At 62.8% G+C, this 461,373-nt stretch carries 402 protein-coding genes, 4 tRNA genes, 1 other RNA gene, 5 pseudogenes and 2 riboswitches (1 of these 414 only partly in view); of the genes and pseudogenes, 229 read left to right on the top strand and 183 right to left on the bottom strand.

The annotated features are described in order from the left end of the window. Together thiI and typA are read left to right on the top strand one after the other, a co-directional pair. Window positions 1-1,308, top strand: the 3' portion of a protein-coding gene (thiI, locus tag CKW22_RS05985) for a tRNA uracil 4-sulfurtransferase ThiI (RefSeq protein WP_033701961.1). It extends 147 nt beyond the left edge of the window; only the last 1,308 of its 1,455 coding nucleotides appear in the window; the start codon falls outside the window, past its left edge; its stop codon occupies window positions 1,306-1,308. Window positions 1,309-1,436: 128 nt separating this feature from the next. Further along, entirely contained in the window at window positions 1,437-3,260 is a 1,824-nt protein-coding gene (typA, locus tag CKW22_RS05980; RefSeq protein ID WP_033701960.1) for a translational GTPase TypA, read from the top strand. Window positions 3,261-3,823: 563 nt separating this feature from the next. On the opposite strand, the gene CKW22_RS05975 is transcribed toward typA, so the two are convergent. Next, a complete protein-coding gene (locus CKW22_RS05975; RefSeq protein WP_016712459.1) occupies window positions 3,824-4,228 on the bottom strand; it encodes a YkgJ family cysteine cluster protein in 405 nt (134 codons plus the stop codon). A 185-nt stretch (window positions 4,229-4,413) separates the two neighbouring features. Here CKW22_RS05975 and CKW22_RS05970 point away from each other — a divergent pair, with 185 nt between their 5' ends. From CKW22_RS05970 to CKW22_RS05950, 5 genes are all read left to right on the top strand, one after another. Further along, on the top strand, window positions 4,414-6,864 hold the full coding sequence (locus CKW22_RS05970; RefSeq protein WP_033701959.1) for a glycogen/starch/alpha-glucan phosphorylase: 2,451 nt from the start codon (window positions 4,414-4,416) through the stop codon (window positions 6,862-6,864). A 168-nt stretch (window positions 6,865-7,032) separates the two neighbouring features. Next, on the top strand, window positions 7,033-8,043 hold the full coding sequence (locus CKW22_RS05965) for a class 1 fructose-bisphosphatase (protein WP_033701958.1): 1,011 nt from the start codon (window positions 7,033-7,035) through the stop codon (window positions 8,041-8,043). Window positions 8,044-8,046: 3 nt separating this feature from the next. Beyond that, entirely contained in the window at window positions 8,047-8,643 is a 597-nt protein-coding gene (locus tag CKW22_RS05960) for a DUF924 family protein (protein ID WP_033701957.1), read from the top strand. A gap of 200 nt (window positions 8,644-8,843) precedes the next feature. After that, on the top strand, window positions 8,844-9,098 hold the full coding sequence (gene bamE / locus CKW22_RS05955) for an outer membrane protein assembly factor BamE (protein WP_008094623.1): 255 nt from the start codon (window positions 8,844-8,846) through the stop codon (window positions 9,096-9,098). Continuing rightward, on the top strand, window positions 9,095-9,667 hold the full coding sequence (locus tag CKW22_RS05950; RefSeq protein ID WP_033701956.1) for a lipocalin family protein: 573 nt from the start codon (window positions 9,095-9,097) through the stop codon (window positions 9,665-9,667). The genes bamE (CKW22_RS05955) and CKW22_RS05950 overlap by 4 nt, the downstream gene beginning before the upstream one ends. Window positions 9,668-9,823: 156 nt before the next feature. On the opposite strand, the gene CKW22_RS05945 is transcribed toward CKW22_RS05950, so the two are convergent. Continuing rightward, window positions 9,824-11,188 carry a formimidoylglutamate deiminase gene (locus CKW22_RS05945; protein ID WP_033701955.1) on the bottom strand — a complete coding sequence of 455 codons (1,365 nt, stop codon included), beginning with the start codon at window positions 11,186-11,188 and terminating at the stop codon, window positions 9,824-9,826. 143 nt (window positions 11,189-11,331) lie between these two features. Between CKW22_RS05945 and hutC the strand changes: the two genes are divergently transcribed. From hutC to hutG, 7 genes are all read left to right on the top strand, one after another. Beyond that, entirely contained in the window at window positions 11,332-12,042 is a 711-nt protein-coding gene (gene hutC, locus CKW22_RS05940; protein WP_177326481.1) for a histidine utilization repressor, read from the top strand. Then, on the top strand, window positions 12,039-12,611 hold the full coding sequence (locus tag CKW22_RS05935; protein WP_033701953.1) for a HutD family protein: 573 nt from the start codon (window positions 12,039-12,041) through the stop codon (window positions 12,609-12,611). The genes hutC and CKW22_RS05935 overlap by 4 nt, the downstream gene beginning before the upstream one ends. A 155-nt stretch (window positions 12,612-12,766) precedes the next feature. Then, window positions 12,767-14,440: a urocanate hydratase gene (gene hutU, locus CKW22_RS05930; protein WP_033701952.1), complete on the top strand. Its 1,674-nt coding sequence runs from the start codon at window positions 12,767-12,769 to the stop codon at window positions 14,438-14,440. Between the two features lie 69 nt (window positions 14,441-14,509). Beyond that, entirely contained in the window at window positions 14,510-16,042 is a 1,533-nt protein-coding gene (gene hutH, locus CKW22_RS05925) for a histidine ammonia-lyase (RefSeq protein ID WP_033701951.1), read from the top strand. A gap of 146 nt (window positions 16,043-16,188) precedes the next feature. Next, window positions 16,189-17,592: an amino acid permease gene (locus tag CKW22_RS05920; RefSeq protein WP_095063898.1), complete on the top strand. Its 1,404-nt coding sequence runs from the start codon at window positions 16,189-16,191 to the stop codon at window positions 17,590-17,592. Between the two features lie 15 nt (window positions 17,593-17,607). Further along, window positions 17,608-18,813, top strand: a complete 1,206-nt coding sequence (hutI, locus tag CKW22_RS05915) for an imidazolonepropionase (RefSeq protein WP_095063897.1) — start codon at window positions 17,608-17,610, stop codon at window positions 18,811-18,813. 10 nt (window positions 18,814-18,823) lie between these two features. Continuing rightward, on the top strand, window positions 18,824-19,627 hold the full coding sequence (hutG, locus tag CKW22_RS05910) for an N-formylglutamate deformylase (protein WP_095063896.1): 804 nt from the start codon (window positions 18,824-18,826) through the stop codon (window positions 19,625-19,627). Window positions 19,628-19,675: 48 nt separating this feature from the next. Here the strand turns inward: hutG and CKW22_RS05905 are convergent, their stop codons facing one another. Beyond that, on the bottom strand, window positions 19,676-25,249 hold the full coding sequence (locus CKW22_RS05905) for a dermonecrotic toxin domain-containing protein (RefSeq protein WP_095063895.1): 5,574 nt from the start codon (window positions 25,247-25,249) through the stop codon (window positions 19,676-19,678). A gap of 147 nt (window positions 25,250-25,396) precedes the next feature. On the opposite strand from CKW22_RS05905, the gene pip reads away from it, so the two are divergent. The 7 genes from pip (at window position 25,397) to CKW22_RS05870 (ending at window position 34,211) form a co-directional block, all read left to right on the top strand. Further along, window positions 25,397-26,368, top strand: coding sequence for a prolyl aminopeptidase (pip, locus tag CKW22_RS05900; RefSeq protein WP_033701946.1), 972 nt, complete (start codon window positions 25,397-25,399; stop codon window positions 26,366-26,368). Next, a complete protein-coding gene (gene dtd / locus CKW22_RS05895; protein ID WP_033701945.1) occupies window positions 26,365-26,802 on the top strand; it encodes a D-aminoacyl-tRNA deacylase in 438 nt (145 codons plus the stop codon). The genes pip and dtd overlap by 4 nt, the downstream gene beginning before the upstream one ends. Window positions 26,803-27,065: 263 nt before the next feature. Further along, a complete protein-coding gene (locus CKW22_RS05890; RefSeq protein WP_201773246.1) occupies window positions 27,066-28,790 on the top strand; it encodes a glucan biosynthesis protein G in 1,725 nt (574 codons plus the stop codon). After that, entirely contained in the window at window positions 28,783-31,356 is a 2,574-nt protein-coding gene (gene mdoH, locus CKW22_RS05885) for a glucans biosynthesis glucosyltransferase MdoH (protein ID WP_033701943.1), read from the top strand. The genes CKW22_RS05890 and mdoH overlap by 8 nt, the downstream gene beginning before the upstream one ends. Window positions 31,357-31,612: 256 nt before the next feature. Further along, entirely contained in the window at window positions 31,613-32,410 is a 798-nt protein-coding gene (locus CKW22_RS05880; protein WP_033702583.1) for a transporter substrate-binding domain-containing protein, read from the top strand. A 111-nt stretch (window positions 32,411-32,521) separates the two neighbouring features. Beyond that, window positions 32,522-33,484, top strand: coding sequence for an amino acid ABC transporter permease (locus CKW22_RS05875; protein ID WP_033701942.1), 963 nt, complete (start codon window positions 32,522-32,524; stop codon window positions 33,482-33,484). Further along, entirely contained in the window at window positions 33,477-34,211 is a 735-nt protein-coding gene (locus tag CKW22_RS05870) for an amino acid ABC transporter ATP-binding protein (protein ID WP_033702582.1), read from the top strand. Before CKW22_RS05875 ends, CKW22_RS05870 begins: the two co-directional genes overlap by 8 nt. Window positions 34,212-34,243: 32 nt before the next feature. Here CKW22_RS05870 and CKW22_RS28100 read toward each other — a convergent pair whose 3' ends face one another. The 13 genes and pseudogenes from CKW22_RS28100 to ubiE all read right to left on the bottom strand — a co-directional run bounded on the left by CKW22_RS28100 (window position 34,244) and on the right by ubiE (window position 44,481). Further along, the gene (locus CKW22_RS28100) at window positions 34,244-34,957 is read right to left on the bottom strand and encodes a methyl-accepting chemotaxis protein (RefSeq protein WP_371856396.1); all 714 of its coding nucleotides are present in this window, start codon (window positions 34,955-34,957) and stop codon (window positions 34,244-34,246) included. Window positions 34,958-35,098: 141 nt separating this feature from the next. After that, a pseudogene (locus tag CKW22_RS28095) lies at window positions 35,099-36,187 on the bottom strand (methyl-accepting chemotaxis protein); the annotation flags it as partial. A gap of 296 nt (window positions 36,188-36,483) precedes the next feature. Continuing rightward, window positions 36,484-37,197: a methyl-accepting chemotaxis protein gene (locus tag CKW22_RS28090; RefSeq protein ID WP_371856395.1), complete on the bottom strand. Its 714-nt coding sequence runs from the start codon at window positions 37,195-37,197 to the stop codon at window positions 36,484-36,486. A 141-nt stretch (window positions 37,198-37,338) separates the two neighbouring features. Next, window positions 37,339-38,400 (bottom strand): annotated as a pseudogene (locus tag CKW22_RS28085) (methyl-accepting chemotaxis protein); the annotation flags it as partial. A gap of 101 nt (window positions 38,401-38,501) precedes the next feature. Further along, window positions 38,502-39,209: a 16S rRNA (uracil(1498)-N(3))-methyltransferase gene (locus CKW22_RS05855; protein WP_033701939.1), complete on the bottom strand. Its 708-nt coding sequence runs from the start codon at window positions 39,207-39,209 to the stop codon at window positions 38,502-38,504. After that, on the bottom strand, window positions 39,206-39,994 hold the full coding sequence (tatC, locus tag CKW22_RS05850) for a twin-arginine translocase subunit TatC (protein WP_033701938.1): 789 nt from the start codon (window positions 39,992-39,994) through the stop codon (window positions 39,206-39,208). The genes CKW22_RS05855 and tatC overlap by 4 nt, the downstream gene beginning before the upstream one ends. Continuing rightward, window positions 39,991-40,368, bottom strand: a complete 378-nt coding sequence (gene tatB, locus CKW22_RS05845) for a Sec-independent protein translocase protein TatB (RefSeq protein ID WP_047583920.1) — start codon at window positions 40,366-40,368, stop codon at window positions 39,991-39,993. Before tatB ends, tatC begins: the two co-directional genes overlap by 4 nt. A 3-nt stretch (window positions 40,369-40,371) precedes the next feature. Next, the gene (locus CKW22_RS05840; protein ID WP_033701936.1) at window positions 40,372-40,644 is read right to left on the bottom strand and encodes a twin-arginine translocase TatA/TatE family subunit; all 273 of its coding nucleotides are present in this window, start codon (window positions 40,642-40,644) and stop codon (window positions 40,372-40,374) included. Window positions 40,645-40,669: 25 nt separating this feature from the next. Next, window positions 40,670-41,005 carry a phosphoribosyl-ATP diphosphatase gene (locus tag CKW22_RS05835; protein ID WP_033701935.1) on the bottom strand — a complete coding sequence of 112 codons (336 nt, stop codon included), beginning with the start codon at window positions 41,003-41,005 and terminating at the stop codon, window positions 40,670-40,672. A gap of 1 nt (window position 41,006) precedes the next feature. Next, entirely contained in the window at window positions 41,007-41,399 is a 393-nt protein-coding gene (hisI, locus tag CKW22_RS05830) for a phosphoribosyl-AMP cyclohydrolase (protein ID WP_033701934.1), read from the bottom strand. A 72-nt stretch (window positions 41,400-41,471) separates the two neighbouring features. Then, window positions 41,472-43,091, bottom strand: a complete 1,620-nt coding sequence (ubiB, locus tag CKW22_RS05825; protein ID WP_033701933.1) for a ubiquinone biosynthesis regulatory protein kinase UbiB — start codon at window positions 43,089-43,091, stop codon at window positions 41,472-41,474. Next, complete coding sequence (locus CKW22_RS05820) at window positions 43,088-43,711, bottom strand: SCP2 domain-containing protein (protein ID WP_033701932.1); 624 nt, start codon at window positions 43,709-43,711, stop codon at window positions 43,088-43,090. Before CKW22_RS05820 ends, ubiB begins: the two co-directional genes overlap by 4 nt. Then, window positions 43,711-44,481, bottom strand: a complete 771-nt coding sequence (gene ubiE / locus CKW22_RS05815; RefSeq protein WP_033701931.1) for a bifunctional demethylmenaquinone methyltransferase/2-methoxy-6-polyprenyl-1,4-benzoquinol methylase UbiE — start codon at window positions 44,479-44,481, stop codon at window positions 43,711-43,713. Before ubiE ends, CKW22_RS05820 begins: the two co-directional genes overlap by 1 nt. Before the next feature lie 124 nt (window positions 44,482-44,605). Between ubiE and CKW22_RS05810 the strand changes: the two genes are divergently transcribed. Beyond that, entirely contained in the window at window positions 44,606-44,881 is a 276-nt protein-coding gene (locus CKW22_RS05810; RefSeq protein ID WP_033701930.1) for a polyhydroxyalkanoic acid system family protein, read from the top strand. Between the two features lie 12 nt (window positions 44,882-44,893). On the opposite strand, the gene CKW22_RS05805 is transcribed toward CKW22_RS05810, so the two are convergent. Beyond that, a complete protein-coding gene (locus CKW22_RS05805) occupies window positions 44,894-49,612 on the bottom strand; it encodes a dermonecrotic toxin domain-containing protein (protein ID WP_256577286.1) in 4,719 nt (1,572 codons plus the stop codon). A 176-nt stretch (window positions 49,613-49,788) separates the two neighbouring features. On the opposite strand from CKW22_RS05805, the gene CKW22_RS05800 reads away from it, so the two are divergent. Both CKW22_RS05800 and CKW22_RS05795 read left to right on the top strand, forming a co-directional pair. Further along, window positions 49,789-50,208, top strand: coding sequence for a phasin family protein (locus CKW22_RS05800; protein WP_033701928.1), 420 nt, complete (start codon window positions 49,789-49,791; stop codon window positions 50,206-50,208). Window positions 50,209-50,218: 10 nt separating this feature from the next. Beyond that, a complete protein-coding gene (locus tag CKW22_RS05795) occupies window positions 50,219-51,013 on the top strand; it encodes a phasin family protein (protein ID WP_033701927.1) in 795 nt (264 codons plus the stop codon). 59 nt (window positions 51,014-51,072) lie between these two features. Here the strand turns inward: CKW22_RS05795 and CKW22_RS05790 are convergent, their stop codons facing one another. From CKW22_RS05790 to gshB, 14 genes are all read right to left on the bottom strand, one after another. Further along, window positions 51,073-51,687, bottom strand: a complete 615-nt coding sequence (locus CKW22_RS05790; protein WP_033701926.1) for a TetR/AcrR family transcriptional regulator — start codon at window positions 51,685-51,687, stop codon at window positions 51,073-51,075. Window positions 51,688-51,700: 13 nt separating this feature from the next. After that, window positions 51,701-53,383 carry a class II poly(R)-hydroxyalkanoic acid synthase gene (phaC, locus tag CKW22_RS05785; protein ID WP_033701924.1) on the bottom strand — a complete coding sequence of 561 codons (1,683 nt, stop codon included), beginning with the start codon at window positions 53,381-53,383 and terminating at the stop codon, window positions 51,701-51,703. Window positions 53,384-53,441: 58 nt separating this feature from the next. Continuing rightward, a complete protein-coding gene (gene phaZ / locus CKW22_RS05780; RefSeq protein ID WP_033701923.1) occupies window positions 53,442-54,293 on the bottom strand; it encodes a poly(3-hydroxyalkanoate) depolymerase in 852 nt (283 codons plus the stop codon). 62 nt (window positions 54,294-54,355) lie between these two features. Continuing rightward, window positions 54,356-56,035 (bottom strand): class II poly(R)-hydroxyalkanoic acid synthase, encoded by a 1,680-nt coding sequence (phaC, locus tag CKW22_RS05775; RefSeq protein ID WP_033701922.1) that lies wholly within the window; start codon window positions 56,033-56,035, stop codon window positions 54,356-54,358. Between the two features lie 353 nt (window positions 56,036-56,388). Next, window positions 56,389-56,766 (bottom strand): gamma-butyrobetaine hydroxylase-like domain-containing protein, encoded by a 378-nt coding sequence (locus CKW22_RS05770; RefSeq protein WP_033701921.1) that lies wholly within the window; start codon window positions 56,764-56,766, stop codon window positions 56,389-56,391. A 139-nt stretch (window positions 56,767-56,905) separates the two neighbouring features. Then, window positions 56,906-58,249 (bottom strand): ATP-dependent protease ATPase subunit HslU, encoded by a 1,344-nt coding sequence (gene hslU / locus CKW22_RS05765; protein ID WP_033701920.1) that lies wholly within the window; start codon window positions 58,247-58,249, stop codon window positions 56,906-56,908. Between the two features lie 73 nt (window positions 58,250-58,322). Further along, on the bottom strand, window positions 58,323-58,853 hold the full coding sequence (gene hslV / locus CKW22_RS05760; protein ID WP_003249309.1) for an ATP-dependent protease subunit HslV: 531 nt from the start codon (window positions 58,851-58,853) through the stop codon (window positions 58,323-58,325). A 174-nt stretch (window positions 58,854-59,027) separates the two neighbouring features. Further along, complete coding sequence (locus tag CKW22_RS05755) at window positions 59,028-60,299, bottom strand: dihydroorotase (protein ID WP_095063892.1); 1,272 nt, start codon at window positions 60,297-60,299, stop codon at window positions 59,028-59,030. Continuing rightward, window positions 60,296-61,300: an aspartate carbamoyltransferase catalytic subunit gene (locus CKW22_RS05750; protein ID WP_033701918.1), complete on the bottom strand. Its 1,005-nt coding sequence runs from the start codon at window positions 61,298-61,300 to the stop codon at window positions 60,296-60,298. Before CKW22_RS05750 ends, CKW22_RS05755 begins: the two co-directional genes overlap by 4 nt. A 12-nt stretch (window positions 61,301-61,312) precedes the next feature. Further along, window positions 61,313-61,831, bottom strand: a complete 519-nt coding sequence (gene pyrR, locus CKW22_RS05745) for a bifunctional pyr operon transcriptional regulator/uracil phosphoribosyltransferase PyrR (RefSeq protein WP_033701917.1) — start codon at window positions 61,829-61,831, stop codon at window positions 61,313-61,315. A gap of 46 nt (window positions 61,832-61,877) precedes the next feature. After that, complete coding sequence (ruvX, locus tag CKW22_RS05740) at window positions 61,878-62,303, bottom strand: Holliday junction resolvase RuvX (RefSeq protein ID WP_095063891.1); 426 nt, start codon at window positions 62,301-62,303, stop codon at window positions 61,878-61,880. Continuing rightward, window positions 62,303-62,872 (bottom strand): YqgE/AlgH family protein, encoded by a 570-nt coding sequence (locus CKW22_RS05735; protein ID WP_033701915.1) that lies wholly within the window; start codon window positions 62,870-62,872, stop codon window positions 62,303-62,305. Before CKW22_RS05735 ends, ruvX begins: the two co-directional genes overlap by 1 nt. Window positions 62,873-62,961: 89 nt before the next feature. Then, window positions 62,962-63,867: an energy transducer TonB gene (locus CKW22_RS05730; protein WP_033701914.1), complete on the bottom strand. Its 906-nt coding sequence runs from the start codon at window positions 63,865-63,867 to the stop codon at window positions 62,962-62,964. A gap of 91 nt (window positions 63,868-63,958) precedes the next feature. Further along, entirely contained in the window at window positions 63,959-64,912 is a 954-nt protein-coding gene (gene gshB / locus CKW22_RS05725; protein WP_033701913.1) for a glutathione synthase, read from the bottom strand. Between the two features lie 241 nt (window positions 64,913-65,153). Here gshB and CKW22_RS05720 point away from each other — a divergent pair, with 241 nt between their 5' ends. From CKW22_RS05720 to CKW22_RS05690, 7 genes are all read left to right on the top strand, one after another. After that, window positions 65,154-65,555, top strand: a complete 402-nt coding sequence (locus tag CKW22_RS05720) for a PleD family two-component system response regulator (protein WP_033701912.1) — start codon at window positions 65,154-65,156, stop codon at window positions 65,553-65,555. Between the two features lie 46 nt (window positions 65,556-65,601). Next, on the top strand, window positions 65,602-65,967 hold the full coding sequence (gene pilH / locus CKW22_RS05715; protein WP_033701911.1) for a twitching motility response regulator PilH: 366 nt from the start codon (window positions 65,602-65,604) through the stop codon (window positions 65,965-65,967). Beyond that, complete coding sequence (locus CKW22_RS05710) at window positions 65,964-66,518, top strand: chemotaxis protein CheW (RefSeq protein ID WP_033701910.1); 555 nt, start codon at window positions 65,964-65,966, stop codon at window positions 66,516-66,518. The genes pilH and CKW22_RS05710 overlap by 4 nt, the downstream gene beginning before the upstream one ends. Window positions 66,519-66,565: 47 nt before the next feature. Then, on the top strand, window positions 66,566-68,590 hold the full coding sequence (locus tag CKW22_RS05705; RefSeq protein WP_156310511.1) for a methyl-accepting chemotaxis protein: 2,025 nt from the start codon (window positions 66,566-66,568) through the stop codon (window positions 68,588-68,590). Between the two features lie 9 nt (window positions 68,591-68,599). Further along, window positions 68,600-73,543 (top strand): Hpt domain-containing protein, encoded by a 4,944-nt coding sequence (locus CKW22_RS05700; RefSeq protein ID WP_047583925.1) that lies wholly within the window; start codon window positions 68,600-68,602, stop codon window positions 73,541-73,543. Further along, entirely contained in the window at window positions 73,536-74,009 is a 474-nt protein-coding gene (locus tag CKW22_RS05695; protein WP_033701907.1) for a chemotaxis protein CheW, read from the top strand. The genes CKW22_RS05700 and CKW22_RS05695 overlap by 8 nt, the downstream gene beginning before the upstream one ends. 147 nt (window positions 74,010-74,156) lie before the next feature. Continuing rightward, complete coding sequence (locus CKW22_RS05690; protein WP_033701906.1) at window positions 74,157-74,774, top strand: hemolysin III family protein; 618 nt, start codon at window positions 74,157-74,159, stop codon at window positions 74,772-74,774. An 8-nt stretch (window positions 74,775-74,782) separates the two neighbouring features. Here CKW22_RS05690 and CKW22_RS05685 read toward each other — a convergent pair whose 3' ends face one another. From CKW22_RS05685 to CKW22_RS05675, 3 genes are all read right to left on the bottom strand, one after another. After that, window positions 74,783-75,502, bottom strand: a complete 720-nt coding sequence (locus tag CKW22_RS05685; protein WP_033701905.1) for a 16S rRNA (uracil(1498)-N(3))-methyltransferase — start codon at window positions 75,500-75,502, stop codon at window positions 74,783-74,785. Between the two features lie 170 nt (window positions 75,503-75,672). After that, window positions 75,673-77,079 (bottom strand): adenosylmethionine--8-amino-7-oxononanoate transaminase, encoded by a 1,407-nt coding sequence (locus CKW22_RS05680; RefSeq protein ID WP_033701904.1) that lies wholly within the window; start codon window positions 77,077-77,079, stop codon window positions 75,673-75,675. Between the two features lie 79 nt (window positions 77,080-77,158). Further along, the gene (locus CKW22_RS05675) at window positions 77,159-77,650 is read right to left on the bottom strand and encodes a hypothetical protein (RefSeq protein WP_095063890.1); all 492 of its coding nucleotides are present in this window, start codon (window positions 77,648-77,650) and stop codon (window positions 77,159-77,161) included. A 210-nt stretch (window positions 77,651-77,860) separates the two neighbouring features. Between CKW22_RS05675 and CKW22_RS05670 the strand changes: the two genes are divergently transcribed. From CKW22_RS05670 to CKW22_RS05660, 3 genes are all read left to right on the top strand, one after another. Continuing rightward, entirely contained in the window at window positions 77,861-79,732 is a 1,872-nt protein-coding gene (locus tag CKW22_RS05670; protein WP_095063889.1) for a flavin monoamine oxidase family protein, read from the top strand. A gap of 191 nt (window positions 79,733-79,923) precedes the next feature. Then, window positions 79,924-80,475 carry a cytochrome b gene (locus CKW22_RS05665; RefSeq protein WP_033701901.1) on the top strand — a complete coding sequence of 184 codons (552 nt, stop codon included), beginning with the start codon at window positions 79,924-79,926 and terminating at the stop codon, window positions 80,473-80,475. A gap of 31 nt (window positions 80,476-80,506) precedes the next feature. Continuing rightward, window positions 80,507-81,082: a YceI family protein gene (locus tag CKW22_RS05660; protein WP_033701900.1), complete on the top strand. Its 576-nt coding sequence runs from the start codon at window positions 80,507-80,509 to the stop codon at window positions 81,080-81,082. A gap of 118 nt (window positions 81,083-81,200) precedes the next feature. Here the strand turns inward: CKW22_RS05660 and CKW22_RS05655 are convergent, their stop codons facing one another. The 5 genes from CKW22_RS05655 to ahcY all read right to left on the bottom strand — a co-directional run bounded on the left by CKW22_RS05655 (window position 81,201) and on the right by ahcY (window position 87,760). Continuing rightward, window positions 81,201-83,108, bottom strand: coding sequence for a DEAD/DEAH box helicase (locus CKW22_RS05655; RefSeq protein ID WP_095063888.1), 1,908 nt, complete (start codon window positions 83,106-83,108; stop codon window positions 81,201-81,203). A gap of 218 nt (window positions 83,109-83,326) precedes the next feature. Beyond that, window positions 83,327-84,115 carry an ABC transporter substrate-binding protein gene (locus CKW22_RS05650; RefSeq protein WP_047582247.1) on the bottom strand — a complete coding sequence of 263 codons (789 nt, stop codon included), beginning with the start codon at window positions 84,113-84,115 and terminating at the stop codon, window positions 83,327-83,329. Window positions 84,116-84,166: 51 nt separating this feature from the next. After that, window positions 84,167-85,243 carry a hypothetical protein gene (locus tag CKW22_RS05645; RefSeq protein WP_033701897.1) on the bottom strand — a complete coding sequence of 359 codons (1,077 nt, stop codon included), beginning with the start codon at window positions 85,241-85,243 and terminating at the stop codon, window positions 84,167-84,169. A 93-nt stretch (window positions 85,244-85,336) separates the two neighbouring features. After that, window positions 85,337-86,182 carry a methylenetetrahydrofolate reductase [NAD(P)H] gene (metF, locus tag CKW22_RS05640; RefSeq protein ID WP_033701896.1) on the bottom strand — a complete coding sequence of 282 codons (846 nt, stop codon included), beginning with the start codon at window positions 86,180-86,182 and terminating at the stop codon, window positions 85,337-85,339. 168 nt (window positions 86,183-86,350) lie between these two features. Further along, entirely contained in the window at window positions 86,351-87,760 is a 1,410-nt protein-coding gene (gene ahcY / locus CKW22_RS05635; protein ID WP_033701894.1) for an adenosylhomocysteinase, read from the bottom strand. Window positions 87,761-87,780: 20 nt separating this feature from the next. Next, window positions 87,781-87,877: riboswitch (S-adenosyl-L-homocysteine riboswitch) on the bottom strand. Window positions 87,878-88,056: 179 nt separating this feature from the next. Between ahcY and CKW22_RS05630 the strand changes: the two genes are divergently transcribed. Further along, window positions 88,057-88,458, top strand: coding sequence for an acyl-CoA thioesterase (locus tag CKW22_RS05630; RefSeq protein ID WP_012312432.1), 402 nt, complete (start codon window positions 88,057-88,059; stop codon window positions 88,456-88,458). 34 nt (window positions 88,459-88,492) lie between these two features. On the opposite strand, the gene CKW22_RS05625 is transcribed toward CKW22_RS05630, so the two are convergent. After that, complete coding sequence (locus CKW22_RS05625) at window positions 88,493-89,728, bottom strand: sodium:proton antiporter (protein ID WP_033701893.1); 1,236 nt, start codon at window positions 89,726-89,728, stop codon at window positions 88,493-88,495. 310 nt (window positions 89,729-90,038) lie between these two features. On the opposite strand from CKW22_RS05625, the gene CKW22_RS05620 reads away from it, so the two are divergent. Together CKW22_RS05620 and CKW22_RS05615 are read left to right on the top strand one after the other, a co-directional pair. Beyond that, complete coding sequence (locus tag CKW22_RS05620; RefSeq protein ID WP_033701892.1) at window positions 90,039-90,872, top strand: EamA family transporter; 834 nt, start codon at window positions 90,039-90,041, stop codon at window positions 90,870-90,872. A gap of 28 nt (window positions 90,873-90,900) precedes the next feature. After that, on the top strand, window positions 90,901-91,287 hold the full coding sequence (locus CKW22_RS05615; protein ID WP_033701891.1) for an MAPEG family protein: 387 nt from the start codon (window positions 90,901-90,903) through the stop codon (window positions 91,285-91,287). 92 nt (window positions 91,288-91,379) lie between these two features. Here the strand turns inward: CKW22_RS05615 and CKW22_RS05610 are convergent, their stop codons facing one another. Further along, window positions 91,380-92,531 (bottom strand): murein transglycosylase A, encoded by a 1,152-nt coding sequence (locus CKW22_RS05610; protein ID WP_033701889.1) that lies wholly within the window; start codon window positions 92,529-92,531, stop codon window positions 91,380-91,382. A 119-nt stretch (window positions 92,532-92,650) separates the two neighbouring features. On the opposite strand from CKW22_RS05610, the gene CKW22_RS05605 reads away from it, so the two are divergent. Next, on the top strand, window positions 92,651-93,097 hold the full coding sequence (locus tag CKW22_RS05605; protein ID WP_033701888.1) for a cytochrome c: 447 nt from the start codon (window positions 92,651-92,653) through the stop codon (window positions 93,095-93,097). 71 nt (window positions 93,098-93,168) lie between these two features. Here CKW22_RS05605 and CKW22_RS05600 read toward each other — a convergent pair whose 3' ends face one another. From CKW22_RS05600 to CKW22_RS05585, 4 genes are all read right to left on the bottom strand, one after another. After that, entirely contained in the window at window positions 93,169-93,561 is a 393-nt protein-coding gene (locus CKW22_RS05600) for a DUF1090 domain-containing protein (RefSeq protein WP_033701887.1), read from the bottom strand. Between the two features lie 130 nt (window positions 93,562-93,691). Beyond that, a complete protein-coding gene (gene ligB, locus CKW22_RS05595; RefSeq protein ID WP_095063887.1) occupies window positions 93,692-95,392 on the bottom strand; it encodes an NAD-dependent DNA ligase LigB in 1,701 nt (566 codons plus the stop codon). Window positions 95,393-95,560: 168 nt separating this feature from the next. Continuing rightward, window positions 95,561-96,751 (bottom strand): methionine adenosyltransferase, encoded by a 1,191-nt coding sequence (gene metK / locus CKW22_RS05590; protein WP_033701884.1) that lies wholly within the window; start codon window positions 96,749-96,751, stop codon window positions 95,561-95,563. Window positions 96,752-96,770: 19 nt separating this feature from the next. Next, window positions 96,771-97,763 carry a metalloregulator ArsR/SmtB family transcription factor gene (locus CKW22_RS05585; protein WP_033701883.1) on the bottom strand — a complete coding sequence of 331 codons (993 nt, stop codon included), beginning with the start codon at window positions 97,761-97,763 and terminating at the stop codon, window positions 96,771-96,773. Between the two features lie 248 nt (window positions 97,764-98,011). On the opposite strand from CKW22_RS05585, the gene tkt reads away from it, so the two are divergent. The 9 genes from tkt (at window position 98,012) to CKW22_RS05540 (ending at window position 107,399) form a co-directional block, all read left to right on the top strand. Beyond that, window positions 98,012-100,009 (top strand): transketolase, encoded by a 1,998-nt coding sequence (gene tkt / locus CKW22_RS05580; RefSeq protein ID WP_033701882.1) that lies wholly within the window; start codon window positions 98,012-98,014, stop codon window positions 100,007-100,009. Between the two features lie 152 nt (window positions 100,010-100,161). Continuing rightward, the gene (gene epd / locus CKW22_RS05575) at window positions 100,162-101,223 is read left to right on the top strand and encodes an erythrose-4-phosphate dehydrogenase (RefSeq protein ID WP_033701881.1); all 1,062 of its coding nucleotides are present in this window, start codon (window positions 100,162-100,164) and stop codon (window positions 101,221-101,223) included. A 12-nt stretch (window positions 101,224-101,235) separates the two neighbouring features. Further along, a complete protein-coding gene (locus CKW22_RS05570; protein ID WP_033701880.1) occupies window positions 101,236-102,399 on the top strand; it encodes a phosphoglycerate kinase in 1,164 nt (387 codons plus the stop codon). Window positions 102,400-102,431: 32 nt separating this feature from the next. Then, complete coding sequence (locus CKW22_RS05565) at window positions 102,432-102,650, top strand: hypothetical protein (RefSeq protein ID WP_033702581.1); 219 nt, start codon at window positions 102,432-102,434, stop codon at window positions 102,648-102,650. Between the two features lie 64 nt (window positions 102,651-102,714). Next, window positions 102,715-103,044 carry an MliC family protein gene (locus CKW22_RS05560; RefSeq protein WP_033701879.1) on the top strand — a complete coding sequence of 110 codons (330 nt, stop codon included), beginning with the start codon at window positions 102,715-102,717 and terminating at the stop codon, window positions 103,042-103,044. 100 nt (window positions 103,045-103,144) lie between these two features. Then, window positions 103,145-104,209, top strand: coding sequence for a class II fructose-bisphosphate aldolase (fba, locus tag CKW22_RS05555; RefSeq protein ID WP_033701878.1), 1,065 nt, complete (start codon window positions 103,145-103,147; stop codon window positions 104,207-104,209). A gap of 214 nt (window positions 104,210-104,423) precedes the next feature. Next, window positions 104,424-106,550, top strand: a complete 2,127-nt coding sequence (locus CKW22_RS05550; RefSeq protein WP_095063886.1) for a bifunctional diguanylate cyclase/phosphodiesterase — start codon at window positions 104,424-104,426, stop codon at window positions 106,548-106,550. 39 nt (window positions 106,551-106,589) lie between these two features. After that, entirely contained in the window at window positions 106,590-107,090 is a 501-nt protein-coding gene (locus CKW22_RS05545; RefSeq protein WP_050506143.1) for a M48 family metallopeptidase, read from the top strand. Between the two features lie 12 nt (window positions 107,091-107,102). Continuing rightward, entirely contained in the window at window positions 107,103-107,399 is a 297-nt protein-coding gene (locus CKW22_RS05540) for a helix-turn-helix domain-containing protein (protein ID WP_033701873.1), read from the top strand. Between the two features lie 30 nt (window positions 107,400-107,429). On the opposite strand, the gene CKW22_RS05535 is transcribed toward CKW22_RS05540, so the two are convergent. Next, entirely contained in the window at window positions 107,430-107,882 is a 453-nt protein-coding gene (locus CKW22_RS05535) for a GNAT family N-acetyltransferase (RefSeq protein ID WP_033701871.1), read from the bottom strand. A 218-nt stretch (window positions 107,883-108,100) separates the two neighbouring features. Between CKW22_RS05535 and CKW22_RS05530 the strand changes: the two genes are divergently transcribed. After that, window positions 108,101-108,838: an ABC transporter substrate-binding protein gene (locus CKW22_RS05530; protein ID WP_033701870.1), complete on the top strand. Its 738-nt coding sequence runs from the start codon at window positions 108,101-108,103 to the stop codon at window positions 108,836-108,838. Between the two features lie 17 nt (window positions 108,839-108,855). On the opposite strand, the gene yccS is transcribed toward CKW22_RS05530, so the two are convergent. From yccS to CKW22_RS27225, 9 genes are all read right to left on the bottom strand, one after another. Beyond that, the gene (gene yccS, locus CKW22_RS05525; protein ID WP_033701868.1) at window positions 108,856-111,039 is read right to left on the bottom strand and encodes a YccS family putative transporter; all 2,184 of its coding nucleotides are present in this window, start codon (window positions 111,037-111,039) and stop codon (window positions 108,856-108,858) included. Between the two features lie 82 nt (window positions 111,040-111,121). Continuing rightward, window positions 111,122-112,303, bottom strand: a complete 1,182-nt coding sequence (locus CKW22_RS05520; protein ID WP_095063885.1) for an NAD(P)/FAD-dependent oxidoreductase — start codon at window positions 112,301-112,303, stop codon at window positions 111,122-111,124. 101 nt (window positions 112,304-112,404) lie between these two features. Next, the gene (dbpA, locus tag CKW22_RS05515) at window positions 112,405-113,742 is read right to left on the bottom strand and encodes an ATP-dependent RNA helicase DbpA (RefSeq protein WP_236643895.1); all 1,338 of its coding nucleotides are present in this window, start codon (window positions 113,740-113,742) and stop codon (window positions 112,405-112,407) included. Window positions 113,743-113,854: 112 nt separating this feature from the next. Then, a complete protein-coding gene (gene mdtD, locus CKW22_RS05510; protein ID WP_033701864.1) occupies window positions 113,855-115,282 on the bottom strand; it encodes a multidrug transporter subunit MdtD in 1,428 nt (475 codons plus the stop codon). A gap of 128 nt (window positions 115,283-115,410) precedes the next feature. Beyond that, on the bottom strand, window positions 115,411-116,742 hold the full coding sequence (locus CKW22_RS05505) for a TldD/PmbA family protein (RefSeq protein WP_047582263.1): 1,332 nt from the start codon (window positions 116,740-116,742) through the stop codon (window positions 115,411-115,413). Further along, entirely contained in the window at window positions 116,742-118,184 is a 1,443-nt protein-coding gene (locus CKW22_RS05500; protein WP_047582265.1) for a TldD/PmbA family protein, read from the bottom strand. The genes CKW22_RS05505 and CKW22_RS05500 overlap by 1 nt, the downstream gene beginning before the upstream one ends. Before the next feature lie 31 nt (window positions 118,185-118,215). After that, window positions 118,216-120,018, bottom strand: coding sequence for an acyl-CoA dehydrogenase (locus CKW22_RS05495; RefSeq protein WP_095063884.1), 1,803 nt, complete (start codon window positions 120,016-120,018; stop codon window positions 118,216-118,218). A gap of 463 nt (window positions 120,019-120,481) precedes the next feature. Then, entirely contained in the window at window positions 120,482-124,435 is a 3,954-nt protein-coding gene (putA, locus tag CKW22_RS05490; RefSeq protein WP_033701860.1) for a trifunctional transcriptional regulator/proline dehydrogenase/L-glutamate gamma-semialdehyde dehydrogenase, read from the bottom strand. Between the two features lie 31 nt (window positions 124,436-124,466). After that, window positions 124,467-124,793, bottom strand: a complete 327-nt coding sequence (locus CKW22_RS27225) for a hypothetical protein (protein WP_143500709.1) — start codon at window positions 124,791-124,793, stop codon at window positions 124,467-124,469. Between CKW22_RS27225 and putP the strand changes: the two genes are divergently transcribed. From putP to CKW22_RS05445, 9 genes are all read left to right on the top strand, one after another. Further along, window positions 124,792-126,270 carry a sodium/proline symporter PutP gene (gene putP, locus CKW22_RS05485; protein ID WP_033701859.1) on the top strand — a complete coding sequence of 493 codons (1,479 nt, stop codon included), beginning with the start codon at window positions 124,792-124,794 and terminating at the stop codon, window positions 126,268-126,270. The genes CKW22_RS27225 and putP overlap by 2 nt on opposite strands. Before the next feature lie 106 nt (window positions 126,271-126,376). Continuing rightward, complete coding sequence (locus CKW22_RS05480) at window positions 126,377-127,213, top strand: 23S rRNA (adenine(2030)-N(6))-methyltransferase RlmJ (protein ID WP_033701858.1); 837 nt, start codon at window positions 126,377-126,379, stop codon at window positions 127,211-127,213. 116 nt (window positions 127,214-127,329) lie between these two features. Continuing rightward, complete coding sequence (locus tag CKW22_RS05475) at window positions 127,330-129,087, top strand: carbamoyltransferase (RefSeq protein ID WP_027592485.1); 1,758 nt, start codon at window positions 127,330-127,332, stop codon at window positions 129,085-129,087. Further along, window positions 129,071-130,201: a glycosyltransferase gene (locus tag CKW22_RS05470; RefSeq protein ID WP_095063883.1), complete on the top strand. Its 1,131-nt coding sequence runs from the start codon at window positions 129,071-129,073 to the stop codon at window positions 130,199-130,201. The genes CKW22_RS05475 and CKW22_RS05470 overlap by 17 nt, the downstream gene beginning before the upstream one ends. Further along, window positions 130,201-131,097: an antimicrobial resistance protein Mig-14 gene (locus CKW22_RS05465; RefSeq protein ID WP_033701856.1), complete on the top strand. Its 897-nt coding sequence runs from the start codon at window positions 130,201-130,203 to the stop codon at window positions 131,095-131,097. The genes CKW22_RS05470 and CKW22_RS05465 overlap by 1 nt, the downstream gene beginning before the upstream one ends. Continuing rightward, window positions 131,094-132,497 (top strand): PIG-L deacetylase family protein, encoded by a 1,404-nt coding sequence (locus CKW22_RS05460; RefSeq protein ID WP_095063882.1) that lies wholly within the window; start codon window positions 131,094-131,096, stop codon window positions 132,495-132,497. Before CKW22_RS05465 ends, CKW22_RS05460 begins: the two co-directional genes overlap by 4 nt. A 48-nt stretch (window positions 132,498-132,545) precedes the next feature. Further along, window positions 132,546-133,502, top strand: a complete 957-nt coding sequence (locus CKW22_RS05455; protein WP_095063881.1) for a glycosyltransferase — start codon at window positions 132,546-132,548, stop codon at window positions 133,500-133,502. 65 nt (window positions 133,503-133,567) lie between these two features. Continuing rightward, on the top strand, window positions 133,568-134,341 hold the full coding sequence (locus tag CKW22_RS05450) for a glycosyltransferase family 2 protein (protein ID WP_033701853.1): 774 nt from the start codon (window positions 133,568-133,570) through the stop codon (window positions 134,339-134,341). A gap of 46 nt (window positions 134,342-134,387) precedes the next feature. Further along, window positions 134,388-135,479: a glycosyltransferase gene (locus tag CKW22_RS05445; RefSeq protein WP_033701852.1), complete on the top strand. Its 1,092-nt coding sequence runs from the start codon at window positions 134,388-134,390 to the stop codon at window positions 135,477-135,479. A gap of 3 nt (window positions 135,480-135,482) precedes the next feature. On the opposite strand, the gene CKW22_RS05440 is transcribed toward CKW22_RS05445, so the two are convergent. Continuing rightward, window positions 135,483-136,088, bottom strand: a complete 606-nt coding sequence (locus CKW22_RS05440; RefSeq protein WP_033701851.1) for a lipopolysaccharide kinase InaA family protein — start codon at window positions 136,086-136,088, stop codon at window positions 135,483-135,485. Window positions 136,089-136,189: 101 nt separating this feature from the next. Here CKW22_RS05440 and CKW22_RS05435 point away from each other — a divergent pair, with 101 nt between their 5' ends. The 3 genes from CKW22_RS05435 (at window position 136,190) to hldE (ending at window position 140,741) form a co-directional block, all read left to right on the top strand. Next, window positions 136,190-137,365, top strand: a complete 1,176-nt coding sequence (locus CKW22_RS05435; RefSeq protein ID WP_033701850.1) for an O-antigen ligase — start codon at window positions 136,190-136,192, stop codon at window positions 137,363-137,365. A gap of 15 nt (window positions 137,366-137,380) precedes the next feature. Beyond that, entirely contained in the window at window positions 137,381-139,189 is a 1,809-nt protein-coding gene (msbA, locus tag CKW22_RS05430; protein ID WP_033702580.1) for a lipid A export permease/ATP-binding protein MsbA, read from the top strand. 130 nt (window positions 139,190-139,319) lie between these two features. Continuing rightward, window positions 139,320-140,741, top strand: a complete 1,422-nt coding sequence (gene hldE / locus CKW22_RS05425) for a bifunctional D-glycero-beta-D-manno-heptose-7-phosphate kinase/D-glycero-beta-D-manno-heptose 1-phosphate adenylyltransferase HldE (RefSeq protein ID WP_033701849.1) — start codon at window positions 139,320-139,322, stop codon at window positions 140,739-140,741. A gap of 30 nt (window positions 140,742-140,771) precedes the next feature. Here hldE and CKW22_RS05420 read toward each other — a convergent pair whose 3' ends face one another. From CKW22_RS05420 to CKW22_RS05405, 4 genes are read right to left on the bottom strand one after another with little or no spacing between them, the layout of a single operon-like run. Next, on the bottom strand, window positions 140,772-141,740 hold the full coding sequence (locus CKW22_RS05420) for a hypothetical protein (RefSeq protein ID WP_033701848.1): 969 nt from the start codon (window positions 141,738-141,740) through the stop codon (window positions 140,772-140,774). 37 nt (window positions 141,741-141,777) lie between these two features. Further along, on the bottom strand, window positions 141,778-142,590 hold the full coding sequence (locus CKW22_RS05415) for an aldo/keto reductase (protein WP_033701847.1): 813 nt from the start codon (window positions 142,588-142,590) through the stop codon (window positions 141,778-141,780). Next, window positions 142,587-143,762: an FAD-binding oxidoreductase gene (locus tag CKW22_RS05410; RefSeq protein ID WP_033701846.1), complete on the bottom strand. Its 1,176-nt coding sequence runs from the start codon at window positions 143,760-143,762 to the stop codon at window positions 142,587-142,589. The genes CKW22_RS05415 and CKW22_RS05410 overlap by 4 nt, the downstream gene beginning before the upstream one ends. A 46-nt stretch (window positions 143,763-143,808) precedes the next feature. Then, a complete protein-coding gene (locus CKW22_RS05405) occupies window positions 143,809-144,141 on the bottom strand; it encodes a multidrug efflux SMR transporter (protein WP_033701845.1) in 333 nt (110 codons plus the stop codon). 85 nt (window positions 144,142-144,226) lie between these two features. Here CKW22_RS05405 and CKW22_RS05400 point away from each other — a divergent pair, with 85 nt between their 5' ends. Continuing rightward, window positions 144,227-145,117, top strand: a complete 891-nt coding sequence (locus tag CKW22_RS05400; RefSeq protein ID WP_033701844.1) for a LysR family transcriptional regulator — start codon at window positions 144,227-144,229, stop codon at window positions 145,115-145,117. An 11-nt stretch (window positions 145,118-145,128) separates the two neighbouring features. After that, window positions 145,129-146,400, top strand: coding sequence for a lipid IV(A) 3-deoxy-D-manno-octulosonic acid transferase (waaA, locus tag CKW22_RS05395; RefSeq protein ID WP_033701843.1), 1,272 nt, complete (start codon window positions 145,129-145,131; stop codon window positions 146,398-146,400). A 51-nt stretch (window positions 146,401-146,451) separates the two neighbouring features. Here waaA and CKW22_RS05390 read toward each other — a convergent pair whose 3' ends face one another. Next, window positions 146,452-147,885, bottom strand: a complete 1,434-nt coding sequence (locus tag CKW22_RS05390) for a TolC family outer membrane protein (RefSeq protein WP_033701841.1) — start codon at window positions 147,883-147,885, stop codon at window positions 146,452-146,454. Between the two features lie 160 nt (window positions 147,886-148,045). Then, window positions 148,046-148,151, top strand: a riboswitch (TPP riboswitch). A 156-nt stretch (window positions 148,152-148,307) separates the two neighbouring features. Between CKW22_RS05390 and thiC the strand changes: the two genes are divergently transcribed. Both thiC and cytX read left to right on the top strand, forming a co-directional pair. Continuing rightward, complete coding sequence (gene thiC, locus CKW22_RS05385) at window positions 148,308-150,188, top strand: phosphomethylpyrimidine synthase ThiC (RefSeq protein WP_047582283.1); 1,881 nt, start codon at window positions 148,308-148,310, stop codon at window positions 150,186-150,188. Between the two features lie 176 nt (window positions 150,189-150,364). After that, window positions 150,365-151,648, top strand: coding sequence for a putative hydroxymethylpyrimidine transporter CytX (cytX, locus tag CKW22_RS05380; protein WP_047582285.1), 1,284 nt, complete (start codon window positions 150,365-150,367; stop codon window positions 151,646-151,648). Here cytX and CKW22_RS05375 read toward each other — a convergent pair. Next, window positions 151,617-152,363, bottom strand: a complete 747-nt coding sequence (locus CKW22_RS05375; RefSeq protein WP_033701838.1) for an RsiV family protein — start codon at window positions 152,361-152,363, stop codon at window positions 151,617-151,619. The genes cytX and CKW22_RS05375 overlap by 32 nt on opposite strands. A gap of 185 nt (window positions 152,364-152,548) precedes the next feature. Here CKW22_RS05375 and CKW22_RS05370 point away from each other — a divergent pair, with 185 nt between their 5' ends. The 9 genes from CKW22_RS05370 to CKW22_RS05330 all read left to right on the top strand — a co-directional run bounded on the left by CKW22_RS05370 (window position 152,549) and on the right by CKW22_RS05330 (window position 161,865). Further along, on the top strand, window positions 152,549-153,166 hold the full coding sequence (locus CKW22_RS05370) for an NUDIX domain-containing protein (RefSeq protein ID WP_033701837.1): 618 nt from the start codon (window positions 152,549-152,551) through the stop codon (window positions 153,164-153,166). Beyond that, window positions 153,157-153,609: a DUF1249 domain-containing protein gene (locus tag CKW22_RS05365; RefSeq protein WP_027592506.1), complete on the top strand. Its 453-nt coding sequence runs from the start codon at window positions 153,157-153,159 to the stop codon at window positions 153,607-153,609. The genes CKW22_RS05370 and CKW22_RS05365 overlap by 10 nt, the downstream gene beginning before the upstream one ends. 85 nt (window positions 153,610-153,694) lie before the next feature. Then, window positions 153,695-154,501 carry a 3',5'-cyclic-AMP phosphodiesterase gene (cpdA, locus tag CKW22_RS05360; RefSeq protein WP_033701836.1) on the top strand — a complete coding sequence of 269 codons (807 nt, stop codon included), beginning with the start codon at window positions 153,695-153,697 and terminating at the stop codon, window positions 154,499-154,501. Between the two features lie 151 nt (window positions 154,502-154,652). After that, window positions 154,653-155,261: a YqiA/YcfP family alpha/beta fold hydrolase gene (locus CKW22_RS05355; protein ID WP_033701835.1), complete on the top strand. Its 609-nt coding sequence runs from the start codon at window positions 154,653-154,655 to the stop codon at window positions 155,259-155,261. A 48-nt stretch (window positions 155,262-155,309) separates the two neighbouring features. Then, complete coding sequence (gene parE, locus CKW22_RS05350; RefSeq protein ID WP_033701834.1) at window positions 155,310-157,214, top strand: DNA topoisomerase IV subunit B; 1,905 nt, start codon at window positions 155,310-155,312, stop codon at window positions 157,212-157,214. Continuing rightward, window positions 157,211-158,197 (top strand): esterase-like activity of phytase family protein, encoded by a 987-nt coding sequence (locus CKW22_RS05345; protein ID WP_047582290.1) that lies wholly within the window; start codon window positions 157,211-157,213, stop codon window positions 158,195-158,197. Before parE ends, CKW22_RS05345 begins: the two co-directional genes overlap by 4 nt. Next, on the top strand, window positions 158,194-158,712 hold the full coding sequence (locus tag CKW22_RS05340; RefSeq protein ID WP_033701832.1) for a TIGR02281 family clan AA aspartic protease: 519 nt from the start codon (window positions 158,194-158,196) through the stop codon (window positions 158,710-158,712). Before CKW22_RS05345 ends, CKW22_RS05340 begins: the two co-directional genes overlap by 4 nt. Before the next feature lie 10 nt (window positions 158,713-158,722). Next, window positions 158,723-160,981 (top strand): DNA topoisomerase IV subunit A, encoded by a 2,259-nt coding sequence (parC, locus tag CKW22_RS05335; protein WP_033701831.1) that lies wholly within the window; start codon window positions 158,723-158,725, stop codon window positions 160,979-160,981. 173 nt (window positions 160,982-161,154) lie between these two features. Next, window positions 161,155-161,865 (top strand): membrane integrity-associated transporter subunit PqiC, encoded by a 711-nt coding sequence (locus tag CKW22_RS05330; RefSeq protein WP_033701830.1) that lies wholly within the window; start codon window positions 161,155-161,157, stop codon window positions 161,863-161,865. Window positions 161,866-162,106: 241 nt separating this feature from the next. Here the strand turns inward: CKW22_RS05330 and CKW22_RS05325 are convergent, their stop codons facing one another. Further along, the gene (locus CKW22_RS05325; protein WP_047582294.1) at window positions 162,107-163,570 is read right to left on the bottom strand and encodes an AhpA/YtjB family protein; all 1,464 of its coding nucleotides are present in this window, start codon (window positions 163,568-163,570) and stop codon (window positions 162,107-162,109) included. Window positions 163,571-163,705: 135 nt separating this feature from the next. On the opposite strand from CKW22_RS05325, the gene serB reads away from it, so the two are divergent. Next, complete coding sequence (gene serB / locus CKW22_RS05320; RefSeq protein WP_033701828.1) at window positions 163,706-164,920, top strand: phosphoserine phosphatase SerB; 1,215 nt, start codon at window positions 163,706-163,708, stop codon at window positions 164,918-164,920. A gap of 46 nt (window positions 164,921-164,966) precedes the next feature. Here the strand turns inward: serB and asd are convergent, their stop codons facing one another. Genes asd through CKW22_RS05305 form a run of 3 tightly spaced genes read right to left on the bottom strand, consistent with a single transcriptional unit; the run spans window position 164,967 to window position 168,229 of the window. Next, entirely contained in the window at window positions 164,967-165,830 is an 864-nt protein-coding gene (gene asd / locus CKW22_RS05315) for an archaetidylserine decarboxylase (RefSeq protein WP_033701827.1), read from the bottom strand. A 9-nt stretch (window positions 165,831-165,839) separates the two neighbouring features. Then, a complete protein-coding gene (locus CKW22_RS05310; protein WP_033701826.1) occupies window positions 165,840-166,649 on the bottom strand; it encodes a rhodanese-like domain-containing protein in 810 nt (269 codons plus the stop codon). Between the two features lie 44 nt (window positions 166,650-166,693). After that, complete coding sequence (locus CKW22_RS05305; RefSeq protein WP_047582298.1) at window positions 166,694-168,229, bottom strand: HDOD domain-containing protein; 1,536 nt, start codon at window positions 168,227-168,229, stop codon at window positions 166,694-166,696. 130 nt (window positions 168,230-168,359) lie between these two features. Between CKW22_RS05305 and motA the strand changes: the two genes are divergently transcribed. Continuing rightward, window positions 168,360-169,211 carry a flagellar motor stator protein MotA gene (gene motA / locus CKW22_RS05300; protein WP_033701822.1) on the top strand — a complete coding sequence of 284 codons (852 nt, stop codon included), beginning with the start codon at window positions 168,360-168,362 and terminating at the stop codon, window positions 169,209-169,211. A 3-nt stretch (window positions 169,212-169,214) separates the two neighbouring features. Continuing rightward, window positions 169,215-170,240 carry a flagellar motor protein MotB gene (gene motB, locus CKW22_RS05295; RefSeq protein WP_033701821.1) on the top strand — a complete coding sequence of 342 codons (1,026 nt, stop codon included), beginning with the start codon at window positions 169,215-169,217 and terminating at the stop codon, window positions 170,238-170,240. 117 nt (window positions 170,241-170,357) lie between these two features. Here the strand turns inward: motB and CKW22_RS05290 are convergent, their stop codons facing one another. After that, window positions 170,358-170,837 carry a molecular chaperone Tir gene (locus CKW22_RS05290; protein ID WP_033701820.1) on the bottom strand — a complete coding sequence of 160 codons (480 nt, stop codon included), beginning with the start codon at window positions 170,835-170,837 and terminating at the stop codon, window positions 170,358-170,360. A gap of 122 nt (window positions 170,838-170,959) precedes the next feature. Continuing rightward, on the bottom strand, window positions 170,960-171,991 hold the full coding sequence (rsgA, locus tag CKW22_RS05285) for a small ribosomal subunit biogenesis GTPase RsgA (protein ID WP_033701819.1): 1,032 nt from the start codon (window positions 171,989-171,991) through the stop codon (window positions 170,960-170,962). A gap of 141 nt (window positions 171,992-172,132) precedes the next feature. On the opposite strand from rsgA, the gene orn reads away from it, so the two are divergent. Both orn and CKW22_RS05275 read left to right on the top strand, forming a co-directional pair. Next, complete coding sequence (orn, locus tag CKW22_RS05280; RefSeq protein ID WP_033701818.1) at window positions 172,133-172,675, top strand: oligoribonuclease; 543 nt, start codon at window positions 172,133-172,135, stop codon at window positions 172,673-172,675. Window positions 172,676-172,766: 91 nt separating this feature from the next. Next, entirely contained in the window at window positions 172,767-173,378 is a 612-nt protein-coding gene (locus tag CKW22_RS05275) for a trimeric intracellular cation channel family protein (RefSeq protein WP_033701817.1), read from the top strand. A 24-nt stretch (window positions 173,379-173,402) separates the two neighbouring features. Here the strand turns inward: CKW22_RS05275 and queG are convergent, their stop codons facing one another. Further along, window positions 173,403-174,467, bottom strand: coding sequence for a tRNA epoxyqueuosine(34) reductase QueG (gene queG, locus CKW22_RS05270; protein WP_033701816.1), 1,065 nt, complete (start codon window positions 174,465-174,467; stop codon window positions 173,403-173,405). A gap of 65 nt (window positions 174,468-174,532) precedes the next feature. Here queG and CKW22_RS05265 point away from each other — a divergent pair, with 65 nt between their 5' ends. From CKW22_RS05265 to CKW22_RS28075, 13 genes and pseudogenes are all read left to right on the top strand, one after another. Next, on the top strand, window positions 174,533-175,393 hold the full coding sequence (locus tag CKW22_RS05265) for an NAD(P)H-hydrate dehydratase (RefSeq protein ID WP_095063880.1): 861 nt from the start codon (window positions 174,533-174,535) through the stop codon (window positions 175,391-175,393). Then, window positions 175,381-175,845 carry a tRNA (adenosine(37)-N6)-threonylcarbamoyltransferase complex ATPase subunit type 1 TsaE gene (tsaE, locus tag CKW22_RS05260; RefSeq protein WP_033701813.1) on the top strand — a complete coding sequence of 155 codons (465 nt, stop codon included), beginning with the start codon at window positions 175,381-175,383 and terminating at the stop codon, window positions 175,843-175,845. Before CKW22_RS05265 ends, tsaE begins: the two co-directional genes overlap by 13 nt. 20 nt (window positions 175,846-175,865) lie before the next feature. Continuing rightward, entirely contained in the window at window positions 175,866-177,299 is a 1,434-nt protein-coding gene (locus tag CKW22_RS05255; protein WP_095063879.1) for an N-acetylmuramoyl-L-alanine amidase, read from the top strand. Beyond that, on the top strand, window positions 177,296-179,194 hold the full coding sequence (mutL, locus tag CKW22_RS05250) for a DNA mismatch repair endonuclease MutL (RefSeq protein WP_047582303.1): 1,899 nt from the start codon (window positions 177,296-177,298) through the stop codon (window positions 179,192-179,194). Before CKW22_RS05255 ends, mutL begins: the two co-directional genes overlap by 4 nt. Before the next feature lies 1 nt (window position 179,195). Next, entirely contained in the window at window positions 179,196-180,167 is a 972-nt protein-coding gene (gene miaA / locus CKW22_RS05245) for a tRNA (adenosine(37)-N6)-dimethylallyltransferase MiaA (protein ID WP_047582306.1), read from the top strand. Between the two features lie 94 nt (window positions 180,168-180,261). Continuing rightward, on the top strand, window positions 180,262-180,522 hold the full coding sequence (gene hfq / locus CKW22_RS05240; RefSeq protein ID WP_003258160.1) for an RNA chaperone Hfq: 261 nt from the start codon (window positions 180,262-180,264) through the stop codon (window positions 180,520-180,522). A gap of 12 nt (window positions 180,523-180,534) precedes the next feature. Further along, the gene (hflX, locus tag CKW22_RS05235) at window positions 180,535-181,836 is read left to right on the top strand and encodes a ribosome rescue GTPase HflX (protein WP_095063878.1); all 1,302 of its coding nucleotides are present in this window, start codon (window positions 180,535-180,537) and stop codon (window positions 181,834-181,836) included. Between the two features lie 96 nt (window positions 181,837-181,932). Continuing rightward, window positions 181,933-183,114, top strand: coding sequence for an FtsH protease activity modulator HflK (hflK, locus tag CKW22_RS05230; RefSeq protein ID WP_033701807.1), 1,182 nt, complete (start codon window positions 181,933-181,935; stop codon window positions 183,112-183,114). After that, complete coding sequence (hflC, locus tag CKW22_RS05225) at window positions 183,114-183,983, top strand: protease modulator HflC (protein ID WP_033701806.1); 870 nt, start codon at window positions 183,114-183,116, stop codon at window positions 183,981-183,983. The genes hflK and hflC overlap by 1 nt, the downstream gene beginning before the upstream one ends. Before the next feature lie 301 nt (window positions 183,984-184,284). Beyond that, window positions 184,285-185,472, top strand: coding sequence for an ATP phosphoribosyltransferase regulatory subunit (locus CKW22_RS05220; RefSeq protein ID WP_033701805.1), 1,188 nt, complete (start codon window positions 184,285-184,287; stop codon window positions 185,470-185,472). Between the two features lie 56 nt (window positions 185,473-185,528). Continuing rightward, window positions 185,529-186,821 (top strand): adenylosuccinate synthase, encoded by a 1,293-nt coding sequence (locus CKW22_RS05215; protein ID WP_008095424.1) that lies wholly within the window; start codon window positions 185,529-185,531, stop codon window positions 186,819-186,821. Between the two features lie 515 nt (window positions 186,822-187,336). Further along, a pseudogene (locus CKW22_RS28080) lies at window positions 187,337-188,077 on the top strand (HAMP domain-containing protein); the annotation flags it as partial. Then, window positions 188,051-188,935: a methyl-accepting chemotaxis protein gene (locus CKW22_RS28075; RefSeq protein WP_371856394.1), complete on the top strand. Its 885-nt coding sequence runs from the start codon at window positions 188,051-188,053 to the stop codon at window positions 188,933-188,935. The pseudogene CKW22_RS28080 and the gene CKW22_RS28075, both read left to right, overlap by 27 nt. Before the next feature lie 301 nt (window positions 188,936-189,236). On the opposite strand, the gene CKW22_RS05205 is transcribed toward CKW22_RS28075, so the two are convergent. The 4 genes from CKW22_RS05205 to CKW22_RS05190 all read right to left on the bottom strand — a co-directional run bounded on the left by CKW22_RS05205 (window position 189,237) and on the right by CKW22_RS05190 (window position 192,276). Further along, window positions 189,237-190,802 (bottom strand): iron ABC transporter permease, encoded by a 1,566-nt coding sequence (locus CKW22_RS05205; protein ID WP_033701803.1) that lies wholly within the window; start codon window positions 190,800-190,802, stop codon window positions 189,237-189,239. Continuing rightward, on the bottom strand, window positions 190,802-191,815 hold the full coding sequence (locus CKW22_RS05200) for an extracellular solute-binding protein (RefSeq protein WP_033701802.1): 1,014 nt from the start codon (window positions 191,813-191,815) through the stop codon (window positions 190,802-190,804). Before CKW22_RS05200 ends, CKW22_RS05205 begins: the two co-directional genes overlap by 1 nt. Window positions 191,816-192,014: 199 nt before the next feature. Further along, a tRNA-Leu gene (locus CKW22_RS05195) sits at window positions 192,015-192,101 on the bottom strand. A gap of 88 nt (window positions 192,102-192,189) precedes the next feature. After that, window positions 192,190-192,276 (bottom strand) — tRNA-Leu (locus tag CKW22_RS05190). Window positions 192,277-192,551: 275 nt separating this feature from the next. Here CKW22_RS05190 and rnr point away from each other — a divergent pair. The 8 genes from rnr to CKW22_RS05150 all read left to right on the top strand — a co-directional run bounded on the left by rnr (window position 192,552) and on the right by CKW22_RS05150 (window position 202,180). Next, window positions 192,552-195,128, top strand: coding sequence for a ribonuclease R (gene rnr / locus CKW22_RS05185; RefSeq protein ID WP_033701801.1), 2,577 nt, complete (start codon window positions 192,552-192,554; stop codon window positions 195,126-195,128). Further along, the gene (gene rlmB, locus CKW22_RS05180) at window positions 195,125-195,871 is read left to right on the top strand and encodes a 23S rRNA (guanosine(2251)-2'-O)-methyltransferase RlmB (RefSeq protein WP_027592540.1); all 747 of its coding nucleotides are present in this window, start codon (window positions 195,125-195,127) and stop codon (window positions 195,869-195,871) included. Before rnr ends, rlmB begins: the two co-directional genes overlap by 4 nt. A 306-nt stretch (window positions 195,872-196,177) precedes the next feature. Beyond that, window positions 196,178-196,603 carry a 30S ribosomal protein S6 gene (gene rpsF / locus CKW22_RS05175; RefSeq protein ID WP_033701800.1) on the top strand — a complete coding sequence of 142 codons (426 nt, stop codon included), beginning with the start codon at window positions 196,178-196,180 and terminating at the stop codon, window positions 196,601-196,603. Window positions 196,604-196,631: 28 nt separating this feature from the next. After that, window positions 196,632-196,862, top strand: a complete 231-nt coding sequence (gene rpsR / locus CKW22_RS05170; protein WP_003249563.1) for a 30S ribosomal protein S18 — start codon at window positions 196,632-196,634, stop codon at window positions 196,860-196,862. Between the two features lie 34 nt (window positions 196,863-196,896). After that, window positions 196,897-197,760 carry a hypothetical protein gene (locus CKW22_RS05165; RefSeq protein WP_033701799.1) on the top strand — a complete coding sequence of 288 codons (864 nt, stop codon included), beginning with the start codon at window positions 196,897-196,899 and terminating at the stop codon, window positions 197,758-197,760. Window positions 197,761-197,780: 20 nt separating this feature from the next. Beyond that, window positions 197,781-198,227, top strand: coding sequence for a 50S ribosomal protein L9 (rplI, locus tag CKW22_RS05160; RefSeq protein WP_033701798.1), 447 nt, complete (start codon window positions 197,781-197,783; stop codon window positions 198,225-198,227). Between the two features lie 113 nt (window positions 198,228-198,340). Then, window positions 198,341-199,738 (top strand): replicative DNA helicase, encoded by a 1,398-nt coding sequence (gene dnaB, locus CKW22_RS05155; protein ID WP_033702579.1) that lies wholly within the window; start codon window positions 198,341-198,343, stop codon window positions 199,736-199,738. A gap of 141 nt (window positions 199,739-199,879) precedes the next feature. Continuing rightward, window positions 199,880-202,180: a YgiQ family radical SAM protein gene (locus CKW22_RS05150; RefSeq protein WP_033701797.1), complete on the top strand. Its 2,301-nt coding sequence runs from the start codon at window positions 199,880-199,882 to the stop codon at window positions 202,178-202,180. A 43-nt stretch (window positions 202,181-202,223) separates the two neighbouring features. Here the strand turns inward: CKW22_RS05150 and CKW22_RS05145 are convergent, their stop codons facing one another. Then, a complete protein-coding gene (locus tag CKW22_RS05145; protein ID WP_033701796.1) occupies window positions 202,224-202,811 on the bottom strand; it encodes a TIGR00730 family Rossman fold protein in 588 nt (195 codons plus the stop codon). A 349-nt stretch (window positions 202,812-203,160) separates the two neighbouring features. Between CKW22_RS05145 and azu the strand changes: the two genes are divergently transcribed. After that, the gene (gene azu, locus CKW22_RS05140) at window positions 203,161-203,610 is read left to right on the top strand and encodes an azurin (RefSeq protein WP_033701795.1); all 450 of its coding nucleotides are present in this window, start codon (window positions 203,161-203,163) and stop codon (window positions 203,608-203,610) included. 130 nt (window positions 203,611-203,740) lie between these two features. On the opposite strand, the gene nadE is transcribed toward azu, so the two are convergent. Together nadE and pncB are read right to left on the bottom strand one after the other, a co-directional pair. After that, window positions 203,741-204,568, bottom strand: coding sequence for an ammonia-dependent NAD(+) synthetase (nadE, locus tag CKW22_RS05135; protein WP_033701794.1), 828 nt, complete (start codon window positions 204,566-204,568; stop codon window positions 203,741-203,743). 3 nt (window positions 204,569-204,571) lie between these two features. Next, entirely contained in the window at window positions 204,572-205,777 is a 1,206-nt protein-coding gene (gene pncB / locus CKW22_RS05130) for a nicotinate phosphoribosyltransferase (RefSeq protein WP_033701793.1), read from the bottom strand. Window positions 205,778-206,234: 457 nt separating this feature from the next. Between pncB and CKW22_RS05125 the strand changes: the two genes are divergently transcribed. The 6 genes from CKW22_RS05125 to CKW22_RS05100 all read left to right on the top strand — a co-directional run bounded on the left by CKW22_RS05125 (window position 206,235) and on the right by CKW22_RS05100 (window position 212,693). Then, window positions 206,235-207,371, top strand: coding sequence for a branched-chain amino acid ABC transporter substrate-binding protein (locus CKW22_RS05125; protein WP_047582328.1), 1,137 nt, complete (start codon window positions 206,235-206,237; stop codon window positions 207,369-207,371). A 154-nt stretch (window positions 207,372-207,525) separates the two neighbouring features. Further along, on the top strand, window positions 207,526-208,440 hold the full coding sequence (locus CKW22_RS05120) for a branched-chain amino acid ABC transporter permease (RefSeq protein WP_033701789.1): 915 nt from the start codon (window positions 207,526-207,528) through the stop codon (window positions 208,438-208,440). A gap of 2 nt (window positions 208,441-208,442) precedes the next feature. Continuing rightward, window positions 208,443-209,744, top strand: coding sequence for a high-affinity branched-chain amino acid ABC transporter permease LivM (gene livM, locus CKW22_RS05115; RefSeq protein WP_095063876.1), 1,302 nt, complete (start codon window positions 208,443-208,445; stop codon window positions 209,742-209,744). After that, window positions 209,741-210,616 carry an ABC transporter ATP-binding protein gene (locus tag CKW22_RS05110; protein ID WP_047582330.1) on the top strand — a complete coding sequence of 292 codons (876 nt, stop codon included), beginning with the start codon at window positions 209,741-209,743 and terminating at the stop codon, window positions 210,614-210,616. The genes livM and CKW22_RS05110 overlap by 4 nt, the downstream gene beginning before the upstream one ends. Further along, window positions 210,613-211,329, top strand: a complete 717-nt coding sequence (locus CKW22_RS05105; RefSeq protein WP_033701785.1) for an ABC transporter ATP-binding protein — start codon at window positions 210,613-210,615, stop codon at window positions 211,327-211,329. The genes CKW22_RS05110 and CKW22_RS05105 overlap by 4 nt, the downstream gene beginning before the upstream one ends. A 596-nt stretch (window positions 211,330-211,925) precedes the next feature. Beyond that, complete coding sequence (locus tag CKW22_RS05100; protein ID WP_095063875.1) at window positions 211,926-212,693, top strand: SDR family oxidoreductase; 768 nt, start codon at window positions 211,926-211,928, stop codon at window positions 212,691-212,693. 48 nt (window positions 212,694-212,741) lie between these two features. Here the strand turns inward: CKW22_RS05100 and CKW22_RS05095 are convergent, their stop codons facing one another. The 4 genes from CKW22_RS05095 to CKW22_RS05080 form a co-directional block, all read right to left on the bottom strand. Next, window positions 212,742-212,987, bottom strand: coding sequence for a hypothetical protein (locus CKW22_RS05095; protein ID WP_047582332.1), 246 nt, complete (start codon window positions 212,985-212,987; stop codon window positions 212,742-212,744). Between the two features lie 74 nt (window positions 212,988-213,061). Next, the gene (locus tag CKW22_RS05090; protein ID WP_095063874.1) at window positions 213,062-214,159 is read right to left on the bottom strand and encodes an AGE family epimerase/isomerase; all 1,098 of its coding nucleotides are present in this window, start codon (window positions 214,157-214,159) and stop codon (window positions 213,062-213,064) included. A 50-nt stretch (window positions 214,160-214,209) separates the two neighbouring features. After that, the gene (locus CKW22_RS05085; protein WP_033701781.1) at window positions 214,210-214,842 is read right to left on the bottom strand and encodes a TetR family transcriptional regulator; all 633 of its coding nucleotides are present in this window, start codon (window positions 214,840-214,842) and stop codon (window positions 214,210-214,212) included. 123 nt (window positions 214,843-214,965) lie between these two features. Further along, window positions 214,966-215,328: a hypothetical protein gene (locus tag CKW22_RS05080; protein ID WP_033701780.1), complete on the bottom strand. Its 363-nt coding sequence runs from the start codon at window positions 215,326-215,328 to the stop codon at window positions 214,966-214,968. Window positions 215,329-215,666: 338 nt separating this feature from the next. On the opposite strand from CKW22_RS05080, the gene CKW22_RS05070 reads away from it, so the two are divergent. Further along, entirely contained in the window at window positions 215,667-217,733 is a 2,067-nt protein-coding gene (locus tag CKW22_RS05070; protein ID WP_095063873.1) for an AsmA family protein, read from the top strand. A 115-nt stretch (window positions 217,734-217,848) separates the two neighbouring features. Here the strand turns inward: CKW22_RS05070 and CKW22_RS05065 are convergent, their stop codons facing one another. Both CKW22_RS05065 and osmE read right to left on the bottom strand, forming a co-directional pair. After that, window positions 217,849-218,379 (bottom strand): bacterioferritin, encoded by a 531-nt coding sequence (locus CKW22_RS05065; RefSeq protein WP_033701778.1) that lies wholly within the window; start codon window positions 218,377-218,379, stop codon window positions 217,849-217,851. A 48-nt stretch (window positions 218,380-218,427) separates the two neighbouring features. Continuing rightward, the gene (gene osmE / locus CKW22_RS05060) at window positions 218,428-218,769 is read right to left on the bottom strand and encodes an osmotically-inducible lipoprotein OsmE (protein WP_033701777.1); all 342 of its coding nucleotides are present in this window, start codon (window positions 218,767-218,769) and stop codon (window positions 218,428-218,430) included. Between the two features lie 123 nt (window positions 218,770-218,892). On the opposite strand from osmE, the gene CKW22_RS05055 reads away from it, so the two are divergent. Beyond that, window positions 218,893-219,783 (top strand): triacylglycerol lipase, encoded by an 891-nt coding sequence (locus CKW22_RS05055; protein ID WP_095063970.1) that lies wholly within the window; start codon window positions 218,893-218,895, stop codon window positions 219,781-219,783. On the opposite strand, the gene CKW22_RS05050 is transcribed toward CKW22_RS05055, so the two are convergent. After that, a complete protein-coding gene (locus CKW22_RS05050) occupies window positions 219,764-220,657 on the bottom strand; it encodes a DMT family transporter (RefSeq protein ID WP_095063872.1) in 894 nt (297 codons plus the stop codon). The two genes, CKW22_RS05055 and CKW22_RS05050, sit on opposite strands and share 20 nt — an antisense overlap. Before the next feature lie 132 nt (window positions 220,658-220,789). Between CKW22_RS05050 and CKW22_RS05045 the strand changes: the two genes are divergently transcribed. From CKW22_RS05045 to CKW22_RS05035, 3 genes are all read left to right on the top strand, one after another. Beyond that, a complete protein-coding gene (locus tag CKW22_RS05045; RefSeq protein ID WP_033701774.1) occupies window positions 220,790-221,578 on the top strand; it encodes a helix-turn-helix transcriptional regulator in 789 nt (262 codons plus the stop codon). Window positions 221,579-221,652: 74 nt separating this feature from the next. Beyond that, window positions 221,653-221,937 (top strand): PsiF family protein, encoded by a 285-nt coding sequence (locus CKW22_RS05040; RefSeq protein WP_047582340.1) that lies wholly within the window; start codon window positions 221,653-221,655, stop codon window positions 221,935-221,937. Between the two features lie 71 nt (window positions 221,938-222,008). Further along, window positions 222,009-223,016 (top strand): AI-2E family transporter, encoded by a 1,008-nt coding sequence (locus CKW22_RS05035; protein ID WP_033701772.1) that lies wholly within the window; start codon window positions 222,009-222,011, stop codon window positions 223,014-223,016. A gap of 38 nt (window positions 223,017-223,054) precedes the next feature. Here the strand turns inward: CKW22_RS05035 and CKW22_RS05030 are convergent, their stop codons facing one another. After that, the gene (locus CKW22_RS05030) at window positions 223,055-224,326 is read right to left on the bottom strand and encodes an Hsp70 family protein (protein ID WP_033701770.1); all 1,272 of its coding nucleotides are present in this window, start codon (window positions 224,324-224,326) and stop codon (window positions 223,055-223,057) included. 164 nt (window positions 224,327-224,490) lie between these two features. Here CKW22_RS05030 and cbpA point away from each other — a divergent pair, with 164 nt between their 5' ends. Next, entirely contained in the window at window positions 224,491-225,447 is a 957-nt protein-coding gene (gene cbpA, locus CKW22_RS05025) for a curved DNA-binding protein (protein ID WP_033701769.1), read from the top strand. A 2-nt stretch (window positions 225,448-225,449) separates the two neighbouring features. Further along, complete coding sequence (locus CKW22_RS05020) at window positions 225,450-225,758, top strand: chaperone modulator CbpM (protein WP_033701768.1); 309 nt, start codon at window positions 225,450-225,452, stop codon at window positions 225,756-225,758. Window positions 225,759-225,880: 122 nt separating this feature from the next. Here CKW22_RS05020 and CKW22_RS05015 read toward each other — a convergent pair whose 3' ends face one another. The 17 genes from CKW22_RS05015 to cbiE form a co-directional block, all read right to left on the bottom strand. Further along, entirely contained in the window at window positions 225,881-226,396 is a 516-nt protein-coding gene (locus CKW22_RS05015; protein WP_033701767.1) for a GNAT family N-acetyltransferase, read from the bottom strand. Between the two features lie 31 nt (window positions 226,397-226,427). Further along, window positions 226,428-227,126, bottom strand: coding sequence for an urea ABC transporter ATP-binding subunit UrtE (gene urtE, locus CKW22_RS05010; protein WP_033701766.1), 699 nt, complete (start codon window positions 227,124-227,126; stop codon window positions 226,428-226,430). 36 nt (window positions 227,127-227,162) lie between these two features. Next, window positions 227,163-228,020: an urea ABC transporter ATP-binding protein UrtD gene (gene urtD, locus CKW22_RS05005; RefSeq protein WP_033701764.1), complete on the bottom strand. Its 858-nt coding sequence runs from the start codon at window positions 228,018-228,020 to the stop codon at window positions 227,163-227,165. Beyond that, entirely contained in the window at window positions 228,017-229,096 is a 1,080-nt protein-coding gene (gene urtC / locus CKW22_RS05000; protein WP_033701763.1) for an urea ABC transporter permease subunit UrtC, read from the bottom strand. The genes urtD and urtC overlap by 4 nt, the downstream gene beginning before the upstream one ends. Further along, window positions 229,096-230,583 (bottom strand): urea ABC transporter permease subunit UrtB, encoded by a 1,488-nt coding sequence (urtB, locus tag CKW22_RS04995; RefSeq protein WP_095063871.1) that lies wholly within the window; start codon window positions 230,581-230,583, stop codon window positions 229,096-229,098. The genes urtC and urtB overlap by 1 nt, the downstream gene beginning before the upstream one ends. Before the next feature lie 129 nt (window positions 230,584-230,712). Beyond that, a complete protein-coding gene (gene urtA / locus CKW22_RS04990) occupies window positions 230,713-231,978 on the bottom strand; it encodes an urea ABC transporter substrate-binding protein (RefSeq protein WP_033701760.1) in 1,266 nt (421 codons plus the stop codon). Window positions 231,979-232,163: 185 nt separating this feature from the next. Next, complete coding sequence (gene cycA, locus CKW22_RS04985) at window positions 232,164-233,570, bottom strand: D-serine/D-alanine/glycine transporter (RefSeq protein WP_047582351.1); 1,407 nt, start codon at window positions 233,568-233,570, stop codon at window positions 232,164-232,166. Between the two features lie 132 nt (window positions 233,571-233,702). Then, complete coding sequence (locus CKW22_RS04980) at window positions 233,703-235,067, bottom strand: PepSY domain-containing protein (RefSeq protein WP_033701757.1); 1,365 nt, start codon at window positions 235,065-235,067, stop codon at window positions 233,703-233,705. Between the two features lie 58 nt (window positions 235,068-235,125). Continuing rightward, window positions 235,126-237,192 carry a TonB-dependent copper receptor gene (locus CKW22_RS04975; RefSeq protein WP_095063870.1) on the bottom strand — a complete coding sequence of 689 codons (2,067 nt, stop codon included), beginning with the start codon at window positions 237,190-237,192 and terminating at the stop codon, window positions 235,126-235,128. 66 nt (window positions 237,193-237,258) lie between these two features. Continuing rightward, window positions 237,259-237,699, bottom strand: a complete 441-nt coding sequence (locus tag CKW22_RS04970) for a DUF2946 domain-containing protein (protein WP_033701755.1) — start codon at window positions 237,697-237,699, stop codon at window positions 237,259-237,261. Between the two features lie 23 nt (window positions 237,700-237,722). Next, on the bottom strand, window positions 237,723-238,208 hold the full coding sequence (locus CKW22_RS04965) for a copper chaperone PCu(A)C (RefSeq protein ID WP_033701754.1): 486 nt from the start codon (window positions 238,206-238,208) through the stop codon (window positions 237,723-237,725). Between the two features lie 46 nt (window positions 238,209-238,254). Next, a complete protein-coding gene (locus CKW22_RS04960; RefSeq protein WP_033701753.1) occupies window positions 238,255-238,644 on the bottom strand; it encodes a DUF2946 domain-containing protein in 390 nt (129 codons plus the stop codon). 141 nt (window positions 238,645-238,785) lie between these two features. Further along, the gene (locus CKW22_RS04955) at window positions 238,786-239,640 is read right to left on the bottom strand and encodes an SPFH domain-containing protein (protein ID WP_033701752.1); all 855 of its coding nucleotides are present in this window, start codon (window positions 239,638-239,640) and stop codon (window positions 238,786-238,788) included. Between the two features lie 26 nt (window positions 239,641-239,666). Next, window positions 239,667-240,104, bottom strand: a complete 438-nt coding sequence (locus CKW22_RS04950) for an NfeD family protein (protein ID WP_095063869.1) — start codon at window positions 240,102-240,104, stop codon at window positions 239,667-239,669. Window positions 240,105-240,227: 123 nt separating this feature from the next. Beyond that, window positions 240,228-240,950 carry a cobalt-precorrin-6A reductase gene (locus CKW22_RS04945; RefSeq protein ID WP_095063868.1) on the bottom strand — a complete coding sequence of 241 codons (723 nt, stop codon included), beginning with the start codon at window positions 240,948-240,950 and terminating at the stop codon, window positions 240,228-240,230. Then, a complete protein-coding gene (locus CKW22_RS04940) occupies window positions 240,947-242,041 on the bottom strand; it encodes a cobalt-precorrin-5B (C(1))-methyltransferase (protein ID WP_047582356.1) in 1,095 nt (364 codons plus the stop codon). The genes CKW22_RS04945 and CKW22_RS04940 overlap by 4 nt, the downstream gene beginning before the upstream one ends. Beyond that, on the bottom strand, window positions 242,034-243,245 hold the full coding sequence (gene cbiE, locus CKW22_RS04935) for a precorrin-6y C5,15-methyltransferase (decarboxylating) subunit CbiE (RefSeq protein WP_095063867.1): 1,212 nt from the start codon (window positions 243,243-243,245) through the stop codon (window positions 242,034-242,036). Before cbiE ends, CKW22_RS04940 begins: the two co-directional genes overlap by 8 nt. A 131-nt stretch (window positions 243,246-243,376) precedes the next feature. Here cbiE and cobG point away from each other — a divergent pair, with 131 nt between their 5' ends. The 7 genes from cobG (at window position 243,377) to CKW22_RS04900 (ending at window position 249,886) form a co-directional block, all read left to right on the top strand. After that, a complete protein-coding gene (gene cobG / locus CKW22_RS04930) occupies window positions 243,377-244,708 on the top strand; it encodes a precorrin-3B synthase (RefSeq protein ID WP_256577284.1) in 1,332 nt (443 codons plus the stop codon). Then, on the top strand, window positions 244,701-245,327 hold the full coding sequence (locus tag CKW22_RS04925) for a precorrin-8X methylmutase (RefSeq protein WP_033701746.1): 627 nt from the start codon (window positions 244,701-244,703) through the stop codon (window positions 245,325-245,327). Before cobG ends, CKW22_RS04925 begins: the two co-directional genes overlap by 8 nt. Next, complete coding sequence (locus CKW22_RS04920; protein WP_033701745.1) at window positions 245,324-246,058, top strand: precorrin-2 C(20)-methyltransferase; 735 nt, start codon at window positions 245,324-245,326, stop codon at window positions 246,056-246,058. The genes CKW22_RS04925 and CKW22_RS04920 overlap by 4 nt, the downstream gene beginning before the upstream one ends. Further along, window positions 246,046-247,743 (top strand): precorrin-3B C(17)-methyltransferase, encoded by a 1,698-nt coding sequence (gene cobJ / locus CKW22_RS04915; RefSeq protein ID WP_084213307.1) that lies wholly within the window; start codon window positions 246,046-246,048, stop codon window positions 247,741-247,743. Before CKW22_RS04920 ends, cobJ begins: the two co-directional genes overlap by 13 nt. A gap of 99 nt (window positions 247,744-247,842) precedes the next feature. Beyond that, window positions 247,843-248,532 (top strand): hypothetical protein, encoded by a 690-nt coding sequence (locus tag CKW22_RS04910; protein WP_047582365.1) that lies wholly within the window; start codon window positions 247,843-247,845, stop codon window positions 248,530-248,532. A 63-nt stretch (window positions 248,533-248,595) separates the two neighbouring features. Beyond that, window positions 248,596-249,276 (top strand): hypothetical protein, encoded by a 681-nt coding sequence (locus tag CKW22_RS04905; protein ID WP_095063865.1) that lies wholly within the window; start codon window positions 248,596-248,598, stop codon window positions 249,274-249,276. After that, window positions 249,263-249,886, top strand: a complete 624-nt coding sequence (locus CKW22_RS04900) for a hypothetical protein (RefSeq protein ID WP_095063864.1) — start codon at window positions 249,263-249,265, stop codon at window positions 249,884-249,886. The genes CKW22_RS04905 and CKW22_RS04900 overlap by 14 nt, the downstream gene beginning before the upstream one ends. On the opposite strand, the gene CKW22_RS04895 is transcribed toward CKW22_RS04900, so the two are convergent. The 9 genes from CKW22_RS04895 to CKW22_RS04855 all read right to left on the bottom strand — a co-directional run bounded on the left by CKW22_RS04895 (window position 249,883) and on the right by CKW22_RS04855 (window position 260,994). Further along, on the bottom strand, window positions 249,883-250,479 hold the full coding sequence (locus CKW22_RS04895; RefSeq protein WP_033701739.1) for a MarC family protein: 597 nt from the start codon (window positions 250,477-250,479) through the stop codon (window positions 249,883-249,885). The genes CKW22_RS04900 and CKW22_RS04895 overlap by 4 nt on opposite strands. A gap of 53 nt (window positions 250,480-250,532) precedes the next feature. Further along, the gene (locus tag CKW22_RS04890) at window positions 250,533-253,304 is read right to left on the bottom strand and encodes a hybrid sensor histidine kinase/response regulator (protein ID WP_033701737.1); all 2,772 of its coding nucleotides are present in this window, start codon (window positions 253,302-253,304) and stop codon (window positions 250,533-250,535) included. Between the two features lie 135 nt (window positions 253,305-253,439). Then, a complete protein-coding gene (gene purD / locus CKW22_RS04885; RefSeq protein WP_033701736.1) occupies window positions 253,440-254,735 on the bottom strand; it encodes a phosphoribosylamine--glycine ligase in 1,296 nt (431 codons plus the stop codon). Window positions 254,736-254,834: 99 nt separating this feature from the next. After that, complete coding sequence (gene purH / locus CKW22_RS04880; protein ID WP_033701735.1) at window positions 254,835-256,442, bottom strand: bifunctional phosphoribosylaminoimidazolecarboxamide formyltransferase/IMP cyclohydrolase; 1,608 nt, start codon at window positions 256,440-256,442, stop codon at window positions 254,835-254,837. Between the two features lie 79 nt (window positions 256,443-256,521). Continuing rightward, window positions 256,522-256,842, bottom strand: coding sequence for a DNA-binding transcriptional regulator Fis (gene fis / locus CKW22_RS04875; protein WP_012274390.1), 321 nt, complete (start codon window positions 256,840-256,842; stop codon window positions 256,522-256,524). Next, a complete protein-coding gene (dusB, locus tag CKW22_RS04870; RefSeq protein WP_033701734.1) occupies window positions 256,839-257,852 on the bottom strand; it encodes a tRNA dihydrouridine synthase DusB in 1,014 nt (337 codons plus the stop codon). The genes fis and dusB overlap by 4 nt, the downstream gene beginning before the upstream one ends. 213 nt (window positions 257,853-258,065) lie before the next feature. Continuing rightward, on the bottom strand, window positions 258,066-259,421 hold the full coding sequence (locus CKW22_RS04865; RefSeq protein ID WP_095063863.1) for a DUF3426 domain-containing protein: 1,356 nt from the start codon (window positions 259,419-259,421) through the stop codon (window positions 258,066-258,068). A 40-nt stretch (window positions 259,422-259,461) separates the two neighbouring features. Next, window positions 259,462-260,340 carry a 50S ribosomal protein L11 methyltransferase gene (gene prmA / locus CKW22_RS04860; protein ID WP_033701732.1) on the bottom strand — a complete coding sequence of 293 codons (879 nt, stop codon included), beginning with the start codon at window positions 260,338-260,340 and terminating at the stop codon, window positions 259,462-259,464. A gap of 198 nt (window positions 260,341-260,538) precedes the next feature. Beyond that, on the bottom strand, window positions 260,539-260,994 hold the full coding sequence (locus CKW22_RS04855; RefSeq protein WP_033701730.1) for a MaoC family dehydratase: 456 nt from the start codon (window positions 260,992-260,994) through the stop codon (window positions 260,539-260,541). 143 nt (window positions 260,995-261,137) lie between these two features. Between CKW22_RS04855 and CKW22_RS04850 the strand changes: the two genes are divergently transcribed. The 3 genes from CKW22_RS04850 to CKW22_RS04840 are packed head-to-tail and all read left to right on the top strand — an operon-like array spanning window position 261,138 to window position 262,813. Further along, on the top strand, window positions 261,138-261,500 hold the full coding sequence (locus CKW22_RS04850; RefSeq protein WP_033701729.1) for a CidA/LrgA family protein: 363 nt from the start codon (window positions 261,138-261,140) through the stop codon (window positions 261,498-261,500). Continuing rightward, window positions 261,497-262,213, top strand: a complete 717-nt coding sequence (locus CKW22_RS04845; protein WP_033701728.1) for an LrgB family protein — start codon at window positions 261,497-261,499, stop codon at window positions 262,211-262,213. Before CKW22_RS04850 ends, CKW22_RS04845 begins: the two co-directional genes overlap by 4 nt. Before the next feature lie 9 nt (window positions 262,214-262,222). Beyond that, a complete protein-coding gene (locus CKW22_RS04840) occupies window positions 262,223-262,813 on the top strand; it encodes an LON peptidase substrate-binding domain-containing protein (RefSeq protein WP_033701727.1) in 591 nt (196 codons plus the stop codon). Between the two features lie 21 nt (window positions 262,814-262,834). Here the strand turns inward: CKW22_RS04840 and CKW22_RS04835 are convergent, their stop codons facing one another. Both CKW22_RS04835 and CKW22_RS04830 read right to left on the bottom strand, forming a co-directional pair. Further along, the gene (locus tag CKW22_RS04835) at window positions 262,835-264,151 is read right to left on the bottom strand and encodes a bifunctional DedA family/phosphatase PAP2 family protein (protein ID WP_095063862.1); all 1,317 of its coding nucleotides are present in this window, start codon (window positions 264,149-264,151) and stop codon (window positions 262,835-262,837) included. Between the two features lie 3 nt (window positions 264,152-264,154). Continuing rightward, window positions 264,155-264,823 (bottom strand): DNA-3-methyladenine glycosylase, encoded by a 669-nt coding sequence (locus CKW22_RS04830; RefSeq protein WP_095063861.1) that lies wholly within the window; start codon window positions 264,821-264,823, stop codon window positions 264,155-264,157. 260 nt (window positions 264,824-265,083) lie between these two features. Here CKW22_RS04830 and CKW22_RS04825 point away from each other — a divergent pair, with 260 nt between their 5' ends. The 13 genes from CKW22_RS04825 (at window position 265,084) to CKW22_RS04765 (ending at window position 277,527) form a co-directional block, all read left to right on the top strand. Beyond that, on the top strand, window positions 265,084-266,355 hold the full coding sequence (locus tag CKW22_RS04825) for a glutamate-5-semialdehyde dehydrogenase (RefSeq protein ID WP_033701724.1): 1,272 nt from the start codon (window positions 265,084-265,086) through the stop codon (window positions 266,353-266,355). Window position 266,356: 1 nt separating this feature from the next. Further along, window positions 266,357-267,016: a nicotinate-nucleotide adenylyltransferase gene (gene nadD, locus CKW22_RS04820; RefSeq protein WP_033701723.1), complete on the top strand. Its 660-nt coding sequence runs from the start codon at window positions 266,357-266,359 to the stop codon at window positions 267,014-267,016. Window positions 267,017-267,058: 42 nt separating this feature from the next. Next, window positions 267,059-267,481, top strand: a complete 423-nt coding sequence (rsfS, locus tag CKW22_RS04815) for a ribosome silencing factor (protein ID WP_033701722.1) — start codon at window positions 267,059-267,061, stop codon at window positions 267,479-267,481. Window positions 267,482-267,490: 9 nt separating this feature from the next. After that, window positions 267,491-267,958, top strand: a complete 468-nt coding sequence (rlmH, locus tag CKW22_RS04810; protein ID WP_023382530.1) for a 23S rRNA (pseudouridine(1915)-N(3))-methyltransferase RlmH — start codon at window positions 267,491-267,493, stop codon at window positions 267,956-267,958. A 16-nt stretch (window positions 267,959-267,974) separates the two neighbouring features. Beyond that, window positions 267,975-269,864, top strand: coding sequence for a penicillin-binding protein 2 (gene mrdA, locus CKW22_RS04805; protein WP_033701721.1), 1,890 nt, complete (start codon window positions 267,975-267,977; stop codon window positions 269,862-269,864). Window positions 269,865-269,902: 38 nt separating this feature from the next. Further along, entirely contained in the window at window positions 269,903-271,006 is a 1,104-nt protein-coding gene (rodA, locus tag CKW22_RS04800; RefSeq protein ID WP_050506153.1) for a rod shape-determining protein RodA, read from the top strand. A 17-nt stretch (window positions 271,007-271,023) separates the two neighbouring features. Then, complete coding sequence (mltB, locus tag CKW22_RS04795) at window positions 271,024-272,034, top strand: lytic murein transglycosylase B (protein ID WP_095063860.1); 1,011 nt, start codon at window positions 271,024-271,026, stop codon at window positions 272,032-272,034. Continuing rightward, window positions 272,034-273,035 carry a septal ring lytic transglycosylase RlpA family protein gene (locus CKW22_RS04790; RefSeq protein ID WP_095063859.1) on the top strand — a complete coding sequence of 334 codons (1,002 nt, stop codon included), beginning with the start codon at window positions 272,034-272,036 and terminating at the stop codon, window positions 273,033-273,035. Before mltB ends, CKW22_RS04790 begins: the two co-directional genes overlap by 1 nt. Before the next feature lie 240 nt (window positions 273,036-273,275). Beyond that, entirely contained in the window at window positions 273,276-274,436 is a 1,161-nt protein-coding gene (locus tag CKW22_RS04785; protein WP_033701717.1) for a D-alanyl-D-alanine carboxypeptidase family protein, read from the top strand. 75 nt (window positions 274,437-274,511) lie between these two features. After that, window positions 274,512-274,787, top strand: coding sequence for a DUF493 domain-containing protein (locus tag CKW22_RS04780; RefSeq protein ID WP_033701716.1), 276 nt, complete (start codon window positions 274,512-274,514; stop codon window positions 274,785-274,787). Then, window positions 274,787-275,434, top strand: coding sequence for a lipoyl(octanoyl) transferase LipB (gene lipB / locus CKW22_RS04775; protein ID WP_033701715.1), 648 nt, complete (start codon window positions 274,787-274,789; stop codon window positions 275,432-275,434). Before CKW22_RS04780 ends, lipB begins: the two co-directional genes overlap by 1 nt. Window positions 275,435-275,436: 2 nt before the next feature. After that, complete coding sequence (gene lipA, locus CKW22_RS04770) at window positions 275,437-276,453, top strand: lipoyl synthase (protein WP_033701714.1); 1,017 nt, start codon at window positions 275,437-275,439, stop codon at window positions 276,451-276,453. Between the two features lie 135 nt (window positions 276,454-276,588). Next, entirely contained in the window at window positions 276,589-277,527 is a 939-nt protein-coding gene (locus CKW22_RS04765; RefSeq protein ID WP_033701713.1) for an LD-carboxypeptidase, read from the top strand. Between the two features lie 27 nt (window positions 277,528-277,554). Here the strand turns inward: CKW22_RS04765 and CKW22_RS04760 are convergent, their stop codons facing one another. The 5 genes from CKW22_RS04760 to leuS form a co-directional block, all read right to left on the bottom strand. Beyond that, the gene (locus CKW22_RS04760) at window positions 277,555-278,871 is read right to left on the bottom strand and encodes a lytic murein transglycosylase (protein ID WP_033701712.1); all 1,317 of its coding nucleotides are present in this window, start codon (window positions 278,869-278,871) and stop codon (window positions 277,555-277,557) included. A gap of 60 nt (window positions 278,872-278,931) precedes the next feature. Then, the gene (arfA, locus tag CKW22_RS04755) at window positions 278,932-279,096 is read right to left on the bottom strand and encodes an alternative ribosome rescue factor ArfA (RefSeq protein ID WP_016501800.1); all 165 of its coding nucleotides are present in this window, start codon (window positions 279,094-279,096) and stop codon (window positions 278,932-278,934) included. Between the two features lie 144 nt (window positions 279,097-279,240). Then, window positions 279,241-280,278 carry a DNA polymerase III subunit delta gene (gene holA, locus CKW22_RS04750; protein ID WP_033701710.1) on the bottom strand — a complete coding sequence of 346 codons (1,038 nt, stop codon included), beginning with the start codon at window positions 280,276-280,278 and terminating at the stop codon, window positions 279,241-279,243. Window positions 280,279-280,315: 37 nt separating this feature from the next. After that, complete coding sequence (lptE, locus tag CKW22_RS04745; RefSeq protein WP_033701709.1) at window positions 280,316-280,921, bottom strand: LPS assembly lipoprotein LptE; 606 nt, start codon at window positions 280,919-280,921, stop codon at window positions 280,316-280,318. Window positions 280,922-280,981: 60 nt separating this feature from the next. Further along, a complete protein-coding gene (leuS, locus tag CKW22_RS04740) occupies window positions 280,982-283,588 on the bottom strand; it encodes a leucine--tRNA ligase (protein WP_033701708.1) in 2,607 nt (868 codons plus the stop codon). A gap of 227 nt (window positions 283,589-283,815) precedes the next feature. On the opposite strand from leuS, the gene CKW22_RS04735 reads away from it, so the two are divergent. Together CKW22_RS04735 and CKW22_RS04730 are read left to right on the top strand one after the other, a co-directional pair. Next, entirely contained in the window at window positions 283,816-284,130 is a 315-nt protein-coding gene (locus CKW22_RS04735) for a hypothetical protein (protein ID WP_047582388.1), read from the top strand. Window positions 284,131-284,262: 132 nt separating this feature from the next. Then, complete coding sequence (locus tag CKW22_RS04730; RefSeq protein WP_095063858.1) at window positions 284,263-285,024, top strand: YdcF family protein; 762 nt, start codon at window positions 284,263-284,265, stop codon at window positions 285,022-285,024. A 166-nt stretch (window positions 285,025-285,190) separates the two neighbouring features. Here the strand turns inward: CKW22_RS04730 and lnt are convergent, their stop codons facing one another. Genes lnt through CKW22_RS04710 form a run of 4 tightly spaced genes read right to left on the bottom strand, consistent with a single transcriptional unit; the run spans window position 285,191 to window position 289,047 of the window. After that, on the bottom strand, window positions 285,191-286,708 hold the full coding sequence (lnt, locus tag CKW22_RS04725) for an apolipoprotein N-acyltransferase (RefSeq protein WP_033701705.1): 1,518 nt from the start codon (window positions 286,706-286,708) through the stop codon (window positions 285,191-285,193). An 8-nt stretch (window positions 286,709-286,716) separates the two neighbouring features. Then, window positions 286,717-287,556, bottom strand: a complete 840-nt coding sequence (locus CKW22_RS04720) for an HlyC/CorC family transporter (protein WP_033701704.1) — start codon at window positions 287,554-287,556, stop codon at window positions 286,717-286,719. Window positions 287,557-287,582: 26 nt separating this feature from the next. Beyond that, a complete protein-coding gene (ybeY, locus tag CKW22_RS04715) occupies window positions 287,583-288,056 on the bottom strand; it encodes an rRNA maturation RNase YbeY (protein WP_033701702.1) in 474 nt (157 codons plus the stop codon). Next, window positions 288,049-289,047 carry a PhoH family protein gene (locus CKW22_RS04710; RefSeq protein WP_033701701.1) on the bottom strand — a complete coding sequence of 333 codons (999 nt, stop codon included), beginning with the start codon at window positions 289,045-289,047 and terminating at the stop codon, window positions 288,049-288,051. Before CKW22_RS04710 ends, ybeY begins: the two co-directional genes overlap by 8 nt. 186 nt (window positions 289,048-289,233) lie before the next feature. On the opposite strand from CKW22_RS04710, the gene CKW22_RS04705 reads away from it, so the two are divergent. Then, a complete protein-coding gene (locus CKW22_RS04705) occupies window positions 289,234-289,560 on the top strand; it encodes a DUF1820 family protein (protein WP_033702578.1) in 327 nt (108 codons plus the stop codon). Window positions 289,561-289,566: 6 nt separating this feature from the next. Here the strand turns inward: CKW22_RS04705 and CKW22_RS04700 are convergent, their stop codons facing one another. From CKW22_RS04700 to CKW22_RS04685, 4 genes are all read right to left on the bottom strand, one after another. Further along, window positions 289,567-290,112, bottom strand: coding sequence for a tetratricopeptide repeat protein (locus CKW22_RS04700; protein ID WP_033701700.1), 546 nt, complete (start codon window positions 290,110-290,112; stop codon window positions 289,567-289,569). Between the two features lie 177 nt (window positions 290,113-290,289). Next, window positions 290,290-291,573 carry a glutamate-1-semialdehyde 2,1-aminomutase gene (gene hemL, locus CKW22_RS04695; RefSeq protein WP_033701699.1) on the bottom strand — a complete coding sequence of 428 codons (1,284 nt, stop codon included), beginning with the start codon at window positions 291,571-291,573 and terminating at the stop codon, window positions 290,290-290,292. Window positions 291,574-291,590: 17 nt separating this feature from the next. Then, complete coding sequence (gene thiE, locus CKW22_RS04690; RefSeq protein WP_095063857.1) at window positions 291,591-292,214, bottom strand: thiamine phosphate synthase; 624 nt, start codon at window positions 292,212-292,214, stop codon at window positions 291,591-291,593. A gap of 14 nt (window positions 292,215-292,228) precedes the next feature. Further along, window positions 292,229-293,026: a hydroxymethylpyrimidine/phosphomethylpyrimidine kinase gene (locus CKW22_RS04685; RefSeq protein WP_033701697.1), complete on the bottom strand. Its 798-nt coding sequence runs from the start codon at window positions 293,024-293,026 to the stop codon at window positions 292,229-292,231. Between the two features lie 265 nt (window positions 293,027-293,291). Here CKW22_RS04685 and CKW22_RS04680 point away from each other — a divergent pair, with 265 nt between their 5' ends. Continuing rightward, window positions 293,292-295,280, top strand: a complete 1,989-nt coding sequence (locus CKW22_RS04680; RefSeq protein WP_033701696.1) for a hybrid sensor histidine kinase/response regulator — start codon at window positions 293,292-293,294, stop codon at window positions 295,278-295,280. A 53-nt stretch (window positions 295,281-295,333) separates the two neighbouring features. After that, a pseudogene (locus CKW22_RS27220) lies at window positions 295,334-295,450 on the top strand (DUF3077 domain-containing protein); the annotation flags it as partial. Window positions 295,451-296,054: 604 nt separating this feature from the next. On the opposite strand, the pseudogene CKW22_RS04670 reads toward CKW22_RS27220, so the two are convergent. Further along, window positions 296,055-297,271: pseudogene (locus CKW22_RS04670) on the bottom strand (PAAR domain-containing protein). Window positions 297,272-297,503: 232 nt separating this feature from the next. Between CKW22_RS04670 and CKW22_RS04665 the strand changes: the two are divergent. From CKW22_RS04665 to CKW22_RS04655, 3 genes are all read left to right on the top strand, one after another. Next, window positions 297,504-299,156 carry an acyl-CoA dehydrogenase family protein gene (locus CKW22_RS04665; protein ID WP_095063856.1) on the top strand — a complete coding sequence of 551 codons (1,653 nt, stop codon included), beginning with the start codon at window positions 297,504-297,506 and terminating at the stop codon, window positions 299,154-299,156. 71 nt (window positions 299,157-299,227) lie between these two features. After that, the gene (amn, locus tag CKW22_RS04660; protein ID WP_033701693.1) at window positions 299,228-300,691 is read left to right on the top strand and encodes an AMP nucleosidase; all 1,464 of its coding nucleotides are present in this window, start codon (window positions 299,228-299,230) and stop codon (window positions 300,689-300,691) included. A 6-nt stretch (window positions 300,692-300,697) separates the two neighbouring features. Beyond that, on the top strand, window positions 300,698-301,333 hold the full coding sequence (locus CKW22_RS04655) for a pseudouridine synthase (RefSeq protein ID WP_095063855.1): 636 nt from the start codon (window positions 300,698-300,700) through the stop codon (window positions 301,331-301,333). Window positions 301,334-301,387: 54 nt separating this feature from the next. Here the strand turns inward: CKW22_RS04655 and CKW22_RS04650 are convergent, their stop codons facing one another. After that, the gene (locus CKW22_RS04650) at window positions 301,388-301,591 is read right to left on the bottom strand and encodes a DUF2788 domain-containing protein (protein ID WP_033701689.1); all 204 of its coding nucleotides are present in this window, start codon (window positions 301,589-301,591) and stop codon (window positions 301,388-301,390) included. A 53-nt stretch (window positions 301,592-301,644) separates the two neighbouring features. After that, window positions 301,645-302,121, bottom strand: coding sequence for an Lrp/AsnC family transcriptional regulator (locus CKW22_RS04645; protein ID WP_003249795.1), 477 nt, complete (start codon window positions 302,119-302,121; stop codon window positions 301,645-301,647). Between the two features lie 397 nt (window positions 302,122-302,518). On the opposite strand from CKW22_RS04645, the gene CKW22_RS04640 reads away from it, so the two are divergent. After that, on the top strand, window positions 302,519-303,346 hold the full coding sequence (locus CKW22_RS04640) for a DUF6515 family protein (RefSeq protein WP_095063854.1): 828 nt from the start codon (window positions 302,519-302,521) through the stop codon (window positions 303,344-303,346). 11 nt (window positions 303,347-303,357) lie between these two features. Here CKW22_RS04640 and CKW22_RS04635 read toward each other — a convergent pair whose 3' ends face one another. Next, window positions 303,358-304,227 (bottom strand): cation diffusion facilitator family transporter, encoded by an 870-nt coding sequence (locus CKW22_RS04635; protein ID WP_095063853.1) that lies wholly within the window; start codon window positions 304,225-304,227, stop codon window positions 303,358-303,360. 25 nt (window positions 304,228-304,252) lie between these two features. Beyond that, window positions 304,253-304,672 (bottom strand): hypothetical protein, encoded by a 420-nt coding sequence (locus CKW22_RS04630; protein ID WP_047582423.1) that lies wholly within the window; start codon window positions 304,670-304,672, stop codon window positions 304,253-304,255. A 117-nt stretch (window positions 304,673-304,789) separates the two neighbouring features. On the opposite strand from CKW22_RS04630, the gene hrpB reads away from it, so the two are divergent. Continuing rightward, the gene (hrpB, locus tag CKW22_RS04625) at window positions 304,790-307,315 is read left to right on the top strand and encodes an ATP-dependent helicase HrpB (protein ID WP_095063852.1); all 2,526 of its coding nucleotides are present in this window, start codon (window positions 304,790-304,792) and stop codon (window positions 307,313-307,315) included. 6 nt (window positions 307,316-307,321) lie between these two features. Here the strand turns inward: hrpB and CKW22_RS04620 are convergent, their stop codons facing one another. Next, the gene (locus CKW22_RS04620) at window positions 307,322-307,906 is read right to left on the bottom strand and encodes a hypothetical protein (RefSeq protein WP_095063851.1); all 585 of its coding nucleotides are present in this window, start codon (window positions 307,904-307,906) and stop codon (window positions 307,322-307,324) included. A 107-nt stretch (window positions 307,907-308,013) separates the two neighbouring features. Next, window positions 308,014-308,670 (bottom strand): YciC family protein, encoded by a 657-nt coding sequence (locus tag CKW22_RS04615; protein ID WP_033701684.1) that lies wholly within the window; start codon window positions 308,668-308,670, stop codon window positions 308,014-308,016. 167 nt (window positions 308,671-308,837) lie between these two features. On the opposite strand from CKW22_RS04615, the gene CKW22_RS04610 reads away from it, so the two are divergent. From CKW22_RS04610 to CKW22_RS04595, 4 genes are all read left to right on the top strand, one after another. Beyond that, a complete protein-coding gene (locus CKW22_RS04610) occupies window positions 308,838-309,599 on the top strand; it encodes a DUF2076 domain-containing protein (RefSeq protein ID WP_033701683.1) in 762 nt (253 codons plus the stop codon). Between the two features lie 57 nt (window positions 309,600-309,656). Then, window positions 309,657-310,151, top strand: coding sequence for an NYN domain-containing protein (locus CKW22_RS04605; RefSeq protein ID WP_156311438.1), 495 nt, complete (start codon window positions 309,657-309,659; stop codon window positions 310,149-310,151). A gap of 391 nt (window positions 310,152-310,542) precedes the next feature. Beyond that, on the top strand, window positions 310,543-311,463 hold the full coding sequence (yedA, locus tag CKW22_RS04600) for a drug/metabolite exporter YedA (RefSeq protein WP_033701682.1): 921 nt from the start codon (window positions 310,543-310,545) through the stop codon (window positions 311,461-311,463). A gap of 55 nt (window positions 311,464-311,518) precedes the next feature. After that, window positions 311,519-312,850, top strand: coding sequence for a DEAD/DEAH box helicase (locus CKW22_RS04595; RefSeq protein WP_033701681.1), 1,332 nt, complete (start codon window positions 311,519-311,521; stop codon window positions 312,848-312,850). 73 nt (window positions 312,851-312,923) lie between these two features. Here the strand turns inward: CKW22_RS04595 and CKW22_RS04590 are convergent, their stop codons facing one another. Next, window positions 312,924-314,171 carry a TIGR03862 family flavoprotein gene (locus CKW22_RS04590; protein ID WP_095063850.1) on the bottom strand — a complete coding sequence of 416 codons (1,248 nt, stop codon included), beginning with the start codon at window positions 314,169-314,171 and terminating at the stop codon, window positions 312,924-312,926. Window positions 314,172-314,320: 149 nt separating this feature from the next. Next, entirely contained in the window at window positions 314,321-315,235 is a 915-nt protein-coding gene (locus CKW22_RS04585; protein ID WP_033701679.1) for a histone deacetylase, read from the bottom strand. Window positions 315,236-315,415: 180 nt separating this feature from the next. Here CKW22_RS04585 and CKW22_RS04580 point away from each other — a divergent pair, with 180 nt between their 5' ends. From CKW22_RS04580 to CKW22_RS04550, 7 genes are all read left to right on the top strand, one after another. Continuing rightward, window positions 315,416-315,985 carry a GNAT family N-acetyltransferase gene (locus tag CKW22_RS04580; protein ID WP_033701678.1) on the top strand — a complete coding sequence of 190 codons (570 nt, stop codon included), beginning with the start codon at window positions 315,416-315,418 and terminating at the stop codon, window positions 315,983-315,985. 95 nt (window positions 315,986-316,080) lie between these two features. After that, entirely contained in the window at window positions 316,081-316,950 is an 870-nt protein-coding gene (tesB, locus tag CKW22_RS04575; RefSeq protein WP_033701677.1) for an acyl-CoA thioesterase II, read from the top strand. Beyond that, window positions 316,947-317,537 (top strand): HAD family hydrolase, encoded by a 591-nt coding sequence (locus tag CKW22_RS04570; protein ID WP_095063849.1) that lies wholly within the window; start codon window positions 316,947-316,949, stop codon window positions 317,535-317,537. The genes tesB and CKW22_RS04570 overlap by 4 nt, the downstream gene beginning before the upstream one ends. A 71-nt stretch (window positions 317,538-317,608) precedes the next feature. Further along, window positions 317,609-318,619, top strand: coding sequence for an NAD(P)-dependent alcohol dehydrogenase (locus CKW22_RS04565; RefSeq protein WP_033701674.1), 1,011 nt, complete (start codon window positions 317,609-317,611; stop codon window positions 318,617-318,619). A gap of 132 nt (window positions 318,620-318,751) precedes the next feature. Further along, window positions 318,752-319,855, top strand: coding sequence for an ABC transporter substrate-binding protein (locus tag CKW22_RS04560; RefSeq protein WP_095063848.1), 1,104 nt, complete (start codon window positions 318,752-318,754; stop codon window positions 319,853-319,855). Further along, entirely contained in the window at window positions 319,852-320,913 is a 1,062-nt protein-coding gene (locus tag CKW22_RS04555; protein WP_033701672.1) for an iron ABC transporter permease, read from the top strand. The genes CKW22_RS04560 and CKW22_RS04555 overlap by 4 nt, the downstream gene beginning before the upstream one ends. Further along, window positions 320,910-321,671, top strand: coding sequence for an ABC transporter ATP-binding protein (locus CKW22_RS04550; protein ID WP_033701670.1), 762 nt, complete (start codon window positions 320,910-320,912; stop codon window positions 321,669-321,671). The genes CKW22_RS04555 and CKW22_RS04550 overlap by 4 nt, the downstream gene beginning before the upstream one ends. Window positions 321,672-321,829: 158 nt before the next feature. Here the strand turns inward: CKW22_RS04550 and CKW22_RS04545 are convergent, their stop codons facing one another. Next, window positions 321,830-322,531: a FadR/GntR family transcriptional regulator gene (locus CKW22_RS04545; RefSeq protein WP_047583927.1), complete on the bottom strand. Its 702-nt coding sequence runs from the start codon at window positions 322,529-322,531 to the stop codon at window positions 321,830-321,832. Between the two features lie 256 nt (window positions 322,532-322,787). Between CKW22_RS04545 and CKW22_RS04540 the strand changes: the two genes are divergently transcribed. The 3 genes from CKW22_RS04540 to gabP all read left to right on the top strand — a co-directional run bounded on the left by CKW22_RS04540 (window position 322,788) and on the right by gabP (window position 327,286). Then, entirely contained in the window at window positions 322,788-324,140 is a 1,353-nt protein-coding gene (locus tag CKW22_RS04540; protein ID WP_033701668.1) for an MFS transporter, read from the top strand. A gap of 19 nt (window positions 324,141-324,159) precedes the next feature. Next, window positions 324,160-325,515 carry a glucarate dehydratase gene (gudD, locus tag CKW22_RS04535; RefSeq protein ID WP_095063847.1) on the top strand — a complete coding sequence of 452 codons (1,356 nt, stop codon included), beginning with the start codon at window positions 324,160-324,162 and terminating at the stop codon, window positions 325,513-325,515. A gap of 379 nt (window positions 325,516-325,894) precedes the next feature. Beyond that, window positions 325,895-327,286 (top strand): GABA permease, encoded by a 1,392-nt coding sequence (gene gabP, locus CKW22_RS04530; RefSeq protein WP_033701666.1) that lies wholly within the window; start codon window positions 325,895-325,897, stop codon window positions 327,284-327,286. A gap of 321 nt (window positions 327,287-327,607) precedes the next feature. On the opposite strand, the gene CKW22_RS04525 is transcribed toward gabP, so the two are convergent. Continuing rightward, entirely contained in the window at window positions 327,608-328,471 is an 864-nt protein-coding gene (locus CKW22_RS04525; RefSeq protein ID WP_095063846.1) for a LysR family transcriptional regulator, read from the bottom strand. A 176-nt stretch (window positions 328,472-328,647) separates the two neighbouring features. On the opposite strand from CKW22_RS04525, the gene CKW22_RS04520 reads away from it, so the two are divergent. The 24 genes from CKW22_RS04520 (at window position 328,648) to CKW22_RS04405 (ending at window position 355,701) form a co-directional block, all read left to right on the top strand. Then, the gene (locus CKW22_RS04520; protein ID WP_095063845.1) at window positions 328,648-330,195 is read left to right on the top strand and encodes an MFS transporter; all 1,548 of its coding nucleotides are present in this window, start codon (window positions 328,648-328,650) and stop codon (window positions 330,193-330,195) included. Window positions 330,196-330,312: 117 nt separating this feature from the next. Next, window positions 330,313-332,706, top strand: a complete 2,394-nt coding sequence (locus CKW22_RS04515) for a TonB-dependent siderophore receptor (RefSeq protein WP_033701660.1) — start codon at window positions 330,313-330,315, stop codon at window positions 332,704-332,706. 866 nt (window positions 332,707-333,572) lie between these two features. Next, window positions 333,573-333,839 carry a hypothetical protein gene (locus tag CKW22_RS04510; protein ID WP_095063969.1) on the top strand — a complete coding sequence of 89 codons (267 nt, stop codon included), beginning with the start codon at window positions 333,573-333,575 and terminating at the stop codon, window positions 333,837-333,839. Next, the gene (locus CKW22_RS04505) at window positions 333,829-334,593 is read left to right on the top strand and encodes a DotI/IcmL family type IV secretion protein (RefSeq protein WP_095063844.1); all 765 of its coding nucleotides are present in this window, start codon (window positions 333,829-333,831) and stop codon (window positions 334,591-334,593) included. Before CKW22_RS04510 ends, CKW22_RS04505 begins: the two co-directional genes overlap by 11 nt. A gap of 2 nt (window positions 334,594-334,595) precedes the next feature. Further along, complete coding sequence (locus CKW22_RS04500; RefSeq protein WP_095063843.1) at window positions 334,596-335,615, top strand: DotH/IcmK family type IV secretion protein; 1,020 nt, start codon at window positions 334,596-334,598, stop codon at window positions 335,613-335,615. After that, a complete protein-coding gene (locus CKW22_RS04495; protein ID WP_095063842.1) occupies window positions 335,612-337,054 on the top strand; it encodes a DotG/IcmE/VirB10 family protein in 1,443 nt (480 codons plus the stop codon). Before CKW22_RS04500 ends, CKW22_RS04495 begins: the two co-directional genes overlap by 4 nt. A 10-nt stretch (window positions 337,055-337,064) precedes the next feature. Next, window positions 337,065-337,685, top strand: coding sequence for a type IV secretion protein DotF (locus CKW22_RS04490; protein ID WP_095063841.1), 621 nt, complete (start codon window positions 337,065-337,067; stop codon window positions 337,683-337,685). 14 nt (window positions 337,686-337,699) lie between these two features. Continuing rightward, on the top strand, window positions 337,700-338,284 hold the full coding sequence (locus CKW22_RS04485) for a type IV secretion protein DotIE (protein WP_095063840.1): 585 nt from the start codon (window positions 337,700-337,702) through the stop codon (window positions 338,282-338,284). A 37-nt stretch (window positions 338,285-338,321) separates the two neighbouring features. Next, entirely contained in the window at window positions 338,322-338,702 is a 381-nt protein-coding gene (locus CKW22_RS04480) for a hypothetical protein (RefSeq protein WP_095063839.1), read from the top strand. A 73-nt stretch (window positions 338,703-338,775) separates the two neighbouring features. Continuing rightward, window positions 338,776-339,522 (top strand): HNH endonuclease, encoded by a 747-nt coding sequence (locus CKW22_RS04475; protein ID WP_095063838.1) that lies wholly within the window; start codon window positions 338,776-338,778, stop codon window positions 339,520-339,522. A 63-nt stretch (window positions 339,523-339,585) separates the two neighbouring features. After that, complete coding sequence (locus CKW22_RS04470; protein WP_095063837.1) at window positions 339,586-342,648, top strand: type IV secretion protein DotO; 3,063 nt, start codon at window positions 339,586-339,588, stop codon at window positions 342,646-342,648. An 11-nt stretch (window positions 342,649-342,659) separates the two neighbouring features. After that, window positions 342,660-345,599 carry a TraM recognition domain-containing protein gene (locus tag CKW22_RS04465; protein WP_095063836.1) on the top strand — a complete coding sequence of 980 codons (2,940 nt, stop codon included), beginning with the start codon at window positions 342,660-342,662 and terminating at the stop codon, window positions 345,597-345,599. Between the two features lie 109 nt (window positions 345,600-345,708). Beyond that, window positions 345,709-346,326 carry a hypothetical protein gene (locus CKW22_RS04460; RefSeq protein WP_095063835.1) on the top strand — a complete coding sequence of 206 codons (618 nt, stop codon included), beginning with the start codon at window positions 345,709-345,711 and terminating at the stop codon, window positions 346,324-346,326. A 2-nt stretch (window positions 346,327-346,328) separates the two neighbouring features. Beyond that, window positions 346,329-346,853 (top strand): transglycosylase SLT domain-containing protein, encoded by a 525-nt coding sequence (locus CKW22_RS04455; RefSeq protein WP_227696470.1) that lies wholly within the window; start codon window positions 346,329-346,331, stop codon window positions 346,851-346,853. Between the two features lie 81 nt (window positions 346,854-346,934). Next, entirely contained in the window at window positions 346,935-347,435 is a 501-nt protein-coding gene (locus CKW22_RS04450; RefSeq protein ID WP_227696469.1) for a DotD/TraH family lipoprotein, read from the top strand. 14 nt (window positions 347,436-347,449) lie between these two features. After that, window positions 347,450-348,397 (top strand): type IV secretory system conjugative DNA transfer family protein, encoded by a 948-nt coding sequence (locus CKW22_RS04445; protein WP_227696468.1) that lies wholly within the window; start codon window positions 347,450-347,452, stop codon window positions 348,395-348,397. Beyond that, complete coding sequence (locus CKW22_RS04440) at window positions 348,394-349,593, top strand: ATPase, T2SS/T4P/T4SS family (RefSeq protein ID WP_095063833.1); 1,200 nt, start codon at window positions 348,394-348,396, stop codon at window positions 349,591-349,593. Before CKW22_RS04445 ends, CKW22_RS04440 begins: the two co-directional genes overlap by 4 nt. 48 nt (window positions 349,594-349,641) lie before the next feature. After that, window positions 349,642-349,914, top strand: a complete 273-nt coding sequence (locus tag CKW22_RS04435; protein ID WP_095063832.1) for a hypothetical protein — start codon at window positions 349,642-349,644, stop codon at window positions 349,912-349,914. A gap of 79 nt (window positions 349,915-349,993) precedes the next feature. After that, complete coding sequence (locus CKW22_RS04430; RefSeq protein WP_095063831.1) at window positions 349,994-351,313, top strand: type IV secretion protein; 1,320 nt, start codon at window positions 349,994-349,996, stop codon at window positions 351,311-351,313. Between the two features lie 134 nt (window positions 351,314-351,447). Continuing rightward, the gene (locus tag CKW22_RS04425) at window positions 351,448-352,416 is read left to right on the top strand and encodes a hypothetical protein (protein WP_095063830.1); all 969 of its coding nucleotides are present in this window, start codon (window positions 351,448-351,450) and stop codon (window positions 352,414-352,416) included. Window positions 352,417-352,428: 12 nt separating this feature from the next. Further along, a complete protein-coding gene (locus CKW22_RS04420; RefSeq protein ID WP_095063829.1) occupies window positions 352,429-353,220 on the top strand; it encodes a hypothetical protein in 792 nt (263 codons plus the stop codon). A 174-nt stretch (window positions 353,221-353,394) separates the two neighbouring features. Continuing rightward, window positions 353,395-354,237, top strand: coding sequence for a hypothetical protein (locus CKW22_RS04415; protein ID WP_095063828.1), 843 nt, complete (start codon window positions 353,395-353,397; stop codon window positions 354,235-354,237). Then, window positions 354,237-354,815, top strand: coding sequence for a hypothetical protein (locus CKW22_RS04410; RefSeq protein ID WP_256577283.1), 579 nt, complete (start codon window positions 354,237-354,239; stop codon window positions 354,813-354,815). Before CKW22_RS04415 ends, CKW22_RS04410 begins: the two co-directional genes overlap by 1 nt. A 37-nt stretch (window positions 354,816-354,852) precedes the next feature. Next, complete coding sequence (locus tag CKW22_RS04405; protein WP_095063827.1) at window positions 354,853-355,701, top strand: hypothetical protein; 849 nt, start codon at window positions 354,853-354,855, stop codon at window positions 355,699-355,701. Window positions 355,702-355,834: 133 nt separating this feature from the next. On the opposite strand, the gene CKW22_RS04400 is transcribed toward CKW22_RS04405, so the two are convergent. Beyond that, window positions 355,835-356,188, bottom strand: a complete 354-nt coding sequence (locus CKW22_RS04400) for a hypothetical protein (protein ID WP_095063826.1) — start codon at window positions 356,186-356,188, stop codon at window positions 355,835-355,837. Window positions 356,189-356,199: 11 nt separating this feature from the next. Continuing rightward, window positions 356,200-356,796 (bottom strand): hypothetical protein, encoded by a 597-nt coding sequence (locus CKW22_RS04395; RefSeq protein WP_095063825.1) that lies wholly within the window; start codon window positions 356,794-356,796, stop codon window positions 356,200-356,202. A gap of 921 nt (window positions 356,797-357,717) precedes the next feature. On the opposite strand from CKW22_RS04395, the gene CKW22_RS04390 reads away from it, so the two are divergent. The 5 genes from CKW22_RS04390 (at window position 357,718) to CKW22_RS04370 (ending at window position 364,826) form a co-directional block, all read left to right on the top strand. After that, the gene (locus tag CKW22_RS04390) at window positions 357,718-361,305 is read left to right on the top strand and encodes a DotA/TraY family protein (protein ID WP_256577282.1); all 3,588 of its coding nucleotides are present in this window, start codon (window positions 357,718-357,720) and stop codon (window positions 361,303-361,305) included. A 156-nt stretch (window positions 361,306-361,461) separates the two neighbouring features. Further along, entirely contained in the window at window positions 361,462-361,881 is a 420-nt protein-coding gene (locus tag CKW22_RS04385; RefSeq protein ID WP_095063824.1) for a hypothetical protein, read from the top strand. Between the two features lie 99 nt (window positions 361,882-361,980). Continuing rightward, window positions 361,981-362,433 carry a hypothetical protein gene (locus CKW22_RS04380; RefSeq protein ID WP_095063823.1) on the top strand — a complete coding sequence of 151 codons (453 nt, stop codon included), beginning with the start codon at window positions 361,981-361,983 and terminating at the stop codon, window positions 362,431-362,433. A 26-nt stretch (window positions 362,434-362,459) separates the two neighbouring features. Further along, a complete protein-coding gene (locus tag CKW22_RS04375) occupies window positions 362,460-364,259 on the top strand; it encodes a DUF2235 domain-containing protein (protein ID WP_095063822.1) in 1,800 nt (599 codons plus the stop codon). A gap of 132 nt (window positions 364,260-364,391) precedes the next feature. After that, entirely contained in the window at window positions 364,392-364,826 is a 435-nt protein-coding gene (locus tag CKW22_RS04370) for a hypothetical protein (protein ID WP_238338535.1), read from the top strand. Between the two features lie 48 nt (window positions 364,827-364,874). Here CKW22_RS04370 and CKW22_RS04365 read toward each other — a convergent pair whose 3' ends face one another. Both CKW22_RS04365 and CKW22_RS04360 read right to left on the bottom strand, forming a co-directional pair. Next, window positions 364,875-366,128, bottom strand: a complete 1,254-nt coding sequence (locus tag CKW22_RS04365) for a DUF6685 family protein (RefSeq protein WP_095063820.1) — start codon at window positions 366,126-366,128, stop codon at window positions 364,875-364,877. A 38-nt stretch (window positions 366,129-366,166) separates the two neighbouring features. After that, a complete protein-coding gene (locus CKW22_RS04360; RefSeq protein WP_095063819.1) occupies window positions 366,167-366,700 on the bottom strand; it encodes a hypothetical protein in 534 nt (177 codons plus the stop codon). A 305-nt stretch (window positions 366,701-367,005) separates the two neighbouring features. Between CKW22_RS04360 and CKW22_RS04355 the strand changes: the two genes are divergently transcribed. Together CKW22_RS04355 and CKW22_RS04350 are read left to right on the top strand one after the other, a co-directional pair. After that, the gene (locus CKW22_RS04355; RefSeq protein WP_095063818.1) at window positions 367,006-367,497 is read left to right on the top strand and encodes a hypothetical protein; all 492 of its coding nucleotides are present in this window, start codon (window positions 367,006-367,008) and stop codon (window positions 367,495-367,497) included. Beyond that, window positions 367,494-368,201: an OmpA family protein gene (locus CKW22_RS04350; protein ID WP_095063817.1), complete on the top strand. Its 708-nt coding sequence runs from the start codon at window positions 367,494-367,496 to the stop codon at window positions 368,199-368,201. The genes CKW22_RS04355 and CKW22_RS04350 overlap by 4 nt, the downstream gene beginning before the upstream one ends. Here CKW22_RS04350 and CKW22_RS04345 read toward each other — a convergent pair. After that, window positions 368,169-368,516 (bottom strand): hypothetical protein, encoded by a 348-nt coding sequence (locus CKW22_RS04345; protein WP_095063816.1) that lies wholly within the window; start codon window positions 368,514-368,516, stop codon window positions 368,169-368,171. The genes CKW22_RS04350 and CKW22_RS04345 overlap by 33 nt on opposite strands. Window positions 368,517-368,627: 111 nt before the next feature. On the opposite strand from CKW22_RS04345, the gene CKW22_RS04340 reads away from it, so the two are divergent. Together CKW22_RS04340 and CKW22_RS04335 are read left to right on the top strand one after the other, a co-directional pair. Then, window positions 368,628-369,239 (top strand): hypothetical protein, encoded by a 612-nt coding sequence (locus tag CKW22_RS04340; RefSeq protein ID WP_095063815.1) that lies wholly within the window; start codon window positions 368,628-368,630, stop codon window positions 369,237-369,239. 85 nt (window positions 369,240-369,324) lie between these two features. Beyond that, on the top strand, window positions 369,325-370,071 hold the full coding sequence (locus CKW22_RS04335) for a hypothetical protein (protein WP_095063814.1): 747 nt from the start codon (window positions 369,325-369,327) through the stop codon (window positions 370,069-370,071). Between the two features lie 26 nt (window positions 370,072-370,097). On the opposite strand, the gene CKW22_RS04330 is transcribed toward CKW22_RS04335, so the two are convergent. The 9 genes from CKW22_RS04330 to CKW22_RS04290 all read right to left on the bottom strand — a co-directional run bounded on the left by CKW22_RS04330 (window position 370,098) and on the right by CKW22_RS04290 (window position 378,012). Then, window positions 370,098-370,547, bottom strand: a complete 450-nt coding sequence (locus CKW22_RS04330; protein WP_095063813.1) for a hypothetical protein — start codon at window positions 370,545-370,547, stop codon at window positions 370,098-370,100. 15 nt (window positions 370,548-370,562) lie between these two features. Then, window positions 370,563-370,988: a hypothetical protein gene (locus CKW22_RS04325; RefSeq protein WP_095063812.1), complete on the bottom strand. Its 426-nt coding sequence runs from the start codon at window positions 370,986-370,988 to the stop codon at window positions 370,563-370,565. Window positions 370,989-371,083: 95 nt separating this feature from the next. Beyond that, window positions 371,084-372,403, bottom strand: coding sequence for a hypothetical protein (locus CKW22_RS04320; RefSeq protein WP_095063811.1), 1,320 nt, complete (start codon window positions 372,401-372,403; stop codon window positions 371,084-371,086). 28 nt (window positions 372,404-372,431) lie between these two features. Next, window positions 372,432-373,565 carry a M23 family metallopeptidase gene (locus CKW22_RS04315; RefSeq protein ID WP_095063810.1) on the bottom strand — a complete coding sequence of 378 codons (1,134 nt, stop codon included), beginning with the start codon at window positions 373,563-373,565 and terminating at the stop codon, window positions 372,432-372,434. Between the two features lie 13 nt (window positions 373,566-373,578). Beyond that, window positions 373,579-374,754, bottom strand: coding sequence for a hypothetical protein (locus CKW22_RS04310; protein WP_095063809.1), 1,176 nt, complete (start codon window positions 374,752-374,754; stop codon window positions 373,579-373,581). Between the two features lie 7 nt (window positions 374,755-374,761). Further along, window positions 374,762-375,853, bottom strand: coding sequence for a hypothetical protein (locus CKW22_RS04305; RefSeq protein ID WP_227696460.1), 1,092 nt, complete (start codon window positions 375,851-375,853; stop codon window positions 374,762-374,764). 46 nt (window positions 375,854-375,899) lie between these two features. Next, window positions 375,900-376,655: a hypothetical protein gene (locus tag CKW22_RS04300; protein WP_095063807.1), complete on the bottom strand. Its 756-nt coding sequence runs from the start codon at window positions 376,653-376,655 to the stop codon at window positions 375,900-375,902. A 12-nt stretch (window positions 376,656-376,667) separates the two neighbouring features. Further along, the gene (locus CKW22_RS04295) at window positions 376,668-377,501 is read right to left on the bottom strand and encodes a hypothetical protein (RefSeq protein WP_095063806.1); all 834 of its coding nucleotides are present in this window, start codon (window positions 377,499-377,501) and stop codon (window positions 376,668-376,670) included. Further along, window positions 377,494-378,012, bottom strand: coding sequence for a type IV secretion protein IcmW (locus CKW22_RS04290; RefSeq protein WP_095063805.1), 519 nt, complete (start codon window positions 378,010-378,012; stop codon window positions 377,494-377,496). The genes CKW22_RS04295 and CKW22_RS04290 overlap by 8 nt, the downstream gene beginning before the upstream one ends. 204 nt (window positions 378,013-378,216) lie before the next feature. On the opposite strand from CKW22_RS04290, the gene CKW22_RS04285 reads away from it, so the two are divergent. Further along, window positions 378,217-380,367: an NERD domain-containing protein gene (locus CKW22_RS04285; RefSeq protein ID WP_160015160.1), complete on the top strand. Its 2,151-nt coding sequence runs from the start codon at window positions 378,217-378,219 to the stop codon at window positions 380,365-380,367. An 81-nt stretch (window positions 380,368-380,448) separates the two neighbouring features. Here CKW22_RS04285 and CKW22_RS04280 read toward each other — a convergent pair whose 3' ends face one another. From CKW22_RS04280 to CKW22_RS04265, 4 genes are all read right to left on the bottom strand, one after another. Continuing rightward, window positions 380,449-381,219, bottom strand: coding sequence for a nuclease-related domain-containing protein (locus CKW22_RS04280; protein ID WP_095063803.1), 771 nt, complete (start codon window positions 381,217-381,219; stop codon window positions 380,449-380,451). A 65-nt stretch (window positions 381,220-381,284) separates the two neighbouring features. Then, entirely contained in the window at window positions 381,285-383,135 is a 1,851-nt protein-coding gene (locus CKW22_RS04275) for a 3'-5' exonuclease (RefSeq protein ID WP_095063802.1), read from the bottom strand. Between the two features lie 438 nt (window positions 383,136-383,573). Then, window positions 383,574-385,442 carry a DUF2075 domain-containing protein gene (locus tag CKW22_RS04270; protein WP_095063801.1) on the bottom strand — a complete coding sequence of 623 codons (1,869 nt, stop codon included), beginning with the start codon at window positions 385,440-385,442 and terminating at the stop codon, window positions 383,574-383,576. A 24-nt stretch (window positions 385,443-385,466) separates the two neighbouring features. Next, the gene (locus CKW22_RS04265) at window positions 385,467-385,850 is read right to left on the bottom strand and encodes a nucleotide pyrophosphohydrolase (RefSeq protein WP_095063800.1); all 384 of its coding nucleotides are present in this window, start codon (window positions 385,848-385,850) and stop codon (window positions 385,467-385,469) included. 1,108 nt (window positions 385,851-386,958) lie between these two features. On the opposite strand from CKW22_RS04265, the gene CKW22_RS04255 reads away from it, so the two are divergent. Further along, on the top strand, window positions 386,959-387,219 hold the full coding sequence (locus CKW22_RS04255) for a hypothetical protein (protein ID WP_143500705.1): 261 nt from the start codon (window positions 386,959-386,961) through the stop codon (window positions 387,217-387,219). 207 nt (window positions 387,220-387,426) lie between these two features. On the opposite strand, the gene CKW22_RS04250 is transcribed toward CKW22_RS04255, so the two are convergent. From CKW22_RS04250 to CKW22_RS04215, 7 genes are all read right to left on the bottom strand, one after another. Beyond that, window positions 387,427-388,752, bottom strand: a complete 1,326-nt coding sequence (locus CKW22_RS04250; protein WP_095063797.1) for a DUF2002 family protein — start codon at window positions 388,750-388,752, stop codon at window positions 387,427-387,429. Between the two features lie 127 nt (window positions 388,753-388,879). Next, the gene (locus CKW22_RS04245) at window positions 388,880-392,152 is read right to left on the bottom strand and encodes a DEAD/DEAH box helicase (protein ID WP_095063796.1); all 3,273 of its coding nucleotides are present in this window, start codon (window positions 392,150-392,152) and stop codon (window positions 388,880-388,882) included. A 423-nt stretch (window positions 392,153-392,575) separates the two neighbouring features. Continuing rightward, window positions 392,576-392,851, bottom strand: a complete 276-nt coding sequence (locus CKW22_RS04240) for a hypothetical protein (RefSeq protein WP_095063795.1) — start codon at window positions 392,849-392,851, stop codon at window positions 392,576-392,578. Next, the gene (locus tag CKW22_RS04235) at window positions 392,848-393,828 is read right to left on the bottom strand and encodes an integrase domain-containing protein (RefSeq protein WP_095063965.1); all 981 of its coding nucleotides are present in this window, start codon (window positions 393,826-393,828) and stop codon (window positions 392,848-392,850) included. Before CKW22_RS04235 ends, CKW22_RS04240 begins: the two co-directional genes overlap by 4 nt. 942 nt (window positions 393,829-394,770) lie before the next feature. Beyond that, entirely contained in the window at window positions 394,771-396,027 is a 1,257-nt protein-coding gene (locus tag CKW22_RS04225; RefSeq protein WP_051097997.1) for an integrase domain-containing protein, read from the bottom strand. 187 nt (window positions 396,028-396,214) lie between these two features. Further along, window positions 396,215-396,606, bottom strand: a transfer-messenger RNA (tmRNA) gene (gene ssrA / locus CKW22_RS04220). A gap of 98 nt (window positions 396,607-396,704) precedes the next feature. Next, window positions 396,705-396,998: a hypothetical protein gene (locus tag CKW22_RS04215; RefSeq protein WP_095063794.1), complete on the bottom strand. Its 294-nt coding sequence runs from the start codon at window positions 396,996-396,998 to the stop codon at window positions 396,705-396,707. Between the two features lie 457 nt (window positions 396,999-397,455). Here CKW22_RS04215 and CKW22_RS04210 point away from each other — a divergent pair, with 457 nt between their 5' ends. Next, window positions 397,456-397,704, top strand: coding sequence for a hypothetical protein (locus CKW22_RS04210; protein WP_047583937.1), 249 nt, complete (start codon window positions 397,456-397,458; stop codon window positions 397,702-397,704). A 327-nt stretch (window positions 397,705-398,031) separates the two neighbouring features. On the opposite strand, the gene CKW22_RS04205 is transcribed toward CKW22_RS04210, so the two are convergent. From CKW22_RS04205 to CKW22_RS04195, 3 genes are all read right to left on the bottom strand, one after another. After that, a complete protein-coding gene (locus CKW22_RS04205; RefSeq protein ID WP_095063793.1) occupies window positions 398,032-400,842 on the bottom strand; it encodes an FAD-binding and (Fe-S)-binding domain-containing protein in 2,811 nt (936 codons plus the stop codon). A 75-nt stretch (window positions 400,843-400,917) separates the two neighbouring features. Beyond that, the gene (gene lldD / locus CKW22_RS04200; RefSeq protein WP_033701621.1) at window positions 400,918-402,063 is read right to left on the bottom strand and encodes an FMN-dependent L-lactate dehydrogenase LldD; all 1,146 of its coding nucleotides are present in this window, start codon (window positions 402,061-402,063) and stop codon (window positions 400,918-400,920) included. Window positions 402,064-402,126: 63 nt separating this feature from the next. After that, window positions 402,127-403,797, bottom strand: coding sequence for a lactate permease LctP family transporter (locus CKW22_RS04195; protein WP_033701618.1), 1,671 nt, complete (start codon window positions 403,795-403,797; stop codon window positions 402,127-402,129). Window positions 403,798-404,053: 256 nt separating this feature from the next. On the opposite strand from CKW22_RS04195, the gene CKW22_RS04190 reads away from it, so the two are divergent. Next, window positions 404,054-404,821: an FCD domain-containing protein gene (locus CKW22_RS04190; protein ID WP_033701616.1), complete on the top strand. Its 768-nt coding sequence runs from the start codon at window positions 404,054-404,056 to the stop codon at window positions 404,819-404,821. Window positions 404,822-404,955: 134 nt separating this feature from the next. Here the strand turns inward: CKW22_RS04190 and smpB are convergent, their stop codons facing one another. Continuing rightward, window positions 404,956-405,438, bottom strand: coding sequence for an SsrA-binding protein SmpB (gene smpB / locus CKW22_RS04185; protein ID WP_012312633.1), 483 nt, complete (start codon window positions 405,436-405,438; stop codon window positions 404,956-404,958). A 163-nt stretch (window positions 405,439-405,601) separates the two neighbouring features. On the opposite strand from smpB, the gene CKW22_RS04180 reads away from it, so the two are divergent. Continuing rightward, on the top strand, window positions 405,602-406,036 hold the full coding sequence (locus CKW22_RS04180; RefSeq protein ID WP_033701615.1) for a type II toxin-antitoxin system RatA family toxin: 435 nt from the start codon (window positions 405,602-405,604) through the stop codon (window positions 406,034-406,036). A gap of 60 nt (window positions 406,037-406,096) precedes the next feature. Here CKW22_RS04180 and bamE (CKW22_RS04175) read toward each other — a convergent pair whose 3' ends face one another. After that, entirely contained in the window at window positions 406,097-406,630 is a 534-nt protein-coding gene (bamE, locus tag CKW22_RS04175; protein ID WP_033701613.1) for an outer membrane protein assembly factor BamE, read from the bottom strand. A gap of 97 nt (window positions 406,631-406,727) precedes the next feature. On the opposite strand from bamE (CKW22_RS04175), the gene fur reads away from it, so the two are divergent. Next, window positions 406,728-407,132 (top strand): ferric iron uptake transcriptional regulator, encoded by a 405-nt coding sequence (fur, locus tag CKW22_RS04170; protein WP_019470441.1) that lies wholly within the window; start codon window positions 406,728-406,730, stop codon window positions 407,130-407,132. A gap of 83 nt (window positions 407,133-407,215) precedes the next feature. Here fur and recN read toward each other — a convergent pair whose 3' ends face one another. Further along, window positions 407,216-408,889, bottom strand: a complete 1,674-nt coding sequence (recN, locus tag CKW22_RS04165) for a DNA repair protein RecN (RefSeq protein ID WP_095063792.1) — start codon at window positions 408,887-408,889, stop codon at window positions 407,216-407,218. Window positions 408,890-409,082: 193 nt separating this feature from the next. Between recN and grpE the strand changes: the two genes are divergently transcribed. The 8 genes from grpE to CKW22_RS04125 all read left to right on the top strand — a co-directional run bounded on the left by grpE (window position 409,083) and on the right by CKW22_RS04125 (window position 419,539). Next, entirely contained in the window at window positions 409,083-409,637 is a 555-nt protein-coding gene (gene grpE / locus CKW22_RS04160) for a nucleotide exchange factor GrpE (protein WP_033701610.1), read from the top strand. Between the two features lie 102 nt (window positions 409,638-409,739). Further along, window positions 409,740-411,665, top strand: coding sequence for a molecular chaperone DnaK (gene dnaK, locus CKW22_RS04155; RefSeq protein ID WP_033701608.1), 1,926 nt, complete (start codon window positions 409,740-409,742; stop codon window positions 411,663-411,665). Between the two features lie 212 nt (window positions 411,666-411,877). Then, window positions 411,878-413,002, top strand: a complete 1,125-nt coding sequence (gene dnaJ / locus CKW22_RS04150) for a molecular chaperone DnaJ (RefSeq protein WP_033701606.1) — start codon at window positions 411,878-411,880, stop codon at window positions 413,000-413,002. A gap of 13 nt (window positions 413,003-413,015) precedes the next feature. Continuing rightward, complete coding sequence (dapB, locus tag CKW22_RS04145; RefSeq protein ID WP_095063791.1) at window positions 413,016-413,822, top strand: 4-hydroxy-tetrahydrodipicolinate reductase; 807 nt, start codon at window positions 413,016-413,018, stop codon at window positions 413,820-413,822. A gap of 346 nt (window positions 413,823-414,168) precedes the next feature. Further along, window positions 414,169-415,305 (top strand): glutamine-hydrolyzing carbamoyl-phosphate synthase small subunit, encoded by a 1,137-nt coding sequence (gene carA, locus CKW22_RS04140; protein WP_033701601.1) that lies wholly within the window; start codon window positions 414,169-414,171, stop codon window positions 415,303-415,305. 106 nt (window positions 415,306-415,411) lie between these two features. Continuing rightward, entirely contained in the window at window positions 415,412-418,633 is a 3,222-nt protein-coding gene (carB, locus tag CKW22_RS04135; RefSeq protein ID WP_033701599.1) for a carbamoyl-phosphate synthase large subunit, read from the top strand. Continuing rightward, window positions 418,630-419,112, top strand: coding sequence for a transcription elongation factor GreA (gene greA / locus CKW22_RS04130; RefSeq protein ID WP_077068663.1), 483 nt, complete (start codon window positions 418,630-418,632; stop codon window positions 419,110-419,112). Before carB ends, greA begins: the two co-directional genes overlap by 4 nt. After that, complete coding sequence (locus CKW22_RS04125) at window positions 419,090-419,539, top strand: MFS transporter (protein WP_095063790.1); 450 nt, start codon at window positions 419,090-419,092, stop codon at window positions 419,537-419,539. Before greA ends, CKW22_RS04125 begins: the two co-directional genes overlap by 23 nt. 12 nt (window positions 419,540-419,551) lie before the next feature. On the opposite strand, the gene CKW22_RS04120 is transcribed toward CKW22_RS04125, so the two are convergent. Beyond that, window positions 419,552-419,860, bottom strand: a complete 309-nt coding sequence (locus tag CKW22_RS04120) for a YhbY family RNA-binding protein (protein WP_033701598.1) — start codon at window positions 419,858-419,860, stop codon at window positions 419,552-419,554. 102 nt (window positions 419,861-419,962) lie between these two features. On the opposite strand from CKW22_RS04120, the gene rlmE reads away from it, so the two are divergent. The 16 genes from rlmE to CKW22_RS04035 all read left to right on the top strand — a co-directional run bounded on the left by rlmE (window position 419,963) and on the right by CKW22_RS04035 (window position 435,918). After that, the gene (rlmE, locus tag CKW22_RS04115; protein ID WP_033701595.1) at window positions 419,963-420,589 is read left to right on the top strand and encodes a 23S rRNA (uridine(2552)-2'-O)-methyltransferase RlmE; all 627 of its coding nucleotides are present in this window, start codon (window positions 419,963-419,965) and stop codon (window positions 420,587-420,589) included. Between the two features lie 203 nt (window positions 420,590-420,792). Beyond that, window positions 420,793-422,697, top strand: coding sequence for an ATP-dependent zinc metalloprotease FtsH (ftsH, locus tag CKW22_RS04110; protein WP_033701593.1), 1,905 nt, complete (start codon window positions 420,793-420,795; stop codon window positions 422,695-422,697). A gap of 8 nt (window positions 422,698-422,705) precedes the next feature. Continuing rightward, window positions 422,706-423,557 carry a dihydropteroate synthase gene (gene folP / locus CKW22_RS04105; RefSeq protein WP_033701592.1) on the top strand — a complete coding sequence of 284 codons (852 nt, stop codon included), beginning with the start codon at window positions 422,706-422,708 and terminating at the stop codon, window positions 423,555-423,557. A gap of 16 nt (window positions 423,558-423,573) precedes the next feature. Then, on the top strand, window positions 423,574-424,914 hold the full coding sequence (glmM, locus tag CKW22_RS04100) for a phosphoglucosamine mutase (RefSeq protein ID WP_033701591.1): 1,341 nt from the start codon (window positions 423,574-423,576) through the stop codon (window positions 424,912-424,914). 65 nt (window positions 424,915-424,979) lie between these two features. Next, entirely contained in the window at window positions 424,980-425,735 is a 756-nt protein-coding gene (tpiA, locus tag CKW22_RS04095) for a triose-phosphate isomerase (RefSeq protein WP_033701590.1), read from the top strand. A 4-nt stretch (window positions 425,736-425,739) separates the two neighbouring features. Then, window positions 425,740-426,135, top strand: coding sequence for a preprotein translocase subunit SecG (gene secG / locus CKW22_RS04090; protein WP_047583813.1), 396 nt, complete (start codon window positions 425,740-425,742; stop codon window positions 426,133-426,135). Window positions 426,136-426,155: 20 nt separating this feature from the next. Then, window positions 426,156-426,241, top strand: a tRNA-Leu gene (locus CKW22_RS04085). A gap of 99 nt (window positions 426,242-426,340) precedes the next feature. After that, window positions 426,341-426,417, top strand: a tRNA-Met gene (locus CKW22_RS04080). Between the two features lie 130 nt (window positions 426,418-426,547). Then, window positions 426,548-427,006, top strand: coding sequence for a ribosome maturation factor RimP (gene rimP, locus CKW22_RS04075; RefSeq protein ID WP_033702568.1), 459 nt, complete (start codon window positions 426,548-426,550; stop codon window positions 427,004-427,006). 59 nt (window positions 427,007-427,065) lie between these two features. Continuing rightward, on the top strand, window positions 427,066-428,547 hold the full coding sequence (nusA, locus tag CKW22_RS04070) for a transcription termination factor NusA (protein ID WP_027595024.1): 1,482 nt from the start codon (window positions 427,066-427,068) through the stop codon (window positions 428,545-428,547). 27 nt (window positions 428,548-428,574) lie between these two features. Then, complete coding sequence (gene infB, locus CKW22_RS04065; RefSeq protein ID WP_033701587.1) at window positions 428,575-431,100, top strand: translation initiation factor IF-2; 2,526 nt, start codon at window positions 428,575-428,577, stop codon at window positions 431,098-431,100. 116 nt (window positions 431,101-431,216) lie between these two features. After that, window positions 431,217-431,615 carry a 30S ribosome-binding factor RbfA gene (gene rbfA / locus CKW22_RS04060; protein WP_033701584.1) on the top strand — a complete coding sequence of 133 codons (399 nt, stop codon included), beginning with the start codon at window positions 431,217-431,219 and terminating at the stop codon, window positions 431,613-431,615. A gap of 3 nt (window positions 431,616-431,618) precedes the next feature. Further along, on the top strand, window positions 431,619-432,536 hold the full coding sequence (gene truB / locus CKW22_RS04055) for a tRNA pseudouridine(55) synthase TruB (RefSeq protein ID WP_033701583.1): 918 nt from the start codon (window positions 431,619-431,621) through the stop codon (window positions 432,534-432,536). Between the two features lie 147 nt (window positions 432,537-432,683). Continuing rightward, window positions 432,684-432,953, top strand: coding sequence for a 30S ribosomal protein S15 (gene rpsO, locus CKW22_RS04050; RefSeq protein WP_016489163.1), 270 nt, complete (start codon window positions 432,684-432,686; stop codon window positions 432,951-432,953). A 247-nt stretch (window positions 432,954-433,200) separates the two neighbouring features. Further along, on the top strand, window positions 433,201-435,306 hold the full coding sequence (gene pnp / locus CKW22_RS04040) for a polyribonucleotide nucleotidyltransferase (protein ID WP_033701582.1): 2,106 nt from the start codon (window positions 433,201-433,203) through the stop codon (window positions 435,304-435,306). Window positions 435,307-435,567: 261 nt separating this feature from the next. Beyond that, window positions 435,568-435,918, top strand: coding sequence for a BON domain-containing protein (locus CKW22_RS04035; RefSeq protein WP_047583814.1), 351 nt, complete (start codon window positions 435,568-435,570; stop codon window positions 435,916-435,918). Window positions 435,919-435,999: 81 nt separating this feature from the next. Here the strand turns inward: CKW22_RS04035 and CKW22_RS04030 are convergent, their stop codons facing one another. Beyond that, a complete protein-coding gene (locus CKW22_RS04030) occupies window positions 436,000-436,302 on the bottom strand; it encodes a putative quinol monooxygenase (protein WP_047583815.1) in 303 nt (100 codons plus the stop codon). A 60-nt stretch (window positions 436,303-436,362) separates the two neighbouring features. Here CKW22_RS04030 and CKW22_RS04025 point away from each other — a divergent pair, with 60 nt between their 5' ends. Then, the gene (locus CKW22_RS04025; RefSeq protein ID WP_047583816.1) at window positions 436,363-436,776 is read left to right on the top strand and encodes a VOC family protein; all 414 of its coding nucleotides are present in this window, start codon (window positions 436,363-436,365) and stop codon (window positions 436,774-436,776) included. Window positions 436,777-436,840: 64 nt separating this feature from the next. Here the strand turns inward: CKW22_RS04025 and CKW22_RS04020 are convergent, their stop codons facing one another. The 13 genes from CKW22_RS04020 to dksA all read right to left on the bottom strand — a co-directional run bounded on the left by CKW22_RS04020 (window position 436,841) and on the right by dksA (window position 455,751). Then, window positions 436,841-439,771 carry a DUF748 domain-containing protein gene (locus CKW22_RS04020; protein ID WP_095063789.1) on the bottom strand — a complete coding sequence of 977 codons (2,931 nt, stop codon included), beginning with the start codon at window positions 439,769-439,771 and terminating at the stop codon, window positions 436,841-436,843. A 78-nt stretch (window positions 439,772-439,849) separates the two neighbouring features. Next, window positions 439,850-440,719 (bottom strand): oxygenase MpaB family protein, encoded by an 870-nt coding sequence (locus tag CKW22_RS04015; protein WP_047583818.1) that lies wholly within the window; start codon window positions 440,717-440,719, stop codon window positions 439,850-439,852. Window positions 440,720-440,761: 42 nt separating this feature from the next. After that, window positions 440,762-442,696: an acetate--CoA ligase gene (acs, locus tag CKW22_RS04010; RefSeq protein WP_095063788.1), complete on the bottom strand. Its 1,935-nt coding sequence runs from the start codon at window positions 442,694-442,696 to the stop codon at window positions 440,762-440,764. A gap of 154 nt (window positions 442,697-442,850) precedes the next feature. Continuing rightward, window positions 442,851-444,515, bottom strand: a complete 1,665-nt coding sequence (gene pgi / locus CKW22_RS04005; protein WP_033701571.1) for a glucose-6-phosphate isomerase — start codon at window positions 444,513-444,515, stop codon at window positions 442,851-442,853. A gap of 195 nt (window positions 444,516-444,710) precedes the next feature. Next, window positions 444,711-445,574, bottom strand: a complete 864-nt coding sequence (gene panC / locus CKW22_RS04000; protein ID WP_033701570.1) for a pantoate--beta-alanine ligase — start codon at window positions 445,572-445,574, stop codon at window positions 444,711-444,713. Then, window positions 445,571-446,371, bottom strand: coding sequence for a 3-methyl-2-oxobutanoate hydroxymethyltransferase (panB, locus tag CKW22_RS03995; protein ID WP_033701569.1), 801 nt, complete (start codon window positions 446,369-446,371; stop codon window positions 445,571-445,573). Before panB ends, panC begins: the two co-directional genes overlap by 4 nt. A 246-nt stretch (window positions 446,372-446,617) precedes the next feature. Beyond that, complete coding sequence (folK, locus tag CKW22_RS03990; protein ID WP_033701567.1) at window positions 446,618-447,097, bottom strand: 2-amino-4-hydroxy-6-hydroxymethyldihydropteridine diphosphokinase; 480 nt, start codon at window positions 447,095-447,097, stop codon at window positions 446,618-446,620. Continuing rightward, on the bottom strand, window positions 447,094-448,482 hold the full coding sequence (locus CKW22_RS03985; protein WP_033701566.1) for a polynucleotide adenylyltransferase PcnB: 1,389 nt from the start codon (window positions 448,480-448,482) through the stop codon (window positions 447,094-447,096). The genes folK and CKW22_RS03985 overlap by 4 nt, the downstream gene beginning before the upstream one ends. Window positions 448,483-449,472: 990 nt before the next feature. Then, window positions 449,473-450,912: a sigma-54 dependent transcriptional regulator gene (locus CKW22_RS03980; protein WP_047583820.1), complete on the bottom strand. Its 1,440-nt coding sequence runs from the start codon at window positions 450,910-450,912 to the stop codon at window positions 449,473-449,475. A gap of 4 nt (window positions 450,913-450,916) precedes the next feature. Then, on the bottom strand, window positions 450,917-453,892 hold the full coding sequence (locus CKW22_RS03975; RefSeq protein WP_077068659.1) for a sensor histidine kinase: 2,976 nt from the start codon (window positions 453,890-453,892) through the stop codon (window positions 450,917-450,919). Further along, complete coding sequence (locus CKW22_RS03970) at window positions 453,876-454,052, bottom strand: hypothetical protein (protein ID WP_003250005.1); 177 nt, start codon at window positions 454,050-454,052, stop codon at window positions 453,876-453,878. The genes CKW22_RS03975 and CKW22_RS03970 overlap by 17 nt, the downstream gene beginning before the upstream one ends. Window positions 454,053-454,353: 301 nt before the next feature. Then, window positions 454,354-455,241 (bottom strand): tRNA glutamyl-Q(34) synthetase GluQRS, encoded by an 888-nt coding sequence (gluQRS, locus tag CKW22_RS03965; protein ID WP_095063787.1) that lies wholly within the window; start codon window positions 455,239-455,241, stop codon window positions 454,354-454,356. Window positions 455,242-455,304: 63 nt separating this feature from the next. Further along, on the bottom strand, window positions 455,305-455,751 hold the full coding sequence (gene dksA / locus CKW22_RS03960; RefSeq protein WP_095063786.1) for an RNA polymerase-binding protein DksA: 447 nt from the start codon (window positions 455,749-455,751) through the stop codon (window positions 455,305-455,307). 210 nt (window positions 455,752-455,961) lie between these two features. Here dksA and CKW22_RS03955 point away from each other — a divergent pair, with 210 nt between their 5' ends. Further along, window positions 455,962-457,134 carry a pyridoxal phosphate-dependent aminotransferase gene (locus CKW22_RS03955; protein WP_033701559.1) on the top strand — a complete coding sequence of 391 codons (1,173 nt, stop codon included), beginning with the start codon at window positions 455,962-455,964 and terminating at the stop codon, window positions 457,132-457,134. Beyond that, on the top strand, window positions 457,134-457,847 hold the full coding sequence (sfsA, locus tag CKW22_RS03950; protein ID WP_033701558.1) for a DNA/RNA nuclease SfsA: 714 nt from the start codon (window positions 457,134-457,136) through the stop codon (window positions 457,845-457,847). The genes CKW22_RS03955 and sfsA overlap by 1 nt, the downstream gene beginning before the upstream one ends. Here the strand turns inward: sfsA and CKW22_RS03945 are convergent. Further along, window positions 457,837-458,154: a Rieske (2Fe-2S) protein gene (locus tag CKW22_RS03945; protein ID WP_047583822.1), complete on the bottom strand. Its 318-nt coding sequence runs from the start codon at window positions 458,152-458,154 to the stop codon at window positions 457,837-457,839. The genes sfsA and CKW22_RS03945 overlap by 11 nt on opposite strands. A 149-nt stretch (window positions 458,155-458,303) precedes the next feature. Between CKW22_RS03945 and CKW22_RS03940 the strand changes: the two genes are divergently transcribed. Genes CKW22_RS03940 through CKW22_RS03930 form a run of 3 tightly spaced genes read left to right on the top strand, consistent with a single transcriptional unit; the run spans window position 458,304 to window position 460,989 of the window. Further along, complete coding sequence (locus CKW22_RS03940; protein WP_033701556.1) at window positions 458,304-459,188, top strand: hemin ABC transporter substrate-binding protein; 885 nt, start codon at window positions 458,304-458,306, stop codon at window positions 459,186-459,188. Between the two features lie 50 nt (window positions 459,189-459,238). Continuing rightward, complete coding sequence (locus CKW22_RS03935) at window positions 459,239-460,222, top strand: iron ABC transporter permease (RefSeq protein ID WP_162181160.1); 984 nt, start codon at window positions 459,239-459,241, stop codon at window positions 460,220-460,222. Next, window positions 460,222-460,989, top strand: a complete 768-nt coding sequence (locus CKW22_RS03930; RefSeq protein ID WP_033701554.1) for a heme ABC transporter ATP-binding protein — start codon at window positions 460,222-460,224, stop codon at window positions 460,987-460,989. Before CKW22_RS03935 ends, CKW22_RS03930 begins: the two co-directional genes overlap by 1 nt. Window positions 460,990-461,373 lie beyond the last annotated feature (384 nt).

The raw sequence follows: 461,373 nt of genomic DNA, 5'->3' as shown, positions 1-461,373 counted from the left end.
CTCGAAGTGGTCACCCGCGTCGAGGACGAAAAGGTCCAGCGCGAGATGATCGAGCGCCTCACCTGCACCCCGGGTATCACCCACTTCCTGCAGGTAGAGGAATACCCGCTCGGCGACTTCGACGACATCGTCGAGAAGTGCAAGCAGCACTTCGGTCATCTGCTCGCGGGCAAGCACTTTGCCGTGCGCTGCAAGCGCGGCGGCCACCATGACTTCACTTCGATGGACGTCGACCGCTACGTCGGCAGCCAGCTGCGCCAGCAGTGCGGCGCCGCCGGCATCGAGCTGAAGAACCCGGAAGTCCTGGTGCGCATCGAAATCCGCAACCAGCGCCTGTACGTGATCCACAACCAGCACCAGGGCATCGGCGGCTACCCGCTGGGCGCCCTGGAGCAAACCCTGGTACTGATGTCGGGTGGCTTCGATTCCACCGTGGCGGCCTACCAGATGATGCGCCGTGGCCTGATGACCCACTTCTGCTTCTTCAACCTCGGCGGCCGTGCCCACGAGCTGGGCGTGATGGAAGTGGCCCACTACCTGTGGAAGAAGTACGGCAGCAGCCAGCGCGTGCTGTTCATCAGCGTGCCGTTTGAAGAAGTGGTCGGCGAGATTCTCAACAAGGTCGACAACAGCTACATGGGCGTGACCCTCAAGCGCATGATGTTGCGCGGCGCTGCCCATATGGCCGACCGCCTGCAGATCGAAGCGCTGGTCACCGGCGAGGCGATTTCCCAGGTCTCCAGCCAGACCTTGCCGAACCTGTCGATCATCGACTCGGCGACCGACAAGCTGGTACTGCGCCCGCTGCTGGCCAGCCACAAGCAGGACATCATCGACCAGGCCACCGAAATCGGCACCGCCGATTTCGCCAAGCACATGCCTGAATACTGCGGCGTGATCTCGGTAAACCCGACCACCCACGCCAAGCGCCACCGCATGGAGCATGAAGAAAAGCAATTCGACATGGCCGTGCTGGAGCGCGCCCTCGAACGCGCCAAGTTCATCTCGATCGACCACGTGATCGACGAGCTGGGCAAAGACATCGAGGTAGAAGAAGTTCGCGAAGCGCTGCCTGGCCAGATCGTCATCGACATCCGTCACCCCGATGCACAGGAAGACGAACCCTTGGTGATCGAGGGCGTCGAAGTTCAGGTGATGCCGTTTTATGCAATCAATAGTCGCTTCAAGCAGCTGGATGAAACTCGCCAGTACCTGCTGTATTGCGACAAGGGTGTGATGAGCCGTCTGCACGCACACCACCTGCTCAGTGAGGGACATGCCAATGTGCGTGTTTATCGTCCGGCATAAGACGCCAGGGCTGTATGGCGGCAGCATCCGCCATCGCCCTCCCGACCGCCGGCCCTGCTGAGCCTTATACCTTACATATTGGTCGCCTAGACTAGGCGGCAACCGAATCCTCTGATCGAGATACACTTGTGATCGAAAATCTGCGTAACATCGCCATCATCGCCCACGTTGACCATGGTAAAACCACGTTGGTCGACAAACTCCTGCGTCAGTCCGGCACTCTGGAGCGTAACGAGCTCAACGACGAGCGCGTCATGGACTCCAACGACCAGGAAAAAGAGCGCGGTATTACCATTCTGGCGAAAAACACCGCCATCAACTGGAACGGCTACCACATCAACATCGTCGACACCCCCGGCCACGCCGACTTCGGTGGCGAGGTTGAGCGTGTAATGTCGATGGTCGACTCCGTGCTGCTGCTGGTCGACGCCCAGGACGGCCCTATGCCGCAAACCCGCTTCGTGACCAAGAAGGCCTTCGAAGCCGGCCTGAAGCCGATCGTCGTGATCAACAAGGTCGACCGTCCGGGCGCGCGTCCTGACTGGGTTCTGGACCAGATCTTCGACCTGTTCGACAACCTCGGCGCTACCGACGAGCAGCTGGACTTCAAAGTGGTCTACGCCTCGGCCCTGAACGGCATTGCCGGTCTGGACCACGCCGAAATGGGCGAAGACATGACTGCCCTGTACCAGGCTGTCGTCGACCACGTTCCAGCGCCAGCTGTTGACCGTGACGGCCCGTTCCAGATGCAGATCTCCGCACTGGACTACAACAGCTTCCTGGGTGTGATCGGTGTTGGCCGTATCGCCCGTGGTCGCGTCAAGCCTAACACCCCGGTTGTCGCCATCGACGCCGACGGCAAGAAGCGTAACGGCCGTATCCTCAAGCTGATGGGCCACCACGGTCTGCACCGCGTCGACGTCGAAGAAGCCCAAGCTGGCGACATCGTCTGCATCAGCGGTTTCGACGAGCTGTTCATCTCCGACACCCTGTGCGACCCGACTGCCGTTGAGGCGATGAAGCCGCTGACCGTTGACGAGCCTACCGTTTCGATGACCTTCCAGGTCAACGACTCGCCGTTCTGCGGCAAGGAAGGCAAGTTCGTCACCAGCCGTAACATCAAGGACCGTCTGGACAAAGAGCTGCTGTACAACGTTGCCCTGCGCGTTGAAGAAACCGACTCCCCAGACAAGTTCAAGGTCTCGGGCCGTGGCGAGCTGCACCTCTCGGTACTGATCGAAACCATGCGTCGCGAAGGCTTCGAACTGGCCCTGGGCCGCCCGGAAGTCATCATTCGCGAAGTAGACGGCGTCAAGCAAGAGCCGTTCGAGAACGTCACCATCGACATCCCTGAAGAATCGCAGGGCAAGGTCATGGAAGAGATGGGTCTGCGTAAAGGCGACCTGACCAACATGGTCCCGGATGGCAAAGGCCGTGTACGCCTTGAATACAACATCCCGGCGCGTGGTCTGATCGGTTTCCGTAACCAGTTCCTGACCCTGACCAACGGCGCAGGCATCCTGACTTCGATCTTTGATCGCTACGACACCGTGAAGTCCGGCCACATGTCCGGCCGTCAGAACGGCGTACTGGTTTCGGTCGAAACCGGCAAAGCGCTGACCTACTCGCTGGAAACCCTGCAGGCGCGTGGCAAGCTGTTCGTCGAGCACGGTCAAGAGATCTACAACGGTCAGATCGTCGGCCAGAACAGCCGCGACAACGACCTGGGCGTCAACCCTACCAAGGGCAAGAAGCTCGACAACATGCGTGCTTCGGGTAAAGACGAAGTCATCGCTCTGGTTCCACCTGTTCGCTTCACCCTGGAACAGGCTCTGGAATACATCCAGGAAGACGAGCTGTGCGAAGTAACGCCGAAGTCCATCCGTCTTCGCAAGAAGATCCTGGATGAAAGCGAGCGTACCCGCGCTGCCAAGAAAGCCAAAAACAGCTGAGTTAGCTCTGGCTGAATGAAAACGCCCCCGGTCGAAAGGCCGGGGGCGTTTTTTTTGTCTTTTTCACCATGTTTCACTGGAAGTAATTGCTTACTAAGGAGTTTTTGGCAATAGCACACCCCCCCAGTACGCTGCCTTTTGAATTATTTCATGGGGCAAATGATGAAGGGCAAGGGATGGAAAGAGCACTTGGCACGCGGCCGGTTTGATGTGGGTGGGGTCACCTGGAGCCTGTTACACCTACGCACACGTTGAAAGCGCCTACATACGCGACCCTGGCCACCCTTCCAGTCGTCCAATGCGGCTCAAGCGACATGAAAAAATAAAAGGTTGGCTATTGATGGTGAAGAAGCTGAGAGGTGAGCCGATTCGACGACCAGTAAGGCGATAGCTGCCTGTAGAAATACGAAACCCCCAATAAAGGGGGTCGTATCGCGGATGCCCTTAGAGATTTCTCTCATCAACCGGCACGGCCGGAACCAGGTGGCGGCGTCTAGACACTTCCAAAGGAAGCTCCGTGTACATCGAGACGGCTCAAACTCTATTCAGTCTCTCTGGGATCGTCAACGGCCGACCACCTTCGGTTTGTAAGCACAGTACCCAGGCCGTGGCCCGACCTTGGGGTGGTTGCGGCAGGTATCTGGCCGCTTGTCATAAATGGTGCACAGCCGGCTCTTGCGGTCCAGATACATGCAGTCATCGTTGCTCATCCGGGTCAGGGTGAAGATGCCCGACTTCTGGTTGAAGCGCTCGATGATGCCTTCCTTCTGCAGGCGTTTGGCCACGTTTTTCGGTGGTTCGTCTTTTTCGAACTCGTCGACCACGCCGATGCGGATCAGATCCTTGATCTTCACTTCCACGGGCAGCGTGCAGCAGGTCGAGTGACAGCCACCGCACATGTGGCTGGCATAGCGTTGCCAGGTTTCCAGGCGGTCGACTTCGGCCGCGGCAATCAGGGTCGTTTTCATCGTTATGGGGGTGAATCACGGTCTTGGGGCGCGCGATCATACCGGAGTTGTTCAATTTGTGAACAACCTTTTGCCTGATTCCTTCATCAGGCATGAAAACTGCGAACAGGTACTGTCAGTCCCTGTCGAAGGGTCTAGTCTCATCAATCTCCCTCCGTATTCGTCTACTTGCCCGAGGATGCCGCATGTCCCAGGAACCCAAAGCACGTGACGCCGAGGTGGCCGATTTTCGCGCCGCTGTGCTGGATAAGCTGACCTACGCGGTCGGCAAGGACCCCGAGCATGCCTTCGACCATGACTGGTTCGAAGCCATTGCCCTGGCGGCGCGTGATCACATGGTCGATCACTGGATGGACCATACCCGTCAGGCCTACAGGCGCAGTCAGAAACGGGTCTATTACCTTTCCCTGGAATTTCTCATCGGGCGGCTGCTGTATGACAGCCTGAGCAACCTGGGTTTGCTCGACATCGCCCGCGAAGCCCTCGACGGCCTGGACGTCGACCTGGAGCGCATCCGCCTGCTGGAGCCGGATGCCGCACTGGGCAATGGTGGCTTGGGGCGCCTGGCGGCTTGCTTCATGGAAAGCATGTCGACCCTGGGCATTGCCGCCCATGGCTACGGTATCCGTTACGAGCACGGCCTGTTTCGCCAGGCGGTGGTCGATGGTTGGCAGCAGGAGCAGACCGAGAACTGGCTGGACTTCGGCAACCCCTGGGAGTTCGAGCGCGCCGAGGTGATCTACCCGATCAGTTTCGGCGGCAGCGTCGAGACCGTGCAGGACCCCCAAGGCCAGCAACGGCAGGTGTGGTCGCCCGGCGAGACGGTGCGGGCGGTGGCCTATGACACGCCGGTGGTCGGCTGGCGTGGCGCCAGCGTCAATACCTTGCGCCTGTGGCGGGCGCGGGCGCTCGAGGAGCTGCACCTGGAGCGCTTCAACGCCGGTGACCACCTGGGTGCGGTCGCCGAAGTGGCGCGCGCCGAGAGCATTTCGCGCGTGCTGTACCCGGCCGACAGTACCGAAGCCGGGCAGGAGCTGCGCCTGCGCCAGGAGTACTTCTTCGTTTCGGCTTCGCTGCAGGACTTGCTGCGCCGCCACCTGAACATGCATGACAGCCTGCTCAACCTGCCCGATGCCGCGGCCATTCAGCTCAACGATACCCACCCCTCGATCGCCGTGGCCGAGTTGATGCGGCTGCTGGTCGACCAGCACGAAGTGCCTTGGGATACCGCCTGGGAGCTGACCGTCGGCACGCTGGCCTACACCAACCACACCTTGCTGCCGGAGGCACTGGAAACCTGGCCGGTGGCGCTGATGGAGCGCATGCTGCCGCGGCACATGCAGATCATCTACCTGATCAACGCCTACCATATCGACGCCCTGCGCGCGAAAGGGCTGCACGACTTCGACGTGTTGCGGGCCGTGTCGCTGATCGAAGAAGACAACGGCCGCCGGGTGCGCATGGGCAACCTGGCGTTTCTCGGCTCGCACAGTGTCAACGGTGTGTCGGCACTGCACAGCCAGCTGATGAAGAGCACGGTGTTCGCCGAGCTGCACAAGCTGTACCCGCAGCGGATCAACAACAAGACCAACGGCATCACCTTCAGGCGCTGGCTGTTCCAGTCCAATCCGCCACTGACCGAGATGCTGGTCGAGGCGCTTGGGCCCGAGCTCAAGGATGACCCTGAAGGGCTGCTGGCCAACCTCGTGCCCTTTGCTGACAAAAGCAGCTTCCGCAAGCAGTTCGCCGCCCAGCGCCTGCACAGCAAGCGCGCCTTGGCCAGCATCATCCAGGACCGTATCGGCGTTACGGTGAACCCCGAGGCGATGTTCGATGTGCAGGTCAAGCGCATCCACGAGTACAAGCGCCAGTTGCTCAACCTGCTGCACACCGTGGCGCTGTATCAGGCCATTCGCAACGACCCCGGTACCAATTGGGTACCACGGGTGAAGATCTTCGCCGGCAAGGCTGCGGCCAGCTACCACCAGGCCAAGCTGATCATCAAGCTGGCCAACGACATCGCCCGTGTGGTCAACAACGACCCCACCGTGCGTGGCCTGCTGAAAGTGGTATTCCTGCCCAACTACAACGTCAGCCTGGCCGAAAGCATCATCCCGGCGGCAGACTTGTCCGAGCAGATCTCCACGGCAGGTTACGAGGCGTCAGGCACCAGCAACATGAAGTTCGGCCTCAATGGCGCGCTGACCATCGGCACCCTGGACGGCGCCAACGTCGAGATGTGCGAGCAGGTGGGGGCCGACAACATGTTCATCTTCGGCCTCACGGCGCAGCAGGTCGAGGCGCGCCGGCGCGCCGGAGACTTTGGCGCCAGTGCAGCGATTGCGGCGTCCAATCGCTTGAACGATGTGCTCCAGGCCATTCGCAGCGGGGTGTTCTCGCCCGATGACCCTTCGCGTTATACCGGGCTGATCGACGGGTTGGTGGCCTATGACCGTTTCCTGGTGTGCGCCGATTTCGACGCCTACTGGGATGCCCAGCGGCGGGTCGATGAGCTGTGGCACACGCCGCAGGAATGGTGGCGCATGGCGGTGCTGAACACGGCGCGGATGGGGTGGTTCTCGTCGGACCGAACCATTCGCGAGTATGCCACCGACATCTGGAAAGCACTGGACTGACTTACCAGGGCCGCATAGCGGCCCCACTCGACAGCCGGCCTGGCCACGGCTGAACTACCGACCTATTGTGCCGTCAGACAGCCCAGGCGAGTCTCATTGCTCGCTAGCATCGCACTCTCCCTGTAAACTGCGGGGGTTTTTCTCCCCCTTTCCATTTCGGAGCCATACATGTCCCGCGTTACCCTGAGTCGCTATCTGATTGAGCAGACCCGCAGCAACAATACCCCTGCCGATCTGCGCTTCCTGATCGAAGTGGTGGCGCGCGCGTGCAAAGAGATCAGCCACCACGTGTCCAAAGGCGCCCTGGGCGGCGTACTGGGCAGCATGGGCACCGAGAACGTTCAAGGTGAAGTGCAGAAGAAGCTCGACGTGATCTCCAACGATATCCTGCTGGAGGCCAACGAGTGGGGCGGCCACCTGGCCGGCATGGCTTCCGAAGAAATGGACAACGCCTACCAGATCCCGGGCAAGTACCCTAAAGGCGCCTACCTGCTGGTCTTCGACCCACTGGACGGTTCGTCGAACATCGACGTCAACGTCTCGGTCGGCACCATCTTCTCGGTACTGCGTTGCCCCAACGAGTACCTGAGCCAGAACGAAACCCTCAACGAAAACGCCTTCCTGCAGCCAGGCACCGAGCAGGTCGCCGCCGGTTATGCCATCTACGGCCCGCAGACCATGCTGATCCTGACCCTGGGCAATGGCGTCAAGGGCTTCACCCTGGACCGTGAGCTGGGCAGCTTCGTGCTGACTCACGAGAACATCCAGGTACCGGCAACCACCGCCGAGTTCGCCATCAACATGTCCAACCAGCGTCACTGGGAAGCCCCGGTGCAGCGCTACGTCGATGAGCTGCTGGCCGGTGAGACTGGCCCGCTGAAAAAGAACTACAACATGCGCTGGATCGCCTCGATGGTAGCCGACGTGCACCGCATCCTGACCCGTGGCGGTCTGTTCATGTACCCGCGCGACGCTCGCGACCCGAGCAAGCCGGGCAAGCTGCGCCTGATGTACGAGGCCAACCCGATGTCGTTCATCATCGAACAGGCTGGCGGCGCATCCACCAATGGTTACGATCGTATCCTCGACATTCAGCCACAAAGCCTGCACGAGCGCGTGTCGGTCATTCTGGGCTCGAAGGAAGAGGTCGAGCGCGTCACCGCGTATCACAAGGAGTAAGTCATGCTCGCACCTTGGCAGCCGTTGTTGGAGTGGTGGTTCGGTTGGGGCACCAGCCCCCAGGCCGTGGCTGACGAGAAGAGCACGCTGTGGTTCGGCAAGCATCACGATGCCGAAGCTCAGGCGCTGTTTGGCGAGCTTGTCGAGCATGCCCTGGCGGGTGGGCTCGACGAGTGGCAGCAGAGCCCGCAAGGCTGGCTCGGCCTGCTGATCCTGCTGGACCAGCTGCCGCGCATGATCCACCGCGACACGTCGCGGGCCTTCGAGGGCGACCGGCGTGCCCAGGTGGTGGCCATGCAGGGCCTGCAGAAAGGCTGGGATTACCAGCTGCTGCCGATCCAGCGAGTGTTTGTGCTGCTGGTGCTGGAGCATGCCGAGGTGCTGGACTGGCAGAACCTGTGCGTCGAGCGTTACCAGGTACTGCTGGACGAGCAGCCCGAGGCCCATCGGCGCTTGTTCGAGGGGTTCCTCGACTATGCCGAGCAGCACCAGCGGGTGATTGCCCGGTTCGGGCGCTTCCCGCACCGCAACCTGATGCTGGAACGGCCGAGTACCAGTGAAGAGATGGACTTTTTGCTGGAGCCTGGGTCCAGGTTCTGAGATTCATCGGCCTGCCACGCAGCCCTGACGTAGCAAAAAACCGCCCCTGCACCCGCAGCGGCGGTTTTTTTTACGCCGCCATTGGCTACCCGACCAATGGTGTAGGTGGAAAGGGGGGAGGGCAGGGAACCAGGGAGGGATTTTCTCGTCGAAGGTCACTGCAGGCCACTCGCCTGTATCCCCTGTCCAGGAGTGTCCTCATGTCGTTGCGTTCCCTCGCCCTGTTGTCCTTGTGCGTCGTTCTGACCGCGTGCAGCAAGATCAACCAGGAAAACTATTCCAAGCTCAAGGCCGGCATGAACAAGGCCGAGGTCGAGCAACTGCTCGGCACGCCTGCCGAGTGCTCTGGCGCGCTGGGCATGAGCAGCTGTACCTGGGGGGACGAGAAGAGCTTCATCAGCGTGCAGTACGCGGCTGACAAGGTGCTGATGTATTCAGGGCAGGGCCTTAAATGAGGCGTCTGCACCTGCTGCTGGGGTTATGCCTGGTGATGCTGCTGGGCGGCTGCGCCAGCTCTGCGCATGACCCGCTGGCACCGAAAACCGCCGGTAACGTCGACCTCAAGCGCTACCAGGGCAAATGGTATGAGCTGGCGCGCTTGCCGATGCGCTATCAGCAAGGCTGCGAGCAGTCCGAGGCCCACTACAACCTCAAATCTGACGGCTCCTACGGCGTGCTCAACCGCTGCCGTACCCTGGGTGATGAATGGTTGCGCGCAGAAGGGCATGCCAACATCCAGGAGCCTGGGCATACCGACAAGCTGTGGGTCGAGTTCGACAACTGGTTCACCCGCCTGGTACCGGGCGTGGCCAGGGGTGAGTACTGGATTCTCTACGTGGACGAGCGTTACCACACGGCGATCGTCGGCAGCCCGGACCGCAAGTACCTGTGGATCTTGTCGCGCACGCCAAGCCTGCCGGCCTGGCAGCGCGAGAGTTTGCTGTCCAAGGCGCGGCAGCAGGGTTATGACACCAGCCGGCTGATCTGGCGCACGGCTGACCAGCAGATCGTCAAGAGCCATTGACCCCGCACGCGCTTGCATGTGGTGGTGTGTGTAGGAGCGGCCTTGCGTCGCGAAAGGGGCGCGCCAGCGGCCCCAGGCTTTAGCGTCGCCGCTGGTATCGATGGGGCCGCTTTGCGGCCCTTTTCGCGACGCAAGGCCGCTCCTACACACACACGGTCAACCCAGCAGTTGGCGCAAGACCTCGACAAACGCCTGTGCGCTTTCCCCTTCCTGGGCATGCCGCCCCTGGCGCACGACCCACTGGCCGTTGACCATCACATCGCGCACCTGGCGGTCGCCGCCTGCGAACAACCAGCGATTGAGAATGGCATCGCCATCTGCCGTGGCGATGTACGGGTCTTGACCATCGAGCACCAGCCAGTCGGCCCGCTTGCCCACCGCCAGTTCACCGACCGCCTGGCCAAGCGCCTGGGCACCGCCGCTCAAGGCTGCGTCATACAGCGTGCGCCCGACCATCGGCTGGTCACCGCGGTACAGCCGGTTGCGCCGCTGATCGCGTAAGCGCTGGCCATACTCCAGCCAGCGCAGTTCTTCCACCACGCTGAGCGACACATGGCTGTCCGAGCCAATGCCCATGCGCCCACCTTGCGCCAGGTAATCCACCGCCGGGAAGATACCGTCGCCCAGGTTGGCCTCGGTGGTCAGGCACAGCCCCGCGACCGCACCACTGCGGGCCATGGTGGCAACTTCATCGGTTTCGGCGTGGGTGGCGTGAACCAGGCACCAGCGCGCGTCCACCTCGACATGCTCGTACAGCCACTGCAACGGGCGCAGGCCACTCCAGGCCAGGCAATCGTCGACTTCCTTCTGTTGTTCGGCAATGTGGATATGCACCGGGCTATTTGGGTTGCCGGCTTCCAGCACGCTGGCGATCTGCCTTGGGGTGACTGCGCGCAGCGAGTGGAAGCACAGGCCCAGTTGCTGTGCCGGCTGCGCGCCCAGCAGTGGCGCGAGTTGTTCCTGCAGGCGCAGGTACTGCTCGGTAGAGTTGATGAAACGCCGTTGCCCTTCGGTGGGCGCCTGGCCGCCGAAGCCTGCGTGGCTGTACAGCACGGGCAGCAAGGTCAGGCCAATGCCGCTGCTGGCTGCTGCGGCGCTGATGCGCCGGGACAGCTCGGCGGGGTCGGCGTAGGCCTTGCCTGCCGAGTCGTGGTGCACATAGTGGAATTCGGCCACCGAGGTGTAGCCGGCCTTGAGCATCTCGATATACAGCTGGCGGGCGATGACCTGCAACTGCTCTGGGGTGATCTGGCCAACCAGGCGATACATCAGGTCGCGCCAGGTCCAGAAGCTGTCGTTGGGGTTGCCCGCCACTTCCGCCAACCCTGCCATCGCCCGTTGGAAGGCATGCGAGTGCAGGTTGGGCATGCCGGGTAGCAGCGGCCCGGCCAGCCGTTCGGCACCGTCGGCCGAAGCGCCGGGCTCGATGCGGGTCATGTTGCCATCGCTGGCGACCTCGATTCGGACATTGCTGGCCCAGCCATTGGGCAGCAGGGCGCGTTCGGCGAAGTAGGCGGACATCGGTGAAATCCTGTTATTGTTAACTTGTATATACATATACAGGTGTTTGCCTGCCGGGTAAACTGCGGCAAGCTACCGCTCATTCAATCGCACAAGGATCCAACGCCGTGCCGACACCTCCTGTCTCCGCGCTGGTTGCCCAGATGGGCGAGGGCCCGGCGCCGCTGTACGCGCGGGTCAAACAGATGATCATCCAGCAGATCGACAACGGCAGCTGGCCGCCCCATCACCGGGTCCCTTCAGAAAGCGAGCTGGTCAGCCAACTGGGCTTCAGCCGCATGACCATCAACCGCGCCCTGCGTGAGCTCACGGCCGAAGGGCTGTTGGTGCGCATGCAAGGGGTCGGTACCTTCGTCGCCGAACCCAAGAGCCGTTCGGCGCTGTTCGAAGTCAACAACATCGCCGACGAGATTGCCGGGCGTGGCCACCAGCATAGCTGCCAGGTGGTCATCCTCGCCGAGGAGGCCGCCGGCTCCGAGCGTGCCCTGGCGCTGGACATGCGCGAAGGCCAGCGGGTGTTCCATTCGCTGATCGTGCATTACGAAAATGGCATACCGGTGCAAATCGAGGACCGCTACGTCAATGCGGCGATCGCGCCCGATTACCTCAAGCAGGACTTCACCCGGCAAACGCCTTACGCCTACCTGTCCCAGGTCGCGCCGCTGACCGAGGGTGAGCACGTGGTCGAGGCGATTCTGGCCGAGCCGCACGAGTGCCAGCTGCTGCAGATCGAGCGGGGCGAGCCTTGCCTGCTGATTCGCCGCCGCACCTGGTCCGGCCGCCAGCCGGTCACAGCCGCGCGGTTGATCCACCCCGGTTCCCGTCATCGCCTGGAAGGACGATTCAGCAAATGAGCCAATTGCAGGTGTTGCGTGCGCAGGGCTACCCGCGCATGCCGTGGAAGAACGGGGGCGGCTTCACCGAGGAAATCACCCGCGACAGCGGCGAAGGCCTCGAAGGGTTCGGCTGGCGCCTGTCGATTGCCGATATCGAAGAGTCTGGCGGTTTCTCGTCGTTCGCCGGTTACCAGCGGATCATCACGGTGCTGCAGGGCGATGGCATGCGCCTGCTGGTCGACGGGCAGGCCAGCCGGCCGCTGTTGCCATACGACGCGTTTGCCTTCGCAGGCGAGAGCCAGGTCAGTTGCAAGCTGCTGGGTGGGGCGATTCGTGATTTCAACCTGATCTACTCGCCACAGCGCTATCGCGCGCGCTTGCAGTGGTTCGATGGCACCACCCGGCTGTTCAGTTCGGCGTCGACGGTGTTGTTGTTCGCCGCCAGCAATCAGGTCGAGGTGCAGTTGGCAGGGGGTGAGGTGCAGCGGCTGGGGTTGCATGACTGCTTGCGGCTTGAGGGTAACGACGCGCTGGTGGGGTTGGAGGTTCAGGGGCGGTTTTGCCTGATCGAACTGATTTCACGTTGAGATAGCCGGGGCCGCAACGCGGCCCCAGCTTTTTCTGGTTACCAGCGCAGAGGTCCAATTATTTTGGTTGTCCATGCTTGTACATACAAGTAAAGGTGTGTTTGTATATTGCCCACGACACATCTGCCCGCGGACGACCGCAGAGGACCCTTCCCGTGACCGACAACAACAAATACCGTGACGTTGAAATCCGTGCCCCACGTGGCAACAAGCTGACCGCCAAAAGCTGGCTGACTGAAGCGCCGCTGCGCATGCTGATGAACAACCTCGATCCGCAGGTCGCGGAAAACCCCAAGGAGCTGGTGGTCTACGGCGGTATCGGCCGGGCCGCCCGCAACTGGGCCTGCTACGACAAGATCGTCGAGACCCTGACCCGCCTGGAAGACGACGAAACCCTGCTGGTGCAGTCGGGCAAGCCGGTCGGCGTGTTCAAGACCCACAGCAACGCCCCGCGCGTGCTGATCGCCAACTCCAACCTGGTGCCGCACTGGGCCAACTGGGAACACTTCAACGAACTGGATGCCAAGGGCTTGGCCATGTACGGCCAGATGACCGCCGGCAGTTGGATCTACATCGGTAGCCAGGGCATCGTCCAGGGTACCTATGAAACCTTCGTCGAAGCCGGCCGCCAGCACTACGGTGGCAGCCTCAAAGGCAAGTGGGTACTGACCGCAGGCCTGGGCGGCATGGGCGGTGCCCAGCCACTGGCCGCGACCCTGGCCGGTGCCTGCTCGCTGAACATCGAATGCCAGCAGAGCCGCATCGATTTCCGCCTCGAAACCCGCTATGTCGACGAGCAGGCCACCGACCTCGACGACGCCCTGGCGCGCATCGCCAAGTACACCGCCGAAGGCAAGGCCATCTCCATCGCCCTGCACGGCAACGCCGCTGAAGTGCTGCCGGAGCTGGTCAAACGTGGCGTGCGCCCAGACATGGTCACCGACCAGACCAGCGCCCACGACCCGCTTAACGGCTACCTGCCGGCCGGCTGGACCTGGGAGCAGTACCGCGACCGTGCGCAGACCGAACCGGCTGCCGTGGTCAAGGCCGCCAAGCAGTCCATGGCCGTGCACGTGCAAGCCATGCTCGACTTCCAGAAGCAAGGCATCCCGACCTTCGACTACGGCAACAACATTCGCCAGATGGCCAAGGAAGAGGGCGTGGCCAACGCCTTCGACTTCCCTGGCTTCGTGCCGGCCTATATCCGCCCGCTGTTCTGCCGCGGCGTGGGTCCGTTCCGCTGGGCCGCGCTGTCTGGTGAGGCCGACGACATCTACAAGACCGATGCCAAGGTCAAAGAACTGATCCCCGACGACGCCCACCTGCACCGCTGGCTGGACATGGCCCGCGAGCGCATCAGCTTCCAGGGCCTGCCAGCGCGTATCTGCTGGGTCGGCCTGGGCCTTCGCGCCAAACTGGGCCTGGCGTTCAACGAAATGGTACGCAGCGGCGAGCTGTCGGCGCCGATCGTCATCGGCCGCGACCACCTGGACTCCGGTTCGGTATCGAGCCCCAACCGTGAAACCGAAGCCATGCGTGACGGCTCCGACGCTGTCTCCGACTGGCCGCTGCTCAACGCCCTGCTCAACACCGCCAGCGGCGCCACCTGGGTTTCGCTGCACCACGGCGGCGGTGTAGGCATGGGCTTCTCGCAGCATTCGGGCATGGTCATCGTCTGTGACGGCACCGATGAAGCCGCCGAGCGCATCGCCCGCGTGCTGACCAACGACCCGGCCACCGGTGTCATGCGCCACGCCGACGCCGGCTACGACATCGCCGTCGACTGCGCCAAAGAGCAAGGCCTTGACCTGCCAATGATCACGGGCTGATCGCTGCACTTTGAGTGATACTGAACAACAAGAAGGGGCCTGCGGGCCCCGACAGAATGGAGTAGCGAAGTGACCGAACTGACCCTCAAGCCTGGCACCCTGACCCTGGCCCAGCTGCGCGCGATCCACGCCGCACCCGTGCGCCTGCGCCTGGATGCCAGCGCCGACCAGCCGATCAACGACAGCGTTGCCTGCGTCGAACAGATTCTTGCCGAAGACCGTACCGCCTACGGCATCAACACCGGTTTCGGCCTGCTGGCTTCGACCCGCATTGCCAGCCATGACCTGGAAAACCTGCAGCGTTCGCTGGTGCTGTCCCACGCCGCCGGCATCGGCGCGCCGCTGGACGACGACCTGGTGCGGCTGATCATGGTGCTCAAGATCAACAGCCTCAGCCGTGGTTTCTCCGGCATTCGCCGCAAGGTGATCGATGCGCTGATCGCCCTGGTCAACGCCGAAGTCTACCCACACATTCCGCTCAAAGGCTCGGTCGGTGCGTCCGGCGACCTGGCACCGCTGGCGCACATGTCGCTGGTGCTGCTCGGCGAAGGCAAGGCGCGTTACCAGGGCCAATGGCTGTCGGCCACTGAAGCGCTGGCCGTTGCCGGCCTGGAGCCACTGACCCTGGCCGCCAAAGAGGGCCTGGCCCTGCTCAACGGCACCCAGGCCTCCTCGGCCTACGCCTTGCGCGGGCTGTTCTACGCCGAAGACCTGTACGCCGCCGCCATTGCCTGCGGTGGCCTGACCGTGGAAGCGGCGCTGGGCTCGCGTTCGCCGTTCGATGCACGGGTGCATGCCGTGCGTGGCCAGCGTGGCCAGATCGACACCGCCGCCTGCTTCCGCGACCTGCTGGGCGAGTCCAGCGAAGTGTCGCAGTCGCACAAGAACTGCGACAAGGTCCAGGACCCGTACTCGCTGCGCTGCCAGCCGCAGGTCATGGGCGCCTGCCTGACCCAGTTGCGCCAGGCTGCCGAAGTGCTCGGCGTCGAGGCCAACGCGGTGTCGGACAACCCGCTGGTGTTCGCTGCCGAAGGCGACGTGATCTCGGGCGGCAACTTCCACGCCGAACCGGTGGCCATGGCTGCTGACAACTTGGCCCTGGCCATCGCCGAAATCGGCTCGCTCAGCGAGCGCCGCATCTCGCTGATGATGGACAAGCACATGTCCCAGCTGCCGCCGTTCCTGGTGGAAAACGGTGGGGTCAACTCTGGCTTCATGATTGCCCAGGTGACCGCTGCCGCATTGGCCAGCGAGAACAAGGCCCTGTCGCACCCTCACAGCGTCGACAGCCTGCCCACTTCGGCCAACCAGGAAGACCACGTGTCGATGGCCCCGGCCGCCGGCAAGCGCTTGTGGGAAATGGCCGAGAACACCCGTGGCGTGCTGGCCATCGAATGGCTGGGCGCCTGCCAGGGCCTGGACCTGCGCAAGGGGCTGAAGACCTCGGCCAAGCTGGAGCAGGCACGCCGAGCGCTGCGCAGCGAAGTGCCGCACTACGACCGCGACCGGTTCTTTGCGCCGGATATCGAGAAGGCCGTCGAGCTGCTGGCTAAAGGCAGCCTGAGCGGGCTGCTGCCAGCTGGGGTTCTGCCTAGCCTGTGATGCCTCTGGGGCCGCCTTGCGGCCCATTCGCGGGGCAAGCCCGCGCCCACACAGAGCTGAACCTGTTGGGGGCGGGCTTGACCCGTGAAAGGGCTGCAACGCGGCCCCTCGATCTCACGACCACAAAAACAAAATTAGGACGTGACATGCAACAAGCTCAAGGTCTTAAGCGCGGGCTGTCGGCCCGACACATCCGTTTCATGGCGCTCGGCTCCGCTATCGGTACCGGGCTTTTCTACGGTTCTGCCTCGGCCATCCAGATGGCCGGCCCAGCAGTGCTGCTGGCCTACCTGATCGGCGGCGCCGCCGTGTTCATGGTCATGCGCGCCCTTGGCGAGATGGCCGTGCACAACCCGGTCGCCGGCTCCTTCGGGCACTACGCCACCACCTACCTCGGCCCCATGGCCGGCTTCATCCTCGGTTGGACCTACGCCTTCGAGATGGTCATCGTCGCCATCGCCGACGTGACGGCCTTCGGTATCTACATGGGCTTCTGGTTCCCTGAAGTGGCCCGCTGGATCTGGGTGCTGGGCATCGTCTTCCTGATCGGCGGCCTGAACCTGTGCAACGTCAAGGTGTTCGGCGAGATGGAATTCTGGCTGTCGCTGCTCAAGGTCGGCGCCATCGTCGCGATGATCCTTGCCGGCCTCGGCATCATGGCCTTCGGCTTCAGCCAGGTCGGCACCGGGCATGCGGTCGGGTTGAGCAACCTGGTCGAGCACGGCGGCTTCATGCCTAATGGTGTCGGTGGCCTGATCGCCTCCTTCGCAGTGGTCATGTTCGCCTTCGGTGGTATCGAAATCATCGGCGTCACTGCCGGTGAGGCCAAGGACCCACAACGGGTCATTCCCAAGGCCATCAATGCCGTGCCGCTGCGTATCCTGCTGTTCTACGTGCTGACCCTGTTCGTGCTGATGTGCCTGTACCCGTGGCCGCAAATCGGCAGCGAAGGCAGCCCGTTCGTGCAGATCTTCAGCAACCTGGGGATTGGTTCGGCGGCGGCAGTGCTCAACGTCGTGGTGATTTCCGCTGCCATTTCGGCCATCAACAGCGACATTTTCGGCGCGGGCCGCATGATGTACGGCCTGGCCCAGCAAGGCCACGCGCCACGCGGGTTCAGCAAGCTGTCCCGGCACGGTGTGCCTTGGATGACCGTGGTGGTGATGGGCGCGGCGCTGCTGATCGGCGTGGTGCTCAACTACCTGATCCCCGAAAACGTGTTCCTGCTGATTGCCTCGATCGCCACCTTCGCCACCGTGTGGGTGTGGTTGATGATCCTGCTCACCCAGGTGGCCATGCGCCGCAGCATGAGCCGCGAGGAAGCCGCCCAGCTGAAGTTCCCGGTACCGTTCTGGCCCTATGGCCCAGCCATGGCCATCGCGTTCATGGTGTTCATCTTTGGCGTGCTCGGTTACTTCCCGGACACTCAGGCAGCCTTGCTGGTGGGTGTGGTCTGGGTGGTGTTCCTGGTCGCGTCCTACCTGCTGTGGTGCAAGCCGCGGGCAGGGCAGGGCAAAGCGGCCCAGGCGCAGGCCGAGCTGCACCGCTAGTACAGGAGATTGCAAATGAGAACCCTCTGGCAGCACTGCCATGTGGCAACCATGGTCGACGGCCGTTACTCGATCATCGAGGACGCGGCGATCGTCACCTGCGACGGGCTGATCGAATGGATCGGCCCACGCAGCGCGCTGCGGCCGGTCGAAGTGGAGCGCACGGTGAACCTGGGCAATGCCTGGGTCACCCCCGGGCTGATCGACTGCCACACTCACGCGGTGTTTGGCGGCAACCGCAGCGGCGAGTTCGAGCAGCGTCTGCAGGGCGTGAGCTATGCCGAAATCGCCGCGCAAGGCGGCGGCATCGCCAGTACCGTGCGGGCCACCCGAGCGGCCAGCGAGGATGAGCTGTTCGCCAGTGCCCGCCAGCGGGTTCAGGCGTTGATGCGTGATGGCGTGACCACCCTCGAGGTCAAGTCCGGCTATGGCCTGGACCTGGCCAACGAGCGCAAGATGCTGCGCGTGGCACGGCGCCTGGCCGACGAGTTGCCGCTTGCCGTGCGCGCCACCTGCCTGGCCGCCCACGCCCTGCCGCCGGAGTACGCCGGCAGGGCCGACGACTACATTGCGCACATCTGCGACGAGATGCTGCCTGCCCTGGCCGCAGAAGGGCTGGTGGATGCGGTGGATGCGTTCTGCGAACACCTGGCGTTCTCCCCGGCCCAGGTCGAGCGGGTATTCATCAAGGCGCATGAGCTGGGCCTGCCGGTGAAGCTGCACGCCGAACAGCTGTCGTCGCTGCACGGCTCGAGCCTGGCGGCGCGCTACCAAGCATTGTCGGCCGACCACCTGGAATTCATGACTGAGGAAGACGCCATTGCCATGGCCGCGGCCGGCACGGTCGCCGTGCTGCTGCCGGGCGCCTTCTATTTCCTGCGCGAAACCCAATTGCCGCCGATGGACGCCCTGCGCCGTCACGGTGTGAAGATTGCCCTGGCCAGCGACCTCAACCCGGGCACCTCGCCGGGGTTGTCGCTGCGCCTGATGCTGAACATGGGCTGCACGCTGTTCCGCATGACCCCGGAAGAAGCCCTGGCCGGTGTGACCACCCATGCCGCCACGGCGCTAGGCCTTGGCGACAGCCATGGCACGCTGGAAGCCGGCAAGGTGGCGGACTTTGTCGCCTGGCAGATCGAGCGCCCCGCCGACCTGGCCTACTGGCTGGGTGGCGACCTGCCCAAGCGTGTGGTGCGCAATGGCCACGAGATACTCAACTGAGCGAGGCGAAATGAACAAGGTACTGAGTTTTCACCAGGGCCGTTTACCCCTGCTGATCAGCATGCCCCACGCAGGCCTGCAACTGACCCCAGCGGTGCGCGAGGGCCTGGTCGACCAGGCGCGCAGCTTGCCTGACACCGACTGGCACATTCCGCAGCTCTACGATTTTGCCCGTGAACTGGGCGCCAGCGTGGTGGCGGCGGAGTATTCGCGTTTCGTCATCGACCTCAACCGGCCCGACGACGATAAGCCGTTGTACGTCGGGGCAACCACCGGCTTGTATCCGGCCACGCTGTTCGAAGGGCAGCCCTTGTTCAAAGAAGGGCAGGTGCCCTCTGCCGAAGAGCGCGCGACCTACCTGGAGCAGATCTGGCGGCCGTATCACGACACGATCAGCCAGGAGCTGGCCCGCCTGCGTGAGCAGTTCGGCTATGCGTTGCTGTGGGACGCCCACTCGATTCGCTCGCTGATCCCGCACCTGTTCGACGGCAAGCTTCCGGATTTCAACCTTGGGACTTTCAACGGCGCCAGCTGCGATCCTGAGCTGGCGCAGTTGCTTGCGGGCGTGTGCGCCGAAGCGCCGGCTTACAGCCATGTACTCAACGGGCGTTTCAAGGGCGGCCATATCACCCGCCACTATGGCAACCCTGCCAACCATATCCATGCGGTGCAGTTGGAGCTGGCGCAAAGCACGTACATGGAAGAAAGCGAGCCGTTCGCCTATCGCGAAGACCTGGCGCAACCGACCCAGGCCGTGCTGCGGCGTTTGCTCGAAAGCGTGCTGGCCTGGGGCGTGCAACGCTACGGGAAGTGAGCGCAGGGGGGCGGACTGCACACAGTGGCCGCCCAGGCGAGTGGCTGCCTACTCGGTCGATGAACGGGGCTTGCGATCAGGGTCTGCAAACGATGTGAGTTCGCGAATCAGGCGTAACTCGCGTGTTTGCCTGTTGCGCTCCAATGCCTCGAACTCTTCTGCCAACGAAGAGAGGGGCCTGTCAGGGTATTGGTCCGGTAGTTCGGATACCTGGGTCTGGTACGTGTGCTCGATGTCTGCAAAACGGTCGGCATAGGCTTGGCGCAAGTACTGGACCCAGCGCGGGTTGGCGGCGGCAAAATTCAGGAAATCCTCCGCCAGCTCGCGACGCTGCACTTCCAGCTCGGCATACGCCAACTCATCGATATTGGCATTGATCGCGTAGCGCAAGGTGTCGTTGGGTAGGCCCAGTTCAAGCGGGGCATTCAGTTCACGACGGTAGGTGAGGCGAACCTCCGCTTCATCCCGGTTGGCCGCCTCGCTTTGGGCAACCTCATCCAGGGCCTGCAAGCGATACAGGCGGCGCAGTTCCCGATAAAGGTTGCCCTCGGTATCTGCCGCATCGATCTGCAGGCGCTGGTTGGCGATGTACAGTTCGATGTTCTGGAATACCAGCAGCGCGCCGTCGTGGCAGGTCTGGTCGCCATTGTCCTGCACCAGTGCTTCCCTGGCTTGAAGGTTGAACAACGCAAGGTCTTGCGTGTTGACCACTGCACTGACCAGCACCTTGCGCACACGTTGGCAGAATGACACGCGGGTCTTGCCGTTCTGGTACGGGGCCGCGTTGCGCAGGCGACCGACCAGCGCCAGAAGATGCTCGGCTTCACCTGAACCCTGGAGTGTCTCCCAGCTGTCCCGCAGTGCTTCGTTTTCGAGGTCCGTCGCGAGCAGCCAGTTTTCCACATTGGGTGCATCAGCCATTGGATCCAGGAAGGGTAAGTGGTGGTGGCCGCCCATCCCGCCCTCTCCCGATGACTCGCTCATGCTGTCGGACAGGTCGATGGCAAAGGTATAGCTGCGCTGGCTGTCGGAAGAGGCACGGGCGCGCATGACGGCTTCGTCCGTCAGCGGGTTACTGAACAACAGAATCGAGCTGATGGGGAAGTCGTTATCCAGGTTGGCCAGGATGTGCTCTGGCAGTTCGGTGAGCTGGTTATCACTCAGGTCCAGCATCTCCAGGGGCAGCAGGCCGTCTACCCAGGCCGGCCACTGGTCCAGGGCCATGCTGTTCAGGTCGAGGCGGCGAATCGTTTGCAACGCCTGCGGCGCGTGTGTGATCGTCCCCATGCGGTTGCCCGTGAGGTCCAGTGAATTGAGGTTGGGCAGACCGCCCAGGGTGTCGAGCACCTGCTGGTCGATCAGCAGGTCTGACTGGCGCAGGGCAATGTCGGTCAACCCAGGCAAGCGCAGAAGGGCAGAAGGCAACGTTTGCTCGGCGTGCTGGTATTCGTCGATCGTCAGGCGCGTCACCCGTGCCAACCGGCTCAGCAATGCATCGAACTGTGCGGTTGAGCCGCTGACGCGATCAAGCGCCAGGTTATGTACCTGCGCGGTGAAAAAGGCAGGCAAGCGTCTCGGGAAATGCTCCAGGTCAACATCGTTCAGGCGCAATGCCGCGCGCGTCAGCCCTATCTCCTGGTTATGCCAGAACTCGTTCAGTGCTGCTGCGATACGGGTCCTGGCCGCCATGACCGCCTGGCTGACAGGGGCGGCCGAACTGGAGGCGTTTACATAGTTGTCGATGGCGTCGCGTAGCTGTTGGCGTTGTGCCAATTGGGCGGCCAGGCGCGCTCTGACGTCTTCAGGCTGGTCCATTTCGAAGCGGGAGGCGCGGCCATCTTCGCTCAGCATCACGCGCCTCACCTCATCCTCGAAGAGCGGATTGCCCTGCATCGAGACCAGCGCGTGCTCGGCAATATTGATGTGGTTATCCCGCAGAAAGTGCGGGAGGATCCTGATGTGGTTGTTGCGCAGGCCAATGTGATGCACCTGGGTCAGGGTATTGAACCCCACCCCCTCTGGCCAATGATCCAGTGCCATGTTGTCCAGGCCCAGGTAGTCCAGTGTCAGCTCGTTGAAGCGTGGGGGGTAATGCTCGGAAAACCGGTTGCCGCTCAGGTCCAGGCGTCGCAGCTGAGTGAGCCCTGCCAGGCTGTCGATGTCAGTCGAGGACAGCGAGATATTCTGGTTGGTCAGGCTGAGCGATTCGAGCGCCGGTAGCCGCTGGGCGATCATCGGCAGGCTGAACTGCAGGGCGGAAGGCGTCCCTTCAGGCCGGTAGTTCCGGCTGATCTCCAGCGACCTCAGGTTTGCGAACTGTCGCGTCAGGCTGTCCAGTTGCGGGCCGTGCTGGTTCCAGCCTTCATAGTTTTCGGGTGACGTTTCTATCAGTTGCAGGTCCGTGACGCTGGCGCTGAAAAATTCAGGCAGTTCGAGCGGAAACTGCGCCAAGGACAGGCGTTCAAGGCGAAGCGGCCCGACGGCATCGCTGGCGGTCAGGAATGCGCGGTCATACCAGTGCTGGGAAATGGCGTTCATCAACCGCTCGAAGTCATCCGGGGGCTGATGGGGCATCCGTGCGGCCAGCTGGCGCCAGTCAGCCAGGCGGCTTTGCAGCTGGTTGCGTTGCTCCAGCAGCACGCTGAGCATGTCATCGATCTGGGCGCGGGTCAGGTTTCTGTTTTCCAGCGCCGCCAGGGTCTGTTCGGCGGGGCGAGGAATGGGGGCGTATTGACCAATCTGGCGTATTGAATTGAGCAATGTTTGCCTCGAGATGCTGGCAACGCGCGGGCGATTGCCACCCAGCGGGTAACCCAAGCGACCATCTGCCAGGCGCATTGGCGAGCGAAAGCCCGGGCGCACGCTCTGCATGCCGAGGACCTTGCGCAATGCCGCGCGGGGCAACAGAGGCGCCTGTTGAACCCTGCGTCTGAGCGCCTGCTCATCCTCAACACCCAGCGCCTCACGTTGCTCGGCAGTCAACACTTCGAACAGCGCTCCGGGCAATGAGCTGTGCACCGAAAGCAGATCGTCGGGCCGGGTACTGTCCATGACCACGTAACCCGCACGTGCGCTGATGATCAACGTGGTCGCGGGTACTTCGCTGGCGCCGATGCTGGCGACCTGGGCGGGCGAGCGCTGACGCTGCTCAACGGTGATGGGGGTCTCGGTTGACCAGCCGGGGAGCTGCTCCAGGGTGTGCAAGACCAGTACATCGCTGTCCCAGTTACGCACGCTCTCCAGGTAGAGCCCTTCGTAGGCGCGGTTCAGCCTGACCTGCTGCGCAAGGCAACGAACCTCTTCGGCGAGCCGGGTGGGGACTTTGCCGTGGGCCAGCTCAGCCCGTTCGGAGGGGCTGGCATGGCGCAACAACTCTTCGGTGAGGGGCGCTGGAAGCTGTGGGTAGCGAGATTGGATCACTTCGGCGCCGGGCATCCGGGGTGTGGGCAGCGCTCGATAGTGCCTCTCGAATTCGCTGTGGAGCACGTTCGGCTCAGCCAATTCAGGGCGTTGCTCAAGTGCCTGATAGAGCTTGAAGCGCGACAGGGTGTCTTCCAACTGCGCGGGTAAGCGCTGACTGTCGCACAGCGCCCTGCGCAGCACATCCTCCTGCGTGCCACTTACGCGCAGGATACGCAGTGCAGTCTCATCGTCGAAATGCGCGCCAAGGTGGCCAGCGCGCCTGAACAAGGGCAGTTCTGGCCATTGCTCGGGCCGGTCTGCGGGGAGCAGCCAGGCGCCAGCACCGTTGTGGCGCAGCGGTGGTTCATAGCTGAGTGCCTTGCTGGGGTGCACAAGGCGGTATTCAGTGCTGCCAGGCGCCTGCGTGACGGAGTAGGTGTTGCCTTCGATTGCCAACCAGGCCTTGCCATCATGGTGATACAGGCCGAACTCATCCGCCTGCAGGCCAGCCGGCAGCACGGTGTCATGGGCGAACGGCCGGGCGTCCGGTAACCACAGACGGCTACCGCCATCGGGCATGACCACAGGCTCGAGCTCCTCGATGAACGAGGGCATGTCCACGGGTATCTTCTCGACGGCCGGGGTGCCATCGGCCGCGCCTGTTGCCACGGCCACTGCGGTGAGTGCGACGTTCTCGACGATGTCCATCAGGTAGTCGAGCGCTTGCTCACGATCGCCGTCGGCCCAGTTCTCGATGCCCTCGAAAACCTCGTAGCTGAGTTGAATCAGTGACAGACCAAGCATCAACTGGCCCAGGCCAGGCACGACGAAGGCACCGAGGTTCAAAGCGCCCAATGCCAGTTGGGCAAAGTAGGCCCTGCGCTTTTCGGTGGTTTTTTGATCTTCCTGGGCCGTTGAAACGGCATGGTACGAGGCATCGTCCATGCGCCGTTGGCGTTTCTGGCTGACCAGTTCGTCGAGCAGCGAGCGGTTGAAGGGCTGCAGCGTCACCGCTACCCATGCTTCGGGGTCACGTACGCGGTTGGTCAGCTCACCCTGGTGCGTCGGGGATGGCTGCACACGGCTCCAATCTACCGGTTGCAGGCAGTCGCGTAGTTTTTCCATGAAGGTGGCGCTGTCGCGGGCAGGTACGCCCTGCTGCAGATGGCGGATCTGCATTGCCCACAGTTGCTCGCGCAAGTGCACTTGAACTTCAAGAACAGTGCTGTGCACTTTCAGCGGCACTGGCGCGCCCGGCAGATAGGTTACCAGGACGTTCTTGTACGGAAGGCGAGTTGTATCGTAGCTCAGAAACAACTCGGGAAAAGGCACCACGCCGATCACCAGCGCGCCGGTCACCGACACGTCGAACAGCTTGAGGAACGCCCACCGCATGGGGCTTTCCAGGTAGTGCACCTCGTCGCCCCGGATGAGCTTCAACAAGGCCTCATACAGGGGCAGGTCAAGCATGTTGCTCAGGTAGGCCCTGTGCAGCTCGAGGCGAAAGGCGCATTGCTCAGCCTTGCCAAGCGTCTCGCTTACCGCTGCGCCATCACCCCCGGAGTCCGGCTGGTAGACGGCAGCGAGCAACGCCTGATACTGGCCGCCGATGTCCAGCTCGCGGACTAAGGAGGCAAAAGCCTGCGGGGCTATCTGAACCGGGTTGCCGGTGGGCAGATGCGCCACGAACTGATTGCTGTCGAGCACCACGGACTTCAACGTCTGGCCATCGAGACCGCCAGGCTCGGCTTCGGCCGTTTCAAAATTTTGCAGGGCGCAATGCAGCAGGCTCTGGGTGGCCAGCTTGAACGCCCGCTGGGCAGCGGTGAACGGGTCTGCACCCATGCTTGCCTGATAGGCTTCGGCCTTGCCGGCGTTGAACAGGTAGGTCCGGGTGACATCCAGCGCCAGGCCGAAGCGCGCTTCGATGGCCGAGGTCAGCTGTTCCCTGGCGAATGTCTCCAGGTCGGGAAGGGCTTTGAACAGTGCGTTTGCGTCGCTGCTGGCGTGCCTATAGGCCTCATATTCCCTGGCCAGCTTGCGGGCATCAGCCGGTTGCTCCTGGCAAGCCTTGGCAAACCAGGGGGCTGGGGTGTTCAGTGCTGTGCGCATGTGCTGATGAGTGGCAGGCGTGGTACTGACCATCCAGGCTGGGATTTTACCCTCGATCAGGGCCTGAGGATGGGAAGTGTCATCGCTGGCGTCGGGAAGGTGAGTCATTGGCTAGCCTCGCTTGATAAAGCAGCGAGGCTAGCCAGCGTGGCCTGTGGCATGTGCATAACATGATCTGAGCACAGACACATGCTCTAAGCGCAATTCAGGTTTATGATGCCAAACGGCAGACTTAATCCTCACACGGAGTGCGCAATGCAGACCCTCTACCCGCAGATCAAACCCTACGCCCGGCACGATCTGGCCGTGGAAGCGCCGCATGTGCTGTATGTCGATGAAAGCGGCTCGCCTGAAGGTCTGCCGGTGGTGTTCATCCACGGTGGCCCGGGTGCCGGTTGTGATGCCCAGAGCCGTTGCTACTTCGACCCCAACCTGTACCGTATCATCACCTTCGACCAGCGTGGCTGTGGCCGCTCCACGCCGCACGCGAGCCTGGAGAACAACACCACCTGGCACCTGGTCGAGGACCTGGAGCGTATCCGCAAGCACCTGGGCATCGACAAGTGGGTGCTTTTTGGTGGTTCGTGGGGGTCGACCCTGGCCCTGGCCTACGCCCAGACCCACCCTGAGCGCGTGCATGGCCTGATCCTGCGCGGCATCTTCCTGTGCCGCCCGCAGGAGATCGAGTGGTTCTACCAGGAAGGCGCCAGCCGCCTGTTCCCCGACTACTGGCAGGACTACATTGCACCGATCCCGCCTGAAGAGCGCGGTGACCTGGTCAAGGCCTTCCACAAGCGCCTGACCGGCAACGACCAGATCGCCCAGATGCACGCCGCCAAGGCCTGGTCCACCTGGGAGGGCCGCACCGCTACGCTGCGCCCCAACCCGCTGGTGGTCGACCGCTTCTCCGAGCCGCAGCGCGCGCTGTCGATTGCCCGCATCGAATGCCACTATTTCATGAACAATGCCTTCCTCAAGCCGGACCAGCTGATCCGCGACATGCCGAAGATCGCCCACCTGCCGGCGGTGATCGTGCATGGCCGCTACGATGTGATCTGCCCGCTGGACAACGCCTGGGCGCTGCACCAGGCCTGGCCCAACAGCGAGCTGAAGGTCATTCGCGATGCTGGCCACGCGGCCTCTGAGCCGGGCATCACCGATGCCCTGGTGCGCGCTGCCGAGCAGATGGCCCGTCGCCTGCTCGACCTGCCCCTGGAAGAAGCGTGAGGGGGCTGCTACAGCGTGTGCGTGGCGCACGGGTAGAGGTTGCCGGGGAGGTCGTCGGTGCCATCGACCATGGCCTGTTGGTGTTGGTGGCGGTCGAGCCTGAAGATTCCCGCGAATCGGCCGATAAGCTGCTGCACAAGCTGCTTAACTATCGGGTGTTCAGCGATGAGCAGGGCAAGATGAACCTGTCGCTCAAGGATGTCGGCGGCGGTTTGTTGCTGGTGTCCCAGTTCACGCTGGCGGCAGATACCCGCAACGGCATGCGGCCGAGCTTCTCGACGGCGGCGCCACCGGCCCTCGGCGCCGAGCTGTTCGACTATCTTTTAGAACAGGCGAAGGGCAAGCACGCCGATGTGGCGAGTGGGCGATTTGGCGCAGACATGCAGGTGCAACTGGTCAATGATGGCCCCGTAACATTTATGTTACAAATGTGAGGCTAAAAAACCCCTTGTTTGTAGGAAAACAAGGGGTTTTGTACGATAAATAGTTAGTCCAGCCTGATGCGTTGTCACGCGACCTGCTGGATAATCGCGCGCTGCATGGACCTGCGTTCGCAGGTTCGTTTCACTCTGACTCGAGTATTGTCTGGATCCGTTTGGGGAATCATTGCGCCCTTACGGGGTCCGAACAGTGCTCGCCAACCCGGCATTTGTAGCTGGCCGTTGGTTTCATGATCTGTTTTCGGCGAGGGTTGCTCGTGATTGTTAGTCCCCATAAAGCATCAAGAATCCCCGGCATTCGGCTACGCAAGGCCCTGATGGCCAGCGTGGCACTGGTCGGCCTGATGAGCGCGGGCCAGCTGTGGGCATTCAATCTTGACGATGTTGCAGCCAAGGCAAAGGATCTGGCCGGCCAGAAGTACGAAGCACCGAAGAGCAATCTGCCGGCAGTCTTCCGCGACATGAAGTTCGCCGACTACCAGAAGATTCACTTCCTGCAGGAAAAGGCCGAGTGGGCCAAGGACAAGACCCCCTTCAAGCTGTCCTTCTATCACCAGGGCATGCATTTCGACACCCCGGTGAAAATCAACGAAGTCACCGCCTCCAAGGTCGAGGAAATCAAGTACGACCCGAGCCGTTTCGAGTTCGGTGACGTGCCGCACGACCCGGAAACCACCAAGAACCTGGGCTATGCCGGTTTCCGCGTGCTTTACCCGATCAACAAGGCCGACAAGCAGGACGAGATCATGACCCTGCTTGGCGCCAGCTACTTCCGCGTGGTCGGCAAGGGCCATGTATATGGCCTGTCGGCCCGTGGCCTGGCCATCGACACCGCGCTGCCGTCGGGTGAAGAGTTCCCGCGGTTCACCGAGTTCTGGGTCGAGAAGCCAAAGCCTGCCGACAAGCACCTGGTGATCTATGCCCTGCTGGACTCGCCGCGCTCCACCGGTGCCTACAAACTGACCCTGCGTCCGGGCAGCGACACCGTGGTCGACGTCAAGTCGCGGGTCTACCTGCGTGATCACGTCAGCCGCCTGGGCATCGCACCGCTCACCAGCATGTACCTGTTCGGCCCTAACCAGCCGTCCAAGGTCATGAACTACCGCCCGGCCCTGCACGATTCCGAAGGCCTGTCGATCCATGCCGGTAACGGCGAGTGGCTGTGGCGCCCGCTGAACAACCCGAAACACCTGGCTGTCAGCAACTTCAGCGTCGAGAACCCGCGTGGTTTCGGCCTGATGCAGCGTCATCGCGACTTCAAGGACTATGAAGACCTCGACGACAACTACCAGAAGCGTCCAAGCGCCTGGATCGAGCCCAAGGGCGACTGGGGCAAGGGCACCGTCGACCTGGTTGAAATCCCGACCGCCGACGAGACCAACGACAACATCGTGGCGTTCTGGAGCCCCGAGGCCCTGCCAGAGCCTGGCAAGCCGTTCGAGTACGACTACCGCCTGCACTGGACCATCAACGAGGCCCAGTTCCAGGCCCAGGACGTGGCCTCGGTCACCCAGACCCTGCGCTCCACCGGTGACGTCAAACAGTCCAACCTGATTCGTCAGCCTGACGGCAGCGTGGCGTTCATCGTCGACTTCGCTGGTGCCAACCTGGCCGCCCTGCCGGAAGACACCGCAGTACGCAGCCAGATCAGCGTCGGCGACAATGCCGAGGTGGTCGAGAACAACCTGCGCTATAACCCAGAGAGCAAGGGCTGGCGCCTGACCCTGCGGCTGAAGGTCAAGGAAGCCAACAAATCGACGGAAATGCGCGCTGCGCTGGTTCGCGACGTGCCTGTCGAACCCGCCAAGCCTGCTACCAAGGACGCCAAGCAGGACAAGGCCGCTGCCAAGCACGCCAAGGCCGAGAAAAACGCCAAGGCCGAACAACCTGCCGCCGACGCGGCGTCCACCAACGGGACCCCGGCCACCACCGAACAAGTGCTGACCGAGACCTGGAGCTATCAGTTGCCTGCCGATGAGTAACTCAAGCGCAAGGCCGGAATCGCTTGGCGAATACCTGGCCCACCTCCCACTGAGCGATGAGCAGCGCGCGGAACTCGCCAGCTGCACCTCGTTCGGTGAGCTGCACCAACGCCTGGCGGCCAACCCGGCCGCCAACGCCGCCGAGGCCGTGCAGGCTTCGGTGGGCCCGCGGCTGACCGTGGGCAGCGCCGCCGAGCTTGAAGAAGCCGAAATGCTCGGCGTCGACGGCAGCGGCCGGCTGTGCCTGAAAATCGCACCGCCGATCAAGCGCACCCGCGTGGTGCCCGAGCCATGGCGCACCAACGTGCTGATCCGCATGTGGCGGCGCATGACCGGGCGCACCAACGCGCCGCAGCCAGAGCAGCGCGAGCTGCCCAAGGCCCGCTGGCGCACGGTTGGTTCGATCCGCCGCTATATTTTGCTGACCCTGATGATCGGCCAGACCATCGTCGCCGGCTGGTACATGAAGGGCATCTTGCCGTATCAGGGCTGGTCGTTCGTCGACCTCGACGAGATCGTCAACCAGTCGCTGTGGGAAACCGTCGTGCAGGTGTGGCCGTATGCCCTGCAGACCTCCATCCTGATTCTCTTCGGCATCCTGTTCTGTTGGGTGTCGGCGGGCTTCTGGACGGCGCTGATGGGCTTCCTTGAGCTGCTCACCGGGCGCGACAAGTACCGCATTTCCGGCAGCAGTGCCGGCAGTGAGCCGATCGCGCCCGAGGCACGTACCGCGCTGGTCATGCCCATCTGCAACGAAGATGTGCCGCGGGTGTTCGCAGGCCTGAGGGCGACGTTCGAATCGGTAGCCGCCAGCGGCAACCTCGACCGTTTCGACTTCTTCGTGCTCAGCGACACCAACGACACCGACATTGCCGTCGCCGAGCAACAGGCCTGGCTGGACGTGTGCCGCGAAACCAAGGGCTTCGGCCGCATCTTCTATCGCCGCCGTCGGCGCCGGGTGAAGCGCAAGAGCGGCAACCTCGACGACTTCTGCCGTCGCTGGGGCGGCGAGTACAAGTACATGGTCGTGCTCGACGCCGACAGCGTCATGAGCGGCGAGTGCCTGAGCAGCCTGGTGCGCCTGATGGAGGCCAACCCGGACGCCGGCATCATCCAGACCGCGCCCAAGGCGTCCGGCATGGACACCCTGTATGCGCGCATGCAGCAATTCGCCACCCGTGTGTACGGCCCGCTGTTCACCGCCGGCCTGCACTTCTGGCAGCTGGGCGAGTCGCACTACTGGGGCCACAACGCGATCATCCGCATGAAGCCGTTCATCGAGCACTGCGCCCTGGCGCCGTTGCCGGGCAAGGGCGCCTTCGCCGGTGCCATCCTCTCCCACGACTTCGTCGAAGCCGCGCTGATGCGCCGTGCCGGCTGGGGCGTGTGGATCGCCTATGACCTGCCGGGTAGTTACGAAGAGTTGCCGCCGAACCTGCTCGACGAGCTCAAGCGTGACCGCCGCTGGTGCCACGGCAACCTGATGAACTTCCGCCTGTTCCTGGTCAAGGGCATGCACCCGGTGCACCGTGCGGTGTTCCTCACCGGCGTGATGTCGTACCTGTCGGCGCCGTTGTGGTTCTTCTTCCTGGTGCTGTCGACCGCGCTGCTGGCGACCAACACGCTGATGGAGCCGCAATACTTCATCGAACCGTACCAGCTTTACCCGCTGTGGCCTCAGTGGCACCCGGAAAAAGCCGTTGCGCTGTTCTCCACCACCATCGTGCTGCTGTTCCTGCCCAAGCTGCTGAGCATCATCCTGATCTGGGCCAAGGGCGCCACCGAGTTTGGCGGGCGTATCAAGGTCACCCTGTCGATGCTGATGGAGATGCTGTTCTCCATGCTGCTGGCGCCGGTCCGGATGATCTTCCACACCCGCTTCGTGCTGGCCGCGTTCCTCGGCTGGGCCGCGACCTGGAACTCGCCGCAGCGTGACGACGACTCCACGCCGTGGAGCGAGGCCGTGCGCCGCCATGGCCCGCAGACCCTGCTGGGCTTTGCCTGGGCAGCGCTGGTTGCCTGGCTGAACCCGAGCTTCCTGTGGTGGTTGGCGCCGATCGTGGGTTCGCTGGTGCTGTCGATCCCGGTGTCGGTGATCTCCAGCCGCACCCGCCTGGGCCTGGCGGCCAAGGACGAGAAGCTGTTCCTGATCCCTGAGGAATACGCAACGCCGCAGGAGCTGCTGGCTACTGACCAGTACACCCACGAGAACCGTTGGCATGCCCTGCACGACGGTTTTGTGCGGGCAGTGGTCGACCCGCGGCAGAATGCCCTGGCCTGCGCCATGGCGACGGCTCGCCACGGCCAGGCTGCAGCGATCGAAGCGCTGCGTGCCGAGCGTGTGGCCAAGGCGCTGGACGTTGGGCCGCAGGGGCTGGACCTGAATACCCGCCTGGCCTTGCTGAGCGACCCGGTCGCCTTGGCGCGCCTGCATGATCGGGTCTGGGCCGAGCACAACGCTGCCTGGATCGATGTGTGGCGTGCTTCGATCAACAACGACCCGCATTCGCCGTTGTTGCCGTTGCATCCAGAGAATGAAGGCCAGCCGGCACTCGTCGGCGCCTGATCCATAGCATTCGCGGGGCAAGCCCGCTCCCACTGCGACTTCACAGTGCTTCAATGCTGTGCTGTCCCTGTGGGAGCGGGCTTGCCCCGCGAAGCTTCAGACCGGCCATGCAATCGATTTTGGCCAACAAAGTCCCCCCCGGCGCTAGGTCCCTGAGCCGCCATGCGTTAGCATCCGTCTCCGATAGACACTTCGGCCAGTACGGCCGTGCCAACAATAAGATTTGCTTCTTTTCTTGCTAGGGGACTTGGTGATGATCAAGAAATACCTTTCGCGACTGCTGGTCGGTGTTACCGCCCTGGTCGCCGTCTCGGCAGCCCAGGCTGGCGCCATCGAAGACGCGGTCAAGCGCGGCACCCTGAAAGTGGGCATGGACCCAACCTACATGCCGTTCCAGATGACCAACAAGCGTGGCGAGATCATCGGCTTCGAGGTCGATATCCTCAAAGCCATGGCCAAGTCCATGGGCGTCAAGCTGGAGACCGTCTCCACCGCCTATGACGGCATCATCCCGGCCCTGCTGACCAACAAGTTCGACATGATCGGCAGCGGCATGACCCTGACCCAGGAACGCAACCTGCGCCTGAACTTCAGCGAACCCTTCATTGTGGTCGGCCAGACCTTGCTGATCCGCAAGGACCTGGCGGGCGAGATCAAGACCTACAAAGACCTGAACAACGAGAAGTACCGCATCACCTCCAAGCTCGGCACCACCGGCGAGATGGTTTCCAAGAAGTTGATCGCCAAAGCCAAGTACCACGGCTATGACAACGAGCAGGAAGCGGTGATGGACGTGGTCAACGGCAAGGCCGACGCCTTCGTCTACGATGCCCCCTACAACGTGGTGGCGGTGGAGAAGGCCGGCGCTGGCAAGCTGCTGTTCCTCGAAGAACCCTTCACCTACGAGCCGCTGGCATTCGGCCTGAAGAAAGGCGACTACGACAGCATCAACTTCATCAACAACTTCCTGCACCAGATCAAGCATGACGGGACCTACGATCGTATCCACGACAAGTGGTTCAAGAACAAGGACTGGCTGAAGGAAATGGAATAAGAAGTAGCTTCAAGCCGCAAGCTGCAAGCTGCAAGAGAAGGTGGGCCAATACGCGGTCTGGTTTTCCTTGCAGCTTGTAGCTTGCGGCTTGCCGCTTTCTGGAGTAACCCCGTGATCAAACACAAGAAAGCCCAGTGGCCCTGGCACGCGCTGACTGCGCTGGTGCTGGTTGGCCTGGCGGTCAGTCTGTATCTGGCCACCTCGTTGATGTCCTATGAGTGGCGCTGGAACCGCGTCCCTCAGTATTTTGCCTACCAGGCCGAAGACGCCCAGCGTGCCGCCAGCAATGGCACCGTGCAGGACATCGTCATAACCGGTGACACCGCCCGCGTCTCGCTCAAGGGCGAAGACGGCGCCGAGCAGGTGCTCGATGTGGACAGCAACAGCCTGCAATTGAGCCGTGGCGATGACGTCGCCGAAGGCGACCAGGTCGGTGTGACCCGCCACTGGGCGGCTGGCCCGTTGGCGTGGGGCCTGTGGACCACGCTGTGGTTGTCGGTGGTGTCGGGCGCCCTGGGCCTGGTGATCGGCCTGTTCGCGGGCCTGTGCCGGTTATCGAACAACCCGACCCTGCGTGACTTGTCGACGGTGTACGTCGAACTGGTGCGGGGCACACCGCTGCTGGTACAGATCTTCATCTTCTACTTCTTCATCGGCACCGTGCTCAACCTGTCCCGCGAATTCGCCGGGGTTGCGGCGCTGGCGCTGTTCACCGGGGCCTATGTGGCCGAGATCGTCCGCGCCGGTGTGCAGTCGATCGCCCGCGGCCAGAACGAGGCGGCCCGCTCGCTGGGCTTGAACGCCAGCCAGTCGATGCGCCATGTGATCCTGCCCCAGGCCTTCAAACGCGTGCTGCCGCCGTTGGCCGGCCAGTTCATCAGCCTGGTCAAGGACACCTCGCTGGTCTCGGTGATCGCCATTACCGAACTGACCAAGAGCGGCCGCGAGGCCATCACCACCTCGTTCTCGACCTTCGAGATCTGGTTCTGCGTGGCAGGCCTGTACCTGCTGATCAACCTGCCGCTGTCGCACCTGGCCAGCCGGCTTGAGCGGAGGCTTGCGCAAAGTGATTGAAGTCCGTGACCTGGTAAAAGTCTTCGACACCCGCGGCCAAGTGGTTCGCGCGGTAGACAATGTCACCACGCGTGTAGCCAAGGCCGAAGTGGTGGTGGTGCTTGGCCCGTCGGGTTCGGGCAAGTCGACCTTCCTGCGCTGCCTCAACGGCCTGGAGCATTTCGACGAAGGCCATGTGGCCATCGACGGCCTGCAACTGGCCGACCCGAAGACCGACATCAACGCCTACCGCCGCGAAGTCGGCATGGTGTTCCAGCATTTCAACCTGTTCCCGCACATGACCGTGCTGGAGAACCTGTGCCTGGCGCAGAAGGTGGTGCGCAAGCGCGGCAAGGCCGAGCGTGAGGCCAAGGCCCGGGCCCTGCTGGAGAAGGTCGGTATCGCGCAGAAGGCCAATGAGTACCCGTCGCGGTTGTCCGGCGGCCAGCAGCAGCGCGTGGCGATTGCCCGTGCCTTGGCCATGGAGCCGAAGGTGATGCTGTTCGACGAACCGACCTCGGCGCTCGACCCGGAAATGGTCGGCGAAGTGCTGGATGTGATGAAGACCCTGGCTCAGGAAGGCATGACCATGGTCTGCGTTACCCACGAGATGGGCTTTGCCCGGGAAGTGGCTGACCGGGTGCTGTTCTTCGACCATGGCAAGTTGCTGGAAGATGCCTCGCCGGCGCAGTTCTTTGATACGCCGAAGGACCCGCGAGCGCAGGCGTTCTTGCGCCAGGTGCTGTAACCGCTTGGGGGCGCATTGCGCCCCCGGCAATCTCACAGGCTGAATCGCCCGACCATCCCCCGCAATTGCCGCCCCAGTTGCTCCAGCTCGCCACTCGAAGCCGCCGTCTGTTCACTGGCCGCACTGGTCTGGTCAGACACATCGCGCACATTCAGCACACTGCGGTTGATCTGCTCGGCCACCACGCTCTGCTCTTCGCTGGCCGTGGCAATCTGCTGGTTCATGCCCTGGATACTCGACACCGTATCGGTGATCTGCCCCAGCGCATGCCCTGCCTTGCGGCTCAGCTCGACACTCTGCTCGGTCAGGCGCTTGCTGTTGTCGAGCAGGTGCGTGACCTCGTCTGTGCCGCTGTGCAGGCTTTCGATCAGTTGTTCGATCTCCTCGGTCGACTGCTGGGTCCGTTGCGCCAGCCCGCGTACCTCATCGGCGACCACCGCAAAACCACGCCCGGCTTCACCGGCCCGGGCTGCTTCGATCGCTGCGTTCAAGGCCAGCAGGTTGGTTTGTTCGGACACCGACTTGATCACATCGAGGATGCTGCCGATGCGCTGGCTTTCGCCCGCCAGATGCTGCATGGCTGCCAGGCAATCGTCCATCTGCCCAGCCAGTTGCTCGATGCGGCTGATGGCTTCGGCCACCACCTGATCGCCCACCTGCGCCTGCTGGTCGGCATTGGTTGCGGCCAGCGATGCTTGTTCGGCGTTCTGCGCCACCTCTTGCACGGTCGCGCTCATCTGGTTCATGGCGGTGGCCACCTGGTCGGTTTCCTCGCGTTGCTGGTTGATGCGCAGCTTGGTGTCCTCACTGCTGGCGGCCAGTTGCGTGGCCGCCTGTGACAGGTGGCCGACGCCTTGGTCGATGCCGCCGATGAGCTCGCGCAGGCTCAAGGTCATGTCGCGCATGCTGGACTGCAACTGGCCCATCTCGTCACGGCGCAGCACCGGCTCGACCTGGCTCAGATCGCCCTTGCTGATACGCGCGGCCACGGCCAGTGTCTGGCGCAGCGGCTGGGTAATCTGCAGGGTGATCAGCCAGCCGGCGATGACCCCCACCACCAGCGCCAGCACGGCCACGCTGGTCAGCAACGAGCGGGCTGCCAGGGCCTCGCTGTCGCGTTGCTCGACCTTGCGCTCGCCCAACTCCACGCTGACGGCGCTTAACTCATCACCCATGTTTTCCATGTTGCCTTGCAACTGCTCGACCCGCACGGCGGCGCTACGGTACTGGTCCAGGCTGGTGCGGTACTTGGCCAACTCGACACCGGGCTGTTCCGTCAGCGTGCGCGGCAGGCCCAGGGGCGCAAGCCCCTTGAGCAACTGGCCAAGGCTGCTGTCGGCGGCGTCAAGTGCGCCATCGCCGACTTTGGCGAAACCCTCGACGGGCGAGAAGGTATAGGCGGGTACCAGGCTCTGCTGGTTGGCGCCGTCGACGTGACGGCTGAGGGTATCCATCAGGCCCAGCACGCCGCTTTGCTGGCTGTCGGCAGGCATCTTCAGCAAGGCCTGGGTCTGCAGTTCGTCGATGACGTCGTTGAGTTTCTGCTCCTGCGCCTGCATGGCCTCGCGCAGCGCGTGCCGCTGTGCGACCGTGCGCTGCAGTTCGGCGAAGTCGTCGCGCAGGCGCTGCAACAATTGCAGCTTCTGGGTGAGCATCTGGCGTGAATCATCGACATGGCTGCGTTGCTGCAGGGTGGTCAGCATGCCTTCGAGCTGGTCGAGGATGCGCATGATGCGCGACTTGCTGGCGTCGTCGCCGAGCACGCGATAGGTGATGCGCTCTGCGCGCAGGTCCTTGACCAGGTCGTTGATCAGGCCGATTTCACTGAGTTGTTCCGAGCGGGTGATAGCGCCATCCAGCGCGCGCCAGCCGCTGAGGGTGGTGGCCAGGGTAAGCAGCAAGACCACGGCGAAGCCGAGGGCAAGCTTGGCGCCGACACCGACGTTGCCGAGCCTGCGGTTGAGGTAGCCGAGCATGATGAGTCTCCGTCCGTTTGAGAGAGGGCATGCCGGCGCAATGCCGGCATGACACCCCTGCCCATCGGCCGCGGAGGCGTAGGACTTGACCTGATAATCCCGTAGGAAAATTCAGCAAAGACTGTATGAATTTCTGCAGGCCCGCCGCGACGCTTGTGTAGGAGCGGCCTTGCGTCGCGAACGGGGCGCGTAGCGGCCCTGGTTTTTCAGCTTCGCCGCAGAGAGTGCTGGGGGCGCTAAGCGCCCCGTTCGCGACGCAAGGCCGCTCCTACACCACGCCCGCAGGCCTGGCACGATCAGAGCCTGAACCGCCCTACCAGCCCTTGCAGGTGCGTGCCCAACCGCGCCAGTTCCACACTGGAGCTGGCCGTCTCTTCACTGGCCGCCGAGGTCTGATCGGAGATATCCCGCACATTCATCACGCTGCGGTTGATCTCCTCGGCCACCGCGCTCTGTTCTTCCGCCGCCGTGGCAATCTGCTGGTTCATCGCCTGGATCGACGACACGGTACGGGTGATGGTCTCCAGAGAGCCCCCGGCGCGGCGGGTCAGCTCGACACTGCTGTCGGTCAGCTGGCGGCTGTTGTCCATCACGCTGGCCACACGTTGCGTGCCGCTTTGCAAGCCGGCAATCAGTTCTTCGATTTCTTCGGTCGACTGCTGCGTACGCTGGGCCAGGCTGCGCACTTCGTCGGCGACTACGGCAAAGCCACGCCCGGCCTCGCCGGCCCGTGCTGCCTCGATCGCCGCGTTGAGGGCCAGCAGGTTGGTCTGCTGGGCCACCGATTTGATCACATCGAGCACGCTGCCGATCTTGTCGCTCTCGGCCTTGAGCTGGTTCATCGCTTCGCTGGAGTTGGCCACCTCAGAGGCCAGGCGCTCGATCTGGGCCACCGCCTCACCCACCACCCGATCACCCTCGCGGGCTTGTTGGTCGGCCATCAACGCGGCTTCCGAGGCCTGTTCGGCATTGCGTGCCACCTCGTGCACGGTGGCGGTCATCTGGTTCATGGCTGTCGCCACTTGGTCGGTTTCTACCTTCTGGTTGTTGACCCCGGCGCTGGTCTGCTCGGTCACCGCCGACAGTTCCTCGGCGGCGCTGGCGATCTGCGTGACACCGTCGCCGATGCCGCCGATCAACTCACGCAGGCCCTGGGTCATGCGCTGCATGCTGGCCTGCAACTGGCCCAGTTCGTCGCGGCGTTGTACCGGCAAGTCCTGGCTCAGGTCGCCACTGGCCACGCGCTCGGCAGCGTTCAGGGTCTGGCGCAGTGGGATGATGATCTGCCGGGTGATGGCCCAGGCCGCCAGCAGGCCCAGCGCCAGGGCCAGGCCGGTGGCGGCGGCGAGTAGGGTCTTGGCCTGGCTGGCACCGGCGTTGCGCACTGCCGTCTGTGAGGTGGTCATCGTCTGGCTGGTCTGCAGCAGCACCGAGCCTTGGTCGGCCATGTGTTGCAGCGCCTGCTCGCTGGCAGCCTGCGCATTGCCGAACTGGTTGACCGCGTCACGGTAGCCGGCCAGGGCGGTGGCGGCATCGTCGAGGCTGGCGGCATGTTCGGCGGGCACCTTGGCCGGCAGCGCCTTGAGTTCGGCTAGGGCCTGGTCGATGGCCTTCAGTGCGGTCTGCTGGTACTGCGCATCGCCGCTGTAGGTATAGCCACGGACCTGGAAGCGCGCTTGTTGCAGCAGTGCGCTGACGTCCACCGCATACTGGTACTGGCTGATATCGCCGCCCTGCAGCAGGCCCCGCTGGACGCGGCCGACCAGCTCGACGGCCTTGTCGGCGCTGTCGCCAAGCACGGCACGGCTGGCCTCGCGGCGCTGGCCGGCCTGTTTCAGGTCGTTGAACGCTTGTTGATAGATGCGCACGGCCTCGCGCTGCTGTTCGAGGCGCTGGCGGTCGGCGGGGAGTTCGATCTGGCCCAGCATCAGCTGCACCTGGCGATCAAGATTGGCCAGGGCCTTTTCCAGCTCGGCCACAGCGGCGTCATTGCGGTCGCGCTGGTAATGCTGGCGGGCGATGCGCAGTTCCTGGGTATATTGCTGGATCACCGAGATATTACCCAGCTTGTCGCCGCGGTCGATGACGCTGTCCAGGCCGTGCCAGCCGGTCAGGGTAATGGCCAGGGTCAGTAGCAGTACCAGGCCGAAGCCCAACCCCAGCTTGCGATTGACGCTTACATTTCCCAGCACGTGGGCTAACCATCGGTACATGTTCGACTCCCCGGTAACTTGGCAGCACGGTTAATTATTGTGTTGCCAAGGCATCGGCCCGGGAGAGAGAAACTTGATGGGTGAAAAGCCTGACGATTGCGTCAGAAAATACGCGATAACAGCGCGATTACGGCAGTCTCCACGCGCAGGATGCGCTCACCCAGTTGCACAGGCGCAAGGCCAGCCTTGCCCAGCAGCTCGACTTCATAGGGGATCCAGCCACCCTCAGGGCCGATGGCCAGGGTCACCGCTTGCTCGACGGCCCGCGGGCAGGCAGGGTAGGGGCCGGGGTGGCCCACCAGGCCCAAGGTGCCTTCGGCGATGGCCGGCAGGCGGTCTTCGACGAACGGCTTGAAGCGCTTCTCGATGATCACCTCGGGCAACACCGTGTCGCGGGCCTGCTCCAGGCCCAGGATGAGGTTTTCGCGAATGCTTTCGGGGTTAAGGAAAGGCGTTTGCCAGAAACTCTTCTCGACCTTGTAGCTGTTCACCAGGATCAGGCGCTCGACACCCAGGGTGGCGACGGTCTGGAACAGCCGGCGCAGCATTTTCGGCCGCGGCACCGCCAGCACCAGGGTCAGCGGCAGCTTGGCTGGCGGCGGCTGGTCGAAGCCCACTTGCAGTTCCGCTTCATGGCCTTCCAGGCGCACCACGGTGGCGCGGCCCATCAACCCGTTGACCTGCCCGACGCGCAGGCTATCGCCCACCGCCACCCGGTGAATCTCCTGCATGTGGGTGAAACGCCGGTCGGCCAGGACCACGCGGTCGGCCGCGATGAAATCGGCTTGTTCGAGTAACAGCAGGTTCACGGTTGCGTCGCAGGGGGTTGGTCGTTGTGATCGTTTGCGGCTTCATCGTGCTCGCTGCGCTTGCGGATCAGGCTGCCACACAGCACACCGACCTCGAACAACAGCCACATGGGCACTGCCAGCAAGGTCTGGGAGAAGATGTCCGGCGGGGTCAGGACCATGCCGACCACGAAGCAGCCGATGATCACGTAAGGGCGAACCTTCTTCAGGTACTTCACGTCGACCACGCCGATCCACACCAGCAACACCACGGCCACCGGGATCTCGAAGGCGACGCCAAAGGCGAAGAACAGGGTCATGACGAAGTCGAGGTAGCTGGCGATGTCGGTCATCATCGACACGCCTTCCGGTGTGGCGCTGGCGAAGAAGCCGAAAATCAGCGGGAACACCAGGAAATAGGCGAAGGCCATGCCGGCGTAGAACAGGAAGATGCTCGACACCAGCAGCGGAATGGCGATGCGTTTTTCATGGCGGTACAGCCCGGGTGCGATGAAGCCCCAGATTTGTTGAAGAATGAACGGGATCGCCAGGAACAACGACACGATCATGGTCAACTTGAACGGCGTGAGGAACGGCGAGGCCACGTCGGTGGCGATCATCGTCGCATTGGCCGGCAGGTGGTCGCGCAGCGGCGCCGAGACCAGGGTGTAGATCTGCTGGGCGAAGGAGAACAACCCGGCAAAGATCAGGAAGATGACGGCGACACAACGCAGCAGGCGAGTGCGCAGTTCGGTCAGGTGCGAGACCAGCGGCATGGGCTGGTCGTGTTCCGGATTTTCGCTCATGGGGCTCGCGGCGGTTGTGGCGGTTCAGAGGGTGCGGCCGGGGCGGCAGGCGTGGCGTCTGGCGTAGCTTCGAGCCCTGCGGGAGGTTGCACCGTGGCCGTGGTGACCGGTGGCTGCACCGGTGGCGTCTGCGGGTTGAGGATGCGCCGGGCTTCCTCTTCCATGTGCAGGATGTGCTCGTTGTGCAGCTGCCGACGGATATCGTCGGCGCCGATCTCGCGCTCGACTTCCATCTTGATGCTGTTGAAGCTGCGCTTGAGGCGCCCGATCCACAGCCCGGCCGTACGCGCGGCGCCGGGCAGGCGCTCGGGGCCGAGCACCAGCAGGGCGACGAGGCCGACGAGCAGCAGCTCACTGAAACTGATGCCGAACATGGGTCAGTCTTTCCGCTGTGGCTCTTGGACCGGCTGGGCCTGGCCCTCGATGGTGTGGCCCTGGGCCTGCTGGGCAGTGTTCTGCACTGGCGGAACGGGCTGTGCAGGCGGCGGCGTCTGCTCGGCCGGCTTGTTCTCTTCGTCGCTCATGGCCTTGCGAAAGCCCTTGATCGACTCGCCGAGGTCGCTGCCGAAGTTTTTCAGCTTCTTGGTGCCGAACACCAGCACTACCACCACCAGCAGTACAATCCAGTGTTTCCAGTCAAAGATACCCATGTTGCTCTCCTAGAATTCTATTCAGTCAGGCGGAAGGTTGACGCGCAGCCTTCTCGTCATGCCCGGAAAGCCCGAAACGGCGCTCCAGTTCATCGAGCACGGCCTGTGGATGCTGCCCCAACGCGCTGAGCATCACCATGCTATGAAACCACAGGTCGGCGGTTTCATAGATGACATCGCTGTAATCCTTGCTGATCGCAGCATCCTTGGCGGCAATGATCGTCTCGATGGACTCTTCGCCGAGCTTCTCGAGGATCTTGTTCAGGCCCTTGTGATGCAGGCTTGCCACGTAGGAGCTGTCGGGCGCCGCGTGCTTGCGTTGTTCAAGCACTTCGGCCAGGCGGTTGAGGGTGTCGCTCATGTCAGTGTCCTGCGCTATAGATGGCGTCCGGGTCCTTCAGGACCGGGTCGACGGTTTGCCATTGGCCGTCTTCGTAGACGCGGTAGAAGCAGCTTTCGCGGCCGGTATGGCAGGCGATATGGCCCAGTTGCTCGACCATCAGGATGATCACGTCGGCATCACAGTCCAGGCGCATTTCGTGCAATTTCTGTACATGGCCGGACTCCTCGCCCTTGCGCCACAGTTTGCCACGCGAGCGCGACCAGTAGATGGCGCGTTGCTCGGCGGCAGTCAGGGCCAGGGATTCGCGGTTCATCCAGGCCATCATCAGCACGCGTCCGGTCTTGTGGTCCTGGGCGATGGCCGGTACCAGGCCATCGCTGTTCCACTTGATCTCGTCCAGCCAGTCTTTCATCGTCGACTCCAAAACGGACCCGCTCCTGTGCCGGGCCCTTTGCGCTAGTGTGCCAGCCACAGGCGCGGCTGGCTATTGGCGCACGATCAGGTAAAGGCCAGCGGCCAGCATCAGCCATGCCGGCCAGGCGGCCGGGGCGGCCAGGCTGGCGGCCTCGGCGGCACCTGCGGCCAGTACCGCGCCACCGCCGAGCAGCCCGGCGCCGAGCAGGCGCAGTGCCCAGCGGTCGCCCTGGCGGCGCCGCTGGGGCAGTTGCGGGTCGTGCAGGTGCGGTTGCGACAGGCGTTCGAGCAGGTCGCGGGTCATGCCGGCCAGGTGCGGCAGTTGCTCGGCCTGGCTGTACAGGTTGCCGACCATGGCCTTTGGGCTGTAGCGCTCGCGCATCCAGCGTTCCAGAAACGGTTTGGCGGTGCTCCACAGGTCCAGGTCGGGGTACAACTGGCGGCCCAGGCCCTCGATGTTGAGCAGGGTCTTCTGCAGCAACACCAGTTGCGGCTGGACCTCCATGTTGAAGCGCCGGGCGGTCTGGAACAGGCGCATCAGCACCTGGCCGAAGGAAATGTCTTTCAACGGTTTTTCGAAGATCGGCTCGCACACGGTACGGATCGCGGCTTCGAACTCATTGACCTTGGTGTGCGCCGGCACCCAGCCCGAATCGATGTGCAGTTGCGCGACGCGGCGGTAATCACGCTTGAAGAAGGCGATCAGGTTGCGCGCCAGGTAGTCCTGGTCCTCTGCGGTGAGGCTGCCGACGATGCCGCAGTCGATGGCGATGTACTGCGGGCTCCACGGCTTTACCGTGCTGACGAAAATGTTGCCGGGGTGCATGTCGGCATGGAAGAAGCTGTCACGGAACACCTGGGTGAAGAACACCTCCACACCGCGCTCGGCCAGCAGCTTCATGTCGGTACGCTGGTCGGCCAGGGTTGCCATGTCGGTGACCGGCACGCCGTAGATGCGCTCCATCACCAGCACCTTGGGCCGGCACAGGTCCCAGTAGACCTGGGGCACGTACATCAGCTCGGAGCCCTCGAAGTTGCGCCGCAACTGGCTGGCGTTGGCCGCCTCGCGGAGCAGGTCGAGTTCGTCGTAGATGGTCTTTTCGTAATCGTTGACCACTTCGACCGGGTGCAGGCGGCGAGCGTCGGCAGACACCCGCTCGGCGCCCTTGGCGATCAGGAACAGCCAGGCCAGGTCCTGGGCAATGATCGGTTTGAGGCCCGGGCGTACCACCTTGACCACGACTTCTTCGCCGCTCTTCAGGCGCGCGGCGTGTACCTGGGCCACCGAGGCCGAGGCCAGCGGCTCGACGTCGAAACGGCTGAACACCTCGCCGACCTTGGCGCCGAGCTGCTCCTCGATCAATGCCACGGCCTTTTTCGGGTCGAACGGCGGCACGCGGTCTTGCAGCAGCATCAGTTCGTCGGCGATGTCGGTGGGCAGCAGGTCGCGGCGGGTGGACAGCAGCTGGCCGAACTTGATGAAGATCGGCCCCAGGTCCTGCAGCGCCAGGCGCAGGCGCGCGCCACGGCTGAGCGCGGAGGGCGTGCGCGGCAGCCAGCGCCAGGGCATCAGCAGGCGCAGGCTCATCAGCCACCAGGGCAGGGGCAGGTCGAACAGCAGGTCATCGAGGCGGTAGCGGATCACCACACGCTGGATGCGAAAGAGACGGCGGACGGCGAGCAGCTTCATGCGTTATCGCTGGTATCAAGGGATCGGGAGAGGCGCAGCAGGCGCGCCTCTAAGCGTTCTGTATCGACCTTCAAGGCATCGAGCTCGCTGAAGGCGGCTTCGGCTTCGCGTTTGCCGACCAGGGTGCGGGACTCTTCGGCCAGGTACTCGGAGAGGTTCTGGCTGAAGCGCGTCAGGCCTTGGCGGGTCCAGCGCGCACGCAGGCGGATGTGGCCTGCCAGCAGCGCGGTGGCGACCGGGCCGAGCCAACGCTGCAGTTCGTGCTCCCAGTCCAGCTCCAGGTCCTGCAACACGCCGAACAGGTCGAGCAGTACGGCGCTGTCGCCATGCAGTTCGACCTGCGGGCTGTGCAACACGGCGGTCTTGTCCCTGGCCAAGGCCAGTTGCGCCAGGCTGCCAGCGGGGGCGCGCAGGCTGCAGTCGACCTCGCCTTCCCAGTGCGCGGCCAGCATCAGGCCGTCTTCATCGGGCAGGATGAACACCTGCAGGGCTGGCTGACGGCAATCGATCTCGATGACCTTGCCTTCGAGCGCAGCCAGCCGCGGCAATGCCGTGCTGTCCATGCGCAGGACGCGGTTCAGGCCATGTTCGACGCTGGCGAGCAGCCCGGCCAGCAGCATCAGGGCTTGATTCCCCGGTGTACGGCGACGATGCCGCTGGTCATGTTGTGGTAGGTGACGCGGTCGAAGCCGGCGTCGACCATCATGGCCTTGAGGGTTTCCTGGTCGGGGTGCATGCGGATCGATTCGGCCAGGTAGCGGTAGCTTTCCGAGTCGTTGGTGATCAGCTTGCCGGCCAGTGGCATGAAGGCGAACGAGTACGCGTCATAGGCCTTGGACATCAGCTTGCTGGTCGGCTTGGAGAATTCGAGGATCAACAGGCGCCCGCCCGGCTTGAGCACGCGCAGCATCGAGCGGATGGCTTCGTCCTTGTGGGTGACGTTGCGCAGGCCGAAGGCGATGGTCACGCAGTCGAAGTGGTTGTCCGGGAACGGCAGCTTCTCGGCGTCGGCCTGGACGAACTCGATGTTGCCCGCCACGCCACGGTCGAGCAGGCGGTCACGGCCAACCTTGAGCATCGACTCGTTGATGTCGGCCAGCACTACCTGCCCGGTCGGGCCGACCAGCCGCGAGAACTTGGCGGCCAGGTCACCGGTACCGCCGGCAATGTCCAGCACGCGGTTGCCGCTGCGCACGCCCGACAGCTCGATGGTGAAGCGCTTCCACAGGCGGTGCATGCCGCCGGAAAGCACGTCGTTCATCAGGTCGTACTTGGCCGCCACCGAGTGGAACACCTCGGCGACTTTCTTGGCTTTCTGGCTCTCGGGGACGTCCTGGTAGCCAAAATGGGTGGTGGGTTCGGCGTGTTCGCCTTTGCGCTGGTCGTTCATATCGCTTCACCGGAAAAAATTACCGCCATTCTAGGGCGAACGGGCGGATTTGTCTTGGCGGGGTGTGCCGGGGGGCAGGGGCGGGCATAATGCCGATTATGTCTTCATATCCAGGAACACCCGCATGACCCAGATCAGCGTCGAACGCAAACACTCCCTTGGCCGCGAGGCCGCTCGCGCCAAGGCCGAAGCGCTGGTGGACAAGCTGAGCCGCGAATATGACCTCAAGGCCACCTGGAACGGCGACCGCGTCGACGTGGCACGCAGTGGCGCCAACGGCAGCGTGCACATCGGTGACGACAGCATCCGCGTCGAGCTGAAACTGGGCATGATGCTGTCGATGATGAGCGGCACCATCAAGGGCGAGATCGAGCGGGCGCTGGACAAGGCGCTGGCCTGACCCGAGCGGTTTTCAGACGGACGGGAACGGGATCACCCCATCGATCTGCTCAAGGCGCAAATCGCCCCGGTAGATGTTTATCCGCTCTGCCGAGTCGTGTGAGCGCTGCAGGCGTTCGTCTCGGTTCATCGCCCGTGGCTCCCAGAACTTCAAGTGGCCTTTGGCGAACTCACGCGGCGCGGCTTGGGCACTGGTGTAGTGAAAGTGCGCTTCCCAGAGTTTCTGCCTGGGTTGTATGCGATGGATGGCATACACATCCAGGTAGTCATTTTGCTTGAGCCGTTTGCGCGTCTTGGCCAGTGCGATCTCGATATGGCCCTCCTGGTACAGGTAGCGCAGAGCCGTGCTGTCCGGGTGTTGGGTGTTGAAGTAGGCATCGGTTAGCAAGCGGCGCTTTTCTGCCTGCAACTGCGCGACGGCTTCGTTCAGCTGCACCGCCAGGGCCTGGCCGTCGGCTGGCCCGGCCGTCAGTTGACGGGAGATGTCGGCCATGTCCTGAATCTGCCAGTCCATCAGGTCTGCCAGGCTATTGGGTTCCTTCGAGTAGCGGGCGATCAGGGCAAGCTTGTCGGCTTTCTGCGCGAGCAGGCTGGTGCCGACCTGGCGCAAGTAGGCATTGCTGCGAGGGGTGGCGATGCTGGGGAGTTGTTCCCACTGATCGCTGCGCTGCTGGTACTCAATGGTCTGCTGGGTCAATGGGTCGTTCTGCGTCGCCACGCCGTTGTCCTGAGCCTGTTCGGCCAGGATCGTTCTGCCTTGCGTGGTGCGGATCAGCTTGCGTTTGCCTGGCCGCCCTCGGTAAGTCACCTGGCGGGCTTGCGCCGGCTCACCGCTTTCACCGGCGCGCAGCGCGTTGTTCAGGTCATGCTCGGCCGATGACTTCAAGGCCGTCAACTGGCTGATGTATTGCTCCACGCGTGCAGCGTTCAGTGCTGGCTCGTTCAATGACAACAAGTAGTTGGCTTTACCCAGCGATGTCTCGTATTCACGCAATGCAGTGCCGAGGATTTCTGCCTGTTCCTCGGCGGGCAAGTTTGCCGCGGCCAGGCCATCATGGCTTAGCAATGCCGCTTGGAAGCCAGGGTTGCGCAGCGCTGCCTGCATGCGCAGCAGCTCGTTGAAGTTTTCACGGGTGAGTTGATCTCTGTCGACACTCAGCTGGGCCAGGTCGGCGAGTAACTGAGCGCGCATGATGACGGTTGAAAAGTGGCGTTGGCCGATGACCTCCTCAAGCTTTGCCTGCTTGCCTTCGAACTGCAGGCTGGTGTCGGCCAGGGCTTGGGCGAGGTTCTGGTCGAGGCGTTCACTGACCGCCAGCAAGCGCTTGTGGGTGGCGTGGGCAGCTTCCACGTTATCGCGGTAGGCAAGGTACAGCAGCCCCTGTTCTTCACCAAAGGGTAGCCTGGCCAATTGCTCGGACTGTTGCTTGAGGACGTCATAGTCGGTCAGGTCGAGCAAACGGTGATAAAGATGCACGTCCGTTTCGAGCAGTTGCTCCGACCACTGGCCGCGGGCGTAAGCCGATCTGCTGTTTGGGTCGAACCTGGCGAATCGGGGCTCGCTCATTTGGCCAAACAGCTCGATTTGCGAGGTTAACAAGTTGACCTGTTTTTCGTACGTCAGTGACAGTATCTGCAGGTGTGGCTGGGCCTCGTTGCGCATGGTCTGAAGCGTGCGCAACTGCGTCTGCAGTGCTTCGGGTAGCTCGTTGCGGGCCACGCCCGGGTACTGTTTCACCGTCTGCCTGAATGCCGCTGCGGCATTGTCGTAGGCTTGGGTCAGCGTCAGGTAGCGTTCAATGAAGCGCTCGTTCTTCACCAGTTCGTCGTCGTTGCGTTTGCGGTTTTCCTGCAAGGCAACCATTGCCCGTCGATTTTCATCGAGCATCGTCTTGCGCGACCTGGGCATGCCGCCCGCCAGCCGCAAATCGATCGCCCATTCGCCGTTCCAGCGGGTCAGCCACGGCCCTCTGCTGCGCTCGCGGCCGACGATGAGGTAGCCATCCCATTCGCCCCCCTGCGCCGCCCAGTCGCCTTTGCTGGTGTCGGGCCCGATGATGCGAACCCCCGACCAGCTCTCTTCGACTTCGTAGGTGGCGGCTCCCAGCTTCACGTAATAGCGCCCGTCGATGTTGTAGAGCCCGCGCAGGCGTCCTTGCGGCTGTGCAGCCAGCCCATGCAGGTCAACGTTGGCGCGCAGTTCGAGCAGGGCGCTGCGTGCTGCGTCGGGCAAATTGCCCAGGCGTTGGTTGTCGCTCCAGGCGCTCACCCTGAACGTCGTGGGCATAGCGTGTTCTGTGGGGGGGAGCCAGTCTCTGGCCTGAGGCTGTTCCTGTGGCGTCGCGCTGCCCGCTTGCCGAGGCAAAGGCCCACCCAGGTGCACCCCGGTTTGCCCGGGCGGGCTCGTTTCAGGGCGCGCCGTGGCAGGCGTATGCACCAATAGCATGGCGATACTGAACAACAGGTCGGAGCAGGCCAGGGCCTTTTCCTCAAGGCTGCCCTGGGACAGTACTGCCAGGTCGGCTTTCACGCTGATAAACGCCGAGACCAGCCAGGCTACTGTCGCCGCAGGCCCGCGCAGCAGCACGGTGACCGTGTTGAACGCGAGCCAGCCCAGTTGGATGACCATCGCCCAGCGCTGTTGGGCATTGGAGACACTCTGCCGTGAGGCCAGCAGCAACATCGCCTCGGCATGTGCCTCGAGCAGTTGGCTGTCCAAGTCGTCTGCCCACGCCTTGAAGGCCAGACTGGCCGGCGCACGCAACTGCTCCAGGGTATGGTCGCTCATCATTGTGCCGGGCCCCAGCAGATCTGCCAGTTCGGACAGGTGAGGGTGCAAGTGGGGGAGGGTGAAACCATCGTTTTCGTAGATCGGGCGGTCAGCATCATCCAGCCAGGCCAGAATATTTCGTTGCAACTCACCGGCGGCACGGATGCTGGCCATGAGCTGCGCCTGGCTGGCGTACTCGTGCAAGCTTCGGCTTGCGCCAAGAGGGCAGTAGAGTATCCAGGACCGGGTCTGTACAACCTCGATCAGAAACATGCCACGTACCCGGTTCGCCTTGGTGGCGCCCGCTGCACAGTTGAAGGCCAGAGGGGCCACTTTTATCGCGGTCGCGGCAGCTGTCGAGTCATCGCAGAATTCAGCCAGTGCCTGGCATGCACGCTCACTCAGATGCCCCTCGATCTTGGCTTGCAGCGCGTCAAACAGCAGGGTGCTGCGCCATTGCCTGGCGAAGCCCTGGATGCGCTTGACTCGATCAGTCGGGTCTTGCAGCCGGGCATGGAGGTACAGGGGGTACTGACCCCCGACGTCGAGCGTGTGTACCAGCCCGTTGATGTAGTCGAGGGTCAGCCAACCCTCGGCGGCCTGGGTGCTGTCCATGGTTACGGCCGAGGCCACTTCATGCTGGCTCGGCTGCAAGCGCGCGATAGCCAGTTCGGTAAGGGTGATGGTTTCAAGGGGTTCCAGGCGGGCCGGCCCGTTGGACGATGCCTCGACGACCTGCGAGATCGTGATGAGCAGGTGGTCGGGGTCCACGCTTGTTTTGTCTGGGTGGTCCGCGTGCATCTGTTCTCGCAGGCGCCGGGCGGTGTAGTGCTGAAGGTCCTCGAGATCAGCAAGCGCCGGCGTGCCCTTTGCCAACGCTTGACGCGAGGACAATGCCAGCATTGCCATGTGGTAGCGGAAACGGTCGGTGGCACTGGCCTGGGCAAGCCAGCCCGGCAGGGGGATGGCGGGCGCCTGCTGGTCGGTGCTGCCGGCGTCGGTGAACGCAGAGGAGGGGTCGCTGAGTTGGCTGTAAAGGCTTTCCAGCTCACGCGCCTGGGCGATCGGGTAAAGCTGCACGCGCTCGATGTTCTGCAGGGCAGCGTTGAGCAACTGGCTGGCCTGGTAGCGGAAGGCGCAGCCGTTAACCGGTTCGCAGGCCCAAGAGAGTGTGTCGAAATCATAGCGGTCGGCCAGCGCGTCGCGCAGCGCGCAGGCGAACTCGGCGAGGTCGTCGAAGCGACGTACAGTGCCTGATGGCTGGCACCAGAGCACCAGGCGACGCTCATCGCGCTCCGCGATCACCAGCAGGTCCGCCGATACCAGCCGATGCTCGACACTTTGCTGCTGAAGCGATACCTGCAGGCCCTGCACGGCAGGGGTGGCGTTGTCTTCGGCGACCAACCCGTACAACAGGTTCTTCTCGTCCTCGTTCAGGCCCATGCGCTCGATCGCATTGAGCAACGCGGCCTTGAGCACCTGCTCCAGCCAGCGCAAGCGGGACACATCCGAGTCGCCATCGCGCCCACACCAGAAGCTGGCCTGCGCGTGTTGGAACGTTTCGATGAGGGTTGCCAGCACCTCGTCGAATACCTGGTTCACCTCAGCCATGCGCAGTTCAATGACGGGGGCTTGCGGCTGTGGGCGAAAAACCTCGGGCGGCGACAGGCTGAGCTGGTCGGTGGCGGCCAGGGCCATGGGGCTGCTGCTCAGGAAGTGCTCGAGCAACGTCTCGACCAGATCACGCTGCCAGACTGAGCCATCGCCTGCTGGCGCGGGGAGGATGGTCATGCCTTCGAGAGACTGGAGCTGCGGGTGGTTGCTGCGAATCCAGGGGTAACGGTCTGCCAGCGCTTCGAAGGCGGCCCTGGCCATGACGCTACGCAAGCTGGGGCGTTCGGCAAAGCAGGCAGCAACCAGGTGCCTGAAGGAGAGATGACCAAGGGGGGCGGCGGGGGGCATGTCAGGAGCGCTCCAGTCGGATGGGAGCTGCATGCTTGTCCGCTTTCCAGGGGCCGTGGTGGTAGATACGTAAGCGCCGAGCTTAGGGTGAAGATTCTAATTTGGCCCACTACCTTATGCTCAAGCCCAACCTCCATGGGCGGTTCCTCTCCACTCATGAGCATGAGGTACAGAGCATGGCCAAAGTGAATGTGAAGAAAAAGGACGACGCCCTGGGCACCCTGGGCGAGGTGCGCGGCTACGCGCGCAAGATCTGGCTGGCAGGTATCGGCGCTTACGCCCGCGTCGGCCAGGAAGGTTCCGAGTACTTCAGCGAGCTGGTCAAGGCCGGCGAAGGCGTTGAAAAACGTGGCAAGAAACGCATCGACAAAGAGCTCGATGCCGCCAATACCCAGATCGACGAAGCGACCCAGGAAGTCAGCCGCGTACGCGGCAAGGTCGAAGTTCAACTGGACAAGATCGAAAAAGCTTTCGACGCACGGGTTGGTCGCGCCTTGAATCGCCTCGGCATTCCGTCTAAACATGACGTTGAGGCGTTGTCCATCAAGCTTGAACAGCTGCACGAGCTGCTTGAGCGCGTCGCGCACAAACCATAAGGAGAGCAGGATGGCTGGCAAGAAGAATTCCGATAAAGAAAGCAGCTCCTGGGTCGGCGGGATCGAGAAGTACTCCCGCAAGATCTGGCTGGCCGGGCTGGGTATCTATTCGAAGATCGACCAGGACGGCCCGAAGCTGTTCGACACGTTGGTGAAAGACGGCGAGAAGGCCGAGAAGCAGGCCAGGAAGACCGCTGAAGATGTCGCCGAAACCGCCAAGTCTTCGACCACCTCGCGGGTGTCTGGCGTGAAGGACCGTGCGCTGGGCAAGTGGAGCGAGCTCGAAGAAGCCTTCGACAAGCGCCTGAACAGCGCCATCTCGCGCCTGGGCGTACCTAGCCGCAACGAGATCAAGGCCCTGCACCAGCAGGTAGACAGCCTGACCAAGCAGATCGAGAAGCTGACCGGTGCTTCGGTCACGCCGGTTTCCAAGGCTGCTGCGAGCAAAGCTGCTGCGAGCAAGACTGCGGCCAAGCCGTTGGCCAAGGCGCCTGCCAAACCGGCTGCTAAAACTGCTGCTGCCAAGCCTGCGGCCAAGGTTGCTGCGGCCAAACCCGCGGCCAAACCCGCAGCCAAGGTTGCCGCTGCCAAGCCGGCGGCAAAACCGGCTGCCAAGTCTGTTGCAGCCAAGCCTGCTGCAGCGAAGAAACCTGCGGTGAAGAAGGCCCCGGCCAAACCGGCTGCGGCCAAACCGGCAACACCGGCCACCAGCGCCGCACCCGCTGCCACCGCAGCGCCAGCGCCAAGCGCGGCACCGGCCAGCAATACACCGTCGGCACCGGTGAGCGCAGTTACCGAAGCCTGATACTGCGTGGCTTCTTCGCGGGCTTGCCCCGTGAAGAAGCCACTGCCGATTGAACAGCTTTACCCCTCCAGGTACCTCACCGCCAACTGCTCCGCCGCCGCCCGTGCCGGGGGCTGCAGGTGCGGTGCCACCAGCATCATCACCTGATACACGACAATCCCCACATCCCCCTCGCGCCCCAGCACGCGCTGGTAATCCAGCGAGAACATCAGCGTCAGGGTGATCTGCTCCACCAGTTGCCCCAGTGCCTGGGTCTCGCTTACCACCTGCCCCTGGCCCTTGAGGCTGGCGAGCAACGCGGCAAGGGTGCGCTTGAGCGCGTTGATCAGGCTGCGCATGCCACGGGCCAGCTTGGGCAGGCGCCCGGTCAGGTTCGACAAGTCCTGGAACAGGAAACGGTACTGGGCCATGCGTTCGACGATCAGGTGCAGAAACAGCCAGTAGTCCTCGGCATCCAGGCGCACCTCCAGGGGCGGGTCGAGCAGCGGCATCAGCGCCTCTTCGAAGCGCTCGAACAGGCCCAGCACCACAGGCTCCTTGCCATGGAAGTGGTAGTACAGGTTGCCAGGGCTGATGCCCAGCTCGTTGGCGATCTCCAGGGTCGAGACGTTCGGTTCGCCCTGCTGGTTGAACAGCTGCAGGGCGCATTCAAGGATACGGTCGCGGGTTTTCATCCAGGCGGTGTGCTCATCGGGTCAGGACATAGGTGCCTGGCGCAGGGCCCAGCGGCGGATAGGTTGCATTACCAAGCTCGGTGCGTGGCGCCTTCAGTGGGCCGGAACGGGGTGTGACCCACTCCAGCCACAAGGGCCACCAACTGCCCTCGCTACGTTGGGCGTCGTGGAACCACGCGCGCGGGTCGCTCGACAGCTTGGGGTTGGCCAGGTAATAGGCCTTGGGGTTGCCGGGTGGGTTGATGATGCTCTGGATATGCCCGCTGTTGGCCAGTACAAAGCGCCGTTCGCCGCCCAGCAACAGGGCCGAGCGATACACGGCGTCCCAGGGGGTGATGTGGTCGTTGCTGCCGGCCACGGTGAAGCTGTCGAGGTCGACCTGTTTGAGGTCGATGGGCGTGCCGCAGACTTCCAGGCCCGCCGGGTGGGTCAGTGGGTTGAGCTTGAAGAAGTCGAGCAGGTCGCCATGCAGTGCGGCGGGCAGGCGCGTGCTGTCGGCGTTCCAGTAGAGAATGTCGAAGGCTGGCGGGGTCTTGCCGAGCAGGTAGTTGTTGACCCAGTAGTTCCAGATCAGGTCGTTGGGCCGCATCCAGGCGAAGATGCGCGCCACCTCGGCGCCGTCCAGCACGCCGCGCTGGTAGGAGCGGCGCTTGGCCGCCTCGAGGGTCTGCTCGTCGGCGAACAGGCTGGCAGGGCTTTCGAACTTGCTGTCGAGCAGGCTGACCAGGTACGTGGCGCTGCGTACCCGGCGCAGCTGGTGCTTGGCTTGCAGGTGGCCTTGCAGCGCCGCCATGGTCAGGCCGCCGGCGCAGGCGCCCATCAGGTTGGGGTCGCGGTTGCCGCTGATGCTGCGGCAGGCATTGAGCGCTTCTTCCAGGGCCTGAACGTAGCTGGACAGGCCCCACTCGCGGTGCCGTGGATCGGGGTTGCGCCAGCTGACCATGAACACCTGCAGGCCATTCTTGAGCATGTACTGGACGAAACTGTTGGTCGCGCTCAGGTCGAAGATGTAGAACTTGTTGATTTGCGGCGGCACCACCAGCAGGGGGCGGGTGTGCTGCTTTTCACTCATCGGCTGGTACTGGATCAGCTCCAGCAACTCGTTGCGAAACACCACGGCGCCTGGGGTTGCCGCCACATTGCCGCCCACCTCGAAGGCGCGCTCGTCGACCTGGCGAGGCAGGCCGTCGTTGTGGCGCAGATCGTCGAGTAGGTGCGCGGCGCCACGCAGCAGGCTCTGGCCGCCGGTATTGAGCAGCTCCTTCACCGCCAGCGGGTTGAGCAGCGAGTTGCTGGGCGCCAGGGCGTCGTTGATCAGGGTGAACAGGAACTGCGCACGGGCCCGGTCATCGGCGTCCAGGTGGCTTTCCTCGATCCACAGGCGGGTCTGCTTCTGCCAGGCCAGGTAGGCTTGCAGGCCACGCCGGTACAGCGGGTTCTGGCTCCATGTCGGGTCGCTGAAGCGCGTGTCGCGCGGGTTTGGCTGGTAGGGCGTGTCGCCGAGCATCACCCGGCCGAGTTGGCCGCTCAGGGCCAGCAGGTGGCGGGCGGTGTGCAGCGGGTTACGCAGCCCGTGGCGGCCGACGCTGCGCAGGGTGGATATCAAATCGCGGCCGCGCAGGCCGAGCATGGCGTTCTGCACGTTCATGCTGGTGGCGGGAAGCGTTGGCGTTCCTTTGGCCGGTTTGTCTTTCATGGCAACACTCCCTGGTCTTGACCCTTGCGCCTGATGCCCATCGCAGGCAAACCCGCGCCTACACGCCCGAAGCCGGGCGAGGGTGCATGACTGCGCGCTGACGCTCTTGCTGAAGGAACTTCATGATGATCGGGGCGACGGCCTCGGCCCGGGTGATCAGAAACAGATGGCCGTCGTCGATAATGTGTAGCTGGGCATTGGGAATCCGCCAGGCCAGCAGGCGCATGTTGATCAGCGGGATCAACGGGTCGTCATCGCCTGCCAGCACCAGCGTGGGCTGTTGGATCTTGTGCAGCCAGTGAATGCTGGTCCAGCCTAGCCCTGCGAACAGTTGCCAGTAGTAGCCCAGCTTGCCGCCGGAACGCACCTTGGATGCGTGGTGCATGGCCAGGTCCGGGTCGCGGCGAAAGCCGCCGCCGTAGATCAGCGGGGCGATGCGGATCACATGGGAGGGCTGGATGTAGCGCCGGGGGCTGGCCATCATCCACAGCACCTTGGGCTTGCCCGGCACCATTACCGCGCCCGCAGCCGTGGCTGCCAGCACCAGCTTCTTGCAGCGCTCGGGGTAGTCGTGGGCGAATTGCTGGGCCAGCGCGCCGCCCCAGGACACGCCAATCACATTGACCTGGCCATAATCGAGGTAGTCGAGCATGCGTGCCGTCAGCTTGGCCAACCCCGGAAAGCGGTAGGGCTGGCGCGGCGTGGACGAGCCGCCCACGCCCGGTACGTCGAAGGCGATGACTTCCAGGTCCGGGTCCAGTGCTTCGATGAACGGGAACACCAGCTCCAGGTTGGCGCCGATGCCGTTGAAGATCAGCAGCGGCGTCAAATGCGGCTTGCCAGGGCGCACGGCAGTGCGGATGGACTGCTGGTCCAGTTCGACGGTCCTGAAGATATAGGGTTGCGGCATGCGCGTGGCTCTGTGGTGAAGTAAACACCGTGGTCACCCGCAGGTGGCCACGGCGCTGCAACTCAACGTTCGTGAACGTAGGTGCCCGGTGATGCCTCGCCTGCGGCATAGGCGCGGTTGCCGAGGCGGGTCGGCGCTTTTTTCAGCTCGCCGGCACGCTCGCCCAGCCAGCTCTGCCAGTGCAGCCACCACGAGTCGGCATGCTTGGTGGCGTTCTCCTGCCAGGCCGCCGCGTCGCCCGGGCGATCGGCGCCGGTCATGAAGCGTGCCTTGGGGTTGCCCGGCGGGTTGAGGATGCTCTGGATATGGCCGCTGTTGGACAACACGAACTCGATCTTGCCGCCAAACAGGTGCGCCGAGCGGTAGCAGGATGGCCACGGGGTGATGTGGTCGTTGGTGCCAGCAAGGCTGTAGATGTCGCACGTGACCTGCTTCAGGTCGATCGGGGTGCCGCACACTTCCAGTGCACCGGGGCGGGTCAGCGGGTTACTTTTGAACATCTCGATCAGGTCGCCATGGAAGGCGGCCGGCAGGCGCGTGGTGTCGTTGTTCCAGAACAGGATGTCGAACACCGGTGGCTCGTTGCCCAGCAGGTAGTTGTTGACCCAGTAGTTCCAAATCAGGTCATTGGGGCGCATCCAGGCGAACACCTTGGCCATCTCGCTGCCTTCCAGCACGCCGGCCTGGTAGGAGTGGCGCTTGGCGGCTTCGAGGGTCTGCTCGTCGACAAACAGCGCGACTTGGGTGTCCATTGTGGTGTCCAGCACGCTCACCAGCAGGGTCAGGGCATTGACCTTCTTCTCGCCAAGGGCGGCGTAATGGCCCACCAGCGCGGTGCAGGTGATGCCGCCGGAGCAGGCGCCGAGCATGTTCAGGTCTTTGCTGCCGGTAATCGCCAGCACCGCGTCGACCGCTTCCTTGAGCGCATCGATGTAGGTCGAAAGGCCCCATTCACGCTGGGCCTTGGTCGGGTTGCGCCAGCTGATGATGAAGGTCTGCTGCTGGGCGCGCAGGCAGAAGCGCGCCAGGCTCTTTTCCGGGCTCAGGTCGAATACATAGAACTTGTTGATCTGTGGCGGCACCACCAGCAGCGGCCGCGCATGCACCTGTTCGGTGATGGGGCTGTACTGGATCAGCTCGAGCACGTCGTTGCGGTACACCACGGCGCCGTCGCTGGTGCCCAGGTTCTTGCCCACCTCGAAGGCGTCCATGTTGACCTGACTGGGCATGCCACCGTTGTTGACCATGTCCTTGGCCATGTTGGACAGGCCATCGAGCAGGCTCTTGCCACCGGTTTCGAAGAAGCGTTTGACCGCCGCCGGGTTGGACAAGGTGTTGGTCGGCGCCATGGCTTCGGTCATCAGGTTGATGACGAACTGGCCACGGCTGATGTCCTGGGGCGACAGGTCGCTGCTGCCGATCCATTCGTGCAGTTCTTTGCGCCAGGCCAGGTAGGTTTGCAGGTAGCGGCGGTAAAGGGGGTTGTTGCTCCAGGCGGGGTCGTTGAAGCGACGGTCGTCGCTTTCGGGCGTCAGGCTGGACTTGCCCAGCAGCACGTTCTTCAGCTCCAGGCCGAAGTGCGCCACGTGCTTGGCGCTGTGCAGCGGTTGGCGCACGGCCTGGCGCAGCACGGTGCGTGCCGAACTCAGCAGGTCCTTGCGGCGGATGCCGATGACCGGGTTCAGCCCCAGGGTGTTCTCCGAGGCCTGCCGCTGCAACTCATCGTTGTTCTTGTTACTCATCTACGACGCTCCGTTGTCCAGAGACGAGTACCGGTTGCCTGTGGCGGGGTGCACAGTCCAGAGCCCGGTACTGCTACTCGGGTGACCAGTGATAAGGAACAGCGGTGCTGCGGGCCGGTTGCATGGGGTGATGAGCTGCGGGGAGTTCTGCGTGTGAAGACAGCCTGCTTTCGCTCGCGACCTCTACATACCGGCCTGGTCCTGGTTGCCTTGAAGACAATGCAGGGACCTTGCCAGCTCCATTGGTTACCCGACTTTCATGTAATGCGCAAGACAGCTCGTCACTGAGCTGTCTGTAGGGCATTCAAGCAGATGAGATTAGAAAATGCGCTCTAAACCGCAGGCGGCTTGAGCTAGAGCATGAGTTTCACAACGGATTCGGCCGGATCGCGGGACTTTCCGGCCTGATGCAACGCGTCGAGGTACTCGGCCCACAGTTGCGCCTGGCGCAGGCACAGCTGTTCCAGGTACTCCCAGGTGAACAGGCCGCTGTCATGGCCGTCGTCGAAGGTCAGTTTCAGTGCATATTGGCCGGCGGGTTCGAGGCCGGCGAGGCCGACGTTGATCTTGCCGACTTGCAGGATGGGGTTGCCGTGGCCTTGGACCTCGGCGGAAGGCGAGTGCACGCGCAGGAATTCGGCGGGCAGGTGGTAGACCTCGTCTGGGCCGTAGGTCAGGCTCAAGGTCTTGGAGGCTTTGTGCAGGTTGATGGCGGTGGGCAGGCGGGCCATGGGTTGAATCTCTTCTGAGCGATAAGCTACAAGCTTCAAGCTACAAGAAGTGATATTCAAGCCATCGCGGAAAAATCATGTCTCGCGGTGCTGCAAGCGACACTGAACAGCTTGTCGCTTGCAGCTCAAGGCTTGCCGCTTACAGGATGTAGCGCGACAGGTCTTCGTTCTGCGCCAGCTCACCCAGGTGGCTGTTCACATACCCGGCATCGATCTGGATCGGCGCTTCGTCGTGCGTGCTGGCCAGGTCACCGGCACTGAACGACACCTCTTCGAGCAGGCGCTCGAGCAGGGTGTGCAGGCGGCGGGCACCGATGTTCTCGGTCTTCTCGTTGACCTGGTAGGCAATTTCGGCCAGGCGCTTGATACCGTCGGTGAGGAACTCGATGTTCAGCCCTTCGGTCTTGAGCAACGCCTGGTACTGCTCGGTCAGCGAAGCGTGCGGTTCTTGCAGGATGCGCTCGAAGTCTTCCGGGGTCAGAGCCTTGAGTTCGACACGGATCGGCAAACGGCCCTGCAGCTCAGGCACCAGGTCGCTCGGTTTGCTCAGGTGGAACGCACCCGAGGCGATGAACAGGATATGGTCGGTCTTGACCATGCCCAGCTTGGTGTTGACGGTGCAGCCTTCGATCAGCGGCAGCAGGTCGCGCTGAACGCCCTCGCGGGACACATCGGCGCCGCCGACGTTGCCGCGCTTGGCCACTTTGTCGATTTCGTCGATGAACACGATACCGTGCTGTTCAACCGCTTCCAGGGCCTTGGCCTTGAGCTCTTCTTCGTTGACCAGGCGGCCCGCTTCTTCCTCGCGGACCATCTTCAGCGCTTCCTTGACCTTGAGCTTGCGCGCCTTGCGCTTGCCCTTGCCCATGTTGGCGAACAGGTTCTGCAACTGGTTGGTCATCTCTTCCATGCCAGGCGGCGCGGCAATCTCGACGCCCACGGCATCCGCCACTTCGATCTCGATTTCCTTGTCGTCCAGCTGGCCTTCGCGCAGGCGCTTGCGGAACAGTTGGCGAGTGTTTGAATCGCTGCTGGTCTGCGCGGCTTCCTCGCTGAAATTGGTGACCCGCGCCTGCGGCAGCAGCGCGTCGAGGATGCGGTCTTCGGCGGCATCTTCGGCGCGGTGGCGCACGCGGATGATCTCCTGCTCGCGGAGCATCTTCAGCGCGGCATCGGCCAGGTCGCGGATGATCGATTCGACGTCACGGCCCACATAGCCGACTTCGGTGAACTTGGTCGCTTCGACCTTGATGAACGGCGCGTTGGCCAGCTTGGCCAGGCGGCGGGCGATTTCGGTCTTGCCGACACCGGTCGGGCCGATCATCAGGATGTTCTTCGGCGTCACCTCGGCACGCAGCTCGGCCGGCAGCTGCATGCGCCGCCAGCGGTTGCGCAGGGCGATGGCCACGGCGCGCTTGGCGTCGTCCTGGCCGATGATGTGGCGGTTCAGTTCGTGAACGATTTCGCGGGGGGTCATGGACATGATGAAAATGGTCCTCGAGCAGAGCAATCAGTGTGGAAAAGTCCCGCCGCGGGCGGGACGCCAAAACAACTGATCAGTCGGCCAGGTCCTGCTCCTCGATGGTCAGGTTATGGTTGGTGAACACGCAGATGTCACCAGCGATGTTCAGGGCAGTCTCGGCGATTTCGCGGGCCGAGAGGTCGGTCTTGTTCAGCAGGGCACGGGCTGCTGCCTGGGCGTAGGCGCCACCGGAACCCATGGCGATCAGGCCGTCTTCGGGTTCGACCACATCGCCGTTGCCGGTGATGATCAGCGAGGCGTCCTTGTTGGCCACGGCCAGCATGGCCTCCAGACGGCTCAGGGAGCGGTCGGTACGCCATTCCTTGGCCAGCTCGACGGCGGCACGGACCAGGTGGCCCTGGTGTTTTTCCAGTTGCCCTTCAAAACGCTCGAACAGGGTGAACGCATCGGCGGTGGCGCCGGCGAACCCGGCAATGACCTGGCCGTGGTACAGGCGACGGACCTTTTTGGCGTTGCCTTTCATCACGGTGTTGCCGAGGGAAACCTGGCCGTCGCCGCCCATGACGACTTTGCCGTTACGGCGGACAGAAACGATGGTGGTCAAGGGGAGAGTCTCCACGCAGCGGGGCGAAAGTGCCTGATGCAGACTCATATGGGGGTGGGGGGAAGGATTTCAACCATTAGCGACCAGCTGCAAGCTGCAAGCTGCAAGAAAAAGCGCGTCGGCGCCATGCCTGCTTTTTCTTGTGGCTTGCAGCTTGAGGCTTACAGCTGGTGGTCAGGCTTCGTGGCAGACGTGCCCATCGACCAAGGTATAACGCACCGCCCCTGGCAGGCAGTGGCCGATGAACGGGCAGTTCTCGCCACGCGAGAGCCATTGCTCGCCGGCGACCGTCGAGGCTTTCGGGTCGAACAGCACCAAATCCGCTGCGCCACCGACCTTCAGCTCACCTGCCGGCAGGCGCATGGCGGCAGCCGGGCCGCTGCTCAGGCGCGCGAGCAAGGTCGGCAGGTCGAGCAGGCCGTCCTCGACCAGGGTCATGGCCAGTGGCAGCAGCACTTCGACGCTGCTGATACCCGGCTCCGTGGCGCCGAACGGGGCCAGCTTGGCATCGCGCTCATGGGGCTGGTGATGGCTGGAAATCGCCTGGATCACGCCCGACTTGACCGCCGCGCGCAGGCCGTCACGGTCGGCGGCGGTGCGCAGCGGTGGCTGCACGTGGTACAGGCTGGAGAACTCGCGCAGCGACTGGTCGGTGAGAATCAGCTGATACAGCGCCACGTCGGCGGTAACCGGCAGGCCCAGCTCCTGCGCCTGGGCGATCAGCCGCGCGCCGCGGGCACTGGTGATCTGGGTGAAGTGCGCGCGCACGCCGGACTGTTCGACCAGCAGCAGGTTGCGTGCCAGGGCCACGGTCTCGGCAGTCTCGGGGATGCCGGGCAGGCCGAGGAAGCTGGCCATTGCGCCCTCATGGGCCAGGCCGCCCTGGGACAGGTCACGGTCCTGGGAGTGGAACACCACGGTCAGGTCGAACGTGGCGGCGTACTCCAGGGCACGGGCCAGGGTGCGGTTGTTGGGGATTTCCTTGAGGCCATTGCCGAAGGCCACGCAACCGGTGTCGCGCAGGGCCACCAGCTCGGCCAGCTGTTCGCCTTCCAGGCCCTTGGTCAGGGCGCCGATCGGGTAGACCTTGCTGTTGCCGGCTTCGCGGGCGCGGTCGAGGATCAGCTCGGCCACGGCCGAGGTGTCCAGTACCGGTTTGGTCTGCGGTGGGCAGCACAGGCTGGTCACGCCACCGGCCACGGCGGCGCGGGTTTCGCTGACGATGCTGCCCTTGCGGCTGTAGCCCGGCTCGCGCAGGGCCACGTCGAGGTCGACCAGGCCAGGTGCTGCGATCAGGCCCTCGGCCTGGATCGTGCGGCTGGCGCTGAAACCGGCCGGTGCCGCGCCGATCGCGGCAATGCGGCCGCCATCCAGGTGCAGGTCGGTGACCTGGTCCAGGCCGCTGTTGGGGTCGATGACCCGGGCGCCAAGAATGCTGATGCTCACAGGGCGTTCTCCTGGTCGAGTTGGCGTTGCGTGTTTTGCCCGCTCATGGCCATGGACAGCACGGCCATGCGCACGGCGATGCCGTACGTCACTTGGTTGAGGATCACCGAGTGCTTGCCGTCGGCCACCGCCGATTCGATCTCCACGCCGCGGTTGATCGGGCCAGGGTGCATGACGATGGCATCGGGCTTGGCGCCGGCCAGGCGCGCGGTGGTCAGGCCGAACAGGCGGTAGAACTCGCCCTCGCTGGGCAGCAGGCCGCCGGCCATGCGCTCACGCTGCAGGCGCAGCATGATCACCACATCGACGTCTTTGAGGCCTTCGGCGAGGTCGGTGTACACCTTCACGCCGTATTGCTCGATGCCGATCGGGATCAGGGTTTTCGGGCCGATCACGCGGATGTCCGGGCAGCCCAGCGCCTTGAGCGCGAGCATGTCGGAGCGGGCCACGCGCGAATGCAGGATGTCGCCGACGATGGCCACGGAGAGGTTCTCGAAGCTGCCCTTATGCCGGCGGATGGCCAGCATGTCGAGCATGCCCTGGGTCGGGTGCGCATGGCGGCCATCGCCGCCGTTGATCACGGCAACGTCAGGGCACACGTGTTCGGCGATGAAGTGCGCGGCGCCCGAGTCGGAATGGCGCACGACGAACATGTCGGCGGCCATCGCTTCCAGGTTGCGCAGGGTGTCGAACAGGGTTTCGCCCTTGCTGGTCGAGGAGGTCGACACGTTGAGGCTGATCACGTCGGCCGACAGGCGCTGCGCGGCCAGTTCGAAGGTGGTACGGGTGCGGGTCGAGTTTTCGAAGAACACGTTGCACACGGTCTTGCCGCGCAGCAACGGGACTTTTTTCACGGCCCGGGCACCGACTTCCAGGAAGGAGTCGGCGGTGTCGAGGATCTCGGTCAGCAGTTCGCGGGGCAAACCGTCGAGCGAGAGAAAGTGGCGCAGCTGGCCCTGATCATTGAGCTGCAGCGGGCGCTTGGCGTCGATTGGCGTCATCGCGGGGGACTCTTAAAGGGCGGAAGCGGAGGCGAGGTCCTGTCGCTCGAGGGCGAGCGGTGCGGGTCCGGTCAATTTTACCCGTTCATGGGCCGCCAGCGACAGGGTGGCACCGAGCACATTGGGACGAATCGGCAGTTCACCGGCGTCAAGGTCGAGCAGGCAGACCAGGGTGACGCTGGCCGGACGGCCGTAATCGAACAGTTCGTTGAGCGCGGCGCGAATGGTGCGGCCGCTCATCAGCACGTCGTCGATCAGCACCAGGTGCTGGCCTTCGATTTCGAATGGCAGGTCGGACGGGCGCACCTGCGGGTGCAGGCCGTTCTGGCTGAAGTCATCACGGTAGAACGACACATCCAGGGTGCCCATGGGGCTGGTATCGCCCATTTCTTCCTGCAGCGCCTGGGCGACCCAGACGCCGCCCGTGCGGATGCCGATGAAGCGCGGCTCGGTGATAGCACGGCGGGCCAGGTGGGCGCGAAGGTCGACAGCCATCTGCCGGATCAGATCGGCGGGATTGGGTAGGCTCATTGCGTGCTCCTCGGGGGCCGCCGGCTTGGCCCGGCGGCAAAGATGATCAGGTGTTGGCCTCCAGCCAGCCTTGCAGCAGCAGGGCGGCGGCAATGGCGTCGACCGGGTTGTCGCGGTAGCTGCCGCGCTGGCCGCCTCGGTTCAGGCGTTCGCCCTTGGCCTCGAAGGTAGTCAGGCGTTCGTCGTGGGTGTGCACGGGCAGGTTGAAGCGGCCGTTCAGGCGCCGGGCGAACTTCTCGGCGCGCGCGCTCATTTCACTCGGCGTGCCGTCCATGTTCAACGGCAGGCCGACGACGATGGCGTCGGGTTTCCATTCGGCGACCAGTTTTTCCACCTGGGCCCAGTCCGGCACACCGTTTTGCGCCTTCAGGGTGCACAGCTCGCGGGCTTGGCCCGTGATGACCTGGCCAACGGCCACGCCGATCTGTTTGGTGCCGTAGTCAAAGCCCAGCAGCAGGCGTAGTTCGGCCATCAGGCGTGGCCCGCCTGGCTGGTCAGCAGGCTGAGGTTGATGCCAAGGCTGGCGGCCGCGGCGTTCAGGCGCTGGTCGCTGGCAAGGCCGAAGATGATGTCGGCGTCGAACGGGCAGTTGAGCCAGGCATTGTCGGCCAGCTCCGCTTCCAGTTGGCCTGCTTCCCAGCCGGCGTAGCCCAGGGTGATCAGGCTGTTTTGCGGCCCGACGCCTTCGGCGATGGCAAACAGCACATCCTGTGAGGTGGACAACGACAGGCCCTGCAGCTCGACGGTGGCCTGGTAGGTGCACTCGCTGGAGTGCAGCACGAAACCGCGATCGGTCTGCACCGGGCCACCTTGGTAGATCGGCACGTGCAAGGTGCTGGCCGGCGGTTCGTCGTCCGGGCGCAACTGCTCGAGGATGTCGCCCAGGTTGAGCTCCTGCGGTCGGTTGACCACCAGGCCCATGGCGCCATTGGCGTTGTGCTCGACGATGTACGTGAGGGTCTGGGCAAAGTTCGGATCGGCCATGTGTGGCATGGCGATCAGGAACTGATGCTTGAGGTAGCTCGGGGCGAGGGTTTTCATGGGGGATAGTGTGGCGCCAGGTGGCGAGGCTGACAAGGTGGTTTGTGTCGCCTGTGCTTGCTCCGCGCAAGGGCCGGCACAGGCGTAAATCAATTACTGGACAACCGGTCCCCACGGGCAAACCGCCAGGTACGAATGATCTCCAGCCGGTCATATTCGGCCAGGTCGCCGGTAAAGGGCGCAAACGGCGCCGCCAGCCTGACGATGCGTTGCGCGGCCTGGTCCAGCACCGCTTGCCCGGACGACTCCAGCACCAGCACCTCGTAGAGCGAGCCATCGCGGTTGATCGACACCATCATGCGCAGGTTGCCGTAGATTTGCTGGCGCCGCGCTTCGTCGGGGTAATTCAGGTTGCCCACCCGCTCAACCTTCTTGCGCCACTCTTCCTTGTACCAGGCGCCCTTGTCGCGCATGGTCGAGGCCGCATTGAGGCGATGGATGCGCGGGCGCTTGGCGTACAACTGCTGTTCGTTGGACAGCTCCGCTTCAAGGCTGGCGATCTGGCTGGATAGCTGCGAGCTGTCGAAATCGGGCGTCGGCGTTGCCGGCTTGGGCTGCGCCTTGCTTTCCTTGGGCTTGGGCTCGACTTTATGAGGCTTGGCGGCCTGGGTCACCACCGCCGACTTCTCGGGCGTGGGCGGCGGCACCACTTCGGGCCTGGCTGCAGGCGGCGGCGTGACCTTGTTGATCTTGCTGTCCTGGAAGGGGGCGACCTCGGTGGTCTTGGGCACCGCCTTCTTCTCCAGGGTACCGCTGCCTTGCTGGTTGTCCTGGGCCTGGTAGTCAGCCTTCTCGGGCGCTTTCTCGCTTTTGAAGGTGGCCAGGGTGATGTCCATGGTGTGGCGGATTTCGGCAGGTTTGACCACGCTGAAGCCGACCCCAAGGATCAGCGCCAGGTGCACCAGGGCAGCCAGAAACAAGGTAAAGCCAAGCCGGTCCACCGGGCGAACGCGGGGTGGCAGCAGGTCGGAGGGGATGTCAGCGGGCAGCGTCATCAGGTATCCAGCAACCGCAGGGCGGGGCAGCGGGTCAGGTAAAAGGGACCCGCATCATACCCCACTCTGGGTTTATGCCGCGCGTTGCCGGTCAGCGCGCCTTCAGCTGGCGATCAATGGCGTCCATCAATTGCCCGCCGATATCGGTGCCGAAGGCGTTGTCGATCTCGCGGATGCAGGTCGGGCTGGTGACGTTGATTTCGGTGAGGTAGTCGCCAATCACGTCCAGGCCGACGAACAGCAGGCCTTTCTCGCGCAAGGTCGGGCCGACCTGGGCTGCGATCCAGCGGTCACGCTCGCTCAGCGGGCGCGCTTCGCCACGGCCACCGGCGGCCAGGTTGCCACGGGTTTCGCCGCTGGCCGGGATGCGCGCCAGGCAGTAGGGCACCGGCTCGCCGTCGATCATCAGGATGCGCTTGTCGCCGTCCTTGATCGCCGGCAGGTAGGCCTGCGCCATGATCTGCTGCGCGCCCAGCGCGGTCAGGGTTTCGAGGATCACCGACAGGTTGGGGTCGCCGACCCGGTGGCGGAAGATCGAGGTGCCGCCCATGCCGTCCAGCGGCTTGAGGATTACATCGCCATGCTGGGCGGCGAACTCACGAATGATGTCCGGGCGGCGGCTGACCAGAGTCGGTGGCGTGCACTGCGGGAACAGCGTAGCGAACAGCTTTTCGTTGCAGTCGCGCAGGCTTTGCGGGCGGTTGACCACCAGCACGCCGTCGGCCTCGGCCTGCTCCAGCAGGTAGGTGCTGTAGACGAACTCCATGTCGAACGGTGGGTCCTTGCGCATCAGGATCACGTCCAGCTCGGCCAGGGTGCTGTCCTGCTCCTCGCCCAGTTCGTACCAGCGAGCCGGGTCGGCGAATACCTTCAGTGGGCGCATCCGCGCACGCGCTTTGCCTTCGCCCTGGTACAGGTCGCGCTGTTCCATGTAGAACAGGCTCCAGCCGCGTGCCTGGGCGGCCAGCAGCATGGCCAGCGAACTGTCCTTCTTGTAGGAGATGGACGCGATGGGGTCCATGACAATGCCGAGGCGAACGCTCATGGGTGGTTCCTCTTTGGCGGCGTGCAGCCGCGATGGATCGAAAGAAAAGTGGCTCAGGGTGGCGCCGGGAGCGCCGATGGTCAAGGGGCGCAGCAGATGGAATGGCCACCCGGAGTATGCTAAAAATGCAGCTGCAAGCCTTAAGCTACGAGCCTCAAGAAAAGAGCATCCATGCGCCGAGCCGCTGTTCTTGTAGCTTGCCGCTTGCAACTTGCAGCTTCATTTCTATTGGTAGGCGTCTATGGAACAACCCCTGAAGGTGATGGTGATCGACGACTCACGCACGATCCGCCGTACCGCGCAGATGTTGCTCGGCGAAGCGGGTTGCGAGGTGATTACCGCCAGCGATGGCTTCGATGCCCTGTCCAAGATCGTCGACCACCAGCCACAGATCATCTTCGTCGATGTGCTGATGCCGCGCCTGGACGGTTACCAGACCTGCGCCGTGATCAAGCACAACAGTGCCTTCAAGGACATACCGGTGATTCTCCTGTCGTCGCGCGACGGCCTGTTCGACAAGGCCCGCGGGCGGGTGGTGGGGTCCGACCAGTTCCTCACCAAGCCGTTCAGCAAGGAAGAACTGCTCGATGCGATCAGGGCCCATGTGCCCGGTTTTGCCGAACACCAACAACACGCACCCTGACCGCGTCCGCCATGGCGCGGTCTTTCTTTCCTGATGGGGAAACAGCATGGCCCGAGTTCTGATTGTCGACGACTCGCCGACAGAGATGTACAGATTGACCGAATGGCTGGAAAAGCACGGTTACGAGGTGCTCAAGGCCAACAACGGTGCCGACGGCGTGGCCCTGGCGCGTCAGGAAAAGCCCGACGCGGTGCTGATGGACATCGTCATGCCCGGCATGAACGGCTTCCAGGCCACCCGCCAGTTGAGCAAAGACTTGGAAACCAGTGCCATCCCGGTGATCGTGGTCACCACCAAGGACCAGGAAACCGACCGCATCTGGGCCACCCGCCAGGGCGCTCGCGACTTTTTGACCAAACCGGTCGAAGAGGACGCGCTGATCGCCAAGCTCAACGCAGTGCTGGGGGGTTGACCACCCGCCCGCAGGGCGCGTCGCTGACCGCCTTCGAGTTGTTGCTGGACATCGACCGGCGCTGCCGCCTGCTGGTGGCGGACCAACCCCCGCAGGACACCCGCCTGCAGCAGTGGAGCGGGATCGGCTTTCGCATTGCCGGGCAATGGTTCGTCGCGCCCATGGGCGAAGTCGCCGAAGTGCTGCGCGAGCCGCGCAGCAGCCGTGTGCCGGGGGTGCAACCCTGGGTCTGCGGGGTGGCCAACCTGCGCGGGCGGTTGTTGCCGGTCATGGACCTGAGCAGTTTCTTCGGGCTCGGCCCGGCGGCGCCCGGCAAGCAGCGGCGGGTGCTGGTGCTCGACCACGAAGACTTGTTCGTCGGCCTGCTGGTGGACGAGGTGCTGGGCCTGCAGCACTTTGCCCTGAGCAGCCTGGAACTGTCACCGCCGCAGCCATTGATCCGCGCGGCTGCCCGCTTCGTGCAGGGGCACTTCCCGCGTGAACGCAACTGGGCGATCTTCAGCCCCTTCGCCCTGGCCCAGGCGCCGGGCTTTCTCGATGTGGCGTTATAGGACCTGCGAACGTGAACAACCCCGCCACCCGTGCTACCGCAACGCCCATGGCTCCGCGCACGCGCAGCATCGCGCAGATCACCGTGCTGTTTCTGATCCTGATCCTGTCGATCATCCTGCTGTTCGCCAATTTTGCCTACCTGAGCACCCAGTCCAACTACGACAAGCAGTACATCGGCCATGCCGGCGAGCTTCGCGTGTTGTCCCAGCGCATTGCCAAGAACGCCACCGAGGCGGCGGCCGGCAAGGCCTTGGCGTTCAAGCTGCTGTCGGATGCACGCAACGATTTCGAACGGCGCTGGAGCTACCTGCGTGAAGGCGACAAGTCCACCGGCCTGCCGGCGGCGCCAGTCACGGTGCGCGATGAGATGGAGGCGGTGCGCCAGGACTGGGAGAACCTGCGCAAGAACACCGATACCATTCTGGCCAGTGAGCAGACGGTGTTGTCCCTGCACCAGGTGGCCGCGACCCTTGCCGAGACCGTGCCGCAATTGCAGGTCGAATACGAAAAAGTGGTCGAGATCCTGCTGCAGAGCGGCGCCCCGGCCAACCAGGTGGTGGTGGCCCAGCGTCAGTTGCTGCTGGCCGAACGCATCCTCGGCTCGGTCAATACCGTGCTGGCCGGTGATGACACCGCGGCCCAGGCCGCCGACGCCTTCGGCCGCGATGCCGGGCGCTTTGGCCAGGTGCTCGAGGGCATGCTCGGCGGCAACCCGGCCATCCAGGTGACCCGCGTCGAGGACGCCGATGCGCGGGCGCGGCTGGCCGAAATCGCCGAGCTGTTCCAGTTCGTCGCAGGCTCGGTTGACGAAATCCTCGAAACATCGCCTGAGCTGTTCCGCGTGCGCGAAGCGGCGGGCAACATCTTCAGCCTGTCGCAGACCCTGCTCGATGAGGCCTCGCACTTGGCCAACAGCTTCGAGAACCTGGCCGGCGGGCGCACCCTCGATACCGTCGGTGGCTACGCCCTGGGCCTGTTGGCGCTGGCCTCGATCATCCTGATCGGCCTGGTCATGGTGCGCACCACCAACCGGCAGTTGCGCGAGACGGCGGAAAAGAACGAACGCAACCAGCAGGCGATCATGCGCCTGCTCGACGAAATCGAAGAGCTGGCCGATGGCGACCTGACCGTGACCGTGTCGGTTACCGAGGACTTCACTGGCGCCATCGCCGACTCGATCAACTATTCGGTCGACCAGCTACGCGACCTGGTCGCCACCATCAACCACAGCGCCGTACAGGTGGCCGCTGCCGTGCAGGACACGCAGAACACCGCCCGCCAGCTGGCCAAGGCGTCCGAACACCAGGCCGAGCAGATCAGCGAGGCGTCCGAGGCGGTGGGCGACATGGTCGAGTCGATCGACCGGGTTTCGGCGCATGCGTACGAGTCGGCCAAGGTGGCCGAGCGCTCGGTGGCGATTGCCAACAAGGGCAACGAGGTGGTGCACAACACCATCAACGGTATGGACAACATTCGCGAGCAGATCCAGGACACCGCCAAACGGATCAAGCGCCTGGGGGAATCTTCCCAGGAGATCGGCGACATCGTCAGCCTGATCGACGACATTGCCGACCAGACCAATATCCTCGCCCTCAACGCGGCGATCCAGGCGTCGCTGGCCGGTGAAGCCGGGCGCGGGTTTGCGGTGGTTGCCGACGAGGTGCAGCGGCTGGCCGAACGGTCGTCGTCGGCCACGCGACAGATCGAAGCGCTGGTACGGACCATTCAGGCCGATACCAACGAGGCGGTGATCTCCATGGAGCAGACCACCGCCGAAGTGGTACGCGGCGCGCGCCTGGCCCAGGATGCCGGGGTGGCGCTGGCGGAAATCGAAGGGGTGTCACAGACCCTGGCCGAACTGATCCACAGTATTTCCGACGCGGCCCAGTTGCAGACGTCCTCTGCCGGGCAGATTTCCCACACCATGGCGGTCATCCAGCAGATCACCGCACAGACATCGGCAGGGTCTGGCGCCACGGCCGACAGCATCCGCCACCTGGCACGCATGGCCAGCGAAATGCGCCGGTCGGTCTCTGGTTTTACCCTGCCGGCACCCGCCGAGCCGCGCTGAGGAATGCCCATGGCTTCTGCTGCTGTAAGCCCCGAGCGCCACGAAACGGTAGCGCTGGCCTGGACCAAGGCCGCCATCCTCGACTGCCTGGGCCAGGCGCGACAGGCCCTGGAGCGCTTTGCCGGCGAGCCGGGCGACTTGTCCATGCTGGCGTTCGTGGTCGACAACCTGCACCAGGTGCACGGTTGCCTGCGCATGCTCGAACTGCGCGGCGCGACGCGCCTGGCCGAAGAGCTGGAGCTGTTCGCCCGGGCCTTGGCCGAGGGCCAAGTCAGCCCTCGGGGTGACTGCCTGGGGGCATTGTTCCGAGGCCTGGAGCAACTGCCGTCGTACCTGGAGCGGCTGCGCGGCGCCCGCCACGACCTGCCGTTGGTGATGCTGCCGTTGCTCAACCAACTGCGCGCCTGCCGTGGCGTGGAGCCCCTGGCCCAGGCCAGCCTGATCAGCGGCACGGCGCAGCGCTTTGCCGGTTCCGACGATTTGGCCAACCTCGACCTGTCGCTGGGCAACTGGCGGGAGCAGATGCAGGCCGGGCCCGGTCGCGATGCCTTGCGCTCGGTGGTGAGCGCGCTGTGCGACGACCTGATGCGTATCAAGGAGCGCCTGGACCAGTTCGTGCGTGGCGGCCTGCCGCACAGTGAACAATCGCAAGCCTTGCTCGCCCCCTTGCGCCATGTCGCCGACACCCTAGCGGTACTGGGCTTCCAGCAGCCGCGGCGGGTGATCATCGACCAGGTGCTGGCGCTGCAGGCCCTGGCACCGGGCGAGGGCTCGGTGGATGACGCGGTATTGATGGATGTGGCGGGTGCCCTGTTGTATGTGGAGGCGACGCTCAATGGCATGGTCGGCCCGCTGGAAGAAAGCGGCCAGGGCGGCATGCCGGGCTCGGACCTGGCCGAGATCCGCCAGTTGGTGCTGAGCGAGTCGCTGGCGGTCTTGCAGCAGGCCAAGGACTTGATCGGTGATTGCCTGGAGTCCGATTGGCCGCGGCAACGCCTGCAGCCGCTGCCGGGGTTGCTGCAGCAGGTGCGCGGGGCGTTGGCGATGCTGATGCTGCCCGGGCCAGCCGAGGTCTTTGCCGGGTGCGCGAGCTACGTGCAGCGCTGGTTGCAGCACCTGGACGTCGAACCACCGGCCGATGAGCTGGCACACCTGGCCGACGCCCTGAGCGCTGCCGAGTGCTATCTGCAATGGCGGGTGGCCGACCCGCTGGCCGATGGCCAGCCCTTCATCGACATGGCGCGTGTCAGCCTGGCGGCGCTGGGCGTGACGTGCCTGGTCAGCGAAACGGGCCTCGGCCTGGACGACAACGGTGACGGCATCGATGACGAGCTGCGCGAAGTGTTCCTGGAAGAAGCGGGTGAGCTGCTGCCGGAAATCGAACGCCACTGGTTGCGCTGGCGAGCCGACAACCAGCAGCGCGATGCCTTGCTGGAGGTGCGCCGCGCGCTGCATACGCTCAAGGGCAGCGGCCGAATGGTGCATGCCGAGGCGGTGGCGGAACTGGCCTGGGGCGCGGAGCACTTGCTCAACCGCATGCTCGAAGGCCGTATCGTGCTTACCCCGGAAGGGGTGGTGGCCTTGCAGCAGGCGTTCGTGCACCTGCCGGACCTGTTGTCCGACTTTGCTGCCGGGCAGTTGCCGCAACTGACCGAAATCGAGCAACTGGCCGGGCATCTGCACGCGCTGGCCGAAAACGATGCGCCACCCGCCGCCGACATCGATGGCCTCGACCCACAATTGCTGGATATCTTCCGCAACGAGGCGCACGGCCACCTGGACAGCCTTGAGGCATTTTTGCAGGGCGCCGAGGGCCAGGACACGCCGGTCAGCGACAGCCTGCAGCGCGCCCTGCATACGCTCAAGGGCAGTGCTGCGATGGCCGGGGTGATGCCGGTCGCCGAGCTGGCCACCGCGTTCGACCGCCTGGCGCGCGAGTACAAGGGCCACCAGTTGCCCCTGCAAGTGGCCGAGCTCGAATGGCTGGAAGCGGGGCGTTCACTGTTCCATTTGGGGCTGGCACAACTGGACAGCACGCCGCTGGCGGCCATCCCCGGCGCTGGCGATTTGATCGAGCAGGTCGGCCAGGCGGTGGATGTGCGCCTGGCCAGCCTGCATGAAGATGCCCAGCATGCGCGACGCAGCAAGCGCGACCCGCAGCAGACCGCCAGCTTCCTGGCCCAGGCCATGGACATTCTGCTCGACGCCGAGTCGTTGCTGTCGCGTTGGCAGGAGCAGCCGGGCCAACGGGGGCCCCTGGATACCCTGCTCGATGAGCTGACCAGCCTTGGCCATGCGGCGCACCTGGCCGACCTGTGGCAGATGGACGACGTCTGCGAGGCCCTGCTCGATGTCTATGGCGCCGTGGAGGAGGGCAGCCTGGCCGCCGACCCGCGCTTTTTCGCCCACGCGCAATCGGGCCACGAAGCCCTGCTCGACATGCTCGACGAAGTGGCCGCAGGGCAAGAAATTTCGTCCCGGCCAGCACTGGTCGACAGCTTGCGCAGCCTGTTGGCGCAGGCCCTGGCCCCGGACGCCACCGGCCTGGTAGGTATCGATTCGGTCACGCCGCTGCACCCCGACATGGAGCTTGGCTTGGGGCTGTCGCGCCCTGCGTTGCTGCCGGCTGCAGGCGACGTGTCGGCCGAGGAGCCTGACAGTCCAGGCGACAAGGAGCTGCTGGACGTCTTCCTGGAAGAAAGCTCGGACATCGTCGAGAGCGCTGCGGCGGCCTTGGCGCGCTGGCAGGCTGACCCGCGCAACAGCGTCGAGGTGGAAAACCTGCTGCGCGACCTGCACACCCTCAAAGGGGGCGCGCGCATGGTCGAGATCGCCGCCATCGGCGACCTGGCCCACGAACTGGAATTTCTGTACGAACTGCTCGCCGCCGGCCGCCTGCCGCCGAGCCCGCCCCTGTTTGCCCTGTTGCAGAATTGCCATGACCGCCTGGCGCACATGCTCGATGCCGTGCGCCTGGGGCAGCCGCTGCACGCGGCCACGGCGCTGATCGACTACATCCGCAACTTCAGCAGCGCGGCCCTGACCGACAGCGCCGCGGGCCAGGGGCCGCAGGAGGCTACGGCCCTCGAGGCGCCCGTGGCGGCACCGGAGCGGGTGGCGGGTGACATGGTCAAGGTCGATGCCGAACTGCTCGACGACCTGGGCAACCTGGCCGGTGAGCATTCGGTCATCCGTGGCCGCATCGAGCAGCAGGTCAACGATGCCCAATTCACCCTCAACGAAATGGAAACCACCCTGGAGCGCATGCGCGACCAGCTGCTGCGCCTGGACGTCGAGACCCAGGGGCGAATCTCCAGCCGGCAGGCGTTCGAGGGCGACGCCTACGACGACTTCGACCCGCTGGAAATGGACCGCCACTCGCAGTTGCAGCAGCTGTCACGGGCCTTGTTCGAGTCGGCGTCCGACCTGCTCGACCTGAAGGAAACCCTGACCCAGCGGGCACAGGAGGCCTATAGCCTGTTGCAGCAGCAGGCGCGGGTGAACAGCCAGTTGCAAGAAGGCCTGACCGCCACCCTGATGGTGCCGTTCGAACGCTTGGTGCCGCGCTTGCAGCGCGTGGTGCGCCAGGTTGCCAGTGAGCTGGGCAAGCAGGTCGAGCTGGTGGTCGGCAATGCCGAGGGCGAGCTGGACCGCAGCGTGCTCGAACGCATGGTGGCGCCCCTGGAGCACATGCTGCGCAACGCTGTAGACCATGGCCTGGAAAGCCGCGAAGCGCGCCTGGCGGCGGGTAAGCCGGAGCACGGCACGATTCACCTGAACCTGTTGCACGAAGGCGCCGACATTGTCATCGAGATGACCGACGACGGCGCCGGCGTGCCGTTGGAGGCGGTGCGGCGCAAGGCGATCAAGCGTGGCCTGCTGGACCCGCAGGCGCACTTGAGCGACCACGAGGTGTTGCAGTTCATTCTGCGCCCCGGTTTCTCCACCGCCGAGAAGATCACCCAGATCTCCGGGCGTGGCCTGGGCATGGACGTGGTGCACGAAGAGGTCAAACAGTTGGGCGGCTCGATGACCATCGAGTCGGCCCAGGGCAAGGGCGCGCGCTTTTTGATCCGGCTGCCGTTCACCGTGTCGATCAACCGTGCGCTGATGGTGCACCTGGGCGAGGACCAATACGCGATCCCGCTCAATACCATCGAGGGCATCGTCCGCGTGCCGCCGGCGGAGCTGGCGGCCTGTTACCAGCTGGATACCCCGCAGTACGTCTACGCGGGCCACACCTACGCGTTGCGCTACCTGGGTGAGCTGCTGCAAGGCCTGCCACGGCCCAGCCTGCTTGGCCAGAGCGTGCCGCTGCCAGTGCTGCTGGTGCATTCCCAGGAACAGTCGTTCGCGATCCAGGCCGACAGCCTGTCGCCTAGCCGCGAGATCGTGGTGAAGAGCCTCGGCCCACAATTCGCCGCGGTTGCCGGGTTGTCTGGGGCGACCTTGCTGGGTGACGGCCGGGTGGTGCTGATTCTCGACCTGCTTGGCCAGTTGCGTGGTCAGCAAAGGCGCCTGGCGCGCCTGCCGGGTGGTGGCGACGCGCAGCGCCAGCTGTTCGGCCCGGCGCCGCGACGGGCACTGCTGGTGATGGTGGTGGACGATTCGGTGACGGTACGCAAGGTCACCAGCCGGCTGCTGGAGCGTCATGGCATGAACGTACTGACGGCCAAGGACGGGGTCGATGCCATGGCGCAGCTGGAAGAGCATCGCCCCGATGTGTTGCTGCTGGATATCGAGATGCCGCGCATGGACGGTTTCGAGGTGGCCACGCGCATCCGCCGTGACGAGCGCCTGAAGGGCTTGCCGATCATCATGATTACCTCACGCACAGGGCAGAAGCACCGCGACCGTGCCATGGCCATCGGTGTCAACGAGTACCTGGGCAAGCCTTATCAAGAGTCTGTGTTGTTGCAGAGCATCGCCCATTGGAGCCAGGCCCATGCTTGAACTTATCTCCAGCCAGCGCAGCAGCCTGACCGGCCTGTTGCTGCCCTTGGGCGACCGGACTTTGGTCTTGCCCAATGTTGCCGTGGCCGAACTGATCGCCCAGCGCAACCTGCTGTGTCAGCGTGGCGAGCCTGCCTGGCACCTGGGCTGGATAGACTGGCGCCAGCAACGGTTGCCGCTGATCGGTTTCGAGGCGGCGTGCGGGGGGGATACCCCGTGTGGTGAGCGGGCACGTATCGTGGTGCTCAATGCGCTGGGCGATACCGGGCTGCGTTACCTGGCGGTACTGCTGCAGGACATCCCGCGTTCGTGCAAGCTCGACAGTCAGCTCAATTACGTGGACGTGGCGCTGGGCAGCCTGGAGTTGGCAGCGGTGCAGGTGGGCGAGCAGGTGGCGCGGGTGCCGGACCTGGTGGCGCTGGAGCGCTTGGTGCGTGACGCGCAATTGCAACCTGAGCCTGGATAATAGGGCGTTTGATCGGGCCTCTTCGCGGGGCAAGCCCGCGCCCACAGGCACAGCATTTTGTCCAACCTGAGGGAGCGGCTTGCCCCGCGAAGAGGGACGAACGGAACACCTCAGGAACCCAGCCCGCCAAAGGAGGTCTGTGTTTGCATGTATTACGGTGAACGCTTCAACGCCTGGACCCACCTGGTCGGTGCCGTCCTGGCCTGCATAGGTGCCATCTGGCTGATCGTCGTCGCGGGCCTGCAGGGCGACCCCTGGAAGATCGTCAGTTTCTCCATCTACGGCGGCACGCTGCTGCTGCTGTACAGCATCTCCACCCTCTACCACAGCACGCGCGGGCGGGCGAAGGTGATCATGCGCAAGCTCGATCACCTGTCGATCTATCTGCTGATCGCCGGCAGCTATACGCCATTCTGCTTGGTCAGCTTGCGCGGGCCCTGGGGCTGGAGCCTGTTCGGGGTGGTGTGGGGGCTGGCGGTAATCGGCATGCTGCAGGAGATCAAGCCCCGCTCCGAGGCGCGGGTGCTGTCCATCATCATCTATGCGGTGATGGGCTGGATCGTCCTGGTGGCGGTCGACCCGCTACTGCGCAGCCTCGGCACCGCCGGCTTCGCCTGGCTGGCGGCCGGCGGCGTGTTCTACACGGTGGGCATCATCTTCTTTGCCTTCGACAGCCGTTTTCGACACTGGCACGGCATCTGGCACCTGTTCGTGATCGCCGGCAGTGTGATGCACTTCATTGCCGTGTCGTTCTACGTGCGCTAGGCGCTGGGTTAAAAGTCGCCCCACAACTGCTGTGCCACCGACAACGCCACCACTGGCGCGGTTTCGGTGCGCAGCACGCGTGGGCCGAGGCGGGCGGCGTGGAAGCCGGCGGCCTTGGCCTGGTCGACTTCGGCGTCGTTCAGGCCACCTTCGGGGCCAATCAAGAAGGCCAGGCGTGACGGCGTGGCGTGGCTGGTCAGCGGTTCGGCCACCGGGTGCAGCACCAGTTTCAGGTCGGCCTCGGTGTGCTTGACCCATTCGGCCAGTGTCACCGGCGAGTGAATCACCGGCACGCTCGACCGGCCGCACTGTTCGCACGCACTGATGGCCACCTGGCGCCAGTGGGCCAGGCGTTTGTCGGCGCGTTCGTCTTTCAGGCGGACTTCACAGCGTTCGCTGACGATCGGGGTAATTTCATTGGCGCCCAGTTCGGTGGCTTTCTGGATCGCCCAATCCATCCGTTCGCCACGGGACAAGCCCTGGCCGAGGTGGATGTGCAGCGGCGATTCGGCCTGGCCGGCAAGGGTCTGGTCCAGTGCTACGCGCACGGTTTTCTTGCCGACTTCGAGCAACTGGCCGCGAAACTCCTGGCCGCTGCCGTCGAACAGTTGCACGGCATCGCCCGGGGCCATGCGCAGCACGCGGCCGATGTAATGGGCCTGGGCCTCGGGCAAGTCATGCTCGCCAAGGCTCAGGGGGGCGTCGATGAAGAAGCGGGACAGTCTCATGGTTAAGCTCAGGAAGTGAAGAAGTCATCGACCCTTGTAGGAGCGGCCTTGCGTCGCGAAAGGGGCGCGCAGCGGCCCCAGGTTCTGTGGCGCAACAAATATCGCCGGGGCCGCTGCGCGCCCCTTTCGCGACGCAAGGCCGCTCCTACCAGGGAATGCGTGGTGTTGGGTTAGCCCGGGTCGCGGAAATCGGGGTGGAAGTTGGCCGGCACCGCCACGCTGACGCTGTCTCGCGTGGCGATGTCGATGCCTTCACTGGCCACCTCGGCAAGGAAGTCGATCTGCTCGGGCGTGATCACGTACGGCGGCAGGAAGTACACCACGCTGCCCAGCGGGCGCAGCAAGGCGCCACGGGTCAGGGCGTGCTCGAAGACCTTCAAGCCACGGCGTTCCTGCCAGGGGTAGGCGACCTTGCCAGCTTTGTCCTGGACCATCTCGATGGCCAGGGCCATGCCGGTCTGGCGGATCTCGGCCACATGCGGGTGATCGGCCAGGTGCGCGGTGGCCGTGGCCATGCGTGCGGCCAGGGGCTTGTTGGCCTCGATCACGTTGTCCTGCGCGAAAATATCCAGCGTCGCCAGCGCGGCGGCGCACGCCAGCGGGTTGCCGGTGTAGCTGTGCGAGTGGAGGAACGCGCGCAGCGTCGGGTAGTCGTCGTAGAAGGCCTGGTACACGGTGTCGGTGGTCAGGCACGCCGCCAGCGGCAGGTAACCCCCGGTCAGTGCCTTGGACAGGCACAGGAAATCTGGACGGATACCCGCCTGTTCGCAGGCGAACATCGTCCCGGTGCGGCCAAAGCCCACGGCGATTTCGTCGTGGATCAAGTGCACGCCGTAGCGGTCACAGGCTTCGCGCAGCAGCTTGAGGTAGATCGGGTGGTACATGCGCATGCCGCCCGCGCCTTGGATCAGCGGCTCGATGATGACCGCGCTGATGCTGGCGTGGTGTTCGGCCAGGGTCTGCTCCATGGCCTGGAACAGGTTGCGCGAGTGTTCTTCCCAGCTCATGCCGTCGGGGCGCAGGTAGCAATCCGGGCTGGGCACCTTGATGGTATCGAGCAGCAGCGCCTTGTAGGTTTCGGTAAACAGCGGCACGTCGCCCACTGACATCGCGGCAATGGTTTCGCCGTGGTAGCTGTTGGTGAGGGTGACAAAGCGTTTCTTCTCGGGTTTGCCGATGTTCTGCCAGTAATGGAAGCTCATCTTCAGCGCGACTTCGATGCAGGACGAGCCGTTGTCGGCGTAGAACACCCGGTCCAGCCCCGCCGGGGTCATGGCGACCAGGCGTTCGGACAGCTCGATTACCGGCTGGTGGCTGAAGCCGGCCAGGATCACGTGTTCCAGCTGGTCGACCTGGTCCTTGATGCGCTGGTTGATGCGCGGGTTGGCATGGCCAAACACGTTGACCCACCAACTGCTCACGGCGTCCAGGTAGCGTTTGCCTTCGAAGTCTTCCAGCCACACGCCTTCACCGCGCTTGATCGGGATCAGCGGCAACTGCTCGTGGTCTTTCATCTGGGTGCAGGGGTGCCACAGGACCTTAAGGTCACGTTGCATCCACTGATCGTTGAGGCCCATGGGTACTTCTCCTGGCTGCACTGCTGGCTTGGACCGCGTAAGCCTAAGCAAAGCTGCCGGGCAGGACAACCGCTGCTCATCAATGACGCTGGGTGCCGGTCCATTCGAGCTTGCGAATATGTACGGTGCCGGCCTGCGAGGTGGAAATGGTCAGACGCCGGAAAGGCCCGTCGATGACCTGGTGATAGGGTTGTGTGGAGATGGGGCCGGGCATCAGGTCAGTAAAACCGCTGCCTTCGATCGTGATCCAGTAGAAGTTGCGTGGCGCGGGAGCAGCCAGGTCGTAATCGTGGCCTTCGGCATCGAACAGCATGTGCAGGTCGTCACAAAGGAAGTCGCTGACCACGTAGTACTCCAGTCGCAAGCATTCGACCTCTTGGGCGAAGGTGATATCCACATCGCTGTTTTCGCCAATTACCAGTTCCGTGCCATCGTCGCCCCTGAACGCTTCGTGAAAGCCCGTCCAGGATGTGCTGTTGGCGCGAATACTGAGGCCAGATGCCATGCACAAGGTTTGTTTGTGCCAGAGAAATTGCCGTGCGACGTGAGTGAAACACTCCTCGAAGATCATCTGCAGGCCCTCCTGGCGGGCGCTTGGCCATTCGCGTCAGCATTACCTGCCGTGGTGCGAGCTGGCTACTGACAAAAATGTCAGTTGCCAAAAGGACTTGATGTCGCTGTGGTGGCAGGGTTGGCAGACCTGACGTATTCTTAACGCATCTGTCTCGGGGCATTTCTGCCTCCCTTTTTTTCTGAAACGTCTGACTCGGAGTTCGCCAACATGGCTGCTGCTTGGGTGCGCCTGTGCGCGTTGGTATTGATCGGTGTGTCCAGCGGCGCCGCGCTGGCGAAGGACAAAACGCCCACGGCCATCGTCGTGGGTGGCGGCCTGGCGGGCCTTACCGCAGCCTACGAGCTGCAGAGCAAGGGCTGGCAGGTGACGCTGCTGGAAGCCAAGTCGGGCATGGGCGGCCGCTCGGGCCTGGCGACCAGCGAGTGGATCGGCAATGCCAAGGCGCAGCCGGTGCTCAACCAGTACCTCGACCGTTTCAAGCTTGAAACACTGCCTGCGCCGGAGTTCGTGCGCACGCCGGGTTACCTGATCGACGGTGAATACTTCAGTGCCACCGACCTGGCCACCAAGCAGCCCGCCACCGCCGAGGCGCTCAAGCGCTATGAGAAAACCCTCGATGACCTGGCCCGGTCGATCGACGACCCGCTGAACCCCCAGGCGACCAGCACATTGTTCGCGCTCGACCAGATCAACGTTTCCACCTGGCTCGACAAGCTGCAACTGCCAGCCACCGCGCGTCAGCTGGTCAACCAGCAGATCCGTAGCCGCTACGATGAGCCGTCACGCCTGTCGCTGCTGTACTTCGCCCAGCAGAATCGCGTGTATCGGGGTGTCAGTGACCGTGACCTGCGCGCCGCGCGCCTGCCCGGTGGCAGCCCGGTACTGGCTCAGGCTTTTGTCAAACAGCTGAAGACTATCAAGACCAGCTCGCCGGTCACCGCCATCGTCCAGGACAAGGACGGCGTCACGGTCAAGGTGGGCAGCGTGGGCTACCAGGCCGATTACCTGGTCATGGCTGTGCCCCTGCGCGCCCTGGCCAAGATCCAGATGACCCCGGGCCTGGACAACCAGCACCTGGCGGCGATCAAGGGCACCAACTATGGCTGGCGCGACCAGCTGATGCTCAAGTTCAAGAAGCCGGTGTGGGAAAGCCGGGCGCGCATGTCTGGCGAAATCTTCAGCAACGCCGGCCTGGGCATGCTGTGGATCGAACCGGCACTCAAAGGCGGCGCCAACGTGGTGATCAACCTGTCCGGCGACAACGCCCGCCTGTTGCAGGCGTTCGGTGACAAGCAGATGGTCGACCAGGTGCTGATCCGCCTGCACGCGTTTTATCCACAGGCCCGGGGCTCGTTCACCGGCTACGAGGTCAAGCGCTACAGCACCGACGCCGGTATGGGCGGCGCCTACCTGGCCTATGGCCCGGGGCAGATCAGCAAGTACTGGCGCCTGTGGGAGCGCCCGGTGCAGCGCATCACCTTTGCCGGCGAGCATACCGACGCCCTCTACCCTGGCACCCTGGAAGGCGCTCTGCGCAGCGGCCAACGTGCGGCCAGCCAGGCACAGGACCTGTTGGCCGGCAAGTCATTCGACCCCGCCAAGGCTGTGCCGGTTGCGGCCGCAGCCGCAGCAGGTGCTGCTGCGGCCAAGGACAAGGGCGGGTTCTTCTCGAACATGTTCGGTGGCGGGTCCGGCAAGACCGACAAGTCTGAAAAAGCCCCCGCCAAGGCCGAGCCGCTGAAAGATGAGGCCAAGCAGGACAAGCCAGGGTTCTTCTCGCGCCTGTTTGGCGGGGCTGACAAGCCCGAGGTGAAAGCCGAGCCGCTTGCCAAGGCCGACGAAGTGGCACCGGCGCCTGCTGCGCCAACCCCCGTTGCACCGGCAGTTGAGGCCAAGCAAGAGGCGGCCAAGCCTGCTGCCGCCAAGCCCGCCGCAACCCAGGTAACCCCTGCCAAGCATGCGCCAGCACACAAGCCGGCGGCAAAACAGGCGCACAAGCCTGTCGAGGCTAAAAAGGCCACGGCAAAATCGGCGCCGGCCAAGAAGCCAGTGGCCGATACCCAGGCCAAGGCAGGCTGACCTCCTCCCAGTGCCGGCTTAAGGGCCGGCACTGGCGGCCCGCGTTAATCCAACTATCGTTAATGTTTCCTTAATGGGAAGCTTACACAATACATATCGGATTTCTCGATAATCCGAAGCAATTTTTTCCGCTTTTATTCGATACGTTACGCGTTAGTCTGTGCACAGCTTTCACGGGGAAACACGCCAACATGCAACTGCGCAATTCACCTTCTCGCTACGGCGTGGTCAGCATCATCCTGCACTGGGGTGTAGCGCTGGCAGTCTTCGGCCTATTCGGCCTGGGGCTGTGGATGGTCGGTCTGGACTACTACGACCCTTGGCGCAAAGCCGGCCCGGACTTGCACAAAAGCATCGGCCTGATGCTGCTGGGTGTGATGCTGCTGCGTCTGATCTGGCGTTTCATCAGCCCGCCACCGCCGGCGCCGGCCAACCACGGGGCACTCACCCGCGTGGCCGCCAAACTGGGCCATCTGGCACTGTACGTGGGGCTGTTCGCGGTGATGATCGCCGGTTACCTGATCTCCACCGCCGACGGCGTCGGTATTCCGGTATTCGGTCTGTTCGAAGTACCGGCACTGGTCAGCGACCTGCCCGATCAGGCGGACCTGGCTGGTGTGATTCATCTTTGGCTGGCCTGGGGCCTGGTGATTTTTGCCGTGCTTCATGGCCTGGCCGCATTGAAACACCATTTCATCGACCGTGACGCGACCCTGACCCGTATGCTGGGCCGCAAAGCTTGACTCTCAACCTCAATTGCAAGGAATAGAAAGGATGTTGAAAAAGACTTTTGCCGCTCTGGCGCTCGGTACTGCACTGTTCTCCGCTGGCGCCATGGCCGCCGAGTACAAGATCGACAAGGAAGGCCAGCACGCGTTCGTCGACTGGAAGATCAGCCACCTGGGCTACAGCTTCATCCACGGTACTTTCAAGGACTTCGACGGCAACTTCACTTGGGACAGCGCCAAGCCTGAAGCGAGCAAGATCAGCGTCGACGTGAAGACTGCCAGCCTGTGGTCCAACCACGCCGAGCGTGACAAGCACATCGCCAGCAAAGACTTCCTCGATGTGGGCAAGTTTGCAGACGCCAAGTTTGTTTCCACTGCCGTCAAATCGACCGGTGACAAGACCGCTGACGTGACCGGTGACCTGACCCTGCACGGCGTGACCAAGCCGGTCACCTTCAAAGCCACCTTCAACGGTGAAGGCAAGGACCCATGGGGTGGCGAGCGTGCTGGCTTCAACGCCACCACGACGCTGAACCTGAATGACTTTGGCATCAAGGGGCCAGGCGCGACTTCGCAGACCGTGGACCTGGATATCAGCCTTGAAGGCGTGAAGCAGAAGTAATGTGTTGTAGCTGAAAAAGCTGGGGCCGCTGTGCGGCCCTTTCGCGACACGAGGCCGCTCCTACACAGAGCGGCCTTTTGCCGTGAAAGGGCCGCGCAGCGGCCCCAGCTTTTTACGATCAGCGGTTGCGAGTCAGCAGCGCCGGGCGCTCGCCACGTGGGCGGCTTGGCAGATCGTCCAGTTGCTCAGGCGTCGGGTAACGGTCGAGCTTGGATTCCTTGCGGATGATCACCGGCTGGTTCTGCGGCTCACGCGAGCTGCGTACTGCAGGTTCCTGACGGGCAGCATCATCGCGAGCCGGGCGACCGCGGCCACCGCCACCGCCACCGCCACCGCCATCACGGCGTGCACCGCCACCGTTGTTGTTGCGCGGCGGGCGCTTCTCGCCGCTGGTGCTGCGTGGCTGGGCGCCATTGCGAGCTTGGCCACCGCCACCACCGTTGCTGCGCTGGGCAGCACCTTGGCTTTGGCCTGCGCCAGTACCAGCGCCACCACCACCACCAGGACGACGGTTACGCCCCTGGTTCTTGCCCTGGTACGGGCTGACGTAGTCGGCGCGGTTGCCGAAGTTGTCGACTTCGTCATCCAGGAACTCATCCGGCGCACGGTCAGATGGCGCTTTGGGTGTGCTGTTCTGGCTGGCTTGCTGCTGGCGTGGCTTGTTGTCACGCGGCTTGCGCTGCTGCGGCTTGTCGCCGGACCTTTCCTTCTCGGCAGGCTTGTCGGCAGCGGGCTGCTTGGCCTTGCCTTTATCCTTGCCTTTGTCCTTGCGGCCACCGTTGGCGTCTTTGCCGCCTTCGCCGCGTGGCTGGTTGCGACCGCCACGGCCGGTGTTCTGCGGGCGTTCGCGTACTTCAGGCTTCTCGGCTTCCACCTGGCTTGCATCAAAGCCCATCAGGTCGCCATCGGCAATCTTCTGCTTGGTGACCCGCTCGATGCTCTTGAGCAGCTTCTCTTCGTCTGGCGAGACCAGGGAAATAGCCTCACCCGAACGGCCTGCACGGCCAGTACGGCCGATACGGTGCACGTAATCTTCTTCGACATTGGGCAGCTCGAAGTTGACCACGTGGGGCAACTGATCAATGTCCAGGCCGCGGGCGGCGATGTCGGTGGCAACCAGCACCCGTACGGCATTGGCCTTGAAGTCGGCCAGGGCTTTGGTGCGAGCGTTCTGGCTCTTGTTGCCGTGGATGGCGGCGGCGGTCAGGCCGTGCTTTTCCAGGTACTCGGCCAGGCGGTTGGCGCCGTGCTTGGTACGGGTGAACACCAATACCTGTTCCCAGGCACCCAGGGTGATCAGGTGTGCCAGCAGTGCACGCTTGTGGCTGGCGGGCAGGCGGTAGATGCGCTGCTCGATGCGTTCGACCGTGGTGTTGGGCGGCGTGACTTCGATGCGCTCCGGGTTGTGCAGGAGCTTGTCGGCCAGGTCGGTGATGTCTTTGGAGAAGGTGGCCGAGAACAGCAGGTTCTGGCGCTTGGTCGGCAGTCGGGCGAGGACCTTCTTGACGTCGTGGATGAAGCCCATGTCGAGCATGCGGTCGGCTTCATCGAGGACCAAAATTTCTACATGGGACAGGTCAACCTTGCCTTGACCGGCCAGGTCGAGCAGGCGACCAGGGCACGCCACCAGGACGTCGACACCTTTGGCGATGGCCTGGATCTGCGGGTTCATGCCGACACCGCCGAAGATGCAGGCGCTGACCAGTGGCAGGTCACGAGCATAGACCTTGAAGCTGTCATGCACCTGGGCCGCCAGTTCGCGGGTCGGGGTCAGGACCAATACGCGGGGCTGGCGTGGGCCATGGCGCTGCGACTTGTCGGGGTGGCCACCGGGGAACAGGCGCTCGAGGATCGGCAAGGCAAAACCGCCGGTTTTACCAGTACCTGTCTGTGCGGCGACCATCAGATCGCGGCCTTGCAACACGGCGGGAACAGCCCGCTGTTGCACCGGAGTCGGCTGGGTATAGCCCGCAGCCTCGATAGCGCGGACAAGAGCCTCGGAGAGACCGAGGGAAGCAAAGGACATGGGCGATCCTGTTCTCGTGTGGGCTGGGCCCGTTGGGATGTTCTGCCTGGCGCGACGGGCATCGGTGAGATGCGATCGCGTCCGGTCCAGCTTGGCTTTCACTGCACATCCAGGAAGCGGAGGGCTGACGCGGTAGGGCGTCGATGCCGATCGGGATGCCTGTTGCTAGGCCGAGCGTCCGGGCGTAAGCCTGGCGGGAAGGCCCGAGTATAACAGAGCTATCGCGGCGTGCTGCTTTCCTGCTGCTCAACGGCGTTGAGAATGTTTCCGATGTCGCCTGTGTAACGGTTGTTGATGGCGGCATAGGCGGGTTCTTGCTTGAAGCGCTGCAATTCTTCAGCGAACGCCTGGGCCAATGCTTCGCGCCCAGGTTTACGGGTCAGCCCCAGGTACTGCGTCTGTCGGCTGATCAGCAGCGGCAGTTCTTCGACCTGCTGTTCCAGGCCCAGTTGACGCATCAGGTAGCGGCCAACCCTGCGGTCGGTAATCAGCAGATCGATACGGCCAAGCATCAACTTGCCGAAGTTGGCTTCATGGGTGGGGGCTGCTTCGCGTCGGAAACGGGGCGAGTCGTTGAAGGCCGAGCCGTAGATATAGCCGGGCGATGTGCCTACGCTGAGGCCAGCGAGGTCATTCAGGCCGGTCACTGCGTGCCGACGGCTGCGGGCCTGAAACAGCACGAACTCGACATCCGACATGGGCTCCGACGGGTAGATCAGAAAAGGCCTGCGCGCGTCGATCTGAAAGATATCGACAATACCGTCCGCCAGCCCTTGCTCGATCATCGCCAGGCAGCGCTTCCAGGGCAGAAATTGCCATTCCACCTCTACACCCAAGCGCTTGAAGACCTGGGTGGTGACCTCGTAATCGATACCTCGGGGCTGGCCTTTCTGCTGGTAGACATATGGCGCCCAGTCGTCGGACACCAGGCGCAAGCGTTCGGCCAGGGCCAACGGGCTCAGGCAGGCGAGCAGCAGGATCCAGAAGAGGCGGATGATGGCGGACATGGGCCGCAGATTACGCGCTCGGCCTGCTCAAGGCCAGTAAGAGGAGGCTGTTCAGGCCTGCGCCGAGCTTAACAGGTGCGCTTCGATATCCTTGCGCCGCGCCCCCAGCGACAGGCGCAAGCCCGGGTGGCGCAGACACTGGCGCAACTGCTCGGGCTCGATGCGGCCGTGGCGCGCATTGAAGTTTTCCAAGGCTTTGTCCCACCAGGCCGATGCACAGGCGCGGTCGAATTCATTGGGGTAGGGGTAGCTGCCGTAAAGCAATTCGCGGGCAAACTGCCGCTCGTTTCGGGGCAGGGTCAGGCTCAGTGCCTTGTAGCCCAAACGGTGCAGGGTTGGCGGCCGTGGCAGTTGATCGTTGACCCGTGCGACATCGGCCAGCGCCGCCTCGCAAAGCGGCGCATCGCCGTGCTTGCGTAGCCAGGCCTGGATCTTGGCGCGAAACTGGGCTTTGCGGCTCCAGTAGTGGTGAATGACGTCGGTGCATTCGGCCACCTTCAGCCTGCGGTAGGCCGCCACCGCCAGGCAGAACTCCTCCAGGGTGTAAGCCTCGCGGGCCAGTGGGTAGAACTCGTCCATCATGGCGATGGAGTGGTCCAGGGTCGGCGCGTCTTCGGCGCTGAGCCCGATCACGCCAGAGTTGATCAGCGGCATCTGGCAATCGGCCAGGCCTCGGCTCTGGAGAACGGCCAGCAGGTTCTTGTACAGCAGGCACTTCTGGTTGGCGCCGTAGCGGCCACCGATGGCGTTGCACAGCAGTTGGCCGGGCTTGACGCGCTCGAACAGGCGCATCGGCGATTGCCGGAAGAAGGTGTCGGTATCGATCAGTATGGCCAGTGGGTGCTGCTCGAGTACCTGGCGGAGCAGCACGTGCTTGCTGCGAAAGTGATAACCGTGGGGCGCATTCCACGCTGTGCGCGTGGCTTCGTCGAGCAGATGCACCGTGACTGGCAGCTTGGCATACGGCGCTGGGTTGTCGGTGTAGACCTGGATGTCCAGGGCCTCGTCTGCCGACCGGCCCAGGTGGGCAAGGGCACTGACGATGCTGAAGCAGGCTTCCTGATGGTAGGTGGCCGGGCCGAAAGCCAGGTAGACGAGCTGAGGGCGCGATGGCTGGGGATGCTGCATGTCAGGCAAGACCTGTTTAACCCGAAAATAAATAAGGCCTTAGTCTATGACCAAAGCCTTAATCATTTCTTAAGCAGATATTGCCAAGAAGTTTCAGCGAGGCAGCTTCAGGTTGTTCCAGATCGCGAGGCTCGCTTCGGCTTGGTTCAACGTATAGAAGTGCAGGCCCGGTGCGCCGCCTTGCAGCAGCTGTTCGCACATGCGGGTGATCACTTCTTCGCCGAATGCCTGGATACTGGCGGTGTCGTCGGCATAGGCTTCCAGTTGCTTGCGGATCCAGCGCGGGATCTCGGCGCCACAGGCGTCGGAGAAGCGTGCCAGCTTGCTGTAGTTGGTGATCGGCATGATGCCGGGCACCACCGGGATCTCGACGCCCAGTTTCTGCGCACGCTCGACAAAGTAGAAATAGCTGTCGGCGTTGAAGAAATACTGGGTGATGGCGCTGTCGGCACCGGCTTTGACCTTGTGCACGAAGTTGGCAAGGTCGATCTCGAAGTTGCGCGCCTGCGGGTGCATCTCGGGGTAGGCGGCCACTTCCAGGTGGAAGTGATCACCGGTTTCCTGGCGGATGAACTCGACCAGGTCGCTGGCATAGCGCAGCTCGCCGCTGGCCATGCCCATGCCCGAGGGCAGGTCGCCGCGCAGGGCGACGATACGCTTGATGCCCGCTGCCTTATATTCGGCCAGCAGGCTGCGCAGCTCTTCTTTGCTATCGCCAACGCACGACAGGTGCGGCGCTGCAGGTACCTTCACTTCACTTTCCAGCTGCAGCACTGTGTTCAGCGTGCGGTCGCGAGTAGAGCCGCCGGCACCGTAGGTGCAGGAGAAGAAGTCCGGGTTGTAGGTGGCCAGCTGGCGGGCAACGCCCATCAGCTTTTCGTGACCGGCATCGGTCTTGGTCGGGAAGAATTCGAAGCTGTAGCGGCGTTCTTGTGACATCACTCTTTCCTCAAGCAGCAAGCTGCTAGCGGCAAGCTGCAAGTAAAAGCCAGATCGGTGATGGCCGATCTGGCTTGGCATCGTTCAAGATCGTTAGTGCATGAACCACAAGCGACAGCGGCACGGGGCGCCTTTTCTTGCCGCTTGCAGCTTCAAGCTTGCCGCTTATCAGTAGCGGTAGGCGTGCGGCTTGAACGGGCCTTCGACAGTCACACCGATGTATTCGGCTTGCTGCGCGGTCAGTTTGGTGACGACGCCGCCGAAGCCGCGGACCATTTCCAGGGCCACTTCTTCGTCGAGTTTCTTGGGCAGCACTTCAACGGTCAGGCGCTCGGCTTTCTTCTCGGCCGACAGGTCGGCGTACTTCTGCTCGAACAGGAAGATCTGGGCCAGCACCTGGTTGGCGAACGAACCGTCCATGATGCGGCTTGGGTGACCGGTGGCGTTACCCAGGTTCACCAGGCGGCCTTCGGCCAGCAGGATCAGGTAGTCGTCGTTTTGCGGGTCGAAATCGCCAGCGCCGGTACGGTGAATCTTGTGTACCTGCGGCTTGACCTCTTCCCAGGCCCAGTGCTTGCGCATGAAGGCGGTGTCGATCTCGTTGTCGAAGTGGCCGATGTTGCACACCACGGCGCGCTTTTTCAGGGCCTTGAGCATGTTGGCGTCGCAGACGTTGACGTTACCGGTGGTGGTGACGATCAGGTCGATCTTGCCCAGCAGGGCCTTGTCGATGCTGGCTTCGCTGCCATCGTTGATGCCGTCGATGAACGGCGAGACCAGCTCGAAGCCGTCCATGCATGCCTGCATGGCGCAGATCGGGTCGACTTCGGTGACCTTGACGATCATGCCTTCCTGACGCAGGGACTGGGCCGAGCCCTTGCCCACGTCACCGTAGCCGATCACCAGGGCTTGCTTGCCCGACAGCAGGTGGTCGGTGCCGCGCTTGATGGCGTCGTTCAAGCTGTGACGGCAGCCGTACTTGTTGTCGTTCTTGCTCTTGGTGACCGAGTCGTTGACGTTGATCGCCGGGACTTTCAGTTCGCCCTTGGCCAGCATGTCCAGCAGGCGGTGCACGCCGGTGGTGGTTTCTTCTGTCACACCGTGGACGCGGTCCAGCACGGCCGGGTATTTCTTGTGCAGCAGCTCGGTCAGGTCGCCGCCGTCGTCGAGGATCATGTTGGCGTCCCATGGCTGGCCATCCTTGAGGATGGTCTGCTCCAGGCACCACTCGTACTCTTCCTCGGTTTCACCTTTCCAGGCGAACACAGGGATACCGGCGGCGGCGATGGAGGCAGCGGCCTGGTCCTGGGTGGAGAAGATGTTGCAGGACGACCAGCGCACCTCGGCACCCAGGGCAACCAGGGTTTCGATCAGCACGGCGGTCTGAATGGTCATGTGGATGCAGCCCAGGATCTTCGCGCCCTTGAGCGGTTGCTCGGCGAGATACTTACGGCGCAGGCCCATCAGTGCAGGCATTTCCGATTCGGCGATGATGGTTTCGCGACGGCCCCAGGCGGCCAGGGAGATGTCAGCGACTTTGAAATCGGTAAAACCAGCAGGCGTGTTTACAGCGCTCATGAGAGCCTCCATTCGTAGTGTGCGAATGGGCGCCGTTGTGCGTTGAGCGTCCGCAGAAGCGGACAACGCCCCATCCGAGCCTGACAGGCCTAGCCTGCTGCAGCGCCCCTCGGACAGGTGGCGGGCATGGCCCCGCGGCGGGTGGCCATGTAAAACGGCACAGATTATAGCCGTGACCGGGACCTTCGCCCAAGGTTTTCTGTCGATTAATCGAGACGATAGTCGATGTTCAATGGAGCGGTGACGGCGGCTCTGCCATCATGAGTACACGTTAGCCAAGCAGGTCAGGAGTACAGATGAACTTTCACACCCGCAAATGGGTAAAACCCGAAGACCTCAACCCCAATGGCACCCTGTTCGGTGGCAGCCTGTTGCGCTGGATCGACGAGGAGGCGGCCATCTACGCCATCGTTCAGCTGGGCAACCAGCGTGTGGTGACCAAGTACATGTCGGAGATCAACTTCGTCAGTGCATCGCGCCAGGGCGACATCATCGAGCTGGGTATTACCGCAACCGAGTTTGGCCGTACCTCGATCACCCTCAAGTGCGAGGTGCGTAACAAGATCACCCGCAAGAGCATCCTGACGGTCGACAAGATGGTCTTCGTCAACTTGGGTGAAGATGGCCAGCCAGCGGCGCATGGGCGGACCGAGATCAAGTACGTGCAGGACCAGTTCCCGGATTCTGCGGTGGAGTGAAAACCCGGGGGCCGCAAAGCGGCCCCGTGGTTTTTCAGGGTTGGGCGCTGACCTTGCGCACCACGCGGCCAATGCTCAGCCCCTGCACCAGGATCGACGACAGCACCACGATATAGGTGATCGACAGCAGCAGGTCACGCTCTTCGCCCAGCGGCAGCGACAGCGCCAGGGCCACCGAAACCCCACCGCGCAAACCACCCCAGGTCAGCACCCGCACAGTGCCTTTGGGGACCGGGCGCCAGCGCCGCAGCAGCACGATTGCCGGGGCCACGGTCAACAGCCGCGACAGCAGTACCGCCAACGCCAGCACGCTACCGGCCGCCAGGTGCATCCAGTTGAACGGCAGCAGCAGAAGCTCCAGGCCGATCAGCGCGAACAGCAAGGCGTTGAGCATGTCATCGATCAACTCCCAGAAACCGTCCATGTAGCGACGGGTCATATCGTTCATCGCCAGGTTGCGCCCCATGTTGCCGATGATCAGGCCGGCCACCACCATGGCGATCGGCGCCGAGACGTGCAGCTCGTAGCACATCGCCGAGCCACCGATGACCAGTGCCAGGGTCAGCATGACCTCGACTTGGTACTGTTCGATGCTCTTGATCATGCGGTAGGTGGCGTAGCCGATCAGGCCGCCGAATACCACGCCGCCAATGGCCTCACGGGCGAACAGCACCGCCGTGTCGTAGGCACTGGGGGTTTCGCCCAGCTGGATGATGCCCAGCAGCACGGTGAACACCACGACTGCGGTGCCATCGTTGAACAGCGATTCGCCGACGATGGTGGTTTTCAGTGGCTTGGATGCATTGGCGGTACGCAATGCGCCGAGCACGGCAATCGGGTCGGTGGGCGAAATCAGCGCGCCGAACAGCAGGCAATAGATCAGCGGCACCTGCCAGCCGAACATCGCGAACACCCAATGCGACAGGTAGCCGATGACCACGGTTGCGATCAGCACGCCGATAGTGGCCAGCAGGCCGATCGGCCAGCGATAGCTGCGCAGGTCCGAGAGGTTGACGTGCAAGGCGCCGGCAAACAGCAGGAACGCCAGCATCCAGTGCATCAGCAAATCGTTGAAGTCGATCTGGTTCATCAGGCCTTCGACGCGTTCTTCCAGGCCAGGGAAGCCGATCAGGCTCAGGCCCTGCAGCATCAGGGAGAACAATAACGCGGTGACCATCACGCCAATGGCGGGTGGCAGGCCGATGAAGCGGTAGTTGACGTAGGTGAGGAGGGTGGTGAGGCAGATAAACGCGGCAACTAATTCAAGCATCCCGAATCCTGTAACAGTGGCTTCCAAGTCGTACCCGAATGGCTCGGGCAGTTCTTTGATGACCTGGCGAGGGGTTCGGGACACACGATTTGACCGGAATTGTTGGAATCGTTCCGGATGTGTTGGGTTTAGGGCGTATTGGGGCTGTCAGGTGCATGCCTTTAGGGCTTTTTGCGCCTGGGAGATCGAGCGCCGCCCGCGCGGCACTCGATGTCAAAGCGCTGAAGCACTTTCGCCATGCAAATGCCAGACTGCGCCCTTCTGAAGGCGATATATTCAGGCCTCAATAACGTCACAAGGACCTCACGGCGTGTTGGCAACTTCCCTGGTACTGGTCGCCGCCTTGCTGCATGCGACCTGGAACACCCTGATCAAATTCAGCGGCGAGCGCCTGTTGGTGATCGCCAGCATGGACACCGTCGCACTGGCCTTCGCAGTGCTCGCCGTCGCCTTCGTCGAGGTGCCCCCCGCTGAAATCTGGCCCTGGCTGATCGCCTCGGCGCTGGCTGAGCAGCTGTACCGTTTCCTGCTGATCCAGGCCTATCGGGTCGGTGACCTGGGGCTGGTCTATCCTCTGATGCGTGGCTTGTCGCCGTTGGTGGTGCTGGGGCTGACCCTGGCGTTTGCCGGGGAGTCACTGAGCCAGCAGCAGATCATCGGCATCCTGCTCATCCCTTGCGGCATGGCATGCCTGCTCTGGCAGGGGGGAGGGGGTGATCGCCTGCCGTGGTCGATGTTGCCGGTAGTGGCGCTGATTGGCCTGTGCATCGGTTGCTACACCTGGTTCGATGGGCAGGCGGTGCGGCTGTGGGGCAAGCCGTGGGACTACCTGGTATGGCTGACCTTGCTCAGCGCCTGGCCCTTCCCGCTGCTGGCCAGTGTGGCGCGGCGGGCACCCTTCGTGCTGTTCTGGCGAACCCAATGGCGGCTGGGGTTGGCCGTAGGGTTTTGCGTGTTGTTCAGTTATGCCCTGGTGCTGTGGGCCATGCACTTGGGGTCGGTGGCTGAAGCGGCAGCGTTGCGAGAGTTGAGCGTAATTCTGGTGGTGCTGTTTGGCATGCGCTACCTCAAAGAACCTTTTGGCGGGCCAAGACTCCTAGCTTGCGGGCTGGTGCTGGCAGGCATGCTGGTAATGAAGCTCTAACCCGATTATTGAACAAGGAGTCCTGTCCATGACCGTTGCCCTGTGGTGCATCCTGATCGCGCTGGCACTGCCGCCGCTTTGTGCGTTGATCGCCAAGGTGAGCAGTGGCCGTTTCGGCCTCAAGGACAATCACGACCCGCGCGCCTTCCTCGATACGCTATCGGGCCTGCCGCGCCGTGCCCACGCCGCGCAGCAGAACAGCTACGAGGCGTTTCCGGCATTTGCGGCGGCCGTGCTGGTGGCCGATATCGTCGGCAATGCCGAACAAGTGACGCAGGACGTGCTGGGCGTGATGTACATCACCAGTCGGCTGCTCTACATCATCTGCTACCTGGCGGACTGGGCGGCGTTGCGCTCGCTGGTGTGGTTTGCCGGGTTGGCGCTGATCGTGTCGTTCTTCGTCGTTTCGGCCTGAATCGTCGCTCTTTTCGCGGGTAAACCCGCCCCCACAGGGGCCATTGCGATCCCTGTGGGGGCGGTTTTATCCGCGAAGCATTCAGCACCGTATCAAAGGACTTTCGGCACTTCAGGCAGCGGTTTGCCTTTGGGCCACAACATCCAGATCTGCCCCTGCTGCTTCATGTTACCGGCCAGCTCGCCTGCCTCAGGCCCGGTGCCCCAGAACAGGTCCGCACGCACTTCGCCAGCAATGGCTCCGCCCGTATCCTGAGCGCCTACCGGCCGCACCACCGGCGTACCGTCCGGGCGCGTGGTCGACAACCAGAGCAGGCTGCCCAGCGGAATCACCTTGCGGTCGATTGCCACACTGTACCCGGCCGTCAATGGCACATTGAGCGAGCCGCGCGGGCCTTCGTTGCTGTCGGGGCGGGTGCTGAAAAACACGTAGCTGGGGTTGCTGGCGAGCAATTCCGGTACTCGCTGTGGGTTGGCCTGGGCCCAGGCGTGAATGGCGCCCATGCTCACCTCTTCCTTCTTCAATTGGCCCTGCTCCACCAGCCAGCGGCCTATCGGCCGATAGGGGTGGCCGTTCTGGTCGGCGTAGCCCAGGCGCAGTTGGCGGCCATCTTCCAGTTGTACCCGGCCCGAACCCTGGATCTGCAGGAACTGCAGGTCCATCGGGTCGGTCAGCCAGGCCAGCACCGGTGCCTTGACGCCCTCACGGTTGATCACCTCGGCGGTGTCGTAAGGCTTGAGCACGCGGCCGTCCAGGCGCCCACGCAAGCGCTTGCCCTTGAGCTCTGGGTACACGCTGGCCAAGTCGACCACGATCATGTCGTCGGGCACGCCGTAAACTGCGACGTGGTTGGCCTCGGTAGGCTTCAGGCTGCCGGGGTAGACCGGCTCGTAGTAACCGGTGATCAGGCCGTTGGCATTGTTTTCGGCCGAGCGCAGGCCATAGACCTGCAGGTTCTGCTGCAGGAAAGCGCGTATCTGCAGGGCATCGTCGGGCACGCTGGCAGCGGCCTCGCAGGTGGCGGCCCAGACTGTGTCGCGCTTGAGCTTCTCGCAACCATTACGCCACGCGTGGAAGCCGGCAACCAGGTCGGCGTCGCTGACGCTGGGCAGGTCCTGCCAGGTGGCGTTGGCATAGGTGGCAATGGCATGGGGCTCTGGCTTGGCGCTTTCGCCGCCGTTGCAGCCGGCCAGCAGGGCCAGCGCCGGGAGTGTCCAGGCCAGGTGGCGCAGGGCAGATTTCATGTGGGGCTTCCTGTCATGGGCGAAGATGAATATTCGCCCCTGTTTTTTATGTGGCTATTGGTGTTTGGCCCCTGGGCAGCGATACTGGCTGCCCATTTTCGTAGGCCGTAGTGACCGTGATGTTCAAGCGATTGACCGTTGTTCTGCTCGCAGCCCTGGCCCTGAATGCCTGTGACCGTGTTGACCCGAATTCGCCGTTGGGCAAGCGTAAGGTGATCTTCAAGGACATGCTCAAGGCCAGCGAAGACCTGGGCGGCATGTTGCGCGGTCGTTTGCCCTTCGACGGGGTGAAGTTTGCCGAGGGGGCCGTGAAGCTCGACACCCTGTCGCAGCAGCCGTGGCAGCACTTCCCGCAGGTGCGCGATGGCGGCGACAGCAGTGCACGAGCAGAGGTGTGGGAGCGTCAGGCGCGTTTCCATGACCTTGCCCGGCAACTGGAGGGCGTGACTGGCGAGCTGGTCGATGCGACTCGGGGCCAGCCGCTGGACGCTGCGCAATTGAAAGGGCCGATGGACAAGGTCGAGGCAGCATGCAAGGCCTGTCATACCGAGTTTCGCAATCATTGAGGGTAAATGCCCTGGCTCCATCACCGGGAAACCGCTGATGGAGCCAGGGCAGGCAGCATAAGCAGGGCCTGTCAGCGGTCCAGTTCGTCCACTGCTTCCTGCAGTTCCTTCCTGGACTCTGCGAGCTTGTCTTTACGCTTGTTTATCTTTTCGGCGTCGCCTTTTTTCTCGGCTTTCTTCAGGTCTTTTTCGCGCTGTGCGACTTCATGACGTGCATCGAGCACTTTTTGTTCGCGCTCTTTGCGCAGGCTATTATCGGTGCAGTTTTTTACGCCTTCCAATGCCTGCTCGAGCCCCGCGACCTGGTCGCTGTTGCCATGTTCACGGGCAATCTTCAGCTGGTTTTCGATGGCGCTGCGTTTGGCGTCGCAGCCGGTCAGGCCGGCATCCGGCTGGGCGGCCTGCACGGCGCCAGCGGTCAGACCAAGGGTTGCGAGCAGGAAAAGAGTCGAAATACGTTTCATGAAAAGCCTCCTGAACGGGGCGGGCAGAAAAGTTGGGGGAAATCCTGCCTTGGTTTTGCCTATTTAGAAACCCTTGTTGGTTTTTTCTGGTCGATATTCAGACTTTCCTTACATGGATTTTGGTAATAATTCATTGCGCGGGGGCTTTGTCGCTGAATTGGAATGCGTTGACGCCGGCCTCGTTCAACCGCACTGCGATGGCTCGAACCTCGTTGGCCATGAAAAACGCCTCAAGCTGATGCGCGCGTACGGCGCCGATACCCGGCAATGCTCGCCAGTCACCGGCAGTACGCAAGGATAGCTGGGCCCACTCACCTTCCAGTTGCATGCCGCCGGGGGCGGGTACGCCAAGCGCCCGCAGCCATCGGGCCAAGGGTTGTGACCGCGCGCCCTCGAAGCTGTTCACCAGCTGTGCGGCCGTCGCTTCGCTGATACCTGGCACCTCACTCAGGCGCTGGGCATCGAGGTGCAGCCAGTCTGTCGTCGAGGTAACCAACCCCGCATCGACCAGGCGCCGCCACGTACCCGGCCCGGTGCGTGGCATGGCCAGCCCCTGCTTGCCACTGAGCCATGTGAGCCGTGCGATGAACTGCTCGTTGCAGCCATCGCCTGCGTGCCAGCAACTGTGCGGGTGATAGCGCCCTGGCGGCGGCACCTCCACCGGCTGGCGCACGGCCGCGCGATGCACCACGCGCTCGAAACGCGGGATGGTCAGCCCTGCCAGGCTGATTGCCACCTGGTCACCCGGAGCAATGTCGAGGTGCTGCCAGCGGGCCAGTGACCCCAGGCTTACCTGGGTGATCAGCCGGTCGTCCAGTTTGACCGGTTGAAGCTGCAGCACCGGTGTGATCCTCCCGGTGCGGCCGACCCGCAAGCTAACTTCGCGCACGTCTGCCAGGGCTTGGGCGTAAGGGTGTTTCCAGGCTGCGAGCCAGTAAGGGGCCTTGGCCTGCCAGCGCTCGGCGGGCGGCCGCGTACCCTGGCGCAGAATCACGCCATCGGTGGCGAAGGGCAGGGGTGAGCGGTACCAGTGCTGGCGCCAGTGCGCGGCTTGGGTGGCGGAGTCGATCGCGATGCTGTAGCGCTGGCTGTCGGGGAAGCCCAGTTGCGCCAGTTGCGAGACCCGTTCGGCCTGGCTAACGGGGCCTTGTGGCCAGTCCCAGACGAACAGGCCGATGCCGGCCCCTTGTTCCACGCTGAACTGCTTGCGGGCGAGCAGCCCGGCCACGGTCCCGCGCGCATTGGCGCTGCCAGCCTGGGCTTGGATATGTGCGTCCAGGCGCAGGTACAGCTCACCTTGCAGCACCAGGTCGCGCGCTTGGGGCAGCTGCCGCGTGATGGCGCCGAGCCGAGGGATATGGCGACTCCAGTCGTGCCCTTGCACCCCATCACCGCGGCTCAGCAACTGCACCAGCTGCCCCTGCCGATAGCGAGCGGAGACCGCCACGCCATCGACCTTGGGCTGTATCCACAGGCCCGTCTTGCCAGCCATCCAGCGGCCAACGGCCTGCTCGTCGGCGAGCTTGTCGACGCCGGTATGCGGGATGGGGTGGGGAACCGGGCCACGTGCCGTCGCCAGGGGGGCAAGTCCTGCCAGCAGGCCGAAACATTGCTGCAAGTGGTGCAGGCGTTGTCGGCTTTGGTCATACAGCTCATCTGCCACCAGCGCGATGCCCTGGCGGTGGTAGTGGTCATCCCATTGGGCAAGTGTGTCGCGCAGGTGGGCAACTTCGGTTTCGGCTTGTTGCATGGGCCAGTCGGGGCATGAGGCGGCCTTTGCCAGCGAGGCCTGCAGTGAGAGCAGCAGTGCAAATAGCAGTATGAACGACATGGCCAGCATCCTTGCATGGCGGGAGGAGCCTTCAGCCTAGGCAGGTAGCGCGCTGGTTGCTGTGAGCAGTTGTCAGTCGATATGTCACAACGCTCACGGCGAAAACCTGAAAAGCAAAAGCCCCTGCCGATCGCTCGGCAGGGGCTTTCGTTTACCGCTGTAGGAAAATTACAGCCCGGCAGCGTCACGCAGCGACTGGGCGCGGTCGGTGCGCTCCCAGGTGAAGGTGGTGAAGGTGTCGTCGCCGACAGTCTTCTGCTGTGGCGTGCGGCCGAAGTGGCCGTAGGCAGCGGTTTCCTGGTACATCGGGTGCAGCAGGTCGAGCATCTTGGTGATGGCGTACGGGCGCAGGTCGAAGCACTCGCGCACCAGCTGTACGATCTTCTCGTCCGAGACCTTGCCGGTACCGAAGGTGTTGATCGAGATGGACGTCGGCTGGGCCACGCCGATGGCGTAGGACACCTGGATCTCGCAGCGCTCGGCCAGGCCGGCAGCAACGATGTTCTTGGCCACGTAGCGGCCGGCATAGGCGGCCGAACGGTCGACCTTGGACGGGTCCTTGCCGGAGAACGCGCCACCACCGTGACGGGCCATGCCGCCGTAGGAGTCGACGATGATCTTGCGGCCAGTCAGGCCGCAGTCACCCACCGGGCCACCGATGATGAAGTTGCCGGTCGGGTTGATGTGGTACTGGGTGCCCTTGTGCAGCAGCTCGGCCGGCAGGGTGTGCTTGACGATCAGCTCCATCACCGCTTCCTGCAGGTCTTTTTGCGACACCTCAGGGTTGTGCTGGGTGGACAGGACGACGGCATCGATACCGACCACCTTGCCGTTTTCGTAGCGGCAGGTGACCTGCGACTTGGCGTCCGGGCGCAGCCACGGCAGCAGCTTGGACTTGCGCGCTTCGGCCTGGCGCTCGACCAGGCGGTGCGAGAAGCAGATCGGCGCCGGCATCAGCACGTCGGTTTCGTTGCTGGCGTAGCCGAACATCAGGCCCTGGTCGCCAGCGCCCTGGTCTTCCGGCTTGGAGCGGTCGACGCCTTGGGCGATGTCTACCGACTGCTTGCCGATGATGTTCATCACGGCGCAGGTGGCGCCGTCGAAGCCGACGTCGGAGCTGTTGTAGCCGATGTCGATGATGACCTTGCGTACCAGCTCTTCGAGGTCGACCCAGGCGGAAGTGGACACTTCGCCGGCGATGATGGCGACACCGGTCTTGACCAGGGTTTCGCAGGCTACGCGGGCGTATTTGTCCTGAGCGATGATGGCATCAAGGACAGCGTCCGAAATCTGGTCGGCGATCTTGTCCGGATGCCCTTCGGACACGGACTCGGAGGTGAAAAGGGAGTATTCGCTCATCTCGAAGGGTTCCTAAAATTTACCGATGGTGTATGTCGCCAGTCGCCCGCTGAAAGTGGCGGACCTGTATCTGGAAACCGTTACGCAAGCCCACGTAGAGGCTGTCCCCGGGGACCAGCCCGGCAACGTTGGCCCAACGGGCCAGGTCGTCCTGTTCGAAGCCCAGCCAGAGGTCGCCGCAGGCATCCCGCGCCCACCCCTGGTCATGGCTGCACAGTTCGGTGACCAGCAGGCTGCCGCCCGCTTTCACCCGTTTGGCCAGCAGGCGCAGGGCCAGGGCCGGGTCGCTGAAATGGTGCAGGACCATGTTCAGCACAACGCAGTCGGCTGCCACATCCGTTGCATCCAGTGCATCGGCCAACTGCAGGTTCACATTGTCCAGGCCTTCACGCTGGCAGACCTGGCGGGCCAGCTCGAGCATGGTCGGGCTGTTGTCCAGCGCGGTCACCGTGCCGAAGCGCCGCGCCAGGTCCGGCAGGAAGCCGCCGTCGCCGGGGCCTACCTCCAGTGCACTGGCAGCCGGGCCAAAATTCAGTTTGTCGAGCATGGCCAGCAGGCTTTCGCGGTACTGCGGCAGGCCGGCGATCAGGTCTTGCTGGGCGCGGAATTTTTCTTCCACGCGCTGGAAGAAGTCCTGGCTGGTGGCCGCACGGCGCTGCTGCACCTGGGCGATACGTGCCTGTACCGCCGGTGGCAAGGTCAGGTCGTCGACCTCCTCGAGCAGCGCCGTGTGCAGGCGCCCGCCAAGGCGCAGGCTGTCGGGCAGGGCGCGGCGGTAGAAGATGGCGTTGCCTTCGCGGCGGGTAGCCACCAGCTCGGCCTGGGCCAGTACCTTGAGGTGATGGCTCATGCCGGACTGGCCGATGTCGAAGATTTGCGCCAATTCCAGCACGCCAAACGAATCGCTGGCCAGCGCACGCAAGACATTCAGGCGCAGCGCATCGCCACTGGCTTTGCACAGGGCAGCCAGTGTGTCGCTTCGCTCGGGGATCGATTGCGCACGGAGGTTCATGGGGCGGCAGTCTAGACAGGCATCGTTGCCCCCGCAAGACCAATATCAAAAAGTTTTGATATTGGCGATGAGCTGCAAGCCGCAAGGCTCAAGCTGCAAGAATAGAGCGTTCCGCGCGCGGGTCTGCTTTCGCTTGCAGCTTAAAGCTTGCCGCTCGCAGCTTTAATGTTTGCCCCCAGCCCCCCCAGTGGGCGAAAATGGCCGCCTTTTTTCGTTTCACTACTTATTCAAGCCCCAGGAGATCAGCGATGCCCAGCCGTCGTGAACGTGCCAACGCCATTCGTGCACTCAGCATGGATGCCGTGCAAAAGGCCAACAGCGGCCACCCAGGTGCCCCTATGGGCATGGCGGATATCGCCGAAGTGCTTTGGCGCGACTATCTGAAGCACAACCCGAGCAACCCGAGCTTCGCCGACCGTGACCGCTTCGTGCTGTCCAACGGCCACGGCTCGATGCTGATCTACTCGCTGCTGCACCTGACCGGCTACGACCTGTCGATCGACGACCTCAAGGCCTTCCGCCAGTTGCACAGCCGTACCCCGGGCCACCCGGAATACGGCTACACCCCGGGTGTCGAGACCACCACCGGCCCGTTGGGCCAAGGCCTGGCCAACGCCGTGGGCTTTGCCCTGGCCGAGAAAGTGTTGGGCGCGCAGTTCAACCGTGACGGCCACAACATCGTCGACCACAACACTTACGTGTTCCTCGGCGACGGCTGCATGATGGAAGGCATCTCCCACGAAGTCGCCGCTTTGGCTGGCACCCTGGGCCTGGGCAAGCTGATCGCGTTCTACGACGACAACGGCATCTCCATCGACGGTGAAGTCGAAGGCTGGTTCACCGATGACACGCCCAAGCGTTTCGAAGCCTACAACTGGCAGGTGATCCGCAACGTCGACGGCCACGATGCCGAAGAAATCAAGATGGCGATCGAGACCGCGCGCAAGAGCGAGCAGCCGACCCTGATCTGCTGCAAGACCATCATCGGCTTCGGCTCGCCGAACAAGCAGGGCAAGGAAGACTGCCACGGTGCCCCGCTGGGCAACGACGAAATCGCCCTGGCCCGCAAAGCACTGAACTGGAACCACGGCCCGTTCGAAATCCCGGCCGACATCTATGCCGAGTGGGACGCCAAGGCCGCCGGTGCCAAGGCTGAGGCCGAGTGGAACCAGCGCTTCGACGCCTACGCCAAGGCGCATCCGGAGCTGGCTGCCGAGTTCAAGCGCCGTGACAGCGGCGAGCTGCCGGCCGACTTCTCGGAAAAGGCCCAGGCCTACATCAATGAAGTCGCTGCCAAAGGCGAGACTATCGCCAGCCGCAAGGCCAGCCAGAATGCCCTGAACGCTTTCGGCCCGCTGCTGCCTGAGTTCCTCGGCGGCTCGGCTGACCTGGCCGGTTCCAACTTGACCCTGTGGAAAGGCTGCAAGGGCGTCGAAGCCCATGACGCCAGCGGCAACTACGTGTACTACGGCGTGCGCGAGTTCGGCATGACCGCGATCATGAACGGCGTTGCCCTGCACGGCGGCCTGGTGCCTTACGGCGCGACCTTCCTGATGTTCATGGAATACGCCCGCAATGCAGTGCGCATGTCGGCCCTGATGAAGCAGCGCGTGATCCACGTCTACACCCACGACTCCATCGGCCTGGGCGAAGACGGCCCGACTCACCAGCCGATCGAGCAGCTGACCAGCCTGCGCAGCACGCCGAACCTGGACACCTGGCGCCCAGCCGACGCGGTCGAAGCGGCCGTGTCCTGGAAAAACGCCCTGGAGCGCAACGACGGCCCATCGGCGCTGATCTTCTCGCGCCAGAACCTGCAGCACCAGGACCGCGACGCCCAGCAGATCGCCGACATCAGCCGCGGTGGCTACATCCTCAAGGACTGCGCTGGCGAGCCTGAGCTGATTCTGATTGCCACCGGTTCCGAAGTGGGCCTGGCGGTTCAGGCCTTCGACAAGCTGACCGAGCAGGGCCGCAAGGTCCGCGTGGTCTCCATGCCGTGCACCAGCGTGTTCGATGCCCAGGACGCTGCCTACAAGCAGTCGGTACTGCCACTGGAAGTGGGCGCGCGCATCGCCATCGAAGCTGCCCATGCCGACTTCTGGTACAAGTACGTCGGCCTGGAAGGTCGTATCATCGGCATGACCACCTACGGTGAGTCGGCCCCGGCCTCTGCCCTGTTCGAAGAGTTCGGCTTCACCCTGGAGAACATCCTGGGTACCGCCGAAGAGCTGCTGGAAGACTGATACAGGCAAAGTGAGGGCCGCAGGCCCTCATTCGCGGCACAAGGCCGCTCCCACAGGATCTGCATAAACCGCAGTACCCTGTGGGAGCGGCCTTGTGCCGCGAATGGGCCGCATGGCGGCTCCGTTCAACCGCCGGAGTTCAAGAGCTACCTATGTCCCACCCGCGTCCCTACAAAGTTGCACTCAACGGTTATGGCCGCATCGGCCGCTGTGTCCTGCGCGCGTTGTTCGAGCGGGGGGCGAAGGCCGGTTTCGAGATTGTCGCGCTGAACGACCTGGCCGATCAGGCCAGCCTTGAATACCTGACACGCTTCGACTCCACCCACGGGCGTTTCCCCGGTGAGGTGAAGGTCGACGGCGATTGTCTGCATATCAATGGTGACTGCGTGAAGGTAATGCGCAGTGCCACCCCGGAAGGCATCGACTGGGCCGCCCTGGGCATCGACCTGGTGCTGGAGTGCTCCGGCGCTTACAACACCCGCGCCGATGGCCAGCGTTTTCTGGATGCCGGCGCGCCACGCGTGCTGTTCTCGCAGCCCATGGCCAGCGAGGCGGACGTGGATGCCACGGTGGTCTACGGCATCAACCAGGCGTGCCTGACCGGCAGCGAGCGCCTGGTGTCCAACGCGTCGTGCACCACCAACTGCGGCGTGCCGCTGTTGCGCGTGCTGGACCAGGCGTTCGGCATCGAATACGTGCAGATCACCACCATCCACTCGGCGATGAACGACCAGCCGGTGATCGACGCCTACCACCACGAAGACCTGCGCCGCACGCGTTCGGCGTTTCAGTCGGTGATCCCGGTGTCCACCGGGCTGGCACGCGGCATCGAGCGGTTGCTGCCGGAACTTGCCGGGCGAATCCAGGCCAAAGCGGTACGCGTGCCGACCGTCAACGTGTCGTGCCTGGACATCACCCTGCAGACCGCCCGCGACACCAGTGCCGCCGAGGTCAACCGGGTGCTGCGCGAGGCAGCGCTGGAAGGCCCGCTCAAAGGATTGCTGGCCTACACCGAGCTGCCCCATGCCAGCTGTGATTTCAACCACGACCCGCATTCGGCGATCGTCGATGCCAGCCAGACCCGTGTTTCCGGCCCCCGCCTGGTGAACCTGCTGGCCTGGTTCGACAACGAATGGGGGTTCGCCAACCGTATGCTCGACGTCGCCGAACACTTTCTGCACGTCGTTCACCCAACCCGCAACAAACAGCCCTGAAGGACTGCATTCATGACCGTGTTGAAGATGACCGACCTCGACCTGCAAGGTAAACGCGTACTGATCCGCGAAGACCTCAACGTGCCTGTGAAGGACGGTGTGGTAACCAGCGACGCGCGTATCCTGGCTGCGCTGCCGACCATCAAGCTGGCCCTGGAGAAGGGTGCGGCGGTAATGGTCTGCTCGCACCTGGGCCGCCCTACCGAAGGTGAATTCTCGGCCGAAAACAGCCTTAAGCCGGTCGCCGAGTACCTGAGCAAGGCCCTGGGCCGCGACGTGCCGCTGGTCGCCGACTACCTGGCCGGTGTCGAGGTCAAGGCCGGTGACCTGGTGCTGTTCGAGAACGTGCGCTTCAACAAGGGCGAGAAAAAGAACGCCGACGAACTGGCGCAGCAATACGCTGCCCTGTGCGACGTGTTCGTGATGGACGCCTTTGGTACTGCCCACCGCGCCGAGGGTTCGACCCATGGCGTGGCCAAGTTCGCCAAGGTTGCCGCCGCTGGCCCACTGCTGGCTGCCGAGCTGGACGCCCTGGGCAAGGCCCTGAAGGCCCCGGCCAAGCCAATGGCGGCCATCGTTGCCGGCTCCAAGGTTTCCACCAAGCTGGACGTGCTGAACAGCCTGAGCAGCGTCTGCGACCAACTGATCGTAGGTGGCGGTATTGCCAACACTTTCCTGGCCGCTGCTGGTCACCCTGTGGGCAAGTCGCTGTATGAGCCTGACCTGCTCGACACCGCAAAAGCCATCGCCGCCAAGGTCAGCGTACCGCTGCCAGTCGACGTGGTGGTCGCCAAGGAATTCGCCGAAAACGCTGAAGCCACCGTCAAGGCTATCGCCGACGTTGCCGCTGACGACATGATCCTGGACATCGGCCCACAGACTGCAGCCAACTTCGCCGAGCTGCTGAAGTCGTCGAAGACCATCCTGTGGAACGGCCCAGTCGGCGTGTTCGAGTTCGACCAGTTCGGCAATGGCACCAAGGTGCTGGCCAAGGCCATCGCCGAAAGCCCTGCGTTCTCCATCGCCGGTGGCGGTGACACCCTCGCGGCGATCGACAAATATGGCGTCAGCAAGGAAATCTCCTACATTTCTACCGGTGGTGGTGCCTTCCTCGAGTTCGTCGAGGGCAAGGTACTGCCGGCTGTGGCGATCCTGGAAGAGCGGGCTAAAGCCTGACAATGGCGGCGCCTGGCAAAGGGAGCGACCTGATGGTCAAGCAATTGCCTGTGATGATCCTGGCCGGCCTGCTGAGCGCCTGCTCCGGCAGCCCCTCTTCGGACGATGACCCGGCGCAGCCGCCCAAGGGCGGTTGCTACCAGTCCGAGTGGCAGGCCGAAACCGTACCGGTCATCAACAAGCGCGTGGGCCCTGAAGGCCTGGAGAAGTATGACGAAGACCACCAGCGCAAGGCTCCAGGCTGCCCTTGAACCGATGCGCTTCGTCGGAGCAGGCAACCAAGCGACCGTTGTGTGGTCATCTAGAGGATACGTAATGAAAGCGCTGATGGCCTTGATGGCCCTGGCGACACTGGCAGGATGCTCACTGCTGCAGCCGGCGCAACCCGCCCCGGCAGACGACTGGACCCGTTGGGTCTGTGACAGCCAGACCGAGGTGCTGTGGCGCTTCGCTGACCCGCAGCAGGACTCGGTCGACGTCCGCCTCGGTGGCGGCGACCAGGTCTACCGGCTCAAATCCGAGCCGAGCGCGTCGGGCGCGATGTACAGCGATGGCGTGCTGGCCTTCCACACCAAGGGCGAAGAAGGCCTGGTGTACTGGGTGGCAACCAACGATCTGATTGGGCGGGGCTGCAAGGCACCGTGACTGGCCGGGCTGCCATGGTGGCCCACACTACTTGAACAGCAACCGCCCCTGCGGCAGGCTTGCACGAAACAAACGACGCTTGTCGGGAGAGAGATACACAATGGCACTCATTAGCATGCGCCAGATGCTGGACCACGCCGCCGAGTTCGGTTACGGCGTTCCAGCTTTCAACGTCAACAACCTCGAGCAGATGCGCGCCATCATGGAAGCGGCCGACAAGACCGATTCCCCCGTGATCGTCCAGGCTTCGGCCGGTGCCCGCAAGTACGCCGGCGCGCCCTTCCTGCGTCACCTGATCCTGGCCGCCATCGAAGAGTTCCCGCACATCCCGGTGTGCATGCACCAGGACCACGGCACCAGCCCTGACGTGTGCCAGCGTTCGATCCAGCTGGGCTTCAGCTCGGTGATGATGGACGGCTCGCTGGGCGAAGACGGCAAGACCCCGACCGACTATGAGTACAACGTCCGCGTTACCCAGCAGACCGTTGCCATGGCACACGCCTGTGGCGTTTCGGTAGAAGGCGAGCTGGGCTGCCTGGGTTCGCTGGAAACCGGCATGGCCGGTGAAGAAGACGGTATCGGCGCCGAAGGCGTGCTGGACCACAGCCAGATGCTGACCGACCCGGAAGAAGCGGCCGACTTCGTCAAGAAGACCCAGGTCGATGCCCTGGCCATCGCCATCGGTACCAGCCACGGTGCGTACAAGTTCACCAAGCCACCTACCGGTGACGTGTTGGCGATCGACCGCATCAAGGAAATCCACAAGCGCATCCCCAACACCCACCTGGTCATGCACGGTTCGTCCTCGGTGCCACAAGAGTGGCTGGCGATCATCAACCAGTACGGCGGCGACATCAAAGAGACCTACGGTGTACCGGTCGAAGAGATCGTCGAAGGCATCAAGCACGGCGTGCGCAAGGTCAACATCGACACCGACCTGCGTCTGGCGTCCACCGGTGCCATGCGTCGCCTGATGGCGCAGAACCCAAGTGAGTTCGACCCGCGCAAGTTCTTCGGTGAAACCGTCAAGGCCATGCGTGACGTGTGCATCGCCCGTTACGAAGCCTTCGGTACTGCCGGCAATGCCTCCAAGATCAAACCGATCTCCCTGGACGGCATGTACCAGCGCTACCTGAAAGGTGAGTTGGCCGCCAAGGTCAACTGATTCGCAGGCCGCACTGAAAAAACCCGCAGCGATGCGGGTTTTTTTATGCCTGCGCTCAAGCGCGCAGATATTCACGGCAGAGCAACCGTTAGTCGGCTACCGTACAGTTTAGGCACTGATAGCGTTCTGATTGCATTGCTTGTTACAAACTCGGGTCTAGAGTAGTTATCGGATCCAACCGCGATGTGAAGTCGGTCACAAATAGAGAAGCAGCATGGATGGCGCTCACCCTCAACCTCAGCCAGTGGATGGCAGCTCGGTTCTGCTGGTAGTAGACGATTACCCCGAAAATCTCATCAGCATGCGGGCCTTGCTGGCCCGGCAGGATTGGCAAGTGTTGACTGCCAGTTCAGGGACAGAAGCCCTGAGCGCCTTGCTCGAGCACGACGTCGACCTGGTTTTACTGGATGTACAAATGCCGGAAATGGACGGCTTCGAAGTCGCCCGGCTAATGCGCGGCAGCCAGCGTACACGGCTGACCCCGATCATTTTCCTCACCGCCAACGAGCAGTCCGATGCCGCTGTGCTCAAGGGTTACGCCAGTGGCGCCGTGGACTACATGTTCAAGCCGTTCGACCCGCAAATTCTCAAGCCCAAGGTCCAGGCCCTGCTCGACCAGCAGCGTAACCGGCGCATGCTGCAACGCCTGAGCCGCGAGCTGGAAGCGGCGAGGGCATTCAACGCCTCGATCCTGGAGAACGCTGCCGAAGGCATTCTGGTGGTGAATGCCGCAGGTACCATCAGTTTCGCCAACCCGGCCATTTCACGCTTGCTGGCCGCTGCGGTGGAGCAATTGCAGGGCGCCCAGTTGCTTGACCTGGTGCAGATGGCCAATGCCAATCTGTGGAACGAGTCGGACTTCAACCAGGCCTACCTGGGGCGGCAGATCTTTCGCGTGCACGATGCGCAGTTGCGCACCCTGGGTGGCCAACTGGTGCCGGTCGCGCTGTCCTGTGCGCCGTTGCCAGCCGATCAGCAGGCGATGGTGGTGACGGTGCTGGACATGTCGGTGGTGCGCAACCTGCACCAACAGCTTGAGTACCAGGCGGTGACCGACCCACTCACCGGCCTGCTCAACCGCCGCGGCTTCTATCAGTCTGCCGAGGGCGTGCTGCTGCGCAACGAGCGTTCGGACAAGGCCCAGGCGCTGATGTACATGGATCTGGATGGCTTCAAGCGGATCAACGACTCATTGGGCCATGAGGCGGGCGATCGCGTGCTGCGCTGGGTGGCAGAACAGCTCAAGGACTGCCTGGGCAGCGAGGCGTTATTGGCGCGGATGGGCGGTGACGAGTTCACGGCGTTGTTCGACAGCCTGCCGTACCCCGAGCAGGCCGGGCGTTACGCCGAGCGACTGCTCGAGCGCGTTTCGATCAGCCAGCAGATAGAAGGGCTGGATGTATGCCTTGGCGTCAGCATTGGCATCGCCACCTTTCCTGACTGTGGCGCAACTGTCGAAGGCCTGTTGCGGGCTGCGGATGCGGCGATGTATGCGGCCAAGCAGGCCGGGCGTCAGCAGTATCGCTTCTATGACCAGGAACTCAACGGCCGGGCGCGCTCACGGCTGATGCTCGAAGACAGCGTGCGCGCCGCTATCGAGCAGCACGATTTCAGCCTGGTGTATCAGCCCCAGGTGGCTTTCGCCGACGGCCACTTGCGCGGTTTCGAGGCGTTGCTGCGCTGGCAGCACCCCAGTGTTGGCGATGTGCCCCCGGGGCTGTTCATCCCCTTGCTGGAAGAGGCGCGGCTGATCAACCGCCTGGCCAGCTGGATCTACCGCCAGGGCGCGGCCCAGCGCCAGGCCTGGTGCGAACGTTTTGCCCAGGGGCTGGTGCTGGGCATCAGCCTGAGCCGCGCCCAGTTCGTCATGCCGGGCCTGGTCGAGGAGCTGCAGCGGGTGATCCAGGACTACCAGCTGGACCCGGCGCAGCTAGAGGTCGAGGTGGCAGAGACGTCGTTGATGTACAACATCGACGCGGCCGTGAAGCAGATACACCGGCTGCGCGAACTGGGCGTGCGGGTGGCGCTGGATGATTTTGGCGCCGGTGACTGCTCGTTGCGCATGCTGCGTGACTTGCCGATCGACACCCTCAAGCTCGACCGCCACCTGGTTGCGCGCTTACCGGGCTCTGCGGTAGACGCCGCGCTGGTGCGCAGTGTGATTGGCTTGTGCGCCGACTACCGCATCACGGTGATTGCCGAAGGCGTGGAAACCCCGGCCCAGGCCGACTGGCTCAAGGCCAATGGCTGTGCCTACGTGCAGGGGTTTCTGGTTGCACACCCGATGACGGCGGCGGATGCCAGCGGCTTCCCGGCGATTTTCTCCTGGCCCCGGCCATGATTGGCTAGAATCGCCATTCGCCCCGCCGAATGCAGTGCCATGACCGTATTACGTTACTTGCAAGCCTACCCGCCACACCTGCAGGAGCAGGTACGGCAGATGATCGACAGCGACCGCCTGGGGGACTACCTGCAGCGTCGCTACTCCGACCGCCACGACGTGCAGAGCGACAAGGCGTTGTACAGTTATGCCCAGGACTTGCGCCAGCAGTACCTGCGCAGCGCGCCCAGCCTGGACAAGGTGCTGTTCGACAACCGCCTCGACCTGACCCACCGTGCCCTGGGGCTCAACACGGCGGTATCGCGGGTTCAGGGTGGCAAGCTCAAGGCGAAGAAGGAAATCCGCATCGCCTCCTTGTTCAAGGAGGCCGCGCCGCAGTTTCTGCGCATGATCGTGGTGCACGAGTTGGCGCACCTGCGTGAGCGCGACCATAGCAAGGCGTTTTACCAGCTCTGTCAGCACATGGAGCCGGACTACCACCAACTGGAATTCGACCTGCGCGTCTACCTGACCTATCGGGAGCTGCCGGGCAACTGTTAAGGACCACGCAGCATGGAAGTGAGCAAGACCAAGAGCAGCTTCTACCGGCGCCTGTACGTGGCCTGGCTGATCGACAGCCAGACTGCGACCAGCGTGCCGGCCCTGATGGAGGCCACCGGCATGCCACGGCGCACCGCCCAGGACACCATCGCCGCCCTGGCCGACCTGGATATCATCTGCGAGTTCGAGCAGCAGGAGGGCGCGCGCAATCATGCCGGGCACTACCGCATTCATGACTGGGGCGCGATCGACAAGCAGTGGATCATCCAGCATTTGCGGCAAATCCGAGAAGTGCTGGGGTATCGGTGATTGTGGGGGCGCAAAGCGCCCCCGGCTTTCTCAGCCCTTACGCATGCCGATGTGCGGTATGTCATCCTCCAGGTATTGCTCGCCAACCGCTTCGAACCCATGCCCTGCGTAAAACCCTTGCAGATGCGCCTGCGCCGACAGATACACCGGCGTCCCCGGCCAGCAATGCTCGGCAGCCTCCAGCCCTTTCAGCAGCAACGCATGCCCAAGCTTCAGCCCACGCGCCGCCGGTGAGGTCACCACGCGCCCGATCACCACATCACCCCCCTGGGATTGCGGGTCAAGCAGGCGCAGGTAGGCCACCAGCTTGTCGTCCTGCCACGCCATCAAGTGCAGGGTATCGCCGGTCAGGTCCTGGCCATCGACTTCCTGGTAACTGCAGCGCTGCTCGACCACGAACACTTCGGTGCGCAATTGCAGGATGGCGTAGAGCTGGTCCTTGCTCAGGTCGGTGTGGTGCTTGCAGAGCCAGTCGATAGACATTGGCGAACTCCTTGAATGGGCCGTCGATCATCGCAAATCCTGTGGCTGTGGACGAGTGGATGATTGCTGCAGGGCATTGCCTGCGTGTCTCGGCCAAAATAGAGGCAAAATGACACTATTGCCCGCTGCCGTGAGCCACGGCTTTGTGTACTCTCATCCGCAGTCGCGGCAAAGGCCGCCTACACAGTGTGCGCCCTCCATTGCAAAAGGACTTGAGCATGCGGCCACTGCTTGGTGTTCTGGGATTGCTGGCAGCCCTGCTGGCTGCGCCAGCCCTGGGTGAAGACAAGCTGCGGCTGGTGGCAGACAAATGGCCACCGTTCACCGATGCAAGCATGCCGGGCGGCGGTTTGGCGACCAGCATCGTTACCACGGCACTGACCCGGGCCGGCTACGCCAGCGGGTTTGAGGAGGCGCCATGGGCACGGGCCTTGATGGGCGTCAGCGAAGGGCGCTACGACGTGTTGATCAATGCCTGGTACAACGACTCACGTACACGCATCGGGCATTTTTCCAACGCTTATCTGAACAACAAGATTCACCTGCTCAAACGCAAGGGTGAGGCCTTCGCCTACCAGCAGCCGTCCGACTTGTACCCCTACAGCATCGCCGTGGTGCGCGATTATGCCTATTCACCCGAGTTCGACAGCGACACCCGCTTGCACAAGGTAGCGGTGCGCAACTTCTCGTCGGCCGTGCGCATGCTGGCGGCCGGCCGGGTGAACCTGGCGGTGGAGGATGAATACGTGGCCCGTTACAACCTGCAACGTGAACCGCAGGCGGTGCGCGATGGCGTGGAGATGGTCGAGCCGCCTCTGGGGGAGAACAGCCTGCATATTCTGGTCAGCCTTAAGCACCCCCAGCACCAGCAGATCGTCGAACGTTTCGAGCAGGCGATAGCGGCGATGAAGGCGGATGGCAGCTATGCGCGCCTGCTGCGCCAGCATGGTTTTTGACCCAGGCCACAAAGCACTCAGCCCGTAGGGCTTTCCTTGACCAGGTGCGCCGCCAGCGTGCGCAACGGTGCCAGTTGCCGGCAGATCAGCGCCAGTTGGGTCTGCACCAGCCGCTGATGTTCATCCAGCTCTTCCGGCATCTGCTCCAGGTCGTTGGCCAGCGCCTCTTCGGCATCACTGTGGATGGCGACCGGTAGCCGCGCTGCCAGGCCGTTGGCGATTTCGTCCAGGCTGTTGGCCAGGCTTTGCCCGGCGCCCTCGATCAATTGCTCCTGAACCTCCGCCGGCAGGGCGGTATCACGGTGCGCGCCCAGCCCCGAGAGGTAGCTGAGCAGGGTGTGCGACAACACCAGGAAGCGGAAGCCGACGTCCGCCTCCTTACGGAAGTGCCCTGGCTCCATGAGCATGTTCGCCAGCGTGGTGGACAGCGCTGCATCGGCGTTGTGGGCGTTGCGCCGAGCCAGGCGGTAGGCGAGGTCGTCGCGCTTGCCATGGGCATACTGCTGCATGATCTGGCGCAGGTACACGCTGGCGCAGGCCAAGGTGTTGGCCAACGCCTTGTTCAGGCGCCGGCCTTGCCAGTCGGGCAGGAACAGGAACACCGCCAGAATGGCGATCAGGCTGCCCACCAGGGTATCGAACAGGCGCGGCAGGAACAGGCCGTAGCCGTCGCCGATCTGGTTGAAGCAGAACAGCACCATCAAGGTGATCGCCGCCGTGGCCAGGGTGTAACGGGTAGTCCGGTTGACGAAGAACACCACCCCGGCGACCACGGCGAACATCGACTGGATGATCGGGTTGGGGAACAGGTCGAACAGCGCCCAGCCAACCGTCAGGCCGATGGCCGTGCCGAAAATCCGCTGCACCAGCTTGCGCCGGGTGGCACCGTAGTTGGGTTGGCAGACGAACAGTGTGGTGAGGATGATCCAGTAGCCCTGGGTGGGGTGGATCAGGTGCACCATGCCGTAGCCGATCGACAGTGCCAAGGGCAGGCGCAAGGCATGGCGGAACAGTAGCGAGGTGGGTGTGAGCTGGGTGCGCAGGCGGCTCCAGACGTCCTTCAGGGAGCGTGGCGAACGGTCGAGCAGACTGCTGTCACTGGCATCGGCCAGGCTGTCCGGGTTGCTGGCGGCACCCAGCAGGCGGTCCAGGGTGGCCAGGTTGGCCGCCAGGGCCCGCAGCGAGCGCAGCAGGCTGCGCCAGGCTGGGTTGTTCTGGTTGCGCAGGTGCTCCAAGGAGGCGTTGAGGTCTTCCAGGGTGTCGGCAAATCGGCTGTCGAGGACAAACGGCTGACGCATGCGGATCGAGCGCGCCAGGTCTTGGCAGGCCGAGCCTTGATGGCGCAGCAGGCGCTGGCAGCGGAACATCACGTCGCTGTGGAAGAACGCTTCGGCCAGTGCGTTGTAGGGGTAGTGCGAGGCGCTCACCCGCTCGTGGATGTCCTGGGCCAGGAAGTACAGCTTCAGGTAGCGGCTGACCTTGGAATTTGGCTGGCTGTTGCCGACCCGGTGCAGGATGATTTCCTTGGCGGCGTTGAGCGCCGCGACCACCTTGCCGTTTTGCTGGGCCAGCTCCAGGCGCCGGGCCTCCAGGTCGTGGTGGCGGATCGGTTCGAACAGGTTGGCCTTGAGCTTGAGGTAGCGCCCCAGCTCGAAAAACAGCTTGGCCAGGCTTTGCTGTACCGGCTGGTTGGAGAACAGCGCCTGCCACAGCACCGACAGCAGGCCGTACCAGGCTGCGCCCGCCACCAGCAGCATCGGCTCGTGCCAGAAGTCGGTGACCAGGCCGCCGCGTTGGTCCACGCCGATCATGGTGTACACCGCCGTGATCAGCGTTGCCGAGGCGATTGCGCCATAGCGCTCGCCCAAGGCGCCCAGCATGGTCAGGCCGAACGCCGCCAGGGCCAGGGCAATGGCGAACACCCACGGGTAGGGGAACAGCAGCTCCACGGCCAGGGCAGCGATGGCAAAGCACACCAGGGTCACGGCCAGGGCACTGAGACGGCCCTGCCAACTGTCGTCGGTCTCGGCCAGTGCGCTGGCGATGATGCCCAGGAACAACGGGATCAGCAGGGCCATTTCATCCTGGTACCAGCACAAGGCCATGCTGCCGGTGAGGGCGACCGTTACCCGGATGCTATAGCTGAACTTGTCTTGGCCCCACAGGCGACGCAGTGACTGACGGAACGAGCTCGATGACATGATGGCCTTGGGCTGTGATCGAATGAATACATTGCCGCACGGACCAGCAAGAAGCGTTCCGTGCTGCTGAATGGATTCTACTCTACACGAACTGTGCCGCTGCGTTAGCCGATGCCCACGCCCACTGGAAATTGAACCCGCCCAGGTGGCCGGTCACATCCAGCACCTCGCCAATGAAGTACAACCCTGGGCTCTTGAGCGACTCCATGGTCTTGGACGACACCTCGCGGGTATCCACGCCGCCTAGGGTCACTTCGGCGGTGCGATACCCCTCGGTGCCGGCAGGTACGACCTGCCAGGCCGCCAGTTTGTCGGCGATCTGCGCCAGTTCGGCTGGGGTGTACTGCTTCATCGGCTTCGATTCGAACCACTGCTCGGCCAAGAGGTTGGCCAGCTTGCGGGTGAACACCTCGCCGAGCACGGTCTTGAGTTCTGCATTGGCGCGCTCGGCCTGCTGCTGTTGCAGCCAGGTCAGGGCGTCACGGTCGGGCAGCAGGTTGATCTCCCCCGTGTCGCCCGCCTCCCAGAACGAAGAAATCTGCAGGATCGCCGGGCCACTCAGGCCGCGGTGGGTAAACAGCAGGTTTTCGCGGAAATGGGTGCCGTTGCAGCTGGCGGTGCAGTCCAGCGAGGTACCCGACAGTTCTGTGCACAGTGCCTTGAGTTGGGGCTCGGTGATGGTGAAGGGCACCAGCCCGGCGCGGGTCGGCAGCAGGGTGTGGCCGAACTGGCGAGCCACCTGGTAGCCGAAACCGCTGGCGCCCAGGGTCGGGATCGACAGGCCGCCGGTGGCGATCACCAGCGACTGGCAGGCGAACTGCCCGGCACTGGTCTGCAGCAGGTAGCCGGTTTCGGTCTTTTCGATGTGCGAGATGCTGGTGTCCATGCGTAACTCGGCACCGGCTTCGTCGCACTCGGCCAGCAGCATGTTGAGGATGTCGCTGGCCTTGTTGTCGCAGAACAGCTGGCCGAGCTTTTTCTCGTGGTAGGGCACACCGTGCTTGGCCACCAGCTCGATGAAGTCCCACTGGGTGTAGCGGGCCAGGGCCGACTTGCAGAAATGCGCGTTGTGCGAGAGGAAGTTGGCCGGCTCGGTGTACATGTTGGTGAAGTTGCAGCGCCCGCCGCCGGACATGAGGATCTTCTTGCCTGGCTTGTTAGCGTGGTCGAGCAGCAGCACCCGGCGGCCACGGCGGGCGCTGAGCTGGGCGCACATCAGGCCGGCGGCGCCGGCGCCGAGGATGATCACGTCGGTGGAATGCACGGGGTACCTCTTGGAGATTGCTGGGCTGCGGCAGGGATATGCATGCCCCTGTAGGAGCGGCCTTGTGTCGCGAACGGGCCGCAAAGCGGCCCCAAAGGATTTCAGAGAATACGAACTTTCAGAACGCGGCCCTTGATCTTGCCGCTGTTCAGCCGCTGCATGGCCTGCTTGGCCAGTGCTCGCTCCACCGCCACAAAGGCCTGGAAGTCGAAGATGGCGATCTTGCCCACCTGCTTGCCCGGGATGCCGGCATCACCGGTCAGTGCACCCAGGATGTCACCCGGGCGCAGCTTGTCCTTGCGCCCGGCAGCGATGCACAAGGTGCTCATCACCGGCAGCAGCGGCTCACCGCCCTTGTTTTTCAGGCTGTCGAGCTGGTCCCAGCGCAACGGGCTCTTCTGCAGTGCCTCGATGGCCTGGGCGCGATGCCCTTCGGCCGGGGCCACCAGGCTGACCGCAACGCCTTTCTCACCCGCACGGCCGGTGCGGCCGACACGGTGCACATGGATTTCGGCATCCCGCGCCAGTTCGACGTTGAGCACCATGTCCAGGCCGTCGATGTCCAGGCCGCGTGCGGCCACGTCGGTCGCCACCAGCACCGAGCTGCTGCGGTTGGCGAACATCGCCAGCACCTGGTCGCGGTCGCGCTGCTCGAGGTCACCGTGCAGGGCCTGGGCGACGATACCTTTGGCGGTGAGGTGGGCGACCACGTCTTCGCACTGCTGCTTGGTGAAGCAGAACGCCACGCACGATTGCGGGCGGTAGTGGCCGAGCACGCGGGTCACCGCATCCAGGCGCTGCTGCGCGTCGATTTCGATGAAGCGTTGTTCGATCTGGTTGTCGGTGTGCAGGCTCTCGACCTTGACCTGCTGCGGCTTGCGCATGAAGTCTGCGGCCAGTTGCTCGATGCCGGCCGGGTAGGTGGCCGAGAACAGCAGGGTCTGGCGACGCGCCGGGGTCTTGCCGATGATGCTGGCGATGGCGTCGAAGAAGCCCATGTCGAGCATGCGGTCGGCTTCGTCCAGCACCAGAGTGTTGAGCCCGTCGAGTACCAGCGTGCCCTTTTCCAGGTGCTGCTGGATGCGCCCCGGGGTGCCGACGATGATGTGCGCACCGTGCTCCAGCGAGGCAATCTGCGGGCCGAGCGAGACGCCGCCGCACAGGGTCAGGATCTTGATGTTGTCCTCGGCACGGGCCAGGCGGCGCAGCTCTTTGGCGACCTGGTCAGCGAGCTCGCGGGTCGGGCACAGCACCAGTGCCTGGCAACCGAAGTAACGCGGGTTGATCGGGTTCAGCAGGCCGATGCCGAACGCAGCGGTCTTGCCGCTGCCGGTCTTGGCCTGGGCGATCAGGTCCTGGCCCCTGAGGATGACCGGCAGGCTCTGGGCCTGGATCGGCGTCATCGAGGCGTAGCCGAGGGCGTCCAGGTTGGCCAGCATGGCGGCGGACAGCGGCAGAGTGGCAAAGGCGGTGGTTTCGGTGGTCACGAGGCGGGCCTGTGTAGCGAAGCGAAAAATGCCGCACAGTCTACCAGCCTCGTGGCCATTCGCCCTACGACTCCATGTGTTGTTCCGGACGACGGGCACGCCTTCCGTCTGTCGGCGCCAGTTGCAGGAAGATCGCCGCTGCCAGCATCGACATGATGCCGATGGTGACGAAGGTCAGCTGGAACGCCCCCAAGGTGCTTTCCACGCCTTCGGCACTGCCCGCGGCGGTGAAGCCGCCGAGCAATGCCCCGGCGCAGGCCACGCCCAGGCTAAGGGCCAGCTGGGCGACCACCGACAGCAGGCTGTTGCCGCTGCTGGCGCTGGCATCGTCGAGGTCGATCAGGGTCACCGTGTTCATGGCCGTGAACTGCATGGAGTTGACCGCGCCGAGCAGGCCCAGGTGTATCAGCAGTACGGCGTAGGGGGTCTGTTCGTCGATCAGCCCAAGGCTGGCCAGCAGCAGCCCCAGCAGCAGGGTGTTGCCGGTGAGGATGATGCGGTAGCCAAGGCGCTCGATCAGCGGCCGGGCGATGGACTTGGCGAGCATCGCCGCCGCTGCCAGCGGGATCATGCTCATGCCGGCCTGGGCCGGCGAATAGCCTAGCGCCACCTGCAACAGCAAGGGCACCAGGAAGGGCAGGGCACCGCTGCCCAGGCGGGCGAACAGGTTGCCGAGGATGCCGATGGCAAAGGTGCGTACACGGAACAGGCTGGGTGAGAACAGCGGCTCTGGGTCGCGCCCGGCACGCAGCCAGTACGCGGCCAGGCAGGCCATGCCGGCGAACAGCAGCAACATTACCCGCAGGTGTGGCAAGTGCAGCTCACCCAAGCCTTCCATGGCGATGGTGATCAGCACCATCGCCGCGCCGAACAGCAGAAAACCCGGGCCATCGAAGCTGGTGCGCTCGGCACCGCGCAGGTCGGGGATAAACTTCCACACGGCATAACAACCGATGGCGCCCACCGGCAGGTTGAGCAGGAAGATCCAGTGCCAGCTGAGGATCTCTACCAGCCAGCCGCCGACCGTAGGGCCGAGCAGAGGGCCGAGCAGGCCGGGGATGGTGATGAAACTCATGATGCGCACCAGTTCGGTGCGTGGATAGGCGCGCAGCACCACCAGCCGCCCGACCGGCAGCATCAGCGCGCCGCCCAGGCCCTGCACGACCCGCGCCAGGATCAGAAAGCCCAGGCTGTTGGCGGCCGCGCACAGCAGCGAGCCAAAGCTGAACAACAGGATGGCGCTGAAGAAGATGCGCTTGGTGCCGAAGCGGTCGGCGATCCAGCCGGAGGCGGGTATCAGCAAGGCCACGGTGAGCATATAGGCGATGATCACGCCTTGCATGCGCAGCGGGTCCTCTTCCAGCGAGCGGGCCATGGCCGGCAGCGCGGTGTTGAGGATGGTGCCGTCCAGGGACTGCATGAAGAAAGCGATGGCCACTACCCACGGGATCCAGCGGGCGGTGACGGGGTCGAGCGGGGTGCGTTCGGGCATGACGTCCTCGTTTGTCAGTACCGGCCTCTTCGCGGGGCAAGCCCGCTCCCACAAGTACCGCGCAGCCACCAGAAGCGGCGGCTATGTGTGGGAGCGGGCTTGCCCCGCGAAGAGGCCAGCAACGCCAATCACAATGTCAGGGTAAGGCCTTTGACCAGAGCCCCCGGCAAATGACTCGACCCGGTACTGCGCTGTCCATAGGTACTGGTGGAAAGGATCATCTCGCGCTCGCGGGTCAGGTCTTCCAGTTGGTTGCCCAGCAGGCTGTACAGGCTGTCATCGAAGCGCATGGTGCTCACCGGCCCCTGAATCTCACCATTCTCTACCCAGAAGGTGGCAAAGCGGGTCAGGCCGGTCATGCGCGCCGCTGGCAGGTCCGAGTAGTTCAGGTACCACAGGTTACTGATATACAGCCCGGTGCCAAGCCGTTCGAGGATCGCCTCACTGGCCAGGTTGCCCGGCGCCAGGCTCAAGGCGCAGGGCGACTCGTAGCTGTCGGCGCCATTGGCCTGCAGTGCGAACTCGGCCGCGCTACGCGCGCTGATCAAACGCTGCACGGCCTGGCCTTGGGTGATCAGCGGCACATCGAGGCGCGGTGAACCCTCATCCGAGAACGCCGGGCTCAGCGAGCCGCTGATCTGCTCGTCGAAGCTGACCAGCGGGCTCAAGCGGGCATCGCCGTTGTACAGGCGTTGCAGGGCGCTGTTGCCGGTGGCCAGCGCCTGCGCGGAAAAACCGCCCCAGCACAGCATGCCGGCAATCTCGTCCATGGCCGCAGGCGCCAGGTAGGCGCGGTAGCTGCCCGGCTTCAAGGTAATCGCCGGGCGGCCGAGGAAGGCCAGCTGTTCGCGGGCCTGGCGCAGGCGGGCGGTGAAGTCGTCGGCGTGCCACACCTGCCCGGCATAGTTGGCTTTCACTGCTTGGCCGTTGCTGTGGAACAGGCTCCAGTCCATGTTGAAACTGTTGGCCTGGTGCCAGCCGAAGGCGCCGAACGAGTTGGCGAAACCGCGACAGATCGGCCCGGCGGCATAGATGCCGACCAAGTCCAGGTCGCCGGCTTCACGTTCGATCAGGGCAAGGACCTCATCCAGCTCCGGCAGCGGGTGATCCTGCTGGCTATGGCTGTGCCATGGGGTATCGTCCAGGCGCAGGTAGGGGTCGACCGGCAACAGCGGCAGGGTCTGGCGCAGTTGGCTGAGGGCATCGGCCAGGCGCGTGCGGTCCAGCACGGCATCATCGCCGAGGGTGATCTGCTGCTCGGCCTGGCGGCCGTCACGCATCAGGCGCAATTGCACGCTGGCCTGGCTGACCTCGCCGGCCTGGCGCACCAGGGCGTGGTTGAAGCGGATGAACTGCGACTGTTCGGCGCTGTAACCAAGGGTGAACTGCTCGCCCACCTGAAGGGTATCGCGCAGGGCGCCAAGCAGGGTTTCGAAGCGTTGCTGGGGTGTGGCGCTCATCAGGCGTCGCCTCCGAATACGTCGATCTGGCGGAACACGCAGGCCGGCGAGGCGTGGCCGACCCGTACCACCTGGTTGGGTTCGCCTTTGCCGCAGTTGGGCGTGCCCAGCACCTGGAAGGTGCTGCGGTCGCCGACTGCCGACAGGTTGCGCCAGAACTGCGCCGAGATGCCGCGGTAGTTGGGGTTTTTGACGACGCCCTTGAGTTCGCCGTTCTCGATCAGTTGGCCCCACTCGCAGCCGAACTGGAACTTGTTGCGTGCATCGTCGATGGACCACGAGCGGTTGGTGCGCATCAGGATGCCGTGCTCGATGCCCTTGACCAATTGTGCCAGCGAGCGGTCGCCTGGCTCGATGTTGAGGTTGGCCATGCGGTCGATCGGTGCGCGGTTCCAGCCACAGGCACGGCTGTTGGCCACGCCGTCCAGGCCCGAGCGGAACTGCGACAGGGCGCCGCCCAGCGGGCGCAACAGCAAGCCGTCGCGGATCAGGAATTGCTTGCTGGCCTGGGTGCCGTCATCGTCGTAGCTGTAGCTGGCCAGCTCTTCGCCGATGGTCGGGTCGAAGGTCACGTTGAGCAGCGCCGAGCCGTATTGCAGGTGGCCGAAGTCGCTGGCTTTGACGAAGCTGGTGCCGGCGTAGTTGCGCTCGTCGCCGAGAATGCGGTCCATCTCCAGTGGGTGGCCGATGGACTCGTGAATCTGCAGCATCATCTGGTCGGGCATCAGCAGCAGGTCGCGCGGGCCGCTGGGTGTATTGGGTGCCAGCAACAGTTGCAGCGCTTCGTCGGCGACGCGACTGGCGGCGCTGACCAGGCCACAGCGCTCGACGATCTCGAAACCGCCCTGCTGGCCGAAGTTGTCCCGGCCCAGGCTGCGGCTCTGGCTGTCCTGGCCGTCGCTGGCGGTCACGCTCAGGCCTGGGAACAGGAAGCGCTGGGCGTGGCGCAGTTCGGCGCCGGCAGAGTTGAGGTAGGTTTGCTCGACCACGCTCATGCCCAGGCCGGCCTGCCAGTCCACCAGGCGGCTGTCCTTGGGCACGCTGGCCGATTCGGCGGCGAGCAGGCCGAGGCAGTCGGCAAGGCTGGGCAAGGGTTGATCGAAGTGGGGCGAAACGTGGTCGTGGCGCGCGCTGGTCACCGGTTGCTCGCGCAGGTCCAGCAGGCTATGCCCGGCGATCTGCCGGGCCAGGGCTTCGGCGCGTTCGAGTGCCTGTTGCAGGCCGTGCTGGGACAGGTCTGCGGTGGCTGCATAAGCCTCCACGCCATTGACCCGCACGGTGAGCATGGCGCCCTCGTCCTGGCTGAAGAACGGTGGCTCGGCCACATTGCGGCGCACCGACAGCGCCTGGTGCGACTGTTTCACATGGCGCAGGGAAAACAACTCCGCCGTGCTGCGCAGCGCGGCGAAGCGCTGGCGCAGCAGGGCGCTGGAATCGAACATGCGGGAACCTCCGAGTCAGTGGTGGCTCCCCCTAGAACCACTCCTCTTGCATGCTCAGGCACGTATCGTCGCGGGCCTCGAGCAATGCCAGCTCATTATGGCAGCCAGGCACTTCCCAGGTGAGGAAATAACGGGCGGCCTGCAGTTTGCCCTGGTAGAAGTCGCGGTCTGCGGCATTGCCCTTGAGCAGGCCAAGTTCAGCGTGGAGGGCTTGCTCCAGCCAGCGCCAACCGATCACGCAATGGCCGAACGCCTTCAGGTACAGGGCCGAGTTGGCCAGGGCGGCATTGACCTTGCCTTGGGCGAGATCGCCCAGCAGGGCGAGGGTGACGGCTTGCAGGCGATTGACCAGTTGCTCCAGTGGCTGGCGCAAGGTGTCGAGGCCGGGGTGGTGGCTGGCGCGCTCGGCCGTGCTGGCGATCAGGCGGATCAGTTGCTTGAGCCCGGCGCCGTTGTGTTGCGCCAGTTTGCGGCCGAGCAGGTCGAGTGACTGGATGCCCTCAGTGCCCTCGTGGATCGGGTTCAGGCGGTTGTCGCGGTAATACTGCTCGACCGGGTATTCGCGGGTGTAGCCGTGCCCGCCGAGGATCTGGATGGCCAGTTCGTTAGCTTTGAGGCAGTACGCCGACGGCCAGGATTTGACGATCGGGGTCAGCAGGTCGAGCAGTGTCTGGGCCTGTTGCCGAGAGCTCTGGTCGTCGGCGGTCTGGGTGTCGTCGAACAGGCGCGCGGCGTACAGGCCCAGGTCGAAGGCGCCTTCCACGTAGGCTTTTTGGGTCAGCAGCATGCGCTTCACGTCGCTGTGTCCAATGATAGGGACGGCGGGGCTCTGCGGGTCCTTGCTGTCTGGCAGGCGCCCCTGCGGCCGTTGGCGGGCGTACTCCAGCGAATACAGGTAGCCGGCATAACCGAGCATCACCGCGCCCATGCCGACGCCGATACGTGCCTCGTTCATCATCTGGAACATGCAGGCCAGGCCCTGGTGCGGCTGGCCGACCAGGTAGCCGACGCACTGGCCGTTGTCACCGAAGTTGAGCGCGGTAGAGGTGGTGCCGCGCCAGCCCATCTTGTGGAACAGGCCGGCCAGCAGCACGTCGTTGCGTTCACTGCGGCTGCCGTCCTGGTTGACCAGGTACTTAGGCACGATGAACAGCGAGATCCCCTTCACGCCGGGCGGTGCGTCCGGCAGCTTGGCCAGGACCATGTGCACGATGTTTTCCGACAGTTCGTGGTCGCCGCCGGAGATGAAGATTTTGTTGCCCTTGAGCCGGTAGCTGCCATCGCCGGCGGGTTCGGCGCGGGTGCGGATATCGGCCAGTGAAGACCCGGCATGCGGTTCGGTCAGGGCCATGGTGCCGAAGTAGCGGCCTTCGATCATCGGCTGCAGGAACAGGCGCTTTTGCTCCTCGCTGCCGAAGCTTTCGATCAGGTTGGCCGCGCCCATGGTCAGGAACGGGTAGGCCGTAGTGCCGGCGTTGGCAGCCTGGAAGTGGGCGAAGCAGGCTTGCGAGACCAGGCTGGGCAGTTGCATGCCGCCGGCTTCGAAGTCGCGGTTGGCGTTGAGAAACCCCGCATCGAGGAAGGCATCGACTGCCGGTTTGACCTCCGGGATCAGCTCAGCGCGGCCGTCCACATAGCGCGGCTCGTTTTCGTCGGCCTTGCGGTTGTGGGGCGCGAAGTACTTTTCGGCGATGGTGCGGGCGGTGGTCAGGGCCGCGTCGAAGGTTTCGCGGCTGTGCTCGGCGAAGCGCGGGCGCTGGGTCAGGGCTTCGGCGTCGAGCACTTCGTAGAGTTCGAAGGCGAGGTTGCGGGGGCTGAGCAGGGTCTCGGGCATCGGGGCGGTCCTTGGGCGGGGTTGGACCGAGTCTAGGATTTAAATAGAGGTGGGAGACAGGTTAATAGGTGGGGGTGATATGGGTTTAGAAGGTGTGGGGGCGGGCAGGCGCTAGCCGTGACGTATTTGCTGGTCCTGAGATCGAGCGCCGCCCGCGCGGCGCATCGCGAGCCAGCTCGCTCCTACATTTGTTTCGGGCCAGTGAGGCCTATGGCATTTGCGCGCGACCGCCTTGTTCGCACGACGCAATATCGAGGCGAACACCAAGGAGCCGCGCGCCAATACCTCAGGAATAATTGGCCCGAAACAAATGTAGGAGCGGCCTTGCGTCGCGATGCGCCGCGCGGGCGGCGCTCGATCTCGAGCGCGCCCGAGAAGCCAGTGGCATGCACCTGGTGGCCGTAACACCAAACCCATAAAAAAAGGAGAGCCTAAGCTCTCCTTCTTCACCAACCGTCAGCTATCAACCAATGGTCATCAAGCTGGCATTACCCCCAGCAGCAGCGGTATTCACACTCACCGCCCGCTCGATCACCAAGCGCTCCAGCGCAATCTGATGATCCCCGCTGGACAACCCGTGCACCCCGACGATCGCCCCGGCGCGCTTGGCCACCTGCTGGCAAACGCCACGCAGCTGGTCCGAGTCACCATGGTGGATCACGGCATCGAACGCCACGTCATCCTTGTTCCAGTCTGCCACCAGCTTGACCTTGCCCTGCAGCTCCTTCGGCAGGCGGCCGCGCAGGCCTTTGCCTGGCTCGCCATCCACCCACACCGCCGAGCTGCCAACGGCCAGCACCGCGGCAAACTGCGCCAGCAGGTCAGCCTCGTTGTCCGCCAGGCACAGCACGTGCTCGCGCGGCAGGATGGTGTAGCTGTTGCGCTCGCCGGTAGGCCCTGGCAGCAGGCGGGCGATGCCGCTCTGCGACTGGCCGGCGAACTGTGTGCACAGCGCGGCCAGGTCGGCCTGTTGGTTGCTCTCGGCCCAGGCCTTGAGACTGTGCAGCGGCTTGATCAACTGCTCGTGCAGGGTGCGGTCCGGCTTGCCTTCGCCATCCTGAAGCTGGAAGTGACGGCCAATCGCGTCAGCCGGGCGGGTCGACAGCAGGCGGTACAGGTACAGCGGGCCACCAGCTTTCGGGCCGGTACCAGACAGGCCTTCACCACCGAACGGCTGCACGCCCACCACCGCACCAACGATGTTGCGGTTGACGTACATGTTGCCGGCGTTGGCGTTCTCCACCACCTTGGCAATGGTCTCGTCGATGCGGGTGTGCACGCCGAGGGTCAGGCCGTAGCCGGAGTTGTTGATCTGCTCGATCAACTGGTCGAGGTTGCGGCGGTTGTAGCGCACCACGTGCAGCACCGGGCCGAAGATCTCGCGCTTGAGCTCATCGAAGCTGTCCAGCTCGATCAGGGTCGGCATGACGAAGGTGCCGCGCTTGACCTCGCCAGCATCGGCGATGGCGACCTGGTACACCGAGCGGCCTTTTTCACGCATGCCCTGGATGTGTTTTTCAATACCCGCCTTGGCTTCGGCGTCAATCACCGGGCCAATGTCCACGGCCAGGCGGTCCGGGTTGCCCAGGCGGTTTTCGGCCATGGCACCCTTGAGCATTTCGATCACGCGGTCGGCAGAATCTTCCTGCAGGCACAGTACGCGCAGGGCCGAGCAACGCTGGCCGGCGCTGTCGAAGGCCGAGGACACCACGTCGATCACCACCTGCTCGGTCAGCGCCGAGGAGTCGACGATCATCGCGTTCTGGCCGCCGGTTTCGGCGATCAGCGGGATCGGCCGGCCCTGGTTGTCCAGGCGCCCGGCGACGTTGCGCTGCAGCAGACGGGCGACTTCGGTGGAGCCGGTGAACATCACGCCTTTGACGCGCTCGTCACCGACCAGGCCAGCACCCACGGTCTCGCCACGGCCTGGCAGCAGTTGCAGGACGCCTTCGGGAATGCCGGCCTCAAGCAGCAGGCGCACGGCCTGGGCCGCGATCAGCGGGGTCTGTTCGGCAGGCTTGGCCAAGACCGGGTTACCGGCCGCCAGGGCAGCGGCCACCTGGCCGGTGAAGATCGCCAGTGGGAAGTTCCACGGGCTGATGCAGACCACCGGGCCCAGCGGGCGGTGGGCGTCGTTGCTGAAGTCGTTGCGTGCCTGCACCGCGTAGTAGCGCAGGAAGTCCACGGCCTCGCGCACTTCGGCGATGGCGTTGGCGAAGGTCTTGCCGGCTTCGCGGATGAGCAGGCCCATCAGCGGCTGGATCTCGGCTTCCATCAGGTCGGCGGTGCGCTCCAGTATCGCAGCGCGCTCGGCGGGCGGGGTGGCCTGCCAGATCGGCGCGGCGTTGAGTGCGCACTGGATGGCGTTGTCGACGTCGGCAACGGTGGCTTCCTGAACATGGCCGACCACGTCGCGGTGGTCTGCCGGGTTCAGTACCGGTGCTACGGCTGCTTCACTGGCGGCGCAGGCCAGCAGCGGGGTGGCTTTCCAGTCGTTGTGGGCGGTGGCCAGCATGGCGCAGGACAGCGACGCCAGGCGGTGTTCGTTGGCCATGTCGATACCGGCCGAGTTGGCCCGCTCGCTGCCATACAGCTCACGCGGCAGCGGAATGCGCGGGTGCGGCAGGCCGAGGCTGCCTTCCTGGGTACCCATGCGCTCGATGCTGGCGACCGGGTCGGCGACCAGTTCCTGGATGGAAATGGAATGGTCGGCAATGCGGTTGACGAACGAGGTGTTGGCGCCGTTTTCCAGCAAGCGGCGGACCAGGTAGGCCAGCAGGGTTTCGTGGGTGCCGACCGGCGCGTACACGCGGCACGGGCGGTTCAGCTTGCCTTCGGAGATCTTGCCGACCACTTGTTCGTACAGTGGCTCGCCCATGCCGTGCAGGCACTGGAACTCGTACTGGCCTGGGTAATAGTTCTGGCCGGCGATGTGGTAGATGGCCGACAGGGTGTGGGCGTTGTGCGTGGCGAACTGCGGGTAGATGGCTTCGGGTACTGCCAGCAGCTTGCGTGCACAGGCAACGTAGGAAACGTCGGTGTACACCTTGCGGGTATAGACTGGGTAGCCTTCCAGGCCTTCAACCTGGGCGCGCTTGATCTCGCTGTCCCAATAGGCGCCTTTCACCAGGCGGATCATCAGGCGGTGGCGGCTGCGCTTGGCCAGGTCGATGACATAGTCGATGACGTACGGGCAGCGCTTCTGGTAGGCCTGGATAACGAAACCAATGCCGTTCCAGCCAGCCAGCGAAGGTTCGAAGCACAGGCGCTCGAGCAGGTCGAGCGACAGCTCCAGGCGGTCGGCCTCTTCGGCGTCGATGTTCAGGCCGATGTCGTATTGCTTGGCCAGCAGGGTCAGCGACAGCAGGCGCGGGTACAGCTCTTCCATCACGCGCTCGTACTGGGCGCGGCTGTAGCGTGGGTGCAGCGCCGACAGTTTGATCGAGATGCCTGGGCCTTCATAGATGCCGCGGCCATGGGAGGCTTTGCCGATCGAGTGGATGGCCTGCTCGTAGGACGCCAGGTACTTCTGGGCGTCGTGCTCGGTCAGTGCAGCTTCGCCGAGCATGTCGTAGGAATAACGGAAACCCTTGGCCTCGAAACGGCTGGCGTTGGCCAGGGCTTCGGCGATGGTTTCGCCGGTGACAAACTGCTCGCCCATCAGGCGCATCGCCATGTCGACGCCCTTGCGGATCATCGGCTCGCCGCTTTTGCCGATGATGCGGGTAAGCGACGAGGTCAGGCCAGACTCATTATGGGTAGACACCAGCTTGCCGGTCAGCAACAGCCCCCAGGTGGCGGCGTTGACGAACAGCGACGGGCTGTTGCCCAGGTGCGGCTGCCAGTTGCCGTTGCTGATCTTGTCGCGGATCAGCGCGTCACGGGTGCCTTTGTCGGGGATGCGCAGCAAGGCTTCGGCCAGGCACATCAGCGCCACGCCTTCCTGGGACGACAGCGAGAACTCTTGCAGCAGCCCTTGGACGATGCCGGCACGCCCGCCTGCGCTCTTCTGGTTGCGCAGTTTCTCGGCGATGCCGGCGGCCAGTTTGTTGGTGGCCTCTGCCAGCGGCGCACTCAGGCGAGCCTGCTCCAGCAGCATCGGGATGACTTCCTGCTCGGGGCGGCGATAGGCGGCAGTGATGGCCGAACGCAGGACCGATTGCGGCAGGATGCTCTCGGCGAACTCGAGGAAGCACTGGTGAGCATGGTCGGGCTGGATTTCGCCCGCGTCGTCGGCCAGGTTGCTGGCCTGACCGTTCAGTTCGGTCAGGGTGGCGCCACCCTCGAGCTTCTCCAGGTAGTTGAAGATCGCTTGCTTGATCAACCAGTGCGGCGTGCGGTCGATGGACTGCGCAGCTGCTTTGAGTCGCTCACGGGTAGGGTCATCAAGTTTGACCCCAAGGGTGGTCGTCGCCATTTCTTATCCTCGTTATTGCCACGGTTGTGGCCTAAGCTGACGCCAAGAGTATCTGTAGGGCAATTCGGGTGCAACCAGGTGCAACCCGTTTTTTTGGCAGAAAAGGTGCAACTCGTCCGGCGAACATTCCTACACGTAATAAAGGGTTGTTTATGGTGCGTTTTAATCTGAAAAACGCGGTTTTTGCTCCAAAAAGGAGCAAAAAGTAGGCAATAACTGAAAATGCATAAGTAGGTGCAACTACAGGAAGAAAAATGGTTGCACCTCGTTTGTGTTGTTGCATAGGATTCGTCGCCTGGGTGCAACCACCTCGTTGTGGTTGTGCATGAAATAAAAACAAACGCCAGGGCACACGCATGGGCAATCCACTAACGATCACCTTCGTGATCTACATCGCGGCAATGGTGCTGATCGGCTTCGCCGCCTATCGCGCCACCAATAACCTTTCCGACTACATCCTTGGCGGGCGCAGCTTGGGCAGTGTGGTTACCGCGCTTTCCGCCGGTGCCTCCGACATGAGCGGCTGGCTGTTGATGGGCCTGCCGGGCGCCATCTACTTCTCGGGCCTTTCCGAAGCCTGGATCGCCATCGGCCTGACCGTTGGTGCCTACCTGAACTGGCTGTTCGTTGCCGGCCGCCTGCGGGTGCAGACCGAGCACAACGGCGATGCACTGACGCTGCCGGACTACTTCGCCAGCCGTTTCGAAGACCAAAGCGGCCTGCTGCGGATCATCTCGGCCATCGTCATCCTGGTGTTCTTCACCATCTATTGCGCCTCTGGCATCGTGGCCGGTGCTCGTTTGTTCGAAAGCACGTTCGGCATGCCGTATGAAACCGCGCTGTGGGCCGGTGCTGCGGCGACCATCGCCTACACCTTCGTCGGTGGCTTCCTGGCGGTGAGCTGGACCGATACCGTGCAGGCATCGCTGATGATCTTCGCGCTGATCCTTACCCCGATCATCGTGCTGATCTCCACCGGTGGCGTCGACACCACCTTCCTGGCCATCGAGGCGCAGAACCCGGCCAACTTCGACATGCTCAAAGGTGCAACCTTCGTCGGCATCATCTCGCTGATGGGCTGGGGCCTGGGTTACTTCGGGCAGCCGCACATCCTGGCGCGCTTCATGGCCGCCGATTCGGTCAAGTCGATCGCCAAGGCACGCCGCATCTCCATGACCTGGATGATCCTGTGCCTGGCTGGCACCTGCGCCGTGGGCTTCTTCGGCATCGCCTACTTCTCGGCGCACCCTGACCTGGCAGGCCCGGTCACCGAGAACCGCGAGCGCGTGTTCATCGAGCTGGCGAAGATCCTGTTCAACCCATGGATCGCCGGTGTGCTGCTGTCGGCCATCCTGGCGGCGGTGATGAGCACCCTGAGCTGCCAGTTGCTGGTTTGCTCCAGTGCCTTGACCGAAGACTTCTATAAAGCCTTCCTGCGCAAGAATGCCTCGCAGCGCGAGCTGGTCTGGGTTGGCCGCCTGATGGTGCTGGCCGTGGCGCTGATCGCCATCGCCATGGCAGCCGACCCGGACAACCGTGTACTGGGCCTGGTGGCTTATGCCTGGGCAGGCTTCGGTGCTGCCTTTGGTCCGGTGGTGCTGATCTCGGTGCTGTGGAAGGGCATGACCCGTAACGGTGCCCTGGCCGGTATCGTGGTGGGGGCGCTGACCGTGATCGTGTGGAAGCAGATCGATGTCTGGGGCCTGTACGAAATCATCCCGGGCTTCCTGTTGGGCAGCATCGCCATCATTCTGGTGAGCAAGCTGGGCAGCCCATCGCAAGCGATGGTGCAGCGCTTCGAGACGGCCGACGCGGCGTATCACGCCGACAAGTAATACCTGTTGAATGAGCGGTGCCTGCTTCGCGGGCGCCGCTGATCGACAGCCAGGCCTGACTCCGCCTGCAAGGCAAGGTAAACTTGCCACCCCCGCAGGAGTTGCCATGAATTATCGTCACGCCTTCCACGCCGGCAACCACGCCGACGTCCTCAAGCACATCGTGCTGACCCGCCTCATCGCCCTGATGTCGCGCAAGGAGCAGCCGTTCGCCTATATCGACACCCACGCAGGCCTTGGACTGTATGACTTGCAGGGCGACCAGGCGACCCGCACCGGTGAATACCTCGAGGGCGTTGCCCGGCTGTGGAATCGCGACGACCTGCCGGCCATGGCCGGCGATTACCTGCGCATCATCAAGCGGCTCAATGCCGATGGCGAACTGCGTTACTACCCAGGCTCGCCAGAGCTCGCCCGCCGCCTGATGCGTCAGCAGGACCGCGCCCTGCTCAACGAGAAGCACCCCGAAGACGGGCCGCTGCTCAAAGAGAACATGAAGAAGGACCCGCGCGTATTCGTGCACCTGGGCGAGGGCTGGCATGTGCCGCGTGCCCTGCTGCCGGTGCAGGAAAAACGCGCGATCATGCTGATCGACCCGCCGTTCGAGCAGGCCGATGAGCTCAAGCGCTGCACCAACTCGATGAAAGAGGCAATCGGGCGCATGCGCCAGACTGTCGCGGCCATCTGGTACCCGATCAAGGATCAGCGCTCGCTGACCCGCTTTTATCAGGACCTGACCAGCACCGGCGCGCCCAAGCTGTTGCGTGTCGAGTTGTACGTGCACCACCAGGACAGCCCGCAGGGGCTCAATGGCTCTGGCCTGGCCATTGCCAACCCGCCGTGGGGGCTGGAAGAAGAGCTCCACGAGCTGCTGCCGTGGTTGGCCAAAGAGCTGGCGCAAACCGCTGGCAGCTACCGGATGGACTGGCTGATCGCCGAATAACCAGGCGCCTACAAGGGGCGGTGTGTCCTTGTTGTTTGCGTTATAATCCCGCCCTTTAGCCGCCATCCGCCCACAAGGCCGCTGGCGCATCTCTACCGAATGAAGAGGCTAATCCCTTGGCATTGACGATTCTTGGCCTGTCCGGCGCCCTTAGCCATGACCCTTCCGCGGCCCTGTACATTGACGGCAAGCTGATTGCCGCCGCCGAAGAAGAGCGCTTCGTGCGTGACAAGCATGCGAAGAACCGCATGCCCTACGAGTCGGCGAAGTTCTGCCTGGAGCAGGCGGGCATCAAACCGTCCGACGTCGACGTGGTAGCCATTCCGTTTGCCCCGATCAGCCTGTTCGGCAAAGCCCGCTGGCACTATGCCAAGCGTTACTGGTACGCCCCGGACCGCGCCCTCGACGCGATCCTGATGGGCAACCGCCGCTACAAGCGCTACCGCAAGAAGATCGTCTGGTGCCTGGAGCAATTGGGTTTCGACCCGAAAAAGGTCAAGATCGAGCCGGTCGAGCACCACCTGGCCCACGCCTCCAGCGCCTACCACTGCTCGGGCTTCAAGGAAAAAACCGCGATCCTCGGCATCGACGGTAAGGGCGAGTACGCCACCACCTTCTTCGGCTACGGCGAAAACGGCAAGATCCACAAGATCAAGGAGTTCTTCGATCCGGACTCCCTGGGCGGCCTGTATGGCGCGATCACCGAGTTCCTCGGTTTCGAGATGCTCGACGGCGAGTTCAAGGTCATGGGCATGGCGCCGTACGGCGATGCCAGCAAGTATGACTTCTCGCGCCTGGCCAGCTTCGAGAACGGCGAGTTGGTGATCAACACCGAATACGCCAACGTCATCGGCCTGCGCCGCTATAAAGAGAAGGGCAAGGGCTTCTACTTCTCGCCGAAGCTGATCGAATGGCTGGGCCCCAAGCGCGAAGGCGACATTGCCGACGAGCCGTACATCCACTACGCAGCCAGCATGCAGGCGCTGTTCGAAAAGTTGGCCCTGCAGATGATCGACCATTACCTGGGCGACACCTTGAAGCAGACTGGCAAGCTGGCTTTCGCCGGCGGCTGCGCGCTGAACGTCAAGCTCAACCAGAAGATCATCGCCCGCCCGGATGTGAAGGAGCTGTTCGTCCAGCCGGCATCCGGTGACGCCGGTACTGCGGTGGGTGCTGCTGCTTATGTTTCCCACGCCCGTGGCGTGCCGGTCGAGAAGATGGAGCACGTCTACCTCGGCCCGTCGTACTCCAACGAGGACGTGATCGCCGCCTGCGCCCGTCACCCGGACCAGCCGAAGTGGCGCAAGCTCGACAACATGCCAGAGCAGATCGCCAAAATCATGGTCGACGGCAACCCGGTGGCCTGGTTCCAGGGCCGCATGGAGTTCGGCCCACGCGCCCTGGGCGGTCGTTCGATCATCGGTTGCCCGAGCGTCGAAGGCGTGGCTGACCGCATCAACCACCAGATCAAGTTCCGCGAGCGCTGGAGGCCTTTCTGCCCGTCGATGCTCGACACCGTCGCGCCGCAGATGATCAAGGTCGACCACCCGGCGCCCTTCATGACCTTCACCTTCGAAGTGGCTGAAGAGTGGAAAACCCGTGTGCCGGAAGTGGTCCACGAGGACGGCACTTCGCGTGCCCAGGTGCTGAAGCGCGAGTACAACCCGCGCTACTACGACATGATGAAGGCACTGGAAAACCTGACCGGCAACGGCGTCTCGCTGAACACCTCGCTGAACCGTCGTGGTGAACCGATGATCTGCTCGCCGACCGATGCCTTGAACATGTTCTTTGGCTCGGACCTGCAGTATCTGATCATGGAAGACATCCTGGTAGTGAAGGACGGCGCGGCCGCGTATGACCAGCCGCTCTGAACCGCGCATCCTGCAGTTCTGCCATGGCTATGACGGGCCGTTCCTGGACTGTGCCCGTCAGTACGCCAGCCTGTTTCAGGGGCGTGGCTACCAGGTCACCACGGTATTTCTCACCGGCGCCGCCGACCCGCAGGTTGCGGCGGGCTGCGCGTCGGACGAGGTGCTGTTTCTGGAGTTCAGCTCCAAGGCTGTGCGTGGCCTGAAGCTCGGCGCCATCCGCGCCTTGCGGCGGATTGCTGCCGAGCGCAATTTCAGTTTCTGCATCGCCCACCGGTTCAAGCCGATCTATGTGGCATTGCTGGGTACCGGCCTACCGGTAATCGGCGTGCACCATGCCTTTGGCGACTATCAGCGCAAGGGGCGGCGGCTGTTTGCCAGCCTGTTCAGCAAGCGCCTGAGCCTGCTGGGTGTTTCGGATGCGGTGCGTGACGACATGCGCCGTTGCCTGCCGCAGTGGCCGGCCGAACGCATCCAGACCCTGTACAACCGTATCGACATCCAGGCCCTGCAAGCGGCATTGGTGCCGCGTGAAGCGGCGCGCCAGGCCCTTGGCCTGGACCCTCAGGCGTGGATTGTCGGCAATGTCGGGCGCCTGCACCCGGACAAGGACCAGGCCACGCTGTTGCGTGGTTTTGCCGAAGCGCTGCCGGGGCTTCCCGCAGGCGCGCGCCTGGCGATTCTGGGTAAAGGCCGCCTCGAAGCCCAACTCAAGGCATTGGCGGCCGAGCTCGGCATTGCCGGCCAGGTGGATTTCCTCGGCCAGGTGCCGGACGCGCGGCGCTATTTCAAGGCGTTCGATGTGTTTGCCCTGAGTTCCGATCATGAGCCGTTCGGCATGGTCCTGCTCGAAGCCATGGTCGCGGGCGTACCACTGCTGGCCACGGCCTGTGGTGGGGCACGCGAAGTGGTCGAGGGTGTGGGTGTGCTGTTCCCCCTTGGCGATAATGCGCAGCTGGCTCAAGGCCTGAAGCACATGGCCGCGCTAGACGACCAGCAGCGCGAGGCGTGCGCCGAGCACATGCTGCAACGCCTGCACCAGCGCTTCTCTGACTCGGCGGTACGCGAAGCCTTCTGGCAACTGCCGCAGGTGCGTGCCTTGGTGGCGAAGGCGTGATGCTTAATCGTATTCAAGCCTTCCGCGAGCGCGGCTGGCAAGTCATCGACGCCAAGGCGTATGCCGAGGCTTGGGCGCGGTTTGGTGGCAGCGTTGCCACCCATCCGCGGGTGGTCGAGCAGTTGGCTGAGCTGGCGCAGATCCCCGTGCGCTACCTGGGTTGGCTGCAAGACGGCGAGTTGAAAGCGGCGATTCCGACTTGGGGGCGCCACCTGGCGCTGTCCAAGGACGTGCTCAAGCGCGCGGGCAAGAAGGGCCTGTTCGACCTGGGCAATGCCGAGATCATCCTGCCGGCCGCCGCCGATGCCAGCGCGCCGCTGCGCCATGCCGCGCGTTACCTGTCCGAGCTGAATCAGGGTCGTTTTACCGGCCTCAAGGCACAGACCGAGCAGTTGGCCATGGCCCGCGCTCATGAAGACCTGTCTAAGAAGTTCCGCTACAACCAGCGCCGCGAGTTGCGCCTGCTGGAAGAGGCGGGCGGGGTGGTGCGGCCGATTAGTGACTTCGACGCCGGCCAGATAGCCGCCATGTACCGTGACCTCTTCCAGCGCCGCTGGGGCTTCCCGGCTACCGGCGCCGAGCGCCTGGCCGAGGTGCTCGAGCGTTTACGCGAGCTGCTGATCGGTTCGGTGCTGCTGCTGGACGACAAACCGATCGCGATTCAGCTGGTGTACCGGGTCGAAGCGCCCGAGTGGATCAGCGTCGAGTACGTCAACGGCGGCGTCGACCCCGAGACCAAGGCATTCAGCCCCGGTAGCGTGCTGAGCTTCCTCAACACCCAGGCAGCCTGGGAAGACGCCCGCGCACGTAACAAGCCACTGCGGTTCTCGTTCGGCCGTGCCGACCGCGAGTACAAGGATCGCTGGTGCAACCCCGTGCCGGTGTTCCAGGCGTGAGCCGCAAGCAGCAATTGCTCAAGCACCATCGGCGCAACAAGCGCCTGGGCCTGCTTGCCGGCCTGGTCGCACTGATCGCGCTGGGGGTACTGGCCTGGTGGTGGCTGCCGCTCTTGCTGCTGCCGTTGGTCTGGGCCGCCCATGAGGCCTGGTTCGCCGATCACTTGTTCTACGCACCCGGCGAGGATTACGCCTACAACTTCGGTGAGCAAACCCGCGCGGCGGCGGTCAGCCTGCAGGGTGGGCTGCTGCAGGCCGATGCGACACTGCAAGGTGACGAGACCCTCGTCCTGGAACTGCGGATAAAGAGCACCTGGCTGGGGCGCTTTCTCGACCCGCGGGTGGAGCTTTCTGCGGATGCGCTGAGTGATCGGCAAACCTTCGAGCGCGGCGTCAACGGGGTGCGCTTCCTGAACCTGACCGGCATGGCCTTGCCGCTCAAGGCCGGCACGCTGCGTGTGCGTGGCCGCTATTGCCAGCTGCAGGGCGAACCGCGCCTGTGGATAACCCCCAGCGTCGAGTTGCAGCGCCGCCGCGTCATGGTGATTGCGCCGCATGCCGATGATGCCGAGCTAGCGGCTTATGGGCTGTACAGCCAGGCTGACGAAACCTGGGTGGTCACCCTGACTGCCGGCGAGATCGAAGCCGAGCACTATCAGAAAATGGGCCTGGGCAAGGCCCAGGCGGCACGCCTGAAAGGGCGCTTGCGCGCCTGGGACAGCATTGCCGTGCCGCGCTGGGCTGGCGTGCCGCAATCGCGCTGCGTGCAGTTGGGCTACTTCTGCCTGCAACTGCCCGCCATGCAGGCCGCGCCAGATGTACCAGCGGCTTCACGCGAAGCCGACATGGCTGATATCCGCCCGTTCCGCCAGTTCAATCCGTTCCCGCTGCCGGCCGACAATGACGGTGCGCCGACCTGGCACAACCTGCTGGCCGACCTGCGTGCGCTGTTGGCAATGGCCAAGCCCGAGGTGCTGGTCATGCCGCACCCGCAACTCGACCCGCACCCCGATCATGTCTGTGCCCAGGCGGCCGTGCTGGAAGCCTTGCAAGGCCTGGCGTGGCAGCCGCAAACGCTGCTGTGCTACGCCAATCACCTGCATGACAACGACCGCTGGCCGATGGGTGACAGCGGCGACGGTGTGGCCTTGCCACCACAACTGAGTGCCGAGCAGCCGTGGGCACCGTGCTCGCTGGTGCTGGACGTGCCGACCCAGCACGACAAAGCCATGGCCCTGGGCATGATGCACGACCTGCAGCCTCCCGCGCCGTTCAAACGCCGCCTGCGGCGGTTGTTGCAACGCTGGCTTGCCGGGCGCAGGCCGTCGCCCTATGGCGAAAACGAATTCTTCCGCAAGGCTGTGCGCCGGCATGAACTGTTCTGGCGCCGTGAGCTGTAAACAATGCCCATGGTTGACCGCGATGGCGCAGCGCGCCCAAGGAAAGCAATGAAAGTCTTATTTCTGGTGCAGAAGGAACAGCGGGCGATCCTCGACCGCCTGTACGATGGCGTCGCGGCCAACTGCGAATGTGACCTGCGCTGGCTGACCAGTGAAGACCAGCGTAACCTGCGCCGCTACTTCAAGCGTGAAGTGCAGGTGGAGCGTTACGACCGCATCGTGTTCTTCCTGCGCTTCAAGCAGGAAATCCGCCAAGTGGCGTTCATCCAGACGGTGCCAAACCTGGTCATCCTCGAACATGACGCCTACCAGAACTACATCCCCTGCAAGTACACCGGCAAGTTCAGCGCGCATTACCGCAAACTGCCGTGGGCGCGGGTGATCAGTTCGGGCTACATGGTCAGCGAGCGCCTGCGCCAGGAAGGCTTTGACGCGGTATTCGTGCCCAAGGGCTACGATGAGCAGCTGCTGACCGACCAGGGACGTGAGCGCGATATCGACCTGGCGTTCGTCGGCAGCACCAACAGCGTTGCCTACAGCGGGCGCAAGGCGCTGCTGGACGAGTTGGGGCGGGTCGAGAACCTGGTGGTGACCCGCACCAAGTCGGGTGAGGACTATTGCAACACGCTCAACCGTATTCGTTTCTTCGTCAGTGCCGATGTCGGCATGGGCGAGTACATGATCAAGAACTTCGAGGCCATGGCCTGTGGCTGTGTGTTGCTGGCGTTCGACCAGGGCGAGGAAGAAAACCGCGCCCTGGGCCTGCAGGACATGCACAACGTGGTGTTCTATGACAGCATCCCGACCCTCCAGGAAAAGCTGCGCAGTTTGCGCGCCGACCCTGCGCTGGCCCAGCGGATTGCTGAAAATGGCCGCCATCTGGCGGTTTCTCGTTTCAGTTTCGGTGAAGTTGGACGTAGCATCGTCGACCACATGCGCCCTGCGCTCAGGCCTCATCCGCCGTTGTCTGCCTGGCAGCGGCTACGTCTGAAACTGGGCATTTAATAAAGCACTTTCGTGCCTACGGAGCGGGTGCTGGAAGTCGATTGTCGCAATGCGGAGGGAGTCCGGTGCGCTTTTCAAATGAGAGTGATGTCACGCTGGTCGTGACCAGCTGTGGGCGGTTCGATCTGCTCAAAGACACCCTTGAGAGTTTCGATCGCTACAACACCGCGCCCATTCGCGAAGTCTTCATCACCGAAGATTCCGGTGACGATGCCGTGCATGGGGCAGTGCCAGAGCACTGGAAACCGCATTGCAAGGTGTTCGTCAATCGGCCGAAGCTGGGCCAGCTGCCGTCGATCGACCTGGCTTACAGCCACGTCAAGACGCCTTACATCTTCCATTGCGAGGATGACTGGCATTTCTACCGGCAGGGCTTTGTCGAAGATTCCCGGGCGATCCTGGAGGTCAGTCCCAACCTGCTGCAGGTCTGGCTGCGCAGCCATGCCCATGACCTGTCCGTGCACAGCCCTTACATCCACCTGGGCGACCGTCAGGTGATCGCGGGCGTGCCTTGCTACCCACTGCTTTCCGAAAAAGCGGAGTGGCAAGCGTTTTCGCTCAACCCCGGCCTGCGTCGTTTGAGCGATTATCAGCGCTGTGCACCATTTGCCGCCTATGCTGGAGAAAAGGCGCTTTCCCGTCGTTATGCTGAGTTAAATCTGACAGCGGTCACCTTGGAGGGTGATGCAGTATTGCACACAGGATTTGGTAATCACGTGACCTTGCCCATAGAAGTGGAGCGCAAGGCCAAACGTCGTCAACGTGATCGGATAAAGCTGGCATTGACGCTGGTGGCAGGTGCCGTGATCGGCATGGGTATCACCATTTTTGTTCAATGAAGTCGCAGTCCCACCTGACTTTGAGCGGGAGAGGGGCGCTAACCCCATGAACATCGTCAATATGATGTGGGCAGGCGGTTCGCCGTACATGTCCATCCACAAGGTTCACCGACAGGTGCTGTCCCACGCCGGGCCCGATGCCAGGATCAGCAACTGGCTGCTGTTGGGCAGCGGGCTGTGCTGTGGGCTCGGCTCGACCCGGGAGTGGCACATGCCGCCGCGTGCGCTCAAGGGCCGGCACCTGTGGCGCCTGCTGCGGCCGTGGCTGCGCATGCGCCTGCGCAAGGCGCTGGCCGAGGCCCAGGCCGAGATCGTGCTGCTCGACGGTGTCGGCGTGGCAAGGCTGGTGCTGCCGCTGCTGCAGCAGATTCCCGAGGTGCGTGCCAAGGTACTGTTCCACGGCAAGACGCGCCTGACGGCGAGTGATATCCGCCTGTTGCGGGCATTGCCCGCCGAGCGCTTGAGCATCGCAGCGGTTTCGCACACGCTTGCCGAAGCCCTGGAGCACGACCTTGGGCGGCCGGTACAGACCCTGCGCATGGCCCTCGACCCTCGGGCCTTCGTCGAAACGCTGTTGAGCCGCGAGCAGGCCAGGCAGGCACTGGCGTTGCGGCCAGGCAGCGGCCAGGTGCTCGGTGCGGTGGGGCGGCTGGTCGAAAGCAAGGGCTTTGAAATGCTGATCGAGGCGTTTGCCAAGGCCGTTGTCGACAAGCCCGACCTGCAGATGGCAATCATTGGTGAAGGCCCTCTGCATGCCGTGCTGCAAGCGCGCATCGACGAACTGGGCCTGGCCGGGCAGGTCCATCTGTGCGGCCATCGTGAAGACCTGCAGCGGCTGTACCGGGCATTTGACTGGCTACTGGTGCCTTCGCGTTCGGAGGGCCTGGGGCTGGTGGTGCAAGAGGCGGTGATGGCCGACGTGCCGGTGGTGTGCAGTGACCTGCTGGTGTTCCGTGAGCAGTTGCTGGACACCGGTGGCTACCTGCCCATTGCCGATGAGCATGCCTGGGCCGAGGCGATAGCGCGCTGCAGCCTGCCAGACGCCGCAGCCGTGGCCGCCCGACAACGCCAGGCACTGGCGCCGGAGCAGGCCTGGCAAGCCTTCCAGAATGGCTCGCAAAACCTGCTGCGAGGTTGACCCTCAGCGGGCCAGCAGGGCTGCCTCGAAGTCGGCGAGGGGGAACTGGTCACCCAGGTTCTCCCGCTCGATGTAGCGCACCATGTGCTGCACGTTGCGACGAATCATGCGGGCAGATAACGGCGGGCGCAGGAACCGCATGTCGGCCACATCAATCAACCCCAGGCGCTGATCGGGGGTGACCACGACATTGCCCAGGTGCAGTGAGCGGAAGTAGACACCCGCGCGGTGCAACTGGCGTATGAGTTCGATCAATCGCGGCAGATAGGTGTCCCAGCTGAAGTCGGCGTCGCGCGACATCTGCAGCAGGGTCCGCCCGGGCAGCGGGCGATACAGCACCGCGGTTCTGCCGGGCAGGTCGAGTTTGTGCTGGCTGATCACCTCGAGGGTGGGAATGCCCAATTGCGCCAGTCGCGCGGCGTTGTCGACGAAGCGCTGCGAGTAGGGGCGCAACAGGGCAGATGAAATCAATCGTTTACGGCGAAAAACCTTAAGGAAATTACCATCCTTGAGCAGGTAGACTTTGGCGCCATGGCTGTCTGCCTCTAGCACCTGTGCGCCTAGTGTCAGCTGATCGAAGTCGATCTGGGTGAGCCGGGAGCATTGCATGAATAGAGCCTTGTCGTCTGGCGAGCAAAATGACCGGCAATAATGCCGAAAATAATGCGGTAGCACCATGGATGGTGTCTTTGATTCATCGGGGGAAAAGGATGTTGTATGAAAAACGCTGGGCTCGGGCCTGGTTAGGTTTGGGTCTGGTCTGGTTCCTGGCGGCAATTGCATTGGCGCCCAGCAACAAGATCTACCAGCAAGGGCTGGTGTTGTTTTTGTGGTTACCGACGCTCGTGCTGGCGTGGTCTGCCCGGCAGGTGTTTGCCCAGGCCTGGCGGCGTCAGCCGGCATTGTGGGGCAGTATCTTGTTGCTGCTGGCCTGGAGCGGGTTGAGCCTGGCCTGGTCGCCGGCCGAAGAGCCGGGGCGTGAAATCAAGCGCCTGATCTACATTCTGGTCTTCCTGATGGCGTTCCCGTTGCTGGCCCAGCTGGGGCTGGCCCGGATCCGCCAGTTGTTGCTGCTGGGGAGTGGCCTTTTGGCCTTCGCCGCGCTGGTGTCGATCATCAACTTCTACGGGTTGCAGGGCAAATCGCTGCTGGCCCGGCTGGCAGGTATCGGTGAAATTTCACACCCCATCCTGGGTGCCTATGTGGTCGGGGCCGCCGCGCTGTTCCTGTTGTACGAGCCGCCGCAAAAGCGTGGCATGCAGTTGCTGTGGCTGGCGGCGCTGGCCTGCCTGGGCGCGTTTGCAGTGCTCAGCCAGAGCCGCGGGGCGATCCTGGCCCTGGTGATCACGGTGGTGATGGCGCCGCTGTGGTTCCGTGATCGTCACAGCCGGGTGTTCTCGATCCTGGCGGTCATCGCCACGGGCGCTGCGTTCTATGTGATGTACGACCTGATCGCCAAGCGCGGCTCGTCCTACCGGCCGGAGATTTTCCATGCGGTGGTGGACATGATTGCCGCCCATCCTTGGACAGGCCTGGGCCTGGGCGCTGGGTACGATGTGAGCGCAGTCGGCAAGCACTTCGACCATACCCACAACATGTTCACCCACGTTGCGGTGGAAATGGGCCTGCCCGGCATGCTGCTGTGGGTGACCGTGTGGCTGTACACCCTCGGTGAAATCGTCCGGGCCCGTGCCACACTGTTCGGCAAGGTACTCTTGTGCTTCTGGGTCTACTCGACCCTGGCCATGCAGTTCGATGCCGCCAGCCTGACCGGTACGCCGCGTGCGGAGTGGTTCATCAGCTGGTTGCCGGTCGGCCTGGCCATGTTGTTGCCCTGGGGGCGTGCCGAAAATGAAGCCTGTGGTAAAATTTCCGGTTCAACCTGAACAGCGAGCTCGATGATGGCCGAAACACCGCGAACCGCGGAGCACACCTCCAGCCTGAAGATCTACTTCCGGCTGTTGAGCTACGTGAAACCCTATGCCGGCATTTTCCTGTTGAGCATCGTCGGTTTCGTGATCTTCGCCTCGACCCAGCCAATGCTGGCCGGCATTCTCAAGTATTTCGTCGATGGCCTGAGCAATCCGCAAGCGGTGTTGTTCCCTACCGTGCCCTACCTGCGCGACCTGCAGTTGCTGCAGGCGGTGCCACTGCTGATCATCCTGATCGCGGCCTGGCAGGGGTTGGGCTCGTTCCTGGGTAACTACTTCCTGGCCAAGGTTTCGTTGTGCCTGGTGCATGACCTGCGGGTCGAGTTGTTCAACAAATTGCTGGTGCTGCCCAACCGCTACTTCGACAACCACAACTCGGGCCATCTGATCTCGCGCATCACCTTCAACGTGACCATGGTCACCGGTGCCGCGACCGATGCGATCAAGGTGGTGATCCGCGAGGGCCTGACGGTTGTCTTCCTGTTTGCCTACCTGCTGTGGATGAACTGGCACCTGACCCTGGTCATGGTTGCCATCCTGCCGGTGATCGCGGTGATGGTCAGCGTCGCCAGCAAGAAATTCCGCAAGCAGAGCAAAAAAATCCAGGTGGCCATGGGGGATGTGACCCACGTCGCCTCCGAGACCATCCAGGGTTATCGCGTGGTGCGCAGCTTTGGTGGCGAGGCCTACGAACAGCAGCGCTTTGGCCGCGCCAGCCAGAGCAACACCGACAAGCAGCTGCGCATGACCAAGACCGGCTCGCTGTACACGCCGATGCTGCAGCTGGTGATCTACAGCGCCATGGCCGCCTTGATGTTCCTGGTGCTGTACCTCCGTGGTGACTCCACCGCCGGTGACCTGGTGGCCTACATCACCGCAGCGGGCTTGTTGCCGAAACCGATTCGCCAGCTTTCCGAAGTCAGCTCGACCATCCAGAAAGGCCTGGCAGGCGCAGAAAGCATCTTCGAGCAGCTCGACGAAGAGCCTGAAGTGGACAGCGGCACCATCGAGAAGGCAAAGGTCGAAGGCCGTCTGGAAGTGCGTGATCTCAGCTTCACCTACCCAGGCACCGACCGTGAGGTGTTGAGCGACATCAGCTTCGTCGCCGAGCCGGGGCAGATGATCGCCCTGGTGGGCCGCTCTGGCAGTGGCAAGTCGACCCTGGCGGCATTGATTCCACGTTTCTATCACCACGACAAGGGGCAGATTCTGCTCGATGGCGTGGAGATCGAAAACTATCGCCTGCGCAACTTGCGTCGCCATGTTTCCCAGGTTACCCAGCACGTCACCTTGTTCAACGACACCGTCGCCAACAACATTGCCTACGGTGACCTGGCCGGTGCGCCGCGTGAACACATCGAGGCTGCGGCTGCAGATGCCTACGCCAAGGAGTTCGTCGACAAGCTGCCGAAGGGCTTCGACACCGAGGTCGGCGAGAACGGCGTGCTGCTCTCCGGCGGCCAGCGCCAACGCCTGGCCATTGCTCGGGCGCTGCTCAAGGACGCGCCGTTGTTGATTCTCGACGAGGCGACTTCGGCGCTGGATACCGAGTCCGAGCGGCACATCCAGGCGGCACTCGACCATGTGATGGAGGGCCGTACCACGTTGGTGATCGCCCACCGCCTGTCGACCATCGAAAAGGCCGACATGATCCTGGTCATGGACCAGGGCCGCCTGGTCGAGCGTGGCACCCATGCCGAGCTGCTTCAGGCTAATGGCCATTATGCCCGCCTGCATGCCATGGGCCTGGATGAGCCGGCCAAGGCCGATATCACCTGAACCTCTTTGATCGGGGCCGTGCCGGCCCCGATTGTCACCGGAATTTTCAAGGGCCCGATCTGGCCGTAAAGCCGTCGCTTGCCCTGTGCTAATATCCTGCCCCTGTTCATTATTTTCATATGGGTTGCCCATGAAGTTGTCCATGCCGCGTTTCGATCAAGCCCCGGTACTGGTGGTCGGCGATGTCATGCTCGACCGCTACTGGCATGGCGGTACTTCGCGTATCTCGCCTGAAGCGCCAGTCCCGGTGGTCAAGGTCGATCAGATCGAGGATCGCCCCGGCGGCGCGGCCAACGTTGCCTTGAACATCGCCGCCCTGGGTGCGCCCGCGTCGCTGATCGGTGTTACCGGCCAGGACGAGGCGGCCGACAGCCTGGCCAACAGCCTGCAAGCTGCGGGCGTGCGCTCGGTGTTCCAGCGCATCGCGCACCAGCCGACCATCGTCAAGCTGCGGGTCATGAGCCGCCACCAGCAGCTGCTGCGTATCGATTTCGAAGAACCGTTCGCCACCGACCCGCTCTCGCTGGGTACGGAGGTCGACAGCCTGCTCGATGGCGTCAAGGTGCTGGTGTTGTCCGACTATGGCAAAGGCGCGCTGAAGAACCACCAGAGCCTGATCCAGGCTGCACGCGCCAAGGGTATTCCAGTATTGGCCGACCCCAAGGGCAAGGATTTCTCCATTTACCGCGGCGCCAGCCTGATCACCCCGAACCTCAGCGAGTTCGAAACCATCGTTGGCCGTTGCGCCGATGAGGCAGAGCTGGTCGCCAAAGGCCTGCAGTTGCTGCTGGACCTGGACCTTGGCGCCTTGCTGGTGACCCGTGGCGAGCACGGCATGACCTTGTTGCGTACGGGCCACCCCGCACTGCACCTGCCGGCCCGCGCCCGCGAAGTGTTCGATGTCACCGGTGCCGGCGACACGGTGATCTCCACCCTCGCGGCGGCCATCGCGGCCGGTGAAGACCTGCCGCACGCGGTGGCCCTGGCCAACCTGGCGGCGGGTATCGTGGTCGGCAAGCTGGGTACCGCCGCCATCAGCGCCCCTGAGCTGCGCCGGGCGATCCAGCGCGAAGAGGGCTCCGAGCGCGGGGTGCTGGGCCTCGAGCAGTTGCTGCTGGCGATCGATGATGCGCGTGCGCACAACGAGAAGATCGTCTTCACCAACGGCTGCTTCGACATTCTGCATGCCGGCCATGTCACCTACCTGGAGCAGGCGCGTGCCCAGGGCGACCGGCTGATCGTCGCGGTCAACGACGATGCGTCGGTCAGCCGCCTGAAAGGCCCGGGCCGCCCGATCAACAGCGTCGACCGCCGCATGGCGGTGCTGGCAGGGCTGGGGGCGGTGGATTGGGTGATCAGCTTCCCCGAGGGTACGCCGGAAAACCTGCTGAGCCAGGTCAAGCCGGATGTGCTGGTCAAGGGCGGCGACTATGGCATCGACCAGGTGGTGGGTGCCGACATCGTCAAGGCCTATGGCGGCACCGTGAAGGTGCTGGGGCTCGTCGAGAACAGCTCGACCACAGCCATTGTCGAGAAGATCCGCAAAAACTGATGTAACTGGGGCCGCGTTGCGGCCCCAGTGTTACTTGTGCAACGAAGTCCGCGCCTTGGCCAGCAATGCCCGCGCCTTGTCGCCAAACCGCTGCAGATGTGAAGCCCGCCCGGGCTTGGCCTCCACCAACCCTTGCTGCTTCACCCAATCCCGCCAGCGAATCCGCTCATCCCTGACCACCCAACCTTCTTGCCGGGCAAAGCTCTCGGCCAGGTACAGCCCGCGTGTGCTCGCCGGCACCAGCTCGTCCTTTTTCAGCGTGTAGAGTTCGGCCAACGGTTGCCCGTCCTTCAAGGGCATCAGGTACAGGTCCGGCCGTTTGCGATTGAGCCGGGCCACCAACTGGTCGCCTTCCAGGCGTTCATCGACATGGAACAGGCTGAGCTTCTTGGCGTCCCTGGGCACCTGCAGGCGCATGTCATAGATGAGCTGCAACGAGGCGGTCGGCAAATGCACATAGGCCCGTGGCCGTTCGAGCAGCATCAGGTTGGCGCAGTGCACCGGCCGTGCGGCACCAGACTCCGGCGTCAGCACAAACGGCAGCGCTTCGCGGTAGTGCAGAGCGGCGGCGTAGGGGGCCGGCAGCCAGGTGTCATTGAAACGCCCACCCAGCCAGCCTTCCGGGGTTTCCAGCAGGCATTCTTCGGCCACTTCCTGCACGGCGGTGTGCAGCGGCAAGTTGAGTTCTTGGGCGGGGACGTAGCCAGAAATCAGCTTCAGCACCACGTCGCCGCGGTCCTGGCGCCGCTGACGGACCAATACCCAGTAGTCACGGTTTTGCCAGTGCAGGGTCAGGCGTACCGAGACACCCAGGTTGGCAAGCTCGGCCACGAAGCGCTGCGTGTCGGGCAGCTGGATGGCACGGCGCCGCTGTTGGGTCTGGGCGAAGTTCAGCGGCATGCCGATGCTTTGGTAAACCAGGCCTTCGGCGGTGGCCTCGACATGCAGCGGCAGTGTCTTGAAGTTGCTCGGGTTCTTGCGGATCAGCGTTCGCGGCACGAGGTTCCTCCTCCTGTCGGACGCCCGCGAGGGCGGCTCAATGCTGGCCCAGAATTCGGGCGACGGTGGCCACGTTATGGGCCAGGTGCAACGGATTGATGGTGCCGACGATAGCACTGCTGACGCCCGGGTGGGAAAACAGCAGCTCGAAGCTGGCCTGCACCGGGTCGACCCCGGGTGCCAGGCAGATGTGCCCGCTGGCCAGGGCCTTCTTCACCAGGATCGCCTTGCCGTGTTCGGCAGCGTAGTCCAGCACCGGGCGTTCTGCCTGCTCGTTCAGGTTATAGGTGACCATGGCGCAGTCGCCCTGTTCCAAGGCCTTGAGACCACCTGCGACGGTCTTGCCCGACAGCCCGAAGCCAAGGATCTTGCCTTCTTGCTTAAGGGCCGCAAGTGTCTGGTAGACCTCCTGCTGCTCGAGGATCGCCAGGTCATTACCGTCGGAATGCACCAGCACCAGCTCGATGTGGTCGGTTTCCAGGCGGCGCAGGCTGCGCTCCACTGAGCGGCGGGTGTGGGCGGCGCTGAAGTCGAAGTGCGAGCTGCCGTTGTCGAACTCTTCACCGACCTTGCTGACGATCACCCACGCATCACGCTGGCCGCGCAGCAGCGGGCCAAGGCGCTCTTCACTGCGGCCATAGGCCGGCGCGGTGTCGATCAGGTTGATGCCCAGTTCGCGGGCCTGGGCCAGCAGCATGCGGGCTTCGTCATCATCGGGGATGGTGAAGCCGGTGGGGTATTTCACGCCTTGGTCGCGGCCAAGCTTGACCGTGCCCAGGCCCAGGGGCGAGACCTTGAGGCCGGTACTGCCCAGGGGGCGATGGAAGTCGTGCAGGGTCGGCAGGCTCATGGCAGCAGTCGCTCCCAGGCAGGCACGCCCAGCGCAGGGCGCGGCAGGCCACTGAGGTCGGCCTGGGCGCCTGGGCGGATGCCGTCGCGTTCAAACATGGCGATTACCCGGTCGCTGAAGTCCGGGGCCAGCGCCAGCTTGGTCGGCCAGCCCACCAGCAGGCGTTGCTGGTCGGCGATAAAGGCGTTGTCCGGGCGCACCAGGCCCGACTGCGCGGGCTCGGCGCGATCCACGCGCAGGGTTGCCCAGCGGACCTGACCTTGGTCGACCCAGGGCAGCAGGTTGGCGATTTCCTTTTGCGCCGCGGCAATCTGCGCGGCCGGCTCGCGGGCCACGCCATCGGCCTCGGCCAGGTCGCCGCCGAGGTACCAGACCCACTGGCCATCGGCCGCCGGGTGGGTGGTAATGGTGACCCGTGGCTTGGGCCCGCCGCCCAGGCAGTGCGCATACAGCGGCTTGAGGTTCGGCCCCTTGGCCATGACCATGTGCAAGGGGCGGCGCTGCATGGCCGGCTGGCTCAGGCCCAGCGCATGCAACAGGTCTTCGGTGCCGGCGCCGGCGCTGAGCACGATACGCTGCGCGCGGATTTCACGGTCGTCCACGCGCAAACCCACCAGCTCATCGCCGTCACGCAGGGGTTCGATGCGCTCGCCGGCGAGCAGGCTGTCGCCGGCCAGTTCGGCCAGGTTGGCCAGCAGGCTGGGCACGTCGATGACCAGTTCCGCCAGGCGATAGACCTTGCCCTTGAAGGCGCGGTCCTGCAGGGCCGGCGGCAGTTGCTCGCCCTTGACCTGATCGACCCGGCCGCGCACGGCCTTGCTGGCGAAGAAACTGGTGAGGTTGCCGGCCAGGGTGCCGGGGGACCACAGGTAGTGTGCCTCGGACAGCAGGCGGGTGTTGCCCAGCGGCAGTTCGCCATTGCCCGCCAAAGCCTCCCGCCAGCGCCGCGGCATGTCGGCGATGGCTTCCGAGGCGCCGGTCAGGGCGCCGTGCAGGGCGTACTTGGTGCCGCCGTGGATGATGCCCTGAGACTTGATGGTCTGCTCGCCACCGAGGCTGGCGCGCTCCACCAGCACGGTCGAAAAGCCCTGACGGCGCAACCGGGCATTGAGCCAGAGGCCTGCGACCCCGGCGCCGACGATCAGTACGTCAGTGGAAATGGCGGTTGGCATGGCGGTACCTCGAAGACTGGGACAGCTGGCAAGTATACAGCCCGTATCAATGCCCGGCAGTCTTCGAGAACAGCTGAATCACCACCACCCCACCGACGATCATCGCCATGCCCAGCATTGCCGGTACATCCAGCTTCTGCCCATAGATCACCAGTGCCGCCACGCTGATCAGCACAATGCCCAGCCCCGACCAGATGGCATAGGCGATCCCCACCGGAATGCTGCGCACCACCAGGGTCAGCATCCAGAACGCGATGCCGTAGCCGACCACCATCAGCAGCAACGGCAGAGGCGTGCTGAACCCCTTCACCGCTTTCATGGAGGCAGTGGCGATGACTTCGGCGCAGATGGCGATGGCAAGGTAGGTGTAGGCGTTCATGGCGGTTCTCCGGTGACTGGTCGGGCATTCTAGACGTTGCCTGGATGGGGTAAAGTCATTACCTATCACCCATGGAGATAGGTTGATGGCCGAACAGTGGAACCTCGAGCAACTACGCACCTTCGTGCGCGTTGTTGAACTGCGCTCGTTCTCCGCCGTTGCCCGTGAACAGCGCAAGGCCCAGTCGGCGGTGAGCAACGCCATCGCCCTGCTGGAGGCGGACCTGGGCGTAACCCTGTTCGAACGCAGCAGCGGCCGCCAGCCCAAGCTGACCGAAAACGGCACCGCGCTGCTGGAGGACGCCCGTGAATTGCTGCGCCAATGCGAGCGCCTGGACGGGCGCGCCTTGGCCCTGATGCGCGGGCAGGAAGCCCTGTTGCGGGTCGCCCAGGACGAGGCGATGCCTTATCAGCCCGTCATCGACAGCCTGGACGAGCTGGCCAGCCGCTACCCGTACCTGGATGTGCAACTGGCCAGCGCCGCCCAGGGTGATGTGGCGCGCAAGCTGGTGGAGCGGCGCGCCGACCTTGGCCTGTTTTTTCATCATGAAAGCATGCCGGCGTCGCTGGAGCGTCGTGCCCTGGGCAGTGTGGAAATGGTCACGGTGTGCGCGGTCGGCCATCCGCTCGCGCAGCAGGCAAGGGTCAGCCGCCAGCAGTTGGCACGCCACCGGCAGTTATTGATCACCCCGCAGCAGAGTGGCTACCCCGGCGGCGAAGCGATCAGCCCGCAGGTCTGGCGTGCCGACAGCTTCTACGCCATGGCTGAACTGCTGATGCGCGGCCTGGGTTGGGCCTGGCTGCCCCGGCATGTGGTGCAGTACCCCACCTACCAGGCGCAAATGGTCGAGCTTGCCAGCGAGTGGCGGCCGCCGGCGCTGGTCGTCGAGCTGGCCTGGCGCCGTGACGAGCCGTTGGGGCCGGCCGCGCAATGGCTGGCCGAGCGCTTTGCGGTGCACCTGCGCGCGATCGGGTAAACTTCGCCGCCATGAACAGAACTCTCTATACCTTGCTGTTTCACCTGGGCCTGCCACTGGTTGCGCTGCGCCTGTTCCTGCGGGCGCGCAAGGCACCGGCCTACGGCCAGCGCATCGGCGAGCGCTTCGCCTTCAACCTGCCGGCCATGCAGCGGGGCGGCATCTGGGTGCATGCCGTGTCGGTGGGTGAAAGCATCGCCGCCGCACCCATGGTGCGGGCGCTGCTCAAGGCCTACCCAGGCCTGCCGATCACGCTTACCTGCATGACCCCGACCGGTTCCGAACGCATTCGCGCCATGTTTGCCGACGAACCGCGCGTGCAGCATTGCTACCTGCCCTACGACCTGCCATGGGCCGCCGGGCGTTTTCTCGACCATGTGCAGCCGAAGCTGGGCATCATCATGGAAACCGAGTTGTGGCCTAACCACATCCACCAGTGTGCCAAGCGGGGCATCCCGGTGGCGCTGGCCAATGCCCGGTTGTCCGAGCGCTCCGCCCGTGGTTATGCGCGTTTCGCCAAGCTGACCCGGCCGATGCTCGCCGAGATGAGCCTGATCGCGGTGCAAACCGACACCGAAGCGCAGCGCTTTCGCAACCTGGGCGCGCTGCCTGCGTGTGTGCAGGTGACCGGTTCGATCAAGTTCGACCTGAAGGTCGATGACCAACTGCTGCCGCGCGCCAGGGCGCTGCGCGAGCAATGGGGCGCAAGCCAGCGCCCGGTGTGGATCGCCGCCAGCACCCATGAAGGTGAGGATGCCTTGATCCTGCAGGCCCATCGGGCGTTGCTGCAGGTGCACGGCGATGCCCTGCTGATACTGGTGCCGCGCCACCCTGAGCGGTTCAATTCGGTGCATGCCCTGTGTGCCGAGCAGTTCGCCACCGTGCGCCGTTCAACCGGTGCCGCAGTCGATAACCAGACCCGCGTACTGCTCGGCGATACCATGGGCGAGTTGCTGTTCCTCTATGCACTGGCCGACATCGCCTTCGTCGGCGGCAGCCTGGTCGCCACTGGCGGGCACAACCCGCTGGAACCGGCAGCGCTGGCATTGCCGGTGATCATGGGGCCACATGTGTTCAACTTCCTTGAAATCAGCGCGATGCTGAAGGCAGCCGGGGCGTTGCAGCAGGTCGAGGATGTCGAAGGGCTGGCCGAGGCGGTACGGCGGCTGATCGAATTGCCGCAGGATCGTCAGCGCATGGGCGAGGCGGGCAGGGCGGTGATGCAGGCCAATCAGGGGGCCTTGCAGCGGTTGCTGGATGGGCTGGGTGCGCTTATTCGCTGATTCTGGTTCTGGCTTCCTCGCGGTTTTACCCGCGAAGAAGCCCTACCCATCTCAAGGCCTGCGTTCGAAGTTCTTCGCTGCAGCTGCCGCCAGGTCTGGTGGCAGGAAGTCCTTGTCCGGGTTGTAGTCCGGTTTCAGATACCGCCCCAGGTCCTGCAGGTCTTGCGGGCTCAGGGTGCCGGCCGCTTGCTTGAGGCTCAGGTTGTCGAGAATGTAGTCATAGCGGCTGTTGTTGTAGTCACGCACCGAGGTGTACAGCTGGCGTTGGGCGTCGAGCACGTCGACGATGTTGCGGGTACCGACCTGGTAGCCGATTTCGGTGGCTTCCAGCGCGCTCTGGTTGGAAATGATCGACTGCTTGCGCGCCTGCACCTGTTCCACATCGGTATTCACCGCACGGTGCAGGTTGCGCGTGTTCTCTACCACCTGGCGGCGCAGGCTTTCGCGCTGTTGCTCGCTCTGGCTCAGGCGCTGGTAGGCCTCGCGCACTTGCGAACTGGTCAGGCCGCCGCTGTAGATCGGAATATTCAGCTGCAGGCCGATGCTGGTCTGCTCGACGTCGCCGCTGTAACGCACGCCCAGTTGCGAAGGGTTGGTGAAGCCGAGGCTGTCGTTGTCACCCTTTTGGTACTTGGCCACCGCATCCAGGGTCGGGGCATGGCCGGCCTTGCGCTGGCGCAGGGTTTCTTCAGCGGCGTTGACGGCGTAGTTGGTCGCCAGCAGGTTGAGGTTCTGCCGCCCGGCGGTCTCGACCCAGGCTTTGGCATCGTTGGGCGTGGGCACCTGAATCGGCAGGGTGTGGACAACGCCCTGGATCGACGCGTACTCGCGGTTGGTCAGGGTCACCAGGGCTTCGAAGGCATCCTGTACCTGGCGCTCGGCGATGATCCGGTTGGCGCGGGCGGTGTCGTAGCTGGCCTGGGACTGCAAGACGTCGGTCTTGTCGGAAAGGCCCACGTCGAAACGCTCGTTGGACTGGTCGAGCTGGCGCTTGAAGGCTGATTCTTCAGCCTTGGTCGCGGCCAGGTTGTCCTGGGCGCGCAGCACCGCAAAATAGTTTTGCGCCGTCTGTAGAATGAGGTTCTGCTCGGTGGCCGACAGCTCAAGCGCTGCCTGCTCGTTGACCGCCTCGGCGGCCTGCAACTGGAACCAGCGGTCGGCACGGAACACCGGCTGCGCCAGGGTCGCACTCCAGGCGTTGCCGCTGCGGTTGGAAGTCATCGACGGTTCGTCGAGCTTGGTACGGGTGTTCAACATTTCGGCACCGGCCGACAGGTTCGGCAGCAGGCCGGCGCGGGCCTGCGGTACCACCTCGCGGCGGGCGCCATAATCGGCGCGGGCCGCTGCAAGGTCGGCGTTGTTGTCGACCGCCTCCTGGTAGACGCTGACCAGGTCGGTCTTCACCGTCATGGGCACATCCGCTGCCCAGACCACTCCGTTGGACGCACAAGACACGGCTATCGCCAGTGAGAGTTTGCGCAGCATAGAGGCAATCCTTGTACGAAAATTAATTACTGAACTGTTGAGTATCGAGCGATGGGCCAGTGTAGTGCCATGCGCCCCCGGCAACAATCGCCCAGTGCGCCTTTCATCATCCCCGCATTTACCCGCTTGGCTTTGCCGGCCACTCCAGTCTAGACTGCGCATGTTCTTGTCGGGGTGCCTTGTTGCAAAGGCTGAGATCGGAAGTTCCGGATCCCGTTGAACCTGATCAGGTTAGCGCCTGCGTAGGGAACAAGATTGCTCGCTTTCCCGGTGAGCCTCTTGTGCCAGGTCCGGGATTGTCGCCGCTGTAAAAAGCGCAAGGCACCCCCATGTCCGGCACTGCATCCATCTCTGGGTGCGTCCGCGTCTTTCAGGTTCTCCCCGACATTCCATCCGCTAGGAAGCTGTCTGGAGAGCCCGTGATGAGCAAACAAGAAAAAACGATCAACCTCAGCGAATCGGCACAAGTCGATCAGCAGTCCGTGCAACCGTTCCCCCGTTCGCGCAAGGTCTATGTCGAGGGCTCTCGCCCGGACATCCGCGTGCCCATGCGCGAAATCAGCCTGCACGACACCCCGACCGACTTCGGCGGCGAAACCAATGCCCCGGTGCTGGTCTACGACACTTCCGGCCCGTACACCGACCCTGACGTCATCATCGACGTGCGCAAGGGCCTGGCCGACGTCCGTTCGGCCTGGATCGACGCCCGCGGCGACACCGAACGCCTCGGTGGCCTGACCTCGAACTTCGGCCAACAGCGCCTGAACGATGCAGAGCTGGCCAAGCTGCGCTTCAACCACGTGCGCAACCCGCGCCGCGCCAAGGCTGGCGTCAACGTCTCGCAGATGCACTACGCCCGCCAGGGCATCATCACCGCCGAGATGGAATACGTGGCCATCCGCGAGAACATGAAGCTGCAGGAAGCCCGCGCTGCCGGCCTGCTCGACGAGCAGCACGCCGGCCACAGCTTCGGCGCCAACATCCCGAAAGAAATCACCCCCGAATTCGTCCGCGAAGAAATCGCCCGCGGCCGCGCGATCATCCCGGCCAACATCAACCACACCGAGCTGGAACCGATGATCATCGGCCGCAACTTCCTGGTGAAGATCAACGGCAACATCGGCAACAGTGCGCTGGGGTCCTCGATCGAGGAAGAAGTGGCCAAGTTGACCTGGGGCATTCGCTGGGGCTCGGACACGGTCATGGACCTGTCCACCGGCAAGCACATTCACGAAACTCGCGAGTGGATCATCCGTAACTCGCCGGTGCCGATCGGTACCGTGCCGATCTACCAAGCCCTGGAGAAAGTCGGCGGCGTCGCCGAAGACCTGACCTGGGAGCTGTTCCGCGACACCCTGATCGAGCAGGCCGAGCAGGGCGTGGACTACTTCACCATCCATGCCGGCGTGCTGCTGCGGTATGTACCGCTGACCGCCAAGCGCGTCACCGGCATCGTCAGCCGGGGTGGCTCGATCATGGCCAAGTGGTGCCTGGCGCATCATCAGGAAAACTTCCTGTACACCCACTTCGATGAAATCTGCGAAATCATGAAGGCCTACGACGTCAGCTTCTCGCTGGGCGACGGCCTGCGCCCGGGCTCGATTGCCGACGCCAACGACGCTGCACAGTTCGGTGAGCTGGAAACCCTAGGCGAACTGACCAAGATCGCCTGGAAGCACGACGTGCAGTGCATGATCGAAGGCCCAGGCCACGTGCCGATGCAGTTGATCAAGGAGAACATGGACAAGCAGCTGGAATGCTGCGACGAGGCGCCGTTCTACACCCTCGGCCCGCTGACCACCGACATTGCGCCGGGTTACGACCACATCACCTCGGGTATCGGCGCGGCGATGATCGGCTGGTTCGGTTGCGCCATGCTCTGCTACGTGACGCCCAAGGAGCACCTGGGCCTGCCGAACAAGGACGACGTCAAGACCGGCATCATCACCTACAAGATCGCCGCCCATGCCGCCGACCTTGCCAAGGGCCACCCGGGCGCGCAGATTCGTGACAACGCCTTGTCCAAGGCGCGTTTCGAGTTCCGTTGGGAAGACCAGTTCAACCTTGGCCTGGACCCAGACACCGCTCGCGCGTACCACGACGAAACCCTGCCCAAGGAGTCGGCCAAGGTCGCGCACTTCTGTTCGATGTGCGGGCCGAAGTTCTGCTCGATGAAGATCACCCAGGAAGTGCGTGAATACGCCGCCAAGATCGAAACCGTGGACGTGACGGTTGCAGATGGCATGCGTGAGCAGGCCGAGCGGTTCCGCCAGGAAGGCAGCCAGCTGTACAAAAAAGTCTGACTGCAAAACTGCCCTCTGTAGGAGCGGCCTTGCGTCGCGAAAAGGGGCGCGAAGCGGCCCCGGCACGATCAGCGGCGAAGCTGAAACCGGGGGGCCGCTTCGCGCCCCTTTCGCGACGCAAGGCCGCTCCTACAGCGACCGTGTTCAACCACCTTTAATGCCGAGTGTCTGCAAGCATGACCACCCCCAGCCAATTCTCCCCCGACCACCCGGTCCCCACCCAGCAACGCATCTTTGGCGCACGTGACCTGTTCGCGCTGTGGTTCTCCCTCGGCATCGGCCTGATGGTGCTGCAGGTCGGCGCCATGCTGGCACCAGGCCTGGGCCTTGCCGGCGCGGTACTGGCCATCGCGCTGGGCACCGGTGTGGGTGTGCTGTTGCTAGGGGCTGCCGGGGTTATCGGCAGCGACACCGGCCTGTCCGCCATGGGCACCCTGCGCCTGAGCCTGGGCAGCCATGGCGCGCGTTTGCCGGCACTGCTCAACCTGCTGCAACTGGTCGGTTGGGGCGCCTTCGAGATCATCGTCATGCGCGATGCCGCCAGCCTGCTGGGCGCGCGGGCGTTCGGTGAAGACAGTGCCTGGAACAGTCCGGTGCTGTGGACCCTGTGCTTCGGTGCGCTGGCCACTGTGTTGGCAGTCAGCGGGCCACTGGCTTTCGTGCGCAAGGTGCTGCGCGCCTGGGGTATCTGGTTGTTGATGGGCGCTTGCCTGTGGCTGACCTGGAACCTGTTTGCCAAGGCCGACCTGGCTGAGCTGTGGAGCCGCGCCGGGGATGGCTCTATGTCGCTGGCGGTGGGTTTTGACATCGTCATCGCCATGCCGCTGTCCTGGTTGCCGTTGATCGCCGACTACTCGCGCTTCGCCCGCAATGGCAAGCATGTGTTCGGCGGCACGGTAGTTGGGTACTTTATCGGCAACACCTGGCTGATGAGCCTGGGCGTGGCCTACACCCTGGCCTTTGCCGCCAGCGGCGAAGTCAATGCCCTGCTGCTGGCCCTGGCTGGCGCCGGCATGGGTATTCCGCTGCTGCTCATTCTGCTGGACGAGTCGGAAAAGGCCTTCGCCGACATCCATTCGGCAGCGGTTTCAACCGGTGTGCTTTTGCCACTGAAGGTCGAGCACCTGGCGCTGGCCATCGGCGTGCTGTGCACCCTGATCGCCCTGCTGGCGCCGCTGGCCCAGTACGAAAACTTCCTGCTGCTGATCGGTTCGGTGTTCGCACCGCTGTTCGGCGTGGTGCTGATGGACCACTACGTGATCCGCCGCCGGCGCTTGCCGGCGCAGGTCGATGGCTTGCACTGGCAGGCGTTGCTGGCCTGGGCCGCGGGGGTGGCGGCTTATCATCTGATCGCCGCGCAAGCGCCGGACCTGGGTGCGACCCTGCCAGCGCTGGTGCTGGCAGGTGTGCTGCATGCGCTACTGAGCTTCAGCCGCGGCCGGGAAACAGCTCAGGCTTGATCACGCCGTTCAGGCGCGGGTAGGGGATCTTCAGCTCGACGTGGCCCATGGAGTAGGGCGCGATGGCATAGACCTCATACTTGACCACCACCGCGCCGTACGTCAGGGCGACGTGCGGCGACTTCTTGAAGGGCCAGGTCTTGATAAATTCGGCGTCCTTGTCCATGCCCACGCTGATCATCCACGCGCGGTGCGACTCTTCGACGGTTTTCCAGAAGGTCTCTTCCTGGCCTGGCACCAGCATGTCCTGCAGGGTCAGGACTTTGTCCAGTTTGCGCGAATAGTTGATGAAGCCACGCCCCGGCATGCCGTGGGCACCCCCGCTGTCCAGGTAGCTGGACAGTTCGATGATCACCAGTCCGTCATGCTGCTCGCGTACCTTGGCCTGCAGGTAGCTGCTGTTGCGCTTGTCGGCGCTGGCCAGGTACTGCTGCTCGTACGCCTGCAAGGTGGTTGGCGCGGCGCCACGCTGGTTGTCTTCGGTCAGTTGCAGCAGGCGCTGTTCGACGATGCCGTCGAGCTTGGGCAGGGCCGGGAAGTGAATGGTGTCGATGTTCACCAGGGGGCAGTCGCTTTCGCTGCAGCCGGGTTTGACGTGCTCCCAGGCGTCACGCTTGACCTCGAGCGGTGCCCGGTAATTAGGCGTGAACAGGCTCTGGCAGGCACCCAGGGCCAGTGCCAGCACGGCCACGGAAGTCAGTTTGACAAGTGTCATGATGATCCTTGCAGAACAGGGAAAAGTCGGCCTTTGACCGTCGGCGCGGCCTTCAGTTCGCCACTAAGCTAACAGACAGAAGGCGCGCTGTCCCGAGTGCGCGAACGGTTGCTGGAAACGGATGAAAGAGGCCGGCAGGCGGAGTAGGATGGCGCGAAGCGGTAAATGAGGTAACGAGGATTTCTATGTCAGACACGCTCAATTCAGTCCCCAAGGCGGTCGAGATCGTCAAGCGGGCCAACTGCTTCCAGGGCTTCTACAAGCTCGACAAGGTGCACCTGCGCCACGAACTGTTTGCCGGGGGCATGGGCCGCGAGATCAGCCGCGAACTGTTCGTGCGTCATGATGCGGTCTGTGTGCTGCCTTATGACCCGCTACGCGATGAAGTGGTGTTGATCGAGCAGTTTCGTGTCGGCGCGCTCGACAAGGTCGCCAACCCGTGGCTGATCGAGATGGTCGCCGGGCTGATCGACAAGGACGAGCAGCCTGAAGAGGTTGCACACCGCGAGGCAGAAGAAGAGGCCGGTTTGACCTTCAGCGCCTTGTGGCCGATGACCCGCTACTTCCCGTCGCCCGGTGGCAGTGACGAATACGTCCATCTGTTCCTTGGGCGTTGCACCAGCGAGGGCGCGGGCGGCCTGCATGGCCTGGAAGAAGAGGGCGAGGACATCCGCGTGCGCGTCTGGTCGTTCGAAGATGCCTTGCAGGCGGTGCGTGACGGCCGTATCTGCAACGCTGCGACGATCATTGGCCTGCAATGGCTGGCGCTCAACAGAGACGAAGTTCGAGGTATGTGGAAGTGAACCTGCTGCGCGAGCGATATCGGGTCGACCTGGTCGGGCTGCAAGCAGCCTGCGAGGCCAACTACGCCCGCTTGATGCGCTTGTTGCCTGACATGCGCACCACCCAGAGCTCGCGTCGTATCGGCATGACCCAAGGCGATCAGATGCTCGGTGTGCTGGTGCTCGATGTGGTGCTGGCCTGCCCGTATACCACCACGCTGCACGTGCGCCAGGAGCACAGCTTGCCGTGGCTGCCAGTGCCGCACCTGGAGGTTCAGGTGTACCACGATGCGCGCATGGCCGAGGTTGTCAGTGCCGAGCACGCGCGGCGCCTGCGCAGTATCTACCCGTACCCCAATGCAGGCATGCACCAGCCCGATGAAAAGGCGCAGCTCAACCTGTTCCTCGGCGAGTGGCTGAGCCACTGCCTGGCCTGTGGTCACGAATTGGCAAGCGTTCGCTGAAATGTGATGTGCGTCGGCTTCGGGTGTTTGCTCGCACCCGTTGCACAGCCATAATTCGTGCTGAATCCGTTCGAGGAGACGGCCGTTGCCGCACCTAGACCCAACCCGCCCCGTGCATGTGGTGCAACTCACCGATGCCCATTTGTTCGCCGACCCGGCCGGCACCCTGCTGGGTCTCAATACCCGGGACAGCCTGCGCCATGTGGTTGCCCAGGTGCAGCGCGAGCAACCGGCCATCGACCTGCTGCTGTGCACGGGGGACCTTTCCCAGGACGCCAGCGTGGCGTCGTATGAAGCGTTCCGCGAGTTGACCGCAGGGTTTGGCGTGGCGACGCGCTGGTTGCCGGGTAACCATGACGAAGCCAGGGTGATGGCCGACATCGCGCAAGGCACGGACCTGGTGCAAGCGGTTACCGATATCGGTGGCTGGCGCATCGTGATGCTCGATTCTGCGGTGGCCGGCGCGACCCATGGCCTGCTCGAAGAGGCTCAGCTGAGCCTGCTTGAGGGTGCATTGAAGACAGCGGGCGAGCGCCATTGCCTGGTGTGCTTCCATCATCAGCCGGTGGACATCGGCTGCGCCTGGATCGCCCCGATCGGCCTGCGCAATGCCCAGGCGCTGTTCGGCATCGTTGAACGTTATCCACAGGTGCGCGGGCTGCTTTGGGGGCATGTCCACCAGCCGTGGGATGAAATGCGCGAGGGGTTGCGCTTGCTGGCCACGCCGTCTACCTGCATTCAGTTCGCGGCGCACAGCGAGGACTTCAAGGTGAGCGAGGAACAGCCGGGCTATCGCTGGCTGCGTCTGCACGCCGACGGGCGGTTGGAGACTGGTGTAGAGCGGGCGCGGGACTTCGACGTGAAGCTGGACTTCGACAGCCCGGGGTATTGACGACCTTGGGGCTGCTGCGCAGCGGCCCTTCAGGTTGCCGAAGAAATTGTTGCGAAAACCCCGCCGCTGCGTCAAAACCCGGCGAACGCGCTACACTGCGCGTCCCTGCGCCTGCCAGATTGGGCGCGAAGCCACAGATTCCGGGGGCAGCATGTCGGGTTCCATCCTCTATATCCATGGCTTCAACAGCTCGCCGCTGTCGAAGAAGGCGCGCCAGCTCGAGGCCGTCATGCAGCAGCTGGGGTTGTCCGAGCGATTGCGCGTACCGGCCTTGCACCATCACCCGCGCCAGGCCATTGCCCAACTGCAAGGCGCTATTGCCGAGTTGGGCGCGCCCCTGCTGGTCGGCAGTTCGCTCGGCGGCTACTATGCCACCTATCTGGCCGAGCGCCATGGCCTCAAGGCCCTGCTGATCAACCCGGCAGTGGCACCGCATCGGTTGTTCGATGGCTACCTCGGCACCCAGCGCAACCTTTACACCGATGAGGCCTGGGAGCTGACTCACGATCACGTGCAGGCCCTGGCCGAGCTGGAAGTGCCCGCCCCCGTGGATGCCAACCGCTATCAAGTGTGGTTGCAGACCGCCGATGAAACCCTGGACTATCGCCACGCCGAGCGCTATTACCGTGCTTGTGCCCTGCGTATCCAGGCCGGTGGCGACCACAGCTTCCAGGGCTTCGTCGAGCACTTGCCGGCGATGCTGGCCTTCGCCGGTGTTGCCCCGAGTTTGTATGCGGCGCTCGACTTTTCTGTGCTCTGACTTTTGTACTCTGACCTTTTGCATTCACCTGACTGACGACGAGACCCCATGGCCAATCCCAGCGCTAGCGCCTATAACGCAGACGCCATCGAAGTCCTCTCGGGCCTTGATCCGGTCCGCAAGCGACCGGGCATGTACACCGATACCAGCCGACCGAACCACTTGGCCCAGGAGGTCATCGACAACAGCGTCGACGAAGCCCTGGCCGGTCACGCCCGTTCGGTGCAGGTCATCCTCCACGCCGACCACTCGCTGGAAGTCAGCGACGACGGCCGCGGCATGCCGGTGGACATTCACCCGGAAGAAGGCGTGTCCGGGGTCGAGCTGATCCTTACCAAGCTGCACGCGGGCGGCAAGTTCTCCAACAAGAACTACCAGTTCTCCGGCGGCCTGCACGGCGTCGGTATTTCGGTGGTCAACGCCCTGTCGACCCAGGTGCGCGTGCGCGTCAAGCGTGACGGCAACGAGTACCAGATGACCTTCGCCGATGGTTTCAAGGCCAGTGAACTGGAAGTGGTCGGCTCGGTCGGCAAGCGCAATACCGGCACCAGCGTGTACTTCAGCCCCGACCCGAAGTATTTCGATTCGCCTAAATTCTCCATCAGCCGCCTCAAGCATGTGCTCAAGGCCAAGGCCGTTCTGTGCCCGGGCCTGCTGGTCAGCTTCGAGGACAAGGGCAGCGGCGAGAAGGTCGAGTGGCACTACGAGGACGGCCTGCGTTCCTACCTGGTCGACTCGGTCAGCGAGTACCTGCGCCTGCCGGACGAGCCGTTCTGCGGCAGCCTGGCTGGCAACAAGGAAGCCGTGGACTGGGCCTTGCTGTGGCTGCCCGAGGGCGGTGACAGCGTTCAGGAAAGCTACGTCAACCTGATCCCCACCGCCCAGGGCGGCACCCACGTCAACGGCCTGCGCCAGGGCCTGCTGGACGCCATGCGCGAGTTCTGCGAATTCCGTAACCTGCTGCCGCGCGGCGTCAAGCTGGCGCCGGAAGACGTCTGGGAGCGCATCACCTTCGTGCTTTCGATGAAGATGCAGGAGCCGCAGTTCTCCGGGCAGACCAAAGAGCGCCTGTCGTCCCGGGAGGCGGCCGCGTTTGTTTCTGGTGTGGTCAAGGACGCCTTCAGCCTGTGGCTCAACGCACACCCCGAGCTGGGCATGCAGTTGGCTGAACTGGCCATCAGCAACGCCGGCCGTCGCCTCAAGGCCAGCAAGAAGGTCGAACGCAAACGCATCACCCAGGGCCCGGCGCTGCCAGGCAAGCTGGCGGATTGCGCAGGCCAGGACCCGATGCGCGCCGAGCTGTTCCTGGTCGAGGGTGACTCGGCCGGTGGCTCGGCCAAGCAGGCGCGGGACAAAGAGTTCCAGGCGATCCTGCCGCTGCGCGGCAAGATCCTCAACACCTGGGAAGTGGACGGCGGTGAAGTCCTGGCCAGCCAGGAGGTGCACAACATTGCCGTGGCCATCGGCGTCGACCCCGGCGCCGCCGACCTGTCGCAACTGCGCTATGGCAAGATCTGCATCCTCGCCGACGCCGACTCCGACGGCTTGCACATCGCCACCTTGCTGTGCGCGCTGTTCGTTCAGCACTTCCGCCCCCTGGTGGAGGCCGGTCATGTCTACGTGGCCATGCCGCCGCTCTACCGCATCGACCTGGGCAAGGAAATCTACTACGCCCTCGACGAAGCCGAGCGTGATGGCATCCTCGACCGCCTGGTGGCCGAGAAGAAGCGCGGCAAGCCGCAAGTCACGCGCTTCAAAGGGCTGGGCGAGATGAACCCGCCACAGCTGCGCGAAACCACCATGGACCCGAATACCCGGCGCCTGGTGCAGCTGACCCTGGAAGACGTCGAGGCCACCTGCGAGCTGATGGACAAGCTGCTGGCCAAGAAGCGTGCCGGTGATCGCAAGAGCTGGCTGGAAACCAAAGGCAACCTGGCCGAGGTCATGGTTTGATTCGGCTGCTACTTGCCGCTTGCCTTGCACTGTTTGCCTTGCCGAGTTTGGCGGGCAACTGGCCGCAGTTGAAGATGGCCGCCGAGCACCCGATCGAGGGTATGCGCGGCGGCAACCTGTCTGGCCTGGCCCAGTGCCGAGGTGCGCTATGGGGCGTTTCCGACCGTGACGACGACCGCGTTTACCGGTTCGATCAACAAAATGCCGTGTGGCGTGCCCAACCGCTGACCTTCATCCCTGCGCCGGTACCGGAGAGCGGTTTGCCGTGGGGGCTGAAGTCGCGCAACTGGGCGGCGTCCTATGTCCGCGGTGGTGAGCTGGACTTCGAAGGCATCACCTGTGACCAGGCCGGTAACCTTTACCTGGTCAGTGAGGCCCACGCTGCTGTCTTGCAGGTCCCCGTCGAAGGCGAGCCGGACTGGTTGAAGATCGACCCGGCCATGGTACGACAGGCCCGGGCCAGCGGCATGCTGCTGAACTTCAATGCCTTGTTCGAAGGCTTGGCGATCAACCCGGCGGGCGACCGCATCTGGCTTGCCGCCGAGCGCGAGCGCCGGGGGCTGGTGGCGATCGAGCGCCAGCAATCGGTGTGGACGTGCGGGCGCAGTTGCGTGCTGCTGAGCGAGGCCGGGGTCGAGATGCAACCGCCGCAGATGCCCAACGCGCGCGCGCTGTCGCGTGACTTCGCCGACCTGGCCTGGTTCGAGGGCAAGCTGTTTACCCTTGAGCGTAACGCCTACCGCATCTGTCGCCGCGACGCCGACAGCGGCAAGGTCGAGCGTTGCTGGTCGTTTGCCGCCGATGCGCTGGTGGATGCTCGCCGCTATGATCAGCCGTTCGGCCTGGCAGAAGCCCTGGTGATCGACGCCAAAGGCGCCTGGATTGGCCTGGACAACAACAATGGCCGCCGCGCCGATGGCGAGGTGCGGCCGATTGTCTGGCGCTTCGAAGCGCCAGAGGGCGGTTGGAGCGCCAAACCATGAGCCAGGCACCGGGCAAGCGTGCTGGCAAGGTACTGATGATCGTCGCCTGGGCGGCGGCGCTGTTCCTTGCCACGCGCTTTTTCGGTCAATGGGAAGATAGCCAGCGCAACCCCAATGCCCATGTGCGTTCCGAGCACGGCGAAGGCTTTATCGAGGTGCGCCTGCTGAGCAATGGCCAGGGGCATTTTGTGGTGAATGGCGCGATCAATGGCCAGGCGGTGCATTTCATGCTCGACACCGGGGCCACCGACGTGGCGATCCCCGAGGCCCTGGCCAGCGAGCTGGACCTGGCGCGAGGCAGCCCGGTGCTGCTCAGCACCGCAAATGGCCGCACCGAAGGCTACCGCACCCGCTTGAATACCCTGCAACTGGGCGATATCCGTTTACAGGGCGTGCGTGCAACCGTGGTGCCAGGCCTGGACGGCCAGACCGTGCTGCTGGGCATGAGCGCCCTGAAACAACTTGAATTTACCCAGCGCGGCGGCACCATGCTGTTGCGCCAGAACCTGAAATGACGAGGCCCGCATGAGCGACCCACTGGAACTCAGCCTCGACGGCGTCGAACGCCGCTCGCTGGCTGACTTCACCGAACAGGCCTACCTCAACTACTCCATGTACGTGATCATGGACCGGGCCCTGCCGCACATCGGCGACGGCCTGAAGCCGGTGCAGCGACGCATCATCTACGCCATGAGCGAGTTGGGGCTCGATGCCGATGCCAAGCACAAGAAGTCGGCGCGTACCGTCGGTGACGTGCTCGGCAAGTTCCACCCCCACGGCGACTCGGCCTGCTACGAAGCCATGGTGTTGATGGCGCAGCCGTTCAGCTACCGCTACACCCTGGTCGATGGCCAGGGCAACTGGGGTGCACCGGACGATCCGAAGTCGTTCGCTGCCATGCGTTACACCGAGGCGCGCCTGTCGCGCTACGCCGAAGTGTTGCTCAACGAAGTGGGCCAGGGCACCGTGGACTGGGTGCCGAACTTCGACGGCACCCTGCAGGAGCCCGCAGTACTGCCGGCGCGCCTGCCCAACATCCTGCTCAACGGCACCACCGGCATCGCCGTGGGCATGGCCACCGACGTGCCGCCGCACAACCTGCGTGAAGTGGCCAGTGCCTGCGTGCGCCTGCTGGACGAGCCCAAGGCTACCATCGAGCAGTTGTGCGAGCATATCCAGGGCCCGGACTACCCGACCGAAGCCGAAATCATCACGCCCCGCGCCGAGATCCTGAAGATCTACGAAAGCGGCCGCGGCTCGATCCGCATGCGTGCCGTTTATCGCGTCGAAGATGGCGACGTGGTGGTCACCGCACTGCCGCATCAGGTCTCCGGGGCCAAGGTGCTGGAGCAGATCGCCGCACAGATGCAGGCCAAGAAGCTGCCGATGGTGGCCGACCTGCGTGACGAGTCGGACCACGAGAACCCGTGCCGTATCGTCATCATCCCGCGCTCCAACCGGGTGGATGCCGACGAGCTGATGCAGCACCTGTTCGCCACCACCGACCTGGAAAGCAGCTACCGGGTCAACGTCAACATCATCGGCCTGGACGGCCGGCCGCAGTTGAAGAACCTGCGGGCACTGTTGCTGGAGTGGCTGGAGTTTCGTACCAACACCGTCCGGCGCCGCCTGCAGCACCGCCTGGACAAGGTGCAGAGGCGCCTGCACCTGCTCGAAGGCTTGCTGACTGCCTTCCTCAACCTGGATGAAGTGATTCATATCATCCGCACCGAGGAGCATCCCAAGCAGGCGCTGATCGAGCGTTTCGAGCTGACCGAAATCCAGGCTGACTACATCCTCGAGACCCGCCTGCGACAGCTGGCGCGCCTTGAAGAGATGAAAATTCGCGGCGAGCAGGACGAGCTGCTCAAGGAGCAGGCCAAGCTGCAGGCCCTGCTCGGCAGCGACGCCAAGCTGCGCAAGCTGGTGCGCAGCGAGCTGATCAAGGACGCCGAAACCTACGGCGACGACCGCCGCTCGCCGATCGTCGAGCGTGCAGAAGCCAAGGCGCTGTCGGAAAACGAGCTGATGCCGACCGAGCCGGTCACCGTTGTGCTGTCGGAAAAGGGCTGGGTGCGCTGCGCCAAGGGCCACGACATCGACGCCACCGGCCTTTCGTACAAAGCTGGCGATGGCTTCAAGGCCGCAGCCGCCGGGCGCTCCAACCAGTTTGCCGTATTGATCGACTCCACCGGCCGCAGTTACTCGGTGGCCGCGCATACCTTGCCGTCTGCGCGGGGGCAGGGCGAGCCGCTGACGGGCCGCCTGGCGCCGCCACCTGGGGCGACCTTCGAGTGCGTGCTGCTACCTGAGGACGATGCGCTGTATGTGGTGGCGTCGGATGCCGGTTACGGCTTCGTGGTCAAGGGCGAAGACCTGCAGGCCAAGAACAAGGCCGGCAAAGGCCTGCTCAGCCTGCCCAACGGCGCCAAGGTCATGACCCCGCGCCCGGTGGCCAACCGCGAGCAGGACTGGCTGGCGGCGGTCACCACCGAGGGCCGGCTGCTGGTGTTCAAGGTCAGCGACTTGCCACAGTTGGGCAAAGGCAAGGGCAACAAGATCATCGGCGTGCCTGGTGATCGGGTGGCCAGTCGTGAAGAATTTGTCACCGACCTTGCGGTAATCCCTGAAGGCGCAACCCTTGTATTGCAAGCCGGCAAGCGTACGCTATCGCTGAAAGCGGACGATCTGGAGCACTACAAGGGCGAACGGGGCCGGCGCGGCAGCAAGCTGCCACGCGGCTTCCAGCGCGTCGATGGGTTGCAGGTGGAAGGCCCGGCGTAAGCTGCTGAAATGTCTGGAACGGCAATTTCAGGGCCGTTCCGGGCAGAAATGCTGGAGTCGGACAGCTATTTCGCGGATGATATGGCCCTTGCGGTGCCGGCGTGGCCGTGTGCCCGATTGAATCTACATGAGTATCACTGCGGTCTGCCTGTGGCGACCGCCTGGATGGGATGATGAAACTTCTGCGCCTTCCATTTGCGCTGTTGATGACGGGCCTTCTGGGGCTGGGCGGATGCAGCATGCATCAGCCTGTGGCCTTGTACCAGCTCGACAGCGGTGATCCTGGCCAGCCGTCGCAAAGCGCGGGCATGGCCGTGGTGCTGGGCCCGGTATCGGTTGCCGATTACCTGCAACGCGAGACGTTCCTGCAGCGTCAGGCCGATGGCAGCCTGAGTTCGGCGACCGACGGTCGTTGGGCCGGCAGCCTCTCGTCGGACATTGACCAGTTGCTGGTTCGCCAGCTGGCCTGGCGCCTGGACAGCCAGCGCGTGGTGCTGGCCCCGGCGACCACCGGTTTCAGCCCGGACGTGCAAGTGTTGCTGTCGATTACCCGCCTGGACTCGGGCAAGGACCAACCGGCGATTCTGGACGCCCAATGGCGCCTGCTCGACCGTCGTGGCCATGTGCGTGACAACCGCATCGTTCACCTTGAGCAGCAGCATGAGGGCAGCGAAGCGTCGCAGGTGCAGGCTCAAGGGCAACTGCTGCAAAAGCTGGCCGAACAGCTGAGCACGGCGGTCAAGCCGCTGGCCAATCAGCCAGCCATTGCCGAAGAGGCGCCGAAGAAGCCCGCTGCGCCGGTACAGGTCAAGAAGGCACCCGAGAAGTCCAAGATCCCGATGGCTTCGCCGATTCGTACCGATATGGAAGTCTATCGGTTCTGATGGTTCCGCCTGATACAAAAAAGCCCGCATCGATGCGGGCTTTTTTGTATCAGCTGCGCGGGCCTTTGTAGGAGCGGCCTTGCGTCGCGAAAAGGGCTGCGCAGCGGCCCCAGATTTCAGCGTCGACGCCACTATTGCTGGGGCCGCTGCGCGCCCCTTTCGCGACGCAAGGCCGCTCCTACAAGGGCCACTGCGTAGTCCTTTCCGACCGGTCCGGCGCCCCGGCAAGGCGGCCTTTGTGTCAGGCCCGACGCTCGTGCATCCGCGCCAATTGCCGCTCCAGCATCGACGGATACGGCTCCATCAACCGCTCTACACAGCAAGCGCCTTCCGGGCTGGCAATCGGGCGGATCCGCGCGCGTTGACGGATCAGCGCGTCATCACTGATCTGGCGCTCCACCAGCAGCAGGTTACGGCTGTGCTGCGACAGCGCCAGGGCATCCTGGGCTTTTTCGGCCATCAGCAGGTCAACCAGCTCCAACCCTTGCAGGTCATTACCCAGCGCCAGGCCCAGCTGCAGTTGCAGGGTAATGCCGCTGTCGGCCACTTCGATCTGCAAGGCATGGCCCAGCGCACGCAGTAACTCGCCACAGCAGATCGCGTTGGTCAGGTAGTCCTCGCCACAGTCGCGGCTGTGGAACAGCACCAGGGTGCTGCCGTCGTTGAGCGTGTGGGTTTCACCCTCATACAGCGAAGCGGCCTGTTCCAGGCAGTCGCGGTAGCGCTCGAGCAATTCGGTCAGGCGCGTGCGCGGCAGGCGGCGCAGTTGCTCCTGGGAGCCGAGCTGAACGGCCAGTACGGCGCTGTTCTGCGGCTCGTCCGAATCGTATGGCACAGGCTTGGGCGCGCTTTCGTCGTTGTCCAGCAGCCCGGCAAAGGCATCGTCGTCCTCTTCGTCAACCTGGGCGACAACCTTGGCGCGCGGCGCAGTCTTAGGGGCCGGCGCGTGATCGTGCAGGTCGTCGAAGTCGTCTTCGTCGTCCTCTTCTTCCGGCTCTGGCTCAGGTGGCGGCGGCGGCGCCAGGCGAGTATGCAGCTGGCGGGCAATATCGCCGATCTCGTCCTGGCGGTCGGTGGCCGGCGTATAGGGCTGCGGGTCGCGCAGCCACACCCGCAACTGCAGCAGCGGTGTGGTGATATGGCGTGCCTGGCGCAGGCTCAGGCTCAGCGCCAGGGCCAGCAGGATGGCGGCGAGGATGCCCATGCTCTGCAGGCTGATCAGCATCGGCTGCTGGAACTGGCTCATGTCCAGGCTGATGCGCAGTTGCCCGGCCGTGACGTCCTGGAAGGTGATCTTGGTCTGGTACAGGCCTTCGGCTTCACCCAGCAGGCTATTGCGCGGACGCTGGCCAGCCTCGGCGAGGATGCGGTTATCCACGCTGTAGATGGCCGCATGGGCCACCAGCGGGTTTTTCACCAGGTTGCCCAGCAGCACGTTGAGGCTGAGGATGTCGTTGGACACCAACAGCTCGGTGGCCGACGTGGCCGTCTGCGTGGTCAGGCTCTGGCCGAGCGCGTCGGCCTGCTCGTGCATGGCCTGCTTGAACTGCAGGCCCATCACACAGGCATAGATGACCAGTGCCAGTGCCACCAGGAATATGTTGGTGCAGGCGATGCGTAGCGCCAGAGGGACGCGACGTTGACTCAGGGCACGATAGATCATCAGGAAGAAGTTGTCTGGCTTGACGGGGGTGGGCCGGTTCACAGCGCTCGGCTCTTAATGGCATAAAAGTGTTGGGCAGTATAGCGACACCGGTTTTGTCGGCAAAGCATCGTTCGCGCCCGATGGTCACTGAAAATCGGTAGAATGCGCATTTTTCATCGAAGTCGGAGTCCGGTCTTGCGCGAAATCGTCCTGATCAACATCACAGGTGAAGACCGTCCAGGTCTCACTGCGGCCATCACTGGCGTCCTGCTGCAGGGCGGTGTGAGCATTCTCGACATCGGCCTGGCGGTCATGCACGGCACGTTGTCGTTCGGCATTCTGGTCGATATCCCGGACAACGAAGTGGCCACTCGCCTGCTGCAAAGCGTGCAGGCCAAGGCCCACGAACTGAATCTGCAGGCCCGTTACACGCCGATTTCCGAGGCGGATTACCAGCATTGGGCCGATGGCCACGGTGAGGCGCGTCATATCGTCACCCTGCTCAGCCGCAAGATCACCCCTGAGCAGTTGCAGCGCGTCAGTGCGGTCATCAGCCAGTACGGCCTGACCATCGAGCGCATCGAACGGCTGTCTGCCCGCGTGGGGCTGGATGCCGAGACCGAGAAGGGCAAGGCGGCCATCGAGATCTCCGTGCGCGGCGTGCCGAGCGATGCTCAGGCGTTGCGCGCAGACTTCTTCGCCCTGGCAGAAGCCTTGAGTGTCGACATCGCTTTCCAGAAGGACGACTTGTTCCGTCGCAACCGCCGCCTGGCGGTATTCGACATGGACTCGACCCTGATCGAGGCCGAAGTCATCGACGAGCTGGCCAAGGCCGCTGGCGTTGGCGAGCAGGTGGCAGCGATCACCGAGCGGGCGATGCGTGGCGAGCTGGACTTCCGCGCCAGCTTCAAGGAGCGCATGGCGTTGCTCAAAGGCCTGGATGTAGGGGTGCTGGATGAGATCGGTGCGTCGCTGCGCCTGACCGAAGGTGCCGAGAACCTGTTCGCCGAGCTCAAGCGCCTGGGTTACAAGACTGCGATCCTGTCCGGTGGCTTCACGTACTTCGCCAAGCAGGTGCAGGCGCGCCTGGGTATCGACTATGTGTTCGCCAATGAGCTGGAAGTGGTCGACGGCAAGGTGACCGGCGTTGCCGTGGAGCCGATTGTCGATGCTCAGCGCAAGGCTGAACTGCTGCAGCAACTGGCCAGCGAAGAGGGCTTGCAACTGGACCAGACCATCGCCGTGGGGGATGGCGCCAACGACCTGCCAATGTTGTCGCTGGCCGGCCTGGGCGTGGCCTTCCGCGCCAAGCCGCTGGTGCGTCAATCGGCCAAGCAGGCGATTTCCACCCTGGGGCTGGATGGGGTGCTGTACCTGTTGGGCCTGCGCGATCGCGACGCGCGCGGTTGATCTGAACGACCGGGGCTGCACAGCAGCCCCAGCTTCTACAAGGCGATCAAGCCTGCGCAGGCGCTGCCAACTGCTGGCCCATGCGCACTGCCGACCCAGCACCCAGGCTTTCAGCCCACTTCACCTGCTCTGGCCCGAACAGCACGATGGCGGTCGAGCCCAGTTTGAAGCGGCCCAGCTCGGCACCTTTTTCCAGGTGGATCGGCGCACGGCTGGCTTCGTCGTAACGGAAGGTCTTCAACTCACGCTTGGGCGGCGTTACCAGGCCGGCCCAGACCGTCTCGATCGAAGCAACGATCATCGCACCTACCAGCACCACGGCCATCGGGCCGCGTTCGGTGTCGAACAGGCAGACGACGCGCTCGTTACGGGCAAACAGCTCAGGCACGTTTTCGGCCGTGGTCTGGTTCACCGAGAACAGGCGGCCCGGTACGTACACCATCTCGCGCAGGGTGCCGGCCAGCGGCATGTGCACGCGGTGGTAATCCTTCGGCGACAGGTAAATGGTGGCGAATTCGCCGCCCATGAACGGCGCGGCCAGGGCCGGGTCGCCACCCAGCAGCTCCAGGGCGCTGTAGCCGTGGCCCTTGGCCTGGAAGATGCGGCCGTGCTCGATCGGGCCAAGCTGGCTGACAGCACCGTCGGCTGGGCACAGGATGGCGCCGGGGGTTTCGTCCAGCGGACGGGCGCCGGGCTTCAAGGCACGGGTGAAGAACGCGTTGAAGTGTTCGTAAGCGCTCAAGTCCTCGACCAGGGCCTCGGACATGTTCACCTGGTAGCGCTTGGCAAACCAGGCGGTGAAGGCGTTTTTGAACCAGCGTGCACGGCACTCGGCAATGCAGCCGGCCAGCCGCGACAGCAGGTGGTGCGGCAGCAGGTACTGGCTGATGATGAACAAACGGGATTTCATGCAGGTTCCTTAAACTTCAACAGGCGTGTCCGGGTGGTTGCCCCATTCGCTCCACGAGCCAGCGTAGGCCTTGACGCGTGGGTAACCGAGGGCTTTGGCCACCAGGTAGGTGAAACCGGAGCGGCGGTGGCTCTGACAATGGGTGATCACTTCCTTGTCGGGCGTGATGCCCAGCTTTTGCAGGACTTCGGCGATGTCGTTGCGGATGCGCAAGTGGTCGTTGAGGTCCATGCCGGCCGTCCACTCGAAGTTGACCGCGCCGGGGATGTGGCCGCCTTTGGCTGCCAGCACCTTCTCGCCGCTGTACTCCAGCGGGCCGCGGGCGTCCCAGATGACCAGGTCATCGGCGCCCAGGCGGCTTTGCAGGTACTCGCGGGTGGCCGTTGGCTCACTGTGCACCTGCAGGCGCACGGTGGCATTGCCGCTGGCCGGCACGTCGGTGGAGAGCGTGTCCGCCGGCCAGGCCTGAATGCCGCCATTGAGGTAGTGGTAGGCCTTGTGGCCGATCACGTCGAGCAACCAGATGAAGCGCCCGGCCCAGCCGCCGCCTTCATCGTCATAGACCACGTAGACGGCATCGTCGCGATGACCGAGCTCGCTGAACAGTTTTTCCAGGTCGGCCAGTGCCGGCAGCAGGCCCGGCGCTGGTGGCAGGCCCAGCTGAGTGCGCTTGCCTTCGACGAAGCGGGCGCCGGGGACGTGCCCGCTGACATAACGGTTCGCGCTGCTCAAGTCGACCAGGATCAAGTGCGGCGAACCCAGGCGCGGCAAGAGATCCGCGGCTTCGATCACCAGGGGCAGGCCGGAAAAGTCAGTCATCCACGGTCTCCAGTGTGGAAAGAGGGGCGATTGTAGCGCAAGGCTCAGCCCTTGCGGTTGGCAAACACGGACAGCGCGCGCTCGATGCATTGCGCGGTTTTACCAAAGGCTTGCACGCTGATATCGGCCAGAGGGTTGCCGCCTTGGTCGGCCACCGCCAGCATCATGACCTGGTCGTTGACTGCCAGCGAGCGCAGCAGCAGGTGCTCGCTCCGGAAGAGCGCGCGCAGCGGTGCAGGCAGCAGGGCCGAGAACTGGCCGTGGTTTTCCGGGGTCAGGCGCAGTTGTCCGGCCTTGCTCATCAGTTTTTGCAGCAGCTTGCTTTGCGGCACTTGCAAGGCCATGGCAGCGGCTTCCTTGGGCAGGCCGGCGGTCTGCTGTACGCGCAGGTAGTCGGTCGCCTTGTCTAGGGTCAGCAGCATGATGCGCTGCATGCCGCAGGCCAGCAGGGCCTCGCGGGCCTGGGTGGCCAGGTGCACGGTATTGGTGAACGGGCTTGGCTGCGCCAGCAGGTCCTGGCACAGCGTGCGCCAGCGGTTCAGTTCTTCACTGCTGGGCGGCGGTGGCGCCAGCATGCCTGGGTGCGGGCGGCGTTGCTGCCAGGGCCAGATCAGCGCTTCGGCCGGGTGGAACAGTGCCTGGTGGGCATGGCGCCGGGCGCTGGCCGCCGCTTGTTGGTGAACCTGCTGCTGCACGTCATCCAGCGACGTCTGCAGGTACAGCGCGGTCAGCAACTGCCAGCGCAGCAGGTGCGGGTTGTCCCAGCCCACCTGCGCCGCCAGGGCCAGGCCGTTGGCCAGCAGCGCGGTATTGGCCGGCTGGTTGAACCAGCGGCGCAGGCCGGGCTCCTCATCCAGGCGGTGTTGCTGGCTCAGCACGTCCTGATCGCGGGCAATGTTGAACACCTGCGCCAGTTGCTCGCGTTCATCCAGCAGCATGCGGTAGCCCTGGGTCACCCATTGCGGCAGGCGCCAGTACTCGGCCATGGTCTGGCACAGCGCCATGATGCGCACACCGAACAGTTCCTGCTCCACCTCGGCGGCTTTCTCACCCTTGTGGATAACCCGCAGCTCCCAGGTGTCGAGCAGCTTCGGGTAGGCCAGTGCCAGCGGCCAGAGTGGGGCGAGGAACAGCAGGCTGCCCCAGTGGATTTCTTGCCACAAGCGCGCCAGGCGGCTGGCGAACAGGCCGCTGGCCTGCTGCGAGGCGTGCTGGCTGATCAGCTGGAACTGGCCCAGTACCGGCGGGACCTCGTCGGCTGGCAGCGAGGGCAGGCGCTTGAGCAACTGCTCGATACGCGTCAGGCCCAGCCGGTTCAGGGCAATTTCCAGGCTCTCGGCGGGCTCGGCCTGGCTGGCGTTGGCCGGGTGATTGGCCTCACGCATGACCGAAAGCACCAGTGCCGGGCTATCCTGCATCAGTTCGGCGATATCGCGCAGGGAGCGGCGGCTGTCGTTTATGGCCGCCAATACCCGGTCGTAACTCTGTTTCGGCACAGGTATGCGAACACTCTCCAGCAGCTTTACCCAGGCCTCTAACGTACGTGGCGGCTGAGCGGGCACCTTGGTTTCAATTGGCATTTTGACATCAGTCCGAACTGGCTTTTCGCTTTGAGTGGCTATAGTCTGGCGCAGTTCTGCCGATAAGTAGAAGAAGAGTTTTAAAGCTCCCGTCTCTCACCCTGACCACGACAGCAAGTGCTTTGAACCTATGGCTAAAATTATCGGCATCATCGTCGTATTCGCGAGCGTGCTCGGCGGATACGTGCTCTCCCACGGCAAGATCGCGGCGCTGATCCAGCCGTTCGAAGTACTGATCATCGGCGGTGCGGCCTTCGGTGCATTCTTGCAGGCCAACCCTGGCCACATGACTATGCACGTCATCAAGAAGTCGATGAAGATGTTCGGCTCGCGCTTCACCCACGCCTATTACCTGGAGGTGCTGGGCCTGGTGTACGAGATCCTCAACAAGAGCCGTCGTGAAGGCATGATGGCCATCGAGAGTGATATCGAGGACGCCGCGGCCAGCCCCATCTTCGCCAAGTACCCCACCGTACTGGCTGATGAGCGCATGACCGCGTTCGTCTGCGACTACTTGCGCATCATGTCCACCGGCAACATGGCCCCGCACGAGCTCGAAGGCTTGTTCGACATGGAGCTGCTGAGCATGAAGGAAGAGCTCGAACACCCCTCCCATGCGGTGAACGGCATTGCCGACGGCATGCCGGGCTTCGGTATCGTTGCGGCGGTACTCGGCATCGTGGTGACCATGGCCTCGCTCGGCGAGGGCGACCAGGCGGCCATCGGCATGCACGTGGGTGCGGCACTGGTCGGTACCTTCTTCGGTATCCTGGCGGCCTATGGCTTCTTCGGCCCGTTGGCCAAGTGCCTGGAGCACGATGCCAAGGAAGAGATCAACCTGTACGAGTCGATCAAGGCCTCGCTGGTCGCGTCGGCCTCGGGCATGCCACCGTCCCTGGCTGTCGAGTTCGGTCGCAAGGTGCTTTACCCCAAGCATCGCCCAAGTTTTGCCGAGCTGGAACAAGCGGTTCGCGGTCGCTGAGTCATGGAGAACAATCAGCCGATAATCATCAAGCGCGTCAAGCGCTTCGGCGGCGGCCACCATGGCGGCGCCTGGAAAATCGCCTTTGCCGACTTCGCCACGGCGATGATGGCGTTTTTCCTGGTGCTCTGGCTGTTGTCCACAGCCACGCCTGAGCAGAAGATCGCCATTGCCGGCTATTTCAAGGACCCGATCGGCTTTTCCGAGAGTGGCACGCCCTACGTCATCGACCTGGGCGGTTCGCCCGAGATGGCACCGGAGAAGACTATCAACCCTGAAGTGAAGTCCGAACCGACGCCTGAATCCAGCGTTCAGCTGAGCAAGGACCAGGTCGAGACCATGGCCGAGCAGGTCGAACGCGAGCGCCTCGAGTTGTTGCTGCAGGAGCTGCAGAACAAGGTCGAGGAAAACCCGCAACTGCAGAAGTTCAAGGACCAGATTCTGTTCGAGATCACTCAGGACGGCTTGCGTATCCAGATCATGGATGCCGAGAACCGGCCGATGTTCGACATCGGCAGTGCGCGCTTGCAGCCGTATTTCGAGGACATCCTGCTGGCCATGGCCGACACCATCAAGGCGGTGCCGAACAAGATCAGCATCAGTGGCCACACTGATGCCAAGCCGTTTGCTGGCACCGGTGAGTTCGGCAACTGGGAACTGTCGGCCAACCGTGCCAACGCGGCGCGGCGCGCGCTGGTCGCTGGCGGCTATCCGGACGAGCAAGTGGCCCGGGTGGTGGGTTACGCCTCGTCGTCGTTGTTCGACCGCAAGGACCCGTTCAACCCGGTCAACCGGCGCATCGACATCATCGTGCTGACCAAGAAGGCCCAGCGCAACATCGAGGGTGAACAGGCAGCGCCCGAAACGCCGCCGGCCGAGCCAGCAGCACCTGCCGACACCGCACCGGGCGCCTCGGCCCCGGCTGTACCAGAGGCCGAGCAGGCACCGATGCAGCCGCGTGAGCTGCGCGAGAAGCTGAACATCTTCGAGGATGGGGCGCTGAAGCTGGACGACGCCAAAGAGCAGTAACCCCTCGCGCAGCCGCTCCGATAGACAAACAGTTATCGCATTGATAGCTGTGCCTCTGTGGGGGGCGGGCTTGCCCCGCGAGCACCGGCGAAGCCGGTGCCAGCCATCACATGGCCCTCAAAACCCTCGGCGGATCTTGGCCTTGAGATCGGCATGAAAGAAATCGGCATTATCCCTGTCAGCACCCAACCCTCGCCCTGGCGGCAGTGTCATGGCCCGCTCGAACGTGCGCTCGTCATGATAGGCCCGCACGAACAGGTCGATATGCGCCCGCTCACGCATGCACGGCCACCTGCCCAGGCATTCCGGTAGTGGCGCGGGCCCTTTGCGATAGAAGCTGATCCGCCGGCAGGCCATTGCCGCAGCCCCCAGCAGCCAAGCAGTCCACCAGTCTTCGGCAGCGTCGGCGGGCAGCACCCCGACCCAATGAGTAGCATCGCTCATCTGCTGGCAAAAACTGCCATGCAGGTCATCGCGGGTATGCCCTTCGCTGTCAAGCTGTACCACTTGGGTGGCGATGCCTTCGAGCAGCAGGCGCTCATTGAGGATGAACGCATCGAGCCGCTCTTCGTGGCGGTAGCTGATAAGAACCGGCATGGCGGTTGCCCTCCCTGATAGAAGGCATGACCATCAGCGAAAGCAGTAGAAGGGGCAATAGATGACGGTAAAACCGGAGCGGTCCTACATGCCCCGGTAATACTTCCTACAATAAAGGCTAATCAGTAGCTGTCTTCCGGCAGGCTGGCGATGATCGAGCGGTAGCTGTTCATGCGCTGCTGCTTGATACGGCCATCGTCCAAGGCCTGGAGCAGTGCGCAGCCTGGCTCGCGGTCATGTTTGCAATCGCGGAAGCGGCAGGTGCCGAACAGGTCGCGAAACTCGATGAAACCGTCTTCCACGTCATCGCGGCTGACATGGCCCAGGCCAAATTCGCGAATGCCCGGCGAGTCGATCAGGTCGCCGCCGTTGGGGAAGTGGTACAGGCGCGCGGTAGTGGTGGTGTGCGTGCCCTGGCCCGACCACTCGGACAGGTCACCGACGCGGGTGTCGGCGGCAGGCAGCAGGCTGTTGACCAGGGACGACTTGCCCACGCCCGACTGGCCGACGAATACGCTGATGTGCCCGTCCAGCATCTGTTGCAGGCGTTGCATGCCATCACCCTGGTGGGCAGAAACCTCCAGCAAGGGGTAGCCGAGGTCGCGATAGACTTCGAGCAGCGCATGCAGGGCCGGGCCGTTCTCGTCGTTGATCAGGTCGGCCTTGTTCAGCAGCAGCAGCGGACGGATGCCGGCATGCTCGGCGGCTACCAGGTAGCGGTCGATCAGGTTCGGGTGTGGCTCGGGCGCTGGCGCGAAGACGATCACGATCAGGTCGACGTTGGCCGCCACCGGCTTGAGCTGGCCGTGGTTGTTCGGCCGGCACAGTTCGGTGCTGCGCGGCATCTGCGCGACGATCACGCCGATGCCTTGGTTACCTGCACGCCAGACCACACGGTCGCCTGTGACCAGTGCAGGCAGGTTGGCCCGCAGGTGGCAACGGAACACCTGGCCGGCCGTATCGCCGTCCTGGGCCTCGACCTCGACCTGCACACCAAAGTGGGCAATCACCAGGCCCAGTTGTTCTGGCCCCAGGTCGCCGCCCTCCAGTTCATGCAGCGTGTGCTGCTCGCGTTTGGCGGCGCGAGCGGCGCGCTCGTTCTGGATTTTTTCGATACGCCAGTTTTGGCGACGATTGAGCTGGCGTTTGGCCATGAAGGTTCCGTGCTGGGACAGATTGAAAACGGCAGGCAGTTTAGCACGCCGGGCGCTCGACCATTGGGCTTACCTTTGCGCCGCGCATGCGCCGGCCGCCCCCGCTAGGCTACTATGACGGCCTATACGAGGAGCCCCTGCATGCACAACCCACAGAACCTGATCTGGATCGACCTGGAAATGACCGGCCTGGATCCGGACAGCGACGTCATCATCGAGATGGCCACGATTGTCACCGACAGCGATCTGAACACCCTGGCCGAAGGCCCGGTGATCGCCATTCACCACAGTGACGAAGTGCTGGCGCGCATGGACGAGTGGAACACCCGTACCCACGGCGGCTCGGGCCTGACCCAGCGTGTGCGCGAAAGCCGCGTCAGCATGGCCGAGGCCGAGGCGCAGACCATCGCCTTCCTCGAGCAGTGGGTGCCCAAAGGCAAGTCGCCCATCTGCGGCAACAGCATCTGCCAGGACCGCCGTTTCCTTTATCGCCATATGCGCAACCTGGAAAACTACTTCCATTACCGCAACCTCGACGTCTCGACCCTCAAGGAGCTGGCCGCACGCTGGGCGCCGAATGTTCGCGACAGCTTCAAGAAGGGCGGCACCCACCTGGCGCTGGACGATATCCGCGAGTCGATCGCCGAGTTGCGCCACTACCGCGAGCACTTCATCAAGGTGTGAGCTGAAAGGGCGCAGATATTGTGTCTGCGCCCTCTTTTGGTGCCTCGGGCAACTGGTTAGACTGCGCGCCTTTCTCGCACGGACTCGCACCATGTTGTTGATGCTCTACCTCATTGCCATCACCGCTGAAGCCATGACCGGTGCCTTGTCTGCCGGCCGCCGCGGCATGGACTGGTTTGGCGTGGTGCTGATTGCCTGCGTCACCGCCCTGGGCGGTGGCTCGGTGCGTGACGTGCTGCTTGGGCACTACCCGCTGACCTGGGTCAAGCACCCGGAGTACCTGGTACTGACCAGCTGTGCGGCACTGCTGACGATTTTCATCGCACCGATGATGCGCCGCCTGCGTTCATTGTTCCTGGTGCTCGATGCCCTGGGGTTGGTGGCGTTTACCTTGATCGGTTGCATGACGGCGCTGGAGATGGGGCAGGGCATGCTGGTGGCGTCGATCAGCGGGGTAATCACCGGGGTATTCGGTGGGATCTTGCGCGATATCTTCTGTAACGACATCCCGCTGGTGTTCCGCCGGGAGCTGTATGCCAGCGTGTCGTTTGCGGCGGCATGGTTCTATCTGGGCTGCGTGCACTTTCAGCTGCCGGCGGAGCAGGCGACGTTGCTGACCTTGTTTGGCGGGTTTCTGCTGCGTTTGCTGGCGATCAGGTTTCATTGGGAAATGCCCAAGTTTCATTACAACGACCAGCAGTGAGGGGCCTCGCCCGCCTGACCCCACCTACACCTGTCCGTGACGCGCCAGCGCCCACTCGACATGCTCACGCACCAGTGCCGACGGGTCATCCCGTCGGGCCTTCAAGGCCTCCAGCACCGGAATCGTCGAAGGGGCATTGCCCAACCCCACCGCCAGGTTTCGCAGCCAGCGTTCATACCCCGCCCGCCGCAATGGCCCGCCTTCGGTCTTGCGCAAAAAAGTCTTCTCATCCCACAGGAACATCTCGGCCAACTCGGCATTCTCCAGCCCATGCCGGGGTTGGAAGTCACTCTCCTGGGTGGGCCGGGCAAAGCGGTTCCATGGGCAGACGATCTGGCAGTCATCGCAGCCGAACACTCGATTGCCCATCATCGAACGCAACTCGACGGGAATCGCACCCTTCAGCTCGATGGTCAGGTACGAGATGCAGCGCCTGGCATCCAGCACATAGGGGCCGACAAAGGCCTGGGTCGGGCAGATGTCCAGGCACGCCTGGCAGCGCCCGCAGTGCTCGCTGGTATGTGCTTCGTCCACCGGCAGCGGCAGGTCGACGAACAGCTCGGCAAGGAAGAAGTAGCTACCGGCCTTGCGATTGAGCAGCAGGGTGTTCTTGCCGATCCAACCCAGCCCAGCTTGCTCGGCAATCGCCTTTTCCAGCACCGGGGCGCTGTCGACGAACGCCCGGTAACCGAACGGGCCAATGTCTTCCTGGATGCGATCGGCCAGGTGCTGCACGCGTTTGCGCACCAGCTTGTGGTAGTCGCGGCCAAGGGCGTAGCGCGATACGTAGGCCTTTTCTGGCTGGGCCAGGCGTTGCGCCATCTGCGTGTCGCCTGGCAAGTAGTCCATGCGCAGCGACACCACCCGTACCGTGCCGGGGATCAACTGGTCAGGGTGGGCACGCTTGCCGTCGTGAGCGGCCAGGTACTCCATTTCGCCCTGGTAGCCAGCGTCGAGCCAGCGTTGCAGGTGCTGTTCGTGCTCGCCAAGGTCCACACCGGCGATGCCGACGTGGGCAAAACCGAGTTCTCGGCCCCAATTCTTGATCGATTGGGCCAGTGCGGCGAGGTCAAGTGTGCAAGCGGACATGGATGGGCAAGGCAATACGGGCTCAGGTGCGTATAATTCTGCCAGACATTGGAGCCTTTGACCCCATGCCCCAGACCAAACACCCAGGTAGTGCCCCGCAACTGCTCAGTAGCGTGACCGTCGCGCACCTGCCGGCAAGGCAGGCGCATGCCCATAAAGGTGACTTTGGCCATGTGCTGGTGGTCGGTGGCGACCTCGGTACCGGCGGCGCGGTGCTGCTCAGTGCCGAGGCGGCGCTGCGCTGTGGCGCGGGCCTGGTCAGCGTGGCAACGCGGCCGGAACATGTCGGTGCGAGCCTGGCCCGCCTGCCAGAAACCATGTGCCTGGGCGTGAGTTCGGCCAATCAGTTGATGGGCGTGCTGGAGCGCGCCTCGGTGCTGGTGGTCGGCCCGGGGCTGGGGCAGGGCGGATGGGGCCGCAGCCTGCTGTCGGCAGTGGCCAATGCCGCGCGCCCGCAGGTGTGGGATGCCGATGCGTTGAACTTGCTGGCGCGCACGCCGCTGGCCCTGCCCAGTGGCAGCATCCTGACCCCGCACCCTGGGGAGGCGGCGCGGTTGCTGGGGATTTCCACCGAGGCCGTTCAGGCCGACCGACCGGGCGCTGCTCGCAAGCTCGCCCGCCGCTATGCCAGCGTCTGCGTGCTCAAGGGCGCCGGCACCCTGGTGGCCGACCCTGGTGGGCAACTGGCGCGCTGTGACCGTGGCCACCCGGCCATGGCCGGTGCTGGTCTGGGCGACGTCCTCACCGGCGTGCTGGCGGCGCTGCTGGCTCAGGGCATGGCGGCCTGGCCGGCGGCCTGCCTGGGTGTCTGGCTGCATGCCTGTGCGGGCGAGCGCCTGGGCGTCAAGGGTAGAGGCTTGGCAGCCAGTGATCTGGCGCCGGTCATTCGTGAGTTGTTGGAGGAGCATTCTGCGTGTCTGGCTTAACCTTGTTTTTGGCCGATGAAGCGGCCATGGTCGCGTTTGGTGCGCGGCTTGCCGAAGTGACCGGCGGTCACGGCGTGATTTTTCTCGAAGGTGACCTGGGGGCTGGCAAGACCACGCTCTCGCGTGGCCTGATCCGCGGCCTGGGCCATACTGGTGCAGTCAAGAGCCCGACCTTCACCGTGGTCGAGCCTTACGAGATCGGAGACGTGCGCGCTTTCCATTTCGACCTGTATCGCCTGGTCGATCCGGAGGAGTTGGAGTACATGGGCATTCGTGACTACTTCGATGGCGATGCGTTGTGCCTGTTCGAGTGGCCAGAAAAGGGTGCGGGCGTTTTGCCAAAGCCTGACCTGACCATTACCATAAGCCCCCAAGCGCGCGGACGCTCGCTGAACCTTTCGCCGCAGGGGGCTCGCGGCGAGGCCTGGTGCGTGGCACTGGGCAAACACTAAAAACAGAAAGTGGGGTAGGTATGCGCATACGCGCACTGGTCGCCATCGTTGGTCTGCTGCTGACAACGGTGACCGTTGAGGCTCTGGCCGTCACACAAGTCAAGAGCGTGCGCCTGTGGCGCGCGCCGGACAACACGCGGCTGGTCTTCGACCTGTCTGGCCCCGTGCAGCACAGCGTCTTCACCCTCAGCGCACCTGATCGCCTGGTCATCGACATCAATGGCGCGACCCTGGCCGCGCCGTTGAACGTGGCCACGTCCAATACACCGATCAGCAGCGTGCGTTCGGCCCAGCGCACGCCTACCGACCTGCGCGTGGTGGTCGACCTGAAAAAGTCGGTCACACCCAAGAGCTTCACCCTCGCGCCCAATGCCCAGTACGGTAACCGCCTGGTGGTCGACCTGTACGACCAGGAGGCCGATGCCGTCGCCGCCAGCGCGCCGACCCCACCGCCTGCGCCAGTACAAACGCCTGCGACCACGCCGGCCGTGCCGGTGAGCCCGGCCCAACCGGCCATCAAGCTGCCACCGGTGCCTAGTGGCAAGCGTGACATCGTGGTCGCCATCGATGCCGGTCACGGCGGTGAAGACCCGGGCGCCTCTGGCTCGCGCGGGCAGCACGAAAAAGACATCGTGCTGCAGATCGCCAAGGAACTGCAGCGCCAGATCAACAGCGAGAAGGGCTTCCGCGCCGAGCTGACCCGTACCGGTGACTATTTCATCCCGTTGCGCAAACGCACCGAAATCGCCCGCAAGAAGGGCGCCGACCTGTTCGTCTCGATCCACGCCGACGCCGCGCCATCCAGGGCCGCCTTCGGTGCGTCGGTATTCGCCTTGTCCGACCGTGGCGCCACGTCCGAGACCGCGCGCTGGCTGGCCGACACGGAAAACCGCTCCGACCTGATCGGCGGTGCCGGCAACGTCAGCCTCGACGACAAGGACCGCATGCTGGCTGGCGTGTTGCTCGACCTGTCGATGACCGCCACCCTCAGCTCCAGCCTCAATGTCGGGCAGAAGGTACTGGGCAACATGGGCCGCGTCACTTCCCTGCACAAGCAGCGGGTGGAACAGGCGGGCTTCATGGTGTTGAAGTCGCCAGATATTCCGTCGATCCTCGTTGAAACAGGGTTTATCTCCAACGCTAACGAGGCGGCCAAACTGGCTACCCGCAGCCACCAGCAGGCCCTGGCGCGCTCGATCCACACCGGCGTGCGGCAGTTCTTCCAGCAGAATCCGCCGCCCGGCACCTACATCGCCTGGCTGCGTGATACCGGCAAGATCGCTGCCGGCCCACGTGAGCACACCGTGCGCCCTGGCGAAACCCTGGCCATGCTTGCGGTTCGCTATCAGGTCAGTGTGGCCAGCTTGCGCAGCACCAACAGCCTCAAGACCGATGAGCTGAAGGTCGGCCAGCGTCTCGATGTGCCAGCCACCACCCTGGCTTCGCAGCAATGAATGGTGGTTCGCGCATCCAGCTGCTAAGCCCGCGGCTGGCTAACCAGATTGCCGCCGGTGAGGTGGTCGAGCGCCCGGCTTCGGTGGCCAAGGAGCTGCTGGAGAACAGCCTCGACTCCGGTGCCCGGCGCATCGATGTCGAAGTCGAGCAGGGTGGGGTCAAGTTGCTGCGCGTGCGCGACGATGGCGGCGGGATCTCCGCCGACGACCTGCCGTTGGCCCTGGCCCGTCACGCCACCAGCAAGATCCGTGAGCTGGAAGACCTCGAAGGCGTGCTGAGCCTCGGTTTCAGGGGGGAGGCCCTGGCCTCGATCAGTTCGGTGGCGCGCCTGACCCTGACGTCACGCACGGCCAGTGCCGGCGAGGCCTGGCAGGTCGAGACCGAAGGCCGCGACATGACCCCGCGCGTGCAGCCTGCCGCGCACCCGGTCGGTACATCGGTCGAGGTGCGCGACCTGTTCTTCAACACCCCGGCGCGGCGCAAGTTCCTCAAGGCCGAGAAGACCGAATTCGACCACCTGCAGGAAGTCATCCGCCGCCTGGCCCTGGCCCGCTTCGATGTTGGTTTCCACCTGCGCCACAACGGCAAGAGCATCCTCAGCCTGCACGAGGCCCATGATGAAACCGCGCGTGCGCGGCGGGTCGGCGCCATTTGCGGGCCTGGCTTCATGGAGCAGGCGCTGCCCATCGATGTCGAGCGCAACGGCCTACGCCTGTGGGGCTGGGTAGGGCTGCCGACCTTCTCGCGTAGCCAGGCCGACCTGCAGTACTTCTTCGTCAACGGCCGGGCGGTGCGCGACAAGCTGGTGGCCCACGCTGTGCGCCAGGCGTACCGGGACGTGCTGTTCAACGGTCGGCACCCGACCTTCGTGCTGTTCCTGGAGCTTGAGCCTAACGGCGTCGACGTCAACGTGCACCCGACCAAGCACGAAGTGCGCTTTCGCGAAGGGCGTTCGGTGCACGACTTCCTTTACGGTACCTTGCACCGTGCCCTGGCCGATGTGCGCCCGGAAGACCAGTTGGCCGCGCCCGCCGCCGTTGCCGAAATCGTTCGCCCCAGTGGCCAACAGGCCGGTGAATTCGGGCCTCAGGGTGAGATGCGCCTGGCCTCGCCGGTGCTCGAACAGCCTCGGGCACCTCAGTTTTCGATTTCCAATGGTGGCAGTGGCGCGGGCTATCAGTCCCAGTACAGCCCGCGCCCGTCCCAGCCGTTGCCGACAGCCGAGTCGCAAGCCGTCTATCGCGAGTTCTACAAGCCGCTGGCCGACGTCGCCGAGACGCCGTCGTCGCTGCCCGAAAGCCAGGGTGATATTCCACCGCTGGGCTACGCCCTGGCCCAGCTCAAGGGCATCTATATTCTGGCCGAGAACGCCGTCGGCCTGGTGCTGGTGGACATGCACGCTGCGCATGAGCGGATCATGTACGAGCGGCTCAAGGTGGCCATGGCCAGCGAAGGCTTGAGCGGTCAGCCACTGCTGGTGCCCGAATCGCTGGCGATGAGCCAGCGCGAAGCTGACTGCGCCGAGGAACACGCCCAGTGGTTCCAGCGCCTGGGCTTCGAGCTGCAGCGCCTGGGCCCCGAGACTTTGGCGATCCGGCAGATCCCGGCGTTGCTCAAGCAGGCCGAGGCCAACCGCCTGGTACAGGATGTGCTCGCCGACCTGATGGAATACGGCACCAGCGACCGCATTCAGGCGCACCTCAACGAATTGCTCGGCACCATGGCCTGCCACGGCGCCGTGCGCGCCAACCGGCGCCTGGCCATCCCCGAGATGAACGCACTGCTGCGCGACATGGAAAGCACCGAGCGCAGCGGCCAGTGCAATCATGGCCGCCCGACCTGGACCCAAATGGGCCTGGACGATCTGGACAAACTTTTCCTGCGCGGTCGATGACATGAGCGGCAAGCCCCCAGCAATATTCCTCATGGGCCCGACGGCGGCCGGCAAGACCGACCTGGCCATCGAGCTGACCAAGGCCCTGCCCTGCGAGCTGATCAGTGTCGATTCGGCGCTGGTCTACCGCGGGATGGACATCGGTACCGCCAAGCCTTCCAAAGAGCTGCTTGCGGCTCACCCACACCGTTTGATCGACATTCTCGACCCGGCCGAAAGCTACTCCGCCGCACATTTTTGCACCGATGCCTTGCAGGCAATGGCCGAAATCACTGCGCGCGGCAAGATCCCGCTGCTGGTCGGCGGTACCATGCTGTATTACAAAGCCTTGATCGATGGCCTGGCGGACATGCCGCCGGCCGACGCCAGCGTGCGTGCCGAGCTGGAAGCCCAGGCGCGTGAACTGGGCCTGGCCGAATTGCACCGTCAGCTGGCCGAAGTGGACCCGGAATCGGCGGCGCGCATCCATCCGAATGACCCGCAGCGGCTGATACGTGCGCTTGAGGTTTACCGGGTCAGTGGCGAGAGCATGACGGCTCATCGCCAGCGTCAATACGCGGAAAGTCGCGGCGCAGACGCAGGCGCTGACGGACATTTGCCCTATACTGTCGCGAGTTTGGCGATTGCTCCTACAGATCGTCACATTTTGCATCAGCGAATTGCGTTACGATTTTCGCAGATGCTGGAACAGGGCTTCATCGACGAGGTCCGATCGCTGCGAGCCAGAAGTGACTTGCACGCCGGGTTGCCGTCTATACGGGCTGTGGGGTACAGGCAGGTCTGGGACTACCTGGATGGCAGGCTAAGTGAGAATGAGATGCGAGAGCGCGGTATCATTGCCACTCGCCAGCTGGCCAAGCGACAGTTCACCTGGTTGCGCGGTTGGTCCGACGTCCACTGGCTCGACAGCCTGGCCTGCGACAATCTGTCCCGCACCTTGAAATACCTGGGAAGCGTCTCCATATTGAGCTGAGTCCCTGCTAATTGCCGTCTATTCTTGCGAAGGGGCGGCCTAATTTATCGATTTTCTTGATTTTCTATTATTTATCCTTACAGGAGTGCGGCATATGTCAAAAGGGCATTCGCTACAAGACCCTTACTTGAACACTTTGAGAAAAGAAAAGGTTCCGGTTTCCATCTACCTGGTCAACGGGATCAAGCTGCAGGGCTCGATCGAATCGTTTGACCAGTTCGTTGTGCTGCTGAAGAACACCGTCAGCCAGATGGTGTACAAGCACGCCATTTCGACTGTGGTGCCTGCGCGTCCGGTTCGCCTGCCAAGCCCGTCCGATTCCGAACACGGTGACAGCGAGCCAGGCAACGCCTGATAGGAGCCTGCATTGTTCTTTGAGCGCCACGGTGGTGGTGAGCGGGCGCTGCTCGTTCACTTGGAAGGACAGAACCCTGAGGCGCGCGAAGACCCGCAGGAGTTTCAGGAGTTGGCTTTGTCGGCCGGGGCGGACATCGTCTCGCTGGTGACCGTGTCACGGCATCAGCCTACGGCCAAATACCTGATTGGCAGCGGCAAGGTCGAAGAATTGCGCGACCGGGTCAACGCCGATGAGGTCGACCTGGTGATTTTCAATCACACCCTCACGCCCAGCCAGGAGCGCAACCTCGAACGTGTCTTCGAGTGTCGCGTGCTTGATCGCACCGGGCTGATTCTCGATATCTTCGCCCAGCGGGCGCGTACCCATGAAGGCAAGCTGCAGGTCGAACTGGCCCAGCTCGAGCACATGAGCACGCGGCTGGTACGCGGCTGGACGCACCTTGAGCGGCAAAAAGGCGGTATCGGCCTGCGCGGTCCGGGTGAAACCCAGCTGGAAACCGACCGCCGCCTGCTGCGGGTGCGCCTGCGACAGATCAAGGCACGCCTTGAAAAAGTGCGTAGCCAGCGCGAACAGGCCCGTCGCGGCCGACGCCGCGCCGAGCTGCCGTCGGTCTCGCTGGTGGGTTACACCAACGCCGGCAAGTCCACCCTGTTCAACGCCCTGACTCAATCCGACGTCTACGCCGCCGACCAGCTCTTCGCCACCCTCGACCCGACCTTGCGCCGGCTCGAGCTGGATGACCTTGGGCCAATCGTGCTGGCCGACACTGTCGGCTTCATTCGCCACCTGCCGCACAAGCTGGTCGAGGCTTTTCGGGCTACGCTCGAAGAGTCGAGCAACTCCGACCTGCTGCTGCATGTGATCGATGCGCATGAGCCCGACCGCATGGAGCAGATCGAACAGGTTCTGGCGGTATTGGGCGAGATCGGCGCCGAAGGCTTGCCGATCCTTGAGGTGTATAACAAACTCGACCTGCTTGAAGATGTCGAGCCGCAGATCCAGCGCGATGCCGATGGCAAGCCGGAGCGGGTCTGGGTATCGGCACGAGACGGGCGTGGCCTGGAGCTGGTTGGCCAGGCGATTGCCGAGTTGCTGGGGGATGATCTGTTTGTCGGCACCCTGTGCCTGGAGCAGCGTTTTGCCCGCTTGCGCGCGCAATTCTTTGCCTTGGGGGCGGTGCAGAGTGAAGAGCATGATGAAGAAGGGCGCAGCCTGCTGAGCGTGCGACTGCCCAGGGTCGAGTTGAATCGTCTGGTCAGCCGCGAAGGCATGGAGCCGCAAGTGTTTGTCGAGCAACACACTTTGCAATAAATGCTCGTCGAGGTCGCCGGGCAGCAGTGACAGGCATTCTGTAGCATTGGACGGCGCGCCGTGGGCGCGTCTTTGCTTTATCAGATGGAGAGCGCTATGGCTTGGAACGAGCCGGGTGGCAACTCGAACAATCAGGATCCCTGGGGCGGCCGCCGTGGTGGCGGTGGCGGCGGTGGTGACAAGAAAGGTCCGCCGGATCTGGACGAGGCCTTCCGCAAACTGCAGGACAGCCTGAACGGCATGTTCGGCAGCGGCAAGAAACGTGGCGGCGGTGACCGCAATGTCGGCAGGGGTGGCGGCTACGGCCTGCTGGGCATTGGCCTGGCGGTGCTGGCGGCTATCTGGCTGTACAGTGCCGTGTACGTGGTGGACGAGCAGGAGCAAGCCGTTGTGCTGCGCTTCGGCAAGTACTACGAGACGGTAGGTCCCGGCCTGAACATCTACTTCCCGCCGATCGATCGCAAGTACCTGGAAAACGTCACGCGTGAGCGTGCCTACACCAAGCAGGGGCAAATGCTGACCGAAGACGAGAACATCGTCGAGGTGCCGCTGACCGTCCAGTACAAGATCACCAACCTGCAGGACTTCGTGCTCAACGTCGACCAGCCAGAGGTGAGCCTGCAGCATGCGACCGACAGTGCCCTGCGCCACGTGGTGGGTTCCACCTCGATGGACCAGGTGCTGACCGAAGGCCGTGAGCAGATGGCCGTGGACATCCGCGAGCGCCTGCAGCGCTTCCTCGACAACTACCGCACCGGTATCACCGTCACCCAGGTCAACGTACAGAGCGCGGCAGCCCCGCGCGAAGTGCAGGAAGCCTTCGACGACGTGATCCGCGCCCGCGAAGATGAGCAGCGTGCCCGCAACCAGGCCGAGTCCTACGCCAATGGCGTGGTGCCGGAAGCCCGTGGTCAGGCCCAGCGCATCATCGAGGATGCCAACGGTTACCGCGACGAAGTGATTGCCCGCGCCAAGGGTGAGGCCGACCGCTTCACCAAGCTGGTTACCGAGTACCACAAGGCACCTGACGTGACCCGTCAACGTCTGTACCTCGAAACCATGCAAGAGGTCTACAGCAATTCGAGCAAGGTCATGGTGGCAACCAAGGACGGGCAGAACAACCTGCTCTACCTGCCGCTGGACAAGATGGTCGAAGGCAGCCGCAACACGTCCGCACCGACCAGCAGCGTGTCTGCGTCGGTCAACGATGCGGCCGCGCGTGCGGCGCAGGACCTGCAACAGCAACAACAGCCGCTGCGCACTAGGGAGAGCCGCTGATGAGCAATAGATCGCTGATCGCCCTGATCGCCGCTGTGGTGCTGGCCGTCGTGGCCTGGAACTGCTTCTACATCGTCTCGCAGACCGAACGCGCCGTGCTGCTGCAATTCGGCCGTGTGGTCCAGGCGGATGTCCAGCCAGGCCTGCATGTGAAGGTTCCTTATGTGAACCAGGTGCGCAAGTTCGACGCCCGTCTGATGACCCTTGATGCTCCGACCCAGCGGTTCCTGACCCTGGAGAAGAAAGCGGTCATGGTCGACGCCTACGCCAAGTGGCGCGTCAAGGATGCCGAGCGCTTCTACACCGCCACGTCCGGCCTCAAGCAGATCGCCGACGAACGTCTGTCGCGTCGTCTGGAAAGCGGCCTGCGTGACCAGTTCGGTAAACGTACCCTGCACGAAGTGGTATCCGGTGAGCGTGACGCGTTGATGGCTGACATCACCGCTTCGCTGAACCGCATGGCCAACAAGGAGCTGGGTATCGAGGTGGTCGACGTTCGCGTCAAGGCCATCGACCTGCCGAAGGAAGTCAACCGCAGCGTGTTCGACCGTATGAGCACCGAGCGTGAACGTGAGGCTCGCGAGCATCGCGCCAAAGGTAACGAGTTGGCCGAGGGTATCCGTGCGGATGCCGACCGTCAGCGCCGTGTACTGCTGGCCGAAGCCTACCGTGAAGCTGAAGAAACCCGCGGTGACGGTGACGCCCAGGCGGCCGCCATCTACGCCAAGGCCTACACCCAGGACGCTGATTTCTATGCGTTCCACCGTAGCCTGCAGGCGTACCGCGAAAGCTTCTCCAGCAAGAGCGACGTGCTGGTCCTGGACCCGAAGAACGAGTTCTTCCGCTACCTGGACAAGAGCAAGCCTTGATGCTCTGAGCCCGTTTTCATTGGGGTAACGCCCCGCCTGGCAGCTAAAACACCAGGCGGGGTGCATCCTGAATGAAAAGGGGTGTATGATGAGGCAGCCGGGAAATTTCCCGGCTTTTTTGCGTCTGCAAGGTTGATTGGCACACGGCCAGTTGACGGTTTGGTCAGGTCGCAAGGCAATTCGAGGGTATTGGGTACGGTGGCTGCGCTGGGATCAGTGCTGCCCGCTGCTGTGCGCCGATACCTGCTTTACTGACGGCTCGCCACAGGCAGGCCGCCCGGACCAGAGGGGAAATGGCGTAATGGCAACGGTAGACCGCTGGCTGCTGCCAGATGGCATCGAGGAAGTACTGCCACCTGAGGCTGCGCGCATCGAGATCGCGCGTCGCCAGGTGTTGGACCTGTTCCAGAGTTGGGGCTACGAACTGGTTGTCACCCCGCATATCGAGTACCTGGAGTCGCTGCTTACCGGCGCCGGCCAGGACCTGGATCAGCGCACCTTCAAGGTGGTCGACCCGCAGTCCGGACGCCTGATGGGCTTCCGTGCCGACTTCACCCCGCAGGTGGCGCGTATCGACGCCCACACCCTGCGCCGTGAAGGCCCGAGCCGCCTGTGCTATGCCGGCAGCGTGCTGCACGCCCAGCCGCGTGCACTGTCGACCTCGCGCAGCCCGATCCAGCTGGGCGCCGAGCTGTACGGCGATGCCAGCCCCACCAGCGATGTCGAAGTCATCAGCCTGATGCTCGCCACGCTGCAACTGACCGACGTCGCGGATGTGCACATGGACCTTGGCCATGTCGGCATCTACCGCGGCCTGGCGCGTGCCGCCGGGCTGTCGGGTGCAGTCGAGCAGCAGCTGTTCGATGCTCTGCAGCGCAAGTCGGTCGATGAAGTGCAGGCACTGACTGCCGACCTGCCTAAAGACCTGGGCAACATGCTGCGTGCCCTGGTCGAGCTGTGTGGTGGCCGTGAAGTGCTGGCCGAAGCCCGCGTGCGCCTGGGCCGTGCCCCGGCCAGCGTGCTGGCAGCGCTGGACGACCTGCTGGCGATCGCCGATCGCCTGGCGTCGCGCTACCCGGACCTGCCGCTGTACTTCGACTTGGGCGAGCTGCGTGGCTACAACTACCACACCGGCGTGGTGTTCGCTGTGTTCGTGCCGGGCGAAGGTCAATCGATCGCTCAGGGCGGTCGCTATGACGACATCGGCGCCGATTTTGGCCGGGCACGCCCGGCCACCGGATTCTCCACGGATTTGAAGACCCTGGTCACACTGGGGCGAGCGGAGGTCGTATTGCCAACTGGCGGCATCTGGATGCCTGACAGTGGCGACGCGGCCCTCTGGCAGCAGGTCTGCCAGTTGCGCAACGAGGGCCAGCGTGTGGTCCAGGCTTTGCCTGGCCAGCCGTTGAGTGCTGCTCTCGAGGCGGATTGTGATCGGCAATTGATTCAGCAAGACGGGCGCTGGCAGGTTCTGCCGCTGACCCAGTGAGTTTCTGCGTCGGCAGTAGGCCGGCAACCAAGTTTGCGTGAATGAGGACCAATGTAATGGGTAAGAATGTCGTCGTCCTGGGCACCCAGTGGGGTGATGAGGGCAAAGGCAAGATCGTCGATCTGCTGACCGAACATGCTGCCGCCGTAGTGCGCTACCAGGGTGGCCACAACGCGGGCCACACCCTGGTGATCAACGGTGAAAAAACCGTTTTGCACCTGATTCCGTCGGGCATCCTGCGTGAAGGCGTTCAGTGCCTGATCGGCAACGGCGTGGTCGTTGCTCCAGATGCCCTGATGCGTGAAATCACCAAGCTGGAAGAGAAGGGCGTACCGGTGCGCGAGCGCCTGCGCATCAGCCCGGCTGCGCCGCTGATCCTGTCGTACCACGTGGCCCTGGACCAGGCCCGCGAGAAAGCCCGTGGCGAAGCCAAGATCGGCACCACCGGCCGTGGTATCGGCCCAGCATACGAAGACAAGGTCGCACGCCGTGGCCTGCGCGTCGGTGACCTGTTCCACCGTGAGCGTTTCGCCGCCAAGCTCGGTGAGCTGCTGGACTACCACAACTTCCAGCTGGTGAACTACTACAAAGAGCCGGCCATCGACTTCCAGCAGACCCTGGACGAGTGCATGGCCTACGCCGAGCAGCTCAAGCCGATGATGCTCGACGTCACCGCCGAACTGCACAACCTGCGCCGCGCCGGCAAGGACATCATGTTCGAAGGCGCCCAGGGCTCGCTGCTGGACATCGACCACGGTACCTACCCGTACGTCACCAGCTCCAACACCACCGCTGGCGGTATCTCGACCGGCTCCGGCGTTGGCCCGATGTACCTGGACTACATCCTCGGTATCACCAAGGCCTACACCACCCGTGTCGGTTCCGGCCCGTTCCCGACCGAATTGTTCGACGAGACTGGCGCTACCCTGGCCAAGCGTGGTCATGAGTTCGGTTCGACCACCGGCCGTGCCCGTCGCTGCGGCTGGTTCGATGCCGTCATCTTGCGTCGCGCCATCGACGTCAACAGCATCTCGGGTATCTGCCTGACCAAGCTGGACGTACTGGACGGCCTGGAAACCATCAACATCTGCGTTGGCTACAAGAACGAGAACGGTGCTGTCATCGACGCGCCTTCCGATGCCGACAGCTACATCGGCCTGGAGCCGGTGTACGAAGAGATGCCAGGCTGGAGCGAGTCGACCCTGGGTGCCAAGACCCTGGAAGAGTTGCCAGAAGCTGCTCGCGCTTACATCAAGCGTATCGAGGAGCTGACCGGCGCGCCGATCGACATCATCTCCACCGGCCCGGACCGCAACGAGACCATCGTGCTGCGTCATCCGTTCGCCTGATCCGCTTTCCAGGCTGATCTGACGCCGCGACCCCGCAAGGGATCGCGGCGTTTTTGTTTGTAGGCCTGGGCTGCTAGACCTTGGCGCATATCCCTGCTGTTCCCGGCATAACCCTTGCTGTAAGAAGTTTCTGTAGATGCCATCAAAATAGTGGCGCCAGTAAACACGAGGGTTACACCGTGTCTGCCATCCTCTCACTGTTACGAAGCCGCCTTTTGCGGCCTGTGTTTGTTGCCCTTGGTATCGCCCTTTTGGTGCAGGTACTGGTGGCCGTTGCGCTGACCCGAAGCACCGTCACCGCCCTGGAGGCTGACCTTGGCGAGCGCCTGGGTACCGACAGCCGCAAGCTTGCCAGCGAGCTTGAGCAGGCCGGGCAGGAGGTGCGCTCGGGCCTCGACAGCCTCTCCAGCAGCACGCGTCAGCGCCTGAGCGCGGGGTTGTCCACGCGCCTGCAGAACGAGCAGCAGCAACTGCGCACGACCCTGGAAAAGAACCTCAAGGATTCCGCCAACGACATGGCCGAGCTGCTGGCCTCGGTGGCGCCGCGGGCGATCTGGGACAACGACGTGCCGGTGCTCTCCGATTTCGCCCGGCGTGCCCAGCGCAACCCCAATGTGCTGTTCGTGGTCTACGACGACGCCCAGGGCCAGCACCTGACCCGCTACCTCAACCGGCAAAACCCGATCAACCAGGCGTTGATGGAGAAGGGGCAGGGCGAGCGGGCGCTGGACAAGGTCATCGAGGCGGCGCGCCGCGACCCGGCGGTGTATTTCGTCGAGGCGTCGATCAACCCGAATGGCGCGGAAATTGGCAAGGTGCTGATGGGTGTTTCCACTGCCGGCGTCGATCAGGAGCTGGCGGCCCTTGACCAGCGTTTTGCTGCCTTGATCGCCAGTGGTGAGCAACTGGTGGGTGATAGCCTCAATGGCGCCGCCACCGACAGTGGCAAGGCCCTGCGTGAACGCCTGGAAACGGCGCAGGGCAGTGCCACCGCCATGCAGGCCAATACCGCGCAGACCGTGCGCGAAGCCGCTGCCGAACTGCGTTGGCGCATTGGCCTGGGCCTGGTACTGGTGGGCCTTGGTGTGTTGCTGGTGGTGGCGGTGGTGCTGGGTCGCCGCGTGCTCAGCAAGCTGCGCCTGTTGATCGATGCCCTGAACGATCTGGCCGCTGGCGAAGGCGACCTGACCAAGCGCGTCAGCCTCGACAGCCGCGACGAGATCGGCGACATGGCTTCGGCGGTCAACCGCTTCGTCGACAAGCTGCAGCCCATTGTGCGTGAAGCCGGCGAGGTGGCGCAGCGTACCGGCGTCGAGATTGGTGCCATGGCCCAGCGCAATGCCGGCGCCGATGCCGCTGCTGCGCTGCAACGGGATGAAGTGGCTGCCAGCCTGCGTGATCTGTCGAGCATGGCCGATGAGGCGCAGGCCGAGAGCCACGCCATGCAGTCGGCCTTGCAGCAAGTAGTGGACATCCGCCAGGCGACGGATGAGAACAGCCGCACCTCGACCCAGCTCGCCGGTTTGATCGAGAGCTTGGCAGGGCAGGTGGAGACCGGCTCCCATGTGATCGAACGGCTGGCCAAGCAGAGTGAGCAGATCGAGGTGGTACTGACGGTGATCCACGGCATTGCCGAACAGACCAACCTGCTGGCGTTGAACGCGGCAATTGAAGCAGCGCGGGCCGGGGAGACCGGGCGTGGGTTTGCCGTGGTGGCCGATGAGGTGCGTGCGCTGGCCAGCAAGACGCAAAGCTCGACGGGGGATATCCAGGCGCATATTGCCGCGCTGCAAAAAGGCGCCAAGGAGGCGGTGGCAACCATCAGCCAGGCGGGGCTCAAGGCCAGTGAAGGGTTGTTGGTGCTGCGCGAGAACGAGCGCCGCCAGCAGTCGGTGCAGGTGGCGGTGGAGCAGGTGCATGCGGCGATCGGGCTGGCGACCCGCGCGGCAGAACAGCAGGCGCATGGGGCGCAGGCGGTGCGCGGGCGGGTGGAGACCATCCATGCCCAGGCTGAACGTTCGGCTGAGGTGGTGATGCAGACTACGGCCAGCAGTAAGGTGCTGGATGACCTGGCGGCGCAGTTACGGGCTAGCCTGGGGCAGTTCAGGGCTTGAGATGAGTGGGGGAGCTTGTGTTCGCCGGGCGTCTTTCTGCGCCTATCAGATCGAGCGCCGCCCGCGCGGCGCTTCGCGGGACAAGCCCGCTCCCACATCCGTTTCGGGCCAGTTATTCCTGGGGCATTGGCGCGCGACCCCTTGGCGCCCGGCTCAATATCGCGCCGTACAAGCAAGGGGGCGCGCGCCTATATAACAGGACTCACTGGCCCGAAACGGATGTGGGAGCGGGCTTGTCCCGCGAAGCGCCGCGCGGGCGGCGCTCGATTTATGCTGCGATCAATGACTCAAGGCGTACACATCACGCCTTGTTCAAATACATCCGCGTCGTCAGCAAATACACCGGCAACCCCGACACCACGATCAGCAGCGCTGCATAAGGCGCCGCCGCTGCAAACTCGACGTTGGCGGTATGTGCCCAGACCTCGGTGGCCAGGGTGGTCATGCCGGTCGGGCTGAGTAGCAGGGTAGCGGTCAGCTCCTTCATGGCATCGAGGAACACCAGCGCGAACGCCGCCGCCAAGGCTGGGAAGATGATCGGCAGCGTCACCCGGCAAAACGCCGTGAAGCTGCTGGCGCCCAGGGTGCGAGCGGCCTCTTCGAGGGTGGGCGAGGCCTTGTTCAAGGCGGTGCGTACCGGGGCCTGGGCCAGCGGCAGGAACAGCAACCCGTAGGCCAGCAACAACAGGGCAGTGGTCTGGTACAGCGCCGGCACATAGTGCAAGGCGAAGAACACCAGGGTCAGCGCGATCACCAGGCCCGGCAGGGCATGCAGCAGGTAGGGCAGGCGTTCGGCCCAGATCGCCAGGCGGCCTTTGTAGCGCACCACCAGGAAGCTGATCGGCAGTGCCAGCAACACGCACAAGCCCGCGCCGCCAAGCGACACCGACAGCGACGTGAGCAGCGCTTTGGAGATTTCCGCCACCGGGAACGCTGCCGACGAGCCGACACTCAGCCAGTAGCCGAGCATCGCCAGTGGGATGCCGCTGCCCAGTACCGCCAGGGCCACGCAGAACAGCTGCGCCAACGGCGCCCAGCCGCGCAGGCGCACCGGTTGCGCGCGGCGCGCCACGCCTTGGCCGATGCGCACATGGCGGGCCTTGCCGCGCACCCGCAGCTCCAGCCACAGCATGATCAGGCACAGCGCCAGCAGCACGGCCGAGAGCATGGCAGCGTTGGCGTTGCTGAACTCCAGCTCGAACTGCTGATAGATAGCCGTGGTGAAGGTCTGCAGGCCAAGAATCGACAAGGCGCCAAATTCCACCAGCATGTGCAGGGCAATCAGCAGCGCGCCGCCCAGCATCGATGGCCACAGCAGCGGCAGGGTCACCTTGACGAACACCCCCCAGCGGCTGCAGCCCAGCGTGCGTGCCGACTCTTCAAGCGAGGTGTCGACGTTGCGCAGGGTGGCGGCCACTGGAAGGAACACCAGGGGATACTTGGACAGGGCCATGACCAGGATGGCCCCGCCGAGGCCTTCGAAGTCCGAGCTCAGCGATACCCAGGTAAAGCTGCTGACGAACGAGGGCACTGCGAACGGCAAGCACAGCACTACGCCCCACAGCCGACGGCCCGCCAGGTTGCTGCGTTCGAGCAGCCAGGCCAGGGCCAGCCCGACCACCATGCACACCAGCGTCACCCCGAACATGAGCATCAGGGTGTTGCGCATCAGGCCCCAGACGAACGGGCGCCAGAGCAGATGCAGGGCCTCTCGCCAGCCTGCTTCCCAGGCCTTGAGGGCGACATACGCCAGCGGCAGCAGGCTCATCGCCACCAGAAACAGCACAGGCAGCACCACCCAGATCGAGGGGCGCTTGCGGCGCGGTACGAAGCGTACCGGCACCGGCTCGGACAGGGCGGCGGTCATCAGAGCAGGCCGACCTCACGTTCAAGCTCCAGCGCTTCCTCGGCGTTGCCAAGGTCGGCCGGCGAGATCTTCGGCGGGCGCAGCTCTTCGAACGGCTTCAAGCCACGGTCGGACACCATGCCCTTGTGCAGTGGGTATTCGGCGGTGGTCTGGGTGATCACGCGCTGGCCTTCTTCGCTGGCCATCCAGTTGAGCAGGGCCTGGGCTTCCTTGGGGTGCTTGCTGGCCTTGACTGCGGCGGCGCCAGAGATGGTCACCAGGCCCCCGGCATCGCCGTCGGCCAGGTAGTACAGCTTGGAGTCCAGCTTGCCGCGCTCACGCTCAAGGGCATACCAGTAGTAGTTGTTCACCAGCACGGCGGCGACTTCGCCTTTTTCCACGGCCTTGAGCGCCACCATGTTGTTGGTGTAGGTCTTGCCGAAGGCTTTCAGGCCGGTCAGCCACTCTTCGGCAGCGTCACGCCCGTGCATCTTCAGAATGGCCACGGCCTGTTCCTGGAAGGCACCGCTGGTCGGTACGAAGCCGACGCGGCCATCCCACTCAGGGTTGGCGAAGTCCATTACCGATTGCGGCAGGTCTTTCTCATCGATTTGCTTGGGGTTAAACACCACGACGCGGGTACGCGCGGTAACGCCCATCCAGGTGCCGTTGGCAGCCACGTATTCCTTGGGAAGCATGTTCAAGGTGGCGTCGTCGATCTTCGCCAGCAGGCCCAGTTCGCCCAGGTTGTTCAGCGGCGGCGACTCTTCGGTGTAGATGACATCGGCCGGCGAGCGCTCGCCTTCTTCGATGATCTGGCTGGCCAGCTGGTTGCTGCTGCCCTTGCGGATATTGATGTGAATGCCAGTCTTGGCCTCGTAGGCCTTGGCGATGGCGTCGCCGATTTCCTTGTGCTGCCCGTTGTACAGGGTCAGTGTTACCGGTGCGTCTGCCATGGCGGCCGGCGCGCCGATCACCAGGCTCAGTACAGCGGCGGCCAGGGTGCGCATCAGCGGTTGCGGACGGATCGTCATGCGGGTACTTCCTCGCTTACGGCTACATATTTGGAAACAATGGTAAACGAAATCGTTTCTCAGGTGGCCGGGTGACAAGAAATTCATCGCGAGACGATCGTCGAGTGGTGGAGTGCGCGAGGGTGTCGTGCGCAAAGGGGAGGGGAAACAGAAAACGCAGGCAAGAAAAAACCCACTAGCAAGCTAGTGGGTTTTTGTATGGTGCCCAGGAGAAGACTCGAACTTCCACGACCTTGCGGTCACTGATACCTGAAACCAGCGCGTCTACCAATTCCGCCACCTGGGCAAAGCTTTACATCGTCTGATGAAGGCGACTATCGTTCGCTTTCACACAGTAGTAATAGATCCTTGGTCATCTATTACTTGATAATACTTGGTGCCCAGGAGAAGACTCGAACTTCCACGACCTTGCGGTCACTGATACCTGAAACCAGCGCGTCTACCAATTCCGCCACCTGGGCACACATTTCGTCGAGGTCACATGATGCTTTACATCGCGTTTCATCTCAACTACAACGTCGTCTGTCCGTCGTTGTGGTGCGCACTATACGGACGGTCCTGTAGGCTGTAAAGCCCCTGGTAGAAAAAAATTTCAAAAAATTCAACTTGTTGATTCTTCAGCCCTATTACGACTTCCTCGACTCATTGCTGGGGGGCTGTCCAAGGCTGACATTTCCGGTTTCAATACGCCTATGCCAGAATTCCTATCTATATACCCCAAGGTGAACCCCTTCTGATGGCCGATTGGCAATCCCTCGATCCCGAGGCCGCTCGCGAAGCGGAAAAATACGACAACCCTATCCCCAGCCGTGAGCTGATCCTCCAGCGTCTTGCCGATCGCGGCGAGCCGGCCGCCCGCGAGGAGCTGGCGGCAGAATTCGGTCTGTACGAGGAAGACCAGATTGAAGCCCTGCGCCGCCGTCTGCGTGCCATGGAGCGCGATGGCCAGCTTATCTATACCCGGCGCGGCACCTATGCCCCGGTAGACAAGCTGGACCTGATCTGTGGCCGCGTTTCCGGCCATCGCGATGGTTTTGGCTTCCTCATCCCTGATGACAAGAGCGACGACCTGTTCCTCAGCCCTTCGCAGATGCGTCTGGTGTTCGACGGCGACCGCGCCCTGGCGCGTGTCTCCGGCACCGACCGCCGTGGCCGCCGTGAAGGTGTACTGGTAGAAGTCATCTCCCGTGCCCACGAAAGCGTGGTCGGGCGTTACTTCGAAGAGGGCGGTATCGGCTACGTGACGCCGGACAACCCGAAGATCCAGCAGGAAGTGCTGGTGACCGCCGGTCGCAATGGCGGCGCCAAGATCGGCCAGTTCGTCGAGATCAAAATCACCCACTGGCCAACCCCGCGCTTCCAGCCGCAGGGTGATGTGGTCGAGGTGATCGGCAACTACATGGCGCCGGGCATGGAAATCGACGTCGCCCTGCGCAGCTACGACATTCCGCACGTCTGGCCCGACGATGTGGTCAAGGAAGCGCGCAAGTTCCGCTCCGAAGTGGAAGACAAGGACAAGGAAAAGCGCATCGACCTGCGCCACCTGCCTTTCGTCACCATCGACGGCGAAGATGCCCGCGACTTCGACGACGCGGTCTATTGCGAGCCACTGGGCAAGCTGCGCATGTTCTCGGGCGGATGGCGCCTGTATGTGGCGATCGCCGACGTTTCCAGCTACGTGCGCCTGGGTTCTGCCCTGGACGTCGAAGCCCAGCAGCGCGGCAACTCGGTGTATTTCCCCGAGCGCGTGGTGCCGATGCTTCCCGAGGAGCTGTCCAACGGCCTGTGCTCGCTGAACCCGCACGTCGATCGCCTGGCCATGGTCTGCGAGATGACCATCAACAAAGCCGGCCAGATGGTCGACTACCAGTTCTACGAAGGCGTGATCCACTCCCATGCCCGCCTGACCTACAACAAGGTCAGCAGCATGCTCGAGCATTCCCGCACCCGTGAAGGCAAGGCGCTGCGCGAGCAGTACAAGGAAGTCCTGCCTGACCTCAAGAGCCTGTATGCGCTCTACAAGGTGCTGCTGGACGCGCGCCACACCCGCGGTGCGATCGACTTCGAGACCCAGGAAACCCGCATCGTCTTCGGTGACCAGCGCAAGATCGCCGAAATCCGTCCGACCGTGCGCAACGATGCGCACAAGCTGATCGAAGAATGCATGCTGGCGGCCAACGTGGCCACCGCCGAGTTCCTGCAAAAGCACGGCGTGCCGGCCCTGTACCGCGTTCACGACGGCCCGCCGCCGGAGCGCCTGGAAAAACTGCGCGCCTTCCTCGGTGAGCTGGGCTTGTCGCTGCACAAGGGCAAGGACCCGTCGCCGAAGGATTACCAGGCACTGCTGGCGAGCATCGCCGAGCGCCCGGACTTCCACCTGATTCAGACCGTGATGCTGCGTTCGCTGAGCCAGGCGGTGTACAGCACCGACAACAATGGCCACTTCGGCCTGAATTACGAGGCGTACACCCACTTCACCTCGCCGATTCGCCGTTACCCGGACCTGCTGGTGCACCGCGCCATTCGCAGCATCATCCGTTCCAAGGTCGATACCCCGCACGTCAAGCGTGCGGGTGCCATGAGCATTCCCAAGGCGCGTATCTACCCGTACGACGAGAACACCCTGGAACAGCTTGGCGAGCAGTGCTCGATGACCGAGCGTCGCGCCGACGAAGCGACCCGCGACGTGGTCAACTGGCTCAAGTGCGAATACATGAAAGACCGCGTGGGCGAGACCTTCCCAGGCGTGATCACTGCGGTGACCGGCTTCGGGTTGTTTGTCGAGCTGACCGACATCTACGTGGAAGGCCTGGTGCACGTCAGTGCGCTGCCGGGTGACTACTACCACTTCGACCCGGTCCACCATCGCCTGTCCGGCGAGCGTACCGGGCGCAGCTTCCGCCTGGGCGACACCATCGAAGTCAAGGTCATGCGCGTCGACCTGGACGAGCGCAAGATCGACTTCGAAGTCTCCGAGAAGACCCTCAGCGGCCCGATCGGTCGCAAGCAGCGCGGTGCAGCGCCAACCGACGGCAAGCCCGAGCAGCAGCAACCGGCCACCGAAGCGAAAGCCACGCCCAAGCCGCGCAGCCGCAAGAGCGAGGCTTCCGAGGCTTACTTCCCGAAAGATGCCGTGCAGCGTAATGCTGAGGTGCGCAAAAGCCGCGAGATGAAGAAGGCGTTGATGACCGACGCGCGCAGCACTGCCGGCAGCAAGTCGGAGAAGGCTGGCAAGCCATCCGGCAAGCCGACCAAGCATCGCAAAGGCCCGCCGAAGTCCGGTGCGCCCCGCAAGAGCAAGAGCAAGTCATGAGTCAGCTGGAAAAGATCTACGGCGTACACGCCGTGCAGGCGTTGTTGCAGCACCACCCCAAGCGGGTCAAGCAGGTCTGGCTGTCGGAGGGGCGTAGCGAGCCCCGCCTGCAGAAGCTGCTGGAGCTGGCCGCGGAAAACCGTGTGGCGGTCGGCCAGGCCGAGCGCCGTGAGCTGGATGCCTGGGTCGAAGGCGTGCACCAGGGCGTGGTCGCCGAGGTCAGCCCGAGCCAGGTGTGGGGCGAGTTGATGCTCGAAGAGTTGCTTGAGCGCACCGAAACGCCGCCGCTGATCCTGGTGCTGGACGGTGTCACCGACCCGCACAACCTCGGCGCCTGCCTGCGCACCGCCGATGCCGCCGGTGCCACGGCGGTGGTGGTGCCCAAGGACAAGTCGGCGACCCTGACGCCGGTGGTGCGCAAGGTGGCCTGTGGCGCTGCGGAGGTGATCCCGCTGGTGGCCGTGACCAACCTCGCGCGTACCCTTGAAAAGCTCCAGCAGCGTGGCCTGTGGGTGGTCGGCACTGCCGGCGAGGCCGAGCAGGAGATTTACCAGCAGGACCTGACCGGGCCTTTGGTGATGATCATGGGGGCAGAAGGCAAGGGCATGCGCCGACTGACCCGTGAGCATTGCGATTTCCTGGTGAAGTTGCCGATGGGCGGTAGCGTCAGCAGCCTGAACGTCTCGGTCGCGACCGGCGTTTGCCTGTTCGAGGCCGTGCGCCAGCGTCAAGCCAAGCGCTGATATTCAGTCTGTGCTGGCCTCTTCGCGGGGCAAGCCCGCTCCCACAGGATTACTGCAATGGCTGAGGCTGCAGTTGGCCTGTGGGAGCGGGCTTGCCCCGCGAAGGGTTGGTGCAGGCAAAATATGTTTCCGGCTGTTCAAATAATCGCCAATCACCTTGCTTGTGCGCCACGCCTTCTCTACAATTGCGCCCCTTGCCGAGCTGGCAGGCGCTTATGTGCCTCCCCTCCATGGCAAGACATACAGTGTCATTCACTCCTTGTCTGACCAGCGTTCTGGCAGACTACTAACCCGTAAGGAGCATTCATGCGTCATTACGAAATCATCTTTCTGGTTCACCCGGACCAGAGCGAGCAAGTCGGCGGCATGGTTGAGCGTTACACCAAGCTGATCGAAGAAGATGGTGGCAAGATCCACCGCCTGGAAGACTGGGGCCGTCGTCAACTGGCCTATGCAATCAACAATGTTCACAAGGCTCACTACGTGATGCTGAACGTTGAGTGCACCGGCAAGGCCCTGGCCGAGCTGGAAGACAACTTCCGCTACAACGATGCCGTGATCCGTAACCTGGTCATCCGTCGCGACGAAGCCGTAACCGGTCAGTCCGAGATGCTCAAGGCAGAAGAGAACCGCAGCGAGCGCCGTGAGCGTCGTGAGCGTCCTGAGCATTCTGACTCCGCCGAAGGCGATGACAGCAATGACAGCGACTCCAGCGATAACGCTGACGAGTAATCCACGGACCTTTTGAGGAGCCTATTACATGGCACGTTTCTTCCGTCGTCGTAAATTCTGCCGCTTCACTGCTGAAGACGTGAAAGAGATCGACTTCAAAGATCTCAACACCCTGAAAGCTTACGTATCCGAAACCGGCAAGATCGTTCCAAGCCGTATCACCGGTACCAAAGCTCGTTATCAGCGTCAGCTGGCTACCGCTATCAAGCGCGCCCGCTTCCTGGCCCTGCTGCCCTACACCGACAGCCACGGCCGCTGAGACCGGGTCGTCGACAAGCAGTAAGGGATAAAGCATGCGAGCGTTAGCTGATTTCATCATGCGCGGTCGTGTGCAGGCCACCCTGGTGGTGGTCATCAGTGCAGTGTTACCGCTGTTGTTCTGGTTGAGTGCCGCTGCCGGGAGCCTCGTGCTTCTGCGGCGCGGGTTCAAGGATGCTTCAACGGTCATCGCGTTCGGGCTTTTGCCGGCGGTGGCCATCTGGGCCTTTGGCGACCCAAGCACCTTGCTGGTGCTGTTGGGGACGCTGGGGCTGGCCGCCTTGTTGCGTGCCGGGCATTCCTGGAGCCGGGTGTTGATGTCCAGTGTTGTGCTGGGGTTGGTCTACAGCCTCATCCTGGACACGGTACTGCGTGAAACCTTCGAGGTGTTGGCCAAGGCGCTTGTACAAGCCCTGCCACAAATCGAAGGCAAACCGGTGATCCCCGGTGAGCTGATCGGCCCTGTGCTGGTCGCTTCAACGGCGGTGATGCTGCAGCTGTTCAGTGTGCTGGCTTTGATGCTGGCGCGGTATTGGCAGGCTGCGTTGTACAACCCTGGAGGCTTCGGTCGCGAGTTTCGCGCCCTGAAGTTGCCGCGGGTCACCATGCTGACGCTGGTGGCAGTGATGGTGCTGGGTCCGTTCATCGGGCCGCAGTTTATCGTCCTGGCCTCTGCATCCAGCCTGGTGCTCGTCCTGGCCGGCATCGCCTTGATGCATGGGCTGGTGGCACAGGGCCGACTGGCTGGTTTCTGGCTGGTGGGCATGTACGTGACGCTGCCGCTGATCATGCAGCTGATTTATCCGTTGCTCGTGGTTTTGGCCATTGTCGACAGCCTGATTGATTTTCGCGGTCGCAAGTCCCCTGAGGGGAATGACTCCGCGAACGGTGAAGGTTAAAAGTTAAGAGGTTTTACCAAATGGAACTGATCCTGCTGGAAAAAGTCGCTAACCTGGGCAACCTGGGCGACAAAGTAAAAGTTAAGGCTGGTTACGGCCGTAACTTCCTGCTGCCATTCGGCAAGGCCACCGTTGCCAACGCCGCCAACCTGGCTGCGTTCGAAGAGCGTCGCGCCGAGCTGGAAAAAGCAGCTGCTGACCGTAAAACGTCGGCTGAAAGCCGCGCTGCCCAACTGGCCGAGCTGGAAGTGACCATCACTGCCACCGCTGGCGACGAAGGCAAGCTGTTCGGTTCGATCGGCACCCACGACATCGCTGACGCCCTGACCGCCTCCGGCGTTGAAGTGGCCAAAGCTGAAGTGCGTCTGCCGAACGGCACCATCCGTCAGGTTGGCGAATACGACGTAGCCGTGCACCTGCACAGCGACGTTGAAGCCACCGTACGCGTGGTTGTCGTAGCTGCCTAAGCTGCGCTGACTGGCTGGCCGTCCGCGGCCCAGCCGGTTAACATCGGGCACGGTCCTGTCTTCTACAGGCCGTGCCCTTTGTCTTTTTCGTCCCCCAGAATTCTTTCGTGGCCATGAACGAGATCACCTCCTCCGAACAGCTCGACCTGCAAACCGCAGCCCTAAAGGTGCCGCCGCATTCCATCGAGGCCGAACAGGCCGTGCTCGGTGGCCTGATGCTGGACAACAACGCCTGGGAGCGGGTACTGGATCAGGTCTCGGATGGCGATTTCTATCGGCATGACCACCGCCTGATCTTCCGCGCCATCCACAAGCTGGTCGACCTGAACCACCCGTTCGACGTGGTCACGTTGCACGAGCAGTTGGACAAGGAGGGCGTGTCGTCGCAAGTCGGTGGCCTCGCCTACCTGGCGGAGTTGGCCAAGAACACCCCGTCGGTGGCCAACATCAAGGCCTATGCCGCGATCATTCGCGAGCGGGCCACGCTGCGACAGCTGATCAGCATCAGCACCGATATCGCCGACAACGCCTTCAATCCACAAGGGCGCAACGCCGAAGAAATCCTCGACGACGCCGAGCGGCAGATCTTCCAGATCGCCGAGGCGCGGCCGAAGACCGGCGGCCCTGTGGGGGTCAACGAGCTGTTGACCAAGGCCATCGACCGTATCGACACGCTGTTCAACTCCGACAGCGACATTACCGGTATTTCCACCGGTTACACCGACCTGGATGGGAAGACCAGCGGCCTGCAGGCGGCCGACCTGATCATCGTTGCCGGCCGTCCGTCGATGGGCAAGACCACCTTCGCCATGAACCTGGTGGAAAACGCCGTGCTGCGCAGCGACAAGGCGGTGCTGGTGTTCTCCCTCGAGATGCCAGGCGAATCGCTGATCATGCGTATGCTCTCGTCGCTCGGGCGCATCGACCAGACCAAGGTGCGTTCCGGCCAACTCGACGACGACGACTGGCCACGCCTGACCTCGGCGGTCAACCTGCTCAACGACCGCAAGCTGTTCATCGACGATACCGCTGGCATCAGCCCGTCGGAAATGCGTGCGCGTACCCGCCGCCTGGCTCGGGAGCACGGTGAGATCGGCATGATCATGGTCGACTACCTGCAGTTGATGCAGATTCCGGGCTCTTCCGGTGACAACCGGACCAACGAGATTTCCGAGATCTCCCGCTCGCTCAAGGCCCTGGCCAAGGAATTCAACTGCCCGGTCATCGCCCTGTCGCAGCTCAACCGCTCCCTGGAGCAGCGGCCGAACAAGCGCCCGGTGAACTCCGACTTGCGTGAATCCGGTGCAATCGAGCAGGACGCCGACGTGATCATGTTCGTTTACCGTGACGAGGTGTATCACCCGGAGACCGAGCACAAGGGCATTGCCGAAATCATCATCGGTAAACAGCGTAACGGCCCCATCGGTTTCATCCGCCTGGCCTTCATCGGCAAGTACACCCGCTTCGAGAACCTTGCGCCTGGCATGTACAACTTCGACGACGACGAATAACAACCCTGTGGGTCGGGCTTGCCCGGCCCCACGGGGTTATTCGTGTTGCAAATGAATCCGACAACCACCGTCGGATTTGATCAAAATTTGTGCTATATTCCGCGCCCGCGATTTCCCTGAACACCAGAACCGGTCACTGACATGCAAGCAGCCAAACCACTCTACGACTATCCCAAGTACTGGGCCGAATGCTTCGGGCCAGCACCGTTCCTGCCAATGAGCAGGGAGGAGATGGATCAGCTCGGCTGGGATTCCTGCGACATCATCATCGTGACCGGGGACGCCTACGTCGACCACGCGTCGTTCGGCATGGCCATCATCGGCCGCCTGCTGGAAGCCCAGGGCTTTCGGGTTGGCATCATCGCCCAGCCGAACTGGCAGTCCAAAGAAGACTTCATGAAGCTGGGCGAGCCGAACCTGTTCTTCGGCGTCGCGGCCGGCAACATGGACTCGATGATCAACCGCTATACCGCGGACAAGAAGATCCGCTCCGACGACGCCTACACCCCTGGCGGCATGGCCGGCAAGCGCCCAGACCGCGCCAGCCTGGTGTACAGCCAGCGTTGCAAGGAGGCCTACAAGCACGTGCCGATCGTGCTCGGTGGCATCGAGGCCTCGCTGCGCCGTATCGCCCATTACGATTACTGGCAGGACAAGGTGCGCCATTCGATCCTGATCGACGCCAGTGCCGACATCCTTTTGTATGGTAACGCCGAGCGGGCGATCGTCGAAGTCGCCCAGCGCCTGTCCCAGGGCGAGAGCATCGAGCACATCACCGACGTGCGCGGTACCGCGTTCGTGCGCCGTGACACGCCCCAGGGTTGGTTCGAGATCGACTCCACCCGCATCGACCGCCCAGGCCGGGTCGACAAGATCATCAACCCCTACGTCAACACCCAGGACACCCAGGCCTGCGCCATCGAACAGGCCAAGGGCGACGTGGAAGACCCGAACGAAGCCAAAGTGGTGCAGATTCTCGACAGCCCGGGCATGACCCGTGACAAGTCGGTGATTCGCCTGCCGTCGTTCGAAAAAGTGCGTAACGACCCGGTGCTGTACGCCCACGCCAACCGCGTGCTGCACCTGGAAACCAACCCTGGCAACGCCCGCGCCCTGGTGCAGAAACATGGCGAAGTGGATGTGTGGTTCAACCCACCACCCATCCCCATGACCACCGAAGAAATGGACTACGTGTTCGGCATGCCCTACGCGCGTGTCCCGCACCCGGCCTATGGCAAGGAGCGCATCCCGGCCTACGAGATGATTCGCTTCTCGGTGAACATCATGCGCGGCTGCTTTGGTGGCTGCACCTTCTGCTCGATCACCGAGCACGAAGGGCGGATCATCCAGAACCGCTCCCACGAATCGATCCTGCACGAGATCGAGGAGATGCGTGACAAGGTGCCAGGCTTCACCGGCGTGGTCTCCGACCTCGGCGGCCCGACCGCCAACATGTACCGCATCGCCTGCAAGAGCCACGAGATCGAGAAGCACTGCCGCAAGCCGTCGTGCGTGTTCCCGGGTATCTGCGAGAACCTCAACACCGACCACAGCTCGCTGATCGAGCTGTACCGCAAGGCGCGTGCCTTGCCGGGCGTGAAGAAGATCCTGATCGCCTCGGGCCTGCGCTACGACCTGGCGGTGGAATCGCCGGAGTACGTCAAGGAGCTGGTTACCCACCACGTGGGCGGCTACCTGAAGATTGCCCCGGAGCACACCGAGCGTGGCCCGCTGGACAAGATGATGAAGCCGGGTATCGGTTCCTATGACCGCTTCAAGCGCATGTTCGAGAAGTACTCGAAAGAGGCGGGCAAGGAGCAGTACCTGATCCCGTACTTCATCGCCGCGCACCCGGGCACCACCGACGAAGACATGATGAACCTGGCCTTGTGGCTCAAGGGCAACGGCTTCCGCGCCGACCAGGTGCAGGCGTTCTACCCGTCGCCCATGGCGTCGGCCACGGCGATGTACCACTCGGGCAAGAACCCGCTGCGCAAGGTGACCTACAAGAGCGAAGGGGTCGAGATCGTCAAGAGCGATGAGCAGCGCCGTCTGCACAAGGCGTTCTTGCGCTATCACGATCCGAAGGGCTGGCCAATGCTGCGCGAGGCGCTGGAGCGCATGGGCCGCGCCGACCTTATCGGGCCGGGCAAGCACCAGCTGATCCCGTTGCACCAGCCGCAGTCCGACAGCTACCAGAGTGCCCGGCGCAAGAACTCGACCCCAGCTGGCAGCCACAAGGTGGCCAAGGAACAGAAGATCCTGACCCAGCACACCGGCCTGCCACCGCGCGGCAGCGATGGCAGCAAGCCGTGGGACAAGCGTGAGAAGGCCAAGGCCGATGCGTTTGCCCGCAACCAGCAGGCGGCCAAGGAGCGTAAAGAAGCGGCCAAGGGCGGCAAGGCTGGCAAGAAGCCGCGTCAGCCTGTCATTCCGCGCTGAGTGATTCATTGCGGGGCTGCAAAGCAGCCCCAAAATGCCAAGCTCAATCAGGCTGCTTGTCGACCCACTTCGGCACCACCGGCGCGACGAACTCGTTCATCCCGTCCAGCAGCGCATCCGGCTGCTGACCCAGCAGCAACATGGCCCGATGCTGCGGCCGCACGAAACCTTCTTCGACGATATGGTCGAGGAACCCGCCCAGCTTTTCATAGAAGCCATTGACATCGAGCAGGCCCAGCGGCTTGGCGTGATAGCCCAGTTGCCCCCAGGTCCACACCTCAAACAACTCCTCCAGCGTACCCAGGCCACCCGGCAGTGCAATGAACGCATCGCTGAGTTCGGCCATGCGTGCCTTGCGCGCATGCATGCCATCGACCACTTCCAGGCGGGTCAGGCCTTTGTGGCCGACCTCGGCGTCCAGCAGGCTTTGCGGGATGATCCCGACCACTTCGCCACCTGCGGCCATGGCAGCGTCGGCGACGATGCCCATCAAGCCGACCGCGCCACCGCCATAGACCAGGGTCAGGCCGCGCCGGGCGATGGCCTGGCCAAGGGCGACGGCCGCTTCACGGTAGGCAGGGTTGGCGCCGATGCTGGCGCCGCAGAAGACACAAACGGAACGTACAGGCATTGCTCATCTCCAGTCACTCAGGGTGACAGGGTACGGCGCCTGCCTGGCAGTTCCAAGGCCGCTTTCACTCCGGCCGGGAGAATTCGCAGACGGCGCCAGTGGCACCCTGGGCGTAGGCGGCGAGCAGGCTGTTCAGAAAGCTGGACATGGGCATTTGGTATTGCTCCTAAATGAGAGGTTGTCCCATCGCCTATTAAAAGGGCATGATGTGCCCTTAGATTGGTTGTATACAATCCATTGAACAATTCAACTGACTGGCCACTTGACACCCCCTTGACCCATATCAGCAAGGGGCTGAACGGTTTCAGGCAGTCTCGCAATTGATAAAACCCTGCCAAGGAGATTCATGATGTTTGCGAAAGCTGTAGCGGTATCCCTGCTGACCCTCGCCAGCGCCTCTGTCTTCGCCGCCGAGTGCTCGGTAACTGTCGACTCGACCGACCAGATGTCCTTCAATACCAAGGAAATCACCGTCGACAAGAGCTGCAAGGAATTCACCGTCAAACTGACCCATTCCGGCAACCTGCCGAAGAACGTCATGGGCCATAACCTGGTGATCAGCAAGACTGCCGACATGCAGGGCATTGCCACCGAAGGCATGACTCAAGGCCTGGATAAGGACTACATCAAGGCCGACAACGCCGGCATCATCGCTCACACCAAGATGATCGGCGCGCCAGAGAAAGAAACCGAAGTCAAATTCGACGCTACCAAGCTGGAAGCCGGCGGCGACTACAGCTTCTTCTGCACCTTCCCGGGCCACATCTCGATGATGAAGGGCAAGGTCGTCGTCAAGTAATGACGATGGCGTAGAGGGGAGGGCTTTGCCCTCCATTCGCGGGGCAAGTCGGATCGCCGCACCGCCGCTCCCACAGGCCTGATGCCAGTGGGGGCGGCGGTGCGGCGATCCGACTTGCCCCGCGAAGCTTTTACGGGGCGAACGGCAGTTCGCGCTTGTGCTGGGTCTTGCGGTAGGTGGCGACGATGATGTCGAACGCTTCCTGCTCGACTGGCTCACCCTGCAGGAACGCATCGATCTGCTGGTAGGTCACGCCATGTGACGCCTCGTCCGGCTTGCCCGGCGCCAGGTCTTCCAGGTCCGCTGTCGGGACCTTCTCCACCAGCGATTCCGGCGCACCGAAGCTGCGTGCAATCGCCCGCACCTGGTGCTTCACTAGCCCGCTCAGCGGCGCCAGATCGCACGCGCCATCACCAAATTTGGTAAAGAAGCCCATCACCGCTTCGGCCGCATGGTCGGTACCGATCACCAGGCCCGCGCGCGCGCCGGCGATCGTGTACTGCGCGACCATGCGCGTGCGTGCCTTGATATTGCCGACAACGAAGTCAACCAGGGTCGGCGAACCCCCTTGCAACGCCTCGGTTTCGGCCGCCAGTGCACGCACGGCGGGTGCGATGTCGACGGTGTGCACTTCATCGGCGTTGATCACCTCCAGGCAAGCCTGGGCGTCGTGCTCGTCGTGCTGCACCTGATAGGGCAGGCGCACGGCAATGAAGCGGTAGGCCGCATCGCCCGTTTCGGCACGCAGCTCGTTGATCGCGCGCTGGGCGAGCAGGGCGGCGGTCAAGGAATCGACGCCGCCGCTGATGCCCAGTACCAACGTCTTGAGCCGGGCATTGGCCAGGCAGCCCTTGATGAACGCCACGCGCCGGGCCACTTCCTGGTCGAGCGCGGCAGCATCGGCGAACGGCGGCTGCACCTTGAGCGCTTGGGCAATCTCTCGCTGAACGGCTTGCATGGGTTACTCCTTGCTGGGGATTTTGAAAACGTGGCGCATGTAGGCAACGAAGTTTTCGTCGCGGCATTGGGTCTTGGCCGCCTCGTCGGAGATTTTCGCCACCGGCGAGCCGTTGCAGTCGGTCATTTTAAGCACGATGTTCATCGGTGCCACACCCGGGATGTCGCAGGTCAGGTTGGTGCCGATGCCGAAACTGACGTTGATGCGCCCGCGCAGGGCGCGGAAGATTTCCAGCGAGCGGGTCAGGTTGAGGCCGTCGGAAAACACCAGGGTCTTGGTCATGGGGTCGATGCCCAGCTTCTGGTAATGGGCGATGGCCTTTTCCGCCCAGGCCACCGGCTCGCCCGAATCGTGGCGCAGGCCGTCGAACAGCTTGGCGAAGTACAGATCGAAGTCGTTGAGGAAGGCGTCCATGGTGATGCAGTCGGTCAGGGCGATACCCAGCAGGCCGCGGTACTCGCGCACCCAGCAGTCCAGCGCGGCGATCTGGCTGTCGATCAGCCGCGGCCCAAGCTGTTGATGGGCCATGAACCATTCATGGGCCATGGTGCCCAGGGGCTTGATATCCAGTTTCCATGCCAGGTCGACGTTGCTGGTGCCGACGAAGCGGGCCGGGAAGTCATCGCGCAGTACCCGTACCACCTCTTCCTGCACGCGGCTGGAGAAGCGCCGACGGGTGCCGAAGTCGGCCACCTGCAGATCGGCCAGCTCATCTTCGCTGGCATGCGCACGCAGCCAGTCGAACTTGCGGTAGAGCTGGTCACGGGCTTCGGCCAGGCGCATGTGCGGGTGCAGGTGGCGGTTGCGCACTTCGCTGATCATGGCCAGCAAGGGCACTTCGAAGAGGATCACATGCAGCCAGGGGCCACGCAGGCGCAGGTACAGCTGATCGTTTTCGATGCCGATGCGCACGTAGCGCAAGTTGAAGCGGAATAGCCGCAGAAAGCGCAGGAAGTCGGGCTTGAGGAAGCTGATACGTTCGAGGAAGGCCAGTTGGCCGTCATCCAGGGTCAGCTCGCTGAGCCGTTCGAGCTGGTTGCGGATCTCGCCGAGGTAAGGGCGCAGGTCTTCGCCGTTGCGGCAGCGGAATTCCCATTCCACGTCGGCGTCCGGGTAGTTGTGCAGCACGCCCTGCATCATGGTGAGTTTGTAGAAGTCAGTGTCGAGCAGGTTGAGCACGATGCGCTCGGCGAATGCGCTTTCGCTCATCAAGGGTGGCTCCAGAAGCGGCGAATGGCGGCTATTGTGCCACAGGTATCGCGATGAACTGGCTGGCAGTGGGGCGGGTTTATCCGCGAAGAGGCCAGCACCGGCAAAACAGGTGTTTTTCCGTGCACCAGCTAGCCTTCAAACGGTGCTGCCTGTAGCAGTCGCGCACCAGCGGTGTGCACTTCGGTGACGTCCGCTGTTACAGGGCGGTTGCACGTAAACACTTGCCAGGGTTGCAATGATGGCACTCGACGGTTGCTACTTGTCTGTACGTGTGGTGGCGCCTGCCGCAGGGCAGACGGTTGCACGCTCAATAAAGAAAAGGCCGTCGGTCGCCTGCTGGCGACCTTCACAGTGTGTTTTCCCGGAAGACAAAACCAATGGCACGGCCCTTGCTCAGAGCACAGGGTTGAGAAGTTGTAGTGCCAACCAAAAAAAACTCTAGGAGCACCACCTCATGTCGCAGACGTTTTACAAGAAAGGTTTCCTGGCACTGGCCGTAGCTACGGCACTGGGTGTTTCTTCGTATGTTCAGGCCGACGTAAAGATCGGCGTCGCGGGCCCGATGACCGGTGCCAACGCAGCGTTTGGCGAGCAGTACATGAAAGGTGCCCAGGCGGCAGCCGACGTGATCAACAAAGCCGGTGGCATCAACGGTGAGAAGATCGTCTTGGTGGCGGGTGATGATGCTTGCGAACCGAAGCAGGCCGTGGCCGTGGCCAACCGCCTGGCCGATCAGGACAAGGTGATCGGCGTGGTGGGCCACTTCTGCTCTTCGAACACCATCCCGGCGTCCGAGGTGTATGACGAAGCGGGCATCATCGCCATTACCCCGGGCTCGACCAACCCGCAAGTGACCGAGCGCGGCCTGAACGCCATGTTCCGCATGTGTGGCCGTGACGACCAGCAGGGCATCGTGGCCGGTGACTATATCGTCGATGTGCTCAAGGGCAAGAAGGTTGCCGTCGTGCACGACAAGGACACCTATGGTCAGGGCCTGGCCGATGCGACCAAGGCGCAGTTGGAGAAGCGCGGCGTCAAGCCTGTGCTGTACGAAGGCCTGACCCGTGGCGAGAAAGACTTCAGCGCGTTGGTGACCAAGATTCGCTCTACCGGTGCCGATGTGGTCTATTTCGGCGGCCTGCACCCGGAGGCCGGGCCACTGGTACGTCAAATGCGCGAGCAGGGCCTGAAGGACGTCAGGTTCATGTCCGATGACGGCATCGTCACCGACGAACTGGTAACCACCGCAGGCGGCGCCCCAAATGTCGACGGCGTGTACATGACCTTCGGCGCCGACCCACGTCTGCTGCCCGACAGCAAAGCCGTCGTGGAAGAGTTCCGCAAGAACGGTACCGAGCCTGAAGGTTACACCCTGTACGCCTATGCCTCGCTTCAAGCGCTGGCCGCTGCGTTCAATGGTGCCAAATCGAACAAGGGCGAAGACGCTGCCACATGGCTCAAGGCCAACACGGTCAAGACCGTCATGGGCGATAAAAAGTGGGACAGCAAGGGCGACCTGACTGTGTCCGACTACGTGGTCTACCAGTGGAACAAGGACGGCAAGTACCACCAGCTGGAAAAACAAAAATAATAACGGCAGCCAGCCCGGGCACGCGCCCGGGCCAATGCCCCTGCGGTACCTGTCTTTATTCGGAGATCTGCACAGTTCTGCGCTGCGAGGGCCGCTTCATCCGGGACCTGCCGTGGTCGGTACTTGTGCAGTCTCACTCAGGTGAGATTGCGTTATGGATGGTATTTTCCTGCAGCAACTGGTCAACGGCCTGACCCTCGGGTCGGTCTATGGCCTGATCGCCATCGGCTACACAATGGTCTATGGCATTATCGGCATGATCAACTTCGCGCACGGCGAGGTGTATATGATTTCCGCGTACCTCGCGGCAATCAGCCTGGCATTGCTGGCCTATTTCGGCGTCGAGTCGTTCCCGCTGCTCATGCTGGGCACGCTGTTGTTCACCGTCGTCGTCACGGGCGTTTATGGCTTTACCATCGAACGCATCGCTTACAAGCCCCTGCGCAACTCCACCCGCCTGGCACCGCTGATCAGTGCCATCGGTATTTCGCTGATCCTGCAGAACTACGCTCAGATCAGCCAGGGCGCTCGCCAGCAAGGCGTGCCGACCCTGCTGGAAGGCGCCATGCGCATCGAAGTCGGCACCGGCTTCGTGCAATTGACCTACACCAAGATCTTCATCCTGATTGCCGCGTTCGTAGGCATGGGCCTGCTCACCTACGTGATCAAGTTCACCAAGCTCGGCCGCATGTGCCGCGCCACGCAGCAAGACCGCAAGATGGCCTCGATCCTGGGCATCAACACCGACCGGGTGATTTCCTACGTGTTCGTCATCGGTGCGGTAATGGCCGCCCTGGCGGGCGTGCTGATCACCATGAACTACGGCACCTTCGACTTCTACGCCGGCTTCATCATCGGCATCAAGGCGTTCACGGCGGCGGTACTGGGCGGCATCGGCTCGCTCCCGGGGGCCATGCTTGGCGGCATCATCCTGGGCATTTCCGAGTCGCTGTTCTCTGGCCTGATCAACTCCGACTACAAGGACGTGTTCAGCTTCTCGCTGCTGGTGCTGATCCTCATCTTCCGTCCCCAAGGCCTGCTGGGTCGCCCGCTCGTGGCTAAGGTGTGAACATGTCCACTGCCAAAACTGCCCCTGTTTCCGAAACCAACGGTTTCGACCTCAAACGCAGCCTGCTGGAGACCTTCGTCGCCGGCCTGCTGGCGCTCATTGTCTTTGGCCCGGTCGTCGGCGTGGTGCTCGACGGCTACACCTTCAATGCCGAACCCCGCCGCGTGGCGTGGCTGGTCGGTGGTGTAATGGTCGGGCGCTTCCTGCTCAGCCTGTACCTGCAGAGCGGCGCTGGACGGCGCATGCTGCAAGGCTTCGACAGTGGTGGCTCGGGCGTGCATGTGAACGCGCCGAACTACAAGTCACGCCTGCGCTACATCATCCCGGCGCTGATCGTGATCGCCATCGTCTTCCCGATCTTTGCCAACAAGTACCTGCTGACCGTGGTCATCCTCGGCCTGATCTACGTATTGCTGGGCCTAGGGCTGAACATCGTGGTCGGCCTGGCCGGCCTGCTCGACCTGGGGTACGTGGCGTTCTATGCCATTGGCGCTTATGGCCTGGCGTTGGGCTACCAGTACCTGGGCCTGGGCTTCTGGAGCGTGCTGCCGCTGGCGGCCATCGCCGCAGCGCTGGCGGGGTGCATACTCGGCTTCCCGGTGTTGCGCATGCACGGTGACTACCTGGCGATCGTGACCCTGGGCTTTGGCGAGATCATCCGTCTGGTATTGAACAACTGGTTGTCGTTCACCGGCGGGCCGAACGGCATGCCGGCGCCGTCGCCAACCTTCTTCGGCCTGGAGTTCGGCCGTCGAGCCAAGGACGGCGGGGTGCCGATCCACGAGTTCTTCGGCTTCGATTACAACGCCAACCTCAAGTTCGTGTTCATCTACGCCGTATTGTTCCTGGTGGTGCTGGCGGTGCTGTACATCAAGCACCGGTTGACCCGTATGCCAGTCGGTCGCGCCTGGGAAGCGCTGCGTGAAGACGAGATCGCCTGCCGCTCGATGGGCCTGAATCACGTGCTGGTCAAGCTCTCGGCCTTCACCCTCGGGGCATCCACTGCGGGCCTGGCCGGCGTGTTCTTCGCCACCTACCAGGGCTTCGTCAACCCGTCGTCGTTCACCTTCTTCGAGTCGGCGCTGATCCTTGCCATCGTGGTACTGGGCGGTATGGGTTCGACGGTGGGCGTAGTGATCGCGGCGTTCGTGCTGACTGTGGCCCCGGAGTTGCTGCGCAGCTTCTCCGAGTACCGCGTGCTGCTGTTCGGCGTGCTGATGGTGCTGATGATGATCTGGCGACCGCGTGGGCTGATCCGCATCAGCCGTACCGGTGTGGTTCCGCGTAAAGGAGTGGCGCCATGAGCGACGAAATCATTCTTTCGGTCGACAACCTGATGATGCAGTTTGGCGGCATCAAGGCGCTCAGCGATGTCAGCCTCAAGGTCCGGCGCAATCAGATCTTTGCCCTGATCGGCCCCAATGGTGCCGGCAAGACCACGGTGTTCAACTGCCTCACAGGCTTCTACAAGGCCAGCGGCGGGCGCATCGAACTGAACGTGCGCGGCAGTCAAACCAACGTCATCCAGTTGCTCGGCGAGCGCTTCCAGGCGGCCGACTTCATATCGCCCGCACGCTTTGCCAACCGCCTGTACTACAAGATGTTCGGCGGCACCCACCTGGTGAACCGGGCAGGCCTTGCCCGGACTTTTCAGAACATTCGCTTGTTCAAGGAAATGTCGGTGGTGGAAAACCTGCTGGTGGCCCAGCACATGTGGGTCAACCGCAACCTGCTGGCCGGGGTGCTCAACACCAAGGCCTACCGCAAGGCCGAGAGCGATGCCCTGGACCATGCGTTCTACTGGCTGGAGGTGGTCGATCTGGTCGATTGCGCCAACCGCCTGGCCGGTGAGTTGTCGTACGGCCAGCAGCGGCGCCTGGAAATTGCCCGGGCCATGTGCACGCGGCCGAAGATCATCTGCCTGGACGAACCGGCTGCCGGCCTCAACCCGCAGGAAACCGAGGCCCTGAGTGGCATGATCCGCGTGCTGCGCGACGAGCACGACATCACCGTGGTGCTGATCGAACACGACATGGGCATGGTCATGAGCATCTCCGACCACATCGTCGTGCTCGACCATGGCAACGTGATCGCCGAAGGCGCGCCACAGGAAATCCGCAACAACCCGACGGTGATTGCCGCCTACCTGGGTGCAGACGAAGAGGAACTGGTATGAGTGCACCCATTCTCGAGCTCAAGGACCTGGATGTGTTCTACGGGCCGATCCAGGCGCTGAAGAAGGTGTCGATGCACATCAACGAGGGCGAGACGGTGAGCCTGATCGGCGCCAACGGTGCCGGCAAGTCGACCCTGCTGATGTCGATTTTCGGCCAGCCGCGCGCCGCGTCGGGGCACATCGTGTACCGCGGCACCGACATCACCCGCAAGTCGTCGCACTACATCGCCTCCAACGGCATTGCCCAGTCGCCGGAAGGGCGGCGGGTATTCCCCGACATGACCGTCGAAGAAAACCTGATGATGGGCACCATCCCGATTGGCGACAAATATGCCAAGGAGGACATGGAGCGCATGTACGAACTGTTCCCGCGGTTGAAGGAGCGGCGTACCCAGCGGGCGATGACCATGTCGGGGGGCGAGCAGCAGATGCTCGCCATCGCCCGTGCGCTGATGAGCCGGCCGAAGTTGCTGCTGCTCGATGAGCCGTCGCTGGGGCTGGCGCCGATTGTGGTCAAGCAGATCTTCGCCACCTTGCGTGAGCTGGCCAAGACCGGCATGACCATTTTCCTGGTGGAGCAGAACGCCAACCATGCGCTGAAACTGTCGGACCGGGCGTATGTGATGGTCAACGGAGAAATCCGCATGACCGGGACGGGGCAAGAGTTGTTGGTGAATGAAGAGGTGCGTAGCGCCTATCTGGGCGGGCACTGAGTTGATTCGGGGGCTGCAAAGCAGCCCCCGCTGTAAATGTGGACAACTTGCTGCACATCGCTCCCAGGCCTCCACACAACTCCAGCCTAGGCCATTGTTTCCACAGCCTTGTTTTACCCACGGATAATGTGGAGCTGCCTGTGGAAAACATGGGTGCACCTCGCTGTAGCCCTTTGCTGTCGAGGCCTGCAGGCATCTGATCGTTTTTTGATCGGTTTGCCCTTGTGGATGATTTTTCAGGGATTTTTAACCACATGCAGCTGTGTGTAATCGCTTTGAGCACCTGTGTATAACTCTGTGCAAAACCCTTGGACATACCGCTGCAAGCGGCATGGTTGAAAGCCTTGCGCCATCACTAAAAAGATATCCACCGACCCTGGAACGCTGAAAGGGTTCCGCTACCCCGACAAGTTGCCCCCAATCTGTGGGGAAAGCCTTGTGGATAACATGCGCATACATGACGCCAGGCCCTCTGCAACGGGGCTTTCGCCGATATGGTCAATATTTGATCAGTTGCTTCAATGGCTTGCTGCCTGCGTAGCACGAAGGCATGCTGCAACCCCCTGCCGAAATTAATCCACAGCGAGGAACAGAGCATGACGTCCACCGTATTCATCACTGGCGCGACTTCCGGTTTCGGTGAAGCTACCGCCCGACGTTTCGCCGAGGCCGGCTGGAAGCTGATCCTCACTGGCCGGCGTAAAGAGCGCCTGGACGCCCTGTGTGCCGAACTGTCGGCCAAGACCGACGTGCACGGGCTGGTCCTGGATGTGCGCGACCGCAACGCCATGGAACAGGCCATCGCCACGCTGCCGCCCGGTTTTGAGAAGCTGCGCGGCCTGGTCAACAACGCAGGCCTGGCGCTGGGCGTCGATGCGGCGCAGAACTGCAGCCTGGACGACTGGGAAACCATGGTCGACACCAACATCAAGGGCCTGATCTACACCACGCGCCTGCTGCTGCCTCGGTTGATCGCACATGGCCGCGGCGCGTCGATCCTCAACGTAGGTTCGGTGGCGGGCAATTACCCGTACCCGGGCAGCAACGTGTATGGCGGCACCAAGGCGTTTGTCGGGCAGTTTTCCCTGAGCCTGCGCTGCGACCTGCGCGGCACTGGCGTGCGCGTCAGCAACATCGAGCCGGGGCTGTGCGAGAGCGAGTTCTCGTTGGTGCGTTTCGGTGGCGACCAGGCCAAGTACGACGCCACCTACGCGGGTGCAGAGCCGATCCAGCCGCAGGATATTGCCGAGACCATCTTCTGGATCCTCAACCAGCCTGCGCACATCAACATCAACAGCCTGGAGCTGATGCCGGTGAGCCAGGACTGGGCAGGGTTCTCGATCGACCGGTCGCCCAAGGGCTGATCAGCATCCCCGGGCGTGCCCATGGCACGCCCATGCTGCCGCAGGCCTTCAGTTGTCTCGGAAAGTCTCGTTGGGGTTCAGAAGTTGCAGGGCTTGCAGCATATCGTTGACGACATCAGCGAGCATGGCATCTTCTCTACTCGGCTGCCCCTCGACATACCTCAAAAGGCTTGCAAGCAAACCAAGCTTTCGCTCATGCAGCAGTTTGTTCTTCTCAAGCTTGGAAGCCGCGATGTCCTTACCGGTAGCCTCAATTTCAGTTTGAAAGTGAGCCTTCAGAATTTCGTTGCCCATGACTGAACTCCTCTTTAGGGGAGCCTTTACGCTATCAACGCGTCTTGAGAACCGAAACTGGTAAAAATGTCAGGTCATTCCAAGCGCTGCAGCCCTGCCAGGCAGGTCGCCAAGTGATAAGGCGTAGTCGAAGGCATGTCATGCCGGCTGACAGCGCCTTCGCCGTCCCGGCATTCATACCAGCCGCCGTCATGCAGGAACCGCTGCGTCATCGCCTGCAACTGCTGCGCAAGCTTGGCTTCGTTGCCTGAGCGCAACGCCAGCGCCCGCAGGTACTCCGCCTGGGCCCAGATCCGCTGGGTGGCATCGATGACCTTGCCGTCCACAGCCAGCATTGCCAATACCGCCGAATCCTTTACCCCGCACTGCTCGGCATAATCGAACGCCCGGGCAATGGCGCCATGCAGCGGGGTGCCGCGTAACAGTGGCGAGGTGTCGAGCAGGTAGAACCATTCGAACTGATGCCCCGGTTCGAACCAGTTATCCACAGCATCGCGTGGTTTTTCCAGCATCAAGCCGTGCTGCGGTTCGATGAACTGTGCCAGCAGGGCATCGCACAACTGCAGCAGTCCCTGCTGCACGCTGGCATCTTCACGCACGGCAAGCACCTGCAGGAAGGCTTCGGCCAAGTGCATCTGGGGGTTCTGCAGCGGGCCACTGCCAAGGTCGGTCCAGTCTTCAGCGAGGCTGGCCTCGTACAGGCCGTCGTCGCGGGCGAACTGCGTGCTGACGATCGCCAGGGCAGCGTTCAGCGCAGACTCCACCAGGCTGTCGTGGACCTTGCCCCAGTAATGCGCGCAGGCAAACACGATGAACGCGTGGGTGTAGAGGTCCTTGCGCCGGTCCAGTGGCTTGCCTTCGGCATCGATGCTGTAGAACCAGCCGCCGTGCTCGGCATCGTGGAAATGCCGCTGCAGCGAGCGGAACAACGCCGCTGCCCGCTCTGCCGCGCCCGGCTGCTCGATGCGGCTGCTGAACAGGTACAGCTGGCGCGCGCAGGCCATCGCTCGATAGCGCTGAACCGGCAACGGCCGGTGCTGGGCATCGAGGGCCTCGAAGGGCAGGGCCATTTCGACGTTCCAGCCCGGGCCTTGCCACAGCGGCACGATAAGCTCGGCAAAGTGCTGGTTGAAGCGGGCCAGTTCGGGCGGAGTGGGGCGGGGGTCGGACATGAATGCGCTCGTCACAATCGGGCAGTGCGCCATGGTAGCAGAACTGCGCTTCAGCCCGGGTTACCCAGGCCTTGCCAGTGCCGCGCGCCGACGAAGATGAAGCGCAGCTGTTGGGTGATCTTTTCCTGCGCGGACAGCGCCTGTGGATAACCTGAATCAGGGTTGTCGATCAGCTCGGGCAGTGTGGCAAATACCGTCTTCACGACCAGGTCGGCCATCACCGCCAGTGCTGCACCGTCCAGGTGCTGCCAGCGTTTCATGCGCGCAAGGTCGGTGGCCAGGTCGTCACTGATGTCCTGGCGCAGGCGGGCAATCGCCTGGCGTACCGCCTGCGAGCCACCGTATTGCTCACGGGCCAGGAACAGGAACTGCGCCCGGTGGGCGGCGACCACGTCGAGGAAGATGCGCACCGAGGCGTCGGTGATGCCGCCAAACTCGAATTCGTTCTGGCGCACCAGACGGATGGTCTGGCGGAAGGTGGTATCGACCTCGGCCACCAGAGCCAGGCCCAGGGCGTCCATATCGGGAAAATGCCGGTAGAAACCGGTGGGTACGATACCTGCCGTTTTCGCCACTTCGCGCAGGCTGATGCTGCCGAAACCACGGCCACTCTCCATCAGCTGGCAGGCGGCATCGAGCAAGGCCTGGCGGGTCTGTAGCTTCTGTTCGGCACGCGGCAGCATGGGTCAGGGTTCTGTGTCGGTCGAGGCAGGGCACTCTAGATAATAAAACGAAGCCCGGTCAATGGACCGGGCTTGGAGGTGAGCAGGCATTGTGCCGCAGGTTGTTATTTTCGGCCATGGCGATCAGCTCACACGGCTGAGTTCAACCAGGCGATCCGAGCCACCTTCGGCCACTCGGCCGGAGCGTTCGATCAAGCGGTCCGAACCGCCTTCGGCTACCCGGCCAGTGCGTTCGATCAAGCGGTCCGAGCCACCTTCGGCGACGCGGCCAGTGCGTTCGATCAGGCGGTCCGAGCCACCTTCGGCGACGCGGCCAGTGCGTTCGATCAGGCGGTCCGAACCACCTTCGGTAACCGTTTTCAGGGGCTGGGCGATTTCAGCGGCGCTGGAGCGCGATTCGGCGGTCAGGTGCTGGTCAGCAGCTGGCAGGGCGAAGGCGTTGGCAGCAAGGATCGACAGGGTCAGGGTCAGCAGGTGGCGTTTCATGAGTAGTTGCTCCTCTGGGGGGCTGGAAAGTGGGTACGAAGCCAATGCTACGCCCGGTAACGCCAGAGAAAAGTTCATAAGGATAATGGTAACAATCGACAGCATTGATAGAGCTTTTTGGAGGCTCTAGCACGGTTGTTTCAACATGATTGGTGGCTTTTGGCCTTCATCTTTGCCAGGTAACGCAACGCCGTTGCCCAGACCAAATGCTGAGCAAGGCGCCAGGAAAAACTTCGTTATCATGGCGCCACCGATAAAACCCAGCGGGTTTTCATCAGTCCGAGTTAATGAGTGCCACCGGTGCCCGCTTTGTGCCATGCCGTCAGGAGAATCACGCAATGACGCGACCCGCCAGAATCCTTGTCTGGACCCTTGCCACCCTGTTGACCTTGTTGGCGATACTGGTGGTGGTAATCGCCACCTTCGACTGGAACCGCGTCAAGCCGTTGCTCAACGAGAAGGTTTCCGAGGCCCTGCACCGGCCTTTCGCAATCAATGGCAACCTTGCGGTGCAGTGGCGTACCGAGCCCGAAGAAGGCGGTTGGCGGGCGTGGGTGCCGTGGCCGCACTTCATTGCCGAGGACCTGACCCTGGGCAACCCAGACTGGCTCAAGGAACCGAAAATGGTCGCCCTCGAGCGTGTCGAGTTCCGCCTGGCGCCACTGCCACTGGTGTTCCAGCAGATCGTCATCCCCCGCATCAACCTGACCAAGCCCACCGCCAGCCTGACTCGACTGGCCGATGGCCGTGCCAACTGGACCTTCGACTTCGGCCCCAAGGATGAAAACGCAGAACCCTCGAAATGGCAGCTGGACATCGGTGCCATCGGTTTTGACCAAGGCAATGTCAGCCTTGATGACCAGACCCTGAAGACCAGCATGAAGGTACAGATCGACCCGCTGGGCAAGCCGATACCCTTCAGCGACATCGTCGGCAAGGCGCGGGCCGAGAAAACGGCGGGCGCCCAGGACTATGCCTTCGGCCTCAAGGCCCAGGGCCGCTACAAAGGGCAGCCGGTGTCCGGCACCGGCAAGATCGGTGGCCTGCTGGCGCTGCAGGACGCCAGCCAACCGTTCCCGTTGCAGGCTGACGTGCGCATCGCCGACACCCACGTGGTGCTCGCCGGCACCCTGACCGACCCGCGTAACCTGGGCGCCCTGGACCTGCGCCTGCGCCTGTCCGGCAAGAGCCTGGGCAACCTCTACCCGCTGACCGGCGTGACCCTGCCGGACACCCCGGCCTACGCCACTGATGGCCACCTCACTGCCAACCTGAATGCCGCGCAAGGTGCGACCTTCAATTACCAGGGGTTCAACGGCAAGATCGGCGACAGCGACATCCACGGCGACCTGGCCTTCGTGGCCAGCCAGCCGCGGCCCAAGCTCTCCGGCAAGCTGGTCTCCAACCAGCTGCTGTTCAAGGACCTCGCGCCGCTGATCGGTGCCGACTCCAACGCCGAGCAGAAGGCTCGCGGGGGCGCCAGCAAGCAGCCGACGGGCAAGGTATTGCCGGTCGAGGAGTTCCGCACCGAACGCTGGCGCGCCATGGACGCCGACGTCGAGTTTGCCGGCAAGCGCATCGTCCACAGCGAGCAGTTGCCGTTCAACGACCTGTCTGCCCACGTGATCCTCGAAGACGGCCTGCTGCGCTTGGAGCCGCTGCGCTTTGGCGTGGCCGGTGGCAACCTGGCCTCCAGGATCCGCCTCGATGGCCGCAGCGTACCGTTGCAGGGGCGGGCGCAGTTGACCGCGCGGGGCTTCAAGCTCAAGCAACTGTTCCCCACCTTCGCGCCGATGCAGACCAGCTTCGGCGAACTCAACGGCGATGCCGACATCACCGGCCGCGGCAACTCGGTGGCGGCGCTGCTGGGGACGGCCAATGGCGACCTGCGCATGCTGATCAACGATGGCGCGATCAGCCGCAGCCTGATGGAAATTGCCGGCCTCAACGTGGGCAACTACGTGGTTGGCAAGTTGTTCGGTGACGAGGATGTGCAGATCAACTGCGCGGCGGCCGACGTCGGGATCAAGGATGGGCTGGCGAGCACACGCCTGTTCATCTTCGATACCGAGAACGCGATCATCTACATCAACGGCACGGCGAATTTTGCCAGTGAGCAGCTGGACCTGAAGGTGACCCCGGAGTCGAAGGGGCTGCGGCTGTTCTCGCTGCGTTCGCCGCTGTATGTACGCGGGCCGTTTGCCAAGCCGAGTGCGGGTGTGCAGGCGGTGCCGCTGGCCTTGCGCGGGGCGGGGATGGTGGCCTTGGGGGTGGTTGCGGGCCCCGCGGCGGGGCTGCTGGCACTGATTGCGCCTAGCAGTGGGGACGAACCGAACCAGTGCACGCCGTTGTTGCAGCAGATGAAGGCGGGCAAGGCGCCGGCGGCGGTCAAAGGCAAGAAATAATGTAAGGGGCCGCTCTGCGACCCATTCGCGGCACAAGGCCGCTCCCACAACACCGAGCAATACTTGTGGGAGCGGCCTTGTGCCGCGAATGGGCTGCAGGGCAGCCCCCTTTCGATTACAAACCTTGCAACAGATCGGACATATCGTCTGCGTGCTCTTCTTCCTGCGCCAGGATGTCTTCGAAGATGCGCCGCGTGGTCGGGTCCTTGTCACCAATGTACTGAATGATCTCGCGGTAGCTGTCGATCGCAATCCGCTCGGCCACCAGGTCTTCCAGCACCATTTCTTTCAGGTTATTGCCCGCCACATATTGGGCATGGGAGTTCTTGGTCAGGTTGTCGGGGTTGAAGTCCGGTTCGCCGCCCAACTGCACGATCCGCTCGGCCAGCTTGTCGGCGTGCTCGGCTTCCTGGTTGGCATGCTCCAGAAACTCTTCGGCCGCCACGCTCGCCTTGATCCCGCTGGCCATGAAGTAGTGGCGCTTGTAGCGCAGCACGCAGACCAGCTCGGTGGCCAGCGACTCGTTGAGCAGGCGCAGGATCTCTTGGCGGTCGGCATGGTAGCCCTCGGTCACGGCGCCTTGCTCGACGTGCTGGCGGGCACGTTCGCGCAGGGTTTGCACATCGGTCAGTTCAACGTTGCTCATGGTTATCTCCAAAAAGATCAGGACGGGTGGTCAAGGTGTTGCGTAGGCTCACGCGCCGGGTACGGCTTCGCTGTCCTCTTCTCGTTGCTTGCAAGTCTTGAAGCCCTTGGCATCGACATGGCCGGTGGCGTCGAAGCGCACGTAGTACGCCTGTTGCTTGCCGTCGCGGTTGAGGATGTAGTCGTTGCAGGTGCCGCCGTGGGGCAGGTCGATCGCATTGGATGGGCTGCCACCAATGGCGATCACTTTCTGCATGGTCATGCCGTGCTCCACTTGCTTGACCAGCGGCTCGTCACGGTAGGTAACGTAGTCCACCGGGTTCTCCGGTCGGCTGCCGCAAGCGGCAAGTGTTGCGCTGGCCAGAAGGATTGCCAGGGTCTGTTTGTACATGGTCCCGCTCCTTGCTCAGGGTCTGTTTGGTTTGGAACCGCACGGCGCGCCAGGAGTTCGATTGCGATGGTCATCCAGGCCGCTGTAGTGTTGGCCGGTCGACCACGCAAAGGGGCAGGGGCTATGCCGCAGGAGTTGGCCACGCGATACCCACTGGTGCTGGTGCCGGGCATGCTCGGTTTCGTCCGGGTGCTGCTCTACCCCTACTGGTTCGGCATCGTGCCGGCCCTGCGCAAGGGCGGGGCGCAGGTGTTCCCCGTGCAAGTCTCGCCGTTGCACGCCAGTGAGGTGCGGGGTGAACAGTTGCTGGCGATCATCGAAGCCATCTGCCAGCGCACCGGTGCCGACAAGGTCAACCTGATTGGCCACAGCCAGGGCGCCTTGGACGCGCGCTATGCCGCGGCCAAACGGCCTGAGCGGGTGGCCTCGGTGACGTCCGTGGCGGGGCCCAACCATGGCTCGGAACTGGCCGACCACCTGCACCGTACGGCGCCGGGCGACTCGCCGCAGGGGCGTATCCTCAAGGGCGCGCTGCACTGCCTGGCGGTGCTGCTGGTGTGGCTGGAAACCGGCTGGCGCCGCGAGCCATTGCCCATCGACGTGCACGCCTCGCACCAGGCGCTGACCAGTGCCGGGGTGGCGCTGTTCAACCAGGCTTATCCACAGGGCCTGCCCGACACCTGGGGCGGCGAAGGGCCGGCAGAGGTCAACGGCGTACGCTACTACTCCTGGTCAGGCACCTTGCAGCCCGGCCTGACCGACCAGGGGCGCAACCGCTTTGACGGCAGCAACCGCTTCTGCCGCCTGTTCGCCCGCCGTTTCGTCAAGGAAAAGGGCCATTGCGATGGCATGGTCGGGCGCTTCAGCTCGCACCTGGGGCAGGTGATCGGCGACGACTACCCGCTCGACCACCTGGACATCGTCAACCAGTCGCTCGGCGCCGTGGGCAAGGGCGCCGAGCCGGTGCGCCTGTTCACCGAGCACGCCGCCCGGCTCAAGGCTGCGGGGCTGTAAGGCTGCGGCGTACGGGTGTGGTCCAGCGCTCGGCCAGGATCACCCCCAGCAGGGTCAACAGGCCGCCGACCAGGTGGTAGCTGGCCAGCTGTTCATCGAGCACACCAGCGGCGATCAGCGCGGTGACCAAGGGCAGCAGGTTGAAGAACAGCGTGGTGCGGCTTGGCCCCAGGCGGTGCACGGCCTGCATCCACACCAGCGGGGCGATCATCGAGGCCAGCACGCAGGCGTACAGCACCAGGCCGACGTTGTGGGCATTCAGGCCGGTCTTGTCCGACAGCAGGAACAGCGGCAGCAACACGACGATGGCCACCAGCACCTGCAGGTACAGCAACTGCAAGGGCGGCAGGCGCAATTGCCATTTTTTCAGCAGGAAGCTGTACAGCGCATAGGCCAGGGTGGCCACCAGCATCAGCAGGTCGCCGCTGTTCAGGCCCTGTTCCAGCAAGGCCCCGGGTTGGCCTGCGCTGACCACTTCAAGCACGCCGAAAAACGACACCAGGGCCCCGACCAGGGCGCCGAAGGTCAGGCGCTGGCCGAGCCAGGCAATCGACAGCGCCAGCGACATCAATGGCATCAGCGAGAGGATGATGCCCATGTTGGTGGCGCTGGTGATGCTGGCGGCGAAGTACGCCAGGCTCTGGTACAACGCCATGCCCAGCACGCCGAGGACGAACACCTTGCCCAGGTGCGGGCGGATGGCTGCACGGTTGCGCCACACGGCGGGCAGCAGGAAGGGGGTGAACAGCAGGCCGGCCAGCAGCCAGCGGTAGAAGCCGATCTCGGCGGGGTGGATGACACCGGCCGACAGCTTGGTGACCACGGTGTTGCCGGCCCAGATAAGGATGGCGGTGAGGGGGAACAGGTAATTCATAAAGGTGCAACTCTGGGTTAGACCAGGAATTTTGGGCTGCTGCGTAGCAGGCCCAGGTTGCCCGGCATTATCCGTTGTCTGTCCGCAAGCCTATACTTGTATCCAGACAATCCGCCCTTCAAAGCAGACAGCATGCCGCGCAAATACCTCGACATCCCTGGTTTCGACCGGCTCCCGGCGCCGGTGTACTTGCGCCACGACGAGTTCGGCGCCGATACCCACAGCGCCCCCCACCGCCACGCCTGGGGCCAGCTGAACTACGCGGCCCACGGTGTCATGCACCTGGATGTCGAAGGCCAGCGCTTCCTCTCGCCGCCGCACTACGCCGTGTGGGTGCCACCGGGCATCGAGCATGGCTGTTACAACCCCCAGGCCATCGTCTACCGCTCGCTCTACCTGGACCGCAGCTTGTGCACCGGGTTGCCGCAGCAGCCGTGCAGCCTGGTCATCAGCGACATCCTCAAGGCCATCCTCGGCGACTTCGCCCGGCGTGACCTGAACGTGGCGCAGGACGAACGCGACCAGCGCCTGGTGCAGGTGCTGCTCGACCAGTTGCTGCTGGCGCCGACCCAGACCTGCTACTTGCCCTTCGCCCGCAGCGAGGGCCTGGGCCAGGTGCTCGATGGCTTGAGCCGTGCCCCGGGCGACAATCGCCCGCTGGCCGATTGGGCGCGGCAGGTGCATGTCAGCGAACGTACCCTGGCCCGCCAGTTCATCCGCGAACTGGGCATCGGTTTTGGCGAGTGGCGCCTGCGCCTGCGCTTTCTGCGTGCCATCGAGATGCTGGAGGCAGGCTTGCCGATCCAGGCCATTGCCTTCGACCTCGGCTACAGCAGCGCCTCGGCCTTCATCGCCATGTTCCAGCGCCAGGCCAATTGCACACCGGAGCAGTACCGGCGTCAGGCGCGGGCTGGCGGCTGAAATGAGTGTAAAAAATCTTGTCTACACTCAGTGGCACCACCGTGCATCGGGCGCGGAGACAAGGAGACCACTCCATGAAGCTGCTGCAAATGCCATTGCTGGTGTTGGCTGTATTGTTCAGCGCACAGGGGTTCGCCGCCACTGCGCAACAGGAAAAGATGACCTCGTGCAACGCCGACGCCAGCGCCAAGGCGCTCAAGGGCGATGAACGCAAGGCGTTCATGAGCAACTGCCTGAAGAAGAGCGTACCTGCAACCCAGCAGGAAAAGATGAAGACCTGCAACGCCGACGCCAGCACCAAGGCACTCAAGGGTGACGAGCGCAAGGCGTACATGAGCGACTGCCTGAAGAAGAAATGACCTGCGCCTATGCCTGTAGGGCGAAGGCTGGCAGACTGCGGGTCTTTTCCGTTGTCTGCCCCTGAGGCTGTATGACCTTCACCCCCCGCCAGATCACCCTGGCCAGTTGGATCATCGTGTTTGCCGGCCTGTTGCTGGCGCTGCCCCTGAAGTTGCTGCCGAGCCTGCTTGCCGGTTTGCTGGTGTTCGAACTGGTCAACATGCTGACGCCGCGGTTGCAGCCACTGATCGCCGGGCAGCGCGCCCGCTGGCTGGCCGTGGCCCTGCTCGGCACGTTGGTGGTCATTACTCTGACCCTGCTGATTGCCGGCGCATTCAGCTTCCTGCTGCACGAGGCGGAGAACCCCGGGGCTTCGCTGGACAAGTTCATGGCCTTGGTCGAGCGGGCCCGTGGGCAACTGCCGCCGTTCATCGAAGGCTACCTGCCGGCCAGTGCCGCCGAGTTCAAGGTGGCCATCGGCGACTGGCTCAAAAGCCACCTGGGCGAGCTGCAACTGGTAGGCAAGGGCATGGCGCACATGTTCGTCACCTTGCTGATCGGCATGATCCTCGGCGCCATCGTGGCCTTGCAGCGTATCCCCGACATTTCTCGGCGCAAACCGTTGGCCGCAGCCTTGTTCGAACGCTTGAGCCTGCTGGTGCAGGCGTTTCGCAACATTGTCTTCGCGCAGATCAAGATTTCGCTGCTCAACACCACCTTCACCGGCATCTTCCTGGCCGTGGTGCTGCCGATGTTCGGGGTGCATCTGCCGCTGACCAAGACGCTGATCGTGCTGACCTTCCTGCTTGGGCTGCTGCCGGTGATCGGCAACCTGATGTCCAACACCCTGATCACCATCGTCGGGTTGTCATTGTCGATCTGGGTGGCGATGGCGGCGTTGGGGTATCTGATCGTCATCCACAAGGTCGAGTACTTCCTCAACGCGCGGATCGTGGGTGGGCAGATCAGTGCCAAGTCGTGGGAACTGCTGCTGGCGATGCTGGTGTTCGAGGCGGCATTCGGCTTGCCGGGGGTGGTGGCGGGGCCGATCTACTATGCGTATCTGAAGAGCGAGCTGAAGCGAGTGGAACTGGTTTGAGCTGAGATCTTGGGGCCGCTTTGCGGCCCCAAGATCGTTCAGATAACGCCGTAGCGTTTGCGTGCCTCGATCGCCAACCCGCTGCCAATGCTGCCAAAGATGTTGCCTTCCACATGCCGTGCATTGGGCAACATCGCCGCCACGCTGTTACGCAGCGCCGGAATCCCGCTGGACCCCCCGGTAAAGAACACCGTATCCACTTGCCCTTCGCTCACACCGGCCTTGTTCAGCAGCTCGCTGACACTGCCGCGCACGCGCTCCAGCAGGCTATCGATCGCTTCTTCGAACACCGCACGGGTCAGCTCGGCGGTCAGCTCAGGCTCGACACGGCGCAGGTCGATGCGGCGGCTGTCCTGTTCGGTCAGCTCGATCTTGCTGGCTTCCACTTCCATCGCCAGCCAGTGGCCGGCGCGCTGTTCGATCAGCTGGAACAGGCGGTCGATACCGAGGGTGTCCTCGATGTCGTAACGCATGTTGCCCAGGGCCAGCTGCGACTTCTGCGAGTACAAGGCGTTGATGGTGTGCCAGGTGGCCAGGTTGAGGTGGTAGCTGGTCGGCATCAACGCACCGCTCTTCATCCGGCTGCCATAGCCGAACAACGGCATCACGCCCTGCAGGCTCAGCTGCTTGTCGAAATCGGTACCGCCGATGTGCACGCCACCGGTGGCGAGGATATCGCTTTGGCGTTCGGCCACCAGGTGGCGCTCGGGCGACAGGCGGATCAGGGTAAAGTCGGAGGTACCCCCGCCGATATCGACGATCAGTACCAGCTCTTCACGGCTGATGCTCGACTCGTAGTCGAAGGCTGCGGCAATCGGTTCGTACTGGAACGACACGTCCTTGAAGCCGATCTTGCGCGCCACGTCGGCCAGGGTGTCTTCGGCTTCCTGGTCGGCGGCCGGGTCTTCATCGACGAAGAACACCGGGCGGCCCAGCACGACCTGGTCGAAGCTGCGCTCGGCGGCGGTTTCGGCGCGCTTTTTCAGTTCGCCGATGAACATGCCCAGCAAGTCCTTGAACGGCAAGGCGCTGCCCAGCACGCTGGTGTCGTGCTTGATCAGCTTGGAGCCGAGCAGGCTCTTGAGCGAGCGCATCAGGCGGCCTTCGTAGCCTTCCAGGTACTCGTGCAGCGCCAGGCGGCCATACACCGGGCGACGCTCCTCGATGTTGAAGAAGACCACCGAAGGCAAGGTGATCTTGCCGTCTTCCAAGGCAATCAGCGACTCAAGGCCAGGGCGGTGCCAGCCGACCGTGGAGTTGGAGGTGCCAAAGTCGATGCCAAGGGCACGGGCCGGGGATACGTCAGACATGGGAAAAAGGTTTCCGGAGGCAAAACGGCCGCGCAGTTTATGCCAGTTGGCAACAGAATCAAGACCAGTCGTCTGCCATACAGCAATCCCAAGCGGCCCTTGAAAGGCTATGCTTGACCCCTATCTTCAGTGGCAACACGCAAATTCACATTGGTGATCCATAAATGGACTTCAAAGACTATTACAAGATACTTGGCGTAGAGCCCACGGCGGACGAAAAGGCGATCAAGGCCGCCTACCGCAAGCTGGCACGCAAGTATCACCCCGATGTCAGCAAGGAGCGCGACGCCGAGGACAAGTTCAAAGAGGCCAACGAGGCCTATGAAGTGCTCGGTGACGCGCAGAAACGTGCCGAATTCGACGAAATCCGCAAGTACGGTGGCCAACATGGCCGGCCGTTCCAGGCGCCGCCGGGCTGGGAAAACCGCGGCGGTGGTGCGGGCGGTGGTTTCGAAGGCGGTGACTTCTCCGACTTCTTCAGCTCGATTTTTGGCGCGCGGGGGGGCAACCCCTTTGGCGGCGCCCGGCAACAGCGCAGCGCAGGCAGGCGAGGGCAGGACGTGGAGTTGGAACTGGCGGTATTCCTTGAAGAGACCCTGAGCAAGGAGTCCAAGCAGATCAGCTTCCAGGTGCCGCAGACCAATGCCGCCGGGCAGCGCACCGGGTTCACCACCAAGACCCTGAACGTCAAGATCCCCGCCGGGGTGACCGACGGCGAGCGCATTCGCCTCAAGGGCCAGGGGGCGCCGGGCAGTGGCGGCGGGCCCAACGGCGACCTGTTCCTGACCATCCGCATGGCACCGCACCCGCTGTTCGATGTCGAAGGCCATGACCTGATAATCACCGTGCCACTGGCACCGTGGGAGGCGGCACTGGGCGCCAAGGTGGCGGTGCCGACCCTGGACGGCAAGATCAACCTGACCATCCGTCCCGACAGCCAGAGCGGCCAGCGCCTGCGCGTACCGGGCAAGGGCCTGGCCAACAAGCAGGGCGAGCGCGGCAACCTCTATGCGCAGCTCAAGGTGGTCATGCCGACTGCATCCGACGAGTCGACCCGTGAACTGTGGGCCAAGCTTTCCGAGAAGGCCGCGTTCAACCCGAGGGCACAATGGAGTAAGTGATCATGAGCAGCACCCTGATCGTTCAACTGGACATGCGCACCCTCTGCCAGGAAGCCGACATTACGGCGGACTACGTGATCGAAATAGTCGAGCACGGCATCGTCGAACCCTCTGGGCGAACGCCTGAGGACTGGTTGTTCGACGATCAGGCGCCGCTTTTGGCCAAGCGCGCGGCGAAGCTGCACCAGGAGTTGGAACTGGAGTGGGAAGGCGTGGCGCTGGCGCTGGAGCTGTTGCAGGAAGTGCAGCAGCTGCGCAGTGAGAACAACATGCTGAAACAGCGCTTGGGCAGGTTCACCCAACTGGGATGAGGCCAGTGCGGGCCCCTTCGCGGGGCAAGCCCGCTCCCACAGTTACAGCACAATCAAGGACTGTGAGGTCCCTGTGGGAGCGGGCTTGCCCCGCGAAGGGGCCTGCACCGGCACCCTCACGTTCAGGCCGGCTCAGCCCCCGGGTTCAGCATCAGCTGCATGAACGTCAGGTCCAGCCAGCGGCCGAACTTCACCCCCACCTGCGGCATCTGCCCGGTCACCACGAACCCCAGCCGCTCATGCAGGCGTACCGACGCCGCGTTGCCGCTTTCGATGGCCGCCACCATCACGTGCTTGCCGCAACCCCGCGCGCGTTCCACCAATGCGCCCATCAACAGCGGCCCCAGGCCCTTGCCGCGCTGGTCGCCGCGGATGTACACCGAATGCTCCACGGTATTGCGAAAGCCCTCGAACGGCCGCCAGTCGCCAAACGACGCATAACCCAGCACGCCGCTCTCATCCACCGCCACCAGAATCGGGTAGCCCTGCTGCGCACGGGCCTCGAACCAGGCCTGGCGGTTGCCCAGGTCGACGGGTGTTTCGTTCCAGATCGCCGTGGTGTTGCGCACGGCGTCGTTGTAGATGTCGAGGATGCCCGGCACATCGGCGGGCAAGGCGTCGCGGATTTCGTGGCTCATTGCAGCGTCTCACAAGGTCGATGGGCGCAGATTAAATGGTTACTAGCCCGCGTACACCTTCTGCCTGCATGTTATCCCCACGCCCACGCTGAATGATCTCGCCGCGGGCCATCACCAGGTACTGGTCGGCCAGTTCTTCGGCGAAGTCGTAGAACTGCTCCACCAGCAGGATGGCCATGTCGCCACGTTGGGCCAGGCGCCGGATGACCGCGCCGATTTCCTTGATCACCGAAGGCTGGATACCTTCGGTGGGCTCGTCGAGTATCAACAGGCGCGGGCGGCTGGCCAAGGCGCGGCCAATGGCCAACTGCTGTTGCTGGCCGCCGGACAGGTCGCCGCCGCGGCGCTGTTTCATCTGTTCCAGTACCGGGAACAGTTCGTAGATGAAGGCGGGCACTTCACGGGCCTCGCGGGCGGGGAAGCGCGACAGGCCCATCAACAGGTTCTCCTCCACGGTCAGCCGCGCGAAGATTTCGCGGCCTTGGGGCACGTAGGCGATACCGGCCTGCACCCGTTGCTGGGGCTTGAGCATGGTGATCGGCTTGCCTTCCCATTCGACGCTGCCTTCGCGGGCTGCGACCAGGCCCATCAGGCAGCGCAGCAGGGTGGTCTTGCCCACGCCGTTGCGGCCCAGCAGGCACGTGACCTCGCCGACCTTGGCCTCGAAGGACAGGCCGCGCAGGATGTGGCTGCCGCCGTAGTATTGGTGCAGTGTGTCGATTTTCAGCATGTCATGTCCTGGAAGTTTGTGCGCTGGCTGTGAGGATCATCGGCCCAGATAAACCTCGACCACCCGCTCATCCGCCTGCACCTGCGCCAGCGAGCCCTCCGCCAGCACGCTGCCTTGGTGCAGCACCGTCACATGGTCGGCAATGCTGCCGACAAACCCCATGTCGTGCTCCACCACCATCAGCGAATGCGTGCCGGCCAGCCCCTTGAACAGCTCTGCGGTGAACTCGGTTTCGGCATCGGTCATGCCCGCCACCGGCTCGTCGAGCAACAGCAATTGCGGCTCCTGTACCAGCAGCATGCCGATCTCCAGAAACTGCTTCTGGCCGTGGGACAGCAACCCTGCCTGGCGCTGCGCCAGCGGTAGCAGGCGCAGGGTGGCCAGCACGTGTTCGATGCGCTGTCGTTGCTCGCCGCTCAAGCGCGCGGCCAGGCTGGCCCACACCGACTTGTCGGCCTTCAGCGCCAGCTCCAGGTTCTCGAACACCGTCAGCGCCTCGAACACCGTGGGCTTCTGGAACTTGCGGCCGACCCCGGCCTGGGCGATCTGGTATTCGCTCATGCGGGTCAGGTCGAGGGTGTCGCCGAAAAAGGCGCTGCCGCTGTCGGGGCGGGTCTTGCCGGTGATCACGTCCATCATCGTGGTCTTGCCGGCGCCGTTGGGGCCGATGATGCAGCGCAGTTCGCCGACGCCGATGTACAGGTTCAAACCATTCAGCGCCTTGAACCCATCGAAGCTGACGCTGATGTCTTCCAGGCTCAGCACCGTGCCGTGGCGGATATCGAGGCCGGCCTTGCGGCTCTGGCCGAGGCCGATGGCGTCGCGGCTGGCGCCAAGGGTGTCGAACACCGGCTCCAGCATGAACTCGGGATGAACCGGGGGCACGCCTCTCATGGCTGGCTCCTTTTCTTCAGCAGGCCCACCACGCCTTTGGGCAGGTACAGAGTGACCAGAATGAACAGCGCACCGAGGAAGAACAGCCAGTACTCGGGGAACGCCACGGTGAACCAGCTCTTCATGCCATTGACCAGGCCTGCGCCCAGCAGCGGGCCAATCAACGTGCCACGCCCGCCAAGGGCGACCCAGACAGCGGCTTCGATGGAATTGGTCGGCGACATTTCGCTGGGGTTGATGATGCCCACCTGGGGCACATACAGCGCGCCGGCCAGGCCGCACAGCACGGCGCTCAGCACCCACACCAGCAGTTTGAAGCCGCGCGGGTCGTAACCGCAGAACATCAGGCGGTTCTCGGCGTCGCGCACGGCAGTGAGCAGCCGGCCGAACTTGCTGGTGGTCAGGCGCCAGCACAGGTACAGGCTGGCCAGAAGCAGGCCGACAGTCAGCAGAAACAGCACGGCCCGTGTGCCTTGCGCGGCAATGTCAAAGCCCAGAATGGTGCGGAAGCTGGTAAAGCCGTTGTTGCCGCCAAACCCGGTCTCGTTGCGAAAGAACAGCAGCATGCCGGCAAAGGTCAGGGCCTGGGTCATGATCGAGAAGTAAACGCCCTTGATCCGCGAGCGGAAGGCGAAAAAGCCGAACACCAGCGCCAGCAGCCCAGGCGCCAGCACCACCAGGCACAGGGCCCAGGCAAAATGCTGGGTGCCGGCCCAGTACCAGGGCAGCTCGGTCCACGACAGGAAGGTCATGAAACCCGGCAGGCCATCGCCGGCGGCCTGGCGCATCAGGTACATGCCCATGGCGTAGCCGCCGAGGGCGAAGAACAGCCCGTGGCCGAGCGACAGCAGCCCGGCATAGCCCCAGACCAGGTCCAGGGCCAGGGCGACGATGGCGTAGCAGAGTATTTTGCCGACCAGTGTCAGCGTGTAGGCCGAGACCTGCAGGGCATGGTCGGCCGGCAGCAACGACAGCAGTGGTAGTGCCAGCAGCAACAGCACGACGACAGTGCCGATGGCCAGCGACAGGCGCGGCCCGGCTTTTTGCGAAGCGGTGACAAGCAGTGGCTGGTTCATCAGTCGATTACCCGTCCCTTGAGGGCGAACAGGCCTTGCGGGCGCTTCTGGATGAACAGAATGATCAACGCAAGGATGAGGATCTTGCCAAGCACCGCGCCGATCTGCGGCTCCAGCAGCTTGTTGGCGATGCCTAGGCCGAAGGCGGCCCAGAGGCTGCCGGCCAGTTGCCCGACACCGCCGAGTACCACCACCAGGAACGAGTCGATGATATAGCTTTGGCCCAGGTCCGGGCCGACGTTGCCGACCTGGCTCAGGGCCACGCCACCGAGCCCGGCGATACCGGAGCCGAGGCCGAAGGCGAGCATGTCGACGCGCCCGGTGGACACGCCACAGCAGGCGGCCATGTTGCGGTTCTGCGTCACCGCGCGCACGTTCAGGCCGAGCCGCGTGCGGTTGAGCAGCAGCCAGGTCAGCAGCACCACGGCGAGGGCGAAGCCGATGATCACCAGGCGGTTGTACGGCAACACCAGGTTCGGCAGCAGTTGGACACCACCGGACAGCCACGCCGGGTTGCTCACTTCGACGTTCTGCGCGCCGAAGATCAGGCGGATGGCCTGGATCAGGATCAGGCTGATACCCCAGGTCGCCAGCAGGGTTTCCAGCGGGCGGCCGTACAGGTGGCGGATCACCGTGCGCTCCAGCGCCATGCCGACCCCGGCGCTGACGGCGAACGCCACCGGCAGGGCGAGCAGCGGGTAGAACTCGATGGCGCCCGGGGCGTAGCGCTGCAGCAGCACCTGGACCATGTAGGTGCTGTAGGCACCGAGCATCAGCATTTCACCGTGGGCCATGTTGATCACCCCGAGCAGGCCGAAGGTGATCGCCAGGCCCAGCGCCGCCAGCAGCAGGATCGACCCCAGCGACAGGCCGCTGAACGCCTGGCCCAGCAGCTCGCCAACCAGCAGCTTGCGTTTGACCTGGGCCAGGCTGGTTTCGGCAGCGGTACGCACGCCGGCATCGCTTTCGACGCCGGGCTGCAGCAGCGCCTCCAGGCGGGTGCGGGCGACCGGGTCGCCGGTCTCGCCGAGCAGGCGCACGGCGGCCAGGCGTACCGCAGGCTCGCTGGCGCCCAACTGCAGGTTGGCCAGGGCAAGGCCGAGGGCGGCGTGTACGGCAGGGTCCGCTTCGTTGGCGAAGCGCCGGTCGAGGAAGGCCATCTGCGCCGGTTGCGCGCTCTTCTGCAGTTGCTGGGCGGCGGCCAGGCGCGCGTCGCTGTTGTCGCTGAGCAACTGGTGGCTGGCCAGGGCGTTGTCGATCAGGCCACGCAGGCGGTTGTTCAGGCGCACCTTGCGGGTGTCGCCTTCGGCGATGCGGCCTTGGCGCAGGTTTGCCAGCAGCGCCAGGCGCGCGGCATCGGGTTGCGCCGCCCAGCCTTCGAGCAGGCGAGCCTGTTCGGCGGGCTTGGCGCTGAGGAAGAATTCGCCCTCGCTGGCCTGGGATGCCAGGGGCAGCATAAGGAGCAAGATGAGCAGGAGTCTGAGCATGCGGGCAATCCTGGAAATCAGTGTGGATGCTTCGCGGGGCAAGCCCGCTCCCACAGGCTCGAGGCTGTTCTCAAGACCTGTGGGAGCGGGCTTGTCCCGCGAATGGGCTGCACAGCAGCCCCAGTGCACTCAGTTACCTTTCACTGCGTAATCAGGGCGCTTGTCGTTACCCGGAATGAACGGGCTCCAAGGCTGTGCTCGCAGTGGCTGCTCGGTCTCCCAGACCACGCTGAACTGCCCGTCATCCTGGATCTCGCCGATCATCACCGGCTTGTGCAGGTGGTGGTTGGTCTTGTCCATGGTCAGGGTGAAGCCGGACGGTGCCTTGAAGCTCTGCCCAGCCAAGGCTTCGCGCACTTTGTCGACCTCGGTGGACTTGGCTTTTTCCGCCGCCTGCGCCCACATGTGGATGCCCACATAGGTGGCTTCCATCGGGTCGTTGGTCACCGCCTTGTCGGCGCCGGGCAGGTTCTTGGCCTTGGCGTAGGCCTTCCAGTCGGCGACGAACTTCTGGTTCACCGGGTTATCCACCGATTCGAAGTAGTTCCACGCCGCCAGGTGGCCCACCAACGGCTTGGTGTCGATGCCACGCAGTTCTTCTTCACCCACCGAGAAGGCTACCACTGGCACGTCGGTGGCCTTCAGGCCCTGGTTGGCCAGCTCTTTGTAGAACGGCACGTTGGAGTCGCCGTTGACGGTAGAGATGACAGCAGTTTTACCGCCGGCAGAGAACTTCTTGATGTTGGCGACGATGGTCTGGTAATCGGCATGGCCGAACGGGGTGTAGACCTCTTCGATGTCCTTGTCGGCCACGCCTTTGCTGTGCAGGAAGGCACGCAGGATCTTGTTGGTGGTGCGCGGGTAGACGTAGTCGGTGCCCAGCAGGAAGAAGCGCTTGGCGCTGCCGCCTTCTTCGCTCATCACGTATTCCACGGCCGGGATGGCCTGCTGGTTGGGCGCGGCGCCGGTGTAGAAGACATTCGGCGACATCTCTTCGCCTTCGTATTGCACGGGGTAGAACAGCAGGCCGTTGAGCTCTTCGAACACCGGCAGCACCGACTTGCGCGACACCGATGTCCAACAACCGAACACCACGGCAACCTTGTCCTGGGTCAGCAGCTGGCGGCTTTTCTCGGCGAACAGCGGCCAGTTGGATGCCGGGTCGACCACCACCGGTTCGAGCATCTTGCCATTCACGCCACCCTTGGCGTTGATCTCGTCGATGGTCATCAGCGCCATGTCCTTGAGCGAGGTCTCGGAAATGGCCATGGTCCCCGACAGCGAATGCAGGATGCCGACCTTGATGGTCTCGGCGGCCTGGATGCTCCAGCTAAGGCCCATCGCCGCAATCGATGCGCTGAGGGTAAAGGCCTTGATCAGACTGCGACGCTTCATGTGCTCTCTCCGCTGGTTTTTTTGGTGTTGGCCAAGCGGGAGGGGCATTGCAAGGGGTGTGCCGAATGGCGAGAGGCGCGTAATAGACGGGGTGTGCGAGGTATTGGGGCGCGGGAAGGAGCCAGGTTGGTGCTTGAAAGATTTGCGTGCACAGCATTGGGGCTGCAAAGCAGCCCCTTGCTGCATCAGTTGTTGCGTACAGCCGCGCGCGGGTGGCGCTTGCTGCGCACACCCTGGTAGGTGACGGCCAGCAGCACGAACCAGATCGGCGTTACCAGCAGCGCCGAACGGGTATCCGCCTCCAGGCTCAGCAACACCAGGATGAAGGCGAAGAAGGCCAGGCACACGTAGCACATGAAGCGCCCGCCGGGCATCTTGTACTTCGAAGACTGGTGCAGCGCTGCGCGGGTTTTGCGGTACTTCAAGTACGACAGCAGGATCAGCGTCCAGACGAACATGAACAGCACCGCCGAAACCGTAGTGATCAGGGTAAACGCCTCGACCACGTCAGGAATCAGGTAGATCAGCACCGCGCCCAGCAACAGGCAGGTACAGGAGAAGTACAGGCCGTTGGCCGGTACCGCGCGGCGCGACAGTTTCTCCAGTGCCTTCGGCGCGTCACCTTCCTGTGCCAGGCCGTAGAGCATTCGGCTGGTGGAAAACACGCCGCTGTTGGCCGACGAGGCCGCCGAGGTCAGCACCACGAAATTGATGATGCTGGCCGCTGCCGGCAGGCCGGCCAGGACGAACAATTCGACGAATGGGCTCTTGCCCGGTACCACGTCGCGCCACGGGGTCACGGCCATGATCGCGAGCAGTGCCAGCACGTAGAACACGATGATACGGATCGGGATCGAGTTGATCGCCCGGGGCAGGGTGCGCTCTGGGTTTTTCGCTTCGGCGGCAGTGGTGCCGACCAATTCGATACCGACGAAGGCGAACACGGCGATCTGGAAGCCGGCGAAAAAGCCCATCAGGCCATTGGGGAACATGCCGCCGTCGTTCCACAGGTTGGCCAGCTGCGCGGTGCGCCCGCTCGGCGACTCGAAGCCGCTGATGACCATGTACAGGCCGGTGGCAACCAGGCCGAGGATGGCGACGATCTTGATCAGGGCGAACCAGAACTCGAGTTCGCCGAACATCTTCACGGTCACCAGGTTCAACGACAGCAGCACCGCCACGCAGGTCAGCGCGGGTATCCACTGTGGCAGTTCCGGGAACCAGAATTGCGTGTAGGCGGCGATCGCCACCACATCGGCGATGCCGGTGACCACCCAGCAGAACCAGTAGGTCCAGCCGGTGAAGTAGCCGGCCCAGGGGCCCAGCAGGTCGGCGGAGAAGTCGATGAACGACTTGTAGTTGAGGTTCGACAGCAACAGTTCGCCCATGGCGCGCATGACGAAGAACAGCATGAAGCCGATGATCATGTAGACGAAGATGATCGATGGGCCGGCAAGGCTGATGGTCTTGCCCGAGCCCATGAACAGGCCAGTGCCGATCGCGCCGCCGATGGCGATGAGCTGGATGTGGCGGTTGGTCAGGTTGCGCTGCAGATGCTGCTCTTCAGCGGGAGGGGAAGAGGTCCGGGTCATTGGCTGCATTCCATTGAGGGTCAGTCTTTTTTTGTGAAAGCCAAGTAGGCTAACACGGGCGTCCCAATTCGGGGCGCGACAGATCGACACGATTCATGGGTTGCAGGGGGCCGCTTTGCGGCCCCGCAGGCCTCAAGCCTGGGCCAGTACCCGGCGGCGCACCACCAGGCTGTCGACCAGCCACATCACTACCATCGACACCCCCACCAGCGGGAACATCACCCCCAGCACGACCATCACCCCGACCGCCGTCTTCCAGCGCGGCAGGTCATGGCGCAGCGGCGGCACACCCAGCCCGCCCGTTGGCCGGCGCTTCCACCACATCACCAAGCCACTGACCGACCCCAGCAGAATCATCAGGCACACCACAAGGATGATGATCTGGTTCAACGCCCCGAACATCTTGCCTTCATGCAGCATCACGCCCAGCTCGGTAGCCCGGGCGACCGGGCTGTAGTCCTGCCAGCGCACGTCGGCCAGCACCTTGCCGGTGTACTGATCGACATGCAGGGTGGCGTCGTTGCGCGGGTCGTCGGCGAACACCGCAACGGTGAACACGCCGTCGGCCGTGGTCGGCAGGGTAATGCTGTAGCCCGGCTCGACCTGACGCGAAGTGGCGATGTCCTCGACCTGCTGCAAGCTCACTTGCGGCGCTGCCGGGGCGTTCGACATCATGTGGTGCCCGGCATGTTCGGCATGGGCGCCGGACTGCGGCATGGGGGTGTTCTCCACCGCCCAGGGCACGGTCTGGCGGTGGGCGCTGTTGAGCTCGCGGGCCTGCTGGTCGGACTTGGGCACGTCGTTCCACATCGCGGCGGGAAAACGGTTCCATAAGTCGGCGTACTGCTTGCCCCACATGCCCGTCCAGGTCATGCCACTGAGCAACATCAGCAGCAACAGGGCCGAGCCCCAGAACCCGGTCACCGCATGCAGGTCACGCCACAACAGCCGACCGCGTGCGGAAAACCGCGGCCACAGCACGCCGGCGCTGTTGCGCCCGCGTGGCCACCACAGATACAGGCCCGACACCACCAGCACGATGCCCCAGCCCGCCGCCAGCTCGACCAGGCGATCACCGACCGTGCCGACCATCAGCTCGCCGTGCAGGGCACGGGCAACCGCCTGCAGGTTCTGTTTGCCATCCTGCTCGCCGAGCAGCTTGCCACTGTAGGGGTCGACGAACACGTTCAATTCGCGCCCGCCGTCATGCACCACGAACTGCGCGCTGCGCTCGGCATCCAGCGGCGGCAGGTACTGGCCGACATGGCCTTGTGGATAAGCCTTGCGCACCTCGGCCAGCAGGGTGTCGGCAGGCTGTCGATGATGGCCGGCTTCGACCACCATCAGGTCGCGGTACAGCAGCGGGTCGAGCTGCGGTTTGAACAGGTAGATGATCCCGGTGATCGCCAGCAGGATCATGAACGGGGCGACGAACAGCCCCGCGTAAAAATGCCAACGCCAGGCCAGGTTGTAGAAAGAGATGCGTGTTCCGCGCATGGGAACCTCCTGTTTGACCAGGTGAGGGGCGCGACCGCAGCCGCGCCCATTGTTGTTGTCAGAAGCTGAAGTCGACCTTGGTCCAGAAGGTCCTGCCTGGCTCGTTCACCGGCTGTGGGTCTGTGGCCGGGTAGCCGAACCCGGCGTTCCCGGCCAGGTTCAAGTGCTCGGCGTAGGTTTTGTCGAACAGGTTGTCGACCCCTGCGCTGAGCTTGAGGTTGTTGTTCACCTTGTAGGCACCATTGAGCGAGAACACGCCGAAGCCAGCGCTCTTGTCGTAGTCCTTGCCCACCACATTGCCTTGGTTCTCGGCGATGCGGTTTTGCGCGGCCACCAGCCGCCACAGGGCGCCGACACTCCAGACGTCGCGGCTGTAGGTCAGGCCCAGGCGACTCTCCAGGGGCGGCATTTGCGGTAGCGCTTTGCCATCACTGCTGTTCTTGCCCCAAGCGTAGGCCAGGGTAGCGTCGGCTTTCCAGTTTTCGCTGAGCTTGTAGGCCGCGCCCAATTCGCCGCCCATGATGCGCGCGTCGATGTTCTGGGCCTGGGAGGTGCTCATGCCCATCATGCCGGTGCGGTAGTCGAACAGAATGTAGTCGCGGATCTGCCCGACATACCCCGAGGCCCAGGCCTCCAGGCGTTCGTCGCGGTACTGGATGCCGAAGTCGAGCTGGGTGGTCTTCTCTGGCTTGATGCCGTCGAAGGCGTTGGCAGCACCGGCCGGCGCTTGCTTGGGCGAGAACAGTTCCCAGTAGTCGGGGAAGCGCTGGGCATGGCCCAGGCCGATGTAGGTGGTAGCGGAAATGGCCGCCAGGTCGTGCTCGTAGCGCACGAAACCGCTGGGCAAGGTATCGGCGCGGGTGTCGCCTTCAGTGGCGCTGCCTTTGCGCAAGTCACGGGCCGAGGCACGGTCCAGGCGGGCGCCGCTGATCAGCCGGTCTGCGTCGCTGACGTACCAGGTCAGCTCGCTGAAGGCACCGTAGTTATGGAAGTCGGCGTCCTTGGTCCAGGCCTGGCCCTTGTGCGCATCGACGCCCATGCCGCCGCGCTGGCGATGCTCGTTGGTCTGCGCATCGATGCCGCTGACCAGTTGCACATCGGCCCAGCGCCAGGTGGCCTTGACCCGGGCGCCCATGGTGCGGCGGTCGACGTTGCTGACCATGGGCATGCCCATCATGCCGCTGCCGGAGGGGGTACGCAGGCTGTAGTTGTCCATCACGTGGTCGGCGTAGTTGTAGTAGACCTGCGCCTCGACCTTGTCGAGCACGTCGCCGAGGTTGGACTTCTCGAACCGCAGCCCCAGGCTTTCACGCTTGAACTGCGAGCCGTCCATGCCGCGCCCGGCATAGCGTGCTTCGCCGTCGCCCTTGCCGGCGGTGAGTTCCAGCAGGGTGTCCTGGTCGGGGGTCCAGCCGAGGGTGACATCGCCGTTCCATTTGTCCCAGCGCGACGGCACGGTGTCATCGTTGCCGTCATGGTAGTCGTCCGAGCGCGACTGGTTGCCGACGAAGCGGGCATAGGCCTGGCTGTTGCCGGCGGCGGCGTCCAGTACCTTGTCGAAGCGGCCATTGGAGCCGGCCAGCAGGCTGGCGTTGACGCGGCTGCCCAGGGTACCGAATTTTTCCGGTTCGCGTTCGAAGAGGATGGTACCGGCCGAGCCGCCAGGGCCCCAGATCACGCTTTGCGGGCCTTTGATCACGGTCAGGCGGTCGTAGGTTTCGGGTGATATGTACGACGTCGGTGCATCCATGCGGTTGGGGCAGGCGCCCAGCATCACGCCGCCATTGGTGAGGATGTTCAGGCGTGAACCGAACATGCCGCGCAACACGGGGTCACCGTTGGTGCCGCCGGAGCGGATTGCCGAGAAACCGGGGATGGTCTTGAGGTAATCGGCACCGTCGCTGGCCGGTACCGGCTGGCGTGGGTCCTTCGGGTTGGTGACCACGGTCAGCGGCGAGCTGGGCGCCACGGCGGTGATCACCGTCGGGCTCAGCTCGGGGGCGGCATGCGCGTGCTCGGCGTGGCCGAGGTCGCTGGCCAGGGCCATGGGCGCGATCAGCGAACCGCAGACGGCGGCGATGGCTCCGCGCAGGGACAGGGCAAAAACAGGGGTGCAGCCAGACATAATGATTCCAGTCGATCAGTCATGAGTGAGCGCGAAGCCTCCTGGCTCCGTGCGGACAATGTGTTTTCAGACGCTGATCGAGGAAGGCGGCGCGCGGCTGCGCGCACCCGGGAATACAGCCTGCCGGGCATGCCCCTGGCGCGTGGTTGCAAGAAGGTGAGTGGAGGGGACTGCTACGCCGGCACTGAGCGGGCTGAGGGTTTGCGGCAGTGCGGGGCAGTTGAACAGCAGGCTGCAGTAGCCGCACTTTTCCCACATCACATGCAGTTGGCCATCGCCGCCATGGCCATCATGGCTGTGGTGCGAGTCCACGCTCTGCGCGTGCTCGGGGGCCATCGACATGCCCGTCGGCATGTTCATGCCGGCGTGGTGGTCCATCGGCATCGACTGGGAAACCAGCGGGCCGATGAAGATCATCCACATGGCGAACAGGCTCAGCCAGCCGCCCCCAACGCGCCTGCGTTCAGGGCGGGGGGTACGGCTGATGCTGTTGCGCGGCAGGCTCATGGCGAGTGCCTGTCAGCTAATGTTCAGTGCGCGTGTTCGTGAGCCTGGGGCTGGCCCGAGGGCGCCTCTTTCTGCACGGCGACTTCGACCGTGACATCACCGGCCTTCTCGAAGTGCAGGGTCAACGGGAAACGCTTGCCGTCGCTGAGCAGGCTGCGGTCCTTGGGCTGCATCAGCATCACGTGGTAGGCGCTGGGGGCGAAGGTCACATCCTTGCCGGCGGGTACTACCACGCTGGGCACCTGTTGCATCTTCATGGTGCCGCTGGCCGTCATGGCATGCTCGTGCAACTGGGCGTCATCGCTGATGGGGCTGTCGACACTCAGCAGGCGGTCATCGGCCTGGCCATTGTTGTGCACGACGAAATACGCGGCGACGTTGGGCGCGTTGGGGGGCAGTTGCAGCGACCAGGGGTGCGCGATGTGCAGGTTGCCCACGGTGTATTCGTGGGCAGTGGCGAAGGCGCTGGGCAGCAGCAGGGCGGCCACGACGAGGGCTTGCTTGAGCATGGTGAGTCTCCGATCTGTTCAGGTTCAGGCGGACAGCGTGAGCAACTCAGACCAGAGGGGAGGCACGGGGGTTGAGCGCGGGCCATAGCTGGCGCGGCGTGGGTTGGTAGTCGGCAAGCAGCGGCAGGTGCCCGGCGTGCAGTGTCGGCGGGTTGTGCAACTGCGGCGGGTAGCCGGGCAAGGCTAGCAGCGGCGCGGCACCCGAGCAGCACCAGCAGTTCATCATGCTGGCGCTGTCGTCGCTTTGCGGGCCGAGGTCGATCTTGGCCAGGGCCTGGACGTCGACCTTGGCCTTGTTGGCCATGCTGGAACAGAAAGCCCCCCACAGCAACTGCTCGGCCGGGCCCTTGGGCGCGGCAGAAGACAGCGGCATGGCCAGCAGGTTGAACAGCACTGCTAGGCAGGCTATCCAGGCAATGTGCCGACGTGGGGGCATGGAGAGATCCGGTCAGGAATCGTGGTGGGTATTGTAAGGCGCAGTATAGGTAAAAAAGGCGGGGTGCGGTGAAGTGACGCAGGTGGGGAGGGGCTGGGGCCGCTTTGCGGCCCCTTCGCGGGGCAAGCTTGGCCCGCTAACTCAGGGCTTGTTGCGGCCCATCAGGCCGCGCACGGTCTCTTGCAGGTCTGCCGGCAACACCACGACTTTGGCATTGCTGCTGCTGGCCAGGTTCTCCATCGCGCCGATGTAGCGCTCGCCCAGCAGGTACATGGCCGGCACGGTCTCGTTGCCCACGGCCTCCTTGACCAGCGAAATCGCCCGTGCCGACGCCTCGGCCAGGTTGATCTGCGCCTCGGCGTCCAGCTTGGCGGATTGCAGGCGTGCTTCAGCTTCGAGGATCGCAGCCTGCTTGGCACCCTCGGCACGGGTGACGTCGGCTTTACGTTCACGCTCGGCAGCGGCCTGGCGTTCCATGGCCAGTTGCATGTTCTCGGACGGCTTGATGTCCTGGATCTCGACCGAGCGCACGGTCACGCCCCAGTCTTCGGTCTGCTCGGACATCGCCTCGCGCAGGCGGGCCTTGATCTGCTCACGGCTGGACAAGGCTTCGTCCAGGTCCATGGCACCGACGATGGCGCGCAGCGAGGTCATGGTCAGGCTGGTGACGGCGAAGGAGAAGTTCTGTACGCCGTACGAGGCCTTCTGCGGGTCGACTACCTTGGCGAAGCACAAGGCGTTGGCGACGATCACCGCGTTGTCCTTGGTGATGATTTCCTGCTCTTGCACATCGAGGATGATGTCTTTGGTGGGCAGGCGGTAGGCGACCACGTCCACGTACGGAATGACGATGTTCAGGCCGGGTTTGAGGGTGTTGTTGTAGCGGCCAAGGCGCTCGACGATCCACTCCTCGCCTTGGGGCACGATACGCACCCCCTTGAACACGGTGATCAGGACGAACAGGGCGAGGGCGCCCACGACGATAAGGCTGGTCATGATACGAACTTCCTTTCAGTACGGATTCAGGCCCGGATGACGCGGGCGGTATTGCCTTCGATGGCGGTGAGGCGCACACGCTCGCCGGACGGGATTTCAGTGTCGGCGACGCAGGTCCATTCTTCGTTGCCGAGGATCGGCTTCTGGAAACGCACGCGGCCTTTCTGGAACTCGGAAACGCTGGCGGTCAGCAGGCCGACTTCACCGATCACGCTATCGGCCGTCCATCGCACATCCGGTTTTTTGCGCCGGAACAACTTGAACCACAGGGCGGTGGTGGCTGAAGACAGCAGCACCCACAGCAGCATCTGCATATCCAGTTGCAGGCTGGGTGCGGAGAGCGAGATGAGCGAAACCAGCACGGCACCGATGCCGAACCAGAGAATGAAGAAGGTAGGCAGGACCAGTTCGAGCAGGATCAGCGCGATACCGAATACCAGCCAGATCCACCATTGCATTTCCATATGACTGAAGCCTTCCGGGGGAGGGGGGAAGAGTTTAGGGCAGAGGATGGGCGGAAGGCTATTCAGACAAGTTGGCGTTGGGTGTAGGAAGACGCTACAAAACTCACGCCATGCGTCTCTTCCTTACCCGCGACCCAAGTCAGCCATCAGTGCCCCTTGCGAAGCGTATTGCCGGTCTACATCGGGCAGCGCCGGCCGCTCCAGAATCAACACCGGCACCCCCAGCTCCCGGGCCACTTCAAGCTTGGGCTCGGTCGCCAGGCTGCCGCTGTTCTTGCTGATCAGCACATCAATCTGCCGCCGCGCGAACAACGCACGCTCGTCTTCAATACGAAACGGCCCACGTGCGCCAATCACTTCGCAGCGGTCGTTACCCGGGCAGGCTTCCAGGGCCCGCAATGTCCAGAACTGTTCTGGCGGTATCTCTGCCAGATGCTGCAACGGCTCGCGCCCCAGCGTGAACAGCGGCCGCCGGAAGGGCGCGAGTGCGTCGATCAGCCCCGCCCAGTCTTGTACCTCGCGCCAGTCGTCACCCGGCTGCGCCTGCCAGGCAGGCCGGCGCAACGCCCAGCACGGAACACCTGCAGCGCGTGAGGCAACAGCGGCGTTGTGGCTGATTTGCGCGGCATAGGGGTGGGTGGCATCGATCAGCAGGGTGATACCCGCCTCACGCAGGTAGCGGGCAAGGCCTTCGGCACCGCCAAAGCCGCCAACCCGCACCTGGCATTGCAGGCCCTGCGGCACGCGGCCGATGCCTGCCAGGCTGTAGACATGCTGCGGGCCAAGCTGGCGGGCGATGGCCAGGGCCTCGGTAACGCCGCCCAGCAGCAGGATGCGCGCGCTCATTGCACGCCCGCCTGGCCGACGATACCGCCTTGGCGGTCGATGGCGAACACCTCGACCTGGACCTGCGCGGGCACCACGCTGCGGGCGAATGCCAGCGCATGCGCGCAGACGGCGTCGCCCAGGGCAATGCCGGCGGCATGGGCCAGTGCCAGGGCTTGCTGGCTGGTGTTGGCGGCGATGATCGCGGCCTGAAGGTTTGCATCGGCGCCGACAGCCGCCGCCCAGCCGGCCAGTTGCGGCAGGTCGATGCTCGAATGGCGGCTGTGCAGGTCCATGTGCCCGGCGGCCAGCTTGCTGATCTTGCCGAAGCCACCGCACAGGCTCAGGCGCGCTACCGGCACCTTGCGCAAGTGCTTGAGTACGGCACCGACGAAGTCGCCCATTTCGATCAGGGCGATTTCCGGCAGGCCGTAGACCCGGCGCATGGTGTCTTCGCTGGCGTTGCCGGTACAGGCGGCAATGTGCGTGTAGCCGTTGGTGTGGGCCACGTCGATACCCTGATGGATCGAGGCGATGTAGGCCGCGCAGGAAAACGGCCGGACGATGCCGCTGGTGCCCAGGATCGACAGCCCGCCGAGGATGCCAAGGCGCGGGTTCATGGTTTTGAGCGCCAGCAATTCACCGCCCTGCACGTTGACCGTCACTTCGAAGCCGCCGTGATAGGCACACGCCTCGGCCAGGCGTTGCAGGTGTTCGCCAATCATGCGCCGGGGCACCGGGTTGATCGCCGGCTCGCCCACCGCCAGTACCAGCCCCGGGCGCGTCACGGTCCCCACACCATGGCCGGCGACAAAGCGGATGCCGGGCTCGGCCAGCAAGCGGACCTGGCTGTAGAGCAGGGCGCCATGGGTCACGTCCGGGTCGTCGCCGGCGTCCTTGAGGGTACCGGCTTCAGCGCACTGGCCTGCGCGACGGCAGAACTCCAGGCGCATCTGCACCACCTTGCCCTTGGGCAGGGTGATGCTCACTGCGTCGTCACAGACGCCTGTCAGCAGCAGGCGCGCCGCTGCGAGGCTGGTGGCGGTGGCACAGCTGCCGGTGGTCAGGCCGCTGCGCAGCGGCGCGGGTTGTTCGTGGGTTTCTTCACGCATCGAAGGGTTTCACCACGTCCAGCAAGGTGATCGGCAAGGCCTGGCGCCAGGTGTCGAACGCCCCTAGCGGCTGCACGTGGGCAACATGGATACGGGTCAGCTCGCCACCGTGCTGCTCGCGAAAATGCGCCAAGGCCAATTCGCTTTGCAGGGTGACCGCGTTGGCCACCAGCCGCCCACCCGGGCGCAGGCCCTCCCAGCACAGCTCCAGCACGCCTTCACGGGTTACTCCGCCACCGATGAAGATCGCGTCGGGCTGCTCAAGGCCTGCCAATGCCGCCGGCGCCTTGCCGCGTACCAGTTGCAGGCCGGGTACGCCCAGTGCATCGCGGTTGTGTTCGATAAACCCCTGGCGCCCTTCGTCGGCCTCGATGGCCAACGCACGGCAGGCAGGGTGGGCACGCATCCACTCGATGCCGATCGAGCCACAGCCTGCGCCCACGTCCCACAGCAGCTCGCCGGGCTGCGGGGCGAGGCGGGCCAGGGTGATGGCGCGGACATCGCGCTTGGTCAGTTGGCCGTCATGCTGGAAGGCCGTGTCTGGCAGCCCGGCAACCCGTGGCAAGCGTGGTGCATCGGGCGCGGCGAGGCACTCGATGGCCACCAGGTTCAGCGCTGCAACCTGGGTGTGAGGCCAGTCCTGGGCGCTGCCGGCCAGTTCGCGTTCATCGGCGCCGCCAAGGTGTTCGAACACGCGCAGGCGGCTTGGCCCGAAACCACGCGCGCACAGCTGGGCGGCAATCGCGGCAGGGCTGTCGCCGTCGTTGCTCAGCACCAGCAGGCGGGCACCGCTGTGCAGCTGGGCATTGAGCGCCGCCAGCGGCCGGGCGACCACCGATACCACCTGCACCTCCTGCAGCGGCCAGCCCAGGCGGGCGGCAGCCAGGGCGCAAGAGGACGGCATCGACAGGACGCGCATCTCACTGGCGGGCACCTGGCGTGCCAGGCTGGCGCCGACGCCGAAGAACATCGGGTCGCCGCTGGCCAACACGCAGACAGGGGCACCGCGCGCTGCGAGTACCGGCGCCAGGGCGAACGGGGTGGGCCAGCTCAGCCGCTCGCCGACCACGCAGCGCGGCAGCAAGGCCAGTTGGCGGGGGCTGCCGAAGATCCGCGAAGCGCCCAGCAGGGCGCGCCGGGCCTGCTTGCCCAGGCCGTTGAAGCCGTCTTCGCCGATGCCTACTACTGTCAGCCAGGGTGCCATGTGTTTCAATCCGCCATTTCTGGGGCGCGAAGCGGCCCCGGGTAAACGATAAGCTCGACCACCGGCTTTTCATGCCGCCGGACAAAGCAGGCATAATACCGCGCCTTCTACACTCAAGCGCACTTCACAGATTGCCGGACACCCCTTTGAAGCAGGCCCAAGCCCCCGATGTTTCACCTCGCCCCTCGGCCTGCCCGGGGTTGTGGCGCATCGTCAATGCGCGTGATGGTGGGATTTGCCGGGTCAAGCTGCCCGGTGGCCTGCTGCTGGCCGATCAGGCCGATGCCGTGGCCGAGGCCGCCGAGCGCTTCGCCGGCGGCGTGATCGAGGCGACCAACCGCGCCAACCTGCAGGTCCGCGGTATCGGCAGCGACCACAATGGCCTGGTCGCCAGGTTGCTGGCCGCCGGCCTGGGCCCGCGCGATGCCGCCGGTGACGATGTGCGCAACCTGATGCTCAGCCCGCTGGCCGGGCATGACCCGGCCATGTTGCTGGATGCCCGACCATTGGCGGGGCAGATCCTCGCCATGCTCGAAAGCACACCGCGTTTTCATCAATTGTCGGCCAAGTTCGCCGTGCAGCTGGACGCCGGTGAAGGCCTGGCCATGCTCGAACACCCCCATGACCTATGGCTTTCGGCTCTGCACCTTGAGCAGCGCACGTGGCTGGCGTTTGGCCTGGCGGGCTGCCCGGCCGACGGCCAGGTGCTCGGTGCCGTGCCGCTGGAGCAGGGCCTGGCCCTGGTGCGTGCGGTGCTGGCGCGTTTCCTTGACCTGGCGTCTGCGGACCAATCGCGTATGCGCCAATTGCTGGAAGGCTGTTCGGCCGCGTTTTTCGTCGAAGGGCTCGGCCTGGACATTCGTCGCGATGCTGCCGTGCTGCAATGGCGCCGTGCACGAAACCACCCCGTATGGCTGGGGGTACTGCCACAAAACCACGGCCTTGCGCTGGGCGTCGCCCCGCCCCAGGGCCGGTTGACGCCGGAGATGCTGCGCGGTGCCGCGCACATCGCCCGCCACCTGGGTGACGGCAGCCTGCGCCTGAGCCCCTGGCAAAGCCTGGTGTTGACCAATCTCGATCCGGCCCACATCGAGCAGGCCCAGGCGCAGTTGTCCGCCTTGGGCCTGCTTTGCCACCGCCATGAGCCGCTGGCGCGCATCACCGCGTGCACCGGCAGCAGTGGGTGCGCCAAGGCCCAGGGCGAGACCAAGGCCGATGCCGTTGCCCTGGCCGCGCTGCTCGGCCCAGGCGTTCCCGGCAGCGTGCACCTGTCCGGTTGCCCCCGATCCTGCGCCGTGGCCCATGTTGCCCCGGCCACTTTGCTGGCCCGTTCACCGGGCCGTTACGACTTGTATGTGCGCGATGCGCGCCTGCCGGGCTTCGGTGCCCTGCGCGCCATCGACCTCACCTTGAACGAAGCAGGCGCCATGCTCGACCTGCCGACGGAGCACCTTGATGATTGACTACATCCGCGATGGTCAGGAGATCTATCGCAATTCCTTCCGGATCATCCGCGAGGAAGCCCGACTCGAGCGGATACCCGCAGACCTCGAAAAGCTCGCCGTGCGCGTGATCCATGCCTGCGGCATGGTCGAGGCCATCGACGGCTTGCAGTTCTCCGAAGGGGCAGGCCGCGCCGGGCGCGAGGCCCTGGCCAAGGGCGCGCCGATTCTGTGCGATGCGCACATGGTTGCTGAAGGCATTACCCGCGCGCGCCTGCCGGCGAACAACCCGGTGATCTGCACCCTGCGTGACCCGAGCGTGCCTGGCCTGGCCAAAGACGCCGGCAATACCCGTTCTGCCGTGGCCCTGGAGCTGTGGCGCCCACACCTGGAAGGCAGTGTGGTGGTGATCGGCAATGCCCCGACCGCACTGTTCTACCTGCTGGAAATGCTCGACGCCGGTGCGCCCAAGCCTGCGCTGATTCTCGGCTTCCCGGTCGGTTTCGTGGGTGCGGCCGAATCCAAGGCCATGCTGGCCGCCGACAGCCGCGGCGTGCCGTTCGTGATCATGCAAGGCCGCCTGGGCGGCAGCGCGATGGCCGCTGCCGCGGTCAACGCCCTGGCCACGGAGGTGGAATGATGACCCCACGTGGACGTCTGCTCGGCCTGGGCGTAGGCCCCGGCGACCCTGAACTGATCACCGTCAAGGCCCTGCGCCTGCTGCGCGAGGCGCCGGTTGTCGGCTACTTCGTGGCCAAGGGCAAGCGCGGCAACGCGTTCGGCATCATCGAGGCGCACCTGCAGGCCGAGCAGACACTGCTGCCGCTGGTCTACCCGGTCACCACCGAAGCGCTGCCGGCGCCGCTGTCCTATGAACAGGTGATCAGCGATTTCTACGATGAAGCCAGTGTGCAGGTTGCCGAGCACCTGGATGCCGGCCGCGACGTGGCGGTGATCTGCGAGGGCGACCCGTTCTTCTACGGCTCCTACATGTACCTGCATGACCGCCTGGCGCAGCGCTATGAGGCCGAAGTGATCCCTGGCGTCTGCTCGATGCTGGGGGGGGCGTCGGTGCTGGGCGCGCCGCTGGTCTACCGCAACCAGAGCCTTTCGGTGCTGTCGGGCGTGCTGCCGGCCGAGGAACTGAAGCGGCGCCTGGCCGATGCCGATGCTGCCGTGATCATGAAGCTTGGCCGCAACTTCCCCAAGGTGCGTGAGGTGTTGGCCGAGCTGGGCCTGGACAGCCGTGCGCTGTATGTCGAACGGGCAACCATGGCCAATCAGAAGATCGTGCCGCTGGCGGAGGTCGACCCGCTGTCGTCGCCGTACTTCTCGCTGATTATCGTACCGGGTGAAAAATGGCAGGGATGAGCATGCACAAGGCACCGGCAATCGTCGTGCTTGGCCCTGGCAGCCTGGCCACGGCGCAGCGCATTCAGCTGTGTTATCCACACGCCTCGATCCATGGCCTGAGTGGCCGGGTCGAGGGCGCCGATCAGCTTTACGCATCGTTTGGCGACACCCTGCGCACGTTGTATCAGCAGGACACCCCGATCATCGCCCTGTGCGCCGCAGGCATCGTTATCCGCAGCCTGGCCAGCCTGCTCAGTGAAAAAGGCGTCGAGCCGCCGGTGCTGGCAGTGGCCGAGGATGGCAGTGCGGTAGTGCCGCTGCTCGGTGGCCTGGGTGGCGTGAATGTGATGGCGCGTGAGATCGGCGAAGCACTGGGCGTGGCCGCAGCCATCACCACCAGTGGCGAGCTGCGCTTTGGCACCTGCCTGCTGAACCCGCCACAGGGCTATGCCCTGGCGGACATCGAGCAAGGCAAGCGCTTTGTCTCTGACCTGCTGGCCGGTGAGGCGGTGCGCGTCGAAGGCGATGCACCTTGGCTTGAGCAGGCGCAGCTGCCCGCGAGCGAGAGCGCCCGGCGCATCATCCATGTCGGCCATCAGGCACGCCCGAGCAGCCGTGATGAGCTGTTGATCCACCCGCGTTCGGTCGTGGTGGGCGTCGATACCGCTGACCTGCAAGGCATCCGCGCCGCGCTGCAGGCGGCGGGTATCGCCGAGCAATCGCTGGCCTGCCTGTTAGCTGGCGAGCACGCCATGGCCGATGCCGCCCTGCACGAGGCTGCACAGGCCCTTGGCGTGGCGCTGCGTTTTGCAGCCAAGCCTGGCGACCTGCGTGACATGCTGGCCCAGGCGCTACCCGGCGCCGAGTTGATCGAGCAGGCGGGTACCGTCATCGCCGTGGCCCCGGCGCCGGTGGATGCCGCGCAGGTCGGCCGCCGCCGTGGTCGGCTGGCGGTGATCGGCCTTGGCCCAGGCGCTGCCGAGCTGATGGTGCCGGCGGTCAAGGCCGAGCTGGCCCGCGCCGAGGACATCCTCGGCTACGAAACCTACGTGCGCATGGCCGGGCCGTTCCGCGCCGATCAGGTGCAGCATTGCACCGACAACCGCGAAGAGATGCAGCGCGCTCGGCATGCCTTCGAACTGGCCGCCCAAGGGCGTTCGGTGGTGGTGGTGTCGTCGGGTGACCCGGGCGTGTTCGCCATGGCCGCAGCGGTGCTCGAAGCGTTGCACGAATCCAGTGACCCGGCCTGGCATCGGGTCGATCTCGAGATCCTGCCGGGGGTTTCGGCCTCGCTGGCCACTGCCGCTCAGGCGGGGGCACCGCTGGGGCACGACTTCTGCGTGATGTCGCTGTCGGACAACCTCAAGCCGTGGTCGATCATTGAAAAACGTCTGGACCTGGCCGCCCAGGCGGACCTGGTGCTGGCCTTCTACAACCCGATTTCCAAATCCCGACCGCATCAGCTTGGGGTGGCACTGGAGGTTGTGCGTCGGCACCGCGATGGGAGCACGCCGGTAGTCCTTGGCCGTGACATCGGTAGGCCGGGGCAGACGCTGAAGGTAGTCACTTTGGCCGAGCTGCTGCCTGAAATGGTCGACATGCGCACCATGGTCCTGCTCGGGTCGTCCACGACCTGCCAATTTCCGAGGGCCGATGGCGAACAGTGGGTGTACACCCCGCGCTGGTACCCCGCCCCGGGTTGAGGCACCGAGGGAACCTGTTCATGCCTGTTACCCGGCCCTTTGCAGCATACGGTGAAGGCCCCTCGACGATACCCGTCGGGGCCTTCAAGGACCCTGCAAATGACCGATGAAAACACTATCAATGGCGATAGCATCGCCGTTGTCGAGCAATCGCTGCTCGCGCTCAGCGCAGGCATGTCGGTGCAAAGCCGGCGCGATGCCAAGACAACGTTCCAGTTTGCCTCTCGTGTAGCGTCCAAGCTGCATGATCGCGATGGCGAATCCGAAGCCTGGTTCAACAAGTTCGTGCAGGTGATGCACACCTTGGGTTGGGCGGTGGGTAAACGCTCCTACGAGCGCGACTATGACCAAAGCCGATCGCTGACGTTGGGGCCGATTGCTTTCAAAGTCGCCAGCACCGCAGGCCAGGCATTGCTCGGCGGCCCCATGGGCGCGGCCATGGCCAAGCTGGCGGGCAAGGCCCTTTCGGCACTGGGCAACATCGAGGAAGCCCAGCAGATCTACAAGCAAAACCTCAAAGGCCACCCTGTCTCGACCACGGGGCTGGCGGCCTGCATCGAAACGCCTGAAGGCGAACTGTTCATGCTGGTGAATGCCTTCAGTGCCTCGCCGAGTGAAAACGACCTGAATACCACCGTGTTCGAATGGAAGAGTTCGAGCAAGGAGCGCTATTGCGGTTCGGTTGTGCTCAGTCTCAACGAAGTGGTCTACACCGACGAGGTGCGGGCAACGACCGAGCAGAAGCTGATCGACAAGGCGGTCAAGGCTGTCAGCGAATTTGAAATCTGACAGCGGAGCGGGGCTTTCAGGCCCCGTTTTTCTTCTCATGTGATTGAACATCGAGGTATTGCGATGAGTAAGGATGCCTATTCCTTATGGCTCGTTGGCGGCACGGCTTTGTTGGTCGCAGAAGCGGCATTGCCGTCTCGGCAATATGCACTGGACTCGTTGCTGTTTGCACAGTTGCGTTCGGACAAACTGAATGGCTCACGCTTTGCCGATTATGCACGCTGGTACAGCGGTTACCGTGAAGCGTTGGAAGCGCGTGGGTGGGTCATCCCAGGCAGTCGCAGTGATTATCAGCCCTTGCAGGGCAGCGTCCCGCTGACTCAGCGTCTTACCGATGAATTGCAGGCCCGTCATCCGGGGCTCTCGCCCTATTTGCAGGCAGCCATCGCCAGGCTGTCTCAGAAAGAGGTGCAGCAGTACCTGCGGCCTTTCACCCTGGACGAGCACGGTCAGGCAACCCATGTGGTCTACGAGCTGGGGGTGATGCTGCCAGGCCCTTCCCTGGATCTGTGTGGGTTGGCCTTGACCACTGCCACGCCTGCCACCCAGATCCTCCCTGGTGCGGTACTGGCGTCGTCACCCACCGATAAGGTCGATCTGCGCACTACCCTCGCAACCTTGGGCGAGCAACTGACCGAAGTTGACCGTGAAAGCCTGCACGCGCTGCTTGAGCGCAAGCAGTACGCAGAACGAATCAGGAACTTGGGCGTGCTGAACCCGGAGGGCAGCCATGCAAACCTATGAAGCCGCAGTCGTCGGTGCCAGCCTGGTCTCTTTCATCCCCGGTATCAGCTTAGGACAGCGCAAGGCCGTCAAGCTCGCCACACTGTGGGCTGAGACTGTGACGTTGCAGGATATGGCCAAAGAGACTGCCCAGGAACAGTATCAGTATTACCGCAAGAAGTTGATGTACCTGGGGTGGGACGCGAAGTCGGCTGAAGAAGTGCATTGGCCGGACCCTGAGCGGCCGAAAATCGTTGATCAGGCGCTGAGCAAGATCGACGCCATCGCCGGGGTTCGGCATTCCAGCCATATGGCACTGGCGCTTGAGGCACTGAAGAAGAACAGCAAGCCGTTGCTGCATTTTGAAGCGCGCAGTATGGCTAGGGCGCAGTTTCAGCTTCTGTCCTGCGCGCCGGTGAGTGGTAGCTACGTGGACATCGTGGTGTATCACGAGGCCGGCAAAACCGCAGCGTTCACGGCAGGATTTGTGTTTCATGAGCGCCGCGACATGCACGTGAACGCAGAGCTGGTGCGGTTCAATACACGTCTGTTCGACCAGGAACGCCGCAGTGCGGTTGAGCGTGCGTTGGTGAGCATCGCGCTGAAGGAAATCCATGAAATGGAGGTCTAGAGCACCAGGTAACCCTTGATCCCGGTAAAGATGATCTGCGCTGCCAGGGCACAGACGAACAGCCCCATCAGGCGGCTGACGATCTGCAGGCCCTGGTCGCCGAGCAGCCGCTCGATGCCGTGCGACAGGTACAGCACCAGGCCCACGGTAAAGCTGGCCAGCGCGATACTGACGATGGCCAGCAGCTTGTCGTCCCAGTGCGGCTGGCCCACGCCCATCACCAGCAGCGCACCGATGGTGCCGGGGCCGACGGTCAGCGGGATGGTCAGCGGCACGATGGTCACATCCTGCTGCACGTTGTCGGCTTGCACGGCGGGTTTGCCCTGGGCCATGCCCAGCGCAGAGATGAACAGCACACTGCCGGCACCGATGCGGAAGGCGTCGGCGGTGATGCCGAAAATACCGAAGATCGCCCGCCCGAACAGGTACAGCAGTATGCTGGCGACCAGTGCGGCGAAGGCCACCTTCCAGGCCAGTTGCTTGCGTTCCTTGCTGGAGTGGCCGCGGGTCAGGCTGATGAAGCAGGACAGCACGAAGAACGGGCTGTAGAGCACGAGCATCTTCAGGTAGACGCTGAACAACTCATGGAGCATGGGCGTTGATCCTCGGCTGCGGTGCAGGCCTGTTGGCACTTCATCGGCATGGGTTACGGGATAGGCGCAGGGTCCGTCTTGGCTTCCCGGTGATTCGCCCAATACTGGATCAGCTCGCGCAACTGCGACAGCTCCACCGGCTTGGCCATGTGCCCATCCATGCCCGCCAGCTTGGCGCGCTCCTTGTGCTCGGCAAGGATATGCGCAGTCAGCGCCACCACCGGCGTGCGCTGGCGCTGCTGTGCGGCTTCCCACGCGCGCAGTTGCTGGGTCGCCGAGAAACCGTCCAGCACAGGCATCTCGCAGTCCATCAGCACCAGGTCATAGCGTTGCGCTTTCATCGCTTGCAACGCCTCTTCACCGTTGCAGGCCGTGTCCGGCTCAAGGTTGAGCTTGCCGAGCATGCCACGGATGACCTTGGTGGAAATACTGTTGTCCTCGGCGACCAGCACGCGGAAGTCGCTGGGCAGGTCCAGTGCTTGCGGGGTACCGGGCAGGCTGGCGGGCACCGCTTGCTCACGGCCGCGTTGGGCCAGCTCTTCAGCCAGCGTGGTCTTGAGTGTATAGCCCGCCACCGGTTTGGCGAGAATCCGCTTGACCCCGGCATTGCGCGCGATGACCTTGCTCGGCGCATTGCTGATGCCGGTGAGCATCACCACCAGGATGTCGTGGTTGAGGCTGGGGTCTTCCTTGATCTTGGCCGCCAGTTGCATACCGGTCATGCCGGGCATGTTCTGGTCCAGCAGCACGGCATCGAAGTAATCACGCAAGTGGGCCTTGGTGCGCAGCAACGCCAGCGCCTCCTTGCCTGACGGCACCGCGCTGACATTCATGCCCCAGGCGCTGCACTGCTGTACCAGCACCTTGCGGCAGGTGTCGTTGTCGTCCACCACCAGTACCCGAGCGTCGCGCAGCGGGCCGTCGAGGTCGGCGGGTGGCTGTTCAAGGCGCGAAGGGTCCAGCGGCAGGGTCAGCCACAGAGTGTTGCCCATGCCGCTGCTGCTCTTGATGCCGAATTCGCCCTGCATCAGGCCGATCAACTGCTTGGCGATGACCAGCCCGAGGTGGCCGCCCAGCTTGTTGCTGGAGAGGAAGTGGTGGCTGTGCAGCTCGGCTTGCAGCAGCGCTTCGCGCTCGGCGGCGGGCAACGGTTCGCCGCTGTCCTGCACGGCAATGCGCAAACGCGGGGTCGCGCCGCGCTGGTCGAGCGCCACCACCAGCAGGATCTCGCCCTGGTCGGTGTTTTTAAGAGCATTTTCCAGCAGGCTCGACAGCGCCTGGCGCAGGCGTGTCGGGTCGCCACTGATCACCCGTGGCACTTGCGGCTGGGTAAAGCTGATCAGCTCGATGTTCTGCTGCTCGGCCTTGGCCCGGAAGATGTTCAGGCAGTCCTCGATCAGGGCGTTGAGGTCGAACTGCACATCGTCCAGCTCGATCTGCCGTGACTCCAGCTTGGAGATGTCGAGAATCTCGTTGATCAGCGTCAGCAACTCGTTGCCGGCGCTATGGATGGTTTGCACATAGTCGCGCTGCTTGACCGACAACGGCGTGCCGAGCAGCAGCTCGGTCATGCCCAGCACGCCGTTCATGGGCGTACGGATTTCGTGGCTGATCTTGGCCAGGAACTCGGCCTTGGCGTTGATCTCGGCATCGCTGGCGGCCAGTGCACGGCTGGCGCTGAAGCGCTCTTCGCTCATGCGCCGCAGGCGTTCGCTGACCGCCAGGTTCAGCAGCAGGCCGCTGATGACGGTCAGGCCCATGAGCACGCACAGCAGCCAGGGCGTGGAGGTGCGGGTCAGGCCCAGCAGCGCCGGCAGCAGTACCAGCCCGCCAAGGTTGTAGACCACCATGGCGAGGCTGAACAGACGGGCTGGCGCATAGCCCTTGTACCAGTGGAAGGTGCTGACCAGCAGCATGCTGACGCTGCCCAGGGCCAGCAGCGCATAGGTCATCAGGTTGAGCGGCAAGGTGTCGACGAACAGCAGCACCAGGCCACTGACTGCTGCCACCAGCATCTCGCCTTGCAGCAGGCGGTTCAGCCGCGGCGAATTGCACGGCGAGAAGAAATGCAGGGTGAAATACAGCCCGGCCAGGCCCGCGAGCACCAGGGTGAGGTAGGCAGCGGGCGTTTGCGCACTGTGCCACACATGCCACCAGGGGCCGCTGAGGTTGAGCAGGATCAACCCGCTGAGCAACATCAGCCCGTGGTACAGGGCCAGAATCAGGGTAGTGCTGGAGCGGCTATAGAGGAAGCGGATCAGGTTGTGCAGGATCAGCATCACCAGGCCGCCAAAGAGCATGCCGAACAGCAGTGGCCGGCTTTGGTCCGAGGCAGCCACGGCGGCGGGCTCCAGGCTGATCGCCGGGCGCAGTTGATGCTCTGAGACCAGGCGCAGGTAGATGTCCAGCGGCTGCTTGCTGTTGGGCAGGGGCAGTACATGGTCGCTGCCGCGCAGGGTCGGGCTGGCATTGCCGGCCTGGCGCCCGTGGTGCAGCTGACGGAGTAATTTGTCGCCCTCGAGGGCGTAGAGGTCCAGGCCAGACAGGTCTGGCGCGAAGACCCGCAGCAGTTGCTCCTGATCGCCGGGTTCCAGGCGATAGTGCAGCCACAGGGCTTGTTCTGCGGGGGCAGCGTCCAGGTCAGCGAGCAGCAGGGGGCTGAACTGGTTGCGGTAGCGGTCGGAGCGCACGTCGCTCAATTGCAGGTTGGCCTGTTCGTCGAGCAGCACAGACCAGCCTCCGCCTTCTTCGGCCGAAGCCGGGAGCAGGCAGAGCAAGGTCAGCAAGCTGACGATCAGAGCTGTGGCAATCCGAAGCCGACGCACTACGAAATCCCTTCTTAGCCGATGTGCCGGATACTAACTATGCGCGGCGCGCCAAGTCGAAGGCAAGGCCCACACAGGGCCCTGTCGACGAGCCGAAGGCCGTGGGCGCAAGGCGTCACGGCGCTTCGGTAAAGGTTACTGCTGGTGTTCACCGCGCTCGCGGGCGATGGCCCGGTAGCCGATGTCGGTGCGGTAGAAGCTGCCGTCCCATTTGACCTGCTCTGCCAGGCGGTAGGCCTGCTGCTGAGCGGCTTCGACGGTCTCGCCCAGGGCGGTCGCGCAGAGCACACGGCCGCCGGCGGTCACCACCTGGCCATCTTTGAGGGTGGTGCCAGCGTGGAACACCTTGCCTTCGAGCTTGGCAGCCGCGTCCAGGCCGCTGATTGCGTCACCCTTGGCGTAGTCGCCCGGGTAGCCGCCGGCGGCCAGTACTACGCCCAGGCTCGGCCGTGGGTTCCACTGCGCTTCGACCTTGTCCAGCGCCTTGGCGAAAGCGGCCTCGATCAGCAGCACCAGGCTCGATTCCAGGCGCAGCATGACGGGCTGGGTTTCCGGGTCGCCGAAGCGGCAGTTGAACTCGATGACCTTGGGGTTGCCCGCTTTGTCGATCATCAGGCCCGCGTAGAGGAAGCCGGTGTAGACGTTGCCTTCCTCGGCCATACCGCGCACGGTCGGCCAGATGACCTGGTCCATCACGCGCTGGTGCACGTCGGCGGTGACGACCGGGGCAGGGGAGTAAGCGCCCATGCCGCCGGTGTTCGGGCCGGTGTCGGCGTCGCCGACGCGCTTGTGGTCCTGGCTGGTGGCCATTGGCAGCACGTTGTGGCCGTCGACCATGACGATGAAGCTGGCTTCCTCGCCGTCCAGGAACTCTTCGATCACCACACGCGAGCCAGCGTCGCCAAAGGCGTTGCCAGCCAGCATGTCACGCACGGCGTCTTCGGCTTCCTGCAGGGTCATGGCGACGATCACGCCTTTGCCCGCAGCCAGGCCGTCGGCCTTGATCACGATCGGCGCACCCTTTTCCTGCAGGTAGGCCAGGGCTGGCTCGATTTCGGTGAAGTTCTGGTAGTCGGCGGTCGGGATCTTGTGACGCGCCAGGAAATCCTTGGTGAAGGCCTTGGAGCCTTCCAGCTGGGCCGCGCCCTTGGTGGGGCCGAAGCAGTCCAGGCCACGGCTGCGGAACAGGTCGACCACACCGATGACCAGTGGCGCTTCCGGGCCGACGATGGTCAGGTCGACGTTCTTCTCGGCGAAGTCGGCCAGTTGCTCCAGGGCGCACACGTCGATGGCAACGTTCTCGCACTTGGCTTCAATGGCGGTGCCAGCGTTGCCTGGGGCAACGAAGACTTTCTCGACGCGTGGGTCCTGGGCAACTTTCCAGGCCAGGGCGTGCTCACGGCCGCCGCTGCCGATGATCAAAACTTTCATGTCAAAACCTCGAATTCTTTCGGGCGTAAGGCAAAGCCTCACGCTGTACGAGGTCGCAATGAAGCAGATGCCTGCTTCAGTGCGGCCGATTGCCGTAAATCAGTGGCGGAAGTGGCGCATACCGGTGAAGACCATGGCGATACCGGCTTCATCAGCGGCAGCAATCACCTCGGCATCGCGCATCGAGCCACCCGGCTGGATCACGGCGCTGATACCCACTTTTGCTGCATTGTCGATGCCGTCACGGAACGGGAAGAACGCATCCGATGCCATGACCGCGCCTTGTACCTGCAGGCCAGCATGCTCGGCCTTGATTGCAGCAATGCGGGCGGAGTTGACGCGGCTCATCTGGCCGGCGCCGACGCCGATGGTCTGGCGCTGCTTGGCGTAGACGATGGCGTTGGACTTGACGAACTTGGCCACTTTCCAGGCGAACACCAAGTCATGGACTTCTTGCTCGGTCGGTGCGCGTTTGGTGACGATCTTCAGGTCATCGGCGGTGATCATGCCGATATCGCGGCTCTGTACCAGCAAACCACCGTTGACCCGCTTGAAGTCCCAGCCGGCAGCACGCTCGGCAGGCCACTCGCCGCACTCCAGCAGGCGCACGTTCTGCTTGGCAGCCACCACGTCGCGGGCGGCCTGGGAAATTTTCGGGGCGATGATCACTTCGACGAACTGGCGCTCGACAATGGCCTTGGCGGTTTCGCCGTCCAGCTCGCGGTTGAAGGCGATGATGCCGCCAAACGCCGACTCGGTGTCGGTGGCGTAGGCCAGGTCATAGGCCTTGCGGATGCCGCCTTCTTCTTCCGGTACCACGGCCACGCCGCACGGGTTGGCGTGCTTGACGATGACGCAGGCCGGCTTGACGAAGCTCTTCACGCACTCCAGTGCGGCGTCGGTGTCGGCCACGTTGTTGAACGACAGCTCTTTGCCTTGCAGCTGGATGGCGGAGGAGATGCTCGCCTCACCCTTGCGCGCTTCGACATAGAACGCCGCGCTCTGGTGCGGGTTCTCGCCGTAGCGCATTTCCTGGGCCTTGACGAACTGGCTGTTGAAGGTGCGCGGGAATTCGCTGCGGTCGGACGTCGACAGGGTTTCTTTGGCCTGGTCGATGGTGCCCATGTAGTTGGCGATCATGCCGTCGTAGGCAGCAGTGTGCTCGAAGGCCTTGAGCATCAGGTCGAAGCGCTGGGCGTAGGTCAGGCCACCGGCTTTCAGGCCGTCGAGGACGCTGGCGTAGTCGCTGGCGTTGACCACGATGGCGACATCCTTGTGGTTCTTGGCGGCCGAGCGGACCATGGTCGGGCCACCGATGTCGATGTTCTCGATGGCGGTCGGCAGGTCGCAGCCTGGCTTGGAGATGGTCGCTTCGAAGGGGTACAGGTTGACGGCGACCAGGTCGATCGGCTTGATGCCGTGCTCGTTCATGATGGCGTCGTCGACGCCGCGACGGCCCAGAATGCCGCCGTGGATTTTCGGGTGCAGGGTCTTGACCCGGCCATCCATCATTTCGGCGAAGCCGGTGTAGTCGGCCACTTCCACCGCGTTCACGCCGTTATCCTTGAGCAGCTTGTAGGTGCCGCCGGTGGACAGGATCTCGACACCGAGCTGCTGCAGCTCACGGGCGAATTCGAGGATACCGGTCTTGTCGGAGACGCTGATCAGGGCGCGGCGGATCGGCAGGCGGGTAGTCTGGTCGGTCATTTCGGATTCCATAACGCGGTGGAGTCAGCAAAAAAGGCGTCCCTTTGCAGGAGCCGCCTTTTCTGATTGGGATTCTGGCTTACAACAAGTCGTACTGCTTGAGCTTCTTGCGCAGGGTGCCTCGGTTGAGCCCGAGCATCTCGCTGGCCTTGGTCTGGTTGCCCTTCACGTAGTTCATCACGCTTTCAAGCAGGGGCGCCTCGACTTCGGAGAGCACCAGGTTGTACACGTCCGTGACGGTCGCGCCTTCCAGGTGGGCGAAGTAGTTGTGCAGCGCCTTCTCGACGCTGTCGCGAAGGGTCTGGCCCTCTTCGCTCGGCGTGTTGAGGTGCTGTTTCAGGTTGGCGTTGTCGCTCACGGGCGTTGTTCCACTCACAAATGTCTCGGTCATCATCGTCATGCGGCCACCCCTTGTCCGTCCTCTGTCTCAAGGCTCTGTCGACGTTCACTGAAAAACGCGCGAACGTTGGCGCACTGCGCTTGTGTGTCTTCCAAAGCATTGAACCGGGAGCGAAACTCCTTGCCGCCGGGTCGTGTCGCCAGGTACCAGCCAACGTGCTTGCGGGCAATACGTACGCCCATCACATCGCCATAGAAGGCATGCAGCGCGGCCAGGTGCTCCAGCAGGATGCGTTCCACTTCGTCCAGCTGCGGGGCTGGCAAGTGTTCGCCAGTACGCAGGTAATGCTCGATCTCGCGAAAGATCCATGGCCGCCCCTGGGCGGCGCGGCCGATCAACAGGCCATCGACGCCAGTGGCGTCCAGTACCGCCCGGGCCTTTTCTGGCGAAGTGATATCGCCGTTGGCAAATACCGGGATAGACACCGCCTGCTTGATGGCAGCGATGGTGTCGTATTCTGCTTCGCCTGTGTACAGGTCGGCGCGTGTGCGGCCATGCACCGCCAGCGCCTGGATACCGGCCTGCTCGGCGATCTTCGCCACATTCAGGCCGTTCTTGTTCGCCCGATCCCAGCCAGTGCGGATCTTCAGCGTCACCGGGACGTCCACGGCGCCTACCACGGCGTGGAGAATCTCGCTGACCAAGGCTTCATCTCTCAATAAAGCAGAGCCTGCAGCTTTGTTGCAGACTTTTTTTGCCGGGCAGCCCATGTTGATATCGATGATCTGGGCACCCGCTTGTACGTTGGCCTTTGCCGCCGCCGCCATCATCTGTGCGTCACCACCGGCGATCTGTACCGAGCGTGGCTCGGGATCACCTTCGTGGATGCGGCGCAGGCTCGACTTGCGGCTGTTCCACAGGTTCATGTCGCTGGACACCATCTCCGATACCACCATGCCTGCGCCAAGGCGCTTGCAAAGTGTTCGGAAAGGCTGGTCCGTGACCCCGGCCATGGGGGCGAGGATCAGGTTGTTGCGCAGTGTGTATGGGCCGATGCGTACCGCCGACATAGGTGATCCCTGTTGTGGGGCCGAATCTTGGAGTTCGAAAAAGGGTGGGCATGATACCCGCTCTCGGTGACCGGATAAAGATGGATTTGGATAAAATCTGAACAGTTGTCGGCTTATGACTTTGAGCTTCAAGCCGCAAGCCGCAAGCGGCAAGACAAAAGCGGGCGCGGTCTGGGCCTCTTGTCTTGTAGCTTGCGGCTAGCCGCTTGTCGCTTATTCCGGCGAGCGGAAGCTGAGGCTGTAGTTCACGGCCTTGGGGCCCGGGTCGAGGATGTCCAGGGCGATGTGGATCGGGGTCTGGCTGGGCATTTCGCCACGCCCGGCCAGTTCGCCGGAGAGGTACTCGCTCGGTTTGAAGCGCCGGCTGGCGATCAATTGGCCATTGAGGTCGGCGAAGCGCAGCTCCAGCAGCGGGAACGGCTGGGCGAAGGGCGCGCGGTTGTAGATGATCGCATCGACGATCAGCGCACCCTTGAAGTCCGGATGGCTGCGCACCACCAGGTTGCTGCTCTTGATGCGGGCGATGTCGACGCGGGTCGGCACCTTGCAGCCCAATACCGGGCACAACTGCTGGAAGATCGGCCGGTACTGGTCTTGGCGGGCCATTTCGTCGAAGTGGAACCAGACGTACTGGAACGCCAGCAGGCCGGCGGCCAGCAGCGTCAGGCAGCCCCACAGCAGGCGCTTGCCCCAGTTCGGCTGGGGTTTTTCCCAGCCCAGTTGCAGCGGGTCGTCGACCACGTCGACCAGCGGCTCCTTGCGCGGTGCACGCTCGGGTCTGCTGGACAGGCCTGGCTCCAGGCGTTCGCCGGGCAGCGGCGCGTCAGGGTCGTCGTGATGGGCCGACAGGTGCAGGTCCAGTTCGTCGTCGTCGCGGGCGCTCAGGCCCTTTTCCGGGGCGGCATCATCGCTGGCGGCGAAGTGCTCGCTGACGAACGCATGGTGCTCGTCGGCCTCGATGTCCCGGCGTACAGGCGGCTCATCGTCGATGTCCAGGTCCAGATGGCCGCCCAGGGTAGGTTCGGTGCGATCGCCCGGGGCCGGCTCCAGGTCCAGAGGTTCCTGTTCCAGCAGCACCGGTGCAGGCGCGGGCGCCTGCTGCGGCTCGAAGCGGTCGTCGGTGGCGTTGCCGAACAGGGTGTCGGCATGCGCGTCTGGCTGATGCTCGTCACGGCGGGCCTGCAAGCCGTTGTCCGGCTTGACCGGGCGAGCGGCGGCAGGGTCGCCGCGACGTTCAAGGCGGGCAAGCTCCTGGTCCAGGTCCAGTTCATCCAGGGCCTGGGCGGTGAGCGCCCAGTCTTCCTCGATGGCCGCTGGGCGCTCGCTGATGGGCGGATCGGGCGTAACCGCAGGCGCGGCAACCGGGTCGGCAGGCGCGGCCGGTGCTGGCGGCACCACGGGGGTGCTGGCGGCATCGGTACGGTTCTGCTCCAGCAGTTGCTTTGCGGCGTTGAACACCTGCAGGCAATGGCCGCAACGCACCACCCCGCGCGCCACACTCAACTGGTGATGGGTGACGCGAAAGCTGGTCTGGCAATGCGGGCACTGGGTGACGAAACTGTCGGTCATGCGGCGATCCGGGGTTGTACAAAGGTTATTCTAGGCCCGCTTAACGGCGGCGACCACTGATGCGCACCCAACCATCGCGTACGGCGATCGGGTCCAGCTCGAAGTCGGCGGCGTAGGCAGCGGCCACTTCCTCGCCTTGTTCGGCAAGGATGCCCGACAGTGCCAGCAGGCCGCCAGGGCGAACCAGGCCAGACAACTGTGGCGCCAGCGAGACCAGCGGACCGGCCAGGATGTTGGCGACCAGTACGTCGGCTTGCATGGCCGGCATGTGCTCGGGCAGGTACAGGGGGAACTGTGCGTCAGCGATGCCGTTGCGCCCGGCGTTGTCGCGCGAGGCTTCCAGCGCCTGCACGTCGATGTCGGTGCCGACCGCTTCGCGGGCGCCCAGCAGCAGCGCCGCGATGGCCAGAATCCCCGACCCGCAGCCGAAGTCCAGCACGTGGGTGCCTTCGAGTTGCTGGCCGTCGAGCCATTCCAGGCACAGGGCGGTGGTCGGGTGCGTGCCGGTGCCAAACGCCAGGCCCGGGTCGAGCAGCAGGTTGACTGCGTCCTTCTCCGGGGCTTCGTGCCAGCTTGGCACGATCCACAAGCGGCGGCCGAAGCGCATCGGCTGGAAGTTGTCCATCCAGCTGCGCTCCCAGTCCTGGTCTTCGATCACTTCGGCCTGGTGCTCGGGCAGCTCGGCGCCGGTCAGCAGGCGGACGTGGGCGAACACCTGCTCGGGTTCGGCATCGGCCTCGAACAGGGCCAGCAAATGGGTGTGCGACCACAGGGGCGTGGTGTTGAGGTCGGGTTCGAAGATCGGTTGGTCTTCTGCGTCCACGAACGTGACCGAGACGGCGCCGACTTCAAGCAGCGCGTCTTCGTAGGTTTCGGCTTGTTCCGGGCTGATGGCCAGGCGTACTTGCAGCCAGGGCATGGCGGGCACCTTTGGTAAATCGACAGGGGCAGCCCGAGGCTGCGCGAAGGCTGGCAGTTTACGCGAGTGCGCAGGGTTTGTAGAGAAGACCAGGCGCGGACCCTGTAGGAGCGGCCTTGTGTCGCGAAAGGGCCGCAGAGCGGCCCCGGCGATGGCAGAGCAAGTACAAGACAGTTGCCCCCACAGTTATCGTGGTGCCTAGACGAAACAGAGCGAAAGCGACTCAGCTATATAGGCAGGCTTGTCTTCATTCTCGATTTCCAACGTTGCAATCGCCTTAAGCAACCATTGCCCCGGCTTCTTCTCCACCACTTCAGCCAGGTCCACCTTCAGCCGCACCTTGCTGTTGACCTTGACCGGCTGGATGAACCGTACGCTGTCCAACCCATAGTTCACCACCATCTTCAGCCCTTGCGGCAGGACCAGGATGTCCTCCATCAATGTCGGGATCAGCGACAACGTCAGAAAACCATGGGCAATGGTGCCGCCAAAGGGTGTTTTCGCCGCCTTTTCCGGGTCGACATGTATGAACTGGAAATCGCCTGTGGCCTCGGCAAACAGGTTGATGCGCTGCTGGTCGATCGTCAGCCATTCGGAACGTCCGAGTTCCTTGCCAACGTACTGCGAAAGCTCTGTAACCGGTACATAAGGCATCGCGACTCTCCAGGTTGTCATTTGGTACGAAAGTGCAAGATCAGCACGGCGAACCGTTTCAGTCAAGTTATGCGTTTTTCGGCGAATATCGGCTTATAGCTGCGGCGTGCTTATAATGGCCGCCATGCCCGAGGGAGATGCTTATGCTGTTGCGTGGTTTGACCTGGCTGGTGTTGTTCCAGCTGCTGGGTACGGCGATCAATCACCTGTTTGTGCCGTTTTTACCAGGGCCGATCATCGGCTTGCTGTTGCTGCTGGCCTTTCTGATGGCCCGGGGTGAGGTGGGCAAGCCGCTCAACGAGGCTGCCGGCAGCCTGCTGCGTTACCTGCCTCTGTTGCTGGTGCCTCCGGCGGTGGGGGTGATGGTGTATGCCAAGGATATTGCTGCCGACTTTTGGGCGATTGCCGGTGCGTTGTTCATTTCGTGCCTGCTGACCTTGGTATTCGTCGGCGTGCTGATGCAAAAGCTCATCCATCGCCAGGGCAAGCGCGAGGAGCAGCCATGATGTTCGACTGGCAAGGCGCGCTCGACGCAGTCATCCACCACCCCTTGTTTGGTATCGGCATTACCCTCGGGGCTTACCAGGTGGTGCTCGCGGCGTACGAGAAGACCCGCTGGATCTTCCTGCAGCCGGTGCTGGTTTCGATGCTGCTGGTGATCGGGGTGCTGCTCGTGTGTGGCATCGACTACAGCGAGTACCGCAAAAGCACCGAGATCATGAACACGCTACTGGGGCCTGCCACCGTGGCTCTGGCTGTGCCGCTCTATCTCAACCTGCGGCGGATCCGCCAACTGTTCTGGCCGACATTTACTACGCTGGTAGTCGGGGGCCTGTTCGCCACCGTCTGCTGCCTGCTGCTGGGCTGGTGGTTCGGTGCCGAGCACATGATCCTGATGACCATGGCGCCAAAATCGGTGACTTCGCCGATCGCCATGCTGGTGGCTGAGCAGATCGGCGGCGTGGCCGCACTGGCTGCGGTGTTCGTGTTGATCACCGGTGTGATTGGCGCAATCTTCGGCCCAGCGCTGCTGACCCGGCTGGGTGTGCACAGCCCCGAAGCGCGTGGCATGTCGCTGGGCGTTACCGCGCACGCGGTGGGCACTTCGGTAGCCTTGCAGGAAAGTGACGAATGCGGCGCTTTTGCCGCGCTGGCGATGAGCCTGATGGGGGTGGCCACGGCGGTGTTCCTGCCGCTGGCGGTCAGCCTGGTGGCTTGAGGAGTTGTGATGACGCTACCGCTGTTTCCCCTCAATACCGTGCTGTTTCCCGGCTGTTTTCTCGATTTGCAGATTTTCGAGGCGCGTTACCTGGACATGATCAGCCGCTGCATGAAGCAGGGGGCGGGCTTTGGTGTGGTGTGCATCCTTGAAGGCGAGCAGGTCGGCAAGGCGCCGCCGGTGGTGGCTTCGATTGGCTGCGAAGCGATGATCCGCGACTTCGTGCAGCAGGATAACGGCCTGCTGGGGATCCGCGTCGAAGGGGTGCGGCGTTTCAGCCTGGAGCAGACCGAGGTGCAGAAGGACCAGTTGCTGGTGGGCCAGGTGCAATGGCTGCCGGAGTTGGCGGACAGCCCGGTGGGCGAGCCGGACGAAGACCTGCTGGCGTTGCTGGTTGCCTTGGGCGAACACCCGATGGTCGAGGCGCTGGACATGCCGCGACCGGTGGACGGGCGGCAGGCGTTGGCCAATCAGTTGGCGTACCTGCTGCCGTTCATGGAAGAGGACAAGCTCGATCTGCTGGCGATCGATTCGCCGCAGTTGCGCCTGGAAGAGATCCAGCGGCTGCTGGAGCGCATCCAGGGCGAGTTGTTTGCCTGATGCTGCGGTGTTTAGTCGGCCTCAGTACTGATAGCGCAGCAGCGCCTGCGGCAATGCATGCATGGCAAAGAACGCCAGCAACGCAATGCACGCCGGCAGCACCAGCCACCACACCCGCAGCGGCAGGGCGGTAAGCGGTTGGCGGTACTGCGACAAGGTCAGGCTCAACGCACAGACGCAGCACGCCAGCAGGGCGCCGGCCAGAATGTCGGTCGGCCAGTGCGCCCCCAGGTATACCCGCGACAAGGCAATCGCCAGGGCCGGGATGCACCCCAGCATCACCCAGGTCAGGCGCATCCGCGGCGGTTGGCCGCGCCCGGCGAGCACCGCCATCACCAGAAAGAACGCGAACGACGCCGAGCTGTGGCCGCTGGGCATGCTGTAGCTCGTCAGCGGGTCGGTCAGCACCTCGGGGCGCGCGCGGGCGAACAGCCATTTCAGCGTGCCGTTGGCTAGCGCCGTCCCCATCAAGGCGCCGCCGGCAAACAGGGCGTGGCGCCATTGCCGGGCGAGCAGCAGCAGGCCGGTCAGCAGCCCGCCGAGAAAGAACTGGGTGCGAAAATCGCCTAGTCGGGTCACCAGCACCACAACGCCGTCGACGGCCTGGCTGCGGTGCTCCTGCACCAGTGTCATCACGCCCTGGTCGAATTCGTGCAGGTACGGCCAGCCGAGGAATACCCCGGCCAGGGCTGCGAAGCTCATGCCGGCGATCAGTCGTGTTCCATGGCGCTGGTCACGAATGCTGGTGGTCAGGCTGAGGCCGATGATGACTGCCAGGGTGCCGGCGATGATGCCGGCATCCAGCCAGAAGCCTTCCGGTAGCGGTAGACGCATGGCCGCGCCGGTGGCCCAGCCTGGCAGCAGGTAGGCGACCGACCAACCGGCGCCGGCCACCAGGCTGACGGCGATGAAGCGCGGCAGCGGCATATCGAACATGCCGGCGACCATCGGCAGCATGGGCCGCAGCGGCCCGATGAAGCGCCCCACCAGCAGGCTGGCGATGCCATAGCGCTGGAAGTAGGCCTCGGCGCTGCCGATCCATTCCGGGTGATGGCGCAGCAGCGGCAGACGCCGGATGTTCTGATGGAAATACTTGCCCACGGTGTATGACAGCGCATCGCCCAGCAAACCGCCGAGAAAACCCAGCAGCAGGGTTTCGCCCAGGCTGAAGGTACCGCTGCCGGCCAGCACGGCGACCGCGAACAGCAGCACCGTGCCAGGCACGATGATGCCGGCAATGGCCAGGCATTCAATGCAGGCCACCAGGAAAATCGCCAGGCCAAGCCACTGTGGGTTGGCGCTTAGCCAGCCGGTCAGGCTGTCGAGCCATTGGCCCATGTGTCAGCTTCCTTGTTCGAGTATGAAGAAGTCTTGGCCTTCGACTTGGCCACGACGCAACGGGTTCCGCGTACAGACGCGGGCGTATTCGGCGTCGACGAAGCGGTACGGCAGGTGTTCGTCGCGCCCGTCTGGGATGCCCAGGCGGGCGGCCTGGATCACTCGCGGTACGGCGATGCCGCAATCGTCGACGTAGAACCGCTCGGGGTCGAACCGTTGGGCGTCCCAGTGCGGCACTTTCAAGCCCAGTGCGCGGCACAGCAGGGTCTGGCCGGCGCAAAGGCGCTCGGCCGGGCGCAGGTTGCCGCCGGCATCGGGGTTGTTCAACTGCATCTGCGCCAGGCTGTTGGGGCCTGAGGTCGCATCCTGCCAAGGGTAGGCGGATTTGATCAGCACGGCGTTGCCCGGGCCTTGGGCGCTGAAGTTCAGTGAGTCGCCACCGCGGGCGTAGTACATATAGATGTGCCCGCCGTCGAGGAACAGCGCCTTGCGTTTTTCGGTGTAGCCGAGCGAAGCATGGCTGCCTTTGTCGGTAAGGTAGTACGCCTCGGTCTCGATGATGCGTGCCGCCAGCCACAGGTCGCCTTGGCGATGGCGGATGACCTTGCCCAGCAGGGCCTTGGCCAGAGTTTGGGCGTCACGGTCGAAAAAGCTGTCGGGCAGGGCTGGCATGCTGGCAGTTCGTCGGTGGAAAGGCGGGGATAATAGCAATGAATGGCTTAATCGAGGCTGAACCAGTGCCCTGATTCATTGGTATCGATATGTTTCGCCAGGGTGATGTTTGCCTTGGGAGGGGCGGCGCTCGACCTCACAGGCACCGAAAATACCAAGCCGAGAACAGCCATTTTCTACCATCCGCCAGCCGCCGCTGGGCGTACACCTGCGCGCCAGTTATAATCAGCCGATTTCCCCTTCGCCAAGACACCGAACCCATGACTGAGTCCGTTCTTGACTACATGACCCGTTTGGGTCGCGCTGCTCGCCAGGCTTCCCGGGTGATCGGCCGTGCCAGCACCGCGCAGAAGAACCGCGCCTTGCAAGCGGCCGCCGACGCTTTGGACGCCGCACGCGCCGAGCTGACCGCCGCCAACGAGCTGGACCTGGCCGCCGGCCGCGGCAATGGCCTGGAGCCAGCGCTGCTCGACCGCCTGGCGCTGACCCCGGCGCGTATCGACGGCATGATCACCGGCCTGCGCCAGGTGGCCAGCCTGCCGGACCCGGTCGGTGCCATCCGCGATATGAGCTACCGCCCATCGGGTATTCAGGTCGGCAAGATGCGCGCTCCGCTGGGGGTGATCGGGATCATCTACGAATCACGCCCGAACGTGACCATCGACGCTGCCAGCCTGTGCCTTAAATCCGGCAACGCGACCATCCTGCGTGGCGGCTCCGAAGCGATCCACTCCAACCGTGCCATCGCCACCTGCATTCAGCGTGGCCTGGCCGAGGCCGGCCTGCCGGCAGCAGTGGTGCAGGTGGTCGAGACCACCGACCGCGAAGCCGTGGGCGCGCTGATCAGCATGCCCGAGTTCGTCGATGTCATCGTGCCGCGCGGCGGCCGTGGCCTGATCGAGCGTATCAGCCGCGATGCGCGGGTGCCGGTGATCAAGCACCTGGACGGCATCTGCCATGTCTACGTCAGCGAGCACGCCGACCTGGACAAGGCCTGGCGCGTCGCCTTCAACGCCAAGACCTACCGCTACGGCATCTGTGGCGCCATGGAAACCCTGCTGGTCGACCAGCGCGTAGCCGAACGGTTCCTGCCGGAAATGGCTCGCCGTTTCCAGGAAAAAGGCGTCGAACTGCGTGGCTGCGAGCGCACGCGTGCGTTCATCGACGCCAAGCCGGCCAGCGAAGACGACTGGCACACCGAGTACCTGGATGCGATCCTGTCGATTCGTGTGGTCGATGACCTGGACCAGGCCATCGAGCACATCAACCACTATGGCTCGCACCACACCGATTCGATCATCACCGAGCACCAGGGCCAGGCCCGCCAGTTCATGGCCGAGGTCGACTCGGCGTCGGTGATGCTCAATACCCCGACCTGCTTTGCCGACGGTTTCGAGTACGGCCTGGGTGCGGAGATCGGTATTTCCACCGACAAGCTGCATGCCCGCGGCCCGGTCGGCCTGGAAGGGCTGACCTGCGAGAAGTACGTGGTGATCGGCGACGGCCAGCTGCGCGGCCAGGAGTCCTGCTGAGTTGAGCAAGGCCCAGGCAGTCCGGCGCATCGGCATTCTAGGCGGCACCTTCGACCCCGTGCACATCGGCCACTTGCGCAGCGCGCTGGAAGTGGCCGAGCTCATGGCGTTGGACGAGTTGCGCCTGCTGCCCAACGCCCGGCCGCCGCACCGCGACACGCCGCAAGTGGCCGCGCAGGATCGCCTGGCGATGGTGCAAAGTGCCGTGCAGGGTGTCGAGCGCCTGAGTGTCGACGCCCGCGAGCTCGCGCGCGACAAGCCGTCGTACACCATCGACACACTGGAGTCGATCCGCGCCGAGCTGGGCACGCACGACCAGTTGTTCCTGGTGCTGGGCTGGGATGCCTTTTGTGGTTTGCCAGGCTGGCACCGCTGGGAAGAACTGCTGCAACACTGTCACATCCTGGTGCTGCAACGCCCGGATGCCGACGTAGAACCCCCTGACGAGCTGCGCAACCTGCTGGCTGCGCGCTCCGAGAGCGATCCCACCGCCATGTCCGGCCCGGCGGGAAATATTTCGTTCGTCTGGCAGACCCCGCTTGCGGTGTCGGCTACACAGATCCGACAGCTGCTGGCCAGCGGCAAGTCGGTGAGGTTCCTGGTGCCGGACGCCGTACTGGCCTACATCGAGGCGCACGAACTGTATCGTGTGCCTAACTGACGGTGCTCCGGCACCTCATCCAACAAGTTGAACGAGTTTTATATGAACAAGCAGAAAATTCACGGCGAAGATCTGGTCAAACTGACCATTAGCGCGCTGGAAGACGTCAAGGCCCAGGACATCCAGGTCATCGACGTGCGCGAAAAGCACAGCCTGACCGACTACATGATCATTGCCACCGGTACCTCCAACCGCCAGATCAACGCGATGCTGGAAAAGGTCCGTGAAGCGGTCAAGAAACAAGGCGCGCAGCCGCTGGGCGAAGAAGGCAAGGGCGACAGCGACTGGGTGCTGCTGGACCTGAATGACGTCATCGTGCACATGATGACCGCCGCTGCCCGTCAGTTCTACGACCTGGAGCGTTTGTGGGCCGGTGCCGAGCAGAGCCGTGCTGTTGATGCCAAGCATCACAGCCCGGAAAACGTCAGCGCCTACTTCGATGACAAGATCAAAGACCGGGAATAAGGAAGCGTCGTGCGTCTGCGCCTGATCGCGGTCGGCTCGCGCATGCCCAAGTGGGTCGAGGACGGTTGGCATGAATATGCCAAGCGCCTGCCCCCGGAGCTGTCGCTCGAGCTGGTGGAAATCCCGCTGAATACCCGTGGCAAGAATGCCGACGTCGCTCGCCTGATCCGTCAGGAGGGCGAGGCCATGCTGAGCAAGGTGCAGCCTGGGGAACGCATCGTTACCCTCGAGGTCCATGGCAAGCCCTGGAGCACCGAGCAACTGGCGACCGAGCTGGACCGCTGGCGCCTGGATGCGCGCACGGTGAATTTGATGGTTGGCGGCCCGGAAGGGCTGGCGCCTGAGGTCTGCGCGCGCGCCGAGCAACGCTGGTCGCTGTCGCCGCTGACGTTGCCGCACCCGTTGGTAAGGATACTCATCGGCGAGCAGATCTACCGCGCCTGGACCGTGTTGTCCGGGCATCCTTACCACAAATGAGCCTGTAAGCAGTCCGATGTCGCAGCCGATCCGTCTCAAGGACCACGAGAAAGACGCCCGCCTGGTGCGTAACCGCGTCGTGGTCGGCGCGGTGGCGATCATGCTGCTTATCTGCGTCTTGATCGCGCGGCTGTATTACCTGCAGATCATCCAGTACGACTACCACTCGACGCTGTCGGAGAACAACCGGGTGCATGTGCAGCCGATCCCGCCGACCCGCGGGCTGATCTTCGACCGAAACGGGGTGATCATCGCCGATAACCGGCCCAGCTTCAGCCTGTCCATGACCCGAGAACGCGCAGGGGACTGGCAGGTGGTGCTGGACAACATCGTCGAAGTGCTGGAGCTGACAGCGGACGACCGCGCCCTCTTCGAAAAACGCATGCGCCAAGGCCGCCGGCCGTTCGAGCCGGTGCCCATCCTGTTCGAGCTCAACGAAGAGCAGATTGCCCGTGTGGCAGTGAACCAGTTCCGCCTGCCGGGCGTGGAAGTGGTCGCGCAGTTGGTGCGGCACTATCCGCAGGGTGCACACTTCGCGCACTCGGTGGGGTATGTCGGGCGCATCAACGAGAAAGAGCTGAAAACCCTGGACCCGGTGAATTACAGCGGCACGCACCATATCGGCAAGACCGGTATCGAGCGCTTCTACGAAGATGCCCTGCACGGCCAGGTCGGTTACGAAGAAGTCGAGACCAACGCCCGCGGCCGGGTGCTGCGGGTGCTCAAGCGTACCGACCCGAAGCCGGGCAAGGACATCGTCCTGAGCCTGGACATCAAGCTGCAGGAAGCCGCCGAAGCGGCCCTGGGCGGCCGGCGCGGCGCGGTAGTTGCGCTCGATCCGCGCACGGGTGAGGTGCTGGCAATGGTCAGCCAGCCGAGCTTCGACCCCAACCTGTTCGTCACCGGCATCAGCTTCAAGGCCTATGCCGAACTGCGTGATTCGATCGACCGGCCGCTGTTCAACCGCGTGTTGCGCGGGCTGTACCCGCCCGGCTCGACCATCAAGCCGGCGGTGGCCATCGCCGGCCTGGACAGTGGCGTTGTCAATGCCGGCAGCCGGGTGTTCGACCCAGGCTATTACCAGTTGCCCAATTACGATCACAAGTACCGTAACTGGAACCGCTCTGGCGATGGCTGGGTCGACCTGGATACCGCGATCATGCGCTCCAACGACACCTACTTCTACGACCTTGCCCACAAGATGGGCATCGACCGCCTGTCCACCTACATGAACAAGTTCGGCATTGGCCAGAAAGTGTCCCTCGACATGTTCGAAGAGTCCTCCGGGCTCATGCCGTCGCGTGAATGGAAGCGCGCCACCCGTCGCCAGGCCTGGTTCCCCGGTGAAACCCTGATTCTCGGTATCGGCCAGGGCTACATGCAGGCCACGCCGCTGCAGCTTGCCCAGGCCACCGCGTTGATCGCCAACAAAGGCGTGTGGAACCGCCCGCACCTGGCCAAGACCATCGAAGGCCAGCCACCGGTGGACGACAACCCCATGGAAAACATCATCCTGCGGGACAAGTCCGACTGGGCCAAGGTTACCCATGGCATGGAGCAGGTGATGCATGGCGCACGGGGTACCGCGCGCAAGGCTGCGGTTGGCGCCCAGTACCGTATCGCCGGCAAGAGCGGTACCGCCCAGGTGGTGGCGATCAAGCAAGGCGAAAAATACGACCGCAACAAACTTCAGGAACGCCACCGCGACCACGCCTTGTTCGTCGCCTTTGCACCGGCCGATGACCCGAAGATCGTGATTTCGGTGATGGTCGAGAACGGCGAGTCAGGCTCTGGCGTCGCCGCACCGGTGGTGCGCCAGATCATGGACGCCTGGTTGCTCGACGAGCACGGCCGGCTCAAGACCGAGTTCGCTCCCGCCACCGTTACCCAGGAATCGGCCCTGTGATGAACAATTTCGATCGCATGCTCTCCAGCGAGGATGTGATGCGTCGGCGCGCCAGTTTTCTGCAGCGCATTCATATCGACGGACCGTTGCTGGTCATTTTGCTGGCCCTCGCGGCCGGCAGCCTGTTCGTGCTCTATTCGGCCAGTGGCAAGAACTGGGACCTGCTGCTCAAGCAGGCCACCTCGTTCGGCATCGGCCTGGTGTCGATGTTCGTCATCGCCCAGCTGGAGCCGCGTTTCATGGCGCGCTGGGTGCCGTTGGCCTACCTGACGGGGGTGCTGTTGCTGGTGGTCGTGGACGTCATGGGCCACAACGCAATGGGCGCGACGCGCTGGATCAACATCCCGGGGGTGATCCGCTTCCAGCCCTCGGAGTTCATGAAGATCATCATGCCGGCGACCATCGCCTGGTACCTGTCCAAGCGCACCTTGCCGCCGCACCTCAAGCATGTGGCGATCAGCCTGGTGCTGATCGGCGTGCCGTTCATTCTGATCGTCCGCCAGCCTGACCTGGGCACGGCGCTGCTGATTCTCGCCTCCGGTGCCTTCGTGCTGTTCATGGGGGGGCTGCGCTGGCGCTGGATCGTCAGCGTGGTGGCCGCCGCAGTGCCAGTGGCGGTGGCCATGTGGTTCTTCGTCATGCACGACTACCAGAAGCAGCGCGTGCTGACCTTCCTCGACCCGGAAAGCGACCCGCTGGGCACCGGCTGGAACATCATCCAGTCCAAGGCCGCGATCGGCTCGGGCGGCGTCTTTGGCAAGGGCTGGCTGCTGGGCACCCAGTCGCACTTGGACTTTTTGCCCGAGAGCCACACCGACTTCATCATTGCGGTGCTGGGTGAGGAGTTCGGCCTGGTCGGCATCTGCCTGCTGCTGATCGTCTACCTGCTGCTGATCGGCCGCGGGCTGATGATCACGGCCCAGGCGCAGACCCTGTTCGGCAAGCTGCTGGCGGGCAGCCTGACGATGACTTTCTTTGTATACGTGTTCGTCAATATCGGTATGGTCAGCGGCCTTCTGCCCGTGGTGGGCGTGCCGCTGCCCTTCATCAGCTATGGCGGAACTTCGTTGGTGACGCTGCTGTCAGCGTTTGGCGTTCTGATGTCGATCCATACGCACCGCAAATGGATCGCACAGGTTTGAATAAGGTGAAGAATTTAATGCAAGCAGTGCGTAACTGGGCTGCCCGTTGTACGCCGTGGATCGGTGCGGTGGGCCTGTTCGGCGCTGTCCAGCTGGCCCATGCGGGCGACTACGATGGCTCGCCCCAGGTGGCCGAGTTCGTTGGCGAAATGGCCCGTGACTATGGCTTTGCCAGTGAGCAGCTGACCGGCGTGTTCCGCGAAGTGCAGCGTAAGCAGTCGATCCTCGATGCCATCTCGCGGCCGGCCGAACGGGTCAAGCCGTGGAAGGACTACCGGCCGATGTTCATCACCGACGCGCGCATCGCCCGCGGTGTGGACTTCTGGCGCCAGCACGAAGCGGTGCTGGCCCGTGCCGAGCAGGAATACGGGGTGCCGGCGCAAGTCATCGTCTCGATCATCGGCGTAGAGACCTTCTTTGGCCGCAATACCGGCAATTACCGGGTGATCGACGCCCTGTCGACGCTGGGCTTCTACTACCCGCCGCGGGCCGAATTCTTCCGCAAGGAGTTGCGCGAGTTCCTGCTGCTGGCCCGCGAAGAGCAGCTTGACCCGCTCACGCTCAAGGGGTCCTACGCCGGTGCCATGGGCCTGCCGCAGTTCATGCCGAGCAGTTTCCGCAACTATGCCGTGGACTTCGACGGCGATGGTCACATCAATATCTGGAACAACCCGGACGATGCCATCGGCAGTGTCGCCAGCTACTTCAAGCGCCATGGCTGGGTGGCCGGCGAGGGCGTGGTCAGTCGTGCCATGGTGCAGGGCGAGCGGGCCGACGAAGGCCTGACCACCGGTATCGAGCCGGTGAAGACGGTCGGGGAGTTGCGGGCGCTGGGCTGGTCAAGTCATGATGCGCTGCGCGATGATCTGCCGGTTACCGCCTTCCGCCTGGAGGGCGAAAACGGCCCCGAGTACTGGATGGGCCTGAAGAACTTCTACGCGATCACTCGCTACAACCGCAGCGTGATGTATGCCATGGCGGTGCATCAGCTTTCGGAACAGCTGGTCCAAGCACGGGGCGTCAAGTAATGCGCGCAATCATCTCTACCAACGCTTTCAAGCTGCTGACCTGCCTCGCCGTCGGCGTGGTCCTGGCCAGCTGTTCTTCCAGCCGCCCGACCCCGCAAAGCAGCGGTAACACCGTGCGCACGCAGCCCGGGCTGGACATCAACCGTGCCCACAAGGACGGTGCGCCGTGGTGGGACGTGGATGTGAACAAGATCCCCGACGCCACGCCGACGGTGCACACCGGCAACTACAAGGCCAACCCGTACACGGTGCTGGGCAAGACCTACTACCCGATGCAGGAATCGCGCAACTACCGCGCCGAGGGTACCGCGTCGTGGTATGGCACCAAGTTCCACGGGCAGAACACCGCCAACGGCGAGCTCTATGACCTGTACGGCATGAGCGCCGCGCACAAGACCTTGCCGCTGCCGGCCTACGTGCGGGTGACCAACCTGGCCAACGGCCGCAGCGTGGTCCTGCGGGTCAACGACCGTGGCCCGTTCTATTCCGACCGCATCATCGACTTGTCGTACGCGGCGGCGAAAAAGCTCGGCTACGCCGAAATCGGCACCGCGCATGTACGCGTCGAAGGCATCGACCCGCAACAATGGTGGGCCCAGCGTGGCCAACAGCCACCGTTGGTGCTGAAGGAGCCTCAGGTCGCGCAGACCCAGTCGATCCCGGCCAGCACCGGCCGCGTCGAGCAGTGGACCCCGCCACCGCAGCAGCACGCGGCGCCTGTCGTGCCCGTGCAAGTGGGCGGCAACAATGTGCCGGCGGGCAACGGCGGCAGCTTCCTGCAGGTGGGCGCCTTCGCCAACCCGGACGCCGCCGAGTTGCTGCGTTCGAAGCTGAGCACCATGGTCAGCGCACCGGTGTTCATCAGCTCTATCGTGCGTAACCAGCAGACGCTGCACCGCGTGCGTCTGGGGCCGATCGGCAGCCAAGGTGAGATCCAGCAGGCGCAAGACAGCATTCGCCTGGCGAACTTGGGGCAGGCCAAGCTGGTCACAGCTGACTGACCGAGTCGGCTTCTTCGCGGGTAAACCCAAGCGGTTTACCCGCGAAGCGCGCTACACCAAACTGTCGGTTTTGTCATGAATTGCCGGGCGCGCGCATGTACAATGGCCGTTTTTGCCCGCAGCGACATAAAGCCGCACTTCGTGGGCACGGCCCAAGGCCTTAAAACTAGACTGACTGGCGCTGGGTACACGACGTGGCCCAGGGAACATCTCAGACCATTAGCGATTTTCGAGAGACGGATGAACATCACCAACCTTGCCAAACGACTTTGCCTGCCCGTACTGCTGATGATCACGCCTGCTGCTTTCGCGGCAGAGCAGATGATGCCGGCACCACCGCAACTGGCAGCCAAGTCCTACGTACTCATGGACGCGTCCAGCGGCAACGTGCTGGTCGAGAACAACGGTGACGAGCGCCTGCCACCGGCCAGCCTGACCAAGCTGATGACCGCCTACATCGCCACCCTGGACATTCGCCGTGGCCAGATCGGTGAAAACGATCCGGTTACCGTCAGCGAAAACGCCTGGCGTACCGGCGGTTCGCGCATGTTCATCAAGGTCGGCAGCCAGGTCACGGTCAGCGACCTGCTGCACGGCATCATCATCCAGTCGGGTAACGATGCTTCGGTCGCCCTGGCCGAGCACATCGCCGGCAGCGAAGACGCCTTCGCCGACATGATGAACAAGACAGCCGCCGACCTCGGCATGTCCAACAGCCACTTCATGAACCCGACCGGCCTGCCGAACACGGAGCACTACTCCTCGGCGCATGACATGGCCCTGCTGGCGCGTGCGATCATCGACGTCGACCCGGCCCACTATGCGATCTACTCGCAGAAAGAGTTCTTCTGGAACAACATCAAGCAGCCCAACCGCAACCTGCTGCTGTGGCGCGACAAGACCGTCGATGGCCTGAAGACCGGCCACACCGACGAAGCCGGTTACTGCATGGTGGCTTCGGCCGTACGTGACGGCCAGCGCCTGATCGCCGTGGTGTTCGGCACCAACAGCGAGCAGTCCCGTGCCGCCGAAACCCAGAAGCTGCTGACCTACGGCTTCCGCTTCTTCGAAACCCAGACCTTCTACCAGAAGGGCACCGAGCTGACCCAGGCCCCGGTCTGGAAGGGCGCCACCAGCCAAGTCAAGGCGGGCCTGGCCAACGACCTGACCATGACTATGCCTAAAGGCCAATTGAAGCGCTTGCAAGCTTCGATGACCATGAACCCGCAGCTCACCGCGCCGATCGCCAAAGGTGACGTGATCGGCAAAGTGGAAGTCAAACTGGACGAGAACGTGGTTCACAGCGCCGACCTGATCGCCCTCGATGGCGTCGAGGAAGGTGGTTTCTTCCGCCGTATGTGGGATAGCATCCGTCTATTCTTCTACGGGTTGTTCAACTGATAACGTGACCTGCCACGCTCCCGCTGTGCATGCGGGAGCGTTGTTGTTGCCACGGCTTACGAGGCCGTTTCCGCCATGAGCGAACCTGACGTCAAGTCGCACAAGATCGAATTCCCCTGCGCTGATTACCCGATCAAGGTGATCGGTGACACCGTGGTCAATTTCAAGGACACGGTCATCGAGATCTTGAAGAAATATGCTGAAGTCGACATGCAGACCTTGGCCGAGCGCCAGAGCAAGGAAGGCAAGTACACCACGGTGCAACTGCACATCGTTGCCACCAGCGAGGATCAGTTGCACGATATCAATAGCGCCCTGCGTGCTACCGGCATCGTGAAAATGGTGCTCTGATGTCCGCCTGTCTCGGTTTTCGCGATCTCGGCCTGCAGCCCTATGAACCGGTGCTGGAAGCCATGCGTCGCTTTACCGAGCAGCGTGGGCCCGACAGCCAGGACGAAATCTGGCTGGTCGAACACCCTTCGGTCTTTACCCAGGGCCAGGCTGGCAAGGCCGAGCACCTGCTGATCCCGGGCGATATCCCGGTGGTGCAGACCGACCGCGGTGGCCAGGTGACCTATCACGGCCCCGGGCAGTTGGTGGCTTACCTGCTGCTGGATGTACGGCGGCTGGGGTTTGGTGTACGTGAGCTGGTCAGCCGCATCGAGCAGGCGCTGATCGACCTGCTTGCCAGTTACGATGTCCAGGCCGCGGCCAAGCCCGACGCCCCGGGTGTCTATGTCGATGGAGCGAAGATCGCCTCCCTCGGCCTGCGAATCCGCAACGGCCGTTCTTTCCACGGCCTTGCCCTGAACGTGGACATGGACCTTGCGCCATTCCGCCGAATCAACCCCTGCGGCTATGCGGGGCTGGCCATGACCCAGCTACGCGATCAGGCAGGCCCGATCGAACTCAACGAGGTCAGGACAAGGCTGCGCGGACAGCTGGTCAAGCACCTCGACTACGCTGAGCAGACGACCCTCACGGGCGGAATCGACTGAATATGACAACTGTGCAAGAAGCCGTGCCGAACCTGATACCTACCCTGGATGCCACCCCGCGCACTGCGCCGAAGAAGGTGGAAGCTGGGGTCAAACTGCGTGGCGCCGACAAGGTGGCGCGCATCCCGGTGAAGATCATCCCCACCGATGAGCTGCCGAAGAAACCCGACTGGATCCGTGTGCGCATCCCGGTTTCGCCCGAGGTAGACCGCATCAAGCAACTGCTGCGCAAGCACAAGCTGCACAGCGTCTGCGAAGAGGCCTCCTGCCCGAACCTGGGCGAGTGCTTCTCTGGCGGTACCGCGACCTTCATGATCATGGGTGACATCTGCACCCGTCGTTGCCCATTCTGCGACGTTGGCCACGGCCGACCGAAGGCACTGGACGTCGATGAGCCGAAAAACCTCGCGGTCGCCATCGCCGACCTGCGCCTGAAGTACGTGGTGATCACCTCGGTAGACCGCGACGACCTGCGTGACGGTGGTGCCCAGCACTTCGCCGACTGCATTCGCGAGATCCGCGCCTTGTCGCCGGGCGTGCAGCTGGAAACTTTGGTCCCGGACTACCGTGGTCGTATGGATGTCGCCCTGCAGATCACCGCGCAAGAGCCGCCGGATGTGTTCAACCACAACCTGGAAACCGTACCGCGCCTTTACAAGGCAGCGCGCCCCGGTTCGGACTACGATTGGTCGCTGGACCTGCTGCAGAAGTTCAAGCAGATGGTGCCGCACGTGCCGACCAAATCGGGCCTGATGCTCGGCCTGGGTGAGACCGACGAAGAAGTCATCGAAGTGATGCAGCGCATGCGCGAGCATGAGATCGACATGCTGACCCTCGGCCAGTACCTGCAGCCGTCGCGCAGCCACTTGCCGGTGCAGCGTTTCGTGCACCCCGACACCTTCGCCTGGTTCGCCGAGGAAGGCTACAAGATGGGCTTCAAGAACGTCGCCTCCGGCCCGCTGGTGCGTTCTTCGTACCATGCCGACCAGCAGGCTCACGAAGCCAAGATCAAGCTCTGAGCCTGGTCTGAGCCACACATGCCGATGCGCGCCGAAAGGCGGCATCGGCATTTTTGTTTAGGCTTTTTTCCTACTGTGTTGGAAAGCCTTGCGTATTTAGATTTGGGCGGCCCTATACCTGCAAGGAGTTGCACGATGTACTGCACTGAACGCACCGAGTCACGCCTACCTGTTGCACTGCCAGGCAATGCCTGCTTTGCCATCGTCGCCCCGGCCGGTCCGGCACGGCTGGATGCGCAAAAGGCCAGCCAATGGTTTGCCGGGCGTGGCTACCGTTGCCGTATCTACCCGGGGGTGGAAGAGGCCCAGGGTTACCTCGCAGGTACCGATCAGCAAAGGCTGCAGGACCTTCACGATGCCTTCGCCGATCCAGCCATCGATGCGATTGTGTGCATGCGCGGGGGGTACGGCAGCATGCGTTTGCTCGATAGGCTCGATTTTGAGCTCATTCGGCGTAATCCCAAGCCGCTGATCGGCTACAGCGACATCACCGCGCTGCACACGGCCATCTACCGCAAGACCGGGTTGATTACCTTCCATGGGGCGATGCTCAATGCCGACCTGCTAGGTGCCAAGCAGCAACCGACCGAGTCGTCGCTGGTGGCCCAGTTGATGGGGCAGGTAGGGGCGGGGGATGCGATCGCTCATCCGGCAGACTTTGCCCTGAGCTGCGTAGTGCCGGGTGTTGCCAGCGGGCGTTTGTTGGGCGGCAACCTGTCGATGCTGGGTGCGACCCTGGGCACTGTGGCCCAGATCGATACGCAGGGCTGCATCTTGTTCATCGAAGACGTCAACGAGCCGCTGTTTCGCGTGGACCGTTTGCTGACCCAGTTACGCCTGGCGGGCAAGCTTGCAGGGGTGAAGGGGGTGCTGGTGGGGGATTTCGCCGGTATTACCGTGGCGGCTATGACGCCGTTGCTGCAGGACATTTTCGGGCCGCTGGGTGTGCCTGTGCTGGCCGGGTGGCGCAGTGGGCATTGTGACCCGAATGTGTGCTTGCCGCTGGGAGCCGAGGTGGTGCTGGACAGCGAGAAGATGAGCCTGGTGTTGCAGCAGGATCTGTTCAGGGCTTGATGGGGCTGCGGCGCAGCCCCAACTGCCTCAACGCTGACGCAAGCTCTCAAGCAGCTTGTGCGTCGGATACCCATCCGCCGGCCAACCCAACCCCTGCTGGGCGGTGCGAATGGCCTTGCGGGTATTGGCGCCAATGATGCCGTCGGCATTGCCCGCGTCATGCCCGCTGGCATTGAGCAGGTGCTGCAGCTCCATGCGTTCGCTGCGGCTCAGGGGCAGGTCCTCTTTCGGCCAGCTGCCGGCAATGAATCCCCAGCCTGAGAACCGATCACCCAACAGGCTCACTGCCAGGGCATAGGACGATGAGTTGTTGTACTTGAGGATCGCGCGGAAGTTGTCCAGTACCAGGAACGCCGGGCCGCGAGCGCCCGCAGGCAGCAGCAGGGCGGCGGACAGCTGATTGCTGTTGGCGGGCAGTTGGGTGCCGGCTGGCAGTGTCACGCCCAGTTGCAGCCACTCGCTCACCGGCTTGCGCAGCGAACCATCGGCCAGCCAGAAGTCGAAACCTGCCGGCACCTGCACTTCAAAGCCCCAGGGTTGGCCACGCTTCCAGCCGGAGCTTTGCAGGTAGTGCGCGGTCGAGGCCAGGGCGTCCGGGGTGCTGTTCCAGATGTCCCGGCGGCCATCGCCGTCGAAATCCACCGCATGGGTGTTGTAGGTGGTCGGAATGAACTGGGTCTGGCCCATTGCACCGGCCCACGAACCGCGCATGGCCTCCGGCTGGATGTCACCGTTCTGCAGGATCTGCAGGGCGGCAATCAGTTGGTCCTGGGCGAACTGCGGGCGGCGGCCTTCGTAGGCCAGGGTCGCCAGCGAGCGAATGACCGACTTGCTGCCCTGGAACTGGCCGAAGTTGCTTTCCATGCCCCAGACCGAAACCAGCACCTGGCGATCCACGCCATAGCGCTGTTCGAGGCGGGTCAGCAGCTCTGCATTCTGCTCCAGCAGTTTCTTGCCGTTGCGCACACGCAGTGGCGACAGGGCGCCTTCAAGGTACTCCCACACCGGCCGGCTGAACTCAGGCTGGCTGCGGTCGGCCTTGATCACGTCCAGGTCGGGGGTAACACCGAGGAATGCACGGTCGAAGGTGTTGGGCGAAATACCGGCCTGCAGCGCTTGTTGGCGGAAGCCAGCCTGCCATTGCGCGAAGGTTTGCAGGGGTTGGATCTCAGTGCTGGCGTCGGGCGTTGCACCGGGCAGGTTCACCACTGGAGCGGGCTGGGCAGGGGCCAGCGGCAAGGCATCGGCGGCGGTGGGCTTTTCCGCACAGGCGACGAGCAGGATGAAGCTGGAGGCCGCGATCAGCTGACGGGATTTCCAACGGGGGAGAAGACTGAAGAGCATGCACAGATCCAGAATTTCAGGTCAGGTGCCGACCATACCATGCCTGCGCTTTCGATGCTTTCATGCGGCCAAAAAGTAAGAAGCCTCCCAATCTCTCGATTGGAAGGCTTCGCGGCGGTAGCTGCCTTTGCCCTTGTCTGGTTGTTCCTGGCGGCAGCGGAACAGGGGCTGGGCGACGATCGACTTGGCCTTGTTGGGGCCGTGCTTTTTCGGCTTTTTGCTCATGGTGCAGGTTCCCGATGGGTGGCTTTCGGGGCGCACTGTAGGCCCCAGGGCTACTACGGGCCAATTGATTGTGTTTATGGGTGGCAGTACCCGACGCTCGTAGGGGCGGCCTTGCGTCGCGAAAGGCGCGCGCAGCGCGCCCGGCTATTGCGAAGGAAGCGCCAAGCGCTGCCCCGCCATCAACAACGAAAGCCGCGCCAGCCCGGTCCAAGGCGACCCCTCGGCCTGCCCCTTGATCTGCGCATCGATACGCTGGGCATCCTGCAACAGCTGGGCCCAACGCTGCGCGGAAAGGCGCTGCAGTGCTTTGCTGACCAGCGGGCGGCGTTTATCCCACACCGGTGGTCGTGCTTGGCTGAAGGCTTTGTCCAACGGTACGCCCTGGCTGAACTGCTGAGCCAGCCCGGCCAGTTGCCGCAGCTCGCGGGCCAGTGCCCACAGAATCACCGGTGGCTCCACGCCTTCACCGCGCAGCCCTTCGAGCATGCGCAGGGCATGCGCGGCTTCGCCATTGAGAATGGCATCGACCAGCCCGAAGACATCGAAGCGGGCGCTGTCGGCGACTGCCGACTGCACGGTCTCCACGGTGATCTGGTTACCCTCGGCCAGCAGCTTGAGCTTTTCGATTTCCTGGGCGGCGGCCAGCAGGTTGCCTTCGACGCGTGCGGCAATCAGGTCGACCGCATCACGCTGTGCCGAAAGGCCCGCCTGTGACAGCCGCTGGTTGATCCACTGGGGTAGCTGGTGGGCATCTACCGGCCAGATCTGGATGAACTGGCAGTGGGCGCCTTCGATCAGGGCCTTGCCCCATTTGGTCTTCTGCGCGCTGCCGTCGAGCTTGGGCAGGCTGATCAGCAACAGCGTGTCCTCGGCCGGGTTGGCGCAGTATTCCATCAACGCGGCAGCGCCCTTGTCCCCGGGTTTGCCAGAGGGCAGGCGCAGTTCCAGCAGGCGGCGCTGGGCGAACAGGGAAAGGCTGGCACCGGCCTGAAGCAGGGTGCCCCAGTCGAAATTGGCGTCGGCGCTGAACACCTGGCGTTCGTCGAAACCCTGCTGGCGTGCGGCGCCACGGATGGCGTCGGCGGCTTCCTGGCACAGCAACGGGTCGTCGCCACTGACCACGTAGACCGGTGCCAGGGCGCCTTGCAGGTGCTTGTTGAGTTGGGCGGGGGCGAGTTTCATCGGAAACAGGCGGGGCACCGGGGTGCCCCGCGCGGGCTCAGTTGCCCGGAACTTCCAGTGGCGACTGCTGCGGCGTTTCAGCCTGCTGGCTGCGGGCCGCTTCCAGCGCGTCGGCTTCGGCCTTGGCGCGTTCGTCGGCTTTGACCTGCAGCTCGTCCAGTTGGGCCGGGGTCAGCATTTGCAGGCGTACAACCATGGCGTTGACCAGGTCGCGGCGCATTTCTTCACGTGCCCGATTGGCTTCCTGCTCGGAACCGGTGATGTTGGAGGCGTCACGCACGTAGATCTTGCGCACTTCCAGCTTGTCGCTGAGCAGTTCCAGGTTGTTCAGGCCCTGGATGCTGTAGTTCAGCACCGTGGTCAGCTCGTACTCGGCCGAGCGGCTGCCACCGCTGTAGGTCGCGGCGCGCTGGTTTTCCTGCTCGTTGGTCAGGACCAGGCGGTACGGTGCGCCGGCGTGCACGTTGACGCCGCTGCGCTCCAGCACCTGGCGCAGTTCGGTCACGGTTTCGCCATAGGCATTACGTGCACTGACGTCCATCTCCTTGACACTCAGCTCGGTAGAGCCAGTGCCGCGCAGCTGGAAACCGCAGGCGCTGAGCAAAACGGCCAGGCCGATTACCAGCAGATTGCGTTTGATCATGTTGTTGCTCCCTCTTGGGCCTGTACCGCCCGCCCGCAGTGGCTGCGGGCCGGCGTGCCATCAATTGGCGACGATGTTGACCAGCTTGCCCGGCACCACGATGACCTTGCGGATGGTCAGGCCATCGATGAAGCGCAGGACATTCTCGTTGCTGCGGGCGGCGGCTTCGATTTCCTCGCGGCTGGCGGCGGCCGGCATTTCGACCTGGCCACGCAGCTTGCCGTTGACCTGTACCACCAGGACGATGCTGTCCTGCACCAGCGCGCTCTCGTCGACCGCTGGCCAGCCAGCATCGATGACCGCCTGGTCGTGGCCCAGCGCCTTCCACAGTTCGTGGGAGATGTGCGGGGTGATCGGTGCCAGCAGCAGCGTCACGGCTTCCAGGCCTTCCTGCAGCAGGGCGCGGTCCTGTTCGGTGGCTTGCGGGGCCTTTTCCAGCACGTTCATCACGGTCATCACCTGGGCAATGGCGGTGTTGAACTTGTGGTACTGGCCCACGTCGGTGCTGGCCTGCTTGATGGCGGCATGGATGGCGCGACGGATGGTTTTTTGCGCGTCGTCCAGCGCGGCGACATCCAGCGTGCCCGGCAGGCCCTGGTTGACGTGGCCCTGGGCCAGGCGCCAGACACGGCGCAGGAAGCGGCTTGCACCTTCGACGCCGGAGTCGGACCACTCCAGGCTCATGTCTGGTGGCGAGGCGAACATCATGAACAGGCGGCAAGTGTCGGCGCCGTAGGCTTCGATCATCGATTGCGGGTCGACGCCGTTGTTCTTCGACTTCGACATCTTCTCGGTGCCGCCGATTTCCACCGGCAGGCCGTCGGTCTTCAGCCGCGCACCAATGATCTTGGCCTTGGCGTCACGCTCGATTTCGACGTCGGCCGGGTTGAACCAGTCCTTGCCACCGTTGCTGGCGACGCGGTAGTAGGTCTCGGCGACCACCATGCCCTGGGTCAGCAGGTTCTTGAACGGCTCGTTCGACGTGACCAGGCCTTCGTCACGCATCAGCTTGTGGAAGAAGCGCGCGTACAGCAGGTGCAGGATCGCATGCTCGATGCCGCCGATGTACTGGTCGACCGGCAGCCAGTGGTTGGCCGCTTTCGGGTCGACCAGGCCCTGATCGTAGTTTGGCGAGGCGTAGCGGGCGAAGTACCAGGACGACTCGACGAAGGTGTCCATGGTATCGGTTTCGCGCTTGGCCGCGGTGCCGCATTTCGGGCAGGTGCATTCGTAGAATTCTGGCAGGCGCGCCAGTGGCGAGCCGGCGCCGTCCGGTACCACGTTCTCCGGCAGGGTGACCGGCAGTTGGTCTTCCGGTACCGGCACGTCGCCGCAGGACGGGCAGTGGATGATCGGGATCGGGCAGCCCCAGTAGCGCTGACGGCTGATGCCCCAGTCGCGCAGGCGGAACTGGGTACGCGACTTGCCGAGGTCCTTGCGGATCAGGGCGGCCTCGATGGCGTCGAAGGCGCCGGCGAAGTCCAGGCCGTCGAACTCGCCGGAGTTGATCAGCTGGCCATGCTCGCCATAGGCGGCCAGCCACTCGTTGCCGACGTCATCGCCAGCGCTGGTGCGCACCACGGCCTTGACCGGCAGGTTGTACTTGTGGGCGAACTCGAAGTCGCGCTCGTCGTGGGCCGGCACGGCCATCACCGCGCCATCGCCGTAATGCATCAATACGTAGTTGGCGACCCACACCGGCAGCTTCTCGCCGGTCAGCGGGTGGTCGACGAACAGGGAAGTGGGCATGCCCTTCTTCTCCTGGGTGGCCATGTCGGCCTCGGCGACGCTACCGCTCTTGCACGCGTCGATGAACGCCTGCAGCGCCGGGTTGCCCTGGGCGGCCTGGGTGGCCAGCGGGTGTTCGGCGGCGACTGCGACGTAGGTGGCGCCCATCAGTGTGTCGGGGCGGGTGGTGAAGACCTTGAGGGTGCCTTCGTGGCCGATGCTGGCCTGGTCGAACGGGAACTGCACTTCCATGCCGCGCGACTTGCCGATCCAGTTGCGCTGCATGGTCTTGACCTGTTCAGGCCAGCCCGGCAACTCGTCGAGGCTTTCCAGCAGCTCGTCTGCATAGTCGGTGATGCGGAAGTAGTACATCGGGATTTCGCGCTTTTCGATCAGCGCGCCCGAACGCCAGCCGCGGCCGTCGATGACCTGCTCGTTGGCGAGCACGGTCTGGTCGGCCGGGTCCCAGTTGACGGTACCGTTCTTGCGGTAGATGACGCCCTTTTCGAACAGGCGGGTGAACAGCCACTGTTCCCAGCGGTAGTAGTCCGGCTTGCAGGTGGTGACTTCACGTGCCCAGTCGATGGCCAGGCCCAGGCTCTTGAGCTGGGTCTTCATGTAGTCGATGTTTTCGTATGTCCACTTGGCCGGGGCGACGTTGTTTTTCATCGCCGCGTTTTCCGCGGGCATGCCGAAGGCGTCCCAGCCCATCGGCTGCAGGACGTTTTTGCCCAGCATGCGCTGGTAGCGGGCAATCACGTCACCGATGGTGTAGTTGCGCACGTGGCCCATGTGTAGCTTGCCGCTCGGGTACGGGAACATCGATAGGCAATAGTAAGTGTCTTTGCCTGGCTGTTCGGTAACAGCGAACGATTGTTGCTCGTCCCAGAAGTTCTGGGCGGCGGCTTCGATATCACGGGGCGTGTATTGTTCGTGCATGGCTACTTTTGGCTGAGAGAGAAGAGACCTTGTTCCAGGCAGCGGAACCTCGCTGCAACCGGTACTCCGGTGTCGTTTAGAGTGAACGCCGTAGCATACAGCAGCGCCGCGCATCGTGGGAAACCTTGATTGCTAATGGCCGCTGGTCGCGGCAAACGGCTGCTTTTTAGAGTGACGCTAAGCTCAGATGTGGGGGGAGATATTCTGACCTTCAATGAGGTGAACGGATGGGAGAGACGCAGCTACCCGCAATCAAACCGGAGCTTTACGAACGCCTGATCGACCGCCTTGGCCTGGCGCTGGAAGTTGCCAGGACATCGGTGAGATTGCGCGACGAGATGCCAGCCGAGCTGGAGTTGCGTGGCCTTAGCCACGCAGAGTTCGAAGTGATCAAGGCGTACCTGGACACCCTCCCGGAGCGCCAAAATGCCTGTGCCGGCAGTTACCCGCAAGCGGAGCCGACATCGGCCAAGATCATCTGGCTCAAGGACAAGAAACGCCCCGCCAGCACGGCGAGATCCAGGACGCTGCCACATCGTTAGCCGTTCAGGACGCCAGCCGCAGGCCATCGCGCGCCGGTTCTTCAATACACTTCTTACGATCGTCGCCGGCCGCACACTTGTTGCCCGGCGTCGATCCTCTTAGGCTGCACGCCTTCCATGGAGGTGTGGCCGATGCCGATCCGATTCTTCATCAAACAATGGCTGATGCCGCCTGGCGTCCTCTTGCTGCTGCTGTTGGCGGCGTGGTGGCTGCGCAAGCGGCGCCCACGGCTGGCCGGGCTGTGCTTCGCCGTGGGCCTTGGCAGCTTGTGGCTGATGAGCCTGCCGCTTGCCGTGCAGGAATCGGCGCGCCTGCTGGAGACCGAGCCGCCGCTGGCGGTCAGCGAATGGGCGGGCCTTGCGGGCAGGGCGGATGCCATTGTCGTGCTGGGCGCAGGGCGCGAGCGCGGTGACCCGGCCTGGGGTGGCGATGACCAGCCCACCGCAACGGCCCTTGAGCGCATGCGCTTTGCCGCACGGCTGGCCAAGGCCTCGGGTTTGCCGGTGCTGACCAGTGGTGGCTTGCACTATGGCACACCGCCCAGTGAAGCGCGGTTGATGGCCGATCGCTTGCGTGAGGATTTTGCGGTTGAGGTGAAATGGCAAGAGCAGGCCAGCCGCACCACCTGGGAAAATGCCCGGTTCACGGCAGACATTCTGCAGCCGCTGGGTATTCGCCGGGTGGTCGTGGTGACGCAGGCCTGGCATATGCAGCGTTCGCGCTGGAGCTTCGAGCAGGCAGGGTTCGACGTGGTGCCGGCACCGATGGGCTTCCTCGGGCGCGAGCATGCTCGCCCGTTTGCCGGGTTGCTGCCGGAAAGCCGGGCGATGTGGCAGAGCGGGCAGTTGCTTAATGAAGCGGTGGGGTTGGTGGGGTATCGGTTGTTCTACTGATCTCGGAGCTGCTCGGTCTTTGTAGGAGCGGCCTTGCGTCGCGAAAGGGGTGCGTAGCAGCCCCAGGTTCTGTGGCGCAAAAAAGATCGCTGGGGCCGCTACGCAGCCCTTTCGCGACGCAAGGCCGCTCCTACAAAGACTGCGCCGGTCATTAAGGAGGGCGCAGTCAAACAGTCTTGGCAATCCGCCCTGCCAGCAACGCCCACCCGAGCAACAGCACACAGACAATCGCCAGCGGCCACGAACGCCACTGCAGATAAGGCGTCAGCTGCTGCATCGGCACCACCTCGCCATACAGCACCGCCGGCTGGAACTGCGGGATCTGTGTGGTAATGCGCCCAAACGGGTCGATCAGCGCGGTCACACCGTTGTTGGTGGCGCGGATCATCCAGCGGCCGGCTTCCAGTGCGCGCATCTGTGCCATCTGCAGGTGCTGCAGCGGGCCGATCGAGGTGCCGAACCAGGTGTCGTTGCTGATCGTCAGCAGCAGGTCGCTGCGCGCTGCCAGGCTGGCGGCAAACTCGGGGTAGACCACTTCATAGCAGATGTACGGTGCGATCTGGTAACCCTTGGCCTGCAGCAACGGCTGGTCTTCCGGGCCCCGGGCGAAGTCCGACATCGGCAGGTTGAAGAACTCGATCACGCCGCGCAGCATGTCCTGCAAGGGCACGTACTCGCCGAAGGGCACCAGCTTCTGCTTGAGGTAAGTGCCGTCACCTTCACCGGTTACGGTGATGCCGTTGTAGTAGCGGCGCTGGTGGTGCACCACCTCACGCACCGGCACGCCGGTGATCAGCGCCGAATGGCGCTCGGCGGCAAAGCGCCCCATCACGTCGATGTAGCCCTGGGCCTGGTCCTTGAGCACTGGTACCGCAGTTTCGGGCCAGATCAGCAGGTCTACCGGCTTTGAGGTGAAGCTCATGTCACGGTACAGCGCCAGCTGGGCGTCGATGTGGGCCGGGTCCCACTTCAGGTCCTGCGCGACGTTGCCTTGGATGGCGGCCACCTTCAGCGGCTCGCCGACAGGCTTGGTCCAGGCGTGGCCCTTGAGTGCCATGCCCAGTAGCCAGGGGGCCAGCAGCAGCACGCCGGCGACGGCCAGGAACGAGGGCCGGGCACGCAGGCGGGGCAAGTTGCACAGCAACGCGGCGCTAAGCGCCAGGGTGAACGAGATCAGCCATACACCCCCCAGCGGCGCAAGGCCCGCCAGCGGGCCGTCGAGCTGGCTGTAGCCGGCATAAAGCCAAGGGAAGCCGGTGAGGAACCAGCCGCGGAAGGCCTCCTGCAGCAGCCACAGGGCCGCGAAGCACAAGGCATCAGCCAGTGGCGCCTCATTGCGCCGCAGCCAGCGCGCCCACAGCCACGCGGGCAGGGCGAAGAACCAGGCCAGGGCGGCGAAGAACGCCAACAGCAGCAGGATCGCCAGCAGCGGCGAGGCGCCGCCGTAGGTGGTCATGCTGACGTAGATCCACCAGGTGCCGGCGCCGTACAGGCCGAAACCGAAACACCAGCCACGGCCCATGGCCTGGCGCGGGCTGAGCTCGCGCAGGCCAAGGTAGAGCAGGGCGATGGACAAAAGGGCCAGCGGCCAGATGTCGAATGGCGCCAGGGCCAGGAGGGTGGAAGCGCCGGCCGCCATGGCCAGCAGGTTACCGGGCCAGCCGGGGCGGGTGATCCAACGCATGATTGTCCTTAGCGGGTGATCGGTGTCAGGCGCAGCAAGTGTACCCGCCGGCTGTCGGCATTGAGAATGCGGAACTTGTAGGCGCCGATCTCGGTGGTTTCGTTGCGCTTGGGCAGGTGCCCGAACGCGCTCATCACCAGGCCGCCAACGGTGTCGAATTCGTCATCGGAGAAGCTGCTGTCGAAGAACTCGTTGAAGTTCTCGATCGGCGTCAGTGCCTTGACCAGGAAGTCGCCGCTGGGCAGCGGCTTGATGTAGCTGTCTTCCTCGACGTCATGCTCGTCTTCGATGTCGCCGACGATCTGTTCCAGTACGTCTTCGATGGTCACCAGGCCCGCCACACCGCCGTATTCGTCGATGACCACGGCCATGTGGTTATGGTTGGCACGGAACTCGCGCAACAGCACGTTCAGGCGCTTGGACTCGGGCACGAAGGTAGCCGGGCGCAGCAGGTCCTTGATGTTGAAACTGTCGCCGTTCTCTTTGAGGATCAGCGGCAGCAGGTCCTTGGCGAGCAGGATGCCCAGCACATCGTCGTGGCTTTCGCCGATCACCGGGTAGCGCGAGTGCGCGGCGTCGATCACCGCCGGCAGGAACTCGCGAGGCGACTGGCTGGCCTTGATGCTGATCATTTGCGAGCGCGGCACCATGATGTCGCGCACCTGCAGGTCAGCAACCTGGATGGCGCCTTCGACGATGGTCAGCGCTTCGCTGTCGAGCAGCTTGTTCTGATGGGCTTCGCGCAGCAGCTCTAGGAGCTCCTGGCGGTTTTTCGGCTCATGGGCAAAAGCCTGGGTCAGTTTACCCAACCAGGACTTTTGCCCGTTGCTCGATCGATCTTCGCTCATGGCGGTTACTCGTGATCCTTGCAGTGTCAGTGTGTGATTGAATCGGTTTCGTCGTCGGCATAGGGGTCCGGGTGGCCCAGTTCTGCCAGCAATTCTCGTTCCAGGGCTTCCATTTCCTCGGCTTCTTCATCGTCGATATGGTCGTAACCGAGCAGATGCAGGCAGCCGTGGATTACCAGGTGCGCCCAATGCGCCTCCAGGGCCTTGCCCTGTTCGGCGGCTTCGCGCTCGACCACCGCCACGCAGATCACCAGGTCGCCCAGCAATGGGATATCGAGCAGGTCATCGGGCACGTCGGCGGGGAACGACAACACATTGGTCGCGTAGTCCTTGTGCCGGTAGGTGTGGTTCAGCTCGCGGCCTTCGGTTTCATCGACCAGGCGAATGGTCATTTCCGAGTCGGCTGTGCGCTGGCGAAGGGCCAGCTCGCACCAGCGACGGAAGGCGGCATCATCAGGAACGGCGGCGTCCGTGGCCCGTTGCAGGTCGAGTTCAAGCATCTTTGCCGGGTGCCTCTAGCTGGGCCTGACGGCCTTCGAAGCGGTCGTAGGCCTCGACGATGCGTTGCACCAGTGGGTGACGAACCACATCTTTGGGTTGGAAATGGGTAAAGCTGATACCCGGAACGTCCCTGAGCACGTCGATCACATGCGCCAGGCCCGACTTGGTGCCACGCGGCAGGTCGACCTGGGTGATGTCACCGGTGATCACCGCAGTCGAGCCGAAGCCGATGCGGGTAAGGAACATCTTCATCTGCTCAAGCGTGGTGTTCTGGCTCTCGTCGAGGATGATGAAGCTGTTGTTCAGGGTGCGGCCACGCATGTAGGCCAGCGGGGCGATCTCGATCACCTGGCGCTCGATCAGCTTGGCCACGTGCTCGAAGCCCAGCATTTCGTAGAGCGCGTCATACAGCGGGCGCAGGTACGGGTCGATCTTCTGTGCCAGGTCGCCGGGCAGGAAGCCGAGCTTCTCGCCCGCCTCGACCGCCGGGCGCACCAGCAGGATGCGGCGCACCTGTTCGCGCTCCAGGGCATCCACGGCGCAGGCCACGGCCAGGTAAGTCTTGCCAGTACCGGCCGGGCCAACGCCGAAGTTGATGTCGTTGGCCAGGATTTCCTTGACGTAGCGCTGCTGGTTGACGCCGCGCGGGCGAATATTGCCCTTGCGCGTGCGCAACGAGACGCTGACCTCGTTGACCGCCGGGTTGTCGATGTTCTCGACGGTCGACTCCTGCAGGTACAGGTGGACGGTTTCCGGCGACAGGTCAGTGGCCTTGGCCTCGCGATAGAGGCGGCGCAGCAGCTGTTCAGCAGCGGAAGTGGTCTTGGGTTCGCCGATCAGTTCGAACTGATTGCCGCGGTTGCGGATCTCGATGGCCAAGCGTTGTTCGATCAGGCGCAGGTGCTCGTCGAACTGGCCGCACAAGTTGGCGAAACGGTGGGCCTCGAAAGGTTCGAGGATGAAACGATGGGGTTCTATGGGTGCGTTCAAGGTCGTTTTTAGCCGCCCGACGGCAATGGATGTGAGCTCAAGAATAACCCTTGAATGGCAGTGGCGAAAGCACTGAAACGATCAAGGGTCTTGCGGCCTGTGCCGGCCCATCGTGGGCTTGCCTGCGAAGCGGCCGGCACTGCTATGATGCGCGCCTTTTCCTACACATGGGTTATCCCGCCAAACATGAGCAAACGCGAACCCGCCATCTATAAAGTGATCTTCCTCAACCAGGGGCAGGTCTTCGAGATGTATGCCAAGCAGATCTTCCAGAGCGACCTGTGGGGCTTTCTGGAAATCGAAGAGTTCGTCTTCGGCGAGCGCACCCAGGTGGTGGTCGACCCCAGTGAGGAAAAACTCAAGAGCCAGTTCGAAGGTGTGATCCGCAGCTTTGTGCCGATGCATTCGATCGTGCGCATCGATGAGGTCGAGCGCCTGGGCACGGCGAAGATCAGCGAAGCCAAGGGCGGCGGCAACGTGATGCCGTTCCCCATGCCGATGCCGGAGAAGTAGGGCGGTTCAGGGCAGTGGCGAGAACGGCGTGCGGCCTTCGGCGTTCTGCAGTTCGAGCAGGTACTTGCGGAAGATCTGGCCGAGCACCTGGGTGGCATGCTCCAGTTCGTCGCGGGGCATCTGTTCGGTGACTTCGTCGGCCATGTCCAGCGCATCCTCAGCACCGTTGACTGCCGCCATTTTCAGCAGAATGTAGGCCTGCACATTGTTGGCCTTGACCCCTTCGCCCCGGTAGAACATGGCGCCAAGGCGATATTGAGCCTGGGCGTGGCCTTGCAGCGAGGCCTTCTGGAACCAGTTCAGCGCCTTGTTCAGGTCTTTCGGCGTCTGGGTGTAGTAGTACTCGCCCAGTTCGAACTGCGCCTGGGCATCCCCCGTCGTCGCCGTCTGCTCGCAAGCCTTGAGGGCATTGGCGAGGTCTTCTGGCTGAACATTCAGGGTGCAGCGGCCCGTCGCTGGAATCAGCAACGAGTTACCGCCCTCCGCCAGGGCCAGCAGGGGCTGAAGAAGCAACAGGCAGCCCAGGGTCAGGGCGCGGCCGGTGCGGTTCATGGGGATCGACTTACCTCTGCAAAGCTGCGGCCAATGTCTCTGGTGGCACATTATGGGATAAGCAACGCCAACCTTACAAAGTTTTACTCGAATTTCTGCATGGGTGGGGGAGTTGGCTGATTGTCTCGGTTTTTTTTGCGCCTGCACCCGCCGCCTGGTGGGTGCAGGCAACGCCACTTACTTGAGTTTCGCGAACGCTCGCTCAGCCGCATCCAGGGTGATCTGCAGCTCTTTGTCACCGTGGGCGATGGAGGTGAAACCGGCCTCGAACGCACTCGGCGCCAGGTACACGCCACCTTCGAGCATCAGGTGGAAGAAGCGCTTGAAGCGGTCTGCATCGCTGGCCATCACGTCGTCGAAGGTGACGATGTCGTCGGCGCCACTGAAGTACAGGCCGAACATGGCACCCGCCTGCGTGGTGACGAACGGCACGCCAGCGGCATCGGCGCGTTGCTGCAGGCCGTCGAGCATGCGGCTGGTGAAGTCGGTCAGCTCGGCGTGGAACCCAGGGCGGCTGATCAGCTTCAGCGTGGTCAGGCCGGCGGCCATGGCCAGCGGGTTGCCCGACAGGGTGCCGGCCTGGTAGACCGGGCCGAGCGGGGCGATGCAGCCCATGATCTCGCGCTTGCCGCCGAAGCAGCCGACGGGCATGCCGCCGCCGACGATCTTGCCGAAGGTCGACAGGTCAGGGGTGATGCCATAGTGACCTTGGGCGCCGCCCAGCGAGACGCGGAAGCCGGTCATCACTTCGTCGAAGATCAACACTACACCGTGCTTGTCGCACTGCTCACGCAGGCCTTCGAGGAAGCCTGGCGCGGGCGGTACGCAGTTCATGTTGCCGGCGACCGGCTCGACGATGATGCAGGCCACGGTCTGGCCGACGTCGGCCAGGGTCTTCTCGACCGCGGCAATGTCGTTGAACGGCAGGGTCAGGGTGTGTTTGGCGAAGTCCGCCGGTACGCCCGCCGAGCTTGGCACGCCTTGGGTCAGCAGGCCCGAGCCTGCCTTGACCAGCAGGCTGTCGGAGTGGCCGTGGTAGCAGCCTTCGAACTTGATGATGGCGTCGCGGCCGGTGTAGCCACGGGCCAGGCGGATGGCGCTCATGGTGGCTTCGGTGCCGGAGCTGACCATGCGCACCATCTCCATCGATGGCACGAGCGAGCAGACCAGGTCGGCCATCTCGGTCTCCATGGCCGTCGGTGCGCCATAGGACAGGCCGTGCTGCAGCTGGTTACGCACCGCGTCGAGTACTTCAGGGTGGCCGTGGCCGAGGATCATCGGGCCCCAGGAGCCGACGTAGTCGACGTAGCGCTTGTCATCTTCGTCAACGACATAAGCGCCTTCGGCATGCTTGAAGAACAGGGGCGTGCCGCCAACGCTCTTGAACGCGCGGACCGGCGAGTTGACGCCGCCCGGGATGTGCTTCTGGGCTTGGGCGAACAGGGATTCGGAACGGGACATGGGATCTTCTCTCGAAATCAGGAAGCGAACAGGGCATTGAAGGCACGGGCGCGGCGGGTGACTTCCTGCGCGCTATCGGTACCAAACAAGCCGTGGATCACTGCCAGCAGGTCGGCGCCATGGGCGACCAACGGGGCAGCGTTGTCGAGGGTGACGCCGCCGATCACGGCGATCGGCAGCTTGACCTGGGCGCGGGCCTGCTCCAGCAGGTCAAGGCTGGCGGCCGGCGCGCCCGGCTTGGTCACGGAGTTGAAAAACCGCCCGAAGGCCACGTAGCTGGCGCCTTCGCTGGCGGCCTGCCGGGCCAGGTCGAGCTGGGCGTGGCAGGTCGAGCCGATGATGGCGTTGCGACCGAGCAGGGCGCGGGCCGGGGTGAGTGGGCCGTCGGTCTGGCCCAGGTGTACACCCACGCCCAGGCGGGCGGCCAGTTCGGCATCATCGTTGATGATCAGTTGGGTATCGTAGCGCTCGCACAGGCGCATCAGTGCTTCGGCTTCACGCAGGCGGCGGGCCGCGTCGTCACTCTTGTCGCGGTACTGCAGCAGGCACACGCCGCCCTCCAGCGCCGCTTCGACATGAGACAGGAAACGGCCGGCGAGCAGCTGGCTGTCGGTGATTGCATACATACCGCGTAGATTCATCTGAAAGCCTCGTATCAGGAGCAGAAGTCCAGGGGCAGACGGCGTGGTACGAACTGGCCGCGGCCCAGTTGCTCGGCGTCACGCAGGGTCCGCCAGGTGTAGTCCAGGGCGCTGCGTACAGCGCTTTGCAGCTGTTCGCCGAGGGCCAGTCGGCCAGCCAGGGCACTGGCCAGGGTGCAGCCCGAGCCATGATAGCTGCCAGGCAGGCGCTGGCAGGTCCAGGTATGGGGCTGGCCGTCGCGGCTGTACAGGCGGTTGTGGATTTCGTCTTCGTCGCCGTGACCGCCGGTAATCAGCAGGTGTCTACAGAACGGCAACAGTTTCTCGGCACACTCGTCAGCCGTGCCTTCCGGCAGTTCGGCCAGAATGCGCGCTTCCGGCAGGTTGGGCGTGGCGATGGTCGCCAGCGGCAGCAGGCGCTCGCGCACGGCATAGCCGACCTCGTCCTTGCCCAGGCGGCCACCGCCGCCGGCACGCAGCACCGGGTCGCAGACCAACGGCAGGTGCGGGTGGGCAGCCAGCAGTTCGGCGACGGTATCGACCATGTCGATCGAACCCAGCATGCCCAGCTTGACGGCGGCCACCGTGGAGTCGGCCAGCACGGCGTTGGCCTGGGCCAGCACCCACTCGCGGTCGAGTACGCGGAAGTCGGAAACGTTGACGGTATCCTGGACGGTCAGGGCGGTCACCGCAGGTGCGGCGTGACAGCCTTGGGCGATCAGGGCTTCGATATCTGCCTGCAAGCCGGCGCCGCCACTGGGGTCGTGGCCGGAGAGACAGAGGACAACGGGGCGGGAGCTGTAGGTATTCATGGGCGGCGAGCTTACCACCAAACCTATTTGTGGGGATCGTCCTACAAACGGGTTTTGTTGATCGAGTGGTCAGATTTAGTTGTGTGAATCTTCTGAAAGTATTGATTTAGAGCTGTTTTATCGTGATTGCAGGTGGTCGATTGCCAGGTGGGAAAGCTATGCTAGAGTGCTCGGATAACTCGACAAACGGGTTCTGCCGGATTACGTCGTCTCAAACGGATGGGAGGCAACCGCGACGCGACCGGACAGGCCATGCTGGGGCTGTATGCGCTATTTGCTGATTGTGCTTCTGGGCTTGTTGCCTGTGCTGGCCGGGGCGGTCGAATTCGACGATGCCACCCGCCACCTTCCGTTGGGCCAGGCCATGCAGGTCTTCGAGGACCATGATGGCAGCGCCAGCATCGCCGAGGTCAGTGCGCCTGCGTTCGCCAAGCGGTTTCGCGCCCACCACGAGCCGGTGTTGAACGCCGGTTACTCCACATCGGTGTTCTGGCTGAAGATCGACTTGCACTACCTGGCATCGGCCACTGCCTCGCCCCGTGAATGGCTGCTGGAACTGGCCTACCCCCCCCTGGACCACCTTGAGCTGTACCTGCCCGACAGTGCCGGCGCCTACCGCCTGGCCCAGCGCACGGGCGACGCCTTGCCCTACGCCAGCCGGCAGATCCGGCAGAACAACTACCTGTTCGAGTTGCCGCTGCGCCCTGGCCAGGCGCTTACCGTCTACCTGCGCCTGCACAGCCAGGGGTCGGTGCAGGCACCGCTGGCGTTATGGTCCGCCGAAGCCTATATGGAGGACCAGCCGACTCGCCTGTACGTGTTGGGCATGATCTACGGCGTGCTGCTGGTGATGCTGGTGTACAACCTGTTCATCTACCTCAGCGTGCGGGATGTCAGCTACCTCTATTACATCCTCTATATTGCGTCGTTCGGCCTTTACCAGGTCTCGGTGAACGGTGCGGGGGTCGCCTACTTCTGGCCGGACAGCCCCTGGTGGGCGAATGCTTCGACACCGCTGTTCATTGGCGCCGCCGGCTTGTTTGGCTGCCAGTTTGCGCGGCATTTTCTGCAACTGGGCACGATCAGCCGAGGCTTCGACCGGTTGCTGCAACTGTTGATGCTCGGTGGCGCGGTGGTGATGGTGCTGGCCGTGAGCATGCCGTATGGCATCGCCCTGCGCATGGCCACGGTGCTGGCGCTGCTGTTTACGGTCAGCATCTTTACTGCCGGTGTGTATGCCTGGTCGCGCGGCTTGCGGGTAGCGCGCTGGTTCATCATCGCCTGGTCGGCGTTTTTGCTGGGCGGGCTGGTCAACACCTTGATGGTGCTGGGTTACCTGCCGAACCTGTTCATCACCATGTATGCCAGCCAGTTGGGTTCGGCCCTGGAAGTGGCGCTGCTGTCACTGGCGCTGGCCGACCGTATCAACAGCCTGCGCGAGCAGCAGGCGCAAACCTTGCGTGAAACCGGGCGAACGCTGGAGCAACTGAACCTTGAACTGGCCCGGAGCAACCGCATGAAGGACGAGTTCCTGGCCAGCGTGACCCATGAGCTGCGCACACCGATGAATGGTGTGATCGGTTCGCTGGAGCTGATGCACACGCTGCCGATGGACGCCGAGATGGCCCAGTACCATCGCACGGCGGCAGGTTCGGCGCAGGGCATGATGGACATGGTCGACGACATCCTCACCCTTTCCGAATTGCAAGGTGGTCGCCTGCGTGCGCAGCCTGCGCCGTTCAGTTTGCGCAACCTGCTGCAGGGCCTGCGTGCCGCGCATGCCGGCCAGGCGCTGGGCAAAGGGTTGTACCTGAGCCTGGACATCCCCGCCGAGCTGCCGGATGCGCTGCTGGGTGATGCGCAAAAACTCAGCCGCTGCCTGGGTTGCCTGCTCGACAACGGCCTGAAGTTCACCCATCAGGGCGGGGTCATGCTGCAAGTGCGCGGTCGACACCTGGGGCCGGACAACCTGGCGCTCACCTTCACGGTCAGCGACAGTGGTATCGGCTTTGATGATCTTGACCAGGCGGCCCTTTATCAGCGTTTTTATCAGCTCGATGGTTCCATGACCCGGCGTTATGGCGGGCTGGGGATTGGCTTGTCGATTTGCCGGCAGATGGGCGAGTTGTTGGGGGCGACGTTGTCGCATGACTCGACACGGGGGTTGGGGAGCCGGTTCGAGCTGACGATGAAAGTCGCGATATCGCAGGTGCAGTTGCCTGCGCACTCGCTGCAGACGCGTCGCTCGTTCTAGGTATATCGATAGCGGGGACGACGCGTTTGGGGCTGACAGTTCAGCGATCGGGGGACTTGTCGATGACCGGCTTGATGGATGGTGATCGGCAGATGCTCTGGGCTTCGCACTACTTCACAGCCATGGCCAAGGCGTTGCTGGATGATGCCGAGTTGGGCTTGATGCGCTGATTTTTGTATCGGTTGTACCGCCCCTTGCGCGGGTGAACCCGCTCCCACAGGAGTTGTGCTTAGCCTGGAAGATGCGCGCTCCGTGTGGGTGTGGGTTTATCCGCAAAGTAGCTGTACGATCAGCTAATCTGGTGGGGATCGACCAGTAAGTAGCTTAGCTATATAGTTGGCGTCTTTGGGCACGTGGGCTTGTGATTTGGTGTTGTGCTTTTTACGTTTCGTCTCTTATTTTATCAGCTTTATTAGGTAATATCCCGCTACCCAGGCAACGCCAAGGGTGTTTAATGAAGATGCAATGAGTATTTTTCTTCTCAAATGTCTGGGGAATTGTAAGTGGTCTTGCTCATCCAGTAGCCCTCTACGAATGCTTGAGGCGGGGGATCCAATGGCGCCAGCGATTACAGAAATAACTAGAATTCTGGAACCTATTTTTTTCTCTCCCCACATGCCGGTCGCAAATGGAAGGCACGCGCTCCGTTGGAGTGCTGAGGTCATTTCTTTATACTGGCGAGAGCAAGCGATGTGAAGGTCAGATACAATCCCGATCAAGGCGAGGCAGATAGGAGTACCTAACAAAAAAAGCCTTAGTTTTACGTCAAGGTGATCAATCATCCCCAAAGACCTCGAAGACTAATTCGCCGAACTCCTCACCCGCTTCCATACCACCGATGCTGCCGGCCAAAGCGCCTCCACCCGTGATCACTATTCCGCATGCTACGGCGTAGGGTCCGAATCTCCAGCAAACCTTCGCAGAGATTCTGCCCGCAAATTTTCCTCCCAACCAGCCACCCGTTAAGCCACCGGAGAAATTACCTGCCTCAGTAACGCTGACTTTTTTACAGGCATTTGTATTGCCCTCTTTGCATACCTCAGAAATTTTCAAAGCAGATCCGCCACCGCCAATAGCAATGCCAATATGTCCTCCGGCCTTTAAATATTTAGCCATCTTGGCAAGCTTGTCCAAATGTGTCGAGTAACCAGGTATGTGTGTCGGTCCTCCCGCTTTACTCCAGTGGTGCACCAAGCTTCTCGACGAGATCCCCAAGTCCCGGCGCAGACTTTGATAGTTTCCGAGATTGAGGCGTTTGTTCAGAACGGTGGCTTTCAAGTTCGTACTCAATTGCGTGAACAGCTTTTGACGCTCCGCAAAAAACTCAGGGTGCCTAAGATGCCCATGTTTGATGAATTGATTTTTATGCAGGTCTTCTATTTTTCGCAATATGTCGCTGAGCTCATCCAGCGACTTGCCAACCATCGCCTCGCTAACCCCCATCGCCAGGCTCACATCGCTGAGCAGCCCGGCAATTTCGGCCTGATGACGCATCATGAATTCGGCTTCCTCCGGCGTCAGATCTGCCAACGCTTCCCGTGCCTGTTTCGCCGCACTCATCGCATGCAGCTCTTCACGGGTGCAGACCGGGCGCCTCTGGCCGTCGCCAATGACAAGCGACTACTTATCGGGTTACTCGTTGGGGCCTGGGGCTGTGCATCATGGACGGTCGTAGGTGCGGGCGCTCTGCGCGGGGCCGGCCCATTGTGTGCACGCGCAACCAGACGATTGCTGCCTAGAGGGCAGCCGCACTGGACCAGTGCGCCATCCACGGCGGTCGGTATCCCGTCCTGCTTCCATCGGCTTTCGCCTTCAACGATGGTCCCCTCGTTACCGCAGAGTGGGCAGGGCGTTGTTTTGTCGCCCACCAGCAGCCAGCCTCTCCCGTGTACACGCCCACGTGCCTGGCCGGCGATACAGAGGGCACCTGTGGTGGTCTGGTCACCGTCGAGCCCCTGGCCTTTGCCAAGGATGTTAATACGCTGGCTCATGGTTCGTTTCTTCCTGAAAGGGTGGAAGCCCGAACCTAGCACTCTGGAAACAGCCCTTTTCACTGGAAGAATGGTTTAGGAAACTTCTTACGCGAAATGCAGATTTGGATGTCGTCCAGTAATCACCGCCGTAGCCAATTGCTATCCCGATTAGTCATTTTTGTCACTTTGACTGACCCTTAGGGAGTGCTTCACTGGTCCTTTCAAGCATGCCCGGCTCCAGGAGCTCCCGATGAACCTGCACCAGTACGCTGAAACCCACGAAGTCACCAACCAGGCGCCGTCGCTTGATGGCGCCAACCTGTACCGCCTCGACCTGCCATTGCAGGAATGGTCGCGGCGCTTTGGCGCCGGCTGGGCCGAGTCGCGGGTCGATGCCTACGGTGCCTTGGCCGGCGGCCCGCTGATGCGCGCGGGCTTCCTGGCCAACGCGCACAAGCCGGAGTTCAGCAGCCACGACCGCTATGGCCATCGTATCGACCTGGTCGAGTTTCACCCGGCCTATCACGAACTGATGCGCACCGCGGTCGAACATGGCCTGCCCTCATTGCCCTGGGCCGAGCCGCGCCCCGGTGCCCATGTGGCGCGGGCTTCGATGACCTACCTGCACACCCAGGCCGAAGCCGGTACCGGCTGCCCGCTGACGATGACGTTTGCCGCGGTGCCGGCGCTCAGGCTGCAGCATGAGCTGGCCGAGTACTGGCTGCCCAAAGTCCTGGCGCGTGAATACGACCCGCGCAATGTCGGGGATCGGCACAAGGCGGGGGTCACCCTTGGCATGGCCATGACCGAGAAACAGGGCGGCACCGATGTGCGGGCCAACACCACGCGCGCTTATCCTGTGGGTGCGCCTGGGCCGGGCCAGGCCTATGAACTGGTCGGCCACAAATGGTTTTGCTCGGCGCCCATGTGCGACGCCTTCCTGACCCTGGCCCAGACCGAAAAAGGCCTGAGTTGCTTCCTGTTGCCACGCCATCGCCCGGATGACAACCGCAACCAGTTCTATATCCAGCGGTTGAAAAACAAGCTGGGCAACAGCTCCAATGCCTCCAGCGAAGTGGAGTTTCGTGGCGCCCTGGCGTGGATGGTCGGCGAAGAAGGGCGCGGGGTACCGACCATCATCGAAATGGTCGCCATGACCCGTTTCGACTGCATGGTCGGCTCCAGTGCCTTGATGCGCCAGGCCTTGACCCAGGCGGCCCATCATTGCGCGTATCGCAAGGTCGGCGGCCGGGTGCTGAACGAGCAGCCACTGATGCAGAACGTGCTGGCCGACCTGGCGCTGGAAAGCGAGGCGGCGCTGGCCCTGAGCCTGCGCATGGGGCAGGCGCTGGAACAGCTCGATGACCCGCAGCAGGCGCATTTTGCCCGGCTGGTCACGGCGGTGGGCAAGTACTGGATCTGCAAGCGTGCGCCGGCCATGATCAATGAAGCCGCCGAATGCCTGGGCGGCGCCGGGTATGTCGAAGACAGCATCCTGCCACGGTTGTACCGTGAGGCGCCGGTCAACTCGACCTGGGAAGGCTCGGGCAATGTGCAGTGCCTGGATGTGCTGCGGGCCTTGTCCAAGGAACCCGGGGTGCTCGATGCGCTGTTCGCAGAACTGGGGGACGGCCATGGCGACCCTCGGCTGGCCGCGCACATCGGCAACCTCAAGGGGGCGTTCGCCGACACCGCCGACATCCAGTATCGCGCCCGTCAGTTGACCGAGGACATTGCCCTGGCACTGCAGGCCAAACTGCTGCTGGAAGCGGGCAATGCGGTGGTCAGCGATGCCTTCATCGGTAGCCGCCTGGCCGGTGGCGGCCGGGCCTATGGGGCGTTGCCGCGGGGTGTGGATGTGCACGCGCTGGTGGCCAGGGCTACGCCAGCCTGGCAACACTGATCAATGGGGGTGTATTTACCCTCGAAGGCAGGCAAGATGGTCCACATGCATGTCCAGACAGGAAGCACAGTGTGAGCCACGCTTTTGTAGTCGTTGATACCCCAGAACAGGCCGTCGACCGTCTGGCGGCCCTGCATGCTCAGGCCACCGGTGCCCTCAGCCAGGCCCTCAAGCAATACCTCAAGGACCGAACCGAACCAGACGCCGAGGAACGCGGGCTGTTCCGTTACCCGGCGCTGCGCCTGACCTACTACAGCCAAGGTGAAGTCGCGGCCACCACGCGTGCTTACGCCAAGGTGCAGGTAGCCGGTACCTATAGCGTCACCGTCACCCAGCCGGCCGCCTTCCGCGGCTATTTGCTGGAGCAGTTGCGCCCCCTCATGCACGACTACACCGTGACGGTTGAAGTCGGCGTCAGCGAGCAGAACATCCCTTACCCCTACGTGGTCGACCAGGGCGACGAACTGGCCGGCAGCGGTATCACCGCGGCGCAGCTGGCGCGGGTGTTCCCCAGCACCGACCTGTCGGCAGCCACCGACAATATCGCCGATGGCCTGTACGACTGGGACAGCACCGAAACCCTGCCGTTGGCCTTGTTCGATGCCGCGCGCGTGGACTTCTCGCTGCGCCGGCTGGTGCATTACACCGGCAGCGACTGGCGCCACGTGCAGCCGTGGATCTTGCTGACCAACTACCACCGTTATGTCGACCAGTTCATCAGCCATGGCCTGGAGCAGTTGCGTGAAGACCCGCGCTTCGTGCGCATGGTGTTGCCGGGCAATGTGGTGATCGAAAAGGGCATGGACCATGGCGAGACCCAGGCCCTGGTGGCCAGCGTGGTCTGGCACCGTTACCAGATGCCGGCCTATCACCTGATTGCGGGCGACGGCGACGGGGTCACCCTGGTCAACATCGGCGTCGGCCCTTCCAATGCCAAGAACATCACCGACCACCTGGCCGTGCTGCGCCCGCACTGCTGGCTGATGATCGGCCACTGCGGCGGCCTGCGCCAGTCGCAGACCATCGGTGACTATGTGCTAGCGCACGCCTATATGCGGCGCGACGGTATCCTCGACCGCGTGGTGCCGCCGAACATTCCCATCCCGGCCCTGGCCGAGGTGCAACTGGCCTTGCAGGAGGCGGCTGCACAGGTGACCGGTGAGCGTGGCGAAGAGCTGAAGAAACGCCTGCGCACCGGCACCGTGCTGACCTACGACGACCGTAACTGGGAACTGCGCTGGGCCCAGGAGCGGCCATTGATCAACCTGTCACGTGCGGTGGCCGTGGACATGGAGAGTGGCACCATTGCCGCCCAGGGCTACCGGCTGCGTGTGCCGTACGGCACCTTGCTGTGTGTGTCCGACAAACCTCTGCACAGTGAGATCAAGCTGCCGGGGTCGGCCAACGCGTTTTACAACCGCGCGGTCAGCCAGCACTTGAAGATCGGCATCGCCGCACTGGATCTGCTGCGTACCGAGCTCAATTCGCTGCACTCGCGTAAACTGCGTAGCTTCGATGAGCCGCCGTTCCGCTGAGGATCCATGCCCCTGCCACCCCGTTCCAAGCCGCGCCGCCCCCAGGCGCGGCCTGCCGACCAGCGTCGCCAGCCCAAGGCGCCGCCGGCCGAGCCACGCCTGATCCTGTTCAACAAGCCGTTCGACGTGCTGACCCAGTTCAGTGATGGCCAAGGGCGCGCGACCCTCAAGGACTTCATCGACATCCCCGGAGTGTACCCGGCCGGGCGGCTGGACCGTGACAGCGAAGGCTTGCTGCTGCTGACCAACGATGGTGGCCTGCAGGCGCGCATCGCCGACCCCAAGCACAAACTGGCCAAGACCTATTGGGTGCAGGTGGAAGGCGAGGCGAGCGACGAGCAACTGCAACGCCTGCGCGAAGGCGTTGAACTCAATGATGGGCCGACCTTGCCGGCTGAAGCACGGCGCCTGGATGAGCCCGAGCTGTGGCCACGCAACCCGCCGGTGCGCTTTCGCAAGAGCGTGCCGACCAGTTGGTTGGAGCTGGTGATTCGCGAGGGGCGTAACCGCCAGGTGCGGCGGATGACGGCGGCGGTAGGGTTACCGACATTGCGCCTGGTGCGGGTGCGCATTGGTGACTGGGCGCTGGATGGGCTGGAGCAGGGGTGCTGGCGGGAAGTTGCAGCGAAGCTGTCGAGGTAGGTGCAGGGGGCCGCTTTGCGGCCCATTCGCTACGCAAGGTAAAGCGTCGCGCGCCTACACGCCTTCCAGGAATGCCACCACCACGCTCTTGATGATGAAGGCCAGCACCCCCAGACCCAGCACGAAGAACAGGATCATCGTGCCAAACCGCCCGGCCTTGGACTTTTTCGCCAGGTCCCAGACGATGAAACCCATGAAACCGATCAACACGGTGACCAGGATGATCATCATCCATTCTTCGAATACGGCGGGATCCATCTGTGTTCTCCAGGCAGTCTGAGCGCTCGATCATACGCCGGGCGCCCGGGTATTCAACGCAGGTGCGTCAAGGGCAGTTCAGTGCTGGCCAGCACTTGGTTGAGCACGAAGCTCGAACGCACGCTGGTGACGCCTTCGATGCGGGTCAGGCTGCCGAGCAGCAATTTCTGGTAGTGGTCCATGTCCGGCACCACCACCTTGAGCTGGTAGTCGGCATCCATACCGGTGACCAGGCTGCATTCGAGCACCTGCGGCAAGTTGCGGATGGCGGCCTCGAAAGTTTCGAAGCGCTCCGGGGTGTGGCGGTCCATGCCGATCAGCACATAGGCGGTCAGGCTCAGGCCGAGCTTCTTGCGGTCGAGCAGGGCAACCTGACGCGAGATGTAGCCGTCGTCCTCCAGCTGCTTGACCCGACGCGAGCACGGCGAAGGCGACAAGCCGATGCGCTCGGCCAGCTCTTGGTTGGAAATGCGCGCATCGCGCTGCAATTCGGCAAGGATGCTCAGGTCGTAGCGGTCAAGTTTGCTCATGGAATATGCCTTTTCTGTTCCGATTGCGGTGAATTATCAATCCGCGATGAAAAATTGCGCAAGTGCTATTTATCTGAGCAATCTTCGCAATCATCTGTCACCACCTGTTCGGTATCTTTATCAACAGAATCACTGCCCGGACAACAGTCCACGGCGACGCGCCCTAGGCGGGCGGTCGCGGCCAGCCATCCAACAGGATCCGCCAGGCCCCCGGGCTACGCACCGTTCAGAAGACGGCGTGAGGTGAGCCGGCGCCACAAGTGCCGAGCACGGACGACAATTCCCAAAGGGAGGCCCCACGGCCTCCCTTTTTTCATGTCCGCGATTTTAAGTTACCGCTGTGGTCGGCGCGGTAGACTGGCAGCGGCTGCAGTCATTTTTTACCGAGAGGAACACCATGAAGTCGCGCATCTGGCAGTTGGCAGGTGTTGGTTTGGTTGCGTTGAGCATCAGTCTGGGCGCCTTGGCCCAAGGCCCGGATGAGGCGCACGGTGGGCATGGCGGCGACCCCAATGGCGCCCCTGCGGGCCGCTCCCCGCTCAACTCGCGCGACGAAGTGCGCCAGACGCAGCCGCCGCGCGAGGGCTATTACCAGGACATCCCTCGGCGCAATGGCGATAACCGTCACTGGCAGGCCGGTGGGCCTGGGCAGCGGCCGGGCGGTGACTGGCAGGGGCGCCCGGACGGGCATGGCAATGGCTGGGGGCCGGGGCCGCAGTATCGGCCAGGGCAAAGCATCGACCGCTTCCCTGACCGCTACTGGAAGGTGCCCTACCGCGGGCAGGACTACTTCTACTCGGGCGGCTACTGGTACCGGCCGCATGGCGGCAGTTACATCGTCGTGGCGCCGCCCTATGGGGTAAGGGTGGAATACTTGCCGTCGTATGCCCGCGAGGTATGGTTGGGCGGGGCGTTGTTCTTCCTGGTTGCCGATACCTATTACCAGTACCTGGCGGACAGCCGCGAGTACGTGGTGGTCAACCCGCCGGGGGTGGCGCCGGCGCCTGTGCCGGCTGGCAACGGTTACGACGTGGTGGCCTATCCGATGAATGGCCAGGGGCAGGAGCAGCAGGAGCAGGACCGCTACCAATGCCATCGTTGGGCGGTGAGCCAGTCTGGTTTTGATCCGGCCACGGCGGTTTATGCGCCACCGGGCAATGTCACAGACACCTACCGGCGTGCGCTGGGGGCCTGTTTCAGTGGGCGTGGTTACAGCATCAACTGAAGCTGACGCGCCTACACCGGGTCCGCGTGCACCATCACATCCGCCTGTGGATAACGCTGGCGGATCACCTTCGATGCCTCCACGCACAAGCCGTGCGCCTCATGCAGCGCCAGCTCCCCAGGCAACTCCAGGTGCAACTGCACGAACCACTGGTTGCCCGATACCCGCGTGCGCAGGTCATGCACCCCTTTCACCTCGGGGATGGCCAGCACCAGGGCGGCCATCTGCTCGCCAACCTCGCCGGGCAGCGCCTTGTCCATCAGGATGGCGGTGCTTTCCCGCGCGATTTGCAGGGCGCTCCAGAGAATGTAGAAGGCAATGCCCAGCCCGAACAGGGCGTCCAGTTGCGACCAGCCAAACTGCGTCAGCAACAGGGCAAGCAAGATGCTGCCATTGAGCAGCAGGTCGGAGCGGTAGTGCAGTGAGTCGGCGCGCACCGCCGTAGAGCCGGTCAGGCGAATGACCTTGTGCTGCAACGCCAGCAGGGCAATGGTCAGCACCAGCGAAAGCAGCATCACCGCGATGCCGACCGTGGTGTCGCCCAACGGTTGTGGCGTTTGCAGGCGTTCGACCGCCTGCACCCCGATCAACACCGCGCTGACCCCGATAAACAGCGCCTGCGCCATGCCGGCCAGGGCCTCGGCCTTGCCGTGGCCGAACCGGTGGTCGTCATCGGCCGGGCGCAAGGCGTAATGCACGGCGAGCAGATTGAGAAACGAGGCCACGGCGTCCAGTGCCGAATCGGTCAGCCCGGCCAGCAAGCTGACCGAGCCGCTCAGCCACCAGGCCAGTGCCTTGCTCAGCACCAGGATGCTGGCCACCGCCAGTGAGGCGCGGGTGGCCAGGCGCAGCAGGCGCTGGTGTTCAGCCGGGGTGATCATGCTGTGGGCGATGTCCTTGTGTGGTTCAGGCAGCCGGTACCCGCTGGTAGGCCGCCAGTTGCTCGACGCTGCCACGCTGCTGGATCAGGCGCGGGTCGTTCAGCGGCAGGCGCTGGCCCAGCTCGCTTTCGAGGATGGCCTGCAGCTTGAGGTTGTCGACCTTGCCATCGGGGCTTACCGCTTCGCGCAGTTTTTCCGGGGCGACCTGGGCGGTGCGGCCGCCGGGGTAGTAGATGGCGCCGGTGGCGAAGTCGATGCCGAAGGCGATCAGCCCGGGGATCACGTAGAACAGGATGCCGATGGCGTCCATGGCGGCTACCACGGGGTCGATCTTGCCGTCGATCTGCCCGCGACGGTCTGGGTAGAACAGCGTGCCGCAGGCCGTCAGCTGGGTCAGCAAGGTGACGATGAGGGCGCCGCCGATGACACGGGATGGGATACGCATGTAAATCTCCGAAAAGGTATTCAGCAGGGGCAAGCGAAGCGCCAGCACCTGAAGCTAAGACCATGATAGAGCAGGCTGGGTTCGCCGTTATACTCGCCCGACTGTTCGAGGACCACCATGATTTCATTACCGATCGATACCGTGTTGCCCGCCTTGCGCCAGGCATTGGAAAACCGCGACGAAGCCGTGCTCGAAGCGCCGCCCGGCGCCGGCAAGACCACCCGCGTGCCGCTGGCGTTGCTGGACGCGCCATGGCTGGCCGGGCAGACCATCGTGATGCTCGAACCGCGCCGCCTGGCGGCTCGCGCGGCCGCCGAAAGGCTGGCCAGCGAGCTGGGGGAAAAGGTCGGGGAAACCGTCGGCTACCGCATCCGCCTGGACAGCAAGGTCGGGCCCCAGACCCGTATCGAAGTGGTCACCGAGGGTATCCTCACCCGCCGGCTGCAGGCCGACCCAGGGCTGGAGGGCGTGGGGTTGCTGATCTTCGATGAATTTCACGAACGCAGCCTGGACGCCGACCTGGCGCTGGCGCTGAGCCTCAATGGCCGCGAGTTGCTGCGTGACGAGCCGCTGAAGATCTTGCTGATGTCGGCGACCCTGGAAGGCGAGCGCCTGTCGCGGCTACTCGACGACGCGCCGGTGGTCAGCAGTGAAGGGCGCATGCACCCGGTGGATATCCGCTGGGGGCGGCCCTACCAGCCTGGTGAATTCGTCGAGCCACGGGTCGTCGAGTGTGTCCTGCAGGCCCTGGCGGAGCAGCCAGGCAGCGTACTGGTGTTTCTGCCTGGCCAGGCGGAGATTCGCCGGGTGCATCAGCACCTTCAGGAAGCATTGGCTGACCGCCCGGGTATCCTGCTGTGCCCGCTGCATGGCGAACTCGACCTGAACGCGCAGCGCGCGGCCATCGACCCCGCGCCCAGCGGTATGCGCAAGGTGGTGCTGGCCACCAACATCGCGGAAACCAGCCTGACCATCGACGGCGTGCGCGTGGTGGTGGACGCAGGCCTGGCGCGAGTGCCGCGCTTCGACCCCGGCAGCGGCATGACGCGGCTCGATACCCAGCGCATCTCCCGCGCCAGTGCCACCCAACGCGCCGGCCGTGCCGGGCGCCTGGAACCGGGGGTGTGCTTCCGGCTGTGGTCCGAGGCCCAGCATGACCAGCAGGCCGCCCATGGCAGCGCAGAAATACTCCAGGCCGACCTTGCGGGGCTGGCCTTGCAACTGGCCCGCTGGGGCGTCACCCCCGATCAGTTGCGCTGGCTGGACCAGCCGCCAGCGGCGGCGTTCTCCCAGGCCCAGGACCTGCTGGCACGGCTCAACGCGTTCAAGGCCGGCAGCCGCGACAACTTGAGCGAGCACGGCCAGGCGATGGCCGAATTGCCGGCCCATCCGCGCATCGCTCACTTGCTGCTGCGCGGCCAGGACCTGGGGCTGGCCACCATGGCCTGTGATGTTGCGGCCTTGCTGGGCGAGCGTGATATCCAGCGTGGCGGCGGTGCCGACCTGCACAGCCGGCTGGCGCTGGTCAGTGGTGAAAGCAAAGCATCCCGAGGCGGGCAGGGCGGTGTGCAGCGTGCGCGGCAGCTGGCCCGCCAGTACCGTGGGCTGCTGCGCGGCAAGGTGGGTGCGGGCGTCGCCGACCCCGACCATCCACGCTGGTTGGGCGCGTTGCTGGCGCTGGCCTACCCCGACCGGGTCGCCCAGCAGCGACGCGAAGGCGGCGCCGAGTACCGCCTGGCCAATGGCCGCGCGGCATTGTTCGCCGAGGTCGATGCCTTGATGAAGTGCCCGTGGCTGGTGATTGCCGACCTGGGCAGCCGTCAGGGCCAGCGTGAGGAACGCATCTACCTGGCCGCCGAGTTCGACCCGGCGCTGCTCGACGGTGTGCTGGCCGAGCAGGTCGAGCGTGTCGACCTGCTCGACTGGGACGAGCGCGAACAGGTGCTGCGTGCCGAACGCCAGACCAAGGTCGGCGAGCTGGTGCTCAGCCGCGAACCGTTGCCTGGCCTGGACGATGAAGCCCGCGCCAAGGCGCTGCTCGGCCTGGTACGGCGCAAAGGCCTGAACCTGCTGACCTGGACGCCAGAGTTGCGCCAGTGGCAGGCGCGGGTGGCCTTGCTGCGCCAGCTGGACCTGGAGAAGAACGGGCAGAGCGAGTGGCCTGATCTGGGCGACGAAGCGCTGCTGGCCAGCCTGGAAGATTGGCTGCAACCCTACCTGGGCAAGGTCTCGCGCTTGAGCCATTTTGCCGCGCTGGACCTGTCGTCGATCCTGCGCAACCTGCTGCCATGGCCGTTGCCGCAGCGTCTGGATGAGTGGGCGCCGGCGCATCTGGCCGTGCCGTCTGGCTCGAACATCCGCCTGGACTACAGTGAATACCCGCCCATTCTCGCCGTGCGTTTGCAGGAGCTGTTCGGCCTGGCAGATACCCCACGCATTGCCCAGGGGCGTCAGCAGGTCAAGCTGCACCTGCTGTCACCGGCACGCCGGCCGGTGCAGGTGACCCAGGACCTGGCCAACTTCTGGCGCACGACCTATGCCGAGGTGAAGAAGGACCTCAAGGGCCGCTACCCCAAGCACTACTGGCCGGATGACCCGCTGGTTGCTGAAGCCACGGCGCGGGCCAAGCCTCGGGGTACCTGATGGGTTTCAGGCGGAATTACTCGGTGCCTGCACAGGGCGTCCGTTGCAAACCCGCGTGAGGAGGAAGATGGTTTCTTTGCCCTCCAAGACTCGCAGGTAAGAAAAGAAAGGATCGGCCACGGTCTGGTCGTGGTCGAGCCGCACCGTATGCCCTTGATGATCACGCCAACGGCATATCAAGCTGTCGTCGCTCCAGTACAGGGGTTCGAACTTGAAGGGGGCGGACACGCTGGCGTACTGGTATAGCCCAAGGTAGCCGTTGCGGCTGACCCCCATCTTCTTCTCGTGGTCCGCTCCGCTGCCGGTGATCATGAAATGCAGGCGATCGGGTTCTTTCGAGTGAAACAGAAAACGAAACACGCTGGCAGGCTTCTGATGGCCTGCAATCAGCCAATCACTTTGGCCGCTGATCACCTGCTGATCAGCGTCTTTGAACAGGCTGAGGTAGACGGATTTGGGCTTCTCGCGCGGAAGGCTTTCGAGAGTGGTTGCCGGATCGAGGGCCTGCAGAGTGCCGAGGAATATCTCGGCACTTTCTGCCCAATGGCTATCGCTTGCTGCCCAACGGCAATCGGCTGTGGAAGTGATCATGGCGGCTCCGTGTCTTAAGGTCGCGAGCCGCCACGTTCACTGATACGGGACCATGCTGGCAGCGTGCAGGTCTTCCACGGCGCACGCCTTGTGCAAGGTCACGGGCGTCAGGCGCCGCTATCCGCCTCCAGCAACGTGAACAGGCGGTACAGCACCACAGTACTGAACAGCTGCAAGAAGCCGCTCAGGCTGTCCATGGCCAGTTCCATGCCGGGGGCTGGCTCCGGGAAGGCCATCAGCAACAGCCCGTCGATCAGCCAGATCGGCGCCAGCACGCCCAGCACGCAGATCATGATGCGCATGAAGTGGCCGGTGGTCATCCGCGCGCTTTCGCGCATCGCCTGCACCACCGGCAGGCCACGCAGCACCAGCAGGTATTCGGCGAACACCAGGTTGATCATGATCCACACGCCCGGGAAGATGAACAGCGCCAGGCCCGCCATGATCAGCAGTGAGCTGATCAGAATCAGCAGGGCCAGTTGCGGCCACAGTTGCAGGGCGCGGGCGAACAGGTCGCGCTTGGCGATGTCCTGGCCGTTGCTGCGGGTGTCGAGATAAAGGATCAGCGCCGCGCTGTACAACGGGTAGAACAGCAGGCTGACCAGCATGCCGTAAGCCGGCGACGCCTGGTCGCCCAACTGCCGGTACAGCAGCTGGGTGATCAAGGCTTCAAGCACCACCAGCGGCAGGCACAGCTGGAGAATGTTTGGCAGGTGGCGGCGGAAGAAGTACAGGGAGTCGCGCAGAACGCTCAGCGGATTCATCGGTCAACATCGCATGGCAGTAAAAGCAGGGGCCTAACTTTAGCCCAAAGCGGGCGCGCAGCTGTCACTTGCTGAAAAAAGTTTCACCGCCGTGGTGATTGAATCCCATGCCTGCACCCCCCATCTTTGACGCTGTCCGTTGTCCCGCTTCCCCACGAGGTCGCCTCATGAACACTGAAGAACAAACCCTGATCGATAGCCTGTTCGGCCGCATCAAGCAAGCTGAAGACCCAAGCCAGCCCCGCGATGCCCAGGCCCAGGCGTGCATCGAGGAACACCTGCGTCAGCAGCCGGCGGCGCCGTATTACATGGCCCAGGCGATCCTGGTTCAGGAAGCTGCGCTCAAGCGCCTGGACGAGCAGAACAAGCAACTCGAAGCGGAGCTCAAGCAGGCCCGCGCCCAAGCCGAAGCCAGCCGTGCGGGTAGCAACGCCCCGAGCAACAGCGGCGGTGGTTTTCTGTCGAGCATCTTTGGTTCGGGCGGGCGCAGTGCGCCACCGGCGGTGCAACCGCAGCGGCCTTCGGCGCCTGTTTCTGCCGGCGGTGGCTGGCGTGAACCGTCTGCGCCGGGCTTTAACCAGCAGCCTGCGCAGCAACAGCAGCAAGGCTTCGGCGCAGCCCCGGCGCGGGGTGGCGCCAGCAGCTTCCTGGGTGGCGCGATGCAGACTGCTGCCGGTGTGGCAGGCGGGGTGTTGCTGGCGCAAGGTATCAGCAGCCTGTTCAACCACAACTCACAGCCCGAGGAAGTGGCCGAGGTGATCAAGGAAGAACCGACCCCTGCCAGCGACAGCGGTGGCTGGAATGACCAAGGGGGGCAGCAGCAAGTGGCCGACAACGGCGGCTGGGGCAATGACCAGGGCGGTTACGCCGATACCGATTATGGCAGTGATGATGGGGGCTTCTTCTCCGACGACGATTCCTACGTCTGACGGGTCTGGCATACTGCTGGCATTTTGGGGCTGCAGGGCAGCCCCGAATTCCATCAGATGAAGGGGTTCCAGGTGAAAAAGATCGCGTTGTTCGCCGACGTGCAGAACCTCTACTACACCGTGCGCCAGGCGCACGGTTGTCATTTCAACTACGCCGCGCTGTGGGCCGAGGTCAGCCGTGAAGGGCAGATCGTCGAGGCCGTGGCCTATGCCATCGACCGCGGTGACAGCAAGCAGCAGCAGTTTCAGCAAATTTTGCGCAACCTGGGTTTCGAGGTACGCCTGAAACCGTTCATCCAGCGCAGCGATGGCTCGGCCAAAGGTGACTGGGATGTGGGCATCACCCTGGATGTGATCGATGCGGCCAGCCGCGTGGACCAGGTGGTGCTGGCCTCGGGTGATGGTGACTTCGACCTGTTGCTGGAGCGGGTCATCCAGCGTCACGGTGCTGAAGCGGTGGTGTATGGCGTGCCTGGGCTTACTGCGATGTCACTGATCCGCGCTGCGAGCCGGTATGTGCCTATTGAGGGGCGGTTGTTGTTGCGTCATTGAGGGGTTCGCCATTACATCTTCAGCGCCCATAAGATCGAGCGCCGCCCGCGCGGCGCTTCGCGGGGCAAGCCCGCTCCCACATCTATTTCGGGCCAATGAAAACCAGTACCAGCGCGCGACCGCCTTGTTTGTCGACTCGATATTGAGGCGGGCACTAAAAGGGCGCGCGCCAATGCATCAGGCATCACTGGCCCGAAATAGATGTGGGAGCGGGCTTGCCCCGCGAAGCGCCGCGCGGGCGGCGCTCGATCTCACAGGCGCTGAAAACCTACCGTCAAACTCGCTCCCCCCACCAAGTGTGCCGCTCATTTATTCTGGTTTTGTAACTTATTAATGCTCGGTGGCCTTTCTAAACTAAGCCACCCGTAAACGGATTTTGAGTAACCTTGCCATGCCTGCCTCCCGTCGCTTCCCGCTGCTGCTTATCGGCGCCTTTATGGCCCTGTATCTGGTCTGGGGGTCCACTTATCTGTTCATTCGCATTGGCGTCGAGTCCTGGCCACCGATGCTCATGGCGGGGGTGCGCTTTCTGATCGCCGGGGGCTTGCTGTACGGCTTCCTGCGCTGGCGGGGTGTGCCGGCGCCGACCTGGCCGCAATGGCGGGCGGCGGGGGCAATCGGCTTTCTGCTGCTCAGCTGCGGCAATGGCGGTGTGACCGTGGCCGAGCACGCCGGTGTCGCCTCAGGCGTGGCGGCGCTGGCGGTGGCGACGGTGCCGCTGTTCACCCTGGTGTTCGGCTTGCTGTTCGGTCACCGTAATTCGCGGCTCGAGTGGGCGGGCATCGGCCTTGGGCTGGTCGGTATCGGCCTGCTCAACCTCGGCTCCAACTTGCAGGCAAGCCCGGTTGGCGCAGCACTGATTCTGTTTGCGGCGGCGTCGTGGGCATTCGGTTCGGTGTGGAGCAAGAGCTTGCCGTTGCCCCAGGGGCCTATGGCCAGTGCCGCCGAAATGCTGGTGGGCGGGGTAGTGTTGCTGCTGGGCAGCGTGGTGTCGGGCGAGCGCATGACCCAGATGCCGACCGCCGCCGGTTGGGGCGCGCTGGCCTACCTGGTGTTCTTCGGCTCGATCCTCGCGTTCAGTGCCTACATGTACCTGCTCAAGCATGTACGCCCGGCAGCCGCGACCAGCTATGCCTACGTCAACCCGGCGGTGGCGGTGCTGTTGGGTATCGTCTTCGCCGGTGAGCAGATCGGCGCCGAAGAATGCGTGGCCATGGCAGTCATCATTGGCGCAGTGGTGCTGATTGGCCTGCCGCAGTGGCGCAAGGCACCACAACCTGCGCAACCGCTGAAGGGCGAAATCTGCAAGTAAGCGGGGGTGTTGCGGTAAACTTGCCGCCTTCGCTGAACCCCCTGACGGTATTGCCATGAATTTCGCCAAACTCGGCCTGATCGAACCCTTGCTGCGTACCCTGCAGCAGCTGGACTACACCACCCCGACCCCGGTCCAGGCCCAGGCCATCCCTGCCGTGCTGGCCGGCCGCGACCTGATGGCCGCAGCCCAGACCGGCACCGGCAAGACCGCAGGCTTCGCCCTGCCGGTGCTGCAGCGCCTGGCGCTGGAAGGTGAGAAGGTTGCCAGCAACTCGATCCGCGCGCTGGTGCTGGTACCCACCCGCGAGCTGGCCGAGCAGGTGCACAACAACGTGCGCGAATATGCCGAGAACCTGCCGCTGAGCACCTATGCGGTGTACGGCGGCGTCAGTATCAACCCGCAGATGATGCGCCTGCGCCGTGGCGTCGACCTGCTGGTGGCAACCCCAGGTCGCTTGCTCGACCTGTTCCGCCAGAACGCCGTGAAGTTCAACCAGGTGCAGACCCTGGTGCTTGACGAAGCCGACCGCATGCTCGACCTGGGCTTTGCCGAAGAGCTGCAGTCGGTGTACGCCGCGCTGCCGCGCAAGCGCCAGACGTTGCTGTTTTCCGCGACCTTCTCGGACCAGATCCGGGTGCTCGCCGGCCTGGCCCTGAACGACCCGCTGAGCATCGAAGTCAGCCCGCGCAACGCCGCCGCCTCCACCGTCAAGCAGTGGCTGGTGCCTGTGGACAAGAAGCGCAAGGCCGACCTGTTCTGCCACTTGCTGCGCAAGCAGCGCTGGAGCCAGGTGCTGGTGTTCGCCAAGACCCGCAACGGTGTCGACCAGTTGGTAGAGCGCTTGCTCAGCGAAGGTATCAACGCCGATGGCATCCATGGCGACCGCCCGCAAGCGACGCGCCAGCGTGCCCTGGATACCTTCAAGGCGCGTGAGATCCAGGTATTGGTGGCAACCGATGTGGCCGCACGCGGGCTGGACATCGACGATCTGCCGCTGGTGGTCAACCTCGACCTGCCGATTGTCGCCGAGGATTACGTGCACCGTATCGGCCGCACGGGGCGTGCTGGCAACAAAGGTGAGGCGATTTCGCTGGTGTGTGCCGACGAAGTGCAGATGTTGGCGTCGATCGAGACGCTGATTCGCCAGACTTTGCCGCGGCACGAAGAGCCGGACTTCATCCCTGAGCACCGGGTGCCGATGACCGATGCCAGTGGGCAGGTGATCAAGAAGCCGAAGAAGGCCAAGAAGCCGAAAGAGAACAGCGCCAAGCGTGGCCTGGGGCGCTGGATGGACAGTGCCGAGGCGGCTAGCCCGGCGCCAGCTGTTAAAGCGGTGCGTAAGGTGCCTAGCTTCAATGGCGGACCGCGTAAGCGTAAGCCTTGAGCTAGCGGCGGCTCTGTGGGCGCGGGCTTGCCCCGCGAACACCGGCGAAGCCGGTGCCAGGCACTACGTGCCTCTATTCGTGGAACAAGCCCGCCACCCAATCCGCCGCTGCCCGCCCGGCCCGCAACCCACTGGCAAAGCACGCCGTCAGCAGATAACCCCCCGTCGGCGCCTCCCAGTCCAGCATCTCGCCGGCACAGAACACCCCCGGCAGCGCCTTGACCATCAACCCCGCATCCAGCCCCTCGAAGCGCACCCCACCGGCACTGCTGATCGCTTCATCCAGCGGCCTGGCGCGCACCAAGGTAATCGGCAACGCCTTGATCGCCCGAGCCAGCGCTTGCGGATCGGCGAAGGTCGCCTGGTCCGTCAACTCCCGCAACAAGCCTGCCTTGACCCTGTCGATACCCAGCTGGCTGTGCAGGTGCTTGGCCATCGAGCGTGAACCACGCGGCCTGGCCAACGCTTCAGCAATTTTATCCACAGGCCGGTCTGGCAACAGATCCAGCAGCAGCACCCCGCGGCCCTCGCGGTTGATGGCCTCGCGCACTAGCGCCGACCAGGCGTACACCAGGCTGCCTTCGACCCCTTGCGCAGTGAGAATGAACTCGCCCTTGCGCGGCAGGCTGCCCGGCACGCTGAGGGCAATGTTCTTCAGCGGTGCGCCGGCAAACTTGTCCTTGAGCAAGGTGCTCCAGCCTTCGACTTCAAACCCACAGTTGCTCGGCTGCAAGGGCGAGATATCCACAGCCCGCTCAGCCAGCAGTGGTTGCCACGCACCGTCTGAACCCAGGCGCGCCCAACTGCCCCCACCCAGCGCAAGCACCACGGCTGCCGCTTTCACCCGTCGTTCACCCTGTGGATAAGCGATCCGCAGGCTGCCATCGTCATGCCAGCCCAGCCAGCGATGGCGGGTGTGGATAACTACGCCGCTGTCGCGCAGGCGCTTGAGCCAGGCGCGCAGCAGCGGGGCGGCTTTCATGTCGCGAGGGAATACCCTGCCCGAGGTGCCGACGAAGGTTTCGATACCCAGGCCGTGAATCCACTGGCGCAGGGCTTGGGCATCGAAGCTGCGCAGCAGGGCGTCGATCTCGCCCTGGCGTTCGGCGTAGCGCGCGACGAAAGCGGGGTAGGGCTCGGAATGGGTGATGTTCATGCCGCCGACACCGGCCAGCAGGAACTTGCGGCCTACCGAGGGCATGGCATCGAACACCTCGACCGCCAAGCCCGCCTGGGCCAGCGCTTCGGCGGCCATCAGGCCGGCGGGGCCGCCACCGATGACGGCGACAAGGGGAGGGGATGAAGGGCGTAGATCGGGCATGGGCGGCGGCAGGCTGTGGAAAAGAGTGCGCATTCTAGCGCAGCCGGCCCTGCGGAAGCACTGGTCAAAAAATGATCAGATCTTTGCAGGGCACGCAGGCAAAGGGCTGCAGCAGCTTTCGCGCAGCTTATCCACAGGCGGTTCCACAGTCATTGTGAACAACTGATGACCTTCGCCGCGCTGTGATGGAGGATGCCATGGCGCCGCGCCAAGGCTGCGCGGTCCTTGCTGTAGCCACCGCCGATCACCCCCACCACCGGGATATCGCGGCCCAGGCAATGGCGCATGACCCTTTCGTCGCGGGCCGCCAGGCCTTCGTCGGTCAGTTGCAGGTAGCCCAGGGCGTCGTCCTTGTGCACATCCACGCCGGCGTCGTACAGCACCAGGTCGGGTTGGTACAGCGGCAGCAGGTAGTTGAGGGCATCGTCCACGACCTTGAGGTAGGCGGCGTCGCCCATGCCGCGGGGCAGGGGGATGTCCCAGTCGCTCTGCGCCTTGCGGGCCGGGAAGTTCTGTTCACAGTGCAGGGACACGGTGATCGCGTCGGGTGTGTCCTGGAGGATGCGCGCGGTGCCGTCGCCCTGGTGCACGTCGCAGTCGAAGATCAGCACCCGGTGCACCCGCCCGGCCTCCAGCAGGTAGCGGCTGATCACGGCCAGGTCGTTGAAGATGCAGAAGCCGGCGGGGTGATCGTAATGGGCGTGGTGGGTGCCGCCGGCCAGGTGGCAGGCGATGCCGTGCTCTAGGGCCAATTCGGCGCACAGCAGCGAGCCGCCCACGGCGCGCACGGTGCGCCGGGCCAGCGCCTCGCTCCAGGGCAGGCCGAGGCGGCGCTGGTCCTCGCGGGACAGGTCGCCGTTCATGTAGCGCTCGATGTAACCGCGGTCGTGGGCCAGGGCCAGGATGTCGTTGGGGCAGATCTGCGGGCGCAACAGGTCCTGGTCGCGGGTCAGGCCGCTGTCGACCAGGTGGTCGCGCAGCAGGCGAAACTTGTCCATCGGGAAGCGGTGGTCGGCGGGGAACGCCGGGCTGTAGTCATCGTGGTAGATCAGCGGCAACGGCATGGTGGGTTCGCATTCGGGGCCAGTGTTGATCTTGCCAGTTCTTGGGCGGTTGGTGCTATTGCCCGTGGGAGCGGGCTTGCCCCGCGAAGCGCCGCGCGGGCGGCGCTCGATCTCACTGGGTTAAACCTTCGCCCGCGCCTACGCTGTAAACTGCAAGACAGCAAAACCGGAGCACACCCCATGACCCCCATCCCCCAACTGGAAAGCGCACGGCTGGTGCTGCGCCAATGGCATGACGACGACCTGCGCGAGTTCGCCGCGCTGTGCGCCGACCCTCAGGTGATGCGCTACTTCCCGGCGCCGCTGACGCGCCTGGAGGCGGCTGCGCTGATCGGGCGTATCCGTGGCCACTTCAATGAGTACGGGTTCGGCCTGTGGGCGCTGGAGCGCAAGGACAGCGGCGCGTTCATCGGCATGACCGGGCTGTTGCACGTCAGCTTCGATGCCGACTTTGCGCCTGCAGTGGAAATCGGCTGGCGCCTGGCGCGGCGCCACTGGGGCCTGGGCTTTGCCAGCGAGGCCGCCTGGACGTGCCTGCGTTGTGCCTTTGCCCAATTGCGCCTGGATGAGGTGGTGTCGTTCACTAGCGAGAGCAACTTGCCCTCGCAAAAGGTCATGCAGGCCGTTGGCATGCTGCAAGACCCGAGCGGCAGTTTCGAACACCCGCGCCTGCCGGCCGGCCACCCGTTGCGCCCGCATGTGCTGTACCGCATCGACCGTGCACACTGGGAGCAGACCCTGCGTGGCTGAATGGATGGCCATGCGCGGTGCGAATGACAAACCCTGTATCATTTGCCTTCATGAAAGTGCTGTAGAGCCGTGATGCCTTGCTAGGAGAACCCCCGATGAGTCATGTGTTGGACGACCTGGTCGACCTGTTGAGCCTCGAGTCCATCGAGGAGAACCTGTTCCGTGGACGCAGCCAGGACCTGGGCTTCCGCCAGCTGTACGGCGGGCAGGTGCTGGGCCAGTCATTGTCGGCGGCCAGCCAGACGGTCGAGGACGCGCGCCACGTACATTCGTTGCACGGCTACTTCCTGCGCCCTGGCGATGCCAGCTTGCCGGTGGTCTATTCGGTAGACCGGGTACGTGACGGTGGCAGCTTCAGCACCCGGCGGGTGACCGCGATTCAGAAGGGCCACACTATCTTCACCTGCAGCGCGTCGTTCCAGTACGACGAAGAGGGCTTTGAGCACCAGGCGCAGATGCCGGATGTGGTCGGCCCGGAAAACCTGCCCAGCGAAGTCGAACTGGCCAGTGCCATGGCCGAGCACCTGCCCGAACGCATCCGCGACAAGGTGTTGTGCGCCAAGCCGATCGAAATCCGCCCGGTCACAGAACGCGACCCGTTCAACCCCAAGCCGGGTGACCCGGTGAAGTACGCCTGGTTCCGTGCCGACGGCAACCTGCCGGACGTGCCAGCGCTGCACAAGTACCTGCTGGCCTATGCCTCTGACTTCGGCCTGCTGACCACCGCGCTGCTGCCCCATGGCAAATCGGTGTGGCAGCGCGACATGCAGATCGCCAGCCTCGATCATTCGCTGTGGTTCCATGGCAACCTGCGTGCAGACGAGTGGTTGCTGTACGCCACCGACAGCCCTTGGGCCGGCAATGCCCGCGGCTTCTGCCGGGGCAGTATCTTCAACCAGGCCGGGCAGCTGGTGGCATCGTCGTGCCAGGAAGGCCTCATTCGTCATCGCAAGGACTGGGCATGAACCTGAGCGAAGTGCGTAACTGGGTGTTCGACATGGACGGCACCCTGACCGTGGCGGTGCACGATTTTGCGGCAATCCGCGAAGCGCTGGAGATCCCGTCCGAGCACGACATCCTGACCCACCTGGCGGCGTTGCCGGCGGCGCAAGCGGCGGCCAAGCACGCCTGGCTGCTGGAGCATGAACGCGACCTGGCGCTGGCCTCGACGGCAGCGACGGGCGCGGTGGAGCTGGTGCGCGAGCTGGCCGAGCGCGGCTGTCGGCTGGCGATCCTGACCCGCAATGCCCGCGAGCTTGCGCATGTCACACTAGAGGCCATCGGCCTGGCTGACTGCTTCGCGGTGGAGCATATTCTTGGCCGTGACGAGGCCGCGCCCAAGCCTAGCCCGGACGGCCTTTTGAAAATTGCCGGGGCATGGGGCGTGGCGCCCCGCGAGCTGGTAATGGTCGGTGACTACCGCTTCGACCTGGATTGCGGGCGCGCGGCCGGGGCACGGACCATACTGGTCAACCTGCCGGACAACCCGTGGCCGCAATTGACCGATTGGCATGCGGCGGATTGCCGGGCGTTGCGGGTGATGCTCGGCTGATCGTTGGTGTTGGCAAGCTGCCTGCGCGGGCTATGCTGAACCGAAATTTTTCCCTTGATGGAGACCCAGCCATGAGCAGCAAGGCCATCTACGTCCAACCTGGCGGCGGCTACGCCAACGTCCAGGTCGGCACCTGCGAGGCGCTTGCGCCACAGGCCGGCGAAATCACCGTGCGTTTGCACGCCAGTTCCCTCAACTACCACGACTTCGCCGTGGTCAGCGGCATGTGGGGGCCGAGCGAGCGGCGCATCCCCATGGCCGACGGTGCCGGTGAAGTGACGGCGGTGGGGGCCGGCGTCAGCGAATTCCAGGTGGGTGACAATGTTGTCAGCACCTTCTTCCCCGACTGGCTCGACGGCCAGGCCAATGTCGAAGGGTTTGCCCGGGTGCCCGGTGATGGCCTGGATGGCTACGCCCGTGCGCAGGTCACCGCGCGTGCCACGTCCTTCACCCTGGCGCCCAAGGGTTACAGCCACGCCGAAGCGGCCACGCTGACCACCGCAGGCCTTACCGCCTGGCGTGCCTTGATGAGCGACGACCACCTCAAGCCCGGCGATACCGTGCTGGTGCAGGGCACGGGCGGGGTGTCGATATTCGCCTTGCAGTTCGCCAAGCTGGCGGGTGCGACGGTGATCGCCACGTCGTCCAGCGATGCCAAGCTCGAGCGCCTCAAGGCCCTGGGCGCCGACCACCTGATCAACTACAAGAGCACCCCGGCCTGGGGCGAGAAGGTGCGTGAGCTTACCGGCAATCGCGGTGTCGACCATGTGATCGAAGTCGGCGGCCCGGCGACCCTGGAGCAATCGATGATTGCCGCGCGTATCGGCGGGCATGTGTCGTTGATCGGTATCCTTACCGGGGTGGCAGGGCAGTTGCCGCTGGTGCAGGCGCTGGTGCGGCAGATCCGCTTGCAGGGCGTGCTGGTCGGCAGCCGGGCTCAGCAGCAGGCAATGGTGCGGGCGATCGATGCCAATGGCTTGCGGCCGGTGGTGGACAAACACTTCGAGCTGGAGCAGATCGTCGATGCCTTCCGCTACCAGGAGAGCAACAAGCATTTCGGCAAGATCTGCCTGACCTGGTAGTTGCTGCGCCGACAAGGCGTTTGTAACGAGCGACCTACAACCCGATACATTCCCGCACATGGGTAGCACCAGGCGGCTGGCTAGAATGCCCCGCTTCTGATGCGACTGATTCTCTTGAAGAGGATGCCCCCCATGTGCGTACTTCCCCGCCTCTGGCAGCGCTTGCTGCCTTTTCTGTTGTCGATGGCGTTCATCCAGACCGCCAGTGCCGTGCAAGCCACCGATGTGCTGGGGCGCAAGGTCGAGCTCGACCATGCGCCCCAGCGCATCGTGCTCGGCGAGGGCCGGTTGTTCTTCGCCCTGGCACTGCTCGACCGCGACAACCCCTTCCAACGCGTGGTGGGTTGGCAGAACGACATGCGCCTGCTCGACCCCCACACCTATGCGGTGTATGCGCAAAAGTACCCGCATATCACCCAGTTGCCGCTGATCGGCCAGGCCACCGAGCAAAGCGTCAGCGCTGAACAGATTCTCGCGCTCAAGCCCGACCTGGCGATCTTCAGCATTGCCGGCGAGGGCCCGACCCAGCACAGCCCGGTGGCAGACCTGCTGGCCAAAGCCGGCGTACCGGTGCTGTTCATCGACTTTCGTGTACACCCCATCCGCAATACCCGGGTCAGCATGCAAGCGCTGGGCACGCTGCTCGGTCGCGAGGCCAGGGCCCAGCAATACCTGAGCCTGTATGACCGCCACCTGAAGCGGGTGACCGAGGGCGTGGCCGGCCTGCCGGACAACGCGCGGCCCAAGGTCTTCCTCGAACTGTTGGCCGGGGTCTGGCAGGCGCCTGGGCACACCACCGGCAAGAGCGGCCTGGGCAGCGTGGTCGAGGCCGTGGGCGGGCATAATATTGGTGCCGATGTGGTGCCGGGCGCGCTCGGCGATGTGAGCGTCGAATACGTGCTGCAGGCCGACCCTGATGTGTATATCGCCACCGGCAACCGCGCACCCGGCGTGCTGCTGGGGGCTGGGGTGTCGCTCGATACCGCGCGCCAGAGCCTGGCCAAGATCACCGCACGGCCGGAATTCGCGCCACTGCGGCCAATCCAGGCGGGCCAGGCGCATGGCCTGTGGCATGACTTCTACAATTCGCCGTTCAACATCCTCGCCATCGAAGCCATGGCCCGCTGGGTACACCCCGAGCGCTTCGAGGGCCTCGACCCGCAGGCGACCCTGGCCGAGATCAACCAACTGCTCAAGGTCGGCCTGGACGGCCAGTACTGGGTCGACGCCAAGTGACTGCACTGGCTCAGGATGGCGCCGCACTGGCCGCCTGGCACTATCGCCGGCTGCTGTGGCGGCGCGGGTTGCTGGTAGCGGGGCTGGCGCTGTTGCTGCTGGTGACGGTGCTGGGCGACCTGGCCAGTGGCGCCTCGGGCATGAGCCTGGGGCGTTTGCTGCAGGGCATTTTCGAGCCGACCACGCTCAGTGCCACCGAGCGGGTGATCATCTGGAACGTGCGCCTGCCGTACGCGTTGATGGCGGTACTGGTGGGGGCGGCGCTGTCGCTGGCCGGTGCCGAGATGCAGGCGATCCTCGACAACCCGCTGGCCAGCCCCTTCACCCTGGGGGTGTCGTCGTCTGCTGCGCTGGGCGCTTCGCTGGCGATTGCCTACCCGCTCGGGGTTGCCTGGCTGGCGCCGAGCGCCCAGGTGACAGTGATGGCGTTTGCCTTCGCCTGCCTGTCGGTGGTGCTGCTGCAGATGATGTCGCGCCTGCGCGGTGCCGGTGTGCAGAGCCTGGTGCTGTTTGGCATCGCCTTGGTGTTCAGTTGCAACGCGCTGGTGTCGCTGCTGCAATTGCTGGCCACCGAAGACGTGCTGCAGCAACTGGTGTTCTGGACCTTGGGCAGCCTGGCGCGGGCCGACTGGCACAAGCTTGGCCTGCTGGCTCTGGTGCTGGCGGTGCTGCTGCCGTTTTCGCTGCGCGCCGCGCCAGCGATGACCTTGCTGCGTATGGGCGAGGACCGCGCGCGCAGCTTTGGTGTGGACACCCGGCGCCTGCGCCTGGCCTCGTTGCTGCGCATCAGCCTGTTGTCGGCCACTGCGGTGGCGTTTGTCGGCACCATTGGCTTCGTCGGCCTGGTCGGGCCGCACATCGCGCGTTTGCTGGTGGGTGAGGACCAGCGGTTTCTGTTTCCGGCCAGTGCGCTGGTGGGCGCACTGATGCTGTCGTTGTCGTCGCTCGCCAGCAAGTTGCTGCTCCCTGGCGTGATCGTGCCGGTGGGCATCGTCACGGCCTTGGTGGGTGTGCCGGTGTTCGTGGTGCTGGTGTTTCGACGGGGGAGAAGCCTGTGAGCCTGTCGATCGATCATCTTTGCGTTGCCTACGGCGCACGGCAGATTCTGCATGGGGTGACGCTGCCTGCGTTGCCGGCGGGTAGCCTGGTGGCGCTGGTCGGCCCCAACGGCGCGGGCAAGTCCACACTGCTGCGGGCCTTGGCCGGGCTGGAGCGAATGCAGGGCACACTGCGCCTGGATGGCCAGGATGTGACGCGGCTGGGCTTTGCCGAGCGCGCCCGGCGTCTGGCCTACATGCCGCAACAGCTGCCGCCGGGGCTTGCCTTGGGCGTGCTGGAAAGCATCGTTGCGGCGTTGCGTGTCGGCGGCAGTGACGACCTCCTCAGCCATGCCTTTGAGGCGTTGCGGCAGTTGGGCATCGAGGGCCTGGCCGAGCGCTCGCTCGACAGCCTGTCGGGTGGCCAGCGGCAGTTGGTGGCGCTGGCGCAGTTGCTGGCGCGCAATCCGCAGGTACTGCTGCTGGATGAGCCGACCAGTGCGCTGGACCTGCACTACCAGTTGCGGGTGATGGGCGCGGTGCGTGAGCGGGTAGTGGCGCATCGGCTGCTGGCGGTGGCGGTGCTGCATGACATCAACCTGGCGGCCAGCCAGGCCGATTGCCTGGTGGTGTTGCGCGAGGGCAGGGTGGTCGCCTGTGGGGCGCCTGCGGATGTGCTGAAACCGGCGATGCTGGCCGAGGTGTATGGGGTCGAGGCGAGGGTCGAGCAGTGCTCGCAGGGGCGCTTGCAGGTGTTGGTGGATCGGGCGCTGGCCTGACGCCCGGCCTGCGGTTTGTAGGAGCGGCCTTGCGTCGCGAAAGGGGTGCGCAGCAGCCCCAGGTTCTATGTCACAGCAGAGATTGCCGGGGGCGCTGCGCACCCCTTTCGCGACGCAAGGCCGCTCCTACAAAGGCCCGCAAGGTGGTTTCCACAAGGTCAATCGGGCAGCAATCTGTCGCGGCTGTTGGACAGGTGCAGGCACATCGCCGCCCGCGCGGCATCCGGGTCCTGGCGGCGGATGGCATTGAGAATCGCCTCATGCTCCAGGTTGGCCAGGTACGCATGCCGGGCCAACCTGGCCCCGGCACGTTCGGCCAGGGCCATGCGGTTACGTGGGATCAGGCCGCTGCCAAGCTGCACCATCATTTCGCTGAAATACAGGTTGCCGGTGGCCTCGGCGATCAACAGGTGGAAGCGCCGGTCAGCCTCGATGCAACTGTCGCCGGCGGCCGCCAGGTCTTGATAGTCGTCCAGCGCCTGGCGCATGCGTGCCACGTGCCCGTCGTTGCGACGCACCGCGGCGAGGGCGGCGGCCTGGCCTTCGAGGCCGATGCGCAGCTCCAGCAGGTCGCGCACGCTGGCGGCGTTTTCTGCGCCAACGCGCAGGCCTGCCTGGGGCTGGCGCTCGATCACGAATGTACCGATACCGTGGCGGGGCTCCACCAGCCCTGAGGCCTGCAACTTCGACAAGGCTTCGCGCACCACAGTGCGGCTGACCCCATGCTCGCGCACCAGGGTGTTTTCCGAGGGCAACTTGTCGCCGGGTTTGAACGTGCCCAGCAAAATCTGCTGGGTCAGGCTGGAAACCAGGTCGTGGGCGCGGCTGTGGCCGCGAACACGGGTGGGTGCTGTGTCCATGGTGGGCTCGGTGTTATCGGTTGGCTTGTACGACAAGTTAATTCATAAAAATAATTTCTGCTGGTTTTTAGTCTGCTGAAGCCAGCGCTGTGCGCAGTTGTTTTTGAAAGATCGCAGCATTTTCGCATTATGGCAGCTTGTATTTTGCCTTTTTGGCGACTTTATCGATCTTGTCGTACAACTTCGCGAAGCCTATGCTCCCCCCACTGTCATGTCAGACAACCCGCATAAAAACAACTAGTGGGAGACCCGCAAAGTGAACGACACCCTCGCTCCGCCTGCCTGCAATGGCGGCGACACACTGGCCAGCGCCGTGGCCAAGGTCAAGCGCCATGTGCTGCCGCTGTTCGTCATCATGTTCATCGTCAACTACCTCGACCGCGTCAACATCGGCTTCGTCCGCCCCCACCTTGAAAGCGACCTGGGCATCAGTGCGGCGGCCTATGGGTTTGGCGCCGGGCTGTTCTTCATCGGCTATGCACTGTTCGAAGTGCCCTCCAACATGCTGCTGCAGCGTGTCGGCGCTCGGCTGTGGCTGACCCGCATCATGTTCACCTGGGGGCTGGTGGCCACGGCCATGGCCTTCGTCCAGACCGAAACTCAGTTCTATGTGCTGCGGTTTCTGCTGGGCGTTGCCGAGGCCGGCTTCTTCCCCGGGGTGATCTACTACTTCACCCGCTGGTTGCCAGGCGCCGAGCGCGGCAAGGCGATTGCCATCTTCCTCAGCGGTTCGGCGCTGGCCTCGCTGATCTCCGGCCCGCTGGCCGGCGCGTTGATGCAGATTCAGGGGCTGGGCTTGCACGGCTGGCAGTGGATGCTGTTCATCGAAGGCATGGCGTCGGTGACGCTGTGCTTCTTCGTGTTCTTCTGGCTTGACTCCAAGCCGCAGGATGCCAAGTGGTTGAGCCAGGCCGAGCAGGCGGCGCTGGTGCAGGCCATCGACAGCGAGCAACGTCAGCGTGAGGCGGTCGGCGCGGTCAAGCTTTCTGCCTGGAGCCTGCTCAAGGATCGCCAGATCGTGCTGTTCTGCCTGATCTACTTCTGCATCCAGTTGACCATCTATGCCGCGACCTTCTGGTTGCCGAGCATCATCAAGCGCATGGGCGACCTCAGCGACCTGCAAGTCGGCTTTTTCAACTCGATCCCCTGGCTGATCTCGATTCTGGCCATGTACGCCTTCGCTTCCGGTTCCAGCCGCTGGAAGTTCCAGCAGGCCTGGGTGGCCGCCGCGTTGGTGATCGCCGCCATCGGCATGTTCATGTCCACCACCGGTGGCCCAGTGTTCGCCTTCGTCGCCATCTGTTTTGCCGCCATCGGGTTCAAGTCGGCCTCGTCACTGTTCTGGCCGATCCCCCAGGGCTACCTGGACGCGCGCATCGCGGCGGCCGTGATCGCGCTGATCAACTCGGTCGGCAACCTCGGCGGCTTCGTCGCGCCCACCACCTTCGGCCTGCTCGAACAACAGACCGGCTCGATCCAGGGCGGCCTGTACGCCTTGGCGGTGACGTCGGTGCTGGCGGCGATCGCCGTGTTCTTCGTCCGCACCCGCCCCAAGGGCGCCCCTTCCGATGAGCTCAAGGCACCTTCGGCCCTGGGCCAGACCCACTGATGACTGCGAGATAAAAACCATGAACATGCAGACGACACCCGCCGTGCACTCCGCCACCCCCGTGGTCACCGACCTGCGCGTGATCCCAGTGGCCGGCCACGACAGCATGCTGCTCAACCTCAGTGGCGCCCATGGCCCGTACTTCACCCGCAACGTGGTGGTGCTGCGCGACAGCGCGGGCAACACCGGCCTGGGCGAAGTGCCGGGTGGCGAGATGATCCGCCAGACCCTGGAAGACGCCCGCAACCTGGTAGTCGGTCAGCCCATTGGCCATTACCAGCGCGTGCTCAATGCCATGCGCCAGGCGTTCGCCAACCGCGATGCCGGCGGCCGCGGGTTACAGACCTTCGACCTGCGCATCGCCGTGCATGCGGTCACCGCCGTCGAGTCGGCCTTGCTCGACTTGCTCGGCCAGCACTTGCACGTGCCCATGGCCGCACTGCTGGGTGAAGGGCAGCAACGTGAAGCGGTGAAGATGCTGGGTTACTTGTTCTACATCGGCGACCGCCAGCAGACCGACCTGGCCTACCGCGCCGAGGCCGATGCTGACAATGACTGGTTCCGCCTGCGCCATGAGCCGGCGCTGACGCCCGAAGCCGTCGTGCGCCTGGCCGAAGCCGCCCGCCAGCGCTATGGCTTCAGCGACTTCAAGCTCAAAGGTGGCGTACTGCGCGGCGAGGAAGAAATGGAGGCGGTGACCGCCCTGGCCGAGCGCTTCCCCGATGCACGCATCACCCTCGACCCGAACGGCGCCTGGTCACTCAAACAGGCCATTGCCCTGTGCCGTGACAAGCACGACGTGCTGGCCTATGCCGAAGACCCTTGCGGTGCCGAGAACGGTTACTCGGGCCGTGAGGTGATGGCCGAGTTCCGCCGCGCCACTGGGTTGCCCACCGCCACCAACATGATCGCCACCGACTGGCGGCAGATGGGCCATGCGATCCAGTTGCAATCCGTGGACATCCCCCTGGCCGACCCGCACTTCTGGACCTTGCAGGGCTCGGTACGGGTGGCGCAGATGTGCCATGACTGGGGGCTGACCTGGGGCTCGCACTCCAACAACCATTTCGATATCTCCCTGGCCATGTTCACTCAGGTGGCCGCAGCGGCGCCGGGCGAGATCACCGCCATCGATACCCACTGGATCTGGCAGGACGGCCAACGCCTGACGCGTGAGCCGCTGCGCATCGTCGATGGCCAGGTGCGCGTGCCTGCGCGGCCGGGGCTAGGGGTGGAGATCGATGAGGACCAGTTGGCCAAGGCGCATGAGTGCTACTGCAACATGGGGCTCGGCGCGCGCGATGACAGCGTGGCGATGCAGTTTCTGATACCGGGCTGGCGCTTCGACAACAAGCGGCCTTGCCTGGTGCGCTGAGTCACGGCGGTTCGTTACCCCGATAAACCCGCTCCCGCTTGGGAGCGGGTTTTTTCATGCATGGCCGATACACACCCAAATGAAAAACGATAGCTCCAGACGGCCGGATGGCGCGTTTGGACATGCCAATCGCGACATCTGACGGGAATGGAAAAGCGTTGTCGTGATCGCACACCTGCGGGACGTTCTCGTGTAATTTTCCTACGCCTTACGGGGCTTAAATGAACCCCGAATTCCACTGATGTGTTGCTCAGAAAGCGTGCAAAAGGTCAACAACAGCGCGTGAGCGACGTGTCATTTCGATGGCCTCTCAAGGAGATATTGTTCGCCTACGCCTGCCCCCGTCCTTCCTTGTGTCAGCAAAAAGAGAACAAGATCAATGAACACCGTGGGATCTGATGGCAACCTTGCACAAGGTTTCAAGCCACGTCATGTAACGATGTTGTCCATCGCGGGCATCATCGGTGCGGGACTTTTCGTAGGCTCCGGGCACGCGATCGCTGCGGCCGGGCCAGCCACCATAATTTCTTACTTCGTGGCCGGTACCTTGGTGGTACTGGTCATGCGCATGCTCGGCGAGATGGCCGTAGCGCACCCTGACACCGGATCGTTCTCCACCTACGCTGACCAGGCCATCGGCCGCTGGGCTGGCTACACCATCGGCTGGTTGTACTGGTGGTTCTGGGTGTTGGTGATCCCCATCGAGGCACTGGCGGCGGGGCATGTGCTGAACGCCTGGTTCCCGCAGGTGGACAGCTGGATCTTCGCCCTGGCCTCGGTGCTGCTGCTGGCGGGCACCAATTTGTTCAGCGTGGCCAAGTACGGTGAGTTCGAATTCTGGTTCGCCATTCTCAAGGTCACGGCGATCCTTGGCTTCATCGGCCTGGGCTTCGCGGCGCTGATGGGCTGGTTGCCAAACCGTGAAGTCAGCGGGTTGAGCGGGTTGATCGCCGAGCACGGTGGTTTCGCGCCCAACGGCTGGTCGGCGGTCATCGGCGCCTTCATTACCGTGATGTTCAGCTTCATTGGTACCGAGGCTGTGACCATCGCCGCCTCCGAGTCCAGCGACCCTTCACGCAACATCGCCAAGGCCACGCGTTCGGTGATCTGGCGGATCAGTACCTTCTACATCCTGTCGATCTTCGTGATCATCTCGGTGGTGCCGTGGAACGATCCACAGCTGGCGGTGGTGGGCTCCTACCAGCGTGCGCTGGAGATCATGAACATCCCCAACGCTGCCTTCATGGTCGACCTGGTGGTGCTGGTGGCGGTGACCAGCTGCATGAACTCGTCGATCTACATTGCTTCGCGGATGATGTATTCGCTGGCCAAGCGCGGTGATGCACCGGCCTTCCTGAACAAAACCTCGAAAGTCGGCGTGCCGCGCTCTGCGGTGTTCGGCAGTACCTTGATCGGCGCGGCCATTGCTGTGCTCAATTACTTCGCGCCCAAGGGCGTGTTCGAGTTCCTGCTGGCCAGCTCCGGCGCCATCGCCTTGCTGGTGTACCTGGTCATCGCCATCTCCCAGTTGCGCATGCGCCGCCGGCTGGAGCGCGAGAACACCGAGCTGAAGTTCCGCATGTGGCTGTTCCCGTGGTTGACCTGGGCCGTGATCATCTTCATCGCGGCGGCGCTGGCGGTGATGATGTACACGCCTGAGCACCGGGTGGAAGTGAGCTCGACACTGGGCCTGGCGATTGTGATTTCCTTCTTGGGGATCGTCACTTCGCGGGGGCATGCGCAGGTGGTGGCGGCGCGGTCGGTGGGGTGACGGGGACGAATGCCTGGCTGGGGTTTTGTAGTGGTGCATAGATCGAGCGCCGCCCGCGCGGCGCTTCGCGGGGCCAGCCCGCTCCCACATCTGTTTCGGGCCAGTCTCGCCTATTAGAGAGGCGCGCGACCCCTTGTTTGTACGACGCGATATCGAGGTGGGCACCAAGGGGCCGCGCGCTAATGCCTCAGGAATAACTGGCCCGAAACAGATGTGGGAGCGGGCTGGCTCCGCGAAGCGCCGCGCGGGCGGCGCTCGATCTCACAGGCGCTGAAAATGCCGAGGCGAACACTGACGCCCCACCACCCTTCAAACAGCCAATCAGCGGCGCACCCTTTCGATATACCTGACCACCGCCGGCGCCTTCTCGAAACGCCGATGAATCAGGCTCAGCCACGAACTGGCCTGGCAATCGGCAATGCGTCGGTAATTCACCTGCGCCAAGCTGATGCGCTGCACCACCGACTCCGGCACCACGGCAATGCCCTGGCCCAACGACACCAACGTGATCACCGCCACCAGGCTACCGGGTTGCGGGCCCAGTCGCGGGACAAACCCCCCTTGTGCCGCCACTTCCAGCGTGCCGGAGATCTGCTCGGGCAGGATGAAGGTTTCACCGGCCAGGCGCGCCGCCGGGATCTGTGGCAGCTCGTTGATCCGTGAGCTGGCGGGCAGGGCGAGGACAAAACCTTCCTGGTGCAGGCCGATGGCTTGCAGCGTGTCAGGCAGTTCCATGGGCGAGCGCACGTAGGCGAGGTCGAGCAGGCCGTCGCTGACCCTGTCGGGCAGCTCGGCCATGGGCAGTTCGCGGATGTTCAGGCGCACGCCGGGGTGGCTTTCGCTGAAGCCGATCACTTGCCGCTGCAGCATGCCCGAATAGGCAGCAGAGGCCACATAGCCCAACTCGATGCTGCCACTTTCGCCTCGGCCCGCACGCTGCGCACTCAGTTGCGCCGCGTCGAACTGGCGTACGGCCTGTTCGGCTTCGATCAGCAAGGCTTGGCCGGCGGCGGTGAGGTTGACCTCGCGCTGGCTGCGTTCGAACAAGCGTACGCCCAGCTCGCGTTCCATGTCCTGGATCTGCCGGCTGAGGGTGGGCGGAGCGATGCCCAGCTGTTCCGCAGCCCGGGTGAAATGGCCGTGTTGGGCGACGCAGAGGAAGTAGCGGAAATGGCGGATTTCCATGCGGTGTTACCTGCAAGCTAATGACGCGGGCCTTGGGGGCTAACAAGCCTCGGGGCTGACGGCGTTAAGGTGAAGACAACACTACAAGGCTGGTGGCGTGGCGGCAAAGGTATCGGCAGTTGCCGGTGACACAGCAAGGGGCCCCATGACAACCAGCCCGCTTCTGGAGCCTTGCCATGCCCATCACCGCTTCCCCGCGCTTCACCTTGCTCACCGCCTCGCTGGTCTGTGCGCTGATCATCCTCGACACCAACATCGTTGCCGTCAGCCTGCCCAGTATCGCCCGTGACTTGTCCGGCTCGTTTGCCGACATCGAATGGGTGGTCAGCGCGTATCTGCTGGCCTTCGCCGCGTGCCTGCTGCCAGCAGGCAGCCTGGCCGACCGCTTCGGTCGGCGGCGCATGCTGCTTATCGGCCTGGCCGTGTTTGGCGCCGCGTCGCTGGCCTGTGGCGCCGCCCCCACCCTGATGTTCCTTGACCTGGCCAGGGCCGCCAAGGGCATCGGCGCGGCCATGCTGCTGACAGCGGCCCTCGCGGCCATCGGCCATCGCTTCCATGAACCCCAGCAACGCCTGAGCGCCTGGGCCTTCTGGGGCGCCTGCATGGGCGCCACCATCACCTTCGCACCCCTGCTCGGCGGGGTGATTGCCAGCACCCTGGGCTGGCGCTGGATCTTCTACATCAACCTGCCGCTGGTGGTAGTGCTGGCAGTGATGGTGCTGCGCAGCGTCGAGCCCTCGCGCGACAGCGCCGCAGCGCGCCTCGACCCGTGGGGTAGCCTGACGTTCGCCGGCAGCCTGGGTTACCTGATCTGGGCAATGATCGACGCCAACCAGGTCGGCTGGGGCAGCGCCCAGACCCTGGGGCGGATGCTGATCAGCGCGTTCCTGTTCGGCCTGTTCATCATGGTCGAGCGCAGCCAGGCGCGGCCGATGATCGACTTGCGGCTGATGCGCAGCGGGCGCTTCGTCGGTGCCTTGCTGGGCATGTTCGCCTACGCCGCCTGCGCCCAGGTGATGATGACCCTGTTGCCGCTGTACCTGCAGAACGGCCTGCAACTGTCGGCCCTGGCTGCCGGTGCGGGCATGCTGCCATTTGCCGTGGCCATGTTGCTGACCCCGCGGCTGGGCATGCGCCTGGCTGCGCACTTGAGCCCGGCGCAGGTGTTCACCCTTGGCCTGGTGCTGGTGGGGGTGGGCGACCTGCTGTGTGCTTGGGCCGCAGGCTACGGCGGCTACACCGCCTTTGCCCTGGCCAGCCTGGTGCTGGGCGCGGGCGCAGGCCTGCTCAATGGCGATACGCAGAAGAACATCATGGCCTGCGTGCCGCGTGAGCGCACCGGCATGGCCTCGGGGTTGAGTACCACCACGCGGTTCGGCGCGATTGTGCTGGCCATCGGTGTGCTTGGGGGTGTACTGGCTACCCGTAGCGGGCAATTGCTCTACGACTCGATGGCCGCCGTGGCGCCCGCGCAGCTGGGCCAGGTTGCCGCGATGGCCACGCGGGTTGCGGCGGGCGACCTGCAGGCGGCGTTGGCCGTGCTTGAGCCCGGCTTGCGGGAGGCAGTGGCCCCCTTGGCCCGCCAGGCGTTCATGGGTGGGTTCGAGGCAGTGTTGCAGGCCGCAGGTGTGGCGGCGCTGCTGTTCGCGGTATTGGTCGGCACGTTGCTGAGCCGGCCACTGCCCTCCCTGCAGGATGCGCTTATGGCGGACGGGCAGTTATAGGGCCGGCGGCTTTTGCACAATGTTGTGAAAATAAATGAGGTGTTTTCTCATTCTCGTTCGGCTTGTAGGGAAGGCCGGAATACAGGCCAGTCCGCCAGCACTCCACGGAGCGAGAAAATGAGTTCGACCCCGGTTCCCCAGCGCCACCCCTTGAATCGAGCCTTGCACGGCGCCTTCCTGGGGTTGGTTGTCAGCAGCTATGCATTGCCGTCGCTTGCGCAACCGTCGCCCGCTGATCACAACAGCCAGCTGCAGCAGTGGAGCATCCCTGCCGGCCCGCTGGCGCCGGCGCTTGACCGCTTTGCGCGGCAGGCAGGTGTCAGCCTTTCCTACGATGCGCAGAGCATCGCCGACCGCACGTCCCAAGGCGTACAAGGCCCGCTTGAAACACCGGCAGCCCTGTCGTCGTTGTTGCAGGGCACCGAGCTACAGGCGCAGCAGCAAGGCCCGAACGCCTACCTGGTGATCCCGCAAGTAAAGCCTGCCGGCCCGCTCGAACTGGGTGCGACCGAGGACTATCGCCTTGCGCCGGTCATCATCAATGCCAAGGTCAAGGCCAGTGCTGACGACGACACCGACTCGGTGGTTGCCAAGGAGCTTTGGGTGGGAGGCAAGGTCGCCACTAGCATCCTCAACACACCTGCGTCCGTGTCTGTGGTTACCCGCAAGGAAATGGAGCAGCGCAGTGTCAGCACCACGGAAGAGGCGCTGCTCTACACCCCCGGCGTCATCAGCGACTTTTATGGCTCGGACGACCGCAACGACTACTTCCAGATCCGCGGCTTCCAGGCCACGACCTACCGCGATGGCCTGACCTTGAGCTCGATGCGCGGCGTGCGTGAAGACCCGTTCGCCTACGAGCGCATCGAGATTCTGCGCGGCGCCAACTCCACCCTGTTTGGCCCGGCAGACCCAGGCGGCTCGGTAAACTTCGTGACCAAACAGCCGCGCTTCGAGCAGTTTGGCCAAGGCTATGTGACCTACGGCTCCTATGACCATGCCGAAACAGGCATCGACGTAGGCGATGCCCTGAACGACGAAAAAACCCTGGCCGGCCGCTTCACCGCCAAGATGCAGAACAGCGACCGCGAGTACGACCATTCCCAGGACGACAACCGCTTCGTGATGGGTGGCCTGACCTGGGCGCCCACCGACTACACCTCGGCCACCGTGATTCTGGACTACCTGAAGACCGACAGTTCGCCGAACAGCGGTGGTTACCCGCTGGACAAGGAATACGACCGCAGCGATTTTTACGGTGAGCCCAGCTACAACTTCCACAACGTCGAGCGCACCAGCCTCAGCGGCAACATCACCCACGACTTCGACAACGGCTTCGTGCTGCGCAGCAACCTGCGTTACAGCGAGTTGAGCGATGACTTTGGCTACGCCTACCTCAGCGATAGCCCGACGCGCGTTGGCACCACCATTCCACGCTACGTGTTTGGTACCGACAGCGACGCCGACCAGCTCAACGGCAACCTGATGCTGCAGTACGATGCCCAGTTCGAGCACGTCGACAGCAGCACCCTGGTGGGTGTGGAATATCTGGACTCGACCACCAAGCAAAGCTCCGTCTATGGCCTGGCGCCTTCGATCGACATCGCCAACCCGGTATTCACCGGTGTGCCAGGCGGCATCACGCCCTATACCCGCAAAAAGAATGACGCCACGACCAAGGCGGTGTTCCTGCAGCAGAACCTGTCGTTCTACGACCGCGTCATCGCCACTGCGGGCGTGCGTAATGACTCCATGGAGCTGTCCAGCAAGGAGTACATCGGCGCGGTGGGGAGTGAAAGCGACAACTTCTCCGAAACCTCTTACCGCGGTGCGCTGACCTACATCGTCAACGATGAGGTTTCGACCTATGTGAGCATGGTCGAATCGGTCTCGCCGCCCCAGGTCGGCGTCACCCCGCAGACCGGCCGGCAGTACGAAGTGGGTATCAAGTATTCGCCCATGGGCATGGACGCGTTGTTCTCAGCTGCCATTTATGACCTGACCCAGGAAAACGTCACCATCGCCGTGGTGCTACCGAGCGGCATCATCGAGCAGCAGACGGTGGGTGAGTCCCGCGTGCGCGGCCTTGATCTGGAAGCCAAGGCGCAAGTGACGCAGAACATCAGCGTGATCGGGGCTTATTCGTATATGGAGTCCGAAGTGCTGCGCGGGGCGTTGTATGACGGCTCGTCGCTCAAGGGTAAGGAATTTACCACCGCGCCGAAGCATTCGGCGTCGTTGTGGAGCTACTACAGCATTCCTGACACGGACGTGAGCGTCGGCCTGGGCGCGCGGTATGTTGGCGCGTATTACATGGATGCTGCCAATACCAAGAAGAGCGATGGGACCACGTTGTTTGATGCGGCTTTGAACTACCGGATTGCCAAGGGCACCGACCTTGCCCTGAATGTCAGCAACCTGTTTGATGAGCAGCATGTGGTGGGTTCCGGCACGGCGAACTACTACAACCCGGGGCGCGAGTTCACGGCCAAGTTGAGTTACAACTGGTAAGGCGGGCTTTTGTGAGGCCCGCCTCGCGGCGGGCCAGCAAGCGGCCTGATGCGCTAGCCAGGCTGCCCAGAGGTGGCGTAATGCAATTATTTTTACCCGCTCGTTCAACAATTTAAGCCAGAAAATTTGGGCTGCGACGCAACGTTCGCGGTGGCTAGGGGTCAATCAAGCAAGTTGATGGCAAAAGGCCCCTATCGCATAAAGGTGAATGGATAGTGGAAAATCGCCGTCCGACCCTCGGCAGGGTCCATCGTAGCGGCCCCAGGCGCGCTTGAAAGCAGGATGGACAGACCGGGTCGAGGGCGAACTTCAAGCCTTGAACGATCACACTCTAAACGCGAAATACCCTGTGTCCGTACAGGGTTTATGGAGAGGTCTGGACCACGATCCAGGCCTGTCATGGAGGATATGTTGCGAAATCTGCTGTTCACCCTGCCCGCCATCCTGTCGGCCTGGCCCTTGCGCCAGCGCTGCTCGGTCGCCTGCCCGGCATTCTGAACGCTCATGAATGACTAGGCTGTATAGATCGAAAGATTAGTCCTTCCACGCATTTTTCAAAGTGGTGTTCTGATGGTGCGCCCCCTCGCCTAAGGGGTGCGGCACCTTATGGTCTTGCCGATGAATAAAACCCTTTGAAATCAGGTATTTATTGCCTTTTAGCGGCAGTGCGCAGCTATGAATAACCCTGTCTTTCCCATGGTCAAGGCGTCATGACGGGTGGTCCAGAAATGGCATGAGGGTTTATGAAGGGGTAACAGAGGCGTGCAAAAATACGTCGCGGATTGCAAGGATTGTCCCTATCTGTCAAAATTTCGGTGTTGCACCTTTCTAAGTTTTGGCTGAAAATGCTGCTCACGGAGCGAGATATGGATGAACTCGAGTCAACGACAACATCATGGGGCAGCAGGTCCAGCGAAGACGTGGATGTACGCGCGCTGCGCCGCTACAACCGAATGCTCTGCGTGCTGCTGGATGTCGGTGAGTGGGCCTGCATGGCCTTGCTCCCCTGTGTAGCGGTCGCCGCCATCTGGCTCGTGACACAAACGAATTTTGAAAACGTCGTGTTCTATGACGGAACCGACTCGATTTGCATTTACGACGGAACGACAGGGGAAATCCGGAATGTCGAGTAAGGAAACCCAGCACGGAACCCCGAGTGGCGATGGGCCGGAAGCTCGTCGGGGCACCGATGAAGAGAAGCTGCTGGAGCTGGCGCTGGACGAAACGCCCGGGGAGGCAGCGGCTACCGTCCGGGAAGTCAAGCGTCTGCAGCTGGAGTGCCTCGACCTCAAGCGCCGTAACAAGCGCGTCTGGGGCCAACTGTTGGCACTCACATGCGTATTCGGCTTGACCATCGGCGCCGTCGTTTTCTGGTACCCGAAGTACCGCTGGATCCCGACCACGGATAACCACGCCATCTGTGAAGTCTCGACTGAAAGCAACCCACGGGTCACCCCTGCGACCTTGGCCGAGTACGCCAAAGACGCCGTCGTCAATTCGTATTCCTACGACTATGTGAATTACCGCTCCAACCTCAATGCCGCCGGTGCCCGCTGGTACACGGATGACGGGCGCAAGGCCTTCCTGAAGACGCTGGACGACTCGGGGAACCTGGAGCGCGTGCTCAAGGGCCGGATGATATTGCGTGCCATGGCGACTCAAGTTGCCCAGGTCGAAGAAAGCGGTGTGCTCGCAACAGGTCAGAACTACTGGCTGGTACAGGTGCCTGTCGCCATCGAATTCTATGTCGGTGGTGACCAGCAGGCGCGCTCGCGCCAGGACTTCCTGGCGGCTGTCACCATCGTTCAGATCCCGGCTTCGGCCACTAACACCAAAGGGATCGCCGTCGATTCTGTTCAGCTGTCGCCGTATATCTCAAGGAAGTGACCATGAAGAAGCATCTGATCGCATCGTTGATTGCGAGCGCTATTGTCATGCCTGCGTTTGCCAACGAGCCGCAAATCGCGCCCGTTACCGCCGATGGCGCCGGGCAAGTCGATGCCGCGCAGGCCAATGAAGCGCCACCCCTGCCGCCCATGAACGGCCTCGGTCGGCAAGTAGCCAGCGCTGCTCAAGTGGTCTACCCACGTCCGGAAGATGTCGTCAACGAAACCATTCAGGATGTGCAGGACTCGCAACTGACCCCTGCGCAACTGGAGCTGGTCAAAAAGCTCTGGCTCGATCGTGAAAAACAGAAAGCCACGCCCTACGTCAGCCCGGCCAAGCCTGTGACTCGCACCCTGGCACTGAACCTGGATCCGGGCGTGTCGCCGCCCATCGTCCGCCTGAGCAAAGGCCAGCAATCATCGATCGTGTTCTCTGACTATGCCGGGCAACCGTGGATGATCCAGAACGTCTCGATCAACCGTGAGTTGTTCAGCGATGGGCGCGAGCGCGGTGCGCAAGGCGGTCAGGGGCAGGGCGGCGGCGTCACGCCTACCAACATCCTGACCCTGGACCCAGCCACTGCTGCTGCCTACGGCAACGTGACCGTCACCCTGCGTGGCCTGTCCACCCCGATCATTCTGATTCTGGCCGCAGGCCAGGAGGAAGTGGACATGCGGGTGGATGCCAAGGTGCCAGGGCGCAACCCTGACGCTGCGGCCTCGGTTGCCCTGCAGAACATGCCAAGCATCGACAATGCGCTGACCTACTTCCTCGATGGCGTGCCGCCGAAGGAAGCGCTGCGCCTGAGGGTGACCGGGTTGGATGGCGTGGAGGCCTGGAGCTATCGCCAGAACATGTATGTGAAAGCGAAGGCTGACGCTCAGTACCCGGCGTACACCAACGCTGCGCGCAGCACGACTGGGGTGGCCGTGTATCGCTACGCCGGCTTGCAGAACAGCGTCACGTTCACGACCGGTGGGCAAGCCGTTACCGTCTTCATCGAGCAAGGGAATCTGCAATGAGTGAGAACAATACACCGCCCAGTGACGCAGGCTTTGATGAAGAGCACGATCACCTGGTGGCCGATCGCGACGAAGCCTCTGCCGGGAAGTCGGAAAAGGCGCGCAAGTCGAACGAGATGCAGCGCAATCTGCAAGCCGTGTTCGGCTCGGGTGTTGGCAAGGTCTCGCTGATTGCTGCCGGCATAGTGGTGGTTGCGTTGGGGGCGCTGGCCTACAACGGCATGACCGCCAAGGACGAGCCGGTCGGCCAGACAGCCAAGGTCGATGTGCCTCGTGCGCCACAGCCCGAAGTGTCGGTCGATCCGATTTCGGCTGCCGAAGCCGAACGTCGCAACCAGCGAAGCTCACTGGAAGCTCAGCAGGCCGCCGAGCGCGGCATGTCGTATCAGCCGGGCTTCGACCCCAACATCGTGGCCTCCACCAGCAAGGACTACGCCCGCGATCAGGCGGTGCAGTTCAATGTACCTGGGCAACCCTACAACGATACCAGTGCTCCGCCGCCGATCTATGTCGGGGCCGGCCAACCGCCCCGCGAAGAGGCGGCGAACGCTGCGCTGGCGGCTCGCCAGCAAGGTGGTGCGGGCAACGCCCAGGTAGAGGAGCAGGAGCGTCGGCGCCTGGAGGAAGAGCTGAAAAAGGCCCGCCAAGAGCGCGATGCCTACGTCAGCGAGCTGAAAAGCGAAACGCTCAAGTCGATCAAGCAGCTCATGGGTGAGTCGGAAAGCGCCAAAGGGTTTGCTGAAAAAAGCAGCTTCAGCACGGTCAGCTACTACCCGGCCGAGCGCGCTGTGGCCGACGACGGGGGCGCTATGGCGCGTACCGCCAAGGACAAGAAAGACCCCAGCGCCATCGAGGCCGTGGGCGATACCGATCGCGAATTGCTGATCAAGACCGGCACGATCATGTATGCCACGCTCGATGCCGAGGTCAACACCGATGACGGCGGCGATGTCTTGGCAACCATTCGTGGCGGCAAGTGGAACGGCTCCAAACTGATCGGCAAGATCGAGCAGGCGCCGGACAACATCCGCGTCAAGTTCACCATTCTTGCGCCGCCGGTAAACGACACACGCCCCACCATGCGCATCAGTGCAGTGGCGCTTCGCGAAGACGATGCCAAGCAAGGTATTGCCGAGACGAAGGACCACCACACCATGGAGCGCTACTTCGCACTGGGCGCTGCCTCGCTGCTGTCCGGTTACGGCCGGGCCTACCAGCAGACGGCGGGCACCACGGTCATCAGCCCGAGCGGCGTAGTGGCCCAGACCACCACCGAGCCTTCCTCCAAGCAGGTCATCGGTATGTCGGTTGGCGAACTGGGTACCTCCATCGCCTCGGAAGTGCGCCGTGGGTTCAACCGGCCTGCTACTTACGCGACGCCTGCGAACAAGGGCTTTGGCCTGTTCTTCCTGCAAGACGTTCACGATCAATCTCGATAAGGAGTTCGACATGAAGAACTGGTCGTTCGGAAAACTTTTAGGCGTTTTTGCCGGCAGCTTCGTGGCCCTCATCCTCATCGCCGTGATGGTGATGAAGGTGTCGTCGTCGCCCGCCAAAGCCAAGCGCATGACGCCAGCCCAGGCGCAGGCTGCGCAACAGCCGCGGATGGATGTGCTGAGCATTGAGTTGGCCAAGTCCAAGGAGCAGGCGCAAGCCGCCCTCGAGGCCCAGCAGAACAGTGAGAAACAGCTGAAGATCGTGCGTCAGGAATCCCAGCACAATACTCAGCTGCTGCTCAATCAGATCAAGCAGCTGGATAGCACCCTCTCTGGGCTGAACCAGCGCATGGACTATTTCGAGGCGAGCCGTCAGCGGGTAGACATCGTCAAGCCGCCGCGCAAGGCCCCGGTAGCCACCCCGGCACAAGGGCTTGCCAAAGGCGGCCATGCAATCCCGCAGTCCAGTGGCTACAAGGTGCAGGCGATTGTCGGGCACCGCGCCTGGGTCAAGAGCGGCGAGCGTGAAGACAGCGTAAAAGCCGGCGAAAGATTGCCGCCTGTACAGCGTGAACTGAATGTACTCGCGGTGGATGGCAACAGTGGCATCGTGGTCACCGCGCCCGCGCTTTAAATAGGGAAATACACATGGCAGCCGGATATGCCGATCTCGTAGATGTGATGGTCAACATCGGTAAAGTCATACCGACGGCGATCATGATGTGCCAGGGTATTGCCGCGCTTATCGGGCTTTACCTGACCTCTGCTGCGTTGGTGGAAATTTGGGGCGTTACCCACGACAACGCATTGAAGTATGTTGCCGGGCGCCAGCGGTTTTCCGTCGGTTCAGCGTGTGTGCAATTGGTCATTGGCTCGATTTTACTGGCCATCGGCACACTGGAGTGGATGGGTATCATGTCGCGCACGTTGACAGGCGATTATGCCAACTCGCGCATGCTGTCTTATTCCTCTTCCGGGAGCACGTTGCAAGCGCAAGCACAGCTGGCAACGCTGGCCCTGTTGGGCATCATGCAAGTGGTCGGTTTCATTGCCATGGTGAAAGGCTGGTTGACGGTTAACGGTTATTACAATAATCAAACGCAAGCCGGCTTGGGTACTGCCAGTGGGTGGATTATTGGCGGTATCTTGGCGTGGAACTTCAAATGGTTCAGCGATGTACTCAACAACACAATCGGATTCAATCTGGTTGGACTTTTCACGCCGTGGTCGTAACGGCTTCACGCACTATGAAACCCAAGGAGCGTCACTCATGAAAGCACTCAAAACCCTTAAAGCTGCTTACGATTCGGCCAAAGTTCGCGCAATTACCGCTGCTGTCGGCGCCCTGACCGCGCCATCGGCATTCGCCATCACCAAGACCGACCTGACCCAGGATACCTCTGGCGGCAAGACGGCCAGCGATGTCATGACCAACATCGACGACACCGCCCAGGGCGGTGCCACGCTGCTGATCTCCCTGGTGTCGATTGGTGGCTTCGTGGTCGTGGCCATGTCGCTTTACACCCTGTGGAAAGCTTCCAAGGACGAGCGTGAAAAGCCACTGTCCGCCATCGTCGGCCTGTTCATCGGCGGCTTGATGGCGGGTGTCGGTACCGTGATGTGGATCATGCGCAACACCACCGTCGGCTAAGGCTGCGCGCCGCCTACCGTAGCGCGGGGCGCAATGCCCCGCATTCTCAATAACCGTTTCGGGGATTTCAGACGTGAGCGAACAACCCTCTCCTGAGAACAAGGCCGTCAATGTCCCCACCCTGGCAAGTGGCTATCTCAGCCGTACTGCCAACCAGCCGGTATTTGGTGTGCGTCGACCGCTTTGGCGCTCCGACGATGACCAACGCACGTTGCTGAGTGAAGCGAACGCCAAACTTCGCACGGCCGTGTGGCAGCGCGACAATTACACCTGCCGCTTCTGTGGTTTCAAGTCTGCCAAGTTTCAGGAACTTCACGCGCTGGATGGCAATGCCGAAAATTGCAGCAAAGAGAATCTCGTCACTGCGTGCAACTTGTGCCGTCAGGTGCATCACCTGGGCGCGTGTGCCATGAACAACACGGGCTTTTTCGTGGCCGTTCAGGAGTTGACGCAGACCGAAATCAACCTTATTGCCCGTTGTATTTACGTGAACGAATTGCTGGGCGATGTGGCCGTCAACGAGAAACTGGCCAGCCTGCTGGCGGCGTTCAAGTTTCGTGGCAGCGACACCCTCAAGGAAGTGTATGGCGGTGAACTGATCACCGTGCTTGGCGTGGCAGAAACACTCGCCAGCAAGCACCTGGTCAGTGATGAGGAATACGCCAGGCGTGGTGAGTGGCTGGCCCCGCTGCGCCTGTTTCCCACCAAGCGCGCATTCAAGGACGGGCAACTTGAATACTACGCAACGCATAACCGCGCGCTGTTTTTGCCCGACAGTTGGTCTGCATTGACCGGCCAACTATTCAAGCATTTTGCTTAATGCACCCGAACGCAGAGCTGATCAGCCTCGCCGTTGAGAACGTTATCAAGGGAGAACAAGGACATGTTTAACAAACTCGAGGCGGTGATCCTGACGGTTCTGAGCCAGCTCAAAGCAGACGTGCAGGACTACTGCGATCTGGAGACGGTCGATGGTGGGCAGTCCATCGTCGCCAACGACGGTTCGCTGGCTTCCATCGTGCGCTTCAACGGCACCAAGAGCGTGCTGGGTCGCGAACAGTTCGAACGGCTCGTGAGCTTGCTGGAAGCATCGCTTGCCGTGTACTTCAAGGTGCGCGGCCATCACCTGCAGATTGTCTTCAGCCGTGACCTGGATGCCACCGCGCCGCTGGAGCAGAACGCCTTGCAGCAGGCGGCTACCGCCGAGCGGCTGAACCTGAACGTACGCCACCTGATCAATGAAGGGGTAAAAAAGTACGCGCAGTATGTGTATGACGAAGAATGCTACCTGGTGTTCTGGTCGCGGCCCGCGCTGCTTGACCAGACTGAAAAGACGATGGCCCGCGAAGCCACCAACGAGTTCAGAAAAGCCTCGGACTGGCCCGCTACCGCCGAGGCGCAGAACCTGCTGCGCCCCATCTCCTACCTCAAGGATCGCCACCTTTCCTTCGTCGCCAAGATTACCGAAGACCTGACGTCCCCCGAGTTCGGCTGCTCGGCCGATGTGCTCGACGTCAGCGAAGCGATTCGCGCAATCCGTGCCAAGGTGAACCCCGACATTACTCCGCGTAGCTGGAAGCCTTACATTCCTGGCAGCGCAATCCCGATGCGCTGGAAGGCCAACAACCGCAGCAATGACAAGTCGGAGTTCATGTACCCCACGCTGCCCAGTCAGATCATGGTCACCTCTGGCGAAATTGGCAGTGGCCAGCGCACAAGCCTGCTGCCAGACCCCACCAGCGTTAGGGTCGGCTCGCGGGTGTATGCGCCTTTGCTGATGTCGATTCCGCCGGCAGAGCCGCAGTACTTCAATACCCTGTTCAACAGCCTCAACCGTGCAGAAACCCAGGAAAACGGCGTGTCCAGGGCCTTGCCGTACTCCATGTCGATCATGCTGTCTTCCGATGGCATGAGTGTGCTGGCCTGGAAAAGCCTGTTTGCCCAACTGCTTTCGGTCACCTCCGAACAGAACCGCAACATCAACCTGGCCACCAAAGAACTGCGCGAGCGTGTGCGCGACGGCGAGTGCATGGTAAAGCTGCAAATTGCCGCGATGACCTGGTCCAGCCCCGACGAGAAAGGCGTGAAGGAACTTGCGCTGCGCAAATCGAAGCTGTGGCGCACCCTGGAGGCATGGGGGCAACCGGTATTCATCGAGCGTACCGGCAACCCGATGCAGGCGTTCCAGTCCAACTGCCTGGCCTTGACCACCAAGCACCTCGGCGACCCTGCGGCCGCGCCGCTGGGCGATGCGGTGGCCATGCTGCCGCTGACCCGGCCCGCGTCGCCGTTCCAGGAGGGGTCGACCATCTACCGTAGCCTGGATGGCAAGATCCTCAAGTATCAGCGCTTCTCGTCCCAGCAGACCACATGGATCACCTTGATCGCCGGCAAGCCGGGTTCGGGCAAATCGGTGTTGATGAACAACAACCATTTCGAGTCCTGCCTGATGCCGGGCCTGACGGGCCTGCCCTACATCGGCATTACCGATATCGGGATTTCCTCGTCCGGCTTCTGCGATCTTGTTCGCGACAACCTGCCACCCAGGCTTCATCACCTGGTGGTGTACAAACGTTTGCAGAACGCCAGAAAAGACTGCATCAACCCGCTTGATACGCCGCTGGGCCAGCGTTATCCACTGCCAAAGGACCGTGAGTTCAACAAGAACTTCCTGACCATCCTGGTGACGCCGCCCGAGCGCGAAAAGCCTTACGAAGGGATGAGCAACTTTGTGGGGCGCATGGTCGACCTGGCCTACCGACGCAAGGACGACAAGATCGAGCGGGCCAGCCCGGAGACCTACAAGCCCGGGCACAACGACGTGGTGGACACGGCGGTGGCGCAGCTGGGCTTCCGCATTCTTCCTGCCACCACCTACTGGGAACTGGTCGATGCGATGTTCGACGCCGGCATGGTGTACGAAGCCGAGGTGACCCAGCGCTATGCGGTGCCGACCCTCAATGATCTGGTAGCGGTGGCATCGACCGAAGAGGTTCGCGCCGAATACGAAGGCTCTGGTGAGGTGGGGCGCAGCCTGGTCGATGCCTTCATCCTTGGCATTCGCGAATCGGTCGGCGACTTCCCGGTGTTCTCCGACCACACCCGCTTCGACGTCGGCAGTGCCCGCATCGTTGCCCTCGACCTGCAGGACGTGGCGCTGCAGGGCTCTGCTTCGGCCAAGAAGCAGACTGCACTGATGTACATGATCGCTCGCCAGTGCTTCATGAAAAAGGTGGCCTTCTCGAAAGAGGACTTCCCCTTCTTCACCGAGAAGTACCTGCCGTTCTACGAGCGTCTGGTCGCCGACCTGGTAGACGAATACAAGGTCATGTGCATGGACGAGTTCCACAAGACGGGCGGCCACTCCGGGCTTCAGGAACAGATGCAGACCGACGGCCGTGAGGCGCGAAAGTGGAACATGGAAATCATCCTCGCTTCCCAGTTGATGGAGGACTTCGGCCCGCTCACCAAGATCGCCACGGCCACGTTCATCCTCGACTCGGGCACCAAGGAAACCCGCGACTGGCTCCGCAAGAACATTGGCCTTTCCGATACCGAAGAACATGCGCTGGTCAATTTCGTCCACGGTGCGAACAAGCACGGCTGTACGTTCCTGGCGCGTTTCGAGACCAAGAATGCCAGCTACAGCCAGCTGTTCACCATGTCTGCCGGGCCGATGCGGCTCTGGGCACTGACCACCACCGCCGAAGACCGCAAGCTGCGCACCATGCTCTATGAGCATATGCCGCGCCCGGATGCGTTGGCGCTGCTTGCCCGACGCTTCCCGTCAGGGGGCTGCAAGGACATGGTCGAGCGGCTCAAGCGCGAAACGTTCAAGGACGTCGAGTTTGTCGATGACGACATGGAGCAGTCCGTGATTGCGCGGATCGCCAAGGATTTGGTCGCTGACTACATCAGCGCCAGTGCATTCGAAGACGTGGTTTAAGGGGGCGACAGATGGCTCAGTACAAGGGCGCATCCCGTCAGCATGAAGTCAGCAGCAGCCGGCGGCGCAAAGATACTCGCCTGGCCGGGCAGCGCTTCAGTGACTTCTTTCAATCTGCCGAAGGTGCGGTGTTCGGTACGTTCGCGTTGCCGATCCTGGCCCTGGTACTGATCAAGGTGCCTTTTTCGGGTGAGCTGCTGTTGCTGCTGGCCTGGGCCTTCAAGCGCAAGTTCGTGGCGGTGGATAACCGGGCGTTCGATTTCCCGTACCGGGTGCCAAAGCTGGCGGATGTCAACGATGGTTCCTACAAGGGCAAGAAGAAGGGCGAGGGTGTCACCCTCTTCGGCAACGACCTGGAAACCAAAGAGCAGATCTACGCCGGCGACAGTGACCTGAGGACGCACCAGCTGGTACTGGGCACCACCGGTTCTGGCAAGCCTCAGCCCAAGCATGCCAAGGTACTCACGCCGAAGGGCTGGGTTGCGATGGGCCAGGTCAAGGTGGGCGATAGCGTGTGCACACCCGATGGCAAGCACGCCGCTGTGTTGCGGGTGATCGAGCAGGGCATCCAGCCGATCTGGACCATCGCCACGCGCGACGGCCGCCGTGCCCAGGCGACCGGCGACCACCTGTGGCGCGTCCTCAGCCGCGAACCGGACGGCACTGAACAAGCCCATACCGTGACCACCGATGCCATTCGGGCGCTGATGGCCCGTGGCGTCGTGGTGATGCTGCCGAAGGTGCGCAAGAAGCGCGGTACGGCCAAGTTCGACGGTTGGGCAGAGGTCTGGAAAGTCACCGCTGCCGGCCAGGCGCAGTGCCAGTGCATCGAGATCGATCACCCACACCACCTGTACATCACCGACGACAGCCTGGTCACCCATAATACCGAGCTGTTGCTGGGCATCGTGTTCAACGCACTGGTACAGAACACGGGCTTCATCTATGTCGATGGCAAGGGCGACCCCAAGCTGCAGAAGGAAATATTCCGCCTGTCGCGCTACCTGGGGCGTGAAGATGACCTGTTGATCATCAACTTCATCACCTCTGGCCGCGACTTCGTGGAGAAGCAGGTCGACAAGGTCACCAACAACATGAACATGATGGGGAACACCTCGTCCGGCATGTTGATCGAGCTGATCGTCTCGCTGATGGATGACTCGGGCGGTGGCGGCGACATGTGGAAAGGCCGCGCAATCATGTTCGTGGCGGCGTTGACCCGGCCACTGACCTACCTGCGTGACAAGGGGCACATCAACCTGTCGCCAGAGAAGTACCTGGAATACTTCGAGCTGAACATCATCGAAGAACTGGTGTGGGAGCACGGTGGCAAATACGGCGACATGTTTGATGTCATCGTCGCACCGTTGCGCTCGTACCTGCTGACGCTGCCGGGCTATCAGAAAGCCAAGTTGAAGAAGCAGGAAACCAAGACCCTCGAACAACACGGTTACATCGTGATGCAGCTGGGGCGGATCTTCAACGACCTGACGTTCAACTATGGGCACATCTTCAAGACCCGGGTCGGCGATGTCGATTTCTACGATGTGGTGATCAACCGACGGCTGCTGGTGGTGCTGCTGCCTGCACTGGAGCGGGCACCGGACAGCATGCGCATGCTCGGCAAGATGATCGTCGGCAGCATCAAGCAGATGATGGCCGGCTGCCTGGGTAACCGGGTTGAAGGGGTGGTGCGCGAAATCATCGACAGCCGCCCCACGGGCTCGGAGTTCCCGTTCTATACCATCCTCGATGAATACGGCTATTACGCCGTGGTCGGCTTCGCGGTGGCCCCGGCCCAGGCGCGCAGCCTGGGCTTCAGCGTGACGTTTGCCGCGCAGGACTTCTCTTCGCTTAAAAAATCCAGTGCCGAAGAAGCCGATGCCACCTGGGAAAACACCAATATCCGGGCCGTCGGCCGACTGACTTCGGGTACCGAGTCCGAGACCTGGCGGCGCGTGCAGGGTGCGGCGGCGGAGTCTTCGCAGGCCATGGTAGGTAATTTCGAGCGCTCGCCGGGGGGCGCCAATGAAAAACTGCGCCAGTCCGACAATGTTGCGATCGAACAGCGTAGCCGGTTGAACTACGACGACGTCGCCATGCAGGAAAACGGCGAATTCACATTCCTGATCGGCAAGAAATCGCAGAATGGCAAAACCGGTGGCGTGGCGCTTATCCGTGGCCTTGGCTTCTACACCGCTGGCCCTGCACCCAAAGAAATGCGGATCAACGACTTCATCCCTGTCGAGCCGCCAGAGCCTTCGGACCTGCCTCAGAGCAGGGCGTCGCGCAAGGCGTTTGTCGACAGCCTGAAAGACGGCTCTTTCGCCAAGCGGGTGCGCTCGGTGGTGAAGGGCGACCCGACCTTTGCTCGCATGCACAGCGCCTTCGAGCATAACTATGCAGATGCCGACCGGCCTGTGCTTGGCCGCCTGGACACCTCGTTCGCTGTACTTGGGGCATATCTGTCGGGCAGTTTGCAAAAGCCACCGGCCGCTGCGCCGTTGCCGGTAACGCCAGCGCCTGAGGCCGTGGCGCAAGTTGCTGTTGCGCCTGCACCCACGCCGCAACCTGACCCGCTGAGCCAGGCGTCGATCGAAGCAAGCCTGCTGGCCGTGGCGGACATGATCGCTGAGACGGCAGTGGCGCCGGTGGTTGCCGCCCCGGATGAAAAGGTATTGGACGCGGCGTGGGAGGGTGAATTGGCCATTGCCGAGCCGCAGCAGTTGCTCGACATGCAGCTGATGGCGGCCGGCGAGGGCTTTGAATCGTTGTCCGACAAATGGGCCGCGCAGGAGCGGATCCAGACTACCTGCGATGCCATCGCCCGCGAAACGGCCTATGTCATCGCGCCCGAGCCTGAAGCACTCGGCGTGGCTGGGGTACGCAAACAGTTGAGTGACCTGGATGCGCGATGCCGTGAGTTGATCAAGGGGCAGCCAGACAGCTAAGTGGCAACCCGTTGGTCGGAAGCTGTTTGATGGTTGTGTCATAAATTGACGACGATATAAATCTGACAGATAATCAGAAACTAGAATTTCTGCATGCTATGGTGAGGCGATGGGGCTGTTCAGCACAGGGAAGAAAGTAGCGAAGTACGCGTTCATCAAAATGCCGATGGCGGCGTTGGGCGTAAACCAGCTGCGCATGGGCAACCAGCACATCAAGTCGCTGTGGCAGTCGAATTTCAGCCCCGCCTGCCCGGAGTGCGAGCGGGGTGTGCTGCTCAAGGCCGAAGGCGATCACCAGGAGCTTGAACAAAGCCCGAAGGGCAAGATCCGCGTACTGCACAGCTGGGGCTGCAACAACTGCGACTTTGCGTTGTTCGAAGAGGATGACGTCAAGAAGGTCCGGGACCACGCCGCGCGCTATCGCAACGAGCGGGTCAAAGAACAGCTGACGACCATCGAGCGCGATGAGATCGACCGCATCGCTCGCAACCACCGGTTGCATTCCAGGGCGTTTTTCATCGCTAGCGTTGTCGCCATCCTCGGGTTTATCTACATGCTCGCAACCGGCGCGGGCGTGATGGTGGCCCTGAACTGGCTGTCGATCGGCTTCGCGCTGTGGGTCTTCGGCATGAAGAAGTCCTACCGCTGCTGGCAGGTTTCGACAGGGCAGTTGTTCGTCGAAGGGGCATTCTGGTTCTGGTTCCAGCACCAGAAGTGGATCATCTGAGCATGGCCGGCAAGTGGTTGTACCGCGTAGTCGTCCCGTTGACGCTGTGGCCCGCGTTGGCCCAGGCGGACGACTTTTATGCCGTGCGGCCGGCGGACATCGAATGTGTCGTTCAGGCAGCCCAGCGCCAGGGCGTACCTGCCAATGTGCTGCTGGCCATTTCCAGCAAGGAAAGTGGCAAGAACGGGCAGAGTGTCTCGAACAGCAACGGCACTTTCGACCTTGGCCACTTCCAGATCAACACCACCCATTGGGGCCCGAAAGGCGTGTTCGCCTCATACCCGGCAATCACCAAGTCCGATGTCGCCTGGCGGGGCTGTTACAACGCGGAATTGGCAGCATGGCTGCTGCGTCAGAAGCTCGACGAAAGAAACGGTCAGGATTTCTGGACCCGCGCTGCCAATTACCATTCCCGTACCAAAAAATTCAACGACATCTACAAGAAAGGCCTGATTCCGCTCGCGGTGAAATGGGGCAAGTACCTCGAACAGCAGCGCCACGCCCAGTACGTGGTGAGCTACCAGTAGAACAGGCCACCGCCAGTGCCCGAAGCGCTTGAGCGTAGGGCACGCCGGGTCGATCAGAATGACAACTTCAGGAGTTTTTACATGAAAGGAATGCTCATGGGTGCACGCGGCTGCAAGGCTGGGGGCATGCTGCTTGCGCTGTTTGTGCTGGGCGGGTGCGCAAGCTCTGCCAAACCGACCACCGATGACACCGAGGCCTTTGCCAGCCGCATCATCGCGGACAAGGTGGCCGTGGCGGTCAACTCGCAGCACAACTATGTTTCGTCGCTGACGGCCGACCGCGTCAAAGCGGCCTCCAGGCAGGCTGCGGTCGACACCGACCAGGTGGATATCGACTTCATCGGCAAGCCCCAGGAGCTGTTGCAGACGTTCGCCAGCCGCTATGGCTATGCCTATGTCGAAAGCGGCAAGCGCGTGGACCTGAAGCCGATCAACATCTGGGTGCGTAAAGCCACGCCCATTAACGTACTCAAGGATGTGGGCGTGCAGATCGACACCGGCGCCGATGTGGTACTCGACAAGAGCACCAACACGCTGCGCCTGATCTACAAGCCTGTACCGCTGGCTTTGGGGAGGGGCTGAACATGGCGATGGACATGCCCCCGATGACCCTCGAAGACGCTGAGCGCCTTTACGACAAGCCGGCTTATGTTCAGCAGCAGGGTGACGCCGGTGATGCCAGGTCGGCCGTGGAAGCCATGCGTGACGAGAAGAACCAGGCCTCGGCGGCCCGCGGCGAGGCCATTCTCGATGCGGCATTGCAGGTGGGGGTAAAGGCTGGCCTGGCGTGGCAGCTGACCAACATCAACAAGGCACTGAAGGAGCGCGAGCGTGAGTTCGATACGGTCTACGACTTCAGCAACCTGATGATCCAGGACCGTGTGGTGCCGCCGGTGATCACCGAGGCGCGCGACCTGTACAACCAGGACGGTGACTACACGCTTCGCCTTTCGGGCGCGTCCTACAAGATCGAGTCGCAGGCACGCTTTTCGTCGGTCCCGCCAAGCTGGCGCGAGTATCTGAGCTTCCCGCTGCCCGCCATGGACCGCACGTCCCTGGTGTCGGCGCTGATGCCACGCTCGGACGAAGAAGAACGCGTGTGGAAATTGGCCGTCCGTGACGGTTGGAAGCAAGGCGTCGAGCAGGCCAACCTGATGCTGACCTATGGTTTCGACCGGATGAACCGCGACATCGATGGCATGCGCCGTTTCAGCACGTTCGCCCGCCACGGCCAGATCACGATGCCGATCATTTCCGGTGCCGCGATCCCTGTCACCAAAGAGGGGCAGACCATGGCGGTGGACGAGACCCTGCTGCGCATCACCGCGTTGCCGCAGTTCAACGACAACATGAATGTATGGCGCAGTTCGATTGCAACGTCGACCGCAGCCGACCCTGTGCGCAGGCCGCCGGCACCGCGTGCACCCAGCCCGGCGCCGGCGCCTGGTGTTTCCAGCCAGCCCGGTGCGGCCAAGGCATTTGCCGTGCCCGGTGGTGGTGAGCTGCGCACCCAGCCTTCGGGCAGTGAAGGCGGGCCGCAATGAAGCAGGACTTTCACGATGACGTGATGATGCTGGAACCCGGTGCGATGATCGAGCGCCTGGAACGGCTGACCAGTTATGAAGACCCCTTTCGCTTCGACCGTGCCGAGCAGTTCAAGGCGATGATGCTGGAAACGCTGAGCCATGGCGTCAGCGACATCTTCATCCAGCCCGCATTGCCGGTCGTGGTGAAGAAGTACGGCCGTCTGTATGCGGTCACCCGCCGTGCGCTGGATGTCGGGGAGGTCAACGAGCTGCTCAAGATGGCCGCCAACCGCGACACAGCCACCACCGATATCGTGTCCGGTACTGCAGTCAACGAGCGCTACGAGTTGTTCGACCCGCAGCGCAAGGATGCCCGCGGTGCTCGGCTGCGTTATGCCTACCGGGTCAACGCCTCGCCCATTGCCTGCCATGGCGATACGTCCTGCCAGATCGTCATCCGGGCGATCCCCGACGACCCACCGCGGATTCAGGACGTAGGCCTGAGCGAAGACATCGTGAGGATGGCCACGCCGCGTGACGGCATCGTGTATATCGCGGGGGCGACCGGCCATGGCAAGACCACCACCTTTGCCGCCATCAACCGCTTCATTCTTGAAAATGACACGCCGATCAAGGGCAACCTGATCAGCCACGAAGAGCCCATCGAATTCACGTACGAAAAGATTCAGAGCAAGCATTCGATTTTCGTGCAGTCGCAGATCCCTACGCACTTCAAAGACTTCTACAGGGCCAACCGCGAGGCCATGCGGCGTGCGCCCGGCCTGTGTGTGATCGGTGAATTGCGTGACCAGGAAACCATTCGGGCGGCGGTCGAGCTGTCGCTGACAGGCCACCCGGTGTTCGGCACGGTTCACGCCAAGGATGTCGCGGCGATCATGCGCAGGATGATCTCCCGCTTCCCCGAACAGGAGCGGGCGACCGCGATTTACGACCTGGTCGATACCAGCCGGTTCATGATGGCGCAGAAGCTCGTGCCCACGGTGGATGGCAAGCGTACGGCGGCCCGTTCCTGGCTGCGGTTCACCGAGCAGGTACGCGACACCTTGATGGACTTGACCGACATGGGCCGTGTGACCCAGCGGGTCGCCGAATTCGTGCGTGAGGAAGGGCATACCTTTGCTGCTGAAGCAGATCGCCTGCTGGCAGCAGGTTTGATCAGCGAGTCGACCGCCCGCGATCTGCGGCACGGTTGAGCCGGGAGCGCCCTGTAATGGCATTGCAAACGAGATTTTGGAGGGGTTATGGCAAAGGGACGGTACCACTGGAGCAGAAGCGCGCCACCGGCACGCTTTTTCGTCATCAACGCAAGCGCCGCCTTGCCTTGGTTGATGTTGCTGCTGGTGCCAGCGTTGTGGAAGTTTCTGCTGCCGTTGGCGCTGTGCATGACGTTCGGCCTGGTCTACATCGAAGTCGTGAAAAAAATGACCGTGCGCGCGGTGTTTCGCCAGGCCGGGGTTTTCCTGGTAGGGCGGGTGCGCACCACGCACAACATTCTCAAAGAGCTGGTCAGGTAGAAAGCACGCTGCACAGGGCCGTCACATGGCTTGGCGGCGTTGCGGGTGTGAAGGCATTTTTGGCCCAGGGAGGCGTTGAATGAAACAGCAAGGCGGTGGGCAAAGAAGCTTTACCTGGGATGACCCCGCCGTGCTCATCGGCATCATTCTGGTGCTGTACCTGGGGGGCTGGGGCGCATGGTCTTTCGCCCATGACAAGATTGCGACTGTCTATGTCTACATCCGTTACGTGGAGCTCTGGCTGTTGAGCGTTGCGGGCGAATTCGCGGCGCTTCCGGGTATTGCTTCGATCAACCAATGGGTCGGGCGGATGTGTGCGCCGGACGGTATTATCGGCGCCTGCCAGCGCGATTTTTCGACGGTGGCATGGAGTGAAATCACCTCGTCTTCCCTGGTGGTGAACGGGTTCCTGCTTGTGGTGATGGTGGTGCTGTCGGTGCGCATGTTCATCCGCATCAACAAGACCCACCCCAAACTCAAATTCACCAAGACGCACAACATCAAGAGTTATGTGCAAGAGAGCAAGGCGCAGTACCCGCACCTGCGTATGTTCGCGGAACTCGACCTGATTGCTCAGCCGCTTGATCATCCGGTGTTCGGCATGTCGCAGACATCCCGCCAGTTTGCCTATGAGCACCTGCTGATCAGCGGGTGGGCAGAGCAGGCGGACCGCAGCTGGGCGCCTACCCTGGATCGTGAAAAAGCCACCGAGGTGATGCGTCGTCAGTTGGGCCAGCACTGGACTCGGGTGGGTAACCTGACCCCTGCCGAAACCCTGCTGGTGGCCATCGCGCTACCCCGCGTGGTTGCCACGGATGCTGCCCTGGACGACGCCGCCTTCAAGGCGGCCATGGCCGACAGTGATTACATGATTGCCTGGTGCTGGGACCAGTTCAAAGCGCCTTCGGGCAAGGGCAGCAAGGGGCAGGGCGCGCCCGAGCCTTATGCGTGGTTGAAACCTGAAGTGCCACTGGAAGTGCCGCGGGCGATCATTCAGAAGTACATCAAGCACCCTAACGCAAGCGCGATCCTGCACGCCCATGCGTTTGTCAGAACCATCATTTTCGCCATGTTCTTCCAGGCGCGGCGCCTGGGGGTATTGCCACCGGCCGAGATGCGCTGGTTGCGTTTCTTTGATCGGGACATGTGGTACGCCCTGCAGACCATCGGGCGCCAGGCGGGCTTCCCGGAGGCGCCGGGGATCCTGTCGCACTTTCTTTACGAGTGCAAAGCGGGTATGTCGCTGGCAGAGCCTCAGCTCGACAAGGCGGTTAACGGCCTTGAGCAAGCCATGTCGGCGTACAAGTACCTGGATGCCGACAAGAAGCGCTACGAGGCAGTGCAACAAGAAAAGCATGCTGCGGCCCAGGCGGCAGCACTTGCTGAGGGTGCGCCCTGACGGTGCGGCCTTGAGCGTATCAGTACCACTAAAGGGCCATCTTTAAAGATGGCCCTTTTTTGTTTTTTTGGTGCCAAGTTCTACTTTTTTGTTAGAATACGGTCGTATTGGATTATTAATAAGGACATCGAGCCATGAAAGGTGTGATTGCAAGACCTGTAGCCGTGTTGGCGGCGCTTGCGGCGGGGGTTTCAGCCGCCCATGCCGACCCTGCTCAAACGGCAGACCTCTCTTCCTTCATCACCGCTCAAGGTGCCGTTGCGGCAAACCCTGCGCAACAGCCACTCGATGACCTGACTGCGCAGCGGGTATCGCGCTACGGCCGCATCGTCAACGCCCGCCCTGTCGGCCTGGGCGGCTTGACTGCCTGGACCGTGGAAAAGAACGGCCACCAAGTGGTGCTGTTCAGCACACCGGATTCCTCGGTGCTGTTCACCGGGGTGGCCTGGAATGCTGAAACAGGCGCGAACATTTCCGACGCCTTCCTGCCGGGTGTGGCCCAGCTGAACAACACTCGCCCGGCAAGCCCGCCCGTAGCCGCTGCACCGGCCGCGCCGCAGATGTCGCCGGTTGAAGCCACGAACGTGCGGGAAGCTGCAGCCATGGACGGTAAATACCAGGGCGCGGTACCTGAATCGATGAAGACGGTTGACTCGCTGGCGGGCGTCAAGGAAGGCGATGGCGATATCGGCGATACCGTCTACATCATCATCGACCCACGCTGCCCGTATTGTCGCGAGGCGTACAACTTAACAAGGGCTTACGCGGCAAAGGGCCACACCATCAAGTGGATCCCGTCGGCTGCGCTGGGCAACCCGGCAGATGGCGTGCCGCTTGCTGCCACGATCCTGCAGGCCAAGGACCAGCACACGCTTGAGCGGGTGCTCGGCAAGCACGAACAGATTCGCTCCGAGCCTTCGCCGGAGACGGTGGAGCAGCTGAGCACCAACCTGGCGTTTCTGTACGCAGCATTCGAAAACAACGGCAAGGAGCAAGCGGGTGTCCCGGCTGCCTTCTTCGTCGACCACCGCACAGGGAAGCCAAGGATGATGACGGGCCTTTCGCAGGCCGTCGTGCTTGAAGACATCTTTGGAAAACTTTAAGGAGCAAAGTACATGAAAGCCAAAGCCCCGAACTTCGTATTCGACCCCAGCATCCGCCTCTTCGGCTCGGCCGAGCATTTGTTGGTGGTGTTCGACAGCCAGAGCCCACATGACGCGCTGCGGGCTACCCGCACCGTGCGCATCCCCAAGGCGTTCAAGCAGCTGTCCCTGGTGGTGGCAGGCCTGGACGCCGCTGAAGATGATGGGCACCGGCGCATGCTGACGGGAAGTGTCAGCCTGGCGATCCAGGATGATGCCGACGTGTTGTCGAGCTACGAGCTGGCTGCCCTGCAGTTGGTGTTCCATGCCGAGGCGGATCGCAAGGGCGCGCTCACCCACATCGACCCGGCACTGGTTGCCTATCAGGTGCGCCAGGCGCTTTCGGAATGTTTGAACGAGGCCCTGAACGACTACTTCCAGCGCGAAGAAGCGCAAAAGGTTAGCGTGCAGCCGGAGACCTTGCAGCCGGTTGTGGCGAGTGCGCAGTACCACGCTGCAGCGCCCCAGCCGTCACGCAAGGCGCTGCGCGAGCAGGCCGCCAGCGACGCAGAGCGCCAGGCCCGGTCACGCCGGCGCAAGGCGGTATTGGCGTGGGTCGTGCCGCCCGTTCTGGTCATTGCCGTATTGTCGACTCTGTCACATCTTGCTTCCAGTCAGTCGCCGATTGAAAATGCTGTCGCGCAGCAGATGGCGAACGATCCCGAGTCGATCAAGGCGCAGGTCGAGCTGACCAAGCAGACGCTGCAGTCCATGGGGCTTGACCCAGGGCAGGGCGGAGACCTCGGATGCCTGGCACCGCAATGATTTCAATTGCTCCCATCTTCGCTGCTATGCAGGTGCCGAAGGAGGATCTTTTCCAGGATTGGAGATAAGCAGGCGATGCTCGTGAAGCCTTCGTCTGCTGTTCTGCTTGAGCGGGGTTCTGCGCCCGCCAGCACGTGAAGACTATTTTGGATTGGAGAACCTTTAGGTACGTATATGCGACCAGCGAATGAAGTAAAAGACGGGGCTAAATTATTATCCCTTGCCCAAGGCCTGAGGTCGCTGCTGGTCCCCTCGCCGGATGTACTGGCAGATACCGTCAAAGAGTTGCACCCCTTGGTCAACTTGTCTGACAAGGTGCTGCCGTTGAAGTCGTATTTCAACATGGTCCAGGACATTCAGCGGACCAAGCATACCCACGCCGCCATGCGCGCCGCGGGTGAGGCGCTGAGCCGCGAAGCCATTCAGCAAGGCGTGTCGCGCAAGCTCTGCACCGAAGACATTTTCATGGTGGCGTGTTCTTTCCTGGAAGTGGAAATCGCCAAACAAGGCTCGGTGTACTACCTGAGCGGCGAGTCGCCCGACTTTAAAGAAACGAAGAAGAACCGAAACCCGCTTGATCTGTCCGATGAAGTCGTGCTGAAGAACCTATCGAGCGGGTTGGCCCGTCCCGACACCGATCGCGGTGCAGTAGAGCGTGGGCAGATCGACAGTGGCTTCAACCACCTGGTGCGGTTGAACCAGCTGCATAACCTGATGCTGGAAAGTGTGCGGTTGATGAAGGCGGATGAGCGGCTGACCAAGGTCGATATCCGCAAGAAGTTCAACATTTCGCACACGGATTACGAGCGCATGATGTCGATGGCGCGCCGGTCGGGGCTTATTTCCTTCCGCAATCGGAAAAAGGACCCGTCAAACTCTTACACCTTGCGCAATGACAACCATGAGCGCGTTTCCGAACATGCGAAAAACTTCGGCCACACGCCGCAGAAGATGTTGAACAAGATCCTTGATGACTTCTTCGGCATGCTGGAAAAACGCAAAAAGCACGAGGACTGATGCAGATGGGTAACCAGGGCCAAAAGGATGTGGGGCCGGCAATCAGCGCAGAAGAGCGGGCACGGGTAACGCGGGCTGCCAGGCAAGTGGTGGCCTACGCCAACTTTCTGCGTTGGACGGCGAACTTCAAGCGGGACGAAGTGCTGCGTCATCCCCGGCATGAGCGCGTGATGTTGCTTTCGCCCATGCAAAGTGGGCGTTTCAGTTTCGCGCTGGAGGGCGACACCCTGTATGTGGGTGTTCAGCCATTCGAGGCGGCCTGGGCTGCTCACATGCCTTTCCAGGCCGCTTACGTCTCCGATCGCCTGTACCTGTCGGTCGAAGGCGTCAGCTTCATGGATGCCCGTATGCCGCCCTTGTCGCTCGGCATTTTTGTTGATGAGAGCAGCAAGCGTGCGCTCATGGCGCGCGCCAAGTTCGTTCGGTTCGTGCATGTGAATGTGCGTGACGGCTACGTGATCGATGTCGGTGAGCCTTGTGGCGAGCCTGTCGAGATGCGCCCAGGCGATGTGGTGCAGCAACTGCAGCAGACCCAGCAGGCGAAAGTTCAGCAGCAAGACATGGGGCGGTTCTTCTGATCGCGCTCAAGCAGAATTCACAAGTAAGGATACGAGCATGACCAAGTGCACACTCATCCTGCCTATTCTGGCCGCTGTGGCCATGGCGGGCTGTGTAACCACCGAGAAGATGCCGGACGGGACTACCAAGATTCGCTTTTCCGATGAGGCCGCCAATTCCCTGGCCTCGTTGATGCCTACTGGCGTCGTGACCGGGATCGCAGGTGGCGCGGGCAGTGGTGGGCTGGATCTCAACTACAGCTTGAGCCCCCTCAACAGTGGCGAGTACCTGTACCTGAACGGGCAATACGACTTCGAATGTGCCGCAGCCATGCTGTACAGCGCGAAGTCGGGCCAGCCCATGGATGCAAAAATCAGCAAAACCTGCCGCGACGGCTATTTCTTGCGCCAGGAGCAACTGCGCATGGCGGGCAAGCCGTACGACAGGGGCGTGCCTGCCTATGACCCTGCCAACCCGTCCAATGCCTACTGGGAAAAAGTGGCCGGCCGAACCGTCAGCCAGCTAGCGCCGATCAACCAGTTCAAGGTCCGTTTTGCCGGGTATCCGCGCGTTGATCGCAACGGCAACATCTCCATTCGCGTGAGCTTCATGGGTGCTGCCGATGGGCAGTATGCAGACTTGGTCACCACGCCCGAGCGCACGCCGGTGGTGCTGGACGATGCTGGCTTCGCGCAGGGTATGCGCAAGCGAGTGGCAGAGCTCAACACCCAGATCGGTGAGTTGATTGCCTGTGAGGCGGTGCTTGGGTACAGCAAGGCCGTCGATAAAGGCCCTCGGCCTTCGAATATTTCAGCTGGCGACTATTCGCGCTATGAAGTGCGCTTCACGGTGGCATCGATGGGCTGCAAAGACCACTCCCGGCAGTTCTCGGCGGCTGCACGCTAGCGCTGCCAGTGGGCTTGCTGCGCAGTTGATCGCCGGCAAGCCCAGTCCCGCAGTGTGGAGGTGGTTGCCCATCATCTTCCATGCTGCGGGGTACTTGCCTGCGTTTACTGCGCCACTCAGTTGCCGAGGGCGGTCATGGCGCCATGTTCCATGTATCGTCAGCCGCCACCGCTGCCTCATTGATGCCGGGGCCGTGCCTGTCTGCGGCGTTCAGCCATTCCTGGCTGAGGTCCGCCTGTTGAGCGGCACGCTCGTGCGCAAACTCGCGCAGCAGAATGGCGTCCTCGATCGAGGTGACGACCTGCGCGGTCGCGCCGCCATACTCGCTGAGCAGTGTTCGGGTCGCTTCGGGTGGGAGCTGGTTGATGGCGCTGCGCAGCTCTCGGCCGTAATCGGCCAGAACAGGCTGCTTGTCAATGACGATCTCCGCCGCTTGAGAGGGGAATACGGAGGCTGTGAAGCTCTGGAAATCCTGTGCGCTCGGCATGGCGTGCGTCCTTACATGCTGTAGTCGTCGAGGCCCTCGCTGCGTGACAGCGATGGATTGGCGTAACGGGCAAATGTCTTGTCCAGGTCGGCGGCCAGGTACGCCTGTTCGCTGTCGCGCAGCGCGCGCTTCATGAAGTCGCCGTCGCCCGCTACCGCAACCACCTGATCGCGCAGATTGCTCAGCAGCCCTTCACGGTCGGCCCGTGAGCCGGGCGTGTTGTCGATCGCTTCGAGTACATGCAGCAGCGATTGGCGAAGTTCGGTTTCGGCGGCGCCTTTTTCGGCTTGTGGGGCCGCGTCGAAGGCCACGGTGCTGATCACGGCGCGATGGATGGCTGTGAATGCGCTGATTTCGGCGGCCCGGCTCTGCATGACCCGATCGGAGTTCAGGGTGTGAGGCGGCGTATTGCGCAGCCAGGCCGATTCCTGGTCAGCCAGCGTGTCGATGGTTTGCCGGATTTTCTGGCCGTCGGGGCCTTCGCGCAGTGCGGCTTGCGCTACGTTCTCAAAACTAATTGCCGGGTTGCCCGAGGCCTCGATGGCTTTCTGGCGCATTAACCCGGCGCCGATCACGAATCGGCTGGCATCACGTATTGATAGCTGCATCTATGTCCGTCGTTTTTCACAGGGCTTGAACGTGCCCGAATCAGTCGGCATCCAGCAACGTCAGCTTCCCTGCGCGGCTCACCGTACGCCAGTCGCATCGGCTGATGCGAAGCGTCGATTGCGGCTTTGCGACGTGCTGTGGGTGCTCCCTCGCAGACCTGGGTGCGTCTGCCATGAGTGACCATAGCATTTTTACTGTTTTATTTCTTGTGAGCGAGTCGAGTCAAACGCTTTTTTCAGTGTTTTATAGTATCCCCCACCATGGCCGGATGTACCGAGGCGGGTTGAGCACGAAAAAAACCGCCCATTTTCAAGCTAGGCGCTGAAACCCCAGTGATACGGGCGTTTTCGCCTGTTGTTGCGTTTGCGTGCCTGGTGGGGCTGCGTAAGAGCAATCTACTTTTTTAGCGGTTTTGCAGCCGTGTGAAAGCCTAATTGAAGATGAAATTTCGCCATTTCATGGATCATTCGAGAACGGGTCGAGTATGCGAATGGAGGTCGATTTAACCCCAGGGGGCGTATGTGCATTTCAAGCAGTATTCATGATTTTTCATGGATTTAAGCTTGTTTATAGCCTGTTTTGATAGGTTTTACTGTGGTGAGCTGGCAAGCTTGGGTGGCTTGCGAGATCGCCGATTTTCAGCAGCGCACACGTTCTGAAATCGTTTTGTTAGTTTTCTTTCGTAACATTTTTTTGATAATTCTGTGATGTCTGGTTTAAGATTGCCCGACCTTAGCTATCCGCAGGATTACGGCTCACAGGGTGGAACCATGGCTCAAGCTAGAACGCATGCCCGTCTAGGCCTTCGCTTACGCGGCTGCACGACAGCTCATCTCAAGGACGACGGAGCACTCCAAGGGGAATTCGTCGCGAACGATTCAGATAATCCGTCCGCAATTCGATTCAGGTAGGTATTCACAATGGCTCAGATGCCGTTCTCTCCGTGCAGCGATCCAAGCGCCTGCACCGACCAATCGGTCAAGATGCTAGGCCGGATATTCGGCCCGGTCATCGATGCATTGGTCAAAGGCACCGACCCCAATACGGTTGAGGCAAGCGCGAATATCCTTGCGACGATGTTCGGCTTCTTCAACAGCGGGATCCTGATCATCGGCTCGCTGATCGTCTCGTACGTAGCGGTGATGGGCGTGACCAACACCGCCAACGACGGTGAGGCGATGGGCAAGAGCTGGTCCTCATTGTGGACGCCGGTACGGATCGTGGCAGGTGGCGCCGTGTTGCTGCCGACAACCAGTGGCTTTTCTTTCATTCAGCTCATCGTGCTGATGTTCGCCTTGTGGGGCGTTGGTTTTGCCAACGGCACCTATAAAGCGGGCATGGCCATGGGGGTTCTGTCCCCGAACGGTGTTGTCGAAGGGGTGAACTCTCCCGGCAACTTCTATGGGCTGCGCGATTTTGCCCGCGGCTACCTGGCGGGGTCTTACTGCGCGACGGCGGCCAACTCGATCTATGCCGACAACACCGCCTCAGGTGCACTCCCTGAAGTTGGCGCGAAAAAGAACAGGACCGAAGACAAATTCACCATTGTGGATGGCCGCAAGGAATGGGTTTTCGACCTGAAAGACCGCAACAAGGTTACCAACCTGGCGGGCGGCTCCGCGTTTTGCGGCTCTGTGAAAGTGGCCGAATACCAGGCGCAGACGAAGACGGATGCCACTGCCCAAGCCTTGGAGCAGATGCGCGTGCAGGTTCAGGGCATCAAGCGCGCAGCAGCCATCAACATGATGAAAGAGCTGGATGACTGGGTGCGGCAGTGGCCAGCCACCATTAATGATACGGGCTGGGATCAAGTCGACTCCGGCCAGTTCAACGTCATTGTGAACAAGTGGGAGCAGAAGGTGGCGACCGATATCGTCGCCCAGGTCACCAACCAGGCGTCGGGTGTCAACGGGGGGCTCGACGACTTCCTGAAGACGCTTACCAATGATGGCTGGGCGGCAGCCGGGGGGTGGTTCCAGCGTGTAGGCATGGTCCGCGGGCAAATTGCAGGCGTGCTTGCCGAGCCGGTGGGTGCGGTCAGTGCGCCCTCCCTGGGCGCACTGCCTGGCGATGCCCGGTTCTTTTTGCTGGCCAACAGCGTGACAACGGTCACTGAGGCAATCGACAAGAAGGCAGAAGAAAAAACCAGCTACAAATCTTCGACCTCGGCCAAGCCCGAAGACATCGCGAGCCTGATCCCCAAGGACCCCGGCAGCGATATCAGTGTCAGCACCTTGCGCGCCGACATGGATGCGAAGATGTCGTCGTTCGTCAACGGCGTGATGCTGAACGTGGTGGAGATCGCCACGGGGGCGGGCAGCAATGGGCAGACGCCGCTCTGCGGAACGGCGGGGCAGATGGGGGGCTCGCTCAACCGCATGAAGTGCGTGGGTGATTACCTGGTCGTAGCTCGCGCCGGCATTCTGGTGGCCGATGTCGCCATCAAAAGTGCGGGAACAGCGGTGAGGGTGCTTGCGGGTACGCTTTCGTCGGTCAAAGGCTTGGGCAACGGGTTGGACCTGGACAAGGTCGTGACCCCGCTGTGGGACTGGGTGATGGAGGTGCCGGTCAAGCAACTGGCGTTGATGGCCAGCTACATCGAGCCGCTGGCGTTCTATTTTGCTGTGTTCCTCCCCAGCTTGCCCTACACGCTGTTCATGATCGTTTTTGTTGGCTGGTTGCTCGCTGTGTTGCAGTCGATCATTGCGGCGCCGCTCTGGGCTGTGATGCACATGACGCCGGACCGCACTTTCGTGGGCTCGCAGACGCAAGGCTACCTGCTGTTGCTGTCGCTGTTCGCTCGCCCGGCGCTGGCCGTGCTTGGCCTGTTCGCGGCGGTGTTGGTGTCCGACCCGGTGATCGACTACATAGCCCAGGGCTTTTTCGCCATGCGCGGTGCGGTGGTGACCTCCTCGGGCAATGTGGGCATCATTTCGGAGTTTCTGACCTTCGCGTGGTGGTTCATGGTGTTCGGGCTGACGTTGTTGCCCGTGTTGTACATGATCTTCGGCTTGCCCCAGACCCTGCCTGACCAGGTGCTCAGCTGGATCGGCGGGGGCCTTGGCAGCATGGGTGAGACCAGTGCGGTGGCTGATATGCGAGGCGGCATGAGCCGGGTTGGCTCGAGCGTTCAGGGCAGTGGTACCGGCATGCGCCTGGGTGGCGGCACCCAGGGCAGGCTGCCACCGCCTGATGGCGGTTCGCCCAATGATCCCAAGGGGGGTGGGCCTCGCGGCGGCGGCTCAGGCGGCGGCACGCCACTGCTCAGTGCAAACGGCCAAGGCGCAGGTGGGGCGGCATCGCGGGAGTCGGATGCGACCGGCGACAGTGCACCGAGTGACAGCCGTACGAACGGCCAGCGAGTCAGTGATGCAGCTGGTGTTGCCCTGGGCCGGGCAGTTGCGGGGGGTGCCGCTTCGACAGGCAGGGCCATGCGCAGCGCCGGCAGTGCCGCGCTGTCTGCCGGCCGTGCGGGCGTGGAATCGTTCCGCGGCTCGGAAGCAGGCTCTATTGGTGGGCGCATGCGTGATGGGGTGAAGGCGGGCGCGTTGACGGCCGGTGCCGGTCTGGCGTCTGCTGCGAGCGCCGCCGGGGCCGATTACAAGCAAGCGTTTGCGACTGCTGGTGCGGAAGGCAAGGCGGCGTATCACGAAGGTGCTGACGCACGTATCCAGGCGTTCAAGGAATCGCTATCGGCCGGGGCAGCACCTGTCGGAGGGGGGAGCGATCAGGAATCAGCCGCCTCATCTGCCGGCGGTGCGGATGACTCCGGGCTCAGCGACCATCAGTTCAGCAGTGCGACCCTTGCTGCCGGGGCGTCCTCGGCCAGTAACGAAGGTGGGCAAGCGGCAGCTGCCGACGGCTCCGGCCTGAATGCGCAGGATAGCGGTGCGGGCCAGTCGGCGGGTCGCTCGGCAGCGTCTGCCGGGCAGCCTTATGCGTCCAGCGGCGCTGCACCGGGCGGTGCGGCGACCGGCGCAAGTGGCGGCGATCAACAACCGGCTGCATCATCCGCCGGGCGGGCAGGCGACGCTGGGGTCAAGGACCATCAGTTCAGCGGCGCGACGCTTGCTGCTGGGGCATCCTCGGCCAGTAACGAGGGCGGGCGCGGGGCCGTTGCCGACGGTGCCAGCAGCAACGCGCAGGCTGGTGCTGCTGGCCAGTCGGCGGGTCGCTCCACGGCGTCTGCCGGGCAGCCTTATGCCGCCAGCGGCGCTGCACCAGGTGGTGCGGCGTCCGTCGCGGATGGCGGTGCTCAGCAGCCGGCTGCAGCCTCCGCTGGGCGGGCAGGCGACGCTGGGGCCAAGGACCATCAGTTCAGCGGCGCGACGCTTGCTGCCGGGGCATCCTCGGCGAGTCACCAAGGCGGGCAAGCGACAGCTACCGAACGCTCCGCCGGCACTGCGCAGGAGGGTGCCGATGGCCAGTGGACCGGTCGCGGCACATCGCGTGCCGGTGAGCCTTATGCTACCGGCCGCTCCAATGTCGGCCACGAAGAAGATCGATAAGCAGGCAGGCCGCCTTGCTCCGAGCGGGTGGCCATTTGCCCACGGATAGCCGGCAGGCGGGGAATTATTCCCGCCCTTGGCTGTCTTGGACGGTGACGCGCAATGGGTGTGCGCAACTTGATACGCGGCTGAGGCCGCGCTGAGCAGAGGCTTCGCATGGTTGATAATCCACTGGAAGACCAGCTTCGACGGCTCCTTACCGGGCTGGCTGATCAGGCCATCGTGCGTGGTGAACAGTTCTTCTACGATGGCGGGGAGTTGTATGCCGACGATGTAGCCGATATCGGCCTGGTGGCCGTGTTGTGCATTGCCCAGGCGTTATCCGAGCGTACGGGGCTGGGCGGGTTCGGCTATGAGTTCGAGCTGGCTGCGCCTGCCAACCCAATCTTTCCGCTGCACGCCAGCCCTCAAGGTGAGCTGCCTGACTTCTTTCGGGTGGCACCCTTCGTGGCGGCGGTTTTCTACGGTGAGGTGCTCGCAGCCAGGCAAGATCTGACGCTGTTGTACCGCGCTGCTGTACAAGCTTTGCAGGATGGCCCTGGGCTTGCCTTTGACAAGGTGAGGGTGGCGAGCTGATCGCTGCGTCTTTTTTTGTCAAAATAGCCTGTTAGAAAATTGATTTTCACCATATCTGTAGTTAGTATTCAGGCTACAGTGCCGCGCTAGGAGCATCCCATGCACGACGACGTAAACACGCGTCAAGCGTCTGGTCCCCACGAAGAACTACCCCCTGGGGTATTTCCGCCGATGCCAGGCTACACCACTGCTGACCTGCTCGCGGCTGCCAACGCCCCCGTCGAAGCATTGCTCGAAGAGCGCGCTATCGACCCCGGCCTGATCCGCGAAACCGTCATTGCGTTAGCCGAGCATTTGTATGCAGCATTCGAGCGAAATGACATTCAGTACCAAATTGCCACGTGGTACCAGAAGCCCTACGACCACCCAGAAATGCGCACACGCAGTATCGAAATTATTGCGGAGCAATTCGGCGTCATTGCGCTGGATGCGGCGGCAGATTCCTTGGACGGCTCACCCTTGCTCCACCTGGGTGAGGCGTTCTACGGAGATTTTATGGAGCGCGCGGGTAACGCAATAAAGGCCCACATTCTCAAGTTGAATGAAGCCTGAGCCGTCGTTGTTCATAGGGACATGAAATGAGTAAATCTGTGTACTTTAGTGTGTACCTGGATGGTACGGCTAATAGCAAAGATAATGATAAACCCACGGGTAGCCACACCAATGTAGCCCGGCTCTTCGAGCTGGATACCGCGCAAGGTACCAATCTGGCTGTCAACTCCGACCATGTGCCCTTGAAGTACGACCCGGCGCAATACGCCGGGCAGTCGGAGAAGATCTACCTCGATGGCGTGGGCAGCCAGAGGTCGAGCACGCCCAATGCGTTGCTCGAACGGGGAACCGGTTTGGGTGGCCAGAACCGTATCGAACAGGCCTACGACGCCTTCGTCGCCTTTTACAATAAAAACCAGGACCTCGATATCGATGTCAACGTGATCGGCTTCAGCCGTGGTGCGGCGCAGGCCCGCGCGTTGGCGAACGAGATCATCGACCGGGGTGTGCCAAGGCTCGACAGCAACTGGAAACCCACCCGTGAGTATCTTGTCCCGCCGGGCCAGGCCGAGGTTAACAAGCTCGGCATATTCGACACCGTTGCTTCCTATGGCATCCCCATCACCGATAGCCACCCGAACAAAAATCTGGAGATAAGCAAAAACGTCAAGTCGACCACGCATCTGGTGGCGATGCATGAATATCGCTCAACGTTCCCTTTGACCAGTGCGCTGCGTAATGACGACAACTCGCGCATTGAAGAGGTGAAGTTCGCGGGCGCGCATTCCCAGGTCGGTGGCGGCTACCGTAATGATCTGTTGGCCGCTGGCCCGCTGGCGTTCATGTACGATCGCTTGAAGTCGGCGGGCATCGAGATGGGGCCAATGCCGCCGGAAGAGTTGAAGCGTATCGAGCAGTACAATGCATTGATCAAAGACCCCGAACGGCTGCAGGAAGCGTTGATCGACTCTCGCCTGATCAAAGGCAACGAGGCGTTCAAGCGCAATGCCGATGGGTCGTTCACGCTTGTCAATAATCAAGCTTTCCCGACCGAGCGCGGTACGCTCTTGCCGTTCAGGCGGCAGGACCAGCCGTTCGGCCAGCAAGTCAATGGTCGCAAGGTCATCTTTGAAAACGATGACTCGCTGGGCGAGCCGCTTGTCCAGCGCATCGGCAGAAAGGTAGGTGAGAAATTCTTCGCGTGGGACGAGAAGGCTGAAAATAGCGCGGCCACCCCTGAAAACCCTGCCGGCAGCAACATCAAGGACAGGCTGGCGACCCGCAAGGCTGAGCACGCGTCACGATTGGCAGCTCAGTCTCAGCAGCAAGTGGCGGAACTCTCGTCGTTGCTAGCAAGCTCCAAGCCCGAAGTCGAACACCTCAAAAGGTTGGCGCTTGAAGAGGTTCCGGTACCCAAGCCGGCCTTTTCAGCCAACTATGCCGTGGTACGCATTGACCCCGAAGGCTCCTCGGCATTTGCCGATCTGGGTTTTGAATACGAGGCCAGCCGCATTGTTGCCGATGCGGCTATCGGCGCCCTTGCCAAAGCGCCCTTGGGTATCGATGATCCGTTCATGCTGCATGACACCAACGGCAATGTGGTGGGCACCCTGGAGGCTGTGCATGAAGCGCCATCGTTTGCCAGTGCGCGCGGCGTGCTGGTCGCGATCGACCTGCAGCATATAGACCCGGCGGCGCAGGCAGGGATGCTCTACGATGGCTTCAAGCAAGCTGCAACCTGGATCGCCGAGCGACCGGAAGGCACCTTGAAGGACGCCTGCGAGATACCCGGCGCGGATGGCAAGCCATTGGCGCGTGCGATGATTGCCTATTCTGCGGAGCGCGAACTGGAGCGTACCGTCACCTGGGATGCCCCCGAGCCGTGAAAGCGCTCGACGTTGCGTTGCATCAACAACAGGTGTCGGTAAGCGCATGCGGTTACGCTTTTTGCAGGCTGCTTGCTTAGAATGCACCTGTTACCGACGTGGGTCGGTCAGTCAATCCGTAAGGGCTACATGATGAAAATCCACAAATACCAGCCAGGCACCTTTATCGAGGTCGATGACATGGCCGGTGGCCGCCGTGTGGGGATGGTCTGCAAGGATGGCGTGACGTTCTGGGATTTACTTGATTCCGACCTCTGCACACCGCTGACGATTCACCCTTCCATGGCGCCGCAGGCGCTGGGCACTTTGACCCAGTTTGGCCAGGGCAACGGGTTGGTCAAGGCGACTCAGGCGCTGGTCGGCCATTTGCGTGCAGTGGGTGATCAGCGCCTCGACAGCGACCCGCTGTTTGTCATGCGCGCGTTGTGGTTCGTGTCGCAGCGGGCGAGCGGGGCGCAGGCCGTGCCTGACGCCGCGACACTGCTTTGGGCGTGCGAACAGGCTCAAGGCCAGGCGCAAGCAGCAGCACGCATCCACCAGATGGCCAAGCAGTATTGTTCAGCGTAGCGACTGCACCCAGCTGCTTGTTCGAGCCGAAACGTCCGAGCCCCGCCTTCAGTCGGGGCTCGGTGCATCTGGGGTTGCCTGGCTGTCCAGTTGCCGCTCATGAAGGGCTGCATAGCCGTCCACGGTAGCGCGCAGGGTGTTCTGGGAGTGGCGGGAGACAGCGCCTGGGCTGTGCTGGCAAAGGCCCTCGAACACGCTCTGGGCGTCGAGCCGATGCACGCCAAAGGCTTCCTCCAGCGTCGCTCGCTCCACGGTTGGCCAGTCCACCTGTGTCGCCAGTTCGTGGCGCAGGCTCGCCGCTGCATGCTTGCCGAACACGTGCGCCACGCCAGCCTTTGCTTCCAGGCCAGGCAAGGCCTCAATGCGCTTGCGCATCTCGTCCTGGCGGTCGCGACGTTGCACGGCTGCGTTCTCCGAGGCCAGCTCCACCAGTATCTCGCCGACGTTGGTAAAGCCTTCACTGGCAAAAACCTCGGCAACCTTGCGTGAGCGCGGTTCCTCTTTGGGCAGGAAGATGGCCAGGCCATTGTCATAAGGGTGTGGCAGATCGCCCCAGAAGTGCGTGGCCTTGAAGTCGCGCAGGGCATCGAGCGCGTCAGAGAAGTAGGCGTCCTTGGCAACGGCGTAGATGGCGTATTCGTCGTTCAGCTGAGCCACCGCATCGGCATCCAGGCCGTAGCGCTCAAGGCGGCCTTGCAAGGCAACGGGTTGCTGCAGGTGCCTGGCGATATGCTGGGCCGCGACGAAGTGGTGCGAACCGCCGCTGTTGACCAGGTACAAGCCATCATCCCAGTCGTGCCTGACCATGAAGTCGGAGCCGCCATGAACAATGCGCACCTCGGGCCAGCGCAGGTTTTGCGCAAGGCCCTCTTGGCTCAGGTCTTGGGTGAATGCCTGGCAGGCCTGCTCTGCCATCTGCTGCATGGAGTTGAAGCGATACAGTTCGGACTTCGACGCCGACAGGCCGGACACGTCGGTGATATCGCAGGCGAAGTCTGCTGTCGTCTCGCGCCTGCTGAGCCGGGCCAGTGCGGGGATGTGCCGGTGCTCACCCTGATAGCGGCCGTTGGCCGAGCGCCAACCTCTGACTTCGCCGCTGCTTTCGCTACCGTGGCCGAAGCCGATGCGGTGCGACCATTCATGCCAGCGAACCACGCTCGATAACGCGATGACACTTGCAGTGTCATCGACCCGCCTGCGCAGGGCGGGTTGCTCGGCAATGACTCGGCGCAGCCGGGCCGGGATGCCCAGGTCGTCCTTGACCGTTTCCAGAAACTTTGCAGCCAGTGTTCTGAAGCTCATGGCATGACTCCATTCAGCGCATGTCGGTTAGCGTGGCGTTACTGGGTGGCCCGTTTGACGGCGTCCGCGGCGTCGCGCGCTGTGCGTTTGATGGTTTTCGCCACTGTGCGCACATCGTACGCGCAACTGATGTAGGTGCTGCCTGAATCTACATACAGCCACTGGTCATGGTTGCCGACCTCTTTCTTGTAGTCGCCGATTGGGTCCCTGGGGACGCCGGCCAGCTTGGCCACCGTCTGGATGCTTTCGCCGCTGAATGCGCCGGAGTAGGAGTTGAAATCACCTTCGCCATTGGAGCCTGGGTGCAGTGCAAGCCGGGTGACGGGGCGACCGAAAACGTCCAGCGGGTTCGGCACCGTGTATTCGCCATCGGACAAGTCCGAGGCCTGCACGATGGCTTTGCCCTTGGCTGTTTTAACCAGTGCTTCGAACTCTTCTGGCGAGACGTTGCGTTGGCAGGTCAAGACCTGAGCCAGGCGTGCGTTGGCCTCGGGCTGGTCGACTTGCTCGGCGTACGCCCCAGAGCAGGCGAGCGAAACCAGCAGCGGTACGGCGAGTTGCAGTGCTTTCATGCGGCAGATCCTTCTGGATGACAAAGTGCTATCAATTTAGCCTGTTAGAAAAACGTTTTTTGCATGGCCGCAGTGTGCGCTACGCCTTGCGGCCGGTCAAGCGAACGCCTGTGCATCCTCAGGATTTCACCTTGACGGCAAATGGCCTCAAATTCATACTCGCCATCACGAGCAACATTTTTCTAACAGGCCATTTTGATAATTGACAGGACGTTGAACGCTGGCTGATCGGCATCGCCTCCGCATGCTGCGACGCTTGTCTTGAACATCACCGTTCAGCTGGCCCTTACAAGGAGTTTTCAGGCATGTCCTACCCATTACCGCCACTTGCTGTGGAGCCGGGCCTGAGGGTGGTGGGCGATCGCCGCGCGGCCTTGTGGCTTTTGCTGGTGCCGTTGCTGGGGGCACTGCTGGCCTTCGTCATTGCGGTCGCTGCGACCATGATGGGTGAAATGGCTGAAGGCTCGCCACGCTTCTACGCCGCGGCACTGTCGTTCTCGGTGCTTTTGTTTAGCGTGATTCTGCTGCCGGCCTACCTGCTCAGCGTGGGCTGGTACGCCTGGTGGACGCACGGCGCTGACCACCGTCGGCTGCGCCTGGGCCTGTGGCTTGTCCCGCTGGTGGCGCTGCTGTTTGCGTGGTTCCCCGTCACCTTGGTGCCAGGCCTGAAGCCACTTGGCCAGGACACTATCGACCCGCTGCGCATGTACTTGCTGGCAGGCGCACTGACGCTGCTATTGGGCTATGCCTGGTCGCTTATCGTTTTCGTGATCCTGCGGTTCTGGAGAGATGTATGAGCACCCTGATTGTCACCCCGCGCAAATTGCTACCGTTGGTATTGGCGGTCGTGTCTGCGGCGCTTGCCCCACACGCTTTTGCGGGGTTTGAATTGATTGAAAGCCCAGCCGCGCCGGTGTCTTATGTAACTACGGCGCCCCCCGTAGACGACACTGCGCAGATGCAGCAGACGATCAACGCGCTGCGTGTGGAAATCCAGAGCCTGCGGGTTCGTCTGGCAGCTGCAGAGGCCGATGCCAACGGCAGCCGCCAGGAATTGCTGGCCATCAGGGCGGGGCAGGAGCAGGTCCAGGCCTCGATCAACCACATGACGCTCAACTTCGCCTTTGGCCACTCAAGGTTCCGCCCCAACGCCGCCGATGAAGACGTGTTGGTGCGCTCTGCTAGTGCCGCGCGGCAGGTGAAGATCTTTGGCTACACCGACAGTGTGGGCACCCTGGAAGCGAATCGCCGCGTTGCCCAGCTTAGAGCGGAAGCGGCGAAGATGTATCTGGTTCGGCGTGGCGTGGAGGCCTCGAAGATCAGTGCCCAAGGCCGGGTGGGGGACTATATTGCGTCCAACGACACAGCCAATGGCCGCGCCGCCAATCGCCGGGTCGAATTCGAGTTCTCGACCACGGCCAATGACGCCAGGCCCTCCTATGAAGTCAGTGAGGGCCGCGCACCGGTATCAGGCCTGCAGGCGCATGTTATCCAGGAATAACCGTGCCTCGGCAGCTGCCGCGATCGTAGCGTCGGCGGGCGATTCCCAGGCCACCCCGTTGTAACGCAGGCTGTAGCTTTCGCGGCAGGGGTGAAAGCCGATATGTGCCCAGTCGATCCCTTCGCGAGCAGCCCACTCGCCGAGGATTTCCGACCGGGTTTCGCCGGCCGTACGACGTTTTTCGATTTGCCCGACCACGTCTGCAAACAGGCGCAGGTTCTCAAGGTCGATACTGACCGAGGCCGGGCCGATATTCAGTACTCCACCCGGGTTACCGGGGGCAGCTTGAAATGCGCAATGAAACTGATGGCTCATTGATACTTCCTTGAAGTTTGGGCTGCAAACATACACACACTGTTGACAGTAACTTTGACCTTGAAGCCGCTTCAAGTTCAGTCTAGTCGACCCGGTGCAGGGAAGTTGAACATGTATTCACTTGGTGAACTTGAAGCATTCGTGGCGCAGGCCATCAGTGGCAATGTGTTTGCGCAGTCAGGCGGCGGCTTTGTCAGCGTGATGGCCAAGAGCACCCCGGCCATTCAAAAAGACATCCCAGCGGCATTCGAGATGTACACGCTGCTGGAGCATTTTCTGAAGACGTTGCCCATTCGCCATGAGGCGCTGGGCTTCGGTGCACCCACCATCAACCTCGAGCCGGGTATCGTGGTGAGTCACGACGGCGGCAAAGTGATTGCCTTGTTGCCGATCCAGGCCAACCAGCTGGGCGACGTGGCATTCTGGCTGGCCGATGCGCTGCCCAGCCGAGAGGTCAAGGCCATGCCCGGAACGCTGGCACTGATGTTCACTGTCGAAACCCACGATGCGATAAATCACCTGCTGCCCGAATGGCTGGCCGCTTTCTATGTCCAAGGGGATGCACGGCATTGTGTGCCGATCCTGGCGCTGAAGTCGGTGCTGGAAGACGAACGTTTCGGGGGCGACTGGGTAGCGGTCGCCGTGCACCGGCTGACGGAGTTCGCCTTGCCCCAGGCAGCGGCGGAGCAGGCAGCCGGCGCCGAGATCAAGACCACACGTTAGGCGCTGTCAGCCCTGATCGCGGCACCCATCATCTAGAGTGTGAGGCGTGTGACGCGACGATGCGCCAATGGAAGGAGGTAACGAAATGGACCAAAACTGGGCAGCACGCAAGGGCAACATGAGCCTGGACGGCGGCTACAACGGCTCTGCGCAACAGGCCGAGGCCAACCTCCACGTTGGCCGCGACCAAGGGCGCCGGGAGGGCTTCGAGCAGGGGCGCTCCCACGGTTATTCACAAGGCTGGGATGCCGGCGCGGCCCACGCCAACCAGAAGCTGGAGCCGCTGCGTGGGCACGTGCGCCAGTACTTCGCAGAAGCGGTACAGCTCAGGGACCATGTGAAGCGTCAGAAGGCGGTAATCGACCTGATGTACGAGCAGTTGTCGCAAGTCGCCAAGGCCAACGAAGCCAACCGCAGCGCAGTGGCCGAGGAGGCCCGCCTGACCAGTGTGGTCGCCGCCCTCAACAGCGCCAATGAGTTGCAGGAACTCACCATCAAGGCGATGGAGAAGCAATTCGAGTCCACGTTTGCGCAATCTGAGCTGAAGACCGAACAGTACCAGCGCACCCTGGTCTTCACGCAGGCGGCACAAGGGCTGCTGGAGGAGCTTGCCGGCGAAGATACGCCTGAGGCCCGGCGTATCCGTGAGCGGTTCGTCGAGCGTTATCAGCAGCAGGTGGCGCTGGGCCTGCGTGAGGGGCACATCCAGCGCCCGCCGGAGCAGGATGAAACGTTCCAGAAACAGCTGCCTGAAACACACCAGTTCATCCTGAGCATGCAGGCGGCGGTTGCACCGCGCTCGCAACCGGACGACTCGGAGCCAGCGCCCTAGGCGCTGAGCCGGGCAGCCTCGGCTGGCTATTGCGCCGGGGCTTCGGCGGGCGGCAGTGGGGCAGGTGGGGGCGCGTAAGGGGTCTCATGGCCAGGGTTGCCAGGCTCAGCGCCTTGGCCGCCGGAAGGTGGGGCGTCCGGAGGCACGCACACCAACCCCGTTCGCACCTGTGCAGGGTACTGCTGCACCTGATACCCATACGCCGGCGGTTGGCGCATTTCGGGTGCCTGGCAGGTGCCTTCGACGACCCCCTGCTGAGGCGTGGCGAAGTCACAACGTTCACCTTCATAGCGACCGGAACACGACCGGTAGGCGGATACGGGGGTGATCCGCGTCGGTACTGGCACGTAGATGGTGGTGTTGCGCGGTAACTCCTGCCACTGCTCTTCAGCCGGCTCAGGGGCGTTCTGAGCCTGGGCAGCACTCACCAGGGCCAATGCGCTCAACGCCAGGGCGATCGATAGGGTGTTTTTCACAGGCGCCTCCAGGCATTACATGCCAGGTTCGTAGTCCGAACCGCTGGTGCGTGCGGGTGCCGGGTCGCTGTGATCCAGACCGGCATCCACGTCTACGCCACGTTCTTTCATCTCACTGATCATGTATTCGTAACCGACTGTGAAATGGGCCATGTCGTAGCCAGGGTCAGCCTGTTTGATCTTCGACGTCAGCGAGACGATTTCCAGTTTCACCGGGTCAGGTGTTTCGTCGGTATCCCAGTTACCCGAGTTGTTCTCCAGGTTGTTCAAGTGGAAGGCCTGGCTGAACGCCTTGCCATCCACGGTGATTTCCTGGGCCAGTTTCTGATAGAGGTTCTTGCCACCCAGGCCCTCGTCCAGGCTGGCATCGACCACCCGCAGGAAATCCAGATGGGCCTCTGGCGTGGCGGTGAGTTCTTTCCAGTTGCTGTATTCTTTCATTCCGTTCTCCTTGCTTGGATGTATATGCCTGCGCCTTCATGGCTCCATTCGGCATTGGCCTGGTGCTGAGCCTGCCGCCGGGGTGGCGGCCCCCATCACGGGGTGTAATCGTTGCCTGACGATGGGCCCGAAGGCTTGCCACGGACCATGTCGACGATCCCTTGGAGCATTTCCTTGAGCCGCTCGGCGATGCGCTGCATGACGTCTTTGAGGCGTTCCAGGTGCGATTGCGCTTCGCCGTCGAAGGCCGGTGTATTGCCGGCGTTGGCATGCATGCTCTGGCTGGACGTTTCGAGCCGGTTCTTGAGCTTGTCGTAATGCGGGCTGCCGTCGGTTTCCGGGTTCAGCAGCTCTTCCTGGGCGCGCCCGTATTGCCGCGCCCAGCCGGTGAGGGCCTTGTCCATGGCTTTTTTGTTGCTCTGGGCCTCGGGCGACTGGCCTACAGCCTCGACGAATGTTTCGTGCAGGTCGGTGAATTCGCCATCGGGCTTCATCTTCTCGATCACTTCGGGCACGGTCAGGCCGGTTTGCTCGGCGCGCGCCTCGATCTGCTGACGAACCTGGGGCATGTTGTCCGCATTCCAGAAGGCAACATGTGCCTTCTCGTAGTTGCTGGCGGCTTTCTCGACCTGATCGACCCGGTATTCGGAAAGGCGAGGCAAAACCGGCACCCGGCCAGCCGTTTCTTCCGAGAACGCAGGCTCTGCGGCTTCCTGCGCCTTTGAGCCGCCGCGCCAGGCATTGGCCAGCGCGTCCGCACCCTTGCCCAGGCCCTGCATGGCAGCACCCGTCAACGACGCGACGCCACCCACCAGCTCGGCAGTGCCACGCAACAAGGTTTCGGCACCATTGGCCTCGCGCTCCGAGCGTTTGCCAGAGGCAGCGTCATTCTCATGCAAGGAGGCGTTGATCCGCCGCACTTCCTCGGGGTCGAGCGAGTCCATTTTCTTCTTCACATCGCCCGCCACCTGCATCAGCGCATCGAGTGCCACGGGGTCGATCTCGGTGCGGGCAGTTGGCGCCTGGCTGGCGGGGGTATCCCTGCCGGCAGCCGCCCCCTGCGGCGTTGCGTTGGCGTCAGCGGCCTGCAACGATGCCGCATCGATCGAGCGTGCGCTCCAGGTGGCTTGCGCCGAATGCTCGGCGTTGCCTTGGTAATCCAGCTGCACAGCCTGGCCGCGCTGCACTGCAGCGCCGCGTATGGCTTGCTCAAGCTCGGCGCCCCACAGGGTTTGCTCGCCAGCGGGGGATTTCAAGGTGACGTAGTAGCTTTTCGGTTGTGCAGGGTCGTTGTGAGCGGGCGCCGCGCCATGATGGACCAAGATGCCTGCGTAACTGCGCCCTGGCTCGGCGTGCGGCCCGGCAGCAGAGTGAGCGACGGCCGGTTCAGGCTTCTCGAGTTCTTTGGGTTCCATCTTTGATTACCTTTTCGTGGGCGCCGCGTTATTCAATGGATCTGGACACAGCTCCTTTCTGGGCGCGCTGATGCGCCCAATCGGTCTGTGCCCGTTGACCTGCCAATTTCTGCGACGCGTAAACGGCAAGCAATGCTTCAACTTTTTCTTTCTTGCGATAAATCGCTTCCGACAGGTAATTGCTGACACCTGTCGCCCGGTTGTAGTCGACCCACAGGGCGCGGCTGGAAACGTGCGTGATGCTGTTGTTCCACTCAGCGTCGCTGAACCGCCGGGTCGCTTCAGTCATCATCATTTCCGAAACCGACATGGTGTCGTAGCCACCGATGGGGGCTGTCGGCAAGGCACCATAGCCATCGGCGTCAGACAAGTACATCTCAGGTGTTTTGCCATCTGCTTCGGCGAGTGCGGCATCGGCGTTGGCAGCGGCCACCTGCACGGGTTCGGCCGTGGAGTCGGGGGCGACGCCGCCTGAGGGCACATTGCCGAACAGGATCTGGTGTTGCGCCTTGGTATCCTTGCCCAGGATCGGGTAGTGCTCCGGGTGGCCATCCTGAATGGAATAAGTTTGGCAGAAATAGGGTGCCGGGTCAGTCTTGTAGCCAATGTCGTCCTGGCGATTGAACACGGGCGGTAACTGGGCCGGGTTAAAGGGTCCACGGTGAGCATTTTCGGCAAACGCCTTGGCCCTGGCCGCATCCTTTTGCGCGGTGCCATAGGTGAAGTGCAAATGCTTGGTCATGCTGCTGCTGGGCGTATTGCCCGACAGGCCAAGTTGCTGCCCGGGTTTTACCGTAGCGTAGCGCTTCACGCCATTAGCAAAACCGCTAAGGTGGTAATACGCGACGATATCGCCGTTGCCCCGTTTGATCAGCACTGTGTTGCCCGCCGACCCTCGGCTTCCGGCAAATGCGATGACACCTTCAGTGGTCGCGTACACCGGTTGCGACGCGCCACTGGTCGAGAAGTCGAGGCCATCGTGCATGTGCGCTTTCTTGTTGGCCGAGCCGAAGTTGCCCGAGCCGCCGCCGCGGAACTTGCCGAAACGCCCGGAAACAACTTCCTTGTCGGTCGGCGATACCATGCAAGTGTCGGCAATGGCGCTGTGGGCGTAAACCGCCAGCCCCAAGGCAGCCATGCCTCGCAAGATCGTTCTGTTCATACCTTGCGCTCCGTCACTTAACACTCTGCTTCACGTTTTGCTTGGCGGCATCCGAGGCGGCTTGGCTGGTGCGGGCTTGTGCGCCACCTGCAGTGACTTCCAGCGACACCAGCGAAGCCAGTTGGGCTTCCATGCTTTCGTATTGGCGGTACTGCTTCTCTTGGATGGCCAGGTCCAGCGCCTTGATCTTCAGCAGCTCGACCAGCGCGCCGCGCTCGTTCTGCGCAGCCATCACCCGGGCCCAGCTGTCGTATTCGGCGGTGTTGCCCGAATAGCGTTTGACCTCGTTACGGAAGTGCACCGCCAGCGGCAGGTCGGAGCCTGTCTCCTTGCCCTCTACACCCGAGTAGTCGAGCTGGATGGCCTTGAGGCTGGAGAGTGCAGGCGAGACCAGCGCGTCTTTACGGGCCTTGGACAGGGCATAGTCTTCGGCGGCAGACGATTTGCCGGCCGATGCCGGTACCGGGCCGTCAGGCAGGCCAGCGATGTTGTTGACGAACCCGACCTTGGCCTCGTACAGCGTTTCGCCTTCCATGGCGGGTTCGAACAAGGTAGCCACGGTCAGGTCGGCGCCCGGCATCGACCCGGTCGATTGGCACATGCCCGAATCGGCCTGGTCTTGCGTGCAGAACTTCTGCCGTGCCTTCACCAGTGCTGACTGGGCGCTGATCGGCTCGGCATAGGTGCCCGGTGCGGCGACGATCTCGGCTTTGACCCGTTGGCGAACCTCGGTGGTCATGTCGGCATCGCGGTTGCTCATCAGCGTTCGGGTCGAGTAGACCTTGCACGGCGAGAAGCCTTGGCCGAACTCACCGCCATAGTCGAAGCGGGCCTGCTTGACCCGCTGGGTCTGCGCCAGCACGTTCAGCGCGGTCGCCGTTTGTTGCGCCGCATTGCGCCCTGCCTCGGCAACGGTGTTGGCCGACAGGGCTTTCTGCTTGGTCATTACCGCGATGGCGGAGGTCAGGCGCTGGCTTTGGGTCTCGAGCAACGCCGAAAGGGAGGCGTCGACTGTGGACACCGCCCCGTTGAGCGTCTGGGTAGCCGCCGTGAACGCCGGCGCCACGACGGTTTCCTGATACTGCGGTGGGCAGTAGGCCCAGGCCAGCGTAGAGGTGAGGGCCAGCGATACGCCGAACGACACCTTCCATTTACGCGACTCGCGCGCTTCGTCGAAGTCCTTTTTCATACGCATCTCATTGCACCGCCTGCTTGGCGGTTTCAGACAGCACCTTCTGATAACGCGACTCCAGCGGCGCGTCGAGGCGGTCGGACGAGGCGACCACCAGTGTCGCCAGGTTGGCGATCAGCCGTTGGTTCTGCTCGTACTGCTGCTGATGGATCCATACCTCGAGGCCGCCCATCTTGGCGGCCTCCACCAATAGCCCGCGCTGGGTCTGGCGCGCCAGGTTGCCCGACCACTGCTCGGCTTCCTTGCCGCCGAAGTACTGGTTCACACGCAGCTTGAGCACTTCGTTGGGCGACTTGCCGCCGAACTGGGTGCTGCGGGTGTTGGCTGCGTTGATGGTCGACAAGCTGTAGGCCGGCACCGACAACATCGAGTCCTTGCGGTTTTTCTGGACCATGTAGGTTTCACCGGCAGGCGTCGCACCGGCCTCTTTGGCAAGCTTCTCGTCCGGCGGGCCAATCACATGCTGAATGTAGGCAGTACGCGCTTCGGTGGTCAGCGAGTTCTCTTCCGCAGGCTCGAACAGCAGGGCGGCATTGGTATCGCCGCCGGGCAAGGCGCTGAGCGTGCACAGCCCGGCATCCGCCTCTGCGGCGGTACAGAACTTGTCGCGGTGCTCTTTCAGGCGCGCTTGCATCGCCTGGGAGGTTGACGTCACCAGGCGACCCGGGGAGGCGTCGAGTACACCGACTGCCGCCTTGGCCTTGGCGGCCAGGGTGGTGAAGGCCAGGTCCATCGATTTGTTCTTGGCCACCGTACCGCAAGGGTCGAAGCCTTGGCCGGTCGCCGCGTTGAAGTCGAGGTAGGCTTTGGCGACCGCAGTGTTCTGCTGCTGCGCACGAATGGCGTTCACCAGCTGTTCAGACGTTTGCCGGTTGTTGTCCGCCACCACGTTTGCAGACAGCGCTTCCTGCTTGGTGGCAATGGCCACCGCCGAAATGATCTGCTCGAACTTGGTCGTCATCTGCGCACCGAAGCTGGTGCCAAAGGCGGCAATATTGGCGCCCACTGTCGCCGTGTGCGTCGATATCTGTGCTGCGGTCCATGCCTCTGCGGGGCCGAAACCGTACAGCGCACCGTAGGAAACACTGGAGAGCATTGTCGACCCCGCGACAATGCCCGCTAACTTGAGCCGAAAATTCATATCACTGCCCTGTGAGCATTGGCACGCGACGGTCCGTCACTTGCCCTACGAGAGAGTTGGCAGCCATCGCGCTCATCGCCGAGGTGGCGAGCTGCTGCGACTGGGCGGCGTTGCAGGCGGCTGAGGTGCAGTCGATGTGCGCCTCGGCGCGCTGATCGGTGATCATCGCGGTGTACGCATACGCTGCCGCCTCGCCTTCGGGGGCGAGGGTGTTCTCGCTGAACGGCCCGGCGTAATCCACATCCCAGCCCTGCATGCCGTTGGCGTTGAGCGTGCACATGCCCTGCCTGGCCTCGGACACGGTGCAGTAGGTATCGCGGTGCATGGCCAGGGCCGACTGATCGGCCGTAACCCTGGAGCCCACACGCTGGGAGGCGTAAGTGGCCATCAGCCTTGCCGTGTCCTTGTCACGCTGGGACACGGCCTCCACGAACAGCTTGCCCTGCTCCTGGGCCGTGCATTTGATGGTCACCGGCTGCCCAACGGCAGAATCGAACGATGTCACGGCCTTCATCACCCGGTCGGACATGTCGATGGTGCCTACCGCGTTGGCCAGCTGCTTTTTCGAGTCGCTGTCCACCTGCGAGACGACGTTGGCCGACAGCGCGGTCTGCTTGACCGTCACCGACCAGGCACTCATTTCGCTCTGCATCGTGTTGAAGAACGTCAGCACCGATGCCCAGGTCAGCGCCTGGGCCGGCAGCGCCGTGGCCCCGACCGCAAGACCCACCGCCAGAACTGCTGCGATCTTTTTCATCGACAGCCCCTTTTAGTTGAACAGGCCCGCAGCGGAGCTGGACGACCCGCTGTTCGAGTTTGGCGAGGCACTTGGCGTGCTGACGGGTGCCGGTGCTGCGCTGGCAGGCGCCGCTACGCTATTGGTGCTTGCTGGGGCCGTGGTACCCGTGCCGGCACCGGCGCCACCGCCGAAGTCGGTCTGCACGTAGTTGAACGGGTTCACATCCACGGTGTAGGTGGCTTCGTAGCCTGCCGCAGCGTTGTGGTAGCCGCTGCCCAGCTCTGGGTCGAGCGTGCTCATGCCCTGGCTGACCAGGCCGTTGGTGAGGCCGTTGAGGTCGCCCAGCGAGGTGCCGCTGCTGACCTTGCCAATCGCCTGGTTGATCGGCGTGGTAACCATCGAGGCGACCTGCTGTACCGCCGAACACACCTTTTTCTGCGCGTATTGCAGAACCGCCGCCTGGGCGGAGGCGAGGATGCTGCCCAGGCTCGGGATGGAGCCCGAGAGGTCGAACAGGCTGCTAAGGCCACCGAAGCAATCCGCCGTGGCGCTGAACAGCGACTCGACATTGGGTGTGGCCGACGCCAGCTCGGTATGGATCTTCAGCGCATCGCCGATGGAGGCGCCAATGGTGCCTTCCTTGGTGCCCTCGGCGCAGTCCTCGGCATCGGCCTTGATGGCATCGGCGACGACCGAATCCTGCTGCGAGATCAGGCTGCTCGACGTCGCGCCCAGGCTGCTGGTTGCCCCGAAAGCCGGCCCGGCCAGCACCAGCCAGGCGCCCAGCACCCCGCCCAGTACCGCGCGCTTGCCCACAGATTTGCCTATCGCCTGTGCGACAGGGTTCAAGCGTCCCTTATACATCTGCGTAACTCCCCATGATCTGTGATATCTCGCGCAGCCGCTCCCCGCAGAAAATCTCGCTGAGCAGGTGCGTCTTGCTGAAGGCATCCAGCCGACGCCGAAACGCCGCCAGGTCCATCGACTGCGCTGAGTCGCTGCCTAACAGCGCGGCCAGCGCCCCGGTGAAAGCTTCATTGCGTTGCGCGACATACCGCACCAGGTACATGCAGCGCGACGAAGTGAGGTGTGCCAGCAGCTCGGCGAATGGCTGCGGAAGCCGATGCAGCACGCGCGCATAGGCCTCCACGAAGGTTTGGATTTCTTGCATCAGCAGCTGGATTTCGAACTGTTGCCCGGGAGCGTCTTCGTCAAAGTCCACGGCCCAGCGGTCCACGCGGTCCATGGCCATCAGAAAATTCAGCAGCTGGACATTGCGCGACGACGCGGCGAAGTGGCCCAAAACGCCGTGTGCCGTGAGATCAAGCTGGTCGATGGGCGGCACGGCCGCATCTGAGGTTCTGTCTTCGTCCATTCCCTGCACTCGCTTAAAGCATACTGAAATACGCTAAAATGCATCCTGTTTCTAATTCTCTATCAAAAAGACTGGCGTATCAACTTTTTGACAAAAGGATGTAGTAGGTCTGAGTGCTGGGTCGCATTGCGCGTTCAGCTGAACGTAAGGCGTTCTGTGGGTCACGCTCTGGCTAGGAAGATGACGTAGGTATGGAGGCTTGGGATGTCAGAAAAGGAATTGCGGTGCCGGCAGCATTACCAGTCGGTTTATGAAAGGAAGCAGCCTGTACTCGGTAAGGGGAGGGCTCTCGATGAATCCCTGCAGCATTTTCTGGATCAGCGCCCTTCAGGTAAGAATCACTCGGCACTTGACCGCGCGACGGGTTTGGCTTCAGCACCGTTTTGGCGTGATGCGGATGCAGTTGCACACTCCGAACTGGCCAGCTTGGCGCTGAGCCGCCTGCTGCATTTTGATAATGCAGCCAGTGTCGACCTGCTGCTGGAGCTGGCCAGCCATGCGCCAGATACCCTCAGATGGTCAATTCGTTACGCGAAGGTGTTCGAGCGTACTGATTCACCGCTATGGCTTGCGCTTCGTACGGCACTCACGGGGGATGAGTGGCAGGAATTCTTCGGGGTCTGTGACCGTTTGCTCGATCAGCTCAAGCCCTTTGATGAGCTGATCAGCAACGCTGAAAAACAGCTTGAGCATTTGTCCCTGCTGGAATTGCTTTCCTACCTCAGTGTGCTGGCTTATCAAGCGTTCTCCGAAGATGCCCCCGCTGATCGTTCTGGTCAGCAGTGGCAGGTCTACAGCCGCATTATCTTGAACAAACTCAGGGCTTGTTCGGAAGAGGATTTTCGTCTGAACGAGGCGCGGATCGGGCAGTCACTGAAACGGCATCTGTCACCGATCATTTTCCCTGGGGCGTTTACCCCAGACTCAGTGAGATGCCGTGAAAACCTCAACTCACTGAGCGTAATGATTGCGGCAACGCACGAGCGAATCGACTACGAGGCTTCAATCGACTGGTTCTGCTTCAATCCTGAATGTCGTTACCAGTTAAAGCCGGGTGAGCCCGTTATCTACAATGAGTCGGAGGCGGAGACAGAGCGGTGGCAACGTACCGGGCGCAAGAACGACCTGCTTTGGCACTACTGGATAAATCGTGCCGTGGAGGCATTCAGTACTTCCAGCATAGCCACTGAAATTATCGGCTCGCCCGAGAACCATGAGCTGAACCAGCTGGCCTACATCAAGGCAATACGCAGTGAGCTGCAACTGCAGCAGATCTACGGCCTGGGTGACAAGCTTACGCTCGATGATGGTGCTGAAGTTCAGCTTCACTCTGTGTTGCTGGCGAGTGAGTTGACCTCGGTGTTCTTCCAGAAGCATTTTATCCAGCCCTACCAGGATTACCTTCGCGAGTCCGGCGTGCTCGCCCATGCGCTTGGTCGATTGGCTATGAGCGGCATGCGATCAGGGGAAAACAGATTCCCCCTGACATGGTCCGAAGAGGAAGCAAAAGTCCGCAGGATCAAAGGCTGGACGGTAAGCAAGGAATACCCGCAAGGCAGCGCCGATTCCGCCAAGGCAATTCTCAGGTTCTGGACTAGCGACCTCAAAGCGCTTGCACAGCAGTTGAAACAGCATCCTGGGAAGCCTGTGCCACGCCTGGCTGAGCAGCCCTTCTACAAAGTTGGCCGCTTCAGTTTTCAGTTTCCTTGGGTGGTCTCGGAGCAGAACAACGTGACCGCCGCCATCAATAATTTGCGACGCGTGAACGCCCGCAGAGCCGATGCACAGGCAGAAACCCAGCGTGTAGAGCTGGCGCTGGCCGAGAGCCTACGGCGACGAGGCTTTGCCGTAGAGGTGGGCTATCGGCCTGCCGTGACAGAAGAAGACGATGCCGGTGAAGTGGACTTGATCTGCCATCAGGATGGTGTGTTGCTGCTCATCGAGGTCAAGTCGGGTTATATCCGTTCAACCCGGCATGAGGTTTGGCTGCATCGCACCAACACCTTGCGCAAAGCCGCTTGGCAACTACAGCGTAAGCGGATTGCGGTGGCTAAGGCGTTGGTGGCTGATCTAGGTCTGCGTACCAGGCTGGGCTATGACGCGCAGCATCCCGAGGTGGATCTGCGGACCTGGATCGTTGATACGTCCATTGAACTCGATGGGCAGGCAGTCGATGGGTTCAGAGTGGTATCACGTGAGGCGCTGGAAGTCATTTTGCGCGACGAGAAGCAGCTTCTTAAACCGTTGGATCAGCTTGATGAAAGTGGTCGCGATTCATTGTTCCCTGAGGGGTTTACGGCGGATCGATTTGTGGCTGTTGTCGAGTCTGATGAGCTGTGGCGGGGTTTCTGCTAGCGCTTGGGCAGTCATGACCTTTGTACTCACTGCCCTATATAAACGCCCTGTCTACCAGACCTTCAATCGTCGTATTTCGGGCTAAAAACGCTGCATCGTTCGGCATTTGGGGAATGCCGAACAACCCCAAAACTGCTGCCCTGCCTTCGCCCCTGATTTGGCGGTCCGAACCAGCAGCGCATTGCCACATTTAGGGCATTGCCGCTCGGCTGTCGGGTCGCTGCGGCGTTTCAGGTTTTGCACATGCTCGCGGTGGGTAGCGCGGGTAGGGGCACGGCGGCCGGTTTGCAGGGTTTGCAGCATGGCGTTCACATCGGCCTCGGTGAAAACCGGCTGATTAAACGATTTGATGTAGCGAATGAACTTGCTGCCTTGGGTAACGTTTGCAGGCATCTGCGTTTTGAACGTGCTGTCACCGACGAAGGTGATCACCGAGTGCAGGTGCTCGGCATTCACGCCCAAGGTCGTTTCCAGTGCTTTGAGGTGCTTGTAGTTCTGCCGCAGCGGGTTCTGGAATTTGAACGTGCGCTTGTAGAGCTTCTGCGTCCACTGGGGCTGCTTTTCGCTGCCGAAGATCCAGCCGTTCATATTCTTCGTTTCGAGCACGAAAATACCGTACACCGAGACGAAAACGTGGTCGATCTGGGTGGTGCCGTCCGGGGTGTCCAGGGTGATGTTGTGCAGGCGGCGATAGGTTTGCTCGTTCAGGTGCAGGTAGGCGAAGTAGCGTACAAGCAGCTCGCCGAGGTAGCCCTTTACACCTGGAGACTTGAGTGCGAAAAGCAAGATGACGAGGGGGATGAACCAGCTCAGGGGGATCCAGTGCTGGGCGATGATGGGTGTGAAGTCCATTTCTTACCTTCCAAAAATATGGGTGACAGCGGCTATTCCAAACCGCTGTACGAACAGCCGTTGACCTAAAGGCTGGCTTTTACTTGAGCGATTGCTTCCCCGAGACGTTCGGTGAACCCCGACTCACCTTGATGGCTCATTACCAGGCGATCGACTGCGCGCGTCATCGCCACGTATAGCAAACGCATCTCGTCAGCTTCATCTTCGCCCTTGGCTGGCATTTCATGCAGGCGCGGGATCATCACAAAACCAAACTCCAGCCCTTTGCTGGAGTGCATGCTGACGATTTTTACCGAAGGGTGGGCGTAAAGCTTTGTGCGCTGAGAGCTCACGCGTGCGGTGGTGTAGGGGATACCTGCCGCCTTTAGCGCCTCTTCAACCCAGAAGGCCTGCTCGGTATGCCGGTAAATGACCGCCATGTCGTCCCAGGCTCTGCCGTTTTCATGTTCTGCCCTCAGCCTAGTTACCAGGCATTGCGCCTCTTGTGCAGGCCCAGCAAGGCATAGAAGCTGTGGCATCTCACCCCGGCGACCTGCACTTTGGGGTGCAAGCACAGGTACATGGTCGTCTTCGGCGTCGCGTGCGCTTAGCAACTCCTTGGAGAATGCATGGGCAACCGACAGCACTTCCAGCGTGTTGCGATAATTGATACGCAGCACCGTGGTACGGCCAGAAGCCTTGATGCCTACGCTGGCAAAACTGAACGCCAATTTTGTGCTCGACGCCTTGCCGCGATAGATCGCTTGGGCGTCGTCATACAGTACCAATAGGTCCTCGCGCTCACGGTCCACCTGATGGACGACTAAGCGGAACCACTCGGGTTTGAAGTCATGCCCTTCATCAATCAGGATGGCACCGTACTGTTCGGGCGCGAGGGCGCCGCTTTCCATTTGCCGAAGCACCTCTTCTTCCAGTGCTTGAATAAACTTCGCCCCTTTCATTTCGGGGATGGCGAGTTTTGCTTGGGTCAGCAAACTGTGGCACCAGGCGTGAAAGCCTACGACTGTTACCTTGTGCTCCTGGCGGTGCTGTTGCAGCACCTGGTTCAAACGCGCGGCAAGTGTTTTGTTGAAGCACAAGACCAGCACCGGTTTAGTGGCTGCGCGAGCCAGGTACAAGCAGCGATAGACCAGGATCATGGTTTTACCGCTACCTGCCACACCGTGAATCACCCGATGGCCATCGCCCATTGAGCGCGCCAACTGCTCTTGCTGAAGGTCCATCACTTTCAGCAGGCAGGGAAGGGGCGCGTCTTGTTCACTGAACAACCCGAACTGGGCGGGGGCAGGGCTCAAGCGGATCTCTGGAAACAAGTGATAACGCACTCGGTCGATCTGTTCTGGTACCAGATGCACGGGAAACTGATGGACCAGCATCTTGCAAACTTGCTGTTCGAACACGCTGCTGTCGGCGGTTTCGTACATCTCGTCCTTGCAGATGACCCGCGTGCCCTCCATCGCGGCACCAAGCTGTCTTGCCTCGAACTCTTTGCGAGTGATTTCGGTGAGCACCACCCCCCAGCTGTACGGCATGATCAGCTTGCCGGGCCGGTAAGCCTCAGCACCTTGGGTCAGCGCGCTGTCTTTCTCCAATGCCTGAACCGTTTCAAAGGCATTCTTGCGGGCCTGCGCCAGGGGATTGATAACGGTTTTTTCCTGACCATTATCATATTTCTTCACATCGCTGGCCGTTATCGAGATCAGCGAAGTCATTTTCCAGTCTTTGACTTCGAGCACCAATAGCCCGATTTTAGGGTGCAACAGGACAAAGTCAGGTTGCAGACCTTTTGGGCCTACTGGCACGTTGAACCAGCATAGCCAGTCGTTTGAGAGCTTTTTCTCGAGTCGCTCCGCCAGGCGTTTTTCGCCGGGAGCGTCGAAGCGACAGGCACTGAGTGCCGGGAAGAGTTGGGCCATATCCTTATCGTCCATATCCAAAAACGCCGTGCACAGTAGGATTTAATGCTGCGAGGTGCAAATCCAAAAGGAGGAGGGGGCGGTTTGGGGCAGCGGCGCTGGAGGATTCACTGACCGCGATGGTGGGCCGTGAGGGGAGGGCTGGGGGTAAGCGTTATGCCAAGGCGGCTAGCTTGGTTTTACCAAATAGCAGCTGATAGGTGAGCCGGGGTAATTTGAAACCGGTCGGTATCTATCTGTTTCTGCTGGTAAATAATTTTTTGGGCAACTTGCTTGGAATACCGGTTGGAACGCTGCGTGGTCTGGATTCCGATGGACGGGGCTTTTTGAGAACCGCCCCCAAAAACGAATCGGGGCCGAATCTATAAAGTAAATGGTCATCCTGTTGATCGTTGCCCCTGTGCTTGCCGGTACAGGGGCTCCTAGCAAACGATACCGTCAATGATTGCCGTGTTGGCTAAGCCGACTCTCGAAGTATTGCGCCGTCTCTTTGTCGGTGCAGTACAGGTAGCAACCCTTCATCCCCCGTGTCATTAGGGTTCGGTACGTATTTTTGATGATCAGGTCTGTTTCACTTTTCGCGAGGGTAGGTTGCTCTTTCATCATTTTTTTCCAGCCGCGAATCGATTTATCGTGCTTGTCGCGCTCATCCGGGGATGTCACTACCTGACCGTCACGCACGACCAGATCTGGTCCGATAATCACCCCGACGTAGTCGACTTCCAAACCTTGGCAGGTATGAATGCAGCCAACCTGCTCGATGGAGTTTTCAGCGATGATCCATAGGCTGCCATCCTGATCCAGGTTCCATTGGCGTTTGTAGTCACCAATCACGATATCAGCAGCGGTGGAGTCTTTCTTGCTCAACCAAGGCCAGCAATAGCCCGCGACCACACGAGCTTTGTTTTCGTGGTTTTTCTCGTTGATTGCGTCATGCATCGCCTGAGGTGAGTCGAACACCTTAAACTCGTACTCTTGGGTCTCAAGCGTCGGATTTGCCGTCGAGCGAATGCCTAGCGTGTCATCCAACCATGCCAGGTAACCGTCAGAACCACTGCAGCGAAACTGCGAAGACAGCACGTGTTCTTCAACCACAGCACCTTTGGCTTTCGCAAAGGCGCGAATCGCCTGCTTGCTGCCGATATCGCTCAAGGTTACACGCTGGTCCTCATCAATGAAGAAAATGGAGCATTTCGCTGAGTCAATCAGCTCCTTGATCTGGTTCTCCCCAAGGTTTCCATACAGCCCGCTTTTCTCATTCAGTCGGTGAGCTTCGTCCACGATGAGCGCATCGAATGTGTTGGGCTCAGTGTCGATGAATGCCCCAGAACCTGAAAAGAAATTCGAGAAATGGCTGCGCTTGATGGTGCCAACCAGTTTGCTTTCGTAGACCTTGCGAGGGGCAGCATTCTTGGAGACGTATTTGCTCATCAGCTTCAATTCGGTGAGCTTCACCAGTAGATTGATAGCTAGAACAGTTTTCCCGGTGCCTGGTCCACCTTCGATGATCATCACCTTGGGTGCTTGGTCCGAGGCCTCGCTTGCTGCCGCCAGCGCCGACTCAAAAATTGCTTTCTGGTCGTCAATCAACACGAACTCGGGTTTGCCTTTCATCAACCCACCGAGAGCTTCGGCTAGCGCCTTGGACGGGCGAATTTTTCCTTCGGAAAGCTCGTAAAGAACCTCTTTGTTGTCGCCATGACTTATATGCTTTTTCAGAAAGGCCCTGAGTTTACTGAGCTCTTCCGGGCCTTTCAGAAACAGCGGAGCCTTGCTGATGTGGGGCTCATAGTGGGCTGAATCTATGACCCCGTCGCTGACGTAGTTATGGAGGTAGGCACACGGACGGATTTCGATGCTTTTGTCATACACCGCCTCGTTGAAGCCTTCCAGCAGCGCTGCATAGGACCATACCTGATAGGACGGGTGAATGGTCTCAATGAGGCCGCCACCCAACGCCGTCTTGACGATGGCGTCTTTGGTTGTGGCGTTGGCCTTGCTCCATTGCTTCAGCTCGATCAGTACGGCCTTTTTTGCCTGGTTTTCGTCGCGACCGGTGAGTAGAAAGTCGATTCGCTTCGACGACTGCGGAATGTGCAATTCAATGGCCAGGCCTGCATCGCTCGGGAGGCCCTCATCTCTAAGGACCTTGGCCATGTACGTCAGGGACCCTTGCCACGATCTGATTTCCGAGGAGCCAACGTTCTTGCCGGTAGCTTCCTTGTAATGCCTGAGGATCACCTCCTCAATGTCATCGTTATCGTTGTCTTTAAGAAATTGCTGTTTGGTCGCAGCGTAAACGATCACGGGTTGTCCTTAGGTGCGTGTTGGTCAGAGTCGGTCGTACTTTTTGCTGCTGCTTCTGGCTTTATCTACGGGGTACTTCTGACCATTCGAGGCGAGTTTCTGTGTCACCGCCTCGTTGAGGTCAATGCCAAGTACGCTGCTCAGGCGAACCAGGTACATCAGTACGTCCGCCAGCTCATCCTTGATGGCTTGGCCGATTTCGGGATCTGTTGCGGCGGAGATCGAATCGGCATCGCTCATCCATTGGAAAATCTCGCACAGCTCGCCTACCTCGCCAGTGAGGGCCAGTATGAGATTCTTGGGGGAGTGGAACTGCTGCCAGTCGCGATCATCTGCGAACCGTTGGAGGGATGCGGCAAGCTTCACTACGTCAACCAGTGGCGCGGATGAGCTGTCTGAGTCACTCACGGGGTTATCTCTCGGGCTTCGGTGATGAAAATGTGTAGGAAATCTCATTTTGGATTGTAAGAGTTTTTACTCTGCTCGCAGATTTTTTTGTGTGTTTTTCTCACCTGTAGCTGCCGGTCGGATTGCTAGCCATAGTTGGCTGTCCAGATTGAGCGTGCCAGCGGTTAGTGCGTGCAAGATATGTGGCGCTCTAGTTATGTTGGTCCACAACAAACGACCCAAGCTTCTGATGATGCTCAGGTCGGTTTGGCTCTAGGATGTTCCTCAGCGTCCCAGTCGAGCCATTGCAAATACGCCTTGAGGTGCCATAGGCTGCTTTCTTAAATCTATGCTACTGACGCTGGAGAACTAAGATCGAATTACAAGGGTTGGGCGGGGCTTTCCAGTGTGGAGAGCCGACCTGTTGGATCCCTCCGACGAAATGATCTGCTCACATCGCTAGGAAGTTTCTTGAGATAGGTGGGGTTCTTAAGGGCTACATGTCATGACTCAGAAATTTCGCCCAAGGGTAGAGGGGATTGTGGACGGTATTATGGATCTAAATTCTCATGCGAATGCTGGGCTTACATGTGGCTAGTCCGTGTTGAGATAATTGACTTGCTAAGAATGTTTATGCTTATAAGAGGTTGCTGAATTTGATGAAATACATCCTACTGTTCGTCGCTGCTGGGTCGACATTGTGGCAGCTAACTTTTCACTACCATTCCTGGTGGGAGTTTTTCCTGCTGTCCGCTATTTCTGTCTCGTGGATTCTAAGTGTTATATATGCATATGATTGCATTCAAGCTTTTGCTGGTCGAAGCTCCCCCTATTACCGGGAGTTTTATGGCGAATTGAAAAAAGATTTCTGCATAGCCCTGCTTGGTGGGGGGTCTCTGACATTCATCGTAAATATGTCCACGGCTGACTATACATTTTCAAGTATTGACATAGCTTTTGCTGGCTTCCCATTTTTGTTGTTGAGTGTGTACGACAGCTTCGCATTGCTAAAGCGAAAGGTCGTCGGCGCCAGACTGCCTAAACAACTGACGTGCTCGTTGATTGGGGCCCAGTTTTTATAGTAGGTGTATTTAACTATTATTTGATAAAAATCAATTCAGGTGCATTCGTGCCCGCAGAATCTCTGTGGATTCAAGTAACGCTGTTGTTGACCGCTCTGTGCCTCTGCATAGGTTCACATCAGATGGTTTTCATCCTCACAAAGCAGAGGATGGAAGTTTTCCCTGCGATGTTAACATTGTTTGATAGCATTGAAATGAGTAAGGGGGTTTATAAGCAGGCTGGTGAATTGGCAGAGCGCTGGAATAAAATTGTATTTGACAAGAAGTTGGAGTTGCGTAAGAAGAAACATAAAAAGCGCAAGCGCTGAGTCGGCCAGATGTCGTAGGGCTGTATTACATATCTGAGGGCCCCGCTTTAAGAAAAGTAAATCAAGGGTGTGCGGATAGTCTCTATGCCGCGAAAGCCACGTTGAATCGATAGTGGCCAGTCGCACCGGACGCTGTCGACCCCTTGATATTATTCGGGGGCAACAGCTATCGGCCACAACTCGTCCTGGACATCCGAGGACGATGAACTACTGATGGCCTCTATCGTTCTTACAACACCACTCTCGATGAGCGCGGACTGCATCCAATGAAATTCCTGGAGCGCCACCAGTTGTAGCCCTGATTCTCTTTCCCGCCAAAGAGCTATATTCAGAGTTTAGAAGGCTCGATTTGAGCTCCAGGGTGAAATGGTCGCAAAGATAGATTAGGCCTTTGTCCCATAACGTATGTAGATCACTACGTAATAGCAGGCCATTGCTAATATTGTTAGTTTCTGGTCCTAGGTATGGGGTGATATGTGCTGCCTCCAATACCTGTGTAACTGTGCAGTCAGTTATAGCGCAACGTCCTTCATAAGCGGTTAGTAACCCACTTCGAAATGCTCCCTGCCCCTGGCGTTCAGTGATCTCCCTCAATATACGTTTACGGTTATCTTCTATTCCAGCCGGAGAATAGGGGGGCGAGTCATCCAGTTTTTGATTTGTTCTGATGAGGGCTTCTGTCAATGTGGTGCTCTCGAGAGTGAACACCTTATTCTCCCAGGCGACAACCTTCGCCAGACCTAGCAGCCGATACCTTGTAACATTGGGCTTCTTCGAAAGTTGTACCAGGACTGCCACCGGCACCCCATCATCCATGCACTTCTTCAGACCTTGATTAGTGAACAGGGAAGTAGCATCGCCGCGCTTGCTTTCTTCCTGAGCGTAAGAATACCGCCAACTACCGTCATATTGATATTCAGGGGCTCTATCGCTATAAGGGCTGTCTAGCCTCTGGCTAATGGAGAGAGCGTAGTCGAGCCCTTCCGGTTTGAAAATCCCTTTGGCCGAAATTGCGACGGTGCTAGGTGCTTTCTGAAGTTGATTCCAAGTTAGTTCTTGCCCTGCATATTGCTCAAACCAAGAAAGTAGCTCATAGTGGCTTGATGGTCCGCTTTTCTTTAGGATTTTATGATTCGAAGTTGTGGTGGCCGTGTTACTAAGCCGTTCAGTATCGAACGACGGGTACAGAACACTCAAGAGTCCAAGCAGGGCATTTTCAGTTTCTAAAGTTACAGGTAAGCCATAGTGGATTGGCTTGATGCCTCCATTTAAATGCTTTGGGAAGACGTTCATGTTGCTGTGATGCACATAGTCTGCCCCAGGGACTACCCCTTGAATAATACGAAGCTCTGAGATTCGATTCATCCAGGATGGCTCAATTACCAGTGCGGATTTCCCCGAGAGGTTCTTCATGTTTACGAACAAAAACTCGCCGTCATTATGACGCCAAATATATTTTTTGTTGTTATGGCTGACAAGGGAGAAACCTATGTTTTCAAGGAGCATATTGATCTGTAGGGGCTTCAGTGTCATGTCCAGTCAGCACTTAGTTGGTGGTATAATTTGTAGTTCCGCCAGCACGTCAGGGTAGGTTTACCGTTGGAGCTGGGGCGTCGCCTTAATGAATTTCGCAATCGGCTACATTGGGCGCCATGCTGTTTTACCCACTGCAAACGATGTCCATATCACACCCTATCGTTTCCTTGAGATATGCCACAGCCGCAGCCAGCACGAGGCTTTGATCAGCAGTACGACTACCAGCAGATAGACCCGGCTGAACAATCAAAATTTCGGCTTCAATGGGTTTGAAGCGTGCTGTCTTGATCAAGTCATTGAGCCTCAACCCATTTCCAGCAAGGTAGCGCGTTTGACGGTGCAGGGAGCGCAGCCGATCCTCACGTCTTTGTATGTGCTTACCGAGTTCAGAGAAGCGCCATTTCCATTTGGCCGACCTGACTGCTTGGGAGCAGACCTCCACGACATCCTTCACGCGTTCGCCAGGCGTGTCTCCTCCGGCATATTTGCAGTGGATCAGCGCAAGTCGTATGCGATTATCTTCCTCCTTGAGACAGACAAGATCCGCGGCCTCACCGGCGCCGTCGTCGTCGAAAACGATGTCAAAATCACCCTGAATGAAGTGCTGCGCGGCTTTCCACTGAATAGAGTCAGCACGTGCAATGCCGTCTTTCCAGTAGGATTCTTTTGTGATGTCGACGCCTGCCCAGTCCCAAGCCTCGAAGCGCTCTTCTCCGATTTCAAGATGCCTGGGGTCTTTAGGCTCGATCAGCATGTTGCCGTCCAGCTCACTCAGGTCGACGAACCGTAACAACGGTGGGTATGAACTCAGATATTGGCTGAGCGCCCTTGACGCTTTCCCGATGGTAAGTTCCACTGCCTCACCGCTTGTCTGTGCGACGACGAAGCCGGTCTCTCCGCCAACCGTTAAGGTGAAATCTGCGAACTGGCCGGTCTCGTCACAGTTCAGGGCAAACCTCATGCTGTTATCTCGCACATCAAGGTATTTCAGATCGACGAACGTGATAGGAAGGCCGTTTGGAAACGCCCGAGTTGTTAGCACGACCCGGTCTTCTGCAATACTCATGATTTCAGCCGGCCACTCGACAGCAAGCACATTCCTGTCGCTTGGAAACACCGTCACTTCCTTGGGAATCAGGACGTTTGCAATGATGTCATCGACAACGATACTGTCATCAAGAAGTTTGGCACCAGCCGCAGCGCACCAGTGAACGAACTCCGGTATGGAGCCTTGCTCTCGCGACCAGACCCTCCCTTTATACGAGCAGCCAACAGAAACGCGCTCTCCATTTTCCCATCCGGTACCACTGACATTGTTCTTAACGGAGCCGCTACGCTCGGCCACACCGAGTGCTACCGCAACGTCGGCGCCTGTGTACATGGCGTAGCTCAGATTACGTCGACCGTGTTTCTTGACGCCCATGTTCTGAAACACCAAGCGGTTTATATGGCCGAGTATTCGAAACATCTGTTCGCCATGGATAAGGTCTGCTTGCCCGCTGACTTCTTCCGCTAGCTCTGGGAACAAAGAACTATGATCAGTTGAAGACAGGAATAGCAGTTCAAGCTCCGGATTGTGGTGGAGGACGAAGAGTGTCCACTCACGGTCGAGAACGCCTTTGGTATTAGTCCAGCGAACCCTGCCTTCGGCGCGAGTGACGAAGTAAAGTGTACGCATTTCTCGGTTGAGCCAGACCCCCTCTATGTGAAGTTGTTGGGATAGCCCGTGGTGGAACCGCTCGGGAAAAAACTGTTGAGCTCTGTAAGCGGCAGTGCTGAAAACTGGGCGGAGTAATTGAGGTGACAGAGAAATTTTCGAGTCGCCTTCCTCATCCAGACGTTCGGACGCTTGCAGGAACTCAATCAACTCCCTGTGCTCCCGGACAGCATTAGAACTCAGCTCGCTAAGTACCTGATTCCAGTCGGCGTCTTCGCTGTATAGGCGCTCCAGTGAGTGGGCGACATCTTGATCGCCAATGTTGGCCACCACCGTCGCCTCGCCAATGCTCCTTCCTGCCACGCGTGTAAACCGCCCGATAAACTGGAGCGTGATAGCCAAACTCCGATGACTGTCATGGAGCGCAGCCACTTTCAGCTCGGGCAGATCAAACCCCTCGCCAAGCATGTCGACGCAGATCACGACCCGGGACACCCCTGAGCGCAGATCGGCCAGCTTAGCTTCAGTATCGTTGATCTTTGAATGAATCAGGATTGGTTGAAACTCAGGCGCAAGGTGTCGGTAAAGACGTTCTACGTAGGTTGCACGGACAATACTGCTGCATCGGGCTAAGAGCAGGTGATTAAGCCCCGCTTTCAAGTCACGTCGTAGCGTAGCCAGTGCTGTCACGGCGATCGCTTGATCGGCTTGGGTGCCACCACTCGGCTGGTGAACAGGCTCGAAATGTATTGGCTTGAAATATCCATCACGCTGCGCGGCGGCAAGTGAGTAGTTGAAAATCACTTTCCCGTCGACGAGTTCACCGTCTCTGCGAAAAGGCGTCGCAGTAAACTGCAAAATGGGCAGCGAGTGAAACGCTGATCTTAGCCCGCTCCAGGTTTTGGCGGGGACATGATGGGCTTCATCCAGGATCAGTGATTTGCACCGTTGAGCTATCTCAGCTGCGAGCGGGCTACCAGCTTCGAATGCCAGTGAACTAATGGTGGAAACCACCACATTGCATTGGGTGAAGATGTCCAAATCTGCCAGCGTTTTGGGTTTGGATGTGATCAGCCCGACTACTGGATTTTCCACTTCGTTTGGCAGCACCCCCAGAGCGCGCAGCAGTCCCAGGCTCTGAAACTTGTTCGCAGTCTGTTGGCGTAGAAGATCCCAAGGAACGACCACAAGTGTGGGCGAATGGCCGTACGCCGTCAGCGTAGCCAGCATCGTTTCAGTCTTGCCGGTGCCGGTGGGCATCACAATCGTTGCAGGCTGTGTATTGAGGCTCCAGTGAGCCCCGATGGCAAAGAGAGCGCCCAACTGGGGCGGTCGCAATCCCCCCTGTCCTGTTGGGACTTGCCCATTGGCGTCACGTTGTTCCGCTCGATATGACAGTTGATTTTGCCAGCTCCGCGCCGCATCGCGGGCTACGTCGGCCCACCCAGATTCGAGGAGTCGGACTTTGAGATCGATAAGGAGGCGATGAGTCCTCCAGACGACTTTGTCCTCTCGCAGATGAATGATCCCATCCACTCCGTCGGGCAAAGTGACATTGGGCCGGTTGGTGAGTAGGACGCGGCTACCACACTCAAGCAGCCACAAGCGTTCTCTGATGCGGGGCGACACGTTCACCAAGGTCTCATTGATGACTCGGGTCGTGATAGCTGGCTGTAGCTGATGTCGGATCTTTCCTACAGAGCAGCGTTGCTCGTAAACCACTGGTGGGAGCACAACCATCAGAATCCTCCTTGAATTACCCATTGCTGGGCGCTGCTTGGGAGGAGGATTATAAGCTGGATGGCCTAATGATGGCGCAGGTAGCGCGCATTCCTGCGAATGGCTCACTATTGTAGTGATTACCAATTATATGTCCGGGAATTGGTGACAACTAAAACTCCGACCTGCGCTGGCCCCAGATTTTGAGGCGCTTTCTCTGCAAGCACGAGGCTTGGCCTAGGCTGAAATCCTGACGCTAGTACTGGTACGCGAATGCTAGGATCAACGACTGAATAAAAATTGCAAAATTTGGCCTGAATGTCCCATTTCCACATACGGAAGAGGTTAAGGCTCTCTACGTTCGCTGTGATCCTGTGTTGAAAATCTGATACGCCGCTTACGGTGCCAACGTCACCCATGTGGCGCGATAGCAGCCGGTCTCACTCAGAGATCGAAAACCCATTTTTTTTGTAAACGACGAGTGAGTAACCGCATCGTCAGTAAATAGTAATACCGCGTCGCTTCACCGCGTAAATTTAAGCGATGCTCAAGAAACCAAGCCACATGCTTTTTTTGCCAAGCCCAAGGTGTTTCTCGCTGCCAGCGCGCTGCAATTTCGACCTGGATGATTTTTGCCTGTCGCACGTGGCGTTGCCGGGTTGCGTGCGAACCGGTCAGAACTCCAGCCAAGAACAGCTCCATATCGAATGGCTTACTCATGTCCGTCCGCCAATGTAGGCTGCGACCACGTCGATCCGACCGTGTCCAAGCTCGTAACTGATTCGCCTCCAGGCCTCGCCATCAAGGTTCCTATCTACCTGGCAACATTTGCCACCATTGATTGGCGCGGGGCATCGGGTGATCTGCTCGTAGCGCTCACATGCGTACGCTGCTCGTAGCTCATGGAAGCCTTTGAGGTTGTGTGCATGCAGGATATCCCGCGCCGGGCGCATAACTTGTTGCAGAAGATCTAGGTAGTTTTCGTGTGCCGCAATCAGGTTGCGGCTGCCCGCAGACGACACCTGCTGTGCAAACTCAAGTGCACTTCGAACATGGTCATCCACCGCAATCCAACGGGGCGCCGAGGCGCCGGCGCGGCCGCCTTTGGTGCCATCCTGAATGTTAATCCTACCTAGATTGTTAGCCTCACGGCTTAACCGTGGCAGGTCAGCCAAGATGGCCTCACGCAAGCGCATGCCAGTGGCTCGCGCCAACAAAACAATCGCGGCGGCCCGTAGTTGATGTTGGTTGCAAAGCGCATCGACGATCTGCTTAACCTGTTCGCGGTCTTGGCCCTGCGGCACTAAATGTCGAACCCCGGTGCGCTGCATACCCAGCGCCTTGCTCGGACTGGGCAATTTCACGCACTGATCACCTCGAAGCGCCGCCATGGCCCTGTTAACGCTGGATAGGCGGTTTTGTGCGGTGCTGACGGCGAGATCACCGCGCCTAACAGTGTCGCGCAGATACGCCGCGTAGTCGGCCAACACCTTTCGATCAATCTGCCGCGCATCATTGATACCGGGCCCCTGTTCGGAGCGGCACCATTTCACGAATGCCTGCCACCGATCACAGTGTGCCTTCACCGTGCCGTAGTGGCCGCCGCCGAACATGTCTTTCAGCGCTTGCGGACCTGCGTAGCTCAATTGTCTGCCGTAGCCGAAATTACGGCCATCTCGTTTACCCACCAATGCCATGTCGGTCACCTCATCGTCCGCTCTTCGATCCTCGCCCCACGTCATCCCGCCAAGAATGTTGAGTGTTATCAGGGATCAAGGCCCCTGCGACCTGTGGGGAATGTCCTCTTCGCGGGACTGGCGACTCCTTACGTCCGGGAGCAAGGGCATCTCATGATCTGGCCTCCTGTACACCGTTGCCGGTGGGCGGGTGGAGGCAGCACTGGCTGACGAGATCAGCGCCTGAAGATCATGAGCCATGTGCAAGCAGCAATGCGATGACCGGGGCATACCTGACTGTCAGTCAGGTGCAGTCCATTCCTTGGTCTGCGGCACCATCATCTACAGCGCTGTTGCTGGTGACATCGGCGTTTGTCACGCCGATTGTCACGAGGGGGAATGCCGCAAAGCCTTGTGCGATCAGGGCTGCAGCAGTGGTAGAAGTGCCCGTCTCTTTCCAGAAGAAAGAGACGGGCACAGGTTGGCGCAGTATTCGGCCGAGCGGATAGGTTGCTGCAGGGCAGCGAGGTAAGGTGTGTCTGGCGCACGAGCGCTATATGTGTAAGAGCATCCATCACATGGGTAGTGACCGTACGAGCTGCCGGATGCGAATCGTACTTGGGCTGAACCACCGCGGGGGCGGCGTGACCTTTAAGGCTCGGGTCACCTGGGGTGCTGTCATCGACAGCCTTTGCACGGCCAGTTCTACGCCTGTGGATAAACCCGGTCAAGGGCCGAAATTAAGCGCCCTTGAGGACGTGAAAAGCGGTTATCCATCGGTGGAATTACTTGGTAAATCCCGGACAACGTCGTGGTTTTTAGCTCTTCAAAATGAGGTCCATCCAAACAGGGCGGCTTTGCAGCCCTGTTTGGATGGACCCGCGCTGAGAAGCAGATAAGCGAGGCTGCTTGCCCCGAATCTTGGACGCTCAGTTGTTTCCGCAATTCTTGCGCCGTACAGAGCTAGCGGATCGGTACCACGTTCTTGTCTCTGACTTGACCGTATGCTGAGGCAAGCAGGCTGCCGGTGGCGGCTTTCTGGATGTACTCACTCCACCAGGCCATCATCGGTCGTCTGCGTTCAATGTAGTCGGCTCGGTTGTAGGCGCTGCGCACCTCATCCTTGTCGACATGCGCCAGTGCGACCTCAATGAGTTCGGGATCCCACCCATGTTCATTCAAGATGGTGCTGGCCATCGAGCGCATACCGTGGCTGACCAATCGATCCTGAAAGCCCATGCGTTTCAATGCCATGTTGGCGGTCTGGCTATTGGCGTGGGTGCGTGGATTTCTATCGGCCGGGAAGACGTATTCGCGATGGCCGCTGTGAGTCTTCAGTGACTCCAATAGTGCGACAGCATGATCACTCAACGGGATGCTGTGGGGACGGCGCTTCTTCATACGCTCCGGTGGGATAGTCCAGACACGCCTTTCGAAGTCGATGTCTGCCCAGCGAGTAGTCGCCGCCTCGGCGGGGCGAGTCATCGTGTGTAACTGCCATTCGATCAGGCAGCGAGTGGTGCGTTTGATGCTGGCGTTCGCGATCTCCAGCATGAGCTCCGGGAGCTCTTCGGGTGGAAGCGCAGCCATGTTCTCTTTTTTGGGCTTCTTGAAGACTGCCCTGATGCCGCTGAGCGGGTTGGCGAAGATCAGGCCGGAGTTTACGCCGTAGGTCATGATCTCGTTTAGTCGCTGGCTGAGACGCTTGACCGTCTCCAGGCTGCCTTTCGCTTCGATTGGGCGAAGCAATGCGATCACCATCGGAGCGGTGATCTTCGTCAGTGGCGTCGTCTTCAAATCGGGGAACACGTGCAGCGTGAGCGATCGCCAAATGTCCTCGGCGTAGGCCGGGGTGACCGAGTCTTTCTTGAGTTCAAACCAGGCGGTGGCCACGTTCTCGAAGGTGTGTTCGGTTTCCGCGCGTTTGGCTTCATTCAACGTATTGCGCTGCACCTTCGGATCGATGCCTTGAGCGAGCAGCTCGCGGGCTTCGACTGCCTTCTTTCGTGCGTTCGCCAGTGACAGTTCGGGGTAGGTCCCGAAGCCAATGTTGATGCGCTTCTTGGTCACCGGTTCGCGGTAGTTGAAATTCCACAGCAACGAGCCGTTGCTGCGTACGCGGAGCTGCAAACCGTCACCGTCAGTGAGGACATAATCCTTGGACGCGGGTTTGACTCCCTTGAGCTGTCGATCGGAGAGGCGGAGGTTTTGAGCAGGCATGAGATTGTCCTCAGGCACTGATTCGGTATTCCAAAGATTAGCACCGGGTGGACTGGAATACCGTCTGGAATACCCGAACGGCTGGAACTCAAAAACTCTCCAAGGACCGTAAAAACGCTGGAGGCCGCGTATTTACTGGGTCGCAGGCACAAAAAAAGACGTCCGTGGACGTCTTTTTTTGATCATTTGGTGGAGCCGGGGGGATTTGAACCCCCGTCCGCCAGTACTCCGCTGTCGGTACTACATGCTTAGCCGTGTCTACTGATTTAATCCGCAGCCGCCCGACGGGCAGGGTGCTTTGGATGAGTTGGGTAAGTTTTAGTCGCTTTGCCCCCAACGTGCTACACGACGATCCTGTTCTGTATGACAATCATTTCGGGTTTACAGGCATCCCCTGATGATTGCTGGAGCCGAAGCTACCAGGAGAGCGGGCTCAGCTGCTTACGCAGCGAGAGCGTAACCCTCGTAGTTTTCGTCATTGGCAACTATAGAAAGTTGCAACAGTGGATTTACGAGTTCTGTTACCAACTCGGCATGCACCTAGAGTTTCGCTACCGGCGTCGAATCCTAATCGGCCCCACACTCAGCTCTAGCTGACCGTACCTTTCGGCACGTGGGCTGAGTATACGCGCTAAAGCGGGCGGCGTCGACAGCAGGTTCCGCCGCCCGCTTCAGGCTCAGGCACCGCCGCCGCCGGCCGAGCCGCTGCCTTTCTCGGTTTTTTCCAGGCGTTCCAGGACTTTGCTGGTAATGGCAATGCATTCCTTGGTGTCGCCCGAGGCCTGTGCGGCTTTGGCTTTGTCGACGTGCTCGGTGAGGGCTTTGTCCAGGCCCTCGGAGGTGGCGCCGGCGGTGGCCATGCTGTCGTCGATTTTCTGCAGATTGGCGGTGCAGAGGTCCTCTGCGGCGAACACTGGCGAGGCCAGGAGGGTAGCGGCCGCGAAGAGGGCCGAAAGCGCGGTACCTTTCATGGGTGACTCCTTCTGAGGCCTCTGGAAGGTGGGCCTGTAAGGTGGACTGCGCGGGTTTGGCGAGGGTTCAATCGGGATGGTGGCGGGGCGATATGATGGGATGGCTAGGCGTGATTGCGTCGCTTTGGGCGGCGGGGCTGTAGGGGAATTCGGAACTTGAAACCAAATGCTTCAGGTGGAATTGGTTTAGGAATTATCCTACCGGCGCCGCAGCCGTTTCTCTGTTGTCGATGATGAGCGCAGGGGCTAGTTTCCCTGGGTCGCCATGGTTTGGCGATCGGGTGTGAGAGCCCGCTCCATTCAAGAGATTTACCGTCATGGTAGCTGTGCGCGGGCAGGCCTTGTGCCTGGCCGGTTTCCTCCTGTTTGGCCGGTCTCTCACCCCGCGTACAGCTGCCACCCATACCTGTGAGAGGGAATGGGCGGAGCTTCATGCACACAAACGGGAGAAAGATTTATGAAGAAGATTGTTCCTGACCCACCCAGCCAAACGTCTTCACGTTCGTTCTACACCATCGACAACAAGGTGCCTTCACCTGAGGCGCTGTTGTACGCCATTCAGCTGATGCGCGGTATTGAAGACACCTTGGACGAATACATCTGCGGTAATGCCGGTGAGCCGGGGATCGGCATGCTGGTGAATTCGGTGCATAACGTGCAGATGAGCAGGGCGTTGGCTGAGTTGGTGCTGGCTCGCGAGCCTTGAGGGCTTTGGGGGCCTAGTGCTTGTCATGGCATTTTTGGCGCCAGTGAGATCGAGCGCCGCCCGCGCGGCGCATCGCGACGCAAGGCCGCTCCTACATTTGTTTCGGGCCAGTTATTCCTGAGGCATTGGCGCGCGACCCCTTGGTGCCCGCCTCGATATCGCGTCGTACAAACAAGGCGGTCGCGCGCCAATGGCACAGGCCTCACTGGCCCGAAACAAATGTAGGAGCGGCCTTGCGTCGCGATGCGCCGCGCGGGCGGCGCTCGATCTCCTAGGCGCTGAACATGCATTGGCGAACACCTGTCAGCCATAACGCCATCTCATGCTTCAAATACTACGCGCCCGGGTCACCCGATCCACCAGGTAAACCAACCCGTGATAATCAATACCACTATGGCTGGACAACCCAATCTCACAGGTGCGGCTGGTAGAAATCCCTTCACTGCAATACTGCACCGCATCCTTCAAGCTCCGCAGCGAATGTGCATTGAGCTCCGGCGTGGTAAACCCCTTGTCCCCGGCAAACCCACAACAGTGAATCCCTTCCGGTATCACCACCTGCTTGCTGCACCGCCGCGCCAGGTCTATCAGCGCCTGGCTTTCCCCCAAATGCTGGGTGCTGCAGGTCACATGCACCGCCACCGGCTCTTCCTGCGGGGTGAACTCCAGCCTGTCCAACAGATGACTGCGAATGAAGCGCACTGGGTCGTACAGGTCCAGGCGGGTTTCCCCCAGGTCCTGAACCAGGCGCAAGGTACACGGGCTGGTGTCGCAGTAGATCGGGTCAAGCCCTCCGCGGCTGGCATGCAGCAGGGCGTTGATCAACTCCTGGCGCTTGTGCTCAGCCTGCTCCGGGTACCCCTTGGACGCAAACGGCTGCCCACAGCACAGGCTGTCGGCGTTCTCCGGAAACACCACTTGGTAACCGGCCTTCTCCAGCAGCCCGCGGGTCTTGTCCAGCAACGAGCTTTGCTCCCGGTCTGCATAGGCCGGCCCCATCACGCGTGAAACGCAAGCCGCCAGGTACACCACCCGTGGCCGGGCATCATGGCTCGCCGGGCCAAAGTCGATGCTGCGCAGGGGCTGTGGCATGGCCGGGGTCCACTGCGGCAGCCGGCCTTTGCTGGCTTTGCTCAACGCTGTGCTCAAGCGGCCCAGGCGCGGGGCGCCGAGCAGCTTGCGGGCGGTGTTGGCGGCGGTCAGGGTCAGGCGGGCACCCCTCAGTGCCGTGTGGAAGTGGTCGGCCAGCCAGTCGGCGGCCTTGTCGTGCTCGGCGGCCTGGCTGCGCAGCTTCTTCACCAGCTCGCCGGTGTTGATGCCGACCGGGCAGCGCTGGGCGCACAGGCCGGTGGCGGCGCAGGTGTCGAGGCCTTGGTATTGGTAGGTCTTGAGTAGTGCTCGGGTATCGATGCCGGCGCGTTTCTTGGCCTGGATATCACGCCACATGACGATGCGCTGGCGCGGGCTCAGGGTCAGCCCCTTGGATGGGCACACCGGTTCGCAGAAGCCACACTCGATGCACTTGTCGACGATTTCATCGGCGGCCGGCAGCGGCTTGAGGTTTTTCAGGTGGATATCGCGGTCTTCGCTCAGCACCACATCGGGGTTGAGGATGCCGTTGGGGTCGAGCAGGCGCTTCAGCGCCCACATCAACTGGTACGCGTCATGGCCCCACTCCAACTCCACGAACGGCGCCATGTTGCGGCCGGTGCCGTGCTCGGCCTTCAGCGAGCCACCGAACTCCACGGCCACCAGCTGGGCCACGTCGTCCATGAAGGCTTGGTAACGCTTCACTTCCTCGGCGCTGTTGAAGCCTTGGGTGAAGACGAAGTGCAGGTTGCCCTCCAGGGCATGGCCGAAAATGATCGCTTCGTCGTAGTGGTGCTTGTCGAACAGCTGGATCAGGCGGTTGACGCCCTCGGCCAGTTGCTCGATGGGGAAGGTCACGTCTTCGATGATCACCGTGGTGCCGGTCTGGCGCACGGCGCCGACGGCGGGGAAGGTGTCTTTGCGGATTTTCCACAGCTGGTTGTACACCGCCGGGTCTTCGCTGAACTCGACTTTCTGTTCCAGCGGGAACTCGGCAATCGACGTCATCACCTGCTGCAGTTGCTCATGCAGCAGCGTCTGGCTGGCCGCGCGGGACTCGATCAGCAGCGCGCAGGCATTGTCTGACAGGCCTTTTACCCACAGCGGCATGCCGGGCATGTTCTGCACCGAACGCAGGCTGCGCCGGTCGAGCAGCTCCACGGCAGACACCGGCTGGCGCTTGAGCAGGGTGACCGCGCGGCAGCAGCTTTCGACGCTGGGGAAGACCAGCAAGGCGCTGGCTTTGTGCGGGTGGTCGGGCACGGTGTTGTAGGTGACGGCGCTGATGAAGCCCAGCGTGCCTTCAGACCCAACCAGCAGGTGCTGCAGGATGTCGAGCGGCTGGTCGTAGTCCACCAGGGCATTGAGGGACAGCCCGGTAGTGTTCTTCAGCCGGTACTTGTGGCGGATGCGGTCGGCCAGTTCGGTGTTGGCGCGGGTTTCACGGCCCAGGCACGCCAGTGCTTCGAGCAGGTCGGCGTGGCTGTGCTCGAAGGCGCTGACGCTGGCCGGGTCTTCGCTGTCCAGGCGGGTGCCGTCGGCCAGCACCAGGCGCAGGCCGGCCAGGGTGTGGTAGGTGTTTTGCGCGGTGCCGCAGCACATGCCGCTGGCGTTGTTGGCGACGATGCCGCCGATCTTGCAGGCGTTGATCGAGGCGGGGTCCGGGCCGATCTTGCGCCCGAACGGTGCCAGCCAGGCGTTGGCCTGGGCGCCGATCACGCCGGGCTGCAGGCGGATCTGCTCGCCCTGGCCGCGGATTTCGCGGCCGTTCCAATTGTCGCCGAGCACAATCAGCACCGAGTCGCTGATGGCCTGCCCAGACAAGCTGGTGCCGGCCGCGCGGAAGGTCACCGGCACGCGCTCGCGCTGGGCCAGTTGCAGCAGGCCGACCACTTCGTCCTCGGACTCGACGCGCACCACCAGCTTGGGGATCAGCCGATAGAAGCTGGCATCGGTGCCAAAGGCCAGGGTGGAGGTGGGGTCGTCGAAACGGCGTTCGGCGGGTATCAGGCGCTCGGCATCACGCAGGAACGCGGCGGGCAGGCTCATGCAATCTCCTCGCGGGGCCGCGGCGTCTGGTGCGCCGCATGCCCCGGTCAATCAGGCGGTGTTTCGTGCAGGCGTTCAGGCGCCCAGTTCGCGGACCAGCGAGTCGCGGGTGATCTCGCTGATCGACTTGGCGCCGGTGAGCACCATGGCCACGCGCATTTCCTTCTCGAACAGTTCGAGCAGGTTCTTCACCCCGGCCTCGCCATGCACGGCCAGCGCCCAGAGGAAGGCGCGGCCAATCAGCACGGTGTCGGCGCCCATGGCGATCATGCGCACCACGTCGAGGCCGCTGCGGATGCCGGAATCGGCGAGAATCTTCAGCTCGCCCTTGACCGCATCGGCAATCGCCGGCAGGGCGCGGGCGCTGGACAGCACGCCGTCGAGCTGGCGGCCGCCATGGTTGGACACGACGATGCCGTCGGCGCCGAACTTGACCGCGTCACGGGCGTCGTCGGCATCGAGGATGCCCTTGATGATCATCGGGCCCTCCCAGAAGTCGCGGATCCACTCCAGGTCTTTCCAGGAGATCGACGGGTCGAAGTTGTTGCCCAGCCAGCCGATGTAGTCGGCAAGGCCGGTGGGGTTACCACGGTATTTGGAGATGTTGCCGAGGTCGTGCGGGCGGCCCATCACGCCGACGTCCCAGGCCCACTCGGGGTGGGTCATGGCTTGCAGTACGCGGCGCATCGGGCCGTTACGGCCGCTCATGCCGGAGTGGGCGTCGCGGTAGCGGGCGCCGGGCACGGGCATGTCGACGGTGAACACCAAGGTCTTGACCCCGGCCGCCTTGGCCCGCTCCAGCGCATTGCGCATGAAGCCGCGGTCCTTGAGCACATACAGCTGGAACCACATCGGCCGGTTGATGGCCGGGGCCACTTCTTCGATCGGGCACACCGACACGGTGGACATGGTGAACGGGATGCCATGGGCTGCTGCGGCGCGTGCCGCCTGCACTTCGCCACGGCGGGCGTACATGCCGGTCAGGCCGACCGGGGCCAGGGCCACGGGCATGCTCAGGGTTTCGTCGAACAGCTGGGTTTCCAGGCTGAGCTCGGACATGTTCTTCAACACGCGCTGGCGCAGGGCGATGCTGGCCAGGTCCGAGACGTTGTGGCGCAGCGTGTGCTCGGCGTAGGCGCCGCCGTCGGCGTAGTGGAAGAGGAAGGGGGGCAGCTTGCGTTGGGCCGCGGCGCGATAGTCGGTAGAGGCGGAAATGATCATGGATTCTCGCAGCGTTGCTTGAGGGGAATGCCGGGCGCGCCTTGGCGCCCGGCCCCTTTCACTTTAGTGATGAACCAGCATGCCGGTCAGCCAGTAAGCCTGGACCAAGGTGATCAGGCCCACGATGGTGGCGAAGAACAGGCTGTGCTTGACGGTGAAGCGGAACAGGTCGGACTCCTTGCCCACCAGGCCGGTGGCGGCGCAGGCCACGGCAATGGATTGTGGCGAGATCATCTTGCCGGTCACGCCGCCGCTGGTGTTGGCGGCCACCAGCAGGGTGTCGTTGACCCCGATCTGGTGCGCGGTGGTGGCTTGCAGCGAGCTGAACAGGGCATTGGACGAGGTGTCCGAGCCGGTCAGGAACACGCCCAGCCAGCCGAGGAACGGCGAGAAGAACGGGAACGCGGCGCCGGTGCCAGCCAATACCAGGGCCATGGTCGAGGACATGCCCGAGTAGTTGGTGACGAAGGCGAAGGCCAGCACCATACCAATCGACAGGATCGGCCAGCGCAGCTCCCAGAACGTCTCTTTGAAAGTGGTCAGACCAGTTTTGAAGTTGATCTTCAGCACCGCCATGGAGATCAGCGCCGAGAGGAAGATCGCGGTGCCGGTGGCGGAGATCGGGTCGAGCTTGAACACCGCTGGCATGGCGGTCGGCGCGGCAACGATCGGCGCGGTCTTGATCACCAGCTGGTCAAGGTGCGGGATGGCGAAGTTGAACACGAAGTTGTACATCGCACCGCCCGGCGCGAACGCGGCCTTGAACGGTTTCAAGGTCCAGATGGTGACCAGCACGGTGAGGATCAGGAACGGCGACCAGGCCTTGAAGATCTCGCCGAAGCTGTACGGGCTCGGCTGGCTGCCGCTTGATTGCACGACCGCGGCGCCGACGCTGCCCTTGGCTTGCGCGAACGAGCGCTTGGGCTGCCAGACTTTCAGGAACAGGGTCAGGCAGATCAGGCTGGCCAGGGCCGAGGTGATGTCGGGCAGCTCTGGGCCGATGAAGTTCGAGGTGAAGTACTGGGTCACGGCAAAGCTCAGGCCGGCGACCAGGGCTGCAGGCCAGGTCTCCTTCACGCCCCGCACGCCGTCCATCATGAACACCAGCCAGAACGGCACGAACAGCGACAGCAGCGGCAGCTGGCGGCCGGTCATGGCGCCGATGTGGAAGGCGTCGATGCCCGTCACCTGGCCGGCGACGATGATCGGGATGCCCAGCGCGCCGAAGGCGACCGGTGCGGTGTTGGCGATCAGGCACAGGCCGGCGGCGTACAGCGGGTTGAAGCCCAGGCCCACCAGCAAGGCGGCCGTGATGGCCACCGGTGCGCCGAAGCCGGCCGCGCCCTCCAGGAAGGCACCGAAGCAGAAGCCGATCAGCAGCACTTGCAGGCGCTGGTCGTCGGTGATCGACAGCACCGAGCTGCGGATGACTTCGAACTGGCCGCTCTTGACCGTGAGTTTGTAAAGGAACACCGCGGCAACGATGATCCAGGCAATCGGCCAGAGGCCGTAGAGGAAGCCGTAACCCGCGGCGGCCAAGGCCATGTCGACAGGCATCTGGAAGGCGAAGATCGCCACCAGTATCGACAACCCGAGGGTGATGCTGCCGGCGACGTGGCCTTTGAGGCGGAACACGGCCAGGGCAAGGAAGAAGAACACGATAGGGATGACCGCCGCCAGTGCGGACAGGCCGAGACTACCAAGCGGGCTATAGAGTTGTTGCCAGGTTTGCATATGGGGTGGCCCCTAATTGTTGTTGGTCAGCACTGGCATTGGATAATTGGTAAGACCAATTTACAATGTCTGGGCGCTAGGTTAAAAGCGCTGTCGTGGGTGTGTCAATTTGTCCGACACAAAACTTTCGTCGCGTGCCGATGAGCGGGCGTCTGATGAGCTTGGAAAAACACCGGGTGATGGGTGTGTGTGCAGCGCGGATCGGCGAGAATAGGCGCCCCCCTGATATTTGCCGGGGGTTTGTGGAGAGCATGTGATGGTTTTTGATCAGGTCCGCCAACGGCGCCTGTCCGACGACATCGTCGATCGGTTGGAAGGGATGATTCTCGAAGGCACGCTGACCTCGGGCCAGCGGCTGCCGGCCGAGCGCGTTCTGGCCGAGCAGTTCGGTGTGTCGCGCCCGTCACTGCGTGAGGCCATCCAGAAACTGGTGGCCAAGGGGCTGCTGATCAGCCGCCAGGGCGGTGGCAATTACGTCGCCGAGTCACTGGGCTCGACGTTCAGCGACCCGCTGTTGCAGTTGCTGGAGCACAGCCCCGAGGCGCAGCGCGACCTGCTTGAGTTTCGCCATACCTTGGAGGCGTCCTGCGCGTATTACGCGGCCCAGCGCGCCACCGAGCCGGACCGTGCCCGGCTCAAGGCAGCCTTCGACACGCTGCAGGACTGCTACACCCGGGTTGACCAGGTGACGCGGGCAGAGGAGGGCGCAGCGGATGCGCGCTTTCACCTGGCGATTGCCGAGGCCAGCCATAACGCGGTCTTGCTGCATACCATCCGCGGCTTGTTCGACCTGCTCAAGCGCAACGTGGTGACCAACATCGGCGGCATGTACCAACAGCGGACCGAAACCCGGGACATGCTGATCAGTCAGCACCGGGAGCTGTACCTGGCGATTGTCGAGGGCAGGGCGGAGGAGGCGCGGGAGGTTTCCAGCCGGCACATTCTGTATGTGCAGGAGGTGCTGGAAGAGGCGCACGAAGAGGCGCAGCGCGTGGCGCGGGCAGAGCGACGCAGCGGACGCTGAGGTCTGCGTTTGCAGTACCGGCCTCTTCGCGGGGCAAGCCCGCTCCCACACGTAACCCACCGAATTTGAAGGCAGTGGGTTAGCTGTGGGAGCGGGCTTGCCCCGCGAAGAGGCCCGCACAGGCTAAAGAAGAGCTAGTCTTCCTTGCCCTTGTTGCGCACGGCACGCTGCAGCTCGCGGTTGGAATCGCGTTCGCGCACGGTGTCGCGCTTGTCGAATTCCTTCTTGCCCTTGCCAAGCGCGATCTCGCACTTGATCAGGTGCTTGCTCCAGTACAGCGCCAAGGCCACACAGGTGTAGCCCTTCTGCGCCACCGCCGCTTCCACACGCTCCAGCTCGCGCTTGTTCAGCAGCAGCTTGCGCGAGCGGATGGGGTCGGCGATGACGTGGGTGCTGGCCGTGGTCAGCGGGGTGATGTGGCTGCCGAACAGCCAGGCTTCGCCATCCTTGAGCAGCACGTAGCTGTCGGTCAGGTGCGCCTTGCCGGCCCGCAGGCTCTTTACTTCCCAACCGGACAGGACCAGCCCGGCCTCGAACTTGTGTTCGATGAAGTAATCGTGTCGCGCTTTCTTGTTTTGCGCGATGGTCCCGGTCGGATGTTTCTTTTGTTTAGCCATAGGGGCGGCATTATAGGCAACTCGATGCGTCGTCGGCTATGGGATTTCGGTGTGCTTGAGCCACCGCAATGAATACCGGACAATACAGGCCCTGTCGTAGGTACAGAACCTGTTTTCGGCACGCTGCGAAGCGCCGCCACCCAGCCTTGGAAGTGACGCCTGGATGACTACCCATATTCAACGCTCCGCCCTGCTGCCGTATCCCGCCCAGGCGCTCTATGATCTGGTCAATGACGTGGCCAGCTACCCGCAGTTCCTGCCGTGGTGCTCTGCCGCTACCGTGATCGAGGCCAGCGACACGCACATGCGGGCCAAGCTCGAAGTGGCCAAGGGCGGCATGAGCCAGCATTTCGTCACGCGCAATGTGCTGGTCCCGGGCCAATCCATCGAAATGAACCTGGAGGAGGGGCCGTTCTCCCAGCTGCATGGTGTGTGGGTGTTCAAGCCGTTGGGCGAGAAGGCCTGCAAAATCAGCCTGGACCTGTCCTTCGACTATGCCGGCCCCTTGGTGCGCGCCACATTGGGGCCGCTGTTCAATCAGGCTGCCAACACCCTGGTCGATGCCTTCTGCCAGCGTGCCAAGCAGCTGAATAGCTGAGTGCTGGCCGCAAACGAAAAAGCCCGGGCCTAGGCCCGGGCTTTTTAATGCCACCCGCGTTTATTGCGGGGAGGTTTCCAGCGGTGCTGGCGTCGGGACCGGCGTGGCCTCGATGGTGTCGATTTCGCGCTGGATGGACTCTTCCACCGAACCCGGCTTGGCCGGTTTCTCTTCAGGCTGAGGCGTAGCCTGCTCTGGCTGAGCCGCAGGGCTGACAGTGGTGTCGCTGCTGCCACCGAGGATTTCCTGGTCGCGGCTCACCCCTGGCATGAAGTCGCCCGACAGGCTGACCAGTTGGTCGCCCTCGTTGAAGAAAATGCTCATGCGCTCTTGCTGGCGTTTTCCGCCACCAGGTTGCAGGCTGTACAGGTAGTCCCAACGGTTGGTGTTGAACGTATCCTGAATCAGGGGGTTGCCCATGATAAACCTTACTTGCCGTCGGGTCATTCCCGGGCGTAATTGGTCTATCATGTCCTGCGTGACGACATTGCCCTGCTGGATGTCGATTTTGTAAACCCCGGGAAACGAGCAACCGGCGAGTGCGAGCAGTCCCACTAGGGTGAGGCTGGTTAGCAAGAGCTTGGTGTTTTGCATCGGTGGGCGACTTCCACTATCTTGGCTGGACAACGTAAACCCCGATCATACCCGTATTAAGAGAAGCTGCGAAGCAGCATCGGCGAGAAAGCTGACCATGGTTGAAAATAGCGAATTACGCAAAGCCGGTCTCAAGGTTACCCTGCCTCGAGTAAAGATCCTTCAGATGCTCGACTCTACCGAGCAGCGTCACATGAGTGCCGAGGATGTGTACAAGGCCTTGATGGAAGCTGGTGAGGACGTTGGCCTGGCCACCGTCTACCGCGTGCTGACCCAGTTCGAAGCGGCGGGTCTGGTGGTTCGCCACAACTTCGACGGCGGCCACGCAGTCTTCGAGCTGGCGGATGGCGGTCACCACGACCACATGGTCAACGTGGAAACCAGCGAAGTCATCGAGTTCATGGACGCTGAAATCGAGAAGCGTCAGCGCGAGATCGTGGCCGAGCATGGCTTCGAGTTGGTGGACCACAATCTGGTCCTGTACGTGCGTAAGAAAAAGTAACGATTTCGATCGTTATAAATAGCAAAGGCGACCTTCGGGTCGCCTTTGTGCTTTGTGCTGCAGGAAAATGCTGGGGGCACGGCTCACGCCTTGCCGCTGACCACCATCTTGCGCGCATGCGCCAGGGATTCCTTGGTGAGGTCGATGCCGCCGAGCATGCGCGCCACTTCCTCGACCCGTTCGCGTTTGCCCAGGCTGGCCACCGCCGTGTGGGTGGTGTCGCTGTGGCGCACCTTGTGCACGAACAGGTGGTGGTGCCCTTGCGCCGCGACCTGCGGCAGGTGGGTCACGGTCAGTACCTGGCCGCGTTCACCCAGCCGGCGCAGCAGTTGCCCGACGATTTCGGCGGTGGGGCCGCCGATGCCGACGTCCACTTCGTCGAAGACCAGGGTAGGGATGCGTGAGGTCTGCGCGGTAATCACCTGGATGGCCAGGCTGATGCGTGACAGCTCACCGCCCGAGGCCACTTTCGCCAGGCCTTTGAGCGGTTGCCCCGGGTTGGCGCTTACCAGCAGTTCGATCTGCTCCAGGCCGTGGGGCGACAGGTCGTTGCCCTCGTTAGGGATCAGTTCGATACAGAAGCGCCCGCCCGGCATGCCCAGGCGCTGGACCTCCAGTTCCACGGCCACCGCCAGTTGCTGGGCGGCCTGCTGGCGCAAGGCGCTCAGTTCGCGCGCCCGTTCCTTGTAATGCTGGGCATAGGCCGCCAGTTCTTCGCCCAGGCGCTCGATCGACTCGTCGCAGGCGTTCAGGCCTTCCAGCTCTTCCATCAACCGTTGCTGCAGGTGGGGCAGTTCGGTGGGGTGCACGCGGTGCTTGCGGGCCAGGGTATAGATAGTGTCGAGGCGTTCTTCCAGGGCCTGCAGGCGCATTGGGTCGGCGTCGAAGTGATCGAGGAAGCGGTTGAGCTCGCCCACGGCTTCTTCGACCTGAATCTGCGCACTGGCGATCAGGTTGGCGGCCTCGCCCAAGGCCTTCGGTGAGTTGCTGGCGGCGCCCAGCCGGTTGAGGCTGGCGGTGAGGGCGCTGAGCACATTGCCCGAGTCGCTCTCGCTGCACTGGTCGATGACCTGGCGGCAGATGCCGAACAGGGCCTCGGCATTGGTCAGGTTCTTGTGTTCTTGCTCCAGCTGCTCCAGCTCGTTTTCGCCCAGGCCGAGGTTGTCCAGCTCTTCCAGCTGATAGCTGAGCAGCTGGTGGCGGGCGCGCTGCTCGTCACCTGAATTGGACAGGCGCTCCAGCTCCAGGCGGGTCTGGTTCCAGCGCTTGGCAGCCAGTTGCACCTGGCGCGCCAGGTCGATGGCGCCGGCGTACTCGTCCAGCAGGCGCCGATGGGTGTCGGTCTTGAGCAGCGACTGGTGCTCGTGCTGGCTGTGGATGTCGATCAACAGCTCGCCGAGCGACTTCAAGTCGCCCAGCGGGCAGGGCGTGCCATTGATGTAGCCGCGGCTGCGGCCTTCGGCGGTGATCACCCGGCGCAGGATGCACGGGCCGTCGTTGTCCAGGTCGCGCTCGGCAAGCCAGGTGCGCGCTTCGGGGATATCTGCCAGGTCGAAGGTGGCGAGGATGTCTGCCTTGTCTGCGCCGGGGCGCACCACGCCGCTGTCCGCACGGTCGCCGAGGGCCAGGCCGAGGGCGTCGAGCATGATCGATTTGCCTGCGCCGGTCTCGCCGGTGATGACGGACATGCCGCGGGCAAGTTCGAGGTCAAGGTGCTCGACGATGGCGTAGTTGTGAATAGACAGGTGCAGCAGCATGGGGGCGGCTCCCGAAGGGTCAGGTCTGGTTATTTATACAGTACTTTTTTCTACCCTGACAATGCCCGCTCGCACATTCTCATCCGCCCGGGAAAACCATGTTGCCCCTTGAAGCTGGTTTTTCCGGCCCCATATAGCCGACAACAAAGGCGAGCCTGGCTCGCAATCCAGAAATCTGCGCAGGAGAGACCCAATGGCTGACGAACAGCTGAATGAGAAAGACCTTAACGTCGAAGAGACTGGTGCAGCAGATGTCGGCGCCCGTGTTCTGGAGCTCGAGGAACAGCTGGCCGCCGCCAAGGATCAGTCGCTGCGCGCCGTTGCCGACTTGCAGAACGTGCGCCGTCGCGCCGAGCAGGATGTCGAGAAGGCGCACAAGTTCGCCCTGGAAAAATTCGCTGGCGACCTGTTGCCGGTGATCGACAGCCTGGAGCGCGGCCTGGAGCTGTCCAATGCCGACGACGAAAGCATCAAGCCGATGCGTGAAGGCATCGAGCTGACCCTGAAGATGTTCCACGACACCCTCAAGCGCTACAACCTCGAGGCTGTCGACCCGCACGGCGAACCGTTCAATGCCGAGCACCACCAGGCCATGGCCATGGAAGAAAGCGCCGAGGTCGAGCCTAACAGCGTGCTCAAGGTGTTCCAGAAGGGCTACCTGCTCAACGGCCGCCTGCTGCGCCCCGCCATGGTGGTGGTCAGCAAGGCGCCGAGCGCCGCTCAGCCTTCGATCAATGAAAAGGCTTGAAATCTGTCGGGGCAACCCCATCTAGGTGTCAAGCCTTCAAGTATTACCGCAGTTGGCCAAAGTAGTCGCTGCTAACCAAATTCAAGTTTCGGGAGAGTTAACATGGGTAAAATCATCGGTATCGACCTGGGGACCACCAACTCGTGCGTCTCCATCCTGGAAAACGGTAACGTCAAAGTCATCGAAAACGCCGAAGGTGCGCGTACTACCCCTTCGATCGTGGCCTATGCCAACGATGGCGAAATCCTGGTAGGCCAGTCTGCCAAGCGTCAGGCTGTCACCAACCCGCACAACACCCTGTTCGCAGTGAAGCGCCTGATTGGCCGTCGCTTCGAAGAGCAAGTGGTGCAAAAAGACATCGAGCTGGTTCCGTACAAAATCGCCAAGGCCGACAACGGTGACGCCTGGGTCGAAGTCAACGGCCAGAAAATGGCGCCGCCGCAAATCAGCGCCGAAGTCCTGAAAAAGATGAAGAAGACCGCCGAAGACTACCTCGGCGAGCCTGTCACCGAAGCGGTCATCACCGTGCCGGCCTACTTCAACGACAGCCAGCGTCAGGCCACCAAAGACGCCGGTCGCATCGCGGGCCTGGACGTAAAGCGCATCATCAACGAACCGACCGCTGCGGCACTGGCCTATGGCATGGACAAAGCCAAGGGCGACCACACTGTCATCGTTTATGACCTGGGTGGCGGTACCTTCGACGTTTCGGTCATCGAAATCGCCGAAGTCGACGGTGAGCACCAGTTTGAAGTACTGGCTACCAACGGCGACACCTTCCTGGGTGGCGAAGACTTCGACATGCTGCTGATTGACTACCTCGTCGAGGAGTTCAAGAAAGAGTCCGGCATGAACCTGAAGGGCGACCCGCTGGCCATGCAGCGCCTGAAAGAAGCCGCTGAAAAGGCCAAGATCGAGCTGTCGTCCGCGCAGCAGACCGACGTCAACCTGCCGTACATCACTGCAGATGCCACCGGTCCTAAGCACTTGAACGTGAAAATCTCCCGCGCCAAGCTGGAGTCGCTGGTTGAAGGCCTGGTGCAGCGCACCATCGAGCCTTGCCGCATCGCGCTGAAAGATGCCGGCATCGACGCCAGCAAGATCGACGACGTGATCCTGGTCGGCGGCCAGACCCGTATGCCGCTGGTACAGAAAACCGTTGCCGACTTCTTCGGCAAGGAAGCCCGCAAGGACGTCAACCCGGACGAAGCCGTCGCCATGGGCGCCGCTATCCAGGGTGCTGTATTGGCCGGTGACGTGAAAGACGTACTGCTGCTGGACGTCAGCCCGCTGACCCTGGGTATCGAAACCATGGGTGGCGTGATGACTGCGCTGATCGAGAAGAACACCACCATCCCGACCAAGAAGTCGCAGGTGTTCTCGACTGCCGACGACAACCAGAGCGCCGTGACCATTCACGTGCTGCAAGGTGAGCGTAAGCAGGCTTCGAGCAACAAGTCGCTGGGCAAGTTCGACCTGGCCGAGATCCCGCCAGCACCACGCGGTGTTCCACAGATCGAAGTGACCTTCGACATCGACGCCAACGGCATCCTGCACGTCGGCGCGAAAGACAAGGCCACCGGCAAGACCCAGTCGATCGTGATCAAGGCCAACTCCGGCCTGTCCGATGACGAAATCGAGCGCATGGTGCGTGACGCCGAGGCCAACGCCGAGGAAGACCGCAAGTTCGAAGAGCTGGCCGCTGCCCGTAACCAGGGTGATGCACTGGTTCACTCGACCCGCAAGATGGTCGCTGATGCAGGTGACAAGGTCACCGCTGAAGAGAAAACCGCCATCGAAGCGGCAGTCGTTGCCCTGGAAGCCGCTGTCAAAGGCGACGACAAGGCCGCGATCGAAGCCAAGGTCGAAGAGCTGTCCAAGGTCTCCGCGCCAGTGGCTCAGAAGATGTACGCCGAGCAGCAAGCCGAACAGCCTCAGGGCGGCGCGCAGCAGGCCGAACCGGAAGCCAAGCACGATGACGTGGTTGACGCCGAGTTCGAAGAAGTAAAAGGCGACGACAAGAAGTAATTTTTGCATGTTGTCGGCCAGCTCACCGCCGTTTGGCGGTGAGCTGGTAGGATGTCGCCGCGCGGGGGCTTGCTCCCGCGTTGGTGTGTCTGGAATACGCGAATTTTTACAGCATCTGTCAGGACGCATTCGCGCGGCAGGTGCTTACGGCACAGCGCCCATGCGCCTATGCGCAGCGCTCTGTCGAACGCCCTCAAGAGTGCAAATGACCTATGGCAAAGCGTGATTATTATGAGGTCCTGGGTGTCGAGCGTGGCGCCAACGAAGGTGATCTCAAAAAGGCCTATCGCCGCTTGGCGATGAAGTACCACCCCGACCGCAACCCGGGCGACAAGGAGTCGGAAGAGCAGTTCAAGGAGGCCAACGAGGCCTACGAAGTGCTGTCCGATGCCAGCAAGCGCGCGGCCTATGACCAGTATGGTCACGCCGGCGTCGACCCTAGCATGGGTGGCGGTGGTGCTGGCTTCGGTGGTGCCAACTTCTCCGACATCTTCGGCGATGTGTTCAGTGATTTCTTCGGTGGCGGCCGTGGCGGCTCGCGCGGTGGCGCCCAGCGCGGCAGCGACCTGCGTTACACCCTGGAGCTGAACCTGGAAGAAGCGGTGCGTGGCACCACGGTCAGTATCCGCGTTCCTACCCTGGTCAACTGCAACCCTTGTGATGGTTCCGGCGCGAAGAAGGGCTCGACCCCGTCGACTTGCCCGACCTGCGGCGGTATCGGCCAGGTGCGCATGCAGCAAGGCTTCTTCTCGGTGCAGCAGACCTGCCCGCGCTGCCATGGCCAGGGCAAGATCATCACCGACCCTTGCGGCGCGTGCCACGGCGAAGGCCGTGTCGAGGAATACAAGACGCTGTCGGTCAAGGTGCCGGCAGGTGTCGATACCGGTGACCGCATTCGCCTGTCGGGCGAGGGCGAGGCCGGTACCCATGGTGGCCCGACTGGCGACCTGTACGTGGTGATCAACGTGCGTGAGCACGAGATCTTCCAGCGCGATGGCAAGCACCTGTACTGCGAAGTGCCGATCAGCTACACCGACGCTGCCCTGGGTGGCGAGCTGGAAGTGCCGACCCTCGATGGCCGGGTGAAGCTGAAGATCCCGGAAGGCACCCAGACCGGCAAGCAGTTCCGTCTGCGCGGCAAAGGTGTGGCACCGGTTCGCGGTGGTGGGGCAGGTGACCTGCTGTGCCGCGTGGCGGTGGAAACCCCGGTCAACCTCAGTCGTCGCCAGCGCGAGCTGCTCGAAGAGCTGCGTGATTCGCTGGAAGGCGACAGCTCCCATTCGCCCAAGGCCAATGGCTGGTTCGATGGCGTGAAGCGCTTCTTCGGCGATCTCTGACAAGGAACAGGTTATGCGACGTATTGCGGTAATGGGCGCGGCAGGGCGGATGGGCAAGACCCTGGTCGAAGCTGTGCAGCACCAAGCGCCTCAGGCGGGTTTGACGGCGGCGATCGATCGCCCTGACAGCAGCCTGGTAGGGGCTGATGCAGGGGAGTTGGCGGCCTTGGGTCGTATTGGCGTGCCGATCTCCGACGACTTGATCAAGGTTGTGGACGAGTTCGACGTGCTGATCGACTTCACGCACCCTTCAGTGACCCTGAAGAACCTCGCGTTCTGCCGCAAGGCGGGCAAGGCCATGGTCATTGGCACTACTGGCTTTACGCCGGAAGAGAAAGCGTTGCTGGTCGAAGCGGGCAAGGATATCCCGATCGTCTTTGCCGCCAACTTCAGCGTTGGCGTCAACCTGTGCCTGAAGCTGCTGGACACCGCAGCGCGCGTACTGGGCGACGAGGTCGACATCGAGATCCTCGAGGCGCACCACCGGCACAAGGTCGATGCGCCGTCGGGTACTGCGCTGCGCATGGGTGAAGTGGTGGCTCAGGCGTTGGGGCGTGACCTGAAGGAAGTGGCCGTGTATGGCCGCGAAGGCCAGACCGGTGCGCGTGATCGCCAGACCATCGGCTTCGCTACCGTGCGTGCCGGTGACGTGGTGGGTGACCACACCGTGCTGTTCGCCGCCGAAGGCGAGCGGGTGGAGATCACCCACAAGGCCTCGAGCCGCATGACCTTCGCCAAGGGTGCAGTGCGTGCCGCGCTGTGGCTGGATGGGCGTGAGCCGGGGCTGTACGACATGCAGGACGTGCTGGGGCTGCACTGATCTGTGTGGGAACGGCCTGGTGTCGTGAAAGGGTCGCAGAGCGGGCCCGGGGGTGTAGCGGCGCCGCTGGAATCCCGGGACTGCTGCGCAGTCCTTTCGCGACGCAAGGCCGCTCCTACAGGTCCCCAATGCCAGCGAGGTCAGCCTGTCGCAATCATGTGTTTTAGAGACACATATACGGTAGACCGAAAACGCACTTTTCTGTAAGCTACAGCTTTAGTGTGTCCACTAAAAGCGCGCAGCGAATTGAATTCAGCACATGAAAGCGGGGTGACGTGTCCATACGTCACTCCGCTTTTTTGCAACCTGCGATCGCCCTTTCATGCTTGATTTACGGGAGGTCTTCTTGACAAAGCCAGCCATACTCGCCCTTGCCGACGGCAGTATTTTTCGCGGTGAAGCCATCGGTGCCGACGGTCAGACCGTTGGTGAGGTGGTGTTCAACACCGCTATGACCGGCTACCAGGAAATCCTTACAGACCCTTCCTACGCCCAGCAAATCGTTACCCTGACCTATCCGCACATCGGCAACACCGGTACCACCCCGGAAGACGCCGAGTCGAACCGTGTCTGGTCTGCCGGCCTGGTCATCCGTGACCTGCCGCTGCTGGCCAGCAACTGGCGTAACACCCAGTCGCTGCCTGACTACCTCAAGGCCAACAACGTCGTCGCCATCGCCGGCATCGACACCCGTCGCCTGACCCGTATCCTGCGTGAAAAGGGCGCTCAGAACGGCTGCATCCTCGCCGGTGACAACATCAGCGAAGAAGCCGCCATCGCCGCTGCCCGCGCCTTCCCGGGCCTCAAGGGCATGGACCTGGCCAAGGTCGTTTCCACCAAAGAGCGTTACGAGTGGCGCTCCAGCGTGTGGGAGCTGAAAACCGACAGCCACCCGACCCTGGAAGCTTCCGAGCTGCCTTACCACGTGGTCGCCTTCGACTACGGCGTTAAGCTGAACATCCTGCGCATGCTGGTTGCTCGTGGCTGCCGCGTGACCGTGGTGCCTGCCCAGACCCCGGCCAGCGAAGTGCTCGCACTCAACCCTGATGGCGTGTTCCTGTCCAACGGCCCTGGTGATCCGGAGCCTTGCGACTACGCCATCCAGGCCATCAAGGAAGTCCTTGAAACCGAGATCCCGGTATTCGGTATCTGCCTTGGCCACCAGCTGCTGGCCCTGGCCTCCGGCGCCAAGACCGTCAAGATGGGCCACGGCCACCACGGTGCCAACCACCCGGTCCAGGACCTGGACACCGGCGTGGTCATGATCACCAGCCAGAACCACGGTTTCGCCGTTGACGAAGCCACGCTGCCGGGCAACGTCCGCGCCATCCACAAGTCGCTGTTCGACGGTACCCTGCAGGGCATCGAGCGCACCGACAAGAGCGCGTTCAGCTTCCAGGGCCACCCTGAAGCGAGCCCAGGCCCGACTGACGTCGCGCCACTGTTCGATCGTTTCATTGATGCCATGGCCAAGCGCCGCTGAGCATCCTGCATCAAGGCCCCGGGCCGGCTCGCGCCGCGCCCGGAAGCGCCTGACCCAGATTGTTCAAGACGGCTTGCCGACTGACCCGCGGATTTGAGTGACAACCATGCCAAAACGTACAGACATCAAAAGCATCCTGATTCTCGGCGCTGGCCCGATCGTGATCGGCCAGGCCTGTGAATTCGACTACTCCGGCGCCCAGGCTTGCAAAGCCCTGCGCGAGGAAGGCTATCGCGTCATCCTGGTGAACTCCAACCCGGCCACCATCATGACCGACCCGGCCATGGCCGACGCCACCTACATCGAGCCGATCAAATGGCAGTCGGTGGCCAAGATCATCGAGCAGGAGCGCCCTGACGCCGTCCTGCCGACCATGGGCGGCCAAACCGCACTGAACTGCGCCCTGGACCTGGAGCGCCACGGCGTTCTGGAAAAGTTCGGCGTAGAGATGATCGGCGCCAACGCCGACACCATCGACAAGGCAGAAGACCGTTCGCGCTTCGACAAGGCGATGAAAGACATCGGCCTGGAATGCCCGCGCTCCGGTATCGCCCACAGCATGGAGGAGGCCAATGCGGTCCTCGAGAAGCTCGGCTTCCCATGCATCATCCGTCCGTCCTTCACCATGGGCGGCACCGGTGGTGGTATCGCCTACAACCGTGAAGAGTTCGAAGAAATCTGCGCCCGTGGTCTGGACCTGTCGCCGACCAAAGAGCTGCTGATCGACGAATCGCTGATCGGCTGGAAGGAATACGAGATGGAGGTGGTCCGCGACAAGAAGGACAACTGCATCATCGTCTGCTCGATCGAGAACTTCGACCCGATGGGCGTGCACACCGGCGACTCGATCACCGTTGCCCCAGCACAGACCCTGACCGACAAGGAATACCAGATCATGCGCAACGCCTCGCTGGCGGTGCTGCGTGAAATCGGTGTCGAAACCGGCGGTTCCAACGTGCAGTTCGGTATCTGCCCAGACACCGGCCGCATGGTCGTGATCGAGATGAACCCGCGTGTATCGCGTTCGTCGGCCCTGGCTTCCAAGGCCACCGGCTTCCCGATCGCCAAGATCGCCGCCAAGCTGGCTGTCGGCTACACCCTCGATGAGCTGCAGAACGACATCACCGGCGGCCGTACCCCGGCGTCGTTCGAACCGTCGATCGACTACGTCGTCACCAAGCTGCCACGTTTCGCCTTCGAGAAATTCCCGAAAGCCGACGCCCGCCTGACCACCCAGATGAAATCCGTGGGTGAAGTCATGGCCATCGGCCGTACCTTCCAGGAATCCCTGCAGAAAGCCCTGCGCGGCCTGGAAGTCGGTGTTTGCGGTCTGGACCCGAAAGTTGACCTGGCCAGCGCCGAAGCGGCCAGCATCCTCAAGCGCGAGCTGACCGTGCCGGGCGCCGAGCGTATCTGGTATGTGGCCGACGCCATGCGTTCGGGCATGACCTGCGAAGAGATCTTCGCCTTGACCGGCATCGACATGTGGTTCCTGGTTCAGATGGAAGACCTGATCAAGGAAGAAGAGAAGGTCAAGACCCTGGCCCTGTCGGCCATCGATAAAGGCATGATGCTGCGCCTCAAGCGCAAAGGCTTCTCGGACCAGCGCCTGGCTGTGCTGCTCGGCATTACCGACAAGAACCTGCGTCGTCACCGCCACAAGCTGGAAGTGTTCCCGGTCTACAAGCGCGTCGACACCTGCGCTGCCGAGTTCGCCACCGACACCGCCTACCTGTATTCGACCTACGAGGAAGAGTGCGAGGCCAACCCGTCGACCCGCGACAAGATCATGATCCTGGGTGGCGGCCCTAACCGTATCGGCCAAGGCATCGAGTTCGACTACTGCTGCGTGCACGCGGCCCTGGCGCTGCGTGAAGACGGTTACGAGACCATCATGGTCAACTGCAACCCGGAAACCGTCTCCACCGACTACGACACCTCCGACCGTCTGTACTTCGAGCCGCTGACCCTGGAAGACGTGCTGGAAGTCTGCCGTGTCGAGAAGCCGAAGGGCGTGATCGTTCACTACGGCGGCCAGACCCCGCTGAAACTGGCACGCGCCCTCGAAGAAGCCGGCGTACCGATCATCGGTACCAGCCCGGACGCCATCGACCGCGCCGAAGACCGCGAGCGCTTCCAGCAGATGGTTCAGCGCCTGAACCTGCTGCAGCCGCCAAACGCGACCGTGCGCAGCGAAGACGAGGCCATCCGTGCCGCTGGCGGTATCGGTTACCCACTGGTGGTGCGCCCGTCGTACGTACTGGGTGGCCGCGCCATGGAGATCGTCTACGAGCTGGACGAGCTCAAGCGCTACCTGCGTGAAGCCGTACAGGTGTCCAACGACAGCCCGGTGCTGCTCGACCACTTCCTCAACTGCGCCATCGAGATGGACGTGGATGCGGTCTGCGACGGCACCGACGTGGTGATCGGCGCGATCATGCAGCACATCGAGCAGGCCGGCGTTCACTCCGGTGACTCGGCGTGCTCGCTGCCACCGTACTCGCTGCCGGCTCACGTGCAGGACGAAGTCCGCGAACAGGTCAAGAAAATGGCCCTGGAGCTGGGTGTTGTCGGCCTGATGAACGTTCAGCTGGCCCTGCAGGGCGACAAGATCTACGTGATCGAAGTCAACCCGCGCGCTTCGCGTACCGTGCCGTTCGTCTCCAAGTGCATCGGCACCTCGCTGGCCATGATTGCCGCCCGCGTGATGGCGGGTAAAACCCTGAAAGAGATCGGTTTCACCAAAGAAATCATCCCGAACTTCTACAGCGTCAAGGAAGCCGTCTTCCCGTTCGCCAAGTTCCCAGGGGTTGACCCGATCCTCGGCCCTGAGATGAAATCGACCGGTGAAGTCATGGGCGTCGGTGACAGCTTCGGTGAAGCGTTCGCCAAGGCTCAGATGGGTGCCAGCGAAGTGCTGCCAACCGGCGGTACCGCGTTCATCAGCGTGCGTGACGACGACAAGCCACAAGTGGCTGGCGTTGCCCGCGACCTGATCGCCCTGGGCTTCGAAGTGGTTGCCACTGCCGGCACCGCCAAGGTTATCGAGGCGGCAGGCCTGAAAGTGCGCCGTGTGAACAAAGTGACCGAAGGTCGCCCGCACGTGGTCGACATGATCAAGAACGACGAAGTGTCGCTGATCATCAACACCACCGAAGGCCGTCAGTCGATCGCTGATTCCTACTCGATTCGTCGCAATGCGCTGCAGCACAAGATTTACTGCACCACCACCATTGCGGCCGGTGAAGCCATCTGCGAAGCGCTGAAGTTTGGTCCCGAGAAGACCGTTCGTCGCTTGCAGGATCTGCATGCAGGACTCAAAGCATGAGCATTACCAAATACCCGATGACCGTCCAGGGCGCTCGCGCCCTGGAAGAGGAGCACCTGTTCCTGAGCAAGACCGAGCGCCCGCGCCTGAGCCAGGCGATCGGTGAAGCACGCGAGCTGGGTGACCTCAAGGAAAACGCCGAATACCATGCCGCCCGTGAAGAGCAGGGCATGGTCGAGGCGCGTATCCGCGATATCGAAGGCCGCCTGCAGAACTCGGTGGTGATCGATGTGACTTCTATCCCGCACACCGGCAAGGTCATTTTCGGCACTACCGTCGAGCTGGCCAATACCGAAACCGACGAGCGCGTGAAGTACCAGATCGTGGGTGAAGACGAAGCCAACATCAAGCTGGGCAAGCTGTCGGCAGGCGCGCCGATTGCCCGTGCCATCATCGGCAAGGAAGAAGGTGATATCGTCGTCATCAAGACGCCAAGTGGCACGGTCGAGTACGAGATTGTCGAAGTCCAGCACATCTGACCGGCGCCTGCGGGCGCCATCCCTTGAAGGGATCCTCTGGCAGCTGGCCCAGGTTTTCTGGGTCGGCGGCTTGTGGGTGTTTCATGTGGGGCTGGTGCCCGCGCTCAAGGTCAGTGGCCTGGCGCCCCTGCTGGTGCAGGATGTTGCCGGGCAGATCGACCGCTGGTTGATTGGCGTGGCCTTGCTTGGCTTGTTGACCCAGCTGGCGGTATTGGCGAGGGTGGATGGCCTGGCGGCCTGGTGGCGACAGTTCCGTGGCCAGATGCTGTTGCTCGGCTTTGGTGCCTGCGTGGGGTATTACACCTTGCGCTACGGTATATCCGTGGGCGAGCGCTGGCAGATGTTCTGTTTTCTGGTGCTGGGTTTTTCCGGCATCGTGCTGGTGGCCCAGCCAGTACCGGTCAGGGCGCGCAAGGCGCGCCACTGATCGGAGCCGCTATTACTTGAAGCGGTGGACGTTCGACAGCTGCTTGTTCGGCTGTGGGTTCTTGCGGTAGATCAGCGCTTTCTTGCCGATGGTCTGCACCAGTTCAGCACGGCCGACCTTGCACAACTCGGCAATGGCGGCAGCGCGTTCTTCGCGATCTTCGGAGCGAATCTCGACCTTGATCAGTTCATGATCGGCGAGTGCGCGTTCCAGTTCGGCAGCAACGCCTTCGTTAACACCGTTGCCAGCAACGATCAGGACCGGCTTCAGGTCATGACCAATGGACTTGTATTGCTTCTTCTGCTCGTTATTGAGCGGCATAATCTGACCCTTTCCGTCTGATTCTGTAAAATTGACAGGCATTTTACCCGAGGGCCCCCGGCTCCGCCCAGTCAATCACGACGCATATCATCGAGGTGCCCCGTGGTACAACGTTCCAAAAGCAGCGCTAACTGGCTGCGTGAGCATTTTAACGACCCTTTCGTCAAACAAGCGCAGAAGGATGGCTACCGTTCGCGTGCAAGCTACAAACTGCTTGAGATCCAGGAAAAGGACCGGTTGATCCGCCCGGGCATGAGTGTGATCGACCTCGGCGCAGCCCCAGGAGGCTGGTCGCAGGTGACCAGTCGTCTGATTGGTGGCCAGGGCCGTCTGATTGCCTCCGATATCCTGGAAATGGACTCGATCCCGGACGTGACCTTCATTCAGGGTGACTTCACCCACGATGAAGTGCTGCAGCAGATTCTGGAAGCGGTCGGCGATTCGCATGTAGACCTTGTGATTTCCGACATGGCCCCCAATATGAGTGGTACGCCTGAAGTGGACATGCCGCGCGCCATGTTCCTTTGTGAGTTGGCGCTTGACCTGGCAACCCGCGTGCTGAAGCCTGGTGGTGACTTCCTGATCAAGATTTTCCAGGGCGAAGGCTTCGACATGTACTTGAAGGACGTTCGCACCAAGTTCGACAAGGTGCAGATGCGCAAGCCGTCGTCTTCGCGGGATCGCTCGCGTGAGCAGTACCTGCTGGGTAAAGGTTTCAAAGGCGTGTGAAAGGCGTGCTACGGGGTGGCTGATAGTTAATTCCAATCGGCAAGCCCGTCAGGATCGTCCGAACTTCGTGTAGTCTAGGTTTCACAAAGGGTTACAGACGGTGCCTGCGGATGCGTAGGTAATGTAGTAAGTTAGGGCGATGAATATCATGCGAGGCACGGCTGCGTCGTGCGCCGGCCTCAGAGGGTAGCGAATTGAACGACATGGCAAAGAATCTGATCCTGTGGTTGATCATCGCAGCTGTCCTGGTGACAGTGATGAACAACTTCTCAAGCCCTAACGAGCCGCAGACCCTCAACTACTCCGACTTCATCCAACAGGTCAAAGACGGGAAAGTCGAGCGTGTGACCGTCGACGGCTACATCATTACCGGCAAGCGCGCTGACGGCGACAGCTTCAAGACCGTGCGCCCGGCCATTACCGACAATGGCCTGATCGGCGACCTGGTCGACAACCACGTGGTCGTCGAAGGCAAGCAGCCCGAGCAGCAGAGCATCTGGACTCAGTTGCTGGTAGCCAGCTTCCCGATCCTGGTGATCATCGCGGTATTCATGTTCTTCATGCGCCAGATGCAAGGCGGCGCAGGCGGCAAGGGCGGGCCGATGAGTTTCGGCAAGAGCAAGGCGCGCCTGCTGTCCGAAGACCAGGTCAAGACCACCCTGGCAGACGTCGCGGGTTGCGACGAAGCCAAGGAAGAAGTCGGCGAGCTGGTCGAATTCCTGCGTGACCCGGGCAAGTTCCAGCGCCTCGGCGGCCGTATTCCTCGCGGCGTGTTGATGGTCGGCCCACCGGGTACCGGTAAGACCCTGCTGGCCAAGGCCATTGCCGGTGAGGCGAAAGTGCCGTTCTTCACCATTTCCGGTTCGGACTTCGTTGAAATGTTCGTCGGTGTCGGTGCCAGCCGTGTGCGCGACATGTTCGAGCAGGCCAAGAAGCACGCCCCGTGCATCATCTTCATCGACGAAATCGACGCCGTGGGTCGCCACCGTGGCGCCGGTATGGGCGGTGGTCATGATGAGCGCGAACAAACCCTCAACCAGCTGCTGGTAGAGATGGACGGCTTCGAGATGAACGATGGCATCATCGTCATCGCCGCGACCAACCGTCCGGACGTCCTCGACCCGGCACTGCTGCGTCCTGGTCGTTTCGACCGCCAGGTGGTGGTTGGCCTGCCGGACATCCGCGGCCGTGAGCAGATCCTCAAGGTGCACATGCGCAAGGTGCCGATCGGCGAGAACGTCAACCCGGCGGTCATTGCCCGTGGTACCCCAGGCTTCTCCGGTGCCGACCTGGCCAACCTGGTCAACGAAGCATCGTTGTTCGCTGCTCGCTCCAACAAGCGCCTGGTCGAAATGAAAGAGTTCGAGCTGGCCAAAGACAAGATCATGATGGGCGCCGAGCGCAAGACCATGGTCATGTCCGAGAAAGAAAAACAGAACACCGCCTACCACGAAGCCGGTCACGCCATCGTCGGTCGTCTGGTGCCTGAGCATGACCCGGTCTACAAGGTTTCGATCATCCCGCGTGGTCGTGCCCTGGGTGTGACCATGTTCCTGCCTGAAGAAGACCGTTACAGCCTGTCCAAGCGTGCGCTGATCAGCCAGATCTGCTCGCTGTACGGCGGCCGTATCGCCGAAGAAATGACCCTGGGCTTCGACGGCGTCACCACCGGTGCCTCCAACGACATCATGCGTGCCAGCCAGATTGCCCGGAACATGGTCACCAAGTGGGGCCTTTCCGAGAAGCTCGGCCCGTTGATGTATGCCGAAGAAGAGGGCGAGGTGTTCCTCGGCCGTAGCGCTGGCAGCCAGCACGCCAGCGTGTCGGGTGAAACCGCCAAGCTGATCGACTCGGAAGTGCGCAGCATCATCGACCAGTGCTACGCCACGGCCAAGCAGCTGCTCACCGACAACCGTGACAAGCTCGATGCCATGGCTGAAGCGCTGATGAAGTACGAGACCATCGATGCCGACCAGATCGACGACATCATGAATGGTCGTGCCCCGCGCGAACCTCGCGATTGGGATGGTGACTCGGCTTCGGGTACCCCGGCAGCCCAGGGTGATCGCCCGGAATCGCCGATTGGCGGCCCAGCGGCTCAACACTAAGGGCATCTATGAGCTCAGTGCAGTACCCGACCCGGTTGCCTTGCGGCAACCGGGTTCTTGATTTGTCGCGTACCCATGTCATGGGTATCCTCAATATCACCCCCGACTCCTTCTCCGACGGCGGGCGCTTCAGCCAGCGCGACGCTGCGCTGCGGCATGCCGAAGCGATGGTCGCCGCAGGCGCCACGCTGATCGACATCGGTGGCGAGTCGACGCGCCCTGGGGCGCGTGCCGTGTCCGTGACCGAAGAAATCGAGCGCGTGGCGCCGATGGTCGAGGCGATCAATAGCCGCCTGGATGTGGTCATTTCGGTTGATACCTCCACGCCAGCGGTCATCCGCGAGTCTGCGCGGCTGGGGGCTGGGCTGATCAACGACGTACGCGCGCTGGAGCGCGATGGTGCCCTGGACGCGGCGGCCGATACCGGCCTGCCGGTGTGCCTGATGCACATGCGCGGTGAGCCGGGCAATATGCAGGACGACCCGCATTACGATGATGTGACAGCGGACGTTACGCGATATCTTGAACAACGGATGGCCGCTTGCGCTGCGGCGGGCATCGATGCAAACAGAATCATTCTTGACCCAGGCTTCGGTTTCGCCAAGACACTGGCGCACAACCTGAGCCTGTTCAAGCACATGGAAGCGCTCTATCGCCTTGGGCGCCCACTGCTGGTGGGTGTTTCACGAAAGAGCATGATCGGCCTGACGCTGGATCGTCCGGTCGGCGAGCGTTTGTACGGCAGCCTGGCGCTGGCAGCGTTGGCCATGACCAAGGGGGCGAGCATCCTTCGCGTCCATGATGTGGCCGAAACTGTCGATGTGGTACGCATGATCGCTGCGGTTCAACACGCCGAATAAGAACATTGGAGTCGCTATGAGCAGAAAATACTTTGGTACCGACGGCATTCGTGGCCGCGTCGGCGAATTCCCGATCACGCCGGACTTCATGCTGAAGCTCGGCTGGGCGGCTGGCATGGCTTTCCGCAAGCAGGGCCATTGCCGTGTGCTGGTGGGCAAGGACACGCGTATTTCCGGTTACATGTTCGAATCTGCGCTCGAGGCCGGGCTTTCTGCGGCCGGTGCCGATGTGATGCTGCTCGGGCCGATGCCGACCCCGGCCATCGCCTACCTCACGCGTACCTTCCACGCTGAAGCCGGTATTGTCATCAGCGCGTCGCATAACCCGCACGACGACAACGGCATCAAGTTCTTCTCTGGCCAGGGCACCAAGCTGCCTGACGAAGTCGAGTTGATGATCGAAGAGTTGCTCGATCAGCCGATGACGGTGGTCGAGTCGGGCAAGCTGGGCAAGGTCTCGCGCATCAACGATGCGGCTGGCCGCTACATCGAGTTCTGTAAGAGCAGTGTGCCTTCGAGCACCAGCTTCGACGGCCTCAAGCTGGTGGTCGATTGCGCCCATGGCGCCACGTACAAGGTCGCGCCAAGCGTGTTCCGCGAACTGGGTGCCGACGTGACCATTCTGAATGCTCAGCCTGATGGCCTGAACATCAACGAAGGCTGTGGCTCTACCCATATCGAGTCGCTGCAGGCCGCCGTGCTGGTGGGCCATGCCGACCTCGGTATCGCCTTCGATGGCGACGGTGACCGGGTGCTGATGGTCGATCACACGGGTGCCATCGTCGACGGCGACGAATTGCTGTTCATCATCGCCCGTGACCTGCATGACCGCGGCAAGCTGCAAGGCGGGGTAGTGGGCACGCTGATGAGCAACCTGGGCCTTGAACTTGCGCTCAAGGAGCTGGATATCCCGTTCGTGCGGGCCAAGGTCGGCGACCGTTACGTGATGGCCGAACTGCTCGAGCGCGAGTGGTTGGTCGGGGGTGAAAACTCCGGGCATGTCGTGTGCTGCAACCACACCACCACCGGTGATGCGATCATCGCCGCGCTGCAGGTGCTGATGGCGCTCAAGCGTCGCGGCGAGACACTGGCCCAGGCCCGTCAGGCCCTGCGCAAGTGCCCTCAGGTACTGATCAACGTGCGCTATGGGGCAAGCAAGGTCGACCCTCTGGAGCACCCTGCGGTGCAGGAAGCCAGTGCCAAGGTCACCGAGGCGATGGCCGGTCGCGGTCGCGTGCTGCTGCGCAAGTCCGGTACCGAGCCGTTGGTGCGGGTCATGGTCGAAGGCGACGACGAAAGTCAGGTTCGCGGCCATGCCGAAGCCCTGGCGAAACTGGTCAGCGAAGTTTGTGTCTGAAGGCGCTTGCCAGCGCAGATCTGGTTGGGTAAGATCTGCGCCCACTTTGACCGACGAGGTAAAGCATGCGTCGCCCTATGGTAGCTGGTAACTGGAAGATGCACGGTACCCGCGCCAGCGTCGCTGAGCTGACCGAGGGCTTGAGCAATCTTGCCCTGCCGAGCGGAGTGGAAGTCGCGGTATTTCCACCGGCCTTGTTCATCAATCAAGTGATCGATGGCCTGGCAGGTAAAGAAATAACTGTCGGCGCACAGAATTCTGCTGTACAACCCGAACAGGGTGCGCTGACCGGGGAAGTTTGCCCGGAACAGCTGGCTGAAGTGGGCTGCAAGTTGGTGTTGGTTGGGCATTCGGAGCGTCGCCAGGTCATCGGCGAGAGTGATGAAGTGCTGAACCGCAAGTTTGCAGCCGCACAGGCCAAAGGTTTGAAGCCCGTGCTGTGTATTGGGGAAACCCTTGAAGAGCGCGAGGCGGGCAAGACACTCGAAGTTGTCGGGCGTCAACTAAGCAGTATCATCGAAGCGTTCGGTGTTAAGGCTTTTGCCAATGCAGTAATTGCTTATGAGCCTGTATGGGCCATCGGCACTGGCCTTACGGCCACGCCACAACAGGCTCAGGATGTGCATGCTGCCATCCGCGGTCAGTTGGCGGCAGAAGATGCTGAAGTGGCTGCGAAGGTGCAGCTGCTCTACGGCGGCAGCGTGAAGGCGGCCAATGCGGCCGAACTGTTCGGCATGCCGGATATCGATGGGGGGCTCATTGGTGGAGCGTCCCTGAACGCAGACGAATTCGGTGCAATTTGTCGCGCCGCAGGAAACTGAACAAATGCTGGAAACAGTCATCGTTGTTTTTCATCTGTTGGCAGCGCTGTCGCTAGTAGTGCTGGTTCTGTTGCAACAGGGTAAGGGTGCGGAAGCAGGTGCATCTTTCGGCGCAGGTGCCTCAAATACTGTGTTCGGAAGCCAAGGCTCTGCAACCTTCCTAAGTAAATTCACTGCAATACTCGCTGCCACTTTCTTTTTGACAGCACTTGGGTTAGGATACTTCGCCAAGGAACAAGCTCACAAGCTGACCCAGGCGGGCCTTCCAGATCCAGCAGTGTTGGAAGTGAAAGAGCAAAAGCCGGCAGTGAATGATGATGTACCGGTGCTCCAACAGCAGAAGAGCGAAGCCACTCCGAGTACGGGTGATGTACCTCCTCCGGCAGAAGAGCAGAAGTAACGGGTTTCAAAAGTAGTATTGCCGAGGTGGTGGAATTGGTAGACACGCAACCTTGAGGTGGTTGTGCCCATAGGGTGTAGGGGTTCGAGTCCCCTTCTCGGTACCAATTGAAGCAAGAGAGCCCGCTTTATGCGGGCTTTCTTGTAGGTGGAGGTCGGATTGACCCCGTACGGGGTTCGGTCTTATACTTTCGCCCCAGCTTTGTCGCGGGGTGGAGCAGCTTGGTAGCTCGTCGGGCTCATAACCCGAATGTCGTTGGTTCAAATCCAGCCCCCGCAACCAGCTTTAGCGGAGCCCCTTTTCAGGGGCTTTTTGCTAGCCGAACAGTTTTCGGCGTCGTTGTCCAACGGCGCTTTCAGGGATGGGCGCTTCGCCCATTTTTTATTTGCACAGCATGCACGAGGGGGTTCAGGTGTCGAGCAAGCTAGAACAGTTGCAGGCCTTGTTGGCCCCGGTGGTCACGGGGCTGGGCTTCGAATGCTGGGGGATCGAATTCGTCTCCCAGGGCAAGCATTCGGTACTACGTGTCTACATCGATAAGGAAGGCGGCATTCTGGTGGACGACTGCGCTGAAGTCAGCCGTCAGGTCAGCAGCGTCCTCGATGTGGAAGATCCGATCAGCTCTGAATATACCCTAGAGGTTTCTTCTCCTGGCATGGAACGCCCGCTGTTCACGCTTGAACAGTTTGCCTCGCATGCCGGCGAACAAGTGAAGATCAAGCTGCGCTCACCCTTCGAGGGTCGTCGTAACTTCCAGGGCCTTCTCCGCGGTGTGGAGGAGCAGGATGTGGTGGTCCAGGTGGACGACCAGGAGTTCCTGTTGCCGATCGACTCGATCGACAAGGCCAATATTATTCCCAGTTTTGACTGAGACGTGCCGGGCCCGGCGGACTATCCGGGCCCAATGGCTTGCGCAAGGCGAGGCGTACGATGAGCAAAGAAGTACTGCTGGTTGTTGAATCGGTATCCAACGAAAAAGGTGTACCGCCCGGCGTCATTTTCGAAGCGCTGGAAGTGGCCCTGGCCACTGCAACCAAAAAACGTTTTGAGGACGAAGTCGACCTGCGTGTGGAAATCAACCGCCACACCGGTAGCTACGAGACCTTCCGTCGCTGGACCGTGGTCGATGAAGCCGATCTTGATGATCCGGCAATCGAGACCTGGTTGAGCAAGATCCACGAGACCCACCCTGAAGCCAAGGTCGGTGACGTGATCGAGGAGAAGATCGAGTCTATCGAGTTCGGTCGTATCGCCGCCCAGACCGCCAAGCAGGTCATCGTGCAGAAGGTCCGTGAGGCCGAGCGCGCCCAGGTGGTCGATGCCTACCGCGAACGCGTAGGCGAGATCATCTCCGGTACCGTCAAGAAGGTTACCCGCGACAACGTCATCGTTGACCTGGGCAACAACGCCGAGGCCTTGCTGGCTCGCGAAGACATCATTCCCCGCGAGACTTTCCGGGTTGGCGTGCGCCTGCGTGCGCTGCTCAAGGAAATCCGCACTGAAAACCGTGGCCCCCAGCTGATCCTGTCGCGCACTGCGCCACAGATGCTGATCGAGCTTTTCCGCATTGAAGTGCCGGAAATTGCCGAGGGCCTCATTGAAGTCATGGCTGCCTCCCGTGATCCGGGTTCGCGAGCCAAGATCGCCGTCCGCTCCAAGGACAAGCGCATCGACCCGCAAGGTGCCTGTATCGGCATGCGCGGTTCGCGCGTCCAAGCCGTATCCGGAGAGTTGGGTGGTGAGCGTGTGGATATCGTCCTGTGGGACGATAACCCGGCGCAGTTCGTCATCAACGCCATGTCGCCGGCTGAAGTCGCGGCGATTATCGTTGACGAGGATGCCCATGCCATGGACATCGCCGTCGCCGAAGACAACCTTGCCCAGGCCATTGGCCGTGGCGGTCAGAACGTTCGTTTGGCCAGTCAGTTGACCGGCTGGACCTTGAACGTGATGACCGAAAAGGACATCCAGGCCAAGCAGCAAGCAGAAACCGGTGACATCCTGCGCAATTTCATCGATGAACTGGAAGTCGACGAGGAGCTGGCCCAAGTGCTGGTCGACGAAGGCTTTACCAGCCTCGAAGAAATTGCCTACGTACCGTTGGAAGAAATGCTCAACATCGATGGCTTTGACGAAGATATCGTCAATGAGCTCCGCGCTCGAGCCAAGGACCGTTTGTTGACCAAGGCCATCGCTACCGAAGAAAAACTGGCAGACGCCCATCCGGCCGAAGACCTGCTCTCCCTTGAGGGCATGGACAAGGACCTGGCGGCGGAACTGGCGGTGCGCGGCGTGGTTAACCGCGAAGACCTGGCCGAGCAGTCGATCGACGATCTGCTCGACATCGACGGCATCGACGAAGAGCGTGCCGGCAAGTTGATCATGGCCGCCCGAGCCCACTGGTTCGAGTAATTAGGCGCGGCCTGAGGAGAGAAGTGCATGACGCAAGTCACGGTGAAAGAACTGGCCCAAGAGGTCGAGGCACCGGTAGAGCGCCTGCTGCAGCAGATGCGTGAGGCAGGTCTGCCGCACACCGACGCCGGTCAGGTAGTGACCGACAATGAGAAGCAGACTCTGCTGACTCATTTGAAAAGCAGCCACAAGAGCAAGGCGGAAGAGCCGCGCAAGATTACCTTGCAGCGCAAAACCACCAGCACCCTGCGTGTCGCCGGTAGCAAAAGTATCAGCGTAGAAGTACGCAAGAAGAAAGTATTCGTGCAGCGCAGCCCGGAAGAAATCCAGGCTGAGCAGAAACGCGAGCAGGATGAGCGCCGTGCGGCGGAAAACGCTGCGCGCGACAAGGTTGACGCCGACGTTCGCCAGCGCAACGAAGATCAGGCCCGCCGTCAGGCTGCTGATGCCGCCCCTGCGGCCCCAGCTGCCAAGCCGGCTGCCGCTGCCGCCGCACCTGCGCCGGCACCGGTAGTCGCTGACGCGCCTGCCTCGGAAGATGCCGCTGCGCGTGCTGCCGAGCGCAAGAAGGACGAGACCCGTCGCAACGAAAGCCGCACTCGTGATGACGACCGTCGTCGTGGCGAGGCGCCTCGCGTGTCGATCAAGGTCAAGGTCAAGGAGAAGGAAAAAGCACCGACTCCACGCGCTGCTCCGCGTACCACCGAAGAAGAGAGCGATGGCGCTCGTCGTGGTCGTGGCGGCAAGGGCAAGCTGAAGAAGCGTAACCAGCACGGCTTCCAGAGCCCGACCGGCCCCGTCATCCGTGACGTGACCATCGGTGAGACCATCACGGTCTCGGAACTGGCCAACCAGATGTCCGTCAAGGGCGCTGAAGTGGTCAAGTTCATGTTCAAGATGGGCACCCCGGTTACCATCAACCAGGTGCTCGACCAGGAAACCGCTCAGCTGATCGCAGAAGAGCTGGGCCACAAGGTCACCCTGGTCAGCGATACTGCCTTGGAAGACTCCCTGGCCGAATCGCTGAAGTTCGAAGGCAAAACCGAATCGCGCGCCCCGGTCGTTACCGTCATGGGCCACGTTGACCACGGTAAGACCTCGCTGCTCGACTACATCCGTCGTGCCAAGGTTGCTGCTGGCGAAGCCGGCGGTATCACCCAGCACATCGGCGCCTACCACGTGGAAACCGACCGCGGCATGGTCACCTTCCTCGATACCCCGGGCCACGCTGCGTTCACTCAGATGCGTGCTCGTGGTGCCAAGGCGACCGACATCGTCATCCTGGTGGTGGCGGCGGACGACGGCGTGATGCCGCAAACCCGTGAAGCCGTTCAGCATGCCAAGGCAGCTGGCGTCCCACTGGTTGTTGCAGTGAACAAGATCGACAAGCCTGGTGCCGACCTCGATCGCATCCGCAACGAGCTGTCCGTCGAAGGCGTGACCTCCGAGGAATGGGGTGGTGACACGCCTTTCGTCAAGGTTTCGGCGAAGATGGGTACTGGTGTGGACGAGCTGCTCGAAGCCGTTCTGCTGCAGGCCGAGATCCTCGAACTGAGCGCTACCCCGACCGCACCTGGTCGTGGTGTCGTCGTCGAATCGCGCCTGGACAAGGGCCGTGGCCCAGTGGCGACCATCCTGGTTCAGGACGGTACCCTGCGTCAGGGCGACATGGTCCTGTGCGGCTCCAACTATGGCCGCGTACGTGCCATGCTCGACGAGAACGGCAAGCCTGTGAAGGAAGCTGGCCCGTCGATCCCGGTCGAGATCCTTGGCCTGGACGGTACCCCGGAAGCCGGTGACGAGCTGTCGGTGGTTGCTGACGAGAAGAAAGCCCGCGAAGTTGCCCTGTTCCGTCAAGGCAAGTACCGCGAGGTCAAGCTGGCCCGTGCTCACGCTGGCAAGCTGGAAAACATCTTCGAGACCATGGGTCAGGAAGAGAAGAAAACCCTCAACATCGTCCTCAAGACCGATGTACGTGGTTCCCTGGAAGCGTTGAACGGCTCGCTCGGCGGCCTGGGCAACGAGGAAGTACAGGTTCGCGTGATTGGCGGCGGTGTGGGTGGTATCACCGAGAGCGACGCCAACCTGGCGCTGGCGTCCAACGCGGTGCTGTTCGGCTTCAACGTGCGTGCCGATGCCGGTGCGCGCAAGATCGTCGAGCAGGAAGGTCTGGATATGCGTTACTACAACGTGATCTACGACATCATCGAAGACGTCAAGAAGGCCCTGACCGGCATGCTCGGCAGCGATGTTCGCGAGAACATCCTGGGTGTCGCCGAAGTGCGTGACGTGTTCCGTTCGCCGAAGTTCGGCGCCATCGCTGGCTGTATGGTCATCGAAGGTACCGTGTACCGCAACCGTCCGATCCGCGTACTGCGCGAGGACGTTGTGATCTTCGAAGGCGAGCTGGAATCGCTGCGTCGCTTCAAGGACGACGCTGCCGAAGTACGTTCGGGCATGGAGTGCGGTATTGGCGTCAAGAGCTACAACGACGTCAAGGTCGGCGACAAGATCGAAGTCTTCGAGAAAGTCCAGGTGGCTCGTACCCTCTAAGGGTGAGCTTGCCGCAAGCCCCCGCTACAGGGCGGTTGGCGGCGCCTTTACAGGTAGCGCCCGGTCAGGCATCAGCTTGACCGGGCGTTTGCCGCTTTAAGTTACAGGTAGCAAGAATGGCCAAAGAATATAGCCGTACCCAACGTATCGGTGATCAGATGCAGCGCGAGCTGGCTGAGCTGATCCGCCGCGAAGTCAAGGATCCACGTGTCGGCCTGGTGACCATCACCGCCGTGGATGTCAGCCGCGACCTGGGCCATGCCAAGGTGTTCATCACCGTCATGGGCGAGGAAACGCCAGATGCCGTGAAGCAGTCGCTCAAGGCACTGAACAGCGCCGCCAGCTTCCTGCGCCTGCACCTGGGGCGTTCGATGCAACTGCGCAGCGTGCCCCAGCTGCATTTCCACTTCGATGAAAGCGTCAGCCGCGGTGTACACCTGTCGGCGCTGATCGAGCGTGCAGTGGCTGAAGACCGCCTGCACAAGGCTACCGACGAGCTGGACACCAAGGAGTAAGCGGTGGCCCAGGTCAAACGTATCCGCCGCAACGTCAGCGGCATCATCCTGCTGGACAAGCCACTGGGCTTCACCTCCAACGCGGCACTGCAGAAAGTGCGCTGGTTGCTCAACGCGGAGAAGGCCGGCCACACTGGCAGCCTCGACCCGCTGGCAACCGGCGTGCTGCCACTGTGCTTCGGCGAAGCGACCAAGTTTTCGCAGTACCTGCTCGATTCCGACAAGGGCTACGAAACCGTCATGCAGATGGGGCAGACTACCAATACTGCCGATGCTGAAGGCGAGGTCCTGCAGACCCGTGAAGTGACCGTTGGTCGTGCCGACATCGAGGCGCTGCTGCCCCGTTTTCGTGGCCCGATCAGCCAGATACCGCCGATGTACTCGGCGCTCAAGCGTGACGGCCAGCCACTGTACAAACTGGCTCGTGCTGGAGAGGTAGTGGAGCGCGAGGCGCGTTCTGTTACTATTAACCGCTTGGAGTTGCTCGAGTGCGAAGGCACCCGTGCACGGTTGACGGTAGGATGCAGCAAAGGCACCTATATCCGCACCCTGGTGGAGGATATCGGCGAAGCACTTGGCTGTGGCGCTTATGTCGCCGAGCTGCGCAGGACCCAGGCCGGGCCCTTCGAGCTGGCACAGACGGTGACCCTCGAGGAACTCGAACAGGCCCATGCCGAAGGTGGCAACGAAGCGCTCGATCGCTTCCTGATGCCTTCCGATAGCGGGCTGCAGGACTGGCCAATGGTGAGTTTGTCCGAGCACAGTGCGTTCTACTGGCTGCATGGCCAGGCAGTACGTGCGCCGGATGCACCGCAGTTTGGCATGGTCCGCGTACAGGATCACAATGCGCGCTTCATCGGTATCGGTGAAGTGAGCGAAGACGGGCGCATTGCGCCACGTCGGCTGATTCGGTCGGAATGACCGAAACCGCAGGGTCTGGCTTCGGCCGGGCCCTACGGGATCAAGGGTGGCTGTCAGTAGGCACGGTCACACCTTTCTTATTAATACAGGGATTTGTCCCTGGCCTATTGGACCCCGCTCGCGGGATCCGTTATCAGGAGAAGCCAAATGGCCCTCAGCGTTGAAGAAAAAGCTCAAATCGTTACCGACTACCAGCAAGCTGCTGGCGACACTGGTAGCCCGGAAGTTCAGGTTGCTCTGCTGACCGCGAACATCAACAAGCTGCAAGGCCACTTCAAGGCCAACGGTAAAGACCACCACTCGCGTCGTGGCCTGATCCGTATGGTTAACCAGCGTCGTAAGCTGCTGGACTACCTGAAGGGTAAAGACACCACTCGTTACAGCGCCCTGATCGGTCGCCTGGGCCTGCGTCGCTAATAGCGGCCTGGTCAGTGGTGTGCATGGCGTCTCATGCATTGGCAACGCTGCCTGGCAGCGTTGTCTTTGGGCACGCCATGCGTATCTCCGAGGTTGGCAGCCTGGTTACGTTGAGCGGTTTTCCGCACTTCGGCCAGGCTCCCAGCCTCGTGTTGTATCTGGACGGTCAATGGGGCCGATTCCCCGTTCTGCCCAAGAATTCGCAAGAAACCAGTTCCCCCCAGAGCCACTGAAAAGGTAGGAAACCGTGAACCCGGTAATCAAGACATTCCAGTTCGGTCAATCGACCGTTACTCTCGAAACGGGCCGCATTGCCCGTCAGGCAACCGGCGCAGTGCTGGTTACCGTCGACAACGACGTCACCGTGCTGGTGACTGTGGTAGGTGCCAAGCAGGCCGATCCAGGCAAGGGTTTCTTCCCGCTGTCGGTCCACTACCAGGAAAAGACCTACGCCGCCGGCAAGATCCCGGGTGGCTTCTTCAAGCGTGAAGGCCGTCCTTCCGAGAAAGAGACCCTGACCTCGCGCCTGATCGACCGTCCGATCCGCCCGCTGTTCCCTGAAGGCTTCATGAACGAAGTCCAGGTCGTCTGCACCGTGGTTTCCACCAGCAAGAAGACCGACCCGGACATCGCTGCGATGATCGGTACCTCGGCTGCCCTGGCTATTTCCGGCATTCCGTTCGAAGGCCCGATCGGCGCAGCCCGCGTAGCCTTCCACGAAAGCACCGGCTACCTGCTGAACCCGACCTACGAGCAACTGGCTGCCTCGAGCCTGGACATGGTCGTTGCCGGTACCTCCGACGCCGTGCTGATGGTTGAATCGGAAGCCCAAGAGCTGACCGAAGACCAGATGCTGGGCGCCGTACTGTTCGCCCACGACGAATTCCAGTCCGTTATCCAGGCTGTCAAAGAGCTGGCCGCCGAAGCGGGCAAGCCGACCTGGGACTGGAAACCCGCCGTTGCCAACACCGAGCTGCTCAACGCCATCCGCGCCGAGTTCGGCGAGGCTGTTTCGCAGGGCTACACCATCACCGTCAAGGCCGACCGCTACGCGCGCCTGGGCGAGCTGCGTGATCAGGCGATCGCCAAGTTCTCCGGTGAAGAAGGCCAGCCTTCGGCTTCCGAAGTCAAAGAAATCTTCGGCGAAATCGAATACCGCACCGTTCGCGAAAACATCGTAAACGGCAAGCCACGTATCGATGGTCGTGACACCAAGACCGTTCGCCCGCTGAGCATCGAAGTCGGCGTGCTGCCGAAGACTCACGGTTCGGCACTGTTCACCCGTGGTGAAACCCAGGCCCTGGTCGTCGCGACCCTGGGTACTGCGCGTGACGCCCAGCTGCTGGACACCCTCGAAGGCGAGAAGAAAGACCCCTTCATGCTGCACTACAACTTCCCGCCGTTCTCGGTGGGCGAGTGTGGCCGCATGGGCGGTGCTGGCCGTCGTGAAATCGGCCACGGCCGTCTGGCCCGCCGTTCGGTACAGGCCATGCTGCCTGCCGCCGACGTGTTCCCGTACACCATTCGTGTGGTATCGGAAATCACCGAGTCCAACGGTTCGAGCTCCATGGCTTCGGTCTGCGGTGCTTCCCTGGCCCTGATGGACGCCGGTGTACCGATGAAGGCGCCAGTGGCCGGTATCGCCATGGGCCTGGTCAAGGAAGGCGAGAAGTTCGCCATTCTGACCGACATCCTGGGTGACGAAGACCACCTGGGCGACATGGACTTCAAGGTTGCCGGTACCGCCAAGGGCGTTACCGCACTGCAGATGGACATCAAGATCAACGGCATCACCGAAGAGATCATGGAAATCGCCCTGGGCCAAGCCCTGGAAGCGCGCCTGAACATCCTCGGCCAGATGAACCAGATCATTGGTCAATCGCGTACCGAGCTGTCGGCCAACGCCCCGACCATGATCGCGATGAAGATCGACACCGACAAGATCCGTGACGTCATCGGTAAAGGCGGCGCCACCATCCGCGCCATCTGCGAAGAGACCAAGGCTTCGATCGACATCGAAGACGATGGCTCGATCAAGATCTTCGGCGAAACCAAGGAAGCGGCTGAAGCAGCTCGTCAGCGCATCCTGGGCATCACTGCAGAGGCCGAAATCGGCAAGATCTATGTCGGCAAGGTCGAGCGCATCGTTGATTTCGGTGCCTTCGTCAACATCCTGCCTGGCAAGGATGGCCTGGTGCACATCTCCATGCTGAGCGATGCTCGCGTCGAGAAGGTCACCGACATTCTGAAAGAAGGTCAGGAAGTGGAAGTACTGGTACTGGACGTGGACAACCGCGGCCGTATCAAGCTGTCGATCAAAGACGTTGCCGCGGCCAAGGCCTCCGGCGTCTAAGCGACTGACGCGCAATGAAAAAAGAGCCCTTCGGGGCTCTTTTTTTATGCCCGCAGGGAACCTTTTGCACAGTTGCATCTTGCACGCAGGTTTACCCCGCAGGTTGCAAATTGCACGACTCATGCAAATGCCAATATGTATAAGTCATTGATTTATAAAGGTTAAATGGAAGCTGAAAAACTGGCACAGCACGTGCAACTACCTTCATACCTGCAGCCAGGAATAACGGCGCAGACCTTTCGAAAAACAGGAGTGACTCACATGAAGAAGTTCGCCATTGCTGCCGCTACTGCTACCGCTCTGACCCTGACCATGGCTAATGCGGCATTTGCCCAACAGTCCACCCAGGCCCCGATGACGCTGGCGGCTGGTGAGATGACCGAAGCCAAGGAAGCTACTTCCGACACTTGGATCACCACCAAGGTGAAGGCTGACCTGATGACCGAGAAAGGTGTACCTGGCAGCGACATCAAGGTTGAAACCAACAAAGGCGTCGTATCGCTGTCTTCCGATGTGGCAGTGACCGATTCGCAGAAAGAGATGGCCGTGGCCATCGCCAAGAAGATCAAAGGCGTTCAGGCCGTTTCGGCTGATGGCCTGAAGTCCGAATAAGGAATGTCCCATAGGCCAAACGGAATTGGCCACTTTTCAGGAAAGCCCTGGCATCACTGCCGGGGCTTTTTACTGTGCGCCTCAAAACACCGGGTTACGGGCGATGACGTCGCTCTCGAAACAGTCCTGCTCGACGATCAGCGGTTCGACCAGCGGGCGACTGTCGCGAAAGTGCGCTGTCAGGGTGTGTGCCTCATAGGCGGCATCGTCACGGTAGATCTCGTAGAGGTAGATCACGTCGGGATCGAGGCGGTCCTGAGACACGTCGAACACCAGGCAACCGGGCTCGGTTGCCACGGAAGCAGCGGCATTGGCCTTGATGGCGGTCAGAAAAGCCTCGGCGCTGCCGGGCTTCACGCGTGTCTTGATAAACAGGCTATACACATGGCGCTCCTTTTGTTTTAAATTCAGATATGAATTGTATACAAAAAAGGAGTTTCGCCAATGTCCGAGTTGCCTGCCCGCCCTGGCCGTCTGAATGGCCTGCGCCATATTGCCTTGCTGGTCCCTAACCTTGAGGAGTGCGAGCGCTTTTACGTCGACGTGCTTGGTATGGAGGTGCTCAACCGGGCCAATGAAGACTTGGTCTACCTGACCTGCGGTAACGACAATTTGTCATTGGGGCGCGGGGCGGGGGCGGCCAATGGTTTGCAGACACTCGATCACTACGGCTTCATCGTCGACAGCGTGGAAGAGCTGGAGGCCTGGTACCAGTACTTCAAGGCGCGCGGGGTGACCTTGCTCGACCGCCCGTTCAACCATGGGGATGGCGCACGCAGCTTCCACTTGCTGGACCCGGCAGGTAACAAGGTACAGCCGCTGTATCACCCGGCGGTGTCGGGCCAGCGGTTGGCCTGATTGCAGCTTTTATTGCCGGTACCGGCCGCTTCGCGGGGCAAGCCCGCGAAGCGGCCGGGGTTGATCACTCGGCATCCAGGTGCATCGGGGTGATCACCCGGCCATCCTTCTCAGCCTGACCCAGGGTGGTATCGATGAAGTACACCCGGTCGTCTTCCAGCTTGCCCTTGTCCACCAGGTAGTCCTTGATGCTGCTGGCCCGTTCCTGGCCGAGCGTACGCAGCAAGGGGGCGCTCTCGGCCCAGGACTTGATCACCGCTTCACGCAGCTTGGCGGTGCGCTCGTCGCGCCCCAGTTGTTCCCACTCAGCCGGTGGTTGCTGCTTCAGGCGATTGCGGTAGATGCCTTCGAGCATCGCCGGCTTGTCGCTGTCGTCGACCACCAGCATCGAGGCATTGGCAGGCACCTTGTCGCCACGACGCTGCAGGATCTTGTACCAGGTGGCCTGGTACTCGCGGTCCAGGCGCTGCTGGGCGATCAACGGGCCGTCGCTGGTCTGCGCGCTGGTGCCTTCGATTTCCAGGCGCAGCTCCGGGCGCTCCTTGAGGGCCGAGGCCAGTTTGTCCAGCGACGACTGGGCGTCGCCACTGAGTTCACTCGAGCCCGGGGCGAATGACACGTTGCCGAGGTCTTCCGAGCCCCCGCCAGCAATCAGCCCGCCAATGAACTTGAACGGTGCCTGGGCCGCGCGCAACACCAGGTTGCGCAGGGTTTGCCAGACGATCGGCATGACGCTGAACTGCGGGTTGTTGAGGTCACCCGTCACCGGCAACTCGATGGAGATCTTGCCTTCGGTATCCTTGAGCAGCGCCACCGCCAGGCGGATCGGCAGGTCCACGGCATCCGGGCTGTCGACCTTCTCACCCAGCTGCAATTGCTCGACCACCACCTTGTTCTCGGCCTTGAGCTGGCCGTTGGTGATCAGGTAGTGCAGGTCAAGGTTGAGCCGGCCCTTGCGGATACGGAAGCCTGCGAACTTGCCGGAGTAGGGCGTCAGCGTGGTCAGTTCGACCCGCTTGAAGCTGGTGGCGATATCCAGGCTGGCCAGCGGGTTGAACGGGTTGAGCGCACCCTTGATGGTAACCGGCGCATAGCGGTCGACCTTGCCCTTGATGTCCACCTTGGCCGGGTTCGGCTTACGGTTGTCGATCGTGCCGACCTGGCCGTTGAGCTGTTGCACGGCCGTGGCGAAGTTGGGCGTGAGGGACAGGTCAGCGAAGTTGGCCGAGCCGTCGTTGATGTCGATCTGGCCGATGTGTATGCCCAACGGCTTGTCGTTGCTGGCCGGTTTGGCAGCCTTGGACGCAGGCGCGTCGGCCGGTTGCGGGATCAGCAGGTCGTTGATGTTGGTGGTGCGGTCTTCGTTGATGATGAAGCGCGCATAAGGCTGCAGCAGGGTCACCTTGTCGATCGACAGGGCATCACCGTGCACATACGACAGGCCGTCGACGTCCACTTGCTGCCACTTCACGAAGTCGCGGCCCTTGATGGTGTCGAGCGTATGCAGCTGGTTGACCTGGGCCTTGCCGGCGACGTTGAAGGCCAGTGGCTCGGTACTTTTCAAGTCGACCTTCAGGTCGCTGGCGAGCATGCCGCTGCGAAGCTCCAGAAGGATGAACGGGTTGATGTAGGCCTGGGCCACACGCAGGTCGATGTCGCGCGTGCTGACATCCAGCTTGGCCCAGATCGGCGCCAGGTTGACCTGGCCAGCGGCCTGCAGCTTGCCTTGCTTGCCCACACCAGTATCGAGCTTGAGCGTGAAAGGCGTCTGGTTGAGGCTGTCGAAGCCTTGCAGGTCGACATTCAGCGGGCCGACGTCCAGGGCCACGGGTTCCTTCTGGCTGCGGTCTGCCAGGTGCACGCTGTAGTTGCGCAGCTGCACGTCCTTGAGCAGCACCTGCCAGGGCTTGCTTGGCGTGTTGGCGGTTTGCGCATCGGGCGCAGGCTCGGCAGCGGCGGGTTCGGCCTTTTCCTTGGGGGTGGGCTTGGCCGGTTGGCTGGCGAACAGCTTCTGCCAATCGAGTTGGCCGTCTTTTTCCAGCGCAGCCCAGGTTTCGAGTTTTTCGCTACGAATCTTGCCGACGATCACCTGTTGCTTGGCCAGGTCGATGGAGGTTTCACTCACCTCAAGGCTGGCCAGACGCGCGAGTTTGCGCCCATCTGGCGCCTTGATGGCGAAAGGCGCGATGCGTACCGAGGTGTTGTCCAGCAACAGCTCGGTCTGCTTGGACAGGTTGAGCTTGTAGTGGGTATCGAGGCTGATCACGCCGTCTTCGAGCACCAGCGGCACGGCATCACGCACATACGGCCAGAACAGTTTCATCTTGCCGTCGGTGATCTTCAGCGTGCCTTCGGAGGCGATCGGCGACAGGCCAAGGGTGCCTTTCCAGTCGATGCGCCCACCGTTGGGGCCGTTGGCCACCAGCGTCATGTCGGCATTGTCGTCCGGCAGGGTGCTGAGGTTTTTCAGCTCCAGGTTCATGTTGTCGTAGAGGAATTCGATCGGCTCGCTCGGGCGTTGATCCTCGAAGTGCAGGTAACCTTCGGTGAGCTTGATGCTGCCGATGCGAAGCGGGAACGGGTCGCTGGGCGGCTGGTCCGGCTTGGCCTCACTGGCGGGCAACTTGAACAACTGGGTGAGGTTGAGCGTCCCGTCCTTGGCAAACAGCACTTCGTTGCGCGGTTTGTCGAGCTCCACCGCGGTCAGGTGCAGGGCACCGCTCCACAGGCTGTCGAGCGAGAGGTTGGCGTACAGCTGCTCGAAACCGACTTGTTCCTTGCCAGGCTCGCCGATCTGCAAGCCCCATAGCGTCAGTTCGAGGCTGAAGGGGTTCAGCTCGATGCGCTGCAGGTGCGCCGGCACGCTGGCATAGTGCGCCAACTGCTGGTTGGCGATGCGCAGGGCCACACCGGGAAGAATGAGAAAGCCGAGCAGGCTATAGAGGGCTACGAGGGCCAGCATGGCGCCGAGGGCGCGAGTCAATCCTTTGTACATGTGTCGCTTCGTCTGTCTAAGCAGGAGTGCTTGGAGTATGGCACGTTAAATCAGTTCCGCTGAGGCGACCATTTCGCCTCATTCGATGCCCATGCGGCGTTTTGCCCGATGCGCCGAGCCGTCGCGCATGGCCCAGCGCAGTACCGGCGCCGTGCGTTGCAGGCCAAGGCGGATCATGCGGCGCTGCAAGGGGCCTTGTTGCAGGCCCAGCATGGCCTGGGCCCAATCGGGCAGCAGGTCGATGCCCGCGTTCAGCATCAGCTTGCCGACAGGTTGCGCCAGGCGGCTGGGGGCCGGTGCGGCAAGCAGGATGTCGACCACCTCGAAGCTGCGCGCATCGCTCTGCAACTGCGGGCGTATCTGCCGCAGGTAGTCTTCGACTTGCTGGCAGGAGCGCGGTACATCACGGGCGCCAAGGCGTTCGGCGATCAGGGCAATCTCGTTGTAGTAGGCATCCTGCTCGGCACGCGGCAGGTGCGGGTTGCGGTAACGCAGGTGGGCGGCGAGAAAACTGCTCACCTCGGCGACGTGCACCCAGGTCAGCAAGCCCGGGTCGCTGGCCGCATAGGGGCGGCCATCCGGCGCGGTACCGGTGACTTGCAGGTGAATGGTGCGGACCTTTTCGATCAGCCAGTCGGCGTCGCGGGTCGAGCCAAAGGTGGTGCCGGAAATGAACTGGCTGGTGCGGCGCAAACGGCCGAGCAGGTCCTGGCGAAAGTTCGAGTGGTCCCACACCCCGGCCAGGGCCAGAGGGTGCAGCAGTTGCAGCATGAGGGCACTGATGCCGCCGACCAGCATGCTCGGGAAGTCACCGTGTACCTGCCAACTGATGCTTTGCGGGCCAAACAGGCCAGGGTCGCCCTTGGGCGATTCCAGGTCGAGCTGGCCGAGGGCCAGCCCGGTGAGGCTCATGACCTGGGTTTCGATGCGGCGGCGAAGGGCTTCCATGGCGACCTGTCGTTCAGGGCGGCCATGAACATGTGCCGCCGGCTATTGGTTGAGGCGTTTGTCGATCAAGCCCTGGACCACGCTCGGGTCGGCCAGGGTCGAAGTATCGCCGAGGTTTTCCAGCTCGTTGCAGGCGATCTTGCGCAGTATACGCCGCATGATCTTGCCCGAGCGGGTTTTGGGCAGCGCCGGCGCCCATTGGATCAGTTCCGGTTTGGCGAAGCTGCCGATTTCCTTGCTGACCAAGGCCAGCAGTTCGGCCTTGAGCGCGTCGTCCGGGTCCACGCCGTTCATGGTCGTGACAAAGGCGTACACCCCCTGGCCCTTGAGGTCATGGGGGTAGCCGACCACTGCCGCTTCGGCGACGCTGTCGTGCAGGACCAGCGCGCTTTCCACCTCGGCCGTGCCGATGCGGTGGCCGGACACGTTGATAACGTCGTCGATGCGCCCGGTTATCCAGTAGTCGCCATCGGCATCGCGGCGTGCGCCGTCACCGGTGAAGTAGTAGCCGGGCAGGGGCTTGAAGTAGGTTTCGACCATGCGCTGATGGTCGCCATAGACGCTGCGAAACTGCCCGGGCCAACTGGCCTTGATGGCCAGCAGGCCGGCGCCGGGGCCTTCGATGAGTGCGCCTTTTTCGTCCAGCAGCACTGGCTGCACACCGAACATGGGCTGGCTGGCGCAGCCGGGCTTGAGCCGCTGCGTGCTGGGCAACGGGGTGAGCATGATGCCGCCGGTTTCAGTCTGCCACCAGGTATCGACGATCGGGCAGCGCTTGCGCCCGACTTCTTCGAAATACCATTCCCACGCTTCCGGGTTGATCGGCTCGCCAACACTGCCGAGCAGGCGCAGGCTCTGGCGCGAGGTGCTCTGCAGCGGGCCGGAGCCTTCGCGCATGAGGGCGCGCAAGGCCGTGGGCGCGGTGTAGAAGATGTTCACCTGGTGCTTGTCCACCACCTGCCAGAAGCGCGATGTGTCCGGGTAATTGGGCACGCCTTCGAACATCAGTGAAATCGCACCATTGGCCAGCGGGCCATAGACGATGTAGCTGTGGCCGGTGACCCAGCCCACGTCCGCCGTGCACCAGAACACCTCACCCTCGCGGTAGTCGAACACCACCTTGAAAGTGAGTGTGGCCTGCAGCAGGTAGCCTGCGGTGGTATGCAACACGCCTTTGGGTTTGCCGGTGCTGCCGGAGGTGTAGAGGATGAACAGCGGGTCTTCTGCGCCCATGGGTTCGGGCGGGCAGTCGTCACCCGCCTGCTCGGTTGCCTGCTGATACCAGAGGTCGCGGCGTTCATCCCAGGCGATGTCGCCCCCGGTGCGGCGCACGACGAATACGCTGCTGACATCGGGGCAGTTGGCCAGTGCCTTGTCGACGTTCAGCTTCAGCGGGATGCGCTTGCCCCCGCGTACGCCTTCATCGGCGGTGATCACGGTGCGGCAATCGGCATCGAGGATGCGGTCGCGCAGGGCATCGGGCGAAAAGCCCCCAAACACCACCGAGTGCACGGCGCCCAGCCGCGTGCAGGCGAGCATGGCAAAGGCCGCTTCAGGGATCATTGGCATGTAGATGCAGACCCGGTCGCCCTTTTTCACCCCACGCGCTTTCAGGGCATTGGCCAGGCGGCAGACCTGGCGGTGCAATTCGCGGTAGCTGATGGCCTTGGCGTCTTTAGGGTCGTCGCCTTCCCAGAGCAAGGCGGTCTGTTCGCCGCGCGTGGCCAGGTGGCGGTCGATGCAGTTGTAACTGACGTTCAGCTGGCCGCCGTCGAACCAACGGGCCTTGCCGGTTTTCAGGTCGCATTGCTGCACGCTCGACCAGGGCTTGACCCAGTCCAGGCGCTTGGCCTGCTCGGCCCAGAACGTATCGGGGTCGTCGACCGATTGCTGGTAGAGGCGGCGGTACTCTTCGTCAGTGAGGGCGGCCGATTGGCTGACGGCCAGGGCCTGGGGGTAGTCGCGTATATCGAACATGGCGGTTGTCCTGCTCTTGTCGGGGCGATGGACTGCAACGGCTATTCGATGGACAAGTGTAGCCAGGCTGGGTTCGCCTGGGCATGAAAGACGAAGGGCCCACCTTGGCGGTGAGCCCTTCTGTCATTTCAGCTGGCGGTTGGCCCCGCTGGCATCAACCGCGGTGACGGCCGCGGAAGTAGTTGATCAGGCCCTGGGTCGAACCGTCTTCGGCGCTGTCTTCCAGGCTGCCTACAAGGCGCTGGTAGACACCCTTGCCCAGCTCTTTGCCCAGCTCCACGCCCCACTGGTCGAAGGCATTGATGCCCCAGATCACGCTCTGCACGAAGACCTTGTGCTCATACATCGCCACCAGTGCGCCCAGGCGGCGCGGGCTGATGCGCTCGACCACCAGGGTGTTGCTCGGGCGGTTGCCCGGGATCACCTTGTGTGGTGCCAGCTTCTCGATGTCTGCTTCGTTCAGGCCTTTGCCGCGCAGTTCGGTCTCGGCTTCGTCACGGGTCTTGCCGAGCATCAGCGCCTGGCTCTGCGACAGGCAGTTGGCGTACAGCCACTGGTGGTGGTCGGCAACCGGGTTGAAGCTCACCACCGGCACGATGAAGTCGGCCGGAATCAGCTGGGTGCCCTGGTGCAGCAACTGGTGGTAGGCATGCTGGCCGTTGCAGCCAACGCCACCCCAGATCACCGGGCCGGTGTCGGTGTTCACCGGTGTGCCGTCCTGCAGCACGCTCTTGCCATTGGACTCCATGTCCAGCTGTTGCAGGTGCTTGGTGATGTTACGCAGGTAGTGGTCATACGGCAGGATCGCATGGCTGCGCGCGCCCCAGAAGTTGCCATACCACACGCCCAACAGGGCCAGCAGCACTGGCATGTTCTGTTCGAACGGCGCGGTCTGGAAGTGCTGGTCCATTGTGTAGGCGCCAGACAGCAGCTCCTTGAAGTTGGCGGTGCCGATGGCCAGGGCGATCGGCAGGCCGATGGCCGACCACAGCGAATAGCGCCCACCCACCCAGTCCCACATCGGGAAGATGTTCTCTTCACGAATGCCGAAGGCCACGGCGGCGGCCTTGTTGCTGGAAACAGCGATGAAGTGGCGATACAGCTCGGCTTCCGAACCGCCCTGGGCCAGGTACCAGGTACGCGCGGCCATGGCGTTCTTCAGTGTTTCGAGGGTGTTGAACGACTTCGACGAAACGATGAACAGGGTGGTTTCGGCGCGCAGGTTGGCCGACAGTTCGTGGAACTCGCTGCCATCGATGTTCGCCAGGTAGTGGCAGCGCACGCCACGTTGCGCGTAGGGCAGCAGTGCCTCGGAGACCAGCTCGGGGCCGAGGAACGAGCCACCGATGCCGATGTTGACCACGTCGGTGATCGGTTTTTCGCTGTAACCGCGCCACAGGCCGTCGTGGATGCGCCCCACCAGTTCAGTGATCTGGTTGAGCACCTTGTGCACTTCGGGCATCACGTTGACGCCGTTGACGCTGAGCTTGTCGCCGACCGGGCGGCGCAGGGCGGTGTGCAACACCGGGCGCCCTTCGGAGGCGTTGATGATCTCGCCGTTGAACATCGACTTGATGGCATCTTGCAGGCCGACTTCTTTGGCCAGGTTCACCAGCAGGTCACGGCTTTGTTCGTTGATCAGGTTTTTCGAGTAGTCGAGAAACAAGCCGCAGCAGCTCAGCGAGAACTGGTCAAAGCGCTTGGGGTCGGCGGCGAAGGCGTCACGCATGCTGAAGTCTTGCATGGCGTCGCGGTGTTGCTGGAGCGCCTGCCATGCGGGCAGGGCCGTCACATCATGGGGTGTACGGTAATACGCCATTGCGGAGGGTTCCTTGGTGCGTTGTGAGGCCTTGGACATTGGCCTTGGCTGTCAGTTGCAGGCAGTCATTATAGGCATTGGCGGCGCGGGGGGAATGGGGGCGTGACGGGATATCGCGGGGCATCTGCACGGTGTGTTGCGGGGGCGGCCTTGCGCCGCGAAAGGGGCGCAAAACGCCCCCGGAAAACCGCGTGATCAGGCGGTCTTGTCTTCCACGTGCAGGTACAGGTTGTCGATCAACCGGGTGTTACCCAGGTAAGCCGCCGCGATCACCACCAGGTCCCGATCATCGATCAGCGCCGGGCGCAGGCTCACGGCATGGCGAATTTCCAGGTAGTCCGGGCGCAACCCCGCAGCGGTCAGTTGCGCCAGCCCTTCTGCGGCCAGTGCCGCAAAATCACGCTGGCCACGGCCAAGCGCCGCCCCGATGTGCTGCAGGGTGCGGTACAGCGCAGGCGCGGTAACACGTTGCTCGGGCGTGAGGTAACCATTGCGCGACGACAGCGCCAGGCCGTCCTCGGCGCGCACGGTCGGCTCACCGATGATCTGGATGGGCATGTTCAGGTCGCGCACCATGGCGCGGATCACGGCCAGCTGCTGGAAGTCCTTCTCGCCGAACACGGCGAGGTCCGGCTGGACCATGTTGAACAGCTTGCTGACCACCGTCGCCACACCCTCGAAATGCCCTGGCCGGCTGGCGCCGCACAGGCCTTCGGAGAGCTGGGGCACGCTTACCCGGGTTTGCACGCTCATGCCGTCGGGGTACATCTCGTCGACAGTCGGGGCAAACAGCAGGTTGCAGCCGGCCTGGAGCAAGCGCTCCTGGTCGGCAGCCAGGGTGCGCGGGTAGGCGTCGAGGTCTTCATTGACGCCGAACTGCAGCGGGTTGACGAAGATGCTGGCAACCACGAAATCGGCTCGCTGGGCGGCCTTGGTGACCAGGGCGGCATGGCCGCTGTGCAGGTTGCCCATGGTCGGCACGAACGCGATGCGCTTGCCTTCGCCGCGGGCGCGGCCAACGGCGGCGCGCAGTTCACGGACGGTCTTGACAGTGTTCATGCGCTGAACCCATGTTCGCTGGCGGGGAAGCTGACGTCCTTGACCGCCTTCACGTAGGCGGCGAGGGCGCTGTCGATGTCCGGCTGGCCGGCCATGAAGTTCTTCACGAACTTCGGTACCCGGCCACTCAGCGACAGGCCGAGCATGTCGTGCAGTACCAGCACCTGGCCATCGGTGGCGCTGCCGGCGCCGATGCCGATCACCGGAATGCTCACCGCCTGGGTGATTTCCGCTGCCAGTTCACTTGGCACGCATTCGAGCAGCAGCATGGCCGCGCCGGCCTGTTCCAAGGCAATGGCGTCGGCACGCATCTGCCGCGCCTGGGCTTCCTGGCGGCCCTGCACCTTGTAACCGCCCAGCACGTTGACGGTCTGTGGCGTCAGGCCCATGTGCGCACACACCGGTACACCGCGCTCGGCCAGCAGGCGAACGGTCTCGGCCAGCCAGGCGGCGCCTTCGAGCTTGATCATGTGGGCGCCGGCCTGCATCAGCGTGGCGCAGTTGGCGAAGGCCTGCTCGGGGGTGGCGTGCGCCATGAACGGCAGGTCGGCCAGAATCAGCGCGCCATCGTTGCCACGCTTGACGCAGGCAGTGTGGTAGGCCATTTCCGCCGTGGTCACAGGCAGTGTGCTGTCGTGGCCTTGCAGGACCATCCCCAGCGAGTCGCCCACCAGCAACACTTCGACACCGGCCTGGCTGGCGGCCTTGGCGAAGGTCGCGTCGTAGCAGGTCAGCATGGTGATTTTTTCACCCTTGGCCTTGAGGCCATGCAGGGTGGTCAGGGTTACTTCAGGCATGTAGGAAAATCCTCGTTCAGGCGCTGTTAAAACGACTGCATACAACGCGTGTAGTCATCTTCCGGAGCGGCACATCATCGCGCGTGATGTTCGCAGGTCCGTCCGGGCCTAAATACGGGTATGCGGCACAGGGGTGCCACACGGGACGCCTATAGTCGTGAGCGAGGTGGGGGAAGTCAATCACCCTGTTACCGCATTGTTACTAACAGGGTGTTACTGGCGTTACCGTCGCCTGGAGCGCCCGAATTACAGGCGCTCGAGACCGACGAACGGGCAGGCGCGGATGAGCTCGGCGAGTTCGCGGCCATCGGGCAGGCAGAAGCCGTCTGGCACCAGTTCGGCCAGGGGGTACAGCACGAAGGCGCGGGCGTGCATGTGGTAATGCGGTACCTGCAGGCGCGGCACGTCGATCAGCTGGTCGCCGAACAGCAGGATATCCAGGTCGAGCGTGCGAGGGCCCCAACGCTCCTTGCGCACGCGGCCCTGGTCATTTTCGATGGCCTGCAGGGCGTCGAGCAGGGCCAATGGCTCGAGCGAGGTGTCGAGCGCCGCCACGGCGTTGGTGTAGCGCGGCTGGCCAGGCAGCAGCGAGTCGCTGGTGAACAGGCCCGAGGCCGCCACCAGGCGGGTGCCTTCGGCCTGGCCCAGCGCCTGGAAGGCGTTCTGCAGTTGTTCTGCAGGCGCGTCCAGGTTGCTGCCCAGGCCGATGTAGGCGCGCGTTGTCACTCGAACGCCTCGTCGCCACCGCGTTTACGCTTGCTGGGGCTGCGTTTGCGCTTGCGCGGGCCGGCGCCGGTACCTTCGTCGCGGCTGCCCAGCTCACGGATCATGTCGCGGCGCTGGCTGTCGTTGGCATCTTGGTAGTCAGTCCACCATTGGCCGAGGTCATCGGTTTCCTCGCCAGCGCTTTCACGCAGCAGCAGGAAGTCGTAACCGGCACGGAAGCGCGGGTTGTCCAGCAACTGGTCGGCGCGCTTGCCGCTGCGACGTGGCAGGCGTTCCTGCATGTCCCAGATCTCGCGGATCGGCAGGGTGAAACGCTTCGGGATAGCAATGCGTGCGCACTGTTCGGCGATCAGGTCGTGGGCCGCACCGTTCATGGCTGGGATCGGTGGCACACCCTGGTTTTGCAGGTGCAGCACACGGGCCGGCAGGGCGGGCCACAGCAGCGCGGCGAAGAGGAAGGCCGGCGTGACCGGTTTGCCCTGTTTGACGCGCAGATCGGTGTTGGTCAGCGCCTGGCTGATCAAGGTGTGGGTGTAGCTCGGGCGTTCGTCCAGGGCTTGCGCGCTGGCCGGGAACAACGGCTCGAACAGCTGCAGGTCGACCAGCATTTCGAAGGCCATCGCACCTTGGCCCGAGAGGAACAGCTTCAGGCTTTCCTCGAACAGGCGCGCAGGCGGGATCTCGCGCAGCAGCGGGGCCAACTCGCGGATCGGCTGCACCGTGTGCTTCTCGATGCCGAAGTCGAGCTTGGCGGCGAAACGCACGGCACGCAGCATGCGCACCGGGTCTTCCTGGTAGCGGTGGGTCGGGTCACCAATCAGGCGCAACAGCCGGTTGCGCACATCGTGCACGCCGTTGGCGTAATCGAGGATGCGCTCGCTGACGGGGTCGTAGTAGAGGGCATTGATGGTGAAGTCGCGGCGTTGCGCGTCTTCTTCCAGGGTGCCGTACACGTTGTCACGCAGGATGCGGCCACTGGCATTGTGCGACGAACGGTGGTTATCACCTTGGTCGTCTTCCGAGTGGTGGGCGCGGAAGGTGGCGACTTCGATGATTTCACGGCCGAAATGCACGTGGACCAGCTTGAAGCGGCGACCAATGATGCGCGCGTTACGGAACTCGGCACGGACCTGTTCGGGCGTGGCGCTGGTGGCGACGTCGAAGTCTTTGGGCGTGATGCCCAGCATCAGGTCGCGGACACAGCCACCGACCAGGTAAGCCTGGTAGCCCGCACTCTGCAGGCGCTCGACGATGTTCACCGCGTGGCGGCTGAACTGGTGGCGTTGCAGCGAGTGTTGGCTCTTGTTGATCACCTCGGGCGTGGTGCGCCTGTGGTGCTGGCCCGGTACGGGAGGGCGGAACGACTGGAACAGCTTCTTCAGCATGGGATGCACTGTTTGAAGGAATGTTCGGCCAAGAATAGGAGAATGGCCGCATGATGGGCGGGGATTCTAGCATTTACTCAAGGAATGGTGTAGGCGGGTAGCAGGATGACTGCCAGAAGGGAGAAACGACAAGGGGAGCCTAAGCTCCCCAAGAAGTCGTTGCGTGCTCTTATTATTTTTTTGCTGGGCTTCTTGTTTTTGTTGAGTGCCCTGCCCACAAATCGCAAAGCTTGTGGACGACCCCTAATCCAGGGGTAAAGAGCAAACGGATTGCTTTGGCCGCTGATGTCACGTTGATCTGTCGATCCAACCAGTTCAGGCGCTGCTTTTTAGTGCAGTTTTTGTTGTTCTCTGCCTGGTCGTGGGGCAAGCCCCAAACACGCATCCTCTCCAAAAGAATCAGTTAGCTGCGCCTCCGCCGTCTTGTTTTTATTGTGCGTGAGCCGTTTCGTCTTGTTCTTATTCTGAGTTGCAGTGCTTGTTATTGTTTTTGTACTAAGCATATAGCAGGTGCCGTGCCAACTTTTCGAAACCCAATGAAATCAAGGGTTTGCAGGTTTTCGCAGGATTCTGGTGGGCGGAAAATGGCGGGGTTTCGTTACCGTACACCTCGGTTACTGTTACGTCTGAAAGGTTGGGTAACAGATTTTTGCGGTAACTGATGTGTTACCTGGGGTGTGCCCAAGGCCAAGTGTGTTCGCCACAACCTGTTCAGCGCCTATGCGATCGAGCGCCGCCCGCGCGGCGCTTCGCGGCGCAAGGCCGCTCCCACATTTGTTTCGGGCCAGTTATGCCTGTGCCATTGGCGCGCGTACCCTTTGGTGCACGGCGCTATATCGAAGGGGGCAAACAAGGGGGCGCGCGCCAATGGCTCAGGATTGATTGGCCCGAAACAGATGTGGGAGCGGCCTTGCGCCGCGAAGCGCCGCGCGGGCGGCGCTCGATCTCCCAGGCGCCGCACTTGCTGCGGCGAACACTGGGCAGGTTGAATTACTCGCTGGTAGCGTTACTCTTGCGCCGCGGGATGCCCAGGCGCTGACGGCGTTCCCACAGGCATTTGCGGCTGACGCCAAGCTTGCGGGCAAGCTCTGTCTCGGTCATGTGGTCCTGGTGCTCCAGGACGAAGTGCTGGAAGTAGTCCTCCAGTGACAGGTCCTCGGTCGGCTCATGGCTGGCATTGCCAGCGCTGGCGCCGCCCAGGGCGTTGTCGAGCAGGTCGTCGTCTTCCAGGTCGCTCAGCTCGATGTCGATGCCCAGCAGGTCGGCCGAAATTTCTGCGCTCTCGCTGAGAATCACCGCGCGCTCGACGGCGTTTTCCAGTTCACGCACGTTACCCGGCCAGCTGTAATGACGAATGGCCTGTTCGGCGTCGGCAGAGAAGTGCAGGTCATCACGGCCGATGCGTGCGCTCTGGCGGGCCAGGAAGGCGCTGGCAATCTCGTTGACGTCGCTGCCGCGCTCGCGCAGGGCGGGCAGTTTCAGGGCGATCACGTGCAGGCGGTAATAAAGGTCTTCACGGAACTGGCCGGCCTTGGCCAGGTTTTTCAGGTCGCGGTGAGTCGCTGCAATCAGGCGCACATCGACCTTTTGCGACTGCACCGAGCCGACCCGGCGGATTTCGCCTTCCTGCAGCACGCGCAGCAGGCGAGCCTGTGCTTCCAGTGGCAATTCGCCGATCTCATCGAGGAACAAGGTGCCGCCGTCCGCCGCTTCAACCAGCCCGGCGCGCCCTGCGCTGGCGCCGGTGAAGGCGCCTTTTTCGTGGCCGAACAACTCGGACTCGATCAGGGTCTCGGGGATGGCCGCGCAGTTCACCGAGATCATCGGTGCCTTGGCCCGCCGCGACAGGTTGTGCAGGGCGCGGGCGACCAGCTCCTTGCCGGTGCCCGATTCGCCCTGGATCAGGACATTGGAATCGGTCGGCGCCACCTTGCGGATCTTGCTGTACATGTCCTGCATCGGCGGGCACGAGCCGATGATGCCAATTTCGCCGTTGGCCGAGGCATTGCTGCCCTTGTCGGCAGCGGCGGCCTTGCCGTTGCTGCGCGGCTCGGTAGCCGGTGCGGCAGCGGGCGCGCTTGGCCGGTCACGGAGGATGCGCGCCACAGCTTGTAGCATCTCGTCGTGGTCGAAGGGCTTGGCGATGTAGTCCACCGCGCCCATTTTCATCGAATCCACCGCCGAGCGCAGGCTGGCGTAACTGGTCATGATCAGCACCGGGGTGCCCTGGCCGAGCTTGATCAGCTCGGTGCCAGGTGCGCCCGGCAGGCGCAGGTCGCTGACGATCAGGTCGAAGGTGGCAATGCTGAAGCGTTCCTGGGCTTCCTGCACCGAGCCGGCTTCGCTGACTTGGTACTGGTTCCGCTCGAGCAGGCGACGCAAGGCCGAGCGGATGATGGTTTCGTCTTCGACGATCAGAATATGCGGCATTGATTCAATTCTCTCGACGGTCTCGAATTTCAGGGGACGTCGCTACGACATGCCGGGGCAGGGTCACGCGGATCCGGGTGCCACGTTGCCGTTCGATATCGGCAGGGCTGTCGATGGTGATTTGCCCATAATGCTCTTCCACGATGGAATAGACCAGAGCGAGCCCCAGTCCGGTTCCTTCGCCCGGGTCCTTGGTGGTGAAGAAGGGTTCGAACAGGCGGTCCATGATGTTCTTCGGGATGCCACTGCCCTCGTCTTCGACGATCAGGTCGACGGTGTGTTCGCTGATTTCGCTGCGCACGCGCACGGCACTGCCGGGCGGCGACGCGTCGCGGGCATTGGAGAGCAGGTTGATCAGCACCTGGGCCAGGCGCTGGGGGTCCCCTTCGGCCCAGTGTTCCGGGTCGCAGAGGTTGAAGAACTGGACTTCGAAGTTGCGCCGGTTCAACGCCAGCAGGCCGATGGCATCCTGCGCCACTTCGGCCAGGCACACCGGCTCTTCGCTGTTCTGGTGGCTGCCACCGGCATGGGCGAAGCTCATCAACGACTGGACAATGCGCGAGACCCGTTTGGTCTGCTCCAGAATCTGGCTCGACAGCTCGGTGATCTCGCCATCACCCTCGCGTTCTTCGCGCAGGTTCTGCGCCAGGCAGGCGATGCCGGTGATCGGGTTGCCGATTTCGTGGGCCACGCCCGCCGCCAGGCGGCCGATACTGGCCAGGCGCTCGGAGTGCACCAGCTTGTCTTCCAGGGCCTGGGTTTCGGTCAGGTCTTCGACCAGCAGCACCAGGCCGCTGTTACCCGGTGCCAGTGGCTCGTCGATGGCGGCCTTGTGCAGGTTCAGCCAACGGGGCTGGCCGTCGAGGGCCAGGCGTTGCTTGTGCAAGTGTTCGTCGGGCAGGTCGATGAAGCCTTGCAGCAGGCCGCGCCACGGCTCGCCGATGGTCACCAGGCGCGACCCGACCACGTGCTTGGCAGCGATGCCGGTGAGCTCTTCCATGGCCTTGTTCCACATCAGGATCTCTTGGTCCTTGGCCAGGGAGCACACGCCCATGGGCAGTTCCTGCAGGGTCTGGCGGTGGTAGCGGCGCAAGGCGTCGAGCTCGGCGGCAAGGCCGGTCAGGCGTGAGTGATAGTCTTCCAGGCGGCTTTCGATGAAGTGGATGTCTTCAGTGACGTAGTTTTCGTTGCCGGACTTGTAGGGCAGGAAGGTCTCGACCATGTCCTGGGCCACGCTCGGGCCCATCAGGCCCGAGAGGTTGGCCTCGATGCGGTCGCGCAGGCGGCGCAACGCGTAGGGGCGGCGCTCGTCGAATGGCAGGTAGAGGTCGCGCAGTGCTTGTTCCACTTCTTTCTGCGCGGCCTTGGCGCCCAATGGCTTGGCCAGTTGGGTGGCAAACTCCTGCGGCGAGGCGGCATGCAGCTCACGGCGCTGCGGGCGCCGCACGTTGTCCACCGCGCACGCTTCGGCGGCGCTGACCTCTTCGCTGCTGGCGTTGGTGAACAGCGAGATCAGGGTAAACAGCAAGACGTTGGCCGCCAGCGAGGCGATGGCCGCCATGTGCCAGCTGGTGTCGTCGAGCACATAGATCATGTCCAGCAACGGGATATAGAAGCCCTGCAGATTGCCCAGCAGCGGCAGCAGCATGGTCACCATCCACACCAGGGTGCCGGCCAGCAAGCCGGCGATGAAGCCGCGGCGGTTGGCGGTCGGCCAATACAGTACCGACAGCACGCCCGGCAGGAACTGCAAGGTGGCGACAAACGCGACGATGCCCAGGTTGGCCAGGCTCTGGTGGTTGTTCTGGGTCAGGTAGAACATGAAGCCGGCGGTGATGATGGCGACGATCAGCGCGCGGCGTGTCCATTTCAGCCAGCGGTAGATGTTGCCTTCGGCCGGCGGCTGGTACAGCGGCAGCACCAGGTGGTTGAGGGCCATGCCCGACAGCGCGAGGGTGGTGACGATGATCAACCCGCTGGCCGCTGACAGGCCGCCTATATACGCCAGCAGCGCCAGCGCCTCGTTGTTGGCAGCAATGCCAAGGCCCAGCGTGAAGTACTCGGGGTTGGTGCTGGCGCCCAGGCGCAGGCCGGCCCATAGCACCAGCGGCACGGCCAGGCTCATCAGCAACAGGAACAGCGGCAGGCCCCAGCTGGCACTGACCAGCGAGCGCGGGTTGAGGTTTTCGGTAAAGGCCATGTGGTACATGTGCGGCATGACGATGGCCGAGGCGAAGAACACCAGCAGCAGGGTGCGCCATGGCCCTTCCTGCAGCGGTGTGTGCAGTGCGGCCAGGGCGGTCTGGTTCTGCAGCAGCCACACTTCAAGCTCGTGCGGGCCGCCGAACACACCGTACAAGGCATACAGCCCGATACCGCCCAGGGCCAGCAGTTTGATCACCGACTCGAAGGCAATGGCGAACACCAGCCCTTCGTGCTTCTCGCGCGTGGCGATGTGCCGCGAGCCGAAGAAGATGGTGAACAGGGTGATCAGTGCACAAAAGGCGAAGGCCACCCTGGCCTTGACCGGCTCGCCGGTAAGGATGCTGATCGAATCGGCCACCGCCTGGATCTGCAGGGCCAGCAACGGCAATACGCCAATCAGCATGATGACGGTGGTCAGCGCGCCGGCCCAGGTGCTGCGAAAGCGAAACGCCAGCAGGTCGGCCAGGGACGATAGCTGATAGGTGCGGGTGATCTTGAGGATGGGGTAGAGCAGCACCGGCGCCAGCAGGAAGGCCCCGGAAACCCCCAGGTAGCAGGCCAGGAAGCCATAGCCGTACTGGTAGGCCAGGCCGACCGAGCCATAGAAGGCCCAGGCACTGGCATACACGCCCAGCGACAGGGTGTAGGTCAGCGGGTGGCGAATGATCGAACGGGGAATCAGCCCGCGCTCGCTGATCCAGGCCACGCCGAACAGTACCATCAGGTACGCGGCGCTGATCAGGATCATCTGGGTCAGGCTAAAGCTCATCGGCATCTCGTTGGCTCTGCAGGATGAAGGTGACGACGATCAGGATCAGCCAGAGCAGGTAGGGGCGGTACCAGGCACCGGTTGGTTCGATCCACCAGTCCATGATGGCCGGGGAGAACAGGTAGATCCCCACGACCAGAAGCAGGACCAAACGATAGATGTACATGCTGGCCTCGATGGTTGGGCGCTGCGGGCTTGGACTTATTATTGGCGCAAATGGCGGGGGGGATGCTAGCGGGAATCCATTGCGTTAGCCAAGGTTTTGAAAGTATTGGGCTTTTGTTTTTGGTGAGATGCGCGGTGTTTAGCATCACGCGATTCCTGTAGGAGCGGCCTTGTGTCGCGATGGGGCGCGTAGCGGCCCCAGGATTTCAGCTCTGCCGCACCTATTGCCGGGGCTGCTTTGCAGCCCTTCGCGACACAAGGCCGCTCCTACACTGACCGCATTGGCCGGTCAGATCCGAGGCTCAGCGCAAATCAGCTTCAGGCACTGTGGTCCGCTGCGCAATCGCCTCCGGCCGCCACTGCTGGCGGGCTATCGCCAACACTTCAGCCGGCGTAGCCAACAGCAAATCGGGGTCTGCTTCCTGCCCCAACGCCCGCAATGCCCGCAACAGCAGCGGTGTAGCATGCTCCGCCTGCAGGGGCGGCGAACGGTACGACTTGCCCAGCTTGTGCCCATCCGGCTGCACGATCAGCGGAATATGCAGGTAGCGCGGCTGTGAGAAGCCCAGCAACTCCTGCAGGTACAGCTGCCGTGGGGTGTTGTCGAGCAGGTCGGCGCCCCGCACGATGTCGGTAACACCCTGCCAAGCATCGTCCAGCACCACCGCCAGTTGGTACGCATACAACCCATCACGGCGCTGGATGACGAAGTCGCCTACCTCGCGGCCCAGATGCTGCTCGAACGTGCCCTGCACCCGGTCGCTGAACCGGTAGATCAACTCCGGCACCCGCAGGCGGATCGCCGCACCTTCGCGGGCATGCCCGGCGTTACGGCACAACCCCGGGTAAATGCCGTTGTGGCCTTCGAGCTGTTTGCGCGAACAGGTGCAGGCGTAGGCCAGGCCCATGTTGAACAGGCGGTCGACCACGGCTGCATAGGCATCGTGGCGCTGGCTCTGGAACACCACCTCGCCGTCCCACGCCAACCCGTAGCGCTCCAGAGTCTGCAGGATGGCATCGCGGGCGCCGGGCATTTCCCGGGGCGGGTCGGTGTCTTCCATGCGCAGCAGCCAGCGGCCATTGACGGCGCGGGCATCGAGCCAGGAGGCGAGGGCGGCGACCAGCGAGCCGAAGTGCAGAAAGCCGCTGGGGGTAGGGGCGAAGCGCCCGATGTAGCTGGAGTCGTTCATGGCTGTCGTGCGTCTGAAAATGAAACGGGGCGCAAGATGCGCCCCGTTCGGATGGGAAAAGGATCAGCCTTTGCCGACGGTTTTTTCCTTTTTCTCCGCGATTTCCTTGCAGTCGAAGCACAGGTCGGCGGTTGGGCGGGCTTCCAGACGGCGCAGGCCGATCTCGATGCCGCAGGATTCACACCAGCCGTATTCTTCGTCCTGGATCAACTGCAGGGTTTTATCAATCTTCTTGATCAGCTTGCGCTCGCGATCCCGGCTACGCAGTTCCAGTGCAAACTCTTCTTCTTGGCTTGCACGGTCTGCAGGGTCAGCGAAGTTGGCCGCTTCTTCCTTCATGTGGTCGACGGTTTTATCGACACCCTCCATGAGGTCTTGTTTCCAGGCGTTGAGGACTTTGGTGAAGTGATCTCGCATGGGCTTACCCATGTACTCCTCACCCTTTTTTACCTCGTAAGGATCGACGCCATGAAGAGATTGATTCGATTTTTGCTTTTCTAGGGTGGACATGAATAGACCGCCTCTTACTCATCTGATCCAATGCGCAGGCTGCTCCATCTCCGGCAACTACCGGCCCTGCGACTGCTAGCCGCCGAACTTACCAGATAGATCAGGGGTGCGCTACCCCGCCCGATCCAGATAATTGACAGCGGTGCGAGCCACACGTTCGGTAGTGCGCAGAGGTAGAATCTCCAGTTTAGACCCAATTGAGAGAAGGTCATGGCCCACCCCTACAGTGCGCGCAGCCGCGCCATCGAACCCTTCCACGTCATGGCGCTGCTGGCGCGGGCCAACGAGCTGCAGGCGGCCGGGCACGACGTGATCCACCTGGAAATCGGCGAACCGGACTTCACCACGGCTGCGCCCATCGTCGAGGCCGGCCAGGCGGCATTGGCTGCGGGCCACACCCGCTATACCGCCGCCCGTGGCCTGCCGGCGCTGCGTGAGGCGATCGCCGGTTTCTATGGGCAGCGTTACGGGGTGAGTGTCGACCCCGAGCGCATTCTGATCACCCCAGGCGGCTCTGGCGCGCTGTTGCTGGCCAGCAGCCTGTTGGTCGACCCCGGCAAGCACTGGTTGCTGGCCGACCCGGGCTACCCCTGCAACCGCCACTTCCTGCGCCTGGTTGAAGGCGGCGCACAATTGGTGCCGGTGGGGCCAGAGGTCAATTACCAACTGACAGCCGACCTGGTTGAGCGCTACTGGGACAAGGACACGGTCGGCGCCCTGGTCGCCTCGCCGGCCAACCCGACCGGAACGGTGCTGGACCGTGCCGAGCTGGCCAGCCTGTCCGCCGCCACCCGCGAACGCCATGGCCACTTGGTGGTGGACGAGATCTACCACGGGCTGACCTACGGTATGGATGCCCCCAGTGTGCTGGAAGTGGACGATGAAGCCTTTGTGCTGAATAGTTTTTCCAAGTATTTCGGCATGACCGGCTGGCGCTTGGGCTGGCTGGTGGCGCCGCCTGGCGCGGTGGCTGACCTGGAGAAACTCGCGCAAAACCTGTACATCAGTGCGCCGAGCATGGCCCAGCATGCTGCGCTGGCGTGCTTCCAGCCGCAAACCCTGGCGATTCTGGAAGCGCGCCGTGCCGAGTTCGCCCGCCGTCGCGACTACCTGCTGCCGGCGTTGCGCGAGCTGGGCTTCGGCATTGCCGTGGAGCCCCAGGGGGCCTTCTATCTGTATGCCGACATCAGCGCCTTCGGCGGCGATGCCTTCGCCTTCTGCCGGCACTTCCTCGAAACCGAGCACGTGGCGTTTACCCCTGGGCTGGACTTTGGCCGCCACCTGGCAGGGCATCACGTGCGCTTTGCCTACACCCAGAGCCTGCCGCGCCTGGAGCAGGCGGTGCAGCGTATCGCTCGCGGCCTGCGCAGTTGGCAAGGCTGATGGCATTCTTCCCTCCACTCGAGCAGGGGCGCCTGCTGCGTCGCTACAAACGGTTTCTGGCGGACATCGAACTGGCCAGTGGCGAGCAGTTGACCATTCACTGCCCCAACACCGGTTCCATGCTCAACTGCATGCGCGAAGGCGGGCAGGTGTGGTTCAGCCGCTCCAACGACCCCAAGCGCAAGCTGCCCGGCACCTGGGAAATCAGCGAAACGCCACAGGGGCGGCTGGCCTGCGTGAACACCGGGCGCGCCAACGCACTGGTTGAAGAGGCGTTGCGGGCCGGGGTGATCAGCGAGCTGGCCGGCTTCACGGCGCTCAGGCGCGAAGTGGCCTATGGCGAAGAGGGCAGCCGCATCGATTTTCGCCTGGAGTTCGACAGCGGCCCGGCCTATGTCGAGGTCAAGAGCGTGACCCTGGGCTACCCCGACACTGATGTTGCGGCATTTCCCGATGCCGTCACCCAGCGCGGCGCCAAGCACCTGCGCGAGCTGGCGACGTTGGCCCGCAATGGTGTTCGTGCCGTGCAGCTTTATTGTGTGAACCTGACCGGGGTCGGAGCGGTGCGCCCAGCCGAGGAAATCGACGCGGCCTATGCCGAGGCGTTGCGCGCCGCCGTGGCTGAAGGGGTCGAGGTGCTGGCCTACGGCACCCATCTGGATGCCGAACGCATTGTCATCAACCGCCCATTGCCCGTGTTGCTCAACCCGTGAGCCAGATGCCCTGGCTGTCTTCGTGGCAGCCCAGGGCCTGCAGCGCATCGCCCTCGCAAGGCCCAGCCACGCATTCGCCGCTCTCTATAAGAAACAAGGCGCCATGATGGGCGCAGTGAATCAGGCTGGCGCTGTCATCGAGAAACGCATCGGTTGCCCAGTTCAGGGGGATGCCCCGGTGTGGGCAGCGGTTGCGATAAAGGTACACCTGGCCCTGGCGGCGGACGCCGAGCAGGTCGACGCCGTCTACGCTGAAGGCGCGGCTGTGGCCCTCGGCCAATGAGCTGGAAGTACAAAGCAAGTGCATGGCAAGGAAGACTCGTGAAACACGTGATGGCTTGACGCTTCAATGCGAATAATTATCAAATTGCCCGCATTCGCTGCGCCCAGCCGTCTATGGTGCGCAGTTCCGCCGCCCGCCACAAGGCGCGCGGCCCGCCTTCAGAAGGAAATCCGATGATGCGCCGCCCCGTCGCCCTGATCGCCCTGTGCGCAGGTTTAGTGCTGTCTACCCAGGCCCTGGCTGCCGAACTGCCGCAGCGTTGGGTCAGCGCTGGTGGCGCGCTTAGCGAATGGGTCAGTGCGCTGGGCGGCGAAGCGCACCTGGTTGGCGTCGATACCACCAGCCAACACCCCGAGTCGCTGAAGGCGCTACCGAGTGTCGGTTATCAGCGGCAGTTGTCCGCCGAAGGCGTTCTGAGCCTGCGTCCTGATGTGTTGGTGGGTACCGAAGAGATGGGGCCGCCACCGGTGCTGGCGCAGATCCGCAAGGCGGGCGTGCGGGTTGAACTGTTCTCGAGCAAGGCCGAACTCGACGCGGTCGATGAAAACCTCAGGCACCTGGGGCAGTTGCTTGGTGCAGAGCAACAAGCCACTGCGCTGGCAACAGGCTATCGCCAGCAGCTGGATGGGCTGCAGGCCGAGGTCAAGCAAGCCCAGGTGGGCCAGAAGGCGCCCGGCGTGTTGCTGCTGGTTGGCCATGCCGGTGCCAAGCCGTTGATCGCTGGCCAAGGCACCGCGGGCGACTGGCTGCTGCGACAGGCCGGGGCGCGCAACCTGGCGGAGCACCAAGGCTACAAGAACTTCTCCAGCGAAGCGCTGGCAGCGCTGGACCCGGACGTGGTGGTGTTTTCCGACCGTGCGTTGGCCGATGAGCAGGCGCTGCAGGCGTTGCTCAAGGAGAACCCGGCGCTGGCGGCCTCCCGTGCGGTGCGTGAGCAGCGCCTGGTGTCACTCGACCCGACGCTGCTGGTGGGCGGCCTTGGGCCACGCTTGCCGGCGTCCCTGCGCACGTTGGCTGGGGCCTTCTACCCAGCAGCCAAGGCCAGCTTCGCGCAATGAAGCAGCGCGTTCAGCCACGCACACTGATCGTCTGCCTGAGCCTGTTGTGCCTGTTGGCGGTGTGGTTGTCCCTGGCCCTGGGGCCGGTCAGCCTGCCGCTGTTCGATACCTTGCGCGCGGGCCTGCGTTTGTTGGGGCTGCCCGTGGCGGGTGATGACCTGCAGCAGGCCGAGATGATCCTCGGCCAGATCCGCCTGCCGCGCACCTTGCTGGGGCTGGCGGTCGGGGCGGTGCTGGCGCTGTCCGGCGTGGCCATGCAGGGGCTGTTCCGCAACCCGCTGGCCGACCCGGGGCTGGTGGGGGTCGCTGCCGGGGCGGCGATGGGCGCTGCGGTGGCCATCGTCGGTGGCAGCTGGTTTGGCGGCATGCCCGATGTGCTCGCGCCCTATCTGTTGTCGCTGTGTGCCTTTATCGGTGGCCTGGGGGTGACCGCGCTGGTCTATCGCCTGGGGCGGCGTGACGGCCAGACCAATGTCGCCACGATGTTGCTGGCCGGCGTGGCGATGACCGCATTGGGCGGCGCAGCGGTGGGCTTGTTCTCTTACCTGGCCGATGATGCCACCTTGCGCACCTTGACCTTCTGGAACCTGGGCAGCCTCAATGGTGCCAGCTACGAGCGGTTGTGGCCGCTGCTGATGGTGGCCGGGGGCGTGGCGCTGTGGTTGCCGCGTCGGGCGCGGGCGCTGAATGCCTTGCTGCTGGGTGAATCGGAGGCGCGGCACCTGGGTATCGAGGTGGAGCGGCTCAAGCGCGAACTGGTGTTCTGTACCGCCTTGGGGGTGGGTGCGGCGGTGGCCGCCGCCGGGCTGATCGGCTTCATTGGCCTGGTGGTGCCGCACCTGGTGCGATTGCTGGCAGGGCCCGACCATCGGGTGGTGTTGCCCGCCTCGCTGCTGGCCGGCGGTGTGCTGATGCTGTTCGCCGACTTGGTGGCGCGGCTGGTGCTGGCGCCGGCCGAGCTGCCGATCGGTATCGTCACCGCCCTCATCGGTGCGCCGTTTTTCCTGGTCCTGCTGATTCGAGGGCGTAGCTGATGTTGCAAGTCGAGGGCCTGCACCTGCGGCGGGGCAGCAATGAAGTGCTGCATGACATCCACCTGCAACTGACCCCGGGGCAGGTCGTGGGTGTGCTCGGCCCCAATGGCGCGGGCAAGAGCAGCCTGCTGGGGGTGTTGTGTGGCGAGCTGGCCCCCGGCCAGGGGCGAGTGACGCTACAGGGCAGGCCATTGACTGACTGGGCCGGGCAGGCGCGGGCACAGCGCCTGGCGGTGCTGCCGCAGGTGTCCAGCCTGGGCTTTTCGTTCAGGGTCGAAGAGGTGGTGGCGATGGGGCGGATGCCCCATGGCAGCGGCCAGCTGCGCGACGCCGAGATCGTCGAAGCGGCCTTGCGTGCGGCGGATGCCTGGCACCTGCTGGGGCGCAGCTACCTGGCATTGTCGGGCGGTGAGCGGCAACGGGTACACCTGGCCCGCGTGCTGGCCCAGCTGTGGCCAGGTGAGCAGGGCACTACACTGCTGCTTGACGAACCGACCTCGATGCTCGACCCACTGCACCAGCACACGACCCTGCAAGCGGTGCGGCGTTTCGCTGATCGCGGCGCTGCGGTGCTGGTGATCCTGCATGACCTGAACCTGGCGGCACGCTACTGTGATCGTATCCTGCTGCTCGAACAGGGCCGCTGCCATGCCCTTGCATCACCCCAGGAGGTGTTGACGCCGGGGGCACTGAAGGCGGTGTTCGGCATCGATGTGCTGGTGCAGGCGCACCCCGAGCGCGGCCACCCGCTGATCATCACGCGTTAGGTTCTGTACGAAAAGTATGGTCATTCATCATTGTGGGAGCGGCGGTGCGGCGATCCGACTTGCCCCGCGATCTGCCGCAACGCGGCAGCAAAGCCTGAATTCGCGGCGTCTTTGACACTATTTAATATCGGGTACAGGAGCGCTTCGCACTCCATCGCGGGACAAGCCCGCTCCCACAAAACTTTTCGTATAGAGCCTAGTGTGGTGTTTCACAAATACCGCTGAAAATCTGAGCTAGGCTCTGTGGAAGCCAACTCTCCAAGGGCATCGACATGGGCCGACCAGCAACCGTCATTACCCTTTCCGAAACTGAAAAGTCGGAACTGCTACGCCGGATCAAACTTCGCAAAGGCGCTCAGGATGCCCGCCTGCGCGCAGAGATAA

Origin of the sequence: Pseudomonas sp. Irchel s3f19 (assembly GCF_900187555.1) — a bacterium.
Classification (GTDB): domain Bacteria; phylum Pseudomonadota; class Gammaproteobacteria; order Pseudomonadales; family Pseudomonadaceae; genus Aquipseudomonas; species Aquipseudomonas capeferrum.
Note: the sequence above shows the minus strand (reverse complement) of the source record. Positions and strands in the feature narration are given on the sequence as shown.

Coding starts and splice junctions, on each gene's coding strand:
- CKW22_RS04410 (WP_256577283.1), top strand. CDS start 354,237: ATGCAGATGGGTAACCAGGGCCAAAAGGATGTGGGGCCGGCAATCAGC.
- CKW22_RS04215 (WP_095063794.1), bottom strand. CDS start 396,998: ATGAAAGGTACCGCGCTTTCGGCCCTCTTCGCGGCCGCTACCCTCCTG.
- CKW22_RS04500 (WP_095063843.1), top strand. CDS start 334,596: ATGAAGAAGCATCTGATCGCATCGTTGATTGCGAGCGCTATTGTCATG.
- tatB (WP_047583920.1), bottom strand. CDS start 40,368: ATGTTCGGCATCAGTTTCAGTGAGCTGCTGCTCGTCGGCCTCGTCGCC.
- acs (WP_095063788.1), bottom strand. CDS start 442,696: ATGTTCGATATACGCGACTACCCCCAGGCCCTGGCCGTCAGCCAATCG.
- dnaJ (WP_033701606.1), top strand. CDS start 411,878: ATGGCAAAGCGTGATTATTATGAGGTCCTGGGTGTCGAGCGTGGCGCC.
- CKW22_RS04945 (WP_095063868.1), bottom strand. CDS start 240,950: ATGAGCGCGCGCATCCTGCTGCTGGGCGGCGTTACCGAGGCCCTGGCC.
- glmM (WP_033701591.1), top strand. CDS start 423,574: ATGAGCAGAAAATACTTTGGTACCGACGGCATTCGTGGCCGCGTCGGC.
- gabP (WP_033701666.1), top strand. CDS start 325,895: ATGAACACCGTGGGATCTGATGGCAACCTTGCACAAGGTTTCAAGCCA.
- CKW22_RS05650 (WP_047582247.1), bottom strand. CDS start 84,115: ATGTCCGCCATCATCCGCCTCTTCTGGATCCTGCTGCTCGCCTGCCTG.
- CKW22_RS04640 (WP_095063854.1), top strand. CDS start 302,519: ATGAAGTCGCGCATCTGGCAGTTGGCAGGTGTTGGTTTGGTTGCGTTG.
- CKW22_RS04210 (WP_047583937.1), top strand. CDS start 397,456: ATGAAGAAGATTGTTCCTGACCCACCCAGCCAAACGTCTTCACGTTCG.
- CKW22_RS05810 (WP_033701930.1), top strand. CDS start 44,606: ATGACCCAGATCAGCGTCGAACGCAAACACTCCCTTGGCCGCGAGGCC.
- hutC (WP_177326481.1), top strand. CDS start 11,332: ATGGGCGAGGGCCCGGCGCCGCTGTACGCGCGGGTCAAACAGATGATC.
- CKW22_RS04280 (WP_095063803.1), bottom strand. CDS start 381,219: ATGGACTTCACACCCATCATCGCCCAGCACTGGATCCCCCTGAGCTGG.
- yccS (WP_033701868.1), bottom strand. CDS start 111,039: ATGTCATCGAGCTCGTTCCGTCAGTCACTGCGTCGCCTGTGGGGCCAA.
- CKW22_RS05020 (WP_033701768.1), top strand. CDS start 225,450: ATGAGCAGCACCCTGATCGTTCAACTGGACATGCGCACCCTCTGCCAG.
- orn (WP_033701818.1), top strand. CDS start 172,133: ATGCACAACCCACAGAACCTGATCTGGATCGACCTGGAAATGACCGGC.
- purD (WP_033701736.1), bottom strand. CDS start 254,735: ATGAAAGTTTTGATCATCGGCAGCGGCGGCCGTGAGCACGCCCTGGCC.
- CKW22_RS05080 (WP_033701780.1), bottom strand. CDS start 215,328: ATGAAACGCCACCTGCTGACCCTGACCCTGTCGATCCTTGCTGCCAAC.
- pip (WP_033701946.1), top strand. CDS start 25,397: ATGCAGACCCTCTACCCGCAGATCAAACCCTACGCCCGGCACGATCTG.
- purH (WP_033701735.1), bottom strand. CDS start 256,442: ATGACCGACCAGACTACCCGCCTGCCGATCCGCCGCGCCCTGATCAGC.
- CKW22_RS05820 (WP_033701932.1), bottom strand. CDS start 43,711: ATGCTGCTGGCCGGGCTGCTCGCCAGCGTCGAACATGGCCTGAACCGC.
- CKW22_RS04335 (WP_095063814.1), top strand. CDS start 369,325: ATGGACCAAAACTGGGCAGCACGCAAGGGCAACATGAGCCTGGACGGC.
- hutG (WP_095063896.1), top strand. CDS start 18,824: ATGAACAAGGTACTGAGTTTTCACCAGGGCCGTTTACCCCTGCTGATC.
- CKW22_RS05435 (WP_033701850.1), top strand. CDS start 136,190: ATGTTGTATGAAAAACGCTGGGCTCGGGCCTGGTTAGGTTTGGGTCTG.
- rpsR (WP_003249563.1), top strand. CDS start 196,632: ATGGCACGTTTCTTCCGTCGTCGTAAATTCTGCCGCTTCACTGCTGAA.
- rpsO (WP_016489163.1), top strand. CDS start 432,684: ATGGCCCTCAGCGTTGAAGAAAAAGCTCAAATCGTTACCGACTACCAG.
- CKW22_RS04920 (WP_033701745.1), top strand. CDS start 245,324: ATGATGACCCCACGTGGACGTCTGCTCGGCCTGGGCGTAGGCCCCGGC.
- metF (WP_033701896.1), bottom strand. CDS start 86,182: ATGTCACAAGAACGCCGCTACAGCTTCGAATTCTTCCCGACCAAGACC.
- CKW22_RS04615 (WP_033701684.1), bottom strand. CDS start 308,670: ATGAATCCGCTGAGCGTTCTGCGCGACTCCCTGTACTTCTTCCGCCGC.
- CKW22_RS05600 (WP_033701887.1), bottom strand. CDS start 93,561: ATGAAACGTATTTCGACTCTTTTCCTGCTCGCAACCCTTGGTCTGACC.
- CKW22_RS05065 (WP_033701778.1), bottom strand. CDS start 218,379: ATGAGCAACGTTGAACTGACCGATGTGCAAACCCTGCGCGAACGTGCC.
- CKW22_RS04025 (WP_047583816.1), top strand. CDS start 436,363: ATGTCCGAGTTGCCTGCCCGCCCTGGCCGTCTGAATGGCCTGCGCCAT.
- gshB (WP_033701913.1), bottom strand. CDS start 64,912: ATGAGCGTTCGCCTCGGCATTGTCATGGACCCCATCGCGTCCATCTCC.
- hrpB (WP_095063852.1), top strand. CDS start 304,790: ATGATTTCATTACCGATCGATACCGTGTTGCCCGCCTTGCGCCAGGCA.
- CKW22_RS04735 (WP_047582388.1), top strand. CDS start 283,816: ATGGGAGAGACGCAGCTACCCGCAATCAAACCGGAGCTTTACGAACGC.
- CKW22_RS05415 (WP_033701847.1), bottom strand. CDS start 142,590: ATGAGCCTGCCGACCCTGCACGACTTCCATCGCCCCCTGGGCAGTACC.
- CKW22_RS05150 (WP_033701797.1), top strand. CDS start 199,880: ATGCAAGCAGCCAAACCACTCTACGACTATCCCAAGTACTGGGCCGAA.
- CKW22_RS04585 (WP_033701679.1), bottom strand. CDS start 315,235: ATGCCGTTGCCGCTGATCTACCACGATGACTACAGCCCGGCGTTCCCC.
- CKW22_RS04295 (WP_095063806.1), bottom strand. CDS start 377,501: ATGTATAAGGGACGCTTGAACCCTGTCGCACAGGCGATAGGCAAATCT.
- CKW22_RS04650 (WP_033701689.1), bottom strand. CDS start 301,591: ATGGATCCCGCCGTATTCGAAGAATGGATGATGATCATCCTGGTCACC.
- CKW22_RS04865 (WP_095063863.1), bottom strand. CDS start 259,421: ATGACCGACAGTTTCGTCACCCAGTGCCCGCATTGCCAGACCAGCTTT.
- CKW22_RS04390 (WP_256577282.1), top strand. CDS start 357,718: ATGGCTCAGATGCCGTTCTCTCCGTGCAGCGATCCAAGCGCCTGCACC.
- leuS (WP_033701708.1), bottom strand. CDS start 283,588: ATGCACGAACAATACACGCCCCGTGATATCGAAGCCGCCGCCCAGAAC.
- ubiE (WP_033701931.1), bottom strand. CDS start 44,481: ATGAACGACCAGCGCAAAGGCGAACACGCCGAACCCACCACCCATTTT.
- CKW22_RS05905 (WP_095063895.1), bottom strand. CDS start 25,249: ATGACTCACCTTCCCGACGCCAGCGATGACACTTCCCATCCTCAGGCC.
- CKW22_RS04525 (WP_095063846.1), bottom strand. CDS start 328,471: ATGGAAATCCGCCATTTCCGCTACTTCCTCTGCGTCGCCCAACACGGC.
- rnr (WP_033701801.1), top strand. CDS start 192,552: ATGGCCGATTGGCAATCCCTCGATCCCGAGGCCGCTCGCGAAGCGGAA.
- lldD (WP_033701621.1), bottom strand. CDS start 402,063: ATGATCATTTCCGCCTCTACCGACTATCGCGCCGCGGCCCAACGCAAG.
- metK (WP_033701884.1), bottom strand. CDS start 96,751: ATGAGCGAATACTCCCTTTTCACCTCCGAGTCCGTGTCCGAAGGGCAT.
- CKW22_RS04730 (WP_095063858.1), top strand. CDS start 284,263: ATGCCGATCCGATTCTTCATCAAACAATGGCTGATGCCGCCTGGCGTC.
- cycA (WP_047582351.1), bottom strand. CDS start 233,570: ATGACCCGGACCTCTTCCCCTCCCGCTGAAGAGCAGCATCTGCAGCGC.
- fis (WP_012274390.1), bottom strand. CDS start 256,842: ATGACGATGATGACCGAGACATTTGTGAGTGGAACAACGCCCGTGAGC.
- CKW22_RS04850 (WP_033701729.1), top strand. CDS start 261,138: ATGCTGTTGCGTGGTTTGACCTGGCTGGTGTTGTTCCAGCTGCTGGGT.
- CKW22_RS04580 (WP_033701678.1), top strand. CDS start 315,416: ATGACCCCCATCCCCCAACTGGAAAGCGCACGGCTGGTGCTGCGCCAA.
- CKW22_RS04240 (WP_095063795.1), bottom strand. CDS start 392,851: ATGAGTAAGCCATTCGATATGGAGCTGTTCTTGGCTGGAGTTCTGACC.
- CKW22_RS04980 (WP_033701757.1), bottom strand. CDS start 235,067: ATGCGCGGAACACGCATCTCTTTCTACAACCTGGCCTGGCGTTGGCAT.
- phaC (WP_033701922.1), bottom strand. CDS start 56,035: ATGAGTAACAAGAACAACGATGAGTTGCAGCGGCAGGCCTCGGAGAAC.
- CKW22_RS05570 (WP_033701880.1), top strand. CDS start 101,236: ATGACCGTGTTGAAGATGACCGACCTCGACCTGCAAGGTAAACGCGTA.
- CKW22_RS04840 (WP_033701727.1), top strand. CDS start 262,223: ATGACGCTACCGCTGTTTCCCCTCAATACCGTGCTGTTTCCCGGCTGT.
- CKW22_RS04925 (WP_033701746.1), top strand. CDS start 244,701: ATGATTGACTACATCCGCGATGGTCAGGAGATCTATCGCAATTCCTTC.
- folP (WP_033701592.1), top strand. CDS start 422,706: ATGAGCTCAGTGCAGTACCCGACCCGGTTGCCTTGCGGCAACCGGGTT.
- pyrR (WP_033701917.1), bottom strand. CDS start 61,831: ATGAGCCTACCCAATCCCGCCGATCTGATCCGGCAGATGGCTGTCGAC.
- thiC (WP_047582283.1), top strand. CDS start 148,308: ATGAGCAAACAAGAAAAAACGATCAACCTCAGCGAATCGGCACAAGTC.
- CKW22_RS05625 (WP_033701893.1), bottom strand. CDS start 89,728: ATGCTTGAATTAGTTGCCGCGTTTATCTGCCTCACCACCCTCCTCACC.
- grpE (WP_033701610.1), top strand. CDS start 409,083: ATGGCTGACGAACAGCTGAATGAGAAAGACCTTAACGTCGAAGAGACT.
- CKW22_RS04955 (WP_033701752.1), bottom strand. CDS start 239,640: ATGACCAGCCTTATCGTCGTGGGCGCCCTCGCCCTGTTCGTCCTGATC.
- tkt (WP_033701882.1), top strand. CDS start 98,012: ATGCCCAGCCGTCGTGAACGTGCCAACGCCATTCGTGCACTCAGCATG.
- CKW22_RS04785 (WP_033701717.1), top strand. CDS start 273,276: ATGAACATCACCAACCTTGCCAAACGACTTTGCCTGCCCGTACTGCTG.
- CKW22_RS04385 (WP_095063824.1), top strand. CDS start 361,462: ATGGTTGATAATCCACTGGAAGACCAGCTTCGACGGCTCCTTACCGGG.
- pilH (WP_033701911.1), top strand. CDS start 65,602: ATGGCCCGAGTTCTGATTGTCGACGACTCGCCGACAGAGATGTACAGA.
- CKW22_RS05440 (WP_033701851.1), bottom strand. CDS start 136,088: ATGCAATGCTCCCGGCTCACCCAGATCGACTTCGATCAGCTGACACTA.
- CKW22_RS04245 (WP_095063796.1), bottom strand. CDS start 392,152: ATGGTTGTGCTCCCACCAGTGGTTTACGAGCAACGCTGCTCTGTAGGA.
- urtE (WP_033701766.1), bottom strand. CDS start 227,126: ATGCTGAAAATCGACACACTGCACCAATACTACGGCGGCAGCCACATC.
- ybeY (WP_033701702.1), bottom strand. CDS start 288,056: ATGCTTGAACTCGACCTGCAACGGGCCACGGACGCCGCCGTTCCTGAT.
- CKW22_RS28075 (WP_371856394.1), top strand. CDS start 188,051: ATGGCTTCGGCGGTCAACCGCTTCGTCGACAAGCTGCAGCCCATTGTG.
- CKW22_RS05290 (WP_033701820.1), bottom strand. CDS start 170,837: ATGCCGGTTCTTATCAGCTACCGCCACGAAGAGCGGCTCGATGCGTTC.
- CKW22_RS05085 (WP_033701781.1), bottom strand. CDS start 214,842: ATGCTGCCGCGTGCCGAACAGAAGCTACAGACCCGCCAGGCCTTGCTC.
- CKW22_RS05070 (WP_095063873.1), top strand. CDS start 215,667: ATGACGCGACCCGCCAGAATCCTTGTCTGGACCCTTGCCACCCTGTTG.
- CKW22_RS04490 (WP_095063841.1), top strand. CDS start 337,065: ATGAAGAACTGGTCGTTCGGAAAACTTTTAGGCGTTTTTGCCGGCAGC.
- CKW22_RS04845 (WP_033701728.1), top strand. CDS start 261,497: ATGATGTTCGACTGGCAAGGCGCGCTCGACGCAGTCATCCACCACCCC.
- pncB (WP_033701793.1), bottom strand. CDS start 205,777: ATGAGCGAAAGCGCATTCGCCGAGCGCATCGTGCTCAACCTGCTCGAC.
- CKW22_RS05445 (WP_033701852.1), top strand. CDS start 134,388: ATGAACATCGTCAATATGATGTGGGCAGGCGGTTCGCCGTACATGTCC.
- lptE (WP_033701709.1), bottom strand. CDS start 280,921: ATGATCAAACGCAATCTGCTGGTAATCGGCCTGGCCGTTTTGCTCAGC.
- tpiA (WP_033701590.1), top strand. CDS start 424,980: ATGCGTCGCCCTATGGTAGCTGGTAACTGGAAGATGCACGGTACCCGC.
- CKW22_RS05920 (WP_095063898.1), top strand. CDS start 16,189: ATGCAACAAGCTCAAGGTCTTAAGCGCGGGCTGTCGGCCCGACACATC.
- mltB (WP_095063860.1), top strand. CDS start 271,024: ATGCAAGCAGTGCGTAACTGGGCTGCCCGTTGTACGCCGTGGATCGGT.
- hfq (WP_003258160.1), top strand. CDS start 180,262: ATGTCAAAAGGGCATTCGCTACAAGACCCTTACTTGAACACTTTGAGA.
- hemL (WP_033701699.1), bottom strand. CDS start 291,573: ATGTCCCGTTCCGAATCCCTGTTCGCCCAAGCCCAGAAGCACATCCCG.
- CKW22_RS04590 (WP_095063850.1), bottom strand. CDS start 314,171: ATGCCCGATCTACGCCCTTCATCCCCTCCCCTTGTCGCCGTCATCGGT.
- CKW22_RS04440 (WP_095063833.1), top strand. CDS start 348,394: ATGAAGCAGGACTTTCACGATGACGTGATGATGCTGGAACCCGGTGCG.
- CKW22_RS05100 (WP_095063875.1), top strand. CDS start 211,926: ATGACGTCCACCGTATTCATCACTGGCGCGACTTCCGGTTTCGGTGAA.
- CKW22_RS04365 (WP_095063820.1), bottom strand. CDS start 366,128: ATGAGCTTCAGAACACTGGCTGCAAAGTTTCTGGAAACGGTCAAGGAC.
- CKW22_RS04370 (WP_238338535.1), top strand. CDS start 364,392: ATGAAAATCCACAAATACCAGCCAGGCACCTTTATCGAGGTCGATGAC.
- fur (WP_019470441.1), top strand. CDS start 406,728: ATGGTTGAAAATAGCGAATTACGCAAAGCCGGTCTCAAGGTTACCCTG.
- CKW22_RS05090 (WP_095063874.1), bottom strand. CDS start 214,159: ATGTCCGACCCCCGCCCCACTCCGCCCGAACTGGCCCGCTTCAACCAG.
- CKW22_RS04825 (WP_033701724.1), top strand. CDS start 265,084: ATGACTGAGTCCGTTCTTGACTACATGACCCGTTTGGGTCGCGCTGCT.
- CKW22_RS05215 (WP_008095424.1), top strand. CDS start 185,529: ATGGGTAAGAATGTCGTCGTCCTGGGCACCCAGTGGGGTGATGAGGGC.
- CKW22_RS04895 (WP_033701739.1), bottom strand. CDS start 250,479: ATGCTCCATGAGTTGTTCAGCGTCTACCTGAAGATGCTCGTGCTCTAC.
- CKW22_RS04405 (WP_095063827.1), top strand. CDS start 354,853: ATGACCAAGTGCACACTCATCCTGCCTATTCTGGCCGCTGTGGCCATG.
- CKW22_RS04485 (WP_095063840.1), top strand. CDS start 337,700: ATGGCAGCCGGATATGCCGATCTCGTAGATGTGATGGTCAACATCGGT.
- CKW22_RS04305 (WP_227696460.1), bottom strand. CDS start 375,853: ATGCTCTCCAGTGTTTCCTACGGTGCGCTGTACGGTTTCGGCCCCGCA.
- CKW22_RS05255 (WP_095063879.1), top strand. CDS start 175,866: ATGCGCATACGCGCACTGGTCGCCATCGTTGGTCTGCTGCTGACAACG.
- CKW22_RS04430 (WP_095063831.1), top strand. CDS start 349,994: ATGAAACAGCAAGGCGGTGGGCAAAGAAGCTTTACCTGGGATGACCCC.
- CKW22_RS04285 (WP_160015160.1), top strand. CDS start 378,217: ATGTCAGAAAAGGAATTGCGGTGCCGGCAGCATTACCAGTCGGTTTAT.
- CKW22_RS05975 (WP_016712459.1), bottom strand. CDS start 4,228: ATGAAAACGACCCTGATTGCCGCGGCCGAAGTCGACCGCCTGGAAACC.
- CKW22_RS04400 (WP_095063826.1), bottom strand. CDS start 356,188: ATGCCGAGCGCACAGGATTTCCAGAGCTTCACAGCCTCCGTATTCCCC.
- CKW22_RS05795 (WP_033701927.1), top strand. CDS start 50,219: ATGGCTGGCAAGAAGAATTCCGATAAAGAAAGCAGCTCCTGGGTCGGC.
- CKW22_RS28100 (WP_371856396.1), bottom strand. CDS start 34,957: ATGAACCAGATGAGCGCGACCGTGCAAGAGGTGGCGCAGAACGCCGAA.
- CKW22_RS04420 (WP_095063829.1), top strand. CDS start 352,429: ATGAAAGCCAAAGCCCCGAACTTCGTATTCGACCCCAGCATCCGCCTC.
- CKW22_RS04565 (WP_033701674.1), top strand. CDS start 317,609: ATGAGCAGCAAGGCCATCTACGTCCAACCTGGCGGCGGCTACGCCAAC.
- CKW22_RS03975 (WP_077068659.1), bottom strand. CDS start 453,892: ATGCCGATGAGCTTTAGCCTGACCCAGATGATCCTGATCAGCGCCGCG.
- CKW22_RS05220 (WP_033701805.1), top strand. CDS start 184,285: ATGGCAACGGTAGACCGCTGGCTGCTGCCAGATGGCATCGAGGAAGTA.
- CKW22_RS05835 (WP_033701935.1), bottom strand. CDS start 41,005: ATGAGCGACACCCTCAACCGCCTGGCCGAAGTGCTTGAACAACGCAAG.
- ruvX (WP_095063891.1), bottom strand. CDS start 62,303: ATGGCCGAACTACGCCTGCTGCTGGGCTTTGACTACGGCACCAAACAG.
- CKW22_RS05405 (WP_033701845.1), bottom strand. CDS start 144,141: ATGAACGCCTACACCTACCTTGCCATCGCCATCTGCGCCGAAGTCATC.
- phaZ (WP_033701923.1), bottom strand. CDS start 54,293: ATGCCGCAACCCTATATCTTCAGGACCGTCGAACTGGACCAGCAGTCC.
- CKW22_RS05695 (WP_033701907.1), top strand. CDS start 73,536: ATGCTTGAACTTATCTCCAGCCAGCGCAGCAGCCTGACCGGCCTGTTG.
- CKW22_RS04180 (WP_033701615.1), top strand. CDS start 405,602: ATGACTACCCATATTCAACGCTCCGCCCTGCTGCCGTATCCCGCCCAG.
- CKW22_RS03980 (WP_047583820.1), bottom strand. CDS start 450,912: ATGCCGCATATTCTGATCGTCGAAGACGAAACCATCATCCGCTCGGCC.
- CKW22_RS05275 (WP_033701817.1), top strand. CDS start 172,767: ATGTTGTTGATGCTCTACCTCATTGCCATCACCGCTGAAGCCATGACC.
- CKW22_RS04545 (WP_047583927.1), bottom strand. CDS start 322,531: ATGGACACAGCACCCACCCGTGTTCGCGGCCACAGCCGCGCCCACGAC.
- CKW22_RS04595 (WP_033701681.1), top strand. CDS start 311,519: ATGAATTTCGCCAAACTCGGCCTGATCGAACCCTTGCTGCGTACCCTG.
- motA (WP_033701822.1), top strand. CDS start 168,360: ATGGCTAAAATTATCGGCATCATCGTCGTATTCGCGAGCGTGCTCGGC.
- CKW22_RS04610 (WP_033701683.1), top strand. CDS start 308,838: ATGAACACTGAAGAACAAACCCTGATCGATAGCCTGTTCGGCCGCATC.
- CKW22_RS04395 (WP_095063825.1), bottom strand. CDS start 356,796: ATGCAGCTATCAATACGTGATGCCAGCCGATTCGTGATCGGCGCCGGG.
- tatC (WP_033701938.1), bottom strand. CDS start 39,994: ATGAGCGAAAATCCGGAACACGACCAGCCCATGCCGCTGGTCTCGCAC.
- rpsF (WP_033701800.1), top strand. CDS start 196,178: ATGCGTCATTACGAAATCATCTTTCTGGTTCACCCGGACCAGAGCGAG.
- carB (WP_033701599.1), top strand. CDS start 415,412: ATGCCAAAACGTACAGACATCAAAAGCATCCTGATTCTCGGCGCTGGC.
- CKW22_RS05585 (WP_033701883.1), bottom strand. CDS start 97,763: ATGAACCTCCGTGCGCAATCGATCCCCGAGCGAAGCGACACACTGGCT.
- CKW22_RS05690 (WP_033701906.1), top strand. CDS start 74,157: ATGTATTACGGTGAACGCTTCAACGCCTGGACCCACCTGGTCGGTGCC.
- CKW22_RS04350 (WP_095063817.1), top strand. CDS start 367,494: ATGAGCACCCTGATTGTCACCCCGCGCAAATTGCTACCGTTGGTATTG.
- CKW22_RS04940 (WP_047582356.1), bottom strand. CDS start 242,041: ATGCGTGAAGAAACCCACGAACAACCCGCGCCGCTGCGCAGCGGCCTG.
- CKW22_RS05935 (WP_033701953.1), top strand. CDS start 12,039: ATGAGCCAATTGCAGGTGTTGCGTGCGCAGGGCTACCCGCGCATGCCG.
- CKW22_RS03985 (WP_033701566.1), bottom strand. CDS start 448,482: ATGCTGAAGAAGCTGTTCCAGTCGTTCCGCCCTCCCGTACCGGGCCAG.
- CKW22_RS05110 (WP_047582330.1), top strand. CDS start 209,741: ATGAGCGACGAAATCATTCTTTCGGTCGACAACCTGATGATGCAGTTT.
- fba (WP_033701878.1), top strand. CDS start 103,145: ATGGCACTCATTAGCATGCGCCAGATGCTGGACCACGCCGCCGAGTTC.
- CKW22_RS04480 (WP_095063839.1), top strand. CDS start 338,322: ATGAAAGCACTCAAAACCCTTAAAGCTGCTTACGATTCGGCCAAAGTT.
- CKW22_RS05540 (WP_033701873.1), top strand. CDS start 107,103: ATGGAAGTGAGCAAGACCAAGAGCAGCTTCTACCGGCGCCTGTACGTG.
- CKW22_RS04665 (WP_095063856.1), top strand. CDS start 297,504: ATGAACCTGCACCAGTACGCTGAAACCCACGAAGTCACCAACCAGGCG.
- CKW22_RS05165 (WP_033701799.1), top strand. CDS start 196,897: ATGCGAGCGTTAGCTGATTTCATCATGCGCGGTCGTGTGCAGGCCACC.
- CKW22_RS04780 (WP_033701716.1), top strand. CDS start 274,512: ATGAGCGAACCTGACGTCAAGTCGCACAAGATCGAATTCCCCTGCGCT.
- CKW22_RS05390 (WP_033701841.1), bottom strand. CDS start 147,885: ATGCTGCGCAAACTCTCACTGGCGATAGCCGTGTCTTGTGCGTCCAAC.
- parC (WP_033701831.1), top strand. CDS start 158,723: ATGAGCGACCCACTGGAACTCAGCCTCGACGGCGTCGAACGCCGCTCG.
- azu (WP_033701795.1), top strand. CDS start 203,161: ATGTTTGCGAAAGCTGTAGCGGTATCCCTGCTGACCCTCGCCAGCGCC.
- CKW22_RS05730 (WP_033701914.1), bottom strand. CDS start 63,867: ATGACGCTGCCCGCTGACATCCCCTCCGACCTGCTGCCACCCCGCGTT.
- gluQRS (WP_095063787.1), bottom strand. CDS start 455,241: ATGAACGACTCCAGCTACATCGGGCGCTTCGCCCCTACCCCCAGCGGC.
- CKW22_RS04225 (WP_051097997.1), bottom strand. CDS start 396,027: ATGCCTGCTCAAAACCTCCGCCTCTCCGATCGACAGCTCAAGGGAGTC.
- CKW22_RS05055 (WP_095063970.1), top strand. CDS start 218,893: ATGCCGCAGGAGTTGGCCACGCGATACCCACTGGTGCTGGTGCCGGGC.
- CKW22_RS05095 (WP_047582332.1), bottom strand. CDS start 212,987: ATGGGCAACGAAATTCTGAAGGCTCACTTTCAAACTGAAATTGAGGCT.
- CKW22_RS04705 (WP_033702578.1), top strand. CDS start 289,234: ATGAGCAAACGCGAACCCGCCATCTATAAAGTGATCTTCCTCAACCAG.
- CKW22_RS05805 (WP_256577286.1), bottom strand. CDS start 49,612: ATGCCCCCCGCCGCCCCCCTTGGTCATCTCTCCTTCAGGCACCTGGTT.
- CKW22_RS04450 (WP_227696469.1), top strand. CDS start 346,935: ATGAAAGGAATGCTCATGGGTGCACGCGGCTGCAAGGCTGGGGGCATG.
- CKW22_RS04655 (WP_095063855.1), top strand. CDS start 300,698: ATGCCCCTGCCACCCCGTTCCAAGCCGCGCCGCCCCCAGGCGCGGCCT.
- CKW22_RS04195 (WP_033701618.1), bottom strand. CDS start 403,797: ATGCAAACCTGGCAACAACTCTATAGCCCGCTTGGTAGTCTCGGCCTG.
- CKW22_RS04360 (WP_095063819.1), bottom strand. CDS start 366,700: ATGAAAGCACTGCAACTCGCCGTACCGCTGCTGGTTTCGCTCGCCTGC.
- CKW22_RS04020 (WP_095063789.1), bottom strand. CDS start 439,771: ATGTACAAAGGATTGACTCGCGCCCTCGGCGCCATGCTGGCCCTCGTA.
- rplI (WP_033701798.1), top strand. CDS start 197,781: ATGGAACTGATCCTGCTGGAAAAAGTCGCTAACCTGGGCAACCTGGGC.
- CKW22_RS04835 (WP_095063862.1), bottom strand. CDS start 264,151: ATGGGCCAATGGCTCGACAGCCTGACCGGCTGGCTAAGCGCCAACCCA.
- holA (WP_033701710.1), bottom strand. CDS start 280,278: ATGAAACTCGCCCCCGCCCAACTCAACAAGCACCTGCAAGGCGCCCTG.
- CKW22_RS04300 (WP_095063807.1), bottom strand. CDS start 376,655: ATGAAAAAGATCGCAGCAGTTCTGGCGGTGGGTCTTGCGGTCGGGGCC.
- prmA (WP_033701732.1), bottom strand. CDS start 260,340: ATGCCCTGGCTGCAAGTACGCCTGGCCATCAGCCCGGAACAAGCCGAA.
- dnaB (WP_033702579.1), top strand. CDS start 198,341: ATGAACGAGATCACCTCCTCCGAACAGCTCGACCTGCAAACCGCAGCC.
- CKW22_RS05370 (WP_033701837.1), top strand. CDS start 152,549: ATGTCAGACACGCTCAATTCAGTCCCCAAGGCGGTCGAGATCGTCAAG.
- mutL (WP_047582303.1), top strand. CDS start 177,296: ATGAATGGTGGTTCGCGCATCCAGCTGCTAAGCCCGCGGCTGGCTAAC.
- msbA (WP_033702580.1), top strand. CDS start 137,381: ATGGCCGAAACACCGCGAACCGCGGAGCACACCTCCAGCCTGAAGATC.
- CKW22_RS05560 (WP_033701879.1), top strand. CDS start 102,715: ATGAAAGCGCTGATGGCCTTGATGGCCCTGGCGACACTGGCAGGATGC.
- tesB (WP_033701677.1), top strand. CDS start 316,081: ATGAGTCATGTGTTGGACGACCTGGTCGACCTGTTGAGCCTCGAGTCC.
- CKW22_RS28090 (WP_371856395.1), bottom strand. CDS start 37,197: ATGAACCAGATGACCGCCACCGTGCACGAGGTGGCACGCAATGCCGAA.
- CKW22_RS04700 (WP_033701700.1), bottom strand. CDS start 290,112: ATGAACCGCACCGGCCGCGCCCTGACCCTGGGCTGCCTGTTGCTTCTT.
- CKW22_RS04235 (WP_095063965.1), bottom strand. CDS start 393,828: ATGGCATTGGTGGGTAAACGAGATGGCCGTAATTTCGGCTACGGCAGA.
- CKW22_RS04035 (WP_047583814.1), top strand. CDS start 435,568: ATGAAGAAGTTCGCCATTGCTGCCGCTACTGCTACCGCTCTGACCCTG.
- CKW22_RS04190 (WP_033701616.1), top strand. CDS start 404,054: ATGGTTTTTGATCAGGTCCGCCAACGGCGCCTGTCCGACGACATCGTC.
- CKW22_RS05035 (WP_033701772.1), top strand. CDS start 222,009: ATGACCTTCACCCCCCGCCAGATCACCCTGGCCAGTTGGATCATCGTG.
- CKW22_RS04310 (WP_095063809.1), bottom strand. CDS start 374,754: ATGAAAAAGGACTTCGACGAAGCGCGCGAGTCGCGTAAATGGAAGGTG.
- CKW22_RS05455 (WP_095063881.1), top strand. CDS start 132,546: ATGAAAGTCTTATTTCTGGTGCAGAAGGAACAGCGGGCGATCCTCGAC.
- thiE (WP_095063857.1), bottom strand. CDS start 292,214: ATGAATCTACGCGGTATGTATGCAATCACCGACAGCCAGCTGCTCGCC.
- CKW22_RS04470 (WP_095063837.1), top strand. CDS start 339,586: ATGTTTAACAAACTCGAGGCGGTGATCCTGACGGTTCTGAGCCAGCTC.
- ahcY (WP_033701894.1), bottom strand. CDS start 87,760: ATGAGCGCTGTAAACACGCCTGCTGGTTTTACCGATTTCAAAGTCGCT.
- CKW22_RS04975 (WP_095063870.1), bottom strand. CDS start 237,192: ATGTCTGGCTGCACCCCTGTTTTTGCCCTGTCCCTGCGCGGAGCCATC.
- CKW22_RS05550 (WP_095063886.1), top strand. CDS start 104,424: ATGGATGGCGCTCACCCTCAACCTCAGCCAGTGGATGGCAGCTCGGTT.
- CKW22_RS05615 (WP_033701891.1), top strand. CDS start 90,901: ATGACCGTTGCCCTGTGGTGCATCCTGATCGCGCTGGCACTGCCGCCG.
- CKW22_RS04375 (WP_095063822.1), top strand. CDS start 362,460: ATGAGTAAATCTGTGTACTTTAGTGTGTACCTGGATGGTACGGCTAAT.
- bamE (WP_008094623.1), top strand. CDS start 8,844: ATGTCGTTGCGTTCCCTCGCCCTGTTGTCCTTGTGCGTCGTTCTGACC.
- rbfA (WP_033701584.1), top strand. CDS start 431,217: ATGGCCAAAGAATATAGCCGTACCCAACGTATCGGTGATCAGATGCAG.
- parE (WP_033701834.1), top strand. CDS start 155,310: ATGGCCAATCCCAGCGCTAGCGCCTATAACGCAGACGCCATCGAAGTC.
- CKW22_RS04345 (WP_095063816.1), bottom strand. CDS start 368,516: ATGAGCCATCAGTTTCATTGCGCATTTCAAGCTGCCCCCGGTAACCCG.
- cbiE (WP_095063867.1), bottom strand. CDS start 243,245: ATGGCACCCTGGCTGACAGTAGTAGGCATCGGCGAAGACGGCTTCAAC.
- nadE (WP_033701794.1), bottom strand. CDS start 204,568: ATGCAAGCCGTTCAGCGAGAGATTGCCCAAGCGCTCAAGGTGCAGCCG.
- CKW22_RS05400 (WP_033701844.1), top strand. CDS start 144,227: ATGGCCGAACAGTGGAACCTCGAGCAACTACGCACCTTCGTGCGCGTT.
- CKW22_RS04355 (WP_095063818.1), top strand. CDS start 367,006: ATGTCCTACCCATTACCGCCACTTGCTGTGGAGCCGGGCCTGAGGGTG.
- lipB (WP_033701715.1), top strand. CDS start 274,787: ATGTCCGCCTGTCTCGGTTTTCGCGATCTCGGCCTGCAGCCCTATGAA.
- CKW22_RS05015 (WP_033701767.1), bottom strand. CDS start 226,396: ATGAGCCACGAAATCCGCGACGCCTTGCCCGCCGATGTGCCGGGCATC.
- CKW22_RS05685 (WP_033701905.1), bottom strand. CDS start 75,502: ATGAGACTGTCCCGCTTCTTCATCGACGCCCCCCTGAGCCTTGGCGAG.
- CKW22_RS04680 (WP_033701696.1), top strand. CDS start 293,292: ATGCGCTATTTGCTGATTGTGCTTCTGGGCTTGTTGCCTGTGCTGGCC.
- CKW22_RS04205 (WP_095063793.1), bottom strand. CDS start 400,842: ATGAGCCTGCCCGCCGCGTTCCTGCGTGATGCCGAGCGCCTGATACCC.
- CKW22_RS05630 (WP_012312432.1), top strand. CDS start 88,057: ATGAACTTTCACACCCGCAAATGGGTAAAACCCGAAGACCTCAACCCC.
- dusB (WP_033701734.1), bottom strand. CDS start 257,852: ATGTCGGCGGTACGCATCGGCCCATACACACTGCGCAACAACCTGATC.
- gudD (WP_095063847.1), top strand. CDS start 324,160: ATGAACATGCAGACGACACCCGCCGTGCACTCCGCCACCCCCGTGGTC.
- greA (WP_077068663.1), top strand. CDS start 418,630: ATGAGCATTACCAAATACCCGATGACCGTCCAGGGCGCTCGCGCCCTG.
- putP (WP_033701859.1), top strand. CDS start 124,792: ATGGGCAATCCACTAACGATCACCTTCGTGATCTACATCGCGGCAATG.
- CKW22_RS04455 (WP_227696470.1), top strand. CDS start 346,329: ATGGCCGGCAAGTGGTTGTACCGCGTAGTCGTCCCGTTGACGCTGTGG.
- queG (WP_033701816.1), bottom strand. CDS start 174,467: ATGTCCGCTTGCACACTTGACCTCGCCGCACTGGCCCAATCGATCAAG.
- CKW22_RS04320 (WP_095063811.1), bottom strand. CDS start 372,403: ATGGAACCCAAAGAACTCGAGAAGCCTGAACCGGCCGTCGCTCACTCT.
- putA (WP_033701860.1), bottom strand. CDS start 124,435: ATGGCGACGACCACCCTTGGGGTCAAACTTGATGACCCTACCCGTGAG.
- CKW22_RS05680 (WP_033701904.1), bottom strand. CDS start 77,079: ATGGGCCTCAACGATCAGTGGATGCAACGTGACCTTAAGGTCCTGTGG.
- CKW22_RS05040 (WP_047582340.1), top strand. CDS start 221,653: ATGAAGCTGCTGCAAATGCCATTGCTGGTGTTGGCTGTATTGTTCAGC.
- CKW22_RS05355 (WP_033701835.1), top strand. CDS start 154,653: ATGTCGGGTTCCATCCTCTATATCCATGGCTTCAACAGCTCGCCGCTG.
- CKW22_RS05970 (WP_033701959.1), top strand. CDS start 4,414: ATGTCCCAGGAACCCAAAGCACGTGACGCCGAGGTGGCCGATTTTCGC.
- CKW22_RS05410 (WP_033701846.1), bottom strand. CDS start 143,762: ATGCCAACCGCCATTTCCACTGACGTACTGATCGTCGGCGCCGGGGTC.
- CKW22_RS04515 (WP_033701660.1), top strand. CDS start 330,313: ATGAGTTCGACCCCGGTTCCCCAGCGCCACCCCTTGAATCGAGCCTTG.
- CKW22_RS05720 (WP_033701912.1), top strand. CDS start 65,154: ATGGAACAACCCCTGAAGGTGATGGTGATCGACGACTCACGCACGATC.
- CKW22_RS05120 (WP_033701789.1), top strand. CDS start 207,526: ATGGATGGTATTTTCCTGCAGCAACTGGTCAACGGCCTGACCCTCGGG.
- CKW22_RS05770 (WP_033701921.1), bottom strand. CDS start 56,766: ATGGCCCGCCTGCCCACCGCCATCAACCTGCACAAAGCCTCCAAGACC.
- CKW22_RS04465 (WP_095063836.1), top strand. CDS start 342,660: ATGGCTCAGTACAAGGGCGCATCCCGTCAGCATGAAGTCAGCAGCAGC.
- CKW22_RS05205 (WP_033701803.1), bottom strand. CDS start 190,802: ATGACCGCCGCCCTGTCCGAGCCGGTGCCGGTACGCTTCGTACCGCGC.
- nusA (WP_027595024.1), top strand. CDS start 427,066: ATGAGCAAAGAAGTACTGCTGGTTGTTGAATCGGTATCCAACGAAAAA.
- CKW22_RS04950 (WP_095063869.1), bottom strand. CDS start 240,104: ATGGAAATGCAATGGTGGATCTGGCTGGTATTCGGTATCGCGCTGATC.
- CKW22_RS05660 (WP_033701900.1), top strand. CDS start 80,507: ATGTTGAAAAAGACTTTTGCCGCTCTGGCGCTCGGTACTGCACTGTTC.
- rsgA (WP_033701819.1), bottom strand. CDS start 171,991: ATGGCCAAACGCCAGCTCAATCGTCGCCAAAACTGGCGTATCGAAAAA.
- CKW22_RS05470 (WP_095063883.1), top strand. CDS start 129,071: ATGACCAGCCGCTCTGAACCGCGCATCCTGCAGTTCTGCCATGGCTAT.
- CKW22_RS05610 (WP_033701889.1), bottom strand. CDS start 92,531: ATGAAATCTGCCCTGCGCCACCTGGCCTGGACACTCCCGGCGCTGGCC.
- CKW22_RS05565 (WP_033702581.1), top strand. CDS start 102,432: ATGGTCAAGCAATTGCCTGTGATGATCCTGGCCGGCCTGCTGAGCGCC.
- livM (WP_095063876.1), top strand. CDS start 208,443: ATGTCCACTGCCAAAACTGCCCCTGTTTCCGAAACCAACGGTTTCGAC.
- panB (WP_033701569.1), bottom strand. CDS start 446,371: ATGCCTGAAGTAACCCTGACCACCCTGCATGGCCTCAAGGCCAAGGGT.
- CKW22_RS04685 (WP_033701697.1), bottom strand. CDS start 293,026: ATGAATACCTACAGCTCCCGCCCCGTTGTCCTCTGTCTCTCCGGCCAC.
- CKW22_RS05105 (WP_033701785.1), top strand. CDS start 210,613: ATGAGTGCACCCATTCTCGAGCTCAAGGACCTGGATGTGTTCTACGGG.
- hslU (WP_033701920.1), bottom strand. CDS start 58,249: ATGTCCATGACCCCCCGCGAAATCGTTCACGAACTGAACCGCCACATC.
- cytX (WP_047582285.1), top strand. CDS start 150,365: ATGACCACCCCCAGCCAATTCTCCCCCGACCACCCGGTCCCCACCCAG.
- CKW22_RS04250 (WP_095063797.1), bottom strand. CDS start 388,752: ATGACACTGAAGCCCCTACAGATCAATATGCTCCTTGAAAACATAGGT.
- CKW22_RS05645 (WP_033701897.1), bottom strand. CDS start 85,243: ATGCAGCATCCCCAGCCATCGCGCCCTCAGCTCGTCTACCTGGCTTTC.
- waaA (WP_033701843.1), top strand. CDS start 145,129: ATGAACAGAACTCTCTATACCTTGCTGTTTCACCTGGGCCTGCCACTG.
- yedA (WP_033701682.1), top strand. CDS start 310,543: ATGCCTGCCTCCCGTCGCTTCCCGCTGCTGCTTATCGGCGCCTTTATG.
- mdoH (WP_033701943.1), top strand. CDS start 28,783: ATGAGTAACTCAAGCGCAAGGCCGGAATCGCTTGGCGAATACCTGGCC.
- urtB (WP_095063871.1), bottom strand. CDS start 230,583: ATGCTCAGACTCCTGCTCATCTTGCTCCTTATGCTGCCCCTGGCATCC.
- bamE (WP_033701613.1), bottom strand. CDS start 406,630: ATGCAAAACACCAAGCTCTTGCTAACCAGCCTCACCCTAGTGGGACTG.
- cobJ (WP_084213307.1), top strand. CDS start 246,046: ATGGCAGGGATGAGCATGCACAAGGCACCGGCAATCGTCGTGCTTGGC.
- CKW22_RS05750 (WP_033701918.1), bottom strand. CDS start 61,300: ATGACGCCAATCGACGCCAAGCGCCCGCTGCAGCTCAATGATCAGGGC.
- CKW22_RS04275 (WP_095063802.1), bottom strand. CDS start 383,135: ATGGCCCAACTCTTCCCGGCACTCAGTGCCTGTCGCTTCGACGCTCCC.
- CKW22_RS05045 (WP_033701774.1), top strand. CDS start 220,790: ATGCCGCGCAAATACCTCGACATCCCTGGTTTCGACCGGCTCCCGGCG.
- rlmB (WP_027592540.1), top strand. CDS start 195,125: ATGAGTCAGCTGGAAAAGATCTACGGCGTACACGCCGTGCAGGCGTTG.
- CKW22_RS05480 (WP_033701858.1), top strand. CDS start 126,377: ATGAATTATCGTCACGCCTTCCACGCCGGCAACCACGCCGACGTCCTC.
- CKW22_RS05605 (WP_033701888.1), top strand. CDS start 92,651: ATGTTCAAGCGATTGACCGTTGTTCTGCTCGCAGCCCTGGCCCTGAAT.
- CKW22_RS05125 (WP_047582328.1), top strand. CDS start 206,235: ATGTCGCAGACGTTTTACAAGAAAGGTTTCCTGGCACTGGCCGTAGCT.
- CKW22_RS05700 (WP_047583925.1), top strand. CDS start 68,600: ATGGCTTCTGCTGCTGTAAGCCCCGAGCGCCACGAAACGGTAGCGCTG.
- ubiB (WP_033701933.1), bottom strand. CDS start 43,091: ATGAAGCTGCTCGCCGTCCGCCGTCTCTTTCGCATCCAGCGTGTGGTG.
- CKW22_RS04905 (WP_095063865.1), top strand. CDS start 248,596: ATGAGTAAGGATGCCTATTCCTTATGGCTCGTTGGCGGCACGGCTTTG.
- CKW22_RS04495 (WP_095063842.1), top strand. CDS start 335,612: ATGAGTGAGAACAATACACCGCCCAGTGACGCAGGCTTTGATGAAGAG.
- CKW22_RS05790 (WP_033701926.1), bottom strand. CDS start 51,687: ATGAAAACCCGCGACCGTATCCTTGAATGCGCCCTGCAGCTGTTCAAC.
- CKW22_RS04900 (WP_095063864.1), top strand. CDS start 249,263: ATGCAAACCTATGAAGCCGCAGTCGTCGGTGCCAGCCTGGTCTCTTTC.
- CKW22_RS04325 (WP_095063812.1), bottom strand. CDS start 370,988: ATGAAAGAATACAGCAACTGGAAAGAACTCACCGCCACGCCAGAGGCC.
- CKW22_RS05340 (WP_033701832.1), top strand. CDS start 158,194: ATGAGCCAGGCACCGGGCAAGCGTGCTGGCAAGGTACTGATGATCGTC.
- CKW22_RS04855 (WP_033701730.1), bottom strand. CDS start 260,994: ATGCCTTATGTACCGGTTACAGAGCTTTCGCAGTACGTTGGCAAGGAA.
- CKW22_RS04830 (WP_095063861.1), bottom strand. CDS start 264,823: ATGCCAGCCCTGCCCGACAGCTTTTTCGACCGTGACGCCCAAACTCTG.
- CKW22_RS04290 (WP_095063805.1), bottom strand. CDS start 378,012: ATGGACGAAGACAGAACCTCAGATGCGGCCGTGCCGCCCATCGACCAG.
- epd (WP_033701881.1), top strand. CDS start 100,162: ATGTCCCACCCGCGTCCCTACAAAGTTGCACTCAACGGTTATGGCCGC.
- rodA (WP_050506153.1), top strand. CDS start 269,903: ATGCGTCGGCGCGCCAGTTTTCTGCAGCGCATTCATATCGACGGACCG.
- hldE (WP_033701849.1), top strand. CDS start 139,320: ATGAAGTTGTCCATGCCGCGTTTCGATCAAGCCCCGGTACTGGTGGTC.
- dksA (WP_095063786.1), bottom strand. CDS start 455,751: ATGTCCACCCTAGAAAAGCAAAAATCGAATCAATCTCTTCATGGCGTC.
- CKW22_RS04570 (WP_095063849.1), top strand. CDS start 316,947: ATGAACCTGAGCGAAGTGCGTAACTGGGTGTTCGACATGGACGGCACC.
- CKW22_RS04635 (WP_095063853.1), bottom strand. CDS start 304,227: ATGATCACCCCGGCTGAACACCAGCGCCTGCTGCGCCTGGCCACCCGC.
- hutI (WP_095063897.1), top strand. CDS start 17,608: ATGAGAACCCTCTGGCAGCACTGCCATGTGGCAACCATGGTCGACGGC.
- CKW22_RS04970 (WP_033701755.1), bottom strand. CDS start 237,699: ATGAGCCTGCCGCGCAACAGCATCAGCCGTACCCCCCGCCCTGAACGC.
- CKW22_RS05265 (WP_095063880.1), top strand. CDS start 174,533: ATGCCCCAGACCAAACACCCAGGTAGTGCCCCGCAACTGCTCAGTAGC.
- CKW22_RS04505 (WP_095063844.1), top strand. CDS start 333,829: ATGTCGAGTAAGGAAACCCAGCACGGAACCCCGAGTGGCGATGGGCCG.
- CKW22_RS05655 (WP_095063888.1), bottom strand. CDS start 83,108: ATGTCCTTTGCTTCCCTCGGTCTCTCCGAGGCTCTTGTCCGCGCTATC.
- CKW22_RS05675 (WP_095063890.1), bottom strand. CDS start 77,650: ATGATCTTCGAGGAGTGTTTCACTCACGTCGCACGGCAATTTCTCTGG.
- pgi (WP_033701571.1), bottom strand. CDS start 444,515: ATGGCGTATTACCGTACACCCCATGATGTGACGGCCCTGCCCGCATGG.
- CKW22_RS04765 (WP_033701713.1), top strand. CDS start 276,589: ATGTACTGCACTGAACGCACCGAGTCACGCCTACCTGTTGCACTGCCA.
- CKW22_RS05950 (WP_033701956.1), top strand. CDS start 9,095: ATGAGGCGTCTGCACCTGCTGCTGGGGTTATGCCTGGTGATGCTGCTG.
- CKW22_RS05495 (WP_095063884.1), bottom strand. CDS start 120,018: ATGCCCGAGACCCTGCTCAGCCCCCGCAACCTCGCCTTCGAACTCTAC.
- CKW22_RS04460 (WP_095063835.1), top strand. CDS start 345,709: ATGGGGCTGTTCAGCACAGGGAAGAAAGTAGCGAAGTACGCGTTCATC.
- osmE (WP_033701777.1), bottom strand. CDS start 218,769: ATGTACAAACAGACCCTGGCAATCCTTCTGGCCAGCGCAACACTTGCC.
- CKW22_RS04415 (WP_095063828.1), top strand. CDS start 353,395: ATGCGACCAGCGAATGAAGTAAAAGACGGGGCTAAATTATTATCCCTT.
- lipA (WP_033701714.1), top strand. CDS start 275,437: ATGACAACTGTGCAAGAAGCCGTGCCGAACCTGATACCTACCCTGGAT.
- CKW22_RS04510 (WP_095063969.1), top strand. CDS start 333,573: ATGGATGAACTCGAGTCAACGACAACATCATGGGGCAGCAGGTCCAGC.
- CKW22_RS05375 (WP_033701838.1), bottom strand. CDS start 152,363: ATGACACTTGTCAAACTGACTTCCGTGGCCGTGCTGGCACTGGCCCTG.
- CKW22_RS04445 (WP_227696468.1), top strand. CDS start 347,450: ATGCCCCCGATGACCCTCGAAGACGCTGAGCGCCTTTACGACAAGCCG.
- CKW22_RS05465 (WP_033701856.1), top strand. CDS start 130,201: ATGCTTAATCGTATTCAAGCCTTCCGCGAGCGCGGCTGGCAAGTCATC.
- CKW22_RS04645 (WP_003249795.1), bottom strand. CDS start 302,121: ATGAGCAAACTTGACCGCTACGACCTGAGCATCCTTGCCGAATTGCAG.
- secG (WP_047583813.1), top strand. CDS start 425,740: ATGCTGGAAACAGTCATCGTTGTTTTTCATCTGTTGGCAGCGCTGTCG.
- CKW22_RS05145 (WP_033701796.1), bottom strand. CDS start 202,811: ATGCCTGTACGTTCCGTTTGTGTCTTCTGCGGCGCCAGCATCGGCGCC.
- CKW22_RS03970 (WP_003250005.1), bottom strand. CDS start 454,052: ATGTACATCTATCGTTTGGTCCTGCTTCTGGTCGTGGGGATCTACCTG.
- CKW22_RS27225 (WP_143500709.1), bottom strand. CDS start 124,793: ATGCGTGTGCCCTGGCGTTTGTTTTTATTTCATGCACAACCACAACGA.
- ftsH (WP_033701593.1), top strand. CDS start 420,793: ATGGCAAAGAATCTGATCCTGTGGTTGATCATCGCAGCTGTCCTGGTG.
- CKW22_RS05800 (WP_033701928.1), top strand. CDS start 49,789: ATGGCCAAAGTGAATGTGAAGAAAAAGGACGACGCCCTGGGCACCCTG.
- ligB (WP_095063887.1), bottom strand. CDS start 95,392: ATGTCGTTCATACTGCTATTTGCACTGCTGCTCTCACTGCAGGCCTCG.
- CKW22_RS04560 (WP_095063848.1), top strand. CDS start 318,752: ATGTGCGTACTTCCCCGCCTCTGGCAGCGCTTGCTGCCTTTTCTGTTG.
- CKW22_RS04435 (WP_095063832.1), top strand. CDS start 349,642: ATGGCAAAGGGACGGTACCACTGGAGCAGAAGCGCGCCACCGGCACGC.
- CKW22_RS04965 (WP_033701754.1), bottom strand. CDS start 238,208: ATGCTCAAGCAAGCCCTCGTCGTGGCCGCCCTGCTGCTGCCCAGCGCC.
- mrdA (WP_033701721.1), top strand. CDS start 267,975: ATGTCGCAGCCGATCCGTCTCAAGGACCACGAGAAAGACGCCCGCCTG.
- recN (WP_095063792.1), bottom strand. CDS start 408,889: ATGCTGCTGCACCTGTCTATTCACAACTACGCCATCGTCGAGCACCTT.
- CKW22_RS05050 (WP_095063872.1), bottom strand. CDS start 220,657: ATGAATTACCTGTTCCCCCTCACCGCCATCCTTATCTGGGCCGGCAAC.
- CKW22_RS05670 (WP_095063889.1), top strand. CDS start 77,861: ATGGCTGCTGCTTGGGTGCGCCTGTGCGCGTTGGTATTGATCGGTGTG.
- CKW22_RS05545 (WP_050506143.1), top strand. CDS start 106,590: ATGACCGTATTACGTTACTTGCAAGCCTACCCGCCACACCTGCAGGAG.
- CKW22_RS05330 (WP_033701830.1), top strand. CDS start 161,155: ATGAAACTTCTGCGCCTTCCATTTGCGCTGTTGATGACGGGCCTTCTG.
- CKW22_RS03945 (WP_047583822.1), bottom strand. CDS start 458,154: ATGCACTTGCTTTGTACTTCCAGCTCATTGGCCGAGGGCCACAGCCGC.
- CKW22_RS05945 (WP_033701955.1), bottom strand. CDS start 11,188: ATGTCCGCCTACTTCGCCGAACGCGCCCTGCTGCCCAATGGCTGGGCC.
- hflK (WP_033701807.1), top strand. CDS start 181,933: ATGGCTTGGAACGAGCCGGGTGGCAACTCGAACAATCAGGATCCCTGG.
- CKW22_RS05960 (WP_033701957.1), top strand. CDS start 8,047: ATGCTCGCACCTTGGCAGCCGTTGTTGGAGTGGTGGTTCGGTTGGGGC.
- smpB (WP_012312633.1), bottom strand. CDS start 405,438: ATGGCTAAACAAAAGAAACATCCGACCGGGACCATCGCGCAAAACAAG.
- CKW22_RS04790 (WP_095063859.1), top strand. CDS start 272,034: ATGCGCGCAATCATCTCTACCAACGCTTTCAAGCTGCTGACCTGCCTC.
- sfsA (WP_033701558.1), top strand. CDS start 457,134: ATGGCATTCTTCCCTCCACTCGAGCAGGGGCGCCTGCTGCGTCGCTAC.
- urtA (WP_033701760.1), bottom strand. CDS start 231,978: ATGAAGCGTCGCAGTCTGATCAAGGCCTTTACCCTCAGCGCATCGATT.
- CKW22_RS05840 (WP_033701936.1), bottom strand. CDS start 40,644: ATGGGTATCTTTGACTGGAAACACTGGATTGTACTGCTGGTGGTGGTA.
- CKW22_RS03940 (WP_033701556.1), top strand. CDS start 458,304: ATGATGCGCCGCCCCGTCGCCCTGATCGCCCTGTGCGCAGGTTTAGTG.
- CKW22_RS05530 (WP_033701870.1), top strand. CDS start 108,101: ATGCGGCCACTGCTTGGTGTTCTGGGATTGCTGGCAGCCCTGCTGGCT.
- dnaK (WP_033701608.1), top strand. CDS start 409,740: ATGGGTAAAATCATCGGTATCGACCTGGGGACCACCAACTCGTGCGTC.
- phaC (WP_033701924.1), bottom strand. CDS start 53,383: ATGAAAGACAAACCGGCCAAAGGAACGCCAACGCTTCCCGCCACCAGC.
- hflC (WP_033701806.1), top strand. CDS start 183,114: ATGAGCAATAGATCGCTGATCGCCCTGATCGCCGCTGTGGTGCTGGCC.
- infB (WP_033701587.1), top strand. CDS start 428,575: ATGACGCAAGTCACGGTGAAAGAACTGGCCCAAGAGGTCGAGGCACCG.
- CKW22_RS05505 (WP_047582263.1), bottom strand. CDS start 116,742: ATGAGCGCCACACCCCAGCAACGCTTCGAAACCCTGCTTGGCGCCCTG.
- mdtD (WP_033701864.1), bottom strand. CDS start 115,282: ATGCCCGAACGCACCCCGCTCGACCCCGTCACCGCCCGCTGGATCCCG.
- CKW22_RS05965 (WP_033701958.1), top strand. CDS start 7,033: ATGTCCCGCGTTACCCTGAGTCGCTATCTGATTGAGCAGACCCGCAGC.
- CKW22_RS05500 (WP_047582265.1), bottom strand. CDS start 118,184: ATGTTCGATTCCAGCGCCCTGCTGCGCCAGCGCTTCGCCGCGCTGCGC.
- CKW22_RS05030 (WP_033701770.1), bottom strand. CDS start 224,326: ATGTCTGACGTATCCCCGGCCCGTGCCCTTGGCATCGACTTTGGCACC.
- hisI (WP_033701934.1), bottom strand. CDS start 41,399: ATGAAAGACTGGCTGGACGAGATCAAGTGGAACAGCGATGGCCTGGTA.
- motB (WP_033701821.1), top strand. CDS start 169,215: ATGGAGAACAATCAGCCGATAATCATCAAGCGCGTCAAGCGCTTCGGC.
- CKW22_RS05705 (WP_156310511.1), top strand. CDS start 66,566: ATGGCTCCGCGCACGCGCAGCATCGCGCAGATCACCGTGCTGTTTCTG.
- CKW22_RS05305 (WP_047582298.1), bottom strand. CDS start 168,229: ATGCCAATTGAAACCAAGGTGCCCGCTCAGCCGCCACGTACGTTAGAG.
- CKW22_RS04620 (WP_095063851.1), bottom strand. CDS start 307,906: ATGATCACTTCCACAGCCGATTGCCGTTGGGCAGCAAGCGATAGCCAT.
- CKW22_RS04910 (WP_047582365.1), top strand. CDS start 247,843: ATGACCGATGAAAACACTATCAATGGCGATAGCATCGCCGTTGTCGAG.
- CKW22_RS05735 (WP_033701915.1), bottom strand. CDS start 62,872: ATGAAAACCCTCGCCCCGAGCTACCTCAAGCATCAGTTCCTGATCGCC.
- panC (WP_033701570.1), bottom strand. CDS start 445,574: ATGAACACTGTCAAGACCGTCCGTGAACTGCGCGCCGCCGTTGGCCGC.
- asd (WP_033701827.1), bottom strand. CDS start 165,830: ATGAAATCCCGTTTGTTCATCATCAGCCAGTACCTGCTGCCGCACCAC.
- miaA (WP_047582306.1), top strand. CDS start 179,196: ATGAGCGGCAAGCCCCCAGCAATATTCCTCATGGGCCCGACGGCGGCC.
- CKW22_RS04315 (WP_095063810.1), bottom strand. CDS start 373,565: ATGAACAGAACGATCTTGCGAGGCATGGCTGCCTTGGGGCTGGCGGTT.
- dapB (WP_095063791.1), top strand. CDS start 413,016: ATGCGACGTATTGCGGTAATGGGCGCGGCAGGGCGGATGGGCAAGACC.
- CKW22_RS04960 (WP_033701753.1), bottom strand. CDS start 238,644: ATGCCCCCACGTCGGCACATTGCCTGGATAGCCTGCCTAGCAGTGCTG.
- urtC (WP_033701763.1), bottom strand. CDS start 229,096: ATGAACCAGCCACTGCTTGTCACCGCTTCGCAAAAAGCCGGGCCGCGC.
- dbpA (WP_236643895.1), bottom strand. CDS start 113,742: ATGCTGGCCAACCTGGACGCCCTCGGCTACGCCTCGATGACGCCGATC.
- CKW22_RS04015 (WP_047583818.1), bottom strand. CDS start 440,719: ATGGAAGCCCTTCGCCGCCGCATCGAAACCCAGGTCATGAGCCTCACC.
- CKW22_RS05200 (WP_033701802.1), bottom strand. CDS start 191,815: ATGACGATCCGTCCGCAACCGCTGATGCGCACCCTGGCCGCCGCTGTA.
- CKW22_RS03955 (WP_033701559.1), top strand. CDS start 455,962: ATGGCCCACCCCTACAGTGCGCGCAGCCGCGCCATCGAACCCTTCCAC.
- CKW22_RS04760 (WP_033701712.1), bottom strand. CDS start 278,871: ATGCTCTTCAGTCTTCTCCCCCGTTGGAAATCCCGTCAGCTGATCGCG.
- CKW22_RS05310 (WP_033701826.1), bottom strand. CDS start 166,649: ATGACTGACTTTTCCGGCCTGCCCCTGGTGATCGAAGCCGCGGATCTC.
- CKW22_RS04340 (WP_095063815.1), top strand. CDS start 368,628: ATGTATTCACTTGGTGAACTTGAAGCATTCGTGGCGCAGGCCATCAGT.
- CKW22_RS04520 (WP_095063845.1), top strand. CDS start 328,648: ATGCCCATCACCGCTTCCCCGCGCTTCACCTTGCTCACCGCCTCGCTG.
- rsfS (WP_033701722.1), top strand. CDS start 267,059: ATGAACAAGCAGAAAATTCACGGCGAAGATCTGGTCAAACTGACCATT.
- CKW22_RS04380 (WP_095063823.1), top strand. CDS start 361,981: ATGCACGACGACGTAAACACGCGTCAAGCGTCTGGTCCCCACGAAGAA.
- CKW22_RS03930 (WP_033701554.1), top strand. CDS start 460,222: ATGTTGCAAGTCGAGGGCCTGCACCTGCGGCGGGGCAGCAATGAAGTG.
- urtD (WP_033701764.1), bottom strand. CDS start 228,020: ATGAGAGGCGTGCCCCCGGTTCATCCCGAGTTCATGCTGGAGCCGGTG.
- CKW22_RS05535 (WP_033701871.1), bottom strand. CDS start 107,882: ATGTCTATCGACTGGCTCTGCAAGCACCACACCGACCTGAGCAAGGAC.
- lnt (WP_033701705.1), bottom strand. CDS start 286,708: ATGCGTTGGATCACCCGCCCCGGCTGGCCCGGTAACCTGCTGGCCATG.
- CKW22_RS04720 (WP_033701704.1), bottom strand. CDS start 287,556: ATGAGCGAAGATCGATCGAGCAACGGGCAAAAGTCCTGGTTGGGTAAA.
- CKW22_RS04120 (WP_033701598.1), bottom strand. CDS start 419,860: ATGCCGCTCAATAACGAGCAGAAGAAGCAATACAAGTCCATTGGTCAT.
- CKW22_RS05665 (WP_033701901.1), top strand. CDS start 79,924: ATGCAACTGCGCAATTCACCTTCTCGCTACGGCGTGGTCAGCATCATC.
- cbpA (WP_033701769.1), top strand. CDS start 224,491: ATGGACTTCAAAGACTATTACAAGATACTTGGCGTAGAGCCCACGGCG.
- CKW22_RS04425 (WP_095063830.1), top strand. CDS start 351,448: ATGAAAGGTGTGATTGCAAGACCTGTAGCCGTGTTGGCGGCGCTTGCG.
- CKW22_RS04630 (WP_047582423.1), bottom strand. CDS start 304,672: ATGCGTATCCCATCCCGTGTCATCGGCGGCGCCCTCATCGTCACCTTG.
- arfA (WP_016501800.1), bottom strand. CDS start 279,096: ATGAGCAAAAAGCCGAAAAAGCACGGCCCCAACAAGGCCAAGTCGATC.
- CKW22_RS04605 (WP_156311438.1), top strand. CDS start 309,657: ATGAAGGGGTTCCAGGTGAAAAAGATCGCGTTGTTCGCCGACGTGCAG.